Raw genomic sequence first — 452,712 nt, 5'->3', positions numbered from 1 at the left:
CTGTCGGCCGAACCAGCCCTGCAGCGCCTCGTTCGACAAGCCCGCCATCTCGCCCGCATGGATGCCGGCGACGCACATCAGCGAAGCCAGGCCATACTGCGCGGCACCAGCGATGTCTGTGCGGATCGCGTCGCCGATCGCGAGGATGCGCGCTTTCTCGATCGTCTCGCCGCGCAGCTCCTGGCCGATGCGGATGGCGAGATCGTAGATCGGCGCATGCGGCTTGCCGGCATAGATCGCCTCGCCGCCGAGCGTCTCATAGGCCACCGCAAGCGAGCCGGCGCAGGGCACGATGCGCCCGCCACGATCGACGACAAGGTCCGGATTGGCGCAGATCAGCGTCAGGCCGCGGCGAGCGAAATCCGCGAGCTGGTCGGCATAGCTCTCGGCCGTCTCGGTCTCGTCGTCGAACAGGCCGGTGCAGACGACGTAATGCGCCTGCGCCGCGCCGACACGGGGGGCGTCCAGTCCCGCCATGAGTGGCAGGTCTCGGGACGGCCCGAGATGATAGAGCGGCTCGCCGGCGCGGTGGGCGATCAGGTCGCGCGCGACGTCGCCAGAGGTGACGATCGCGTCGAAGGCGTCGCCGGGCACGCCGAGCTTGCCGAGCTGGACGGCGATCTCCGAGCGCGGGCGCGGTGCGTTCGAGACCAGCACGACGGTGACGCCGCCCGCGCGCATCCGGGCCAACGCATCGCAGGCGGCGGCGAAGGGCGCGACGCCGTTATGGACCACGCCCCAGATGTCGCAGAGGCAGAGCTCGTACTGGCCGATGACGGGCGCAACCCCGGACAGAAGGCGGGTCGATGACGGCACTGGAGAAAGCTCCCACGAATAGGCGCCGCCTGTTTACGCGGCTTCGGAGGCGCGGGCCAGCACTTCGGCCTCCGAGGAAGAGATCAGGCGGTCGCGCGGCGCAGGATGTCGCGGAAAGGCACGCGCTTCACGGCCGGCGGCGGCGCCATCGCTGGGTGCTCGACCACCTCGGCCGAGGCAGGCGGCGCCATGGCAGCGGCCGGCTTGGGAGCCGCTGCGGCCTCAGCCGTCTGCGGCTCGGCGAAGACCTCGGGCCTGACCGGGCGCGGCGGCGAGAAGACGACGCCCTGGCCGAAGCCGATGCCGAGATCGAGCATGTCGGCGACCATCGGATCGTCCTCGACCTCCTCGGCGACGAGCTGGATCGAACCGCGGGCGAGCTGAACCGCGATATCGCCCGCCGCGATATCTGCGAGCTTGCCACCGCGTGCTTCCGCGAGCAGCAGCGCCGCCGAGACCTTGACGAAGCGCACGCCGCGATCATGCAGCGAGACCGGGTCGAAACGCAGATCGGCGACATGGTCGAGCGCAAAGCGCACGCCATTGGCCGACATGGCGCCGAGCAGCCCGAGGCTCGCGGGCTCCAGCGCTCGGAAGACGCGCTGCGGCACCTCGATGACGAGGTTGCCGATATGGTCGTGGTATTTTTCCAGGATGCGCGACAGCGCCGCCAAGGCGCGTGACGAGCCCCAGGTCGCCGCGCTGAAATTGCAGGAGACGAAGAGCTCGCCCGGCTTGCTGCCGAGATGGCGGGCGATGGCCAGCGCCCGCGTCAGAACGAGCGCATCGAGCGTCGGGCCGAAGCCGCGCTCCTCGACCGTGGTCAGGAATTCCGAAGGAAGCAGCAGCGTCTTCTCGTCGAGCCTCAGCCGGACGAGTGCTTCATATCCCCGCGTCCGGCGCTGCGGCAGGCTGACGATCGGCTGGAGATGGACTTCGACCTGCCCCTTCGCCAGAGCTTCGCTGATCAGGGCGGCGCGCTCCTCGGCAGCGCGACGCTGTGCCGCCTCGGCCGGATCCTGCCGTGTCGCGACCAGAGGCTCAGGAGCGCGGAACTCGGAACGGTCAGGGACCAGAGCCGCAATCCGCGCCGGTTGCGGCGGCGGATTGGCGAGCCGGCCTTCAATACGGCTGAGCTGGTCGTCATGCTCGCCCAATGTCGTCGCAACCTGCTGCAGGAGGTCGCCGAGCAGGCCGACTTCGGCCGTCAATTCGTGGAGCATCGCCTTGGCCGGCGCGGCGTCAGCCTCGCCCATCGGCACCTGGTCGAGGCGCTTGGCCATCGCGTCGACGCGGATGGCGTTGGTCGCAAGGCGGACCTTGACCTCGCCGATCGCCGCGAGGAGCTGCTCGCGTTCGCGCGCCGCGCTGCGACGTGCCAGAGCAGCCGCTCCGGCCAAGCCGAGCCCGGCGCTCAGCAATCCCACCGCATTGGCGAGATTGCCCGGCAGGAGCAGGATCGCGGCGGCGCCCAGCGAAAAGCCGACGACGCCGCTGGCGGCCGGAGAGAGAGCGCTGAGGCGGATGCGAGCCAAGGGCTGAAATCGCGCAAGGGGTTGAGGGGCAACGCAACGCTACGAATCAGCTGCGACGCCCACAGGATAGCGGCCAGATTCAGCAACTGCGAGGCCCATCGATGGATTGCGCGACCGAACCCTGCCGGTGTCCCCAGCTCCCGGCCTATCGCAATGGCAGCCCGGCTTGGCCGATCGCAGCCAGGATGCGGTCGATGACCGGCGGCGAGAACCCTTTGCGCGTCAGAAAAAGCCGCGCATCGAGGGCAAAGAGCGGCTCGGCCTGGCCCAGCATCCGCAAGGCTTCCTCCAGCGCGTCACGATCCCCCGCCGCGGCGCTCGCCACGGCACGCGCGACCAAGGCAAGCGGCGTCTCCTCCGCCTTGATCAGGGAGGCCTGGTTCTCCGCGAGCTTGTTCGCGCCGGTCAGATAGGCCGCGAAGTAGAGGAAGACATCATACCAGGAAGGCCGGCCATTGCTCAGCGCAACGGCGCGCTCGAGCAAGGGCAGCCCCTCGGCCGCCCGGTCGAGCTGGACGTAGCGCGCGCCGAGATCGGCCATGATGTCGGGATCGTAGGGGTTGCGCGTCATCGCCTCCCGGCCGGATTTGAGCGCCTCTTCCGTCATGCCGCGCAGGAACTGCGCCTCCATCAGGGCCTGATGGGCGCGCGCGCTCGCCGGCGCCAGCCTCACGGCAGTGAGCGCGGCGGCAAGGGCCCGGTCGAGCGGCGAGCCGGAGCGCACGTTCAAACCGGAGGCGTATTCATCCACAGTGAGCAAGGCCAGATGTGACCAGGCCGGATGGAAGTCGGGATCGCGCGCAACCAGTCCGTCAAGGCAGTTGCGCGCGGCAAGATGATCATCCGCCCTCATATGCCGGCGGAAATTGAGCGCCTGGTAGATGCAGGCGATGCCGGGGGGCAGCGTGGCGAGCCTGAAGTCGGCATGCAGGATGCCGAAGGGCTGCGCCAGCCGGATCGCCACACTCTGCGCCAGCTCGCGCAATTCCGTGCCGTCGCTCACGGCCGCCAGGCTGCGCGCGCCGGAGGTTGTCCAGACCACGCGCCCGTCCTTCGCCGCGCTCAGCCGCACGAACCCCTCGACCTTGTCGCCCGCTCGCGACGTGTTGAGGGTCAGGACATAATCGGCGCCTTCCTCCGGTCGCAACGCCGTCGCCGGCGACTTGACCACGAGCAGGTCGTCGAAGCGGGCCATGGTGTCGACGAGATGGCGCATGAACAGCCGCGCCGCATCCTCGACCACGGGATCGACGATGTCTCCGGCGACCACAACGGCAACCACGGGCAGACTCGCAGGTGTCGCGACCGGCTCGGGAGGCTGCGCCGAAGCGGACTGGTCGGGCGCACCGGGGATTGCGGGGCGCGGCGCCTGCATGTCCCCGCTCGACATGGCGATATTCGGCTCCGGCTCGCCCCGCTGCCAGGCCATGAACGCGACCATGCCGGTCAGAGCCAGCGCGGTAGCCGAATAGATCCAGGCGCGCCATCGCCTGCCGGCGGCCGGGATGGCCTGCGCAGACTGGAAGCTCGCGGTTGGAGCCTCGGGCTCCGGGAAGCCCAGCCGCGTAAAGCTCGGCACATAGGCACCGACGGGAATCGCGATCCGCACGGGATCGCGCACGCCCTCAGCCGCGAAATAGAGATTGAGCGCCTTGCGCAGGCGCCCCGCCTCGACGCGCACGATCGGGTCAGATTGCGGATCGAACTCGGGCGGGCGTCCGAACGCTTCGACAGCAATGGTATAGCCCTTGAGCTCGGCGGCGCGGCCGGCCAGGGCCTGCTCGACGACATAGCTCAGAAAGGCGGTCAGCTGCGGCGCGCTGCGAAAGATGTCAGACGCGAGGACGCGGTCGAGCTGCGCGCGGATATCCTCCGGCGCGATCGACTCGCTCCCGTCCCGACCGGCAACGCCTTCAGTCATTGGGGCGTAGTCCAGTGTTACCCCCTTGTTCAGACTACGCCGGAAACGACGTTACGTCACCTGCCCCGAGCGGCGGGCCGCCGCTCGCCGGACGCAGGCATGCCCCGAGCCGACATGGATTTACAGCCCCGACCGCGCTGCTAGGTTGAGGAAGCTTTAAAAAACTAAATGGGACCGGATCATGACCTCTGCGCCGAGCGCCATCAGCTCTCCGAACGATCTCGAAGCCTACTGGATGCCGTTCACGGCGAACCGGTCGTTCAAGCAGAACCCGCGCATGGTCGCCCGGGCCGAGGGCATGTTCTACTACACCCCCGAGGGCAAGCCGGTGATGGACGGCACCGCCGGCCTGTGGTGCTGCAATGCCGGCCACGCCCGCGAGCCGATCATCCAGGCGATCCAGGCGCAGGCGCGCGAGCTCGATTACGCCCCGTCCTTCCAATACGGCCACCCCAAGGTCTTCGCCGCCGCGGCCCGCATCGCAGCGCTGGCGCCGGGCGATCTCGACCATGTCTTCTTCGCCGGCTCGGGCTCGGAAGCGGCGGATTCGGCGCTGAAGATCGCCCTCGCCTACTGGAACGTCTCGGGCAAGGGCTCGAAGACGCGTCTGATCGGCCGCGAGCGCGGCTATCACGGCGTGGGCTTCGGCGGCATTTCCGTCGGCGGCATGGTCAACAACCGCAAGTTCTTCGGCGGGCTTTTGACCGGCACCGACCACATCGCCCACACCTACGACCGCGAGAAGCAGGCCTTCAGCAAGGGCGAGCCGGACTATGGCGCGCATTTCGCCGATGACCTTGAGCGCGTCGTCGCCCTGCACGACGCCTCGACCATCGCCGCCGTGATCGTCGAGCCGATGGCGGGCTCGACCGGGGCGCTGCCGCCGCCGAAGGGTTATCTCAAGCGGCTGCGCGAGCTCTGCGACAAGCACGGCATCCTGCTGATCTTCGACGAGGTCATCACCGGTTTCGGCCGTCTCGGCTTCGCCTTCGCCGCCGAGCGCTACGGCGTCATCCCCGACATGATCACCTTCGCCAAGGGCGTGACCTCCGGCACGGTGCCGATGGGCGGCGTGATCGTGCGCAAGCACATCTACGACACGTTCATGAAGGGCCCGGACAACGTCATCGAGCTGTTCCACGGTTACACCTATTCGGGCCACCCGCTGGCGGCCGCCGCCGCGCTGGCCTCGCTCGACATCTATCGCGAGGAGGGCCTGTTCGAGCGCGCCCGGGCGATGGAGAGCGCCTGGGCCGATGCGGTGATGAGCCTGAAGGGCGAGCCGAACGTGGTCGACATCCGCACGCTGGGCCTGGTCGGCGCCGTCGACCTTGCGCCGAGGGCGGAAGGTGCCGGCAAGCGCGGCTACGAGGTGATCGAGCGTGCCTTCCACGAGGAAGGGCTGATGATCCGCACCGCCGCCGACACGATCGCCTTCTCGCCGCCACTGATCATCACGGAGACCCAGGTCGAAGAGCTGATCGGCAAGCTGCGGCGGGTGATCCGGGCGGTGGCGAACTGAAGCGGCCGGGCGTCATTCTCGGGCGGAGTGAAGTCCAGACCCGAGAATCTCATGACGAGAAGGCGCGGGCAGGAGCTTCCTCCTGCTTGAGATGCTCGGGTCAAGCCTGAGCATGACGTGCTGCACTCGGTACTATCCCCGCTGCAGCTTGTTGTAGCGGGCGATAAGCCTGTCGCGCTTCAGTCGCGACAGGCGGTCGATCCAGAAGACGCCGTCGAGCTGGTCGATCTCATGCTGATGGCAGACGGCGAGCAGGCCATCGGCATCCTCGCTCTGCTCGCGCCCGTCGAGATCGACATAGCGCACACGGATGCGAGCATGGCGTTCGAGCTCGTCGGTGACGCCTGGCATCGAGACGCTGCCCTCGGTGTGGCGGATGGTTTCGCGCGAGACCTGGTCCAGCACCGGATTGGCGTAGATGCGAACCTCTCCCGGCGTCAGCTCCAGCACGACGAGCCGCGACGACACGCCGATATGCGGCGCGGTGATGCCGATGCCGGGCGCTGCCCGCATCGTGTCGAGCAGGTCTTCGGCCAGCGCACGCAGATCCGCATCGAAGCGCGTGACCGGCACTGCAGGGAGGCGCAAACGTGGATCGGGAAAGTTCAAAATCGGCCGCACAGGCATGAATTCAAATTTTCCCCGGTCCAAGGCCAGCTGAGTCTAGTCCCATGCCGCTCAGAGCGACCATAGGGGAAAGACCTGAGCTGGCTGGTTGAGCCACCATGGTGGCAACATTTCAGCCGCTTCAGCGCGCAACACGCCAGGCGACGAGGAGAGCGAGAGCCGCCGGCACGGCGAAGACCACCGCCAGGATCGGCAATTCCTCGCGCACCGAATAGCCGGCTCTGGTGACGCCGACCCACATGTTGACCAGCGCGATCGCGAGCCAGGCCGGCACGAAAAGCTTGGCCGCAGTCGCGAAGGCCGGCTCGGCCCCGCCCCAGAGCTTGCCGAACAGCAGGAACAGCCCAAGCAGGACCACCCCGCCGCCGATCACCATCGCCATGTGCATGCGTCGTTCCTCAACTCGGGGAAACTCGCTCGTGCCGTCTTGATAGCCTTGCGAGGATAGACGGGAGCTGAATGAACGCTTCAGCTCCCATCAAGAAAAGTGGCCGGCCGTCTCGGAGAGAGCAGCCGGCCGGCGCCTCATTTCGTGGTGTAGCCGCCATTGACCAGGATGGTCTGGCCGGTCATCCACCAGCCGTCCGAGACCAGGAAACGGATGAAGGGGACGATGTCCTCGATATCGGTGAGCCCGGTCTTCGAGAACTTCGAGAGAGCCGCCGCAGTCTTGTGATAGGCGACCGCATCCGCCCCCTCGGCGGGATAGAAGAACGGTGTGTCCATCGGACCGGGGCCGATCGCGGTGACCGAGATGCCGCGATCGCCGAACTCCTTCGAGGCAGCGCGGGTGAAGTGCTCGACCGGGGCCTTCATCCCGGCATAGGCGGCATAGAACGGGGTGAAGGCGCCGAGCAGCGAGGTCACCAGCGTGCAGATCTTGCCGTCATTGTTGAGCGCCTTGCCGGCCTCCTTGATGAAGAAGAAGGCCGATTTCGAGTTCACCGCGGCCATCTCATCGTATTCGGCCTCGCTGATCTCGGCCATCGGCTTCTTCAGCACCTTGCCGACGGTGTTGATCGCGATATCCGGCCGGCCGACGGCAGCGACGACATCGGCGAAGAGCTTCTCGACAGCACCGGCGGTGGTGAGATCCGCCTGGAAGGCGGCCGCCTGCGCACCGGCTGCCTTCACGGCGGCAACGGTCGCATCCGCATCGGCCTTGGTCGCGGCGCTGTTGTAGTGGATGGCCACCGCCTTGGCGCCATGGGCGGCGAGGTCGCGGGCGAGCAAGCCGCCGAGATTCTTGGCGCCGCCGGCGATGATGACGGTCTTGCCCTTGATTGCGTGGTCGGCCATGGCCCGGTCTCCTGTTGTGCTGCGAAGGCGTTTCGCCCTGTCAGCAAAGTAACCAGCCGATTGTCCCGATAAAGCCGGATAAGCTGACATGACTTGTCAGCTACGGCGAACAATCGCATCGTTGGGCGATGGACCGGATCGAGCTCTTCGCCACCTTCGCCCGCGTCGTCGAATGCGCCAGCTTCACCCGCGCCGCCGCGACGCTCGGCCAGCCGCGCTCTTCGGTCTCGGCGGCGATCCGGCTGCTGGAGGATCGGCTCGGGACACGGCTGCTGCATCGCACAACCCGCCATGTCGCGCCGACGCAGGACGGGCTCGCCTTCTATGAGCGCTGCCTGAGATTGATCGCCGAAGTCGAGGAAGCGGAGACATTGTTCCGCAGCGCCGGCGACGGGCCCGCCGGCAAGCTCAGGATCGACGTGCCCGGCCGGATCGGGCGGCTGATCATTGCCCCTGCCCTACCCGTTTTCCTTGCGCGCTATCCCGACATCTCCGTCACGCTCGGCGTCACCGATCGGGCGGTCAATCTGGTCGAGGACAGCGTCGACTGCGTGCTGCGCGTCGGGCCGCTCAGCGATTCCAGCCTGATCGCGCGCAATCTCGGCGAACTCAGGCTGATCAATGTCGCGAGCCCGGCCTATCTGGCGCAGCGTGGGACGCCGGAAAGCCCGGAGGATCTCTCAGCACACGAGGCCGTGCACTATGCCTCGCCCTCGACCGGCGCGGTCGAGGATTGGCAATGGCTGGAGGATGGGCAATTGCACAGCCGGGCGACGGCCGGGCGCGTCACCGTCAACAGCGCCGAGGCCTATATTGCCTGCTGCCTTTCCGGGCTCGGGCTGATCCAGATCCCGGCCTATGACGTCGCCGCGCATCTGAAGGCGGGCGAGCTGGTCGAGGTCATGCCGGAGCACAGGGCGGAGCCGATGCCGGTCGCCCTGCTCTATCCGCACCGGCAGCATCTGTCGCGCCGGCTCAAGGTCTTCGCCGACTGGCTGGAGCCGCTCCTGAGGGAGCAGCTCTTCGCCTGATCAGGCCGCGGCCTTCTTCTCGGCCGAGCCGTAGAAGCTCTCCCCGGTCTTGGCCATGCGCTTCAGCAGCCGGTTCGGCTTGAAGCGCTCGCCATGCTTCTTGGCGAGGCTTTCGCAGAGCTTCACGAAGGCGGCCGTGCCCATATTGTCGATGTAGGAGAGCGTGCCACCCGAATAGGGCGCGAAGCCGAAGCCGATGATCGAGCCGACATCGGCTTCGCGCGGATCGGTGACGACGCCTTCCTCATAGGTCTTGGCCGCTTCGAGCGCCTGGGTGACCAGAAGCCGATGCTTCAGCTCCTCCATGTCGATCAGCTCGGGCTCGAGCTTGTTCTTGGTGAGCTCGGCAAGGCCGGGCCAGAGCCGCTTGGGACCGGCTTCCGGATAGTCGTAGAAGCCCTTCCGGTTCTTGCGGCCGAGGCGGCCGTGCTTCTCGACCATCTCGTTGAGGAGCTTCTCCTGCGCCGGGTCGACGGCGCCCTCGCCGAGCTGCGCCTTGGTCGCCTTCAGCACCTTGTAGGCGAGATCGACCGCGACCTCATCATTGAGCGAGAGCGGACCGACCGGCATACCGGCCTGCTTGCCGGCGGCCTCGATCATCGCCGGCGGCACGCCTTCCATCAGCATGAGGTGGCCCTCGCGGATGTAGTTGCCGACGCAGCGATTGGCGTAGAAGCCTCTGACGTCATTGACGACGATCGGCGTCTTCTTGATGGCGCGGACGAAGTCGAGCGCCATGGCGAGCGCCTTCTTGCCGGTCTTCTTGGCCATGATGATCTCGACCAGCAGCATCTTCTCGACCGGCGAGAAGAAATGGATGCCGATGAAATTCTTCGGGCGCTCGCTGTGCTCGGCGAGGCCGGTGATCGGCAGCGTCGAGGTGTTGGAGCCGAAGATGGTCTTGGGGCCGACCACGGCCTCGACCTTGGCGATGACCTCGGCCTTGACCTTGGGGTCCTCGAACACCGCCTCGACGATGAGGTCGCAGCCCTTGAGGTCGGCATAATCAGCCGAGGCCTTGATCCGGCCGAGCAGCGCGTCGCGATCGGCGGTCTTGGCGCGGCCCTTGGTGATCTGGTCGGTGACCAGCTTGTGCGAATAGGCCTTGCCCTTCTCGGCCGCCTCAACATCCCTGTCGATTAGTACCACCTCGATACCCGCATTGGCGGTGACATAGGCGATGCCGGCGCCCATGAAGCCGGCGCCGACGACGCCGACTTTCTTCAGCTTGGAAGCGGGGACGTCGGCAGGGCGGCGGGCGCCCTTGTTGAGTTCCTGCATCGAGACGAAGAGCGAGCGGATCATCGAGGCCGCCTCCTTCGTCCGCAGGATCTTGGCGAAGTAGCGGCTCTCGACCTTCAGCGCGAGGTCCATCGGCAACTGCAGGCCCTCATAGACCGCGCTCAGGATGGCGCGGGCGGCCGGGTAGTTGTCGTTGGTCTCGCGGCGGTAGATCGCGCTGGCCGGCGGCCATATCTGCATGCCGGCCGGCGAGTGGACCTTATTGGAGGGCAGCTTGAACTTGGGGTCTTCCCAGGGCTGCTTGGCCTGCGGATTGGCCTTGAGCCATTCCTTGGCGGCGGCGACGATCTGGTCGCGCGGCAGGGCGGCATGGACGAGGCCCATATTGCGGGCCGGCAGCGCCTTGATCTGGTCGCCCTTGAACATCATCTGCAGCGCGTCGCCGGTCTGCATCAGGCGCGAGACGCGCTGGGTTCCGCCGGCGCCGGGGAACAGGCCGACCTTGATCTCGGGCAGGCCGACGCGGGTCGAGGCATCGTCGGAGACAACACGCAGCTGGCAGGAGAGCGCGAGCTCGAAGGCACCGCCGAGGCAGACGCCATGGATCGCCGCAGCGAACGGCTTCCCGCAGGTCTCGAGCTTGCGGTAGAGCAGTGAGAGCTTGCGGCTCTCGTCGAAGAAGCGCTGCATGGCGATCTGCTCGCCCTGCTCCTTCGCCAGCTTGACATAGAGGTCGCGCAGGCCCTGCAGCATGGTGAGGTCGGCGCCGCCGGAGAACGAGTCCTTGCCGGAGACGATGACGCAGCCCTTGATCGTCTCATCCGAGGCGACCTTGTCGACGACCTGATTCAGCTCTTCCATCACCTGCGGGGTGATGACGTTCATCGAGCGCTCGGGCATGTCCCAGGTCAGGGTGGCGATGCCGTCGGCGTCGGTCTCGAAGCGGAAATTGACGAGGTTCATCGGCTCTCTCCTCAAACCCGTTCGATGATGGTGGCGACGCCCATGCCGACGGCGACGCAAAGCGTGACCAGCGCGGTCTGCTTGTTGGTGCGCTCAAGCTCGTCGAGGACGGTACCCAGGATCATCGCGCCGGTGGCGCCGAGCGGGTGGCCCATGGCGATGGCACCGCCATTGACGTTGAGCACGGCGTCGTCGATGTCGAAGGCCTGCTGGTAGCGCAGCACGACCGAGGAGAAGGCCTCGTTCAGCTCGAACAGGTCGATGTCCTTTGCGGTCATGCCGGCCTTCTTCAGGACGAGCTCGGTGACGTCGACCGGACCGGTCAGCATCAGCGCGAGATCGGAGCCGGTGGTGGCGAAGGCCTTGATGCGGGCGCGGGGCTTGAGGCCCGCCGCCTTGCCGGCCTTCTTCGAGCCGACCAGCACGGCCGCGGCGCCATCGACGATGCCGGAGGAATTGCCGGCATGGTGGACGTGGTTGACGAACTCGACATCCGGATGCGCCGCGGTCGCGACCGCATCGAAGCCGCCCATCTCGCCCATCTGGACGAAGGAGGCTTTCAGCGCGGCCAGCGCCTGCATGTCGGTCGCCGGGCGAATGGTCTCGTCGCGGTCGAGGATGATCAGGCCGTTGACGTCGGTGACCGGGATCACCGAATTCTTGAAGCGACCCTCCTCCCAGGCTTTGGCGGCGCGCTTGTGCGAGCGCACGGCATAGGCGTCGACATCGTCGCGCGAGAAGCCGTACTTCGTCGCGATCAGGTCGGCCGAGACGCCCTGGGGCATGAAATAGGTGTCGATGGCGACGGATGGGTCGACTGCGATGCCGAAGCCCGAGGCGCCCATGCCGATGCGGGACATGCTCTCGACGCCGCCGCCGATCGTCATCTCCTTCTGGCCGGACATGACCTGCGCCGCGGCGAGGTTCACCGCATCGAGGCCAGAGGCGCAGAAGCGGTTGATCTGCACGCCCGGCACTTCCTTGCCGTAGCCGGCCTTGAGCGCGACGGTGCGGGCGATGTCGGCGCCGGCCTCGCCGACCGGATCGACGCAGCCGAAGACGACGTCCTCGACCAGCTTGGTGTCGAGGGTGTTGCGCTCCTTGAGGGCGCGCAGGGTCTGCGTGCCCAGTTCGATCGCCGTGACTTCGTGGAGCGAACCGTCGGCCTTGCCCTTGCCGCGCGGCGTCCGGACGTGATCGTAGATGAAGGCGTCAGCCATCAAGGCCTCCCGGGCTGGCCGCGATTGCGGCTCGTTTCGGTCCCCGCCGTCATGGTCGGGCTTGGCCTGACCATCTCATGACGAGGCAATTCTGCAAGATGCCCGGGCATGGGCCCGGGCATGGTATTCACGCTCAGAACTGCTCGGCGCTCAGCGCCATGGTGGCGTCGGAGCCGGAGGTGATCCGCGCCAGATGCGCGGCGGTCTCAGGGAGCGAGCGCTCCATGAAGAAGCGGGCGGTGACGAGCTTGGCGTTCATGCGCTCGTCGGCCCCAGCCTTGAGCTTGTCCTGCGCGACCTTGGCCATCTTCACCCACATATAGCCAAGCGAGACCAGGCCAAGCAGGTGCATGTAGTCATGCGCGCCGGCGCCGGCATTGTCCGGCTTAGCGAGGGCGTTCTGCATGAACCACATCGTCGCCTGCTGGAGATGGCCGAGCGAGGCGGCGAGCGAAACCAGCAGCGGCTTCAGCGCCTCGTCGCCCTCGTTCTCCTTCACGAAGGCGCCGACCTCGTTGAAGAAGGCCATGATGGCGCGGCCGCCGTCGCGGCCGAGCTTGCGGCCGACCAGGTCCATCGCCTGCACGCCATTGGCGCCCTCGTAGATCATGGCGATGCGGGCATCGCGGACGAACTGCTCCATGCCATGCTCGGCGATGTAGCCATGGCCGCCATACATCTGCTGAGCCTTCACCGCATTGTCGAAGCCGACATCGGTGAGCACACCCTTGAGCACCGGCGTCATCAGACCGAGCTGGTCATCGGCAGCCTGGCGCTCGGCGTCATCGCCGGAGCGGTGGGCGACGTCCGACTTGATCGCATTCCAGATGACGAAGGCGCGAGCCGCCTCGTTGAAGGCCTTGATCGACATCAGCGTGCGGCGCACGTCGGGATGGACGAAGAGCGGGTCGGCCGGCTTGTCGGGGCTCTTGGCGCCGGTCAGCGCCCGGCCCTGCAGGCGGTCCTTGGCGTAGGCGACGGCGTTCTGATAGGCGACCTCGGACTGGGCCAGCCCCTGGATCGCGACGCCGAGGCGAGCCTCGTTCATCATCACGAACATGGCGTTGAGGCCCTTGTTCTCGGTCCCGATCAGCCAGCCCTTGGCCCCGTCATAGTTCATGACGCAGGTCGAATTGCCGTGGATGCCCATCTTGTGCTCGATCGAGCCGCAGGAGACGTGGTTGTTGGCACCGACCGAACCGTCCGCGCCGACCTCGTTGCGCGGCACGACGAAGAGCGAGATGCCCTTGACGCCCTGCGGGGCGCCCTCGATCCGGGCGAGCACGAGGTGGATGATGTTCTCGGTGATGTCCTGCTCGCCGGCCGAGATGAAGATCTTAGTGCCGGTGATCGAGTAGGAGCCGTCGCCGTTCGGCACGGCCTTGGTCTTGATCAGGCCGAGATCGGTGCCGCAATGCGGCTCGGTCAGGTTCATCGTGCCCGACCAGGTGCCTTCGGCCATCTTCGGCAGATAAGTGCGCTTCTGCTCGTCGGAGCCGTGGACATAGAGCGCCGCCATCGCGCCCATGGTCAGGCCCGGATACATGGCGAAGGCCATGTTCGCCGACGACGAGAACTCGTTCATGATCGCACCGAGCGTGTAGGGCAGGCCCTGGCCGCCATATTCGGGATCCATGGCGAGACCGACCCAGCCGCCGGCGGCGTAGGCCTCATAGGCCTGCTTGAAGCCCTTCGGCGTCGTCACCGAGCCGTCGGCGTTGCGCTTGCAGCCTTCCTGGTCGCCGGAATGGTTGATCGGCTGCAGCACCTCCTCGCAGAGCCTAGCGCCTTCGCCGAGCACGGCCTCGACCAGGTCCGGCGTCGCCTCGGCAAAGCCCGGCAGGTTGTTGTAGCGCTCGAACTGGAAGACGTCGTTGAGCAGGAACAGCGTGTCCTCGACAGGCGCCTTGTAGACCGGCATCGCATCCCTCCCTGGCGTTTCGTACAGCCTTCGTGACGAAGCTTGCCGGCTTCATATGACAGCGGCGCTTCGAGATAGTTCATATATAAACTATCTGGTCGCAACTTGCCAAGGGCCCATGCCAACTTTTTCGTCCGGACAGCGTAGTCGGGTGAGATTGGCGCGCCGCACGCAGAGCTTGCAAACGAAAAATGCCCTGAACCGGCGCGGGTTCAGGGCATCGTGATCGTAGCGAGTGCCGGCCGCAGGGCCGGGCTGATTCAGGCGTCGAGGCGCGCGAGCGTGGCTTCGAGCTCGGCGATAGCGGTCTCGATCTCTGTGCGCTGGCTGCGCAGCAGTTCGAGTTGCTCGGCGATCTGGCTGCGGCTGAGCTGCAGGCCGCCGACAGAGGCGGACGGTTCCTTGCCCTTGAGCTCCTTGCCTTCCTCGTTGGCGAGCATGGCGCGGATCTCGACCAAGGTGAAGCCGAGCTGCTTGCCCTTGAGGATGAGGGCGAGCCGGGCGCGGTCGCGACCGGAATAGATCCGGGTCAGGCCGGAACGGGCCGGCGCGAGCAGGCCGCGCGATTCGTAAAAGCGCAGCGTGCGCAGGGTGACGCCGAATTCGCGGGCGAGGTCGCTGATGGTGAAGCCATCGGCTTCGGCGGGATTCGTGGTCTGCGGGGAGGCGGAGCGGCCGTCGTGACTTGGAGTGGCCGCCAGAGCTGAGCTTTGGCGCGGCATGTCTGATCCTTAAGGTTGCGGAGCGGGGGCGACTACCCACTGGAGGGTGCCCCCTGCGTTGCCGGCAATGTACGCGCGACGGCTCCCTTACGTCACGTCGTTAGCCGCCGGCCGGGGGTAAGTTACCGTTATGCCCGGCCCGGGCAACCTGCCTCGGCAGTCGTTTCCGGAAAATTAACGTCCGGCCCCTCGATCTTAACGCTCTATTTACCGTGACGGCGAAAAGTCGGTGCCGCGGTCTCCAGTATCGTTCGCATCAACCCGATGTTCATGATTGCCGAGATCGCAAGGGCGCCGCCACCTGAGGGGGCTGCGAGCGTCCTTGGTCGAGATTGCCCCTCGAGGCGAGCGTGACATGGCGACCAGCCTGCCCTGGAGCGTCAAGGGCGTCGATCCGCGCACACGTGACGCGGCGAAAGCGGCTGCGCGCCGCGCCGGGATGACGCTCGGCGAGTGGCTCGACAACAAGATTCGCGAAGAGGCCGGGGAGCCGGAGACCGTCGCACAGGGCGCCGAGGAGCAGGATATCGCCGCGCTCTCCGAGCGCCTTGCCCGCCTCTCCCAGGGCGGCATGCAGACGGCTGCGGCCCCGCAGGCCGCCCCAGCCAGGCCCGAGTTCACGCGCGACCGCATGGACGCGTTCATAACCCAGGCCGCCATGGCCGAGCGCCTGACGCGCGACAGCAATGCGCGCACCGCAAGCGCGCTCGACTCGATCGCGCAATGGATGGAGCGCACCGAGGGCCGCCTGTCGCAGGGCGAGCGCGCCACGGTCGAGCGCCAGGAGCGCGCCACCGCCGTGATCGCCGATGCGATCAAGACGATGGGCACCCGCCTCAGCGACATCGAACGCCGGGCCGAAGACGCGAGCCGCAGGCCGGCTGCCCCCCCGCCGCCCGCGCCGCAAGCCACGCGCCCGGTCGTGCTCAGCCGCGACGGCCTCGCCGCCGCCGTGTCCGATATCCGCTCGCGTCAGCGCGCCCTCGACGGCGATGCGCGCGCCGCAGCCTTCGAGCGGCCTCTCGCTCCCGCCTTCGAGCGCCCTGTCGCCGCCGCGCCGACGCTCGCGAGCCTGCGCGAGGATCTGCGCCAGCTGAACGATCGCATCGCCCCGGCCCAGCCGGCGATGCGGGTCGAGGACCAGCGCGCCGCCTACAAGCCGCTCGAACGGGCGATCGGCGAGCTCGGAGCCAGGCTCGACCGCCTCGACGGACGTGAGCGGCTCGACCCCGTCCTGAAGCCGCTGGCGCGGATCGAGGCCGAGATCGGCCGCCTGTCCGACGGGCGCTCGCAGGAGAGCTACAACCGCTTCGAGCTCGAAGTCGCCCATCTCGCCGCCAAGGTCGATGCGCTCGCAGCACGCGGCGGAGACCGCCAGACGATCGCTCCGATCCTGAACGAGCTGGCCGAACTGCGCGAGATCGTCTCCGCTCCGGACGGCCGGCGCTTCGACGACCTGTCGCTGCAGCTCAACGCGCTGACCTCGGATATCGGGCGCCTGCGCGACGACACCCGCGACCTGCGCAGCCTGTCGCTGGCGATCGAGGATGTGCGCGAGAGCCTGCATGCCGATCGCCTGCGCGAGCGCACCGGTGACAGCGCCCCGTTGCTTGCCCTGTCGCGCCAGGTCGAATCGCTCGCCCAGAAGCTCGACTCGCTGCCCACGATGAAGACCTCGGTGATCGACGGGCAGGTCGACCAGCTCGTCGCCCGCCTCGGCGAACTCGACGCCATCGGCCGCCCGGCCTCGAACGAGCTCGCCGGGCGCATCGAAGCGCTGGTGATCAAGCTCGAAGACCTGGCCGAACGGCCGCCAAGCCGGCTCGAAGACCGGATCGAGACGCTGACCGACCGCGTCGAGCAGCTCGCCGCGTCGAGCAGGCTCGCCCAGATGGTGGACGATGGCGGCACGCCCCTCGCCCGGGTCGATATGCGCCCGGTCGAGGACATGCTGCGCGGCCTCGCCGCCAAGATCGACGAGGCCGGCCGGCCCGGCGCCGGCTCCGATTCCTTCGATGCTCTCGAACGCCAGATCGCCGGCCTGACCCAGCGGCTGGACCAGCAGGCTGCGACGCGCTCGGCCGAAAACGGCATCGAGCGGACGCTGCAGGACCTCGTCGTCCATCTCCAGGGCATGCGCGAGGACACCACGGCGGCCGCCGAGCGCGCGGCGCGCGCCGCCATGGCCGATCTGCCGCCGTCTCGCGGCGCCAGCCTGTCGGAACTCAGCGACCTGATGAGCGGCCTGCGCGAGACCCATGTCTCGACCGGACGCGAGACCCAGGATGCGATCGGCGCCGTGCACCGGACGCTGGAGACCATCATCGGTCGCCTCGGCGATCTCGAAGCCGAGCTGGGCAGCGACCGGCACGGCGTCGTGCCGGCGCCGCGCGTGCGCACGCCTGCCGCAGCCGACGAGGTCAAGGCGGTGGCTCCCGCCGTCCCGATGGCCGAGCGCTTCGCCGCCGAGACGCGCCTGCCGCGCACCGGCGGGCTCGACCTGCCGCTGGAGCCGGGCTCCGGCCGGCCCCGCCCCGAGGCACCCGCCCCACAGGGCAATGATCCGCAGGCCGTCCGCCAGAGCCTGATCGCCGCGGCGCGGCGCTCGGCCAAGGCTGCCAGCGATGCTGCTGCCACCAACCCGGCTGCGACCGAGACGACCAAGCCCGGCAAGGCGGCCAAGGCCGCCTCCAGCGGCGGGCGTCTCAAGGAGCTCTGGGAAAAGCGCCGGCGGCCTCTGCTGCTCGGCCTCGCCGCGCTGGTTCTCGCGATCGGCGCCGCCCAGGTCTTCTCCAGCAGCCAGCAGGGCAGCGCCAAGAAGCAGCTGGTGAACGAGAGCAGCAGCCGGGCCGAAACGACCCGGCCCGCCCCCGCCGACGTTCCTGCGGCCAAGCCAGCCCCGCAAGGAACCCCGGCCGAGCCGGCGGCACCGCCGGTGAAGGACCAGAGTTCGGCCCTGCCGCCGTTGCAGATCGGCACGACGCCGGCGCAAGCCGCCGTTCCCGCGCCGGCGCAGACGGCGAGTGCCGAGGCGCCGCCGCCGGCGGCTTCCGTGCCTTCCATGGTCGCTTCGCTGCCGCTGCAGAGTCCGTCCGAAGCGGTCGAGACCGTCACCGGCATCGGTGATCTGCCGCCGACCGCCGGCAGCGCCGGCCTGCGCAAGGCGGCGCTCGCCGGCGACGCCCGCGCCGTCTACCAGATCGCGGCCCAGGCGGCCGACGGCCCCGGCAACCGCGACCCGAAGCTGGCGCTGCGCCTGTTCGAGCGCGCCGCCGTCGCCGGTCTCGGGCCCGCGCAGTTCCGCCTCGGCAACATGTTCGAGAAGGGCATCGGCACCAACCGCGACCCGGCACTGGCCAAGGTCTGGTATGGGCGCGCCGCCGAGCGTGGCAACGCCAAGGCGATGCACAATCTCGCAGTGCTCTATGCCGAGGGTGCCGGCGGCAAGCCGGACTATGCCACGGCTACCGAATGGTTCCGCCGCGGCGCCGAGCATGGCGTGCGCGACAGCCAGTACAACCTCGCCATCCTGCTCGGCCGCGGCCTCGGCGCACCCGCCGATCTCGGCCAGTCCTATCGCTGGTTCGCGATCGCGGCCGCCCAGGGCGACGAGGATGCCGGCCGCAAGCGCGACGAGGTGGCGAGCCGGCTGCCGGCAGGTGAGCTCGCTGCCGCCAAGTCGGCGGCGGAGAGCTGGAAGCCGAAGCCGCTGGAGGCGAGCGCCAACGAGGTTGCGCAGCCGGCCAAGGGCTGGGACGAGCCGCCGGTCGCCGCCAAAAAGCCGGCCAAGCCGGGCCGCGGCTGAGCTTCCGGTGCGGGCCGGACCTGCACCGAAAGCCACTCAAAACTGCACAAATTGAAAAGGTTTCCGCTGTAGCGTCACCGCTACGGCGTGATTTCCGTTTGGCCGGTCTCGGCCAAGTAGCAGAAATTCGTGCCGACTCGGCACGTCGGGCATGTTCTCGTCGCAAAAGTCGTATCCACTTTTGCGGCCATGCTCGACATGGGGTGGCATCGACGGCCGGCAAGGTTTGGAAGCGTGCAGATCTATCTCCCGATCGCGGAACTGCCGATCAGCATTTTCCTGGTACTCGGACTGAGCGGCGCGGTCGGCTTCATCTCCGGCCTGTTCGGTGTCGGCGGCGGCTTCCTGCTGACGCCCTTGCTGATCTTTCTCGACATTCCCCCGGCTGTCGCAGTCGCAACCGTCGCCGCGCAGGTCGCCGGCTCGTCGATGACGGGCGTGCTGACCTATTGGCGACGCAACGCGCTCGACTTCAAGCTCGGCGGCATCCTGGTCTCGGGCGGCATATTCGGCACGGTCCTGGGCGTGCTGTTCTTCAACTCGATGCGGCGGCTCGGCCAGCTCGAGCTGGTGATCACCGTGGCCTATGTCACACTCTTCACCTGCATCGGCGGGTTGATGCTGTTCGACGCGGTGCGTGCCGCGCTGCGCGACCGCAGCGGCAAGCCGGCCCGCCGCCTGCGCGAGGCCGGCTCGCACCCGCCCTGGATGGGCCTGCCGCTGCGCATGCGCTTCCCGCGCTCCCAGCTCTATGCCAGCGTGATCCCGATCGCGGCGCTCGCCGTGATCATCGGCTTCATCGGCGCCGTGCTCGGCGTCGGCGGCGGCTTCATGCTCGTGCCGGCGCTGATCTACTTCTTCCGCATCCCGCCGGCCGTGGTGGTCGGTACGTCGCTGTTCCAGATCCTGGTCACCATGACCGGCGCGACGGTGCTGCACGCCGTCACCAACCAGTCGGTCGACATCATCCTGGCCATGCTGCTGCTGGTCGGCGGCGTCATCGGCGCGCAGTTCGGCGGCCGGGCGGCGCGCAATCTCAACGTCTCCTCGTTCCGGCTGCTGCTGGCGTTGCTGATCCTCTCGGTCGGCCTGCGCTTCGCGGTCGAGCTCTTCCTGCCGCCGAGCGAGCCCTATTCGGTGGTGGTGACGGAAGGAGCGCAGCGATGAGACGCGCGGCGCTCGCCCTCATAGCGACCTGCCTCGCGGCCCTCGCCTCCCTCCCCGCGAAGGCAGAGGCGCTGATCGCGGCCCTGTCGACCCATCGGATCGCGATCGCTTCCAACTTCACCGGCGACCAGCTCGCGGTGTTCGGCCTGGTCGAGCGCGACGGCCGCTCCGTCGCGCGGGCCGACCCCTACGACATCGTCGTCACCGTCCGCGGCCCGCGGCGCATGCTGATCGTGCGCGAGAAGGAGCGCGTCGGCCCGCTCTGGATCAACCGCACTCAGCGCCGCTTCCCGGATCGCTCGATCTATCTCTCGGTCGCGACCAGCCGGCCAATCAAGGAGATCCTGTCGGACGAGGCGGCGCGGCGCGACAAGATCGGCCTGGCCAATGCGCAGCGCCCGCCGACAGGCTTCGACTTCGAGTTCGATATCGCCCGTTTCCGCGAGGCGCTGATCCGGACGCTCGAAGGCAAGCAGCTCTATACGCTTGACGAACGGGGCGTGACCTTCCTGTCTCCGGCCCTGTTCAGCTCGCAGATCAAGATTCCGGCGATCGCGCCGACCGGCCCCTATGAGGTCGAGGTCCTGCTCTATGCCGGCGGCTCGATCCTGGCACGCCAGACCACCAATTTCGAGGTGGTGAAGACCGGCGCGGAACAGCGCATGACCTCGGCAGCGCATGATCGGCCGCTTCTCTACGGCCTCGCGACGATCACGGTGGCGCTGCTGCTGGGCTGGCTGGCGACGGTGATTTTCCGGCGTGACTGAGGTCAGCCCGTCAGCATCTCATAGGCGAGGAAGGGCGCGATCGTGCCTTCCGCTACGCTCGTCAGCTCGTCGGCGAGCTCAACTAGCCCATCGGTCTCGGTGAGCGAGGTCAGGACACCCGCCCCGTCGCGAGGATGCTTGCGCGCCACGGCGATGCCATCCGGACCGGGGGCGAGCGAGACACGGACATATTCGCGCCGCCCCGCCTTCTTCTTGTAGGGAAAGCCGAGCCTGACCGGCAGCCCATGCAGCCTGCTCGGCGTCGTGCCCGAGAGGAGCGCGATCACGGTGCGGGCGACGAAGGCGAAGGTGACGAAGACCGCGACGGGATTGCCGGGCAGGCCGATGAAGGGCGTGCCGGCGACGAGACCCATCGCCACCGGCCGCCCGGGCTTGATCGCGACACGCCAGAAGGCGAGTTCGCCAGCACGCTCGACCGCTGCCTTGACGTGGTCCTCCTCGCCGGTCGAGACGCCGCCCGAGGTCAGGATCAGGTCGCAGCTTTCCGCAGCCTGGAGCAGTCGTGCGGCGAGGCTCTCCGGCTCATCCTTGAGGATGCCGAGATCGACGACCTCCGCGCCGGCGCGGGCGACGAGCGCACGCAGCAGGCTGCGATTGGCGTCGTAGATGCCGGCCGGCGGCAGGGCCATGCCGGGCTCGTTGAGCTCGTCGCCGGTCGAGAAGATCGCAACGCGAACGCGGCGGCGCACGCTCACCTGCGTCAGGCCGAGCGCGGCGAGCAGCGCCAGATCCTGCGGGCGCAGGCGCCGGCCGGCAGCGAGCGCCTTGTCACCACGCGGCAGGTCCTCGCCTGCCGGCCGTGCATTGGCGCCGCGCTTCAGCCCTGGCGGCAGGATGACCGCGCCGGCACTCAGCCTGACGTCCTCCTGCATGAAGACGGTGTCGGCACCCGCCGGCATCGGTGCGCCGGTAAAGACACGCACGGCCATCCCCGCCGTCGCGACGTCGGCGGCGTCGGCGCCGGCAGGAACCCGGCCCGAGAGCGAAAGCTGCGTTTCACCGGCCACCAGATCGACGAAGCGGACCGCATAGCCATCGACCGCCGAATTGGCGAAGGGCGGCAGGTCGAGCGGCGCGGCGACATCCGCGGCCAGCACGCGCCCATCTGCCGCGGCAAGCGGAATCGTCTCGCTGCCGGTCACCGCCGTGATGTGCTCGGCCGCGCGCTCGGCCGCCTGCTCGATCGTCAGCATCGCCCCGAAGGCATCAGCATCCGCGCTGAGCTGCGCCATCGTTAGAGTCCCTCCTGCTGCGCGCGGGCCAGTACCGCGTCGAGCGGCTGCGCATTGGCGAAGAGACAATCGGCGATGGCCGCGACGTCGTCGAGCCCGATCACCGGGCGACCGGCTTCCGGGAAGGGCGTGTCGCTGGCCACGGCGACAATGCTGGGATCGTCCGGATGCAAGGGCGGCTTGCCGTTGGCGGCGCGATAGACCTCAAGCTTGGTGTGCGGATCGCGCTTGAAGCCCTCGACGATGACGAGATCGACCGGCGACAGCCGCGCCAGCAACTCCGGCAGCGCCGCTTCCGGTTCATCGCGCAATTCGTGCAGCAGCGCCCAGCGCCTGGCCGAGGAGATCAGCACCTCGGAGGCGCCGGCCTGCCGATGCGCCCAGGAATCCTTGCCGGGCGTGTCCAAATCGAAAGCGTGATGGGCGTGCTTGATCGTCGAGACCCTGACGCCGCGACGATTGAACTCTGGGATCAGCTTGGTCAGGAGGGTCGTCTTGCCGGCCCCGCTCCAGCCCGCCAGTCCGATAACACGCATCGACAACGACATCCTCAAAAAGACAAAGCCGGGCGCGAGACGCGCCCGGCTGTCATCGTGCAAATGCCGTCAGCGGGTCAAGCGCGGCAAGAATTCACTCCGCCGGCTGCAGCTTGCCGCCGTGGACATGGCCCTTCTTCATCTCCTCGGCGACCCAGAGCGAATGGTGCTCCCTGGCCCAGTTGAGATCGACCTCGCCGGAGCCCATCGCGTCGAAGGCGCCCTCCATGCCGACCGTGCCGATATAGATGTGGGCAAGGATGGCGGCGACCATCAGCACGCCGACGATGCCGTGGACCACGTTCCAGAATTGCAGATTGAGCACGCCCCCGGCCGTCGCGGGAAAGAGCAGGTAGACGCCCGAAACCCCGAGTGCAGCGCCGCCGACGACCACGGTCCAGAACACGATCTTCTGGCCGCCGTTGAAGCGCTTGGCCGGCGGGTGCCCCTTGCCGACGATGCCGCCGCCGGCCGCGAACCAGCGGATGTCGACCATGCCGGGGATGTTGTCCTTGATCCAGACCAGGAACATCAGGGCGATGCCGAGCATGAACGGCCAGGCGAGGTAGTTGTGCGCCCATTTCGCCACGACCGAGATGTTGGTGAACGCCTCCGGTCCGACCAGCGGCAGCAGCAGCGCCTTGCCGAAGGTGACGTTGAGCCCGGACAGCGCCAGCACGATGAAGCAGGCGGCGGTGAGCCAGTGCATGAAGCGCTCGAAGCCGTTGAAGCGCGTCAGTGTCTGCCCGGACGGGCCGCTCTCGATCCGGATTCGGCCGCGGATGAGATAAAAGGCGATCAGCACGATCAGCATGCCGAGCACGGCGACCGCGCCGATCTTGGTCATCGTGTTCTGGTGGAAGGCGCGCCATTCGCGCCCGGCCGGACGTTCCAGCGTCGCCGCCTTGGTGTCGGGGATGGTGATGCGCCCCTGCAGCTCTGCCGAGGGGTTGCCCTTCAGCGCGTCGAGGAACTGCTTCTCCTTGACCGAGTCGGCGGTCGGATTGATCTGCTGGGCAGAGCCCGGCAGGGCGAAGCCGACCGCGACGGCCAGCAGCAGCGCCGTAATGAGGAAGCGGAGAGGGGCGCGGAGCGACATGGCGGCATCCTTTCGCGAAAGCGTAGCGATCCGGGGAGGAACGCACCCGACCCTTTTCGAGCCGTGATGCGCCCCCCTCCCCCAGCTCAGATCGTGATGGTTTCCCGGTAGGCGGTCTGCCAGCCCCAGGCTCCCGAGCCGTAGCCGCGCTTGACCACGCGTTCCTTGTAGATCTGCGCGATCACCTCGCCGTCGCCGGCGAGCAGCGACTTGGTCGAGCACATCTCGGCACAAAGCGGCAGCTTGCCCTCGGCGAGACGGTTCGAGCCGTATTTCTGATATTCGGCCGGCGAGAGATCGACCTCAGGACCGCCGGAGCAATAGGTGCACTTGTCCATCTTGCCGCGCGAGCCGAAGTTGCTGACCTTCGGATATTGCGGGGCGCCGAACGGGCAGGCGTAGAAGCAGTAGCCGCAGCCGATGCACAGGTCCTTGTTGTGCAGCACGACGCCATCGGCGGTGTTGTAGAAGCAGTCGACCGGGCAGACGGCCATGCAGGGCGCGTCCGTGCAGTGCATGCAGGCCATCGAGACCGAGCGCTCGCCCGGCTTGCCGTCATTGATGGTGACGACGCGCCGGCGGTTGATGCCCCAGGGCACGTCGTTCTCGTTCTTGCAGGCGGTGACGCAGGCGTTGCACTCGATGCAGCGGTCGGCGTCGCAGAGGAATTTCATCCGGGCCATGGTTCAGTTCCTCCTCACGCCGCCGCGATCTGGCAGAGCGTGACCTTGCCTTCGTGCATCGCGGTCACGGGGTCATAGCCATAGGTAGTGACGGTGTTGACGGACTCGCCGAGCACGATCGGGTCGAGCCCCTTGGGGTAGTTGCCGCGCTGGTCGACGCCCTGGAAGAAGCCGCCGAAATGGAAGGGCATGAAGGCCGCGCCCTTGCCGACCCGCTCGGTGACCAGCGCCTTGACCCTGGCCTTGGAGTTGTTCTCCGGGCCGGTGACCCAGACCATCGCGCCGTCCCGGATGCCGCGCTCGGCCGCATCCGCCGTGTTGATCTCGACGAACATGTCCTGCTGGAGCTCGGCGAGCCACTTGTTCGAGCGCGTCTCCTCGCCGCCGCCCTCGTATTCGACGAGGCGGCCGGAGGTCAGCACGATCGGGAACGACTTGGCGATGCCCTTCTCGACCGCCGCCTTCTGAACGGAGGTGTGCAGGTTCGGGATGCGCAGCGTGCGTTCGTCCGGCCGGGCCGGCCATTTCGCCACGAGATCGACGCGCGGCGAGTAGATCGGCTCGCGATGGACCGGCACCGGATCGGGCAGGTTCCAGGCATTGGCCCTGGCCTTGCCGTTACCATAGGGCACGCAGCCATGATCCATCGCGACGCGCTGGATACCGCCCGACAGATCGATCGACCAGGAGACGGCGTCGATATTGTTGCCGCCGATCCAGGAGATCGTGGCGAGCTCCGCCGGCGTCAGGTCCTTGTCCCAGCCGAGCTTCTTCAGCACGCCCATGGTGAACTCGGGATAGCCGTCCTTGATCTCCGAGTTCAGCGAGTAGGAGCCGCCCTCGGCGAGCAGGGTATCCTCGACCTTGCTGCCATCGGGCAGGGTGCGCTCGCGAGTGAGGCCGAAGCGCGGCCGGAAGGTGCCGCCGCCATCCTTCGCGGCGAGCGAGGTGTTGTAGAGGATGTGCGTGCCCGGGTGCTTGTATTCGGGCGTGCCCCAGCACGGCCAGGGCAGGCCGTAGAAGTCGTTCTCGACCGGCGAGCCCTTGGCGCCGCGCAGCGTCACGATGTCGAACTTGTCCTGGTTCGCCATGTGCAGCTTCAGCCGCTCAGGCGACTGGCCGGTGTAGCCGGTCGACCAGCCGCCGCGGTTGATCTCCCTGAGGATCGATTCCGCCGTCGGCTCCAGCCCGATCTTGCCCTGGACCATATCATAGGGCTTGAACATCTCGGTGGCGAAGCCGAGCTTCTGCGAGAACTTGTAGATCGCCGCATAGTCGCTGGCGGATTCGAAGATCGGCTCGACGACCTTCTCGCCCCATTGCACCGAGCGGTTCGAGCAGGTGCGCGAGCCCGAGGTCTCGAACTGGGTGCAGATCGGCAGGATGTAGGTGCCGTTCTTGCGGCCGCCGAGCGACACGAAATTGGTCGGGTGCGGATCGCAGACGACGAGCAGCTCAAGCTTCTCGAGGCCCTTCACCGCATCGGGCATGCGCGGGATGGTGTTGCCGCCATGGCCCATGACGAACATGGCCTTGAGATTGTCCTTCTGGTCGACCTGCTCGGCTGGCAGGTTGGCCGCGTCGAACCAGCGGGTCGAGGTGTGCCCCGAGGTCTCCATGTTCTGCTTGCGGGTGCGGGCGGCGCGGCCACCCTTGGCCGGCACCTCGTCAAAGCGCGAGACGAAATAGTCGTAGTCGACGCCCCAGACGCGGGCCCAATGGCGCCAGGCGCCTTCGACCAGGCCGTAGTAGCAAGGCAGGTTCGAGATATCCAAGCCGAAGTCGGTCGCGCCCTGCACGTTGCAGTGGCCGCGGAAGATGTTGGCACCGGTGCCGCGCGCGCCGACATTGCCGGTCGCCAGCAGGAGCGTGCAGATGGCGCGGACATTGGCCGTGCCGACCGAGTGCTGGGTCACGCCCATGCACCAGACGAAGGTCGCCGGCTTCACCGTGGCGAAGGTCTGGGCGACCCGCTTCATCTGCTCGCCGGGGACGCCGGTGATGTCCTCGACCGTCTTGGGATCGTATTTCTCGACCTCCTTGCGGACGTCGTCCATGCCGTGGACGCGCGCGGCGATGAAGTCCTTGTCCTCCCAGCCGTTCTTGAAGATGTGCCACATCAGGCCCCAGATCACCGCGATATCGGTGCCTGAGCGGAAGCGGACATAGTCGGTGGCGTGCGCCGCCGTGCGGGTCAGGCGCGGATCGAAGACGATGACGTTGGCGCGCTGCTGCTCCTTGCCGGTCAGGATGTGCTGCATCGAGACCGGGTGCGCCTCGGCCGCGTTCGAACCCATGAACAGCACGGTCTTCGAATTGCGGATGTCGTTGTACGAGTTCGTCATGGCGCCGTAGCCCCAGACGTTCGCGACGCCCGCGACCGTGGTCGAGTGGCAGATGCGCGCCTGGTGGTCGACGTTGTTGGTGCCCCAGAAGGCCGCGAACTTGCGGAACAGATAGGAGCCTTCGTTGGAGAACTTGGCCGAGCCGAGCAGATAGACGGAGTCGGCGCCGGACTTAGCCCGGATCTCCAGCATCTTGTCGCCGATCTCGTTGACCGCCTGGTCCCAGGACAGGCGCTGCCATTGCCCGTCGACCAGCTTCATCGGGTACTTGATGCGCCGGTCGCCATGGACCAGCTCGCGGACCGAGGCGCCCTTGGCGCAATGGCTGCCGCGGTTGATCGGGCTCTCCCAGGCCGGCTCCTGGCCAACCCAGACGCCGTTGTTGACCTCGGCGCGGACGGTGCAGCCCACCGAGCAATGGGTGCAGATGTTCTTGACGACCTTGGTCCCGGTCGCCGGGCCGGCTTCAGCGGCCTCAGCCTTGCGGACGGCGCCGATCTGCAGGGCACCCGCAGCCGCGACGCCACCGGCAATGAGCCCGGAGCGGCGCAGGAAGGAGCGGCGATCCATCACGCCGGAGGCGAGGCCCCCGAGGGCGCTCTGCAGGCGGCCGCGCTGGACGTCGGCGGATTTGCGCTTGATCAGCATGACGCCGGCCTCCTCAGTAACGGTTGACGCGGTAGAAGTCCTTGACGTGCTCGCTCTCGCGATAGCGCGCCTTCGTCTCGTCCTTGCCGGGATCGACGGCAGCGGCAGGCGTCACCGCGACAGGAGCGACGGCCACGGTCGCGCCGGCGCCGAGCGTCTTGAAGAAGTTGCGGCGGTCGAGAGCCGTCTCCTTGCTCTTCTGCGACATCGTCGTCTCCTCCGTGCCGTAAGTCATGCGGGCAGGCTCGCGGCCTGCGTCTCGATCGAAAGGTAGAGGCTGCCGACTCGGCCGACGGCGCGGTAGAATCGCGCCGTCTCGGCGGTCTCGAGATCGGCGAAGAAGCGATCAGCCCAGGGCCGGATATGACGGGCGAAGAAAGAAGCTTCGTCGACGCCCTCGCCCGAGACCTCGCCGCGGATCAGCTTGGCCTCGATATCCATCAACACAGCGATATGGTCCTCGGGCTCGCCGACGCGCTCGGCCCGGGCGAGGCCGAGCTTGCCCATGTCCTCGCGCACCAGGGCGAGCGGACGCTCATGCAGAAAGCCGGTCAGGTAATAGGAGGCGTATGGGAGCAGTTCGCCGCGTCCGACGCCGATGAAGAGCTGGAAGAACTCGTCGCGGACCTGTTCGGGGCTTGCCTCGGCAGCGGCCTCGGCCAGCGCGAGATGGGCCATGCCGAGCGGCGAGGCATCGCCACGCAAGCCCTGCAGGGCGGCCAGCGTCTCGGCCGTGGGAGCGCGCCAGAGCAAGGCGCCGATCAGCTCGAACTCGTCAGCGCGGGCAGCGTCGAGCTCGTCGATCGCAGGCCCGGCCGCTTCGACGATGATCGGCTCCTGCGGATAAAGGTCAGGCCTAAGCTCGCTGCGCGAGACACCGGTCAGAGCTTCCACCGAAAGCACACGATCAGCCGGGACGCGCTTCCAGGTCGAGATCGCCGGCTGCGAGACGCCGACCGCCCGCGCCAGCGCACGCACGCCGCCGGCCGCTTCGATCGCCCGTTCCAGAGCCTGGTCCCGCATGAACGAAGGCGTCTCCAATCCCGCACCGGCACGTTGCGACGTGCTGGAGCCCACGGTGATAATGGAGCCTTATCGCCCTAGATTGCAATTGTTCTCAACTGAAACTCAGAGCGGTGTCGCACCGCCGCCGCGCCGCCTCAGGCGCGAGATTTCGGTGCGATTTTGCGGCGCAGCGGAAACCGCATCGGCCGAAGATGCAGTTTCAGCAGCATTTTCGCTGGATTTTACCGAGGCTTCCACCTTGCTCAGACGGACAGGCGACGGCTCGACGCCCGCCTCGCGCTGCGGCGCAGCAGGATCGGCATCCGCCGCTTCATTAGACGAAGGTCGAACAACTGCGACGTCGTTACGCACCGCTTCGCTTTGCTCCGGAGCCGGCTCGGGGGGCTTACCGAAGATATTGGCCAGCATCTCCTCGACATTGTCCGACTCGCTGAGCGGCCCGTAGCCTGGCGCGCCGCCCGGCGTATTCCAGTCGAGCGCGTAGTCACGGGCCGGGTCGAGATAGCCCGAGATCGCCGGATCGCTCTCCCAGGCGCGGCGCAGCGCCTTGAGCTTCCACTCCTCCGGCACGTTCTGCTTCAGCCAATGAGCGAGGTCGAAATCCTTGTCGACGAGATCGAGAGAGGGCGGCTCGACCATCTCCGGTTCGGCTGGGGCTCGGGAACCCTCCCCCCTTGTGGGGGAGGGTTGGGAGGGGGGTGTCGCACCCGCAGTCCCTTCCGCGCCCGGCACAACCTCTGTCGAGGACGGCATACCCCCCTCTCCAACTCTCCCCCACAAAGGGGGAGAGGGCAGGTCGCGGCTCTGAGCCTCCTGCTTGCGGCGCGCCCAGCGGCCGAGGAAGCCCTCTTCACGATCCTCGTCGTCGGGGCGCGGCATCAGCCCTCTCCGCGTTCGAGGCCAGGCCGCGGCCGCATTCCGCCCTTGCGCGGATCATGCTCGGTGCGCTTGCGCTTGACGAATTCGCGCTCGACATGGTGCGCCTCGAAGAAGGCGAGCACCGCCTGCGCGATCGCGGCCGGCATCGGCACGGCCTCGACGATATCGTCGACATTCTCGAGGAAGACTTCGCCCTCGGATGGGTCGGCGGTGACGCCGACCAACTCCAGCGCCGGCTCGATCCCGGTCGGCCGGACGGAGACCCAGAGCTTGGCGTTGCCGCTCGCGAAATTCTCGCGAAAATGAGCGGTATCGACCGAGTGCAGCGTCAGCACGGCCGCGCCGAGATAGAACTGCTCGCGCCTGTCGTCGCCGGCGAGTCTGCTCCAGGGCGCGAGCGGCGGCGGCTCGGGCAGCACCGCGATCGGCGCCCAGGCGTGGTCGGCCCAGGGCGAGTCGAGCTTGCGCCGCTCGACCACGACACCGACCTCGTGATGCTGCTGGGCCATGTTGCGGTCCCTTCAGTTCGCCATCTCGTGCGTGGCGAGCGGCAGGCCGGTCACCAGGTTCTGCGGCTTCATCCTGACCAGCCGGTCGTCGTCCATCGCCAGCATCAGATAGATAGGCGCTCCCCTGGCCGCCGGCAGCACCGGCACCTCGGACGGCAAGCTCAAACGGTAGAGCGCGATCAGCCGCGAGGCCTTGTCCTCACCCAGCGTCTCGCCCTTCCAGAGTGCATTGCCGATCGCCGTCGCCTGCGCATCCAGGCCAACGAACCAGCGCCAATCGGCATCCCGGACATTCTCGACCGCCTCGATCTCGGCGTCGAAACCATGGATTTGCCTGATCCAGTGGGCGATCGCCCTGCCGAGCGCGGCACGGCCCGAGGGCTGGCCGCCGAGATCGAGCACCATGTCGAAGGCATCCGAGCGCTGCCAGTAGCGTGCGGCATCTGCCTGCTTGAGGATATCGAGCGAGGTCACCGCCGGGCCGCCCAGCATGGCGAGCAATGGCGAGGCATGCCGATCGGCCTCGTGCCCCTCGATCATCTCGGCATCGGCGAGCAGGATCGTATTCTCGTGCAGGGTGACGCGCTGCGGCCGGAACAGGCACTCGGCGGCGCGTACGACGAAGGGATCGCTCTCCTCGTCGAGCCCGGCACGCAGGATGACGTGGACGAGCTGGTCGAGAAACACCGGCGGGATGCCGGAGGTGCCGCCGCGGATGATCCCGGCATAGGCGCCCTGCAGGGTCGGCGCCGCCAGCAGCCGCTCGCGCCAGCCGAGCAGGAAACGCCAGTTCTCGCGCGCATCGGCATCGGCGATCGCCGCGATCTCGCGCTCGGCGACCTCGGCCTGCGGCTCCGCCATCAGCTTGCCGTGCAGGGCCCGCTCGGCGTCGCAGGCCTCCTCCGGCGGGAGAACTTCCGGCCGCGCCAGATAGGCTTTGAGGAAATCGTCGGTGACGACGAGGCCGCCACCCGGCTCGCGGTCGAGCAGGAGATGGCCGGAGCTCGCCCAGAAATGGGTCATCGCGGCGCGTCCTTCACCAGCTGCATCAGATCGACCTCTTCCTGCGGCTCGTCCTCGCCATCGGTCTCGACGAACTCGAAGGCGCGGAAGGCATCCTTCGGCGTATCGCCGCGCGGCATCAAGGTCCGGAAGCGTTCGCGGATCTCGCCATCCTCGATCGTGCGATGCAAGGCGAGCAGGGTCTGCTGGGGATGATCGCAGAGCGAGGCGGCGAAGGCGATCTCCTCCTCCGCCGCAACCCGCGCAGTGGCAAGATCAGGCGCGCCGAGTTTTTCGACGAGTTGCGCGGCGAACTGCGCCACCGCCTGCTCGCGCTCCTCCGCCGTCGACTCGGTGACGATGGCGAGCGTGCTCCAGCCGAAGCTGTCGATGCCGAGAAAGCCGGAGCGGAAGGCGACGCGGCCCTTGGTGTCGAGCCCGGCGACGCTCTCGGGCGTGAACAGGAAGGAGCCGGTGACCAGCCATTCGCCCGGTTCCGCGGCCTTGCGGAAGACGAAGCTGTCCGAGGGGTCGAGCCGGATCGCGCGCGGGAGCTTGAGGGCGCTCACAGCTTCGGCGCTCCGCTATCGCGGTCGAGCCAGTCGGCCTTCGCCAGCGCCTCGACGAGGCCTCGACGTTCGGTGCCGAACTGGGAGGTCGCGATCAGGTCGCCATTGGGCTCGATGCCATGGCGGACTCCGACGACCTTCTCCAGCCGATCGAGCCAGCGCCGGGCAGCGGCCTTGGCGCCCTCCTCCTGCCAGTGGCTGACGCCGAGCATGAGATGGCGGCAGAAGGACTCGATCAGATCGACCGCATCGACCTCCTCGAAGCCCTCCTCGGCCATGCCCACGCCGGTCTGGCCGAGTTGGAATGGTGACATCGTCGTCGCCCGAACCATGGCGCCGAAGACCAGCCAGTCCGGCACCTGATTCTCCGGGCAATCCGCCGGCCAGCCGAGACGGCCGCCGCCGATCAGGCCGAGATCATAGGTCAGCGCATCCGGCCAGCGGAACAGCACCGGACGCTCCGGCGGCGAATGCACCGCCAACGCATCGGCGAGCGCGTTCATGGCGAGGTAGTGGGCGAGCCGGGCTTCAGCGAGGATGGCATCGGGCTCGAGCACGACCGCGAACTCGACGATGTCGAAACGTCGCACCCAGACCAGAGTCGCGGCGCCGGCCTCGGCCGCGATCGCCTGCGCATGGGCGAAGGCGTCGCCCGATTCGCGCAGGGTGACGAGCGAAAAGCCCGGCGGCAGCATCGGCTCGCGCCTCAGATCATCCTGTCTGACCGGCCCTGCTGCCATCGTCCCTGCCCTGCGGCCTCTTATCCCAAGGGAGAGGCTTGCTTCTTTGGAGCCATTCCAATTCCATATAAGATGAGATTATCGCAAGCGCGACCAAAGACGCGCCGCGATCATGAGGATGCCTGCCCGATGACCGATGTCGCCCGCACGCTGATGGTCTGCTCGTGCGAGGACACGATGCCGCTCGACGGCAAAGCGATCCAGCGCGGCTGCCAGGGCGCCGAGATCAGCGAGCATCGCCATCTCTGCCGCAGCCAGATCGAGCGCTTCCGCGCTATGCTCGGCCAGAGCGATGCGATCACCGTCGCCTGCACGCAGGAAGCGCCGCTCTTCGAAGAGGTCGCCGCAGATCTCGATTACGCCGGCGATCTCCTCTTCACCAACATCCGCGAGCATGCCGGCTGGTCGGACGAGGCCAAGGCCGCCGGCCCGAAGATGGCCGCCCTGCTCGCCGCCGCAAGCGAGATCATGCCGCCCGCCTCCTTCACCACGCTGACCAGCAAGGGCGTCGCGCTGATCTATGGCCGCGACGAGGTCGCGATCACCCTGGCACACCGGCTCGCCGAGCATCTCGACGTCACTGTACTGCTGTCGCGCCCAGGCGAGATCGCGCCGCCGCGCAGCGACGAATTCCCGGTGCTGAAGGGCACGGTCGCGCAGGCGAGCGGCTGGCTCGGCGCCTTCGAGCTCACCGTCAACGACTACGCTGCCCCGAGCCCGTCTTCGCGCGGCAAGCTTACCTTCGAGGCGCCGCGCAATGGCGCGGTCTCGCACTGCGACATCGTGATCGATGTCTCCGGCGGCACGCCGCTCTTCCCGGCCGGCGACCTGCGCGCCGGCTATCTGCGGGCCGATCCACGCGATGCGACCGCAGTCGAGCGCCTCGCCTTCCAGGCGAGCGGGCTCGTCGGCGAGTTCGACAAGCCGGCCTATGTCGCCCTGAACGAGGGTCTCTGCGCCCATTCCCGCTCGCAGAAGACCGGCTGCACGCGCTGCCTCGAGCTCTGCCCGACCGGCGCGATCACGCCGGCGGGCGACCATGTCACGATCTCGGCCGAGATCTGCGCCGGCTGCGGCGCCTGCGCCGCCGTATGCCCGACCGGCGCGGTAACCTATGCGCTGCCGCCGGCCGATGCGCTGCTGCGCAAGCTGCGGACCCTGCTCGTCACCTATGCCGAAGCGGGCGGGCGCGAGCCGGTCGTGCTGCTGCATGATGGCGACCATGGCGAGCCGCTGATCGAGGCGCTCGCTCGCCATGGCGCTGGCCTACCGGCGCGCGTCCTGCCCCTGCGCGTCAACGAGATCACCCAGCTCGGGCTGGAAACCTTCGCGGCGGCGCTCGCCTTCGGCGCTTCCGCCATCCGTGTGCTCGGCCGGGCCAAGCCAAAGCACGACCTCTCCGGCCTCACCCGCAATCTCGACTATGCCAATGCCCTGGCCGGCGCGCTCGGCTATGGCGAAGCCCGCGCCGGGCTGATCGAGACCGACGATCCCGATCTTCTGGCTACCGCGCTCGCGAGGGTCCCGTCCGGCACGGGCGCCGCGCAGCCCGCGCGCTTCCGGCCAATGGGAAGCGGACGCCCGCTGCTGCGCCAGACGATCGGCGAACTGCATGCGGTCGCGCCGGCGCCGGTCGCCAACATCGCGATGCCGCCGCTCGCGCCTTTCGGCACGATCCATGTCGACACGGAAGGCTGCACGCTTTGCCTCGCCTGCGTCTCTGCCTGCCCGGTCAGCGCGCTCGGCGACGATCCGGAGCGGCCGACGCTGACCTTCCAGGAAGACCTCTGCGTCCAGTGCGGGCTCTGCGCCGCGACCTGCCCCGAGAAGGTGATCACGCTGGAGCCCCGCGTCGATTTCGACGCGTGGAAGGGCGGCCGCCGGATCGTCAAGCAGGAGGAGCCCTTCCACTGTATCGCCTGCGCCAAGCCCTTCGGCGTCCGCAGCACGATCGAGAAGATCGCGGCCAAGCTCGAGAACAAGCACTGGATGTTCACCGGGGAAGGCGCCAAGCGCGCCGCGATCCTGCGCATGTGCGAGGATTGCCGGGTCGAGGCCGTGGTCAACGAAAGCTTCGACCCGCATCACTCGCCGCAGCGCCCACCGGTGCGCACCACCGACGACTATCTGCGCGAGCGGGCGGAGCGCGGCGAGGATCCGCTGGGGTAGCTCAGCGCGTCACCTTCTCCAGCCAGTCGACCAGTGCCTGCCGGTCTTCCGCCGAACCGATCGTCTGCTCGGGCATCTTGGTGCCGGGCGTATAGGCGTTCGGGCCGAGCTCGAACAGCTTCGCCACAGTCTCCTTGCTCCAGACGATGTTCATGCCCTTGAGCGCGTCGGAATAGGCATAGCCCGGCGCAGTGGCGATGCGGCGGCCGAAAATGCCGTGCAGAGTCGGGCCGGCCCTGTTGCCATCCGCCGGCGTCAGCGTGTGGCAAGCCGCGCAGGCGCGGAACACCTGCGCGCCTCGCTCACCCTGGAAAGTGGCGAGCGCATCCTCTCCGGCCCGCGGCACCACCGCCCCGACATGCTCGCCGGTGACGGCGTTCCAGCGCCGGACCAGCCGGTCGGCGCCGCCTGACAGCAATTGCTTGCCATCCGGCAGGAAGGCGAGTGACCAGACCGGCAGGCCCGGGCCGACCAGCGTGGCCCGGATGCTGCGCGCCTTGCGATCGACCAGTGCGACCTGGCCGCGCAGGCCGCCGGCCGCGATCGTCGCGCCATCGGGCGAAATGGCGAGCGCAATCAGCGGGGTGTCGCCGACCGCGACCTCAGCGCGCTGGGCGCCATCCGGTCCAAACAGGCGCAGGCGCCCATCGGCCGCGGCGACCGCGACCTCGCCATCGGGCGCCACGACGACGCCGTTGAGCGGCGCGGGCGTGGTGACGATCAGCGGCGCGCCGCCATTCGCGGGCCAGAAGCGCAAGGTCGCGTCATAGCCGGAGGAGACGACCATGCCGCCCGGCGCGAAGGCGACGCCGTTGACCGGCCCTTGATGGCCTTCGAGCACCCGCGCCGCAGCATCCGCCAGCGCGGTGATCCGCACCGTCCCGTCCCAGGAGGCGGAGGCAAGGTATTGCCCGTCAGGTGAGACCGCCAACGCCGCGACCGGCCCCTTGTGTCCCTCGATGACCTTTACTGGCTCGGCCGCATCGCCGCGCCAGAGCGCGATCCGGCCGTCCTCGCCGCCAGTGGCGAAGCCGATGCCGTTCACCGGGGCGGCGGCATTGACTGCGCCCTGATGGAAGCGCAGCACCCTGATCGCGCTGCCGCGAGACAAGTCCCAGAGGATCGCCGACTGATCGAAGGACCCGGTGAGCGCGATCGTACCATCGCCTGAGACGGCAGCGGCTCGTACCGGCCCACCATGGCCGCGCAGTTCCTGGGCTGAGGCAGGCATTGCTGCAAGGACAAGCACGAGAAGTGCCGCACGAACCCTTCTCCCCTCGGGGGAGAAGGTGGCAGCGCGAAGCGCTGACGGATGAGGGCCGCGCCGCAGCGCCCATTTTCCATCATTGCCCGGAGCCATCCTGCCCTCATCCGTCTGCTTCGCAGACACCTTCTCCCCCGAGGGGAGAAGGGTAAAGACCTCTGTTGCTCCCACGCGAAAAGCCATCATATGAAGTCCAACATCATTCGACCGGCTTTGCCTATGACGTCCATCCCGCTCAATCTGCGCGGCCTGAAGTGCCCCCTCCCCGCTTTGCGCGTGCGCAAGGCGCTGAAAGGCGCGGCCCCTGGCGATCTCTTCCTGGTCGAATGCACCGATCCGATGGCGGCGATCGACATCCCGAACCTGATGCGCGAGACCGGCGACGCGATCGAACTCAGCAGCAGCGAGGGCGAGCTGCTGGTCTTCCACATCCGCAAGGCCGCGGCCTAGCGTCGCGCAAATACGGGAATCCCAGATCGTGGCCCTTTCGCAAAACGACATCCTGCGCGCGCTCGAGCTGGTGAAGCTGCCGGCGAGCGGGCAATCGCTGGCGGCATCGGGCCGCGTCAGCGACATCCTGATCGACGGCGGCAAGGTGATCTTCGCGATCGGCATCGACGCGACCGAAGCCGGCGCGATGGAGCCGGTGCGCAAGGCGGCCGAGAGTGCAGTCGGCGGCATTCCCGGCGTGACGCAGGTGCTGGTCGGCCTCACCGCCGACAAGGCGCCGGCGCGCGCGCCCTCGCAGGCGGCTGAAGCGCGCCGGCAGGCACATGGCCAGCCCGGCCCCGGCGGGCCGGTGCCGAAGGCGGCCGGCATTCCCGGCGTCAAGCAGATCATCGCGGTCGCCAGCGGCAAGGGCGGTGTCGGCAAGTCGACCACCACCGCCAATCTCGCAGTGGGCCTGGCAACGCTCGGCCTCAAGGTCGGCGTGCTCGACGCCGACATCTACGGCCCGTCCGTGCCGAAGATCTTCGGCATCACCGGCAAGCCGCGGCTGGTCTCGGGCCGCACGCTCGCGCCGATGGAGGCCTATGGCCTCAAGATCATGTCGATCGGCTTCCTGATCGACGAGGAAACGCCGATGATCTGGCGCGGGCCGATGGTGATCTCAGCGATCACCCAGATGCTGCGCGAGGTCGCCTGGGGCGAGCTCGACGTGCTCGTCGTCGACATGCCGCCCGGCACAGGCGACGCCCAGCTCACCATGGCGCAGCAGACTCCGCTTGCCGGCGCGGTCATCGTCTCGACGCCGCAGGACCTCGCTTTGCTCGATGCGAGGCGCGGCGTCGCCATGTTCAAGAAGGTCGAGGTGCCGATCCTCGGCATCGTCGAGAACATGAGCTATTTCATTTGCCCGGAATGCGGCCACCGCTCCGACATCTTCGCCCATGGCGGGGCGAGGCACGAGGCGGAGCGGCTCCATGTGCCGTTCCTCGGCGAGATCCCGCTCGCCATGCCGATCCGCGAGACTTCCGATGGCGGCCGGCCGATCGTGGCGAGCGACCCCGACAGCGCCCATGCCAAGGCCTATGTCGCCCTGGCGCGGCAGGTGAAGGCCGGCCTTGCGGGGCCGGCCCGGGCGGCGCCGCGGATCGTGATCGAGTAGAGCCAGCTGGCTTCGGAGCTAGGCCCGAAGCGCCGGAGCACCGGGCGTCTCGGCCTGCGCCACGAACTGGTCGGGAGGCGCTCTTTCCGTCTCCCCCTGTCGCTCGGTCAGCATCCAGATGTGTCCGAACGGATCGAACAGCGAGGCGACCCGCCGCCCTTCGGTATCGGTCTGGACGCGGTCGCGCAGCGCGGCGCCGGCGACGATCGCCTGCGCGAAGCAAACCTCGATATCGGGAACCGTCAGCAGGATCGTCATGCTGACGGCGCCCGCCGCCTTGGGGAAGAACGGGCCGCCATAGGACGGCTCCTCCTCGCGGCGCGGATTGGAACCGGCGACCGAGACGCGGGTTCCACCGATGAGCATCTCGACCCCGGCGAGCTCGCCGTCGATCCTGTAGCTCTTGAGCTGCCGCGCCTCGAAAGCCTCGCTGTAGAAATCCGCGGCCTCCTGCTCACGCCCGTGCTGCACGAAAATCGCCAGGCCCAAGCCGATGGTCTGCTTCATGTCGAATCTCCTGATCCGTCGCCGCTGGAATAGAGGGCGGGCGAAGCCGGCGGATTCTTGATCGATCCGCGGCGAGCTCGCGCACGGCCCATCACCGATCCGCGATGACAGATGATTTTGTTCATGTTATGTTCTTATCAACAGAACCTATGGAGACGCGATCATGCCAGTCCTGCCGACGCGCCATATCAGCATCGCGATCAACCGGCCGATCGAGGAGGTCTACGGCTTCCTTGCCGCCCCCATGAACTTCCCGAAATGGGCCGAGGGGCTCGGCGGCGAGTTCAGCCATGTCGAGGGCATGACCTATCGGGCGAAGACGCCGATGGGGCCGATGCGGGTGCTGTTCAGCGAGCCCAACCGCTATGGTGTGCTCGATCACGCCGTCATCCCCGACAGCGGCGCGCCGATGCACAACCCGATGCGCGCGCTGGCGAACGGCAGCGGCAGCGAGGTGGTATTCACCCTGTTCCGGCGGCCGGAGATGACGGATGACGATTTCGCTCGCGACGCCGAATGGGTCGCGGCCGATCTCGCCCGGTTGAAAAAACTGCTGGAAGGCTGAGGCCGGGCCTCAGAGCCGCACGCTGCTGGTCGCGTAGGCGACGTCGACCGGGCGCTGATAGGTCGCCAATACCAGGCTCGCCCCATAGGCGGCGATGGCGGCGAAGGCGACGGCGATGACGAAGGACTTCATGCAGCTTCCCCCGGAGGCAGGCGAATAAGCTTCGCTTATCAGGTGAATCTAGGGGCGACTGCGCGACCGATCAAGCATCGCCGAGCGCGGCATGGAGCCGCTCGGCCTCCGCGAGATCATCCGGCCGATTGGCGTTGAAGAAGGGATCGATCGGCCTGGTCGACCATTCGACCGAAACGACGCCATGGCGCGCCGTCCAGCGGTCGATCTTGCGCTCGTCCTCGACGGTGAGCGCATGTCGCAACTCTTCGCGCAACGACACCGGCCAGAGCCCGATCACCGGATGAGTCCAGCCGCCCGAGGCGGCGCAGGCGAGCGGCACATTTGCCGCCTCTCGCGCCGCATGCAGCCGCGCCACCAGATCGCGCGGGATGAAGGGCGTGTCGGCGGCGACGCTGACGAGCCATAGCGCGCCCGGCCGGTTCGCGGCGAGCCAGTCGAGCCCGGCGAGGATGCCGGCGAGCGGTCCGGCGAAATCCGGCACGCTGTCGGCGACCACAGGCAGGCCATAGTCGGCGAAGCGCGCGGGATCGCCATTGGCGTTGAGCAGGAGCTCGTCGCATTGGGGCCTGAGCCGCTCGATCACATGGGCAAGGATGGTGCGGCCGGCGATGGTGCGCAGCGGCTTGTCGCCGCCGCCCATGCGGCGGGCGAGCCCGCCGGCGAGCAGGAGGCCGAGGGTTCCCGGATTGGCATCAGTCATCGCCGGATCCCTTGCGGCGATGCTTGCCGCCCTCCTCCTCGACGCTGTCCGGGTCCTGGTCGAAGACGATGCGGTCCTCGCCGGCCAGCGCCAGGAAGCGCTTGCCGCGGGCGCGGCCAATCAGGGTCAGGCCGGCCTTGCGGGCGAGCTCGACGCCCCATTCGGTGAAGCCCGAGCGCGAGACCAGAATCGGGATGCCCATCCGCACCGTCTTGATCACCATCTCGGAGGTCAGCCGGCCGGTGGTGTAGAAGATCATCCTGCCGGGATCGACATCATGGCGGAAGAGCCAGCCGGCGACCTTGTCGACGGCGTTGTGGCGGCCGACATCCTCCATATAGACCAGCGGCCGGTCGCGCTCGCAAAGCACGCAGCCATGGATCGCGCCAGCTTCCAGATAGAGCGAGGGCGTGGTGTTGATCTTGCGGGTCAGCGCATAGAGCCAGCTGGTGCGCAGCTCCGCCTTGGGCAGGACGATCTCGTCGATCGCCTCCATCAAGTCGCCGAAGGCCGTGCCCTGGGCGCAGCCGGAGGTCAGCGTCTTCTTCTTCAGCTTCTGCTCGAAATCGGTGCGCTCCGGCGTGCGCACCACCACGACCTCGAGCTCCTCGTCATAATCGACCGCCTCGACGACATCGCCGCGCCTGAGCATGTTCTGGTTCAGGAGATAGCCGAGCGCCAGATATTCGGGATGGTCGCCGATCGTCATCATCGTGACGATCTCCTGACTGTTCAGATAGAGCGTCAGCGCCCGCTCGGTGACAACGCGGGTCTCGATGCGGGCGCCGCTATGGTCGATGCCGGCAACGGTTGCGCCGAGCCGGGCGGCAGCCGGGTCCGGCCGGATCAGATAGTCATCGAGAAAATCACCGCCGACAGGCACGAGGGCGCTCCTTGCGAGCCTTCAGGCCGGCTGACGCAGCGCCGCCATCGCCCAATCGGTGACGGCAGCTGTTTCAGGCGGCAGGCGCTGCCAGTCTTCGCCGGCGAATTGCGACCAGGCGGCGAGCATATCGTCGCGGACGGCGGTCAGCAGCGGCAGGCCGGCGACGACGCCCGCTGCGATCTCGGCGCGCAGCCCCTGGCCGAGCACCTCCTGCTTGCCGAACTTGTTGACGATGACGAGGTCGACCAGCCCGGACAGCGCCCCCGAGACGGCGGCGCCAGCGGCGGCGAGCCCGGCCGCGTCGAGCCGGCAGCCGGCCGAGCCGGCACCGCGATCCTCGCTGATCGGAAAGAGCTGGCCGGAGGCAAGGTCCTCGAGCGCCATGCTGGCGCAGCCGCTCATGCAGTCGCCATTGTTGTGCTGGACGACGCCGCCGAGCCGGACGGCCTCGCGCTTCAGCGTGTCGGCGACCTCCGCCATCAGTTCGTCGATGGGGAAGCCCGAGGAATAGACGATCGCGGCGAGCGGAGCAGTCATCGTCTGCCTTCATCCCACGGAACGGCGTTCACGGCCAGTGAACTTTCAGAGGCAGCTAGTGACCTTGGACATGGCTTGGGCGTAGGCGATTTTGTCCGAGTGCCAGGAGCTTGGTTCGGCCAAGCCTTCCGGCTTGGCCGTGACGAGCGACGCCGCAATCGGGCAAAAGCGCCACGCCGCTGCGCGGTGAGGTGAAACCGGCCGACTGCAGCGTCGCATCGCTTGCCGATACCAGCGGTATCGGCTGCGCGACGCTCCTGGCATTCGGACGGTTTGACCTCACCCAAGTCATGTCCAAGGTCACTAGCAGCCTCTCAGTGTTCCAATCTGCATGAGATGCTTCGCCAGTGTTGCAGCGCACCTACAGTCGAAGCCGGCAACGGACGCTAGGGTGGGGTGGGCTGTTCCCGGCATCCTGGCCGGGCGCGGCTCGCCGAGTGCCCGCTTGCCCATGATCCGCCCCAACGCCCAGACGCCCCTCGACCCTGCAACCGACGCCGCGCTGCTGCTGCGCCGCATCGGCTTTGCGACGCTGGCGCTCGCCCTGCCACTGGCCTCGCTGGTCTCGCGCCGCGCCGCCGTCGTACTGGTGCCGATCGGGGTGATCCTCCTGTCGATCGCTGCGTTGATCGAGGCGCCGCGCTGGTTCGCCGGCAATATCCGGGCTTCGATCTTCAGCCGTGCCGGCTTGACGCTGTGGGCGCTGGTCGGCTGGGCGGTGCTCTCGCTGATCTGGAGCCCCTATACCGGCTCGGCCACCGAAAAAGCGGCCAATCTGTTCCTTGCCGTGGCATTGGGCTTCGCCGGCGCGGCGGCGCTGCCCGAGCGCATGCGCGCCTCGAATCTCAACCTCGCCGCGCTCGGCGCCGGCGCCGCTGCGATCTTCGCGCTCGGATTGCTCCTGACCGAGGCGCTCGGCCCGGTCGACTCGCGCGCCGCCGACGCCGCCGGCAGCGTCGAGCGCGGCATCAGCGTCGTGCTGATCATGTCCTGGCCGGCGCTCGCCTGGCTCCTGTCGCGCGAGCGCGGGCTGACGGCGCTGGGACTGGCGCTGGTCGTCGGGCTGCTTGCGCTCTCGCGCATCGAAGACGGCGAGGCGATGGCGATGCTGTGCGGCGCGATCGCCTTCGGCGCCGTCAGCGCCAACCGCATCGTCGGCGCGCGGCTGATGGGCGGGATCATGGCCGGGCTGATGCTGCTCGCCCCGCTGCTGCCCTTCCTGCTACTGCCGTTCTTCCGGCTCTCGCCGGCAGTGTTCAGTACGGTCGGCACCGGCCTCGACATCTGGGCCGACATCATCTCCAGCCGACCTCTGCAGCTGATCACCGGCCATGGGCTCGACACCGTGCTGCGCGGGCGTACCACCGGGGCGCTTCCGCTGGAGGTGCCAACCACGATCCTGTTCGAGACCTGGTATGAGCTCGGCCTGGTCGGCGCGGCGACGGCGGCGCTCTGCCTCTACTTCGCGGTCGGCGCCGCCGGCCGGATGCCGGGCGCGCTCGCCGCTGGCGGCGTCGCGGCCTACGTCACCGCCTTCGCGCTGGCGGCGCTCGGCTTCGCCTCGTTCCAGACCTGGTGGCTGATGACACTGACCGCCGTAGCGCTGCTGTTCACCGCAATCGCGCGCGGCCAGTACCGCACCGAGCGGCCGGTGGCGCCACTCGGCCGGCGGCCGAAGGCGCCGAACGCTCCGGCTGCGGAATAAGCAAAATCGCGTGTCATGCTCGGGCTTGACCCGAGCATCTCAGGCAGATGAGACGTCATTCAGCGCGCTCGTCACGAGATTCTCGGGTCGGCGCTTCGCTCCGCCCGAGAATGACGGATAGCTACGCCGCCTCGCGGCTCGCATTCACCGCATGGCAAGCGACGCCGTCGATCGCCGGCGGGTTCTCGACGCGGCAACGATCGAAGACCAGCGGGCAGCGCGGATGGAAGGTGCAGCCAGAAGGCGGGTTAATCGGGTTCGGGATCTCGCCTTTCACGCCCTCGCGCGGCTTCCCGATCATGGCGAGGTCCGGCACCGCCTCGAGCAGCATCCTGGTATAGGGATGGCGCGGGGCGGCAAAGAGCTGCTTGCCGTCGGAGACCTCGACGAGGCGGCCGAGATACATCACGCCGATCCGCGTCGCCATGTGCCGGACGACCGCGAGATTGTGGCTGATGAAGAGATAGGTCAGCCCGAACTTCTGCTGCAGGTCGCGCATCAGGTTGAGGATCTGCGCCTGCACGGAGACGTCGAGCGCTGAAGTCGGCTCGTCGCAGACGATGAACTCGGCATTGGAGGCGAGTGCGCGGGCGATCGCGATGCGCTGACGCTGGCCGCCAGAGAATTCGTGCGGGAACTTCTTGCCGTCGTCCGGGTGCAGGCCGACCAGCGAGAGCAGTTCGCCGACGCGCGCCTCGATCGCCGCATCACCCTGGATGAGGTCGAAAGCCCGGATCGGCTCGGCGATGATCCGCCCGACACGCCAGCGCGGATTGAGCGAGGCGTAAGGATCCTGGAAGATCATCTGCATGCGGCGGCGCAGACGCTGGCGCTCCTGGGCCGCCCTGGCGTCGAACATCGAGACACCGTCGATCGAAACGGTGCCGCCCGACGGGTTCAACAGGCCGACGACCATGCGTGCCACGGTCGACTTGCCCGAGCCGGACTCGCCGACGAGTGCGAAGGTCTCGCCCTTGCGGATGTCGAAGGAAACGCCGTCGACGGCCTTGAGGAACTGCTTGTCCTGGCGCTCTAGCACCCGGTTGAGCCAGGGCTTGGAGACGTCGAAGACGCGCTTGAGGTCACGGACCTGGACGAAGGCTTTGTCGCTCACGCCGCGATCTCCGTCTTGCCGGCCGGCGCCTTGGCCTTGTCGTAGAGGTGGCAGGCGACCTGGTGGCCGCCGACATCGATGAGCTCCGGCCGGTCGATCCGGCAGCGGTCGAACACCTTGGAGCAGCGCGGGTTGAAGGCGCAGCCCCTGGGGATATTGGAGAGCCGCGGCATGGCGCCCGGGATCTGCACGAGTCTTTCGGCATCGCCCTCGATCGAGGGAATCGCGCCCATCAACCCTTGCGTATAGGGGTGGAGCGGCTGCTTGATCACCTCGCGCACCGGGCCGATCTCGGCGACGCGGCCGGCATACATCACCGCGACCCGGTCGGCCGTCTCGGCGATCACGCCCATGTCGTGGGTGACCAGCATCACCGACGTCCCGCGTTCCTTGCAGAGCCGCTTGATCAGGCCGATGATCTGCGCCTGCACAGAGACATCCAGGGCGGTCGTCGGCTCGTCGGCGATGATGAATTCGGGCTCGGCGCAGAGCGCGAGCGCGATGACGACGCGCTGGCGCATGCCGCCGGAGAATTCGTGCGGGTAGCCATCGATGCGCCGCTCCGGCGCGGGGATGCCGACCTCGTCGAGCAGGGCGATGGCGCGCTTGCGGGCATCGGCTGCGTTGAGATCGGTATGGGTCTGGATCGTCTCGATCAACTGCTCGCCGACCCGGTAGAGCGGGTTCAGGCTGGTCAGCGGGTCCTGGAAGATCATGCCGATGCGCTTGCCGCGGACGCGGCGCATCTGCTCGGCCGGGAGATGATCGACGCGCTCGCCGGAGAGCACGACCTTGCCGTCGGCGATGCGGCCGGGCGGGTCGATCAGGCCGATGATGGCCGAGCCGGTGACGGACTTGCCGGCACCGGATTCGCCGACCACGCCGAGCACCTCGCCGCGAGCGATGTCGAAGGAGATCTTGTCGAGCGCCCGCAGCGTGCCGCGGCGGGTGACGAACTCGACGGTGAGGTCCTGGACGGAGAGGACGGTCTCGCTCATCGGCTCACCTCAACCGCGGGTTCAGGGCGTCGCGCAGCCAGTCGCCGAGCAGGTTCACCGCCAGCACCAGCACGGCGAGCGTCACGCCCGGGAAGGTGACGATCCACCAGTCGCCGGAGAACAGATAGCGGTTGCCGATCGAGATCAGCGTGCCCAGCGAAGGCTGCGTCGGCGGCAGGCCGACGCCGAGGAAGGAGAGCGTCGCCTCGGTGATGACGGCAAGCGCGAGGTTGATGGTCAGGATGACCAGCACCGGGCCGATCACGTTCGGCAGCACATGGCGCAGCATGATGAGGGGCGCCGGCAGGCCGACGAGGCGGGCGGCCTGGACATAGTCCTTGTTGCGCTCGACCAGGGTCGAGCCGCGGATGGTGCGGGCGTACTGCACCCAGAAGCTCAATCCGATGGAGATCACCAGCACGTAGAGCGCCGTGTCCTCGCGGTTGGCGTGCTTGAAGATGCCGCGCACGACGCCGTCGATCAGCAGGGCGATCAGGATCGCCGGGAAGGTCAACTGCACGTCGGCGATGCGCATGATCAGCGAGTCGACGCGGCCGCCGAGATAGCCGGCGAGCAGGCCGAGCGTGATGCCGATCGTCGCCGCCAATGCGACGCCGAGCAGGCCGACGATCAGCGAGACGCGAAGGCCGTAGAGGATCGCCGAATAGAGATCGCGGCCCTGGTCGTCGGTGCCGAGAATGAACTTGGGATCGCCGCCCTGCTGCCAGGTCGGCGGGATGTTGGCGTCGGAAAGGAAGACGGTCGCCGGGTCGAAAGGATTGGTCGGCGCGATCCAGGGCGAGAAGAAAGCGCCGATGAACAGCACCAGCACGATCACGGCGGCGACCATCGTCACCTTGGAGCGCAGAAAGCTCGCCAGGATGTCGCTGTCGAGGATGCGGGCCCAGAGCGAGGGCGGCTGTTTCGGAGTGGAAGCGGGTTGCGCGCTCATGACCGGCCTCAATGCGCCCCGATCGTCGCGCGCAGGCGCGGATCGACCAATGCGTAGAGCAGGTCGACGATCAGGTTGATGCTGACGAACAGGAAGGAGATCAACATGAGGTAGGCGGCCATGATCGGGATATCGACCTGCTGCACCGCCTTGAGGAAGAGTAGGCCCATGCCCGGCCACTGGAACACCGTCTCGGTGATGATGGCGAAGGCGATGATCGAGCCGAGCTGCAGGCCGGCGATGGTGATCACAGGCACCAGCGTGTTCTTCAGCGCATGGCCGAAATGAATGGCGCGGGTCTTGAGGCCGCGAGCCCGGGCGAACTTGATGTAGTCGGTGCGCAGCACCTCGAGCATCTCGGCCCGGACGAGGCGCATGATCAGCGTCATCTGGAACAGGCCGAGCGTGATCGAAGGTAGTATCAGCGCCTTCCAGCCCGAAGCGGTCAACAGGCCGGTGGTCCACCAGTTGCCGAGCTTGACGACCTCGCCGCGCCCGAAGGAAGGCAGCCAGCCGAGCGTGACCGAGAACAGGTAAATGAGGAGGATGCCGATCAGGAAGGTCGGCAGGCTGATCCCGACCAGCGAGACCGTCTGGAAGATCTTCGCCAGCCAGCTGTCGCGGCGCAGCGCCGTGTAGACGCCCATGGGTATGCCGACCAGCAGCGAGAACAGCGCCGACATGAAGGCAAGCTCCAGCGTCGCCGGGGCCCGCTCGCCGAGCAGCGAGATCACCGGGAGGCGGAACTGGTAGGAAACGCCGAATTCGAGCCGCGCGGCATTGTAGATGTAGCGTGCGAACTGGACGACCACCGGCTCGTCGAGGCCGAGCGTCTGGCGCAACTGTGCGACCTGCTCCTGCGGCGTGTCGACGCCGACCATCTGGTTAACGGGGTCGCCGACGAAGCGGAACATGGTGAAGGCGATGAGCGCGACCGCGAGCATCACGATCAGCGATTGGAACAGCCGACGCAGAACAAATGCGAGCATGGTCGCCTTTCAAGTAGGGCTTCGCCAGCTCCGTCATTCCAGCCGGAACGAAGCGGAATGCCGGAATCCCTCGTAGAGCGCGGAGCCTTACGATGGACTCCGGAGCCGCGCCGCTGACACGGCTTGTCCGGAACGACGGCGCTGTCCTGCGAAGCTGGAGAGGCTACGCGCCGAGCGATGCTCGGCGCGCGCGGGCCCTCACTGCTCCTTGGTGGCGTAGTAGAGCAGCACCGAATTGTCGGCGCGCTGGGCGAGCTTCACCTTCTTCGACACACCCCAGGCCAAAGCCTGCTGATGCAGCGGAATGTAGGAGAACTCGTCGACGGTGATCTTGTAGGCCTCGCCGATCATGGCGTTGCGCTTGGCGGTATCGGACTCGACCAGGATCTTGTCGGTCAGTTCGTCGACCTTCTTGTTACAGTAGTTGCCGAGGTTCGACTCGCCGCGCGAGGAGCCGGCGACGTCACGGCAGCCGAGAATGTCATAGAGGACATTGTGGCTGTCGAAGGTGCCGGGGGTCCAGCCGAGCAGATAGAACGAGGTCTTGTAGCCGCCCGGCTTCAGCACCTTGGCGAAATACTGCGCCTTGGGCTGGGCGTTGAGGTTCACCTTGACGCCGATGCGGGCGAGCATGCCGACCACGGCCTGGCAGATCTGGCCGTCATTGACGTAGCGATCGTTCGGGCAGTCCATGCCGAGCTCGAAGCCGTTCGGATAGCCGGCCTCGGCGAGCAGCTTCTTGGCGGCCTCGGTGTCGAACTTGGCGCGGGTGAAGCCGGCGGTCGAGAACAGCTCAGGCGCGATCATCAGCGGCGAGGGCGTCGAGAGCCCACGCATGACGCGGCTCTTGATCGTCTCGATGTCGATCGCCTGGTAGAAGGCCTGGCGGACCCTTACGTCCTTGAAGGGGTTCTTGCCCTTGACGCTGGATTCCAGCAGCTCGTCGCGGGTCTGGTCGAAGCCGAGGAAGATGGTGCGCAGCTCGGGCCCGGTCAGGACCTGGGCATTGCCGGAAGCGTTGACACGCTGGATGTCCTGGATCGGAACCGGCTCGATCACGTCGACCTCGCCGGAGAGCAGCGCGGCGACGCGGGTCGCGTCCGAGGAGATCGGGGTGAAGATGATCTCCTTGATGTTGCCGTCGATCTTCTTCCAGTAGTTCTCGTTGAGCTTGAAGACGGTCTTCACGCCCGGCTGATGGCTCTCGATCTTGTAGGGGCCGGTACCATTGGCGTTGAGCGAGGCATGGCTCGGCGTGGTCGCGGCCGCAGGCGTCGGGGCGACGGCGTTGTTCGCCTCCGCCCACTTCTTCGACATGATGTACCAGGTGTCCCACTGCGCGTTCAGGATCGGGTTCGGCGTGGTGAGGATCACGTCGACCGTAAAGTCGTCGACCTTGACGAACTTGGCGCTGGTCGGGATGCGGGTGGTGAAGTTCGAGCCCTGGGCGCGGACGCGATCGGCCGAGAAGATCACGTCATCGGCGGTGAAATCCGAGCCGTCATGGAACTTGACGCCCTTGCGCAGGAAGAAGCGCCATTTCAGGCCGTCGGCGGAAATCTCCCACTTCTCGGCGAGGGCCGGCTCGATCTTGAGATCCTTGCCGCGTGCCGTCAGGCCCTCATAGGGGTGGCCGAGATGGGCGTTGGTTGTGGTCTCGTTGACGGTATAGGGGTCGAGCGACTTCAGCTCGCCCTGGTTGGCGTAGCGCAAGGTCTGGGCTTGCACAGCCCCGCACATCAAGGCCAGGGCGGCAACGGCTGCCAGGCAATGGGTCTTGAACGACATGTGAGACTGCTCCCGTTGGTTAGAAACCACTCCTCCCCAGGAGCGGTGCCGGCCGCGCGCCTATTTTGGCGGCAGACCGACGAAGGCGGCAGATTAATGACGGTTCGAAGCCCGCGTCCAGTGCGGTCGATCGACTTCGTTCCAGATCGAACTTTGTTGCGAATCCAACTAATGCAACGCACGAAGCTGCGAAGGGCGAGATGAAAGCCCGCAATGAAGCATCCTCGCCCTGCACGCTCAGCGGGCCAGCTCCGTGATCAGCGCACGGACGAAGGCAGTGCCGGCGTCGAGCTGGGCCACCGTGAGGAACTCGTCCGGCTGGTGCGCCTGGGCGATATCGCCGGGTCCGCAGACCACCGTCGACCAGCCGGCCGCCTGGAACAGGCCACCCTCGGTACCGTAGGCGACGACATGGCTGGCGTTATCGCCGGTGATTCGGCGCGCCAGCGTCTCGGCCATGCCTTCCTTCTCCGGCGCGAGCGGCGGGGTCTGGGAGGTGATCTCCATGGTGATGCCGGTTTCAGGCGCGATCGTCTTCATCGGCACCTCCAGCTCGGCGATCTTCGCCCGGTAGCGCGCGACATAGTCGGTATTGTCGCCCGGCATGACGCGGACCTCATGGCTGAAGCTGGCATGTTCGGCGGTGATGTTGACCGCAGTGCCGCCAGCGACGACGCCGACATGCAGCGTCGAATAGGGCGGCTCGAAGGGAATGCCGGGCTGCACCCTCGCCTTGTTTTCCTGCATGACGTCGTCGTGCCAGGCGATCAGCTTGCCGGCGACCATCACGGCGGGGACGCCGATATCGACGCGGCTCGAATGCACGGCGTGGCCGCGCACCGTCGTCTTCATGCGCGTGCCGCCCTTGTGGCCGGTGACGACCTGCATCATCGAGGGCTCGCCGACGATCACCGCCGAGGGCTTCAAGCCGGCCTCGGCCATGGCGTCGATCATGATCGCGGCGCCGATGCAGCCGACCTCCTCGTCATAGGAGAGCGCGATGTGGAAGGGCCGCTTCAGGCCCGCCTCCAGCATCTCCGGCACCAGCGCCAGCGCGATCGCGTCGAAGCCCTTCATGTCGCAGGAGCCACGGCCATAGAGCTTGCCGTCGCGCTCGGTCAGCGTCCACGGGTCGGAGCTCCAGTCCTGGCCCTCGACCGGCACGACGTCGGTATGGCCGGAGAGGACGACGCCGCCTGCGACCTGCGGGCCGACGGTGGCATAGAGATTGGCCTTCTCCCCGTCCGGGCTCGGCACGATCGTGCTCGCGACACCATGGGCGGCGAGATAGTCGCGGCAGAAATGGATCAGATCGAGATTGCTGCGCCAGGACTCGGTGTTGAACGACACCAGCTTGGCCAGCATTTCCTTGGGGGAATAACGCACGGGTAGAAATCTCCAATGAACTGGCCGACAGGCACGAACCGTGCCGCAGGCTACGCTGGCATTGCCTGTCGTCAATCGCTTCTCGGCGCTTGACCGGGCTGCACCCGACGCGCTGTTGTGCCGGCCAACCGATTGTCCCCGTGAGTCCGCCATGTCCTTCGACGTCACCCTCGCCGACATCCAGGCCGCCGCCACCCGCATCGCCGGCAAGGTCCGGCGCACGCCGACCTTCATGAGCGCCGGCCTCTCGGCCCGGCTCGGCGTCGAGACCGTGGTCAAGGTCGAAAGCCTGCAACTCGCCGGCTCGTTCAAGGTGCGCGGCTGCTACAACAAGCTGCTCGGCCTGTCGGAGGCCGAGAGGGCGCGCGGCGTCGTCACCGTCTCCGGCGGCAACCACGCCATCGCCGTCTCGCTGGTCGCCAGCATGCTCGGCATCAGGGCGCTGGTGCTGATGCCGAAGAACGTCGCCCCGCTCAACATCCGCCTGACGCAGGAAGCCGGCGGCGAGGTCGAGCTCTGCGAGGATGCCCTCGCCGCCTTCTCCAAGGCAGAGGAATACGAGGGCAAGGGCATGACCCATGTCCATTCCTATGACGACCCGGCGATCATCGCCGGCCATGGCACGGTCGGCCTCGAACTCGCGGCCGATGCCGGCGGGCGGATCGACCATGTCTTCATCTCGATCGGTGGCGGCGGCTTCTCGGCTGGCGTCGGCGCAGCGCTGAAGGGGCTCGATCCGGCCGTGCGCATCCACGGCGTCGAGACCGAAGGCGCGACGACGATGACGCAGGCGCTCGAAGCCGGAAAGCCGATCCCGATCCGCCCGACCTCGATCGCGCGCACGCTCGGCGCGCCCTTCGCGACCGAACGGACGATGGCGGCGGCGCGCCAGTTCCTCGAGGAGATCGTGGTGGTGCCCGACGCCGAGGCGGTGCGAGAGCTGGTCTGGGTGCTGCAGAACGGACGCGTCCTGCTCGAGCCGGCGGCGTCCTGCACGATCGCGGCCGCGCTGACGCGCAAGGACCAGTTCAAGCCGGGCGAGCGTGTCGCGCTGGTGCTGTGCGGCTCGAACGTCGCGCTCGAAGACATCGAGCGCTGGCGCCAGGAGTTCGGGGTCTGAGGCAAGCGAACAGCGCGCCAGCCATCGGCGCGCGCCCGTTTCGCGTGCAGGTCCTAGGGCACGACACTGCCGCGAGCCCGTCCGCCCGCGACCCGGCACGAGCAGCTCGCACCAAGATCAGCCGGGTTGATCAACTGGCAGGTGCGGACCGGCGTACGGCAATAGTCGCCAATGCCTGACGACACCGGAGCGGCGTAATAGGGCCGGCGGTAATAATAGTAGGCCGGCTCGTCGTAATAGGGCGCGCCATAGTAATAGGGATAGGCTGCAGCGCTGCCGAGAATGGCGCCCGCCGCTAGGCCCCCGGCGCCCCATCCCCAGCCGCCGCCATAATAGCCCCGCCGCCCGTAATAGCCGCCGCCATACCAGCGGTTAGGGCGATAGCCCCAGCCTCCGCCGCCGCGGGAGTAACCTCCGCGATAGCCATAACCTGCGCCTCCCAGACTGGGACGATGGCCGCCGCCGAAGCCGCCGCCGGACAAGGCCCGGCCTCCGCCGCTGAGGGCGCCCCCCACGCGGGGGCCGCCGCCTGGAAAGGCACCGCCGCTCAAGGCCTGCGCCGAGACGTCGTTGACTGAGAAGGCGAGCAGGGGAACGAGCGAAGCGGCAAGAACGATCAGGCGGCGCATGGCGGCCTCCTCGGCAGCAAGGGCGGTCAACCATTAACGCGCGCGCACTGCGGCTGTTCCGTGGCGCCGGCTCAGGGCAGTCGAGCCGGAACCCGCCTCAGAAATAGCGCGCCAGATTCCGCCTGATCCGCTCCAGCGGCGACACATCGGCCGCCGGCCGTTCGAACGCCCTGCCGGTGATCGTCTCGAAGGCCCTGATATAGACCTGCGAGGTCTGCTCGATCAGCTCGTCCGGGATCGCGGGGATCGGCTCGTTATAGGGGTCGCAGCGGGCCGCGACCCAGTTGCGCACGAAGTCCTTGTCGAAGCTCTCGGGCTTCTCCCCCTTTGCGAAGCGCTCGGGATAGCTGCCGGCGAACCAGTAGCGGCTGGAATCAGGGGTATGGATCTCGTCGGCAAGGATGATCCTGCCCTCGGGATCGGTGCCGAACTCGTATTTGGTGTCGGCGAGGATGAGGCCGCGCTCGGCCGCAATCTTCTGGCCGCGGGCGAACAGCTTCAGCGCATAGCCCGACAGCGTCTCCCACTGCGCCTTGGTCAGCAGGCCCTGCTCCAGGATCTGCGCCGGCGAGAGCGGCTCGTCATGACCGCCGTCGAAGGCCTTGCTGGTCGGCGTGATGATCGCCTGCGGCAGCGCCTCGTTGTCGCGCAGGCCGTCCGGAAAGCGGGCGCCGTACATGTCCCGCTGGCCCTGCTTGTACATGGTCAGGATCGAGGTGCCGGTGGTGCCGGCGAGATAGCCGCGCACCACGATCTCCACGGGGAGGATGTCGAGCCGCTGCCCGACCACGACGTTGGGATCGGGATAGTCGAGGACATGGTTGGGGCAGATGTCCGCGGTCTGCTCGAAGCAGAAGCGCGCCGTCTGCGTCAGCACCTGCCCCTTGTACGGGATGCAGGCGATGGCGCGGTCGAAGGCACTGAGCCTGTCGGTGGCGATGATGATCCGGCGCCCGTCCGGCAGGTCGTAATTCTCGCGGACCTTGCCACGGTAATGGTTCGGCAGCTCCGGGATCGTCACGTCGCGGATCGTGTTCGCCTCGGACATCGCAGCACTCGCAAGCTCGGAATCATCCGAAGCGGCAGGCTTCGGCTCCGCCGCTCTTAACCCTTTCACCGCGATGTGGACAGCCGGCCACGACGCATTCGCCAACCTCCCACCCCTCATGCCGCAATCGGCTTGGACAGGATGCATCGCTCCGGGCTAGCTTGCGCCTCTGGCAACCCGTTTTCTGCCAACTCCTTCGTGCAGAGCCGCCACCCGTCGAGGACACCATGCCCAAATCCGATCTCATCGCCGCGATCGAACCCGAGATCAGCGCGATCCGCCGCGACTTCCACCGCCATCCCGAGCTGCTCTTCGACGTGCAGCGCACCGCCGGCATCGTCGCCGACAAGCTGAAGGAATGGGGCGTCGACGAGGTCGTCACCGGGATCGGGCGCACCGGCGTCGTCGGCGTGATCAAGGGCAAGGGCCAGGATTCCGGCAAGGTCATCGGCCTGCGTGCCGACATGGACGCGCTGCCGATCCATGAGGAGACCAATCTCGAGCATCGCTCGACCGTGGCCGGCAAGATGCACGCCTGCGGCCATGACGGGCACACCGCCATGCTGCTCGGCGCCGCCAAGTACCTGGCGCAGACCCGCGATTTCGACGGCACCGCGATCGTGATCTTCCAGCCGGCAGAGGAAGGCGGCGGCGGCGGCCGCGAGATGTGCAAGGACGGGCTGATGGAGCGTTTCGGCGTGCAGGAGGTATACGGCCTGCACAACATGCCCGGCCTGCCGATCGGCCAGTTCGCCATCCGCAAGGGGCCGATGATGGCCGCTGCCGACCGTTTCCTGGTCAAGCTCGAGGGCCGCGGCGGCCACGCCGCCAAGCCGAACGAGACGATCGACCCGCTGGTCTCGGCCTGCCAGATCGTCACCTCCCTGCAGACCATCGCCTCGCGCAATGCCGATCCGCTCGATTCCGTCGTCGTCTCGGTGACGGCGCTGCAGGCCGGCGAGGCCTTCAACGTCATCCCGCAGCATGCGGTGATCAAGGGCACGGTGCGCTCGCTCTCGCCGGAGATGCGCGACCTTGCCGAGAAGCGCTTCCGCGAGATCGTCACCGGCACCTGCCAGGCCTTCGGCCTGACCTTCGAGATCGAGTACGAGCGCGGTTATCCCGTCACCTTCAACCATGCCGGCCAGACCGACTTCGTCACCAGCGCGACGAAGAGCGTCTTCGGCAAGGAGGCGATCGACACGACGGTGCCGCCGACCATGGGCTCGGAGGACTTCTCCTTCATGCTGGAGGAGCGGCCCGGCGCCTATATCTTCATGGGCAATGGCGAGTCCGCCGGGCTGCACCACCCCGCCTATGAGTTCAACGACAAGGCGATTCCCGTCGGCATGACCTACTGGACGAGCCTGGTCGAGATGGCGATGCCGCAGCGCGCAGCATGAGCGACATCGATTGCCTGGTGATCGGGGCCGGCGTCGTCGGCCTTGCGACGGCGCGCACGCTTGCGCTCGCCGGCCGCGAGGTCGTGATCGCGGAGGCCGCTGACGGGATCGGCACGCAGACCTCGGCGCGCAACAGCGAGGTCATCCATGCCGGCATCTATTATCCGCCGGGCTCGCTGAAGGCCCGGGTCTGCGTCGAGGGGCGCAAGCTCCTCTACGCCTATCTCGGCGAACGCGGCCTGCCGCATAAGGCCTGCGGCAAGCTGATCGTCGGAACTCATGCCGGCCAGCGCCCGGCGCTGGAGACGATCGCAGCGCGCGCCGAGGCCTCCGGCGTCACCTCGCTGCGCTGGCTCGACGGCGCGCAGGCGAAGGCCCTGGAGCCGGAGGTAACCTGCGAGGTCGCCCTGCTCTCGCCCGAGACCGGCGTTGTCGACAGCCATGCGCTGATGCTGTCGCTACTCGGTGAATGCGAGGCTGCCGGCGGCTCGCTTGCCCTGAACACGCCGATCCTGGCCTGGCGGCGCGAGGCCGATGGCTTCAGCGTCGATTTCGGCGGCGAGGACCCGGCGACCTATACCGCAAATACCGTGGTGAACTCGGCCGGCCATGGTGCGCCGCGCCTGCTCGGCAAGCTCGACGGCTTCCCGGCCACGCATGTGCCGAAGCAGTCCTTCGCCAAGGGCAACTACTTCTCGCTGCTGGGCAAGCAGCCGTTCTCGCATCTGGTCTACCCCGTGCCGGAAGCGGCGGGCCTCGGCATCCACGCCACCATCGACATGGCCGGCCGCGTCAAGTTCGGCCCCGATGTCGAATGGGTCGGAGACGACCAGGACCTGATCGTCAACCCTGCCCGCGCCGAGAAATTCTACGCGGCGATCCGGACCTATTGGCCTGCCTTGCCGGACAACGCGCTCGTCGCCGACTATGCCGGCATCCGGCCGAAGCTGCATGGGCCGAGCGAACCGATGCCGGATTTCCGCATCGACGGGCCGGCGGTTCATGGCGTGCCCGGGCTGGTCAACCTGCTCGGCATCGAGAGCCCCGGGCTGACGAGTTCGCTCGCGATCGCGGATCTGGTGGTGGAGCGTCTGGCGGCCTGACGCCCTCCCCGTCATGGTCGGGCTTGTCCCGACCATGCACGTCTTCTTTTGGGCAGGGCAGCGTTCAAGACGTGAATGCTCGCCACAAGGCGAGCATGACAGCGTGGTTCTCACACCGCCTCCGCCCCCAATTCCGCGCACCAATGCGCCAGCCGCGCCTTTATGACGCGCTCGCGGCCGGCTTCCAGCGCCTTCTCGTCGAGCCGCTCGACCTCCTCGAAGGCGAAGGCGGCCTCGCCATGCGCGTTCCAGGCGGCCTGCAAGCTCCGCCCGCGATGGCTGCCATGGCGTAGTGTGAACCAGATGCGGTTCTGTATTGTCGAGAGATCCGGTGCTTGCCCCGCCCAGCGCTCACCGGTCGCAAGGCAGCGCACCAGATAGATGCCGGCCACGATCTTGCGCTCCTTATAGGCCGCGACGGCGACCTTCCTGTCCTCGTGACGCATCGCGCCCTCCTTTCGGTCAGGCTGCCGCAAATATCACCCGGGCAATATTGACTCAAGTATTTTTATCCGGGTATTTAAACGCGTCATGTGGGAACCGACCATGTCCGATGCCGACCGCCTTTCCACCGCCTTCGACGGCAACACCATCCTCGCCCGCGGCCGCCTGGCCGAGGTTGCGCTGGCCGTGCAGCGACGCCTGACCGAGCGCCCCGACGCGGTGCTGCTGACCTTCGACGATGCGAGCGGGCGGGTGATCGATCTCGACCTGCGCGGCACGCCAGCGGAGATCGTAGCGAGGCTGGGGGACGAGCCGCGCGGGCGCGGGCGGCCGAAGCTCGGCGTGGTCGCGCGCGAGGTGACCTTGCTGCCACGGCATTGGGACTGGCTGTCGGCACAGCCGGGCGGCGCCTCGCAAGCCTTGCGGCGCCTGATCGACGAAGCCAGGCGCGGCGATCGCGGCGAGACGCAAGGGCGTATCGCCCGCGAGACGGCCTATCGCTTCATGAACGCGCTCGCCGGCAATCTGCCTGGCTTCGAGGAGGCGACGCGCGCGCTCTTCGCCAATGACGAGATCGGCTTCTTCCGGCAGGCGGCGGGCTGGCCCGCCGACATCCGCACCTATGCGCAGGAGCTGGCCTGGAGCGCAGTGCGGAGCGAAGACTAGCCGCGCAGCTCGGCGACCTTCTCGCGCGCTTCCCGCGAGAGCTTCGTCACCTGCGCCCAGTCGCGATTCTTCACCGCATCGGCCGGCACGAGCCAGGAGCCGCCGACGCAGATCACCTGCGGCAACGCCAGGTAATTGCCGAGATTGGCGAGCGAGACACCGCCGGTCGGGCAGAACTGCATCTGCGGGAACGGGCCCGAGAGCGCCTTGAGGCCGGCAACGCCGCCGGCCTGCTCGGCCGGGAAGAACTTGCAGGTCAGGCGTCCCGCCGTGACCGCGCGCATGCACTCGGATGCCGTCGCGACGCCGGGCAGCCAGGGCAGCCCGGTCTTGCGCATGGCCTCGTCGACCGCCTCGGTGAAGCCGGGGCTGACCACGGCCTGCGCGCCGGCATTATGGACCTCGGCCGCCTGTGCCGGCGTCACCACCGTGCCGGCAACCGGCAGGATGCCCGGCACCTTCTTCGCCACGATTTCGAGCGCCGCCATCGCAGCCGGGCGGCGCAAGGTGATCTCGATCACGTCGATGCCGCCGGCGAGCAGGGCTTCCGCGAGCGGCACGGCGATCTCGGCCTCGTCGATGACGACGACGGGGACGACGGCGCAGGCCTTGAGGCGGGCGATTTCGGGAGCGATCGACATCGGCAGAATTCCTTTCGCGCCTCGCTTACGCCTTGGCCCAGTAGACGTCGAGCCCCTGCGGGCGCGAGAGCAGCAGGCCGACCGGGAAGGCCGCCGGCAATTCGACCGCCGAGGCCAGCACCTCGTCTTTTTCCTGCCCCGAGATCAGCAGAGCGACATGGCCGGCGCCCTGCAGCCGAGCCGGCGATAATGAGAGCCGCGGCGGCAGGTCGGCCGGCGTCGCGGCGAGCGCATGCACGGAGGCCGGCGCAGTCAGCGCCGCTGTCTGGCCGGGAAAGAGCGAGGCGATATGTCCGTCCGCGCCCATGCCGCTGACGACGATATCGAGTTGCGGCAGGCCCTTCAGGACACGGTCGAGGCTCGCCGCAGCCGCGGAAAGATCGTCGCCGGCATTGTGGAAGGAGACAAAGGGGGTGCGCCCGTCGCGCAGCGGCGCGAAGGCCGCCCGGATCATGCGCTCGTTCGACGCCGGATCGCCCGGCGCGACGAAACGCTCGTCGGTCGGCATCAGCGTGATGCTCTCCCAAGGCAGGTCACGCGCGCCAAGTGCCGCGAGGAAGCGCGCCGGCGTAGTACCGCCGGGTACGGCGAGAAGCGCCCTGCCCTGTGCCGCGACAAGCGTGCGCAACCGAACCGCGACCGCTTCGGCCAACGCCTCGGAGGCGTCGGCCAGCGTCTCGAAGCGGTGGCGGATCAGCGGACCGGCAGCGCTCACTCGCTGAACTCCGGATCGGCCCAGGAGCGGCCATCGCGCTCGATCAGGCCGATCGATTGCGACGGGCCCCAGGAGCCGGCGGCGTAGCGATGCGGCTGGGGATAGTATTCCTGCCAGCCGGCCAGGATCGGATCGACCCAGGTCCAGGCCTGCTCGACCTCGTCGCGCCGCATGAACAGGGTCTGGTCGCCGCGGATCACATCGGTGAGCAGGCGCTCATAGGCGTCGGGCGTGCGCACGTCGAAGGCCGTCTCGTAGCGCAGGTCGAGCTGGCGCGGCACGACCTTGAGCTTGCCGGAACCGGGCACTTTCATCATCAACTGGAGCTGGACGCCGTCATTGGGCTGGAGCCGGATGACCAGGCGGTTGGCGTAGAGCTCCTCGCAGCCCGGCGCACGGCCGAAGATCGAATGCGGCACCGGCTTGAAGGTGACGGCGATCTCGGAATAGCGCTGCGCCATGCGCTTGCCGGTGCGCAGATAGATCGGCACGCCGGCCCAGCGCCAGGTGTCGAGTTCGCAGCGGATCGCGACGAAGGTCTCGGTACCGCTGACATGGCCGAGTTCCTCGGCATAGCCCTTGACTCGCTGGCCATCGATGACGCCCGGCCCGTACTGGCCGCGCACGGTGTGGCGCTGTACGTCGGGGCCGACGATCGGCCGCAGGGCCTTCAGCACCCTGACCTTCTCGTCGCGGACCGCATCGGCCTCGAGCTGGTTCGGCGGCTCGATCGCGAACAGGCAGAGCAGCTGCAATACATGGTTCTGCACCATATCGCGCAGATGACCGGCCTTGTCGTAATAGCCGGCGCGGGATTCCAGGCCGACCGTCTCCGCGACGGTGATCTGGACATTGTCGATGTCGCGGCTCGACCAGGAGCGCTCGAACAGCGTGTTGGCGAAGCGCAGGACGAGCAGGTTCTGCACCGTCTCCTTGCCGAGATAATGGTCGATCCGGTAGGTGCGGCTCTCCGGCAGGATGCGCGCGACAGCGTCGTTGATCTCGCGCGCCGAGGCGAGATCGCGGCCGAGCGGCTTCTCCAGGATGACGCGCGAGGTCGGCGTCAGGATGCCGGAGCTGGCGAGGTTCTCGCAGATCGGGATGAACAGGTCCGGTGGCGTGGAGAGATAGAAGGAGCGCACGCGCTGGGAATCGCCAAGCGCGTCCTTCAGCGCGCCATAGGTCTCGGGCTTCACCGCATCGAGCAGCACCATGGTCAGGCGGCGGCGGAAGGCGGCGATGCGGTCCTGCAACAAGCCGGCGGCGGCGAGCTTGTCGGCGATCTGGTTGGGGATGCCCTCGACATCCTCCTGCTTGCGGACGATGCCGATGATCCGGCTCTCCTCCGGCAGCACACCCTCCTCATTGCGCTGGGCCAGCGCCGGGAAGAGCTTGCGCAAAGCAAGGTCGCCACCGGCGCCGAAGATCACCAGATCGAAGGGCGGGACCGGCGTGCGCTCCGGCGCAGCCTCCGGCTTCAGCAGGCGTTCAGCGATGGCGTCCATGGCGGCATACTCCTGATCGGCCCAGTCGAGCCGACTCCTGCGACGACAATGCGACCAAGGGCGCAGCTTGCCAAACGGTTTGCGTGGCAGGGCCGCTATGCCGTCATTCTTGGGCCGAGTGTAACGAAAGCCCCCTCTCCCTCTCTCCCCCGTTCCGAGAGAGAGAGAGGCGCATGCCGCGGCATCGGCGCCGCGAAATGAGGCGCGGGAGCCCTCTCCCGGCACGGGGGAGGGTTGGGAGGGGGCAGCGCAAGTGTCCGTCGCAATGACGGGCCCTATCCCGCCCGCCGAAAACCCTCACTCGCCGTCAGCAATTGCTGGGCGTAGGCCGTCTGCGGCGCGCGGGCGGCGAGCGTTTGCGCCGTCATCTCCTCGACACCGCGGCCGAACTGCATGACCAGCAGCCGCTCGCACATATGGCCGACGACGGCGAGGTCGTGGCTGACCAGGATATAGGTCAGCTTGCGCTCATGGCGCAGCGCCTGCAGCAGGTTCAGCACCTCGGCCTGAATGGATACGTCGAGCGCCGAGGTCGGCTCGTCCAACAGCAGGATCGTCGGCTCCAGCACGAGGGCGCGGGCGATGGCGACGCGCTGGCGCTGGCCGCCGGAGAGCTGGTGCGGATAGCGGAAGCGGAAGGAGGTCGGCAGGCCGACATCCTGCATGGCTCGGCTGATCTTGGCCTCGGCATCGCGGATGCCGTGTATGGCGAGCGGCTCGGCCAGTGTGTCGTCGACGGTCTTCTTCGGGTGCAGCGAGCCGTAAGGGTCCTGGAAGACCATCTGGACGGCCCGGTAGAAGGCCTTGTCGCGGACCTTGGGCTGGCGCTTGCCGAGGATGTCGACCTCGCCGCTCCAATCGCGGTTGAGGCCGGCGAGGACGCGCAGCACGGTCGACTTGCCCGAGCCGGATTCACCGACGATGCCGTAGCTCTCGCCCGGCTCGACCGCAAAGGAGAGGTCCTTCACGACATGCGAGTCGCCGAAGGAGACGTTGAGCTTGTCGACGTTTATCGCTGAGTTCGTGCTCATGCCAGCCATGCCGGGTCGCGGTTGAGGGTGGCGAGCGTCTCGCGTGGATGGTCGAGATCGGGCAGGCAGCCGAGCAGGCCGCGGGTATAGGGATGCTGGGCCCGGTCGAGCTCGCCGGCCGGCAGCGTCTCCATCGCCTTGCCGCCATACATGACGATCACGCGGTCGCAGAACGACTTCACCAGATGCAGGTCGTGGCTGATGAAGATCAGCCCCATGCCGCGGCTGGTCACGAGATCGTCGAGGATCTTCAGCACCTGCAATTGCACGGTGACGTCGAGCGCCGAGGTCGGCTCGTCCGCGATCAGGATTTCCGGCTCGGCGATCAGCATCATCGCGATCATCACGCGCTGGCCCATGCCGCCCGAAACCTCATGCGGATAGAGATCGTACACGCGGCCGGGCTCGCGGATCTGAACAGCCTCCAGCATCGAGAGGCTGCGCTCCTTGGCCTCGCGCGCACTCGCCTTGTGGTGGACGCGATAGGCCTCGGCGATCTGGTCGCCGACGGTCTGGACCGGGTTCAGCGAGAACTTCGGATCCTGCATCACCATGGAGATGTGGCGGCCGCGCAGTTTGCGGCGGCTCGCCTTGTCCATGGTCGTGAGGTCCTTGCCGCGGAACTCCATGCGCTTGGCCGTGACCACGCCGGGATGCGGGATCAGGTCGAGGATGGCCCGGCCAGTCATCGACTTGCCAGAGCCGGATTCGCCGACGATGCCGAGCCTCTCGCGACCAAGGGTGAACGACAGGCCGCGCACGGCGTTGACGATGCCCGTCGGGGTGTGGAAGTCGACGCGCAGGTCGTCGAGCGTCAGCAGGGCTTGTTCAGAGGTTGCGTTCATCTTGCCGCTCACCTCGCATCCAGCACATCGCGCAGCCCGTCGCCGAGCAGGTTGAAGCCGAGCGCGACGACGCAGATGGCGATGCCGGGGAAGGTCGCGACCCACCACTGGTCGAAGATCTGCTCGCGGCCGGTCGAGATCATCGCGCCCCATTCCGGGATCGGCGGCTGGGCGCCGAGGCCGAGGAAGCCGAGGCCGGCGGCGATGATGATGATGCCGGCCATGTCGTAGGTGGTGCGCACGATCAGCGAGGGCACGCACATCGGCACGACATGCTTCAGCACGATCCGCATCTGGCTGGCGCCCTGCAGGCGCATCGCCGAGATGTAGTCGGCATTGCGGATGATCATCGTCTCGGCGCGGGCGACGCGGGCGTAAGGAGGCCAGGCGGTGAAGGCGATGGCGATGACCGCGTTCTCCAGCCCCGGCCCCAGCGCCGCGACGAAGGCGAGCGCCAGCACCAGGCGTGGGAAGGCAAGGAAGACGTCGGTGATGCGCATCAGCACGGTGTCGACCCAGCCGCCGAAATAGCCGGCGGCGCAGCCGATCAAGAGGCCGAGCGGCCCGACTGTAATCACGACGAGCATGACGATCACCAGCGTGACGCGGGTGCCGTAGACGATGCGGCTGAAGATGTCGCGGCCGAGCGCGTCGGTGCCGAACAGATGCTTGGCGGAGGGCGCCAGCAGGCGCTGGTCGAGGGCCTGCGCCAACGGGTCGTGCGGCGCGATCAGCGGCGCGAAGGCGGCCAGCAGCAGCAGCGCCAGCACGATGACGAGGCCGGCCACGGCGGCCGGGTTCTTCCTGAAGGCGAGCCATTGCCGGTAGAGCTGGCCGAGCTTGGCCTGCCGGCGCGATTCCGGCGAGGTCGTGGTCAGCCAGGCGTGCCAGGTGACGGGTGAGGTGGCGGTCTGATCGCTCATGGCCATCCCTCTCAGCGCGCCCGCGGATCGGCCAGCCTGCCGAGGATGTCGGAAAACAGGTTGACCGCGATGAAGACGGCGCCGACCACCAGCGTGCCGCCGAGCACGGCGTTCATGTCGGCATTGAGCAGCGCATGGGTGATGTAGCGGCCGAGGCCCGGCCAGGCGAAGATCGTCTCGGTCAGCACCGAGCCTTCGAGCAGGTGCATGTAGGAGAGCGCGATCACGGTGACGAGCGGCACGAAGGCGTTGCCCAGAGCGTGGCCGCAGACGACGCGCCATTCGGACAGCCCCTTCACCCGCGCCGCCACGACATATTGCTGCTGCAGCTCGGTGATCATGAAGCTGCGGGTCATGCGGCTGATATAGGCGACCGAGAGCAGGCCGAGCACGGAGGCCGGCAGGATCAGGTGCCAGAAGGCGTCCACCACCGCCTCCCATTCGCCCTGCATGGCGGCGTCGAGCATGACGAGGCCAGTCACCGGCGTGACGAAGTCCTGATAGGCGACCGAGAGGCGGCCGGGCCCGGCGACCCAGCCGAGCTTGGCGTAGAACAGCAGCAGTCCCATCAGGCCGAGCCAGAAGACCGGAATGGAATAGCCGATCAGGCCGATGACGCGGGCGATCTGGTCGATCCAGCGGCCCTGATTGACGGCGGCGAGGATGCCGAGCGGGACGCCGAGCGCGACGCCGATCAGCGTGCCGAGCGTCGCCAGCTCCAGTGTCGCCGGGAAGACCGTCTTGATGTCGTCGGTGACCTTCTGCGCGGTCAGCACGGAGGTGCCGAGATCGCCGGTGAAGACCTTGCCGATATAGGTGGCGAATTGCTGCCAGTACGGCTTGTCGAGGCCAAGCGCGAGGCGCGCCTTGTCGTAGACATCGGCCGGAGCACGATCGCCGACCACCGCGAGCACGGGGTCGATCGGCATGACCCGCGCGATCAGGAAGGTGACCAGCAGCAGGCCGAAGATCGTGATCGCGACCGTGGTCAGCTCGCGGCCGAGGATCTTGGCCCAGCGGGCGGCGCGGCCCTTGGCGCGCGGCGGGGCGGGTGGGGTCGGTGCGCTGATGGCAACCATCGCCGGCTCCGTCCTTTCTTGTTCTTGGAGGTCTCGCCCGCCCGCATGGGACGGTAAAGCAAGAACCCGCCGCAGCCTTACGAGGGCTACGGCGGGTTCCGCTGGCGGATGCCTCAGTTCTTGGTGATCGGGGCGTAGAAATTGGTGTCGGAGCTCGGTCCGATCACCCAGTTGGAGACGTTCTTGCGTTGGGTCGAGACTTCAATTTTCTGGAACATGATGACGAAGGGCGAGACCTTCTGGTGCTCGCGCTGCAAATCGCCATAGACGGCGGCGCGCTTGGCAGTGTCGTTCTCCAGCACATTGGCCTGGGTGACCTTGGTCATCTCCGGGATGTCCCAGGTGTTGCGCCAGGCCAGCGTCTTCGACTTGGCGTCCTCACCATTGTTCTCGTTGATGGCGAAGGTCTCGGCATTGGTGTGCGGGTCGAGATAGTCAGGCCCCCATTCGCCGATATAGATGTCGTGGGTGCGAGCGCGATATTTGGTCAGGGTCTGCTTGCCGTCGCCGGGGATGATCTCGAGCTTGATGCCGGCTTGCGCCCAACTCGCCTGCAAGGCCTGCGCGATATCCGTCCACGGATTGATCGAGCGCACATCCATCGTCACCGAGAAGCCGTTCGGCAGCCCAGCCTTGGCGAGCAGTTCCTTAGCCTTGGCGAGATCGAATTTGTAGGGCTTGTCGCTGATCGCGCCGAGGAAGCCCGAGGGCAGGAACGCCTCGTGCTGCTTGTAGCGCCGCTCGACGATATTGCGTTCGATCCCTTCATAGTCGACCAGCCATTTCAGGGCCTCGCGCACTTCAGGCTTGGCGAGATACTGGTTCTTCTGATTGAGGCCGAGATAGAAAATATAGCCCTTCTCGCCCTGCACGAACTCCAGATTGGGATTGTTGCTGACGGCGACGAGCTGGTCACGCGAGAGCTCGCGAGCGATGTCGACATCGCCCTTTTCGACGAGCAACCGCTGCGAGGCCGCCTCCGCGACATGGCGGACGATGATGCGCTTGGTCTTCGGGGCACCCTTGTACCAGCCCTCATTGGCGTCGAGCGCATATTGCTCGTTCGGGCGATAGGCGCGAACCTTGTAGGCGCCGGAACCGGCCGAGGCGAGCTTCAACCAGCCATTGCCCCAGTCGCCATCCTTCTCGTTCGCCTTGACCAGTTTGGAATCGACGATCGAGGCGACGCCCGAGGTCAGGCAGTTCAGGAAGAAGCTCGGCGCGAATGGCTTGGAGACGGTGACCGTGACGGTGTTGTCGTCGACCGCCTTGACCTTGTCGAGGACGGTATCCTTGTTCAGGCCAAACTGGGTGAGGATGAAGCCCGGCGACTTGTTCAGCGTCACCGCGCGCTGGAAGGAATAGACCACGTCGGCGGCTGTGAGCGGATTGCCGGAGTGGAACTTGACGCCCGGCCGGAGCTTGAAGGTGTAGGTCAACTGGTCCGGGCTGACGGTCCAGCTCTGGGCGAGATCGCCGATCAGGGCGTTGTTGTTCTTGAGATCGACGTTGATCAGCTTGTCGTAGAGATTGGTGACGACCTCGACGCCGGAGAACTCGAAGGCCTCGGCCGGATCGAGCGAGATGATGTCGTCGATCTGCTTGGCCATGACGATGGTGTCTTTGGGCGTCTGGGCCTGGGCGGCGCTCGCCAGCAAAGCGGCGAAGGCGGAAGCCGCCATCAGTTTTGCAACATGACGCATGGAAATCCCCATTGTGCTGTCTGCGGGCACTCCCAGGGCGCCCGTTGGGGCGCACTCTGTGGCCAGATCGTGGCGGATGTCCAGCCGGCGCCGAACGGCTTCCGTACAAACCGCCATCGCTTGCACGCTTGTTGCGCAACAGCCTGAATTGGCGTCGCATTTCTGCGCAAGAACCGGCTTGCCCCTCTCTCTTCTGCCGCTATCGTGATGACAGCGGCCAGTCCGGCCGGTCCATGGCACAGCAGGGTCCGCGCTCTTGGCCATCATCGCCGCACTGCACCACCTGACCCATTATCGCTATGACCGCCCGGTCACGCTCGGCCCGCAGATCATCCGCCTGAGGCCGGCGCCGCATTGCCGCTCGGCGGTGAAGAGCTATTCGCTCAAGGTCACGCCGGCAGAGCATTTCGTGAACTGGCAGCAGGATCCGAACGGCAACTGGCTGGCGCGCTATGTCTTCCCCGAGCCGGTCACCGAGTTCCGCATCGAGGTCGACCTCGTCACCGAGCTCTCGATCATCAACCCGTTCGACTTCTTCGTCGCGGCCGAGGCCGAGGAATTCCCCTTCGCCTATCCCGAAGAATTGAGCGACGAGCTCGCGCCCTATCTGGTCAAGGAGGAGGCCGGGCCGCTGCTCGCGGCATTCCTCGCCACGATCCCGCGCGAAAAGACCAACACCGTCAACTTCGTCGTCGATCTCAACGCCCGCCTCCAGCGCCTGATCGCCTATGGCATCCGGATGGAGCCCGGCGTGCAGGAACCGGAGCAGACGCTCCAGCTCGGCTCCGGCTCCTGCCGCGACACCTCCTGGCTGCTGGTCCAGATCCTGCGCCATCTCGGCCTCGCCGCCCGCTTCGTCTCAGGCTACCTGATCCAGATGAAGGCGGACATCGATCCGCTGGAGGGACCGCGCGGCACCGACAAGGACTTCACCGACCTGCACGCCTGGGCCGAGGTCTACATTCCCGGCGCCGGCTGGATCGGGCTCGACCCGACCTCGGGCCTGCTCACCGGCGAGGGCCACCTGCCGCTGGCAGCGACGCCGCATTATCGCTCGGCCGCCCCGGTCAGTGGCCTGGCGAGCTATGCCGAAACCCAGTTCGCCTTCGACATGAGCGTGACGCGTGTGCATGAAGTGCCGCGCATCACCCTGCCCTTCTCGGACGCCTCCTGGACCGAGCTCGACGCGCTCGGGGAGCGGGTCGAGGCCGACCTGCAGGCGCAGGACGTCCGCCTGACCATGGGCGGCGAGCCGACCTTCGTCTCCATCGACGACCAGACCGGCGAGGAGTGGAACACCGCGGCGGTCGGGCCGACCAAGCGCGAGCGCGCCGACGTGCTGATCCGGCGCCTGCGCGAACGCTTCGCGCCGGGCGGCATGCTGCATTACGGCCAGGGCAAATGGTATCCGGGCGAGAGCCTGCCGCGCTGGGCCTTCGCCCTCTACTGGCGTGAGGATGGCGAGCCGATCTGGCGCAACGCCGCGCTGATCGCTCGTGAGCCCGGCGCGAAGACCGGCAGCGATCGCGAGCATGAGGTCGTGCCAACCTCGGCAGCGGTCGAGACACTCGCTGCAGGGCTGTCCGAGCGGCTCGGCCTTGGCCCCGATTACGTGCTGCCAGCCTATGAGGACACCGGCCACTGGCTGGTGAAGGAAGGCCAGTTGCCGGAGAATGTCGATCCGCTCGACCCCAAGCTGTCCGATCCGGAGGAGCGCGCCCGCATGGTCCGCGTCTTCGACCGCGGGCTCGGCAAGCCGAGCGGCTACGTCATCCCGGTGCAGCGCTGGCAGGCGGCGGCGGACGACCGGCGCTGGCGCTCGGAGAAATGGAAGCTCCGGCGCGGCAAGCTCTTCCTGGTACCAGGCGATTCACCCGTTGGCTTCCGGCTGCCGCTGGGATCGCTGCCACATGTCCCGGCAAAGGCCTATCCGCATATCCACCCGCAAGACCCGCTGGAGCCGCGCGGGCCGCTGCCGCCCGCGGCGGCCGGCTCGCCCGGCGCGCCGCGGGCCGCCGATCCGCCGCCTGCCTTCGCCGGTCTGGTCCAGCCGACACGTCCCGCCGGAAGCGGCGAGCCGCAGAGCGCGCGCCAGGACGTCGTCGAGCAGGAGCTTGGCGCCGAGTCGGTCCGCACCGCGCTGAGCATCGAGGTGCGCGACGGCGTGCTCTGCGTCTTCCTGCCGCCGGTCGAGCGGCTGGAGGATTACCTCGACCTGATCGCCAGCATCGAGGCAGCGGCCGAAGCCACCGGCCAACCTGTCCACATCGAGGGTTATGCGCCGCCGCATGATCCGCGCCTCAACGTCATCAAGGTCACGCCCGATCCCGGCGTGATCGAGGTCAACATCCACCCGGCGAAGAACTGGGCGCAGGCCGTCTCGATCACCCGCGGCGTCTATGAGGAAGCCAGGCAATCACGACTCTGCGCCGAGAAGTTCATGGTCGACGGCCGCCATACCGGCACCGGCGGCGGCAACCATGTCGTGCTCGGCGGCGTGACGCCGGCCGACAGCCCGTTCCTGCGCCGGCCGGACCTGCTCAAGAGCATCGTGCTCTACTGGCAGCGCCATCCGTCGCTGTCCTACCTGTTCTCCGGCCTGTTCATTGGCCCGACCAGCCAGGCGCCGCGCATCGACGAGGCCCGGCACGACCAGCTCTACGAGCTCGAGATCGCGCTGGCGCAGACGCCCGGCCCGCAGGATCCGGCGATCCCGCTCTGGCTGGTCGACCGGCTCTACCGCAACCTCCTGATCGACGTCTCCGGCAACACCCACCGCACCGAGATCTGCATCGACAAGCTCTATTCGCCGGATGGGCCGACCGGACGGCTCGGGCTGATCGAGTTCCGCTCCTTCGAGATGCCTCCGGACGCGCGGATGTCGCTGGCGCAGCAACTGCTGATCCGGGCGCTGATCGCCTGGTTCTGGCGCGAGCCGCAGGCCGGCAAGCTCGTGCGCTGGGGCACCAGCCTGCATGACCGCTTCATGCTGCCGGAGATCGTCTGGCAGGATTTCCGCGACGTGCTCGCCGATCTGGAGCGCGCCGGTTACCGCTTCGATCCAGCCTGGTTCTCGGCGCAGCACGAGTTCCGCTTCCCCTTCTTCGGCAGGATCAACCAGGGCGGCGTCGAGCTGGAACTGCGCCAGGCGCTGGAGCCCTGGCACGTCATGGGTGAAGAAGGCGCGATCGGTGGCACCGTCCGCTATGTCGATTCCTCGGTCGAGCGCTTGCAGGTCAAGGCGAGCGGGCTGACGCCCGGCCGGCATGTGATCACCTGCAATGGCCGGGCGTTGCCACTGACCGAGATCGGCGCCGGAACCAGCATCGCGGGCCTGCGCTTCAAGGCCTGGCAGCCGGCCTCCGGCCTGCATCCGACGATTCCCGTGCACGCGCCGCTGACCTTCGACATCGTCGACACATGGGCGGGTCGCTCGCTCGGCGGCTGCGTCTACCATGTCGCCCATCCCGGCGGGCGCAATTACGAGACACCGCCTGTGAATTCCTACGAGGCGGAGGCCAGGAGGCTGGCCCGCTTCGAAGCGATCGGCCATAGTCCCGGCTCGCTGGCGATTCCCGCAGAAGAGCGCAATCCGGAGTTCCCGATGACCCTCGACCTGCGCCGCCCGCCGGGGGTTTGAGGTCAAGGATGGCTTTGCAGCGCCGATCGAGTTCGACGCGGACGCGCAACGAGCGCCGCAATGCCCTGCTTGGGGGCTACAGGCCGCTGCCTGGCGCTTATGACGAATTGATGGCGCCTGACGGCTCGATCCGACCGCATTGGGAGCCGTTCCTGGCGGAATGGTCGGCGCTTTCGAACGACGAATTGCAGCGCCGCTTCGGCCTCGCAGATCGCCATGTGCGCGACACCGGCGTCTCCTATCGCGTCCATGGCGACCTCGACGAGAGCGATCCCCTCGCCGGCGAGCGCTCCTGGCCGCTCAATCATGCCCCGCTCGTCCTCACCGGGCAGGAGTGGAAGACGATTGCTGCCGGCGTCGCCCAGCGTGCACAGCTGCTCGACGCCGTGCTCGGCGACATCTACGGACCCGGCAAGCTGGTTGCAGAGGGCGCATTGCCGGCCGCAGCCATCACCGGCAGCCCCGATTATCTCAGGCCCGTGCAAGGCACGGCCGGCGCCGGGCAGCTCCAGATCTACGCCGCCGATCTCGGCCGCGGCCCGGACGGGCGCTGGTGGGTGCTGAACGACCGCACCCAGGCGCCCTCGGGCGCGGGCTATGCGCTGGAGAACCGGCTCGCTCTCGGCCGCGCCTTCCCGGACCTGTTCCGGACCATGAATGTCGAGCGGCTCGCCGGCTTCTTCCAGGGCTTTCGCGCCGGGCTCGTCTCGCGCGCCCGGCGGGTCGAGCCGCGCATCTGCCTGCTGACGCCGGGCCAGATGCACGAAAGCTATTTCGAGCAGGCCTATCTAGCCCGCTATCTCGGCTTCCTGCTGGTCGAGGGCGGCGATCTCGTCATGCGCGACGGGCTGGTGCATGTGCGCACCATCGCCGGCTTCAAGCGCGCCGACATCATCTGGCGGCGCATCGACGGCGACTTCGCCGACCCTCTCGAACTCAATGCCGCCTCGGCGCTCGGCGTGCCCGGACTGGTCGAGTCGGTGCGGGCCGAGAACGTCGTCGTCGCCAACGGGCTCGGCTCCGGCGTGGTCGAGGCGCGGGCGCTGATGGGCTTCATGCCGCGCCTCGCGCGGGATGTCCTCGGCGAGGATCTGATCCTGCCGAACATCGCGACCTGGTGGTGCGGCCAGCCGCGCGAACGTGGCATCGTGCTCGACCGGCTCGGCGAGATGAGCGTCTCCGCCGCTTTCCGCGCACCCGGCGACGGGCTCGACGGCGGCACCGTGCTGGTCGCCGATCTCGACAAGGCCGAGCGCGAGGCGCTGCGCGCCCGCATCGTCGAGCGCGGGCTCGACTATGTCGGGCAGGAGGTGGTCAATCTCTCGACGATGCCGGTGATGCAAGGCGGGCGGCTGGAGCCGCGGCCGATGACGCTACGCGTCTTCGCCGCCGCAACGCCCGATGGCTGGCAGGTGATGCCCGGCGGCTTCTGCCGGATCTCCGAGGAATGCGATGCACGCGCCGTGACGATGCGCTCAGGCGTGCGCTCCAGCGATGTCTGGGTGACCTCCGACCAGCCGGTCGAGCAGGTGACGCTGCTACCGAGCCCGGACCGGATCGGCATCCGCCGCATCGTCGGCATCCTGCCGAGCCGCGCCGCCGACAACCTGTTCTGGCTCGGACGCTATCTGGAGCGCAGCGAGGCGACGCTGCGGCTTGTCCGCGCCCTGCTCGGACGCCTGATCAACGCCGACGACCAGGCGCCCGGCCATGCCGAGACGATCAAGCGGCTCGCCAACCTGCTCGTCGCCTGGGGCGCGGCGCCGACGGCGACCAAGGCCCGCTCCGTCGCGGCGCAGGCCCGCTCCGCTTTGCACGATCTCGACCAGTACGGCTCGGCGGCTGCCTCCGTCCGCGAAGCCAGACGCACCGCCTCCGTGATCCGCGAGCGGCTTTCGGTCGATGCCTGGCGGCTGTTCGGCGACCTGCAACGCCAGCTCGCCGATCCCGGCAAGCCGACCAGCGCGGGCGAGGCCTTCGAGATCGCCGACACCGGGCTGAAATCGCTCGCCGCCTTCTCGGGCCTGTCGCAGGAGAACATGGTGCGCGGCGCCGGCTGGCGCTTCCTCGACATCGGCCGGCGGATCGAGCGCGGTGTCACCACCTGCCGCTTCGCCCGCCATTTCGTCGAGAACGACGCGCCCGGCAACAGCCTCGATGCGCTGCTCGATCTGACGGACTCGCAGATCACCTATCGCTCGCGCTACATGCTCGGCGCGGCGCTGCAACCGGTTCTCGATCTCGTCATGCTCGACCCCTATAACCCGCGCTCCGTGGCTTTCCAGATCGAGCAGCTCGATGCCGAGATCGCAGCACTGCCCAGCCTCAACGATGACGGCATGCTGGAGGAGCCGCGCCGGCTCGCGCTCAAGCTCGCCGCCGAAAGCCGGACCGCCGAGGCCAGCCGGCTCGACCGCACCGGCATCCTCTATTTCGAGCAATTGCTGATGGGTCTCTCCAATGCGGTGGCCGAGCGCTATTTCCTGCAGAACTCCAGGCCGGAACGGTCGGGGATGACGCGATTGGCGTGATGGACGCAGCGTGATCTACGACATTCGCCATCTCACGGCTTACGCCTATAGCCGGCCGGTCCCGTTCGCGCGCTGCATCCTGCGGGTGTTGCCGCGTGACGGCGTTGGCCAGCGTGTGCTGACGAGCGGCCTCTCGGTGACGCCGCGCAGCGCCGAGCGGCGGGACGGTGTCTGCTTCTTCGGCAATCACACGACGACACTGACCATCGCCAAGCCGCATCGTGAGCTCAAGATCGAGATGACCTCGCGGGTCGAGGTGACACGGGCGATCGCACCCTTCCCCGCCCTGACGCGGGGCTGGGAGGATGTCGCCGAACTCGCATTGCGGGCGCAGAGCCTTTCTCCGGATTCCCCGGCCCAATATCTCTACCCCAGCCGGCTGGCGCCGACCGTATCGGAGATCACCGGCTACGCCCGCAGGAGCTTTGCGGCGAAGCGGCCGGTCTTCGAGGCGGCGAGCGAGTTGATGGCCCGCATCCGCAAGGATTTCACCTACGATCCCGAAGCGACCGAGGTCTCGACCCCGATCCGCGAAGCCTTCGCCAATCGCCACGGCGTCTGCCAGGATTTCGCGCATATCATGATCGCGGGCTTGAGGGGCCTCGGCCTGCCCGCCGCCTATGTCAGCGGCTATCTGCGCACCATCCCGCCGACGGGCCAGCCGAGGCTGGAGGGCGCCGACGCCACCCATGCCTGGATCATGCTCTGGTGCGGGCCGGAGACCGGCTGGATCGGGCTCGACCCGACCAACGACCTCGTCGTCGCCGACGACCACATCGTCACCGCGACCGGACGCGACTATGCCGACGTCTCGCCGCTCGACGGCGTGCTGGTCGGGCCCGGCAACCAGAAGCTCGACGTCAAGGTCGATGTCATCCCCGTCATATGATTGCCGGTGACGCGATGACACGTCCCTCCATCCGCGGCGTGCTGTTCGACAAGGACGGCACGCTGATCGACTACCAGGCGAGCTGGGCGCCGACCAATCTCGGCGCCGGCAGGCTCGCCGCTCGCGGCGATGCCGAGCTGGCGGCGCGGCTGCTGACGGTCGCCGGCGTCGATCCCGCGACCGGTTACGCCACCTCCGACGGGCTGCTCGCCTCCGGCAATACCGAAGACGTCGCACAGGCCTGGGTCGAGGCTGGCGCTCCGTTCGGCATGGCGGAGTTGACCGATCGGCTCGATACGCTCTTTCGGTCCGCGGTCGTCGCGGCGGTGCCGGTCTGCGATCTCGCCGCGCTGTTCACCGGTCTCACCGGCCGCGGGCTCATCCTCGGCATCGCCTCCAGCGACAGCGAGGCGGCCGTGGCGGCGACGGCGGAACGCTTCGGTCTCGAGCCCCACCTGGCTTTCCTGTGCGGCTATGATTCCGGCCATGGCGCCAAGCCGGGGCGCGGCATGGTCGACGGCTTCTGCCGCGCGGCGGGTCTCCCGGCCGAAACCGTCGCCGTCGTCGGTGATTCCAGCCATGACATGCACATGGCCGCAGCAGCCGGCGCGGGCTATCGCATCGCCGTGCTGACCGGTGCCGGCAGCGCCGAGACCCTGCGCCCGCTCAGCCATCTGCTGCTGCCGAGCATCGCCACGCTGGAACAGGCGCTGTTCGGCTGAATTGAGAGCCAAATGAAAAGGGCCGCGCTTGCGGCGCGGCCCCGATTGTTTGGATGACGTCCCGCCTCAGGCGAGCGTGTAGGAGGTCTTCACCGTGGTGTAGAACTCGCGGGCATAGGCGCCCTGCTCGCGCGGGCCGTAGCTGGAGCCCTTCCGGCCGCCGAACGGCACATGGTAATCGACGCCGGCGGTGGCGAGATTGACCATCACCATGCCGGCCTCGGCATTGCGCTTGAAGTGCGTCGCATGCTTCAGCGAGGTCGTGCAGATGCCCGAGGAAAGACCGAACTCGGTGTCGTTGGCGATGGCGAGCGCCTCCTCGTAATCCTTGACGCGGACGACGTTGGCGACCGGGCCGAACACCTCCTCGCGCGAGATGCGCATGGCGTTGGTCGTCTCGGTGAACAGCGCCGGCGCGAGGTAGAAGCCGGGGGTGTCGCGCTTCAAGAGCTCACCGCCGAAGGCGAGCTTGCCGCCCTCGTCGCGGGCGATCTGGATGTATTTCAGGTTCTGGTCGAGCTGGCTCTGGTCAACCACCGGGCCGATCGTGGTGCCGGCCTTCAGCGCGTCGTCGACAGTGACGCCCTTCAGACGCTCGATGCAGGCTTCGACGAAACGGTCATGGATGCCGGCCTGGACGATCAGGCGCGAAGAGGCCGTGCAGCGCTGGCCGGTCGAGAAGAAGGCGCCCTGGACCGCGCATTCGACGGCGACCTTGAGATCGGCGTCATCGAGCACGACGAGCGGGTTCTTGCCGCCCATCTCGAGCTGGACCTTCTTCATCGGGTTGCCGGCGATGCAAGCGGCGGCGACCTTGCGGCCGGTCGAGACCGAGCCGGTGAAGCTGATCGCGTGCACATCCTTGTGCTCGAGCAGCGCCTGGCCGACGACCGAGCCGCGGCCCATCACCAGGTTGAGCGCGCCCTTGGGCAGGCCGGCACGCTGGATGATGTCGACCAGCGCCCAGGCCGAGCCGGGCACGAGATCGGCCGGCTTGATCACGACGCAATTGCCGTAGGCGAGCGCCGGGGCGATCTTCCAGGCCGGGATCGCGATCGGGAAGTTCCAGGGCGTGATCATGCCAATGATGCCGACCGGCTCGCGGGTGACCTCGACGCCGACGCCGGGGCGCACGGAGGGGATGCTCTCGCCGTTCAGACGCAGGCACTCGCCGGCGAAGAAGGCAAAGATCTGGCCGGCTCTGGTCGCCTCGCCGATGCCTTCCGGCAGGGTCTTGCCTTCCTCGCGCGAGAGCAGCTTTCCGAGTTCTTCCTTGCGGGCGAGGATCTCGTCTGAGGCCTTCTTCAGGATCTCGTAGCGCTCCTGCGGGGTGGTGCGGCTCCAGGCCGGGAAGGCGGCCTTGGCGGCGGCGACCGCATTGTTCAGGTCCTCGACGGACCCCTGCGAATACTCGCCGACGACATCGTTGGTGTTGGAGGGGTTGATGTTGCGCGAAGCGTTCTGCGAGCCGGCCCATTCGCCGGCGATCAGGTTCTTGAAGGGAGCATTCATCGCAAAACCTCGTGCTTGACCACTTACCTACCGAAGGAGGCCCCGGTCTTAACCGGTTTAGATCGGCAAGGCCATGCGAATAGACCCGATGAATGGCGATGCGCGCTCCGCCATGAGCGCATGCGACGGCTGGACAGAGGCATTTCGAACGGATTTTGAACCGAGTGCTTTTGCCGAATTGTAAGCTTTGCGGTGTGAGATGCCGGCGTGCAGACATCGCCACCCTATCGATCTCCGGGCTTCGATACGATACGCGAACAGGCGCGTCTCGATGCGCTCGCGCGTTATGACGTGCTCGACACACCGCCCGAGGAAACCTTCGATCGCCTGACCCGCCTGACCAAGCGCATCTTCGGCGTGTCGATGTCGACCATCAGCTTCATCGACGGCCATCGCCAATGGTTCAAATCACAGCAAGGCATGGCGACCTGCGAAACCGACCGAGGGCCGGCATTCTGCAATATCGCAATCCAGCAGCCGGCCTCGCTGATCGTGACCGACGCCGTTGCCGATGAGCGGTTTCGAGACAACCCGTTCGTGACTGGCGAGCCGCATGTCCGCTTCTACGCCGGCATCCCGCTCCGATGCCCCAACGGACACGCGATCGGGACCTTGTGCGCCATCGATCCGCAGCCTCGAAACTTCGGCCCGCGCGACCAGGAGATCCTGGCCGATCTCGGCGCTCTAGCGATGGAAGTCCTGGAATTGAGGCGTCTGTCGCTGGCCGCCAAGATGGGATCCGCAGCGGGCGAAGCCGGCCAACCGGCATTGGCCAAGGAGTTCGCCCAAGGCCGGAGCATCCTCAAGGCCGGGCGTATCGTCTTCAACAACAGCCGTACGGTCGTCAAATGCACGGTGCGGCAGCTCTCGCCGGGCACAGCGGTGGTCCATGTTATCAGCACAGCGAAGATCCCGGACAGGATCGCGCTGATGATCGATGCGGACGCGACCTCCAGGCTCTGCTCCGTGAGCTCCCGGGCAGAGCAGCATCTCGCACTCGCGTTCGAGAGCTGACGCCTCGCCTGCGACCAGACCCCGGCAGCAAGCCAGCGGCTGGCCTTGGAGAGACGGTTCGGCGCAGTTTTGCGTGCGCCATTTCAGCTTGCCTTCACCTTTGTCTGCTTTGCTCCGACGGCAATGAAGCTTGCTCGCAACTTCCTTTCTTCGCCCACCCGCAACCAGGAGCAGGCAACGCCATCCCGTTTGCTCCCCTGGCGTGCAGCAATATTGGTGGCAGGGATCGTCTTCGCGGCCGCGCTGTTCGGCCATCTCACCCGCCCGCTCGGCTTTCTCTCGACCTTCTGGCCGGCCAACGCCCTGCTGATGGGCGTGATGGTGCGCAATCCCGGCTGGGCCGGACCGCTCGGCTGGGCGGGCGCGGCAGCCGGATATCTCGCCGCCGACTTCGCGATGGGCGGCGGCATCGGCATCACGCTCTGGCTGACGGCGGGCAATCTCACCAACGCCTTCGTCGGGCATCTGCTGTTCCAGCGCGTCGCCGGCATGGATCGCCAGCTCGAACGACCGCAATCGCTGCTGTTCCTGCTGCTGATTGCCTTCGCCGCCGCAGCGTCAGCCGCCATCGTCGGCAGCGGCTGCCTCGTCGTCTATTTCGGCCAGCCGCCGATGCAGGCCTTCGAGTTCTTCCTGACCAGCGAGTTCTCCAGCAATCTCGTGGTCCTGCCGATGGTCCTGACCGCGCCGCCGCTTGCCGAGATGGCCAAACAGCTGGCCACGCACGCCGCGCCGAGCACATGGCGGCCGAAGGCGGTCCTTCCGGGAGCCACCCTGCTCGCCTCGATCCTCGTCGCCACGGCGTTCGGCGGCATGAGCGCGATCGCGATTCCGGTTCCTGCGATCCTCTGGTGCGCGTTGAGCTACGGCGTCTTCCCGACTGCGCTCCTGACCTTCGGGCTCGGCCTCTGGCAGAGCACGGTGCTGCTGGCGGCGCTGACGCCGGGCACCGCCGAATATGCCGCCGCGCTCACCTCGCATCGCTTCGGCGTCGCCCTGTTCTCGCTCGGGCCGATCATGGTGGCGGCGATCAATGCCGCCCGCTCGCGCCTGCTGCGCGAGCTCGATCTCGCCGCCAACCAGGACGTCCTGACCCGGACGCTGTCGCGCCGCGCCTTCCTCGCGCGCAGCGAAGCTGCGCTGGCGCAGAACCTCGCCGAGAGCCGTCCGCTGGCGCTGCTCATGCTCGATGTCGACCGCTTCAAGCTGATCAACGACGAGCATGGCCATGCGATCGGGGACGAGGTGCTGGTGACCCTGAGCGGGCGCATCTCGGAGCTGCTGCGGCGGACTGATCTGTTCGGGCGGATCGGCGGCGAGGAATTCGCGATCCTGGTTCCCGGTCTGACGCAACCGGCGGTGCTCGCTCTGGCGGAGCGGCTGCGCGAAGGCTGCGCCCGGCTGCGCGTCCCCGTCGAGGGGCAGGAGCCGCTGGCATTGACGGTCAGCATCGGCCTCGTATGGGGCACCCCCAAGCCCGGCTGTTCCCTGCAGCAATGGCTGAAGCAGGCCGACGATGCGCTCTATCGGGCCAAGCGGGCCGGCCGCGACCGCGTCGTCGAGGAAGCGCTCCAGGCAGCGTGAGGGGGCTCTCAGCTCGACTTCGCACCACCGGCGACGCCCGAAAGGCTCGCTTCCGTGCGCGCTGCCAGACCGCCGATGAGGAAGGTGGCGAGGCTGGACCAGGCCACTCCGAGGCACCAGCCGCCGAGCACGTCGCTCGGCCAATGCACACCGAGATAAATCCGGCTCACGCCGATCGCGATGATCAGCGTCCAGGCCACCCACAGGCAGAGCCGGGCAATGTCGGCGCGGCGCGCGGCGATGCCGGCGAAACTGGCGATGCTGAGCAGCACCACCGCCGCAAGGAAGGCATGACCACTCGGGAAGCTCGCCGTGAAGGTCAAGGCGGCATGCTCGACGATATCCGGCCGCTCGCGGCCAATGCCGATCTTGAGCAGGGTGCTCGCCACCACCGCGGCCAGGATGTTGAGCACCAGGCCGAATGCAAGCGTGCGATGGCCGCAGAGACGCAAAGTCAGCATCGCGATCACGGTCGCGATGCCGAGGCCGATGAAGCTGCCGAGCGCCGTCAGGTCGCGCATCATCTCGCGGAACCAGGCCGGGCCGATCGGCAGCGATGGGTTGGCCGGATCGCGGAACAGCATGACCAGGGCGCTGTCGAGCGAAGCGCTGCCGTCGGAGACCGCATAGAAGGCCAGCCCGACGAAACCGAATGCCGCCGCGACAGGCAGGATGAAGCGCGGCTGGAGGAGAAACATCGAACGCCTCATGACGGGAACATGTGCTCGGCCGGATGCGGCCCGGACTCGACCGGCTGTGCCGCGATCACCCGCAGCGCACCCGGCAGCAGACGATAGACGAACGGGCTGGCACCACGCTCGACCTCGCCATCGAAGGTGACATGGCCGCGGCGCTTGTCACGACGGTTGATCGTCACGGACGTGCCGGTCAACGAAACCAGATGCGGTGACTTGCGCCAGCCGCCCGTCAGCATCGAGAAGGCAGCCTTGCTGCGCGACAGCAAACCACCGGTATCGAGGATATGGACCTCGAACTCGCCGCCGTCGAGACGGCTGCGGCGCCACTCGGCGCCGTCGAACTGGTTGACGGTGACGAGCACAGCGTCAGCCTCGACCTGGCGGCGCTCGCCGGCGATCTCCATCTCGATGCGGATCGAGCGGGTGAACAGGATCGACCGTGTCGCCGCGAACAGGAAAGCGACGAGACGGCTGAACGGAAAGCGCCGGCGGGCATATTCGCGCTCGCGCGCCATCAGGCTGAAGAAGCCCATGCCGGAAATCGAGTGAAACAGCCGGCCGTTGACGCTGCCCAGATCCATCGCGACCGGTTCGCCTGTGCAGACCGCCGCGATCTGCTCTTCGAGCGTGCCGGTGAGGCCGAGATCGCGGCCGAGCACGTTGACCGTTCCGAGCGGCAGCACTCCCACGGGCCGCTTGCAGCCGACCAACACCGGCAGCGCGCCGTTGATGCTGCCGTCACCGCCAGCAACCACGGTCGTCACGGCCTCGTCAGCAATAGCCGCCCGTAGGCGCTCCTGCAGCTGACGTGGGGGCACGAGCTCAACCTCAGCTCGGCAACCCGCCGCATCGAAGGCCGCCTCGATACGGCGCGCGAAGCTTTCCGCGCCCGCCTCCAGCACCGCCCCGGCGCGCGCATTGGCGATGACGCGGAAACAGCGCGGCTGCGCTTGCGTTTCGAGCTCCAGCAACGGGTCTGACGGTTTCGCCATGTCAGGCGGCGATATGGGCGTCCCTTCTGGCGGGAACAAGGCGAACGGCGGCGTGCGAGGGTTCGTTGGCGACTTCCTCGGTGATCACCTCGAAGCGCCGCAGCGAATGCGGGCCGAAGGAGGTCAGCATCGGCACATCGGTGGCGTCGCGACCGCGAGCGATGACGATCCGGCCGATGCGCCGCTGGTTGTGCCGGGCGTCGAACGTATGCCAGCGCCCGCCGAGCCAGACCTCGAACCAGGCATTGAAATCCATCGGCGCCGGATCGGGCTCGACGCCGATATCGCCGAGATAGCCGTTGCAGTATCGCGCCGGGATATTGAGGCACCGGCACAGCGCGATCGCTAGATGGGCGAAGTCCCGGCAGACCCCGATGCGCTCGTTGAAGGTCTCGGCTGCGGTCCGCGTGTCGCGCGCAAAGGCGTAGCCAAAACTGACATGGTTGTGGACGAACCGGGTCACGGCCTCGACGCGGGCCCAGCCGGGCTCGATCTGGCCAAACAGGCTCCAGGCGGTGTCGGCGAGTCGATCGGTCTCGCAATAGCGGCTGCCCAGCAGATAGGGCAGGACGTCGTCCGGCAAATCGGCCGGAGCGACCTGGACCGCGGCGAGGTCGACGCCATCAGGCTCGCCCCTGTCATGGACGAGGCCTTCGCAGACGATCCGCACCCCGCCCGCCGGCGCGACGAGGCGGCGGCAGATGTTGCCGAACGGATCGAGATGCTGGCTCAACGGAATCGGCCTGCCCGGGCCGCGGAGCGGGGTGACGTGCATCTCGTCGGGGCGGATCAGATCGTGCCGGCGCGAGGGATGCACGTCGAGCAGGGTGAGCAAGGCGGTCGGCTGCTCGCAGACGATCTCGATCCGGTAGCCGTAGCGGATGTGCATGATGACCTCGGCGCTGCAACAAGAGAGTTTCCCCGCCGCGGCGGGAGCGCTCCCAGCCGGCGCTCAATGACGCGCGGAGCCGGCCGAAGTTCCCCGCTCCTCATCAGCCTGAGCGCATAAAAAAGGTGCGGGTCTTTCGACCCGCACCACGCAATCACGACGATCCGGCTGGGGGGATAGCGACCGCCGCGAATTGCGCCTTTGTGTGGAACGCAGGCCCTGCGGCGCGCTCTCACATCATCCAGTAGGGCATGGTGCCGTAATAGTCGTGCACGCGCTTGCCGTACTCCTTGTCATGCCAGTCCGGCTCGCCGTCCGCCCCGTACATCGGGGCCGCCTCCAGCTTCTCCCGGGTGAGCGGCACGACATAGCCGCCCTTCTCGACATCGTAGTCGAGCATGCTCCACGGAATCGGATGGTATTTCTCGCCGAGGCCGAGGAAGCCGCCGAAGGACATGATCGCATAGGCGACCTTGCCCGTCGCCTTGTCGAGCATGACGTCATAGATCGAGCCGAGATGCTCGCTGGCGGAATTGTAGACATCGGTGCCGGCGACACGCGCACCGGCGATCAGCGGGTTGGCGGCGTGAGAGGCTGCGGTCATCGTAGCGCTCATCGGTCCCTCCATGCATATCTGACGGGCCGGCGTGGGCCGGCTCGTTCCATCAACCCCGCGGAAGCGGCCGGGTTCCCGGCGGGAGCGACAAAAAATCACGTCACCGTGGCAAGGGCCATAAGGCCTATTCCCGAGCTGCCGAAACACGCAGCGAAAGGCGCAATCGGCCGGCACACGGAACAAACGCCGGCGAGCGCGGTTTGAGGGTGGATCGAGCGCGCAGCTTCAGGCGGCGCGCTTCAGGCGGCAGACCAGCGCCAGTGCGGCGTTGCCGCATTCCGTGCCTGCAGCACGACCACTACGAGGACATGCCGACAGCCTTCGCAAGCTCGCTCTTGCACGCCGCGTCATGGAGCGGTCGGTCCTCGCCACCAAGGAAAGGAAACGCCCGATGACGATGAAGAAACTCCTCCTTGTCGCCGCCGCCGTGACCGCGCTCGGTGCCTGTACGCCCCGCGAGGAAAGAACCGCGACCGGCGCGCTGATCGGCGCCGGTGCCGGCGCCCTGATCGGCGGCGCTGCGACCGGCCGCGCCGGCGGCGCGCTGGCGGGCGCCGCGATCGGCGGCGCTGGCGGCGCGATCATCGGCAATGCAACGTCTCCGAACCAGGTCTGCTATGATCGCGACGAATGGGGCCGGCGTATCCGCTACGCCTGCTGAGCTTCCAGCGCCGTTGCGAGAAGCATGAACGACAGAACAATACAGGCGGCCACGGAACTCCGTGTCCGCCTGTATTGCTTTTTTGCGCTCGCAATGACGGCAGCGGTTCTCAGACCGCCCCGTAAGGCCCGAAGCGGCCGACGAAGCGGTGGCGGCCGCCGGGATAGAGCAGCCGCACGGCGGTGATCGGCTCGGACTGGTTCCAGGTTCGGCGTTCGACCAGCAGGCAGGGCGAGCCTGCCTCGATCTTCAGCAACTCCGCTTCGTCCGGCTCGGCCGCTATGGCGCTGATCGCGTGCTCGGCCTGCGTCCACAGGCTGTTCTGCAGCAGCCAGTCGCCCGGCGGCGTCTGCGCGAAGCTCTCGTCGACGATCTGCGGAATGGTCGCGATATGGATCACCCGATCCTCCAGCACATGTGGCGCACCATCGGCGAAGTGCAGGAGAGTAAGATGGGTGACGTTGGCCGAGCGGCCGAGCTCGAAGCGGGCGGCGACTTCGCGAGGGGCCTTGCCATCGCGCCGCTGCAGGATGCGATAGCTGTAGGCCTGCCCGAGTTCTTCGACCTCCTCGGGGATCGAGAGGATGTCGAGCATGGCGTGGCTCGCCGGAGGACTCGCCACCACCGTGCCCGAGCGGCGCCGACGCAGGATCAACCCCTCGCGAGCGAGCTGCGCCAGCGCCCGGTGCACGGTCATGCGCGAGGCGCCGAGCTTCTCCATCAGCGCATGCTCGGGCGGTACCGACGTCCCCGGCGGCCAGGTGCCAGCGAGGATCAGATCGCGGATGGCGCGGCGGATCTGGTCATAGAGCGGCCCGGCTCCATCCAGCGTCACGGCGTCGATCTGAGTAGCTGACATGGCTCCCTGACTTAGGCGAGGAGATTACGGATCACCTGGCCATAGCGGGCAGCGATGCGGGCGCGGTCAATGTGCCGGCCGCCACTGACCACAGGCTTTCCACCGACGATCACCTCCGCGACCGGCAAGGCCGGGGCGGCGAAGATCGCGCTGTCGAGGGCGAAGTCGCCGCCCTTGCCGACGATCGCGGGATGCTCGCCATCGAGCGTGACGAGATCGGCGCGATGGCCGACGGCAATCGCACCGATGCTGCGGCCGCAGGCCTGGGCGCCGCCGGCGCAGGCATCCTGCCAGAGCCTCAAGCCCGCCGAGACGCCGGGTTCCGCCCAGAGCGCGCGCCGCCGGTCGCGCAGGCGCTGCGAATATTCGAGCACGCGCAACTCGCCGCCGGCACCGATCTCGACATTGGAATCGCTGCCGACGCCGATGCGCCCGCCCTTCGCCCGGTAGCGCACGCCGTCGAAGATGCCGTCGCCGAGATTGGCCTCGGTGATCGGGCAGAGACCCGCGACCGCGCCCGAGAGCGCCATGGCGTCGCGCTCGGCATCGCTGAGATGGGTGGCGTGGATCAGGCACCAGCGCTCGTTCACCGCCGTGTTCTGCATCAGAAGCTCGACGGGCCGGCGGCCGGTGATGGCGAGGCTGTCCTCGACCTCGCGGGTCTGCTCGGCGACATGGATGTGCAAAGGCACGCCTGAACGCAGCTCGGCAACCCAGTTCAGGTCTTCGAGCGCCACCGCGCGCAACGAATGCGGCGCCATGCCGACGCGGGCATCGGGCAAGCCGGCGACCGACTTCTCGCTGCCCTCGATCAGGCGCGCATAGGCGTCGCGATCATTGAGGAAGCGGCGCTGGCCGGCAGCGGCCGGCGCCTTGCCGAAATTGCCGTAGCGATAGAGCACCGGCAGCAGAGTCAGGCCGATGCCGGTCTCCTGGGCAGCCGCCGCGATCGCCCCGCCCATGGTGGCGATGTCGGCATAGGCGGCGCCGTCCTTGTCGTGGTGGAGGTAGTGGAACTCAGCGAGCGCGGTGAAGCCGCCTTCCAGCATCTCGACCATGGCCTGCGCCGCAATCGCCTGGACGTCGTCGGGGCTCAAGCGATCGAGGAAGCGGTACATCACCTCACGCCAGGTCCAGAACGAATCCTCGGAAGCGCCGCGGCGCTCGGCGAGGCCCGCCATGCCGCGCTGGAAAGTGTGGCTGTGCAGGTTGGGCAGCCCGGGAAGCGCGAGCCCGGCGAGCCGCGTCGCCCCCGCAGGAGCCGCCTGCCCTGCCGCAACCGACATGATCACTCCATGATCGAGCGTCAGCGTGACATTCTCGGCGAAGCCCTCGGGCAGCAGCGCCTGGGCGAGATGCAGTGTCGTGTGTCCGGTCACGCGGGCTGTCCCTTTTTTATTTGCATATGCAAATGAAGCTTGCTATTTGCATATGCAATTGTCTAGCATAATCTGAAAGCAGACGAAGTCGAGAGGAGGCGACGTGGCGGCGACCCCTTCCCCCAGCCACCGAGTGTGGACCAATGCCCGGCTCGCGACCATGGCGGCCGATGCGAACACGCCCTATGGCGCGATCGAGGACGGCATCGTCATCGCCCGCAATGGCCGCATCGTCTTCGCAGGCCCGAGCAGCGAGGTCTCTAGCCTCGGCCAGGCCGAAGTGATCGACTGCGAGGGCCGCTGGATCACGCCCGGGCTGATCGATTGCCACACCCATCTCGTCTATGGCGGCGACCGTGCCAACGAGTTCGAATTGCGCCTGAAGGGCGCGAGCTATGAGGAGATCGCCCGCGCCGGCGGCGGCATCGTCTCATCAGTCAAGGCGACGCGCGCCGCGAGCGAGGACGAACTCTTCGCCAGCGCCGACAAGCGCCTCGCCGCCCTGATCGCCGAGGGCGTCACCATGGTCGAGATCAAATCGGGCTACGGGCTCGACATCGACAGCGAGACCAAGGTGCTCGCCGTCGCCCGCCGTCTCGGGCGTGAGCGCCCGGTCGGCGTGCAGACCACCTTCCTCGGCGCCCATGCGGTTCCGGCCGAGTTCAAGGGCCGTTCGGGCGATTATATCGACCTCGTCTGCGGCCCGATGCTCGATGCCATCACCGAACAGAACCTCGCCGACGCCGTCGACGTGTTCTGCGAGGGCATCGCCTTCTCTCCCGAGGAGACCGCGCGCGTCTTCACCGCCGCCAAGGCCAAGGGTCTGGCCGTCAAGATCCATGCCGAGCAGCTCTCCAATCTCGGCGGCGCCGCGCTGGCGGCCGGCTTCGGCGCGCTCTCGGCCGACCATCTCGAACATCTCGACGAGGCCGGCGTGATCGCCATGGCCAAGGCCGGCACCGTCGCCGTCGTGCTGCCCGGCGCATTCTACTTTCTGCGCGAGACGGTGAAGCCGCCGATCGACTTGCTGCGCCAGCATGGCGTGCCGATCGCGCTCGCCACCGACGCCAATCCCGGCACTTCGCCGCTGACCTCGCCGCTGCTGACGATGAACATGGGCTGCACCCTGTTTCGGCTGACGCCGGAGGAGGCGCTGGCCGGCATGACCCGCAACGCCGCGCTCGCTCTCGGCCTTCAGGACGAGATCGGCACGCTGGAGGCCGGCAAGGCCTGCGATCTCGCGATCTGGGAGATCGAGCGTCCGGCCGAGCTCGCCTACCGCATCGGCTTCAACCCGCTTCACACCCGCATCCGGAACGGACAATGACCACGCTCTCGCTCACCCCCGGCAAGGCCCGCCTCGCCGACTGGCGCCATGTCATCGACGGCGCCACCGTCGCCCTGACCGAGACCGGCGCGATCGCCGGCGCCCAGGCGATCGTCGACGACATCGTCGCCAAGGGCATCGTGACCTATGGCGTCAACACCGGCTTCGGCAAGCTCGCCAGCGTGCGCATCGCCGACAACGACCTCGCCACGCTGCAGCGCAATCTCATCCTCTCGCATGCGGTCGGCACCGGTCCTGCCTTGCCGGACTCCGCCGTGGCGCTGATCCTGGCGATGAAGGCGGCGAGCCTGGCGCGCGGCGCCTCGGGCGTGCGCCCCGTCGTGGTCGAGGCATTGGTCGGCGCGCTCAAGGCCGGCGCGCTGCCGGTCGTGCCGGCCAAGGGCTCGGTCGGCGCCTCCGGCGACCTTGCCCCGCTCGCCCACCTCACCGCGGCGCTGATGGGCGTCGGCGAAATCCGCCTCAAGGGCGAGGTGCTGCCGGCCGCCGAAGCACTGAAGAGGATCGGCCAGGCGCCGCTCGCGCTCGGCGCCAAGGAGGGACTCGCGCTGATCAACGGCACGCAGGTCTCGGCCTCGCTGGCGCTGGCCGGCCTCGCCAGCGTCGCCCGCGTCTTCGATGCGGCGCTGATCGCCGGGGCGCTCTCGGTCGATGCGCTCAAGGGCTCGGACACGCCGTTCGACCCGCGCATCCAGCAGCTGCGCGGCCAGCCCGGCCAGATCAAGGTCGCGGCCTTGCTGCTCGACCTCATCGCCAAGAGCGAGATCCGCGAGAGCCACCGCTTCGGCGACAGCAAGGTGCAGGACCCCTATTCGCTGCGCTGCCAGCCGCAGGTGATGGGCGCGGTGCGCGACCTTCTCGGCAATGCCGCGGCGACGCTCGCGATCGAGGCCAACGCCGTCACCGACAACCCGCTGGTGCTCGGCCCCGGCGAGATCGTCTCGGGCGGCAACTTCCACGCCGAGCCGGTCGCCTTCGCCGCCGACATGCTGGCGATGGCCACCTGCGAGATCGGCAACCTCGCCGAGCGCCGCATCGCGCTGCTGGTCGACCCCGTGATGAGCGGCCTGCCGCCTTTCCTCGCCCGCGACGCCGGCCTCAACTCCGGCTTCATGATCGCGCAGGTGACCGCCGCAGCGCTGGCCTCCGAGAACAAGCAGCGGGCCTATCCCGCCTCGGTCGACACCATCCCGACCTCGGCCAACCAGGAAGACCATGTCTCGATGGCGACGCATGGCGCCTTCCGCCTGATCGAGATGGCGAAGAATGCAGCGAGCATCATCGCAGTCGAATTGATGGCCGCCGCCGAGGCGATCGAGCACCATCGCCCGCTGAAGACCTCGCCGCGTCTCGAGCCGGTGCTGGCGCTGATCCGGGCCAAGATCGCACCACTGACCGAGGACCGCTATCTCGCGCCCGACCTCGCCGCCGCGACGGAGCTCGTGCTCTCGGGCGCGCTCGGCGAGGCGGCCGGCGTCGACAGCTTCGCGGAACTCTCGGCATGAGCGCCGACATCGTCTCCGTCACGCGCGGGTCCTCGCCGCTGGTGCTGTCGATGCCGCACCCCGGCACCGGCCTGCCGGCCGAGGTCGCGGCACAGCTCAATGCGCGCGGAAAGCTGGTCGAGGACACCGACTGGCATATGCGCCAGCTCTACGGCTTCGCCGAACGCTTCCAGCCGACCATCGTCGAAGCGCAGTTGTCGCGCTATGTCATCGACCTCAACCGCGACCCGGCCGGGGTCTCGCTCTATCCGGGCCAGGCGACGACCGAGCTGGTGCCGACCACCACCTTCGACGGCGCGCCGATCTGGAATACGGCACCCGACGAAGCCGAGATCGCCCGCCGTCGCGACGCCTATTTCCAGCCCTATCACGCGGCCCTCGCCGCCGAGATCGCGCATGCCAAGGCCCAGCACGGCTTCTGCCTGCTCTGGGACTGCCATTCGATCAAGTCGGTGATCCCGCGCCTGTTCCCTGACACGCTGCCGACGCTGAACCTCGGCACGAATTCCGGCGCCAGCGCTGCTCCCGCCGTCGAGACTGCCGCGACCGCTGCGATGGCCGGCGGCGCCTTCACCCAGGTGGTCAACGGCCGCTTCAAGGGCGGCTGGATCACCCGGCATTACGGCCAGCCGGCCGAACACGTCCACGCGCTCCAGATGGAGATCGCGCTCTCCGCCTATCTCGACGACGAAGCCGCGCCCTGGGCTTTCGCCCCGGCCAAGGCCGCCAGCCTGCAAGCCACCCTCTCCGCCATGATCGAGGCCGCGCTCGCCGCCGCCACCCAGCTCGAACGGACGAAGTCATGACCCGCCTGGACAATACCCGCGTCATCCGCCCCGCCACCGGCACCGAGCTCAGCGCCAAGAGCTGGCTGACCGAAGCGCCGCTGCGGATGCTGATGAACAACCTGCATCCTGATGTCGCCGAGAACCCGCAGGAGCTCGTGGTCTATGGCGGCATTGGCCGCGCCGCCCGCTCCTGGGAGGATTTCGACCGCATCGTCGCGGCCCTGCGCCAGCTCGAGGCCGACGAGACTCTGCTGGTCCAGTCCGGCAAGCCGGTCGGCGTGTTCCGCACGCACAAGGATGCGCCGCGCGTCCTGATCGCCAATTCCAACCTCGTGCCGCATTGGGCGAACTGGGACCATTTCAACGAGCTCGATAAGAAGGGGCTCGCCATGTACGGCCAGATGACGGCCGGCTCCTGGATCTATATCGGCACGCAAGGCATCGTGCAGGGCACCTACGAAACCTTCGTCGAGGCCGGGCGCCAGCATTATGGCGGCAATCTCAAGGGCAAATGGGTGCTGACTGGCGGCCTCGGCGGCATGGGCGGCGCCCAGCCTCTCGCCGCGGTAATGGCCGGCGCCTCCTGCCTCGCTGTCGAGTGCAATCCGGACTCGATCGATTTCCGCCTGCGCACCCGCTATCTCGACGAGAAGGCCTCGAGCCTCGATGAAGCGCTCGAGATGATCGAGCGCTGGACGAAGAATGGCGAGGCGAAGTCGGTCGGCCTGCTCGGCAACTGCGCCGAGATCCTGCCCGAGATGGTCCGCCGCGGCATCCGTCCCGACATGGTCACCGACCAGACCTCGGCGCATGACCCGGTCAATGGCTACCTGCCGAAGGGCTGGACCATGGGCCAGTGGCGGCAGGCGCGCGAGGGCAATCCGAAGTCCGTCGAGAAGGCGGCACGCGCCTCGATGCGCGAGCATGTCGAGGCGATGATCGCCTTCCAGGACATGGGCATCCCGACCTTCGACTACGGCAACAACATCCGCCAGGTCGCCAAGGAAGAGGGGCTGGAGAACGCCTTCGCCTTCCCGGGCTTCGTGCCGGCCTATATCCGCCCGCTGTTCTGCCGCGGCATCGGCCCGTTCCGCTGGGCCGCCCTCTCGGGCGATCCGGAGGACATCTACAAGACCGACGCCAAGGTGAAGGAGCTGCTGCCCGACAACAAGCACCTGCACAACTGGCTCGACATGGCGCGCGAGCGCATCTCGTTCCAGGGCGTGCCGGCGCGGATCTGCTGGGTCGGCCTCGGCGATCGCCACCGGCTCGGCCTCGCTTTCAACGAAATGGTCAGGAACGGCGAGCTCAAGGCGCCGGTCGTGATCGGCCGCGACCATCTCGATTCCGGCTCGGTCGCCTCGCCGAACCGCGAGACGGAAGCGATGAAGGACGGCTCGGACGCGGTCTCCGACTGGCCGCTGCTCAACGCCCTGCTCAACACGGCGTCCGGCGCGACCTGGGTCTCGCTGCATCATGGCGGCGGCGTCGGCATGGGCTTCTCGCAGCATTCGGGCGTCGTGATCTGCGCCGACGGCACGGATGACGCAGCCGCCCGCCTGTCGCGCGTGCTCTGGAACGACCCCGCCACCGGCGTGATGCGCCATGCCGATGCCGGCTACGACATCGCGCTCGACTGCGCCCGGGAGAAGGGGCTGAATCTGCCCGGCATCCTGGGCTGAACCCACCTGTCATTCCGGGGCTCCGCGCAGCGGAGAACCCGGAACCCACGACTGGGTGAATCTTATCGATCACCACGTTGCACCCCGTCGTGGGTTCTGGGTTCGCCCTTCGGGCGTCCCGGAATGACAAGGGTGGCCGCTTGAATTCGAAGGACCGTTCCATGCGCATCATCCGCGCCGCCGACTGCCAGGTCATGCCGTGGAAGAACGGCGGCGGGACGACGACCGAGATCGCGGTGGCGCCGGAAGGCGCCTCGCTGAATGATTTCGACTGGCGCATCAGCATGGCCCATGTCGGGCAGGACGGGCCGTTCTCGTCCTTCCCCGGCATCGACCGGACGCTGTCGGTGCTGACCGGGGCCGGCATCACCCTCGCCTTCGGCAATGGCGAGCGCGTCAAGCTCGACCGCACGAGTGCGCCCTACCCTTTCGCCGCCGACCGGGCAGTCGAGGGGCTCCTGGTCGACGGGCCGATCGACGATCTCAATGTGCTGAGCCGGCGCGGCCGCTGGCGGCACCGGGTCGAGCGCTTGTCGGGCTCCGGCTCGCTCAGCGCAAGCGAGGGCCTGCTGGTGCTGGTCGCCCGCAAGGGCGACTGGCAGGTGAACGGCGCAGCGCTCACCGCCGGCGACAGCGCGATCCTCGACGCACCGGGGCGCGTCGAGCTCACCGTTAGCGGCGGCGAGGCGGAGCTTTATGCGGTTTGGTTGACGACTGAGGCGCGGGGAACCCTCTCCTGAAAGAAGAGGGCAGGGTGAGGTGCCCGGGAGGGATGTCGCGAGCCTCAACCCAACCGCGCGGGCAGCATTCGCAGCACTGGTCCAGGGGCCTACACCTCACCCCTGCCCCTCTCCTTACAGGAGAGGGGTTCCCCGCGCTTGCTACTACTACGCCGCCTGCCTCGGCTGCGGGCCGACATAGACCGATTGCGGGCGGATCAGGCGTCCGGTCTCGATCTGCTCGCGGGCATGGGCGAGCCAGCCAGTGGTGCGGCCGAGCGCGAAGACGCAGGTGAACGCCTCCGGCGGGAAGCCGAGCGCCTCCAGCAGCAGGGCCGTGTAGAACTCGACATTGGTTTCGAGCGAGCGGCCGGGCTTGCGCTCGCGCAGGATGGCGAGCGCCGCCTGCTCGACCGCTTCGGCATGGCGCAAGCGTCCGGCATCGGCGCCGAGCTTGGCGATCGCCTGCTTCAGCGCATCGGCACGCGGATCGCGGACGCGATAGATGCGATGGCCGAAGCCCATCAGGCGCTCGCCGCGGTCCAGCGCATCCTCCAGCCAGGCGCGGGCATTGGCCGGCTCGCCGATCGCATCGAGCATCTCGATCACCGGCCCGGGCGCGCCGCCATGAAGCGGTCCCTTGAGCGCGCTGATCCCGGCGAGCACGGCCGAGACCAGCCCGGCCCGGGTCGAGGCGACGACACGCGCGGCGAAGGTCGAGGCGTTGAGGCCGTGATCGGCGACGGTGACGAGATAGGTGTCGAGCGCAGCGGCCTGGGCCGGCGTCGGCACCTCGCCGCGCAGCATGCGCAGCGTATCGGCCGCCTGCGACAGCGCCGGATCGGGCGCGATCGGGGCAAGCCCGCGCTGCTTGCGCACGGCGGCGGCGGTGAAGACCGCCGGTGCGGCGAGCAACTTCAGCGCGGTGTCGGAACCCTCGCCATCGGCAATCTGCGCGGTCCAGGCACGGATCGCCTCGACCGGGCCAAGGTCCGCCGAGAGAGTGGTGCGCTCGACGATGCCGAAGAGATCGGCGCGTGCCTTGCCGAGCGCCACCGGCAGCTCGCGCCCCTGCGGCAGGCCCGGCAGCAAGCCGTCGAACATCAGCGCCGCCATCTCCTCGAAGCTGGTGCGGCCGGCGAGCTCGGCGAGGCTGTGGCCGCGGATCACCAGGCGACCGGCAGCGCCGTCGACCTCGGAGAGCACGGTATGGGCGGCGACGACGTCATCGAGACCATCGGACATGACAGGAACTCCTCAAAAGCGTTCGTCTCGAAAATCGGCTCCCGCATTGCAACAATCAATCTTGAACAATATAATCAATATATCTGACGGAGGGGCGATGCAGGACTGGCTGACGGCACAGGAGGCGATGGCCCGGCTCGGCCTGAAGCCGCAGACGCTCTACGCCTATGTCAGCCGCGGGCTGATTGAGGCGCGCAGCGATGAGGGCGATTCGCGCCGCAGCCTCTACCGGGCCGAGGATGTCGCCCGGCTGGAGCATCGCAAGGCGCGCGGCCGGCGGCCGGCTGCAATCGCGGAGGATGCGATCGCCTATGGCGAGCCGGTGCTCGCCTCCGCCATCACCACGATCGAGCGCGGCGGCCTCTGGTATCGCGGACAGGATGCGGCGCGCCTCGCCGAGAGTGTCAAACTTGAGGATGTCGCCCGCCTCCTCTGGGATTGCGGCACGCAGCGCTTCCCGCCGCTGGCGACGATCGTGCCGCCGGGCGAGCCGTTGGCGCGCATCTTCGCGGTGATCGCAGCGCGGACCGCGAGCGACCGGCCAATGGCCGGGCGGGCCAAGAAGGCACTCTATCTCGAAGCCGCCGCCGTGCTCGACACGCTTGTCGACGCCATCGCCGGCGGGCCTGGTGAAGGGCCGATCCATGCGCGGCTGGCGCGGGCCTGGGGTTGCGAGGCAGAAGGGGCCGAGCCGATCCGGCGGGCGCTCGTCCTGCTCGCCGACCATGAACTCAACGCCTCGACCTTCGCGGCGCGCGTCACCGCCTCGACAGGCGCCTCGCTCGCCGCCTGCGCGCTGGCGGGGCTCGCCGCGCTCTCCGGTCCGTTGCATGGCGGCGTCGCGCCGCGCGTGCTCGCGCTGATGCGGGAGATCGGGCGCGACGGGCTGGAGACGGCGCTCGCGGCACGGCTGGAGGCTGGCGCCAAGCTGCCGGGGTTCGGCCATCCGCTCTATCCCGATGGTGATCCGCGGGCACGCGCGCTGTTCGCCGCGTTCGAGCCGCCAGCCGCCTATGCGCAGGCTCAGACCGCCATCAGTGCGCTGACCGGAGAAGAGCCGAACATCGATTTCGCCCTGTCGGCGCTGGCGGCGAAGCTTGCTCTGCCGGAAACCGCGCCGTTCCAGATCTTCGCGGCAGCGCGCTGCACCGGCTGGCTCGCCCATGCGCTGGAGCAGAACCAGACCGGCCGACTGATCCGCCCGCGCGCCCGCTATGTCGGACCGACACCGACCGAAGCCGACAAGCCGGCATAGCCGCAGCTACGCCGGCCATCGTTCCATCATTCGGCCGCCTGCAGCGCCGCGGAGGCGAGGGGCGCCCTGCCCTTGTCGCTCATATAGTCGCGGGTCATCGGCAGCGTGCCGAGCCGCTTGGCGAGCTGGAGCTGGAAGACGACGAGGCCGTCATGACGGAAGCTCGCCTCGGATGCGGCGAGATAGAACTCCCACATCCGCGCGAAGCGTTCGTCATACATCGCCACCGCCTCCTGGCGATGGGCGAGGAAGCGCTCGCGCCAGGCCTTCAGCGTCTCCGCATAGTGCAGGCGCAGCACTTCGACATCGGTGACGATCAGCCCCTCCTTCTCCACCGCCGCCGTGACCTCCGACAGTGCGGGAATGTAGCCGCCGGGGAAGATGTACTTGGCGATGAAGGGGTTGGTCGCGCCGGGCGGGGTGCTGCGGCCGATCGTATGAATCAGCGCGACACCGTCATCCTCCAGCAGCTCGCGGACCTTGGCGAAGTAGTCGCGGTAATAGCCGACGCCGACATGCTCGAACATGCCGACCGAGACGATCCGGTCAAAACGCTCGGGCACGGCCCGGTAGTCCTGCAGGCGGAACTCGACCGGCAGCCCCGATTCCTCGGCTCGCTTGTTCGACGCAGCGAGCTGCTCCTCGGAAAGGGTGATCCCGGTGACCTTCGCCCCGGTTTCCCTGGCGATCGAGAGGCCGAGCCCGCCCCAGCCGGAGCCGATGTCGAGCACGCGCTGGCCTGGCTTCAGCGCCAGCTTCGCCGCGATGCGGCGCTTCTTGGCGGCCTGCGCTTCCTCGAGCGTCGCATCAGGCCGCTCGAAGAAAGCGCAGGAATATTGCTGGTCGGCATCGAGGAAGAGCCGGAAGAACTCGCTCTTCAGATCATAGTGATGACTGACGTTACGCTTGGCCCAGCCCGGCGTGTTGTGCTGCTTCAATCGCCGCACTGCCGTGCGCAACCGGCTCAATCCGCTCGCCCAGGCCGAAGGCGGCTGTCGCGACAGGCCTCGCACCAGGGTTTCGAGCAATTGGTAGATCGTACCGCGCTCGACGATGACACGGCCATCCATCACCGCCTCGCCCAGAGCCAGCTCCGGATCGAGCGCCAGTTTGAATTCGGTCTCACGGTCGGCAATACGCAACTTGATCGCGGGCGCCGACCCCCGCCCGGCCGAATGGAGTGTTCCATCGGCGAACACGACATCAACCCGCGGCTCGCAAATGAGCCGGGACAACATATTCATAAGCAGACTGCGCATGGCGCCACCTCACGGCAGTGCCCCTTCACCATCAAAGATGGCGATCACCTGCGGCAGCGTAACAGTGGGTTCGGCGCAAAGCTGATCCACGCCCGCCGCATGCAGCTGTCAGCCTCCTGACAGAAAAAATGGGGACGGCGGGCCTTTTTCGCCAGCCTGCCGCCCCGCGCCCTATCGGATCATCCCCATGGTGCGCGGCAGCCAGAGCGTCAGCTCGGGAATGAAGGTGATCGCGAACAGCGCCGCGAAGAGCGGGATCAGCCAGGGCAGGATCGCCATGGTGGTGCGCTCGACCGAAAGCTTGGCGACGCGCGAGAGCACGAACAGCACCATGCCAAGCGGCGGGTGCAGCAATCCGATCATCAGGTTCAGCGTCAGGATCAGGCCGAAATGGATCGGATCGACACCGAGCTTGAGCGCGATAGGCAGGAGGATCGGCACGACGATGGTGATCGCCGCGATGGTGTCGAGGAAGCAGCCGATGAACAGCAGCAGCAGATTGACCAGGATCAGGAACACCCATTTGTTCTGGGTGAAGCCGAGGATCAGATCGGAGAGCAGCTGGGCCGTCTGCGAGACCGTGAGCAGCCAGGCGAAGATCGAGGCGGCGGTGACAATGAAGAGCACGGAAGCCGTGGTCTCGATCGTGTCGAAGGTCGCCTTGGTCAGGCTGCGCATGGTCATCGAACGGTAGCGCACGAGGCCGAGGAAGAGCGACCAGATCACGGCTGCGGCAGCCGCTTCCGTGGGCGTGAACCAGCCCATGGTCATGCCGCCGATCAGGATGACCGGCGTCATAAGCGCCATCACGGCCGAGAAATTGAAGTAGTAGTCAAGGGCCAGCAGCAGAGCGAGCGCGATGCCGATGGCAAGGTTCGGGTCGAGCCCGGCGAAGACCAGTGCATAGGCCAGGACCGGGAAGCCCATCACGACCAGCACCTCGATGCCGGCCGAGCCGAGCTCGCGCAGCGAGAACTTGGTATCCGCACCCCATTTGTAGATGCGGGCGAAGATCGCGACCGTCAGCATCATGAACAGCGTCATCACGACGCCAGGGATGACGCCGCCAAGGAAGAGCGCGCCGATCGAGGTGTTCGCCATCATGCCGTAGATGACGAAGGGAAGGGATGGCGGGATAATCGGCCCGAGCGTCGCCGAGGCAGCGGTGACGCCGACTGCGACCTCGGTCGAATAGCCATGGTCCTTCATCGCCTTGATCTCGATCGTGCCGATGCCGGCAGCGTCGGCGATCGCGGTGCCGGACATGCCGGAGAAGATCACCGAGCCGATGATGTTGACCTGGGCGAGGCCGCCCCGCATCCAGCCCACCAGCGCGACGGCGAATGAGTAGATGCGGCCGGTGACGCCGGCGATGTTCATCAGATTGCCGGCGAGGATGAAGAAGGGCACCGCCAGCAGCGGGAAGCTCTCGACGCCAGCGATCATGCGCTGGGCCAGGATCACATCGGGCACGGTGCCGGAGACGAGGATGAAGGCGAGCGAGGCGACGGCCATCGAGATGGCGACGGGCACGCCGAGCACCATCAGGCCGAGGAAGGTTCCGAGCAGGATCAGCATGGATCAGGCCTCCGAGCCGTCGAAGGCCGAGGGACGCTCGAGCACGGAATAGCCGCGGCGCCAGTTCTGCCAGGCAACCTGGATCGAGCGCAGCGTCATCAGCGCGAAGGCGATGACGACAGCGTAGAACACCGGCGATTTCGGGAACTGGATCGTCGTCATCATCTCGTCGGGAATGAGTTCGGCATAGCGGTGCACCAGCACCGTGCCATAGGCGAAGAAGCCGATGCGGATGACATCGACCAGCGTCGAGAGCGCCCGGCCGGCGCTGGGTGACAGATAGCGGTAGAGGAAGTCGACCTGGATGTGCCTGGAAGCACGCACGCAGAGCGATGAGCCGAGGAAGACCACGACGATCAGCGCGTAGATCGCGATCTCCTCGGTCCAGGCGAAGCTGTCATTGAGGACATAGCGAGTGAAGAACTGCGCCACGACGCAGGCAACCATCAGCCAGAAGGCGGCGAGCGTCACCCAATCCTCGAGGCCATAGCCTGAGAGATCGGCCGGCGGCGGCGCCTCGTCGAAGACGTGGGCGATCTCCTCGCTGGTGACTTGGGTATGGACTTCCGGCGTCGTGGTCATGGCATGTTCCGCTCTGGCGAAGGCAGACGGGCCGGCGCGAGGCCGGCCCGCCGTGGCGTCACTTGATCGCCTGGATGCGCTCCCAGTCGGCCTTGCGGTAGCCGTACTGCTCGAAGCTGACGTTCTTCTGGACGGCGGCGAGGAAATCGGCCTTGTCGATCTCGCTGACGGTCAGGCCCTTGTCCTTGAAGACCTGGACCAGCTTCACCTCGTCGGCCTGGATCTTCTTGGTGGCGCGCTCGGCCGCCTCCTGGGCGACGTCGGTGAAGATCTTCTTGTCCTCCGGCGAGAGCTTCGCCCAGAGCTGCTTCGAGACGACCGTGTTGAGATGGTCGACGATGTGGCCGGTGAGCACGATGTGCTTCTGGACCTCGTAGAACTTCTTGGCGTCGATGGTGTTGAGCGGGTTCTCCTGCGCCTCGACCGTGCCGTTCTGCAAGGCGAGGTAGACCTCGGCGAAGGCGATCGGCGTGGTGTTGGCGCCGCAGGCGCGCGGCATGGCGAGATAGGCCGGCACGTCGGGCACGCGGATCTTCAGACCCTTCATGTCGGCGCAGGTCTTGATCGGCTTGTTCGAGGTGGTGTGGCGGGTGCCGTAATAGGTCACGGCCAGGATCTGGTGGCCGCTCTTCTCCTCATAGCCCTTGGCCATCTCCTTGAAGACGTCGCTCTTCACATAGGCGAGCAGATGGTCGGGCCCACGGAAGATGAAGGGGTAATAGGTCACGCCGATCGGCGGATAGGCGCGGGCGGCGAAGCTCGAGCCGGAGATGATCATGTCGACCGTGCCGAGCGTCAGGCCCTGGTTGATGTCAGTCTCCTTGCCGAGCTGCGAGGCCGGGTAGACCGTGATCTCGTATTTGCCGTTGGTGCGCTTCTTGATCTCGTCGGCTGCCCAGACCGACTCGGTGTGGAACGGCTCGGAGGTCTCGTAGACATGGGCCCATTTCAGCTTGGTCTGGCCCTGTGCCGGGGCGATCGCGAAAAGAGCGCCGGCGGCGAGCGCGGCAAGTGCGTAGTGCAACTTCATGGTCTGTCCTCCCTGGAACTCTTGGATGCGGTCGAATCCTGCGTCATTTGATCGGGCGCGGCCGGCGCTGACGCTCGCCTGCCCGCTTGAGGTCGGTGTCGCCGAAGCTCTGCGAAAAGCGCTCCTGCGAGGCCTGGAGATGAGCGCACATCGTCGCGCGAGCGGCATCACGGTCGCCCTGTGCGAGCGCCGCATGAATGGCGCGATGCTCGCGCGCCGCCGAACGCCATGACTCTTCGTTCTCGAAATACTGCGCGAGCTGGCGGAAATACGGGCTCATGCGCTGGTCGAAGAGCTCGCCGACGCAGCGCACCAGCACGGTGTTGCCCAGCATCGCCGCGATCTCGACGTGGAAGGCCCGGTCGAGCGCGATCAGCTGCTCCGCCGGCAAACCCGGCTGCTCCATCTGGTCGAGGATGCCGGCGAGCCCGGCCAGCTGCGCGGGCGTCGCCTGCCCCGCCGCATCGGCCGCGACCGCGCCCTCGACCAGCCGGCGCGCCGCCAGCACCTCGAACGGCCCCTCGACGGGAAAGCCAGCCCCGGCGGCATGCGCTGCGGCTTGGGCGGGATCGACGATGTAGACGCCCGAGCCCATGCGGATACGCACGCGGCCTTCGACCTCGAGCGCGATCAGCGCCTCGCGCACCGAGGGACGGGAGACGCCGAGTTTCTCCGCGAGTTCGCGCTCGGGCGGCAAGCGGCTGCCGACCGGGAATTCATGCTGGTCGATGAGATGGCGCAACTGATCGGCGATCTGCCGATACAGTCGTGGTGACTCGACGACTGCGAGCGGCATCGGCTCCCCGGACCCTTCCCTGCGCCACCCGTCTTGGGTGGCATCGATTTGGCCATGTGGTCAGGCCAATTTCGACAGGAAAAGAACCACCATACCGGCCGGGAGTCAACCGGTATGGTGGCTTCGCGTCAGTGTCCCTCGGCCGCCAGCACCGCCTCGACCCGGATCTCCTCGACCAGCCGCTCCTTCAGTGCGACGAATTCCGGCGTGGTCTTGATCGTGTAGGGCCTGGGGTGCGGCAGCTCGACCGGGATGTCGGCCTTGATCCGCCCCGGGCGGGCGCTCATCACCACGACGCGCGAGCCGACGAAGATCGCCTCCTCGATGTCGTGGGTGACGAAGAGGACGGTCTTCTGCTCGCGCTCCCAGATGCCGAGCAGCATCTCCTGCATCAAGGCGCGCGTCTGGTTATCGAGCGCGCCGAAGGGCTCGTCGAGCAGCAGGATCTTGGGATCGTTTGCAAGCGCGCGGGCGATCGCGGTGCGCTGCTGCATGCCGCCGGAGAGCTGCTTGGGGAAATGGTCGACGAAGCCGGAGAGCCCAACACGCTCGGCCCATTTGCGGGCGATGTCGAGCCGCTCGCGTTCCGGCACGCCCTTCTCGCGCAGGCCGAAGGCGATGTTCTGCACCACGCTCAGCCAGGGGAAGAGCGTGTAGCTCTGGAAGACGAAGCCGCGATCGGCACCCGGCCCGGTGACGGGAGCGCCATCGAGCAGGATCTTGCCCTCGCTCGCCGTCTCCAGCCCGCCGACGATGCGCAGCAGCGTCGACTTCCCGCAGCCGGAGGGGCCGAGGATGGTAATGAAGTCGTTGTCGGCGACATTGAGCGAGGTCGGCATCAGCGCCCGCGTCGGCTGGCCCTTGCCGCGGGCCGGGAAGACCTTGCCGACCTGGTCGATCAGAAGCTTGCTCATGCCTGCGCCCACGGGAAGAGGCGCTGGTTGATCGCCTTGAAGAGGAAATCCGAAATCAGGCCGATCAGGCCGATGACGATGATGCCGAAGATGATCTGCCCGGTGTTCAGCAGCGCCTGGCTGTCGGTGATCATATGGCCGATGCCGGAAGACGAGCCGATCAACTCGGCGACGATGACATAGGTCCAGGCCCAGCCGAGGACGAGGCGGAAGATCTCGGCGATCTCCGGCGCGGCATTGGGCAGGAGCACGCGCCGCACCACCGAGGAATCGCTGGCGCCCAGCGTATAGGCAGCGTCGACCAGGTCCCGCCTGATGCCACCGACCGCGACCGCGATCATCAGCACGAGCTGGAAGAACGAACCGATGAAGATGACCAGCAGCTTCTGCGTCTCGCCGATGCCGGCCCAGAGGATCAGCAGCGGGATGAAGGCCGAGGCCGGCAGATAGCGCGCGAAGGAGACGAAGGGCTCGAGGAAGGCCTCGACCGACTTATAGGCGCCCATCAGGATTCCGAGCGGCAAGGCCACGATCACCGCCAGAACGAAACCACCCAGCACCCGCCAGATCGTCATGCCGATATCGACGATGAAGCCGTGGTTGACGAGCAGGTTCCAACCTTCGCCCACCATGGTCAGCGGGTCGGCGAGGAAGAGCTTCTGGACATAGCCACCGAAGGTCGCGGCCGACCAGACCGCGACGAAGAGCGCGAAGAAGGCGATGCCGTAGCCAACACGAGCGGCGGCAGAGACCGGCTGGAGTGGTTTCATCGTCTGAGACTTGTTTCCTTCACGAGGGCGGCGAGTTCACGCCAGGGCTCGATAGACCAGTAGCCGGAGGCCGCCCCGGAGGTGGACGGCAGGATGAAGACGCGGCTTCCTACAAGGGAGGATGGCTGCAGGCCATAGGCGAGCTTCAGCCCCCTCTCCTCCTCCAATACAGCCTGCGCGGCACGCTTGCCGTTGAAAGCGATGACCGCCGGGGCGTACTCGCGAATCTTGGCCAGGAAGCCGGTGATATCGACATGGTGCCGCATCAACGCCGTGTCGGGGCCGGATGTCCGCTTCGCGACGTCGGTGAAGCCGATGCCGTAGCGCGGCAACATCAGAGAATCTGTCGGGCCGAGCGGCTCCGGAACCAGCCCCGTCTCGAACAGGGTCTTCCAGAACTTGTTGCCGGGGCCGGCATAGTAAGCGCCCCGCCGGGCGGAGACCGCTCCGGCCTGCGTGCCGCAGAACACGACACGCAAGCCGGCGGTCAGAACGTCCGGCAGGACGTCACCGCTCACTTGCCGGCGACGTACTTGGTCTCGACCAGCGTGGCGATATCGGGCTTGGCCTTGATCAGGCCGATCTCGAGCAGCAGCTCGGCCGCCTTGGTGGTGAAGGCCTGCCACTCGCCGTCGAAGAACTTCTTGTTGCCCTCGGCGTCGGACCAGCGCAGGTAGTTCGCCGACTTGCCGAACTGCTCGCCGGTCTGCTTCACATCGGCGCCCATGATGCCATAGGCCTTGGCCTGATCGGCCTTGATCAGCTCGAGCGCGTCGAAATAGCTCTTGGTCAGCGCCTTGGCGGCGGTGTCGTTCTCGGCCAGGAATTTCGGCGTGCAGCCGAAGGTGTCCATCACCATCGGGTAGTCGAGCGTGGTGGCGATGATCTTGCCGGCCTCAGGCTTCTCGCGCACGGCCGAGAGATAGGGCTCGTAGGTCATGGCAGCGTCGTTCTGGCCGGCGATGAAGGCCTGCGCCGCCGGGCCGGGCTCCATGTTGACGACGCTGACATCCTTCACCGACATGCCGTTCTCCTTGAGGATCCAGGCGAGGGCGAAATAGGGCGAGGTGCCGGGCGCGGAAGCCGCGACCGTCTTGCCCTTGAGGTCCTTGATCGAGCTGGTCGAACCGCGCACGGCCATGCCGTCGGCGCCATAGCTCTTGTCGAGCTGGAAGATCTGCTTGGTCTTGATGCCGGCGGCGTCCCAGACGATCCAGGTCTCGACCGTGGTCGCGGCGCACTGGATGGCGCCGGAGGCCATGGCGAGGTGGCGGTCCTTCTGCGGGATCTTCTGGATCGTGACGTCGAGGCCATTCTTGGCGAAGATGCCGGCCTCCTTGGCGAGCACCAGCGGCGCGAAGCCGGTCCAGCCGGAAATGCCGATATTGACCTTGGTCTGCGCCTGCGCGCCACCGGCGGCCATGAGAGCCGCAAGGCCGATCCCGGCCAGCATCCCGATACGCTTCACACCCGTCATGACGAACCCTTTCCCCTCTTGTTTTCCGCTGCGGCGGACACCCCGGCCAACGCAGCCCGATCGCATCCGATAAAGCAAGCTTCGTTCCAATTCACGTTAAATGCATATGCAAATCCGTCAAGGCGGCATCACCCGGACTTGGGCAAGCAATGACATTCTCTTGTTTGACACTCCGGTAGTGATCCCTTCCCCTCCACGTGACGGGCGCGAAGCGCCCTTGGCTATCGAGAGGTTCTTCCGGATGAATGGCGCCGACCGCCTGTGCGACACGCTGCTGGTCAACGATGTCGATGTCTGCTTCGCCAATCCCGGCACCTCCGAAATGCATTTCGTCGCGGCGCTCGACCGCAAGCCGCAGATGCGCTGCGTGCTCGGCCTGTTCGAGGGCGTGGTCACCGGCGCGGCCGACGGCTATGCCCGCATGGCCGACAAGCCAGCGGCGACGCTGCTGCATTGCGGGCCGGGCATGGCGAACGCGCTCGCCAACATGCACAACGCCCGGCGCGCCTGGACGCCGATGATCAACGTGGTCGGCGATCACGCGACCTACCATCTCCAGCATGACGCGCCGCTGACCAGCGACATCGAGAGCCTCGCCCGTCCGATGTCGCATTTCGTGCGCCGGATCGCCTCCGCCGAGGATGTCGGCCCGGCGATCGGCGAGGCCTATGCGGCATCGCTGTCGCTGCCCGGCGTCACCACCGTGATCCTGCCGGCCGATTGCGCCTGGGGCAGCGTCGAGCCGGCGGAGCTGAAGCGGACGCCGGTGCCGGCGCCCAGGCAGGTCGATCAGGCGCAAATCCGCGAGGTTGCCACCCTGCTGCGCAAGCACGGCTCGCGCGCTGCGATCATGCTGACCGGTTCGGCGCTGCGCGAGGGGCCGATGGCGATGGCCGCACGCATCTGCGCCGCGACCGGCGCGCAGATCTTCTCGCAGATGTCGAACGGACGGATCGAGCGCGGCGCCGGCCGTGTTGCGATCCCGAAGGTGTTCTATCCGATCGATATGGCGCTGCAGCAGCTCGCCAATATCGACCTGCTCGTCCTGATCGGCGCCCAAGTGCCGGTCGGCTTCTTCGCCTATCCGGGCAAGCCGGGCCGGTTAGTGCATGAGAATTGCCAGGTCGAGCAACTGGCCGTGCCGGGCGACGACCTGCCGGGGACGATCGAAGCACTAGCCGACGAGCTCTCGGCGCGGGCGACGCCGCCCGCCTTCATCGCCGCGCCGCAGGCAGCGGATCAGGCGCTCCCGACCGGTACGCTCGACGCCGACAAGGTCTGCGCCATCGTCACGCGGCTCCTGCCGGAGAATTCGATCATCTGCGACGAATCCGTCTCGTCGGGCCGCAGCTTCTACTATGACTGCCATGGCGCGCCGCAGCACGACTACATCCAGCTCACCGGCGGCTCGATCGGCGAAGGCATTCCGCTCTGCGTCGGCGCGGCGGTCGCCTGCCCCGACCGCAAGGTCATCGGCATGCAGGCCGACGGCTCGGGCATGTATACGGTGCAGGGTCTGTGGACGCAGGCGCGCGAGAACCTCGACGTCGTCACCGTGGTCTTCGCCAACCGGACCTATGCGATCCTGCATGGCGAGATGCGCAATGTCGGCGTCAACGATTTCGGCCGCAACGCCAAGCTGATGCTCAATCTCGACGAGCCGGCGCTCGACTGGGTCTCGATGGCGAAGGGCATGGGCGTCGAGGCCGGCCGCGCCACCACGGCCGAGGAGTTCGCCAGGCTGTTCAAGGGCGCGCTGGGGCGGAAGGGGCCGTTCCTGATCGAGGCGGTGATCTAGTCGCCGCCCCATGAAGGCGTTGTCAATCGTAACCAAACGCACCGACATGGCGAACTCAGGCTTCGATGCTTATCTTGCCGGGATCAAGGAGGTTTGACATGACGGAACGTGCTGTACTCGCAGGCGGTTGCTTCTGGGGCATGCAGGACCTGATCCGCAAGCTCCCCGGTGTCGAGACGACAAGGGTCGGCTACACCGGCGGCGACGTGAAGAACGCGACCTATCGCAACCACGGGAGCCATGCCGAGGGCATCGAGATCGTCTTCGACCCCGCCAGGATCGGCTACCGGCAACTGGTCGAGTTCTTCTTCCAGATCCACGACCCGACCACGCTGAACCGCCAGGGCAACGACCTCGGCACCAGCTATCGCTCCGGGATCTACTATGTCGACGAGACCCAGAAGAAGATCGCCGAGGAGGTCATAGCCGAGGTGAACGCGTCAGGCCGCTGGCCCGGCCGCGTGACCACGGAAGTGAAGCCCGAAGGCGACTTCTGGGAGGCCGAGCCCGAGCACCAGGATTACCTGGAGCGCTATCCAGCCGGCTACACCTGCCACTGGATCCGCCCGGACTGGGTGCTGCCGCGCCGCGAGGCGGCGGAGTAGCGATCCGCGACAGCCCCTTCTCCCCTCGGGGAGAAGGTGGCCCGGCGCAGCCGGGTCGGATGAGGGAAGGGCCGCGCAAGCGGCCCTTTTTTCGTCTCACCCGGTCAAAGCGCCCTCATCCCCCTGCCGGGACCTTCTCCCCCGAGGGGAGAAGGAAGCTGCTACTTGAACCCGCTCAGGAACGCATCGAGGCACTCGCCGATCGCCTCGATCGCGTAGCCACCTTCCTGAACCACCAGGGTCGGCAGGCCGAGCGCCTTCACCTTCGCGCCGATCGTGCCGAAATCGGCAGACTCCAGCTTGAGCACGCCGATCGGATCGTCCTTGTGGGCGTCGTAGCCGAGCGCGATCACCAGAGCCTCCGCGCCGAATTCGCGGATTGCACGGCCGGCGCGGTCGACCGCCGCTTCCATCTCGGCGCCGCCGGCACCATGGGCGAGCGGCAGGTTGAGATTGTACCCCTCGCCCGGCCCGTTGCCGCGTTCGTCCGCATAGCCGGTGAAGAAGGGGTAATAGTCCACCGGGTCGGCATGGACCGAGATCGTCAGCACGTCGTCGCGGCGATAGAAAATCTGCTGGGTGCCGTCGCCGTGATGGGCGTCGACATCGAGGATCGCGACCTTGCCGAACTTCGAGCGCAGGCGCTGCGCCGCGATCGCGCTGTTGTTGAGATAGCAGAAGCCGGTGGCGCGGTCGGCGCGGGCATGATGGCCGGACGGACGGCAGAGCGAATAGACCGCTCGCTCACCAGCGATGACCGCATCGGCACCGGACACCGCCGTCTCGGCCGAGCGCAGGGTCGAGAGCCAGCAATGCTCGCCGACCGGCACGGAGAGATCGCCGAGATACCAGCCGAGCTGGCCCATGATCCCGGTCGGCCGACAGGGCGGGCGGACATCCTCGTCGGTGCGGCCACTCCAATAGGGGAAGGTGTTGGGCCAGGCCTCCGGTCCGCGCTCGGGCAGAGCCAGCCAGCGCTGCCAAAGCCCCTCGAGAAAACGGACGAAGCCCTCGTCATGGACGACCAGGATCGGGTCGATGCCGTGCTCGGCCGAGCGCTCCGGCGTGACGCCGTGCTTGGCAAGCGCGCCGAGCAGCCGTTCAGTCCGTTCCGGCAGGTCCTTGGGTGCCACGATCTTGCCGAAGCGCATATATTGCTGCGGATCGTGCTTGGACTGGTCGGGGTGATAGAAGGCGCGCATGCAAGGCTCCGGTCTTTGATGCCGGCATAGCGCCACGAAAATTGCGTCGCGACCAGTGCGCCTGATCAGGCGGCGGCACTATCCCCGTGCATGGCATCGCCCTTGGGCAGCAGGTCCGGCAGTTGCAGCAGCCAGGGCACGCGGCCGGCGGGAGCAGGCCTGGCGTAGCGATAGCCCTGCGCGAAACGGCAGCCCTGCTCCTTCAGGAAGGCCTCCTGCTCGGCGGTCTCGACGCCCTCGGCGATGACATCGAGACGCAGATCCGTGGCGAGCCGGAGCAGCGCCTTCACGATCGCCGCATCGCCGCCATTCTCGGTGACGTGGCTGACGAAGCCGCGGTCGATCTTGAGCGCATCGACCTGGAAGCGCTTGAGATGGGTGAGCGAGGCATAGCCGGTGCCGAAATCGTCGAGCGCGACGCGCAGGCCGGCGGCGCGCAAGGTCTTCAGCGTGCGCTCGGCCTCGTCGGCATTGCGGGTGAGCAGCACCGTCTCGGTGACCTCGACGCCGAAATGGCTGGCCGGCACGCCGGCGGCGGCGAGCTGGCCGAGCAGGCGCTCCGGCAGCGCCGGGTCGCGGAAGACGCTGGCCGCGAGGTTGACGCAGACATGGCCGACATCGAGCCCGGCATTCAGCCAGCGGCGCAGATCGCTCACGACGGCGACGATAATCGCGTCGCTGATCCCGTTGGCGATCTCGGGATCCTGGAAGCCTTCCTGGAAGGCGGCAGCCGGAATGATGCCACGCTCGGAATGGCGCCAGCGCGCGAGAGCCTCGAAGCCGACGATCCGGCCGGTCTCGACCGCGACCTGCGGCTGGTAATAGGGCAGGATGCGCTCGTCCTTGAGCGCGCCGGCCAATCCCTGGCAGACCGCGACGCGGCGCGCCATCGCTGCCCGCATCGCCGGCTCGTAGACGATCGCCATGTTGCGGCCGTTCGCCTTGGCCCGGTAGAGCGCGAGATCGGCGTCCTTCATCAGTTCGACGCCGTCGCGATCGTGCTCGGGCGCGAGCGCGATGCCGAGGCTCGCCCGCGTCGCGATCATCTGGCCGGCATGCTCGCAGGGCTCGCGTAAAACCTCGATCAGCGCTTCCCCCCGCGTCAGGGCCTGGAACCCTGTCAGCCGCCGCGTCGAGAGCACGACGAATTCGTCGCCGCCAAGCCGAGCCACGAGTTCGTCGGGGCCAATCGCGGCTGCGAGCCGCTTCGCCGCCTCGATCAGCAGCGCATCGCCGGCGTCATGGCCGAGCGTGTCGTTGATCGACTTGAAGTCGTCGAGATCGATCAGGAAGAGCGCGACCGCCCCGCCCTTGCTCGCCATCCGCGCCAGGGCCTGCTGCATCCGCTCGTGGAACAGCAGACGATTGGGCAGGCCGGTCAGCGCGTCATGCGTCGCCTGCCTGCGAGTGCGGGCTTCGGCGGCCTTGCGGTCGGTGATATCGACGATGCCGGCGACGACGGCCGGATTCTCGCCGATCGGCAATGTCGTGGCGGTGATCAGCACGTCGCGGACAGCGCCGCTGCCATCGCAGACCTGCGCCTCATGGCCTTCGATCTGGTCATGGTCCTTCAGCAAGCGAGCGATGACGCGGCGATTGCCGCCGTCGAGCAGGATGTCCTGCACCTGTGCCTGCGTGACCGCGTCGCCGAAATAGCGTTTGGCGGCATCGTTACCGCGCAGGAAACGGCCGTCGCCGCGCGAGGTGACGACGAGCGGGATCGGCACCGCCATGAAGATTCGCTCGATCATCGCCTGGCTGGCGCCAAGCTCGTCCTTGGCCTGGCGCTCGGCCTGGGTCGCCGCCCATTCGAGCCGTCGCAGCCGGTTGCCGTGAACGACGACAAGGCCGAGCGCGAAGTTGAGCATGACGAGAACGAGGATCAGGCCGGGCAAGGTCGAGGGCAGCTCGCCGTAGCCGAGATAGCCGGCCAGCATCAGCGCGCTGCAACCCAGCCCGAGGACAAGCGTCCAGCGGAAGGCGGTCGGCGCCACCAGATAGAAGATCGAGGGCAGCATCAGCACGACGAAGAGGGCGAGATCGCTGCGCGACGACACCAGCAGCGCGACCATGAGTCCGGTCGTGACCTCCCAGCCGATGAGGACGGCCTGCGCCTGCGAGAAGCGCGTCGCCTTGCGCACCAGCGCAAAGCAGAGAAGCGAGGCAAAGACGACCATCAGGCGCGCCGGCACGGCGACGAAGAAGTGCGGCGTGCCATGGAAGCGCCAGTCGCTGGCGAGGAAGAGCGTGTTGAGGACCGCCGAGATCAGGAAGATCAGTCGGCACTGCCGCAGCGTCTCGCCGAAGCGCGCATCGCGAAACGCCACCTCGCGGGCGGAATCCCGGAATTCGCCACCAAATCGGAACAGGCCGTCGCGCGTCATGCCTCAGCCTCGCCCGGCACGAGTCAAGGGCAGGTTAAAGCGAGGCGGCCGCCGCATCCTTCGGCGCGACAAGCGCCGCGAGCTCGCCGGCAAGTTGCGCGATGTCGAAACGGCCTTCGCGATACCAGTCGACAGAGCCGTTCATCGCGCCGAGCAGGAAGAGCCGCAGCCGTTCGGGTACGACGCCGGGCACGAGCACGCCGGCGGCGGCCAGCTCCTCGACCAAGGCCCGCCAGAGATCGTCATAGACGCGCCGCGTGCGACGTACGCTCTCGGGCGTCGGGTTTTCACCGAAGCTGAAGACCTTGATGCTGGCGCAGGTGTAGTCGGAATGGCCGTGCAAGGCGGACAGGTGCGCCGCGATCGCCGCTTCGAGCCGGCTGCGCATGTCGGCCTTGTCGGCCGCGCCCAAGGCGGCGAGCACCGCTTCGTGGACGAAACCGACACCGTCATTGACCACCGCCTCGACGATCTCCTCCTTCGAACGGAAATGGTGATAGAGGCTGGCCTTGCGGATGCCGACCGCCTCGGCAATCTCGCGCAGGCTGGTCTGGTGATAGCCATTGCTGCGCAGCAGGCGCGCCGCATGATCGAGGATCAGGCGGCGCGCGCCACCCTCCAGCTCTGCCCGCTCGGCGCGCCCCGACACCACCGTCACAGCCGCTTCGCCACCTCTTCGAGCATGACCTCGGTGGCGCCGCCGCCGATCGCCTGGACGCGGGCATCGCGGGCCATGCGCTCGATCGCGCTCTCGCGCATGAAGCCCATGCCGCCATGGAACTGGACGCAGGCATACATGACTTCGTTGACCAGCTCGCCGCAATAGGCCTTGACCATCGAGACCTCGCGCGTCGCGTCGAAGCCCTTGGCGTCGAGCCAGGCGGCGTGATGGACCAGCTGACGCCCGGCCTCGACCTTGGCGGAGAGCATGGCGAGCTTCTGGCGGATCGCCTGCTTCTGCCAGAGCGGAGCGCCGAAGGCTGTGCGGGTGCGGACATAGTCGACCGTCAGTTCGATCGCGGCCTGCGCCTCGCCCATCGCCATGGCGCCGATCACGGTGCGCTCATTCTGGAAGTTGCGCATGATCGCGTAGAAGCCGCGCCCCTCGCCGCCGAGCAGGTTCTCTGCCGGAATACGGCAGTCCTCGAAAACCAGCTCGGCCGTATCGGAAGAGCGCCAGCCATGCTTGTCGAGGGCGCGGCTGACGCGGAAGCCGGGCGTGTCCTTCTCGACCAGGAACATCGAGACCGACTGCGACGGCTTGGCCGAAGCATCGGTCTTGGCGGCGACACAATAGAGATCGGCATGGACGCCGTTGGTGATGAACATCTTGGCGCCGTTCAGCACATAGGAATCGCCGTCGCGCCGGGCTGTTGTGCGGATGCCCTTCACGTCGGAGCCGGCGTCAGGCTCGGTGACGGCAATGGCGCAGATCACCTTGCCGGCGACGATATCGGGCATCCAGCGATCGCGCTGCGCCTTGCTGCCGGCATTGAAGACATGGACCGAGGCCATGTCGGTATGAACCAGCGCGGTGATCGCAAAGCCCGAGAAGGTCGAGCGGCCGAGCTCCTCGGCCAGCACCACGGTCGCGAGCGTATCGAGTTCCGAGCCGCCATATTCGGCGGGGTAGCGGATGCCGAGGAAGCCGAGCTCGCCCATGCGCGCCAGCACCTGCCGCGGCACCATGCCGGCCTCTTCCCAGGCCAGCCCGTGCGGCTTGACCTCGCTTGCGACGAAGCGGCGCAGCTGGTCGCGCAGCGCCTCGTGTTCCTCGTTGAAATAGGGCGAGCGCAGCGTTCCGCCGCCAACCGCATCGAAACCGTCCATCGCCGCCATCATCTCCGCTGCCTTTCAGATCAGCCTAACCTACCGTCCGGCAGGTAGACAATCTCCCATGCCGGACATGAAAAGAGGGGCCGCGAGGCCCCTCTTCCTCCGGGCCGGGCGATCGCCGGCTGGCTACATTTCGGAATCAGTTGCAGCCGCAGCCATGCCCGCCATTGCCGATCCCGATGCCGCCCCGACCGACGCTGACCTTGTTGCCGTTGAGGATACCGTTGCCGCTCAGCACCGAGACGTTGTTGAGCACCTTGACGTTGGAGACGGCGGTGGTGACCGAAGCCACCGTGGTGACCAGACCGCCGAGAAGGCCGCCGCCGCGGCCACCCTTGCTGCCGGCGAAGGCCGGAGTGACGGAAAAGGCAGCGATCGAGGCAAGAACAATAGCGTATTTCATCTTTCTCTCCCTGCACTCGCTCCGGGTATCGAAGCGATATACACGTTTTGGTTGTATTTCATTTTTTCCGCAACCTGAACACATTATTAACCATACTTGCTAGCGTTAACCGCGCCGCGCTCGAATACAGTTGCACATGACTCATAGATAAACGCGTATTACACTATACTTATTCTTGGATTTACGATCGATATCTTGGCTATATTAACCGATCATTAGGCATGATCACCTATCCTCGACTGAGAGGGGTGATACGCATGCGTCGTACCAGGTCAGTCTTCGTGCTCTTTTGCGCCTTGGCCGGCGCTTTTCCAGCCGCCGCGGGAGACGAAGCGACGGAGCCCCTGGCCTCGACAGCGGTGATCGGCCTGCGCGGCGGCTTCGACTCCAGCCCCACCAACAGCAAAGGTGAAAAGGGCAGCCCGACGCTGACCGGCTTTGCGAGCTGGAACTATCTGCGCGGCACGGCGCAGGACGGCTACGGGCTCGACCTCCTCCTGATCGACACCCAGTACGATCCGCGCCAGCTCGCTGCCAGCCGATCGCATGCGCTGACGTTGAAGCACGCCACCGGGATCGGCGAGAACCTCTCCCTGCAATCCTCGCTGGGGATCGAGAACGAGCAGACATGGTCGCGCCGTCGCAATGCGCTGACCTGGCGTGAGCGGCTCAATCTCAGCCTTGGTTCATTTCGACTCTTCGCCAATGCCGAGGCCCGGCTTGCCGCGCTGAACGAGCGCAACGTCTTCGTCGATGGGGATTTCCTGCCGCAGGACGAGAACCTCGCCACGCTCGGCATCACGCCCGGCATCGCCTGGCGTCAGGGCGAGACCGAGATCGGCGTCTCCTTCACGGCGTCGAGGACCCGCTTCACCAACGGCATCGATTATCTCGGCATGCGCCGCGACAATTACCGGCTGCAACCCAATCTGTTCGTCTCGACAACACTCAAGGGAGCGACGTTCGAGGCTTCGCTCTCGCCGCTGCAGGTCATCTTCCCGGACAAGGAGTTCGAGAACGAGAAGACGCTGCTCTACACGGCGAAGCTGCGCGTTCCCTATGAGTGGCTGACGCTCGATCTGTCGTCGGGCCGCACCGTCGAGGACACCACCCTGCCCTTCGCCGTGGTCAATCTCGTGACCCAGCATGAGGGCAAGCTGACTGCACGCTTCAACGATACCAACGCCCTCTCGCTTACTGTCCGGCAGAAGCTGGAAGACTATCTCGGGCTCGACGCCACGACGCGGACCTCGAGCATCGGCCTCGACTATGCGCGCGGCCTCGGCAACGGCATGACGGCGATCGCCTCGGCCGCCTGGCGCAAGACCAAGGACACCGGGCTGGAGGCTGTGCCGGCCTTCGTTGTCCAGCTCGGCCTGCAGAAGCAGCTCGACTTCAGCGAGCCGGGCAAGGCCGCGAAGAAGGGCGGGTGAAACGCGTTGCGGCGCGCCCTGGAGGGCGCGCCGCAACGGCTATCGGAACCGAGACTGCGTTCAGGCCAGCTTGCCGCCGACCGCCTTTTCCAGGATCGCCCAGGCCTCGTCGCCGTACTTGCCCTTCCACTCGCCGTAGAAGCCGGCCTTCTGCAGCGCGGCGCGGAAGTCGTCGGCCTTGGTCTGGTTGATCGTCATGCCCTTCGAGGTCAATTCGGCCTGCAGGCCGGCATTGAGCTTGGCGACGTCGGCGCGCTCGAGCAAAGCGGCGGCGTCGATGTTCTTGGCGACGATCGTGCGCAGGTCCTGCGGCAGGCGCTCCCAGGCGCGGCGATTGGCCAGGAACCAGAAGCCGTCCCACATGTGGTTGGTCAGCGAGAGGTACTTCTGCACCTCGAACAGCTTCGCCGTCGCGATGATCGCGAGCGGATTCTCCTGGCCATCGACGATCTTGGTCTGCAAGGCAGTGTAGACCTCGGCGAAGTTGATGCTGGCCGGGGCGGAGTCGAAGGCCTTGAACATCGAGGTCCAGAGCGGCGAGACCGGCACGCGGATCTTGAAGCCCTTGAGGTCGGCGGGGCTGGCGATCGGGCCCTTTGACGAGGTCATCTGGCGGAAGCCGTTGTCCCAGATCTTGTCGAGGACATGCAGGTTCGCCTTGGCGATCTGGCCACGGACATAAGCACCGAGCTCGCCATCCATCGCCTTCCAGACGGAATCGTAGTCCGGGAAGGCGAAGCCGATGCCGCTGACCGAAGCATTCGGCACCAAGGTCGACAGGATCAGCGGCGACAGCGTGAAGAACTCGACGCCGCCGGAGCGGACCTGGTTCAGCATGTCGGTGTCGGAGCCGAGCTGGTTGTTCGGGAAGATCTGGATAACGACCTTGCCGTTGGTCTCGGCCTTGATCTTCTCCATCGCCTCGGCGGCGCGCACGTTCATCGGATGCGCCAGCGGCAGGTTGTTGGCGTATTTATAGGTGAATTCCGGCGTCTGGGCCCGGGCGATCGAGAAGGTCCCGATGGTGGCGGCGGCGGTGGCGCCCTGCAGGATCGTGCGGCGTGAGATCGACATGGTCTTTCCTCCCTGAAGGTTCTTCATTGGTCAGCGCGCCCTCGTTCGGACCCGCCAAGGCGTTTTGCTCATGCTGGCGCGGGTTTTCGCCGTCCGGCAATCGACGGACGCGACGGGCGGCCATGATAGGGCGGCATGGCGTGCGTCACAGGAACATCGTCGAGAAGGACGGAACATAGGCGATGATGGCGAGGCCGGCGAGCAGCGCGAGCAGATAGGGCCAGATCGCGCCCATCGCCTCGTCCGGTTCGACATTGCCGATCTTGCAGGCGATGTAGAAGCCGATGCCCACCGGCGGCGTCATCAGGCCGATATTCATCGCGGTGACCACCACCATCGAATAGTGGATGTCGTTGATCCCCAGGCTCTTGGCGACCGGGAACATCAAGGGTGCCATCAGGACGATCGCCGGCAGGCCCTCGAGCACGCAGCCGAGGATCATGAAGACCACGATCGTCACCGCCATGAAGCTGATCCAGCCGCCGGGCAGATGCGACATCGCGGTCGCGAGATCACGGGCAAAGCCCGTCTGGGTCAGCGCCCAGGCCATGGCCGAGGCGGTGCCGAGGATCATCAGGATCGCGCCCGAGAGCGCCGCGGTCTCGACCAGCATGCCGTAGAAGGTGCGCCAGCTGATCCCGCCATAGAGAACGATGCCGACGATCAGCGCGTAGAGCACGGCGATGGTCGAGACCTCGGTCGCGGTGGCGACGCCGCCGCCGACGGCGCTGCGGATCAGGAAGGGCAGGACGAGCGCCGGCGCCGCGATCAGCGCCGTCTTCCAGATCACCGTGAAGGGCGCGCGGCGCACGCCCTTCAGCATCTCGCCGCGGGCCTTCCAGCGCGCCAGGATGGCGAGCACGAGCAAGAGCACCGTCGCGACGACGAGGCCGTTGGTGAAGAGCCCGGCGATCGAGACGCCGGCGACCGAGCCGAGCACGATCAGCACGATTGAGGGCGGCACGGTCTCGGCCATGGCGGCGCCGGTCGAGAGCAGCGCGATCAGCTCCTTGGGCTGGTAGCCGCGGCGCTTCATCTCCGGGAACAGCGCCGGCGCCACCGTCGCCATGTCGGAGACCTTGGAGCCGGAGATGCCGGAAACCAGGAAGAGCGAGCCGAGCAGCACATAGGACATGCCGGCGCGGACATGGCCCAGCAGCGAAGCCAGGAAGTCGACGATCGCCTTGCCCATGCCGGTGGCGTCGAGCACGCAGCCGAGCAGCACGAAGATCGGCACCGAGAGCAGGATCAGGCTCGACATGCCCTCGTCCATGCGCCCGATCATCACGAAGATCGGCACGCTGGTGCTGAAGGACAGGAAGCAGAGCGCCCCCAGCCCGAAGCAGAAGGCGATCGGCACGCCGGCGACGAGGCAGAGCCCGACGACGCCGAGCAGGAAGATGGCGATGTTGACGTAGCCCAGCGTCTTGAACACCGGGGTCAGCAGGAAGAAGGCAGCCGCGACGGCACCGATCACCACCGCCGAAATCAAGAGGTCGCGCAACGTGCAGGTGCGCACCGCATAGGTCAGCACCAGCGCCAGCATGGCGATGATGCCGAAGGCGATCGCCGAGACGCGATAGCTCGAGGGAATATTGAGCGCCGCCGAGGTGACGTAGGATTCCTCGATGACATAGTCGATCGCCGGCCAGGTCATCACCGCGAGGAATGTCGCGACCGCCAGCAGGCCGAAGGCGTGGACGAGGCCGCGCAGGCGCTCCGGCAGCATGCCGACGAACAGCGTCAGGCGCAGGTGCTCGTTGCGGTCGATCGCGATGGCGGCGCCGAGCATGGCGAGCCAGAGGAAGCAGATCGAGGCGGCCTCGTCGATCCAGACCACCGGGATAGAGAGCACATAGCGCGAGGTCACGCCGGCAAGCAGAAGTGTGACGATGGCGACGAGCAGGCACGCGGCGATGACTTCGAGCGGACGCACCAGCGCCGAGCCGACACGCTTCGGGGTATGGTCGAGACTCTCCAGGACCGCGGCGACACCGTCGCTGGCATGCGCGCCGGCGGCTGCGCTCGTGCTTGTTTCGGCCATAAGGCCGCTCCTCCCATCCACCCGCCAATCCAGCGGGTCCATATTATGGCGAATTTGATCGCTCGTTCCGGCTGGAACATACACGTATCGACCGCTGTTGCAATCAGAACCACTGCCATTTACACCTCTAAGCAGAAGAGAGGTCCGCATCATGGACCCGTTACGGCAGAGGAAATGCAGCCCGAGGCCCTATCGACGCCCGATCTGTCAGGCTCGCAGAGCGTCGATCGCGCCTTGCGATTGCTGGCGCTCGTCGGCCGCGAAAGCGCGTCGGGCCTGCCGCTCAGCGAGATCGTCGAGGAGAGCGGACTGAACAAGCCGACGGTCCGGCGCCTGCTGCTGGCGCTGATGCGGGCGGGGCTGGTCGAGCAGGAGGCCCGGACGCGGCGCTACCATCTCGGCGAGGAGGCTTTCGTGCTCGGCCTGCTCTCGGGCCAGCGCCACGGCCTGCTCGATCTCGCCATGGAGAGCCTGCACGCGCTGTCCGACACGACGCAGGACACCAGCTTCTTCTCGATCCAGCGCGACCGCTTCGCCATCTGCCTGCATCGCGAGGAAGGCACCTGGCCGGTGCGCACCCACGCCCTCCAGGCCGGCGACCAGCACCCGCTCGGGGTCGGCGCCGGCTCGCTCGCCATGCTGGCGCTGATGCCCGACATCGAATCCACCGCGATGATCGAGGCCAACCGCGCCGTCCTCGCCACCCGCTACCCGGCCTATTCGCCGGCCCAGCTCATCACCGATATCGCGCTCGCCAGAGGACAGGGTTTCGCCCTCAATCCCGGCCGCATCGTCACCAACTCCTGGGGCATCGGCGTCGGCGTGCGTTATCCGGACGGACGTATCGCCGGAGCGCTCAGCATCGCCGCGATCGATTCACGCATGCAGCCGCAGCGGCAGGAAGAACTCGCCGCCCTGCTGCGCCACGAGGCGCGGCAAGTCGAGACGCGGATCGCCAGCATGCTCGACCGGCGGCAAGTCAAGCCGGCGCAAGACGAGATCAGGACAGCGGAGAGGACGCCATGACGAGCGCTGCGGACACCGGCCCGGCCGGTGGGCAAAAGCCTGTGACGACACGGGTGATGAACCTGGCGCATTTCCTGACGCGCAATGCGCGCCGCTTCGCAAATCGCCCCGGGCTGATCTGGGGCGAGCGGCAATGGAGCTGGAGCGAGCTCGATGCGGCCACCCACGCGCTCTGCGCGGCGCTGGCCGCGCGCGGCATCGGCAAGGGCGACCGCATCCTCGTCCACTCGAAGAATTGCGACGAGATGTTCGTCTCGATGTTCGCGGCCTTCCGGCTCGGCGCCGTCTGGGTTCCCACCAATTTCCGGCTGATGCCGGACGAGGTCGCTTGGCTCGCGACCTCCTCCGGCGCCAAGGGCTTCCTCTGCCATGGCGACTTCCCCGACCATGCTGCGGCCGTCGCCAGGGAAAGCAAGACGCTCGCGTTCACCTGGCGGATCGGCGCGGGCAGCTTCGGCGAGACGACGCTGACCGAGGCGATCGCAGCGCATCAGGGCAGCCGCGTGCCGGACGCCATCGTCGACCGCGACGACCCCTGCTGGTTCTTCTTCACTTCCGGCACGACCGGCCGTTCCAAGGCAGCGGTGCTGACCCATGGCCAGATGGGCTTCGTCATCACCAACCATCTCGCCGACCTCGTGCCGGGCTCGACGGAGCAGGACGCCTCGCTCGTGGTCGCCCCGCTCTCGCATGGCGCCGGCGTGCATCAGCTCGTGCTCTCGGCCCGCGGCGCGCCCTCGATCCTGCTGCCGACCGAGCGCTTCGACATCGACGAGGCCTTCCGGCTAATCGAAAAGCACCGCGTCACCAACATCTTCACCGTGCCGACCATCCTGAAGATGCTGGTCGAGCATCCGGCCGTCGACCAGCACGATCATTCCAGCCTGCGCCACGTCATCTATGCCGGCGCGCCGATGTATCGCGAGGACCAGAAGACGGCGCTGAAGAAGCTCGGCAAGGTGCTTGTCCAGTATTTCGGCCTCGGCGAGGTCACCGGCAACATCACGGTATTGCCGACCTATCTGCACGTGGAGGAAGACGGCCCGGCCGCGCGCATCGGCAGCTGCGGCGTCGAGCGCACCGGCATCCAGGTGTCGATCCAGAACGATGAAGGCGCGGAGCTCAAGCCCTTCGAGACCGGCGAGATCTGCGTGATCGGCCCGGCCGTCTTCGCCGGCTATTACGAGAATCCCGAGGCCAATGCGAAATCCTTCCGCAATGGCTGGTTCCGCACCGGCGATCTCGGCCACATGGACGAGGAGGGCTTTACCTACATCACCGGTCGCGCCTCGGACATGTACATCTCCGGCGGCTCGAACATCTATCCGCGCGAGATCGAGGAGAAGATCCTGACCCATCCGGCGATCGCGGAAGCCGCCGTGCTCGGCGTGCCCGATGCGGTCTGGGGCGAGATCGGCGTCGCCGTCTGCGTCGCGCGCAGTCCCGTCGACGAGAACGAACTGGCGAGCTACCTCGCCGAGAAGATCCCGCGCTACAAGATGCCGAAGCGCTTCTTCTTCTTCGAGGAGCTGCCGAAATCCGGCTATGGCAAGGTGCCCAAGCGGCTCGTGCGCGACGAGCTGGAGAAGCGTGGCCTGCTCGACTTCGTCCGCGCGCCGGGAGCCCAGGCGTGAGGACGATCGAGCAGCCGGGACCGGCCGAACCCGAGCGCATCCAATGGGCCCTGGCCCGCGGCCGCAAGCTGACATTGAAGCTGAAGCCCGGCCTGCTGCTCGACGCGATCGCAGAGGCCTTCGCGGCGCAGGGCTTTTCCAGCGGCGTGCTGCGCCTGCCGGCCGGCCTCGCGCTCGCGCCCTTCGCCTATGTGATGCCAGCGCTCTCGGCGACGCCGGAGCATGCCGCCTTCTACAGCGAGACCTTCCGGCCGGATGGCGTGGCCCGAATCGAGACCGGCGCCTTGACCTTCGGCGCGCGTGACGGCGCCCCGTTCTTCCATGGCCATGCGCTCTGGCGCGAGGCTGACGGCCGGCACAATGGCGGCCATATCCTGCCGGACCAGAGTTTCCTGGCCGAGCCCGTCACCCTCGACGCAGTTGGGCTGGACGGCGCCGGCTTCGTCGCCGGCCATGATCCGGAGACCAATTTCAAGCTGTTCATGCCGGCGGCAAGGCCGGGCGGTGGCGCCGAAGCCGGCGGCCGCTTCTTCGTGCTGCGACTGCGGCCTAACCGCGACGTCTTCACCGCGCTGGAAGCGTTCTGCGTCGAGCGCGGTCTCGCCCAGGCGATCATCCATGGCGGCGTCGGCTCGACCATCGGCGCGCGCTTCGCCGACGGGCGCTCGATCGAGCCCTTCGCCACCGAGATCGCGATCACCGCCGGCCATGTCGCGCCCGATATCGGCGGCAAACCGGAAGCGGCGCTCGCGATCGCGCTCGTGGACTACACCGGCGGCATGACCCAAGGCGCGCTCGCGCGCGGCGACAATCCCGTGCTGATGACTCTGGAACTGGTGCTGGAGGCGCAATAGCCCGCCCCGCGCCGCTCGGGGAGACGCGCAGCAGACGCGACCTGCCGGACAGCCCACCGCCGCCAGAACCCGCTCAGAACTGAGAGGCTGCCAAGAACCTTTTCCCTGAGCAGCACAGCGGGCCGACCAACGCGACATTGAGCCGGAAGAGAGGCAAGGCGGCACGCCATTCGCCAGACCGCGCCGCTCGTCGCATGATTGCATGGCCCGATACACAACGTTTCAGCTCAAACCATGTTCAGCATCTTAAAATGAGAATATGCTGAGGCTTATAAATCCATGACCAAAGGGTATCTTTATCCAATTTAGTAATAAAAGATCGAATTGACCTTGATCTAACATCATATCGATGAAAGGAATTATTATTAGCTTAATTTTTAAATCATAAGACCTCGGTAAATTCAATTTTTGTATCGACTTATTTTTCAAAAATAACGAATAGCTCGCTGAAAACCTTCTCGCACCAGATTCATTGCTTGACGCCGCAACGTCAGCGGTGTAGCTATTCGTTGCAAGGTGGAACCATTCTCACCTATCGTGACAGCAAGGGGACCGTCCATGAAGAAGTTGTTGCTCGCCTCCGCCGCAGCGCTCGCATTCAGCGCCGCTCCAGCCGCTGCCGACACTGCCCAGATTTTCGGCAACGCCAGCGCCAAGGTGCTGACGCCTGACGCCAACAAGAAGGTTGTCGGCAAAGGCTATTACGCTGACTACTACGGCTACTACGGCTACTATTATTCGTACTATGCGAATTATTACGCATATTACGGATATATCTACTCGAATGCCGATTATTATTACAATGCTTACTACTATTCCTATTACGCAACTCAGTATCTCTATAACGCCTACTACTATCAGTACTACAACTCCTGATAACCCCACCGACAGGTCGGATCGCTTCGGCTGATCCGGCTTGTTGCAATCGGTTCCGGCCTGCCCGGTGGATAGGGATTAGGATTGTTGCGTAGAACATCAATCAGCATGACGCGCCTTGCGGCGCGTTCAGCCGGTGTTTCGCTGGCGGTTTTGATGACCGCCAGCGTTTCCGCCTTTGCTCAATCGAAGGAAGAGGCGCTTGAGCGCCGGATCCAGCAACTTGAGGCGCGCCTGAAGCTGCTCGAGGGCGAAGTCACCAAACGCGAGAAGGCCAAGCCGGCCTCATCGCGGGGCCGAGCCGGAGAACCGCAGCAAGCCGCCACGCCGGGCGATCAGACGGCCCAGACTCCGCAAGGTGGAGCGCAGCAGGCTTCGGCCCAGCAGAAGAGCACCGTCGCCCAGGAAGCATTCCTGGCGCGTGACAACATCCCGACCCTGCAGAGCAACAAGTTCGAGGTCTCGCAGAGCTTCGATTACGGCCGCGCCACCAGCTTCGTCCAGAACGATCGCAGCTTCCGCGCCACCACGACATTCCGTTACGGCATCAGCAACGACGTCGAACTCGCCTTGTCGATCCCGTATTTCGCCTCGCAGCGCCGAACCAACGCCTTCAACCAGACTATCGTCCGCAATCGCTCCGGGCTCGGCGATGTCTCGGTCCAGGCCTCCGCCAATCTCTGGCGCGAAGGCGAGTGGTATCCCGGCGCCGCGCTCAGCCTCGGCGTGTCGATCCCGACCGGCGATGCGCCCTACGACTTGGTGAACCTGCGGACGGGGAACATTCCAACCGACCCGCTGGCGCTCAACCAATCGAGCGGCCATTGGGTGCCGCGCGGTTCGGTCCAGTTCTTCAAGACGGTCGACCCGCTGATCCTGTTCTTCGGTGTTGGCGCCGACTATGCCATCCCGAAGACCTTCAACGGCACCAAGATCGAGCCCGGCTATCGCATCACCTACAATATGGGCTTCGGCTTTGCGGTTTCGGAGCGCACGACGCTGGGCTTGTCCTTCAACGGCGCCTTGTCCGAGCGGCTGAAGGTCGGCGGCGTACCGGTCGCCAATTCGGTCAACGAGCTGCTGACTGCGCGCTTCACGCTGATCCAGCGGCTCGGGCAGGATTTCTGGCTCGAACCGGCAGTGACGCTCGGCCTGACCGACGACGCCCCGGACGCCGCGTTCTCGCTGTCCTTGCGCAAGCGCTTCTGAGGCCGGCAGCCATGCCGCGCCCCGCCCTGACACGGCGTCGCTTCCTCGGTTGCGGAGGCGCCTTGTGCACCTCGCTCGCGGGAGGCCTTCCGGCGTGGGCCGAGGAGGCTCCGGCTCAAGAAAGCTCGGTACGCCGGCCGAAATCCTTCCTCGACCGCCGTTTCGACGGCGTCGTCGGCCAGACCGCCGACTTCACCTGCGGCGCCGCTTCGATCGCCACCATCCTGACCTATTACTGGAACCGACCGACCACCGAGATCGAGGCGCTCGAGATCATCCGCTCGCGCTACACCGCCGAGCAGTGGAAGAACCGCGAAGGCAACGGCGTCTCCTTCGACGATCTGATCTTCGCGGCGAAGAAGCTCGGCTTCCAGGCCGCCGGCGCGGAAATCGCGCTGGAAGACCTGCCGAAGTTGGCGGCGCCGGTGATCTTGCACCTCGACAAGGGCAAGTTCCAGCACTTCAGCGTGCTGCGCCGGGCAGTCTCCGAGGTCTATTACATGGCCGATTCGATCGTCGGCCAGACCGTGCTGACGCAGGCCGATCTTCGGTCACAATATACCGGCAAAGCATTGGCGATCGCGAAGCGGAAGGCCGACCTGCCGACGGGCACTGCTCTCTCGGCCGTCCGGGACGGCACATCCGTCTCGCGAATCGTCGGAGACGTCATGCTGAGAGGCTTCGAGCGTCTCCCCCCGGCCCTGCGATGAGGACAGTCATGACCGCAAGACACATCCATGCCCTGCCGGCCATGCTGGCGCTGTGCGGCACGTTCGCCTTCGCTCACGTCGCGACCGCCAATGAATGTCTCAAGGTCGCGCCCGGCTCCTACAGTGCCGATCGCAGCATCTCCGGCCCCGACGCGTCATTGCGGGTCAAAGTCTTCGTGTCCGGCGGCAAGCTACGCGAGGAAAGCTCGGGCCAGGCCGGCCCCGAGGTCAAGATCATGAGCGCTCCGGGCCGGGGCGTCGTACTGTTCAATCCGGAGACCAAGGTCGGCTCACGGCTTCCCGCTCCGCCCAATACCCGGCGCCGTGACATCAAGGTGAACTCCCAGGATCGTGGCGACGGCACCGTCCTCGTCACCATCACCGCGGACGTCAACGGCCAGCCGCAGCAGATCTCGCAGCTGACCTGCCGCAAGGACGGCGTGCTGATCGAAGCCCGGCACACCATCCCGGACGAGCAAGGCAATTCGAAGGGCACGCTGGTGATCCGCGACAGCAATGTCGTCGTCGGGCCACAACCGGCCTCGCTCTTCGCCGTGCCAGGCGGGGTCAAGTTCGTCCGGTGAGGAACGACGAGCGCTCGTCGCTGGCATGAGAGGTCGGCACCCGAAGGCCGGGTGCCGAATCCGCGCCCGTCACTGCGCCGCCGTCAGGATGATCTCGACCCTGATACCCGGATCGGCCATCTCGACCACGCCGCAGCAGCGCGCCGGGGCATGGTCCGGATCGATCCAGCGATCCCAGACCGCGTTCATCCCGGCATAATCGGCCATATCCTTGAGCCAGATCGTGGCGCTGAGCACCTTGCGGCGCTCGCTGCCGCCTTCGGCCAGGAGCTTGTCGATGCGGGCGAGCGCTTCCTGCGTCTGCTGGCCGATGTCGCCGCTGAAATCGTCGGCGACCTGGCCGGCGAAATGCAGCGTGCCGTTATGGACGACGACGCGGCTGCGGCGACCGTTGGAATCGATGCGGCGGATCTCGGTGGTCGACACGGCCATCCTCATTCTGGGCTCTTCACGCCTGCCGGCAGGATCGTCGGCGGTGCATGACTAGTGATCTCGGGCAGCGGCCCGCGATAGGCTTCGATCTCGACGAGGCAGGAATGGGCGCTCGGCCCCTGCCCCAGGCGCGAAGTGCCGCGATCGGGCGTCAGCACGTTCGGATTGCCATGCTTGTCGAGCGTGCCGGGGCGGCCGGGCTCGAACGGGTCGAACCAGGCGCCAGTCGAGAGCTGGACCACGCCAGGGCGCAGCGCATCCGACACGCGCAGGCCGGCGAGGCAGGCGCCGCGCTCGTTGAAGATCCTGACGATGTCGCCATCCTTCAGGCTGCGACACTCGGCGTCCTGCGGGTGCATGCGCACCGGCTCGCGCCCGGCGATCTTGCTGTCGTAGGCGTGGCTGCCATGGTCGTACTGGCTGTGCAGCTTGGTCACTGGCTGGTTGGAGATCAGATGCAGCGGGAAGCGCTCCGCTGCGGCCGCGCCCAGCCACTCCTGCGAGGGCAGCCAGACGGCGTGGCCGAGGCAATCCTCGTAGCCGAAGCTGGCGATCCGCTCGGAGAAGAGCTCGATCAGGCCGGACGGCGTCGCGAGGCGATGTGCCTGCGGGTCGGCGCGGAAATCGGCGAGCAGCGGCTTCACCACCTCCGGTTCGGGCAGGAGCGTCACACCCTGGCGCCAGAAGCTGTCGAAATCGGGGATGTCGAGATTGGCCGCGGCGACGCGCTGGCGGGCCAGCCCGTAGAGCTGGCGCAGCCAGCTCTCCTCGTCGCGCCCCTCGGTGAAGGCCTCCTCGACACCGAGCCGTGCGGCAAGGCCGGAGAAGATCGCATAGTCGTCGCGCGCCTCGCCGGCCGGCTCTACCGCCTTGTGCGAGGCCGCCAGCATCAGGTCGCGATTGGCGCAGACGATGTCGTTGCGCTCGAGCTGGGTGGTGACAGGCAGGACGATGTCGGCATGACGAGCGGTCGCTGTCCACCAGGGCTCGTGCACGATGATCGCCTGCGGCCGCTGCCAGGCCTGGACCAGACGGTTCAGGTCCTGATGGTGATGGAACGGATTGCCGCCGGCCCAGTAGACCAGCTTGATGTCGGGATAGCTCCGGCGCTCGCCGTTGAAGTCATAGGCGCCGCCGGGATCGAGCAGCATGTCGGCGATGCGCGCGACCGGGATGAAATCCGTGACGGGATTGTCGCCCTGCGACAGCGACGGCCAGGTGATCTCCTGCGCGGCGTTGCCGACGCCGTTGACCGAGCCGTAGCCGAAGCCGAAGCCGCCGCCGGGCAAACCGATCTGGCCGAGCATGGCAGCAAGGGTGATCGCCATCCAATAAGGCTGCTCGCCATGGTCGGCCCGCTGCAGCGACCAGGACATCATGATGAAGGTCCGCTTCGCCGCCATCCTGCGGGCAAGTGCGCGGATCTCGTCAGCCGGAATCTCCGAGAGCGCCGCTGCCCAGTCCGCGGTCTTGGGCGTGCCGTCGGCGGCGCCGGTCAGATAAGCCTCGACCCTCTCGAAGCCGGTGGTGCAGCGCGCCAGGAAATCGCGGTCGTGCAGGCCTTCGCTCAAGAGCGTGTGGCAGAGGCCGAGCATCAACGCGACGTCGGATTGCGGCCGCGGCGCCCACCATTGCGCCCCGGCTTCCAACGCGGTGTCGTCGCGGATCGGGCTGATCGAGACCAGCTCCGCGCCCTTGTCGCGGCAGGCCAGAATGCCCTCGCGCAACGCGTGGCGGCTGAGCCCGCCGGAGGAGACCTGTGCATTCTTCGGCGAGGCGCCGCCGAACATCAGGATCAGCTCGGCATGGCCGGCCAGCAGCCGCCAGGGCGTATGGCCGCTGGCGAGCCCCCTGCGATCGCCGATCACATGCGGCAGGATCGTGTCGGCGGCGGCGAAGGAGTAGTTCTGGACCGAGCGCGTATAGCCGCCGATCGTATTGAGGAAGCGGTGGATTTGGCTCTGTGCATGGTGGAAGCGCCCGGCGCTGGCCCAGCCATAGGAGCCGCCATAGATCGCGCCATTGCCATGGTCGCTGCGCACCCGGTCGAGCTCGCCTGAGACCAGCGCCAGCGCCTCGTCCCAGCTCACCTCGACGAAGGGCTCGCTGCCGCGCCCTTCTCCGCCGGCGGCATGGCCGCGTTCCAGGAAGGAGCGCCGCACTGCCGGCCGCAGGATGCGGGCCGGGGCGGTGCGCCCTTCCAGCATCGCGGAGGCGATCGGCGAGGGATCGGGGTCGGCCTCGAACGGGTCGAGCGCGACGGGGCGGCCTGCCTCCATCCTGACCCGGTAGGTGCCCCAATGTGTCGCCAGCGTCTGTCGTTCGGGCTGCGGCAGCATCTCGTCCTCCCGCGCCCTAGAGCTGCGCCTGGGCAGACGTGGCACCCGCCGTCGCCTGCTGGGCTTCGAGCAGGTCCAGCGCCCGCCAGGCGCTGGAGAAATGTTCGACCAGCAAACGCCCGAGCAGCACGCCGTCGCGCTTGTCGAGCGCTTCGATGATCGCCTCGTGCTGGTTGCTGACGAAGGTCCAGTCCTTCTGCTGCATGATCGCGAGATAGCGTACGCGGTGCAGGCGCAGATTGAGCTGGCCGTGAACCTCGATCAGCGAGGCGTTGCGCGAGGCTGCGATGATGCGCAGGTGGAAAGCCTGGTTGGCCCGGAAATAGGCAAGCTTGTCACGCCGCTCGAAGGCCCCGACCATCTCCTGCTGCCAGCGATGGACAGCATCGATGTCGTCCTGCTCCGCACGCTCGCAAGCCATCTGGCCGGCCAGGCCCTCCAGCGTCGAATAGACCCGCAGCAGGTCGCGCAGTTCCACCACGCCCGGATTGGCGACGGTCGCTCCACGGTTCGGGTGCAGGTCGACGAGCCGCTCGACCGCAAGGATCTTGAGGGCGTCGCGCAGGGGCGTGCGGGACACGGCGAGTTCGAGCGACAGAGGCTGCTCGCGGACCCGCTCGCCCGGCTTCAGCTCGTCATGGATGATCAGCTCGCGCAGATGGGCGGCGATCTGCTGGGGTAGCGGCTGGGCCGCGACCCGTCGCACTGAGGCTTCCAGCATCGGCATGCTGAACGGCACCGTCACGTTCCCGCCTCCATTCCCGCGCCGCTCCCGGCATCCACGATTCCCTGCAAGATCATACCCGCTCTCCAGGCAACCGGGAGTTGTCCGCAAGAACGGATGATCCGTTCGATGCGGAGAATTTTTTTCCGGAAATTGCGCGTCAAAGAGAATTGACGACATGAAACTTAGCTGTCTTGATTATTGCATGCAATCGACAAAAGCGGGAACGCGTCAAGTCCGACGTTCTTCCTCAGGCTTCGGTCGGTGCATGTCCGGCATGGCGGCTGCGCTCGGGGGCAACGAACGATGCGGCGGATAGACGGAATTCCCGGTACCCTCCTCGGCCTGTGGTCGGTGGCCGCGGTGCTGGTCCATATCTGGTTCGCCGGCACCGGCTATCCCGAGCCGCTGGAGCTCGCCGCAATCCATCTGGCGCTGTTCGTGCCGCCGGTCTTCCTGCTGTTTCCCGCGACCGAGCATTCGCCGAAGAACCGGCCGAGCGTGCTCGACCTCGTCCTGGCGGTCTGCGCCTTCGTGCCGAACGTCTACATCTACCTGAACCAGGAACAGATCTACGAGCGCACCAGCTTCATCGACCCGTTGACACCGGTGCAGTACGTGCTCGGCACGGTGATGGTCGCGACAGTGGTCGAGGCGACGCGCCGCTCGATTTCCTACACCCTCGCCGGCCTCGTCGTCGCGGTGATCGGCTACATGGCGATCTGCCATCTCTTGCCGGGCGCCTGGTATTATCGCGAGTTGCCCTTCGCCCACATCACCGAGATCAACTTCCTCTCGGTCGGCAGTGGCCTCTACGGCTCGCTGACGGTGATGAGCGCGACCATCGTCGCCTCCTTCCTGATCTTCGGCTCGCTGATGCAGGCGAGCGGCATGAGCCGGCTCTTCGGCAATTTCGGCGCCCTCACCGGCGGCCGCTTCACCGGCGGGCCGGCCAAGGTCGCGGTGATCTCATCGGCCTTGTTCGGCACGATGAGCGGCTCCTCCGTCGCCAATGTCGTGGTCACCGGCTCGATGTCGATTCCGCTGATGAAGCGGCTCGGCTTCCGCCCGGTCTTTGCCGCCGGCATCGAGGCCGCCGCGAGCGTCGGCGGGCCGCTGGTGCCACCGGTGATGGGCGCGGCCGCCTTCATCATGTCGGAGATGATCGCCGTGCCCTATTCGGCGATCATCGTCGCGGCGGCGATGGGGGCGGCGCTCTACTACGTCAACATCCTCGCCGCGGTTCACTACGAGTCGAAGAAGCTCGGCATCGGCGCGATCCCGCGCCACATGCTGCCCAGCCTGTCCGACCTCGTCCGCGACGCCCATCTCGTCCTGCCGCTCGCGCTGCTGGTGACGATGATGATGATGCGGTTCTCGCCCTATCTCGCCGCCTTCTGGGGGACGATCGCGACAGTCGTGGTCGCGGCGCTGCGCAGCCATACCCGCATGGGGCCGCGCGCGATCTTCATCGCGCTGCGCGACGGTGGCTTCCTGATCTCGATGATTGCCGTCGCCGTCACCTCGGCCGGCATCATCACGGCGGCGCTGACCGCAACCGGCCTGCTGCTCGCCTTCACCGGCATGATCAAGGCGGCGGCCGGCGGCTCGCTGCTGCTGCTGGCGCTGCTGATCGCCGGCACCTGCCTCTTTCTCGGCGTCGGCATCCCGACAACGCCGGCCTACATCATCACCGCCGCAATCGGCGCGCCGCTGATCGCCGAACACGGCGTGCCGCTGATCGCGATCCACCTCTTCATCTTCTACTTCGCCGTCCTCGCCGATGCCTCGCCACCTGTCGCGCCGGTGGCGGACGCCGCCGCGACCATCGCCGGCGCCCCACCGATGACCACCGGCTGGTATGCCTGCCGCTTCGCGCTCGGCGGCTTCGTCACCGGCATGGCCTATATCTACGAGCCCGGCCTGATCCTCGAGGGCTCGCTGTTCGGCATCGTCTCGACGGCGATCGCGTTGTCGACAGGCCTCGTCCTGATCTCGGCCGGCCTCGTCGGCTACACCTGGGGGCCGCTGCCCGCCTGGCTGCGCCTCGCCTATGTCACCGCCGGCTGCCTGTGCTCGCTCGCCTATGTCGTGCCGGTCTGGCAGCGCGGGCTCATCGGCCTCGCTTTGGTCGGCGCCACCATCCTGATGAGCCGCATCGCAACCGCGCGCGGCACTGCGCCCGAACTCAAGCCGGCGCTGGTCAACCATGCCGAAGGAGAACTGCGTTGAACGAGCGGAAGAAGACCTATTATGGCGTGAGCGTCGGCGTCCTGATGGTGCGCTCCTATTTCGAGCGCTTCCTCGGCGATATCGGCCATGCCGGCACCTGGAACTTCCCGGTGCAGTACCGCATCGTCCATGACGCGATCCCGGCGCGGATGACCGACCTGCACAATGTCGACCTGCTCGACAAGTTCAAGGTGGCGGCGCAGGAGCTGATCGATGCCGGCGTCGACGGCATCACCACCACCTGCGGCTTCCTCTCGATCTACCAGCGCGAGCTCGCCGAGTTCTGCTCCGTCCCGGTCGCGACCAGCGCCCTGCTGCAGGTGCCGATGGTCGAGCGCCTGATCCCGGCCTCGAAGCGCGTCGGCGTCCTCACCTATAATGCGGCCTCGCTGAGCGGGCGCTATTTCGAGGGCGTCGGCGTCGCCGCCGATACGCCGGTCGTCGGCATGCCACAGGATAGCGAATTCGTCCGCTCGATCCGCGACGGCGACAATAGCGTGCCTTTCGACACATTGCGCGCCGAGGTGCTGGAGGCGGCCGGCCGCCTGCTGCGCGAGAACCCGAATATCGGCGCCATCGTCTCCGAATGCACCAACCTGACCCCCTACAGCGCCGACATCGTCGAGAAGTTCGGCGTGCCGGTCTATGACGCGGTGTCGCTGGTGAACTGGTTCCATGCCGGGTTGCGGCCGCGCCGCTTCCGGCAGGACGAGCGCTGAGACGCGCTGTGGCGGCGGGGTCCGAGATCGCGATCATCGGAGGCGGGCTGGTTGGCGCCGCGATCGGGCTCGGCCTCGTGCGCGGCGGCGCGAGCGTCGCCCTCTATGACGAGGGCGACATCGCTCACCGCGCCGCCCGCGGCAATCTCGGCAATGTCTGGGTGCAGGGCAAAGGGCTGGCGAGCCCGCCCTATGCCGATCTCACCCGCCGGGCCGCTTTGGCCTGGCGCGACTTCGCCGCCGCGCTGACCGACGAGACCGGCATCGACCTGCGCTTCCGGCAGGACGGCGCCTTCTTCTGCTGCTTCACGCCGGAAGAGCTCGACAAGCGCGCTGGCCAGCTCGAGGCTGCGGAGGCGCGCTCGCAGATCCCGAGCGGCTATGCACGCGCGAGCCTGTCCGACATGCGGGCCGACTTCCCGATGCTCGGCGATGGCGTCGCCGGCGCGACCTTCTGCAAACTCGACGGTATGGTCGACCCGTTGCGACTGCTGCGCGCCCTGCTGGCTGCTTTCCAGAAGCGCGGCGGGCGCTACCTGCCGCGCGCCCGCGTCGAAAGCATCGCGCCGGAAGCCGCAGGCTTTTGCATCGCCTCCGCCAGCGGCGTGGGCCATGCCGACCGCATCGTGCTCGCCGCCGGGCTCGGCAATGCCCGCCTGGCGCCGCAGCTCGGGTTGGAGGCGCCGGTGCGGCCGGTGCGCGGCCAGATCCTGATCACCGAGAAACTGCGCCCATTCATGCCGCGCGGCATCAGCTTCATCCGCCAGACCGCCGATGGCGGGCTGATCTGTGGCGAATCCTCCGAGGAAGCCGGCTTCGAGGAGGCGACGACGCGCAATGTCCTGCAGGACACGGCCCGGCGCGCCACCACCGTCTTCCCATTCCTGCGCGATGTCCGGGCAGTGCGCGCCTGGGGGGCGCTCAGGGTAATGAGTCCGGACGGCCAGCCGATCTACCAGCGCTCGGCCAGCCACCCGCAGGCCTTCCTGACCTCGGTCCATAGCGGGGTCACGCTCGCGCCCTTCCATGCCGGCCCGCTCGCCGACGCTATCCGCGCCGGCGCACTGCCCGACGATATCGCCCTGCCCTTCTCCCCGGCCCGCTTCCATGTTCAAGCAACTCGTGCAGCCTGACCGGCCTCTGGTCGGCATCGTCCTGTCCGGCCGCACGGTCAGCGCGCCCGAGGGCGAGACGCTGGCTGCCGTGCTGCTGCGCGAGGGCTTCGGACCGTTCCGTACCACCCCGGCAGGCGGGCGCGAGCGCGCGGCCTATTGCATGATGGGCGTCTGCTTCGACTGCCTCGTCACCATCGACGGCCGGCCGAACCGCCAGGCCTGCCAGGAGCGCGTCCGCGCCGGCATCTGCGTCGAGCCGCAGCAGGGCGCCGCCCTCCTGCCTGCTCCCGGGGGCAAGGCATGAGCGGAAACGTCGATCTCGCCATCATCGGCGCAGGGCCGGCAGGCATGGCCGCGGCGATCGCCGCGCGCCGGCATGGGCTGAGCGTCGCGGTGATCGACGAGCAGCCAGCTCCGGGTGGGCAGATCTTCCGAGCCGTCACCGAGCCGGCGCCGCTGCCCGCTTCGGTGCTCGGCCCCGATTATCATGCCGGGCGCATGCTGGCGGAGCGCTTCCTCGCCTGCGGCGCCGATTACTGGCCGGGCTCGCTGATCTGGCAGGAGGAGAAGGGCACGCTCGACCTCACCGGCCCGAATGGACCGCAGAGCCTCCAGGCGAAACGGATCATCGTCGCAAGCGGTGCGATGGAACGCCCCTTCCCGATTCCCGGCTGGACTCTGCCCGGCGTGATGACGGCTGGCGCCGCCCAGATCCTGCTCAAGACCGCGGCCAGTGCCGCGCCCGGCGCCGTCTTCGCCGGCAGCGGCCCGCTGATCTACCTCATCGTCGCGCAATATGCCCGCGCCGGCGTCCCGGTCGCCGCCTTGCTCGACACGACGCCGCGTGGCGCACGATTGAAGGCGCTGCGGCATCTGCCGGGCGCGCTCATGGCGCCGTCCTATCTGCGCAAGGGTCTCGGCCTGCTGGCCGAGATCAGGCGCGCCGGCATCACCGTCGTCAATCATGTCGAGGGGCTGCGGATCGAGGGCGAGAGCGCCGTCCGCAGCATCAGCTGGCAGGCCGGGGGCGAGCGCGGCGAGATCGCGACCGAGATGGTCTTCCTGCACCAGGGCGTCATTCCCAACGTCAATCTCGCCATGGCGCTCGGCTGCCGCCATGCCTTCGACGAGAGCCAGCGCTGCTGGCGGCCGGAGCGCGATCGCTGGGGCCGCTCGAGCCGCAACGACATCCTGATCGCCGGCGATGCCGGCGGCATCCTCGGTGCGGCCTGTGCCGAACTCACCGGCGAGATCGCGGCGCTCGCAGCTTGCGCCGATCTCGGCCGCCTCCCGGCAGACGAAGCCGAGCGCGCCGCCGCTCCCGCCTTCGCCAGATTGCGGCGCGAAAGCGCGATCCGCCCCTTCCTCGAAGCGCTCTACCGGCCGGCACCGCAATTCCTCGCGCCAGGCGACGACGCCACGCTCGTCTGCCGCTGCGAGGAGGTGACGCGCGGGGCGATTGCCACCGCCGTCGCCGAGCAATGCCAGGGGCCGAACCAGCTGAAAGCCTTCACGCGGGCCGGCATGGGACCGTGCCAGGGACGCATGTGTGGCCACAGCGTCACCGAGACGATGGCTGCCCTGACCGGACGGTCGCCGGCCGAGATCGGCTACCTGCGCATCCGCATGCCGGTGAAACCGGTGACGTTCGGCGACATCGCCGGATCGATTGAAGATGGGAGAAACGCAGCATGAGCAGCAGGCCGAAGCCGGTTTCCTACGAGGATGCCTCGCCCGAAGCGCGCGCCGTGATCGACGACATCAAGCGCAGCCGCAACGTGCCAGACGTCAACGACTTCTGGAAATACCTTGCAAGCGATCCCAAGACGCTGAAGCGGACCTGGGAGAGCATCAAGGAGGTGATGGCGCCGGGCGCGCTCGACCCGCTGACCAAGGAGCTGGTCTATCTGGCCGTCAGCGTAACCAACAACTGCACCTATTGCATCGCCAGCCATACCGCCGCCGCCCGCAAGGCCGGGATGAGCGAGGAGATGTTCGCCGAGCTCGTCGCGGTGATCGGCATGGCCAACGAGACCAATCGGCTGGTCACCGCTTACCGCGTCCCGGTCGATCCGGCTTTCGACTGAGCGATGCCATGAGCAAGGACATCCAGGCCCGCCTCGCCGCGATCGGCACGCCGACCCTGTCGAGCCAGTTGATCAAGCATGGCCTGCGCCAGAGCTATCTCACCGGCCCGCGCCGGCTGGTCGGCGACAGCTCGATCTGTGGCCCCGCCTTTACCTTGCGCTTCGTCCCGGCCCGCGACGACAAGGCGGTGCCGGCGAGCTATGGCTGGCCCGGCGCATTGCCGGCTGCGATCGATGCGGCCCCGCCCGGCAGCATCGTCGTCATCGACGCACGCGGTCATCCCGCCGCCGGCACGGTCGGCGACATCTTCGCCGACCGCCTCAGGCTCAACGACGTCCGGGCGATCGTCAGCGACGGCGTCGTGCGCGACCTGCCGGGCCTGCGCCAGGTCGGCCTGCCGGTCTGGGCCAGCGGCACCGCTTCGCCACCCTCCATCGGCGGGCTCAGCTTCGCCGGCTGGGGCGAGCCGATCGGCTGCGGCGACGCCGCTATCTGGCCGGGAGACCTGATCGTCGCCGACGAGGACGGCGTCCTCGTCGTCCCGCCCGAGCTCGCCGAGGTGATCGCCACCGGCGGTGAGAAGCAGAACCGGTTCGAACTCTGGGTGCAGAAGCGCGTCGCCGCCGGCGCGCAGCTCGTCGGGCTCTACCCCGCCGACGAGAAGACGCTCGCCGAGTTCGAAGCAGAAGACGCCGCCCGCACTGCCTGAACCACCTCTCTCATCATGATCGGAGCCTCCAGGATGTCACGCTTCCTCCCGCGTCTCTCGCTGCTGGCGCTCTTCGGCGCCCTCGTCGCCGCGCCCCTGCCGGCCGCGGCCCAGAGCAAGAACCTCGAATGGACCTCCGGCTCGCCCGGCGGCGCCTGGTTCACCCAGACCACCGGCGTCTCGACCCTGGTCATGGAGGCGACGCCGGGGGTCAACATCCGCATCGTCCCCGGCGGCGGCAAGGACAACCCCAGCCGCATCCAGGCGGGCTTGAGCCAGATCGGCATGGGCATCGACTTCCTCAGCGCCGCCGCGCTGAAGGGCGAGGAGCCCTACAAGCAGAAGCACGACAAGCTGCGCACGCTCGGCTCGACCGGTGTAGACGTCTATTTCATGGTCTATGTGCCGGTTGAGGAGAAGCGCTCGCTCGCCGAGATCCTCGCCGATCCCAAGCTCACCATCGGCGTGACCCCGGCCGCCACCTCCGAGCATCTGACGCTGCAGCGGGCGCTCGAGCACTACGGCAATTCCTTCGCGAAGATCCGCTCCGGCGGCGGCAAGGTCGTGGTCTCCGCCTATGGCGAACTGATCCAGGGCTTCAACGACAACCAGTTCAACGTGCTCTGGACGGCGGGCGAGATCCCTTCCGGCCTGGCAAGCCAGATCGTCGACGGCCGCCGCAAGGTGAAGTTCGCCGCCTTCCCGGCCGAGCTGCAGAACGCGCTCACCGAGAAATACGGCTACTCGAAGGGCACCATCGCGGCCGGCACCTTCCCGGAACTGCAGAGCGGCGACATCTCGGTCTCCTCGATGGGCAATATCTATCTGGTCTCCTCGGAGCTCCCCGACGACTTCGTCTATGCCATGACCAAGGCGATCATCGCCAACAAGCCGCGCCTTGCGAACATCTACCAGGCCATGGGCCGCTACGACCCCGCCACCGCCTGGAAGACGCAGCCGGTGCCGCTGCATCCCGGCGCCGAGAAGGCCTTCCGCGAGGCCGGTTTCCTGAAATAGCGGGGATCGCCGCCTCCATCTTCACGCCGCCAAAATCGGGCTCGCGCTCCCCTGCGCGGGCCCGATCAAATTATCGCCCCATGCACCTGCTCGACTTGGCCGTTCGGAAGGAGGGACAACCATGCGCATAGTACTCGCCGCAATCGCCATTACTCTCGCCGGCTGCAGCGGAAGCGACAGCCCGCGTGGCGTCGCCCGGAACCTGACCATCGGCACCGAGCAGTGCTCGAAATTCAAATGGGGCACTCCGGAAATGGCCGCCTGCCTCGACCGCGCGGCAGAGCAACAATCGGCGATCGTCGCCAGCCCGAAGGACGCCGACAGCAGCTGATCTCGCGGTGCTTTCGATTTTGTTCCATGCGCTGGCGGTTATCCCGCACCCGCTAAGAAAGCTTGTGCGATGCAGCAATAGTTCATATCTAACCCGTGCCTGAAGCAACCTCCCACGTTTTGAAAGGAGCGATCCATGCTGGAACGGCACGATTGTGAGTGTGTGCTCGAGACCGAGCACGACCACGAGGAGAACCACGAAGCGCGGCAGGAGCAGCTGGACGTCAGCGAAACGTTCTCTCCGCGCGATCACCAGGCAGGCTTCTGGAGCTAGCCAGACAAGGCAAGGCGGAGGGCGTGGTGCCCTCCGCCGGCCAGGTTCTCCCTACCGAGCCTTCAGTTGCACGGCACCGCGGCCTGAACCGAAGCGAAGGTCGGCGGCGTTTTATCCGCCGCGCCCCTGTCCCCGTCCATCGCCTGCCGGCCAGGCCTGCGAATCGGCAAGGGCATTTTGCGATCACACTGAACAATGATTCCGGACGAGCTGCGGAACAGCGCAGCTCCGGAATCCATCGTGGAACGCCGGAGCCTTACGATGGTTTCCGGCGCTCCGCTTTGCTGCGGCCGGAATGACGGCGAGATCGACCGGAAGGGTTCCGGGGGAATGAAGGGCAGCCCTGAGTCCATCCCGCATCGGTCGGAATCCGGTAGCCGGCAACAAATCTGCTCCCCATCGCTGCGAACGCCCGCAGAACAGTTGCAAGACCTGGCCGAACTGGGCTTTTCTTGGTCGTTCGACGATTGCCCTTCCGCTGCTCCAGCCTCCAGGGATGCCGATGCCTGCTGCGTTTTCCTTCGAGGCCCTGACGACTGCGGTTGCAGCCGGGGAGATCGACACCGTGATCGTCGCGATGGTCGACATGGCCGGGCAGTTGATCGGCAAGCGCTTCCACGCCGAGCACTTCATCGCGACCGCCCATGACGAGACCCATGCCTGCAATTATCTGCTGGCCAGCGACATCGACATGGAGCCGGTGCCCGGCTACGCCGCCGCCAACTGGGCGAAGGGCTATGGCGATTTCGTCCTGAAGCCGGATTTGGCGACGCTGAGGCGCATCGCCTGGCTGCCCGGCACGGCGCTGGTCATCGCCGATGTGCTCGACCATCACAGCCATGAGGACGTGCCGCATTCGCCGCGCGGCATGCTGAAGAAGCAGCTCGCTCGCCTGGATGCCATGGGCGTCAAGGCCTATTTCGCCACCGAGCTCGAGTTCTATCTGTTCGACGAGAGCTATGAGGCGATCCACGCCAAGGGCTATCGCGAGCCGAAGACCGCCGGCTACTATATCGAGGACTACCACGTCTTCCAGACCACCAAGGAAGAGCCGGTGATGCGGGCGATCCGCAACGGGCTGCACGCGAGCGGCATCCCGGTCGAGAACTCCAAGGGCGAATGGGGGCCGGGCCAGGCTGAGATCAATGTCCGCTATGCCGACGCGCTCGACATGGCCGACCGCCATGTCGTGATCAAGAACGGCATCAAGGAGATCGCCCATGCCCAGGGCAAGGCCGTCACCTTCATGTCGAAATGGCGCTACGACCTCGCCGGCTCCTCCAGCCATGTCCACGCCTCGCTCTGGGACGCGAAGGGAGAGAGATCGCTCTTCGCCGACCCGAATGGCGAGCGCGGCATGTCGGAGCTGATGCGCCAGTACGTGGCCGGACAGCTCGCCCATGCCCGCGAGATCACTTACTTTCTCGCGCCCTACATCAACTCGTACAAGCGCTTCCAGCAGGTCGGCACCTTCGCGCCGACGCGTGCGGTCTGGAGCGACGACAACCGCACCGCGGGCTTCCGGCTCTGCGGCGCCGGGACCAAGGGCATCCGCATCGAGTGCCGGATCGGTGGTTCCGATCTCAACCCCTATCTCGCCTTCGCGGCGCTGATCGCCGCCGGCCTCTCCGGCATCGAGCAGAAGCTGGAACTGGAGCCGGCCTTCGTCGGCGACGCCTATGGCGGGGCGGAATTGCGCCAGATCCCCAACACGCTGCGCGAGGCGACTGAAACCCTCGACGGCTCGGCGATGCTGCGGGCCGCTCTCGGCGATGAAGTGGTCGACCACTATGTCCACACCGCCCGCTGGGAGCAGCTCGAATACGACCGCCGCATCACCGACTGGGAACTGAAGCGCGGTTTCGAACGCTACTGAGACGGATAGCCCGACAATGACTGACGTATTGCGCTGCGTGTCGCCCGTGGATGGGCGTGTCTATGCCGAGAGGGAGGTCGCGAGCGAAGCCGCGATCACAGCGGCGCTGGCAGCGGCCCGCGACGCCCAGCGCGCTTGGCGCCGGCTCGACATCGCCCGCCGCGCCGCGTTCTGCTCCGACTTCGTCGATGCGATGCTGGCGATGAAGGACGAGATCGTCCCCGAACTCGCCTGGCAAATGGGCCGGCCGATCCGCTACGGTGCCGGCGAGTTGCGCGGCTTCGAAGAGCGCGCCCGCCATATGATCGGGATCGCCGAGAGCGCGCTCGCGCCATTGCGGCCCGAGCCCAAGGACAAGTTCGAGCGCTGGATCGCGCGCGAGCCGCTCGGCGTGGTCATGGTCGTGGCGCCCTGGAACTACCCTTACCTCACCGCGGTCAACACGGTCGTGCCGGCGCTGATGGCGGGCAATGCCGTCATCCTCAAGCACGCCGCCCAGACGCTTCTGGTCGGCGTGCGCTTCCAGAAGGCCGCCGACGCCGCCGGGCTCCCTGCCGGGCTGTTCCAGAGCCTCGCGCTCAGCCATGCCCAGACGGCGCGGATCATCGCCGGCCGCGGCATCGACCAGGTCAACTTCACCGGCTCGGTCGCCGGCGGCAAGGCGATGGAGGCGGCGGCGAGCGGCACCTTCATCGGCCTCGGGCTCGAACTCGGCGGCAAGGACCCCGCCTATGTCCGGGCCGATGCCGATCTTGCGCAGGCGGTCGAGAACCTGGTCGACGGCGCCTTCTTCAACTCCGGCCAGTCCTGCTGCGGCATCGAGCGTATCTATGTCCACCGCGACCTCTATCCGCAGTTCGTTGAGGGCTTCGTCGAGTTGACGAAGACCTATCTGCTCGGCGATCCGCTCGACGAGGCGACGACGCTGGGGCCGATGGTGAAAGCCGAGGCCGCCGCCTTTGCCCGCGGCCAGGTCGCGGACGCCGTGCGTGCCGGGGCCAAGGCGCTGGTCGATCCCGGCCTGTTCCCGCGCGATCGCGATGGCACGCCCTATATGGCGCCGCAGGTCGTGGTCGACGTGAACCACCAGATGTCCCTGATGCGCGAGGAAAGCTTCGCGCCGACCGTCGGCATCATGCCCGTCGCTGACGATGCGGAAGCGCTCGCGCTGATGAACGACAGCCCGTACGGGCTCACCGCCTCGCTCTGGACTGAAGATGCGCAGGCCGCCGCGCGCCTCGGCGCCGAGATCGAGACCGGCACGGTCTTCATGAACCGCTGCGACTATCTCGACCCGGCTCTGGCCTGGACCGGCGTCAAGGACACCGGCCGCGGGGCGAGCCTGTCGCCCATCGGCTACGAGACACTGACCCGGCCGAAATCCTTCCATCTCCGCACCGCATTCTGAACGAGGCGACCCGTGACGCTGAAGGCCAACTGGAACTACCCGACCGCGGTCCGCTTCGGCCCCGGGCGTATCGCCGAGCTGGCGCAGGCCTGCCGCGCCGCCGGCATCGAGCGTCCGCTGCTCGTCACCGATTCCGGCCTGTCCGGCCTGCCGATGATCCGGGACGCCATCGCGCGGCTTGGCGCTGACGGGCTCAAGGTCACGCTGTTCGACCGCGTCCAGGCCAATCCGGTCGCGGCGAATGTCGAGGATGGCCTGAAGGTCCTGCGGGACAGCGGCAGCGACGGCGTCATCGCCTTCGGCGGCGGCTCGGCGCTCGATTGCGGCAAGGTCGTCGCCTTCATGGCAGGCCAGAGCCGGCCGATGTGGGATTTCGAGGATATCGGCGACTGGTGGACGCGCGCCGACCCGGCCGGCATCGCCCCGATCATCGCCGTCCCGACCACGGCCGGCACCGGCTCCGAGGTCGGCCGCGCCGGCGTCATCACAGATGAGACGACGCAGACCAAGAAGGTGATCTTCCACCCGAAGATGATGCCGCAGATCGTGATCTGCGATCCCGAGCTGACCGTCGGCCTGCCGGCGAAGGTCACGGTCGGTGCCGGCATGGATGCGCTGGCCCATTGCCTCGAAGCCTATTGCGCCCCGGGCTTTCATCCGCTGGCCGACGGAATCGCGGTCGAGGGCATCCGGCTCTGCAAGGTCTTCCTGCCGCGTGCCGTTGCAGATGGCACGGACATCGAGGCGCGGGCCCAGATGATGGCCGCCGCCGCCATGGGCGCGACCGCCTTCCAGAAGGGGCTCGGCGCCATCCACGCGCTGTCGCATCCGATCGGTTCGGTGCACCACACCCATCACGGCATGACCAATGCCGTGTTCATGCCCTATGTCCTTAATTTCAACCGCCCGGCGATCGAGGAGAAGATCGCGCGGCTCGCCGCCTATCTCGGCCTGGAGCCGAGCTTCGAGGCCTTCTACGACTGGATCGTCGCCTTGCGCCGCGATCTCGGCGTGCCCGAGACGCTCAAGGCCTTCGGCGTCACCGCGATCGATTATGGCAGGCTCGCCAAGATGGCGATCGTCGACCCGACCGCCGGCGGCAATCCCGTTCCGCTCACCGAAGCGGCGGCCGACGCGCTGTTCAGAGAGGCGACCGGCTGATCCCGGGCGGACGGGTGCGCATGGCCTCGACCATATGCGCCCGGCACAGCCTCAGCGGATGTCCTTCGCCGTCAGCCTCGGCCAGTTGCCCTCGGCCCGGGCGATATAGGTCTTCGTCCGGCGTGCCCAGGTCTCGCGCACGCCGAGATCGTAGTTGAGATAGAGCTTGCCATCGACGATCGACCAGGCCTCCGGCTCGATCTTGACGAGATAGCCGCGCGAAGTGCCGTAGGCGCAGAAGCCGCCATAGGCCGGCAGATAGCGCTCCGGATCGGCTTCGAACAGTGCCTTGTGCTCGGCCTTGGCGAAGCGCCAGACGGCGCCGCCGTGGCGGACCGAGAATTCCGGCTTGCCGAGCCGTGGCCCGCCATCGCGGAAATAGGCGACCGGATCGTAGCCGCGGATCGCGACACCGTCCGAGGAACCGAGCGTGTTGACCGGGCGCGGCGTGTCCGCTTGCGCCGCAGCCCTGGCGATGCCCGCAGTGGCGAGCGCCGCGGCTGCGAGATGGATGAAAGCGCGTCTGTCGAACATGGCACCCGTCTCCTGCTCAGCTCCGGCGCGCTTCGAGCGCCTCGAAGACATAGGCCGCGAGCCAGCCGTAGATCGCGTGCCCGACGAGGCTCATCGCGGACAGGCGCGGCACGTCGTTCAGCAGGAAATGCTGCCCGGCCAGAGGCGCGAAGAAGGCGAGCGCGATGAAGTAGGTGATCACGCCCCAGATCCAGCCATCGGCTGGCATGCCGAAGCTCTTCACCCAGCGGGTCAGCAGCCAATAGCCGAGCGGGTAGAACAGGAAACCGGTGACGAAATGCAGCAGCTTGGCGGTCGGCGTCGACAGCGTCAGGCCGAGCTGGTGGGCGAAGAGCGACTTCACCAGCTCCGGCGGCTCCAGCGGATATTCGGCGAACCAGGCGGTCGGCACGGCGGAGAACAATTCCCAGAAGCCGAGGCCGGCGAAGCCGCCAATAGCGAGGTTGATCACGGTGCGCGTCGAGGGCAGCGCGAAGCCCTGGGTCATGGTCGCGGTGGTCATGGCGTATCCTTTCCGTGGGATCAGTGGGCGATGGCGAGCGGGGTGGAGGCGACGGCGAGCGCAGCCACGAGGCCGCTCGCGGTCTTTCCGAGCCGCCCGAGCTTTTCGAGCCGGCGGCTGGCGAAGCGATTGTGTCCCTTGCGCCGTGCCAGGCGCTCGAGCAGGACGACTGCGGCGCGATCGTGCTCGCCGGACCGGATCAGGCTCTCGGCATAGGCCTGCTCGAACAGGTCGCGCTGGGCATGACTTCCACCGACGGCGAGCAGGCCGTCACGGGCGGCGCCGAGCAGACGGGCCGCCTCGCCATAGTCGCGCTCGTGGAAGGCGATCAGCCCGAAGGCGGCCAGCGCGCCGTTGCGGGCAGCATCGCGCCGTTCGCCGCTGGGATGGGCCTTCGCATCCGCGATCAGGTCGCGGGCGATAGCATCGGCCTCTGCGGCATGGCCGGCGCCGAGCAGCGACAGGGCATAGTGCAGATCGGCGAAGACGAGACAGCCATCATGGACGCGGCCCTCTGCCCTGGCGGCGAGCTCCTCCCAGCGCTGGCCGACATCGACACCAGCGAATTCGAGCCGCGCTAGCAACGAGGCGCCATTGGCGATATCGCGATAATCGTCGGTCGACTCGGCCCGGATCTCCTCGTCATAGAGCCGCAGCACCTCGCCGGTCTCGCCACGCTCCAACCGGAACAGAGCGAGATGCCAGAAGATGTGGAAGCGCAGATTGTTGGCGTGGGCGATGTCGCGGCCGTCGCCGAGCCAGGCGACGCCTTCATCGGCCCGGCCGGTCATCTCCAGCACATGGGCGACGGCATGGCGCCCCCAGGCGTCGCGCGGGCTCATGGCGACAGCGCGGCGCCCGGCGCGCTCTGCCTCGCCATAGAAACCGCGCTCCTCGAGCGCGAAGGCATGGCAGCCATGAACATAGCCGGCGAGCGGATGGCTCTCACCGAAACCAGGTGCGACGCGGCGCAGGGTCGCGAGCATCTCGACCTGATCGCCGAGAATGAAGCGGATGCCGTGCGAGAGCTTGAGGGCCAGCACGTCGAAGGGGTGGGCGAGCAGGATCGCCTCAAGCCGCTCGGCGGCCCGGCGCGGGGCGCCGTCGAGCCAGAACGCCAACGCCTCGACGACCATCGCCTCGCGCCGCGTGACCGGCCGCAGGCGCGCCGCAGCGCGGGCTTTGGCGAGGCAATCCCGCGCCGGGCCGAGCAATTCGCCGCGCGCCAGCGAGAGCAGCATCAGCCCCTTGGCGGCATGCGCCAGGGCGAAATCCGGATCGGCGGCAAGCGTGCGGGCAAGATGATCCGGCGTGGCGGCGGCATGGGCGAGCAGCGCTTCGAGCGTATCGTTCCAGGCGAGCCGGGCTGCATCGTTCGCAGCTGTGATGCGGTCCCCGGAGAGGTCATGATGCAAGGCGAAGGACATAGGCTGCTCCATTGCCGCGCCGCGAGGGGGCGCTCTTCAGGGAGTTCGCAGCAGGTCGATCAAGCGGCGTTCAACTCGCTTCACGGACCCGTGTTGTCAGCGGGACGGCCGCGGCCGGTTCAGGTTGCCGCTCCGTGGCGGGCTTGAGGCTCGGGCCACTCCAGGGCGCGCTCTTGAACCAGCCGACCACGAACGCGGTGGCGAGGATCAGCGCGAAACCGGCGAGGTTGAGCAATGCCACCGCCAGCTCGCTGCGCCCGGCCATATCGGCGAGCGTACCCAGCAGCCGCGCCAGCACCACGCTGGCGAGGAAAGCCGCGAGCGATTGCCGGCCGATCAGGATGAGGAGATGGCCGGCGCCGTGGTCGAGCCGGTCGCGCCAGGGCTCGATCAGGCTCAGAACGAGATAGGCGAGCGCCAGGAAGTGCAGCACCCGCAGGATGTGCAGGTCGGTCTTCTCGCTGGCGGGGATGATGAGATCGCGGGCGGCCTGCGCCAGCGGCCAGTGCTCGAGGATGCCCCAGAAGGACAGCGGCACCGACAGCAGGACGAAGAGCGCCGCGGCCACCATTAGCCGCCGGTCGCCGAGCCGGGGCACCGGCAGCCAGTTCATGCCGATGAAGAAGCCGATGAAGAAGATCAGCTGCCAGGCGAACGGGTTGAGGAACCAGCCGGCATCGTTCCAGGGGTTGCCGGGCAGGGTAAGCCCCCTCCCCCAGACCGCGGCGTAGAGCCCGGCCGCGATCAGGAAGGGCAGTGCCGCGTGCAGGCTCCGCCCCAGCATCATCACCGGCACCAGTGCGAGGATGACGAGATACATCGGCAGGATGTCGAGATAGTCCGGCTGCCAGGTGAGCGTGGCGAGGCCGAGCAGCGCGCGTTCCGGATCGGCGAGCAGCGGCGAAAATTGCTGCGCGAGGACGGAGAGGCCGAAGCTCCGGTCCAGCAGCGCGGCGAGCGCGATCAGCGCCAGGACGAGACCGATCTGCGCCCAGTAGACCTGCCAGATCCGGTAGGCGATCCGGGCCGTCCCCAGCCAGAGGCCACGCCGGGTGAAGACGGTGCCGAAGGCAAGCGCACTGGCGATGCCCGAGCAGAAAACGAAGAGTTCTGCCCCGGAGGAGAAGCCGAAGCGCGCCGGGATCCAGGCGTTCCAGCTGTTCGCCGGCAGATGCGCGACGAAGATGATCAGCATGGTCAGGCCACGGAAGACATCGAGCCTCTCGTCTCGGGCGCGCTTGCCCGGCATGGCAGGAGCTGCGGCCATCAGAACGCTCCCTCATAGCTGCCGGCCTCGACACGGCAGGCCAGCAGCGTGAAGCCGTCGCGCCGGAAGGCGGCCTCAGCCTCACGCGCCAGCGTCTCGCGATCGTCGATGGTCGCGCCGTGGCCGCCCATTGCTCGCGCGACGGCGGCGAAATCGGTCTCGCCGATATCGACGCCGGCGCGGGCAAGGCCGAGCTGGCGCTGCTTCAGCGCGATCAGCCCGAGCGCCCGGTCGACGAGCGCGACGATGATCACCGGCAACCGGAGATCGCGCAGCGTCGCCAGCTCGCCGAGCACCATTTCGAGCCCGGCATCGCCGACGAAGCAGAGCGTCGGCCGGCCGGAGCCGAGCGCGGCGCCCGTCGCCAGCGGCAGGGCACAGCCCATGGTGCAGAGCCCGCTCGACTGCAGCAGACGACGCGGCCCGTCGCAGCTCCAGATCTGGCTGAACAGGATGCGATGCGCGCCGGAATCGGCGGTCGCGACCGTGCCTGCCGGAGCAGCCTCGCGCAGCGTCGCGAAGACGGCGTGTGGCCCCCAATCGGCCGGAACGGCGAAGGCGGTGCGAAAGGCCTCGCGGATCGCGGCCGGTTCGCCGCCCGTCCAGGTCGGCTTCCCCGAAAGAGCGTCCGCCAGTCGCGTCAGGATCGCGCCGACATCGCCTTCCAACAGCAGGCTGGAATGATGCATGCCGTGCTGAACCGGCTCGGCAACGATGTCGATGACCGGCTTGCCGGCCGGCCATGGATTGCGCCAGCCCTGGCGCATCTCGATCGGATCGTAGCCGGCGAGCACGATCAGATCGGCCGCCTCGATCAGCGGCCGCACGATCGCGTCGGCCTTGGGCGAGAGGCCGACGGCGCCGATCACGCGCGGATCGTCTTCCGGCACCAGCCCCTTGGCCTTGTAGGTGGTGAGCAATGGCGCGCCCGTAGCAGCCAGAAAGCGATCGAGCGCGGCCCCGCCATCCTGCGCGACGAGATCGAGCCCGGCGATCACCAAGGGCCTTTGCGCTGCGGCGATCAGTGCCTGCGCCGGCCGCAGATCGGCAGGGATGGCAGGAGCGGCAGACGTCATCGCAGGCGCTGCACGGGAGATCGTGCAAGCTTCAGCGACGGAGATCGGCAGGTCGATATGGACCGGCCCCGGCCGGCCGCGCCGGGCGATAGCGACGGCCTTGGCCACCACGAGGTCCTCGGTGCCGGGCGCTGCGCGAAAGCTCGCCTTGACCAGCGGGCGCAGCACCGCCTGATGGTCGAAGACCTGATGCGTGTAGCTCTCGGCCAGCGCCTGATCGACGCAGCCGGTGACGAAGATCAGCGGCACCCTGTCCTGCTGCGCATTGGCGACGACATTGACCGCGTTGGCGACGCCAGGGCCGAGCGTCGCGACCAATACGGGCAGCGCACCGGTCGCGTGCCAGAGCCCTTCGGCCATGAAGCCGGCAGCGTTCTCGTGCCGGGCGAGCTCGAAACGGATGCCGGCGCGCCCGAGCGCATCGACCAGCGCCAGCACCTCGCCGCCAGGGATACCGAAGGCATGGGTAGCCCCCGCAGCGGCGAGCTGAACAGCCAGGAGATCCGCGCCGGTCACGGGCTGCCCGAGGCCGGTGCCAGCCGGCTCCGCCGCTGCTATCCGTTCATGGCGCATCGTCTCTCTCCGCTTCGCCGCCGCGGCGGCCATGCGAAGGAGATCGCGGGAGAGGCCGGTTTGGTTACAGGATCACGGAGACGTGAGCGGGCGCCGCGCTGCGGAGAGCGGCTCGCTTGCCGGCATCGCCAGCCGCCAAGCGCGCTCGACCCAGGCCGGATCAGCCCAATGGCCGCCGGCATGCAGGCAAAGCTCCAGCCTGGCCTCGCCGCTGCAACCGCTCGCGACGCGGCAAGTAAGCCTTTCGCTCTCGGACGCGGTGCGGGCGGTTTCGGCCCAGGCTGCCGTGCAGCCGCCCGGCGCAATGATCGCGAGGCTTCTGAAGACATCGCCCTGCCGCGCTCCGGAGCGAAGCGCCCGGCCGGCGAGCGGCACCGTCATGTCGCTCGTGCCGTGGACATGGATCAGCGGCGGGCGCGGACCGTCGCAGCGTTCCGGCAAAGGCTCCCAGAAGGCGCCGGCAATCGGCGCGAAGGCGGCAAAGCGCATCGGCATCCGGCAGGCGAGATACCAGGTCATCGAGCCGCCCTGCGAAAAACCACTCGCCAGGATGCGGCGAGGATCGACCGGAAAGCGCGCCGCAACATCGTCCAGAACCTGCCCGACAAAGGCGAATTCGTCGCGATTGCGGGCGGGCGAGCCGGGATATGACCAGGTGCGGCCGGCCCCATCGGGCGCAATCAGCGCGACACCCAGGCGCCGGGCCACGGCGAGCAGGCCGGGATCGGTAACAGTCTCCTCGGCCGAGCCCTGATAGCCGTGGAAGTACATGATCGCCCCGACCGGCCGCTCCCTGCTGGCCTGCGGCGGCAGGACGATGCGATAGCTGCCGCTCGCAACAGCGCAGCCCGTATCCTTCGCGCAGGCATCGCCGGGCTGCGGCAGAACAGGCTCCTGAGCGCCGGCTGAGGCGACCGTGATGAAGCCGGCCAGCGCGCCTGCGAGCCATCGTCTCATGGCCATCCGCGTTCTCCCGGGAGCTGGAGCTCATGCGCCCTCGCGCGAGGGTAGCGGACGAACGCACAGGCTTCACCGGGCCATCGCAGGCTTGTGAGCCCGCCCCCGCCATGCGACGGACACATAGTTTGTCCCTCGTGCGGGAAGCGCAAGACGTGTCGCTGCAAGAGCTCGAAATCCGGCTCCGACCGATCTTCCTCGCGGCCCTGGCCGGCGATGCCGCAGCCTACCGCCTGTTCCTCGACACGATCAGCGTGCGATTGCGCGGCTATCTCAGGCAGATGCTGGCACGCGCCGGCCGAACCGAAGCGAGCGAGGCGGAGGACGTGCTGCAGGAAACCCTGCTGGCGCTGCATCTGTCCCGCCACACCTATGATGCCGCGAGCCCGGTAACGGCCTGGGCGCATGCGATCGCGCGCTACAAGCTCGTCGACCATCTGCGCCGCTCCGGCCGCCATGTCGCCAACCTGCCGCTCGAAGACGAGGCCTATCAACTCGCCGGCCCCACAGATTCGGGAGCCTCGGAGGCAAAGCTCGATCTGGAGCGCGCCATGGCGGCCCTGCCGGAGCGCACGCGCGCCCTGATCGACAAGGTCAAGCTCCAGGGCACGAGCGTGGCCGAGGCCGCAGGCGCGGCGGGCATGACTGAGACGGCCGCCAAGGTCGCGATCCATCGCGGCCTGCAGGCCATGGCCAGGTTCCTCTCCCGGCGCGGGGAGCGGCCGGGATGAGCGGCATCGCGGCGCGTAACCTTTCGACGATCCCGAGCGAATTCCCTGCCGAATGGACCAGAGAACCATGCAGACCGATGAGCTGATCGCGGTGATGACGGCGGGCCACCACCCGGTGGATACCGGCTGGCTGCGCCGGGCCACCTGGCTCGGCGCGCTGGCGGCGCTGGCGCTCACCGCCCTGCTCGTCCTCGCGGTCCTGGGGCCGCGCCCGGATCTCGCCGGCGCCTGGTCGACGCCTCCGGTGATCGCCAAGGCTCTGCTCGGTGCCAGCGTCGCCTGCATCGCGCTCGTGCTGTTCCAGCGCAGCTTGCGGCCGGGGCTGAAGCCGGGCCGAAAGCTGCCTCTGGTCACTCTCCCGCTCGCACTCGTCGCGGCCTGGGCGCTGGTCACGCTCGCCCAGGCGCCCACCGAGCAGTGGAGCGCGCTGATCTTCGGCCGCTACTGGCGCGCCTGCCTCATCGCGGTGCCGCTCTACGCGCTCGTGCCGCTCGTCGTCCTGTTCGGGCTGGCGCGCGGCGGCGCACCGGTCGACGGCAGGCTGACAGGGGCCTGCGCCGGCCTCGCCTCGGCCGGCCTGGCGACGCTCGCCTACAGCTTGCATTGCCCGGACGACACGGCGCCGTTCTTGGCGACCTGGTACACGATCGCCATCGCGGCGGTCACCGGGGTCGGGGCATTGGTCTTCCCGCGGCTGCTGCGCTGGTAGACGAGGCGCCCCAGCCGCAAGCAGAAGTCGACTTCGGGCTGATGGGCAGCCGGACCGCTCCGGAAAGCGAGCTATTTCGCGGCGGTAGCGTAGGACTGCCAGCGCTTGAGGAACTCGTCGCGCTTGGCGGCGGCTTCGTCCTCGTCGATGGCGAAGACCTTGACGCTCTCGATCGCCGGCAGCTCGACATGCTTGGAGACGTCGATGTCACTGCGGCTCGGCCGGCGGAAGGCGTTCTCCAGCAACGCGACCTGGGCCTCCTTCGACAGCATCAGGTCATAGGCGGCCCTGGCGGCGGCACCGGCCGGCGCGCCCTTGACCAGGACCTGGAACTCCGGCGTCGAGAAGGTGCCCTCGGCGGGATAGAGCAGCGAGATCTCGCGCTGGCCGCCGGCGACATAGGCATAGGCGTTCGACTCGAAGGTCAGGCCCATGGCGTATTCGCCCTGGCCGACGGCGCGCAGCACCGTCGAGGCGGCGCTGGAGACGGTGAGGTTGGCCGCAAGCGCCTTGAGGCCGTCCGGTCCCATCAGCTTGTCGACGCCCCAGAGAATGGTGAAGGCAGTCGAGCTGTTAGCGGGGTCGGCGATGATGATCTTGCCCTTGAAGGCCGGGTCGACGAGGTCCTTCCAGGTCTTGGGCGCGGGTTTGCCGCCGAGCTGGTTCTTGTTGATCATCGCGACGACGAGATGGACGTTCGAGGCGGTCCAGAGATTCTCGGGATGGCGCAGCGCTGCCGGAATGGCGGCAGCGGCCGGCGAGGCATAGGGTTCGAACAGCTGCTTGAAGGCGCCGAGCGTGTTGGCGCTGGAACTCCAGAAGATGTCCGCCTGGGGCTTGCCGGCCTCGGCCTCGATGCGCCGCAGGAGCTGGCCCGAACCACCGGTGATCGTACTGATCTTCAGGCCCGGCTTCTTCTCCTTGGCGACACCGAGCACGGCATCGACCGACTGGGCGTTGTTGGAGGTGTAGAGCACGACGGTGCCCGAGGCGCTTTGGGCCAGCGCAGGCGCGGCGGCCAGGCCCGCGAGGCCGGCGAGCACGGTGCGGCGGTCGATCATGTGGGTCATGTTCGGTTTCCTTTCTTTCCGCCTTTCCCCTCCGAGCGCGGGCGGCAGGCGGAGCCGGCCCGGCTTTGTGTGGTTGGTTCAGCTCTTCGACGAGAACAGGTCGATCTTGAAGACGCGGGTCGCGACGATGATCGGGATCAGGATCACCGCGACCAGCACCAGGCCATAGGCCGAGGCCGGGGCCATCAGGTTGGAGTCGATCAGCTTGTAGATCTGGATCGGCATGGTCTCGCGGCCGCCGGAATAGACGATGATCGAGGCCGAGAGCTCGGCGACCGTGGTCGTCCAGGTCAGCACGGCAGCGGCGGCGACCGCCGGCAGCATCAGCGGCAGCACGACCTTGAAGAAGGTCACCACCGGCGGCACGCCGAGGCTGATCGAGGCCTCCTCGATCGAGTTCGGGATGTTGTAGAGCGTCGAGGACGAGTTGCGGATGCCGAAGGGCAGCCGGCGCACGACATAGGCGAGCACGATGATGCTGGCCGTGCCGGTCAGCGGCAGGAAGCCGGTGTTGAACGACATGATCAGGCCAATGCCGATGATCGTGCCCGACAGGGCCAGTGGCAGCGCCGTCAGATAGTCGAGCGCAGGCGTCAGGATGTTGCGCTTCTTGACGATCAGATAGCTGACGATGGCGCTGAAGGTGATGCCGATCGCAGTCGCCGCGGCAGAATAGAGAAGCGTGTTGATCACCGGGTCGGGCGCGATCCTGACGAGCCGCTCGACATGGGCCGTGGTCCACTCGCCCCAACGCATCACCGGGCCGCGCGAGACGGTGAAGGCGCCGACGACGATAGAGCCGAGCGGCAGCAGCGAGACGATGACCAGCACTGCGGCGCTGACGCCGATCGCGAGGCCGGGCAGGCCGCGCAGCCTCTCGGCACGGGCACCGCGCCCTTGCGTGACCTCGTGGCGGCCGCGCGCCACGATCCAGCGCTGGACGAAGAGCACGATCATGACGAGCGCGATCGAGACCGTGGCGAGCGTCGACTGCATCACCGGATCGGAACCACCCTCGGCGACGGCCGCCTGATAGGTCAGCACCGAGAGCAAGGGCACGCGGCTGCCGAGGATGGTGGCGGTGGCGAAATTGCCGACGACGAGGGTGAAGACCAGCAGCGCGCTCGCCAGCACCGAGGGCAGCATCACCGGCAGCATCACCTTCAGGCGCGACTGCGCCGGCGACGTGCCCAGGCTCTGCGCGGCCTCCTCGAGCTGGACGTCGAAGCCACGGATAGCCGCCAGCGTGCCGATATAGGTGTAGGTGTAATAGGTGAAGGTCATCACCGTGATCAGGCCGGGCCAGCCGTAGAAGCTCGGCATGTCGATGCCGTGGCCGCCGAGCCAGCGGGTGATGAAGCCGTTGTTGCCGAGCATCATCAGCCAGGTCTGCGCGGCGATGACCTCGGGGATGACGAGCGTGATCAGCGGCAGCACCGCGACGATGCCCTTGCCCGGAAAATCGAAGCGCGCCGTGAAATAGGCGAGCGGCACGCCGATCAGCGTCGTGGTCAGCGTCACCGCGATGCCAAGCACGACGGTATTGACGATGGCGGCGAAGTACTTGGGATCGCCGGCCAGCGTCACCCAGCCATTGCGGCCGCCGCTGCCGATGGAGCCGGTCAGCACGTTCAGCAAGGGATAGAGCAGGAAGACGGCCAGGATCGCCAGCGCCAGCGCGGAGGCCCAGAACCAGATCGAGCGGAACTGCACGCTCATGACGCAAGCACCAGCGTGCGGGCGGGATCGAAGCCGAGGCCGACAGCGGCGCCGGGCTCGTAACGGTCATGGGCGCCGCTCTGCAGATCGACGGCCAGCACGCGGCCGCTGTCGAGCGCGATCTTGTAGCTGGTCTTGCCACCGAGATATTGCCGATGCGCGACCCGGCCCGGCAGCGTGCCGGCCGTGCCGGACTCGGCGAGGAGAATATCTTCGGGGCGGGCGACCAGCATGGCGCGACCGGCTGCGACGGCCGCCGGAGCACGCGCCGTGATGGTGACGCCGTCGAGGGCGAGCGGGCCGGTCTCGCCAGCCTGGCGCGCCGCCGTCTCGATCTCGACGAGGTTGGCGCCGCCGACGAAGTCCGCGACATAGCCGGTGCGCGGCTCGCGATAGATCTGGGCGGGCGTGCCGACCTGCTCGAGCCGGCCCTGATTCATCACGCCGATCCGGTCGGACATGGCCAGCGCCTCTTCCCGATCATGGGTGACGAAGACGGTGGTGATCTTCGCCTCGCGCTGGAGCTCGACGATGGTCTCGCGCACCTGCAGCCTGAGCTTGGCATCGAGATTGGAGAGCGGCTCGTCCATCAGCAGCACCTGCGGCTGGATGACGAGCGCACGCGCCAGCGCCACGCGCTGGCGCTGGCCGCCGGAGAGTGCGGCCGGATGGCGGGCACCGAGATGGCCGAGGCCGACCCGCTCCAGCGCCGCCTGGACCTTGGGCTTGATCATGCTTTCCGGCTGCTTGCGCGCGCGCAGGCCGTAGGCGACATTGTCGAACACGGTCTTGTCGGGGAAGAGCGCATAGTCCTGGAAGACCATGCCGATATCGCGCTTGTGCGGCGGCAGATGCGTCACCTGCGTACCGCCGAAGCGCATCTGGCCGCGCTCGGCCGGGACGAAGCCGGCGATGGTGCGCAGCAGCGTGGTCTTGCCGCAGCCTGAAGGCCCCAGCAGCGTGAAGAAGCTCCCGGGTTCGATCGTCAGCGCGAGCCCGTCGATTACCCGTTGGCCGCCATAGGCGACGGCCAGATCGTCGATCACGATTCCCATCTCGTCATCCCCTCTCAACTGGAGGCTCCGGCGGATCGGCGCCGTCTCGGAGCGGATATGGCCGGCTCAGCGCTTCATCGCCCCCTCGACGAGGCGCAGCATCTCGCGATGGCGGGCCGGATCGCCGGCCGCCATGATCCGCTTACCCGTCCTGTGATCGATCGGTTGCCCTTCCCAATCGGTGATGACACCACCGGCGCCCTCGATGATCGGCCGGAAGGGCGCAAAGTCCCAGAGCTTCAGCCGCGTGTCGAAGGCCGCGTCAGTGCGTCCGCTCGCCAGCAGTCCGAAGCTCATGCAGGCCCCGCCCCAGATTCGCCAGGCCGTGGCCGCGCGCATGGCGTCGAGCGCCGGCTCCTCCTCCTCGTCGAAGAAATCCGGATTGCTGGCGGACATGATGGCATTGCCGAGTGTCCCGCAGCTGCGGGTGCGGCAAGGGCGGCCGTTATGCGTGGTCGGGCTACCCTTGACGCCGATCCAGCGGTCACCAGTGATCGGATGGTCGATGACGCCGAGGATCGGCTCGCCTTCCCGCATCAGCGCGATCAGTGTGCCGTAGACCGGAAGGCCGGCGATGAAGGCGGCGGTGCCGTCGATCGGATCGAGCACCCAGACCAGATCGGCATCGAGATCGGTCGGAGCCTCCTCCTCGCCGATGATGCCGTGACCGGGAAAACGGTCGGCGAGCATCTCGCGCATGCGCCGCTCGATGCGGGCATCGAGCGCCGTGACGAAGCTCCTGTCGGACTTGACCTCGACATCCGGGCGAACCGAAGCCGTCTCACGCAGGATCGCCCCGCTTTCCGTTGCGAGCCGCAGCGCAAACGCCAGCCACTCCGCCTGATTGTCTTCGGCGCGCATTCGCCATCCCCCGACCTTTCTGGAGTCGGCTTAGCATTTGTGGATATATGTGGCAATGTGGATTTTTGACCGATTTACGATTCCCGGCGCCGCGCCGCTCTTGCCAGCGGTCTCGCCAGAGGTGCAATGAACCGGTTCGCAGGAGACAGAACCGCATGTGGCAAGGCGAGAGAAAGCAGCGAATTCGCGCGCTTCTCGACACGTTCGGCAGCGTCTCGGTCGAGAGGCTCGCCCACGAATTCAGCGTTTCCAACGAGTCGATCCGTCGCGATCTGGTGGCCATGGAGCAGGACGGCAGCCTGCGGCGTGTCCATGGCGGGGCGGTCAGCATGCCTGCGGAGCAGGATGCGTCCTATGGCGCCCGCTCCACCGTCCGACTGAAGGAAAAGCGCGCGATCGCCCTGGCCGCGATGACCCTGATCAAGAGCGGCCAGACGCTGTTCCTAGATGGCGGGACGACAACGGCGGCGCTGGCCGAGGAGCTAAAGGGCGTTCCCGATCTGAACATCCTGACGAATTCGCTGCAGGTCGCGACGACCATGGCATCGACGCAGCAGAGGACCGGCAGCCGCGTTTTCCTTCTCGGCGGAACGATCGTCCATGAACCGCCGGAGACCGGCGGCGCATCCACCATCAACGACATCTATCGCTACAAGGCGGACCTGGCGCTGCTGTCGCCCTTCGGGGTCGACATGAAAGGTGCGGCGACCAATTTCTTCGAGCACACCGCCGAGATCGCCCGCGCCATGGTCATCAACGCGGCCGGCGTCGTCCTGATCGCAGATCACTCGAAGATCGGCGTGACCAGTCGCTTCCGCTTCTGCGAACTCGATCGGATTTCCGCCATCGTCACAGACAAGAAGGCGAAGACCCTGCCGGCGTTGGCTGCACTTTCGAGCGTGGTCGGACGCGTCATCGTTGCCGATACCTAGAGCATTGTCTTCGCGCGAACCGGTATCGACTTCGCTCGAAAATGCTCTAGTGTTCGGGATGCGCGGCGTTGCCATACGTCAACGGCGAACTCTTCGCGCTCCATGTCGAGCAAGTGCTCGCCCCACCCCTCGTCAAGGGCGACGTCGTCATCCTCGCCAATCTCGGTAGCCACAAGGGCAAAGCCGCTCGCCGTGCGATCCGCAGCGTCAGCGCTCACATGCTCTTCCTGCCGCCCTATGGCTCGCCCGATCGAGCAGCTCTTCGCCAAGCTCAGGCGCTGGATACGCGGTGCACAGGCCAGAACCGTCGCAGCAACTGGCAAAAGCTCGGCGACCTGCTCCTCATCGTTTTGCAAGAGGAATGCGCGAAATACCTCTCAAACGCAGGATACACTGCCGGGCAACTGAAGCATGCTCCAGCCAACGAAAGGCCAACGATGCAATCGGCTGTCAACGCACGCTGCCGAACGCCAACCGCCGGAAACATCGCAAAGACCAACAAAAAAAGCCGCCCTTTCGGGGCGGCTGCGAACGTCACTGAAAATCGGGATGGTGCCGCAAGAGGGATTCGAACCCCCGACCCCCTCATTACGAATGAGGTGCTCTACCAGCTGAGCTATTGCGGCGACGGGTGGGGCTGTATCAGCACCACCCCATTTTGACAAGGCAGACTAGCCCGCCGAAAGCACGGAATTGATGCCCGGCTGTGGGAATCCCGCGGAGGCGCGAGCGCGCCCGCCCCTCAGCCCTTCTTCAGCTTCTCCGTCTCGGCCTTCTCCTGGCCGAGGGCGACGATGCCGCGGCGGATGGCGCGCGTGCGGGTGAAATGCTTGTGCAGGGTCTCGCCGTCGCCATAGCGGATGGCGCGGGTGAGCAGGGCCAGGTCCTCGTTGAAGCGGCCGAGCATCTCCAGCACCGCCTCCTTGTTGGCGAGGAAGACGTCGCGCCACATGGTCGGGTCGCTCGCCGCGATGCGGGTGAAGTCGCGGAAGCCGCCGGCGGAGAACTTGATCACTTCCGACTGCGTCACCGCCGCCAGATCCTCGGCCGTGCCGACGATGTTGTAGGCGATCAGATGCGGCAGATGGCTGGTGATGGCCAGCACGAGGTCATGATGCTGCGAGCCCATCACCTCGACGATCGCCGCCATACCCTCCCAGAACTGGCGGGTGCGGGCGATCGCGGTCTCGTCGGCGTCGGGCGGCGGCGTCAGGATGCACCAGCGATTGAGGAACAGGCTGGGGAAGCCGGCATCCGGGCCGGAATTCTCGGTGCCGGCGACCGGATGCGCCGGGACGAAATGCACGCCCTCGGGCAGATGCGGGCTGACGGCCTCGACCACGGCATGCTTGACCGAGCCGACATCCGACAGGATCGCGCCCGGCTTGAGCACGCCCGCGATCTCCTCAGCGACCGCACCGCAGGCGCCGACCGGCACGCAGAGCACGATATGATCGGCGTCGCGGGCGGCCTCGACGGCGCTTTCAGCGATTTCGTGGCCAAGATCGAGCTCGCGGGCGCGACGGCAGACATCGGCATCGCGATCGCTCAGCACGATGTGCCGGGCGAGGTTGAGCTCCTTCGCGGCATGCGCGATCGAGGAGCCGATCAGGCCGATGCCGATGATGGCGAGCCGCCCGAAGAGCGGCTCGTCGCGGCGCGGCGCGAAGCTCTCGGGCGCGCTCACGCGGCCTTGCCCAGGAACTCGGCCAGGGCGGCGACGACGAGGCGGTTGGCCTCCTCGCTGCCGATGGTCATGCGCAGCGCGTCGGGCAGGCCGTAGGAGGCGACCGAGCGCAGGATCAGGCCGCGCTGGGTCAGGAAGGCATCGGCCTCCCTCGCGCTCTTGCCGGCGGCGGCCGGGAAGTGGATCAGGAGGAAGTTGCCAACCGAAGGCGTGACGGTGAGGCCGAGCTTCTCAAGCTCGGCCGTGGTCCAGGCCAGCCACTTGTCGTTGTGCTCGATCGCCGAGGCAATGTGCGCCTCGTCGGCGATCGCGGCGACGCCGGCCTCGATCGCGGCTCCGTTGACGTTGAACGGGCCGCGGGTGCGGTTCAGCGCATCGATGATGTGGGCAGGACCATAGGCCCAGCCGAGACGCAGATTCGCCAGGCCGTAGATCTTCGAGAAGGTGCGCGTCATCACGACGTTTTCGCTGGTTGCGACCAGTTCGAGGCCCGAGGCGTAGTCGTTCCGGCGAACGTACTCTGCATAGGCCGCATCGAGCACGAGCAGGACATGCGGCGGCAGGCCGGCCTGCAGGCGCTTGACCTCGTCGAAGGGCAGATAGGTGCCGGTTGGGTTGTTGGGGTTGGCAAGGAAGACGATCTTGGTGCGCGGCGTCACCGCGGCGAGGATCGCGTCGATATCGGCAGTCAGGTTTGTCTCGGGCACGATCACCGGCTTGCCGCCGGCGGCGAGGATCGCGATCTTGTAGACGAGGAAGCCGTGCTCGGTGAACACGCCCTCGTCGCCATCGCCGAGATAGACCTTGGTGATCAGCTGCAGCAATTCGTCAGAGCCGGTGCCGCAGACGATGCGATTGGCGTCGAGCCCGTAGCGGCCGGCGATCGCCTCGCGCAGCTTCGTCGCCGAGCCGTCGGGATAGAGCTCGAGCTTGCCTGAGAGATTGCCGTAGGCGGCGATCGCCTTCGGGCTCGGACCGAGCGGGGTCTCGTTGGAGGAGAGCTTGTGCAGCTTGACGCCGGCCGGGGCCGAGGACTTGCCGGGGACATAGGCCTCGATGTCGAGGACGCCGGGACGCGGAACGGGGCGGGGAGCGGGCAGAGCCATGGGGCTGGACCTTGAAGGAGTGATCAGCGGACGGATTTGAAGGCGAAGCGGGCGGCGTGGCTGCCGATCTCGGTCAGCTCCTTGAGGCCCGCGGGTTCGAGTGCGCTGCGGATGGCCTCGACCGGTGTTTCGCCGGAGGCTGCCACCAGCAGCGCCAGATGCGAGCCGTCGGCGGCGCTGGCCGAGACCTCGGCGAGATGCTGGGCGAGGCCGTGGCGCAGCGGCTCCGACCAGCGCTCGACCCGGGCGGCATAGAGCACGATCTCGCGCACGGCGGCGTCGGTCAGCGGCTTGGCGATGCAGTAGACCGGCGTGCCGGCCGGATGGTCGGGCCGCTCGATGAAGGGCAGGCGCGCGATGATCTTGGGCTGGGCGGGGCCAATCAGGTCGCGCCACCAGACGCCGGCGCTGGCGCCGAGATCCATGCGGAAGATGCCGAGATCGCCGGCCGAGTCCGCCACCGCCGCGATCACGGCGCGGGCGTCCTCATGGGTGACGAAGGGCACGGTGAAGCCGAAATGGAAGCGGGCGCTGTCGCGCATCGCCGCATCGCCGCCGGAGATGTCGGCATGGACCGAATAGTTCGCCTGCACGAAGGTGAAGGTCGCGATGATGATGCGCCAGATGCTCTCGACCGTATCGAGTGGCAGCAAGCCCTGATGGCGCAGCGCCAGGCGCTTCATCATGTCGGCCTCACGGCCGGGGCGGAAGGCCGAGCCGGACACTTGCGTCTTCTTGATCGCGATCAGAGTCTCGATGATCTGCGAGCGTTCCATCAGCAGGCCGTGCATCGCCGCATCGATGCGGTCGATCTCGCTGCGCAGGTCGGCGAGCGTGGTCGGAGCGGCTTCTGTCATGATCGCCAGACTTCTTTAATCGTGCCGGTCTCTTAGCGGTCGCCGAAGGGCTTGGCAAAGCGTTCGCAACGCATCGCCGCGTTGACAGACGGGAAGAGCCGCGCCATCGGTAATGTCCGCTATTACGAACGGACCGGACGACAAGACAAATCCGAATGCCGAACCGGACGCAAGCTCCCGACCTTCTCGCCGACCCGCTGGCCGAAGCCAACCAGCCATCGAGCCTGCTCGCCCGCTTCGGGCCGGACAAGGCCCTGCAGCTCGATTCCGGCGCGACGCTGGAGCACTGGCAGATCGCCTACCAGACTTACGGCGAACTCAATGCGGCGCGCTCCAACGCTGTCCTGGTCTGCCACGCCCTGACCGGCGACCAATACGTCGCGAGCCGCAACCCGGTCACCGGCAAGGGCGGCTGGTGGACGGCGATGGTCGGGCCGGGCAAGCCGATCGACACCGACCGCTTCTTCATCATCTGCGCCAATGTGCTTGGCGGCTGCATGGGCACGACCGGCCCGGCCTCGACCAATCCCGAAACGGGCAAGCCCTGGGGCCTGTCCTTCCCGATGGTGACGATCCGCGACATGGTGCGGGCGCAGGCGCATCTCGTCGACGCACTCGGGATCGACAGCCTGTTCTGCGTCGCCGGCGGCTCGATGGGCGGGATGCAGGTGCTGCAATGGGCGGCAAGCTATCCGACGCGGGTGTTCTGCGCCCTGCCGCTCGCCACCGCAGCCAAGCATTCGGCCCAGAACATCGCCTTCCACGAGGTCGGCCGGCAGGCGGTGATGGCCGATCCGGACTGGCGCCAGGGCCGCTATCTCGACGAGGGCACGAGGCCCTCCAAAGGGCTCTCGGTCGCACGCATGGGCGCGCACATCACCTATCTCTCGGAACCGGCGCTGCACCGCAAGTTCGGCCGCAAGCTGCAGGAGCGCAGCGCGCCGACCTTCACCTTCGACGCGGATTTCCAGGTCGAGAGCTATCTCCGCTACCAGGGCATCAGCTTCGTCGAGCGCTTCGACGCCAATTCCTATCTCTATGTCACGCGGGCGATGGACTATTTCGACCTCGGCGCCGACCATGACGGCGTTCTGGCCAAGGCCTTCGCCGGGACGCGGACGCGGTTCTGCGTCGCCTCGTTCACCTCGGACTGGCTGTTTCCGACCACCGATTCGCGCGCCATCGTGCATGCGCTGAACGCAGCGGGTGCCTCTGTCTCCTTCGTCGAGCTGGAGAGCGACAAGGGCCACGACGCCTTCCTGCTGGAGGAGCCCAACCTGTTCGCGACGACGCGCGGCTTCATCGGCGCCGCGGCGCGAGCCAGGGGGATCTGAGCATGGCGCTGGCGGACACCCAGACCAATCGCATCGACCTGCGTCTCGTCGCCGAGATGGTGACGCCGGGCTCGCGCGTGCTCGATGTCGGCTGCGGCGACGGCGAATTGCTGTCGCTGCTCGCCGAGACCCGGGGCGTCGACGGGCGCGGCATCGAGCTCTCGCCCGAGGGCGTCGCCGGCTGCGTCGCGCGCGGGCTCTCGGTGATCCAGGGCGACGCCGACACCGACCTCGCCGACTATCCTGACGACTCGTTCGACTACGTCATCCTCTCGCAGACCATCCAGGCGACGCGCAATCCGCGACTGGTTCTGGAGCAGATGCTGCGCATCGGCCGGCGCGCCATCGTCTCCTTCCCGAATTTCGGGCATTGGCGCATGCGCACCCAGGTCTTCTTCATGGGCCGGATGCCGGTGACCGACTCCCTGCCCTACACCTGGTGGGAGACGCCCAACATCCATTTCTGCACGATCCGCGACTTTGTCGCGCTCTGCGATGCGGTCGGCGCGGAAAAGGAGCGCGCCGTCGCGCTCGACGTCTCCGGCGGCAGGGTCGGCGTCAGCGCGCCCTGGTGGTTCTGGAATCTCTTCGGCGCCCAGGCGGTGTTCCTGCTGAAGCGGGGCTAACCCCGCGTGTCATGCTCGGGCTCGACCCGAGCATCTCAGGCCGGAAGAGGCTCCGGTCAGCGCTCTCTCATCATGAGATTCTCGGGTCTGCGCTTCGCTCCGCCCGAGAATGACGACCTTGGTCAAAACGCCTCTTCCCAGTTCCGGCTCAGCCGCATCGCCGAATTGATCAGGCCGACCATCGAATAGGTCTGCGGGAAATTACCCCAGAGCTCGCCGGTTTCCAGATCGGCGTCCTCCGAAAGCAGGCCGAAGCTGTTGCGCCGCGTCAGGATGCGATCGAACAGCTCCTTGGCCTCGTCCTTGCGGCCGATGGCGTGCAGCGCATCGACATACCAGAAGGCGCAGATCAGGAAGCCGGTGTGCATGAAGCCGAAATCGTCCTGCGTGCCGTAGCGCAGGATCAGGTCGCCGCGCCCCAGCTCGCGGCCGATCGCCTCGACCGTCGCGATGTAGCGGGGATCGTCGGGGGTGACGAAGCCGAGCTCGGCGATCAGCAACAGGGTCGCGTCGAGATCGGCGCCGTCGAAGGTCGAGACGAAATGGCCCTTCTCCTGATTCCAGATCCGGTCGGAGATGATGCCCTTCAGGCGCTTGCCCTCGCTGCGCCAGTACTCCTTGCGGTCGGCGCGGCCGAGCGTGCCGGCGATGCGGGCGAGCCGGTCGCAGGCCGCCCAGCACATCACGCTTGAGAAGGAGTGGACCACCTCCTTCTCGCGCAGCTCCCAGGGGCCGGCATCGGGCTTGTCGAAGACGGCGATGGCGCGTTCGCCCATGCGCTCGAGCTGGGCGAAGAGGGCCTCCTTGCCGGGCTGGATCAGGCGGCGGTCGAAGAAGGAATGGGTCGCGGCCAGGACGACGGCGCCATAGCCGTCGTTCTGAATTTGGGTCGCCGCGCCGTTGCCGACGCGCACCGGTTGATGACCGCGATAACCGGCGAGGTTAGGCACCTCGAACTCGCGCAATTCGCCGCCGCGCGTGATCGGATAGAGCGGCGGCAGATGCTCGGCGCCGCTCTCGGAATAGGTGTCGACGATGTTGGTGATGAAGCCGAGATAGTCCTCCATCGTCCGCGTCGTGCCGAGACGATTGAGGGCGTGGACGACGAAATAGGCATCGCGCAGCCAGCAGAAACGATAGTCCCAGTTGCGCTGCGTGCCCGGCGCCTCCGGGATCGAGGTGGTCAGCGCCGCGACGATGGCGCCGCTTTCCTCGAAGGAGCAGAGCTTCAGCGTGATCGCGGCGCGGATGACCTCGCGCTGCCATTCGAAGGGGATCGAGAGCGAGCGGACCCAGTCGCGCCAGTAGTCGGTGGTCTTGTCGAGGAATTCGCGCGAGGTCGTCTCGATCTCGGCACGCAGCGCCTCGTCCGAGCCGATAAAGAAGGAGAACGGCTTCTCGACCGCGAAGGGGATGCTCTCCAGCACATAGGAGACGGGCGCGTCGGTGGTCAGCCGGATCGTCTGGTCGGCGCCGACGAAGCGGACATGGTTGGAGCCGCGAGTGATCTCGTCCGGCTCCTCGCCGAGGCCGAGACAGGGCTTGACCACGACGCGAATGCGCGGGCGCCCGGAGATGCGCCTGACGCGGCGCACCAGTTGCGGCGGCCGGAAGAAGCGCTCGAAGCGGACGAAGCGCGGCGCGAAGTCGAGGATCTCCAGCGCGTTGCCCTGGTCGTCGGAGAGTACCGAGGAGAGGATCGCGGTGTTGTCGAGATAGCTCTGCTCGCAGCGGGTCATGCCGACCATCTCGATGGCGAAGACGCCCTTCTTCGGCATGGCGTCGCCGTCGTCGATCTGGTTGTCGATCAGCGAGCAGAAGACCGGGTCGCGGTCGAAACGCGGAAAGCAACTCCAGACGATGCGCGCCTGCCGGTCGATCAGCGCGGCGATCGTGCAGTTGCCGATGACGCCGAGATCGAGCGAGGCCACTCTCGGCGAGGCGGTGGTCGTCACAGTCATGCCAGTTCCTGAAGTCAGCTCTGAAGGAAGGATTCGAGCGTGAGGTCGCCGCCCTCGGCGGCCGCGAGAAGCACATGGCGCAACGCAGTCGGTGAGGCCAGGCGATGACGAGCGCAGGTCTCGCCGCCGCCGATCCGGATCGACAGGCCGTCGGCAGCGTTGACCGCGGTGAAGCCGTCCTCGTCGGTGATGTCATCGCCGATGAACACCGGCGTGCGGCCGGCATAGGTTTCCTGCTGCAGCAGCCAATTGATCGCGCCGCCCTTGCTCGCGGTCGCAGGAACCAGCTCGGCGACCGCCTTGCCGCGCTGGAGGCGCATTGTCGGACCGATCTCGGCGGCGACGTCCTCCATCAGCGCCAGCGCTTCTTCGGCGAGAGATGGCGCCAGTCGCCAGTGCAGCGCGACGGACTGGCGCTTATCCTCAACGATCACACCGACATGGGCGTTGGCGAAGCGGACCATCTTGCGAGTCGCGGCGTGCAGCGCTTCCGAAGGAGGGGCGAGCGGAGCCTCGGCGCCGCCGAGACGGATCTGGGCGCCATGCAGGCCGGCCGCGTCGAACCGGTAGGGCGCCATCATCTCGTCGAGCAAGGCGACGGGCCGCCCGGAGACCAGAGCGAGCGCGCCGCCTAGTCGCTGGCGCAGCGCCTCCAATGCACCCGGCAGGCGCCGGTCGATCTTCACGTCCTCCGGCGAGGGCGCGATCTCGACCAGGGTTCCGTCGAAATCCAGGAACAGCGCGATCTGCCCGGTCAGGGCAGCGGCTTTTTCGGGAGGCTCGGCAATTTCGGGGGCGGGGCTCAGCATCTCTGACATGGCGCTCTGGTTAGAAGGCGAAGCGGGCGAAAGGACGACAATCGGCAGATGGTCCCCTCATCGCCACATTCGAGGTTCAGTTTGGCACGAGGTCGCCATGATCCGGTCACGGCGGCGACGCGATCCGGCCGGGGAGCCGGCCTGCACACGAAACATTACGCCTGCCCGCGCGTTCTGTTCCCGCGCCCTTGCGGCAAGCGTCAGCGAAAAAGTGAGGCATCATGCGTCTTGTCGTCGTGTCCAACCGCGTCACCATGCCCGAACGTGGCGAAAAGGTGGCGGCAGGTGGCTTGGCGGTCGCGCTCCGCTCGGCACTCGAACAACATGGCGGCCTGTGGTTCGGCTGGAGCGGGGGGACCAAGGCCGAACCAGCGAGCAGCGTCGAGCCGCTGCGGCACGGCAAGGTCAGCTACGCCGTCACCGACCTGACCGAAGCAGAGCGACAAAGCTATTATCTCGGCTTCGCCAACCGCGCGCTCTGGCCATTGATGCACTACCGGCTCGGGCTGACCGAGTTCAGCCGCTCCGACTATGCCGGCTATCTCGGCGTCAACCGCCGCTTCGCCCGGCTGCTGATGCCGCTGCTCCAGCCCGATGACGTCATCTGGATCCACGACTACCATCTGATCCCGCTCGCGGCCGAGTTGCGCCGGCGCGGCGTCACCAACCGGATCGGCTATTTCCATCATATTCCCTGGCCGTCGGCAGATGTGTTCGGCGCCCTGCCCTTCTCGTCGACGCTGATCAGCACGATGACAGCCTACGACCTCATCGGCATGCAGACCCAGAACGACGTGGCGAACCTGATCGGCGGGCTGGTCGCGCTCTGCGGGGCGCGGCGCGAGGGCAACCGGGTCAAGGCCGGCCAGCGCGAGGCGGTGGTGCAGGCCTTCCCGATCGGCATCGACGTCGAGGGTTTCCGCAAGCTCGCCCAGGCATCGGTCCGGGCGGTGACGCAGCCGGTGCGGGCGACGACAGCGCCACTCGGCAGCCGCAAGCTGGTGATCGGCGTCGACCGCCTCGACTATTCCAAGGGAATCGTGCAGCGGCTCGAGGCCTTCGGGACCTTCCTGCGCAACCATCCGGAACATCGCGGCGAGGTAGGCCTGCTGCAGATCGCGCCGCCCTCGCGCAGCGACGTACCCGAATATGCCGAGCTCGACCGGATGTCGGACGAAGTCGCCGGTCGGCTCAATGCCGCGCTCGGCGAATTCGACTGGACGCCGATCCGCGTGGTGAAGAAGGCCTATTCCCGCAGCGCCCTCGCCGGTCTTTACCGGCGCGCCCAGGTCGGGCTGGTGACGCCGATGCGCGACGGCATGAACCTCGTCGCCAAGGAATATGTCGCGGCGCAGAATCCCGACAACCCCGGCGTGCTGGTGCTGTCGCGCTTCGCCGGCGCGGCGCAGCAGCTCGGCGAGGCGCTGATCGTCAACCCGTTCGACACCCATGAGGTGGCCGAGGCGATCAGGACGGCCCTTGCCATGCCGCTATCGGAACGGCAGCGTCGCTTCGAGCGGCTCTACGCGACGATCTCCTCGACGGACATCGACTGGTGGACGTCGCGCTATCTCGCCGCGCTCTCCGGCCTCGATGCCCCCAGCGGCGACATTGTGCCGCCGGGGCGGCCCAAAACGCTGCGCAGCACACGCAAATCGGGCACGAATACCAGATCCGCACGCGCCGATATGCCGCCTCAGGCCGCCCGGCCGACACACGGCAAAGGCGACTCGGCACGCGGCAAGGCCTTGCCGAACGCTCCCTCCGCTGGCTAGAAGCAGCCCGATAGGGGCAATCAGCCCAGCTTGCGCTTGCGACTCAGCGGTTGCGGTGTCAGGTCTGCGGGGGGTATCCGGCTGAAACAGCCGTGGAGGCGGGCGGAGGGCTTTGTTGATGCGAGGCGCACTCGGGGGATCGGGCGTGCTGCTGCGCCGTCTCCGCGAGGTGATGGCGGCGCCGGTCAGTCCGCAGGAGCGGCTCGACAGGCTCGTCGTCGTGATCGCCGGCAACCTCGTGGCCGAGGTCTGCTCGGTCTATGTCCTGCGTGAAGATTCCTCGCTCGAACTCTACGCCACCGAAGGCCTCAATCGCGAGGCGGTCCACCTCACCACCATGCGGGCCGGCGAAGGCCTGGTCGGCCTGATCGCCAGCGAGGCGGAACCGCTCGCGCTCTCCGACGCACAGTCGCATCCGGCCTTCTCCTACCGGCCAGAAACCGGCGAAGAGATCTATCGCTCCTTCCTCGGCGTCCCGATTCTGCGCGGCGGCGCGGTGATGGGCGTGCTCGTCGTGCAGAACCGCGCCTCGCGCGTCTACAGCGAGGACGAGGTCGAGTCGCTGCAGACCACGGCCATGATCATGGCCGAGATGATCGCGGCCGGCGGCCTGAAGGCCCTGTCGAAGCCCGGCGCGACCATCGGGCTCGACCGGCCGATCCACAGCATCGGCACCACGCTCGCCGACGGCGTCGGCCTCGGCCATGCCGTGCTGCACGAGCCGCGCGTCGCGATCACCAACCTGATCGCCGAGGACCCTGGCCGCGAGGTGCAGCGGCTGGAAGCAGCGATCGCGACGATGCGGCTCGCCATCGACGAACTGATCGAGCGCGGCGACGTCGCCCATACCGGCGAGCACCGCGACGTGCTCGAAACCTTCCGCATGTTCGCGCACGACCAGGGCTGGCTCAGGCGCATGCGCGAGGTGGTGATGACCGGCCTCACCGCCGAGGCCGCGGTCGAACGCGTGCAGTCGGACACCCGCGCCAAGATGCTGCGCCAGACCGACCCTTACCTGCGCGAGCGCCTGCACGATCTCGACGACCTCGCCAACCGTTTGCTGCGCACGCTGGTCGGCAAGTCCAACGGCGTCACGCGCGAGGATTTGCCGGAGAACGCCATCCTGATCGCGCGCTCGATGGGGCCGGCGGCGCTGCTCGACTATGACCGCCGGCATCTGCGCGGCGTCGTGCTCGAGGAAGGCGGCCCGACCAGCCATATCGCCATCGTGGCGCGTGCGCTCAACATCCCGGTGGTCGGCGAGATCGCCAACGCCACCGCGCTGATCCAGGCGGGCGACGCCGTCATCGTCGACGGCCAGGCCGGCGAGGTGCAGATCCGGCCGCAGCCCGATGTCGAGAACGCCTACAAGGACAAGGCGCGCCTGCGCGCCCGCAAGCAGGAGCAGTACCGCAAGCTCAAGACGCAGCCCGCGATCACGAAGGACGGCGTCGAAATCCAGCTGCAGATCAATGCCGGCCTGCTCGTCGACATGGCCAATCTCGAGGAGACCAACGCCTCCGGAGTCGGCCTCTTCCGCACCGAGCTGCAGTTCATGGTGGCGCCGCACATGCCGACCACGGCCGAACAGCAGGCGCTCTACGATGCCGTGCTCAAGGTCGCGAACGGCCGGCCGGTGACATTCCGGACGCTCGACATCGGCGGCGACAAGGTGCTGCCCTATATGGAGCGGCTGGAAGAGGAGAACCCGGCACTAGGCTGGCGCGCCATCCGTATCGGCCTCGACCGCCCCCGGCTGCTGCGCGCGCAGGTGCGGGCCCTGCTGCGGGCCGGCGCCGGCAGCGACATGAAGATCATGCTGCCCATGGTGGCCACGGTGAACGAGTTCCTGCGCGCACGCACGCTGGTGCGGCGCGAGCTCGCCATGCTGGAGCGCGACGGCCGCCCGGCGCCGGCCAGCCTCAAGCTCGGTGTCATGGTCGAAGTGCCCTCGCTGCTGTTCGAGTTGCCGGAGATCGCCCGCGAGGCGGACTTCCTCTCGATCGGCACCAATGACCTGATGCAGTTCCTGTTCGCGGCCGATCGCGAGAACAAGCGTGTATCCGATCGCTTCGACCCGCTCGGCGCCGCTGGCCTGCGCGCGCTGCGCAACATCATCGACGAAGCCGGCAAGGCGGATTGCCCGGTCACCGTCTGCGGCGAGATGGGCGGCAAACCGATCGAGACGCTGGCGCTGATCGCGCTCGGTTATCGATCCTTCTCGATGTCTGCCGCATCCGTCGGACCGGTCAAGGCGATGCTGCGTGCGCTCGACGCCGGCAAGGCGCGCCAGCGCCTCGATGCCTGGATGTCCTCTTCCGATGGCGCCGCCAGCCTGCGCCCGCTCATCGCCGCACTCGCCGCCGAGATGAAGGTGCCGGTCTAGCGACACTTCACTCGCCGACCGCGCACGCCTCCCTTTTTCCGTTCAGATCGTTTCCGCACCATGTCGCTCCAGCTCCCGCAAGATCGCCTCGACTCGATCGTCGCCCGCCATGCCGCGGCGAGCGACGCCATCAACCATGCGACCGAGGCGGCCCGCGTCGTCGAACTGTCGAAGGAACTCGCCGAGCTCGACCCCGTCGTCGCGGCGATCACGGCCTGGCGCAAGGCGCAAGTTGGGCTGGAGGAGGCGCTGGCGCTGATCGACGATCCCGCCATCGACGCCGAGATGCGCGACCTCGCCTATGAGGAGCGCGACGCGGCCAGGGCCGAGATCGATGCGCGCGCCCGCGAGATCCTGATTGCGCTGCTACCCAAGGACGCCGCCGACGAACGCGGCGTCATCCTCGAAGTCCGCGCCGGCACCGGCGGCGACGAGGCCTCGCTCTTCGCCGGCGACCTGCTGCGCATGTACCAGCGTTATGCCGCCGGCAAGGGCTGGAGCGTCGACATCCTGACTGAGAGCGAGGGCACGGTCGGCGGCTTCAAGGAGGTCATCGCCGAGATCGCCGGGAAGGGCGTCTATGCCAGGCTGAAATACGAATCCGGGGTGCACCGCGTGCAGCGCGTGCCGGACACCGAGACGAGCGGGCGCATCCACACCTCCGCCGCGACCGTCGCCATGCTGCCGCTCGCCGGCGAGGTCGACGTCACCCTCGACGAGAAGGATTTGCGCATCGACACGATGCGCGCCCAGGGCGCCGGCGGCCAGCACGTCAACAAGACCGAGTCGGCCGTCCGCCTCACCCATATCCCGACCGGGATCGTCGTGCTGGTCCAGGACGAGCGCTCGCAGCACAAGAACAAGGCACGCGCCTACGAGCTGATGCGGGCCAAGCTCTATGACATGGAACGCAGCCGCGCCGATGCAGAGCGCTCGGCCGACCGGCGCTCGCAGGTCGGCTCGGGCGACCGGTCCGAACGCATCCGCACCTACAACTTCCCGCAAGGGCGCGTCACCGACCACCGCATCAATCTGACGCTCTACAAGCTCGACGAGATGATGCAGGGGCTGGTGCTCGACGAGATCATCGATGCGCTGACGGCGCAGCGCCAGGCTGAGCTGCTCGCCGAGCAAGGCAGCGTGTGAAACCTTCGCCTCTCTCGCGCGTTCTGGACGCATCGACCAATTTCATGGGGAGGATAGAGATATGAAAGTCCTGTTCAGCGCCATCGCCCTCGCCGCCGCCGTCGCCTTCGTGCCGGCATCCGTGGGTGCGCAGGAGCGGACCGCCAAGAAGATCCTCGGCGGCCAGCCAGCGACACTGCACAACGCCAAGACCGAGTCGCAGGCGCGGCGCGATTGCCAGCGCCAGTATCGCGGCGCTAGGGAGAGCAAGTCCGCGCTGCGGATCAAGATGAAGGACTGCATCCGCGAGGGGATGCAGGGCAACTGACCGGCTCCGCGCCGGCCCAAGGATACGCTTGACCGGCATAACCAGACCGACTGACGCGATCGCGCCCGTTGCCTTGCCGGCAGCGGGCGAAACCGCGTCTGCGGCCAGGAAGGCGATCGCGCTGGTGCTGAAGCGCGCCGGCATCGCCGATTTCACCTTCGAAGCCCGTATCCTGATCGAGGACCTCGCTGCCGACGACGATCCGATCGACCAAGCGGCCGCTGTACGGCTCAGCGATGCCGTTGCCCGCCGTCTCGCCGGCGAGCCGCTCTGGCGTGTCCTCGGTGCTCGCGAGTTCTGGGGCCTGAGCTTTTCACTCTCGCCGGGAACGCTGGAGCCAAGACCGGACAGCGAAACCTTGATCGAGGCGGCGCTCAGCCATCTCGCACTGCGCCGGCACGAGAGGCTGCGCACGCTTGATCTCGGCACCGGAACGGGCTGCCTCCTGATTGCGACCTTACGTGAATTTCCACAAGCGACCGGGCTCGGGATCGACCTTTCGCCTGATGCAGTCGCGACCGCGACGGGCAACGCCGCCCGCAACGGCGTCGCCGAGCGCGCCGCCTTTCGTCAAGGCAACTGGACAACCGGTATCGACGAGCGCTTCGACCTTATCCTGTCGAATCCGCCCTATATCGACAGCGCCGAGATCGCTGGCCTGGACCCGAATGTCCGCGAATACGATCCGCTGCTCGCCCTCGATGGCGGCCCGGACGGGCTCGACGCCTATCGCGCCCTCGCGGCCGCCCTGCCCGGCCATCTGCAGCCTGGCGGCCTCGCCATCCTGGAGATCGGGGCTGGACAGGAAGAGGCCGTCCTCGCGCTGATGAGGCAGGCGGGCCTGCGCCATCTCGACTCGCGCCGTGACCTCGGCGGCCATATTCGCGCCCTCGTCTTCGGGCACGCCCCCTGATCAATGCACAGCAAGCTACGCGAATTTGCTTGGAAGAAGCGGCAAAACCAGCTATGCACGCATGGTCTTGAAGACAGTGTCGACAGCACATAACCTTTGGCCAGGTTCCGCAGAGCGGACCGAACCCTCGGATCACTGCCAGAATCGACGTTACTGACATAGCGAGACCGAGGCTCCGAATGGGCGAGACGCCGTTCGGAGGGGGAGCCGGCAGGCTCCATTGGAAAGAGCGCGTGAAGACCCATACCGGCGCAGAGCCCTTCCAGGTCGAGTTTCCCACGCGCGGCGCCGCAACCCGCCGCGCGACACGATGTGCATGACGGCCTCAAGGTTGCTTCGAATGAACATAACGCGAGACAGACGCGAATGAGACCAGGTCAGAACCGGCGTATGCGCGGCCGCAACAACAACAATAACAACAACAATGGCAACCGGAAATCTCCCAACCCGCTGCAGCGGAGCTACGAGTCGAACGGCCCGGACGTCAAAGTCCGCGGCACGGCACAGCATGTCGCGGAGAAATACCTGCAGCTCGCCCGCGATGCTCAGTCCTCGGGCGACCCTGTCGCAGCCGAGAACTATTTCCAGCACGCTGAGCACTATTATCGCATCCTGCTCGCTGCACAGGAGCAGATGACCCAGCAGTTCGGGCACACCTTCCAGCTCAATCGCGCCTTCGTCGAAGATGCCGACGAGCTCGAGGAGGAGGGCGAAGAGGAGGCTGCCTTCCAGGGCGGCCAGCCGCAGGGTGAGCGTCAGCACAACGGCGTGAACGGTCATGGCGGCCAGCGCCAGGACGGTGAGGAAGGCGAAGGCGGCAGCCAGAACAACGGCCAGCGCTTCGACCGGCCACCCCGCCAGGAGCGGCAGGACCGCAATTTCGACCGCAACGGCCAGCGCCGCTTCGATCGTAATGATCGCCAGGATCGCCAGGATCGCAATGACCGTGGCGATCGGCCGGAGCGGGGCGAGCGTCGCTTCGACCGGAATGAAGGCCAGAACGGTTCCTATGCTCCGCGTCCCGAGGCTCAGCCCGGTGCCGAGCAGCCGGACATCGCGCCGGTCCAGGGCCAAGGCCAGGGCGAGCGCCGTTTCGAGCGGCCTGAACGCCAGGAGCGCCAAGAGCGCCCCGACAGGCCGCCGCGTGGCGAGCGTCCCTCGCGCCGCGACCGCGACGAGGCCCGGGCCAGCAACAGCAGTGAAGAGCAGGATGCTCCCGCCGGCCTGCCGGCTTTCCTGACCACGCCGACACGCGTACCGATCGCGATCGCCGAGGAGGCCGAGGCTCCGGTCGCCGCCCCAGTGGCAGCAGCTCCGACGGACGCCGTGGAGGCCGCGCCCGAGGCCGGCGAGAAGCCAAAGCGCCGGGCTCCCCGGCGGCGTTCGCCGCGCGAGGTGATGGACGCCCTCGGCGGTGATGGCGGCGAGACCCCGGCCGAATAATCCGGCCGGCAGAACGAGATCATGGAAAGGGCCCGCAAGGGCCCTTTCGCTTTTTCAGGCGACGCCGAGCGCCGCCGGTTCACTGGCCTCGACCAGCCGCAGCCGCTCGCCCTCGCCGAGCGTTCCACCGCTGATGATCCGGCAGTAGATGCCGCAGTCGACGTGGCCATAGCCCTTCATGAGCGCCTTGGGGATCTGCAGGTCACGCGCGCCCGTCACCGGGTCGACATTGGTGGCGGCGCAGCGCTCGATCCGCTTGATCACCTGGAGTCGCAAGCCCGACGGCGCGACGAGCTCGCGATCGACCAGATCGAGCTCGGCCCAGGCCGGCAGGTCCTCGACCATGACATTGCCGCGGAAGCGCAGCGGATCGACGGGCACGCCGAGCCGCGCCTCCAGGTCGGCGACGCTGGCGAGGTTGATGATCGAGACGAAGCCTGAGCGGGAGTCGGTGAAGCGGTAGCCCTCCAGCGCTGCCAGCAGGCGCGGCTCGCCGCGCAGTTCCTCCGGCATGAAAGCCTTGAAGAAGGCGCTGAGCTGTTCACGGCCGGTGGCGGTCCCGGTGGCGGCCCTGGTCTCCCTGCCGTCATGGCCGATGACGAGATCGCCGCTGCCATCGTCGTAACGCGTCCGCAGGCGCGCCAGCGACTCGTTGCGCATCAGCATCAGGTATTTGATCTTGGGCTGATGCACGGGCTCAGCCGGATCGAAGCCGGAGGGGCCGTTCTCGATGGCGAAGAGCCGATCACCGGGAAAATAACCGCCTGTCGGCAGTTCGGCCCGGCTCAGACGCTCGGGCGACAGGCCCTTGACCGGGTAGCGATACAGCGAAGCGACGCGCATGGGCCCTGCCCTTCCGATTACGAGGCGGCGGACCCTGCCATGACGGGCGTTTCGACGCCACCGAGGCCGTTGCCATATCCGATGAAAGGATTGCATCGGTCAGATCAATGCGCCTGCTCGCCCTCCTCCTCGTCCAGGATCGAGCGCTGGCAGCCCCAGCCGGAGAGCACATCGTCGATCGCATCGGCGACGAAGAAGCGGGCGGCGTCGCGTTCGTAGCCCTCGGCGAGCAGATGATCGTAGTCGGTATGGGCGTGCCGGACATGGGAACCCAGCGCGAGCCAGAGCGCGGACGAGGGCGGCAGCGCCTTCATCTGCACGCGACCAGCCAGCGCCAGCACCGTCTCGGCATCGGCCAGCGGGATGCCCGGCACGAGCGCCCGCAACGCCTTTCGAATCGCCTGTTGCCGCCTGGTGCCGACCATGCCGGCAGGCTGGCCGCAGGCTTTGACAAAGGTCAACGCCAAAGCTGCACCCACCCCCTTCCGTTGCGGGAAAGCAACACTATCTTTGGAGGCGAAGGGCTGCCCGTCAGGGGGCCCTATCCTGATGAAAGCAGCCGGCTCCGCCGCTTCGGGGCGCGACCGGCGGGCGGAGGTAACCGAATGAACATCGAGAAGTATACCGACCGGGCGAAGGGATTCCTGCAGGCCGCGCAGACCATTGCGATGCGCGAGAGCCATCAGCAGTTCACGCCCGAGCATGTGCTGAAGGCGCTGCTCGACGACAGCGAGGGCATGGCGGCCGGCCTGATCGACAGGTCGGGCGGGCAGTCGCGGGAGGCCAGGCAACTGGTCGACGCGGCCCTCGCCAAGCTTCCCAAGGTCAGCGGCGCCGGCGCATCGAGCCTGCATCTGACACCGGCGCTGGCGCGCGCCTTCGATACGGCCGAGAAGGCTGCCGACAAGGCTGGCGACTCGTTCGTCACGGTCGAGCGGCTGCTGCTTGCGCTCGCGATCGAGAAGGACAGCGAGGCCGGAAAGATCCTGGCCAAGTCTGGTGTCACGCCGCAGAGCCTCAACACCGCGATCGAGGCGATCCGCAAGGGCCGCACCGCCGATTCCGCATCGGCCGAGCAGGGCTATGACGCGCTGAAGAAATACGCGCGCGACCTCACCGCCGCGGCCCGCGACGGCAAGCTCGATCCCGTCATCGGCCGCGACGAGGAGATCCGTCGCACCATCCAGGTGCTGAGCCGCCGTACCAAGAACAATCCCGTGCTGATCGGCGAGCCCGGCGTCGGCAAGACCGCCATCGCCGAGGGCTTGGCGCTGCGCATCGTCAACGAAGACGTGCCCGAGAGCCTGAAGGACAAGGAATTGCTCGCCCTCGACATGGGCGCGCTGATCGCCGGCGCGAAATATCGCGGCGAGTTCGAGGAGCGGCTGAAGGCCGTGCTCTCCGAGGTCTCGGCCGCGGCGGGCGGGGTCATCCTGTTCATCGACGAGATGCACACGCTGGTCGGCGCCGGCAAGACCGACGGCGCGATGGATGCCTCCAACCTGCTGAAGCCCGCTTTGTCCCGCGGCGAGCTGCACTGCGTCGGCGCGACCACGCTCGACGAGTATCGCAAATATGTCGAGAAGGATGCGGCGCTGGCGCGGCGCTTCCAGCCCGTCTTCGTCGACGAGCCGACGGTCGAGGACACGATCTCGATCCTGCGCGGCCTGAAGGAGAAGTACGAGCAGCATCACCGCGTGCGCATCACCGACTCAGCGCTGGTCTCGGCCGCGACGCTGTCGAACCGCTACATCACCGACCGGTTCCTGCCGGACAAGGCGATCGACCTCGTCGACGAGGCCTCGGCGCGCCTGCGCATGCAGGTCGATTCCAAGCCCGAGGAGCTCGACTCGATCGACCGCGAGATCGTCCGGCTGAAGATCGAGCAGGAGGCGCTGAAGAAGGAGAGCGACGCCGGCTCGAAGGAGCGCTTGAAGCGGCTGGAGTCCGAGCTCACCGAGCTCGAGGCGCGCTCGGCCGCGATCACCGCGACCTGGAAGGCCGAGAAGGACAAGCTCGGCCAGGCGGCGGAGATTAAGACCAGGCTCGACAACGCCCGCAACGAGCTCGCCCAGGCGCAGCGCAAGGGCGAGTACCAGCGCGCTGGCGAGCTCGCCTATGGCGAGATCCCGCAGCTCGAGAAGACGCTGGCCGAGATCGAGGCGAAGGGCGATGCGCCCGGCATGGTCGAAGAGGCCGTGACGCCAGACCATGTCGCGCAGGTCGTGTCGCGCTGGACCGGCGTGCCGGTCGACAAGATGCTGGAGGGCGAGAAGGAGAAGCTCCTGCACATGGAGCAGAGCCTCGGCGCCCGCGTCGTCGGCCAGGAGGAGGCTGTCGAGGCCGTCTCCAAGGCGGTCAGGCGCGCTCGCGCCGGCCTGCAGGATCCGAACCGGCCGATCGGCTCGTTCATGTTCCTCGGCCCGACCGGCGTCGGCAAGACCGAGCTGACGAAAGCCCTGGCGTCGTTCCTGTTCGACGACGAGACCGCGATGGTCCGGCTCGACATGTCCGAATACATGGAGAAGCACTCGGTCAGCCGGCTGATCGGTGCGCCTCCCGGCTATGTCGGCTATGAGGAAGGTGGCGCGCTGACGGAAGCGGTCCGGCGCCGGCCCTATCAGGTCGTGCTGTTCGACGAGGTCGAGAAGGCGCATCCGGACGTGTTCAACGTCCTGCTGCAGGTGCTCGACGACGGACGCCTGACCGACGGCCAGGGCCGCACGGTCGACTTCCGCAACGTGCTGATCATCATGACCTCGAATCTCGGTTCGGAGTATCTAGTGAACCAGCCCGAGGGCCAGGACAGCGACGCCGTGCGCGACGAGGTGATGGGCGTGGTCCGCCACGCCTTCCGGCCGGAGTTCCTGAACCGGATCGACGACATCATCCTGTTCCACCGCCTGCGGCGGTCGGACATGGGCGCGATCGTCGACATCCAGATGGCGCGTCTCGGCAAGTTGCTGATCGACCGGAAGATCGCGCTCGACCTTTCCGAAGAGGCACGCGACTGGCTGGCGGAGAAGGGCTACGATCCCGCCTATGGCGCGCGCCCGCTGAAGCGCGTGATCCAGAAGTCGGTACAGGACCCGCTGGCGGAATTGCTGCTCGCCGGTGCAGTTCGCGACGGCGAAAGCGTGCCGCTGACGGTCGGCCCGGCCGGGCTGATGCTCGGGGAATTTCCCGCCGCCAGCGAGAGCCGGCCGGCCGGAGTGGCACTCAACTGAAGTACGGCATCGCTGAAATGACGAAGGGCGCCGCTCACGCGGTGCCCTTTTTCTTTCTAGGCCGTCATTCTCGGCCGAAGCGCAGCGCAGAGCCGAGAATATCAGGACGAGAGGGCGCGGAGTTGGAACCCTCTCCGGCCTGAGATGCTCGGGTCAAGCCCCAGCATGACGGCTGTGCCGTCACTCCATCCGCGCCGCAGTCCGCATCACCGCCAGCGCCAGCGTCTGCGCCGCCGGGACGATGCTCTCGACCTCGAGGAATTCATCCGGCGTATGCGCCATGCCGCCGACCGGGCCGACGCTGCACAGCGTCGGGCAGCCCTGCGCCGCCGTGAAGCCGGAATCGGCGCAGCCGCCGGTATATTCCGCCGTCACCGCGATGCCCAAGCTTGCGGCTGCCTCGCGATAGGTGTCGTAGAGCACCAGTGAATCCGGCGTCTGCTCCAGCGGCACGAACTCGCCCTTGATGATCAGCTTCGCCGAGGAGCCCTCGACCACCGGCGTCTCGACGATGTCGCGGATCGCCTCGACCAGCGCCGCACGCTGCGCCGCTGTCTTGTAGCGCAGGTCGATCTCGCACCAGGCCGAAGGCGCGACGGTGTTGACGGTCTGGCCGCCGCCGATCAGGCCGACATTGACGGTGACGCCGGCGGCAAGATCGGTCAGCCCCTGCAGACGCGGGATCTTATGGCCGAGATCGACGATGGCCGAGACGCCCTTCTCGTAGTTGGCGCCGGAATGGGCCGCCTTGCCCAGGAACTCGGCCCGCATGAAGACGCCGCCCTTGCGGCCCGAGGTGATCGATTGCTTGTGGTCGCGGCCATAGTCGGTACCGGCCGGCAGCCGGCTCGGCTCGGCGTTGAAGACGCAGCGCGACTCGCGCGCCGCCGCCTCGATCACCGGGCGCGAGGACGGCGAGGCGATCTCCTCGTCGCTGGTGGTCAGCATCATCAATGGCGCCTTGAGGCCGCCATTGGCGGCGAAGGCGGCGGCGACGAAGGCCTCGATCACGAGACCGGCCTTCATATCGGCGACGCCCGGCCCATAGGCACGGCCATCGCGGATGGTGAAGGGCCGGCGGGTCGGCTCACCCTCGGGGAAGACGGTGTCGCGATGGCCGAGCAGCAGGATCGGCCGCTGGTCGTTCGCTGTCGGGTTAGGCAGGCGCGCCTTGACCGCATCGCCATAGCGGGTGTCGGGCTCGATCTCGACGGAAAGGCCGTTCGCCTCGTGGAAGCGGGCCAGAACCTGGCCGGCCCGGTCGACGCCTGCCTTGTCATAGGAGCCGGAGTCGGTATCGACCATCTCGCGGAGCAGATCGATCATCGCCTGCTTGCGCTCGCCGAGCCAGGCGAGGATGCGGGCTTCTTCCTGTGTCGTGTCGGTCATGATGGGCTTCCGTCCCGTGAGGTGACGGCGAGCTTAGCCAAGCCGTTCCGGCGACGATAGGAGAAGCGTGCAAGCCAGCCAGACCTCAGGCGCGGCTGGAATATGCGGAGATCCCACCAACAACGAGCCAGTGATTAAGCGAAAATTCAGCGTAATGAGACAGGCTGAGCAAGGGAGATTGGCCAATCGACCGCTATTGGCCATCTCCGCACAGCGCTCACAGGCCAACGCCCGCATGCAGACCGACTCCGCCGCAACCTATCTGACGCAATTGCGGCTGCGCGTCGGCGGCGCCCTGACCCTGGTGCTCTGGCTGTTCGTGCCGGCAACCATGCTGGCCTGGTTGGCCACTGGCGGATCCGGGCCGCTGGCACCCTTGCTGATCACGATCGGATCGGCGGCAGTCGCGACCCTGGCCTGGCGGAGCAACTCGACCGGCACGGCGACGCAGATCATCCTCTCGCTGGGCAGCACCGGCAGCGCTCTCGCCTTCACCTACGCACTCAAGGGCGCGAACTGGCACGAGGTGAGCGACTCCGTCCTCCTGATCATGCTGACATTGTCGGCCGGCTGGTGTGCCTGGCAGCCGCTCGTCGCCACGGCGATCATGGCGCTCGGCCATGGCAGTCTCATCGGCATGCTGATCTCCCGGTCGGGCGCCTCCGTGCAGGGAGATGCGCTCTTCCTCGTCGGCGTCATCATCCAGCTCGGCCTGTTGCTCTGGATCATCCGCCAACAGAGCCGGACGCTTGCGGCCGCAGGCGACATGGCTGCGCAGGCGCGGAAGGATGCCACGGTGCAGGCCGAGGAGCTGCACCAGGCGCAACTGCGGGACATGGAACGCGAAGCTGCCCGGCGCCAGACGACCCGGGACATCGTCGTCGGCTTCAACACGCAGTTCCTTGCGACGCTCGACACGGTTCTGCAGGATATCCGCGACCTGAAGGGGCGTGCCGCTTCCCTGAACGAGATCGCCGATATCGCCAATGGCGAGGTCACCGCCGTGGCCTCGACCTCGGAGGAATCCTCGCGCAACGTCTCGGACGTCGCCACTGCGACGGAACAGCTTTCGACCGCGATCACGGCGATCGACCGCCAGCTCGCCACCACCCAGGCGCTGGTTGCCGACATGAACGGCAGCGCCCGGACGACCGCCGGCTCGGTCGACGCGCTCGACCATGCCGTGCGGCGCATCGACGGCATCGTCGCCCTGATCCGCGGGATCGCCGAGCAGACCAATCTTTTGGCGCTGAACGCGACGATCGAGGCGGCGCGCGCCGGGGACGCCGGCAAGGGTTTCGCCGTCGTCGCCGGCGAGGTCAAGAGCCTGTCCCACCAGACCGCGATCGCGACGCAGGACATCGCCGGGCAGATCGCCGAGATCAAGCAGGCGACCTCCGGCGTGGTCGAGACCATCGCCAAATTGACCGCCGGCATGGCCGACATGGACGAGCGGACGATCTCGATCGCAGCAGCTCTGGAGGAGCAGGGCCAGATGACCCATGTCATCAGCCGCAGCATCGCCGAGGTCGCGACCGGCACGGAGTACCTGGCGCAGACCACCAACAACATCCGCGGCTCGGCCAACCAGACCCATGAGGTCGCGAGCGCGGTGCTCGCCTCGACCACGGCGCTCGAAGGCAAGGCCGAAGAGCTCGAAAGCGCCGTTCACCAGTTCCTGCAGCGCGTCTCGGCGGCCTGAGACCGCATTCAGGCGATCGGCTCGGCGGGGCCGGCTAGGCCGCCACCTCGCGCGCATTGGCACCGAGATAGGCGATGGCAGCCGCGACGCCGCCATCGCCATACGGGATGCCTTTCGCCTGCAGCGCCATCTCGACAGCACTCAGACTGCCCAGCACCATCGGCGCGTTGACATGGCCCATATGGGCGATGCGAAACGCCTTGCCGGTGAGATCGCCGATGGCGAGGCCGAGCGTCACGCCGCAGACCTCTCTCGCATAATCAGTGATGTCTGCCGGATCGCCGTCGACGAGGATGGTGGTGACCGAAGGTGCGCGCTGCGACGGCTCGACGACGTTGAAGCTCAGCACCTGGCCTTCAGCCCATTTCGACATCGCTGCCTGCGTCGCAGCAGCCAGCAGGGCGTGGCGCCGCCAGGCCGCTTCGAGGCCTTCCGCCAGGATCATGTCGAGTGCGGCGCGCAGGCCGAACATCAGATGCTCGGGCGGCGTACCGCAATGCTTCATGTAGAGCAGCGGGTCCATGCGCGCGGTCCAGTCCCAATAGGGCGTGCGCATTGTCGCCTGCCGGTGCGCATGCAGCGCTTTGCCGTTCGCCGCGACGAAAGCGAGACCAGGCGGCGTCATCAGCCCCTTCTGCGACGCGGACATCGCGACGTCGACGCCGAACTCGTCCATGTCGAACGGCATGCAGCCAAGGGCGGCGACGCCGTCGACCATGTAGAGCGCCGGATGGCCGGCGGCATCGATGGCGCGACGGATCGCCCGGATGTCGTTGACCACGCCCGAGGCGGTGTCGATCTGGACCGTCAGCACCGCCTTGATCGCGTGCTCCTTGTCCTGCCGCAGCCGCTCTTCCACCGCAGCCGGGTCGACGGCCGTACGCCAGGAGCCGGCGAGCACCTCGACATCGGCACCCATGAACCGGGCCATCTCGCCCCAGCCGATGGCAAAACGGCCACTGGCGAGCACCAGCACCTTGTCGCCGCGCGACAGGACATTGGTCAGCGCCGCCTCCCAGCCGCCATGGCCGTTGGCGGCGTAGAGGAAGGTCTCGCCCGTCGTGCGGAAGACAGCCTTGAGGTCGTCCAGCAGGGTTTCGGTCAGATCGACGATCGTCTTCGAGGCAAGCTCCTCGGCCGGGCGCATCATCGCCTGGAGGACGCGATCGGGAATATTGGTCGGGCCCGGCATTGCGAGCAGGACCCGGCCATTGGCAACACTCATGGAAAACTCCTGCCTGATGCGCCGCGCCGAGCGCGATGAGCCGGCAGCGATCCGACGGCGCGATGCATAAGCCTTGCTAACGGTGCAGAAATCGTTGCGCGCGGCCTGTCAGCGGCGCGCTTCGGCCGCCATGCGCACGGCAAAGCCGGCAAGCATCGTCGCCATCACCCAGCGCTGCACCAGCGCCCAGAACGGGCGCGTGCGCAGGAAGATGGCGATGCCGCCCGCAGCGAAGGTGATCAGCGTGTTGACGCTGACCGAGACGGTGATCTGGATGAAGCCGAGGATGATCGACTGGGTCAGCACGCTGCCCGCAGCCGGATCGATGAACTGCGGCAGCAGCGCCAGGTAGAACATCGCGATCTTTGGGTTCAGCAGGCTGGTGAGGAAGCCCATCATGAAGAGCTTGCGCGGCCCGTCATGTTTGAGCTCGCGGACATGGAAGGGCGAGCTGCCACCGGGCCGGACCGCCTGCCATGCCAGCCAGAGCAGGTAGGCCGCGCCGGCCAGCCGCAGCGCATCATAGGCGAAAGGCACCGCGAAGAGCAGCGCCGTGATGCCGAAGGCGGCGCACAAGACATAGAAGACGAAGCCGAGCGCGATGCCGCCGAGCGAGATCAGGCCGGAGGCCGGCCCCTGCGCGATCGAGCGCGAGATCAGGTAGATCATGTTCGGCCCCGGCGTCAGGACCATGCCGAAGGCGAGCAGGATGAAGGCGATCAAGTTGCTCGTGTCGATCATGGCGCGCTCCGGCCGCAAGGTGCGCGACCATGGCATTGCCGGCGAAACGACCGCAAGGCATGGACCATGCCGCTGCTGCATCGCCGCTATCCCGCACTGACGCCCCTGGCAGCAGGTGGCGGGAACGAGTCGCCGATTGCCGGGTTCATGGGCATCACCTCGGGGGGAATCCGTGCCATGATCATGTTCAGCCGCCTGCTCTATTCCGGCATTGCCGGCTCCTTGCTGCTGGCGTCCATATTGCTGATGGCGGTCGCAATCTCGCGCACCTTCACCGGCTTCCGGACCGGTGAAGGCGCGCTCGACACCATGCTCGACGGGATCGGCCTGGTGATCATCGCGGTCGCCGTCGCCGATGTCGGCAAGTTCCTGTTCGAGGAGGAGGTCATCGCCGATCGCGAATTGCGGCGGCCGGCGGAAGCGCGGGGTTCTCTCACCAAGTTCATGACGATCATCATCGTCGCGCTCAGCCTGGAATCGCTGGTGCTGATCACCAAGTCCGCGCGCGACAAGCCCGCCGATATCCTGTTCCCGTCCCTGCTGATGCTCGTCGCGGTCGCGGCGCTGGTCGGGCTCGGCCTGTTCCAGAAGCTGAGCCAACATGCGACGGCGGCGATCCCTGACGATGTCGAGGATAGCGAAGAAGAGCCGGACAAGATCACGAAGACGAAACCGCAGAGGCGGCCACGCCGTGTAGCGGGCGAGGAAGCCTAGTCGTCGGCCAGCGCCTCACGCACGGGCGTCTACCAACATCAGGTCGGTATCGTCAGGCTTTGCCCCCGCCGCGGTCAACATGGCGTGGACCTGACCGCGGTGGTGGGTCTGGTGATTGAAGAAGTGCATGACGAGCTGGGCTTTGGGTTTGGTCAGCTCGCGGCGCGAGATGCCCGACATCCAGGTCAGATCGCCGGCGAGCCATTCCAGCGTAAGCCCGGCAGCCCAGTCGCCGATCAGCGCATCGGTAACCCGCCGCTCGGCGACGAGCTCATCCCACGCCTCGATCATCCGGGAGGATTCGCTCCCGGGGACGGCAGGCTTCGGCGTACCGGCGAAACGCGAAAGCCACATCCTGTCGGCCCAAAGAAGATGGCAGAAAGTGCCGTGGATCGAGCGGAAGAAGGCGCCACGGTCGAGCCGGCGCGCTTCGTCGGCCAAGCCGTTGGCAGCAGCGTAGAGGCTTTCGTTCTGCCAACGGTTATAGCGCGCCATGGTCGTGACGAAGGCCTGGTCGATCATGGCGCGGTCTCCCTTCGGATCAGATGATATTGGCCTCGCGCAGGGGCGTACCGGCGACGATCCGCTCATGGCCGAGATCGGCAAGGTCGAGCGTGAGATAACGGCCGTTGACGATGTGCTCGGCGAGGCCGCGGCCGACGGCCGGGGATTGCTGCAGGCCATGGCCGGAGAAGCCGTTGGCGAGATAGAGGTTGGGCACGCCGACCGCCGGGCCGAGGATGGCATTGCCGTCGAGGCCGTTCATGTCATAGGGGCCGGCCCAGGCGCGGCCGGGCTTGATCGCCTCGAAGGCGGGCACGCGATGGGCGAGCGGCGCCCAGACATATTCCTCGAAAAAGGACCAGTCGACGTCCTCGACATCGGCGTCGGTCTCGATCCATTCGCGGTCGAGCTCCTCCGGCGGCGAGGAGCCGCAGATGAACATCTGCCCCTCACTGCCGCGCTTGCCTTCGGGGCGGACATAGGCGCCGGAGGTGTCGATCAGCAGCGGGCAGTCGTCGACCTCGCCCTTGCAGGTGAAGCTGTAGACATAGCGCTTCATCGACTTCACGGGGATGGCAACGCCGGCGGTGGCGGCGAGTCTCGCTCCATGCGTGCCGGAGGCGTTGACCGCAGCGGCGCAGGCGATGCGGCTGCCATCGGCCAGCTCGACGCCGGTGACGCGGCCGCCTTCGACGACATAGCCGGTGACTTCGCCCTGGCGATATTCGACGCCGAGTGCACGCGCCTTCTTGCGGAAAGCCTGCAGCAGGGCCCAGCCGTCGAACCAGCCCTCGCCGCTGACACCATAGGTGCCGCAGAGCAGGTCCGAAGTATTTAGCCAGCTGAATTTGCTGCGCAGCATTTCTGCAGCATAAAGCGCGACATCGGCACCCTCCTGCTGCTGAAGCGCTTGATTTTGCTCGAGAACCTTACGGCCCTCGTCGCCGGCGACATAGAGATAACCACCCTCGTGCAGATCGATCGAGGGCGCCTCGCCATCGACCGAGAGATGCTGGCCGATATTGCGCAAGAACGCGATGCCGAAGAGCGAGACGCGGATGTTCACCGCGCTTGAGAACTGCTGGCGGATCGAGGCGGCCGAGAGCGCCGAGGCCGAAAGCCGATAGGTCGGGTCCTTCTCGACGACGATGACCTTGCCCTTGAAGCCGGGATCGCTGGCGAGATTGTAGGCGACGGAGGAGCCGATCGCGGCGCCTCCGACGATGACGATGTCGGCCGAGGCTGGAGCGGAAGACATGAGTGACCTGCGCAAGCGGTGGTTCGTGATCTCAGCGCATGAATGACGACTCAACCGGCGCTTGTCGAGAGGCTAGTTCATCCCCTCGCATTCCCCGACGAGCCAGTCGCGGAAGGCGACCACCGCCGGCAGGCTCGCCTTGGCCTCGGGATAGACGAGGTAATAGCCCTCCGGTCCGCGCACCGGCCGGTCGACCGGGATGACCAGTGCGCCCGAGCGCAGTTCCTCCTCGACCAGGATGCGCGGCACGATGGCGACGCCGAGCCCCGCCACTGCGGCCTGCGCCACCATGGCGAACTGCTCGAAGCGCGGCCCCATCAGCGCCCGCTCCGGCGGCAGGCCCTGCTGCTCCAGCCAATTGGCCCAGGCCCGCGGCCGGGTCGATTGTTGCAACAAGGGCTGGCGCAGCAGGTCGGCGGCCTCCTTGAGGCCGCCACGCGCCACCAGTGCCGGCGCCGCGACCGGCACGACTTCCTCGCCCATCAGACGGTGCAGCCGCGCGCCCGGCCAGACCGGGAGGCCGAAATGGATGGCGGCATCGGCCGGGTCATGGGCGAAGTCGAAGGGCACCAGCTTGGTCGAGAAATTGATGGTGACGCCGGGATGAGCCTCGGTGAAGCGCGGCAAGCGCGGGATCAGCCAGCGCGTGCCGAAGGTCGGCAGGATGGCAAGATGGAGCAGCCCGGCGCCGCCGCGAAAGGCCATAGCCGAGAGCGTCGCAGCCGCCAGACGCGAAAGCCCGTCACGCACTTCGGCGGCATAGGCGCCGCCGGCCGGCGTCAGGCTGACGCGCTTCTTCACCCGCTCGAACAGCTTCAGGCCGAGATTCTGCTCGAGCAGCGCGATCTGGCGGCTGACCGCACCCTGCGTCAGGTTGAGCTCCTCGGCGGCGCGGGTGAAGCTGCCATGGCGCGCCGCCGCCTCGAAGGCGGCGAGCGCCGAGAGCGAGGGCACCGAGAGGCGGCCGGGAATGATCTCCGAATTCATGATCTCAACTCATCAAGTCGTGAGAACATATCGATTGCGGAGAGCGGCTGGAAGAGGGCATTGTGCAGTCGAATGCCGGGCTGCATATCGCAGCCCAATACGAGCCCTCATCCTGAGGAGCCGCGTAGCGGCGTCTCGAAGAATGCTCCAGATTGCGCCACCCTGGCGGGCTGGAACATCCTTCGAGACGCGCTTCCTTTGGAAGCGCTCCTCAGGATGAGGGCTGTGGTTCGCCGGCGATCAGGATCAGAGCACCCATGACGACCTCCCTTCCGAACGATGCCCTCGCCCTGCTGAAGCGCCTCGGCGTGCCCGAGAGCGCCTATGCCGGCGCCGGCCTCTCCGCCCGCTCGCCGATCACCGGCGAGAGCGTCGCGACGCTGCGCGAGACCTCGCCGGCGGAAGCGGAAGCCGCAATCGGCCGGGCCCAGTCCGCCTATCTCGCCTGGCGCAAGGTGCCGGCGCCGCGGCGCGGCGAGTTCGTCCGCCTGCTCGGCGAAGAGCTGCGCACGCACAAGGCCGATCTCGGCCTGCTGGTGACGCTGGAAGCCGGCAAGGTCACCTCCGAGGGCCTCGGCGAGGTCCAGGAGATGATCGACATCTGCGACTTCGCCGTCGGCCTGTCGCGCCAGCTCTATGGTCTCACCATCGCGACCGAGCGCCCGAACCACCGCATGATGGAAACCTGGCATCCGATCGGCGTCGTCGGCGTGATCTCGGCCTTCAACTTCCCGGTCGCGGTCTGGTCGTGGAATGCGGCGCTCGCCTTCGTCTGCGGCGACAGCGTCGTCTGGAAGCCCTCGGAGAAGACCCCGCTGACCGCACTCGCCGTGCAGGCGATCACACTGAAGGCGATGAAGCGCTTCGGCCCCGAAGCCCCCATCGGCCTGTCGGAAATCCTGATCGGCGGCCGCGAGCTTGGCGACATCCTGGTGCAGGACCATCGCGTCCCTGTCGTCTCTGCCACCGGCTCGACCCGGATGGGCAAGGAGGTCGGCCAGAAGCTCGCTGCCCGCTTCGCCCGCGCCATCCTCGAGCTCGGCGGCAACAACGCCGCGATCGTCGCGCCTTCGGCCGATCTCGACATCGCCCTGCGCGGCATCGCCTTCGCGGCGATGGGCACGGCCGGCCAGCGCTGCACCACGCTGCGCCGCCTGATCGTGCATGAGAGCGTCTATGACGCGCTCGTGCCGAAGCTCGCCAAGGTCTACGGCTCCGTGAAGATCGGCGATCCGCGCGAGGCCGGCATCCTGGTCGGCCCGCTGGTCGACGAGGCCGCCTATCAGGGCATGCAGAAGGCGCTGTCCGAGGCGAAGGCCGAGGGCGGCAAGGTCCATGGCGGCGAGAAGGTCGATGTCGGCTCCGGCGGCTTCTATGTCCGCCCGGCCCTGGTCGAGATGCCCAGCCAGTGCGGCCCGGTCGAGCGCGAGACCTTCGCCCCGATCCTCTATGTGATGAAGTACAAGTCGATCGACGAAGCGATCGCCATTCAGAACGCGGTCGGCGCCGGCCTGTCCTCCTCGATCTTCACGCTCAACATGCGCGAGGCCGAGCTGTTCGTCTCCGACGAGGGTTCGGATTGCGGCATCGCCAATGTCAATATCGGCCCGTCCGGCGCCGAGATCGGCGGCGCCTTCGGTGGCGAGAAGGAGACCGGCGGCGGCCGCGAGGCCGGCTCGGACGCCTGGAAGGCCTATATGCGCCGTTCCACCAACACGCTGAACTACGGCACCACGCTGCCGCTGGCGCAGGGCGTCAGCTTCGACGTCGACGCCTGACAAGAAGACAAGGGAGAGCATCATGGCCGAGGCCGCGCGCAAGACCGCCCATAGCCACAAGCTGGCGGAGTTCAACTGGGAAGACCCCTTCCTGATCGACGAGCAGCTCAGCGAAGATGAGCGGCTGATCCGCGACACGGCCCGCCAATACGCGCAGGAGAAGCTGCAGCCGCGCGTCGCCGAGGCCTATCTCGAGGAGAAGACCGAGCGCGGCATCTTCAACGAGATGGGCGAGCTCGGCCTGCTCGGCGTCACGGTCCCGGAAGAATATGGCTGCGCCGGCGCCAACTACGTCTCCTACGGGCTCGTCGCCCGCGAGGTCGAGCGCGTCGACTCCGGCTATCGCTCGATGATGTCGGTGCAGTCCTCGCTGGTGATGTACCCGATCTACGCCTATGGCGACGAGAACCAGCGCAAGAAGTACCTGCCCAAGCTCGGCTCGGGCGAATGGGTCGGCTGCTTCGGCCTGACCGAGCCCGACGCCGGCTCCGACCCGGCCGGGATGAAGACCCGCGCCGAGAAGGTCGCCGACGGCTACAAGCTGACCGGCTCCAAGATGTGGATCTCGAACTCGCCGATCGCCGACGTCTTCGTCATCTGGGCGAAATCGGCCGCGCATGACAACCAGATCCGCGGCTTCATCCTCGAAAAGGGCATGAAGGGCCTCTCCGCACCGAAGGTCGGCGGCAAGCTCTCGCTGCGCGCCTCGATCACCGGCGAAGTCGTCATGGACGGCGTGATCGTGCCGGAAGAGAACCTGCTGCCGAACGTCTCGGGCCTGAAGGGTCCGTTCGGCTGCCTCAACCGCGCCCGCTACGGCATTTCCTGGGGCGCGATGGGCGCCGCCGAGGACTGCTTCCACCGCGCCCGCCAATACGGGCTCGACCGCAAGCAGTTCAACAAGCCGCTCGCCCAGACGCAGCTCTTCCAGAAGAAGCTCGCCGACATGGTGACCGAGATCACGCTCGGCCTGCAGGGCTCGCTCCGGGTCGGCCGCTTGCTCGACGAAGGCAAGATGGCGCCGGAGATGATCAGCCTCGTGAAGCGCAACAATTGCGGCAAGGCGCTCGACATCGCTCGTGCGGCCCGCGACATGCACGGCGGCAACGGCATCTCGATCGAGTACCATGTCATGCGCCATGCGGCGAACCTCGAGACGGTCAACACCTATGAGGGCACGCACGACGTCCACGCGCTGATCCTCGGCCGAGCCGTCACCGGCCTGCAGGCGTTCTTCTGATCCTCCCTCTCGGGTCGTCCCGGGCGAGCGCAGCTCGACCCGGGACCCATGCCTGAACCGTTCCGGCATGGGTCCCGGCTCTCCGCTTCGCTGCGGCCGGGACGACGGCGTGGATTCCAATATGACTTCAGCCCCTCCCCTCGCCGGCTTGCGTGTCCTCGAACTGGCGCGCATCCTTGCCGGCCCCTGGATCGGCCAGCTTCTCGCCGATCTCGGCGCCGATGTCGTCAAGGTCGAGGCGCCCGAGGGCGACGACACCCGTAAATGGGGCCCGCCCTTCGTCGAGGGGACGGGCGAGGAACATCTCTCGGCCGCCTATTTCCATTCGGCCAATCGCGGCAAACGCTCGATCACGGCCGATTTCCGCACCGAGGAAGGCCAGGCGCTGGTGCATCGCCTCGCCGCCCATGCCGATGTGGTGATCGAGAACTTCAAGGTCGGCGGGCTCGTCAAATACGGGCTCGACGCGGCCTCGATGCGCAAGGCCTATCCGCGCCTGATCTACTGCTCGGTCACCGGCTTCGGCCAGGACGGCCCCTATGCGCCGCGCGCCGGCTACGACTTCCTGGTCCAGGGCATGGGCGGGCCGATGTCGGTCACCGGCGAGCCCCAGGGCGCGCCGATGAAGGCGGGCTATGCCGTCGCCGACATCTATACCGGCCTATACGCCACCACCGGCATCCTCGCGGCGCTGCGCCGGCGCGACGCGACCGGCGAAGGCGCCGTCCTCGACATGGCGCTGCTCGATGCGCAGGTCGCCGTGCTCGGCAATCAGGCGATGAACTACCTCACCTCCGGCAAGGCGCCGCAGCGTCTCGGCAATGCCCATCCCAACATCGTGCCCTATGACGTCTTCCCGGTGGCGGACGGGCACATCATCATCGCGACCGGCAATGACGGGCAGTGGCGCAAGCTCTGCGAGGCGGTCCGGGATGCCGGCTTCGCCAGCGAACCCGACTACATCGACAACCGCTCGCGCGTCGCCAACCGCGTCGCCCTGACGGCGCGCCTTAACGCGCTGACCAGCCGCTTTGCCAAGCTCGATCTGCTGACGAAACTGGAAGCTGTCGGCGTGCCGGCCGGCCCGATCAACACGATCGAAGAGGTCTTCGCCGACCCGCAGGTCAAGGCCCGCGGCATGCGTGTCGACCTCGACAACCCGGCAGCCAAGGCCGGCTCGACCCCGACCGTGGCCTCGCCGATCGTGCTCGACGGCGTCAGGCAGGTCGCCAGCCGACCGAGCCCGCGCCTTGGCGAACACGCCGACGAGATCCTGAACGACCCGGCCTGGGGAGGGCCGCAACATGGCTGAGCGCACTGGCGGGCAGATCCTCGTCGACCAACTCCTGATCCACGGCGCGACCGACGCCTTCTGCGTGCCGGGCGAAAGCTATCTCGCCGTGCTCGACGCGCTGCATGATGCTGAGATGAAGGTCACCATCTGCCGGGCCGAGGGCGGCGCGGCGATGATGGCGGAGGCCGCCGGCAAGCTCACCGGCAAGCCCGGCATCTGCTTCGTGACGCGCGGCCCCGGCGCGACCAATGCCTCGCCGGGCATCCATATCGCCGACCAAGATTCGACCCCGATGATCCTGTTCGTCGGCCAGATCGAGCGCGGCATGCGCGAGCGCGAGGCCTTCCAGGAGCTCGACTACCGCGCCGTCTTCGGCACGATGACGAAATGGGCGACCGAGATCGACGATGCCGCCCGCATCCCCGAGATCATCAGCCGCGCCTTCCATGTCGCGACCGCCGGCCGGCCCGGCCCGGTGGTGATCGCGCTGCCCGAGGACGTGCTGACCGACCTCGCCGACGTGCCGGACGCAGCGCCCTATCAGGTCACCGAGACGCACCCCTCGCTCTCGCAAACGATCGACCTGCAGAAGCGGCTCTGGGCGGCGAAGGCGCCGATCGCCATCCTCGGCGGCTCGCGCTGGGACCCGCAGGCGATCGCGCGCTTCCAGCGCTTCGCCGAACGCTTCGACCTGCCGGTCGCGGTCTCGTTCCGCCGGCAGATGGTCTTCCCGGCCGATCATCCGAACTTTGCCGGCGATCTCGGCATCGGCCCCAATCCGAAGCTCCTGAAGCGCATCCAGGACAGCGACCTCGTGCTGCTGGTCGGTGGGCGCCTCTCGGAGATGCCGAGCCAGTCCTACACGCTGTTCGGCATTCCCAATCCGGGCCGGCCGCTGGTGCATGTCCATCCCGATGCGGAAGAGCTCGGCCGCGTCTACCGGCCGGAGCTGGCGATCAACGCCTCGCCGACCGCCTTCTGCGCGGCGCTCGAGACCGTGCATCCGCCGCAGGTGATCCCGTGGGCCGGCGCGGCCGCCGAGGCGCATGACGCCTATCTCGCCTGGAGCGAGCAGCCGGCGCCGGTGCCGGGCAAGTTCCATCCCGGCGAGATGGTGACCTGGCTGCGCCGCAACATCCCGGCCGACGCCATCATGTGCAACGGCGCGGGCAATTACGCGACCTGGGTGCACCGCTTCCACCGCTTCACCAAATTCGCGACCCAGCTCGCGCCGACCTCGGGCTCGATGGGCTATGGCGTGCCGGCCGCGATCGGCGCCAAGCGGTTGTTCCCCGACCGGACGGTGATCGCCTTTGCCGGCGACGGCTGCTTCCTGATGAACGGCCAGGATTTCGCGACGGCGGTGCAATACGACTTGCCTGTCATCGTCATCGTCGTCGACAACGGCATGTACGGCACGATCCGCATGCACCAGGAGAAGCACTATCCCGGCCGTGTCTCGGCGACGACGCTGAAGAACCCTGACTTCGCCGCCTATGCCAAGGCCTTCGGCGGCCATGGCGAGCGGGTCGAGACCACCGAGGAATTCGCACCGGCCTTCGAGCGCGCCGTCGCCAGCGGCAAGCCGGCGATCATCCATTGCCTGCTCGATCCCGAGGCGATCACTCCCGCGAAGTCGCTCTCGACCATCCGCGCCGAGGCGCTGGAGGCTCAGGGCAAGGGCTGATCGCGGCCGAACCAGACCCGGCGCATCAGCCCGTCCTTCAGCACGAGCTGATGGAACAAGGCGGCGCCGGCGTGGATCGCAGTGAGTGCGGCCAGCGTGGTGAAAAGCGCCTCATGCAGGGCAAGCATCGCCTCGTAGATCGCCTTGTCCGGGCCGATCGGGTGCGGCACGGCGATCCAGCCGAAGAGCAGCGTCGGAATCTGGATCGGCGCGGCCGAGACCATCAGCAGGCCGCTCACCGGTAGCGCCAGCAGGCAGAGATAGAGCCCTGCCCGGACGCTTGCCGCGGCGAATGCTTGCCAGACCGGGAGGGCGAGCGACTGAGGCTCCGGCAAGGCTAGCCGCAACGCAAGGCGCAGGAAGACGAGCGCCGCGACGGTGAGCCCGATGGATTTGTGCCATTGGTAGAGCTGGAAGCGGCTGATCAGGTCGCGCGTCTCGTCGCGCATCACTTGGGCGAGCCCGAACTGCACGAGGATCAGCGCCAGCGTCAGCCAGTGCAGCACGATGATCAGGGGATGCCAGCGTCTCGGGCGCATCGCCAAAGTCCCGCGTCCTCACCTGCCGCGACAAGCGCCGTTCAGCGCAGAATCTCGCCGCGGATCGCCAGGTCGACCTGATCGTCGACGACGTTGACATCGCGCCCGATGGCGAAGGCGTTGCGCGAGAAGGCCGTGGTCGCGCGGAAAGGAATTCGCTCGCCGGGGCGCAACCCCATCGGGTCGCGCTCGGCGACCGCGCTGACATCCACAGGTTGCGTGGCACCGCGGATCGTCAGCCGGCCATGGATCACGAGGCTGCGACCGTCTATCCGGCTGACCTGCTCGGAGACGAAGCTCGCCGTCGGATAGTGGCCGACATCGAGCATGCTCTCGCCCTTGATGAATCCGTCGACCAGAGCGGTGCCGGTGTGGAGTGAGACCGTCTCGATCGTCACTTTGATGCGACTGCGCTCGGGATGCTCGAAATCGAGGGCGACCGCGCCCTCGACATGGTCGAAGATGCCCGAGGCCGTCGGTACGCCGAAGCGCCTGGCGGTGAAGGAGACCTCACCTGAGCCCTGCCGCAGCGCGCCCGACGGTTCGGCGGACACCGCAGGCGCGAGGGCGGTGGAGAGCAAGAGAAGCGGCACGAGAAACGAACGGATCGTCATGACACCGGGCCCGGCCTGCTTGGATGAGAACGGATGTCTAGACCCGCACCGCCCCCCTCGCCAGAGCACGCGCGCAATCGTGTACGCGGCGGCCGCAATTGCCGGCCTGCGACCCGGCGCAATGGTGATGCAACGGAGAGATCGAACTTTCCCGCCCGTGCCTCGTTTGAGAGGAGCAGGCGGCTGCTCCGGTCGATTGCGGCGCTGACACGAACAAGCGCGACGCAAACGGGCGATGCACGAACAGGAGGTTCGGCCATGACACGACGGATGATCCTGACACTCGGCATTGCCGGCAGCATCGGCTTCGCCATGACGCCGCAGGCACAAGCTGCCGGCTTCCTCGACGACCTCACCCGGGCGATCTTCGGCAATCCGACCCCGCCGGCCACAGTCAGCATTCCGGACGGACCAGCGATCAGGCCGAAGCCCAGCAAACCGCGCCCGGTGAATACAAAACCGACGGAACCCGCGGCCAAGCTCGATCCGGCCAGCGATGCCTACTGGTATCTGCGCGATCCCACGCTACGGAAGGGCGACATTGTGGTCACCCGCAGCGGTATCGTCGTCTTCGACGGGCAGAAATCCTCGGAACATGCGAGCAGCGCGTTCACCGCCCTTGAGGACACCAAGCGCCTGCCGAAGGTCCAGCAGCAGACGCTGGAAGCCGCAGCAGCGCGCGGCCGGGCCTTGTTCACGCCATCCACCACCGCACCAGTGGTCCCTGTGATGCAGACGAAGCCAGAGGTCAGCGCACAGATTCAATAGGTCGCGCGGCCGCCCGAGAGATCGAAGACCGCGCCGGTCGAGAAGCTGCATTTCTCGCTGGCAAGCCAGGCGATCAGCTCCGCCAGCTCATCGACCGTGCCAAGCCGCCTGAGCGGGCTCTTGCCGATCATGGTCGCGACCGTCTCGGCGCTCATCTGCTGCAGCAATTCGGTCTCGATCGCGGCCGGTGCCACCGCGTTGACCAGTACGCCGGTGGCGGCGAGCTCCTTGCCATGCGCCTTGGTCAGCGCGATCACGCCGGCCTTGGCGGCGCTGTAGGCCGAGAGCGTCGGCGTGCCCTCCTTGCCGGCGAGCGAGGCGATGTTGACGATGCGGCCATAGCCGCGCGGCACCATCGCGGCGGCCACGGTGCGCGAGCAGAGGAAGGTGCCGGTCAGGTTGACCGCCTGGACCTTCTGCCATTGTGCCAATGGTGTCTGCGCGATCGTGGTCGAGGGGCCGGTCAGCCCTGCATTGTTGACGAGGACCGCGATCGGCCCGTGCTCGCGCTCCGTCCGACTGAACGCGGCAGCGACCTGTGCCTCGTCGGTGACATCGCAGGCGACGAAGGCGTGACCACCCTCACCTGCCGCAAGGTCCCAGACCACCGGGAATAAGCCATCGGCGGCCAATCGCTCGCAGACGGCGCGGCCGATGCCCTTGGCGCCGCCGGTGACGACGGCGACCTTCGCCGAAGCCGCAGTCCTCACGCCGCCTTGGCCTCGTCGAGCTTGGCGGCGACGAGCTTGCGCAGGCTGCGCAGGTCCTTGACGAAGCCGCGAATGCCCTCGGCGAGCTTCTCCGTCGCCATCGCGTCCTCGTTCATGGCGAAGCGGAAGGCTTTCTCGTCGAGCGTGATCTTCTTTGCGCCGCCCGTAGACGCGACTTGCGGCGAAGCGGCCGGCGACAATTTGCGGGGCAGATCACCCGTCGCTGCCGCCAGTTCATCGAGCAGGCCGGGGCCGATGGTCAAACGATCGCAGCCGGCCAGCGCTTCGATCTCGCCAGTGTTGCGGAAGGAGGCGCCCATGACCACGGTCTTGATCCCGAACGCCTTGTAGTAGGCGTAGATGCTCTTCACCGAGACGACGCCGGGATCGGTCTCGGCGGTGTAGGGGCCACCGCCGGCCTTGACGTGCCAGTCGAGGATGCGGCCGACGAAAGGCGAGATCAGGAAGGCCTTCGCATCGGCCGCAGCGACGGCCTGCGGCAAAGCGAAGAGCAGGGTCAGGTTGCAGTCGATGCCCTCGGCCTGCAGGACGCGGGCAGCCTGGATGCCTTCCCAGGTCGAGGCGATCTTGATCAGGATGCGCTCGCGCCCGACGCCCCGTTCCTTGTAGGCGGCTATGATGGCGCGCGCCTTGGCGAGGGTCGCCTCGGTGTCGAAAGAGAGATCGGCATCAACCTCGGTCGAGACCCGGCCGGGCACGATCTTGGTCAATTCCGTGCCGAAGGTGACGGCGAGCCGGTCGCAGACTGCCTCGACCGCGCCGGCGCCACCCTGACGCTTGCCCCAGGCGATCGCCTCCTCGACGAGGGCGGCATAGGCCGGCGTCTCCACCGCTTTCAGCAGCAGGGTCGGATTGGTGGTGCAGTCGACAGGCTTGAGACGGCGCACGGCCTCGATGTCGCCGGTGTCGGCGACGACGGTGGTCATGGCGCGGAGCTGGTCGAGCTTTGAGGCGGTCATCACGTCATCCGTAAGGGTTCGATCGGTCCTGCCACCAATATGAGACCTGCCGACCGTCATTGCGAGCGAAAGCAAAGCAACCCGGCTCTGCATCAGCTCCGGCCGGGTCGCTCCATCGATGCCGTCGTCAGCTCTTCACCGCCCCCGCGGTCAAGCCGGTGACCATGTTCTTGCGGAAGCCGTAATAGATCACCGCCGGTGGGATGGCGTAGATCAGGCCGGCCGTCATCAGGAGGTTCCAGGGCGCATCATCGGCCGAGAGGAAGAGCCCGAGGCCGACGGCGAGCGGCACCGCCCTTTCGCTTGAGAGCAGCAGGAAGGCGTAGAGATACTCGTTCCAGGCGAGCAGCAGCGCATAGATGCCGATCACCACCATGGAAGGCTTCATCAGCGGCAGATAAACCAGCCTGAAGAGCTGCAGCGAGTTGGCACCGTCCATGATCGCGGCTTCGTCGAGCTCCTTCGGCAGCTTGTCCGAGGCCTGCTTCAGCACCCAGATCGCGTAGGGTGAAGCCAGCGCGACCATGGCGAGGATCAGCGCGACGCGGGTGTTGAGCAGCCCGAACGTGCCCATCGCCTTGTACATGGGAATAGCGAGGAAGGCGGCCGGGATCAGATAGGTCGCCAGGGCGAAGTTCATGATCGAGTGCCCGCCCGGCGCCTTCAGCCGCGAGATGGCGAAGGCGGCGCAGGTCGCGATGAACAGGGTGAGCAACCCGGTCGTAATCGCGATCAGGAAGCTGTTGAACAGCTGCAGCCAGAAATTCGTCAGGTAGTAGTGCTGCTGGTTGAAGACGATCTGGAAATTCTGCAGCGTCGGCTTCTCCGGCCAGAGCTTGCCGGCGAGCATCGATTCCTGCGTCGAGATCGACAGCACGAAGAGATGGTAGATCGGCAGCAGCGTCCAGATCAGCACGGGAATGGCGATCAGGATCAGTTTGCCCTCGTCGAGAACCTTTTTCATCATTCGGCTCCCTTCGAGAGACGCTTCACCATGAACCAGACCATGGGCAGGATCAGCGGCATCGCGCAGATGATCGAGGCGATGCCGAGATCGAGATTGTTATTGCGCATGTAGCGGATGCCGAGCGTCGCCAGCACGTGGTTGAGATCGCCCGGACCGCCGCCGGTGAGCAGGTAGACGCTATTGAAGTCGCCCAGCGTCCAGATCATCGAAAGCAGCGTCGAGGTGACGTAGAGCGTCGCCAGCGAGGGCCAGGTGATGAAGCGGAACTGTTGCCATTTATTGGCGCCGTCGACGCTGGCCGCCTCGTAAAGGTCCTGCGCGATGGCGAGCCGGCCAGTAACGAGGATCAGCGTCCAGAACGGCAGCGACTTCCAGATATGGACCATGATCGAGGAGGCGAAGGCGAGCGTCGGGTCGGTCAGCCAGCCCGGCCCCTCGACGATGCCGAACCAGTGGAAGAGCTGCTGGTTGATCATGCCGTTCTCGGGGTTGAGCATCACCCGGAAGGACAGGATGGTCGGGATCGAGGGCACCGCCCAGGGCAGGATGAACAGCACCAGCATGAAACGCACCCAGGCGCGCTGCTGGACGAAGAAGCCTGAGAGGAACATCGCGATGATGAACTTCAGGTTCACCGCGATGAACAGGAAGACGACGGTATTGACCAGCGTGCGGATGAAGATCGGATCGGCGAAGAGCGCCTTGTAGGACTGCCAGTTAAGGCCGAGCCAGAGGCCATAGGCGACCGGGTAGACCACCATCACAGCGAAGACGAGAAGATAGGGGGCGAGCATGAGCACGCCCCAGAACACGCGGTCGCGCGCCTGTCCGGAGGTTGCGTCGCCTGAAATGGCCGTGTGGGGTGCCATCGTTGCCGTGCTCATTTGGGTTTTCCCTCGATACGCGCCCCGCCGCCGCAGACGGGGCAGCATCCCGCGGCGAACTCTCGCTGCGGGATGCCGTATTTGTCGGTTGGTCTTATCCGGGCGTCAGCCGGCGATCTGCTTGATACGGGCGATCATCTCGTCGGTCGCCTGCTCGGGCGAGACCTTGTCGACCAGGACGCGGTTCACGGCCTTGGCCCAGACGTTCTCGGCATTCACCGTGGTGAACTTGTAGTTGTAGACGAACTGGAACGGCACCGTCCCGTCCTTGTACTGCTTGTAGACCACCGCCCGATGCGGGTCCTTGCCGTCGGACCAGAACGGCGCCTCGATGCCGGCGAGCGTCGTCGAAACCCAGCGCCCGGCCGAGCCCTCGACGAAGGGACGCAGGTTCTCGTCCTTCATCAGGAAGGCCATGAATTCCTTGCCGCGCTTCTTGTTCTTGCCGTCGGCGAAGACGACCGCGGTCTTGACCGCCGCGAGGTTGGTCATGGCGCTGCCATCGGGCTTCTTCGGGAACTCGGCGGTGCGGATGTTGTCGTAATAGTTCTTCTTGGCGGTGTCGCGCTGTTCCTGCGTCAGCGCCGGGTTGTTCATGTCGTCCATATGCTTGCCCGCGATCGAGATCGTCGCGTTGTGCGTCGCGACGGTCGTGCGGTTGTGGAAGGCGACATTGTTGTCCGGGTCGAGCCAATTGACCGACGAGGGCGGCGTGCAGCCGCGCTGCATGATGTTGGCGTAGGACTTCACCGCCTCGATCATGGCGGCGCGGTTCTTCGGCTCGTCGAGCACGATCTTGCCGGTCTCGTCGACGACCTTCGCGTCATAGGCATTGGCGAAGGTCAGGAAGGAGTAGAAGGTGTCGGAAGCGGCGACGCCGAGCGGATGACCGATGGCGTAGACGCGCTTGCCCTTGGCGCGCAGCGAGCCCTGGACCTTGTCGCACCAGAAGTCCCAGTAACCGTTCCAGGTCTTCGGGATGTCGCTTTCCTTGAAGCCGGCCTCCTCCAGCATGTCCTTCCAGTAGGTGATGTGCATCATCTGCTGTTCGACCGGGAAAGCGTAATAGGCCTTCTTGCCGGTCTTGCCGTTCATCAGGAGCGTGGTCGACAAAGCCTGCGGCTGGATCTCGGCCTTCAGCGGCTCCAGCACGTCGGTGACGTCCTCGAGCTTGCCCTCGAAGGCCCACTGTCCGGTGGTGCGGAAGTCATAGGTGGTGCAGAAGCCGACATCCGGCGGCGTGCCGGCCTGGACGGCGCCCACCGACTTGGTGACGCAATCCTCGGTCGCATAAAGGGAGAGCTCGACCTTGACGCCGGTCGCCTTCTGGAACTTGTCTACGACGGCGAGTAGCGCATCGTCCTCGCCCTTGTAGAAGCCCTTGGTGAACCAGACCGTCACCGTCTCCTGGGCGAGCGCTGCTCCAGACCAGCCGGCAGCGATGGCGGCCAAGGCTGCGCCGGCAGCCAGAGAGCGCACGGATTTCATGGTAACCTCCCATTTAAAACGTTTAAATTGAGCTTTTTTGCCCGCTCCTCATAAACACTAGTCGATGAGCCATGCAACTCACAAGCGGCTGGGTTGCACGATTTTCATGCGACGTTCGACCGGGTGTTCCGCCCATCCCTTCCGCCGAACCCATGTGAATCGGCTTTGACGGCGCCGCCCGCTCGCGTCAAAGAGGACAGTGTCACGGATGTGTCATGAGTGCAGCTTACCCCGCGCCACACGATCCATGTCCCGACGTTCGCGCGCTCTCGCCGCGCGGCAGACCTGCGGAGTTTCATATGCGCGCCCTTGCTGCCACCGCCGTCCTCGCGCTCGGCCTGGCCCTGCCGGCCATCAATGCTGCCGGCGCGGTCGAAGGCAAGCTGGTGCTCTATACCAGCCAGCCCAACACCGACGCCCAGCAGACGATCGACGCCTTCAAGGCGAAGTATCCCAAGGTCGAGATCAGCTTCGTGCGCGACGGCACGCCGCGCGTGATGGCCAAGCTCCGGGCCGAGATCGAGGCCGGCGCGCCGCAGGCCGACGTGCTGCTGATCGCCGATGCCGTGACCATGGAGGGCCTGAAGAAGGAAGGCCGCCTGCTTGCCCATGACAAGGCCGACGTCTCGGCCTTCCCCGCCGGCGTGCACGATCCCGCGAAGATGTGGTTCGCGACCAAGCTGATCACCACCGGCATCGTCTACAACACCAAGGCGGCGCTGAAGCCGGAGAGCTGGCTCGACCTCGCCAAGCCCGAGGCGAAGGGCCAGCTCGCCATGCCGAGCCCGCTGAATTCGGGCGCCGCGATGATCCACACGATCACGCTGACCGGCAACCTGCCCGGCGGCTGGAGCTTCTACGAGAAGCTGAAGGAGAACGGCACGCTCGCCGCCGGAGCCAATGGCGACATCCTGCGCCAGGTCGCCACCGGCGAGAAGCTCTACGGCATGATCGTCGACTTCATGCCGATCCGCGAGAAGGCCAAGGGCGCGCCGGTCGAATTCGTCTTCCCGAAGGAAGGCGTCTCGGCGGTGAGCGAGCCGGTCGCGATCCTGAAAAGCAGCAAGAATCCCGAGGCCGCCAAGGCCCTGGTCGATTTCCTGATCTCGAAGGACGGCCAGGAACTCGCGCTGAAGCAGGGCTATGTCTCGGCCCACCCGGATGTCGCCCTGCCGGCCGGTTATCCGGCGCGCGGCGCGATCAAGCTGATGCCGTTCGACGCCGCCAAGGCGCTGGCTGACGAGCCGGCCGCGCGCAAGCGCTTCAGCGCGATCTTCGAAGGCTGAGCCCGGACGAAAATCCAGCCCCAGGCGCCGACACGATGACGCTCGCAGCCCCCGCTGAGCTAAGGCAGACCGGCATCCGCCCGGTTCTGCCCGGCTTCACCTTGCCGGCCGGCCTCGGCCTGCCGGCGCTGGTGCTGCTCTGCGCGACCCTGTTCGGCGCCCTGCCCTTCCTGCGCCTGGTCGCCGCCGCCTTCGCACCGGGCTGGCAGTTCGCACCCGAAGCGGCACTGGCGGAGGTCACCAGCCGCGCCGCGGTCAACGCGACCTTGCACACCTTCGAGACAGCCGGGCTTTCAGCGCTCGGCGCGCTGCTGATCGGCGGCACGGCGGCAATCCTGCTCGCCGTCACCGATGTCCGCGGCAAGCGCCCGCTCGCCTTCGCGCTGGTCTTCTCGATGATGGTCGCGCCGCAGGTGGCGGCGCTCGCCTTCCTCAGCCTGTTCGCGCCGAACTCGGCGCTCCTCGACATACTCGGGCTGGCGCCGGCGCCCGGCACGCCCAATCCGCTGCTCGGACGCGGCGGCATCATCCTGGTGATGGCGCTGCATCATGCGCCGCTGGTCGCGATCACGCTCTGGACCGGCCTGCGCAGCGTGCCGCATTCGCTGGTCGAGGCCGCGCAGATGGAAGGGGCGGCGCCCGCCACGATCGTCGGGCGCATCCTCCTGCCGGTGCTGCGGCCGCAGATCATCGCCGCGGCGCTGCTCGCCTTCGTCGCCGGTATCGGCAATTTCGGCATCCCGGCCTTGCTCGGCCTGCCGGTGAACTATCTCACCCTTCCGACGCTGATCTATCGTCGACTGTCTAGCTTCGGCCCGGCCGGGCTGCCGGACGCAGCCGCTCTCTCGCTGCTGGTCGTGCTCGTCGCCGGCCTCGGCATCGCCGCCGGCCTGCTCGCAACCCGGCGCGCCGGCGGCAAGGTCGAGATCGAACGGCCGCTGCAGCCCTTCTGGCAGCTTGGAGCCATGCGTCCCGTCGTCGCCGCCGGGCTCTGGCTGCTGATCGCGGTCAAGCTCGGCCTGCCGCTGCTGGCGTTGCTCGGCGAGGCGCTGACGCCGGCGCTCGGCGTCGCGCTCACCTGGCAGAACCTCACCTTCGACAAGTTCGCCGAGGTACTGCTGCGGCAGGATGTGACGGTGCGCGCCTTCCGCAATTCCTTCCTGTTCGCCGGGACTGCGGCGGTGCTGCTGTCCCTGCTCTCCATCGCCTTCGCCTATGGGCTGGAGCGGCGCATGGGCAAGCTCAGGCGCGTCGTGGACATGGTGATCGAATTGCCCTACGCCCTGCCCGGCGTCGTGCTCGCCATCGCCTGCATCCTGATGTTCCTGAAGCCGCTGCCACTGATCGGCGTCAGCATCTACGCCACGCCCTTCATCATCCTCTTCGCCTATATGGCCCGCTTCCTGCCGCTGGCGCTGAAGGCCCCTGTTGCGGCGATGGCGCAGATCGAGGCGCATCATGAGGAAGCGGCCAAGCTGGACGGCGTCACGCTCTGGCAGATGCTGCGCTTCATCGTCGCCCCGATCCTGGCGCCGGCCGCAGCCGTCAGCGGGCTGATGGTCTTCCTCGTCGCCTTCAACGAGCTCACCGTCTCGGCCCTGCTCTGGTCCTCCGGCACCGAGACGCTCGGCGTCGTGCTGTTCAGCCTGAAGGAGGCCGGGCTCGCAGGCGAAGCCGCGGCGGTCGCGATCAGCGCCTGCGCGGTGATCCTTGCGGTGATGCTCGGGCTCGACGCGCTCGGCCGCAAGCTGCCAGCCAACATCCTGCCCTGGCGGATCTGAGCGGCTGCCCCCTCGCCGATAAGAACACCTTATCCTGGCGATCCGAGCCGACATAGTTAAGCCCAATTTAACGTTACGGCAGGAAGGTCTGCCGCATGGAGTTCGCCTTTCCACCAAGCAGAGCTCGAAACCTGCCGTGCCCCTTCACGGCGCCGACCGAGGACCTGTGAGCTCAATGGCCTACCGCACCGCCGGCCGCCGCCAAAGCGAACCCATCACGGAGGAGCTCAAGATCCTCGTCGTCGAGGATTCCAGGACTTATGCGCTGGCGTTGTCGCGCCGCCTCGAGACCGAGCTGCGTCTGCCGATCGTCGTCTGTCAGTCGCTCAACGAATTGCACGAGGTCGTCACCGAGGATCGCGCCGCCTACACGATGGCGGTGGTCGACCTGAACCTGCCGGACGCGCCGCGCGGCGAAGCGATCGACTTCACCGTGCAGCGCGGCATCCCGACCATCGTCCACACCGCCAGCTTCGACCTCGAGACGCGCAACCGGATCATGGAGCGCGACGTCATCGACTATGTCCCCAAGGACAGTGCCTTCACGCTCGAGACCCTGGTCACCACTGCCAAGCGCGCGCTCGCCAACCGGCAGACCCGCATCCTCGTCGTCGATGACACCGCCGCGACGCGCAAGCTGCTCGCCCATATGCTGAAGGTCCAGCAATACGAGGTGATCGAGGTCGCCTCCGGGGACGAGGCGCTGGCCCTTCTCAAGGACAATCCCGACATAAAGCTGGTCGTCAGCGACTACTACATGCCCGACATGGATGGCTACGAGCTGACGCGGCGCATCCGCCGCGAGTTCGCCTCCGACCGCTTACGCCTGATCGGCGTCTCTTCGTCGAGCGACCGCATGGTCTCGGTCGGCTTCCTCAAGGCCGGCGCCAACGACTTCATCTCGATGCCCTTCATCCCGGAGGAGCTGCAATGCCGGATCGCGAGCAATGTCGAGACGCTCGAACAGCTCGAGCAGCTCCATAGCCTCGCCTCGCGCGATGCGTTGACCGGGCTGTTCAATCGCCGCCATTTCTTCGCCAATGCCGGCAGGTTGATCGAGGAGGCGCAGGCGAAGAAGCGCAAGAGCACTGTCGCCATCCTCGACATCGACGACTTCAAGCAGCTGAACGATTCTCACGGCCATGATTTCGGCGACCAGGCGCTCGCCAGCGTGGCGCGCTGCCTCGCCCAGTCGGTGGAGGGCAGCGGCCATCTGCTCGCCCGCATCGGCGGCGAGGAATTCGCCATCCTGTTCCCTGGCCTCGACGCCAAGGCGGCGATGCGGCTCAGCGATCACATCAGGCTCGACGTCTCGCATGAGACGCTGACGGTCGGCGACCAGCAGGTCACCCTGACAGCCTCGATCGGCGTCGCCGAGATCGATGACGCCAGCCATTTCGACCAGCAGCTGATCGCCGCGGATCGCGCGCTCTATGCGGCCAAGCGCGAGGGACGCAACTGCGTGCGCCTCGCGGAGTAAGCCTGCTGCTTCAGCTTGCGGCGGCGAGGCGCGCGCCGCCGGCTGCCGCCAATTCGCCCATCAACAAGGCGCGGCTGGCCTTCGACTCGCGCACGATGAAGTCGACGACCGCCCGCACCCGGGCGACATCCTTGAGATCGGCATGGACGAGCAGCCAGAAGGAGCGGGTGATCGAGACGCTCTCGGGCAGCACCGGCACCAGCCTGGGCTCGTCGACCGCCATGAAATGATGGATCACGCCGATGCCGGCGCCCGCCGCGACGGCATTCATCTGCGCCAGCACGCTGGAGCTCTGGATATGGGCGCGCAGGCCCTTGGCGACCTCGTCGAGATAATCGAGCTCCGGCGTGAAGATGAGGTCGTCGATATAGCCGACGATGCGATGGCCGAAGAGGTCCTCGGCCGCCGTGATCTTCGGCATGGCGTCGAGATAGTCCTGCGAGGCGTAAAGGCCGAGCCGGTAGTCGCAGAGCTTGCGGGCGACGACCTTGCCTTCCTTGGGCGGGGCCAGCGTGATCGCGACGTCCGCCTCGCGCTTCGACAATGAGAGCAGGCGCGGCATCGCGATGAGCTGCAGTTCCAGCCCGGGATAGGCCTTGGTGAGACCGGCGAAACGGGAAGCGAGGAAGGTCGAGCCGAAACCATCGGGCGCGCCGATCCGGACCGTGCCGGAGAGCGCCATGTCGGCGCCGCCGATCTCGCTCTGGATCGCCAGCGCCTCGGTCTCCATGCTTTCGGCCTTGGCCAGGAGCTGCTCGCCATGGCCGGTCAGCGCGTAGCCCTGCGGGCGCCGCTCGAACAGCTTGGCCTTGAGCGATTCCTCCAGCGAGGTGATGCGGCGCGAGACGGTGGCATGGTCGGCGCCAAGCCGGCGCGCCGCCGCAGTGAGCCGGCCCGAACGGGCAACGGCAAGGAAGAAGCGCAGGTCGTCCCAGTCGAACCGTTCCATGTCGCTCCTCCCGTATCTGTGTTTTTGCACGACGCCGGCTGATATCCGCCTATAGCCGTGCGCAAACGATAATGATAGGGGTAGCGCCAATCAGCGCTCACAGACTTTGGGAGGAGGACGCCATGCGTCAGATCGGGCACTTCATCGGCGGCAAGCACGTCGCGGGCACCTCGGGCCGCACGGCCGATGTCTACCAGCCGATGGACGGCTCGGTGATCGGCAAGGTTGCTCTCGCTTCCGCCGCCGAGATGCGCGCCGCGGTCGAGAACGCTGCCGAGGCCCAGCCGAAATGGGCGGCGGTCAACCCGCAGCGCCGCGCCCGCGTGCTGATGAAGTTCCTCGACCTGATCGCGCAGAACAATGACGAGCTCGCCGAGCTGCTCGCCCGCGAGCACGGCAAGACCATCCCCGACGCCAAGGGCGACATCCAGCGCGGCGTCGAGGTCGTCGAGTTCTCGCTCGGCGTGCCCAATCTGATGAAGGGCGAGTTCACCGACGGCGCCGGCCCCGGCATCGACATCTATTCGCTGCGCCAGCCGCTCGGCGTCGTCGCCGGCATCACCCCGTTCAACTTCCCGGCGATGATCCCGCTCTGGAAGCTCGGCCCCGCCATCGCCTGCGGCAACGCCTTCATCCTGAAGCCGTCCGAGCGCGATCCCGGCGTGCCGATGCGCCTGGCCGAGCTCTTCGTGGAAGCCGGTGGCCCTCCCGGCATCCTCAACGTCGTCAACGGCGACAAGGAAGCGGTCGACGCCATCCTCGACGACCACGACATCAAGGCCGTCGGCTTCGTCGGCTCGACCCCGATCGCCGAGTACATCTACGCCCGCGGTTGCGCCAATGGTAAGCGCGTGCAGTGCTTCGGCGGCGCCAAGAACCACATGATCATCATGCCCGACGCCGACATGGACCAGGCGGTCGACGCGCTGATCGGCGCCGGCTACGGCTCGGCCGGCGAGCGCTGCATGGCGATCTCGGTCGCGGTCCCCGTCGGCAAGGCCACCGCCGACGAGCTGGTGAAGCGGCTCATTCCTCGCGTCGAGAGCCTGAAGATCGGCCCCTCGACCGACACCTCGGCCGATTACGGCCCGGTCGTGACCAAGGCGGCGATGGAGAAGATCAAGTCCTATGTCGATATCGGCATCGGCGAAGGCGCCAAGCTCGTCGTCGACGGCCGCGACTTCAAGATGCAGGGCTACGAGAACGGCTTCTATGTCGGCGGCTGCCTGTTCGACAACGTCACCAAGGACATGCGTATCTACAAGGAGGAGATCTTCGGACCCGTCCTCTCCGTGCTGCGCACCGAGAGCTATGACGAGGCGCTGAAGCTGACCAACGACCACGAATACGGCAACGGCACCGCGATCTACACCCGCGATGGCGACGCCGCCCGCGACTTCGCCTCGAAGGTCCAGGTCGGCATGGTCGGCATCAACGTGCCGATCCCGGTGCCGCTGGCCTACTACACCTTCGGCGGCTGGAAGCGCTCGGCCTTCGGCGATCTCAACCAGCACGGCCCGGACTCGATCCGCTTCTACACCAAGACCAAGACGGTCACGGCGCGCTGGCCCTCGGGCATCAAGGACGGCGCCAGCTTCGTCATCCCGACGATGAACTGAGCCAACGGCGAAGGGGATCGGATCGTGTTCTCCCTCACCGAAGACCAGATCGCGATCCGCGACATGGCCCAGGGTTTCGCAGCCGAGACCCTGGCGCCCCACGCCGTGCGCTGGGACGAGGAGAAGCATTTCCCGATCGAGGAAATGCGCCAGGCGGCGGCGCTCGGCATGGGCGGCATCTATATCCGCGACGATGTCGGCGGTTCCGGCCTGTCGCGCCTCGACGCGGCGGTGATCTTCGAAGCGCTCTCGACGGGCTGCCCGACGGTCGCCGCCTATATCTCGATCCACAACATGTGCGCCTGGATGATCGACCGCTACGGGTCGGACGAGCAGCGCCATAAGTTTCTGCCGAAGCTCTGCAGCATGGAGCATCTGGCGAGCTATTGCCTGACCGAGCCCGGCGCCGGCTCCGACGCCGCCGCCCTTAAGACCAAGGCCGTGCTCGACGGCGACCATTACGTCCTCGATGGCCAGAAGCAGTTCATCTCCGGCGCCGGCGTTTCCGACGTCTATGTCGTGATGGTCCGCACCGGCGAGGCCGGCCCGTCCGGCATCTCGACCATCGTCGTCGAGAAGGGTACGCCCGGCCTCTCCTTCGGCGCAAACGAGAAGAAGATGGGCTGGAATGCCCAGCCGACACGCGCCGTGATCTTCGAGAACTGCCGCGTGCCGGTGGCCAACCGGATCGGCCCGGAAGGCATCGGCTTCAAGATCGCCATGGCCGGCCTCGATGGTGGCCGGCTCAATATCGGCGCCTGCTCGATCGGCGGCGCGCAGGGGGCGCTCGACAAGGCCCTCAGCTATGCGCAGGAGCGCAAGGCCTTCGGCAGCCGCATCGCCGACTTCCAGGCGCTGCAGTTCAAGCTCGCCGACATGGCGATCGAGCTCGAGGCCGCCCGCACCTTCCTCTGGCGTGCTGCGGCAGCGCTCGACGAGAAGACGCCGGATGCGAGCAAGCTCTGCGCCATGGCCAAGCGGGTCGCGACCGACACCGGCTTCGAGGTCGCCAACCAGGCGCTGCAGATTCATGGCGGCTATGGCTATCTCGCCGATTACGGCATCGAGAAGATCGTCCGTGACCTCAGGGTCCACCAGATCCTGGAGGGCACCAACGAGGTGATGCGGATGATCGTGGCGCGCTCGCTCGTCGGGCGGGCCAAGGGGAACTAGCAAACACGGGTCATCCCGGGCGGCCGCAGGCCGACCCGGGATCCATGCCGGAACGGTTCAGGCATGGATCCCGGCTCTCCGCTTCGCTGCGGCCGGGATGACGACGAGAAGCAGAAAGCGGGAAGGACACGACCATGAGCACCATCGCCTTCATCGGGCTCGGCAATATGGGCGGGCCGATGGCCGGCAACCTGGCCAAGGCCGGGCACAAGGTCTCCGCCTTCGACCTGTCGCAGGCCTCCAAGGACGCCGCCGCCGCGCTCGGCGTCGGCATCGCCGGTTCGGCCAAGGAGGCGGTCGCGGATGCCGAGATCGTCGTCACCATGCTGCCGGCGGGCAAGCATGTGCTGGGGGTCTGGACCGACATCCTCTCCGCCGTGAAGCCGGGCACCCTCCTGATCGATTCCTCGACCATCGACGTCGAGAGCGCCCGCAAGGCGCATGCGCTCGCGGCCGAGCGCGGTTGCCTTTCGCTCGATGCGCCGGTCTCCGGCGGCGTCGGCGGCGCCCAGGGCGCGACCCTGACCTTCATGGTCGGCGGCAGCGCCGATGCCTTCAAGCGCGGCGAGCCCGTGCTGTCGGCGATGGGCAAGAAGGTCGTGCATTGCGGCGACGCCGGCAACGGCCAGGCGGCGAAGATCTGCAACAACATGATCCTCGGCATCTCGATGATCGGCGTCTCCGAGGCCTTCGTGCTGGCCGAGAAGCTCGGCCTGTCGCACCAGGCCCTCTTCGACGTCGCCTCGACCTCGTCCGGCCAGTGCTGGTCGCTGACGACCTATTGCCCGGTGCCGGGCCCGGTACCGACCTCGCCGGCCAACAACGACTACAAGCCCGGCTTCGCCTCGGCGCTGATGCTGAAGGACCTGAAGCTGGCGCAGGAGGCAGCGCAGGCGGCCGGCGCCTCGACCCCGCTCGGCTCGGCTGCGGCGCAGGTCTACGGGCTGCACAATGCCTGGGGCGAAGGCGGCACCGACTTCTCCGGCATCATCCACCTGCTGCGCGGACGCGGAAACAGCTGAGCCAGCATCCCGCCGCCGGCGAACGTTCGCATACGTATAATTCTGCGTTCGACCCCGTTCCGGTCGGAGCGAAAGCGGAGTAGGACGGGAGGCATGAACGACGCCTCCCGCCGCACCGAACGCTCAGCCCAGACCGGCTTCGCCACCAGCTCGCTCGACCGACGCGCCGATCTGCGCGACCGGCCGGACGAGGTCGCTGAATTGCGGGCCCGCAGTGATGCGCGCTTCACCGTCGTCGCCGGCGAGACGCCGATCCTGTTGCGGACCGGCGCCGAGACCCAGACCGTCTGGTTCGACGAGAGTGGCGCCGATGGCCTCGGATCGGCACAGGAAGAGGTCTTTCTCGGGCTTGGTCCCGATGGCGCGCCGCGCTTCGGCCGGCTGATCGACCGCGAACTGCTCGACGGCCTGCGCGAGCAGGCGGTGCTTGTCGTCACTGACCTGCGCAGCGTCGCGCTGAAGCGGTTGGTGCCGAAGGATGAACTCGGCCCGCTCGGCGAAGCCAAGGCCCTGCTAGACTGGCATGCCCGCCATCGCTGCTGCGCCCAGTGCGGCGCGCCGACCAAGCTCGGCTCGGCTGGCTGGAAGCGGCAATGCGAGGCCTGCGGCGCCCAGCATTTCCCGCGCACCGATCCGGTCGTGATCATGCTGGCGGTGCGCGGCGACAAGTGCCTCATGGCGCGCCAGGCGCGCTTTGCGCCCGGCATGTATTCCTGCATCGCCGGCTTCGTCGAGCCAGGCGAGACCTTCGAGGACGCCGTCCGCCGCGAGACCTGGGAGGAGGCCGGCCTGCGCACCGGCACGGTGCGTTACATCGCCTCGCAGCCCTGGCCCTTCCCAGGATCGCTGATGATCGGCTGCATCGCCGAGGCGCTGAACGACGACATCGTGCTGGATGGCACCGAGCTCGAAGCCGGCCGTTGGTTCAGCCGCGAGGAAGCGCTGCAGATGCTGGAGGGCAAGCACCCCGACAATCTGTTCTGCCCGCCGCACATGGCGATCGCCAACACCATCCTGAAAGCCTGGGCGGTGGACGGCGAGGAGCCCTGAGACGCCTCGGTCCACCCTGATGACCATGCCTTTGCGGAGCCCCGGATGACGGACCCGGTCAGCGCCTTCGTTCCCGGGCCGCGCGCCCATATCGCCGGCCGCCCGGGCGGACCGCTCTCGGGACTGAGCTTCGCCGTCAAGGACCTGTTCGATGTCGCCGGCCTGCCGACCGGCGGCGGCAACCATGACTGGGCCAAGGCCAATCCCATCCCGACGCGCCATGCCTGGGCGGTGCAGACCTTGCTGGATGCCGGCGCGGACTTCGTGGGCAAGACCATCACCGACGAGGTTTCGCTCGGCATCCTCGGCGAGAACGCCTTCGACGGCACGCCGCTCAACAGCGCCGCACCTGGGCGCGTACCCGGCGGTTCCTCCTCGGGTTCGGCGGCGGCTGTCGCCGCCGGGCTCTGCGACATCGCGCTCGGCACCGACACCGGCGGCTCCGTTCGTGTCCCGTCGAGCTTCTGCGGGCTCTATGGCCTCCGGCCGACACATGGCCGGCTCGATCTCACCGGGCTGATGCCGCAGGCGCCGAGCTCGGACACCGCGGGCTGGTTCGCGCGCGATGCCGGGACCTTCGCCAAGGCCGGCACCGTGCTGCTCGGCGAAGCGCCGGGCCCGCTGCCGACCCGGCTCCTGATCGCAGTCGATGCCTTCGGCTTCGCCGATCCCGAGGTCGCCGCTGCCCTGCAGCCGATAGTCCGGAAGCTGGAGCGGATCGTCGGCCCGGCCCGCGAGGAGATCATGGCGCCGCAGGGGCTCTCGGTCTGGGCACGGGCGCAGCGCAGCCTGCAGCCGTTCGAGGCCTGGCAGACCTTCAGGCCCTGGATCGAGCGGCACAATCCGCGCATGGCCTTCAGCGTCGCCGCCGGCCTGATCGCCGGCTCGCAGATTCCCTCGGGCGAGCGCAACTGGGCCGCGCTGATGCGCGAGGAGGCACGGGCGCGGCTGCGCCATCTCCTGCCGGCAGGCACGATCCTCTGCCTGCCGACGACGCCCTTCACGGCGCCGCTGCGCGGCCTGCCGACGCCGGAGCTGCAGCCCTTGCGCGACCGCATCACCTGCCTCTGCGCCCAGGGCGGCCTGACCGGCTCGCCCCAGCTCAACCTGCCCGGCGCCATGGTGGACGGTGCGCCGGTCGGTCTTTCCATCATCGGCGGGCGCGACACCGACGCCAGCCTGATCGCCGTCGCCCAAGCTATGGAGGCCCTCCCGTGACCGACCTGACCCCAAACCTGCCCGATGTCGTCGCCGAGATCAGCGCCCTGTTCGAGCGCTACGAGCAGGCGCTGATCGACAAGGAGGTCGACGTGCTCGACGCCTCCTTCTGGAACAGCCCCTACACGATCCGCTACGCGCTGGGCGAGAACGGCTACGGCTTCGACGAGATCCACGCCCACCGCCTCGCCCGCCCGCCGGGCCCCGGCATCAAGGAGAAGCGGATCCGCCTGGAGATCCTGACGCTCGGGCGCGACCTCGCCACGGTGAACCTGGAGTTCAAAGTACGCGCTCGCGAGATCATCGGCCGCCAGAGCCAGACCTGGGTGCGCTTCCCGGATCTGGGCTGGAAAGTGGTCTCGGCCCATGTCTCGACGATGGAGGGGCCGCGCCCCTGGTGAGACACCGGACCACCCTTTTCCCCTCGGGGGAGAAGGTGGCTCGGCGAAGCCGAGACGGATGAGGGAAGGATAGGCGCTACCCTTCTCTCGTCTCACCCGGTCGTACCGCCCTCATCCCCCTGCCGGGACCTTCTCCCCCGAGGGGAGAAGGAAATGCTTCACTCCCCCGGCTCGGGGAAGCTGTCGCGGAATTCGTGGGCGGGGTAGACACCCAAAATCTTCATCTCCTTGGAGAAGAAGGCGAGTTCGTCGAGCGCCCGCTTCAGCGCCGGGTCGTCCGGATGGCCCTCGACATCGCTGTAGAACATCGTCGCCGAGAAATGGCCGTCGACCATGTAGCTCTCGAGCTTGGTCATGTTGACGCCGTTGGTGGCGAAGCCGCCGAGCGCCTTGTAGAGCGCCGCCGGCAGGTTGCGGACCTGGAAGATCAGCGTCGTCACCGTCTTGCCGGCGCCCTGGCGGGCGAATTCCGGATATTTCGAGAGTACGACGAAGCGCGTGGTGTTGTGCTTCTCGTCCTCGATGTCCTCCATCAGGATGTTGAGGCCGTAGACCTCGGCGGCGATGTGCGGCGCGATCGCGGCACGCGTCGGATCGCCCGCCTCGGCCACCTGGCGGGCGGAGCCGGCGGTGTCGGCCGCGACCTCGGCCTTGAGGCCGAGCTTGCGGATGATCTTGCGGCACTGGCCGAGCGCGTGGATGTGGCTCTGCACCGTCTTCAGCGTGCCGAGCGTCGCGCCCTCGACCGCCATCAGATGAAAGCGGATCGGCAGGAAATGCTCGCCGATGATGTGCAGCCCCGAGCGCGGCAGCAGATGATGGATGTCGGCGACACGGCCGGCGATCGAGTTGTCGATCGGGATCATGCCGTAGCGGGCGGCGCCGTCCGAGACCGCGGCGAGCGCGTCCTCGAAGGTCCGGCACGGCAGGAGCTCGCAATCCGGAAAGACCTGGAGGGCGGCCTGCGAGGAGAAGGCTCCGGGCTCACCCTGATAGGAAACGACGACTGACATTTGAGGTCTTTCAGGCTCAGGCGCGGGATTGAAGGAACGCGCGGGCGCGGTCCAGATCGGGGGGCGTATCGACGCCGCGCGGGACGTGATCGATGATCATCGCATCGATGCGCATTCCGTCCTCGAGCGCCCGCAACTGCTCGAGCTTCTCGCGCAGTTCGAGCGGCGACTGCGGCAGCGAGACGAAACGGTCGAGCGCACGGCGGCGATAGGCGTAAAGGCCGACATGATGGTAGAGCGGGCCATCGCCATAAGGGGCGGTCGCTCTGGTAAAATAGAGCGCCCGCATCCGACCGGGAGAGATCTCGCTGCCGATCAGCTTGACCACGCTCGGGGCGGTCTTCTCCTCGTCTTCGGTGATCTCGCCAGCCAGCGTCGCGATGTCGACTGCCGGATCGGCGAGCGGCTCGACCGCAGCCGCGATCGCGGTCGGCGCCAAGGTGGGGAAATCGCCCTGGACGTTGACGATGATGTCGTGCTCGCCCTTGGGATCGACGATGTCGGCGGCTTCCTTGATCCGGTCGGAGCCGGTCTGGTGCGCGGGGCTGGTCATCACCGCACGTCCGCCGGCCTGTTCGATCGCCGCGAGGATGCGCTCGTCGTCGGTTGCGACCACGACATCGCCGACACCAGCCTCGATGGCGCGGCGCCAGACGCGGACGATCATCGGCTCGCCCAGGATGTCGGCGAGCGGCTTGCCCGGCAGGCGCGTCGCCTGCATGCGGGCCGGGATCAGGATCAGCGGATTGGGCATTGGCTGGGGAAAGCTCGCAGGGCGGCAAAAGGTCTCAAAGCGGTGCGTGCTTATACGAGTTGCAATGCAGCGCGCAAAGCGGTTAAGCAGCGCAGACGTGCCGGCTCCCGCAAGGGTCCGGCCGCAGCGCTGTCTTGCTCCGCCGACGGGCGGGCCGGGGGTTGTGAGAGACGATGAATATCGAACTGAACAAGATCGCTGGCGCGGGTCTGTCGACCCTGCTCGTCGTGATGGCCCTGAACATGGGCGCCGGCATCGTCTTCGCCCCGAAGAAGCCGGCTGTCCCGGGCTATGACCTGCCGAGCCTCGAGCCGGCGGCAGCGGGTGGCGCGGGCGCCCCGGCGGCTGCGGTCGAGGAGCCGATCGCGGTCCGCCTCGCCAAGGCCGACGTCGCCAAGGGCGAGAAGGCTGTCGGCGCCTGCAAGGCCTGCCACACCTTCGAGAAGGGCGGCGCCAACAAGGTCGGGCCGCATCTCTACGACGTCTATGGCCGCAGCGAGGGCTCGGTCGCCGGCTTCGGCTATTCGGCCGCGATGAAGGGCCGCAACGACAAGAACTGGGACGCCGACGCGCTCGACCATTTCCTGAAGAACCCGAAGGCCTACGTCCCCGGCACCGCCATGGCTTTCGCCGGCATCGCCCGGCCTGAGAGCCGCGCCGACGTGGTCGCCTATCTCAACAGCCTCGCCGATTCGCCGAAGCCGCTGCCGAAGCCCTGATTTGGCAGCGCTTCTCGCGCCGATGTGACGTCATGAGCCGGGCCGAAAGCCCGGCTTTTGCTTGTCGGCGCCATGCAATTGCCGTCACCATCGCGACGAATGTGAGCAACGCTGGCATTGTCCCAGCGCCACGACATAATCGGACGACGAATCGCAAGGGGTATCGCATGGCGATCCGGATCACTCGCCGCAGGCTGCTCGAAGCCGGCGGCGCGCTCGCAGGCGCGGCCGCACTGCCGGCCTCGCTCACGACGGCGCTGGCACAGGAAAACGAGGTCCATGGCCTCTCGACCTTCGGCGAGCTGGCGCTGCCCGCTGACTTCCCGCACTTCGCCTATGTGAACCCGAAAGCGCCGAAAGGCGGCTCGATCACCATCCAGATCAAGCGTGCCGGCGGCAATCAGAGCTTCGACACCTTCAACACGCTGAACACCTATGTGCTGCAGGGCGACGGCGCGGCCGGCATGGATGCCTGCTTCGACAGCCTGATGGCCGGCTCAGGCGACGAACCAGGCTCGCTCTACGGCTTGATCGCGAGGAGCGTCGTGGTCTCCCAGGACAAGCTGACCTATCGCTTCCGTCTGCGGCCGGAGGCGAAATTCCATGACGGCTCGCGCGTCACCGCCGGCGACGCCGCCTTCTCCTTCAACCTGCTCAAGAGCAAGGGCCATCCGACCTATCGGCTGATCCTCGGCGAGATGGAGTCAGCGGTCGCCGAAAGCGACGACATCCTCGTGGTGAAGCTCTCGCCGAAGCGCAGCCGCGACCTGCACCTCGTCGTCGCCGGCCTGCCGGTGTTCTCGGAGAAATTCTGGTCGACCCGCAATTTCGAGGCCTCGACACTGGAGCCGCCGCTCGGCTCGGGTGCCTACAAGGTCGGCAAGTTCGAGCAGGGCCGCTTCATCGAGTTCGACCGGGTGCCGGACTACTGGGCCAAGGATCTGCCGGTGAATGTCGGCCAGAACAATTTCGACCGCGTTCGCTGGGAGTATTTCCGCGACCGCCAGGTCGCGTTCGAGGCCTTCAAGAGCGGCGTGATCACCTTCCAGGAGGAGTTCACCTCGCGCATCTGGGCAACGGGCTACGACTTCCCCGCCATCCACGAGGGCAAGGTCAAGAAGGAGGCCTTGCCGAAGACCGAGCCGATCGGCTCGCAGGGCTGGATCTACAATCTGCGCCGCGAGAAATTCGCCGATCCGCGCATCCGCGAGGCGCTCGGCCTCGCCTTCGACTTCGAGTGGACCAACAAGAACATCATGTTCTCGTCCTTCTCGCGGGCGACCTCCTATTTCGAGAACTCGGATTCGAAGGCGGTCGGCAAGCCTTCGCCGGAGGAGCTGAAGCTGCTTGAGCCGTTCCGCGGCAAGGTGCCGGACGAGGTCTTCGGCGACCCCTTCCTGCCGCCGGTGTCGGATGGTTCGGGCAGCGACCGCGCCTTGCTCCGCCGCGCCGACGAGATGTTGCGTGCAGCCGGCTGCAAGCGCGACGGCAATGTGCTGAAACTGCCGAACGGCCAGCCCTTCGAGATCGAGTTCCTCGATTCGACACCCTCGCTGCAGCCGCATACCCAGCCCTTCCAGGCCAATCTCAAGCGGCTCGGCATCAACGCGACCTCGCGCATCGTCGACGGCGCTCAGTACCAGCGCCGGCTCGACGAGTTCGACTTCGACGTGATCAGCCGGGCGATGAGCGGCAGCTCGATCCCGAGCGACACGATGCGCGTCGTCTACGGCTCGGAGGCGGCGAAGACGCGCGGCTCGCGCAATGTCGGGGGGATCGCCGACCCGGCGATCGACGCGATGATCGAGACGATCGGCAAGGCCGACAGCTATGCCGAAGTGGTGGTGGCAGCCAAATGCCTCGACCGGCTGCTGCGGGCCGGGCGCTACTGGATCCCGATGTGGTGGAACGCCAGCGAGTGGCTGGCCTATTGGGACATGTATGAGCGCCCGCAGACCAAGCCGAAATTCAGCTCCGGCGCGCCGGGCACCTGGTGGTACGATCCCGAGAAAGCCAAGCGGATCGGGAAGGCATAAGCTGGAATGCTGAACTACATCGCCCGGCGTCTGGCGCTGATGGTGCCGACCCTGTTCGGCATCCTGCTGATCTCCTTCGTCATCGTGCAGTTCGCGCCGGGCGGCCCGGTCGAGCGGATCATCTCACAGCTCAATAATCCCAACAGCGGCGCGGCCGAGCGCGTCGGCGGTGGCTCCGGCGGAGATGCCGGGGCGCAGGCGATGGATTCAGGCGCGGCCTATCGCGGCGCGCAGGGACTCGACCCCGCCTTCATCAAGGAGCTGGAGAAGCAGTTCGGCTTCGACAAGCCGGCGCATGAGCGCTTCTTCAAGATGCTGAAGGACTATGCCACCTTCGATTTCGGCCGCAGCTATTTCCGCGACGCCCCTGTGCTGCAGCTGATCAAGGAGAAGCTGCCGGTCTCGATCACGCTCGGCCTGTGGATGACCCTGCTCTCCTATGCGATCTCGATCCCGCTCGGCATCCGCAAGGCGGTCAAGGACGGCTCGCGCTTCGACACCTGGACAAGCGCGGTCGTGATCATCGGCTATGCGATTCCGAGCTTCCTGTTCGCGATCCTCTTGATCGTGCTCTTCGCCGGCGGCTCGTTCTGGCAGATATTCCCCTTGCGCGGCCTGACCTCGGAGAACTGGGCCCAGCTCAGCCTGTTAGGAAAGATCGGCGACTATTTCTGGCATATCGCCTTGCCGGTGCTGGCGATGGCGCTGGGCGCCTTCGCGACCTCGACGCTGCTCACCAAGAACTCCTTCCTCGACGAGATCCGGAAGCAATATGTGCTGACGGCGCGGATGAAGGGCCTGTCGGAGCGCGGCGTGCTCTATGGCCATGTCTTCCGCAACGCCATGCTGATCGTGATCGCCGGCTTCCCCGGCGCCTTCGTACATGCGCTCTTCGCCGGCTCGCTCTTGATCGAGACGATCTTCTCGCTCGACGGCCTCGGCCTCCTCTCCTTCGAGGCGATCGTCAATCGCGACTACCCCGTCGTCTTCGCCAATCTCTACATCTTCTCGCTGATCGGCCTTCTCGTGCACCTGATCACCGACCTGACCTATGCCTGGGTCGACCCGCGCATCGACTTCGAATCGCGGGAGGCGTGAGCATGAGCGACACACTTCTCGACGCTCCGCCTCCGACCCTGCGCTCGGCCGAGCCCGCTGCGGCTCCCCCGCAGATGAAGCAGGGCTGGCTCAAGCTCTCGCCGATCAACCGGCGCCGGCTCGACAGCTTCAAGGCCAACAAGCGTGGCTGGTGGTCGTTCTGGATCTTCCTGGCGCTGTTTATGCTCTCGCTCTTTGCCGAGTTCATCGCCAACGACCGCCCGCTGATCGTCCGCTACAAGGGCGAGACGCTGTTCCCGGTCGCGGTCAACTATCCCGAGGAGAAGTTTGGCGGCTTCCTCGCCACCACCGACTACCGCGACCCGACCATCGCCAAGGAGATCGCAGCGAATGGCTGGGCGATCTGGCCGCCGATCCGCTACTCCTACCGCACGCATAATCTCGACCTGCCGGTGCCCGCCCCTGCCCCACCGACCTGGATGCTCAAGGACGAGCAATGCCGGCCGATCGCGGAGCGAACCGGCGGCATGACCTGCCGCGAGCTCGAATGGAACTGGCTCGGCACCGACGACCAGGGCCGCGACGTCGTGGCGCGGCTGATCTACGGCTTTCGCATCTCCGTGCTGTTCGGATTGATCCTGGCCTCGATCTCCTCGGTGATCGGCATCGCCGCCGGGGCGATCCAGGGCTATTTCGGCGGCTGGACCGACCTGATCTTCCAGCGCGTCATCGAGATCTGGACCTCCATTCCCGCGCTCTACCTTCTGATCATCGTCGCGGCGATCATCACGCCGAGCTTCTTCGTGCTGCTCGGCATCCTCCTCTTGTTCTCCTGGGTGGCGCTGGTCGGCGTGGTGCGCGCCGAGTTCCTGCGAGCACGCAACTTCGAATATGTCCGCGCCGCGCGCGCGCTCGGCCTCTCCAACCGGGCGATCATGGTCAAGCACCTGCTCCCCAATGCCATGGTGGCGACGCTGACCTTCCTGCCCTTCATCCTCAACGGCTCGATCACCACGCTGACCTCGCTCGACTTCCTCGGCTTTGGCCTGCCACCTGGCTCGCCCTCGCTCGGAGAGTTGCTGGCGCAGGGCAAGGCGAACCTGCAGGCGCCCTGGCTCGGCCTCTCCGGCTTTTTCGTGATCGCGCTGATGCTGTCGCTGCTGATCTTCATCGGCGAGGCGGTGCGCGACGCCTTCGACCCGAGGAAGACCTTCGCGTGACCGCCCCCCTCCTCTCCGTCCAGAACCTTTCCGTCGCCTTCCGCCAGGGCGGGCAGGAAACGCTCGCGGTCGACAAGGTCTCGTTCGCGATCGCCAAGGGCGAGACGCTGGCGCTCGTCGGCGAATCCGGCTCGGGAAAGTCGGTCTCGGCGCTGTCGATCCTGAAGCTGCTGAACTATCCGGCTGCGCACCATCCCTCCGGCAAGGTGCTGTTCAACGGCCAGGACCTGATCGCGGCCGACGAGGACGCCATGCGCAAGGTCCGCGGCAACGACATCACCATGGTGTTCCAGGAGCCGATGACCTCGCTCAACCCGCTGCAAACCATCGCGCGGCAGATCGGCGAGATTCTCGAACTGCACAAGGGCCTGCGCGGCGAGAAGGCGCGCGCCCGAACGCTCGAACTGCTCACCCTTGTCGGCATCCGCGATGCGTCGAGCCGGCTCGACGCCTATCCGCACCAGCTCTCCGGTGGCCAGCGCCAGCGCGTGATGATCGCGAGGGCGCTCGCCAACGAGCCCGACCTCCTGATCGCCGACGAGCCGACGACGGCGCTTGACGTCACCGTGCAGGCGCAGATCCTGACGCTGCTGAAGGAGCTGCAAGCGCGTCTCGGCATGGCGATCCTGTTCATCACCCACGATCTCGGCATCGTCCGGCGCATCGCGGACCGGGTCTGCGTCATGCTGAAGGGCAAGATCGTCGAGCACGGGCCGGTATCGGAGATCTTCGGCAATCCCCAGCATGCCTATACCCAGCGCCTGCTCGCCGCCGAGCCGAAGGGCCGGCCGGAGCCCGTCCCCGACGGCGCGCCTATCCTGCTGGAAGCCGGCCCGGTCAAAGTCTGGTTCCCGATCAAGACCGGGCTGCTGCGGCGCACGACCAGCCATGTGAAGGCGGTCGATGGCATCTCGGTCAAGGTGCGTGAGGGCGAGACGCTCGGCATCGTCGGCGAATCCGGGTCCGGCAAGACCACACTCGGCCTCGCCATCCTCAGGCTGATCTCGTCTGAGGGGCCGATTGTCTTCCTCGGTGACCGCATCGACGGGCTGAAGAGCAAGGCTGTCAGGCCCAAGCGCAAGGATCTGCAGGTCGTCTTCCAGGATCCCTATGGCTCGCTCTCGCCGCGCATGTCGGTCGCCGACATCGTCGCGGAAGGTCTGACCGTCCAGCAGAAGGAGCTGAGCTATCAGCGCCAGCGCGAGATCGTGGCGCAGGCGCTCGCCGATGTGGGTCTGGATCCTGCAACCATGGACCGCTATCCGCACGAATTCTCCGGAGGCCAGCGCCAGCGCATCGCCATCGCCCGCGCCATGGCGCTCGACCCGAAATTCGTCGTGCTGGACGAACCGACCTCGGCGCTCGACATGTCCGTGCAGGCGCAGATCGTCGAGCTGCTGCGCGGGCTGCAGGCCAGGCGCAAGCTCGGCTATCTCTTCATCAGCCACGACCTCAAGGTGGTCAGGGCGCTGTCGCACCGGGTGGTGGTGATGCAGAACGGCAAGATCGTCGAGGAAGGGCCGGCGGAGGAGATCTTCCAGCGCCCGCGCGAGGCCTATACCCAGGCGCTGCTCGCCGCCGCCCTCAACATCGAGTCGGCGAACAGCGCTGCGGTGCGCGACTGATGGCACGCGCCATCCTGATCGTGCTCGATTCCGTCGGCTGCGGCGGCGCGCAGGATGCGGCCGCCTATGGCGATGCGGGCTCCGATACGCTCGGCCACATCGCCGAAGCCTGCGCCGAGGGGCGCGGCGATCGCGAAGGCCTGCGCCGCGGGCCGCTTGATATCCCCAATCTCGCCCGCCTCGGCCTCAGCCATGCCTGCGAGGCTTCGACCGGCAGGCCGCTCGCCGGCGTGATACGACCCAACGCTCCGCAAGGGCGGTATGGCTATGGCGTCGAGGTCAGTCAGGGCAAGGACACTCCCTCCGGCCACTGGGAGATTGCCGGCTGCCCGGTGCCGTTCAAATGGGGCTATTTCACCGCGCTGGAGAACACCTTCCCGCCCGATCTCATCGCGGCGATCATCCGCGAAGGGGCCCTGCCCGGCATCCTCGGCAACAAGCATGCCTCAGGTACGGCAGTGATCGACGAACTGGCCGAGGAACATATCCGGACCGGCAAGCCGATCTGCTACACCTCGGTCGACTCGGTGCTGCAGATCGCGGCGCATGAAGAGCATTTCGGCCTGGAGCGGCTTTACGCTCTCTGCAAAAAGGTCCGTGTCCTGGTCGACCCGCTGAGGATCGGCCGCGTCATCGCCCGCCCCTTTGTCGGCACGATCGAGACCGGCTTCACCCGAACCGGCAATCGCAAGGACTTCGCCATCCCGCCGCCGGACGAGACCATTCTCGACCGGCTCGTGGCCAAAGGTCGATCCGTGGTCACCATCGGCAAGATCGGCGACATCTTCGCCCACCGGAACACCGGCGAGGAGATCAAGCCTTTCGGCAACGCCGCCATGTTCGCGGCCGCACTGGAAGCGTTCGAGCAGCTGCCGGATGGCGGCTTCTGCTTCGTCAACCTCGTCGACTTCGACACCGAATATGGCCATCGCCGCGACATTCCCGGCTATGCGGCAGCGCTGGAAGCCTTCGATCGCGATCTGCCCAAGATCGAGGCCTTGCTCCGGCCGGGCGACCTCGCCGTCATCACCGCCGACCATGGCAACGACCCGAGCTGGCCAGGATCCGACCATACACGCGAGCACGTGCCGATCCTGGCCTTTGGGCCTGATGTGCCGCCCGGGTTGCTAGGCCGCCGCGAGAGCTTCGCCGACATCGCGGCGACGCTCGGAGATTGGCTGAAGCTCGGTGCGACCGGCCCCGGCCGAGCCTGGTAATCAGGCGGCGGCGACACGCTCGCAGAACTCGGCGACCTCGCGTCGGATGCGCTGCGCCTGCGAAGCCAGATCGTTGGAGGAGCTCTGCAGGCTGCCGGCGGCGGCGTAGGTGCGCTCGGTCACCATCTCGAAGCTCTGCAGGGTCTGGGCGCTGCGGCTGGCGCCGTCGGAGGAGATCTGGACTTCCTTCGCGATCTCCGCCGTGGCGCGATCCTGCTCGCCGACCGCATAGGCGATCGCGACCGAGACAGTCTCGACCTCGCCGATCGCCGCGACGATCTCGCGGATCGACTTGAGCGAGCGTTGCGAGGCAGTCTGGATCGCCTCGATCGAGCGCGCGACTTCCGCGGTCGCTGTCGCCGTCTGCGACGAGAGCGTCTTCACCTCGCTGGCGACGACGGCAAAGCCCTTGCCCATGGCGCCGGCGCGGGCCGCCTCGATCGTCGCGTTCAACGCCAGCATGCTGGTCTGCGCCGCGATGCCGCGGATGATCTCGACCACGGCGCCGACGCTTTCGCCAGTATGCGCCAGCGCCTCGATCTCGGTGCTGGCGGCGCGTGCCAGCTTCGCTGCCGATTGCGAGCTGTCGGCGGTCTGCGACACATTGCGACCGATCTCGGCGATCGAAGAGGCGAGCTCCTGGCTGGCCGCCGCGGTCTGCTCGATGCTGGTCGTCATCTCGGTCGAGCTGCGCGAGACCAGCGCGATCTGCTGGCGGGCCCGGTCGGACGCGCCGGTGAGCCCGCGGGCATCGACCTGCATCGCCTCCGACGCCTTGTCGAGGACCGCCATGGCGCCGTCCATCTCGTCGCGGAAGCTCTCGACCATCGCGCGCAGGCGCTGGGCGCGCGCCTCCGCATCGTCGGCGAGGGCCCGTTCGCGTTCGCTTGCCAGACGCTCGCGCTCCGCAACCTCTTCGGCGCGGCGCAGATTGGCCTCGGTCTGCGCGAAGATGCGGGCGGTCATCACCGCGATCACCGCGAGGAACGCCGTCTCGACCACCACGATGACGGCGTGCAGCATAACCCGCAGCAGATTGCCGCCCTGATAGAAGACGGCGGCGGGCAGGACGAATTGCAGCACCAGATGGTGCGCCGCCGTGAGCGCGGCGCCCAGGATGATCGGCCGCCAGTCGCAGAAGCCGGCGAGCAGCGCCAGCACCGCGAAGTAATACATGTGCATGTCGGGCTGCCAGGGGTGCCCGGAGAAGACGGCGACCAGGATCGAGACCTGGCCGATCAGGGCGATCGCGATCACGCTCTGCGCCAGCAGCGTCGCGCCGACACTGCGATAGACGATCAGGGCCGCGAGCGCGAGCATCAGCGCACCGAGTGCAGGGATCAGCCCGTCGCCGGACTGCGCCAGAGACGCCAATGCGAGCAGCGGGACATGTATGAAAGCAAGGCCGATGAGGCAGCGCGCAACTAGGTCCCGCAGGCCGGGCAAAGTCAAAGTCATAGGCTACTCGCTTGGGCCTCGGATGAGATGATGCAGCCGGCAAGGCCGTCGAGGCGCAGCATCAGCAGGGCGCCGGCGGGCCTTGCTGATGTCTCCGGCGCGAGAACGACGACGAATGGGACGGTCCCCTGCCGCAGGATCCCGGCGCCGGAGGCCAGGCTGCGCGCCATCGCCTCCTCGCCGGAGATCCAGGGCGGGAAGATCGCAGCCAGTGGGGCGGGCGCCCCCGCGACAGGCCCGGGCAGGCTCGCAAGGGCCAGAAGGCCGGAGCAGAACGCCAAACCTGCGATCAGGCCGATGTCACGCCATTGCCGGAGCCGAAAACGGGATGCGGTCGATAACGCGACAAGGCTCATCCTCGGCTCGGCTCTCGGCATGGCTAACGCAACGTTGCCTTCAACAATGTTCCTGATCCGCGTCTCTTAAATTTCTGTTAAGCCCCCGCGCGCCCTTCACAATCTGGAACGGGTCAAAAGTACAACTTTTACGTTTCGTCAATTGCTCGTCTCTACAACTTATAGTTGTTAAAACAACGGGCGGCACGCCATGCGGCACGATCCTCTTGCGTTCGAAACCGACCAATCAGCCAGCACGGCGGTCGAGTTCGCCTTCATCGCTCCCATCCTGCTGATGCTGCTGTTCGGGATCATCGGCTACGGCCACGCCTTCGGAGTCTACCACGGCGTGCAGCAGCTTGCCGCGGAGGCAGCGCGGGCTTCCGTAGCCGGTCTCGACGATGCCGAGCGCGAGCGGCTGGCCCGCTCCTTCATCACCCGCAACATCGGCTCCTACGCTTTCCTCGAACCGAGCAAGCTGACAGTCCGGACGACCGCGCTGGGCGCCCCGGCGCCAAGCTTCGAGGTCACGGTCGTCTATGACTACTCGGACAGCGTCTTCAACCGGCTCAGCTCGATGGTCGCGCTGCCGATGCCGGTCGTCGAGCGCCGCGCCGTCGTTCAGCGCGGTGGCTACTGATGCAATCACCGAGCCGACCGGACAGGAGGCCCTCATGATCCGCTCGTTCCGGACGTTCCTGGCCGACCGTCGCGGCCTCTCGACCATCGTCTTCGCCGGCACCTCCCTGGTCCTGTTCGGGTTCGGCACGATGGCGGTCGATGTCGGGAGCCTCTTCTACCAGAAGCGCCGGCAGCAGACCGCGACCGATCTCGCGGCGCTCGCCGCCGCAACCGATCTCGAGCGTGCCACGAACGCGGCCCGGGCCAGTGCGAGCCGCAACGGCTTTCCTGCCGGCGCCGTCGGCACAGTCCAGACCGGCACCTATACGCCCGATGCGCGACTGACACCCGAGGCGCGCTTCCGGCAGGGCTCGGGGCCGGCTGCCAACGCAGCCCGGGTCGAGATGCGAGCGACCACGCCGTTGATCCTCGGCCGCGTCCTGGCCTCCAGCCTGGGCGGCGAGAGCGGCGAGGTCGCCATCGTGACGCAGGCCATCGCCGCGCAGGATGCGCAAGCGGCCTTCGCCATTGGCTCGCGGCTGCTCCGCGTTGAGAACGGCGCCCTCAACGGCCTGCTCGGCAGCCTGCTCGGCACCACCGTGTCGCTGTCGGTGATGGACTATGAGGGACTGGCGCGAGCGCGGATCGACCTGTTCGGCTTCACCCGCCGGCTGGCGACGCGTGCCTCGATCTCCGCCTTGACCTTCGAGGAAGCCCTGCGCGCCAATGTCCGCATCGGCGACATCGTTCTGGCCGCCCAGGATGCGGCTCGCGACCAGGGAGCCAGCAGCGATGCGATCGCGGCGCTGGGGCGTCTCTCCAGCGCCCTCGGCAGCTCGAGCCAGCGCATCAACCTGCAGAGCCTCGTCTCGTTCGGCATCTACGGTGGCCGGCAGCTGGGCGAAGAGGTGCCGCTCAAGGCTTCGCTGGCGGCGCTCGACCTGATCTCGGCTGCGGCCCAGATTGCCAATGGCTCGCGCCAGCTCGATCTCGGCCTCGCGGTCAACGTACCCGGCCTCGCCGCAGTCTCGCTCAAGCTCGCCATCGGCGAACGGCCGGTCGGAACCAGCCTCGTCCGGGTCGGCCGCGCCGGAGCGAGCGTCCACACGGCCCAGACACGCCTGCTGCTCACGCTCACCCTCGTCGGCAGCGGCCAGGCCTCGCTGGTCAAGCTGCCGCTTTATCTGGAGCTGGCGTCTGCGACGGCCCGGCTGACCGCGATCTCCTGCGGCGCCGGCGACGTCACCAGTTCGCGGGTGACGCTCGGCGTGACGCCGGCCGTCATGGATGCCTGGATCGGGCAGGTCTCCAATGCCGAGTTCAGCAATTTCAGCACTCGGCCGAATCCACCGGCCGCAACGGTGCTCGACCTGCTCGGGCTCGCCAAGGTGACGGCTCGGGCGCATGTCACGATCAGCAACACCAGCGAAACCCCGGTCAGCTTCAGCTATGCCGAAATCCAGCGAGCCGACAAGAAGACGACCTCGACCCAGAACTTCGTCGCGAGCCTGCTGTCGCGGCTCGTGGGGGATCTCGACCTGCGCGTCGAGCTGCTGGGGCTGGGCCTTCCCATACCCGGCCTGGACGGCGCCGTCTCCGGCGTCATCGCCGGCGCGGCGGCGCCGCTCGACCAGGTGCTGACCAGCCTGCTCAACACGCTCGGGATAGGGCTGGGCCAGGCCGACAGCTGGGTCAGCGGCGTGCGCTGCGGCGGCGCGGTCCTGATCCAGTAGGGTTCAGGATCGCAGCCGCACCTTGATCCGCTGCATCAGCCCGTCACGCACAGCACGATAGGCGTCGAGCACCTGGTCGCGGGAGCCCTGGATGATGGTCGGGTCGGGGGTCGGCCAGTACTCGACCTCGGCGGCGAGTGTGCGGGTGAGTTCCAGCGCCTTGTGGTGCGCCTCCGGCGAAAGCGAGACGATCAGGTCGAAATTGAGCCCCTCCCATTCCTCCAGCTCCTCGACCGTCTTCGGCTTGTGCTTATGCGCGTCGATGCCGATCTCGTCGAGGACCGACAGCGCAAAAGGGTCGAGCTCGCCCTTGCGCTTGCCGGCGGCGGACTGGACATAGATCGACTTGCCGAAGAAGTGCTTGGCCAGCGCCTCCGCCATGGGCGAGCGCACCGCGTTGTAGGCGCACATGAACAGTACGCTCTGGAGCTTGCGCGGTACGGGCAACTCCAAGCGCTCAGCCCTTCCAGTGCAGCGCGTAGATCAGGGTGAACAGGCGACGGGCCGTCTCATTGTCGATCTCGACCTTGTTCGACAACCGTTCGACCAGCAGAACCGCCGCCTCATCATGCAATCCGCGGCGTCCCATGTCGATCGCCTCGATCTGCGAGGGCGTGGCTGTGCGGATGGCGGCGTAATAACTGTCGCAGACCAGCTGATAGTCCTTAATGATGCGTTTGAGCGGAGTCAGCGAGAGGTGGTGGGTGACGAGCAGGGCACCATCCGCACTCTTCACTTCGAAGGCGAGCCGGCGCTCCACCAAAGCGAGGTGGACGGCATAGGGGCCGCCGTCAAAATCCGGCAAAGCGAAGTGGTTGCGCTCGATCAGGTCGTAGATCGCGACGGCCCGCTCATGCTCCTGGTCGGCACTGCTGCGCCCGAGCGAGGCTTCGTCGAGCGTGACGGCGACCAGATGGTTGCGTTCCGACATGTCCCCTCCGCCCAGCTGAATACCGGCGCAGAATCGCGGCCCGGCTTCAGTCGTTGAGTCGGATCGTCACGGAACGCGCATGCGCCTGCAAGCCCTCGGCTTCAGCAAGCTCCGTCGCGGCGCCGGCGAGCGCCCGCAACGACTCGGGATCGCATTTCAGCAGCGAGGTGCGCTTCATGAAATCGAGGACGCCGAGCCCGGAGGAGAAGCGGGCCGAGCGCGCTGTCGGCAGGACATGGTTCGAGCCGCCGACATAGTCGCCAATCGCCTCGGGCGTGTGCCCACCGAGGAAGATCGCACCGGCATTGCGGATGCGCCCCGCCAGCCCTTCAGCATCGGCGGCGATGATCTCGAGATGCTCCGGCGCCAGCCGGTCGACCAGAGGGATCGCACTGGCGAGCGTCTCGACCAGGATGACCGCGCCGAAGTCGCCCCAGCTTGCGCCCGCGATCCCGGCGCGCGGCAGGGTGCGGAGCTGGCCTTCGACCGCGCGCTCGACCGCGTCCGCCAACGCGGCGTCGTCTGTGATCAGGATCGACTGGGCGGCAGTGTCGTGCTCGGCCTGGGCGAGCAGGTCGGCCGCGATCCAATCGGGATTGGCGTCGGCATCGGCCAGGACCAGCACCTCGGAGGGGCCGGCAATCATGTCGATGCCGACCGTGCCGAAGACACGGCGCTTGGCGGCGGCGACATAGGCGTTGCCGGGCCCGACGATCTTGGCGACCGGCGCGATCGTCGCAGTGCCATAGGCGAGCGCAGCCACGGCCTGCGCTCCGCCGATCCTGTAGATCTCATCGATGCCGGCGAGCTTCGCCGCGGCGAGCACCAGCGGATTGCCCTCGCCGCGCGGAGTCGGCGCGACCATGACGAGGCGTTCGACCCCAGCGACCTTGGCCGGCACCGCGTTCATCAGCACGGAGGAGGGATAGCTCGCCGTGCCGCCCGGCACATAGAGGCCGACCGCCTCGACCGCGCTCCAGCGCCAGCCGCTCTCGACGCCAAGCGCATCGCGGGACCAGGAATCGGCGGGCTTCTGACGCAGGTGATAAGCCTCGATCCGGGCGCGGGCCGTCTCCAGCGCGGCAAGCTGCTCGCGCGTGCAGGCCGACTGCGCCGCCTCGATCTCGCCCTGCGTGACGCGCAGGGTCTGCGGCGTCAGGGAGAGCTTGTCGAAGCGCTCGGTATAGTCGATCAGCGCCGTATCGCCACGGGCGCGGACATCGGCGATGATCCCGGCCGCGACCTGGTCGACATCCTCGGAAACCTCGCGCTTCATCGCGAGCAGGGCAGAGAACTCCCGCTCGAAACCGGCATCGCGTGCGTCAAGCCTGATCGGCATGGGGCAATCCTGACCGCAGGTGTGGTTCAGCCGGCGTCCGGGTGGGCCGGCGTCGCGACGGCTTCCCAGATCGGACCGAGATCCTTCATCTGTGCCTCGATGCACTCGACATCGAGGCGGATGGCGGCGCCGTCGGAGAAATGCAGGGTCACCTGCCCGGCAGGGCCGTCGATCTCAGCGAAGGTGACGGCAAGCAGACTGAGCACCGCATCGCCAGCCGCAACCTTGCTGCTGCGCGCCGCCGTCACGCGTTCGAAATGGAGGGCAGTGAGCCGCCGGCGCTTATGCCCTTGCGCCGCGCCTTCCCAGTCGAAACGACGCAGCGCCAGGGCAAAACGCTTCTCTGCGGGCCGATAGGCGATGTCCCCGCGCTTCAGCACCGCGTCCTGCAGATGCGCCGAGATCACCGACAGATCGTCGGCGTCCAAGGCGATCAGTTTCAGCGGCTCGGCGGCGGGGTCGGACATAGAAGCTCTTGTCTCATCGCATTTTCTTCACGCGAACCGGTGTCCACTTCGCTCGAAAATGCTCTCGGCCCTATCTGGCGGCGGCATCGCCTATCGTCAACCGCTGATGCGCTCGACCTGGGCGCCGCAACGGCTGAGCTTGGCCTCGAGCGCCTCGAAACCGCGGTCGAGATGGTAGACGCGGTTGATCATCGTCTCGCCCTCGGCGACGAGGCCACCGATCACGAGCGAGACCGAGGCGCGCAGATCGGTCGCCATCACCGGGGCGCCGGTGAGCTTCTCGACACCATCGACATAGGCAGCATCACCGTCGAGCCGGATTTTGGCACCGAGACGGGCAAGCTCCTGCACATGCATGAAGCGGTTCTCGAAGATGGTCTCGCGGATGCGCGAGGTGCCCTTGGCCCTGGTCATCAGCGCCATGAGCTGGGCCTGGAGGTCGGTGGGGAAGCCCGGGAACGGGTCGGTGGTGACGTCGACCGGCTCCAGCGCGGCGCCGTTGCGGCGGACGCGGACGCCCTCATTGGTCTCGGAGACGTCGACGCCAGCCTGGCTCATCACGTCCAGCGCCGCCTGCAGCAGGTCGGCGCGCGCGCCTTCGAGCAGGACGTCACCGCCGGTCATCGCCACCGCCATGGCGTAGGTGCCGGTCTCGATCCGGTCCGGCAGCACGGCATGATGCGCGCCGCCGAGGCGCGAGACGCCGCGGATGGTGATGGTGGAGGTGCCGGCGCCTTCGATCTTGGCGCCCATCTTGTTCAGGCAAACGGCGAGATCGACCACCTCGGGCTCGCGCGCCGCGTTCTCGATCACCGTGGTACCGTCGGCGAGGACGGCGGCCATCAGCGCGGTATGGGTGCCGCCGACCGTGACCTTCGGGAAGACGATCTCGGCACCCTTCAGCCCCTTCGGAGCGCGTGCCAGCGCGTAGCCGCCCTCGATGGTGATGGTGGCACCGAGGCGTTCCAGCGCCATCAGCAGAAGATCGACCGGGCGCGTGCCGATGGCGCAGCCGCCGGGCAGCGAGACCTTGGCCTCGCCCATGCGGGCCAGGATCGGCGCGATCACCCAGAAGCTCGCCCGCATGGTCGAGACCAGTTCATAGGGCGCGCAGGTGTCGACGATCTGGCGCGCGGTCAACGCAACGGTCTGGCCGGTTTCGGCGCTCTGGCCGATGCGCTTGCCGGCGACCGAGCGGTCGACGCCCTGATTGGAGAGGATGCGCGAGAGCGCGCTGACGTCGGACAGCCGCGGGACATTGGTCAGCGTCAGCGTCTCGTCGGTGAGGAGGCTCGCGATCATCAGCGGCAGGGCTGCGTTCTTCGCGCCGGAAATCGGGATCACGCCATTGAGGCGCTGGCCGCCGGTGATGCGGATACGGTCCATCGGGCTCGTCCTGCAGGACAGCCGGCGGGAGGCGCCGGCCGGAAAGGGTGGGGATCAGGACCGGGGAGGTTCGGCCTGGGCGGGCGGTAGCGTGTCCTCGGCCGCCGTGTCCGAGGCACGCCGGGCCCTTGCCTGCGCCTTGCGGCGCTTCAGGTTCTCGCGGAGGGCGGCGGCGAGGCGCGCCCTTCTCTCATCCTCGGCTTCGGTCTGGCGGCTCAAGGCGTCAGCTCGTCGGAATGCCTGCAACCCTGCGGCGGCGGGCGTTGATTCATGGTTAGCCGCTCAGCCCGTCCCGGACAAGACCAGGACGGCGGCACAACATTCCTTGCACGGTCGATTGCGGCACAACTGCGGCGTCGCCGGTCTCCGGATGAAACAGCCCTGCCCCAAGGCGGCCTGCAGCCGCATCGGCCCGCCGGATCGACAAGCTGCGCCGCCCCGCCGGCAGAAGCCGCAAGGCCCTGCTGCAATTGGTAAAATTTTTATTATCTCGGCAACCCTGACCGACGAGTGTTATGCTGGCACGCCCATTGCGTGCATCGACGGCAACGATAGCGGCAACGGCGAGGCAACCGATGGATGCGTTTTCAGACCCTAAGCCGACTTCGGCATTAACGAATAAAGCCTAACGAAATTAACCATTTCCGGCAGTTTGCGTTTACAGATTATTAACTTTCTCTACCCTCGGCGGCGTCGAGGGGTGCGGAACGAGGCGGAGACGACGCGATGTTTCAGAGCTATGCACCGACGGTCGGCGGCCAGGCCGCTGCCGAGCTCGCCGACGGAGAGGTGATCGAGACGATCCGCCGTCACGCCGGCTTCCTGCCGGAAATCCAGCTCGCCTATGAGCAGGAGCTGCGCCTGCTCTGGGTCACCATCAAGCCGGAGCTGAAGCCGGTCTTCACGCTGCAGCTGCTCGAGAGCCTCGGCAAGGTGCAGCAGGCGATCATCGATCTCTGGGGCGCGCCGGAGCAGTACCACAACGCGCCGGTGCGCTTCCTCGCCTTCCGCGGTACCGGGCCGTTCTTCACCCTCGGCGGCGACCTCGACTTCTATCTCGACTGCCTCGCCAAGAACGACCGCCCGGCCCTGGCGGAATATGCCCGGCTCTCGGTCGAAGGCGCGCTGCGCAATGCCAGCGGCCTCAACGGCATGGCCGTGACCCTGTCGACGATCCATGCCAAGGCGATCGGCGGCGGCATCGATGCGCCGCGCTCATGCAACGTCATGATCGCCGAGGAGCAGGCCTCGTTCGTCTACCCCGAGATCAAGTTCAACCATTTCCCGATCACCGCCGTCGGCGTCCTGTCGCGCCGGATGGGCCCGCGGGCCGCCGAGCACATGCTGCAATCGGGCGAGGAGATGAGCGCGGCCGAATTCCTGGCTGCTGGCGGGCTTGAAGCGGTGGTGCCGACCGGCACGGGCGAGGACTGGATCCGCAAATACGCCTCCGACTCGCTGCCGATCCACGCAGCCCGCACCGCGCTGTTCTCGGCCTTCAACCGCCGCGCCGGCAATCTGCGCGAGGAGCTCGAATATCTCGGCCAGCTCTGGACCGACTGCATGCTGCGCCTGCACCCGAGCGCGATCTCCAAGCTGCAGCGCATCGCCCAGACGCAGGACCGCATGCTGGCCCGCGTTTATCAGCGCGGCCCCGAGGAGGCGTTCGCCCGCGCCGGCGCCGCCTGAGCGGACAGCCGAAAGTCCCGGCGCGGCCGGCGTTCGCGCCGATCGCGCGACTCCGCCGCGTAACCCTCATGAAACTTTTACCTTTCCCTCTTAAAGCCGTTAGATGATGCGGCAAAGGAAGGGGTCGTGCACCCGCCTCTCCGGTGACCGTCACAAGGCAGGAGTGGATGGCGGGAGTGGCGAACCGGTTGCATAGCGCCAGCACCGATAGAGCGATCGCAGAGCAGCCGGCCGGACATGACGGCCGGAGCGCGGTCGATCTCGCCGATTATCGCCTGCTGGTCTCCTCGCTCTTCTCATCGCCGGGCTCGATCATCCCCGGCGGCATCGCCGGCATTCTCACGCCCTTCCTGTGCTGGGTCTCGACGAGCGCCGAGCTGTTCATGGCGCTGACGATCTGCGTCGCGCTGGTCGTCGTCATGCGGATCATCACCGTGGTCCGCTATCGCCGCCTCGACCATTCCGAGGACACGCTCGCCCAGACCACGCGCTGGGACCGGGAGTATTTCTTCGGCGCGACCGTATTCAGCGCCGTGCTCGGCTTCAGCTGCTATGCCGCGCTGGCCTGGACGGACGACCCTGCCGCCCACATCACCTCGGTATCGTCGACGATCGCGCTTGCCTCCGGCTATGTCGCGCGCAATGCCGGACGGCCGAAATTCGTCGCCGTCCAGTTGCTCACCTTCTGCGTGCCGATGGCGGTCGGCCTGATCCAGGCGCACAATCCCTACTACCAGTACATCGGCTATTTCGCCTTCCTCTATGTCGTCGCCAATATCGCGATCACCAACTCGCTGCACCGCAACCTGCTGGCGCTGAGCGACGCGACCAAGCAGTCCAAGGCGCTGGCCACGGCACTGCGCTCGCAGAACCTGACGCTCGACGCCGCGCTCAACACGATGATCCACGGCTTGGCGATGTTCGACCGCAAGCTCGATCTTGCAGTCTCGAACGCGCCGCATGCGGCCCTCTACGGCATTCCCGAGACGCTTGCCCTGCCGGGCACGCCGATCAGCGCGATCGCGCGCTTCCTCGTCGAGCGCCAGGTGATGACGCCGGAGCAGGTCCGCGACATCAAAGCGGCCCTCGACGGCGTCCAGGCGACGCAGCAGGCGGCTGTCTACGAATTGCAGTCGCGTAACGGCCGCATGCTCGTCGTCACCATCGCGCCCGCGGCCGAAGGCGGCGTGCTGATGCTGACCGAGGATGCGACCGAGCGGAAGGCGACCGAGGCGCGGATCGAGCAGATGGCGCGCTTCGACGAGCTCACCGGGCTCGCCAATCGCTTCGAGTTCAATACACAGCTCGTCGAAGCTTTCAGCCGGCAGGAGCGGACCGGAGAGACCTTCGCGCTGCTCTATATCGATCTCGACGGATTCAAGCAGGTCAACGACAATCTCGGCCACGACATCGGCGACCGGGTGCTGGTCCAGACGGCGGCGCGGCTGAAGAGCGCGATCCGCCACAACGACCTTCTTGCCCGCTTCGGCGGCGACGAGTTCGTCCTGATCCTGCCGGCGACCGATGTCGCGACGGTCAGGATGATCGCGCAGCGCATGATCGAGGCGATGGACCGCGCCTTCGAGCTGGATACCAAGACCGTCTACGTCACGGCCAGCATCGGCATCGCGCTCGCCCCGGTGGATGGTGCGACCCCGGCCGACCTGCTGCGCCATGCCGACACCGCGCTCTACAAGGCCAAGGCGGCCGGCCGCAACACCGCGACCTTCTTCGACCCGACCATGGCCGAGGAGATGCTCGAACGCCACGAAATCGAGGTCGATCTGCGCCAGGCCAGCGCCGAGGGCGCGCTGGAGCTTTACTACCAGCCGATCATCGACCTGCGCACGCAGGAGATCGTGACGCGCGAGGCACTGATGCGTTGGCGGCACCCGACACGCGGGATGGTGCCGCCCGGCGTCTTCATCCCGATCGCCGAGCAGTCGGGACTGATCGCCGGCATGGGCGACTGGGCGATCCGCCAGGCCTGCCGCGACGCGGCGAAATGGCCGGGAGGGATCGGCGTCTCCGTCAACATCTCCCCGCTGCAGTTCCGCGAGCCGCGCCGGATCGTCGAGACCGTCAAGAACGCGCTGCTCCTCGCTCATCTCGCGCCGGGCCGCCTGACGCTCGAAGTGACAGAATCGCTGCTGATCGAGGACAACAAGACGACGCTCGAAGTCATCAACGAACTGCGCGCGATCGGGGTCAAGTTCGCACTCGACGATTTCGGGACGGGCTATTCCTCGCTCGCCTATCTCTCGACCTACCCGTTCTCGCAGGTGAAGATCGACCAGAGCTTCAGCCGCGACGTCAACAGCGACGAAGCCTCCAAGGCAGTGATCGAGGCGGTCTGCCAGCTCGCCCGGCGCCTGTCGATGAACGTCGTCGTCGAGGGCATCGAGACCGAGGCGCAGCGCATGGCGGTGCAACTGCTCGGCGCCCAGCGGGCGCAGGGCTATCTGTTCGGCCGGCCGCAGCCGGTGTCGGAATTCGGCAAGGGCGACGAGCCGCGCAAGATCGCCTGAAGGCGGGCTCCGCCGTCGTATTGCCGGAATTCACCGCTTCGACGCTACGATCGCAGCGCCGAACTTGATTCTGCCGCAGCGGCACCGCATCTGCACCAGCGGAACAGTGACCGGGAGACGCGGCGTGAGCGAAACCGCCAGCCCAGCAGCCAGCAAGGAGCCGCTGACGCCGGATATCTGCGTCATCGGCGATGGCCCGGGCGGGCTGGCGGTCGCGACTGCGGCCGCACTATTCGGCGCCCGGACGGTGCTGGTCCGGCAGGGTGGGAATGCGTTTTCCCTCAACGAAGGCGCCCGCGGCCAGGCCCTGCGGGCCGCGGCCGGGCGTGCGCGAGCCATCGCGGACGCTGGCGAGATCGATTACGGGCGCGTGCGGGCCCATCTCGACCAGATATCGGCCAGGCTGGCCGCGAACGACTCGGATGAGCGCCTCGCCGCGCTCGGCCTCGTCGTGCTCAAGGGCGAGGCCCGTTTCCAGAACCGGCGCCAGATTGTCATCGACGGGACCGTGGTCAAGGCGCGGCGCTTCGTCATCGCCACCGGCTCTCAGCCGGCGGCGCCCGATATTGCTGGCGTGGCCGAACTGCCCTGCCTGACCGAGGACAGCGTCTTCGACCTGGCAAAGCGACCGGAGCGGCTGATCGTGCTCGGCGGCACGGCCGCCGCCGTCGAACTGGCTCAGGCAATGCGCGCGCTCGGCAGCGAGGTCGCGCTGATCGCGCGGGAAGGCCTGTTGCCGGAGGAGGATCCGGAAGCGGTCGGGGTCGTGAGGCGCGCTTTGCTCGGCGACCGCATCGCATTGCATGAGGGCCGGCCGATCCTGCGTGCCGAGAGTCATCGCCAGCGGCCGCGGCTCGTGCTCGACGGCGAGATCAGGATCGACGGCACGCATCTGCTGGCCACGAACGGGCGCCGGCCGAACATCGCAGGCCTCGAGCTCGACCTCGCCGGCGTTCGCAGCGACGAGACCGGAATCGTCGTCGACACCTCGCTGCGGACCGCCAATCGCAGCATCTACGCCATCGGCGATTGCGCCGGAGGGGCAGCCGCAGGGGCAATGTCCAGCCATGCCGCCCAGCATCAGGCCAGCCTCGTGCTCCGCAACGCCCTGTTCCGCCAGCCTGTCCGCTTCCGGCGCGAATGGGTGCCGCGCACCGTCCATGGCCGGCCTGAACTGGCGAGCGTCGGCCTGAGCGAGGTGCAGGCGCGCGCGCAGGGCGCGATCCGGGTGCTGCGCTTTCCCTATGCCGAGAGCGCACGCGCCCAGGCGGAGCGGCAGACGGACGGGCTGATCAAGCTGGTGACCGACCGCAAGGGCGGCATCCTCGGTGTCGTCATCGCCGGAGCGCAGGCGGCCGAATTGATCGTGCCCTGGGGGCTCGCCATCCAGAAGCGGATGAACGTCACGGAGATGGCCGGGCTGATCGCGCCATCCCAAAGCCTGTCGGAGCTGTCGCAGAAGGCGGCGCTCTCCTTCCAGGCGCCGCTCGCGGCAAAACCCGGCATCCGCCGCCTCATCGGCTTCCTCAGCCGTTTCGGATAGACTGGCTGTTGATGTCAGTAAGACGGTTCGATCCCAACACCCTGTCGATCAGCGTTGCGCGCGGGCCGACGCAGCTTGGCCTGTCGGCAAAGCTGCTGTTGCTGACCATCCTGTTCGTGATGCTGGCCGAGGTGCTGATCTACCTGCCCTCGGTCGCGAACTTCCGGCGTAACTGGCTGAACGACCGGCTCGCGGCGGCGCAGATCGCCGTGCTGGTGCTCGAAAACGCCCCGGCCGAGGGCCTGCCCGAGGGTAGCGAGGAGCGGCTGCTGGCCGGCGTCGGCGCCTCCGCCATCGCCGCACGCGTCGGCGGTGCGCGCCGCCTGCTCAGCCTCGATTCGATGCCGCACGAGGTCGCCAGGACCGTCGACCTGCGCGACCAGAGCTGGATGCAGTCGATCGTCGAATCAGTGGCGACGCTGGTCAGCCCCTCGCATGAGATGCCGATCCGTGTCGTCGGACAGGCGGTCGGCGCCGCCGACTTCGTCGAGATCGTCATCGACGAGCGGCCGCTGCACCGCGCCATGCTGAAATTCTCGATCAACCTGACGCTGGTCACGCTGATCATCTCGATCCTGACCGCGGGGCTGGTCTATCTCACGCTCAACTGGCTGATCGTGCAGCCGATCCGGCATCTCGCCGCCAACGTGATGGAATTCGAGCACGACCCGGAGAATCCGCGCCGGATCATCGAGCCGACCGCACGCGCCGACGAGATCGGCGAGGCGCAGCGGGCGCTCGCACGCATGCAGGCGACCCTCGCCGACGACCTCAGGGCCAAGAAGCATCTCGCCGAGCTCGGCCTCGCCGTCAGCAAGATCAATCACGACCTGCGCAACATGCTGGCCGCGGCCCAGCTGATGTCGGACCGGCTGACCGAGACGCGCGATCCGAAAATCAGGCGCTTCGCGCCGCGCCTGATCGCAACGCTTGGGCGCGCCATCGATTTCTGCCAGGCGACGCTCGCCTATGGCCGCGCCACCGAGGCGACGCCGGCGCTGCGCGATGTGGCGCTGCGCCAGCTCGTCGCCGAGCAGGCCGAGTTGCTCGGCCTCGGCGAGAACGGCACGATCGCCTTCGCCAACGAGGTACCGGCCGAGGTGATCGCCCCCTGCGATCCCGACCAGATGGCGCGGGTACTCTCCAACCTGATGCGCAATGCGATCCAGGCGCTCGACGGCGTCATGGAAGCCGGCGAACGCAGTCCGACGCTCCGGATCAGCGCAGGCCGGCGCCATGAGGAGATCGTCCTGCGCATTGCCGACAACGGGCCGGGCGTACCGCCACGGGCGCGCGACAACCTGTTCCAGGCCTTCCGCGGCTCGGTCAACCCCGGCGGCACCGGCCTTGGCCTCGCCATCGCCGCCGAGCTGGTGCGGCTGCATGGCGGGATGATCGCACTGGAACCGTCCGAGATCGGCGCGGTGTTTACCGTATCGCTGCCGGCGCACCGCGTGACGGCGTAGCGCCTCGCAGCCCGCTGGACACGAGGCAGCTACTGGCTCGCCCAGATCACCCGCGCCATGAAGGCGATCTCGGCGAGCGCGAGCACGCGATCGGCATGCTCGGGGTTGAGCGAGGCAAGCTCGACCGTCTTCGCGGTCTGGCGCCTGAGCTGCTTGGCCAGCACCTCGCCCTCGACGGTCTTGACGACCACCCGGTCGCCACGGCGGATCGCGGCGCCGGGCGAGACGATGATGGTGTCGCCGTCGCGATAGAGCGGCAGCATCGAATCGCCGGCGATCTCGAGCGCATAGGCCTTCTCGTCCTGCAGGCCGGGAAAGGCGACCTCGTCCCAGCCGGAGCCGGCCGGAAAGCCGCCATCGTCGAAGAAGCCGCCGGAGCCCGCCTGAGCGAAGCCGATCACCGGGATCGTATGCGCCGGCGGCGCACCGCGGCGGACGACGTTCATGAACTCGTCGAAGGAGGCGCCGGTCGCGGCGAGAATCTTGGCGATCGATTCGGTCGAGGGCCAGCGCTCGCGCCCGTCGGCGCCGATGCGCTTCGAGCGGTTGAAGGTGGTGGCGTCGAGCCCGGCCCTGCGGGCGAGGCCCGATGGCGTCAGGCCATAACGCTGGGCGAGCGTGTCGATCGCGCTCCAGATCTGGTCATGGGACAGCATCGCGGAGAGGCCTCGTTCCTGATGGTGCCGGCGCGGCGCAAAGCGGGGATACAAATAGGAAATATCCCCTATCATATAAGAATTCAATCTGATTCGTAACGCCACCTGGCTCCGCATGCCGCTTTTTTTCACTTTCAGACAGAGCACCGGCGGAAGCGAACCGGCACCCGGCAAAGAAAACTGCGAAGCGGCGCGGTGCGGCACGGTTTCCGCTTTTGCCGACGGCCGTCAGGCGATATGTCCGGCACCATGCCGCTCATCTACAAGATCTGTCCCGAGGCGCTCTGGCGCGAAGCCGAGGCCGCAGGCCTCTTCCAGGGAGCGCCGGTCGACATCGCCGACGGCTTCATCCATTTCTCGACCGGCGCGCAGGCCCGCGAGACCGCCGCCAGGCATTTCGCCGGCCAGGACGGGCTGCTGCTGATCGCCTTCGACGACGCCGCGCTCGGTGAAGCCCTGCGCTACGAGCCATCGCGAGGCGGAGCGCTGTTCCCGCATCTTTATGCCACGCTCGACCCGAAGCGGGCGCGCTGGATCGCGCCGCTGCCGTCAGGCGAGAGCGGCCATGTCTTTCCAGAGGACGTCTTCCCGGAGGATGTCGCGTGATCGGTGCGCTGTTCGGCCTGGCGCGGCCGCTGATCCACAAGCTCGACGCCGAGCAGGCTCACCGGCTGACGATCGCGGCGCTATCCGCCGCGCCGCCGCTGCGGCCGGCTGCCGATCCGCCGTCGCTGGCGGTCGAGGCCTTCGGCCTGCGCTTTGCCAATCCGGTCGGGCTCGCCGCCGGCTTCGACAAGAATGCCGAAGCGGTAGACGGCGCGCTGGGTCTCGGCTTCGGTTTCGTCGAGATCGGCGGGGTGACGCCGCTGCCGCAGCCGGGCAATCCGCGCCCGCGCGTCTTCCGCCTGCCGGAGGACGAGGCAGTGATCAATCGCTATGGCCTCAACAGCGAGGGCATGGAGGCGGTCGCGGCGCGATTGGCCGCTCGCCGGAAGAAGGGCGGCATCGTCGGCGTCAACCTCGGCGCCAACAAGGACTCGGCCGATCGCAGCGCCGATTACGCGGTGCTGGCAGGCAGGCTCGCTCCGCTCGCCGATTTCCTCACCGTCAACGTCTCCTCGCCGAACACGCCGGGCCTGCGCGACCTGCAGGCCGAGGACGCACTCGACGACCTGATCGCACGCACCCTCGCCGCCCGCGACGAGGCGGCCGCTGGGGCTAAGCCGACGCCGGTGCTGATCAAGATCGCGCCGGACCTCTCCATGCCCGAGCTCGACGGCATGGTCGCGGTCGCGCGCCGCCGCAAGGTCGACGGCATGATCGTCTCGAACACCACGATCGCGCGGCCGGAGAGCTTGCGCAGCGACAACAAGGCCGAGACCGGCGGCCTCTCCGGCAAGCCGCTCTTCGCGGCCTCGACCCGCATCCTCGCCGAGACCTTCCTGCGGGTGGAGCGCCAGTTCCCGCTGATCGGCGTCGGCGGCATCGATTCCGCCGAAACCGCCTTCGCCAAGGTCCGCGCCGGCGCAAGCCTGGTGCAATTCTATTCGGCGATGGTGTTCAAAGGTCCGGGGCTGGTCGGCGAGGTCAAGCGCGGGCTCGACATGCAGGTGCGCAAGGCCGGGCTGCCACGGCTCGACGCGCTGGTCGGGCGCGATGCGGAAGCGATCGCGCGCGGGGAGACGATCTGACGGCAGCTCGCAGAGGAAGCCGGAATGATCATCTACACCACGGTTGGAGTCGACGATCTCGCCCGCGCTCTGCGCTTCTATGATCCGCTCTTTGCCGAAATGGGCCTCGAGCAATGCTGGCTCGACGCGACCTCAGCGTCATGGGGCCGGAAGGATGACCCAAGCGTCAGCCGCTTCTCGATCGGCTATCCGTTCGAGGGAGAGGCCAGCGCGGGCAACGGCACCATGACGGCGCTCCGGGCCGACAACCCGGCACAGGTCGACCGCCTGCATCGGCTGTCGCTGTGCAATGGTGGCAAGGATGAAGGCGGCCCCGGACACAGGCCGCGCTATGGCGGCGACTTCTATGGCGCCTATGTCCGCGATCCCGACGGCAACAAGCTCGCCTTCATCTGCTACGACAGCGTCGTTTAGCGCTTCGACGCAAACAACCGGCTGATCAGCCAAAGCGGCACCACGACCAGCGCGCCGGCGAGCGCCCAGCCGCCGACCTCGCGGACCGCGTCGAAGCCCATATCGGTGAGCGAGCGGACGAAGCGCAGCGCCGAGTCGAAGAGGCTGCGCGGCGACAAGCCGAGGAAGGCCATGGCCGCGCCGACCAGCAGCGAGATGAAGAACAGGCGCACGAGGACGCTGAGGACGGAACCGCCCAGGAAACGCTCGGTGCCACCGCCATTGGCCATGGAAATCCCCCTCGGATCGACCGCGTAAGACAAATCAGACCCTGCTTGAACCGGGCCTGAACGCCGCCGTCAACCGCCCGGCGCCTCAGCTCGTCGCCGAAGCGCCCTGCGCCGCCCAGCCGGCGCCGGCTATCTTGGCGGCGGCGATCACGGCCTGGGTGCGGCTGTCGACGTTGAGCTTGGTCAGGATCGCCGAGACATGCGCCTTGACCGTCGCCTCGGAGACGCCGAGCTCATAGGCGATCTGCTTGTTGAGCAGCCCTTCCGACAGCATCATCAGCACGCGCACCTGCTGCGGTGTCAGCGTCGCGAGGCGGCGGACCATGTCGGCGGTCTCGTGATCGACCGGTGCGGAGAGATCGACGCCGGGCGGAGTCCAGACGCCGCCGTCGAGCACGGCCTGGATCGCCTCGCCCATCTGCGCGACCTCGGCGGTCTTGGGCAGGAAGCCGAGCGCGCCGAACTCGATGCAGCGGCGGATCACGGCGGGATCGTCATTGGCCGAAACCACGATCACCGGGATCTCGGGGTAGGACGCCCGCAGGAAGAGCAGACCGGAAAAGCCCTGCACGCCGGGCATGGAGAGATCGAGCAGGATGAGATCGATGTCCGAGGTTTCGGCGAGCGCCTGGCCGAGCGCCTCCAGCGAGCCGACCTCGCTGACCTCCGAACCTGCCAGCCCATGCGAGACCGCCTGGCGCAAAGCGCCACGAAAGAGCGGATGATCGTCCGCGATCACGATCCGTGTCATCATGCCCTCCGCGCGCCAAAGCCCGGCAAGATGCCGCGCGATTCCCCCTCGAAAGTTCAAGCGCCGGGCATCTTACCCTGTCAATGCTCCAATCGTCAGAGGCCACAGCGTATCGCTAGTTGGCAGGCAGCAACGCCTCCAATGCCTCGATCCGATCGGCCTCGCCCGGCGGCTTGTCCCAGCGGATGCGGTTGATGCGGGGAAAGCGCATGGCGATGCCGGATTTGTGCCGCGTCGAGCGTTGCAGCCCCTCGAACGCCACTTCGAAGACCAGGCCGCTCGTCAGCGTATGCGTCACCTCGCGCACCGGGCCGAAACGGTTCAGCGTGTTCTTGCGGACATAGCGGTCGATCTCGATGAGTTCCTCGTCGGTGAAGCCGAAATAGGCCTTGCCGACCGGCACCAGCTCGTCCGCCCCCGCCTCCCCGACCCGCCAGACGCCGAAAGTGTAGTCGGAATAAAAGGAGGAGCGCTTGCCGTGGCCGCGCTGGGCATACATCAGCACGCAGTCGACCAGCCGGGCATCGCGCTTCCATTTGTACCAGTAGCCTTTGGGCCGGCCGGGCAGATAGGGCGAATCGAGCCGCTTCAGCATGCAGCCCTCGACCGCCTCGGCATCGGCGCCTGCCCCGGCGGAAGCCGGGTCGGCGCGGGCTTCCGTCAACTCCTCCCAGTTCGCGAAGGTAATGCGCGGCGAGAGATCGAAGCGGGCGCTGTCGAGCCGGCCGAGGAACGCTTCCAGCCTGGTGCGCCGCTCGGTGTAGGGATGGGCGCGCAGATCGTCGTCGGCTTCGGCCAGGAGGTCGTAGGCGCGGATATGGGCGGGGAATTCGGCCAGCATCTTGGCCGTGACCTGCTTGCGGTTGAGCCGCTGCTGCAGCGTGTTGAAGCTCTGGACGGCGCCATCGCGCATCACCAGCAATTCCCCGTCGATCGCGCCATCCTGCGTCAGTGCCTCGGTCAGATCGGGGAAGGCACCGCCGATCTCCTCGCCAGTGCGGGAATAGAGCCGGACGATGCGGCTGCCGTCGGCGCGCGTGCCGGCGACGGCCTGGACGCGGATGCCGTCCCATTTCCATTCGGCGGCGAATTCACCGGCATCGAGCTTGTCGAAATCGCCGTCCTCGATCGCATGCGAGAGCATCACCGGGCGGAACGGCGCCGGATCGGTCGCCTCCGGCCGCGGCGCCCTGCCCTCCAGCCAGGCGAAGAGCGCGGTGTAGGGCGGCTCCAGCCCATGCCAGACCTGCTCGACCTCGTCGGCCGGAATGCCACCGAGGCTCGCGGCAGCGGTCTTGGCGAGGCGCGCGGAGACGCCGATGCGCAGGGCGCCGGTGATCAATTTGAGCAGGGCCCAGCGGCCGGTCTCGTCGAGCGCATCGAGCCAGGAGGCGATCAGGCGCGGCATCTCGGTCTTGCCGGACTTTTGCAGGCCGGCGACGACATCGGGCAGATGCGGCACATCGTTCGCGCCATGCCGCGCCGGCCACATCAGCGCGACCGTCTCGGAGAGATCGCCGACATAATCGTAGGAGAGTGCGAACAGCACCGGATCGGTGCGCTCGGCGATCAAGGCGCGGATCAGGCCGGGCTTAGCGTTCTGGAAGACCAACCCGCCGGTCATCGCCGCCAGCGCATAGCCGCGATCGGGATCGGGCGTGGTGCGCAGATAGTCGGCGATCAGCGCGAGCTTGCCGTTGCGGCGCGGCTCATAGGCGAGGCGGTCGAGCAGCCAGGCGAAGCGGTTCATGCCGAAGCCTCCGCCGGTTTGGCCTCGGGCTCCGCTTCGCCCTCGTCGCCATAGCCGACGAGATGCAGCGGCATGCCTTTCAGGCCAACCGTGCCGCACCAATGCGCCAGCGCCTCGGCCTCGCCATGGGTGATCCAGATCTCGTTCGCCTGAACCTCGCGGATCGTCGCCTGAAGATCGTCCCAATCGGCATGGTCGGAGATGATCAGCGGCAGTTCGACGCCCTTTTGGCGAGCCCGCGCCCGAACCCGCATCCAGCCCGAGGCGAAGGCGGTGACCGGATCCGGGAAGCGGCGCGACCACAGATCCTGGATCGCGCTTGGCGGACAGATGACGATCTCGCCGGCAAATGCCTTGCGTCCCTCGGCCTTGCGCTCGCCGGGTTCGATCTTACGGATATCGCCGAGCGGGATGCCTTCGGCCTGATAGAGCTCGGTGATCTTCTCGACCGCACCGTGGATGAAGATCGGCCGCTCGTAGCCGGCCTCGCGGATCAGCGCCATCAGCCGCTGCGCCTTCCCCAGCGAATAAGCGCCGACGATATGGGTGCGATCCGGAAAGAGCCGGACGGAATCGAGCAGCTTTGCCGTCTCGGCATGAGCCGGCGTATGGCGGAACACCGGCAGGCCGAAGGTCGCCTCGGTGATGAAGACGTCGCAGGTGACTGGCTCGAAGGGCGCGCAGGTCGGGTCGCGCTCGCGCTTGTAGTCGCCGGAGACGACGATGCGCAGGCCCTTGTGCCCGACGACGATCTGGGCAGAGCCGAGGACATGGCCGGCCGGAACGAACCGGAAATCGACCGCGCCGATGCGGACGGTCTCACCGGGCGAGGCCAGCTGCTGCGAGCCCGTGAACGCCTCGCCATAGCGCAGCGCCATGATCGCCAGCGTCTCACGCGTCGCCAGCACAGCGCCATGGCCGGCGCGGGCATGGTCGGAATGGCCGTGGGTGATCAGCGCCCGCGCCACCGGGCGAACCGGATCGATGTAGATGTCCGCCGGCGGGCAATAGAGCCCGGCCGGGGTCGGCGTCAGCAGATCGGAAGGCTTCATCGTCTGGCCAGTGTCATCTGCCTTCGTTAAACCCGCAGCATGATCGAAAAGGGCAGCAGCGTGTACTCCGCCAGTTCCGGGGATGAACGCCTCGACCGTCGTTACGCCTGGGCCGAGGCGGCCTTGAAGGATAGCGATCCGCAGGCGGCGATCGACATCCTCGATCAAACGCTCGCCGAGAACTACGGTTTCACCGCCGCCTGGCATCTCTACGGGCTGGCCCAGGAAGCACTCGGGCACAATGAAGAGGCCGCCACCGCCTGGCGGCAATGCCTGGACCTCGACCCGAACGACCATGTCGGCGCCAAGCTCGACCTCGCTCGCATCGGCGCGCTCGCGGCCGAGCAGGCCACCTCGGAGAATTTTTCGGGGGCCTTGTTCGACGGCTATGCCGAGCGCTTCGACAGCCATCTCGTCGGCACCTTGCAATACCAGGCGCCGGCGCTGCTGAAGGACGCGCTAGCCCGCCATTGCGAACAGGCCAGCCGCCTCTTCCATTTCGGGACGACCCTCGATCTCGGCTGCGGCACTGGATTGATGGGCGAGGCGATCCGCGCCGAGATCGAGTTCCTCGCCGGCTGCGATCTCTCACCGCGGATGATCGCCAAGGCGCAGGCCAAGACGCGTGAGGGTGGCGGCCCCCTCTACGACAAGCTCGCTACCGCCGGCCTCACCGCCTTCCTGGCGAGCCGGCCAGACGCCTCGGCCGATCTCGTCATCGCCGCCGACGTCTTCGTCTATCTGGGCGATCTTGCCCCCTGCTTCCATCAGAGCGCCCGGGTGCTCAAGGCGGGCGGGCTCCTCGCCTTCACCGTGCAGAGCCATGACGGCGAAGGCATCGCCGTCGGCCAGGACCGGCGCTTCGCCCATGCCGGGGCCTGGCTCAGGGATGCGCTTGGCGAGGCGCAGCTGAAACCCGTCCTGGTCGAACCGCGGAGCACGCGGATCGACCGCGGCGAGCCGGTGCCGGGACTGATCGTCATCGCGGAGCGCTGACCGGGGTCATGCTTGGGTTTGACCCGAGCATCTCCGGCCCAATGAGGCGTTGATCCGTGCCTTCTGGTCCCGAGATTCTCGGCCCTGCGCTTCGCTCCGCCCGAGAATGGCACGAACCCACCGTTCCCTTTTCGTTCGACAGAGCCTATCTCTGTCGCTCGATGGATGCGCCCTCGCCTCTCCCACCGGCCTTCTCCGCCTGGTTCGCCAGCCGCGGCTGGAGCGTGCGGGCGCATCAGCTCGCTCTGCTGGAGGAGGCCCGCGCCGGGCGCTCGACCCTGCTGGTCGCGCCGACCGGCGCCGGCAAGACCCTCGCCGGCTTCCTGCCCTCGCTGGTCGAACTGACCCAGCGCGGCGGCGAGCGCGAGGGTCTGCACACGCTCTATGTCTCGCCGCTGAAGGCGCTCGCCGTCGACATCGCCCGCAATCTGGAGACGCCGATCCGGGAAATGGGGCTCGACGTCAAAGTCGAGACCCGTACCGGCGACACCTCGCCTGCCAAGCGCGCCCGCCAGATCGAGCGACCGCCGGATATCCTGCTGACCACGCCGGAGCAGCTGGCGCTGCTGGTCTCGCATCGCGATGCCAAGCCCTTCTTCGCTGGGCTTCGCCGTGTAGTGCTCGACGAATTGCACGCGCTCGTCACCTCCAAGCGCGGCGACCTGCTCTCGCTCGATCTTGCCCGCCTGCGCGCGCTGGCACCGCAGATGAGCGCGGTAGGCCTCTCGGCGACGGTGCGCGAGCCGGCCGATCTGCAGGCCTATCTCGGCGGCGCCGGCACGCCGTCCGGCATCGTCACCGTCAAGGGCGGTGCGAAAGCCGAGATCGGGATCATGCATACGAGCCGCCGGCTGCCGCTGGCAGGGCATATCACCGCCCATGCCGTCGACGACATCTATGCCGCGATCCAACAGCACAAGCTGACGCTGGTCTTCGTCAATACCCGCATGCAGGCCGAGTTCATGTTCCAGGCCTTGTGGAGCGTGAACGATGAGACGCTGCCGATCGCGCTGCATCACGGATCGCTCGATGTCGGCCAACGCCGCAAGGTCGAGGCGGCGATGGCGGCCGGCAAGCTGAAAGCCGTCGTCTGCACCGCGACGCTCGATCTCGGCATCGACTGGGGCGATGTCGATCTTGTCATTAATGTCGGCGCGCCCAAGGGCGCGAGCCGGCTGATGCAGCGCATCGGCCGCTCCAATCACCGGATGGACGAGCCTTCACAGGCGCTGCTGGTCCCTTCAAACCGCTTCGAATTGCTCGAATGCCGCGCCGCACTCGATGCGGTGGCGGAGGCTGCGCAGGATACGCCGCCGCCTCGGATCGGGGCGCTCGACGTACTCGCCCAGCATGTGCTGGGGGTCGCCTGCCCCGACGGCTTCGATCCCGATGCGCTCTATGAGGAGGTCCTGACAGCCTCGCCCTATGCCGATCTCACCCGTGCCGATTTCGACGCCGTCGTCGATTTCGTCGCGACCGGCGGCTATGCGCTGAAGAGCTATGAGCGCTTCGCCAAGCTCAGGCGCAGCAAGGACGGGCTCTACCGTGCCAGCAATGCCCGCGTGATCCAGCAATACCGGATGAATGTCGGCACCATCGTCGAATCGACCATGCTGAAGGTCCGGCTCGGGCGAGCCCGGCCGGCCCGTCCCGGTGGCCAGCAGATGCTGAGCCGCGGCGGGCGCGTGCTCGGCGAGCTGGAGGAGTATTTCGCCGAGACGATGACGGCGGGCGACACTTTCATCTTCGCCGGCGAGGTGCTGCGCTTCGAGGGCATCGTCGAGAACGAGGTGGTCTGCTCGCGCACCGCCGCCGGCACCGACCCGAAGATCCCTTCCTATGCCGGCGGCAAGTTCCCGCTCTCGACCTTCCTCGCAGCCCGCGTCCGCGCCATTCTCGCCACACCGAAGGAATGGGAGAAGCTGCCGGACGAGGTCTCGTCCTGGCTGCATGCGCAGCGCCTGAAATCGCGCCTGCCCAAGCCGGGCGAACTCCTGGTCGAGACCTTTCCACGCGCAGGCCGCTTCTTTCTGGTCGCCTACCCATTCGAGGGCCGCCTCGCCCACCAGACGCTCGGCATGCTGCTGACGCGCCGGCTGGAGCGGGCGCGCTTGAAGCCGCTCGGCTTCGTCTGCAATGATTACGGTCTTGGCGTCTGGACGCTCGGCGACATGGGCGCGGCAATCGCGCGCGGGGCGCTCTCGCTCGACGATCTCTTCGCGCAGGACATGCTCGGCGACGATCTCGAGGACTGGTTGGCCGAATCGGCGCTGATGAAGCGCACCTTCCGTTCCTGCGCCGTGATCGGCGGCCTGATCGAGCGCCGCTTTCCCGGGCAGGAGAAGAGCGGGCGGCAGGTGACGATCTCGACCGACCTCGTCTACGATGTGCTGCGCCGGCACCAGCCCGACCATGTGCTGCTGCGCGCCGCGCGCGCCGATGCGGCGACCGGCTTGCTCGATATCGGTCGTCTCGGTCAGATGCTGACACGGATCAGCGGGCGAATCGTGCATCAGCCGCTCGATCACGTCTCGCCGCTCTCGGTCTCGGTCATGCTGGAGATCGGACGCGAGGCGGTCAGTGGCGAAGCGGCCGACGAGATCCTGGCCGAGGCGGAAGCGCAGATGCTCGAAGAGGCGATGGCGTGAACCTGGCGGCGAAGGAAACGGGAGACCTGGCGACCGAGGCGTTCATGCTCGGCCGGCTGGCGCTCGTGCCTGACCTCTCCGGCGCGCTCTATCTGCCGGATGAGCGCACGCTCGTCGTCGCCGACCTGCATCTGGAGAAGGGCTCGGCCTATGCGGCCCGCGGTGTGCTGCTGCCACCCTATGATTCTGCGGCGACGCTCAGGCTGCTCGGTGCCGCGATCCTGCGCTACCAGCCGGCGCGCGTGATCGCGCTCGGCGATTCCTTCCATGATCGCGGCGCCGAGGCGCGGATCGACGAGGGCTGCCTTGCCACCTTGCGTACTTATCAGGCCGGCCGCGACTGGCTCTGGGTCAGCGGCAACCACGACCCGGCGATCTCGGCCGCGATGGGCGGCACGGTAGCCGATGAGCTCGAGCTGCGCGGCGTCAGGCTGCAGCACGAGCCGAGCCCCGCCGGCGCGCTGCCCGAGATCGCCGGCCACCTGCATCCGGCAGCCAAGGTGCGGATGCGCGGCCGGGCGCTGCGCCGACGCTGCTTTGCGCTCTCCCCTAGCCGCTGCGTCATGCCGGCGATGGGCGCCTATGCCGGCGGTCTCAACGTCCGCGACGCCGCCTTCCGGCCGCTGTTCGGCCTCGGCTTTTCCGCCCATCTCCTCGGCGACGGCAGGCTCTTCCGCATCGACCAGCGCCTGCTTCTGCCGGACTGACGGTGCCCGGAGATCGCACCTGTGACCCCTCCCGTGTGAAGGGAGCGCTCAACAGCCCTTCATTTTCATGTGCAGGGATATGTACGTAACAGGTTGCGTCGGGGCGGGGCTTGTGGCATCAGGACGCCGCTTCGGAACGGCGCGGCGCCTTCCGGGTCCTCGATCGACCCCGAAACGCCAGCATATCCCGGTCCTGCTGCGGTAGCTCAGTGGTAGAGCACTCCATTGGTAATGGAGAGGTCGAGAGTTCAATCCTCTCTCGCAGCACCAGCCCCCCAATACCTTGTGAAATAACGAGAAAATACCCGTAAAGGGCTTGCAACTGCTCACTAATGCACAGGAGCGGTACACATAGCCTTGACGATGGCAACTCCCTCGAGGCCCCCTCAAACGGGCGCCTTCTATCTGCGCGCGCGCGTCCCGCGCGGCGTACTGGGCCGCGTTGGACGCGATATCGAGAAGGCCTCGCTGCGAACCAAGGACCCGGCCCGGGCGCGCCACGCATTCACGCAGAAGCTGGCCCAGTTGCAGGCCCGCTGGGACGAGATCCGCAAGGGCGCCCAGACCCTGACCCACCGCCAGATCGAGGCGCTCGCCGGCGAGGTCTACCGCGCCTTTCGCGCCGGGCTTCCGTAGGACGACCGCGGCTGGCCCGCCCTGCAGGCCTTCAGCTTCTGGCGCTGGTCACTCGAAATGATTTCGATGATCCAGAGATCCTCCCTTCCCGCCCCCCTAAATTGTCTCAAGAGCGCTGACGCCGGACAGCACAAGGCTTCGTCACGGCACGCGATTGCCCGTTCCAGGGCGGCGAGAATGCCTGGCTCCTGCGCAAACGCTGAGACACCCCCATAATCAAGATCAACGGGACCCAGCGCCAGTCTGGCCCGATGGCCGGACGGATCTTACTCCGTTCAAGGGGCCGCCGTCGCTCCGGGCGTCACGCCGCAAACTGTCTTCGACAATCTCGCCGGGGATGGCTGCACGGGTGCCAGCTCACCAAGGAGTAACCCTGGCAGACCGAACCTCCCGAGTATGACATCAGCACGCTGCGAGCGCGCATAGCTCGCACAAGACGATCAAGGAAAGTGGCATCGTGAAAATTCGGCGATCCGACCTATGCCGCCGCCATCCTCGATGGCTCGTCCACAATGCCATCGTCTCGAGCTCGACGGCAACAGTATGCGCCGCGCCAAAGCCTAACCTCAGGCTTAACCCAAGGTCGAAACGACACAACAACAGTCAACGTCCAGCACGGCTCGCTTCCGGGGGCGCCATCATCTTGGAACCGGGGAGCGCCATCGCCTCAGAAACGAGGGCGGCTTCCTTGGAATTAGCAGACTGGCTCTCTTTGGCGGCCGTGATCAACCTGTTCCCTGCCTCGTCATGGACTGGTTGATGAAGGCCGAGATGTCCGCCATGAAATGCGATCAAGTCGCTTGTTCGTGTTACCCTACGGGGGGTAGATTGGGGCGATCATCCGGTCTAAAAACCGTTTGGAATCAAAAAAATGACTGGGAATGAAGGATTTGGATCTTCTCGGGCAACGCCAGCTTGCCAAGCCCTCTGACATCGTCGGGAAAAACCCGTACAGGTTCGCGAGTGTTTATCGACATGGGTGACCCTGGTGATGGCTCCTTCCTGGAAGCGCTCGAAAACGGGCACAGCTGCTCTCCTGCAGAGTCCGCCGCATCTTGCGGACTAGGCTCTTACCCAAAGACTGCAATCGTGCGCGCAGGCTTTTCCGCAGTCCGGCGCCCAGGTCGCTCCGTATCGTGCGCGATGCCGGTTTCCTGCACTAGCCTTCCGCCGGCTTCACCGCGTCGCCATAGGTTGCCGAGTCCTCGACCAGGGGGAGAACCGGCCGCGCCGAAGTATCCGTTCTCAACGCCCTCTGCACCGGCTAGCGCACTGCCAGCTTGATGACGAAACCTATGGATGAGCTACCAGGTATCCTTTTTACGTTCTGGGGAAGACGGGGCGCACTCTCGCAGTTCGCGCTCGAGGCGGCGCGAGCGGCGCGGAAGCACAAGGGCATCCGAGCCGCTTTCTCAGTTTCGCGACAGAACGAGAGCTTCGCAGAGTTTAAAGAAGCAGACGTCCCGTTACTGCCAATCGATACGTTTTCCTCGCATGGCGGCGCAATAACGGGCCTCTGGCGAGTCCCCGGCCTTCGCCGACGCCTGACGCGATATACACGGCAACATCGCATCCAGGCGGTGCTGGAGCTCATGCCACATGTCTGGTCACCATTGGTGATCTCCGCTCTTGACGGAACCGGCGTGCGCTACGCGACAATCGTACATGATGCCTCCGCCCATCCGGGTGATCGGACGGCGATCGTGAAGCCGCTCCTCGACATGCCGCTGCGCATGGCCAGACCGGTCCTGACGCTGAGCAAGCAGGTGGCGAGCGAGCTCATCGCCAGCAACCGCGTTCCCGCGTCGCGCATCAGAACCCTGTTTCATCCGGATCTGACCTATTCCGACCTGAAGGAAAGACGATATCCTGAGAAGGGAGAACCCTTCAGGCTGCTCTTTCTTGGCCGAATAATGCCCTATAAAGGCCTGCCTTTATTCGTCGACGCCGTGGAGACACTAAGAGGTCAGGGCTTCAACGTTCTGCCCTGCGTCTATGGGGAAGGCACACTCGCCGGCGAAGAGCGACGACTAGGTAGCCTCAATGCCGAAGTCGTTAACCGCTGGCTTACGGGCGAGGAGATCGCAGGTGCTTTGGCCAGCGCCCATGCCGTTGTGCTGTCGCATGTGGAGGCCAGTCAGTCGGGCGTGGCGGCAGCGGCCTTCGGAGCGCGACTTCCCGTCGTGGCCACACCCATCGGCGGTCTCCGCGAACAGGTAGAGGATGGCAAGACCGGAATTCTGGCGAGCGCCGCGAGCGGCCCCGCGCTGGCAGAGGCAATAAGCCGCCTTATTCTTCAGCCGACCCTATATCGCAGCATCGTTGAGAGACTGAACTTGGAACGGAATAAATATTCCATGAGCAATTTTCTTGACGCCGCGATAGAAGCTACATTTTCAATTTAGAAAACATTTCCTTTATCTCGATGATGAGTACCAACAATTTTAATTTTTTGTTGTAATTATTAAAAATACAGCACTTAGATTTATATTATATACATCGAAATACAGAATTTATCTGAAATATCGATGCCTTCATAGCCATCAATAACACAATATACCGTTGATTTAGATAGAATATCTTGAGATAAACACTACCCGGCGGCAGAGGCTTGCTGCTTGCGATACCCTTAGGGACCTGATAGGAGTGCCGCGCTTCAATGCATTTGCTGAGAATCCACGTGATAGAATCGAAATTCATGCGGCTCGCTAGAAAGTTTGCGTACTGATGAAGGCGGTCATTCTTGCCGGCGGCTTGGGCACGCGCATCAGCGAAGAGACAAGCATAAGGCCGAAGCCGATGATCGAAATCGGCGGCCGGCCTATTCTCTGGCATATAATGAAGATTTATTCCAGCTATGGCATAAATGACTTTATTATATGCCTTGGATATAAAGGCTATTTTATCAAGGAATATTTCGCAAATTACTTTTTACACATGTCAGATGTGACATTCGACATGGAGTCCAACTCTATGCATGTCCATAGAGCAAAGGCTGAGCCTTGGCGTGTCACCCTGGTCAACACTGGTGATACATCGATGACGGGCGGACGCTTGCGCCGCGTGCGTGAATTCATCGGCGACGAAACGTTCTGTTTCACTTACGGCGATGGCGTAGCCGATGTCGACATCAACGCCCTCATCGCCTTTCATGAAAGGGAAGGCCGCCTCGCCACGCTTACGGCGACCCAGCCGGCCGGCCGGTTCGGTGCACTGGATCTTGACGGAACTCAGGTCAAGAGCTTCATCGAGAAGCCGCGCGGTGACGGAAACTGGATCAATGGTGGCTTCTTTGTGCTGTCGCCCAAGGTGATCGACTACATCGCCGACGACGAGACCGTCTGGGAGCGCGAGCCGCTGGAACGGCTGGCTTCAGAAGGGCAGCTCTCGGCCTTCATGCACCGCGGCTTCTGGCAGCCGCTGGATACGCTGCGCGACAAGCTGCAATTAGAAGAGGCCTGGGCCGGAGGCGCCGCTCCCTGGCGCGTTTGGTGATGGACGCCTCCTTCTGGAAAGGCAAGCGCGTCCTCTTGACCGGCCATACCGGCTTCAAGGGGGGCTGGTCCGCGCTAATGCTGCGCAGCATGGGCGCGGAGGTGACAGGGCTGGCCCTGGCTCCCGATCAAACACCGTCCTTTTTCGAGCGTGCGAAGGTCGGCGAGGTCGCACGCTCGATCATCGGCGATATCCGCGATCTCGACACCGTGAAGCGCGCAGTGGCGGAAAGCCGGGCGGAAATCGTGCTGCATCTGGCGGCGCAGGCGCTCGTGCGGCGCGGGTATAACGAGCCTGTCGAGACCTTTGCGACGAATGTGATGGGCACGGCCCACGTCCTCGAGGCAGCGCGCCTGAGCGGTCATGTCCGGAGCGTCCTCGTCGTGACCTCCGACAAATGCTACGAAAACCGCGAATGGGTCTGGCCGTATCGCGAAAACGAAGCGATGGGGGGCTATGATCCCTATTCCAGCAGCAAGGGCTGCGCGGAACTGCTGACCTCGGCCTACAGGCGGTCGTTCTTTTCCGAACAGGGGATCGGCCTGGCGACCGCACGGGCTGGCAACGTCATCGGTGGCGGGGATTGGTCCGATGCGCGCCTAGTACCCGATCTCGTCCGCGGCTTGGAGCAGGGCCGCTCGGTCTTCATCCGTCAGCCCGAATCGATCCGACCCTGGCAGCATGTGATGGACGCCTTGGCGGGTTATTTCCTGCTCGTAGAGAAGCTGTGGCATGAGCCTGCTCAATTTGGCGACGGCTGGAATTTCGGCCCTTCCGATGAGAGCGTCATCCCCGTCCGGCTGATTGCGAACGAACTCGTGCGGCTCTGGGGCGGCCCGGCATCTTGGCAGCACGATCCCGAAAGCGGGGCGCACGAGGCCCGGATATTGAAGCTGGATTCCGCCAAGGCACGCAGCTTCCTTGGATGGAAGCCGAGACTGACCGTCCCGGAGGCTCTGGCAAAGATCGTCGAATGGCATAAATCCGACGGTGCCGGAGCCGACATGCAGGCCGTGACGCTGTCGCAGATACACGCCTATAGCTCCGCAGGGAAGGCGAAGTGATTATCAACAGCTGTCGCCATTGCTCGACTCCCCTCGAGCGGACCTTCTGTGATTTGGGCACGAGCCCGATCTCGAATGCCTTTATCAAACCGGAGAACGCCGAAAAGGCCGAACTCATCTATACGCTGCACGTCTATGTGTGCAGCAACTGTTTTCTCGTCCAGCTGCCTGCGCATACCTCCGCGACGGATAACTTTCACGACGACTACGTCTACTTCTCCTCGACATCGTCGAGCTGGATGGAGCACGCCAAGACCTATTGCGAGGCGATGGTTCCGCGCCTGCAGCTCGGCCCGGAATCTCTTGTTATTGAGGTCGCGTCGAACGACGGTTACCTGCTGCGCAACTTCGTCGCGATGGGCATCCCGGTCCTCGGCGTGGAGCCTACGGCCAATACCGCGGAAGTGGCCGAGAGAGAGCACGGCGTCCCCTCGCTCGTGCGCTTCTTCGGTCGCGAGTTGGCGACCGAGCTGCGGAACGAGGGGCGTGCCGCCGACCTACTGCTGGGCAACAACGTTCTCGCTCATGTGCCGGATATCGACGATTTCGTCGCGGGACTGGCGATCGCCCTTAAGCAGTCCGGCACGATCACCATGGAATTCCCTCACCTTCTCAGGTTGATCGAGGGCGTTCAGTTCGATACGATTTATCATGAGCACTACTCGTATCTTTCCCTGAGCATCGTCGATCGTATTTTTACTCATCACGGGCTCCGGATCGTCGATGTCGAGGAAATCGCGACACACGGCGGCTCGCTCCGGATCTTTGCTCAGCATGCCGGTCATGCCGGGGAGACGGCACGCTCGGCCGTCGAAGCTGTATTGGCGGAAGAGGCGGCCAAGGGCCTTTTGCGGCTGGAAACTTACGACGCCTTTGCTGAGCGTACACGCGAAGCCAAGAGGCAGCTGCTGGAGTTCCTCATCGAGGCAAAGCGTCAAAATCGACGGATTGTCGGATATGGAGCGGCGGCAAAAGGGAATACGCTGCTGAATTATTGCGGAATCCGCACCGACTTCATCGATTTCGTTGTCGACAAGGCACTCTCGAAGCAGGGACGCCTGCTGCCCGGCACACGCATACCGGTAAGGGCGCCTGATGCGCTGTTCGAGGCCCGGCCGGACTACGTTCTCATTCTGCCGTGGAACATCAAGAACGAGATCATGGAGCAGCTGGCGGGAATCCGGGAATGGGGCGGGCGCTTCGTCGTGCCCATCCCGACGGTGGACGTGCTGCCGTGATCTTTACCGAAACGACCGTGGCAGGCGCAATGCTGGTCACGGCCGAACGGTTGAGCGACGAGCGCGGATCATTCGAGCGGGTCTTCTGCGAGCGTGAGTTCGCAGCCGCAGGTCTCGAAACGAACTGGCCGCAACGCAGCCTCTCGTCTAATGTCAGGGCGGGTACCCTAAGGGGAATGCACTATGCGGTTACCCCAGCTCCTGAGACGAAACTGATCAATGTGAGTCGGGGCGCCATTTTTGATGTCATACTCGACCTCCGGCCGGACTCACCGACATTTCTGAAATGGTACGGCATCAAACTGACGGCCGGCGACGGCTATTCTCTCTACGTTCCGATCGGCGTGGCGCATGGCTTTCAGACGCTGGTCGACGACACGACTGTCCACTATGCTATTTCCGAGTTTTATGATCCGACAGCTGCACGCGGCGTACGCTGGAACGACCCGGCATTCGGCATCGACTGGCCCGTAGCCGAGAAGCGGATTGTGTCGACGCGCGACGCGTCCTATCCGGATTTCACACCTTGACCCGCGCGCTGGTGACCGGTGGCCGCGGTTTCGTTGGCCGCCAGATCGTAGCCGCCCTTGCGGCGCACGGTTTCGAGGTGGCTGCGACCACGTCGTCCAAACCTGATCCTCTGATTACTGGCGCGCGCTGGTTCACGGTGGATTTGATGGACCCCGCGGCGACCCGTCAGGTCCTGCGGGACTGGCAGCCCGAGATCCTGGTTCATGCGGCATGGGACACCACTCATGGCAGCTTCTGGACCTCGGAAGCCAATTATGACTGGGTTTCCGCAAGCCTGAACCTGATCCGCTCCTTCACGGCAGAGGGCGGGCGTCGTTTCGTCGGCGTCGGTTCCTGCGCGGAATACGATTGGAACGCCGGCACTTGCTTCGAAGCGTCGACGCCGCTGCAGCCCTGGCACTGCTATGGAGACTGCAAGGCTACGGTGTTCCGGTTGTCCTCGCGCTTCGCGGCCGATCGAGGCATATCCTTCGCTTGGGCACGCATCTTTCTCGTCTACGGACCGCATGAGGGCGAGGCGCGGTTGGTACCCAGCGTCGTGCGCGGCCTGCTTCGCGGCGAGACGGTCAAGGTAAGCCTGGGCACCCAGATCCGCGACGTTATGCATGTCGCCGATGCTGGAGAGGCGATCGCCACCCTCGCTGCTGGTGATGTTGTTGGCCCGGTCAACATCGGGACCGGCGAGCAGGTGAGTCTCGCGGACGTCGTCGGCCTGATCGGCACTCTGACTGGCCACAGTGATTTGATCGCCTATGGAGCCCTGCCGCTTCGTCCGGACGACCCGCCCGTGCTGGTCCCCCACGTAACCCGACTGCGTCACGAGGTAGGATACAGGCCCAGGCATAGTTTGCAGACCGGTCTGGCTGATGCGATCGCGTGGTGGCAGCAAAAGCAGCATGACAACGCCCAAATCGGCGATTGAATGGACTTGTTCCATCTCCAGTAGCTATAAGCCGAGCACTCCACCGGACGATTCGAGAGAGTGATGCAGTCAGAAGTTGAAGCCTATTTCACGACTGTCGCCGACAATTTCACTCGGCTGGCACCCTTGGCGCCCGCAGTTGTTTCCTGCGCGGGAATTCTGGTGGCTGCCTTGAAGGCCGGCCGCAAGATCATCCTCTGCGGCAATGGCGGCTCCGCTGCCGATGCCCAGCACCTCGCCGCCGAGCTGATGGGCCGCTTCCTCAAGGACAGGCGACCACTTCCCGCATTAGCTCTGACCGTGGATACCTCGGCTCTGACCGCGATCGGCAACGATTACGGTTTCGATCAGGTCTTTGCGCGGCAGCTTCGCGGAATCGGCGTGGCCGGCGACGTATTGATCGGCATTTCCACCTCGGGCAACAGCGTGAATGTCGTGAAGGCGCTGGAAACAGCCCGGGCGCTCGGCATATCAACCGTCGGTATGACGGGCAGCGGCGGCGGCGCCATGACCTCGCTTTGCGACATGTGCCTCAAGGTTCCATCCGACCAGACTAATCATATTCAGGAGATGCATATCGCTATCGGTCACTTGTTGTGTGGCATCGTCGAGAACGAGTTGTGCTGAGGCAGGCCGTCATCCTCGTTGGCGGAAAGGGCTCCCGGCTCGGAGCCCTGACGGCGGACACTCCGAAACCCATGCTTGCCGTCGGAGGCCGGCCGTTTCTCGATACACTGATCGAGACATTGTCGCGGCATGGCATCGAGGAGATTGTGCTGTCCTGTGGCTACCGGGCAGAGGTGATCCAGCAGCGTTATGAGAAAGGCGACTGGGGAGCCGCCGTCCGATGCGTGGTCGAGCCGGAACCCGCGGGCACCGGTGGAGCGCTCCGCCATGCCGCTCATATGCTGGATTCGACTTTTATGCTGCTCAACGGCGATACGCTGTTCGACTTCAACCTGATCGACCTCGTGACGGTAGAGATGCGGCCCGGCTGGCTCGGAACATTGGCCTTGAGGGCCCTTCCTCCAGGCGGGCGCTACGGACGTATCGGCCTTGCCGGCGAAAAGGTGACCGGCTTTTTCAGTGCCAAGCCTACCGCCTTGGGTCCGGTCAATGGCGGCGTCTATCTGCTCAGCCGGGAGATTCTGGCAGAACTGGACGGCGATTTCTGCTCACTCGAAATGGATGTTCTGCCGAAACTTGCGGCGTCCGGCCGCTTGAGCGGTCGGGTCTATGATGGCTACTTCATCGATATCGGCGTTCCCGACGATTTTGAGCGCGCCCAGACCGAAGTCCCCACGCGGCGCACGCGCCCGGCCGTTTTCTTCGACCGCGACGGTGTGCTGAACATGGATGTCGGTTACGCGCATCGCCCAGACCAGATTACCTGGGTCGAAGGCGCCCGCGAGGCGGTCAAAGCCGTTAACGACCGCGGCTGGTATGCCTTCGTTGTCACCAATCAAGCTGGGGTGGCACGCGGCCTGTATGACGAGCAGGCAGTCATGGACCTCCATAGCTGGATGCAGCGCGAATTGATGGCCATTGGAGCGCATATCGACCGGTTCGAGTACTGCCCCCATCATCCGGATGCCGTGATTGCATCCTACAGAAATGTCAGCGATCGTCGCAAACCCGGCGACGGCATGCTGCGCGATATTTCGGAGCAGTTCCCCATCGACCGCGAGCGCAGCTTTCTCGTCGGCGATCAGGCTCACGACGTTGCCGCCGCGGACGCCTTCGGCATTGCAGGACATCTTTTTCCGGGGGGGGATCTTCGGAAATTCCTGTCGGAAGGCGGGCTGCTCAGCGGAGCTGTGTCGGAGATGGACAAGAATGCTCGTTGAGCGGCCGTTGATCCCCAGCTTGTGGACCAAGCGCGAGCTGATCTGGCGTCTTGCTCGCAGCCAAGTCCGCGACCGCTACGCCTCGACGGCGCTCGGCACGACATGGGCCCTGGCGCAGCCCGCTGTCATGCTGTTCGTCTACTGGTTTATCTTTGAATACGGGCTGCGCATGCCGTCGAGCGGCTCGGCGCCTTTTGTATTGCTCCTCATCACCGGACTTGTGCCCTGGCTGTGCTTTTCAGAAATGGTAGCAAACGGCTCGTCGGCGGTGATTTCCCAAGGGCATCTCGTGAAGAAGATCGCCTTTCCGCTCGAGATACTTCCCGCAATCCCTATCACGGCGGCTGCGATCATTCATGCCGGCCTCCTGGGCATCACTTTCGCGATCGTGAGCATCAACGGCTTTTGGCCGACGCCGCGCCTGCTCATCCTTGTCTACGCATTCATCTGTCTCGTGGCACTCGCCGGCGCCCTCGCCTATCTCACCTCCGCGCTGAACGCCTTTCAGTCGGACGTCGGCCAGATCACCGGCCTGCTGCTGCAGCTTTGGTTTTGGATGACCCCGATCGTCTGGTCGCAGGAGGTCCTGTCCGCGGGAGCGCAGGCGATCATCGGCTGGAATCCGATGACGTATGTGCTTTCGCTCTACAGGGCTGCATTCCTGCCGACCCTCGCCATGCCTTCCTTAGTTGACAGCCTTCGCTTCTGGGTAGTCGTCCTTCCAGTGCTCATGATAGGACTGCAAACCTATCGACGCCTGAAACATCATTTTGCGGACGTTCTGTAATGATGGCTCCCGCGGCTCAGTCGGCAGTTCCGGAGGCCGAACTTGCGATTCGCTTGCAGGGCGTGTCGAAGATCTACCGTCTGTTTGCGTCGCCCGGCGACCGACTCCGGGAAGCGCTGAGTCCTTTCCGGAAGTCCTATCACCGCGAATTCTGGGCCTTGCGCGACGTCGATCTCGATGTGCCGCGAGGCAAGACGATCGGCATCGTCGGCGTCAACGGATCGGGCAAATCGACGCTTCTGCAGATCATCTGCTCGGTGCTGCAGCCGACGCAGGGAACGGTTGATGTTCGTGGGCGTGTCGCAGCCCTGCTGGAACTGGGAGCTGGCTTTAACCCTGACCTCACCGGCCGCGAGAACGTCATAACGAATGCGATGATCATGGGCCTCGACGAACGGAGCATCGAGGCACGCATCGAAGAGGTACAGGCGTTCGCGGATGTCGGGGATTTCTTCGACCAGCCGGTCAAGATCTATTCATCGGGAATGTTCATGAGGGTCGCTTTTGCCGCGGCGGTGCATGTCGATCCGGATATCCTGATCGTCGACGAAGCTCTGGCCGTGGGCGACGCCAAATTCCAGGAGAAATGCTTCAGGAAATTCAGATCGTTCCAGGAGGCCGGAAAGACCATCCTTTACGTCACCCATGACCGCGCATCGGTGACTGCATTCTGCGACGAGGCCATCCTGCTTCATCAGGGGCGCGTGGTTGATGCGGGAGAGCCAAGACGGATCGTTGCCCGCTTCACGGAAATCATGACGACCGGCAGCTTGCAAATCAATCCGGCCTCGGATTCGACGAGCGCCCTCCCCTCTGGCGACGGCCTCTCTCAGCCCCTGGAGGCTCTCCCTCATAAGGAGGCTTCCGAAAGCGACCCGAAGAACGGACGCGGCGCCGCGGAGGTTTCGCGCTTCCTAGCCGAGAAGACCGCAGACGGCGAAGACCGATGCATCTTGAATCCATTGTATAACAAGAGTGAAGTTCGTTACGGCAACAAGGACGCCTGTATCGTTGATTTCCTTATATTTTCGGACGAAAGAGCGAATTCGCCCTTGATCGACAACGGCGCGATCGTTGAGGTGTATTTAAAAGTCCAATTCAACCGCATGGTCGAAAAGCCGATCGTGGGATTGACCGTTTCAACCGGCAAAGGGGTGACGGTCTATGCAGATCACACCGGCTGGATGGATCTTGCCCTCCCGCCCGGGCTTCCGGGCACGCAGCGGGCATACCGGTTCCGCTTCCCGATGGCGGTGGCGGCCGGCGCCTGCTTCATTGATCTCGGAATAGCATCTTCCGAAGAGGTCATGGCCGATGTGCGATCCCGCATCGTGCACTTCGACGTGCGCCGAATCCGGATCATGGACGGATTGATCAATCTGGATGCGGCTTTCGAGGCCTTCGACGTTGAGTAGCGGTGGCATCTCAGCGTTTAGTAGATACATCTCGGTGTTGAGGGCCGCATTTCGAACGACGGCATGGCAGGCGGCTCAGGCAGTTCCGAGGAAACAAAGCCACCGAGCAATTGACGACGCCGCTCCGGACTTGATAAGGCACTCCCCGAGTGATCTTGGGAGGCATCGCGTTGCTCTTGCCGCGCGGTCGGTCGGTTTGGGAAGCATCTCCGAGATTGGCCTCATTTCCGGCGCACTGGCCAGTAGCTTCCTTAGAATGTGATCCCTGAAAGAAGGCTGATATCATGACGAAATCCACGTATCTGCCGGAAATCGGTGGCATACCGGATCAGATGCGGGGAGGGCGCAGCGTCTACGAGGGATACCAGCGTGGATGGGGGCTCGAATTTGGGGACCTGCGCAGCAAGGTCGCCGCCGACCCGGACTACATCGACGCTTTCGAGTTCGCGCGTGGCCGTTCGGTCGTGTCGATTGACCGACTGATGAACATATTCCTTCTGGTCAAATTCTTCCTTCCTCGCCTGCCGCACGGCCACATCGTCGAATACGGCTCCTATCGCGCCGGATCGGCTTTCTTCATGGGCGCGCTGGCGAGGAAGTTCCTGCCGCAGGCACGCGTCTACGCGCTGGATAGCTATGAGGGCATGCCGGTCACCGACAAGTCGGTCGACGCACACAATGCCGGCGATTTCCAGAACACCAGCTACGAGGAAGTGCTGAGCGCCAAGACGCGCTTGGGGCTGGACAACGTGACCGTCGTCAAGGGGTTCTTCGAAGATACGGCGTCGGCTGTCCTGAAGGAGGCCGGCACCGTGGCCCTCGCGCATGTCGATTGCGATATCTACGAGGCCGTGAAGTACTCCTATCTGGTTTCCAAGCCGCATATGGTCAGCCGCGGATATTATGTCTTCGACGACTCCGTCGTCTCGAGTTGCATCGGCGCGACCGAGGCCGTCGAAGAAGCCGTCGTTCGCGGCGATGGGCTCTTGTCGGAGCAGATCTACCCTCACCACGTTTTTCGCCATCCTGAAAAGGGCTGAGGCACGCCTGACCGCGTGCCCGGTGGCAGCTGAACACGACGAGAGAGCTTTCCCGTGAAAATAACGATCGATACCGACGTGCGAACAGTGTCTGTCTCTGCCAATGGCAGCGAACGGAAGATGCCGCTTTATTCGAAGGAGGCGTTTGAGACCGTCTCCGAGCTCTGGACGAAGCTGAGCTGGGATCAGAAATATCCCTACACCTTCACCTGGATGGGACGGCCGATCGTGCAGCACCCCGAGGACATGGTGCGCCTCGCGGAAGTCATCTATCAGGTCAAGCCCGACGTCATCGTGGAGACAGGCATCGCCCATGGCGGGTCACTGATTTATTACGCCTCGCTTTTGAAGGCGATGGGGCATGGCCGGGTCATCGGCGTCGATATCGAGATTCGCGCGCATAACCGCCGGGCTCTCGAAGAGCACGAGCTGGCCTCCATGATTACCATGATCGAAGGGTCTTCGATCGATCCGGAGATCGTTGCCCGTATCAAATCGTTGATCAAGCCTGGCGAACGGGTCCTCGTGATCTTCGATTCCAACCACAGCAAGGCCCATGTTGCCGCAGAGCTCGATGCTTATAGCGACCTCGTGAGCATCGGCTCGTATATCGTTTCGACCGACGGGATCATGCGTGACGTCTACGACACTCCACGCGGTAAACCCGAATGGGCGCACGATAACCCTTGTGCGGCTAACGAGGAATTCCTGGCGCGCCACCCCGAGTTCGTGCTGGAGCAGCCGAAGTGGCTTTTTAACGAAAGCGATCTGGACCAGGTGATCACCGGCTGGCCCGATTGCTATCTCAAACGCATTGCGTGAGTGCCGGGCAGCAGGCTATCTGCGTCCGCCCTCTCTACGGATCTGGAGAAATCCTTGGATACCGACCGCATCTACCGACTCATTGATCGGAAGCCATCGCTTCCGATCGCCGATGAGCAGCTCGAACACGCGTTCTGGCTGATGTATCCGCGCTTCCGTTTCCTGAAGACCCTGGCTGCGGATGCGCGTCTGTTGGATATCGGCGCGAGTACCGGGGGGCTTTCCTTCTGGCGTGAGTGGATGCCTCCGGTGCGAAAAGATATTCGCATGTACGGTGTCGATCTCGCAGTCGGCCAGCATTCCAAGAATTACGAAGCCTGGGATGTCGTTAATCTGGACGATGGCCGCCCGAATTTTCCCGGAGTCCGCTTCAACGGGTATCTGGCTTCGCACCTCATCGAGCATCTGTCCAATCTAGACAACCTATTCAGCTACATCGCAGAAACGGCAGCTGACGGCGCGCGCATCTATTTCGAGTGGCCCAATCCCAAGACGATGGCCTTTCCCAAGGCGGCCGATCTGAAGGAAAAGGGGTTCACTCTCCAGACATGCAATTTCTTCGACGATGGCACCCATCAGCATACCTACGAGGTCGATCTCGTCAGAGAAAAGCTGTCGAGATACGGCTTCACCATGGTTGAGGGCGGCGAAATCGACCTCGGCATCATCGCCGAGGAGCTGATGGCGCGCGGGCACAAGCTCGACAACATGATCTGGCGGCAGATGGGTTTCTGGTCGGCGCTTGGATGGAGCAACTACATCATCGCGCGCAAGGCCCCTTCCCCGTCTTCGTCAGCGTCCGCCTGAGCGCGCGGCCGATCCGGGCCCCTGTGCGCGGCTGTTCCGGCTTCGGACCTGCGGCAGCGCTTGCCTGGTTACGACATCGTTGAATCCCCATAGGCGAGCACCCGGGTTTGTAACAATGTATGGCAGGCTCAAGGGTCTTTCGGAACAACTCGAGGGTTCGAGTGTCCGTGCACGTGCACCGTTGCGCCTGGGACTTGCCGGCGGAGGCACCGACGTTTCTCCGTATAGCGAGCAGTTCGGCGGAACTGTTCTGAATGCCACGATCGCGATGTACGCTCACGCAGCGATTTCCCTGCCGAAGACGCGCAAAGTGACCTTTGTCGCAGCTGACCGGGAAACGACCTTCGAAGGCGATCTCGACTTTTCCTTCGATCGTGCATCCGGCCTCTCCCTTCACCAAGCCGTCTACAAGCGGATCGTCCGAGACTTCCTTGGAAACGAGCCCTTTCCCGTCTGCGTCACCACATATTGCGACGCACCGGCAGGATCCGGCCTCGGCTCTTCTTCCACCCTCGTCGTGGCGATGATCCAAGCCTACCAGGAACTTCTAGACCTGCCGCTTGGAGAATACGACGTCGCGCAGCTCGCTTACGAGATCGAACGGATCGACGCGGGACAATCCGGCGGAAAGCAGGACCAGTACTCGGCCACTTTCGGCGGAATCAACTTCATGGAGTTCATGAGCGATCGGGTGATCGTCAACCCCCTGCGCGTCCGTGAATCGACACTGCACGAGCTCGAGAGCCAGATCGTCCTCTATTTCACCGGAACGTCACGCGACTCGGCCTCCATCATCAAGCGCCAAACCGCCAATGTGAGCGAATCCAAGGCCGACGCGCTGGAAGCGATGCACCGGATCAAGAGCGATGCCTTGCGAATGAAGATCGCGCTGCTGAAGAGCGATCTGGATGAAGTTGCCGCCATCCTCAACGAGAGTTGGGCATCGAAGAAGATGATGGCGGAAGGCATCAGCAACCCCGAGATCGACCATATTCTCGAAGTGGCAAAGGCGGCAGGTGCCCGTGCCGGAAAGGTCTCCGGCGCCGGCGGCGGGGGGTTCATATTTTTTTTAGTCGAGCCAATGCGTCGCCCCGAGGTACTCAGGACCCTGAAGAAGGAGAGGGGCGACGTGATGACCTGCACTTTCACGGAAAAGGGCGCCGCCGCTTGGCGGGTCTGATCATTCTCAAACTCCCAATGGATTGCTAGTCCACGGGTTGACGGCAAACGAGGACACGCAAACGTGGCGATCATCACGATCGGGATGCCTGTTTATAACGGCGCGGCGACATTGCGGGCTGCGCTGGACAGCCTGCAAGCTCAGACCGTTCAGGATTTCAAGCTGATCATCTCGGACAACGGTTCGACGGATGAGACAGGCGAAATTTGCGCCGAATACGCGCGCCTCGATGAGCGTATCAGTTACATTCGCCAGGCGACGAATCTCGGAGCGGCGATGAACTTCCGTTTCGTGTTGATGGAAGCGCACACGCCCTATTTCATGTGGGCTGCGGCGGATGATCTTTGGGCGCCGGTCTTCATCGAGCGTCATTTGACAGCGCTCGAGGACCGGCCGGATTGCATTCTTAGCCAATCGCGGGTGCTGTTCACGGTTGACGGCCGCCCCAGCCACAAGTCGACGGGGACGTTTCCTCTGCTGGGCACGGCGCGGGAGAACGCGGCCCAGTATTTCACGAACCCGGCCGACAATAGCCGCTACTATGGCGTGTTCCGCACGGAGGTCCTGCAGAAAGTCTTCCCGATCCGCAGCTTCTTCGGCATCGATTGGGCTGTCGCCGGAAGCACAACGAGCTATGGAAAACATCTGGAATTGCCCGATGTCCTGATGGTTCGTGATTCCAGCGATCCGCAGGTCTATGCGAATCTCGTCGCACGAGAACATCGCTTCTGGCTTTGGAGAATGTTTCCCTTCCTGCCACTGACCATTCATATTGTCAGGGCCGGCCATGTCAGATTTTCTCCGAGACTGGTGGCGATTTTGTTCCACCTTAATCTCTATATGCACTTCCGCTTTGGCCTGTATCGCTTTCAGCGCCTGGCTGATGAATATCTGAAAACTAACAGCGTTCGTGGCGTCGCGTTGAATTTCGTTGCCAAGTCTGTGAATTATCTGACTTTGCCCGGAATTCGTCACCGCATCAAAGCCAGCGTGCGCGGTGGCCTTCGCCGGATCGTCAGGGTGCTGGAACAGGTGGGGCGCAAGATCTGGCTGGTTCTACCTCTCTCTCTGGAGCGTCGCTTCCGGCTGAAGCAAGGGCTGTTTCGCCTCTCGCCGGGAACATTCGAGCGTCTTCAGAGCTTTTCGAACTGGAAATCCCACCCGGATGCAACACGCCCCGCCGCCGAGGCGAAGACGGTGTTGTCGGAGGGCCCTTGGTCGCGACTCGACGCGGTGCCGGCCGACAAGACTCCGGACTTTTCGATTATCGTCATTGCCGGCCCCACGCTGACGACACTCGGCGTGATCCATTCGATCGTAAGCGATCTCTCTCCTTTCACGGCCGAGGTCACCGTTATCGACATCGGGGCTAAAGATGTCTCCCCGATCGCTTTTTCAGGCAGGGACGATGTCACCTATTGCCCATTCCCCCCCGGCACGTCGCCGGTCCTGGCAGCCCAGCAGGCACTTCACAAGATGCGCGGCAACAATGTCGTCATCCTGGAGCGCGGCCTTTCCGTAAGGCCTGGCTTCTTTGAGGCGATTGCCAAGGGGCTCGCCGTTAACGGGGCCCTAGCGGCGAAGGTCGTCTCCAAGAACGGTGATGTTCAATCGATGGGAGGGCGGTTTGCGCGCCATTTGCCGGAGAGTGCGATCACTCTCAAGACACCCGGCTCCGATGCTTCGAACCTTTCGTCGAAGCGCGTAGACTTCTCGCTGCGCGTCCTGATTGCGCGCGCGTCCCTGCTGGCGACCGCAGGCGGGCTGAATGTGGAGTATAAGTCGCTGCATGGTGCCTTCGCCGATTTCGGCGCGCAGATGCAGAAATGGAACGAGCGCTATTTTTACATGCCTCAGGCTGCGGTCGTTGAAAACACGCCGCCGTTAGAGCAGGATCGAGAAGCCGAGCGCCGCGACGACTGGATGCGGTTCGTGACCACGCATCCCGCTGAAATCGACAAATCCGAACTGAGTTTCGACAAGAATCGGCACAAGTCGCCGATCCTCCTTTATGTCGATGCGGACACGCCCACGCCGGATCAAAATGCCGGATCGATCGAAGCCCTCAATCTCATGAGGATATTCTTCGACCTCGGCTATGAGCTCATGTTCGTCCCAGAAAGCAACTTCATTCATCGTGGCAAGTACACGGACCACCTCCTGCTTCTTGGAATCGATGCCGTCTGGTATCCGCGCTATTCCTCGATCGAGGAAATTCTTCGCGAGCTCGGAGAGCGCATCGAAACTGTTGTTCTTTGCCGGGCGTATATCGCCGAGAAATACATCGACCTCGTCCGCACATTTGCACCGTCGGCCAAGATCGTCTTCAATATGGTCGATGTTCACTTCATGAGACTTGAGCGCGAGGCCGCGCTCACTTCGAACAAGGCACTCGCCATCGAAGCTGCGGACATGAAGAAGAGCGAATACGCGTCCATCGCCAAGAGTGACGCCACCATCGTTGTCAGCAGCTTCGAGCAGCAATTGCTGTCCAAGGAAATCCCGGGCGCCAAGGTCCATCTGATCCCGCTCGTCCGGGAGGTGCCGAAAGAACTCGACGTGCCCGGCTTCGATGCTCGGGCCGATATGATGTTCGTCGGCACGTATCAGCACCCGCCGAATGTCGATGCCGTTGTCTTCTTCGCGAAGGAGGTCTGGCCTCTTGTCCGCGCGCGGGTGCCGGATGCGCGTTTCCTGATTGTGGGAAGCCAGGTGACGCCGGTTGTCGAGAAGCTGGCCGGCGCCGGAATAGAGGTGCTCGGGTTCGTCGAAGACCTCGACCCCCTTATGGCACGGTGCAGGCTTTCCGTCGCACCGCTCAGGTTCGGTGCCGGGATCAAGGGCAAGGTCGGCACGGCCTTGCAGGCCGGCCTTCCCACCGTGGCGACGACGATAGCCGTCGAGGGGACGCCGATCATTCCAGGCGAGCATGTGCTCGTGGCCGACACGCCGGAGGATTTCGCCGAGGCGGTTGTGCGCGCTTATACCGATCCCGCGCTGTGGAATGCCCTGTCTAAGGCCGGCTTCCAGTTCGTCAAGGACGACTATTCGTTTGAAACCAATATTCGACGGATCACAACATTGCTCGAGGACGTAGGCGCGAGTCCTGATGTGAAGATCCCGGACGCAGAAGGCGGTCATTTTACGCCGTCGGCCTTCTGGCGTGACATGCAAGCGAGGAATGCCCTCGCGATAGAAGGGGGCAAACTCAAGAACTTCAAAAGAACGATCAACAATAACTACTTCCAGTGGCTCCCGGGCGACTTTACCGATCCTCAAGTCGCTAATCTGATGGATTTCTGGAAGGAAAGGCCGAGCTTCTGGCCGATTTCCGCAGTCGCGGAGACGTCGAATGAGCTTGATCCCTCCGACGTCGTTTCCTTCGAAGGCGGGAATCCGTTCAACAGGCCGGGGTATCTGTCTTTCTATGCCTTCTTCACGGCACTGCGTTGGTATCATGCGGCCTGTCATGACCCGCACCGGTATCATGAGAATCTGGAAGAGCCGGTCGTCGGAAATCCCATTCGCGTCCGTCTACAGGGAAAGCTCATTTCGCAAGATCTGGCGAACTCCCTGGACGAATGGTGTGCGGTCGAGCGCCTCACCATGAACTTCGATGCCGAGCGACCCGCGCGCGTTCTCGAAATCGGCGCCGGCTATGGGCGGCTTGCCTATGTCGCCCTTTCGACCAGGAACGTGCGGTATATGATCGTCGACATCCAGCCGGCGCTGAGTACCGCCGCTTGGTATCTGCAACAGACGTTGCCGGAGAAGACCATTTTCGGACCCGAGAATTTCACCGATTTCGAGTCGGTCCGGGAAAGGCTGGAGAGCGCCGACATCGTGTTTCTCGATCCCTCTCAGATCGAGCTCATCCCTGATGATTTCATCAATATATCCGTGTCCATCTCCAGCCTTCACGAGATGAGGCCGGATCAGGTCGATTTCTACGTGAAGCAGATCGACAGGCTGACGAGGGAAACGGTATATCTCAAACAATGGCGGCACTGGCATAACAAGAAGGATGACGTCGTGATCGAGCGCGAAAGCTATGCTCTTCCTCCTCGCTGGAAGCTCGTTCTCGACAGAACTCACACCGTCATGTCCGAATTCATCGAGCTGGGGTTCGTCAGGGAGCCCCTCCCTCCTCATGCGGAAGCCCATGGCGTTTTGTCGCGGCGGAGGTCGCGTTCTGAATAACCCCGAGTTTCGTAGGCGCCATCGGGCGACATCTCGTTGACCTTTGACCTGAGTGACCTCCCGCCGGCACAATCGCCGCTCAGACCCTCTCGTCGCGGGCCAGCCGCCAGAGCAGATAGATCCCGCCCAGGAGTCCGGTCGTCAGGCCGATCGGCAGGTTGAGGCCGGTCGGGACGCGCTGGCTGACCAGATCCGCCGCCAGCAGCAGAACCGCGCCCATCGCAGCTCCAGGCAGGAGCGGCACATCCGGCGAGCCGCACAGGCGCCGGGCAAGCTGCGGGCCAGCCAAGGCGATGAAGGCAATCGGCCCGGCCGCTGCCGTCGCCATCGCGGTCAGGCCGACGGCCGTCAGCACCATGGCGAGCCGCGTGCGCTCGACGGGGACGCCGAGCTGGCTGGCAGCATCGTCGCCCATTTCGAGCAGAGCAAGGCGCCGGGCATGGAGGAGCGCGACCGGCACGATCAGCACCAGGCCGAGAGCGGCGGGGGCGGCATGGGACCAGCTGCGCGCTGTCAGCGAACCGGCCAGCCAGATCTGGGCGGAGATCGAACGGTCGAGATCGCTCGCCACCAGCAGGATCGTATTGACGCCGGAGAGGGTCGCGCCGACGCCGATGCCGACCAGCACGAGCCGGTAACCGCCAGTGACGCGCCCCTTCAGCGCCAGCAGGAAGACGAGCGCAGCCGTCGCCATGCCCGAGAGCACCGCCGCCAGCGCGACCGCGAAGGGATCGGCGCCGAACAGGATGATCTGCACGATCGCGCCGGTCGCCGCTCCGGTGGTAAAACCGATGATGTCGGGCGAGCCAAGAGCGTTGCGCGAGATCGACTGGAAGATCGCCCCGGCCATGCCGAGCGCCGCCCCGACGCAAGCCGCGGTAACGACGCGCGGCAGGCGCAGGCCCCATACGACTCGCTCGGCCATCGGGTTTTCGCCCCTGCAGAACAAGGCGGCGACGACCTCGGCCGGCGCAAAGGCGAGCGTGCCCGTGCCGAGCAAGACGACGGCGAGGGCAAGGGCTGCTCCGGCAAGCACAGCGCAGACCAGCGCGGTGCGCGGCCGCCAGCGCAGAGAAAACGGCCCCAGCCTCAGCGTTGCAAGCCCGCTCATGGCCGGCTCACCCGGAAACGGCGCACGGCCATGATGAAGAAGGGGCCGCCAAGCAGCGCCGCGACGATGCCGGCGGCGATCTCGGAGGGAGCCGCGACCACGCGCCCGATCACATCGGCGCCGAGCAGGAGCAGCGCGGCGAAAAGCGCCGAGGCTGGCAGGATCCAGCGATGATCCGGGCCGACGAGCGCGTGCGCCAGATGCGGCGCGATCAGGCCGACGAAGCCGATCGGGCCAGCCGCGGCGGTGGCGGCGCCAGCCAGCAGCATCACCGCCAGACAGGCCGACAGCCAGATCGTGCGCGGCGCTGCGCCGAGCGCCTGGCCTAGCTCCTGCCCGAGCGCCAGGACGTTGAGACCGCCGACGATCGACAAGGCGACGCCGAAGCCCGCCGCGACGCCGACTGCCAGCACGGCGACCACCTCGAAGCTCGCTCCCTCCACCGAGCCGGCGGCCCAATGGCGAAAATTGTCGAAGGCGATCGGCGAGGCGTTGATCACCATGATGCCGGTGATCGCACCGAGGACGATCGAGAGGCCAGCGCCGGCGAGGACGAGCCGGACGGGATTGGTCCCGGTCTCATGCGCTCGCCCGAGCAGGAACACGACAGCGCCGGCAAGGCCGGCTCCGAGCGCGGCGAGCCAGACATAATGGATCGGCCGCGTCAGACCGAGCAGGGTCACCCCGAGCACGACAGCGACCGCCGCGCCGGCATTGATGCCGAGCAGGCCGGGCTCGGCCAGGGCATTGCGGGTGACCGCCTGCATGATCGCCCCTGCGAGACCAAGCGCCGCGCCGGCGAGAACGGCCGTGATCAGCCTCGGCACCCGCAACTGCCAGACGACCAGATGCAGATCGTTGCCGGGATCATAAGCCCGCAGCGCGGCGAGAACGGTGGCGGGCTGAATCGGCCGCGAGCCAACCGCAAGGCTCGCCAGCGCCAGCAGAGCGAGCGCGATGATGCCGATGGCGAGCCACCACCGGCGCCTATGCCATCTCATCGCTTGGCGAAGCTCTCGCGCAAGCGCTCGATGACCTGGCGTCCGGAATAGGGATCGATGCGGAAGGAGGTCAGCCCGAGCGGATAGACCCGCTTGCCGGCGACCGCCGGGTGATTGGCGAGCACCGGCTCGGCCAGGAAGGCCTCGACGTCCTTCTGCGTCGCGCGCAGGAGGAGGACGGTGTCGGCAGCGATCGCGGCCGAAAGATTCTCGCGCGAGAAGAACTCGAAATCCGAGGGCCGCGCCGAATTCGGCTTCAGCTCCGCCGGCAGGCTGACCACCTCGAACCCCAGAGCCGAGACGAGCTTGGAAACCGGGCTGGCGGTCCGCGCCACCGAATAGCTGCCGGCGATGTTGTAGCCGACGATGCTGGCCTTGGTGCCCTTCGCTGCGATGACGGTCGCTGCGACGGCGAGATCGGCGTCGAAGCGGGCGATCGCGGCGGCAGCCTCCTTTTCCAGGCCGGTCGCCTTGCCGAGATCGGTCGCAAGCTCCTGCCAGCTCCGGCTCGAATAATCGACCACCAGGGTCGGCACGCCCAGCGCCTCCAGCTCGGCCCTGTGCTGAAGGATGCTGTCGGCGCCGGTGGTCGAGGCGATCACCAGATCCGGCTTCCAGCCGAGCACCGCCTCGATGTCGAATTTCAAGTTGGGATAGAGCACCTTGACGCCGCGCTTGTCGGCATCCCCAGCCCATTGCGAGAAGAAGCCCTTGTCGTCGGTGAGCGGGCTCGGCGTCGTCGCCGTGCTCGCCAGCAACGGCGCCTCGATCGCCAGCAGGATGCCGGTGACGCTCGGCGTGGTCGAGACGATGCGCAGCGGCTTCCTCACCAGCGTCAGTTCGCCGGCAGCGTGCCTGATCGTGCGGGGCCAGCCCGTATCCTGACTCTGGACCGGCTGGCCAATCCCGCTGAGGCCAGCCGCGATGGTGATGATGGCGATGAAGAGCTTGATCAGGGGCATCGTCGGTATCTGGGCTGTATCGGCCTACGGGTCAGGAGCAAGCTCCGACCACTGTTCCGCATGTCAGCGCACATGCACACTATCCCTCATGACGGATCGCATTCCGCCATGCAATATGGACTGAGATCGGAGAGTCAGTTATCGAGCGTAAAACCGCTCGCGGTGACTGCTTTACCACAACTAGAGCCGAAAGGGATGCCGTCGAAGGCAACGAATTCGATGGCATCGACTGTAGATTGGAAGAATTGAAAAGTACTTCGCAGCCCGACTCCCGTCTCCACGCGGATGCCCTCACGCTCCGCTACGAGGCGCGTACGATCTCGACCAACCTCTCGGTCGCGATCGCCGACGGCTCCTTCACCGTGATCGTCGGCCCCAACGCCTGCGGCAAGTCGACCCTGCTGCGCGCCCTGTCGCGCTTGCTCACACCGGCCGCCGGCCAGGTGATCCTTGACGGCAGGCAGATCGGCGAGCGCCCGGCCAAGGAGGTCGCGCGGCGCCTCGGCCTGCTGCCGCAGAGCGCGATCGCTCCTGACGGCATCACCGTCGCCGATCTCGTCGCTCGCGGCCGCTATCCGCATCAGTCCTTCCTGCGGCAATGGTCGAAGACGGATGAAGTGGCGGTCGCTGCCGCGATGCGGGCGACGCGCGTCGACACGCTTTCGACGCGCCCGGTCGATGAGCTCTCCGGCGGCCAGCGCCAGCGGGTCTGGATCGCGATGGTGCTGGCGCAGGAGACGCCGATCCTGCTGCTCGACGAGCCGACGACCTTCCTCGACATCGCCCACCAGATCGAGCTGCTCGACCTGCTCGCTGAGCTCAACGCGCAGGGACGGACGGTCGTCGCGGTCCTGCACGACCTCAACCAGGCCTGCCGCTACGCCTCGCATCTCGTCGCGATGAAGGAGGGTGCGATCGTTGCCGAGGGCAGCCCGGCGGGCATCGTCACGGCCGCACTGATCGAAGAAGTCTTCGGCCTGCCCTGCATCGTCATCCCCGACCCGATCGCGGGAACCCCGCTCATCGTGCCCAAAGGGCAAGCGCGGGCAGCGCACTCCAGCGACCGGTCGAACTGACCATGGCAAAGCAGCTTCACATCGGACTGAGCCTGACGCCGACCTGGCTGAAGGGCAGAGCAGCGGATGATCCGGACGCCGGGCCGGCCCGCGATCCCGTCGCGTTCAATCTCGCACTGACGCGGATGGCCGAGCAGGCCAAGCTCGATTTCGTCTTCAAGCCCGACTACCTCCTGCTGCATCCGGGCGCCGCCGGCAGCGGCTTCGTCGGCCTCGACCCGACGCTGCTGCTGACCGCGCTGGCTTGCCAGACCGACAGGATCGGCCTCGTCACCACCGTTTCGACCAGCTTCAACCCGCCCTTCGTGGTGGCACGCCAGATCCAGTCGCTGCACTGGATCAGCAAAGGGCGCGTCGGCCTCAACATCGTCACCTCGATCGAGGGCGCGGAGAATTTCGGCGATGCGCCGATGCCGCCGCCGGAGGTCCGCTACCGCAAGGCTGCCGAGTTCACCGATGTCATGCGCAAGCTCTGGCGGAGCTATCCGCATGAAGCGCTGACAGGCACGGCGCCGAGCGCCGCGATCGACCATCGCGGCGAGTTCTTCAACGTGACAGGGCCGCTCAACGTGCCCGGCCACGCAGCGGGCCCGCCGCCGCTGTTCCAGGCCGGCGCCTCCGATATCGGGCGCGACTTCGCCTCCTCGATCGCCGACGCGACCTTCGCCGCCATGCCCGATCGCGAAGCCGGCATCGAACTGCGCAGCGACCTGCGCCGGCGCGCGCAGGGGCATGGCCGCAGCGCGGATTCGGTGCGGGTGCTGCCGGGCCTGCATTTCTTCCTCGCCGAGACGCGCGAGGAAGCCTGGGCGCTGCATGCGCGGGCGCATGCTCATCTCAAGCCGGAGCAACGGCGCAAGATGGTGAAGTCCGTCCTCGGGCTGGACCTTGGCGAGCTGCCGCCCGAGGCGCGGGTGACAGCTGAGATGCTGCCGCCGCTCGACACGCCGGTGCGCAGCCGCACCCATGCCGAGCTGCTGCGCCGCTTCATCGAGACGAACGAGCCGACGGTGGCAGAGGTGCTGGCGCGGCCGGAAGTCATCGGCTCGGCCCATTGGGTCTGCGTCGGGACCGTCGACGACGTCCTCGCCGAGATCACCGCCTGGTTCGAGGCCGGAGCGATCGACGGCGTCATCGCGATCCCCGGCGGCTCCATGGAATCGCTGCGCCTGTTCCTGGAGGAGCTGGTTCCGGCGCTGGCACGGCGGGGCCTGTTCCGCAGCAACTATGAAGGCACGACGCTGCGCCAGCATCTGCGGATCGACGAAGAGCTGTGATGCAGCTCAGGCGCCACCCGAGTCCCGCGTCGCCGCCTGCGCCGCCGCGAACAAGGCGGCGCGATGGCCCTCGGCCTCAGCCGTCTTCACGAAGGAGACGGTGGTGACGACGCAGGCGATCTCGCCGAGCGCATTGAACACCGGCGCCGCCTTGCCGGTCAGGAGCGAGAACAGATGCTCGTTCAGCTCCGCTCCCCCGTCGCGCCTGACGGCGTCGAGCATCTCGGCCGGCGGGCGGCTGCCGCGGAAGGATGCCGGCTGCAGCTTGCGTGCGGCGGCGATCACCTCCTTCGGCAGATGCGCCTGAAAGACGAAACCGCAGGCGGTGTTGTCGACAGGCAGGACGTCGCCCAGCGTCACCGTACTGAGCGCAAAATCGGTGTTGCGATACCAGCGCACGATGGTCGGGCCGCGCTCTGTCCAGATCGCCACGCCGCAGCTGGCGGCGATATCGGAGGCCAGCGCCTTCATCGCCCGGGCCGCGACCTCGACGGCATCGATGCGCCTGAGCGCGCGGACCCCGATGCTGAGCGCGACCGGGCCGAGATCGTAATGGCCGGTGACGTCGTCCTGCGCCGCCAGCCCCTCCCGCACCAGGCTCTGCATATAGCGATGGGCGGTGGACGAGCCGGTCCGTGCGCGCCGGGCGATCTCGCCCAGCACCAGAGGCCCGTCCGCCTTGGCCAGGATGTCGAGGAAGCGGGCGGCGATCGAGACCGACTGGATCGTCGGCGAGCGTTTGGTGCTGAGGCTGGTCGTCATGCGAATCGCGGCAGGAAAGCGCGGCAGATGCCGGCCCGCGCTTTGTGGCACCGGGAGCCTGCCGGGGACAAGCACCGCCCTCATTCGAGCGCTTCCAAACACCACGCCATGCCAGGCCGAAAACTGCGACCGGAAAAGCACAGCGAGGCGGCAATGCGGCGATCCTGTGCCCGCTTCGTGTTGACATGCGGAATGCGTCCCGCACTGTAGGATCATTCAATGTGACCTCGCGAGCCACGGCCTAGTCCCCAGCCAGCGAGATTTGATCGGGTGGTGGGGAACATCATGTCGTCCAAGCTTGTCCTGATGCGCAGCGTGAGCTTCGCATCGCTCATCGCGGTCGCAGCGGCGACGCCGGCCTTCGCGCAGAGCAATCCGGCCCCGGCAGCCGGAACGATCGAGCTCGATGCGATCACGGTCACCGGCGAGAAGGTCGAGCGCGATCTGAAGAACACGGCCTCGTCGGTCTCGGTCATCACCGACAAGGACATCGCCCGGGCGAACACCGGAAACGCAACCGTATCCGAGATCCTCGTCGGCACGCCGAACGTGACCTATAGCGACACGGTCAGTGCTCCGATCATCCGCGGCCAGGACACCCAGGGGCCGCTCACCGGCCAGAACTCGTTCTGGGGCGGCACCGTGCCGCGCGCGACGATCAATGTCGACGGCCACTATCTCAGCTACAACGAGTTCTATTTCGGCGCGACCTCGCCCTGGGACGTCAAGAGCATCGAGGTCTTCCGCGGGCCGCAGACGACATCGCAGGGTGCCAACGCCATCGCGGGCGCGATCATCGTCAACACCAAGGACCCGACCTTCACGCGCGAAGCGGCCTTCCTGACCGAGTTCGGCAGCTATGCGACGCGGCGCGCGGCACTGATGCTGTCGGGACCGATCATCAAGGACCAGCTCGCCGGGCGCATCACGCTCGACTATTCCGGCCGTGACACCTTCATCGACTACATCAGCCCGAACTTCCAGACACGCTATGCCGACCAGGACTTCCGGAACCTGAACCTGCGGGCCAAGCTGCTCTGGCGCCCGAGCGAGTTGCCCGGCTTCGAGGCGAAGCTCACCTATTCGCGCAATGAGAGCAACCGGCCGAGCCAGGAGGCGGCGTCGGCCCCGTTCGACCGGCTGAAGCACGTCACCACGACGATGCCGAGCTTCAAGCAGAACAGCAACACCGGCATCCTCGATCTCAGCTATGATTTCGGCAACCGCTTCAAGCTGTTCAACCAGACGCAATACACCGACCTCTCGGTGAGCCGGAAGACGGGCCTGCTCGGCAATGGCGACGCCTATATCAACCAGACCAACATCTCGAACGAGCTCAGGCTGACTTATGGCGACCAGAGCGATGTCATCAGTGGTGTCGCCGGCGTCTACTATGCCCACACCAAGACCGACGAGATCCTCTACCTCACCGGCCAGTCGACCTTCGACGACACCAAGCGCAACCTCGGCATCTTCGGCGAGGTCAGCTATCGCCTGACCGATCGCTGGACCTTCACCGGCTCGCTGCGCTTCCAGCAGGACCAGATCGAGCGCGAGGGGCGGACCGTCTTCGCGCGGCAGGGCGTCGATTTCGACAAGACCTTCCAGGCCGTGCTGCCGAAGGCCTCGATCGCCTATGCGGTGACGCCGGACTGGACCGTCGGCGCGCTGGTCAATCGCGGCTACAATCCCGGCGGCGTCTCGCTCAACCTCACCGCCGGCCGGTGGCAGCCGTTCCAGGAAGAGACATCGTGGAACTATGAGCTGTTCACCCGCGCCAGCCTGCTGAACAACCGGCTGAACGTCAGCAGCAACCTGTTCTACACCGACTTCCAGAACGCCCAGTACTTCATCCCGGTCGTGCTCTCGACGGGCGTGGTGCAGTCCTATGCGATCAATGCCGAAAAGGCCCATGCCTACGGGCTCGAGGTCAACGCCGACTATCGCCTGCTCGACAATCTGACGCTGAAGGCCGGCGCCGGCCTGCTGCGCACCGAGATCGACAAGATCTCCGCCAATGCCGGCTACAAGGGCAACGAATTCGCCAAGGCGCCGGGCTACATGCTGAGCTTCGGCGTGAGCTGGGACGTCACCAGCAAGCTCAACCTCACCGCCCAGCTCCGCCACACCGACGGCTATTATTCCGACGTCGCCAATACGCGTCTCTACCTGATCAAGCCCTATACGATCGCCGACATGCGCGCGAGCTATCAGATCACCGACAACCTTCAGGTCTATGGCTACGTCAAGAACATCTTCGACGAGCGCAAGCCGACCTATATGCAGCAGAACCGCGGCATCGGCGGCACCGAGGCGAGCATGACCGAGCCGCGCATGTTCGGCGCCGGCATCAAGGGCACGTTCTGAACCAGCGAACTTGTGCGCCTGACAAGGTGGCGCGGCGGCGAGCGACTGCGCCCGCCGCGCCCCAGCCCGCCCCACTGTCCTGCAAGGAGGTTCGCATGAACGACCTGTCGCGCCCGGCTGCGCCGCCGCCCGGCCCGCCTCTGCGCCTGCTCCAGCAGATCGCCGCCTATCGCACCTCCCATTGCATCCGCACCGCGGTCGAGCTCGGCATCCCCGCCTTGCTGCAGGAGGGGCCGCAGACCGCCGGCGAGCTCGCCGGGCGTATCGGCGGCAAGGCCGAGCTGCTGGCAAGGCTGCTCGGCCATCTCGTCAACGAAGAGATCATCGGCCGCGATGAGGCAGGCCGCTATGTCGCCCTGCCGACGACGCGTGCCCTCGTTCCCGGCCATCCGCATTCGCTGGTGCCCTGGGTTCGCTTCGAGCTCGATCCGCTGCATGGGCGCGCCTGGGAGCGGCTCGGCGAACAGATCAAAAGCGGCACGCCTGCCTTCGAGCTCGCCCATGGCAGCCCGTTCTTCAGCTGGCTCAGCCAGGACGAGGCGGCGCAGGAGCGCTTCGACATCCAGATGCGCGCGATCGCGACGGCGCTGATCGGCGTCGCAGTGCGCCATATCCAGTTCGCGGCCGGCGAGACGATAATCGATGTCGGCGGCGGCGACGGTTCGCTGCTGGCTGAACTGCTCGGCCGCAATCCCGGCACGACGGGCGTGCTCTTCGAGCTGCCGCGGGCGACCGAGGCGCTCAATCCGCGCTTCGCCGAACTGGTGCAGGCGGGGCGCGCCCGGGTGCAGCACGGTTCGTTCTTCGACGAGGTCCCGACCGGCGGCGACGCCTATGTCTTCAGCCGGATCCTGCACGATTTTGACGACGCTGCAGCCGGCCGCATCCTCGCCAATGCGAAAGCCGCGACCAAGGGGCCTGAGCGCTTCGTCGTGGTCGACATCATGGTCGACCCCGCCCGCGCCAGGCCGAACGAGACCTCGCAGGACCTCCTGATGATGGTGCTGATGGGCGGGCAGGAGCGCAGCGCCGGCGAGTTCTCGCAGCTGCTGGCCGCGAGCGGCTTCGAAACCGCCTCGGTCACGCCAACCGCGTCCCCCTTCCATATCCTCGAGTTCTGCCACCCGCGCTAAGGCGGGTGGCACGCCGCCATCAAGCCAGGACCAGCACGCGCGTCAGCAGCAGGTCGCCAAGGCGTGCGAAGCGGGCTTCGACCTCGCGGCCGGCCGGGAACTCCGGCGACAGCTCCTCGACGAGGCGCAGACGCGCCGTGCCCTGGTCATCCCGGGCGATCAGCTCGGAGAGCTGAAAGGACATCGGGCGGCGCAGCAGCGGATACAGCGCCTTGAACAGGCTCTCCTTGGCCGAGAAGGCCAGCGTCACCGAGAAGGCATCGCCTTCGAAGCGGTGGCGCTCCCAAGGCGTCAAAGCCTCGGACGCGATCTCGCTTGCCGCCTGCCCGCTCATGACCCGCTCGATGTCAATGCCCATGGCAAGGCAGGTACCGGCACGCGCGGCGATCGCGACGGCCATGTCGCCGCTATGCGAGATCGAGCCGAGGGTGCCGTCGGGCCAGAGCGGCGAGCGGTCCGGCGCCATGCCGGGACAGGCGCCCTGCCCGGTCAGCAATCGCAGGGCCTCGCTGGCGCAGCGCCGGCCCGCCAGCCATTCCGCGCGGCGCCGGGGTGCAGCGCGCGCGATCCGATCCGGCAGGGCGATGCCAAGGCCTGGCGACCCCGGCTCCCGCGAGAACCGCAGCGCGACGCAGCGATAGTCGATGGGCTCGCCCTGCCAGGGATGGAGCAGCTCCGGTCCGCTCTCCATCGGCGCTCCGGCTCAAGCCGCCAGGCGACGCTGCTCGATCAGCGACCACCAGCCGTTCAGCGTCGGCACACGGGCGAGATCATCGAAGCCGACAATGACGCCGCGCTCTTTCAATTCGCTGGCGAGCACCATAACCTGCACGGAATCGAGCCCGTAGAAGATCAGGTTCTCCTCGGGATCGAGCTCCGTCTCGTCCTCGACCAGTTCGAGCACGCGCGCCTGCAGCCATTCACGCGTCGCCTGCGGGCGCTCCGTCACGCCCGCCAGGCTATCGGTCGAGACCAGCGCACCGCAGCGCGTCGCGACATAGCGCAGCGCCATTAGATGCTCGGCCTCGGAGAAATCGGCGACGGCATCGCCGACCAGGAAGGGCTGGATATCGCTCATGAAGGCGTCGACCGCCGTCACCATGCAGCCGATATGAGCATAGACGCCGCCGATCACGAGCTGGTCGCGGCCAAGCGTGCGCATGCGCTCCAGCAGGTCCGAGCGCTTGAAGGCGCTATAGCGCCATTTGGTCAGGACGATGTCCTCCCGCCCCGGCGCCAGCTGGGCGACGACCTCCTGGAGATCGGGCGCGGCGACGGTGAGACCTGGCCCCCACATGTCATTGAGCAAGGCACGGTCGCCCGGCGGCTGCTCATGCGGCTGCGCGGTATAGACGACCGGCACGCCATTGGCCCGGGCCCAGTCGCGCAGGCGCACGAGATTGCCGATCAGCTGCGGCAGCAGCGCGCCCTTCGCATCGTAGAAGCGCAGGAAATAGCGCTGCATGTCATGGATCAGCAGGACGGCGCGCTTGGGGTCTGGCCGCCATTGCGTGCGGTTGGCCGGGAACGAGCTCGCCGCCGGCATCGGGTAGTCGGTGATCTGCGGAATGGCCATGGAATCTCTCGGTACGGGAGGAATGGATCAGACGAGCTCGGCGCGCAGGCGCTTCTTGTCGATCTTGCCGACAGGGGTGAGCGGCATCGTCTCGATGAAGCGGACGCGATCCGGCAGCTTGTATTCGGCGACGCCGAGCTCTAGCAGGTGGCGCCGCAGCGCCGGCCCGCGCAGGGCCGCATCGCGGGCGACGATGAAGGCGCAGCTCTTCTCGCCTAGCAGCACATCCTGCATGGCGACGAGCGCCGCATGCGTCACCTCGGGATGGCGCAGCAAGAGGTTCTCGATCTCCTCGGCCGCGACCTTCTCGCCACCGCGATTGATCTGGTCCTTGACCCGGCCGACCACGCGCAGATAGCCGCCGCGGACGCGCTGGACGACATCGCCGGAGTAGTAGAATCCCTCCGCGTCGAAGACCTTCGCGCTGTGCTCGGGCGCGCGATAATAGCCGCGGAAGGTGTAGGGGCCGCGCGTCGCCAGCTCGCCGCTGGCGCCCTCCGGGACGGGGTCGCCGTCCTCGTCGACGATCCTGACCTCGTCATCGGGGCTGATCGGCCGCCCCTGCGTGGTGAAGACAAGTTCGTCGTCATCGTCGAAGCGGGTGTAGTTCACCAGCCCCTCGGCCATGCCGAAGACCTGTTGCAGCGCGCAGCCGAACACCCCGGGCACCTGCCGCGCCAGCGCCTCGGCGAAGCTGGCACCGCCGACCTGCATCAGCCTAAGCGAGTCGAGCCGAGGCTTCTCTCTCCCTGCAGCCTCCAGCCAGAGCGCCACCGCCGTCGGCACCAGCGCGACCATGTCGACCTGGTGCTTCTCGATCAGAGCAAAGCAGGCGAGCGGCTCGGGACTCGCCGCCAGCACGACGCAGCCGCCGGCATGGAAGACGCCGAGCGCGCCGGGCGAGGACAGCAGGAAATTGTGCCCGGCCGGCAGCGCGCAAAGGAAGCGCGTCTGCGGCGAGAGCCCGCAGATCTCGGCACTCGCCCGGACGCTGTAGTCGTAGTCGTTATGGGTGCGCGGGATCAGCTTCGGCGTGCCGGTGCTGCCGCCCGAGAGCTGGAAGAAGGCGACCTCGTCGGCAGGCGATGGCGAGCCGGCCGGGGCAGCGCTGGTCTCGGACGCCAGCCAGCGCTCGAGATCGTTATAGGCGCGATTGCCGCCGAGCAGCAGCACCAGCGACAGGCGCGGCGAGAGCTCCCTGAGCTCGGCGGTGAAGTTGTCGTCGGCAAAGAGCTCATGTGAGCGCGCGCCGATCACCAGCTTTGGCTCGATCTGCTGGGCATAGGAGGTCATCTCCAGCTTGCGGTGGCTGAAGAGCGCATTGATCGGGGCGACGCCGATCTTCAGCAGCGCGAAGAAGACGATGTAGAACTCAGCGCAGTTCGGCAGTTGCACCAGCGCGGTATCGCCTTGCCCGAGCCCGGCTTCGCTCAATCGGAAGGCCAGGCTCGAGGCCCGCCGGTCGAGTTCGGCATAGCTGATCTGCCTGTCGCCGCAGATGATCGCGATCGCGTCGGGACGCTCCTGCCGCTGTGTGTCGAGACCGCGGGTCAGGGGCTGGTCGAGCCAGTAGCCGCGCGAACGATAGCGCGCGGCGAATTCCGCGGGCCAGCGCTGGAAGTCGATGGTCATGCCATGGTCCTCGGATGTCAGGCGGCGAGGCCGCAGGCGCTGAGCATGGTGCCGAGCTTGGCCTGCACCTCCTCCCATTCGGAGGCTGGATTGGAGGCCTCGACGATCCCCGCGCCGGCGAAGAGCTGCAGCGTGTCGCGCCGGGCGATGCCGCAGCGGATGGTGATCGCCCATTCGCCATTGCCCTGCCCATCGCACCAGCCGACCAGGCCGGTGAACAGCCCGCGCTCGAAGGGCTCGACATAGCGGATCAGCTTATGGGCGCTCTCGGTCGGGAAGCCGCAGACCGCCGGCGTCGGATGGATGATGCAGGCGAGCTGGAGCGCGGTCATCGCCGGGTCGTTCAGGACGCCCTCGATCCGCGTCGAGAGATGCCACATCGCTGCCGTGCTCATCAGCGAAGGAGCATCGGGAACGTCGAGTTCCGCGCAGAGCGGCGCCAGGATCGAGCGGATGTTCTCGATCACCAGCCGGTGCTCGTACTGGTCCTTCTGCGAGCGCTCCAGTTGCTCGGCCGCAACGCGATCAGCCAGCGGATCGCGCTGCCGCTTGGCCGAGCCCGCCAGCGGGTTCGAGACGATCCGACCGCCTTCCTTGCGGATCAACAATTCGGGGCTGACTCCGACCAGTTCGCCCTCGTCAGGCAAGGGAACCCTGAACAGATAGCCCTGGCTGTTCTGGGCGCGCAGGCTAGCCAGCAGCCGGCCGACATCCATGCTCCCGGCGAAGCGCAACTCGCGAACCACCGACAGCACCGCTTTGCGGACATCGCTGTGCCGGAAATTGACGATGGCGTGCTCGACCGCCTTCTTGAAGCCGTCCTCGTCGGGAAGGCTGCGCTGGTCGAGCAGATCGGGAACGCCCGAAGGCTCGCTTGCGGCCTCGGCCGGGGCCGCCTGCTCGCGCCATTCATAGGCGGCCGGGACATAGAGACAAGAAGGCTCGCGCACATCGAAGGGGATGGCGCCGATCAGGATCGGATTGGCCTGCCCTGCCCGCCTGGCCCGCTCGAAAGCAGCCTCAACCGCCGCGTGCAAACCCTGTCCGCGATCCTGCCGGCCACGGGCCGGCACGGAGATCCATTCATGGATTCCAGACGACAACAACTCTCGGCCATTTGATGCGAATAAAGCACCAAATTTGAAATTAAAGTTCTGTTTCAAGGCTAAATTTTCCAGCATTGAAGTTATCCTACTTCTAAAGAGGCTTCATTCACGATGCTGATCGCAAGCATTGACAGCTTCTTGCTTTCGTAAGAAGCAATGTCAATCGAAATCAACTTAAGAAAACTGATTATAAATCTTCAAAACAAATGCCATGAACATAGAACAATTAACCCCTATGCAGGCCGCTTATTGGGTCGGCCGCCAGTCTTCTGACGCTCTCGGCAGGGTAGCGGCACATCTTTATGGCGAGTTCGACGGCTCCGGCGTCGAGCCCGAGCGGCTGCGCGACGCCGTTTGCAGGCTTTGCCGGCTGCATCCGATGCTGCGGCTGCGGATCGATGCTGAAGGCTGCCAGCATCTCGATCCGGCAGCCAATCCATTGCCGCTCGATGTCGAGGACATGCGGGAGCTTTCGGCAGATGCGCGGGAAGCCCTCCTCCTCGCCAAGCGTCGGAGCTGGAGCCATCGCCGGCTCGATCTTGGCCACGGCGAGGCGGCTGCGTTCGGCCTCACCCTCCTGCCCGATGGCGCCTGCCGGCTGCATGTCGACACCGACATGATCGCGATCGACCCGAACAGCTTCCGGGTCGTCATCGAAGACCTCGCCCGGCTCTACGAGCATCCGGATCAGTCGCAGGCGCCCGCCTCTCATGGCTTCTTCGACTGGCTGGCTCTGGCAGCCGCCGGAGCCGAAGGCGCGAAACGGCGCGAGCGCGACAGGATTTGGTGGCGCGCCCGTCTCGCTGACGTCCCCCCGGCGCCCGCTCTGCCCGCAGCACCTCTTGCTCCAGCAGAGCCGGCAAGCGAGCGCCTGGCGGCCCGGCTTTCGCCCGATGAGCGCCGCGCACTGGAAAGACGTGCCCGCGATCTGCGGGTGACACCGTCCGTATTCGCACTCGGCCTCTTCGCAACCGTACTCGGCCGCGCGACGGGACAGGCCCGCTTTCGCCTGAACGTGCCGAGCTTCTGGCGTGCGCCGCTCGTTCCCGATGTCGAGCGGATCGTTGGCGAGTTCTCGAACGTCCTGATCCTCGACGCCGACCTCGCTGCGGCGACGACGCTGGCCGAGCTGTGCCGCGACATTGGCCGCCAGATGGTCGAGCTGATCGCCCATGACGGCTATCCCGGCGTCAGCGTGATGCGCGACCTGTCGCGACTGCACGGCACGGTACAGACCGCACCGGTGGTCTTCACCGCCGGCCTCGGGCTCTCCGGCGGCGAGCTCTTCAGCGAGGCCGTCACTCGCGTCTTCGGCCCGATGAACTGGGTGATTTCGCAAGGGCCGCAGGTGGCAATCGATGCCCAGGTCGCGGCCTGCGACGGCGGCATCCTGATCAACTGGGATGTCCGCCTCGACGCGTTGCCGGAGGTCTGGGCCCGCGAAACCTTCGAGGCCTATGTCGCGCTGCTGCGCAAGGTTGCGGCACAGCCGGAGGCGCTCGACGGCGCACCGACCGCGGCGAATGCTCGTCCGGGCCGCGAGCCCGCCAGCCCGACCGAAGACATGCTGGTCAGCCTGCTCGGACGCCTGTCGCCGGGCGAAGCAGTGAACGGCAGCAGCGTGATCGCCGAGGCCGCCCAGGCCGAGATCACCCGCTTCCTCGACCGCTACTGCCCCACCGGCATGCCGTCGCATGCGGATTTCGGCGAGGCCGCGACGCCTCGCAGCCTCGCCAATCTCGTCCGCGCCGCTCCGGCGGCGCCTCCGACGAGATCGCGCGCATCTTCCTGGAGACGATCGATGCGGGATGAATTTTCCGACACCGCGCAGGGCGGAGCCATCGGCCGGGACGAAGCGCCGCTGACCGACCTGCAGCAGGCCTATCTGCTCGGCCGCGAGCGGCATTTGCCGCTGGGCGGCGTCGCCATGCAGGAATTCCGCGAATATCGCGGCGCGATCGAGATCGAGGCGCTGCCGCAGCGCCTCCTTGCCATGGTCGCGCGGCATCCAGCCCTGCGGACGCATATCGATGCACTGCGCCGGGTTTCATGGGTCTCGCCCGAGCCGGCCGTCAACTATGACGAGATCGATCTGCGCGGTCTGTCTCAGGCAGAAGCGTTTGCCTGGATCGACGGGCAGCGCGAGGACTATGCCCATCGCCTGTTCGACCTCACGCGCTCGCCCTGGAACGTGACGGTGTTCCGGTTGCCGGAGCCGGAAGCGGATGACTCCGATCAAGCGACTTACATCCTCTTTGCCCGCTTCGATGCCCTGATCCTCGATGGCCGCGCCATTGCTTCGCTGCTGGTCGAGCTGCTGGGCGGGGAAACACCGAGCCTAGAGGCTGCTGCCCTGTCGCCGCCGGCCGACGAGGCGAAGCGGCGCGAGGACGCCGCCTACTGGGCCCGGAAGCTTCAGCCCGTCGAAGGTCCGCCGCAACTGCCATGGACGAAGCCACTGGAGGCGATTCCCGCCTCGCGCTACGAGCGCGAGAGCCTGACGATCACCCGCGAGCGTTTCACCGCGCTCTGCCGCCTCGCCGCCAGGGAGCGCCTGTTCAAGAACACGGCGGTGACAGCGGTCATTCTCGAGACCCTGTCGCATTGGCTGAACGAAGGTGCGCTCTGCGTCGGGATCCCCGTCGCCCCCGCCGCCTCGGCCGAGTTCGCGAACCGGTCGAGCTTCATCGCCGTCAACTGGGATGCGCGGCAGGGCAGCTTCCACGAGCGCGCGCAGGCCCTGCAAGGCGATGTGCTGGAGGGGCTGGAACACCTCTCGCAATCCGGCGTCCAGATCAGCCGGCTCCTGATGAATGCCCATCCGGGCGGCCCGGCCCTGCCTGTCGTCGTCACCAATGGCCTCGGCTGGCCGAAGCTGGCGATGGATGCCGACATCCGTCGCCATGCCGGCCTGACCCAGACGCCGCAGGTCGCTGTCGATATCCGCTTCCGCGACGATGAGGAGGGCAATCTCATCGTCGAGATCGACTATGCCCGCGAGGCGATCGCCCCCCGGATCGTGCGCGACATCCTCGCCGCGCTCGACCGGCAGGTCGCCTCGATCTGCGATCGCGGCGCCTTCGAGATCGTGCGGGGCGAGATGCTCGACCTCGGCCACTATCTGTTCAACAGCTCGGAGGAAGACTTCGCCTGCAGCCGCTTCCTGCAGCGCATCGCCGACAATCTCTTCGCGGGGGACAAGGACAAGGTGGCCCTGATCTCGGGCGACCGCCGGATCTCCTATGGCGAACTCGGCGCCAATGTCGGCAAAGCGCTCGCGGCGCTTCGCGAGCGCAGCGTCGGCAAGGGCGATGTCGTTGCAATCTGCCTGCCGCGCGGGCCCGAGCACAGCGCGATCACGCTCGCCTGCGCGCTTTCCGGCGCGATCTGGGTGCCGATCGACGCGGCCTCGCCGCCGGAACGGCTGGACTATCTCCTCGCCAATTGCCGGCCCGCTCTGGTGGTATCGACGGCCCCAATCACAGGGCATGAGGCGGTGACGCCCGATGCCCTGCTTGCAGGCGAGGCACCGGCCGATCCGCTGGCTCTCCTGCCGGCACTCGACGCGCGCTCGGCCAGCGATGAGCCCGCCTATTACCTCTACACTTCCGGCACCACCGGCCGGCCGAAATGCGTCGTGCTCTCGAACCGGGCGACCTCGAACGTCATCGGCCGCACGCTGGAGAACTGGCGAGCGACGGAAAGCGACGTCTTCATCTCGGTGACGCCGCTGCATCACGACATGTCGATCTTCGACGTGTTCGGCTGCCTGACGGCCGGCGCGACCCTGGTCCAGCCAGCGCCGGGCGAGGAGAAGGACGCGATCGCCTGGAACCGGCTCGTCGCCGAGCACAAGGTCAACCTGTGGTGCTCGGTGCCGGCGATCCTGGAGATGCTGCTGTCCTGTCGACAAGGCGACGAATTGCGCTCGCTCAGGCTGATCGCCCAGGGAGGCGATTACATCAAGCCGGCGGTGATCGCCGAACTGCGCCGCCTCGATCCGACGCTGCGGCTGGTCTCGCTCGGCGGACCGACCGAAACCACGATCTGGAGCATCTGGCACGAGATCGCGCCTGAGGACACCGGGCAGGTTCCCTATGGCAGGCCGCTGCCGGGCAACCGCTATTTCATCCTGAACGAACGCGGTGAGCATTGCCCGCCGGAGGTCGTCGGGCGCATCCACACCGCCGGCGTCAATGTCGCGCTCGGCTATCTCCAGGACGGCGTGCTCGGCCAGAGCGATTTCGTCACCGTCGCCGATGAAGCCGGCAAGCCGGTGCGCGCCTTCCGCACCGGCGATCGTGGCCGCTATCGCCATGACGGCACCATCCTCTTCGCCAGCCGGGTCGACGGCTATGTCAAGGTTCGCGGCGTGCGCGTCTCATTGCCGGATATCGAGGCGGAGCTCGGCGCCCATCCCGAGATCCGCCAGTTGCTGGTGGTCGATTCCGGCAGCGAGCAGCGCGGCGAGGCCGAGATCGGCGTCGTCTACGTGCCGGTGCAAGCGGGCAAGCCGAGTGCTGCCGAATTGCGCGCCCATGCAAGGCGCGTATTGCCGGATTCGCATGTTCCGACCCGCTTCGTCGAGGCCGAGGCATTGCCGCTTTCAGCGAACGGCAAGCCTGATCGCCGCAGGGCTCGTGAGCTGCTGGCTGCTGCCGCCGAGCGCCGCGAACCGGCGGCGGCAAAGGCGGCACCGCCGGTCAACGCGCGCAGCCGAGGAATCCTCGACCTCTACCTCGCCGTGCTCGGCCAGCCGGCCTCGCCGGAGATCGACGATACCACCGACTTCGTCCGCCTCGGCCTGCTGCCGTCGCACCTCAAATCCGTGGCGAGCCGAATCCGCGACGAGCTCAAGGCCGATCTGACGCCGCATCAGCTGCTGCGCTGCCGCAATGCCGGGCAGGTCGCGCTGCTGCTCCGCGACCAGGAGCGGTGAGGCAGCTCGCCTCCCGCATAGCCGAACAGGAGATTCCCATGTCGCAGGCCGATTCGAGCCGCGCTTTGATGCCGCTCACTTTGCCGCAGCTCGATTTCTGGGAGGAATTCACCTTCCATCCCGACGAGCCGATCGCGACCGTGGCGCATTGCCTCGACATCGACGGCGTGACCGACGAGCAAGCGTTAGTCGCGGCCATCATCCAGACCATTACCGAATCCGACGCGCTCTGCGTGCGCTTCCATGTCGAAGAGAGCCGCGAGACGCCGCTTCAAAGCTGTGATCCGCAACTGCGGCCTGTCCTCCAGCAGATCGACCTCAGAAGCGCCGCCGACCCCGCGCAGGATGCGCAGCTCCGCATGGAAGCGGATGTCGCGGCGCCGCTCGATCTGCGCGGCGACGGCCTTGCGGCGAGCTGGCTCCTGCGCGTCGGCGAGCGGCGCTATCTCTGGTACATCCGCGCCCACCACATCGTCCTCGACGGCTATGGCTTCACGCTGATCGAGCAGCGCTGCGGCCAGCTATATTCGCAGCGCCTTACTGGGTGTGAGACCGGCCCAGCCTTCCACCCCTTCGCCAGCTTCATCGCGGAGGAGGAGGCCTATCGCGCCAGCCGCCGGCATGAGAGCGACCGCGCCTATTGGCGGGACGCGTTCGCCGCGCACGCTCCGCTGCCGGTGCTGCATCGCGGCGACAAGCAGGCCGGCGAAGCGCCGCACGAGGTCTATGGCACCCTGCCGGCGAATGTGAGCGCCGGCCTGCTCCGGCTCTCGCAGGAAACCGGCATCGGCTGGCCCGACCTGCTGGTGCTGCTCTCCGGGCTCTATCTGTCGCGCAGCCTGCCACGGCAACGGATCGACGGGCGCGAGATCCTGCCCTTCTGGCTGCCCTTCATGAGCCGCTGGGGCAGCCTTGCCGCCCACACGCCCGCCATGGTCGTCAACATCCTGCCCTTCCATCTTTCCTTCGGACCGGAGGAGAGCCTCGAAGACGTCCTGCGCGAGAACGCCGCCACGCTGAGGGGCCAGCGTCGCCATGGCCGCTACCGGATCGAACAGATCGCCATGGATAACGGCATGCCCGCAGGCAGCCGCTATTTCTTCTCGCCATTGATCAATGTGCTGCCGTTCAGCGCGCCAAGCTTCCATGGCTGCAAGGTGACGCGCGAGATCATGGGCAGCGGCCAGGGCGAGGGCATCGACCTCACCTTCCGCGGCGAGGACGATGGCAGCGAGCTGTCATTTGCGATGTCGGCCGACCCGGCCATGTTCGCCCGGGAGCCGTTCGAGCGGCATGGCGAGGCGTTGCCGGCCTTTCTCGCGCGCTCGCTCGCACCCGAGGCACTGGCTCTTCCGGTCGCAGAGCTTCTGGTGGAGCAGCAAGAGGATGCGCTCAGCCTGGTGTGAGCCGGCAGCGCAGCGCCTTCAGGGGATAGGGCAGGCCCTCATCCCTGCCCTTCTCCCACACGGGAGAAGGGTTCCCAGCGCCCTTCATCAGCCGCTTGAATCAACCTGATAAAGCCGAGGTGGCTCACCCCTCCGGCAGATGCGCGCCCAGCTCGGCCAGCGTCACCTGCGCCCCGCCAGCCCGGCCCATCAGCGTGAAGACAGCGCTGGTCGTCGCCGTGATCTTCTCGACCTCCTGCGGCCCGTAATGCTCGGAGCGATAGCTCATCAGCACGCGGATCGAGCGCTCGCCAGCAAGGTCCGCCTCTTCCATCACCTCGAAATGCAGGCCGAGCATGGATTCGTGCCGCTCGGGATCGACCTGCCGGAAGGCGATGCTGCGGCCGTCCGGCTGCACCAGCTCGCCGTTCAGCTTGTTCTTGGCGTGGATCTGGATGAAGACCTCGAAGAGATGGTCGCGGCCGGGTGTCATGCCGAGCGCCTCCTCGACCAGGTCGATCGGGATCTCGCTCGCCGGCATCGACTCGTTGACCACATTCCTGACCAGACCGACCAGCCCGCCAAGGCTCATCGTCTCGTCGAAGCGGATGCGATGGGCGACGACGGTGGTGAAGTAGCCGACCGTGTCGAAGAAGGCGGCCTCGCTACGGCCTGAGGCCGAGGTGCCGACCACCAGCTCCGGCAGAGAGCCGAGCTGGCGCAACGACGCGGCGATGCCGGCATAGACCACGTTGAACAGCGAGGCGCTGCTCTGTCGGGCGAGGGCATAGAGGCCTTCCGTTGCATCCCGGTCGAGCTTGAATTCGACCCAGCCGCCAGCGGCCGACGCCTCCTCGCTGACCGGTTCCGCGCGGTCCTGGCGCCGAAGGATCGGCTGCGGCTGCGGCGCCCCGCGCAGCATGTTCGTCCAGTAGCCGAGATGCGCCTGGTCGACGCCGGCGGCGGCCTGGAGTCGGGCGAATTCGTGGAAAGGTGCCGGCGCATCAGACCAGACCGGCATGCCGCCGGCCGCGCGCACGCGGTAGCAATAGGCGATCTCGTCCATCATCAGGTTGACCGACCATTCGTCGAGCACGACGTGATGGAACAGGAAGGACAGTACCTGCCGGCCCGTTGCGGGGTCGATCAGGAAACGCAGGCGGAAGGGCAATTCCTTCGCCAGGTCGAAATGATGCAGCGCCTCGTCATGACGAGCGACGCCCACGCTTTCGGCGCTCGTCCAGAACCATTTGTATTGCGACAGCTCGGCCGCCGGCACGACCTGCTGGATCACTTCGTCACCCTCGCGCCGGAACAGGCTGCGCAGGCCGGGGTGACGTTCGAGGATATCGGTGAAGGCGCGCCCGTAGAGCGCTTCGTCGACCGGCTCGAGGAAGTCCAGCGCGAAGGGCAGGTTGAAGATCTCATTGAAGCCGAAGGCGGCATAGGCCTTCCACAGCGAGGCCTGCGCCAGCGACAGCGGCGCACTCGGCGCCTCCTCGATCTGCGCGGCTCGCGACGGCTCCGGGCTCGTCTCGCCAGTGCGTCGTGCCTTGAGCGCGAGCGCCGCGGCGGTCGGATAGCTGAACAGGTCGTTGAAGTGCAGCTCGATACCGTGCTGGCTGAGCAGGCGGCCGATGATGCGCGTCGCGATCAGCGAGTGGCCGCCATGATCGAAGAAATCATCGTCCGGCCCCAGCTCCGGCGCGTTGAGGGCGGCGCGGAACTCGGCGAGGATGAGGGCGGTCACCGCATCGGCGGCTGGCTCCTCGGCTGCGATCGCGCTGCCCCCTTGCAGCTTGTCGGCTGCCATGGCCGGAGAGACGCCCGGCAAGGCGACCTCCCCTTCCTTCAACCAGGCCAGGAAGCGCTCCAGCAGGACGGGACCGATCTCCCGCGAAAGCCCCTGCCCCGCGACAAGTTCGATCGCGACGCCGCCCTGCTTGCTGCGTCCGACCGAGAACGCCAGATCGGGGCGGGTCTCCAGGGTCGGCAGCGGCAGCCGCTCGATTGATACGCCCGGCATCTGCAAGCTGCCCGCGGGGTCGCCGAGCCGGCTGACGAACAGGATCGGCCGCTCGCCCCTGCCGATGCGTCGCGTCGCCGACACCGGAACACCCGCCGCCCGGCCGAGCCCGCCCCGGATAGCGGAGGCGATCGCTTCCGCCGCAGCCTGTCCGTCCACCGTCAAGAGGAGAGCGTCTCCACCTGTAACGGATGACGGGGGATCGCCGATCTGGGCGGCCTGCCCGCTCGGAATCACGAGGTCGATCTCGCGCTTGCCGGACAAAGCGGAGAGATAGTGGGCGAACAGCGCGGCGAGATAAGCGAGAATCGCCTGATCCGATGCGTCCGGCGCGAGACCGTTCAGGGCCTGCAGCCCGATCGTGGTGCCATATCGACCGGCCAATGCCTGCTCGGATCGTGCGGCACGGAGATTGCCGAAATCGACGATCTCCGAAGCTACGATTCCGCGACGCATCCAGCCCGGCAGCATCGCCGAGGCGTCGCCCGCCGCAAGCAGCGGCGTGCCGGGAGCACATGCTGCGAAGGGCGCGGGCGGTATCGGCTCATCGGCATAAGCGTTGCCCAGCGCCCGCAGAAGCTCGGCAGCCGGGTATGCGGCGTCGAGGACGCGGTGCAGGACCAGCGCGAGAAGCGTCTCCTGCGGGCAGCTGATCACGAGCGCCTCGAAAGGCGGCTCGCCATCGCTGTCCCAACTCGCTGCCTGCCGATCGAGGATCGCAGCGACAGCCTGCTCCGGCGTCTCGACCCGGATCAGGCTGACGATACGGCCTTGTTCTCCGGCGAAGCGCTTGTGCAGCTCGCCGTCCTCGCTGAAGCGGAAGCGGGCGTTCAGGCCGGGCCAGGCGCGCCCGACATCACGGATCGCTCCGACGAGGCGCGCCAGATCGGGCGCGCCGGTCAGCCGGCAGGCCACGACATGCTTGAGCACCGCTTCGGGAGCCTGCTGCTGGGCGAGCCAGACATGCTCCTCGTATTCGGTCGGGGCCGGCGTCGCCGGCTCGTTTCGGGTCGCCCTCCCCGAGAGCGTCTGCAAGGCGGCGTCGAGACGCCGCTGCTCGGCGTGTGTCAGCACATGGTCGAAGTCGGCAGCCATTGCTGGTCTCCTCTCGCTTCGGCAGATGTCGTTGTATGGCGGGTCGGCCGCCTCACTCGTCGAAATTGTCGTGGACGGCGACGGCGCCGCGGCGCCAGTAGCCATGGGCGCGGACCCATTTGCGATTGGCGCCGCGCTCATCGACGAGGACGCTGCGCAGCTGCTTGGCGGCACTGGATTCGCAGGCGAGCCAGGCGAAGTAGTCGCCAACCGGGAATGCCTGAGTGCGCAAGGCGGCAAGCAGTGCTGTACCCGCTTCCGCGCCCGCAGCCCGATGAACCCAGATCACCTCGATGCCGGCCGGGCGATGCAATGGCAGCTCTTCGCTCGCTCCACCAGCCTCGATCAGGGCAAGAGCCCGGCTGCCCTGCGGCAGCTCCTCCAGACGCCGCGCCAGAGCGGGCAGCCCGGTCTCGTCGGCGACGAGCAGGTGCCAGTCGAAATCGAAGGGAACGATGAAGGAGCCGCGCGGACCGGCGATCCAGGCGGAATCGCCCGGTTTGACCTGCGCCGCCCAGTTGCTGGCCGGACCTTCATGCAGCAGAGCGAAGTCGATATCGAGCTCACCCGCCTGCGGATCATGCCGCCGCGGGGTGAAGTCTCGCGCCAGCGGCCGCGGGCCGCTTTCGGGGAAGGCCAATCCGTCCGGGCCGACGATCGGCAGAACCGGGTTCATCTCGCCAGGCGCTGCGAAGAACATCTTCACATGGTCGTCGAAGCCGAGGCTGGTAAAGCCCTCGAGCTCAGGGCCGCCCAGTGTCACCCGTCGCATCGACGGGCTGAGATCGGTCACGCGCAGGACGTCGAGGCGCCGCAGCGCCACCTTGTGGCGCTGGCGCTTCGGCAGGCGCCCGTCCGGCACGCCTGTTTCAGTGGCGCTGGTCATGGTTTCGATCCCTTGCGGTTGCCGGCCCGTCCGCGGCATGGCCGGATCGAGCCGTCGCGGCCGCACGAGGCGGCCATCTGATCTGCGGCGATGCGCCCCGAGGGCGGCCGTCACTTGGTCAGGATCAGCTTCCCCTGCCGCGTGATCCTGAGGCGATAGAGCTCGCCATGATGCTCGATGCCGATCTCCGTCTCGCCCTTGAAGACCGTGGCACTGCCGACGGTCCGTGTCGGCCGCATCGCCACAGGGCGAGGCAGACCGCGGGCGCGATCGCGGCATCCAGAGCCGATCGAGACCGGCAGGAGAGACTGGCTGTTCATGGGAAAAGGCTCGGAACGATAAGCTGCGGCGAATACGCGAGCAGCTTAATCGAGATCAAAAATCCAAGCAATTACAATAGTTTATATGTATAATCGTTCAAAACTCCGGATAAGGCCGGGCAAGTAGCGCCTCATCCGCGGTCGCCATGCCCGCCTCGACCAGGCGGGCCGGCTCGACAGCGCTAGGCCGTTGCGCGACGCCCGGCGGCAAGCGCCAGGATCGCGACGAGCAGGGGCGCGAAGGACAGCATCAGCACCATGTTCCAGCCGAAGGCGGAGAGCAGGCCTCCGGAGAGGAAGGAGCCCACCGCCATCGTGCCGAACACCGCGAAATCGTTGAAGGATTGCACGCGCGCCTTCTCCTCCGGGCGATGGCATTCCAGCACCATGGCCGAGGCGCCGACGAAGCCGAAATTCCAGCCCAGGCCGAGCAGGATCAGCGACGCCCAGAAATGCGTGACGTCGATACCGAACAAGCCGACTGTCGAGGCCGCGCCGGTCAGGGCGAGACCGGCGGCGACGACCTTCGCCGAGCCGAAGCGCGTGATCAGGCGCCCGGTCCAGAAGCTTGGCCCATACATGGCGATGACATGCCATTGCAGCCCGAGATTGGCCGATTCCTGGGAGAGCCCGCAGAGCTTCATCGCCAGCGGTGCCGCCGTCATCAGGAAGTTCATCAAGAGGTAGGAGACGACCCCGCAGATCACCGCGAGGATGAAGCGGGGCTGACGCACGATCACGCCGAGGGGCCGGCCGCCGCCGCCCTGTTCCGCTGCGGTCGGCATCGGCAGCTTGACGCCGAGCAGGATGAGGGCAGAGAGCGCCGCGACAGCCGCCTGGCCGATATAGGTGGCAGCGAAGAGATAAGGCGGCCACAGATTCATCGTAAGCGTCACCAATTGCGCGCCGATGACCCCAGCGAAGACGCCGCCCGCCATCACCGCCGACAAGGCGCGCGGGCGTCGCTCCGGCGCGGCACAATCGGTCGCGGCGAAGCGGAAGGACAGGACGACCGCGGCATAGACGCCGGCGCAGAAGGTGGCGAGGCAGAACAGCCAGAACGATTGAACGAGCATGGCGAGGCTTGCCAGCACACCGGCGAGGACACCGCTGCCGGTGCCTAGCATGAACACCCTGCCGCGGCCGTAGCGCTGCGCGATGGCGCCGGCCGGCAGCGTGCAGAGCGCCATTCCGACGACGAAGATCGAGACCGGCAATGTCGCGAGCGCCTTGCTGGGCGCCAGCATGTCGCCGACGATCGCGCCCGTGGCGAAAACGACGGTGGCATTGGCGCCGGCGAGGGCCTGGCAGATCGCCAGCCGCAGGACATTGCTGCGTTCCTGCCGAAGCGAAATCGCCGCCTCGGCGTCCGGAAGAGTGGATATCGTGGTCATGCGGCGAGTTGGGCTTTCCAGGCGATGTCACGCGGCGAAGGTCGGCGATGCAAGCGCTTATCGAGCAGGTCCCGCGCTTTGACCACCTCACCGTTGCGCATCAGGGCGAGCAAAAGCGTGTCCTCGAAGATTTCCCTTTGAGCGCCGCTGCCACCGATCCGGGCCACCTCGCCGGCCAGGGGTTCGAGGATGCGGACGCAACCGGCATAGTCACTCTGCGCGAATGCGAGTGCCGCCCGGCAGATCGCCGGAACGACGGGGCCGGCCACGAGCGTGCCGACTTCGACAAGGCTGGTCAGCGCGTCGATACGCTCTACAGCCGCGCGCTTGTTGCCGGTTGCCGCATCCGCCAGGCCGAGATGGGCATCGACGAAGGCCAAGCCTGGCTTGGCGAACCTGGTTTGGGCGTAGGACCTGGCGCGCTCCCACATCCCGGCCGGCACCTCATGGCCGTAGGCCTGCAGGCGCCAGAGCAGCGAGACCGCATCCGTCATGATGTTGATCGGTGCGCCCAGTGAAACCGATGGCTGGACGTGCTGCTCGTAGATCGCAATCGCCCGGGCGGAATCGCCGCGCTCAAGCGCCGACAACGCCTCGTGCCAGGCGATGTGGCCGTGGAGGATGCCGGAGCGGTCATAGCTCGGCAGCCAGCCGCCGACGAAAGCCTCCGCCTCGTCGGCCGCCCCGTCCTCGAACATCGCATGGGACAGGGCGTGCGCCCCGTTGGCATTGGCCGGGCGTAGCTCGACGGCCCGCTGCGCAAGGTCGCGTCCGAGCCTGACCGCGCCATTCTCGGCATGGGACCAGCCGCGATAGGTCAGGAACCACCAGTCATCCGCAGAAAAGCTCCGGGCGTAGCGCTCGCAGAGATCGACCCGGGCCTGATCGTGTCCCCTCATCCCGGAGAAAGCGAAAAGGCCGAAGGCCCCCAGTGGCAGCGAGAGGATGATGACGTCGCGTGGCCAGCTCTCCGCATGCTTGAGCGCCGCATCGAGTGCCTTGGCGCCTTGCCCCGCGATCGCGAGAGCAAGCGTTGCAACATGGCTGCGCTCGCGCGCGGTTCCGTTGAGCTCGACGATCCTCGATGCCAGGGCGATGCGAGCGGCAGCCTCCACGGGCTGAGCGCGCACGGCCAGCGCACGTGCCAGTGCGGCATGAGCCAGCGCGAAGTCCGGATCCGCCTCGATCGCCTGCTGCAGGGCTTCGATCGCACCCGGCCATGCGGAGAGCAGCAGATCGACACCTTCGCGATAAAGGCGTGCAGCCTCCGGAGAACCGGTCGAGACCGGCAAGCCACGACGATCGGTATCAGGCATCGGCAAGGTCCCCTCGCAGACGAACCGGTTGCGGCAAGCGCATCGCGCCTCGCCTGCCATTCCCATCGCCTATCAGAAAGCCCGCTGACCTTCTTTCGATGCTTTGCCAAAAAATATAGAATATCAGACAAAACGGGGATGCCATGAGCTGGTCGATCATCACTACCCCGCCGGATGCCTTGCCGCCGCGACCGATGACCATGCGGGCGCAATCGATTCCGCCCCGGCATCATTTCCTGGAGCACGCCCATGACTGGCATCAGCTGGTCTACGCGATCGACGGGGTGCTGACCGTCTCCACGGTCGGACAGACCTTCACCACCTCGCCCGATCAGGCGGCCTGGCTGCCGAGAGGTGTGTCACATCGCGTGGGATCGCTGCTCGGCGCGGAATTCCGGAGCCTCTGGATCGCGACCGAAGCCGGAAGCGGCCTGCCGCTCGCGCCGACGGTGCTGGCGGTGTCGCCGCTGCTCAAGGCCCTGATCGTCGAAGCCGCGGCGATCGAGGGGCAGGACGACAGCGACGGCTATGGCAGCCGGGTGGTGACCCTCATCCTCGACCAGTTGCGGCGGGCCCCGACCTTGCCAACAGCCCTGCCTTGGCCACGCGACGGCCGCCTCGCCGCACTCTGCGAGGCGCTCTATCTGGACCCGGCCGACGAGCGCAGTGCCGATGACTGGGCCCGGGAACTCGGCCTGTCGAGCCGGACCCTGACGCGGCGGTTCGAGGCCGAGATCGGTGCGCCGCTGCGTTCATGGAAGCGCCGCTTGCGTCTGTTCCGGGCGATTGAATTGCTCAGTGGCGGGATGTCGGTGACGCAGACCGCGATGGAGCTGGGATACGGCTCGGCCTCGGCCTTCATCTTCGCGTTCAAGGCGGAGATGGGCGCAAGCCCGCATGCCTATGCTCGCCAGGCGGGAAAATAGCCTGGTGCGCGAGGTCGCCCATGGCGAGCATCAGCCCTTCTTCGCCGTCAGCACGAACATCGGCACGTCGCCGGGATAGGGCGAGGCCGGGAACAGGTGTTGCCAGCTCTGCGCCGGACCGAAACCAGTTTCGGTCAGCATCACCCTCGCATCCTCCTCCGTCAGCCCGTCATGGCGCGGCAGGCTGGCGGCGAGCATCTCGGGATAGGTCGAGCGATATTGCGCGGCGGTCGACCATAGACCGTCGGAGACGAGCACGAGCCCACCGGAGCGCAAGATAAGGTGTGCCTTGCGCAGAGCCGCCATCGGATCAGGCAGCGTCCAGAGCACATTGCGCAGTGTCACGATGTCGGCGGTATCTGGCGCGAACGATGCGTCCTCGATCAGGTCTTGCTCGAAGGCGACGTCGAGCCCGGAGGCCTCGGCCGCCTGCCGGGCCACGGCGAGCATGCCCTCCGAGCCGTCGCAGGCTCGCACGCGATGTCCGAGCGATGCTGCGATCAGCGCACAGGCGCCAGTGCCGGTGCCAAGGTCGACGACGTCCTTCGCGCCGTCCGCTTCGAAGGCGGCCGCGAGGACATCCCGCCAGAGCGAAGCCTGCGCGATATGGGAGGCGACGCCGTCAAATGCTGGCGCGCGCCGGGTCCAGTAGTCGGAAACCTCTGCCTGCGCCTCAGCGGGCTTCATGACTGCCTCCGTTCCGGTTCGATCAGATATTCGATATGACGGCGTCCCGACGCTCCCTCGCGGATCGAGACCGCGACGCCGAAAATGCGCTGGATCGCCTCGGTCGTGAGGACCTCGCCCGGCGCCCCCGCAGCCTGCAATCGCCCCTCGTGCAGCAATGCGATCTCGTCGCAGAACATCGCCGCGAGGTTGAGATCGTGCAGCGCCATGATGCAGGTGATGCCGAGACGGCGGACCAGGCCGAGGATCGAGAGCTGGTGCTGGATGTCGAGATGATTGGTCGGCTCGTCCAGGATGAGCTCGCTCGGCTTCTGCGCCAGCGCGCGGGCGATATGGACCCGCTGGCGCTCTCCCCCCGAAAGCGTGTGCCAGAGCTGGTCATGCCGCTCGGTGAGCCCGACCCGCGCCAGCGCCTCGTTCACGGCCGCCTCGTCGGCATCGTTCCAGGATGCCAGCGCGGCGCGATGCGGCGTGCGGCCGAGCCGGACGACGTCGCAGACCGAAAGCTGGATCTCGGTCGTCGCCTGCTGCTCGACGAAGGCGAGACGCCGGGCGAGCTCGCGCCGTGGCACGGCGGCAATGTCACGGTCATCCAACGTGACCACCCCGCTCGCGACATTGCGCAGGCGACAGAGCAGGCGCAGCAGGCTCGACTTGCCGGAGCCGTTCGGGCCGATCAGGCCGAGCACCCGGCCGGGCGCCGCCTGCAGCGTCACCCCGTCGACGATCATCCGGCCGGCGGCGCCCCAGCGCACTTCACGCGTCGCGAGCGTCATACGGCACGCCTCGCGCGATAAAGGATCAGCGCGAAGACCGGCGCGCCGAACAGCGCCGTCACCACGCCAATCGGCAGGATCTGCTGCGGGATCAGCACGCGCGACAGGATGTCGGCGAGGATCATGAAGATCGCCCCAATGACGAGGCAGGCCGGCAGCAGGCGGGCATGGCCGGAACCGACGAGGAAGCGGGCGGCATGGGGAATGATCAAACCGACGAAGCCGACCGTGCCGACGATCGAGACCATCACCGCGGTCATCACGGCCGTAGTGGCGAAGAGTACGACCTTCACTCGCGTCACCGCGACGCCGAGCGAGGCGGCGGCATCGACACCGAAGGCGAAGGCGTCAAGTGCCTTGGCGTGCAGCATGCAGATGCCGAAGCCAATGAAGGCGACCGGTGCGGCGATCCAGAGATCGGGCCAGCGCACGCCGCCAAAATTGCCGAGCAGCCAGAACATCACACCGCGCGCCTGCTCGGCGCTGGCCATCGTCGTCACGATGGTCGCGGTCGCCGCATTGAAGAGCTGCGAGGTCGCGACGCCGGCGAGGATGACGCGATCGCTCGCCCCGCCCGCCCCCGTCGCCAGCAGCGCGACGACGGCGAGCGCAGCGCAGGAGCCGATGAAGGCTCCGGCCGAGACGCTCAGCGCCGTGCCGGCGATGCCGACGCCGAGGATCAGCACGGCGACGGCGCCGGTCGAGGCGCCGGCAGAGATGCCGAGGACGTACGGCTCCGCCAGCGGGTTGCGCAGCAGCGCCTGCAGAATCGCGCCCGAGAGCGCGAGCGCTCCGCCGCACAAGCCCGCCATCAGCGCCCGGCTCAGGCGGTAATCGAAGATCACGCCCTGCTGGATCGCGCTGACCGGAAAATCGAGATCGAACAGCCCGTTGCCGAGCGCCCGCAGCGCCGTATCGAACGGGATGCGCATCTCGCCGATCGTCACCGCCAGCGCCACCGAGACGGTGAGCGCGACGAACGACGCCAGCGCGATGCCGATCCGCGCCGGCCAGTTCGGGCCGTGGGCAGCGTGGCTCAAGGGGCGAGGCCGAAGCCGGAGATCGCCTTAGCGAGCGCCTCGATTCCGTCGACCGTGTCGAGCCCGGCGCGGGTGGCGCCGACATCCATGATGACGATGCGCTGGTTCTTCACCGCATCGAGCTTGCTGGCGACCGGGTCGGTCTTGAGGAAATCGAGCTTCTTCTCGATGTCGTCGGCCGGGAAGCGGCGGCGATCCATCTTCACGGTGACGATCACCGCGGGGTTGGCGGCGGCGATGCTCTCCCAGCCAACCAGCGGCCATTCCTCATTGGTGGTGATGATGTTGCGGGCGCCGAGCTTCGACAGGATATAGGCCGGCACGCCGTTCTTGCCGGCCATGAAGCCGTCGCCCTTGATATCCCGGCTGGAGAACCAGACCACGACCGGCACATCCCTGGCCTTGAGGCTGGCGACGGCCTGGACAGCCTTGTCCTCGCGCGCCTTCAACTCGGCGACGAGGGCTTCGGCTCGGTCGGAAACGTCGAAGATCTGCCCGAACTCGCGGATGTTGCGATAGACCAGCTCCATCGTGAACATCTGGGTGCGCACGCCGTCGCCGGCGCCGGAATTGTCCTTGCCGACGCAATCTGTCGGCGAGACGTAAGTGGGCACCTTGACCTTGGCGAACTGGTCGCGCTTGCCGACGATGCCGTTCGGCCCGACATGCCATTCGAACATCGCGGTGACGAGGTCGGGCTCCTCGGCGAGCACCGCCTCGAAGCTCGGATCATTGTCGGCGAGGCGCTTCACCTTGGCGTTGACGGCCTCATAGGGCTTGGCGACCGGCGAGAACCAGACCGCCGTACCGACGACGCGATCGCCAAGGCCGAGCGCGTAGAGGATCTCGGTCTGGGTCTGACCGATCGCGACGACGCGCTTGGGCGGGGCCGCAAAGGTCACGCTCTCCCTGCAATTCTCAAGGGTCAGCGGATATTGTGTCGGAGCCGCCAGAGCGGCACCCGCGATCACGGTGCCGAAGAGTGCCGCGACGGACGCTTTCAGCAGGCGGGCGAGAAGACGGGTAGCCGGCAAGGGACAAGCCTCAAATGTAACAATGTTGCATTTCTGATAGGATGGGCTGCACGCAGCCGTCAAGCTCTGCGCGACGGCGCGGACGGTCTTCGTGAACATGGGTCTCATCGCTCCCCGAGATGGCAGGCGGGGAATTGCGCAGGGGCGTGGATGGATGGAGGGCATCGCCGCCATCGACACACAGCTCCGGAACACCCCGTCCGAAAGACGTCTTCGACGACCGGGGCAGGTCTCCTGGCTCGCGGGTCAGTGCCGCTTCCGCCCGGCCTTCCCGGCGCTGTCGGCGCCAGTGGACGATGGACGGAGAGCTCGCCGCTTACAGTTGCGGGGGCAGCCTCGGCTTTGGCGCAAGTGCGCCTCACCGAATTCCCTCTTAGCTCCGGATGCAATCCGGAGAACCTCGATCGCGGCCACCCTATAAGGCCGTGCCGCACCGTCAAGCCCGCCGACAGCGAAGGCTCAGGCCAGCCAGGTGGGGAGCCGCGTCGGAGCTGCACCCGTCAACGCCGCGTCAACGCAGTCGTCGAGCGTCCCCAGCCTGATGGCGCAACCGGAGAGTCCCGGCCCGTAGTGGGCGTATTTTCCGGAGTTGGTCAGGACCACCTTCGCCTCCTCCGGAAAGACCGGACGGGTGATCGAGCACCAGCAGAGATCGGGGATGATCTCGACGCCGCTTTGCCGGAGCTTCGCCAGCGTGCCGTCGGCCTGCGCCGCAGCGATCACCTCCCGCCCCGCCGTAATGATGACGGAAAGCGTCGCGGCGACAGGACAACCGCCCAGCCGCGTAGCGAACGCCCGGCATTCGTCGAGCGAAGCGTGCGGGCTGCCGATGGCAACGAGATCAACGTCCGAGGGCCCCTCGCTCAGCTTGCGCCAGCCGACGGCAAGGTGCTCGCGCGTGATGACGACTTCGTCCTCGGGGACGCCGCCGAGACCGTCCGCTTCCGGCGTGATGCCCTCGATATGGAGCATCGCCGCCGCCGAGGTCGTGCCAAAGGCGGCACAGAGCGCCTTGAGATCGTCTCGCGTCGGCTGCGTCTTTGCCAGGCCCCTGATCAATGGAATCCGGTCGGGCGAGGCCAGGCCCGTAAGATAACCGACCAGCGGCCAGGCGGCCGAGTCGGCACCTTCCGGCAATTCCACCTTGACCCCTCGCCTCGCCCGCCTCCCCTCGTCGAGGAAGGCGCCGGCGCGCGGCGCGCGGCCGGTGACGGCGATGCAGAAATCGAGAAAGTCCGGATGCTTGGCGGTGCGGGCGCCGAGCACGGAATTGGCGAAGATCACCGCATTCGATTCCGACCAGCCGATCGCCTCGCCAAAACCCGGTGGCTCAGGCAGGGCATAGGGCGCGCAAGTGAAGCTCGCCTGGCAGCCCATGCGGACATAAGCGTCGGCAAGGCGCGCCGCCGGCTCGCCGAACTCGGGCGCGACGCCCTGGCGGCGCCAGTTCGCATGGTCGACGGAGATCGCGTTCATCGTCGTCGGGATGCGGACGCGTGCGCCAAGCTCCTCCATCTTCTCGGCGAAGACCAGATTGGCCGGGCCGGCATAGATGCAGCCATCGACATGCGCCCGCGTCACATCGAGGAGCTCGGTTGCCCCTTGCTGGCTCGCCATGGCGACGAGGATGCGCATTGCCTGCTGGGCGGCGATCCCGTCCTTGCCATCGAGCATGCTTCGGTCGGCAGGGGACAATCGCAGCCCGGCATCCGCTGCGGCGGCGAGAGGGATGCGTACCCGCCCGTCATCAGCCGACACGCCATCCGGCGTAATCGTCGCGTGCCGTGCAGAGGAGAGGATGGCGAAAGCCGCTTCGGACAGGCGGATGACCGGGATGCGGCGCCCGAACATCTCGGAGGCGACGATCGCGCCGAGCGTCAGCGTGTCCTCGGGGCCTGCGAAGACCAGTGCGGCGGGATTCCTGCCGGAGAGGGCCAGCTCCAGCAGCACGCCGGAGCCTGAGCAGGAGCCCCGGCTGGTCGGCATCAGCACCACTGCGCCGGCGAGCAAGGCGCCATGGGCGGGATGGTGCACGTCGATCACCATCCCCGTCGCCGGATCGACGCCGCCCCAGAAGCTCAGAGGCTCACCGAGGGCGACGATCGGGCCGGTGGCGGATCCGGAAGCGACCGTGATGCCTTGGTCATGTCCCGAGGTAGAGTTCATAGCGCCGATCGACGAAGCCAGATGCGGGATGGGGTGGAGCCCAAAGCCTCTCCCCACGCAGGTGATATCATCGAATCGAAGGCGCGAAAGTGTGCAAACTCCGCGGGGCCTTAGAGCTTGAACACCTCCCGTGCCGTCTCATGGGCGCGGATATAGTCCCAGTCATAGGTCACGCCGAGGCCGGGCCCGGTCGGGACCGGGAAGCAGCCATCCTTGCCGACGCCGTCGAGCTGGTCGCTGTAGCCGCAGGCATAGACCGGCGGCACCGCGTTCGGGCAATCCGGTCCGACCAGCGCCAGCTCGTAAAAATTGGTGTTGCGGGTCGCCGCCATGCAGTGGCGATGGGCCGGGCCGCAGGCATGGATCTCGACATCGACGCCGAAGGCCTCGGCGAGATGGGCGATCTTCATCGCGCCGGTGATGCCGAGATCGTATTCGGGATCGGAGCGCAGCGCGTCGGTGCCGCCATTGATCAGGAAATCGGCCTTGGGCTCGAAGCCACGCAGATATTCGGTCTGCAGGATCGGCGTCTTCAGCATCTCGCGCAGCTTCTTGTGGGCGAAGGCCGAGACGCCGCAATCGCGCATCGGGTCCTCGTACCAGAAGTAGTTGCCCTCGTCGCAGGCGCGCCCGACATAGAGCGCGTCGGCGAAGGTCCTGAGCTCATTGGCGGGGTCGAGCATCAGGGTCATGCGGTCGCCGACCGCTTTCGCGACATGCAGGACGTTGGCGGCCTCCTCGCGCGCATCGCCATCATGCCAGCCATGGACCTTGAAGGCGCGGTAGCCGAGATCGTAGCAGGCCTCGGCGAAGTCGACGAAGGCCTCCTTGCTGTCGAGCCCGCCATTGCGGTCGCCGTGATAGGTCGAGGCATAGGTCTTGAGCTTGCTGCGGAAACCGCCGAGCAGTTGCGAGACCGAGGCGCCGAAGCGTTTCCCCGCGAGATCCCAGAGCGCGATGTCGATCGGGCCGATGCCCATGCCGTCATGCTGGCGCAGCTCCCGCTTCATGTCGTTCCAGATCTCCTCGCGGTGATCCGGGTTGCGGCCGAGGATGTTGGGCGCGAGCGAGAGCGTCTGCGCCATGGTGGCGCGGGTGCCGCCCCAGTGCATGACATATTGTCCCTCGGCGCCGTCCTCGCTACGGATGACGACGGCGAACTTGGTCAGCTCCAGCTCGGAATTGGGCTTGTAGCCGATATTGTAGATGGCGCGGGCGTTCTCGGCCGAGCGGCCGATATTCCTCGCCTTGAACGAGAACTCGACGATCTCGACTTCGCTGATCCTGGTCATGGATGTCCCTCAGAAGCCGGCCACATGCGGCAGCCAGAGGCTGAGCGCGGGCACATAGGTGATGATGGCAAGCGCGACGAGCAGCGCGATCAGGAAGGGCCAGAGCTCGCGGAAGAGCGGCCCGAGCCGGACTTTCGTAATTGCCATGGCGACGAAGCAGAGCACGCCGACCGGCGGGTGGACCTGGCCGATGACGAGATTGACCAGCAGCACGATGCCGAAATGCACGAGATCGATCTGCAGCGACATCAGCAGCGGCAGCAGGATCGGCACCAGGATGATCATGATCGCGATCGTCTCCATGAACATGCCGGCGATCAGCAGGGCGATGTTCAGGATCAGCAGCACGACCAGCGGATCGGTCGAGATCGAGCTCATATAGCTGGTGACGAGCTGCGGCGTCTGGCCGACCGCGAGGATCCAGCTGAAGGGCGAGGCCGCCGCGACGATGGCGAGGATAACCGCCGTCTCGCGCGCCGTGCCGACCAGGATCGCGGGCAGGTCGGCGAGCCTGATCGAGCGGTAGACGAACATGCCGACGACCAGCGAATAGGCGGCGGCGACGCCGGCGATCTCGGTCGCGGTGAACAGTCCGGCGCGGAAGCCGACGATGATCAGAACCGGCATCAGCAGCGCGAGCGAAGCGTATTTGAACTCCTTCCAGAGATTGCCGAGCGAGAAGGCGCCGGCCGGCTTGAAGTCGCGCTTCAGCGCCAGGATCGCGATCGTCGCCATGATGCAGCCGGCCATGACGAGGCCGGGTACGATGCCGGCGACGAAGAGCTTGCCGAGCGAGATATTGGCCTGCCAGGCATAGACCACCATCAGGATCGACGGCGGGATGATCGGGCCGAGCGTGCCGGCGATGGCCGAGAGCGCCGCACCGAAGGCGCGCGGATAGCCCATCTTCTCGAGCTGCGGCACGAAGACCCGCGCCGCGGCGGCGGTGTCCGCCACCGACGAGCCGGAGATGCCGGAGAGGAAGACCTCACCGACGACGAGCGTATGGGCCGGGCCGCCGCGGATATGGCCGACCAGCGCCTTGGTGAAACTGAACAGGCGCTCGGAGATGCCCGACGCGTTCATCAGCGATCCCGCGAGCGTGAACAGTGGGATCGCCAGCAGCGGGAAGGACTGCACGCCGGCGACGATGCGCTGCGCCGCCACGGTGAGCGGGATGCCTTCCATCGAGATCGCGAGCAGGGCCGAGCCCGCCATGGCGATCCAGATCGGCGTGCCGACGACGAGCAGGACGGCGAAGGTGAGGAGAAGCGTGGTCACCATGGCCGTCACTCGCGCGTGGTGATGTCCGACCAGAGCACGCCGGTGACGCCCTCGTCGATCAGGTTGCGCAGGAGATGCAGCAGCGAGAGCACGCTGCCGATGAAGAGCGGCGCGATCGCCCAGCCGGCGGAGATACCGAGCATCGGCGTCAGGTTGGGCAGCTCGCGCTGGAGATAGCGCCAGGAGAAGAAGGTCAGCGTTCCCAGCACGACCGCCGTGGCCGTGAAGGCGAGCAGGCCGAAGGCGAAGCAGAGCCAGCGCGGCGCGAACAGCACGATCACGTCGATGATGATGTGGGTGCGGGCATGGAAGGCGTTGGCGATGCCCAGGAAGATCATCCAGCCGAACAGGATGAGGATGAGTTCCTCCGACCAGGTCAGCGGATCGCTCAGCACATAGCGGAAGACCACAGCGGCGCAGACCAGCAGGGCGATGGTGCCGTGCAGCACGGCGAGGGCGAAGTTCTCCACGCGGCTCGACCAGTCGTCGAGCCGCCGGATCAGGGTGAGGCCGGTCATTGCTGGGACTAGCGCTTGCGCTGCGTCTCGATCGCGGCGAGCACGCGGTCGAGATGGGCCTTGCCCCAGCGCCCTTCCATCGCGGTCGCGACGACCTTGGACTTGGCGGCGAAGGCGTCCCGGTCAACGTCCTCGATGATCTTGGAACGGCCGGACTTGCGGATGTCCTCCAGCATCGAAGCCTCGCGCTTCTGCTGGAGATAGGTGTTCATCGCCGAGGCACGGGCAGCTTCCGCGAACAGCACCTCGCGATGCTCGGGCTTCAGCCTGGCAAGGCTGTCCTTGTTGATGACGATCATGTTGTTCTGGAGCATGTGCTTGGTCATCGCGACGAAGCCCTGCACCTCGTAGAACTTGCGCGAGAAGATCGTCGGGATCGGGTTCTCCTGGCCGTCGACCGTCTTCTGCTGGAGCGCGGTATAGACCTCGCCGAAGGGCACCGGCGTCGGGGCGGCGCTGTAGGCCTTGATCATCTCGACCCAGACCGGGCTCTCCGGCACGCGGATCTTCAGCCCGTGCATGTCCTCGGGCTTCTTCACGGCGCGGTCGAGCGTCGTCATGTTGCGCCAGCCCCAGTACCAGATGCGGGTCACCGGCACGATGTTGTGCTTATCGCGCAGCTCGTCGAACACGGGATCGAAGGCGTCGGAGCGAATGATCGCCTCGGCCTCGCCCCAGTCCTTCCAGAGGAAGGGGGCGCTCGGGATCTCCAGCGCCGGCACCAGCGAGGAGGCCGCCGCCATCGAGGGGGCTGAGAGGTCGAGCGCGCCTTCCTTGACCTGCTTGAAGAGATCGACCTCCTTGCCGAGCTGCTCGGCCGGGAAGACGTTGATGGTGACGGCGCCCCCCGTGCCCTTCTTCACCCGGTCGGCGAATTCCTGGAAGAGCTCGCCGGCGATCTCGGCGGTGGTGTTGGCGTGGCCGAAGCGCAGGGTCTGCGCCTGCGCCGCGCCCGCGATGAAGCTGCCGGCGATCAAGGCCGCGGCGGCGATGCGTCTTAGGATCATGCTTGTCCTCCCTGATGGTGAACCGGGTCGTTTTCGACCTCGGGGCAGTCCGGCTATTTGATCAGCCGCTCGTAGGATCCTTCGAGATGCAGGCGCATGGCCTGGCTTGCGGCATCGGGATCACCGGCTTCGAGCGCGTCGACGATGCGGAAATGTTCCTGATGGGTCAGGCCGACATCCTGCTCGCGCGTCAGATAGAGCCGCGAGATGTGCAGGTGGAAGCGCAGGTCGTCATAGCTCTTGAGCGCGACCTGGTTGCCGGCGGCCTGCAGGATGATGCGGTGGAAACGGTCGTCCCCCTCGGTGAAGCCGCGATGGCTGCGGTACTCCCGCGAAGGCTCGCCCGCCATCATGGCCGCGACCTCGCCGCGCAATGTCTGGATCACGTCCGGACCAGGCCGGCGCCGCGCTGCTTCGGCCGCAGCCCAAGGCTCGATCACGCCGCGAAAATTGTAGACGTCCTCGTAATAGCGCCGGTCGGGCAGCGGCGCCGTGGCGAAGCCGATGAAGGGCTCGGCCTTGACCAGCCCCTCCGCCACGAGCCGGGCCAGCGCCTCGCGAATCGGCGTCGAGGAGACCTGCAGCTCGCGCGCCAGCCCGTCGACATTGAGCTTTTCGCCCGGCGCATGGGCCTGGTCGAGGATGCGCTCCTTGATCGCCTCGTAGACCTGGTCGCCGAGCACGACCCGCTCGATCTTGCGCGCACCGCTCAATGCTTTTCATCCTGCATCTTGGATCGTGCATGATTTTGAAATGAACTCTCATGTGAGTCAATCCGTTCGGTGGCGGGCAGCACAGCCGCGGATCGGTCGCTCGCCCGAGCAGTTGAGCTGACCAGGTCGCACGATTCGGTCAGCTCAGACCTCGCCGGGACCCATCGTCCGGGATGCGCGGACACAGGGCAAAACGCAGCATTCACAACAGCCATCGGCCCTTTCGGGGAATGGAGCGCCGCAGCAGCGCTCATGCGGCAACAAATGCTTCCACAACAGCTCGCCTCGCCGCCCACAGCTTCGCGCTCCGGCGCAGGAGATTTTGTATTTATTTGATAATAAACGCTTTTTTGGATCTTGCTCAGCATCTGGCGAGGCATTCCCTCCGGAAAGCGCCCCAGGAATTTACCGCTCGTTAACCATTCGATTCCTACATCTGGGGAACCGAAAATTTACCAAGATGACCGCCGTGTTAACCCAACCCCGGCCGATCCGCCTCAAGGGGCGCTCCTATCTCGCGTTGACGCTGACACCCGAGCTGCCCTTCGAGGACTGGCTGGTGCGGCTCGACGATCTCGCCGGCCGCTCCGCCGGCTTCTTCCTGCGGCGGCCGGTCGTGCTGGACGTCGAAGGGCTGGAAATCGACCGCGCGCAGCTGCGCGACCTCGTCGGCAAGCTCGGCACCCGCAATGTCCGGATCATGGGGATCGAGGGCGCTCGCCCCTCCATGCTCGGCGCCGACCTCCCGCCAGCCATGTCGGGCGGCAAGGCGACCGGCGACATCGAGGAACCTGCGGCCGCGCCGGTCAACGAGACCCCTGCCCCTGCTGCCGTCGAGAGCGTGGCCGACATGCCCGCAGCGCCGCTGCCAACCACCGGCGTGCCGGCCTCGCTGGTCGTGACCCAGCCAGTCCGGTCCGGGCAATCCATCTTCACCGAGGGCGACATCACCATCCTCGGCTCGGTCGCCTCCGGTGCCGAGGTCATCGCCGGCGGCTCTATCCATATCTACGGCACGCTGCGCGGCCGGGCGATGGCCGGCACGCTCGGCAACGCCACAGCGCGCATCTTCTGCCGCAAGCTGGAGGCCGAGATGGTCGCCATCGACGGCTTCTACAAGACGGCCGAGGAGCTCGAACCCGGCCTGCGCGGCAAGCCCGCCCAATTCTGGCTGGAAGGTGAGACCTTCACCGCCGGATCAATGGCTTAAATCGACAGACGGCGCGTTCCCAGGAACTAGGAGAGGTCAATGGGCAAGGTCATCGTGGTCACATCGGGCAAGGGTGGCGTCGGCAAGACGACATCGTCCGCCGCCCTGGGCGCGGCTTTGGCACAAGGCGGCGACAAGGTCGTGGTCGTCGACTTCGATGTCGGCCTGCGCAATCTCGACCTCGTCATGGGCGCCGAGCGCCGCGTGGTCTACGACCTCGTCAACGTCATCCAGGGCGAAGCCAAGCTGACGCAGGCGCTGATCCGCGACAAACGCGTCGAGACGCTCTACCTGCTGCCGGCCTCGCAGACGCGCGACAAGGACAACCTCACCACCGAGGGCGTCGAAAAGGTCATCGGCGCGCTGAAGACCCATTTCGACTGGGTGATCTGCGACAGCCCGGCCGGCATCGAGCGTGGCGCCACCCTCGCCATGCGCCATGCCGACGTCGCGATCGTCGTGACCAACCCGGAAGTCTCCTCGGTGCGCGATTCCGACCGCATCATCGGCCTGCTCGACTCGAAGACGCTGAAGGCCGAGAACGGCGAGCGCATGGAGAAGCACCTGCTGCTCACCCGCTACGACCCGGCCCGGGCCGAGCGCGGCGACATGCTGAAGGTCGACGACGTCCTGGAAATCCTGTCGATCCCGCTGCTCGGCATCATCCCCGAGAGCATGGACGTGCTGCGCGCCTCCAATATCGGTTCGCCCGTCACGCTGGCCGATGAGCGCAGCGCCCCTGCGCTGGCTTATTTCGACGCGGTGCGCCGGCTCAAGGGCGAGAGCCTCCCCGTCACCATCCCCGGCGAGAAGCGCGGCTTCTTCGGCAAGTTCTTCGGAAGGAAAGCGGCATGAACCTGCGTCGTCTCTTCTTCCGCACCCAATCGGCCCCCGCCGCACGCGAGCGCCTTCAGGTCCTGCTCGCCCATGAGCGCCTGTCTTCCGATGGCTCCGACCTCGTGACCAAGCTGCGCGACGAGATCCTGCAGGTGATCGCCAGGCATGTGCAGGTCGACAACGACAAGGTCACCGTCCGCATGGAACGCGGCGCCCAGGTCTCGACGCTTGCCGTCGATATCGAGATCCCGTTCGACGCGGGCAAGAAGGCGGCCTGAGGGCCGCCTTTTCCTTTCATATTCAAGGCCTTTGCCGGCCTCACATCACCGCCGGGCCGCGGCCGTCATATTCGGTGTCGGTGACCTTCTCCAGCCAGTCGACGACCTTGCCGTCCTTGGTCTCCTGAACGGCGATATGCGTCATCGCCGTCTCCGGCCCGGCGCCGTGCCAGTGCTTCTCGCCCGGCGGAAACCAGACGACATCGCCCGGCCTGATCTCCTCGACCGGCCCGCCCCAGCGCTGCACCCGGCCGAAGCCGGCCGTGACGATCAAGGTCTGGCCCAGCGGATGAGTGTGCCAGGCTGTGCGCGCGCCCGGCTCGAAGGTGACGCTGGCGCCCTGCACACGCTCGGGTGCATGCGGGTTGAACAGCGGATCGATACGGACGGTGCCGCTGAACCAGTCGCCAGGCCCTTTCGCCGATGGCCGTGTTCCGGCGCGGATGATCTCCATGGGCTGTCTCCTTGGGCCTGCGGTCGTCCTGAAAGCGGAACCGACAATCTAGTCACGTCTGTGCCCGCATTGAATGGGCAGTTGGCCTCAATGGAAATCGCGGGATTTCGGCAGGATCCGGACATTGCGGGGATGGCGCGCCCGCGGGATCTGCGGATGCTGGAACTCGTCGGCGCGAGTCAGCACGATCTCGGCGCGATGGGTATCGGAGAGGCTGAGCAATTCGGCCGAGCGATCGACGACGCGCTTCGCCATCAGGTGGACGACGCCCTCCGGGCTCTTCTGCACCCTGCCCTCGACCAGCAGCAGCCGCGCCGCCATGACCTCGCGACGGAAGCGCTCGAAATCGCGGGCCCAGAGCACGACATTGGTGATATCGGTCTCGTCCTCCAGCGTGATGAAGATGGCATTGCCCTTGCCGGGACGCTGGCGCACCAGCACGACGCCGGCGACGCTCGCCCAGGTACCGTCGCGCATCGCTGACATCTGCTCGCAGCTGGCGACGCGCTCGCGGGCGAATCGGGGCCGCAGCAGGCCCATCGGATGACCCTTCAACGAGAGCCGCGCCGTCTGGTAGTCGGCGACGACATGTTCGGCGAGCGGCATAGCAGGCAGTGCAGCGGCCTGCTCAGCACCGAGCTCACGCGCCTGCGCCGCCTCGAACAATGGCAGCGCCTCGTCATCCGGCAGGCGGCGCACCGCCCAGAGCGCCTCGCGCCGGTCGAGCCCGAGCGAGCGGAAAGCGTCGGCATCGGCGAGCAGGCGCATGGCACGGGCCGGCAAGCGAGCACGGCGGACGAGTTCCTCGACATCGTGGTAACCCTCGGCGCGCGCGGCAACGAGGCGCTCCGCCCAGTCTTCCTTGAAGCTGTCGAGCTGGCGCAGGCCGAGGCGCAGCGCCCAGGGGCTTTTCCAACCCGGACCTCCCGGCTCCAGCAGATTGTCCCAGGCGCTGGAATTGACGTCGATCGGCCGCGGCTCGACGCCGCCATTCTCCTGCGCCTCCCGGACGATCTGGGCCGGAGCGTAGAAGCCCATCGGCTGCGAATTCAGCAGTGCCACAGCGAAGATCGCCGGGTAATGGCATTTCAGCCAGGAGGAGACATAGACCAGCTTGGCGAAGGAGGCGGCATGGCTCTCGGGAAAGCCATAGCTGCCGAAGCCCTTGATCTGCTCGAAGCAGCGCTGGGCGAAATCGCGCTCATAGCCGCGCGTCACCATGCGCTCGACCATCATCGCCTCATACTGGCCGATGGTGCCGACATTGCGGAAGGTCGCCATCGCCTTGCGCAGCCCGTTGGCTTCGATGTCGCTGAACTTCGCCGCGACCATGGCCAGCCGCATCGCCTGCTCCTGAAAGAGCGGGACGCCCTCCGTCTTGTTGAGCACCTCATAGAGTTCATCGGGCGGGCCGTGCTCCGGCGAGGGCGACGGATAGGTGACGTCCTCGATCTTGGCGCGCCGCTTCAGATAGGGATGGACCATGTTGCCCTGGATCGGGCCGGGGCGGACGATCGCGACCTGGATGACGAGATCGTAGAGCTTTCGCGGCTTCAGGCGCGGCAGCATGTTGATCTGCGCCCGGCTCTCGACCTGGAAGACGCCGAGGGACTTGCCCTCGCAGAGCATGTCGTAGGTCTCGTCATTATCCTGCGGGACATCGGCCAGTCCGAAATCCTCGCCCTCATGCTGGCGCAGCAAATCGAAGGCTTTGCGGATGCAGGTCAACATGCCCAGAGCAAGCACATCGACCTTCATCAGGCGCAACGCATCGATATCGTCGCGGTCCCATTCGATGAAGGTGCGCTTCTCCATCGCGGCATTGCCGATCGGCACCGTCTCGTCGAGGCGCCCGCGCATCAGCACGAAACCACCGACATGCTGCGAGAGATGGCGTGGGAAACCGAGCAGGCGCACGGCAAACCGCACGGCCCGAGCGATCACCGGATTGTCGGGATCGAGCCCCGCCTGGCGGATCTGGTTGCGGGTGATGCCCGAGCCCCAGCTACCCCATTGTGTCGAGGCGAGGCGAGTGGTGACGTCCTCGGTCAGCCCCAGCGCCTTGCCGGCCTCGCGCATGGCGCTGCGCGGCCGGTAATGGATCACGGTCGCAGCGATGCCGGCGCGCTCGCGGCCATAGGTCTTGTAGATCCACTGGATCACCTCCTCGCGCCGCTCATGCTCGAAATCGACATCGATATCGGGTGGTTCGCGCCGCTCGGTCGAGATGAAGCGCTCGAACAGCACGTCGCTCTCGGCCGGGTCTACCGCCGTGATCCCGAGCACATAACAGACAGCAGAATTTGCTGCTGAACCGCGCCCTTGGCAGAGAATGCCGCGACTTTCGGCGAATTCGACGATCTGACGGATGGTGAGGAAGTAACGAGCGTAATCGAGTTTTGCGATCAGCGCGAGCTCCTGAACCAGCAGCTTCTGGACCTTCTCCGACACACCGTTGGGATACCGAATTTCGCAGCAGCGACGGACGAGTTCCTCCAACCACCCCTGCGGCGTCCAGCCCGGTGGAATGGGTTCGTCCGGGTATTCGTATTCCAGCTCGCCAAGGTCGAATTCAATACGGCCGAAGAGATGCTGGATCTCCTCGATCGCCTCCGGCGCCTCCCTGAAGAGCCTCGTCATCTCCTGCGGCGGCTTGAGGTGGCGCTCAGCATTGGCCTCGAGCAGGCGGCCGGCCTTGTCGATCGTGGTGCCCTCGCGGATGCAGGTCAGCAGGTCCTGCAGGTCGCGCTGCTCGGGCGCGTCGTAGAGCACGTCATTGGTCGCGATCAGCGGGGTGCGGGTCGGCGCCGCGATCGCCTTCAGCCGGGCAAGGCGACGGCGATCATCGCCGCGACGCGACATGGTGGCCGCGAGCCAGACCGCGCCCGGCGCGGCGGCATCGAGCCGGGTGAGGATTTCCGGCAAGCCGTCGAGCCGGCGCTCTGGCATGACGATCAGCAGGAGGTCGCGGGCATCGTTCAGGAGGTCGTCGAGGCAAAGGATGCACTCGCCCTTGGCTCCGCGCAGATTGCCTGATGTCAGCAGGCGGCAGAGCCGGCCCCAGCCAGCGCGATTGGCGGGATAGGCGACGATGTCGGGCGTGCCGTCGGCGAAGACGAGGCGGCTGCCGGTGACGAGCTTGAACGCCTGCGCCTTCGCCTGGAGCCATTCCGCGGTAAAAGGGAGGTCTGCGAAAGCCGGGTTCTCGACCCAGATATATTCGCCGGGACTGCCGCCCTGACGCAGCTTCTCCCGCGGTGGCAGTCCGTCCTCGCGCAGATCACGGAGCGCGCTCCAGGCCCGCACCACGCCGGCGACCGTGTTGCGGTCGGCGATACCGAGGCCCGCCTGGCCGAGCAGCAACGCGGTCATCACCAGGTTCGGCCCCGGCGAGGCACCGCGCAGGAAGGAGAAGTTCGTCGCGGCGACGGGTTCGGCATAAGTCGTCATGCGAACAGCCCGTGCAGATACCAGCGCGGCGCGGTCGTCTCGCGGCCATAAAGGCCGGCGCGGAAGAGCCAGAAGCGGCGGCCCTGCGCATCCTCGACGCGGTAATAGTCGCGGGTGTGCTCGCCGGGCCCGTCGCGCCACCAGTCCGGCGCGATCCGCTCCGGCCCCTCGGCCCGGGCGATCTCGTGCAGCACGCGCCGCCAGCGAAAGCGCAAGGGCGGTCCATCAGGCACCTCGGCCAGGGTCTCGACCGGCTGCGGCGGCTCGAACAGCTGGAGCGGGCGGGCCGGCGGCTCGTCCGGCTGGGCGGCGGGCCATAGCGTCTCGTCCGCCTTGCGGGCCGCAACCGGCACCAGCACAGCCTCGCGCTCGGGCTGATGGCTGTCCTGCGCGACGAAGCGCAGCACGCGTTCGCGGCCGAAGCGGGCGACCAGCCGGTCGACCAGGTCGGCGACCGCCTCTTCCTCGACGGCGCGCCCGTCGAGGCTCGCTTGCGGCGTGCCGAGCGGCTCGCAGACCGGCACGGCCAGCCTGATCGCGTCATAGCCGAAGCCGGGATCGAGTGGGTCGGCCAGGCTGTCGATGCGCTCGCGATAGAGACGCAGGATCGCGGCGACGTCACGCGAGGGCCGGCCGGTCTCCAGCGCGAGGCGACGCACCGCGCCATCGCTGCGGAAGAAGCTGATCTCGAAGGCGCGCCCGCCCTCGCCGCGCGCCTCGAGCAGGCGCCCAGCCTCGCCGAGCAGCCGGGCGACGATCTCCTCGAGCCCGTCGGTATCCTGCAAGGGATCGGGGAAATGCCGCTCGACCACGCAATCGGGCGGCGGCCGCAAGGGCGTGATCCGGGCATCCTCATGGCCGAGGATGCGGCGCAGTTTCGTAACCAGCGCCTCGCCGAAGCGGGCGGCAAGCGTGTGCGAGGGACGGCCAGCGAGATCGCCCAATGTCTTCAGCCCGGCGCGCGACAAGGCGATCACCGTCTCCGGCGAAGCCTCCAGCGCGGAGACCAATAACGGCAGCGTCCGCTGCTCATCCTCGCCGGGAAGCGAGATGGCGCAGCGGCCGAAGCGGGAGAGCGCGCGGGCAGCTTCCGGTGTGCCGGCGATGCTGGCGAAGACGGTGAGGCCGAGCCAATCCATGCTGCGGCCGACACGCTGGCGCAGGGCCGCCTCGCCGCCGAAAAGATGAGCGCAGCCGGTGATGTCGAGCACCAGCCCATGCGGCGGATCGAGCGCGACGAGCGGGGTGAAACGGTCGCAGAGCGCGGCGAGCCATTCGACCAGGCGCTGGTCGGCAGCGGGATCGGCCTCGACCACCGTCAACTCCGGGATGCGGGCGCGGGCGTCGGCCAGCGTCAACCCTCGGGTCAGGCCGAGCCCGACGGCGCGCTTGTCGCAATCAGCGAGACGCAGCGCGCCACGATCCTTCTCGACCAGGACGAGCGGGCGCTCATCCGGCCCGGCGGAGTTCCGCCGGCGCAGGCGCTCGCTCGCCAGATAGGGAAACCAGAGGGCGAGATAGCGGCGCTGCATCTCCCGCTCCATTTTTGCTGCCTCCCTCGCTCCCGATCCTGTCCCGGAAACATCGTTCGTCACGGCTCCACTCCACACGCCACTCACGCTCACCAAGGCCGCCGCGATGGCGCAGCAGCCGCAATCCGAAAGCGGGATCGCCCGGCGCCTCCGCCTCCCGCGCCCGCGACGGCAAGGCGCGCACCTGCCAGCGCGTGCTGGCGGCGCTGGGCTCCGGCTGCGCCGCTACCCGCAACAGCAGGGTCAGGACGCCAGAGGTCTCCGCCGCCAAAGCGAGGCGCCGGCTGGCGGTCAGGTCGAACTGGCGCGGCGCGCCCCAGGGCTCGATCAGGGTCGCTCCGAGTGCGGCGCAGCGCGCCGCCTCTGCGCCTGCCCGCAACGCCCCCTCGCCATCCCGGACTCTGACCAGGAGGATCTGCGCGGGATCGAGCCCGAGCTCGGCCAGGCCCGGCGGGTGCAACCGCCCGGCCTCGGCGTCGAGGAAATCCTGCCGGACCCAGAGCACTGGTCGCGAGCCGGCAGCGCGTAAAGCCAGCGCCGCGGCGAGCCCCGTCGCGGCAGGCAGGTCGGCACCGGCCGAGGCGTAGACCTCATGCAAAGCGGCGCGCGCGAGGCCGCCGCCCAAAGGCTCGTCCAGCGAGGGCGATCCGAACGCGACCCGCTCCACCGGCGCAAGCTCGCGCGCCAGCCCCGCCAGAGCGAGGCTCTGCCGCAGGACAGCCAGGGAGTGGGTGGATGCATTGGCCATAGGAGCATATGTTCACTTTTTGTTCCAGACATAAAGCGACTCCAAACCGCTCCGGAGTCAAGCCCGCATCCGCTCCCGCTTGCCTACGGGCGCCTCGCTGCTGTCATATCAGGGCAAATCGGATCGCTTATCAGCCCCGCAGCCGCCCGCCTCGCGGCCTCGCCTGGAGACCGCCATGAGTTCGGGACTGTTCGCCCTTCTCGACGACGTCGCCGCCTTGGCCAAGGTCGCCGCGGCCGCGCTCGACGATGCCGCCGCGCAAGCGACCAAGGCCGGCGCCAAGGCAGCCGGTATCGTCATCGACGATGCCGCGGTGACGCCGCGCTACGCGGTCGGCTTCGCGGCGGAGCGCGAATTGCCGATCATCTGGAAGATCGCGCTCGGCTCGCTCAAGAACAAGCTGCTCTTCCTCTTGCCGGCGGCGCTGGTGCTCAGCCTGGTCGCCCCCTGGGCGATCACCCCGCTGCTGATGGCGGGCGGCGCCTATCTCTGCTTCGAGGGCTTCGAGAAGGTCTATGAGCTCGTCGTGCCGCATGCGCATCACGACGAGGCCGTCGGCGAGGGTGGCACCGACATTCTCGACTCCCGGGAACTCGAAGACCAGAAGATCGCCGGCGCGATCAAGACCGACTTCATTCTCTCGGCCGAGATCATGGCGATCACGCTCTCCGGCGTCACCGCCTCCTCCTTCTGGATGCAGGCGCTGGTGCTGGCTGTGGTCGGCCTCGGCATGACCGTGCTGGTCTATGGCGTCGTCGCCCTGATCGTGAAGGCGGACGATGCCGGCGTCGCACTCGCACGCAGCGGCATCCTCCCGGTCCGGCTCCTCGGCCGCGGCCTCGTCAGCGGCATGCCGCCCTTCCTCAAGCTGCTGAGCGCGATCGGCACGGCGGCGATGCTCTGGGTCGGCGGCGGCATCATCATCCACGGCCTCGCCGGCTATGGGCTCGCCGGGATCGAGCATGTCATTCACGATGTCGCCATCACGGTCGGGCGCGCCTGGCCGGCGCTCACAGGCGTGCTCGAATGGCTGACCACCGCCGCAGCCTCCGCCGTCTTCGGACTCATCGTCGGCGGGATCTGCCTTGTCGGCATGCATTTCGTGGTCGAACCGATGCTGAGGGCACGCCGCGGCAGCGGCACGAAGACTGCCCCTGCGGAAGCGGAGCGGCATTAGACGCCATCCAAGCGCAGGCCCTATGCGCCCATGGCAGCCGCGCGCCTTGCTGAAATCTGCTAGCGCGATCGCACAGGCCCGCCAGGCGGGCGACCGGTCCGTTCATGCTGCAGTTCCTCGCCACCAGCACGCCCTTCTTCGCGGTGATCGCGCTCGGCGCCTTCACCGCCTGGCGCGGCATGTTCGCGGCCGACACGGTCAGGGTGTTCAACACCTTCGCTTTCATGGTGGCGACGCCGGCGATGGTGCTGCGGGTGATGTCGCGCCAGCCTATCGCGGAATTGTGGAACGCCGTCTTCTTCGCGGCGCTCGCGCTGATCGGGGTCGCGGTGCTCGCCCTCGCCATCGCGGTGCAGCGGCGCCTGCTCGGCCTGCCCTTCACCAATGCCGTGTCGCGGGGCCAAGCACTGGTCGGCGGCAATTTCGCCTTCCTCGGCATCCCGCTGATGCTCGCCTTCCTCGGCGACGGCGCCGCGGCGCCGATCGCGATCGGCCTGATCTGCGACACCGCCCTGATCGTGCCGCTCTCGATCGGATTGATCGAGGCCGGACGCGGCCGGGGTTCGCCGCTGGCGATCGCGCTCCGGCTCCTCCGGGGTACGATCGTCAACCCATTCATGCTCTCGATCATGGCCGGCATCGCCCTGTCGCTGAGCGGGGTCGCGCTGCCGGAACCGGTCGAGCGGTTCCTGCTCTTCCTCGGCGCCTCGGCGGCGCCGGTCGGCGTCTTCGCGCTCGGCATCGCCGCCTTCCAGTGGAGCCGGCAGGGCAGGCTGCCTTTGCGCGGCGTCCTGCCACTGGTCGTCGGCAAGCTCGTCCTGCATCCCCTGCTGACCTGGGTGGTTCTGGCGCTGGTGCTGAAGCTCGATCCGTTCTGGGTCCAGGCCGGCGTGCTCTATGCAGCGCTGCCGATCGCGGCCAATGTCTTCGTCATTTCCGAACGCTTCGACACCGGCAGCCGCCCGATCGCGGCGGCGATCGTGATTTCGACTGCCGCAGCCGCCCTCACCTTCCCCCTCGCGATCTGGCTGATCTCGCCCTGATCGTCTGCCCGGAGACGTCCATGCCCAGCCAGCTCTTCCAGCCTTTCGACCTCGGCGGCCTGCACCTTTCGAACCGCATCGTGATCGCGCCGATGTGCCAGTATTCGGCCGAGGAGGGCTCGGCGACGGACTGGCACCTGATCCATCTCGGCAATCTCTCCCTGTCGGGTGCCGGACTGCTGATCATCGAGGCGACGGCGGTCGAGCCGGAGGGGCGGATCAGCCCGGACGATCTCGGCCTGTGGAGCGATGCGAACGAGGCGGCACTGGCGCGCGTGCTCGACGCCATCCGCCGCCACTCCGACATGCCGATCGGCATCCAGCTCGGCCATGCCGGCCGCAAGGCCTCGGTCCATTCGCCCTGGACCGGCGGCGGGCTGCGCCCGCTCGAGGATCGCGGCTGGCAGACGCTCGCGCCCTCGGCCTTGCCGATGCAGGCCAAGGACCGGCCGCCGCTGCCGATCGATTCAGCCGGGTTGAAGCGGATCCGTGAGGCCTTCGTCGCAACGGCGCGCCGGGCGGTGCGGCTCGGCCTGCAGGCGATCGAGCTGCATTGCGCCCATGGCTATCTGCTACACCAGTTCCTGTCGCCACTGGCGAACCAGCGCGACGACGCCTATGGCGGCTCGCTGGAGAACCGCATGCGCTTTCCGCTCGAGGTCTTCGACGCGGTGCGCGAGGCGGTCCCGGCCACGATCCCGGTCGGCGTACGTGTCTCCGGGACCGACTGGGTCGAGGGCGGCTGGGACATCGGCCAGACCATCGCCTTCTCGCAGGCGCTGAAGGCGCGCGGCGTCAGCTTCATCCACGTTTCCAGCGGCGGCGTCTCGGCCGCGCAGAAGATCGCGCTGTCGCCGGGCTATCAGGTGCCGCTGGCAAGGGCGGTGAAGGCGGCGACGGACGTGCCGACCATCGCCGTCGGCCTGATCACGGATTACGAGCATGCCGAGGCGGTGGTCGCCGGCGGCGATGCCGACATGGTCGCGCTGGCGCGCGGCATCCTCTACGAGCCGCGCTGGCCATGGCATGCTGCCGCCCATCTCGGCGCCAGCGTCAAGGCGCCGAAACAGTATCTGCGCTCGCAGCCGAGCCGGTTCCGGACGCTGTTCGAGAGCTGAGCAGTCGACCCACAAGGTTAGTCATCCCGGACGAGCGGCGAAGCCGCGCTGATCCGGGATCCATTCCGGAGCCTTTCCGAAAGAGGCTCAGGCATGGATCCCGGGTCTCCCTTCGGTCGCCCGGGATGACTTGAAAAGAGTTTGAATGCGGGAGCCGGGCTCAATCGCCCGGCTGCGTGCCCTCATAGCCCTCGATGATGACCAGATCGACCGGGCCGACCTTGGCGAGGTGCTGCACCGCCGCCTGATACTCAGGCGAGTCATAGCAGGCCCGCGCCGTCTCGACATCCTTGAACTCGATGACGACGTTGTGCTTGCGGCCCTCGCCGCGGGCGAGCTTGTACTCGCCGCCGCGGACGACGAACCTGGCGCCGTATTTGGCGAAGGCGATGGCGTTGAGCGAGCGGTAGGTGGCGTATTCCGACTCGTTCTGCACGTCGACGCGGGCGATCCAGTAGCCTTTCGCCATGCTCACGCCCCCTCGACCGCGATCAGGTCGATCTCGCCGGCGCCCTCGCGCAGCTTGCGCGCCTCGCCATACTCGACCGAGAACAGATAGGCCTTGGCCGCCGCGTAATCGGGGAATTCGAGGACGACGTTGCGGGCCCGGCCCTCGCCTTCACCGACCGACATCTGGCCGCCGCGCACCAAAGGCGTGCCGCCATATTGCTTGATCACCTCGGAGGCCTTGGCAGCGTAGACCGCCCATTGCGTCGCATTGGTCACCTTGGCGCGACCGATCACATATCCCTTGGGCATTGCCGTGTCCGTATCCGATGGAAAGGAGCGGCAGACTAAGCGGCGCTCGCGATCTCGTCCATGACCGCGGCGGCCGCTGCACGCGGGTCTGCCGCGCGGATGATGGGACGCCCGACGACGAGATGGTCGGCGCCGGCGCGGATCGCCTCGGCCGGGGTGAGCGTGCGCTTCTGGTCGCCGGCGGCGCTGCCGGCCGGGCGGATGCCGGGGGTGACGATCGCCATGTCGGGGCCGATGACATCGCGGACGATCTCGGTCTCGGCGGCAGAGCAGACGATGCCGTCGACGCCGGCGGTGCGGGCCTGCTGGGCGCGCATGCGCACGAGATCGCGCACCGCGAGCCCGTAGCCGGCATCCTTGAGGTCGCCATCGTCATAGGAGGTTAAAGCGGTGACGGCGAGCAGCTTCAGCGCCGCCTCGCCGCGGCCCTCGACCGCGCCGCGCATGGTCTGCGGATAAGCGTGCACGGTGAGGAAGGTGACGCCGAGCTTGGTCAGCGACTCCACGCCCTCGGTGACGGTATTGCCGATGTCGTGCAGCTTGAGATCGAGAAAAACCTTCTTGCCCTCGGTGACGAGCTGGCGAGCGAGATCGAGTCCGCCGGCGAAGGCAAGCCGATAACCGATCTTGTAGAAGCTCGCACCGTCGCCGAGCGTCGAGACGATGCGATAGGCGTCCCAGACCGTCGGCACGTCGAGCGCGACGATCATGCGGTCCCGGAGATCGTTGATCTTCTGCGTCATCGCCCTGCCCTCCACCTGCTCTTGGGTGAAAGGCACAATTCGAGCTGCGGCGCAAGGATTATCTCAGTTTTGAGACAGATCTTTTTTTCGATCCCACAGCGGATGCGCTGCAGAACGCCTCACTCATCCTCGTCGCCCTGCTGCCGGCCCGCCAGCACCTGCGCAAACACCTGCGTCCAGACCTCCGGCGGCTGGGCGCCGGAGACGGCGAGCTTGCCGTCGACGATGAAGAAGGGCACGCCGGTGACGCCGACCTTTTGGGCATGCGCCTCAAGTCCGATAATGGTCTCGCGCAACTCGTCATTGGCGAGTTCGTCGCGCGCCGCCTGCTCGTCGAAGCCCTGCTCGACGGCGATCGCGACCAGCGTCTCGAAGTCGCCGATGTCGCGCCCATCCTGCCAATAGGCCTTGAACAGCGCCGCGGTCATCTCGCCGCCGCGCTGCACGGTCGCAGCAGCGGCGACCAGCATATGCGCCATGCGGGTGTTGACGCTTTTCGTGACCTTCGCCCAGTTGAAGGTGACGCCGCTCTCCAGCGCCGCCTCGGACAGGCGCAGTTCGATCTCGCGGCGCTTGCCCGGGCCGAACTTGCCATCGAGATAGGCTGTGCGGTCCATGCCCTCGGCCGGCATCTCCGGATTGAGCTCATAGGGCAGCCAGGTGATGGCCACGCGCTCGGTGAGATTGTGGTTGGCGAGCGCGGTCTCGAGCCGGGTCTTGCCGATGAAGCACCAGGGGCAGGCGATGTCGGAGACGATCGCGAGCGGCAGCTTGTCGGGCGCGGAGGGGGTCAGCATGGCCTTTGATCCTTCGCGGAACGCCGCGGCGAGGCTTACGTCAGGCCGGCGGATAGGCGTGGAGGTCGCCATGGCGATCCTCCGCGAAGCCTTGCGCGCCGGGCGTCTCGCAGCCCGAAAGGAAGGCGGGTCCGACCGGAATCTTGCCGGCCCCGCCGGGGATGTCGAGGATATAGGTCGGCTGGCACAGGCCGGAAAGGTTGCCGCGCAGGCTTTTGACCAGCGCCTGCCCTTCCGCCAGCGAGAGCCGGAAATGCGAGGTGCCCGGCGCGAGATCGGGATGGTGCAGGTAATAGGGCTTGACCCGGTTCTCGACGAAGGCGCGCATCAGCGCCGACAGCGTCGCGACATCGGCGTTGACGCCCTTGAGCAGCACGCTCTGGCTGATCAGGACATGGCCGGCATCGGCGAGGCGCGCCAGCGCTGCCTTCGAATCCGCGGTGAACTCGCGTGGATGGTTGGCGTGGACGGCGATGTAGCTCGCCTTGCCGGGGATGCGCAGCGCGCGGGCATAGTCCTCGGTGATACGCTCGGGCTGGACCATCGGCACGCGCGTATGCCAGCGCGCCACCTTGATATGCCGGATCGCGGCGAGGCGCTTCGCCACCTCGCGCACGCGCCGGGCGGAGAGGATCAACGGGTCGCCGCCAGTCATGATCACCTCCCAGATTTCCGGGTGGGAGGTCAGATAGGCGAGCGCAGCGTCGAGCTTGTCGCCGGTCAGGGCATCGCCGCCGGGGCCGACCATTTCGCGGCGGAAGCAGAAGCGGCAATAGACCGGGCAGGCATGGACGAGCTTGAGCAAGGCCCGGTCAGGATAGCGATGGACCACGCCCTCGACCGGCGAGTGCGCCTCATCGCCGATCGGGTCGGCGAGCTCTTCCGGCAGGGTCGTCAGCTCGGCCGCATCAGGAATGAACTGGCGGGCGATCGGGTCGGCCTCGTCGGCCGGATCGATCAGCGCCGCGATCGCCGGCGTCACCGAAACGGCATAGCGCTTCGCCACCTCTGCCAGCGCCTCACGCTTTCCGGGCGCGATGAGGCCACGCTCGACGAGGGCGTCGAGCGTCCTGAGCGGCTGGCCGGGCGGCTGGTGGATCGTCATCGCCCTCCCCTGCCCGGTTCCGCGACCGGCGTCCAGAGCACATCCTCGATCCGGCGCGCGCCGGTGGCGAGCATGACCAGCCGGTCGAAGCCGAGCGCGATGCCGGACGCCTGCGGCATCAGGCTGAGCGCCGCGAGGAAATCCTCGTCGATCGGATAGCGCTCGCCATAGATGCGTTGCTTCTCGTCCATGTCGGCCTCGAAACGCCGGCGCTGCTCGGCCGGATCGGTCAGCTCGCCGAAGGCGTTGGCGAGCTCGACGCCGCAGGCATAGAACTCGAAACGCTCGGCGACGCGCGGATCACCAGGCTTGGGCCGGGCCAGCGCCGCCTCAGAGATCGGGTATTCGCACAGGATGGTGGCGCGGCCGCGGCCGAGTTCAGGCTCGACCTTCTCGGAGAGGACGCGGCTGAAGACGTCGGACCAGCTGTCATCCTCGGCAAGGCGGATGCCGGCGGCCTGGGCTTGCGCAGCCAGCGCCGCACGATCGACCGCGCCATTGCCCGCGATCGTCGCCAGCAGGTCGATGCCGGCATGGCAAGCGAAGGCCTCGTGCAAGGTCACGCGCTCGGGCTCGGCGAAGGGGTCGACCTCGCTGCCGCGCCAGCGCAGCATCGTCGTGCCGGCAGCGCGGGCGGTCTCGGCCAGCAGCGCGGCGCAGTCGCGCATCAGCGCCTCATAGTCTTCCCCCGCGCGATACCACTCCAGCATGGTGAACTCTGGATGGTGCAGCGCGGTGCGCTCGCGATTGCGGAAGACCCGGGCGAAATCGAATAGGCGCGGCTCGCCGGCCGCCAGCAGCTTCTTGGCGGCGAATTCCGGCGAGGTGTGCAGATAATAGGGATAGCCGGCGCCGGCATCGTCGATCAACACCGTCGAAAAGCCGTGCAGATGCGTCTCGTTCCCCGGCGAGACCTGCAGGATCGCGGCCTCGACCTCGATGAAGTCGCGGGCTTCGAACCAGCGCCGCAGCGCCGTCTTGATCCGCCCGCGCGCGAGCAGAGCCGGGCGCCGGTCGGCATGGATGTCCGGCCGCCAGAAGGGCGGGTGGGTCTGGCTCATCACATCTCTCTGCGCCGAAAGCCATGCAAACCGGCCTGCGCGCTTCCGTTTACGTCCCGAATGCGGTAGTGGCGCGGCACAGGATTTCGCATAGCGCGCGGACAGCGCCCGCGCCAGCCAAGGAAATAGTCACGTGGTCAAGGTCATCGCCTCTTCCGTCCGCAAGGGCAACGTCCTCGAAGTCGACGGGCATCTCTGCTCGGTGCTCTCGGCCGAGAGCTTCTTCCCGGGCAAGGGCACGCCGACGACGCAGATCGACATGCGCCGTATCGCCGACGGCGTGAAGGTCACGCAGCGCTACAAGACGACCGAGCAGGTCGAGCGCGCCTATGTCGAGGATCGCGACTTCACCTATCTCTACCAGGACGGCGCGCAGTACGTCTTCATGAACCCCGAGACCTACGACCAGCTCCCGGTCGATGGCGACGTGGTCGGCGACATGGCGCCCTATCTCCAGGAAGGCATGAAGGTCACGCTCTCGGTCTTCGACGACCGAGCCGTCGCGATCGAGCTGCCGCAGCGCGTCACCCTCGAGGTCGCAGAGACCGAGCCGGTGACCAAGGGCCAGACGGCCTCCTCCTCCTACAAGCCGGCGATCCTCTCCAACGGCGTGCGTAGCGCCGTGCCGCCGCATGTCGGCGTCGGCACCCGCATCGTGGTGATGACCGCCGACGGCTCCTATGTCGAGCGCGCCAAGGACTGACACAGGCGCCCGCTGACATCGGCGGCAAAAGGCTTATATCGACGAACGCAGCGGGCCCTTTCCGGGCCCGTTTTCGTTGGTGAGGTCTTCCGATGCCGCTTTCCGCCTATGACGCCGTCTTCCCTGGTTTCATCCAGACCCTGAAGGCGCTCGACGCCATCCTCGACAAGGCAACGGCGGAGGCCTCCCAACGCAAGATCCAGGCGGAGGTGCTGCTGGCGAGCCGGCTCGCGCCGGACATGCTGTCCTTCACCCGGCAGGTTCAGCTCATGTCCGATTTCGCCAAGAACGCGGCAGCGCGGGTCAGCGGGGCGGAGAATCCCCGCTTCCCCGACGAGGAGAAGAGCTTCGAGGAGCTGAAGGCGCGGATCGCGAAAACCCTCGACTTCATCGCGTCGATCGACAAGGCGGCGCTCGATGCCGGCCTCGACAAGGACGTGACCTTCCCGCGCGGCCCCTCGGCGACCGTGACGATGAAGGGCGCCGACTACCTCACCCGCTTCGCCGTGCCGAACTTCTACTTCCACGCCACGACCGCCTACGACATCCTGCGCGAGAACGGCTTCCAGATCGGCAAGCAGGACTTTTTGAAGGGCGTGTTCGACGCTTGAGCCTTTACGCGTCATGCTCGCCCTTGTGGCGAGCATCCACGCCTTGAACACTTCATTGGAAGGAAGGCGTGGATGGTCGGGACAAGCCCGACCATGACGGCAAAGGCCGCTTCGAAACGCCGCCCGCTTCACAAATATGGCGAGCAGAGCCAGAGCATCCGGTCGAGCAGGCGCAAGGGGAAAGATCTCGCTCGCAATTCCTTCAGCGTGACCGGACGCGCCCTTCCGATCGCCGCATCGATGCGTTCCTCGATACCGCGGGCGAAGCTTTCGTCGAGCACTTCGAGATCGATCTCGAAATTCAGCCTGAGCGAGCGCGCATCGAGGTTGGACGAGCCGACATAGGCCCAGGTCCCGTCGATCGCCAGCAGCTTGGAATGGTCGAAGGAGCCGGTGGCGCGCCAGATCCGGCAGCCATCCTTCAGCACCTGGTCGAACTGCGCCCGCATGGCGCGGTCGACCAGGACGAGATTGTTGACATCGGGCACGACGATGTCGATGGCGACGCCGCGCCGCGCCGCCGTGACCAGCGCACTGATCAATTCGCGATCCGGCAGGAAATAGGGCGACATGATCCGGATTGAGGTCCGCGCCACCGAGAAGGCGCCGATCAGCAGCTTGTGGTTGGTCTCCAGGCTGGCGTCGGGGCCGGAGGCGACGGCACGCATCAGCACGGTCGGCCCCTGTGCTGCGGCCTGAGGCGTGACCGCCCAGAGATCGCCAGTGAGCTCCTCGCCGGAGGCGAAGCGCCAATCCTCGGCCGCGACGCCGAACAGATCCTCGACGACCGGCCCCTCGACCCGGAAATGCGTATCGTGCGCGGCGACGTCACCGGCGAATTCGGTGGTGAAGCCCTGGCGGATGTTCATGCCGCCGGCGAAGGCGATGCGCCCGTCGACGACCAGCAGCTTGCGGTGCGTGCGCAGGTTCGCATAGGGCAATCTCAGGCCGATGATGATGTTGCCGTTGAAGACGTCGACCGGCACGCCGCCCTTCTGCAGGTAGCCGACGATGCTCGGCACCGAATAGCGGGCACCGACAGCGTCGATCAGCACGCGCACCGCGATGCCGCGCCCATGGGCCGCGATCAGCGCGTCGGCGACACGCAGGCCGAGTGGATCGCGGTCGAAGATATAGGTTTCCAGGATGATCGAACGCTCGGCCGACGTGATCGCCGCAATCATCGCGGCATAGGCCTCGTCGCCGCTCCTCAGCACCGTGATGGCATTGCCGGTCTTGAGATGGCGGCGGGTCGCCTTGTCGCCGAGCGTCTTCAGGGCAGCGAAGCGGCGTCCGACATCGCCGGCGACCTCGGCATCCGAGACCTCGAAGGTCTGCGCCTTCGAAAGGACGCCGAATCCGTGCCGGCGCTGCGAGACGATCGAGGCGCGGCGGATACGGTTGATGCCGCCGACCGCATAGATCAGCGGCCCGATGATCGGCGAGAGCACGATGACGCCAACCCAGCCGATGGCGGCACGGACCTCGTCCTTGGTCATCGCAGCATGGCTGGCGGCGACCACGGTCAACGCCAGCGAGACGAAGCCGAGAATATGCGGCCAATAGGCGGACAGAATCTCCCACATGGCCGCGACTATCGCATGGGCAGCGAAACCGGCAACGCAGTCTGGCGCCTAAACACGTGGCCCACTTTCCTGGACCTGCCCCTTGCAATGACGGGATCACAATCCCATATCGGGGTCACGGCAATGTCGAGGGCGTTCCACCGCCCTCCGTTCCGTTGAAGACGGCCATGAACCCGAAGGCAGCGACGCCGGATGTACGCGCGCCCTTCCGGACATGGCCGTTAGCGTTTCTGGGCACCTTTCAACCGCGTCATGCTCGGGCTCGCCCCGAGCATCTCAGCCCGGATGAGGCTCCGACCGCCGCCTTCTCGTCCAGAGATTCTCGGGTCTGCGCTTCGCTCCGCCCGAGAATGACGGCACTGCTAGTGCGAATTCCCCTGCAGGAACGGATTGGTCTTGCGCTCCTCGCCGAGCGTGCTCGCCGGGCCATGGCCGGGCAGGAACTGGACGTCGTCGCCAAGCGGCAGCAGCTTGCCCTTGATCCCGCCGATCAGGTCCTTGTGGTTGCCATAGGGGAAATCGGTGCGGCCGACCGAGCCGGCGAAGACCGTGTCGCCGGCGAGCAGGAAGCGCAGGTCCTTCTGGAAGAGCGTGACATGGCCGGGCGTATGCCCCGGCACATGCTGGACGGAGAATTCGACATCCCCGACCGAGACGGTGTCGCCCTCGGCGAGCCAGCGCGTCGGGGTCACCGCCTGCACGCCGCGCATCTCGAACATCAGGCCCTGCTGCGGCAATGCGTCGAGCAGGAACTTGTCGGCCTCGTGCGGACCGATGATCGGCAGATTGAGCACGCCGGCGAGTTCGGTCGCGCCGCCGGCATGGTCGATATGGCCATGCGTCAGCCAGATCGCGACCGGCGTGACGCCGAGCTCCTTGAGCGCGCCGCGGATGCGCTCGACATCGCCGCCGGGATCGACGACCGCAGCCTCCTTGGTGCGCGTGCACCAGACGATCGAGCAGTTCTGCTGGAAAGCCGTCACCGGCACGACGGCGATGCCGAGCGGGGAGGTCACGTCGTCAGTCATTCCATCATCCCGTCATCGTTCAAATCGAACCAGCCGTGCAAACGGTAGAAGCGCCTGCACGAGTGCCATACTCCAAACGCCGCCTTGCCCAAACCCATTCGCCCGCCGCGTTCGGAAGCAAGGCGAGCCCAGCACTCATATCCATGAGGCGATCCGGGGGCAGGATGAGGCGATGCACGGATCGACACCCGGACATTTTAGCAAAAGCAGCTAAGTTTCCGGCGCAGCGATAGGGCAAGCTACCAGCCATGGCCAACGATCGAACAGAACGGGATTATCGCACCCGCGTGGCACGCGCGGTCGCGGCCATCATCGCCGACCCGATGGCCAACTTCCGTCTCGACGATCTCGCGCGCCTCGCCAACTTCTCGCCCTTTCATTTTCACCGCGTCTATGCGGGCGTCGTCGGCGAGACGGTGGCCGCCACCGTCCGCCGCGTCCGGCTGGCGCTCGCGACCCGTCTGCTGACCGGCTCTAATGAGAGCATCACGCAAGTGGCTCTGGCGGTCGGCTACGACAGCCCGCAAGCCTTCACCCGTGCCTTCCACGAGTTCACCGGGCAGCCGCCACGCGCCTTCCGGCAACAGATGAAGCAGGCGTTCGACGCTGCCGAAATGGCGCCGCTGCTCCCGGGCGACTCTACCTTGCCGGCGGTTGCGATCGTCGAGCGGCCGACACGGCAACTTCGTGCGCTGCGACACGTCGGATCGTTCGCGACCATCCCCCATACGCATCGACAGCTGCGCCTGCGCGCTGGTCCACGCACCATCTCGGAGAAATGGGGCGCCTCATTCGGCAATCCCCAACATGCCGGCCGCTTCAGATACTACGCCGCCATCGCCTCGCCCGATCCCTGGCCAGAAAACTCGGAAATCGAGACGCTGGAAATCCCCGGCGGCCGATATGCCGTGCACCGGCTGGTCGGCCCATACACCCGGATCAACGCGGCTGCACAGGCCATTTATACGAGATGGATGCCGGCCAGCGGCTATGAGCCGGACGACCGGCCGACGCTGGAGCACTATCTCGATACCTCGTCGCGCGAGATCGCCCCTGCCGCCCTGCGCACCGATCTGTTCATTCCCATCCGCAGCGCGAGCCCGCCATGACTCTCCGCCATCTCGTCTCCAGCCTTGCATTTTGCCTTGCGGCCTCGCTGGCACAGGCAACCGGCTTCAAGCCTGTCGACATTCCTGCTGAAGGAGCGCTCCAGCCGCTCAAGGGCGCGGTCTGGTACCCGTGCAATCAGCCGGTGAGCGAGGCGCGGATCGGTCCTTTTGTCATGTCTGTCAGCATGAACTGCCCTCTCGCCGGCGAGAAGCGTCCACTCATCGTGGTCTCGCACGGCAGAACCGGCAGCTTCCTCGGGCATCGCGACACGGCGCAGGTTCTCGCTGATGCCGGTTTCATCGTCGTCGCGATCAATCATCCCGGCGACACCAGCCTGGACCAGACCCGGACGCGCGAGTTCCCGATCTTCGTCGAGCGCCCGGCCGACATCAAGCGCACGATCGACTATATGCTAGACTCGTGGCCGGACGCAGCCAGGATCGATGCCGAGCGCATCGGTTTCTTCGGCTTTTCCCGCGGTGGCTATACCGGGCTCGTCGCCGTCGGCGCCAATCCACAGTTCGGCAAGCGCCTCAGACTCTGCGAGGGCAAGAGCGAACCGCTTTGCGAGCAGGTCCGCATGGGAACGCTTCCGGAACTCAGCCATGATCTGCGCATCAAGGCGGCGGTCATTGTCGATCCGCTGAGCGTCTTCTTCACGCAGGACAGCTTCAGCAATGTACGGGTGCCGGTTCAGCTCTGGGGCTCGGAACGCGGCGGCGACGGCGTCACTCCGGAAAGTATCGTGGACATAGCAGGCTGGCTGCCGACGAAGCCCGACTTCCGCCTCGCGCCCGGCTCCCAGCATTTCTCCTTCCTGCCGCCCTGCCCGGCCGAGCTGGCGCAATCGGCTGCAGAACTCTGCAGCGACCAGCCCGGTTTCGACCGGGCCGCCTTCCACACCGATTTCAACGCGCGCGTGCTCGCCTTCTTCAAGGCTGAGCTCGGCGAGCCGCCAGAGATCAGGTAGTCAGCGGCGCCCGCAGCGATTGGCGAGCAGCACGCGGTAGTCGGCGAGCGACTGGTCCATCTGGGCGACATTCTCCTCGCGCTGCCGGCCGGTCTGGCAGGTCGCGAAGACCGAGCGTGCCTTCTGCATGAAGACGACATGGTCGCGCCAGGCCGCGCATTGCGTCGCCTGGTCGGCCGTGGCGACCTGCTGCATCTTGTATTGCCGCTGGCGCATCGCCGCCTCGTTCTGGAACAGGTCACGCGTGCACGTCGCCGGAACGGGGCGCGGCTGCGCCAATGCGAGAGCAGGAGCCAGGGTCAGCAGGGCGGCGACGGCAGCACGAACGATCATCCGAGATTCAGCTCCTTGAAGAAGTCGTTGCCCTTGTCGTCGATGACGATGAAGGCCGGGAAATCCTCGACTTCGATGCGCCAGACCGCCTCCATGCCGAGCTCGGGATATTCGAGCAGCTCGACCTTGCGGATGCAGTCCTGGGCGAGGCGCGCCGCCGGGCCGCCGATCGAGCCGAGATAGAAGCCGCCATGGGCCTTGCAGGCCTCGCGGACCTGCGCGGACCGGTTGCCCTTGGCCAGCATCACCATCGAGCCGCCGAAGGACTGGAACTGGTCGACGAAGGAATCCATCCGGCCAGCCGTGGTCGGGCCGAAGGAACCGGAGGCGAAGCCCTCGGGCGTCTTGGCCGGGCCTGCATAATAGACCGGGTGATTCTTCAGATAGTCCGGCATGCCCTGGCCGTTCTCCAGCCGCTCGCGGATCTTGGCATGGGCCGAGTCGCGCGCGACGATGATCGTTCCGGTCAGCGAGAGCCGGGTCTTCACCGGGTATTGCGTCAATGTGGCGAGAATTTCGCTCATCGGCCGGTTGAGGTCGATCTTGACGACGTCACCGCCGAGCTTGGCCTCGTCGATCTCCGGCAGGTATTTCGACGGATCGGTCTCCAGCGCCTCGAGGAAGATGCCGTCTTTGGTGATCTTGCCCTTGGCCTGGCGGTCGGCCGAGCAGGAGACGCCGAGGCCGATCGGCAGCGAGGCGCCGTGGCGCGGCAGGCGGATGACGCGCACGTCATGGCAGAAATACTTGCCGCCGAACTGGGCGCCGACGCCGAGCGCCTGCGTCAGCTTGTGGACCTCCTCCTCCATTTCGAGGTCGCGGAAGGCGTGGCCGGAGGGCGAACCCTGCGTCGGCAGCGCGTCGAGATACTTGGTCGAGGCGAGCTTGACCGTCTTGAGGTTCTGCTCGGCCGAAGTGCCGCCGATGACGATGGCGAGGTGATAGGGGGGGCAGGCGGCGGTGCCGAGCGTCAGGATCTTCTCCTTCAGGAACGCCATCATCCGGTCCCTGGTCAGGAGCGAAGGCGTCGCCTGGAAGAGGAAGGTCTTGTTGGCCGAGCCGCCGCCCTTGGCGACGAAGAGGAATTTGTAGGCGTCCTCACCCTCGGCATAGATGTCGATCTGCGCCGGCAGGTTGGTCGCGGTGTTCTTCTCCTCGAACATCGAAAGCGGCGCGACCTGCGAATAGCGCAGGTTGCGCTTGAGATAGGCATCATGGACGCCCTCGCCGAGCGCCGCCTCGTCATCGCCCTCGGTCCAGACCTTGCGGCCCTTCTTGCCCATGATGATCGCCGTGCCGGTGTCCTGGCACATCGGCAGCACACCGCCGGCGGCGATGTTGGCGTTCTTCAGCAGGTCATAAGCGACGAAGCGGTCGTTTCCGGTCGCCTCGGGATCGTCGAGGATCTTGGCGAGCTGCGCGAGGTGGCCTGGACGCAGCAGATGGTTGATGTCGATGAAGGCCTGCTCGGAGAGCCGCTTGATCGCCTCGCGCGAGACGCTCAGGACCTCGCGCCCACCAAGCGTCTCGACGCTGATGCCCTCGTTGCCGAGCGAGCGGTAGGGCGTCTTGTCCTCGCCGAGGGGGAAGAGATCGACATGGGTATAGGCCATCGGCGGCACTCCGCGGTTCGAGGGCGCCGCGCACGGCGCCTCACAGCTTCGGCCGCGTCATAGCCGCTCGGGGCAAGGCCTCCAAGCCTAGACTGTCATCATTCAAAGGAAGGGGGCCGCCTCGTGCGGGCGCCTTCAGGCTGCCTTGGCGGCGGTCTCCGCCAGGATGGCGTAGATGGCGGCCGGATCATGCGCGTGGCGAACCTGCTCCAGCACCGCCTGATTGCGCAGCACACGAGCGACGCGGGCCAGCGCCTTGAGATGATCGGCCCCCGCCCCTTCCGGAGCGATCAGCACGAAGATGATGTCGACCGGCTGGCCGTCCAGCGCCTCGAAATCGATCGCCTTCTCGGCGCGGGCGAACAGGCCGACGAGGCGGTCGATGCCGGCCATGCGACCATGCGGGATCGCGATGCCGTCGCCGATGCCGGTCGAGCCCAGGCGCTCGCGCTGGAGCAGGGCCTCGAACAGCTCGCGCTCGGGCAGGCCGGTCAGCACGGCGGCGTGCTGCGCCAGTTCCTGCAGGGCCTGCTTCTTGGAATTGGCGCGTAGCGGCGAGATCACCGCATCGGGCCGGAGAAGATCGGTCAGCGTCATAGGCCAATCCATGCATGTCCCGTGCCGGGATGCGGGCGCCACCGGCATCCCGGCCGGCACCCGATCCCCATCAGCGGCGGGACTTCAAGAAAGAGAAGCCGGCGGATCGATCCAGCCGATATTGCCGTCGCGGCGGCGGTATACGACGTTCATGCGGCCATTGCCAGCATGGCGGAAGATAACCACAGGCGCGCCGGTCAGATCGAGCTCGGCGACCGCATCGCCAACCGTCATCTGGTGCAGGGACTTGGTCGATTCGGCCACGATCACCGGGTTCTCGCCAGCGTGGTCGGCCTCGTGCTCCTCGATATCCTCATCGGGAGCGGCGATCACATAGCTGGGGATTTCCAAGGCCGGCTCACGGCCATTGGCGGCAGCGGCGCGGTCCTTCAGCCGTCGCTTGTAGCGGCGCAGGCGCTTCTCGATGCGCTCGGCCATCTTGTCGAGGCTGGCATAGGGATCATGCGCGGTGGCGGAGGCTTCGAGCGTGATGCCGGAAGACAGATGCAGGACACCATCGGTCTTGAAGGCGGTGCCGTCCTTGCCGACGGTGACATGGCCCTGATAGCCGCCCTCGTAATACTTGCCCAACGCTGCGGCGACCCTGGCCTCGGCCTGACCACGGAGGGCCTCGCCGACATCGAGATTCTTGCCGGAGATTCGCAAGCTCATGGAGTGCTTCCCCTTCTTGTCGCCATGGTCCGTAGCCGACCATCTCAAGGAGGTAAGAACGGCCTCATGGGGTTGTCAATGCGCGGTCTCGCGCAGTTGCACAGGCGACAGGGCAAGCCTGCGAGCACCTCATGGAACAAAAGAAGATCTGTGCTGCACCGCACGCCGGGCCTGGAACAGCTCGCCCCTCAGCGCCCCGCCAGCGCCAGCGCCGCCTTCTCGCGGCGGCGCTCCATCGACGAGGGAATGCGCAGCGATTCCCGATATTTCGCTACGGTGCGGCGAGCGATATCGATGCCGCTCTCTTTCAGCCTGGTGACGATGGCGTCATCCGAAAGCACGTCCCGCGGCGGCTCGTCGTCGATCATCTGCTTGATGCGATGCCGCACGGCCTCGGCCGAATGCGCCTCGCCATAGCCGGTCGCTGCGATCGCGGCGGAAAAGAAGTATTTCATCTCGAAGACCCCACGCGGGCAGGCGAGGTACTTGTTCGAGGTGACGCGCGAGACCGTCGATTCGTGCATGCCGATCGCATCGGCGACGGTCTTGAGGTTGAGCGGGCGCAAATGCTCGACGCCATGGACAAAGAAGCCGTCCTGCTGGCGCACGATCTCGCTGGCGACCTTGAGGATGGTGCGAGCGCGCTGCTCGAGCGAACGGGTCAGCCAGTTCGCCGTCTGCAGGCATTCGGCGATGAAGGCCTTGTCCGCATCGTTGCGCGCCGCCTTCGTGACGCGGGCATGATAGGTCTGGTTGACCAGCACGCGCGGCAAGGTGTCGGGGTTCAGGTCGACCAGCCAGGAACCGTCCGGCGCAGCGCGGATGAAGACGTCAGGCACCACCGTCTCCGCTGCCGAGCCGCCGAAGGCGCGCCCCGGCTTGGGGTCGAGCCGCCGAATCTCCGCGACCATGTCGGCGATGTCCTCGTCGTCGACGCCGCAGATGCGCTTCAGGGCGGCATAGTCGCGCTTGGCGAGGAGCGGCAGGTTGGCGATGAGAGCCTGCATGGCCGGATCGTAGCGGTCGCGGTCGCGCAGCTGGATCGCCAGGCACTCGCCGACATCGCGGGCGGCGACGCCGCTGGGATCGAAGCTCTGCACGATGGCGAGCACCTGCTCGACCCTGGCAAGATCGATACCAAGGCGTTCGGCGATGTCGGCCAGCGGCTCGGTCAGATAGCCGGAATCATCGACGCCATCGATGATGTGGCTGCCGATCAGGCGCTCGGCCGGTGCGGTCACGGCGAGGTCGAGCTGGGCGCCGAGATGCTCGTGCAGCGAGAGCTCGCTGGTCAGCCCGCTTTCGAAGCCCTCGGGCCCCTCGTCGAACGATCCGCCGGAGCCGCCATAGGCGCCGCCGATGATCGGCAGGCTGTCGGTTCCTTGCGTCTCCAGCCGCGCCGCCTTGGGCTGCTCGTTCTGGAAGACATTGTCGAGTCCGGTGCCGAGCCGGCCCTCGATGCCCTCCTGGGTGTTGAGGCTCTCGGCGCGGGCATAAGTCTCGGCATCGGCGGCGAGCGGGCTTTCGCCGGCGCCGTTGAGCGAGCCGGCATCGGGCGCCTCGTCGCCGCGCTCGAGCAACGGATTGCGCTCCAGCTCGCCCTCGACGAAGCTCTGCAATTCGAGATGGGAGAGCTGGAGCAGCTTGATCGCCTGCAATAGCTGCGGCGTCATCACCAGGGACTGGCCCTGGCGCAGCTCCATGCGTGGCATCATCGCCATCGCGATCCCGACTCCTCAGCCTGCGGCAATTCGGCACGGTTCTTGCCTGTGGAACAGACTAACCGCCGACCGCGACCGCGTCAAAGCCCTGACCGGGCTTTTGCGCCGGGAAGTTAATGCACTGCAATATCGTCGGCGGGACGACAGCGCGCCGGATGCCTCAGAGCCGGAAATCCTCGCCGAGATAGACGCGGCGGACATCGGCGTTGGCGATGATCTCGGCCGGCGAGCCTTCGGTCAGCACCCGGCCGGAATGGATGATGTAGGCGCGATCGACCAGGCCGAGCGTCTCACGGACATTGTGGTCGGTGATCAGCACGCCGATGCCGCGATCGGTCAATTGCCTGACCAGTTCCTGGATGTCGCCGACCGCGATCGGGTCGATGCCGGCGAAGGGCTCGTCGAGCAGGATGAAGGAGGGCCGCCCGGCAAGCGCGCGGGCGATCTCGCAGCGACGGCGCTCGCCACCCGAGAGCGCGATCGAGGGCGCCTTGCGCAGACGGCTGATGTTGAACTCGTCGAGCAGCTTGTCGAGCTCGCGCTCGCGCTTCTTGCGGTTCGGCTCGACCACCTCGAGCACGGCCCGGATATTGTCCTCGACCGAGAGGCCGCGGAAAATCGAAGCCTCCTGCGGCAGATAGCCGATGCCGAGCCGGGCGCGCTGGTACATCGGCAGGTTGGTGATGTCGTTCCCTTCCAGCGAGATCACGCCCATATCGGCGCTGACCAGGCCGGTGATCATGTAGAAGATCGTGGTCTTGCCGGCGCCGTTCGGGCCGAGCAGACCGACCGCCTCGCCATTGCGGACATAGAGCGAGGCCTCGCTCACGACATTGCGAGCGCCATAGGTCTTGCGCAGGCCGCTGACGGCCAGGATGCCGGCGCCGCCGACCGCGCTCGCGATCGGGCCAGGCAGGGCCTCGTCCTCGCCCGCCTGCTTGTCCTTGCCCCTGCCGAAAAGCCGGCCGAACAGCCCCGGCGCCGCCGGCGCCTTCGCCGGCCGCGCTGGACTGGGCTGCGCCTGCTGGCCAGCCTCCGGAGGCGGAGAGGTGGATATCGTCACTGGAGGAAATTCGCGCTGCTGGCGTTCGACATGGGTCCGCTCTGGTATGCGAGGCGCGCCGAACTGGCAACGCCTTCCTGCAGCCGCCCCTGCCGAAGAGCAGGATGCGAAAAAGTGAGAACCGGTTTTTCGCTGAAATCCTGCTCTAAACTCTCAGAATCATCGTGATCTAGGGAAGATCAGTTGGTCGGCGAGGCTGCCGGCTTGGCGCCCGCCTTGTTGTCCTTGCCGTCCTTGTTGTCCCCCGAGTTCGGCACGAAGAAGCCCTGGACGCGCCCGCTCGACGTGACGTTGGCGATGCCGGTCTGCGTGTTGTAGACGAGCTTGTCGCCGCGGGTGATGTTCGGGCCGTCGTTCAGCGCGACGTTGCCGGTCATGATCACCTGATTGTTGGCGCGATCGAAGACGGCATTGTCCGAGGTCGCAGCCTGGGTCTTCGAGACGACAGTGACCGGCCCGCTGCATTCGATGCGCTTGATCGCGCCATCATTGGCGCCCTGCCCCTGCGCGGCAGGCTGGGCGGGCTTGGCCGCGCCACCCTGCCCCCGGCCCTCATAGAACACCGTCATCACCGAGCAGCGCACGGTCGTCTCGCCCTGCACGGCGACGACATTGCCGGAGAAGACCGCCTTGTTGTCCTTGTCGAGCACGTCGAGCTTGTTCGCGTCGATCTTGATCGGCTCCTTGCTGTCGCCGCCCATGCCGCCGAAAGGCGAGCCAGGCGCGCCGCCGCGGGCCTTGGCCGGCTTGGCGGCCGGCTGCTGAGCAAATGCAGCTGTCGAGAGCGCCGGAGCGACCAGAACAGCGAGAGCGAGAGCGAGAGCTTTCATCGGTGACCTGTAGCTGACCTGCGTGGCTGGATGCGATGATCTCACGGCTTGCCGGCCGGGCGAAGAGCTTCGAGATTGGGCGTGCTACCTTCGCGCTCCGGACCGGCCAGGCTGCGGGCCGGCGCATTCTCGATCAGGACATGAACGCGCCCCTCGAAGGTGATGAGCGCGCCATTGTCCTTCACGTCAAGCGTATCGGCGTCAACCGTCGTCGTGCCGAGATTGACCTTCACCGGCTCGCGCGAGTTGACGGTTCCGGCCTTGAAATCGACGTCGGCGGTGCGCATGCGGACATCATAGCCAGAATCGGTACGGATCTTCACGTCGTCGACCAGCTTCAGCTTCTCCTTCTGCTGGTCGAACAGGCCGCTGCGGGCATTGATGTTGATCCAGCCTTCGGACTTCATCAGCACCCGCGCCACCATCTGCAGGAGCTCGATCTGCGTGGGATTGCGGACGTCCTGCAGAGCCGATTCAGCCGTGACCTCGTAGGGGCTGTTGTCCTTGCGATAACCGGCGAGCTTCGGCGTTTCCATCACCACCTTGCCGCCCGACAGGCTAATCCCGCCCAGCGAGAAATTGCCGGCATGGCGCAGCGGGTTGAGGAAGGGAACGATGATCAACCCCACCACCGCGGCGATCGCCCCGACCGGAATCAGCCGCCGGAGCAGACGCACGAGCACGGAATGCCGGCGCGCCGCCTGGAAGGCGCTCTGCCGCATCTGCGCCCGCATCGCCGCCGGACTGTGTGTCTCAGGAGTCGTGATCGCCAAGCTCATGCCCGCCCATTGCCAGCCACCAGCGGCTTTTTCATGTCGAACCGAGGCGCATACCGACAGGCAGAAGCGACCGATCGGGCGACTGCCAGACGGATGACCTTAGCTGGAATACCTCAAATTTACGTATGCGCGAAGATGTCGACCTCTGGCCAACCGGCGAGATCGAGCTCGGCGCGCGTCGGCAGGAAGTCGAAGCAGGCCTTGGCGAGATGGCCGCGGCCCTCGCGCTCCAGCATCACGTCGAGCTTCGCCTTCAGCGCATGCAGATGCAGCACGTCCGAGGCGGCATAGCCGAGCTGCGCCTCGGTCAGCGTGTCGGCGCCCCAGTCCGAGGATTGCTGCTGCTTCGACAGTTCGACCCCGAGGAGCTCGCGGACGAGATCCTTCAGCCCGTGCCGGTCGGTATAGGTGCGCACCAGCTTGGAGGCGATCTTGGTGCAATAGACCGGTGCGGTGACGACGCCGAAGGCCTTTTCGAGCGCGGCGATGTCGAAGCGGGCGAAGTGGAACAGCTTCAGCACGCCGGGATCGGCAAGCACGCGGCAGAGATTGGCCGGCGCCGGGGCGCCCTTCGGGATCTGGACGACGTCGGCAGTGCCGTCGCCGCGCGAGAGCTGCACCACGCAGAGCCGGTCGCGCTGCGGGTTGAGTCCGAGCGTCTCGGTGTCGATCGCCAGGATCGGGCCCGGTTCGAACCCATCGGGAAGATCGCCGCGGTGCAGACGGATGGTCATGCCCAAAACCTCGCTCGGCGGCGCCGCGCGCCGCTCAGTCAACTTGCCATCCGCCTGTCAGGCGAATGGCCTCCTCAAAAATCCGGAGAACGTCTCGGAGCTAGCGGCGCGCTTGGCCGTGTTCAAGCATTTTCTCAGGCGCCACAATCGGTTCGAGCACATTAACCTTTTATTCACCATATGCTTCATTCCGCCCCCTCTCCGTGCAAGGATACGGGACCGGAGCCTGCCCATGTCCGCAATCCGCCTGTTCACCGACCTCGACGGCCGCATCGGCCTGCGCCAGTTCTGGCTGGGCAGCATCGCGCTCACCCTCTGCCTGCTGGCGGTCCAATGGGCTGCGCCGCAGGTCGCGGACAAATATGCCGCGGCGAAGATCGTCGCCTTCGCCAATGCCTTTGCCCTGTTTCCTTGGGCGGCGCTGGCAGCCAAGCGCGCCACCGACCGGGGCGGCTCGTCGCTGTTCGGCATCCTCTTGGTCTGTGCCATCGTGCTGCCGCGGGAAGTGCAGCCGCTACTCGACTATGCTTGGGCGCCCTCGCTGATCGCGATCTCGACGATGGCCTGGCTGGTCGCGCTGGTCGATCTCGGATTGATGCCCGGCGTCGACCGCGATGCGCCGCTTGCAGAGCACAAAGGCGCTGCTAAACCGGCTCGATGAGCCAGAACACACCTGCCCCCCTCGCCTTCGACCCGACCGATCCGGTCGCCCTCACCCAAGCCCTAGTGCGCTGCGCCTCGGTGACGCCGGTAGAGGGCGGCGCGCTGGCGCTGCTCGATGCCGTGCTGAGCGCCGAGGGCTTCAGCGTCGAGCGACCGACCTTCTCCGAACCCGGCATGCCGGATATCGAGAACCTCTATGCCCGCATCGGCAGCGAGGGGCCGGTCTTCGTCATCGCCGGCCATACCGATGTCGTCCCGCCCGGCGATCTCGCCGCCTGGACGCATGACCCGTTCGCGGCAGAAATCGTCAACGGCGTGCTCTATGGCCGCGGTGCCTGCGACATGAAGGGCGGGCTCGCGGCGATGGTGTCGGCAGCGATCCGCTATCGCCGCGCCAATCCGGATGCGCCGGGCTCGATCGCCTTCCTGGTCACCGGCGACGAGGAGGGGCCGGCCGTCAACGGCACGGTCAAGCTCCTCGCCTGGGCCGACCAGCGCGGCGAGCGCTTCGACCATTGCCTCCTCGGCGAGCCGACCAATCCGGTCGCGATGAGCGACATGATCAAGATCGGCCGGCGTGGCTCGCTGACCGGCAAGCTCACCGTGCAGGGCGTGCAGGGCCATGTCGGCTATCCGCACCTCGCCCAGAACCCGATCCGCGGCATGGTTCGGCTGCTGGCTGGGCTCGAGGCGAGCCCGCTCGACGCCGGCACCGAGCATTTCGACCCGAGCAATCTCGAGGTGACGACGCTCGATGTCGGCAATCCCGCGACCAATGTGATCCCGGCACAGGCAAAGGCCGTGTTCAACATCCGCTTCAACGACCTCTGGACGCCGGCGACACTGGCGGCCGAGATCGAGCGCCGACTGCGCGAGGCGGCCGGCAACACTGTGCGCTACGAGGTCAGCTTCGAGCCGACCAATGCGGTCGCCTTCCTGACCCAGCCAGGGCCGTTCGTGGCGATGGCCGCCGATGCCGTCGAAGCCGAGACCGGCAAGCGCCCTGCCCTGTCCACGACCGGCGGCACCTCCGACGCCCGCTTCATCAAGAACTACTGCCCGGTGGTCGAATATGGCGTCGTCGGCCAGACCATGCACCAGATCGACGAGCGGGTCGCCACTGCCGACCTCGTCACGCTGGAGCGGATCACGCATCGTTTACTGGCGACCTATTTCGCTGCAGTGCAGCAGGCTTGACGGAACCGACCCTGACGCCCACAATTAGACGAAAGTCTAATGTCGTGACGCCCGGAGGGTTGGGCCATGAGGCTTGCTGCCGACGATGTGACGCGATCGCTCGCCGCCTCCTGGCGCCTGCTGCGGGCCGACGCGAAAGCCCTGCCAGATCTAGACCTCAGCCGCGAGGGATTCTGGCGCTCTTATCTCGCGCTCGTGCTGGTCGTGCCCTCTATGATCCCGGCGCTGGCGGCCGAGCGGACGCTGGCGGGCCTGTCGAATAGCGGCGGGCTGTTCGACGCGCCCGGCCTGATCGCCGCGATCGTCACCGCCGAGATCCTGGCGATCCTCGCCGTGCCGGCGCTGCTGGTCGGGCTCGCGCCCGGCCTCACCCGCAATCCCCGCTTCACCAGCTTCGTCATCGCCTGGAACTGGGCCGGCATCCTCTCGGCGGCGCTGATGGCGGTGCCGGCGACGGTGTTCGCGCTGGGCTGGTCGAACCCTGGCATAGCCGGCTTCCAGAGCTTCGCCTTCGCCGCGATCGTGCTCAGGCTGCGCTATTGCGTCGCCAGGGCCACCTTCGGTGCGAAAAGCGGCGTCGCGGGCGCGATCGCCTGCGCCAGCGTGCTCGCCGACTATACCGTGCTGAAGATTTTCGGGCTGGCCGGGTTCTGACTTCGTCTCAGTGATCTGGCCTCAGTAATCCACACCGGCCAGATAGAGCCCGGTGGGCGGCGCCAGCGCGGCGCATTGCGAGCGGTCGCGCGCCGCCAGCACCTTGCCGACCTTGTTCTCCGGCCAGCGCCCCATGCCGACCATCTTCAGGCAGCCGACCATGGAGCGGACCTGATGGTGCAGGAACGAGCGGGCATGGACATAGGCGACGATCTCGGCGCCCTCGCGCCTGCAGTCGAAGCGGTCGAGCGTTCGCAACGGGCTGTTGGCCTGACATTCGGCGGCACGGAACGTCGTGAAATCGTGATGGCCGATCAGCGCCTTGGCGGCGCGATCCATCGCCTCGTGGTCGAGCTTGACCGGGACGTGCCAGACGCGGTTGGCATCGAGCGCCGGCTGCGCCCGCCGGTCGAGGATGCGGTAGATGTAATAGCGCCGCGTCGCCGAGATGCGGGCATCGAAGGTATCCGGTACGGCCTCGGCGCTCAGCACCGCCACCGGCAGGCGCTTCAGCCGAGCGTTGCTCGCGTCACGCACGACATCGGTGCGCCATTCCTTGTCGAGATCGACATGGGCGACCTGATGGGTGGCGTGGACGCCGGCATCGGTGCGCCCGGCGCAATGCAGGCGCACGGCATGACCGCAGAAGGCCTCGACCGCCTCCTCGACGCTCTGCTGCACGGACGGCCCGTTGAGCTGGCGCTGCCAGCCTGAGAAGGGCGTGCCGTCATATTCGATGACGAGCTTGTAGCGGGGCATCGAACTACAGCTTCGATCCGGCAGACAGCCGCGCCCCACGCAGGAACTCCTGGGCGCTCATCGGCCCCTTGCCGGCGCGCTGGACCTGGAGGAGCTTCACCGCCCCGACCGCGCAGGCGATGGTGCCCTCATCATCGAGCAGCGTGCCCGGCTCGGCCGCGCCACCGGCGCGAGCGGTGCGCAGCAGCTTCAGCCGCTCCGGCCCCTTGCCGAGATCGACCTCGACGAAAGCGCCCGGGAAGGGCGAAAGGCCGCGCACGACGTCATGGACCTGCTGTGCCGGCCGGTTCCAGCTCAGCCTGGCCTCGTCATTGCCGATCTTGCTGGCATAGGTGACGCCGTCCTCCGGCTGCGGCGTGAAGCGGAGCCCGCCGCGGCTGAGGGCGGCGAGCGCCCGGACCATCAGGTCAGCGCCGAGGCCGGCAAGCCGGTCATGCATGTCGCCGGCCGTGGCGTTGCCGTCGATCGCCAGCGTCTCGACCATGGCGACGGGGCCGGTATCGAGCCCCTCCTCCATCTTCATGACGCAGACGCCGGTCTCGGCATCCCCCGCCATGATGGCGCGCTGGATCGGCGCGGCACCGCGCCAGCGCGGCAGGAGCGAAGCGTGCAGGTTGAGGCAGCCGAGCTCCGGCACCTCCAGGATCGCTCTGGGCAGGATCAGGCCATAGGCGACGACGACGGCGACATCGGCCTGATGCGAGGCCATGATCTCGGCGGCCTCGGCGTTCTTCAGCGTCTTCGGCGAAAACACCGGAATGCCGAAGCGCTCGGCCGTGACCTGGACCGGCGAGGGTCGCAGTTCCATGCCGCGCCCGGCCGGCGCCGGGGCGCGGGTGTAGACGGAGACGACCTCGTGGCCCTGACCGATGATCTCGGTCAGGGTCGGCACGGCGAAATCCGGCGTGCCCATGAAGATGACGCGCAAGCTCATACTGTAACGCTCCAGCCGTTCAGGCCGCGCTGTCCCGTTTCGCCTGCTTGGCGAAGCGCTTGTTCACCCGGTCGCGCTTCAGCCGCGACAGGTAATCGATGAAGAGCACGCCGTTGAGATGGTCGATCTCGTGCTGCAGGCAGGTGGCGAGCAGGCCGTCGGCCTCGATCTCCTGCGCCTTGCCGTCGAGATCGCGATAGGCGACCTTGACCCGCGCCGGCCGCTCGACCTCCTCGTAATATTCGGGGATCGATAGGCAGCCCTCCTCATAGGAGCTCAGCTCCTCCGAGCGCCAGGTCACCTCGGGGTTGATGAAGACCATCGGCTCACGCTGCTGCTCCTCGCCTTCCTCGGCCTTCTTGGAGACGTCGAGCGTGACCAGGCGGACCGGCTCGCCGATCTGGATCGCCGCAAGGCCGATTCCCGGCGCGTCGTACATCGTCTCCAGCATGTCCTCCGCCAGCTTGCGGATCTCCGGCGTGATGTCGCCGATCGGCGCGGAAACCTTGCGCAGCATCGAATCGGGCAGGATGACGAGAGGGCGGATGGCCATAGGGCGCTCTGGGACGTTTTCAGGAGTTGCCGGGACATAAGCGGTTGTGACGAAACGGTCAAACTGTTCCGCTTATGTTCTGGATTTACGACCGGGATCGTGTAGGCTTGCGGCATGAACCAGATCGCCTTCGTCCTGCTGGAGCGTCCCGTGAGCTGGGCCGAGACTGCCTTAGGCTTCGCCGGGCTTACGCTCGCTTTGCTGGTGCTGGCGCTGCTCTCGTCATGGCGCGGCTCGCGCCGGCGCGAGATCGAGGCGGCGATGGCGGCCGAGCGTGCCCGCGAGATGGACGACAAGGTCGCCGAGATGAACCGGCAGCAGGCCGAGCTCAGCGGCCGCATGCAGACCATGGCCGAGATCCTCTCGACCCGGCAGGGCGATCTCGCCCGCATCATGGCCGAGCGGATGGACGGCCTGCGCCAGCAGGTCGGCGCCGGGCTGGAGCAGAATGTCCGCCAGACCAATGAGAGCCTCGGCAAGCTGCAGGAACGGCTCGCCGTCATCGACAACGCCCAGAAGAACCTGACCGAGCTCACCGGCGAGGTGGTGACGCTGAAGGACGTGCTCGCCAACAAGCAGGCGCGCGGCGCCTATGGCCAGGGCCGGATGGAGGCGATCATCCGCGACGGTCTTCCAGCGGCTTTCTTCTCGTTTCAACCAACGCTCTCGACCGGCAAGCGGCCGGACTGCCTGGTCACCCTGCCGGGTGACGGGCGCGGCCTCGTCATCGACGCCAAGTTCCCGCTGGAGAGCTTCACCCTGCTGCGCGAGGCCCGCGGCGACGAGGCCAGGAAGCACGCCTCCGCCCGGGTGCGCGCCGATGTCGGCCAACACGTCAAGGATATCGCGGAGCGCTATTTCCTGCCGGGCGAGACACAGGACATGGCACTGCTCTTCGTGCCGTCGGAGGCCATCTACGCCGACCTGCACGAGCATTTCGACGATGTCATCCAGAAGGCGCACCGGGCGCGGGTGATGATCGTCTCGCCCTCGCTGCTGGCGCTGGCGATCCAGCTGATGCAGTCGCTGGTGCGCGATGCCCGCATGCGCGAGGAGGCGCAGGTGATCCAGTCCGAGGTCGGCAAGCTGCTCGACGATGTCCGCCGGCTCGGCGAGCGCGTCGACAAGCTCGACAGCCATTTCCGCCAGGCGCAGGACGACGTCGCCCAGATCAAGACCTCGACCGGCAAGGTCACCGGCCGGGCCGAGAGGATCGGCGCGCTCGAATTCGACGATGCCAGGCCGAACGAGCCACAATTGCCTTTCGCCAAGGCCGCGAAGCTGAAGGCGGCGGAGTGACGCGGCGCCGGGCGGTTCGCCCGGTTGCCATGGCGAGATCACATTCCGGCGTTGAGTTGCAGGCCTTCCCAGACTGCGCCGGAGGCCGTGACCCTTGCTCGTCCAGATCGGAACGCTCATCGCCGCGACGAGCCTCGTGCAGCTCGCCAACGGCTTCTTCAACACGTTCCTGTCGCTGCGACTGACGAGCGAGGGCTTCGGGCCGACGCTGACCGGCCTGGTGCTCAGCGCCTATTTTATCGGCTTCACCATCGGCGCGGTCGGCTGCGGTCGCGTCATCCAGCGCATCGGCCATATCCGGGCCTATGCCGCCTTCGCCGGTCTGGTCGTGGTCGGGACGGCGGCGATGCCGCTCTTCGTTTCGCCGCTCGGCTGGATCCTGTGCCGGATGGCGATAGGCCTCGGCTGCGTTGGCCTGTTCATCACCACCGAGAGCTGGCTCAACGCCAAGGCCCCGCCGGAGCAGCGCGGCCGCATCTTCTCGATCTACATGGTCGGCACATTCCTCGCGCTGGCGGCAGGGCAATTGCTGATCGGCAAGCTCCCGGTCGAGACCGCCGTTCCGTTCAACATCATCGTCGCGCTGTTCGCGCTGGCGCTGGTGATGGTCAGCACGACGCGCGCGGAAGCGCCGACGCTGCCGGCGGAGGCTTCGCTGCCCTATGGCGAGCTGACGCGGCAGGCGCCGATCTCGGTGATCGGCTGCGTCATCGCCGGCATGATCAGCAGCGCCTTCTATGCCCTGTTCCCGGCCTGGATGGCGCGCAATGCCATCCCGCAGGAGACCATCGCGCTGTTCATGCTGGTCGCGGTGCTCGGCGGCTTCGCCTTCCAGGTCCCGGTCGGCCGCTTCTCCGATCGCGGCGACCGCCGGATCGTGCTGGCCGGGCTGGCGCTCGGCTTCTCCGTCGCAGCCGTCGCGCTCGATCTCGTGCCCCGCCATCTTGGCGCAGTGCTGCCGGTGGCCGCCCTGCTCGGCGGCTTCATGTCGACGCTCTATCCGGTCTGCGTCGCGCATGCGCTCGACCGCATGCCGCAGGACCGCGTCGTCGCGGTGAGCGGCCGGCTGATCCTGGTCAGCGGCATTGGTTCGGCACTCGGCCCGCTGCTCGGCGCGCAGGTGATGGCGCGCCTCGACATCAACGGGCTGCTCTATTTCATGGCCGCGATCAGCGCCTTGCTCGCCGCCCTCGCCGGGCTGCGCATCCGCCAGCGCGCCGCGCCCGAGCAGATGTCCGAGCGCCCCTTCGCGATCATCGACCCGATGACGGCGCCGATCTCGCAGGAACCGGAGGCAACGGAAGCGGATGGATCGCCGCGCCCGCTGCCGGCCTGATCAGGCCCGCGCCAGATTGGCCGAGAGCCCCGGCTTCACGTTGAGCGTCTGGAAGACGACGCAGTAGCGCTCGGTCAGCTTGAGCAGGGTGTCGAGCTTCTCCTGCGGTGCGTCGGTCTCGACGTCGAAGGAGAGGCGGATCGCCTTGAAGCCGACCGCCGCATCCTTTGCGACGCCGAGCGTGCCGCGGAAATCGAGATCGCCCTCGGCCCGGACCGTGCCCTTCTTCAAGTCGATCTCGAGCGCGGTCGCGACCGCCTTGAGCGTGACGCCGGCGCAGGCGACGAGGGCTTCCAGCAGCATGTCGCCGGAGCAGAGCTCGGCGCCGGAGCCACCGGTCGCCGGGTGCAGGCCAGCGAGCGCGATCGCCCGGCCGGTCTCGACCTTGCAGGCGATGTGCTGGTCGTCGAGCTCGCCCTTGGCTTTCAGCGTGATAACCGCCGCATCCGGCGCCTCACGATACTTGTCCTTGAGCGGGGCCTGGAGGGCGCGCAGCGCGGTGATGTCCATGGTCTTGGGTCCTCGGGCAGAAACGGGTCGCCGCCTGTCTAGCCGGTTCAGGCGGCAGCCTCCACCGCGGCAGGGACATGCCGGCTTTCCTTTTCCAGTGCCCGGCGCAGTTCACGACGGAGAGCGACGAAACCGACGGAGCGCTCGTCGCGCGGGCGCGACAGCAGATTGTCGAGGCTGAAGGCGATGGGCCCCGCCTCTTGCGGCAAAACGAGGATGCGGTCGGCCAGACGCACGGCCTCGTCGACGGAGCCGGTGGCGATGACGACGGCAGGGCGCCCCTGCGTACAAAGCTCCGCCAGGAAGGCGGCAAGCCGGTCGCGCGCCTGCACATCTAGCGCGGCGAAGGGCTCATCGATCAGCAGCAGACGCGGCCTGACCAGCAGCAGGCGGGCAATGGCGAGCCGGAGCAGCCCTTCCGGCGAGAGCGTCCCCGGCCGCTGCGTTGCCTGTGCGGCGAGGCCGACGCGGACCAGCACATTGGCGATCAGGCCCTCGCGTTCGAATGGTGTCGCCTTCGGCAAGGCGAAGGCGAGATTCTCGATGAGGCTGAGCCACGGGAAAAAGCGCGGGCGGGCACAGAGCAGGCCGAGCTCGGCAGTCGGCACCGTTCCTTCGTCGGCACGCAGGCCGGCGAAGCCGCGCAGGGCTACCGCCCGCACCTCCGGAGCGCCGAGCAGGGCAACGACCTCGCCAGCAGCCGGACGCGGCAGAGCGTTTTCGGGAGAGCGGGAGAGCGTAAGAAAATCAGCCGACATAACTGGCTCCATCCATAAATAAGGCGGAAGGAGCGCCGACGGCCTCAAGGCCGCCCGTCGTCCCGCGCTTTAGCTGCATTTGTTTCGCGCCCGCAAGCTGAGGCTCAAATCGGCGCGTGTCCTTTCATAAGGTCTGAGCGTCCGTTTTGTCAAACGACCGATCGTACTCGGCGAGGTCGGCGCGCAAGAGTTGGTAGCGGCATTGCAGGATGGTCTCGCCGCGCGAACGCGAGGGACGCTTGACCCGGTCGAGCAAGCGGAAACCCAACCTCTCCAGCACCCGGCCAGAGGCGACATTGTCGGCCGCATGGCCCGAACGGAGCGACCGGATTCCGGCTTCCGCAAAAGCGAACCAGACCACCGCCCGGGCCGCCTCGGAGGCGAAGCCCTGCCCCCAGGCCGCCTGCTCGAACCAATAGCCAAGCTCGCCCTCGCCATCGGCGATCTCGTCGAGATCGATCAGGCCGATCATCCGCCCATCCAGCATCGCGGCGAAGCGATAGGCCGCCCCTGCCGCCCATTCGCGTGGATGGCCGGCGAACCAGGCTTCGATCTCAGTGCGATCGGGCGGGAACGACGCCATCCGCAGCATCTGCGTCACCGCCCAGTCGGATTGGATCTCGAAAGCGCGCTCAGCATCGACCGGCGTCGACGGCCGTAAGGCGAGCCGGGCAGTCGCAATCGTCTCGCGAGGGATGGGCATGATCTCCATCGCCCGATGCTGACACGGTTGCGTGGCGCCTACCACCACATCCCGGCACTCTCGGCGGCCTTGTGCTGGCGCGGCTCGCTGTCGGTGAGCGAGCGGTCGAGCGTGCGTAGCGCCTCGCGCTTGATCGCCTCGAAAGCGGGCGAGAGCCGGTCGCGCGGGCGGGTCAGCGGGTTGTCGAGCTCGTCGAAGATGCGGCCCGGCCGCGGCTGCATCACCACGATGCGGTCGGCCAGCGTCACCGCTTCCTCGACATCGTGGGTGACCATCACCACGGTCGGCCGGCTCTCCTCCCAGAGCGCGAGGAGATGGCCGTGCAGGCTGGCGCGCGTGGTGGCATCGAGTGCCGAGAAGGGCTCGTCCATCAAGAGCAGCTTCGGCCGGGTGACGAGGGCGCGGGCGATGGCGACGCGCTGCTGTTGGCCGCCGGAGAGCTCGCGCGGCCAGCGCGCCTCGTAGCCGGCGAGACCGACGCGGGCGAGCGCGCCAGTAACGAGGCGATTGTGCTCCGCGGCAGGCAGATGGCTGAGGCCGAAGCCGGCATTGTCGGCGACCGAGAGCCAGGGCAGAAGGCGCGGCTCCTGGAAGATCACGCCGACATCGGCGCGCGGCTCGGTGATGGCGGCGTCGTCGAGCAGGATGCGTCCCTCGCTCGGCCGGTCGAGCCCGGCGACGAGGCGCAGCAGCGTGGTCTTGCCGCAACCGGAGCCGCCGACCAGCGCCAGGATCTCGCCGGCGGCAACGGAGATGTCGATGCCTGACAGGGCACGGGTGCCGTCGGCATAGGTCTTGGAGAGATGGTCGAAGACCAGCATCGCGTCCTCAGAGCCTGTCCCTGGCGGTGTCCTGCCAGGCAAGGAAGGGGCGCGTCAGCGCGAGCAGGAGGCCATCGGCGAGCTTGCCCAGCACGGCGAAGGCGATGATCGCGGCGATGATGGTGTCGGGCCGGCCGAGTTGCTGGCCATCGACCAGGAGATAGCCGAGCCCCTCGCTCGCGCCCATGATCTCGGCAGCGACGACGAACATGAAGCCGAGCCCTAGCCCGCCGCGCAGCGCGGTGAACCAGTCGGGCAGGATTGCTGGCAAAAGCACGCGCCGGACCATGGCGAGCCGGCCGAGGCGGAAGACGCGGCCGACCTCGACGATCTTGCGGTCGATCGAGAGGATCGCAGCGGCGACGCCGAGGTAGACCGGGAAGAAGACGCCGACGGCGATCAGCGCCACTTTCGAGGCCTCGAAGATGCCGAACCAGAGGATGAAGAGCGGTACCCAGGCGATCGAGGGGATGGCGCGCAAAGCCTGCAAGGTCGGGTCGAGCAGGCCGCGCGCCAGCGGCAGTGCGCCGGTCAGGGCTCCTAATGCGGTGCCGATGGCGGCGCCGATACCGAAGCCGGCGCCGACGCGCCAGAGCGTCGCCCACGCATGGGTCCAGAGTTCGCCGCTGACGGCGAGCTGCCAGAGCGTCTTACCGACCACGCTGGGCGGTGGCATCAGCCGGCCATTGGCGAGGCCGGCCCGAACGAGGATTTCCCAGAGGATCGCGAGGACGATCGGCAGCAGGAAGCCGGCGAGCCGCAGGCCGGCGCGCGACGCCGGCCGCGCTTGCGGCGTGGCCTTCGTCTCATCGACGGCGTCTGCAATCTCGATCGTGCTCATCGGCCCGCGATCATGTCCGCTCAGTTGGTCGCGGCAAAGCGCTTGTCGATCAGCGCATCGACCATCGCCTTGACGTCGGCATTGGCGGGCAGGACGCCGGCTTGCTGCAAAGCGAGGCCCGCGGCGAGAATGGTATCGGCCTGCGCCGCACCGATCGTGCTGTGAGTGAGTTCGGTGCGGGTGAGCTGGCGCTCGATCACCGCATCGGAGAGCTTGGTCGCCTCGACCAGCGCCTTCCGGACCTCGGCCGGATTGGCGAGGGCGATGGCGCGGGCCTCCTCATAGGCCTTCAGCACCTTGCGGACGAGCTCTGGATTCTTCTCGGAAAACTCCTCGCGGACATTGAGAACGCCCCAGGTGTTGTCGGCAGCCTTGCGGTGGAAAAGCTTGGCGCCAGCCTCGACTTCGGCGGCGGCCATCATCGGGTCGAGCCCAGCCCAGGCCTCGACATCGCCGCGCTCCAAAGCGAGCCGGCCGTCGGCATGCTGGAGCAGCACGAGCTTGACGTCCTTCTCGGTCAGGCCGGCATCGGCCAGCGAGCGCACCAGGAAGATGTGCGGATCGGTGCCGCGGGTGACGGCGACGCGCTTGCCCTTGAGATCGGCGACCTTGGTGACCTCGCTCTTGGCGCCGGTGACCAGAGCCGTCCATTCCGGCCGCGAATAGACATAGATCGACTTGATCGGGTTGCCGTTGATCTTGGCGATCAGCGCGGCCGCGCCGGCGGTCGAGCCGAAATCGAGCGAGCCGGCATTGAGGAATTCCAGCGCCTTGTTCGAACCGGCCGAGAACACCCAGCGCACCTTGATGCCGTCGGCCTCCAGTGCCTTCTCCAGGATGCCGCGCTCCTTCAGCAGCAGGCTGACCGGGTTGTAGGTGGCATAATCGACGCGGATCTCCTTCGGTGCCTGCGCCTGCGCGCTGCCGAGGGCGAGCGAGGCTGCGGCGAGACCGGCGAGCACGGCGCGGCGGGTCAGAGCTGAGATGAGCATGGCGTTCCCCTTCGATCGACTTATGCGAAGGGGTGGAAGCAATCAGCCTCCGGCGCCCCCGCTTTAGCTGCACTTGTTTCGCGCCCGCAAGCTGCTGGCTCAAATCGGCGCGTGTCCGATTGATAGGTTCGATCGTTCTCTTTGTCAAACAAGACATAGAATTACGTGATAATCGTAATTTCACATTATTATCTTGTTGAATTATGTTTCCGCGTCTGGCCTCGTTCATGCTAGGGAACGGCAACCGTCGCGTCTGCCGAAAGCCTCGAAGAGCCTCGTTCAGTGCCGCCCTCCCCCGACAAGCCAGCCCCCCGCCTCGCCGAGTTCATCGACAATCCCATGGCTGCGGTCGGCAAGCTGGCGCGGCAGTTCGACGAGGACGATCGCGCCGGCCTGCGCAGCGCATTGGTCGATGCGCTGCGCGACAATCTCGAGGAAGGTCGCCAATCGGCGCGCGAGATCCTGGCCAAATCCCGCAACGGCCTCTCCTGCGCCAAGCGGCTTTCCGGCGTGATGGACAGCATTGTCGCCAGCCTGCATGTCGCGGCGACGCGGCATTTCTATCCCGTCGAGAATCCATCCGCCGGTGAACGCATCGCCGTCGTCGCGGTCGGCGGCTATGGCCGCGGCACGCTGGCGCCGGGCTCGGATGTCGATCTGCTCTTCCTGTTCCCCGACAAGCAGACCGCCTGGGGCGAGAGCGTGGTCGAGGCGATGCTCTACCCGCTCTGGGACCTGAAGCTGAAAGTCGGCCATTCCGTGCGCTCGGTCGACGACTGCATCCGCGAAGGCCGGGCCGACATGACGATCCGCACCGCGCTGCTGGAAGCGCGATTGATCTGCGGCGATGCGGCCCTGTTCTCCGATCTGCAGCGGCGCTATGGCGCCGAGATCGCCGAGGGCACGGCCGCTATCTTCACCGAGGCCAAGCTCGCCGAGCGCGAGAACCGCGTCGCCCGCGCCGGCTCGTCGCGCTATCTGGTCGAGCCCAACGTCAAGGACGGCAAGGGCGGCCTGCGCGACCTCAACACGCTGTTCTGGATCGCCAAATATTCCTATCGCGTCGACGATCCCGCCGAACTGGTCGAGGCCGGGCTGTTCGATGCGCGCGAATTCGCGATGTTCCAACGCTCGGAGGAATTCCTCTGGCGGGTGCGCTGCTGGATGCACTTCATCACCGGGCGGGCCGAGGAGCGGCTTTCCTTCGACCTGCAGCGCCAGGTCGCAGCAGCGATCGGCTATGCCGGCCGTAGCGGCCAGGCCCCGGTCGAGCGCTTCATGAAGGCGTATTTCCTCGTCGCCAAGGATGTCGGCGACCTCACCGCGATCGTCTGCGCCGCGCTGGAAGCACGCCAGCAGAAGCCGCGCGCCAGCCTGACCAACCTGATCGGCTCCTTCACCAAGCGGCGGCGCGTGCGCGCGCTCGGCCATCCCGATTTCACCCTGCAGGGCCAGCGCCTCGCCGTCATCGACGACGACGCCTTCAAGCGCGATCCGGTCAATCTTCTGCGGCTCTACGAGATCGCCAGCCGCGACGATCTCGCCATCCATCCCGACACCAGCCGGCTGGTGACGCAGTCGCTGCGGCTCGTCACGCCCCAGTTGCGGCAGGACCGCGAGGCCAACCGGATTTTCCTGGAGATCCTGACGGCGCGGCGCTCGCCGGAAGCGGTGCTCAGGCGGATGAACGAATCCGGGCTGCTTGGCCGCTTCGTCCCGGATTTCGGTCGCATCGTCGCGATGATGCAGTTCAACATGTATCATCACTACACGGTCGACGAGCACCTGATCCGCTCGATCGGCATTTTGGCCGAGATCGATGCCGGCAAGCTCGAAGCCGAGCATCCCTTGGCGAACTCGATCTTCGCGACGATCACCAACCGGCGCGCCCTCTATGTCGCGCTGTTCCTGCATGACATCGCCAAGGGCCGGCCGGAGGACCATTCGGTCGCCGGCGCGCGCATCGCCCGCAAGCTCTGCCCGCGGCTCGGCCTGACCGAGGCGCAGACCGAGACCGTGGTTTGGCTGATCGAGAACCATCTGGTGATGTCGACCGTCGCCCAGAGCCGCGACCTCGGCGACCCCAAGACGATCGAGAGCTTCGCGGGAATCGTGCAGACGCTGGAGCGGCTGAAGCTCCTGCTTGTGCTGACCGTCGCCGACATCAAGGCGGTCGGGCCCGGCGTCTGGAACGGCTGGAAGGGCCAGCTCCTGCGCACGCTCTATTACGAGACCGAGGTCGTGCTCGCCGGCGGCCATTCCGGCATCGAACGCAAGGCCAGGGTCGAGCGCAAGCAGCAGGCGCTCGAGGCCCGCCTCGCCGACTGGACGGAAGAGGAGCGCGCCGCCTATCTCGCCCGGCACTATCCGGCCTATTGGCTCAAGGTCGAGCCCGAGCGGCAGGAGCAGCATGCCCGCTTCCTGCGCGAGGCGGAGGTCGCCGGCCGCACCACGGCGACCCGTGTCGAGACCGACCAGTTCCGCGGCGTGACCGAGCTCACCGTGCTGGCGCCCGACCATCCGCGCCTGCTCGCCATCGTCACCGGGGCCTGCGCGGCGGCCGGCGGCAACATCGTCGATGCGCAGATCTTCACCACCACCGACGGGCTGGTGCTCGACACCATCTTCGTCTCGCGCGCCTTCGAGCGCGACGACGACGAATTGCGCCGGGCCGAGCGTATCGCGGCGGCGATCGAGCGCGCGCTCAAGGGCGAGATCAGGATTGCCGACCTCGTCGCCCAGCGCCGGGCCCCGCCACCGCGCGGCGGCACCTTCCAGGTCGCGCCCGAAGTCATCATCGACAACGTCCTGTCGTCCCGGCACACGGTGCTGGAGGTGTCGGGCCTCGACCGGCCCGGCCTGCTCTACGATCTCACCACCGCGATCGGAAAGCTCAACCTCAACATCGCCTCGGCCCATATCGCGACCTTCGGCGAGAAGGCGGTCGACGTCTTCTACGTCACCGACCTCACCGGGGCGAAGATCACCTCGACCGGACGCCAGCTGGTGATTCGCCAGGCCCTGCTCGCCGTGTTCACTCTGGAGCTCGACAAGCAGGCCTCCGGCAAGGCCAAGACCGTGGCCCGTGCTTGATTTCGCCCGGCCGAAGCCCGATATCGGCAGCGAAGCCGGTGCGCCGACAGGCAGCGCCGCAATGATGCATGACGATCAACGATTGGGATGATGGAATGACGCAGAACCCTGCGAAGGACGATCCGAAGCCGGAGACCGAGAATCAGGACGTGGCGGAGACGCAGGCCAGCGAAACGCAGGCGCCCAACCCGCTCGCCCTGCTCGAAGCCGAGCGCGACGACCTCAAGGACAAGCTGCTGCGCACCCTGGCCGAGATGGAGAATCTGCGCCGGCGCACCGAGCGCGAGATCTCCGACGCGAAGGCCTATGCCGTGACGAGCTTCGCCCGCGACCTGCTCGGTTCGGCCGACAATCTGCGCCGTGCGCTGGAGAGCGTGCCGGAGACGGCCCGCACCGCCGCCGACAGCGCGCTTTCGGCCGTGGTCGAGGGTGTCGAGCTGACCGAGCGCGAGCTCCTGAAGACGCTCGAGCGCCACGGCGTGCGCAAGATCGACCCGCAGGGTGAGAAGTTCGACCCGAATCTGCATCAGGCGATGTTCGAAGCGCCCGACGCCGGCATCGCCAAGGGCCTCGTCTCGAAGGTGGTGCAGACCGGCTACAAGATCGGCGAGCGCGTGCTGCGCCCGGCGCTGGTCGGCGTCTCCGCAGGCGCGCCGAAGGCTGCCGCCAACGGCTCGGAGAACCCGGCCGCCGATGCCGGCGACAAGCCGGCGAACTGACAGGTGCTCGAAGCTGCGGGCGTCGTCGTCTTCGCCCTGACCGGGGCGTTGGTCGCCGCCCGCAAGCGGATGGACCCGTTCGGCTTCATCCTGCTCGCCACCGTCACCGGCGTCGGTGGCGGCACCTTGCGTGATCTCCTGCTCGACCGGCGCGTGTTCTGGATCGAGGCGCCGTCCGACGTGATGCTGTGTACGGCCGTCGCCCTGGCGGCCTGGACAATCGCCTACTTCAAGCCCGGCATGCTCGACGGCTGGGGCGCCAAGCGCCTGCTGATCTGGGCGGATGCGGCGGGGCTCGCACTCTTTGCCGTGGTCGGCGCGCAGAAGGGTCTGGCGGCCGGTGTGCCGATCCCCTCCGCTATCGCCTTCGGCGCGATGACCGCGACCTTCGGCGGCATCATCCGCGACCTCCTCGCCGGCGACAGGCCGATGGTGCTGTGGAGCCGCGACTTCTACGTCACCGCCGCAGCCGCCGGGGCGGCCACGACGGTTGGCCTCGCGCAGATGGGCCTTGCCCCGATCCTTGTCATGCTGGGTGGGATCGCTGCCGGCTTCGGCCTGCGGGCCGGCTCGCTCCTGTTCGGTTGGTCATTCCCGAAGCTGCCGGGCGACGATGCGCCCAGGCCTTCAAACTGAGGGCTTCGTCACTCGGCGCAGGGTCAGGTTGATCCGCCCCGCCTGCGGCAGCAGGTTCGACGAGCCCGCGAGGATGCGGTCGATGCCGTGATAGGCCAGCCGCGCCTCGCCGCCGAAGGCGAGTGCGTCACCCGAGGCCAGCTTCAGCGAGACAGTCTTGCCGCCACGACTGGTGCCGCCGATGCGGAAGACGGCGGTGTCACCGAGCGAGAGCGAGAGCACCGGCGCGTCGAACTCCTGCTCGTCGCGATCCTGGTGCAGGCCCATCTTCGCTGATGGCTCGTAGAAATTGACGAGGCAGGCCTCGGGCGGGTGCGGGTAGCCGGCAAGCTCCTCCCAGGCGCGCAGCAGCCGCGCGGGGATCGGCGGCCAGGGCGTGCCGGTCTCAGGGTGAAGTGGCTGGTAGCGGTAGCCGCGCTCGTCCGAGACCCAGCCGAGAGCACCGCAGTTTGTCATTCTGACGGAGAAAGGCTTTCCGGTCTTCGGCATGCGCGGCACATAGAACGGCGCCTGCCGCGCCGCCTCGCGCAGCTCGGTGACCAGCGCCGCCTGCTCCGCGGGATCGAGGTAGCCCGGCCAATGCGTCACGCCCGGCGCGACGGCGAGCGCGGTCATCAGAATTTGTCGAGGCCGAGCACGTCGGCCATCGAGTACAAGCCCGGCTTGCGGCCACGGCCCCAGAGCGCGGCCTTGACCGCGCCCTGCGCGAACAGGCTGCGATCCTCGGCGACATGGGCGAGCTCCAACCGCTCGCCGGCGCCGGCGAAGATCACCTTGTGGTCGCCGATGACAGTGCCGCCGCGCAGCGCGGCAAAGCCGATCGTGCCGGGCTGGCGGGCGCCGACCTGGCCGTCACGCACCGCGACGCGGGATTCCGCGAGATCGACGGCACGGCCCTGCGCCGCTGCCTCGCCAAGCAGGACGGCGGTGCCGGAGGGCGCATCGACCTTCATGCGATGATGCATCTCGACGATCTCGATGTCCCAGTCGGTACCGAGCGTCGCCGCGACCTTGCGCACCAGCGCCGCCAGCAGGTTGACGCCGAGGCTCATATTGCCGGAGCGGATGATTGCGGCATGGCGCGAGGCCGCTTCGAGCTTGGCGAGATGCTGCGGCTCCATCCCTGTCGTGCCGGCGACATGGACGATGCGGGCCTGGGCGGCGAGGCCGGCAAAGGCGACGGTGGCCTCGGGCATGGTGAAGTCGAGCACGCCCTCGGCCTCGACGAAGGCGGCGAGCGCATCGTCGCTGACCAGGACGCCGCCGGCGGGCAGGCCTGCGAGCACGGCAGCATCCTGGCCGAGCACAGGCGAACCTGGGCGCTCGATCGCGGCAGAGAGGACGCAGCCAGGCGTGTCATGGATCGCTTTGACCAGCGAGCGGCCCATCCGGCCGGCGGCGCCGACGACGACGAGACGCATGTCGCTCATGGTGAAACGCTCCAGATAGCCAAGGCAGGCGCCGGACATCGACGCCACATCTGCCTATAGGGCGCTTCGATGGTCCCTGAAACGAAAAACGGCCGGGCAAAGCCCGGCCGTCCAGATTTCGGGTGTCGTCGCGGTCCTACTCGACCGGCTGGATCGCCGCGACCTTCCACTCGCCGCCGCGCGAGCGCACGAAGGTCCAGTGCTCGATGACCTCGCGCGGGATGGTGGCATGGCCCTCGACGACCTTGCCGCCATTGCGCTCGACCATGGCGGTGAGCAGGCTGAAGCGCATCGCGACGGTGGCGTAGTCGTAGCCGTCCTCGCGCCAGGATTCCGCAAGGTCGCCCTGCAGCAGCTTGACCTCGGCCGCCTTCTCGATCAGTCCCTTGCGGGCGTTCTCGGCGAACTCGTCCTCGAGCGCACCGGAAATCTCCGGCGTAGTGATCTGGCGCAGGCGCGCAATGTTCTCGTCGGAGATCGCGGACTGCACCTCGGAGAGCAAGCGCTCGAAGGTGCCGTAGTCGGCGCCCTGCAGCTCGAACTCGACCGGCTTGGCGGCAGAAGCCGCGGCAGCGCCGCCACCCATCGCGGGAGCGGCCGGCTGCGGCTGATAAGCCTCGCGGCCGAGCGGCCCACCGGCGCTGGCGAGCTGCGGCTCGCTGCGGCGACGGAACAGGCGCAGCGCCAGCCAGATCAGGCCGCCGATCAGCGCGACCTGGAAGAGCAGGCCGAGGAAGCCGGCGATGCCGCCGAAACCAGCGCCCGAGAGCAGGCCGAACAGGCCAGCGCCGAGCAAGCCGCCAGCGACGCCCATCATCAGGCTGCGCGCCATGGACGGGCGGGCCGCCTGGGCGGCTGCACCCGCTGCGCCGGCAGCCGGGGCAGCGGCCGATGGGCCGGGCGCCTGCGTCGGGCTGCGCTGGAACGAGGAGCCGGGCGCGGTCGGTGTCGGCGCGACCTGCGATTGGCTGCGCGAGCCGCGGCTGCCGAAGCTGCGGCCGCCCGGAGCGGCCTCGGCGATGATCGGCACCAGCAGAAGAGCGCCAGCGATGAGGGCGATTGCACGTCCACGACGGGCGAGCGAAATCAGTGACATGGTTCCTCCCGGAGCCGGGATCGGCTCACTGGACCCGAAATATGGTTGGGTCGTACGACTTTCGCAAGGTGCGGGCGACCTGAACCTTCGGGTGACAGGCAACGATCATATTGGGTGGCCGGCTTCACTATGCTATGGTTTCCGCACCGTCACGCCGATCAGGCGAAGGACAGGAGCGAGCCATGGTCCGATCCCCTCGGAGGCTACCGCGCTCTCACGCCGCAACGCTGCTGTTATCGGCTTTTTCTGCGACGATCCTGTTACTGTCGACCTCCCCTATCCTGGCGCAGGAGAAAGCCGTCGCCCTCGACAGGCCGCGCCTGGCGCAGGCGCCCGAGCCTTATTGCTATTGCTGGAACGACGGCAAAAAGATCGCGGAAGGCAGCATGTCCTGTATCCGCACCACCATGGGCCGCCGCCTGGCCACCTGCGGCCGCGTCACCAATCTGATGTCCTGGCAAGTGACGGAAAATCCCTGCCCCGAAAGCTGAATGGAGTCATCCGGTCATTCCGGGGCGGGCTGAAGGCCCGAGCCCGGAAGCCGTCTCCACGCCCGCTCCAACGGAAATGCCGTCATTCCGGCCGTAGCGAAGCGGAGTGCCGGAATGACGGCGCCTTTTCGTGCGATCGTCATGGTCATGGATTCCGGGCCCACCGCTTTGCGGTGCCCCCCGGAATGACGGCGTGCTTTCCTGATGTCGCAAGCGCCCGAAAAGAAAAGCGCCGCGGGGCCTCTCCCGCGACGCTCTTCAATTGGCTTGTTGGTCTTTTCGACTCGAGACTGACTTCCCCGTCAGAACGCTCCGATCACGATCGCCAGAACCAGCGCGAAAGCTGCTCCCATGGCCAACCGGTCGAGACTTAGCGTGAGGTTCATGTGAACCCTCCTTGTCATTGACCTGACATGGAAGCTAGCAGAAACGGCGGCCGCCGCAAGTGGCTGCGTCGCCGCAGCGGAGGCCGCAGCAGAGAAGCGTTCTTAATCAGCGGTTAAATCATTGAACTGCTTTGTGGATAGTCCCGAACAAGACCTTCCGGACAGAAGCTTTTAGTATTGCCGAATGCAGCATAAATCCTTTCCGCCACAATCAAGCCGAAGTTGTTGCGACGCAATATTGTCCCATGCGGGACGAGAGCCCAGATCTCGCCGAGAGATCGTCATGCCGGCATCAGGATCAGGCGCTCGAGCGCCCGCGCCACGGCGATGACGCGGGCATCGTCGCCGAAGCGGCCGATGAGCTGGAACGAGACCGGCAGGCCACGCGGGCCTCGCATCAGCGGCACGGTCAGGCAGGGCGTGCCGAGCAGCGTCCAAAGCCGGTTGAACTTGGAATCGCCGGTCGAGGCGAGCGTCTCCGGCGCCTCGCCCGGCGCGGCATAGGTCAGGACGAGATCGACCTCGCCGAACCAGCGCTCGGCCGCATGCCTGCCACGCCGGGCAGTGCCGCGGGCTGCGTCATAGTCGTCAGGCGTGGTGGCGCGGGCCTCGTCCAGATAGGCGCGCAGCTTCGGCGGCAGGTCTTCGCGATGATTGGCGTATTCCCAGGCGAGCGCCTGGGTCGCCTCCCAATTCTGCAACGGACCATGGGCATGGAAGGTCTCGGCGAGCTCGGTAGGCGTCGCAATGTCGAGGACAGTCGCGCCGCCCTTGCGGGCGAAATCGGCGATCCGCTGCAGCGCGCCCTCGCAAGCCGGCTCCGGCCTATCGGTGAATTCCTGCCGGCAGAGACCGAGTTTCAACCCGTCCAGCGCCAGTTCGGGCGCATCGAGATCGGCACGGCCGGTCAGCGCCGCCAGAGCGAAACCGAGATCGTCGGCGCTGGCGGCCATCAGGCCGAGCGTATCGAGCGACCAGGAGAAGGGCTTCACACCGACTGTCGGCAGCAGGCCGTAGGACGGCTTGATCGCCGCGACGCCGCAATAGGCGGCGGGACGGATCACCGAGCCGCCGGTCTGGGTGCCGATGGCGAGCGGGACGAGGCTGGCGGCGACGGCCGCGGCCGAGCCTGCCGAGGAACCGCCGGGGCTTGCCGAGGGATCGTGCGGATTGCGGGTCGGAGCGGGATCGAGGAAGGCGAAGGCCGTGGTCTGGGTCTTGCCGGCTACGGTCGCGCCAGCCGCCTTCAGCGCCATCACGATCGGGGCGTCGGCTTTGGGCTGATAGCCGTCATAGATCGAAGAGCCCATGCCGGTCGGCAACTCGGCGGTGTCGATGATGTCCTTGACCCCGACGGCAACGCCGGAGAGCGGCCCCTCGCCTGCCTTAAGAGTCTCGGGGCGGGCTGCAAAGGCGCGCAGGTCGCCATCGCGCTCGTCGATTCGCCGCTCGCTGTCGGCAAGGGCGGCCTGGGCGGAAACCTCACCATTGGCGACGCGGCGAGCGATATCGCGAACCGAAAGCATGGACCTGTCCCTGGAATCTGCGCGGCGAGGCCGCCGATGCGGTCATGCTGGCACAGGCCAAGCGCCGAAAGGAAGCCGGGAACGCCCCCCCGCAGACGGGGTATGCAGCCGGTGCGCCGCTGGAGCGCGCGGCTCAGTAGGTCGCGCGGCCGCCGGAGAGGTCGAAGATTCCGCCGGTCGAGAAGGAGCAGTCGTCGCTGGAGAGCCAGAGCACCAGCCGCGCCACCTCCGCCACCTCGACGAAGCGCCCCATCGGGATGCGCGACATGATGTCGGCACGCCGCTCGGCCGAGATCTCCTTGGCCATCGCGGTTTCGGCAGCGGCCGGCGTCACCGCCGTAACGATGATGCCCTGCTGCGCCGTTTCCTTGGCGACGCTCTTGGTCAGGGCGATCAGGCCCGCCTTCGAGGCGGAATAGGCGGCCGCCATCGCCATGCCCTCCTTGCCCTGGATCGAGGCGATGCTGACGACATGGCCACGCAGGGGATGGCCGTCCGGCGAAAGCCGCGGCGCCTGGCGCAGCATCCGGCCGACGACGGCGCGCGTCACCAGATAGGCGCCGAACAGGTTGACCTGCAGCACGCGCTGGAAGTTGTCGGGCGTCGTCTCCCAGATCGGCCTGACTTCGCCGAGCACGCCGGCATTGTTGATGAGGATATCGATGCGGCCATGGTTGGACATTGCGGCATCGGCCGCCGCCTCGACCGCATTGACGTCACGGATGTCAAGCTGACGCTGGCTCGCCCGGCGGCCAAGCTCGCTCACGGCCTGCGCCAGGCTGCTTGCATCCTGATCCCAGAGAGTGACGCTGGCGCCGGCCTCGATCAGCGCGTGGGCGATGCCACGGCCGAGCCCGCCGGCCCCGCCGGTGACGACAGCATGGCGGCCGGAGAGATCGTAGCGCGTGCTCATCAGCCGGCGCTCCAGGCGGTCTTGGTCCGGGTGATCTGGTGGCGGTAGAGGCCGAGCGAGAACGGCCCCTGACCGCCGAGCGCCTGCAACTCCTCGGCCGACAGGGATTCGCGCGCCAGTGCGACGAATTCGGCCTCGTCGCCCCAGCCTTCGAGCAGCAGCACCCAGCTCGGCACGGCATTGGCGACGCCGCGCGCCTTCTGCTCGGCGGTGGCGGCACCGCTCGCTTGCGCGTCCGCTGTCAGCAGATGGACACCGGCAACGCCGCGCGTCCCAAGCAGGTCCGGCACCAGCCCGCGCAAGAGCGCCGCCTTGTGGGCCGAGGCGATATTGTCCGGCACGTCATAGCGCAAGGTCGCGATCAGCCCGCCCTGGGCCGGACCGCTGGTGTGGGACACACGGCAGATCGCGCGCGCCACCGAGCGGAAATGCTTCACCGCCGAGAACGTCCAGGGCGTCGGCGCATTGACCCTTGTCGTATAGTCCTGCCCCTTCAGCACTTCGACGGTCTGCGCCTCGTACAGATTGAAGAATTCGAGATCGGCATCGATCGCGACATAGCGGCGCCCGCGCAGGAAGCCGGGGATGCCGACCCGCTCGGGCATGTGCTCCTCGCCATGCCAGGCATAGAACTCCGCCCTGCCCTCCGGCGCGATGTCGTGCCAGATCGCGACCGCTCCCTCACCTGCCAGGCTCATCGTTCTCTCCACCGGCCTGCGGGGCGCGTTGACTCGGCCTCGCCCTCTCTCTATACGAAAATGAAATCCAAATTGGAAATGATTTCCAATTCTAATCAAGACAGGGGGCGGGGACGGGTGACGATCGCGGCGGTCGAGCGTGCATTCAAGCTGCTGGAGGCGCTGGCCGACGAGGCCGAGGGCGCCGACCTGACCGTGCTGGCCGAGCGGCTCGACCTGCCGGTCAGCGCCACCCATCGTCTGCTCGCAAGCCTCGGCGAGCGCGGCTTCGTCGCGCAGGACCCGCAATCGGGCGCCTATGGGCTGACGCTGAAGCTGTCGCAGCTTGCCTTCCGCAATCTCGATTTGCGCGGCTTGCCCGATGCCGGCCAGATCGTGCTCGACGGGCTCGCCCGCGCCACCCGCGAATATTGCCGCCTCGCCGTGGTCGAGGGCGAGAGCCTGACCTGGATCGCCCGCGCCCAGGGCGCGACCGCCGGCCTGCGCTACGAGCCGCCGATGGGGATGGGGCCTGTCCTGCACGCCACGGCGACCGGCAAGGCCTGGCTCGCCTCGCTGCCGGAGCAGGAGGCGCTCCGCATCGTCTGCGCGCGCGGCTTCGACGGCGAGGGACGCACCGGCCCCAATGCGCTCGGCAATGTCGATGCGCTGAGGCGGCATCTCGGCGAGACCCGCAATCGTGGCTACGCGCTGGCGGTCGAGGAGGGCGAGATCGGCACCGTCGCGATGGCGACGACCTTCCGCGCCGGGCCGGATGCAGGCGCGCCGGTTGCCGGCACGCTCAGCGTCGCCGGGCCGCTGCCACGCATGCACGAGGCGCGCCGAAGCGAGATCGCGACGGCGCTCGCCAGCGCCGCGCAGGACATGGCGGCGATCTGGCCGCTCAGGCGGCGACAGATCGGCGCCCTCCCCGCCGTTTCGAGCGAGGCAGCCATACGGTTGGCGCCGACAGAGACATCAGCATGAGCAGCGACACCGCCACCACAGCGACCACGCAACAGGCCAGCGGCAAGGCCGCCGCCTGGGTCTCGGCCATCGCCTGGCCGCTGGCAAGCTTCGCCGTGCTGCTGGTCGCCTGGCAGCTCCTGGTGCCGATGGCCGGCATCCCCGAATACATCCTGCCGGTGCCGAGCGCCTTCTTCGAGCGGCTCTGGATCGATCGCGCCGACATCTTCCGGCATACGCTGGTGACGGCCAACGAGATCGTGCTCGGCTTCCTGATGGCGGCGGTGATCTCGATCCCGCTCGGCTACATCATCGTTTCGGTGAAGCTGCTGGAGAAGGCGATCTATCCGGTGATCGTCTTCTTCCAGCTCGTGCCGAAGATCGCGATCGCGCCGCTCTTCGTGGTCTGGTTCGGTTTCGGCCTGTTCCCGAAGGTGCTGCTGACCTTCCTGCTCTGCTTCTTCCCGACGCTGGTCGCGAGCATGACGGGCTTCCGCGCGCTGGACGAGCGCGTGCTCTATCTGACCCGCTCGATGGGCGCATCCGCCTGGCAGACCTTCCGCTATGTCCGGGTGCCGGCGGCTCTCACCTATATCTTTGCCGGCCTCAAGGTCTCGGCCGTGTTCGCGGCGACGGGCGCGATCGTCGGCGAGTTCGTCGGCGCCAATGCCGGCCTCGGTTATCTCCTGCTGCGCGGCACCAGCTTCCTCGACATGCCGCTGATCTTCGCCTGCCTGGTGGCGCTGTCTGCCGTCGGCATCCTGTTCAGCTACCTCGTCGACTGGCTCGAAGTGCTCCTGATGCCCTGGCAGCGCAAGGGCTGATCCGACGACATCGACCATCAATCCGGGCAAACCGGAACCACAGGGAGAACGACCATGCTGAGAAGGACATTGCTCACCGCCGCCGCCATGCTGGCGCTCGGCACGAGCGGCGCGCTCGCCCAGGCCGGCGGCAAGCCGATGAAGATCACGCTGAACTTCCTAGCTGCGGCGCCGAATGCCGGCTTCATGATGGCCAAGCAGATGGGCCTCTACGAGAAGGCCGGCATCAACCTGACGATCGAGGAAGGCAAGGGCTCGGGCACGACCGCGCAGATGGTCGCGACGGGCCAGACCGATGTCGGCTTTGCCGACGCCCCGGCCGCCATGCAGTTGCGGACGAAGGGCGCGCCGGTGAAGATCGTCGCCCCCGTGCTGCAGACCAACGGCTTTGCCATCATCGCGCTGGAGGACAGCGGCATCGCCTCGCCCAAGGATCTCGTCGGCAAGAAGCTCGCGGTCCAGCCCGGCACGGCGCAGACGACGCTGCTCGACGCCATCCTCGCCGGCAACGGCATCGACAAGGGCAAGGTCGATGTCATCAACATCGATCCCGGCGCCTTCGTCGGCGCGCTGCTGGAGAAGAAGGTCGATGCCATCCTCGGCGGTGCCGATTTCCACTCGGTCCAGATCCGCGAACGCGGCTTCAAGGTGCGCGACATCTTCTATCGCGATGTCGGCGTGCCGACCGTCGGACTCTCGATCATCGCCCGCGACGACAAGATCAAGGCCGATGCCGAGCTCTACAAGAAGTTCATCGAGGCGAGCCTGCAGGGCTGGGACGCCGCCCGCAAGAACCCGGACGCCGCCGCCGACGCGGTCGTCGCGCAATTCCCCTCGGTGAAGAAGGCGCAGGTGCTGGCGCAGTTCGATGTCGTCAACAAGCTGCTCTGCGCGCCGGGCGCCACCTCGCTCGGTAAGGTGCCGGAGAAGAACTGGACCGTCAGCTTCGACCTGCTGACGCAATATCTCGGCCTGCCCAAGGACAAGCCGATCAGCGACTACTACACGACCGAGCTGCTCCCGGCCTCGGCCCCGGCCTGCTCGTGAGCGCGACAGCCGCCAGCGCCGCCGCCTCGATCGAGGGACGCGGCATCGTCAAGACCTTCGGCGGCTTCACCGCCGTCGATGGTCTGACGCTGGACATCCGGAGCGGTGAGTTCGTCAGCCTGATCGGCCCCTCCGGCTGCGGCAAGAGCACGTTCATGCTGATGGCGGCAGGGCTGATCCCGACCAGCGGCGGCGAATTGCTGGTCAACGGCAAGAAGCTGACCGAGCCGCTCACCGATATCGGCATCGTCTTCCAGGACCATCTGCTGCTGGAATTCCGGACGGCGCTGGAGAACGTGATGCTGCAGGCCGAGATCCGCGGCCTGCCGCTGGCACCGGCGAAGGAGCGGGCGCTGGAGCTCTTCGCCAAGCTCGGCATCAGCCATGCCGCCGACCGCTATCCGAAGCAGCTCTCCGGCGGCATGCGCCAGCGCGTCTCGATCGCGCGTGCGCTGATCCACAACCCGTCAGTGCTGATGATGGACGAGCCTTTCGGCGCGCTCGACGCGATCACGCGCACGCAGATCCGGCACGATCTCGAAATGCTCTGGCTGGAGACGGCCAAGACCGTAGTCTTCATCACCCACTCGATCGAAGAGGCGATCGGCCTCTCCGACCGGGTGCTGGTGATGTCGCCGACGCCAGGCCGGGTCGTCGACGAGATCAAGATCGAATTGCCGCGGCCGCGGCCGGCCCATCTCGGCGACTATCCGAGCTTCAACGCCTATGCCGACCGCATCCATGATGCGTTCCGGCGGTTCGGGGTGATCAAGTATTGAAGGGCAGCGCCGACGCGCGCGGCCGCCACTGCACCGTCATGCTCGCCCTTGTGGCGAGCATCCACGTCTTGAACACCGCCCTCGCGAAAGGAAGACGTGGATGGTCGGGACAAGCCCGACCATGACGGACGGACACCTCAACCCGGCCGCTTCGGGATTTCCAGCCCGCGCTGCACCGCCGGGCGCGCCAGCCCGCGCTCCAGCCATTTCGGGACGAGCTTGAGCTTGTCGTATTCGACCAGTTCGCCGGCGCCGTAGAAGCCGACGAGGTTGCGGACCCAGCCGAGCGTCGCGATGTCGGCGATGGTATACTCGTCGCCCATCAGCCAGTCGCGGCCGGCGAGCCTCGTCTCGAGCACGCCGAGCAGGCGCTTGCTCTCATTGGCGTAACGGTCACGCGGGCGCTTGTCCTCGTATTCGCGGCCGGCGAACTTGTGGAAGAAGCCGAGCTGGCCGAACATCGGGCCGATCGCCGCCATCTGGAAGAAGACCCATTGCAGGGTCTCGTAGCGGCGAGCCGGATCGGTGGGAAGGAACCTGCCGGCCTTGTCGGCGAGATAGACCAGGATCGCGCCGGACTCGAACAGGGCGAACGGCTTGCCGCCGGGGCCGTTGGGATCAAGGATCGACGGGATCTTGCCGTTCGGGTTGAGCGAGAGGAATTCCGGCGTCCAGGTCTCGTTCTTGCCGATGTCGATGGTATGCGGCTCGTAGGGGATGCCGGTCTCCTCCAGCATGATCGAGACCTTCACGCCATTGGGCGTCGGCAACGAATAGAGCTGGAGCCGGTCGGGATGCTGGGCCGGCCAGCGCTGCGTGATCGGAAAAGCGGAGAGATCGGACATCGAGAAACTTCCTCGGATGGCGGGCGAGGCGCCGGCCTTGCCTGGCGTGCCCTGTCGGCGGGACGCCGATGGCGCGAGGCCATGACGTTGCGGCGTAAGTTGGAGTGCCGCCCCGGGTAGCGCAACCTCGCTGAGCTTGCAGGACCGCCGAACCGCAAAGGCAAATCCGAAATCCTGAGGTTAATGTCCGCGCTGCGGAAAAGAACCGCTTTAACTGCTGCTTAACGCCATCGGCAAAGTTAATCCGCCCGTGGCTTCCAGGACGCAGCCGGTCAACAAACCGTTCATCGAACGACTCGCATTTGATCGGTCATGCGTCGCGTTCACCTCACCCTCCTCGCGCTCGGCGTCATCGGCGCCGGCCTTGCCGGCTGCGGCAAGTTCCAGAAGCCGCAGCGCGCCCCCTGGCGTGACCAGGCCGAAGCCCAGTGCCTGTCCTCGGGCCAGGTGCAGCTCTCGGCCTATGTCAGCCTGCGCGGCAAGGCGATCGATGGCCCCGGCACCTGCGGCATGGAGAAGCCGCTCAAGGTCGCGGCCTTCGCCAATGGCAGCGTCGCGCTGACCAGCAATGCGACCCTGGCCTGCCCGGTGGTCGCGACGACGGACAAATGGTTCACCGAAGTGGTGCAGCCGGCAGCGATGAACGTGCTCGGCGCGCAGGTGATCGAGATCCGCGCCGGCTCCTATTCCTGCCGCGCCATGAACAACGGCACCGGCACGAGCCGCACATCCGAGCATGCCTTCGGCAACGCCGTCGACGTCTTTTCCTTCCGGCTGAACGACAACCGCGTCGTCACCGTCAAGGATGGCTGGCGCGGCGCGCCGGAGGAGCAGGCCTTCCTGCGCGAGATCTTCGTCGGTGCCTGCGAGCATTTCTCGACCGTGCTCGGCCCCGGCGCCGATCCGATGCACTACGACCATTTCCACATCGACCTGGCCCGTCATTCCAAGGGCCGGCACATCTGCAAGCCGGTGATCAAATACGAGCCCAACTACAACCTGCCGCCGCCGGACCCGGCACGGCCCGACCGGATGGCCCTGCAACAGCAGCAGCCGGCGACGCGCCAGAGCCTGCCGCCGCCGATGGTGGCAAGCAATTCCGGCGGCCTGCTGCGCCAGCCGAGCGGTGGCCTGCGTCCGCCGGGCGCGGTCAGCGGCGGCTATCCGGTCGCTCATCAGCAGCAGGGCGGGCTCGACGGCCAGCGGCGCTATATCGAAGAAGAGGGGCAGCCGCAGATGAGCCGGCGCTACCAGCCGCAGCCGACGCCGAGCGAAATGCGCGGGCCGCTGCAGCTTCCGGGCTCGACGCCGCCGACCGAGGAGCTGATCGTCGGCGACGAGGAAGGCAACGGCATCATCGACAGTGCCCAGCCGGGCGAGGAGCCGCCGATCAACCCGCGCAACGACCCGTTCGCCTACCGGTCGCAGGGCCAGCAGACCGGGTCGCTACGGCGATAGGACTGCCGCGGCGGCCCGCTATACGGGTCGCCGCGACCACCTCGACTCTTCAGACCTTGGCGACTTCGCGAGCGGCTTCGTCGATCAGGGCAGCGACCTCTCCTGCCCGCGAGGCCAGCGAGGCGTGGCTTGCATCGAGCGTCAGGATACGGCGCGGCTTCATCCGCTCGGCCATGCGGTACTGATTGTCGGGATGGATCATCCGGTCATCGGTGGAGAGCTGATACCAGCTCGGCTTCGCCTTCCAGGCCGGCGCGGTGATGGCATCGCCGAAGGTCGACGCCAGCGGCGCCTTCTGCCCGACGGCCATGGCTAGCGCCTCGTCGGCGCTCAGATCCTGGCAGAAGCTCTCATGGAACCTGTCGTAGTTGATCCAGAGATAGCCGTCGCTGTCGGGAGCGAGATTGGCGATCGCCGCCGGGGGTGTCGCCTGGCTGATGCCGCCGGGGCTCTCGCCGGCATCGGGCGCGAAGGCGGCGATGTAGACGAGGCCTGCGACATTCGGCAGATCGCCCGCCTCGGTGATGACGGCGCCGCCATAGGAGTGGCCGACCAGCAGCACCGGCCCCGCTTGCTGCTTCACCATCTTGCGGGTGCGCTCGGCATCATCGGCGAGCGAGGTCAGCGGCATCTCGACCGCACGGAGCCCGGAATGGCCCTTGCGGGCCAGTTCGACGATGACCTTGCTCCAATGAGCGGCTCCGCCCCAGAAGCCATGAACGAGAACGATGGTCGGCCTGGCACTCATCACGTCCTCCACTGTCAGCAGCGAAGCCGCGCGCGAAGCGGAATACGTCCCGCTCGACCAAGCTGGAACGCGACTATGACAGAGGAAATGCGCGGCGGGCTATCGAGCTGACGCCTTAGCGCGAGACCAGCACCTGCCGGCACTCGGCCGGCAAGGCATCGAGTGACATCGGCGGCTTGGGCTTCGGCTTCGGGCCCGGCTTCGGCTTGGGCGGGTTGAAGATCGCCTGATATTGCTTCTCGACCCAGCCATCGAGCTCCGCGCCGCAGCCATCGCCGAAATTGGGCGGCTCCTGACCCTGGCAGCCCTCCATGCCGGCCGGGCAGCTCAGGCGGATGTGGAAATGGTAGTTGTGGCCCCAGATCGGCCGGACCTTGTTCAACCAGGTCTTGTCCGCGCCGGCCTCGCGGCAGAGCGCGACCTTGAGCGCGGGATTGACGAAGATGCGCTCGACTCTGGGCTCGCTCGCCGCCGCCTTGATCAGACGGGTATGCGCCGGCGTCCAGTTCTTCGGGTTGACGTCGCGCCAGTCGGAGCGAGCCATGTTGACCGCCGACATGTTCTCGCGATCGTCGCTGTCGAGCCGCTTCCTCGGCATCGGCGTCAACCAGACATCGGCATCGAGCCCGATCTGGTGCGAGGCATGGCCGGTCAGCATCGGCCCTCCCCGCGGCTGCGAGATGTCGCCGACCAGGAGGCCGGGCCAGCCGGTGAGCTTCGGCACCTCGCTGGCGAACCGCTCGAGGAAGGAGATCAGCTCGGGATGGCCCCAGTTGCGGTTGCGGGCAAGCCGCATGACCTGCCAGTTCTCGCCATCGACCGGCAGCGCCGTCGCGCCGGCCAGGCAGCCGCGGGCATAGGAGCCGATCGAGCGCGCCCTCAAGGCGGCCGGCGTGGTCTTCTGGCCGAACAGCGCGCGCGCCGCATCGGGATAGGCGGCGATATTGGCAGCGCGGGTCTTTGCCTCCGCCTCGCCGGTGGACTGGGCGCGCGCAGCTCCCGCTGTCATCAGCAACGGCAGGAGAATCAGGGGGGCGAAGCGACGAAGCGTTTGCATGGCCGCAGAATCGCAGGCCGCTCGCACCGAGGTCAAGCCACCGCCGGTTCAATGGGCTGGACAGGACGCATGGGAGCCGGCAGCGTCTTCGCTGCCGAAGAACGGGCAGCAAGCCCATCGGTGAGCATATCTGGAGGAGACATCCGACGATGAGCCGTTTCACACTCGACCGCCGGGCCTTGCTCGGCGGCCTCGGCGCCGCGCTCACCTTGCCCGCGGCTGGCCGCGCACAGGGCACCTGGCCGCAAGGGCGCACGCCCAAACTGGTCGTACCGTTCACGGCCGGCGGCGCGACCGACATCCTCGGCCGGCTGGTCGCCGACAAGGTCGGCCAGGCGCTCGGCGCGAGCTTCGTGGTCGAGAACCGGGCCGGGGCCGGCGGCAATATCGGCGTCGAGGCGGTGGCGCGCTCCGAGCCCAACGGCGACACGCTGCTGATCGTCTCGGTCGGCCTCGTCGCCAATCCGGCGCTCTACGCCAAGGTCAATTACGATCCGCTCACCGATTTCGCCCCGATCACCATGGTCGCGCTGGTGCCGAACCTGCTCGTCGTCAGCCCGACACTGAAGGTCAAGGACACCGCCGAGCTGATCGCCTATGGCAAGGCCAACCCCGGCAAGCTCACCTATGCCTCCTCCGGCGTCGGCACCTCGATCCACCTCGCCGGCGAGCTCTTCCAGAAGCTGACCGGCATCAAGATGGTTCATGTGCCCTATCGCGGCTCGGCCCAGGCGATGCAGGACCTGATCGGCGGGCGCGTCGACCTGATGTTCGACAACATCACCGCGGCGCTGCCGCAGGTCCGTGCCGGCACCGTGCGCGGCTTCGGCGTCACCACGGCGCAGCGCGCGCCGACCGCCGCCGAATTCCCGCCGATCAACGATCTCGTGCCGGGCTTCGACGTCTCCTCCTGGTTCGCCCTGTTCGCGCCGGCGAAGACGCCGCAGGCGATCGTCGACCGGATGCAGGCCGAGACCAAGGCGGCGATCGCCGACCCCGTGGTGCGCGGCAAGATGGACCAGCTCGCCGCCCAGCCGGTCGGCAACACGCCGGCGGAGCTCGCCGCTTTCGTGCGCGCCGAGCAGACGAAATGGGTCGGCCTGATCCGCGAGGTCGGCATCAAGGCGGATTGACCGCACGGAACTTACGGTTCGCGCCCGACGTTCTTCCAATGCTCGCTCGCGACAACTGACGAGGCGGGCGGACGAAAGAAGGGGCGCGTACCATGTCCACCCTGCTCATCATCATCCTGCTCGTCATCCTGCTCGGCGGCGGCGGGTATTACGGCCATCGCAGCTATGGCGGCGCCGGCCTCGGCGGCGTGGTCGGCCTGGTACTGACCATCGTGATCGTGCTGTGGCTGCTTGGAGCCCTGGGCGGCCCAGCAGTCAGGGTCTGAGCCCGCCCACACCGGGTTACATCCTCTGTATGCTTGTGAGGGGAAGCTCCGTCGCTACAGTGTTCACGGCGGAGTTCTGCTTCGGGACAGGGTCATGCGCAGGACATTATTTGCGCTGTCGTTGCTGGCGGCAGCAGCCTGTGTGGACTCCGCCCAGGCACAGCTCGCCGACAAGCTGCGGGGATATTCCCTCGATATCGAAGTCAATGCGCGACATGTTTTCGACGGCAATGCCGGCGGAATGGGCGAGACCATCAACACGCGAACGATCAAGGTCTATGTCAGTGAGAAGGGCCGCCTCTTCGATTTTTCAGGCGCATCCGGCACAAGCGCGCGTACGGGCCGCACGCTTGTCGGAGCGGGCGGAGCCGAGGTTGTCGATTGGGGACAGGTCTGGTCGCACGGCCCGATCGGGCAGAGGTGGACAACCACGGGAACGACCTTGATCAGAGAGCGGATCTATCCCTGGGGACGCCAATACATCAATATCAAGATCAGCGGAGATTTCCGCTCCTGCACGGCTTCGACCCAGCTGAAATCCACTCGCGAAGACAAAAAATTTTTCTTTTACGGAATTCCGAACGGCAAGCTGATCCCAGTCGTCGACTATCGACTGACGTCTCAACGTTGCACGATCATGCACGGAAACATTTTCGCATCGACCAGTATCTAGACTGGGCCATACGCAGGAATGACCGTGGCGTTGAGCTGGCTAGTTCGCCAGCTTCCAGACCAGCATGGCGGCGGCGAGATCCTCGAGCGCTGTGCCGACCGACTTGAACAGGGTCACGTCATCGCGCTCGGCAGCGGCGTCGTATTCGCCACGGCAGAGGCCGGCCAGCGTTCCCGAAACCTGTTCAGCCGTATAGGCGCCGGCTTTGATCGCCACGGCGACGTCGCCGCCCTCGTGCAGTGCGGCTTGCGTATCGACGAAGACATGGGCGCGCTGCAGCGCCTCGTCATCGGCCTCGCGCATCGACAGGTTGAAGGCGCCGACGAGATCGAGATGGGCAGTGCGCTTCAGCCAGCGGCCGTGGATCAGCGGCTCACGCGACAGCGTCGCACAGGAGATGAGGTCTGCCTGGCGTGCCTCGGCCTCAAGATTGTCAGCGATGCGCGCTTCGATGCCGTCGCGCGCGAGCTCGGCCACGACCTCGGCGGCAGCCTCGGGCCGCCGTGCCCAGATCGCGATATCCTCGAAATTGCGCACGCTGCGATGCGCCTTGACCAGGAAGGTCGAAAGCGCGCCAGCCCCGACCATCAGCATCCGCTTGGTATCCGGCCGCTCCAGCATGCGCGAGGCGAGCGCGGAGGCCGCCGCGGTGCGCCACAGCGTCAGGCGCGCGCCATCCAGCGCTGCGAGCGGCGCACCGCTCGCTCCGTCCATCAAGAGATAGCTGCCCATCACGCTCGGCAGGCTCACCGCGGCATTGCCGGGGAATACCGTGACGACCTTGGTGCCGAGGAAGGCCGGCTTTTCCTCCGGCGCCGTCCAGGCCGGCATCAGCAGGAGGGTCGCAGCCGCATCCGGGCGCTCGACCTCATGGTGGTGACGCACCGGCGTGACGATGTCGCCGCGGAAGGCCTCGGCGAGCGCATCGACCAAAGCGGGGAAATTCAGCAGGCCGTCGATCTCGGCGGCGGAGAAGAAGCGCATGATGCTGGCGTCAGACGCGGTTGGTCAGCGCCGGCAACGCCGAATCCGGCACGGCGGCGCGCAGCGACTGCGCCTCGCCCCGCAGCTTCTCGGCCTCGCGGCGGTTGACCCGGGCGGCCTTGCGATGCTTGCCCTGCGCCAGCCAGGAGGCGAAACCGCCGATCAGGATGCCGACGGCGATGGCGGCGAGAATCACGGCGAAAAGCGGCAGGTCGAGGGCAAGCGCCGGTGCGTCGCGGCTGATCGGATCGAGCGAGACCCGGACCGGCGCGCGGTTCGCCACCGAGAACAGCACCACGATCAGCGCGACCGGGACGAGCACCAGCGCCTTGAAGAAAGCCTTCATTCCGCTCCTCCAGCCGGCTCAGCCGCCCTTGCCGTTCAGCCGCATGCGCAGCTCCTTGCCGGTCTTGAAGACCGGCACGAATTTCTGGTCGACCTTGACGGAATCGCCAGTGCGCGGATTGCGGCCGACGCGAGCGGCGCGCTCCTTGGTCGAGAAGGCGCCGAAGCCGCGCAGCTCGACCCGGTCGCCGCGCGCGAGCGCCTTGACGACCTCGTCGAGAATCGAGCCGACGATGTTCTCAATATCGCGCTGGTAGAGGTGGGTGTTGCGCTCGGCGATGCGCTGGACGAGTTCTGATTTTATCATGGGTCCAATATAACCGCTTGTAACATCGTCACTTTTCGACGGCAGGCTGCCAGAGCGCCAGGGGCGCGTCAAGCCGCAGTCCAACCGGAGCTTCGGCAGCGCGCGCGAGCAGCGCCGCGAGCGCCTCCAGGCCGGCGGCCCGCGCCATCGCCTCGCTTGCGCTCCACAGCCCGTAAGAGGAGGATTCGCTGCGGCGACGCCAGTCGCGCACGGGCAGATCCTTGCCGACGCCCTTCTCGCGCTCAAGCCAGGCGATCGCCTCCTGCTCGCTGCCGACCTCGTCGATGAGCTTGAGCTTGACCGCCTGGCGGCCGGAATGGACGCGGCCGTCGGACACTGCGGCGATCTCGGGGTCGGCGAGCTTGCGGCGCTCGCCGACCAGCCGCTTGAACCAGTCGTAATTGTCGGCGATCACCCGCGCGGTCTCGGCGGCCGCCTCCGGCGAAGTCGGCTCGAGGCCGCTCGGCGCCGCCTTGAGCGGGCTCGACCGTGTGATCTCGAACTTGACGCCGATGGTGTCGAGCAACCGGGCGACATTGGGAATCTGGGCGATCACGCCGATCGAGCCGACCATCGAGGTCTGGCGGGCGACGATGCGCTCGCTGCCGAGCGCGACGATGTAGCCGCCGGATGCAGCGATACCGTCAACCACCGCGATCACGGGCTTCTTGGCGGCAAGGCGGCGGACTGCATCGTAAACGGCTTCGGAACCGGTCACCGTGCCGCCGGGGCTGTCGATGCTGAGCAGCACGGCGCTGGCGCGGCTGTTCTCGAGCGACTTGATCAGGTCGAGCGTGCGGCGGTCGCCGGAGATGAAGCCGGAAATGGTGACGCGGGCGATATGCGCCTGGGCGGTGCTGCCGGGCAGGCGCCCGCTCCAGACGAGCGCGCCGACGACGGCCATGACGACGACGCCGGCAAGCGCGAGCAACCGCCAGAGCGAGAGCTTGCGCCGCAGGCTGCGACGATCGGCGAGCAGATCGGCATCGGACGACATGTCGGCGGCTCCGGCTCTCACTTTGCGACAGAGGCCTCGCTCCGATCGCTTGCAGGGCAAGCGGGGCGGCGCGGGCTCCAGGGGCCCTGTGATGTAGCCCCCCGGTGCAGGAGGGGCAAGGCAACAATCAGCGCGACAGGATGCCCGGCTCAGGCCGCGGCGAGCGCCCGCTGCCGGTCGAGCGCGAGCAAAGCGAGGCCGCTGGCGACAGAGCGGAAGGCGTCGCCGATATGGATGCGCTGCGGGCTGAAGCGCCGGTCGAACAGGGCGCGCACAGCCGGCACATAGGAGGTGCCGCCGGTCATGAACACCGCCTCGATCTTGTCGCCGGCGACCCCGGCAGCGGCCAGCGCCTCGTCGAGAGCACCTTCGATCGCAGCGACATCCTCGGCGATCCAGCGGTCGAACAGGGCCCGGGTCACGGTCCGGTCGATGCGTACGCCCATCTGGTCGAAGCTCAGCTGCGCCTCCTCCTGCGAGGACAAGGCGATCTTGGTCGCCGAGACGGCGCGGTAGAGCTCGTAGCCGAGATCGTACTCGATCACCGTCATCAGATCCTCCAGCCGTCCGGGCTCGACCGCGTCACGGATCAGCGCCTTGAGCTCGGTCATGGTCTCCCTGCTCTTCATCAGCGAGAGCCGGTGCCATTGCGCGAAAGCGGCATGGTAGTGCGCCGGGATCGGCAGGCGCTTGCCGAAGGAAAGGTAGTCCGAGCCCTTGCCGAGCAGCGGCGAGACCGCGTGCTCGATGATGCGGTAGTCGAAAGTGTCGCCGGCGACGCCGACACCGGCATGGGAGAGCGGAACGGCCTGCAGGGTGCCGTTGCTGCCGGGCTCGAAACGCATCACCGAGAAATCGCTGGTGCCGCCGCCGAAATCGGCGACCAGCATGGTCTGCGGCGTCTTGAGCTCACGGGCATACCAGTAGGCCGCGCCGAGCGGCTCATAGGCGAAATCGACCTTGCTCATCCCGGCCTTGCCATAGGCGGCCGAGAGGCGCGTCAGGGCTAGCTCTTCATCCGGCCGGTCGCCGGCGAAGACGACCGGGCGGCCGGAGAGGACGCTGCGTTCGCCGAGACCGTCCAGCCCGGCGGAGAGGTCGCTCAGGAAGACCGCGATCAGGTCCTCCAGCCGGAAGAGCTTGCCGAACAGGCGCGTCTCCTGGAAGGCGCGGCTCGACAGATGCGTCTTCAGCGATTGCAGGAAGCGGTGCTCGGTGGTCATGCCGAGCGCCATGTCGAGCGCGTCTGGGCCGCTGACATGGGTGACATGGGCGTGGGGCGGGCGGCCCTCGCGCCAGAACATCAGCGCCGAGCGATAGGCGTCGACGGCGCCCTGCCTGGTGGCGAAGCTGCGGGTCGTCACCGAACCATCAGGACGTGCGAGCGCGACCACGCTGTTCGTGGTGCCGAAATCGATCCCGATCGCTGCGTCCTGCATCTTCACCTCCGGCTCATCTCGTCATGGTCGGGCTTGACCCGACCATCTCGGAAACCAGTGCTCTCTGGTCCCGAGATTCTCGGATCTACGCTTCGCTCCGCCCGAGAATGACGCCCTCGGCCGAAACAAAAGCCCGCGCGGATTTCTCCGCGCGGGCCGATGGATTGGTCAGGCCGCTAGTCGCGGCCTGATGATCACTTCTTGTCGGTCGTCGCCTTCTTGAGGGCGGCGCCCAGGATGTCGCCGAGCGAAGCACCCGAGTCGGCCGAGCCGTACGTGGCCATCGCCTCGCGCTCCTCGGCCACTTCCAGGGCCTTGATCGAGACCTGGATCTTGCGGGCCTTCTTGTCGAAGAGGATGACGCGGGCGTCGACCTTCTCGCCGGCCGCGAAGCGCTCGGGGCGCTGCTCGGCACGGTCACGCGCGATTTCGGCGCGCTTGATGAAGGTCGTCATGTCCGTGCCGGCGATCTTGACGTCGAGACCACCGTCCTTGACGTCGATGATCTCGCAGGTCACGACCTGGCCCTTCTTGAACTCGCCGGCATCCACGAAGGGATCGCCGCCAAGCTGCTTCAGGCCGAGCGAGATGCGCTCCTTCTCGACGTCGACATCGAGAACGACCGCCTGGAGCATGTCGCCCTTCTTGTACTCCTCGATCACCTGCTCGCCCGGACGGTTCCAGTCCAGGTCCGACAGATGGATCATGCCGTCGATGTCGCCCTCGAGGCCGAGGAACAGACCGAACTCGGTCTTGTTCTTGACCTCGCCCTCGACCACCGCACCAGCCGGATGCTGCTCGGCGAAGACTTCCCACGGGTTGCGCAGGGTCTGCTTGAGGCCGAGCGAGATACGGCGCTTGACCTGGTCGACTTCGAGGATCGCGACATCGACTTCCTGCGAGGTCGAGACGATCTTGCCGGGGTGGACGTTCTTCTTGGTCCAGGACATCTCGGAGACGTGGATCAGGCCTTCGATGCCCGGCTCCACTTCGACGAACGCGCCGTAGTCCGTGATGTTGGTGACGCGGCCCTTCAGGCGCGTACCGACCGGGTAGCGGGCGGCGATGCCATCCCACGGATCGGCCAGCAGCTGCTTGATGCCCAGCGAGATGCGGTGCGTCTCCTGGTTGATCTTGATGATCTTGACCTTGACCGTCTGGCCGATGGTCACGACCTCGGACGGATGGTTGACGCGGCGCCAGGCCATGTCGGTCACGTGCAGCAGGCCGTCAATGCCGCCGAGATCGACGAACGCGCCGTACTCGGTGATGTTCTTGACGACGCCGTCGATGACCTGGCCCTCTTCAAGCGAGGCGACGAGCTCGGAGCGAGCCTCGGCGCGGGTCTCTTCGAGCACGGTGCGGCGCGAGACGACGATGTTGCCGCGGCGACGATCCATCTTGAGGATCTCGAAGGGCTGCGGCTGACCCATCAGCGGGCCGACGTCGCGGATCGGGCGGATGTCCACCTGCGAACGCGGCAGGAAGGCGACGGCGCCGTCGAGATCGACGGTGTAGCCACCCTTGACCGTGTTGAAGATGTTGCCCATGACCTTCTCGCGGGCCTCGAACGCCTTCTCGAGCTTGACCCAGCTCTCTTCGCGGCGGGCCTTGTCGCGCGAGATGACGGCTTCGCCGAGCGCGTTCTCGATCCGGTCGAGATAGACCTCGACCTCGTCGCCGACCTTGAGCTCCTCGTCCCGGCCCGGGCCGGTGAATTCCTTGAGGGCGACGCGACCTTCGGTCTTCAGACCAACGTCGATGATCGCCATGTCCTTCTCAATGGCAACGACCTTGCCCTTGATGACGGTACCTTCGAGGGCCTCGTTCCGGGTGAACGATTCCTCGAGCAGGGCGGCGAAATCCTCGCGGCCCGCGCTATAGCTTTCGACAGCTGACATATGTGCTCCTGAACGCCGGCCGCGTATCCCGCGGATGTCCGGCATGGCGCCGATTGGGTTGGTGCTGCGTTCCGGATCGATCCGCGCGGTGCTCCGGTTTCCGGAGCGTGCCATCCCATGGACGGCGGCGCCTGGCCGCAGGGGCCGATCCGCATCCGACGATCCGTTTTCCAAACACGAAACGGGAGCCGGCCGCTTTGGCCGCCCCCGGCTGTGATCGATCACGGCCCTTCGGACGGGGCTGATGTAGTCGATCCGACCGAGCGGGGCAAGGCTTTCGGGTTACTTGCCGTTACGTCAGCCTCATGACAACAATCGGCGGGCGCGAACCAAGCCCGCCAACTGCAGGGATGCGGGGCCTTTCCAGCAGCGAATAGCGTTCTGACACCGCCATCAACCGGGGCCGGCTGCGCATCTGCGTGCAGTCGTGAAAGGAGCTTCACGCATGCACAGATTCCTGGCCGGCACAGCGACCCTCGCGGCGGCCCTGCTCACGGCGACCATCACACAGGCGCAGACCGCCGCGCCGAAGGAGCGCATCCAGCGCGGCGAGTATCTGGCCAACATCATGGATTGCGCCGGCTGCCACACGCCCGGCATCTTCCTCGGAAAGCCGGACATGGCACGCAAATTCGCCGGCTCCGAGGTCGGCTTCCAGATTCCCGGACTCGGCACCTTCTACCCGCCGAACCTGACGCCGGACGCTGACACCGGCCTCGGCCGCTGGAGCGAGCAGGACATCGTCAAGGCGGTCCGCACCGGCGCCCGGCCGGATGGGCGCATGCTCGCTCCTGCAATGCCGTACCGGAGCTATGCAAAGCTGACCGATGCCGACGCGCTCGCTCTGGCGAGCTATCTGAAAAGCCTGCCGGCGATCCGCAACCAGGTGCCCGCACTGGCCGGCCCGTCGGAGAAGGCGCCGGGTCCCTATCTCACCGTCGCCAGCCCCTGACCCCTCATCGCGAGCCGGGCGCATATGCGCCCGGACGGGTTGCGGGCGCGGCTGCGGCTCCCGATCTTTCCGCGCGAAGCCCGGCGCCAAGCCGGAGCGATGCAAGGGAAAAGCCCGATGTTCCCGCTTTCCATCCTCGACCTCGCCTTCATTGCCGAGGGTTCGACCGCAGCAGACGCCCTCCACAACAGCCGCGACCTCGCCCAGCATGCCGAGAGGCTCGGCTACACCCGCTTCTGGCTGGCCGAGCATCACAACATGACCGGCATCGCCAGCGCCGCGACCTCGGTCGCGATCGGCTATGTCGCCGAAGGCACAAAGACGATCCGCGTCGGCGCCGGCGGCATCATGCTGCCGAACCATTCGCCGATCGTGATCGCCGAGCAGTTCGGCACGCTGGAGACACTCTATCCCGGCCGCATCGACCTCGGGCTCGGCCGCGCGCCCGGCACCGACCAGCGCACATGGCGGGCGCTGCGGCGCGAGGCCGATGCCTCCGAGCGCTTCCCGCAGGACGTGCTCGAATTGCAGGCTCTGCTCGGCCCGCTGCAACCGGACCAGGTGATCCAGGCGGTGCCGGGCACCAACACCAATGTGCCGCTCTGGATCCTCGGCTCCAGCCTGTTCGGCTCGCAGCTCGCCGCCGTGCTCGGGCTACCCTATGCCTTCGCCTCGCATTTCTCGCCGGATGCGCTGATGGACGCGCTTTCCGTCTATCGCGAGCGCTTCCAGTCCTCGGCGCAGCTCGACAAGCCCTATGCCATGGTCGGCTGCAACGTCATCGTCGCCGAGACCGACGCGGAAGCGCAGCGCCTCTTCACCTCTGTGCAGCAGCGCTTCACCGATATGCTGCGCAATCGGCGCGGCCTGCTACCGAGGCCGATCGACGACATCGATACCTACTGGTCGGGGCCTGAAAAGGCACAGGCGCAGCGCATGCTGGCCTGCTCCTTCGTCGGTTCGCGCGAGAGCGTGCGGGCGCAGTTGCAGGCCTTTATCGAGAAGACCAGAGCGGACGAATTGATCGTCGCCTCGGCGATCTTCGATCACGCCGCCCGCAAGCGCTCCTACGAGTTGCTTGCCGAGATCCAGCCGGCTCTGGGACTGGCGGCGGTCGCCGCCTGACCGAGCCGCTGCTCAGGAGCGGCGCTCATGTTCGGCTGCGGTGAGGTTTCCCCGCAGCCGCACCATCGCCTCGCGCAAATGGCGTTGCCCCTCGGGAGCCAGGCCCGTCGCCCGCTGCATGCTGACCCGGACCGCCCTGCCCCGCTCGCGCAGAGCCCGGCCCTGTGCGGTCAGGTTGACGCGGACCTGCCGCTCATCCTGCGGATCGCGCCGGCGCGTCACCGCGCCCATCGCCTCCAGCCGCTTCAGCAGCGGCGTCAGCGTGCTGGAATCGAGGAAGAGCTTGTCGCCGAGCTGGCCGACGGTCTGGTCGGTTTCCTCATAGAGGGCGACCAGCGCGATATATTGCGGATAGGTCAGCCCGAGCTCGTCGAGCAGCGGCTTGTAGACGCGGTTGAAGGCGAGATTGGTCGAATAGACCGCAAAGCAAAGGAATTCGTCGAGCCCCGGCAGCCTGTCGGCCCCACCTGGCTGATCCGCCTGTCCTGTCTCGTCAATCAATGCGCATCTCCCGGCGAAGGATCGCTCACAGATATTTGATGCACGATTTATTTTCAAGCGATTGAGTGACTCGTCTCGTTGATTTACTTATCGCACGATCAAATCGTTCGATAAGTAAATTACTGGAGGACGGCATGACCCGCATCGTTCCCTTGACCGCCACGGAGCCCGCCCAGAGCCCAGCAGAATCGATTTCGGCTCTGCGCCGCCTGCTGGCCGCCGCGATGCTGGCCGCGACCGCGAGCTTCGCGATGACCTGCAGCGCCTTCACCGGGCCGCGCAGCTACGGCCCAAGCCCGATCACGACGTCTGACGCCCCGCCACGGCGCGGCACGGTTCGGTCCTGACAGTCGCCTGAGGAGACGATCTCATGAACTTCGTTCTGGCCTATCTCGCCGGCGTCCTGACCATCGCCAGCCCCTGCATCCTTCCGGTCCTGCCCTTCGTGCTGACGCGGGCCGGCCAGCCCTTCCGGACCAGCACCTTGCCGATGCTGCTGGGCATGGCTCTGACTTTCGCGGGGGTCGCGAGCCTCGCTGCTGTCGCTGGCAACTGGGCGATCGCGCTCAATCACCATGGGCGCACCGTCGCACTCGGACTCGTCGCGCTGTTCGGGCTCGCCTTGCTGTTCCCGGCCCTGGCCACGCGCCTGGCCGGCCCGCTGACCGCGGTCGGCGAGAGGCTGATACGCCTGGCGGGCGCGGACGGCCGCAGCGACCTGCGGCCGGCCTCCTCGGCTTTGCTCGGCGTCGCCACCGGCCTGCTCTGGACGCCCTGCGCCGGCCCGGTGCTGGGGCTGATCCTGGCGAGTGCGGCCCTGGGCGGGCCGAGCCTCAACACCGCGCTCCTGCTCTTCGCCTATGCCGCCGGCGCTGCCACCACGCTCGTTGCCGTGCTGCTGCTCGGCAACCGGCTGCTGGCCTGGGCGCGGCGGCCTGCCGCCTCGGTCGAGCCGCTGCGCCGCGGCCTTGGTGTCGCCGTGGTCGCGAGCAGCGTTGCGATCGCCTTCGGCTTCGACAGCAGCGTCCTCACTCGCCTCTCGGCACCGACCACTGCCGCGATCGAGCAGCGGCTGATCGACCTGACCTCTCCCGGCATGCCCGAGTTGGTTACGAGCGCGCAGGCGCAGCCCGTGTCCAAGCCGCTCTTCGGCGCGAGGCAATGGCTCGACCGCGAGCCGATCACCGCCGAAGCTGTGCGCGGCAAGGTCGTGCTGGTGAACTTCTGGACCTATTCCTGCATCAACTGCCTGCGCACCTTGCCCTATGTCCGGGCCTGGGCCGAGAAGTACAAGGATCAAGGCCTCGTCGTGGTCGGGGTGCACACGCCGGAATTCGCCTTCGAGAAGGACCCCGCCAATGTGCGCAAGGCCGTCGCCGCGCTCGGCGTGAGCTATCCGGTCGCGATCGACAACGACTATGCGGTCTGGCGCGCCTTCGGAAACCAGGCCTGGCCGGCGCGCTATTTCATCGACGCGCAGGGGCGCACCCGCCATCACGAGTTCGGCGAGGGCGACTATGCCGCCTCCGAGCGGGTGATCCAGTCGCTGCTCGCCGAAGCTGGCGGCAAGGTCGAGCCCGGCGTCGCCAAGGTCTCGGCCGAGGGCGCGCAGGGAGCACCCGACTTCGCCAATCTGCGCTCGCCCGAGACCTATCTCGGCCATGCCCGGACCAATGGCTTCGCCTCGCCCGGTGGGATCAGGGCCGACGCGCCGGCCAGCTACGAGGCCGCTACCGCCCCGCGCCTCAACCAATGGAGCCTGTCGGGCAATTGGACCATCGCCGGCGAGTTCGTCGCGTCGCAGCAGGCGGGCGGGCGGATCAACCATCGCTTCCATGCCCGCGACCTGCATCTGGTCATGGGCCGCGCGCCCGGCAGCCCGCCTGTCCGCTTCCGCGTCACCATCGATGGCGCCGCGCCGGGTAGCGCCCATGGCGCCGACATCGACGCCGAGGGCTACGGCACGATCGGTGACGAGCGGCTCTACCAGCTGGTTCGCCAGGACGATGCGGTGAAGGCGCGCGACTTCAGCATCGAATTCCTCGACCCCGGCGCCCGCGCCTACGCCTTCACCTTCGGCTGAGCAGGCCGCCAATCCGGACAAGAACGGGAGGACAGCATGAAGCTCTATGTCAACGAAGTCTCGTCGGCGACCGCGCGGGTGCGCATCGCGCTCGCCTTGAAGGGGCTCAAGGTCGAGGAGGAACGCATCACCATCTTCGGCGACGATGCGACCAGCCGAAGCCCGGAGTTCCGCGCTCTCAACCCGCAAGGGCTGGTTCCCGCGCTCCTCACCGACAAGGGCGCACTGCTCACTCAGTCGCTGGCGATCGTCGGTTATCTCGACGAGATCCAGCCTGAGCCGGCGCTGCTACCTGCAGAGCCGGAGGATAGAGCCTTCGCCCGATCGATCGCGCTCGCCATCGTCGTCGAGATCCATGCGTTGCTCCCGCCGCGCATCGGGAATCGCTTGCGAAGCCTTCCCGGCGTCGGCTCCGAGGAGGTCGCGAGCTGGAACCGGCATTGGGTGAGCGAAGGGCTCGGCGCCGTCGAGGCGCTGATCGCAAGGCGGCGTACCGGCCGCTTCGTCGTCGGTGACCGGCCGTCCATCGCCGATATCGTGCTGTTCCCGCAGATGGTCGGAGCCACCCGCATCGGGCTTGATATCGCGCAATGGCCCAATATCGCCGAGATCGCCGGCCATTGCCGCGCCATTCCGGCCTTTGCCGAAAACGCGCCGGTTTCGCCGAAATAGCGGGCGTCAGCCCGCCCTGACCTGCGAAGGCGAGCGGCCGAAGCGCTTGCGGAAGCTGCGGTTGAAATAGGAGAGGTCGCCGAAGCCGACCTCGAAGGCGACGCCGCTGATCGTGACGGCGGCGTCCTCGGCCGACATCAGCTTGAGCCAGGCGCGTTCGAGTCGCCGCTCCAGCACATAGTCGGAGAAGGTGCGCCCTTCCGCGCCGAAGGCTTTCTGGATGGCGCGCGGAGTCACGCCATAGAGCCCGGCGATCATGTCGATCGAGAGCTCGCGCCGCTCCAGCCTGGTCTCGATATCGGCCTTGATCGCAGCGAGCCGGCCGCCACGCCGCGGCGTCGCCGTAGCGGGCGGCGCGCTGCGGTCGGCCAGCATCACGCCGATCAAATCGTGGACATGGCCGATGGCGAGATCGCGCAGCGGCGCCGAGTTGAGCGGAAACAGGCCGCGCAAGAGCAGCGCGCCGTAATGCGCCAGTACCTGCAGGCCGCGATTGCCACGCGGAATCGTTTGCATCAGCTCGTCGGAAGCGAGCTCTTTCAGCGCCGGCAAACGCACCGGATCGAGCGCGATCAGGTCGATCCGGCCGAGCTCGACCAGAGTGAAGCGCGTCTCCTGTGCTAGATCGACAACGGCGGCATCCCGCGCGCGCAGCGAGATGCGGCGTCCCGCCTGCTCGATCACGCAGCGGCCATCCGAGGGGCGGACGAGGATGTAGCGCGGCTCCTGCCCGCCTTGTCGCGCCGGCCAGGTCCAGGGCGTCGCCGGGGAAAAGCAGGACATCAGCCCGATATCGGGCCGCGTCGTCAGCATGCTGCGGGCAGCGAAAGGCAAGGCGGCCTCGGCGCGGATGTCATCGCGCTCGGGCACATGTCCGAAAACCCTGTGCGCCATCGCCTGGACTTCCTCGGACGCGGCTTCGCCCGAGACCAGCCAGAACGGCGCGAAGGTCTCGCCCTCGGCAGCCTTCGCGCCACCAGACCGTTGCAGCGCTGCCACAGCCATCTCGTCCCGCACCAGAGTTCGCTTTTGTCCCATAGCGCGTTCGCGCAAGTCCAAGATGATGCTTTCGCTATAACTTTAGAGAATGCAAGAACTCAACACATCGAGAGATTTTGTCGCAGAGATCAATGAATAAAGCTAGTTTATTCTAGTTCTAAACTAAGATCGAAACGGCACCACAACTTCAGATCGAAAGACCCGGAGCGACACCTACCCGCCCTGGATACCGATCCGGACCAACGACGACAGGTGTCTTCATGAGCAAGCGCGCTTCCCTCGCCATCAGCCTGCCGGCTCTGCTTTGCGCCTCGGCTGCGGTGGCGCAGTCGCCGTCCCAATCCAATGTCATCGACCTCGACACGATCACCGTCACGGCGGCGCGCACCGAGCGCAGCACGGCCGAGACGCCGCAATCGATCCAGGTGCTGGACCGGGCGCAGATCGAGGAGCAGCTCAAGTTCAACCCGAACGCCGCGGCGGCGCTCGGCAAGCTGGTGCCGGGCTATTCGATGTCGACGCAGACGGTATCGAGCGCCTCGGAGAATTATCGCGGCCGCGACCTGCTGGTGCTGATCGACGGCGTGCCGATGAACACGCCACTGCGCGACGTCTCGCGCATCCTCTCGCTGATCGACCTCAACACGGTCGAGCGCATCGAGATGGTCGCCGGTGCTTCCAGCCTCTACGGCGCCGGCGCGACCGGCGGCACCGTCAACTTCATCACGAAGAAGGCGGCGGACGGCAAGCCGCGTGTCACGGTCAACACCGCCGTGCGCGGCTTCACCCAGGCTCTCGGCCGCTCGCTGGCGCCGGAAGCCTCGGTCACCGTCTCCGGCAAGATCCCCAACGGTTTCGACTACCTGATCTCCGGCAGCGCCCGCGGCGCCGGCCGCACCTATGACGGCAAGGGGCGCGAACTGCCCTCCGACGGCCTGCTCGGCCAGGGTGGCGGCGACCGTTACAAGGCAGGCAACCTGCTCGCCAAGCTCGGCTATGATTTCGACGCCAGCAAGCGCATCGAGCTGCAAGGCTCGCTGATCGCCTTCGATCAGGACCCGAAATACCTGACCAATTACGCCGCGCCCTTCGCCCGGCCGGACCGGACCCGGCTCTACACCGGCCAGAACGTCATCGAGGACACCAAGTCGGTCTCGCTGCGCTACAGCGACAGCGACTTCGCCCTCGGCAAGCTCAGCCTGCTCGGCTACTACAACGACATCAAGAAGCGCTTCAATTACTCGGCCTTCTCCTACCCCTACAACAGCCAGGTCTACTACTCCTTCAACCCGGCCTCGCCGACGAGCCCCGACAACCAGACCACGCTCTATTCGCAGCGCGGCGGCGTGAACCTGACGATCGACACCCCGCTCGATCGCATCCTGCCCGGCGCCAAGTTCACCTGGGGCGGCGACCTCAACCAGGAGAAGACCTGGCAGACCCTGACCAATGGCCAGGACGTGTTCACGCCACTGAAGCAGACGACGAGCGCCGCCTTCGGCCAGTTGCAGATCCCGATCGGCGAGCGGATCACCCTGCGCGGCGGCCTGCGCTACGAATACTTCTCGCTGGATGTCAGCGACTATGTCCGCCCGGCCGCCTATGCGGCGGTCGCCGCCAACAATGCGCAGGGCTATCAGAGCTTCGTGCTGCCGGCGCTCAACGTCACCGGCGGCAAGTTCGACTACAAGGCCTGGACCGGCAATCTCGGCGCCACTGTGAAGCTCTCCGAGACCAGCGAGATCTTCGGCGGCTTCTCGCAGGGTTTCGCCCTGCCGGATGTCGGCGCCTTCACAAGGCGGGCCGGCATCTCCACTGCCTATGCCTGCCCGGTCACCAATGTGAACTGCCTGCCGGCCAACCGGCGCAGCATCAGCTATGCCGCGATCGCGCCGGAAGCCCAGATCGTCAACAATTACGAACTCGGCATCCGCGGCAGCCATGGTATCTTCAAGGGCTCGCTGACCGGCTTCATCAGCACGTCCAGCAAAGGCGTGACCTTCGACCAGGCGAGCAACACGATCTCGCAGCAGCGGGAACGAATCTGGGGCGTCGAGGCGACCGGCGACGTTGCCGTCACCGAGCAGTTCACCCTCGGCACGGTCCTCTCCTATCGCGAGGGCCGCTACGACACCAATGGCGACCGCAAGCTCGACAGCGCCCTGCCGAACAACAGGATCGGCTCGCCCTATCGCGGCATGCTCTATGGCAGCTATCGCTTCACCAATGGCATGCAGCTCAGGCTCGAAGGCGAGGCCTTCTCGGATCGCGACGTCGCGACCGACCTGCGCGGCACCCGCAACAAGCTGAAGGGCGCCGCCACCATGAACGTCGCCTTCACCGCCCCGGTGCTCGAGGGCGAGGCCTATGTCGCGGTCAACAACCTGTTCGACCGCAACTACCAGAACCCGACCGCGACCTCGGTGCGCAACCTCGCCAACTACGCCTGGGGCCGCACCGTGACGCTCGGCTTCCGCAAGACCTTCTGACCATGGTCAGCCTCGACAGCGACGCCGACGGCATCGTGACGCTACGCTTCGCACCGCCCTATGCCGATAATGACGAGCGCGCCTATCTCGACGCGCTCGCCGAGCTCGGCCGGCGGCAGGAGCCCTTCCTGCTGCTCACCGTCTTCGGCGGCGGCCGCAAGCTATCGCAAGCCGGCGAGCGCGAGCAGGCGATCTGGTTCAAGCGGACACGGGCCCAGTTCGGCGCGCTCTGCGGCGCCTGCGCGATCGTCCGCCCGGGCGCGACTGAGGCGATGGCCGACGTCTTTCGCCGGCTCTGGTCCTTCCCGATCAGCCTGGAGACGGACGAAGCCGCGGCCCGTGCCTTCCTGCTGAAGCACCGGAGAGCGGCATGAGCGCGGGCGAAGCGGCCATCGGCGCAGCGCCGACCAGCAATGCGGCACGCTACCGGCTCTTCGCCGTGCTCGGCGGCCTGTATCTCGCGCAGGCGATCCCATCCTATCTCTTCGTCGCGGCGCTGCCGCCGATCATGCGCGAGGCCGGCGTCTCGCGCACCGCCATCGGTTCTATGAGCATCCTGCTCCTGCCGCTGGTGATCAAATTCGTCTGGGCGCCGTGGATCGACCGGATCAGGCCGTTCGCCCGGGCGCACCGGGCCGGCTGGGTGTTCATCACCCAGACCGGCACGATCCTGTGCATCCTTGCGCTGATCGCGGTCGGACCGCTCGATGTCACCAAGATCATCGCGATCGGCTTCGTCGCGTCACTGCTGATCTCGACGCAGGACATCGCCACCGACGGCTATGCCGCGAAATATCTGCCGGAGGCCGACCGGGCGATCGGCAATGCCATCCAGGGCGGTTCGATCGCCTTCGGCGTCGTCATCGGCGGCACGCTCGGCCTCGTCCTGCACCATGCCATCGGCTGGACCGGCATGCTCGTCACCATCGCCGCGATCTCGCTCTTGCCGCTCGTCGCGGCGGCGATGATGCGCGAGGGCGATCCGACGCCGGCAGAGACGGCCAAGCGCCCGTCGATCCGGGCCTTCCTGCGCCGGCCGGAAGCGCGCCAGATTCTCTGGATCGCGCTGATCTACCGCGCGAGCGAGGGGCTGGTGAAGGCGATGGAGGGCTCCTACCTCGTCGATGCCGGCGTGCCGCTCAACCAGATCGGCTATCTCTCCGGGATATCGGCGACGACGGCGGGCCTCGCCGGCTCGGCGATCGCCGCCTGGCTGGTGAAACGCCGGGGCATCGCCTTCGTGCTGGCTCTGCTTGGAGGCTTGCGCACGCTCTGCTTCCTGCTCTTCGCCTGCCATGCGCTCGGGGCCGTGGTCGGCGCCTGGCCGCTGTTCGGCGCCGCCGGCTTCCAGACACTGATCCGCTATATGGAGATCGTCGCGCTCTATTCGCTGTTCATGGCGGTGACGACCTCCGAGCAGCCCGGCACCGACTTCACCATCCTCGCTTGCGCGCAATTGCTGGTCTACCTTGCCGGCTCGATGCTGGCCGGCAAGCTCGCCGATACGCTGGGCTATGGCGCGCTGTTTTCGCTGGCGACGGCGATCTCGGCGGTCGCGGTGATCGCGACAGTCAGGATGATGGCGCGCAGCAGCGTCGGAAAGCCGGCCTGACCGGCGCAAAGCGCTCGCTGCGAGCGACGGCGCCTTCCCTAGCGTCGTCCTTCATGCAAGGTTGCCGGCGAGATTGCCTGTGCCGCAAGATCGCCTGAGCCGAAGGAGAACACCATGGGTTGGGTCGTCCTTGGATTGATCGTCGTCGTCGTGGTCTGGCTGATCATGACCTATAACGGCCTCGTCGCGATGCGCCAGCGCGTCAACCAGGCCTTCGCCGACATCGACGTGCAATTGAAGCAGCGCCACGACCTGATCCCGAACCTGGTCGAGACCGTGAAGGGCTACGCCACTCACGAGAAGGAGACCTTCGACGCGGTGATCAAGGCGCGCAACCAGGCTCAGGCTGCAACCGGCCCGCACGACCAGGCCGTGGCCGAACAGCAGCTCACCGGCGCGGTCGGCCGCCTGCTGGCGCTGGGCGAGGCCTATCCGGACCTGAAGGCGAGCGCAAACTTCCAGCAGCTCCAGCAGGACCTCGGCAATGTCGAGGACAAGCTCGCCGCGGCCCGGCGCTTCTTCAACAACGCGGTCAGCGAGTTCAATGCGGCGATCCAGGCCTTCCCGGCGGTGTTCTTCGCGCCGCAGATGGGCTTCTCCCCGCGCGAATTCTTCGATGTCGGCGAAGAGACGCGCAAGCAGATCGAAGTCGCGCCGACCGTGAAGTTCTGAGCGCCGCGACAGGCGTCACAACGGAGCTGCGGCGATGCCGGGGGAAGCCTTCGGGCTCTACACCCATCAGCGCAACAACCGGATCAGGTCGACCGCCCTGATCATCGGGCTCTTCCTGATGGTCTACCTGACCGTCTGGGGCGTGATGCTGGTCGGCTATGGCTATGTCGGGGTGCCGCGCGGACGCACGGTGCTGAGCTTCGTCGGCCAGCGCTTCTGGTCCTGGCTGCCCTTCATCACGCTCGCCACCGGCGCCTGGGTCCTGATCGGCTTCAAGATCAATGTCGGACTGATCGAGGCTGTCTCGGGCGCCGAAGGCGTGACGCGGGAGGCCCAGCCCAAGCTCTACCGGATGCTGGAGAACCTCTGCATCTCGCGCGGCATGGTGACGCCGAAGCTCGCCATCATCCAGAGCGACGCGCTCAATGCCTTCGCCAGCGGCGTCAACGACAAGCAATTCACGGTGACGCTGACCACCGGCCTGATCGAGCAGCTCAACGACGCCGAGATCGAGGCGGTGATCGCCCATGAGCTGACGCATATCCGCAATGGCGACGTCCGGCTGATGGTGATCGCCGTGGTGATCGCCGGCATCATCTCCTTCGTCGGCGAGGTGCTGTTCCGCAATCTCGGGCGGGTTCGCATCTCCTCCGACGGCGACAAGAAGGGCAGCGGCTTTGCGATCATCCTCGGCTTTGCGGTGATCGCAGTGGCCTGGCTGCTCGCCGTGCTGATCCGGCTGTCGCTGTCGCGGGCCCGCGAATATCTCGCCGATGCCGGGGCCGTCGAGCTGACCAAGAACCCGGACGCGATGATCTCGGCGCTGCTCAAGATCTCGGGACGAGCCGACATCGACAATGTTCCGTCAGGCGTGATGGACATGTGCTTCGAAAACGATCCCGACGATTTCGCCGACCTGTTCTCGACCCATCCTTCCGTCACCAAGCGGGTGCAGGCGCTGGTGCAGACCGCCGGCGGGCGCCTGCCGCCGGAAGCACCGCCCGGCCCGCCGAAGATCAGCGAAAGGCAGCCTTTGCCGGAGATCGCCCAGACCTCGGCGATGCATGGGCCATGGTCGCGGCCGGCACCGCCGGCGGGCGGCTAGCGCCCGTCTGTCGCCCAGCCGAGCGCTTCCTCCAGCCGGTCGTCGCCCCAGAACAGTTCGCCGTCACCGGTCACGAAGGTCGGCGCGCCGAAGATGCCCAGCGATTTGGCGAGCTCGGTCTCGGCCTTGAGCCGGCCCTTGACCTCCTCGCTGCGCGAGGCCGGGAAAGCGCTGGCGGGATCGGCCCCGGCTTCGCGCAATGCCGCGTTCAGCACCGCCTCCTCGGCGATATTGCGGCCTTCGCAGAATTGCGCTCGGAAGAGGGCCTTGGAAAAGGTCGGCAGCCAGCCGGCTTCGCGTCCGGCCAGCGCGAGCCGCGCCGCGACAAGCGAATTCTGCGGGAAGACTTCGGGACGGACGATGGCGAATCCGTTGCGGCCGGCACGGCGCGCCACATCGCGCCACATATAGCGGCCCTTGTTCGGATAGAGATTGAAGGGGGAGCTGGTCCAGCCCTGCGCGGCGAAGATCGGCCCGAGCAGGAACGGCCGCCAGCGCACGCTCACCCCGGCTGCCTCCGCCAATTCCTCGATCCTGAGAGCGCTGAGGCAGGAATAGGTCGACGCGAACTCGTACCAGAAATCCAGAACAGGACGATTCGGCATCTCACCCCCAACCAGCAACGCTTCGCTCCGCCCGCATCGCAGGCAGCAATCCATCAGCAGATGACGCCAGATCGATCAGAAGGTTCCGATTGCGTCGCCCCGAACCCTGCGATAGTGCCCGGTTACGTCCGAAATGCGGCCGGCCAGGTCGCATTCTCTACTCCAGGCACGAGCCCTCGTGCCGCCATTGCAGGAAGACCAGTCCATGGCCGACAAGCGCGTGAACAAGGTCGTGCTCGCCTATTCCGGCGGACTCGACACCTCGATCATCCTGAAGTGGCTGCAGACCACCTATAATTGCGAGGTCGTGACCTTCACCGCCGACCTCGGCCAGGGCGAGGAGCTGGAGCCGGCCCGCCAGAAGGCGCTGCTGCTCGGCATCAAGCCGGAGAACATTCATATCGAAGACCTGCGCGAGGAATTCGTCCGCGACTACGTCTTCCCGATGTTCCGGGCCAATGCCGCCTATGAGGGCGTCTATCTGCTGGGCACCTCGATCGCCCGCCCGCTGATCGGCAAGAAGCTCATCGAGATCGCCGACCGCGTCGGCGCCGATGCGATTTCCCACGGCGCGACCGGCAAGGGCAACGACCAGGTCCGCTTCGAACTGACCGCCTATGCACTGAAGCCCGATGTCCAGGTGATCGCGCCCTGGCGCGAATGGGATCTGCGCTCGCGTGAGCAGTTGATCGCCTTCGCCGAGCAGCACCAGATCCCGATCGCCAAGGACAAGCGCGGAGAGGCGCCGTTCTCCGTCGACGCCAACCTGCTGCACGCCTCCTCCGAGGGGAAGGTGCTGGAAGACCCGGCACAGGAAGTGCCGGACTATGTCTATTCGCGCACAATCTCGCCCGAGGAGGCGCCGGACAAGCCGACAGTGATCTCGATCGACTTCGCCAAGGGCGATGCGGTCGCGATCGATGGCGTCCAGCTCTCGCCGGCCAAGCTGCTGGCCAGGCTCAACGAGCTCGGCCGCGACAACGGCATCGGCCGGCTCGACCTGGTCGAGAACCGCTTCGTCGGCATGAAGAGCCGCGGCATGTACGAGACCCCCGGCGGCACGATCCTCGCCGTGGCGCACCGCGCCATCGAGTCGATAACGCTCGACCGTGGCGCCGCCCATCTCAAGGACCAGCTGATGCCGCAATATGCGGAGCTGATCTATAACGGCTTCTGGTTCTCGCCGGAGCGCGAGATGTTGCAGGCGTTGATCGACAAGAGCCAGGAGTTCGTCGCCGGCCAGGTGCGGCTCAAGCTCTACAAGGGCGGCGTCCATGTCATCGGCCGCTCCAGCCCGTATTCGCTCTACGACCAGGATCTCGTCACCTTCGAAGAGGGCGCCGTCGCCTACGACCACCGCGACGCCGCCGGCTTCATCAAGCTCAACGCGCTGCGCTTGCGCACGCTCGGCCAGCGCAAGCGCAAGCTGGGTCTCTGACACCATCCGATAGAATAACGCTGGTCATCCCGGTCGCCCGGGATGACCAGTTTTTTTTACCGGTGACGCCGCGGTACGGCGATCAGATCTCGATCTCCACGCCGACCTCGACGACCTGCTTGGCCGGGATGTGGAAATGCGCAGCGGACCGCTCGGCATTGCGCTGCATGAACGCGAAGAGCGCTTCGCGCCACATCGCCATGCCCGCGATCTCAGCGCGCGGAATGACAGTCTCGCGGCCGATATAATAGGACATCCCGGCGAGATCGACGCCCGGCAGCAGCCCGCGTTCGATGCCGCAGCGCAAGCCGTTCGGGATATGCGGCGTTTCCATGAAGCCGAAATGCAGGATCACGCGCGTGACGCTGGGCGCGAGCTCGATCAGCTCGATCCGGTTCTCGTCGGAGACGCGCGGAATCTCCTCGAGCTTGCCAGTCACCAGCAGGATGCGCTCGTGCAGGGCGTGGTTGTGGCGGACGAAATGCGTCAGCGACAGCGGCAGCCCGCGCGCAGCCGAGGCGAGGAAGGCGGCCGTGCCCGGCAAGCGCAGCGGCGGGTTCGTCGCCAGCATGTCGAGGAAGGCTTTCTCCGGCTCGCGCTGGCGGCTGCGGGCCGCCTCGACCAAGGCGAGGCCTCGGCGCCAGGTCAACATGACCACCGTCAGCACCAGCGCCAGCAGCAGCGGATACCAGCCGCCCTCGTGCAGCTTCGACAGGTTGGCCGAGAAGAAGGCGAGGTCGATCAGCAGGAAGAAGCCGTTGACCGCCACGACGAGGATCGGGTTGTAGCCCCATTTCAGCGCGATCAGCGCCGCCAGCCCGGTGGTGATCGCCATCAGCAGGGACACTGCAATGCCGTAAGCGCCGGCCAGCGCATCGGATGAGCGGAACATGAAGACCGAGGTCAGGGTCGCCAGGCAGATCAGCCAGTTGACGATCGGGATGTAGATCTGCCCCTTCTGATCATGCGCCGTGTGCTGAATGTGGATGGCCGGGAAGAGGCCGAGCTGCACGGCCTGCCGGGTCAGTGAGAAGGCACCGGTGATCACCGCCTGCGAGGCGATGACTGCGGCAGCCGTCGCGAAGAAGACCATCGGGTAATGCGCCCAGTCCGGGGCGAGCTGGTAGAACGGGTTGTCGATCGCCCCGGGCTGGGTCAGCAGCAGGCCGCCCTGGCCGAAATAGTTGAGCATCAGCGCCGGCAGCACCACCGTCAGCCAGGCGATGCGGATCGGCAGCGGGCCGAAATGGCCCATATCCGCATACATCGCCTCACCACCGGTCACCGCCAGGAAGGTCGCGCCGAGAACCGCGAATCCGACCACCGGGGCGGTGTGGGTGATGAAGTAGAGAGCGTTGAAGGGATTGATCGCAGCCAGAATGCCCGGCGCCATCAGGATGCCCCGGATGCCGAGCAATGCGAGCGCAATGAACCAGAGCAGCATGATCGGCCCGAAGAGCTTGCCGATGAAGCCTGTGCCCTTGCTCTGCACGAGGAAGACGCCGATCAGGATCGCTGCGGTCAACGGAACGATCGCCGGGGCCAGAAACGGCGCATCGACCTTGAGGCCCTCGATCGCGCTGAGCACCGAGATCGCTGGCGTGATGGCGCCGTCGCCATAGAGCAGTGCGGCGCCGACGAGGCCGACCACCAGCACATAGGCCCGGGCCGAGCCCGGCTTGGCATGGCGTGCCTTGAGCAGCGCCAGCATCGCCATGATGCCACCCTCACCGCGATTGTCGGCGCGCATGATCAGCAGCGAATATTTGAGCGAGATGATCAAGATCAACGACCACAGGATCATCGAGACGCAACCGATGACCGCTCCCGGCTGCAGGGCCCCGCCGGCACTCGCGGCGCGGGCCGCTTCCTTCAGCGCATAGAGCGGGCTGGTGCCGATGTCGCCATAGACGACGCCGAGGGCGCCGAGCGTCAAGGCCGGAAGAGGGCCGTGGTGCTCGCCATGAGAGGGCGAGCTGCTCTGTGACAGAACCCCTTGGGTCATGCGTCGCCCTCCCCTTGTCATGGGAGTAGGACACGCACCGACAGCGACAGCAAGGTGTGTGTCGGGTGGCGCTTCATCTATCGCCCAGCCGCGTCATTCCGGCCGCAGCGAAGCGGAGCGCCGGAATCCATCGAAGAGCGTCATCCTCTACGATGGATTCCGGAGCTGCGCGGCTTCGCCGCTCGTCCGGAATGACGGCGAGACATGATGCAGCCGGTGGCCTGTATCGACCGGTATTCTCAATACCGGCTTACTTCGCGAGCTTGCCGAAGGCGAAGAACTGGGTCTCGCCGGAGGAATCGTCGACGCCGTCATTGTCGGTGACGACGAAGAGATCGCCCGCCTTGTCGACCGCCATGCCCTCGACCTTGTCGAGCCCGTAGCCGCTGAGCTTCATCAGCTCGGGCGTCAGGTCGCGCAGCAGCGTCTTCTCGACCGTCGGGATCTCCGAGGAGCCGAACGGCGCCGGCTTCAGCCCCTTGACCGAGAAGGTCGCGAGCGTCTTCACCGCCTTGGCGCCAAACTGGTTGTCGCGCTCGATCACCGCAAAGGTCTCGTCTCCGAGATAGGTCAGCTCGGACAGGCCCATCCAGGCGCCGGCGGAAGGAGCGGTTAGTGGGTAGTGGAGGATGCCCCAGCTCTTGGTGAAGGGCTTGTAGGAAAGGATCTTGACCTTGCCCTTCGGGTCGTCCTTCCACTCGCGCTGGACGGCGATCCAGACGGTCTCGTCCTGGCCGGTGCCGGTGACGGCGACGCCCTCATAGCCCTGGTTGATTGCCTTGGCGGCGAACTCCTCCGGCAGGGCGATCTCCTCCTCGATCTCGCCCTTGGCCGAGGCGCGCAGCAGCAGGTTCTGCGTCGGCTTCTCCTTGCGCTCGGGCGCGCCTTCCGAAGCGAGCCAGAAGCCGCCGCCGGGGCGCGCCGCGATCGCCTCGAGATCATAGGAGGCTGGCTTGCCGTCCTTGGTCACGGTGATCGCGCCGGTGATCGTCGCTGGCTTCTTCGTCGCGTCGATCTCGAGGATGCGCGAGGGCGTATAGGCGCTGTCGGTGACGCTGAAGAGCCGGCCCGGCAGCTCCGGATGGGCGGCGAGCGCCGAGAGCGCGCCCCAGCCGAGCGGAACGCCATCGACATCGGCCGAGACGATGGTCGGATAGGCCGCCGGCGCTTCGCTGCGCTCATAGATGGTCACGGCCGAACGTGGCCCGTCCTTCTCGCCGAGATCGGCCTCGGAGGCGCTGACGAAAAGGTTGCGCTGCGGGATGGCGAGCAGGCCTTCCGGAGCAATGCCGCCCGGCAGGGCCTGCAGATAGCGCGGCGCCTTGCCCGGGCCCTCGTCCTTGAAGACGAGCACGAGCGAGGCGCGCTCCAGCCCGACGAAGAACAGGCGCTCACCATTATAGGTGCCGACCTCGATGCCTTCCGGCTCGCTGCCCTTGGCGGCCGAGCGCTTCTCCGGATAATGGCCGAGGCGGATGGCGATATGGTCGACCATGTTGCCGGAGTCGAACTCGACCGTGCCGTCCTTGCGAAGAATCGTGAAGCCGCGCGAGCCGCCCTTCCAGTCGCCTTCATTGGCGGTGACGAAGCGATCATTGTCGAGCCAGCGCACGGCATCGGGCTCGCGGCGCACGCCTTTCAGCTCCTCGACCGGCTTGATCTGGCCATCGCGGGTCTTGTCGATGTTGGTGAGATCGACCGTGCCGGCCGGGAAATGCGCGACGAGCTTGCCGGTCTTGGTGTCGACGATGGCGAGGTGATTGTTTTCCTGCAGCGTCACCACGGCGAGGCCGTCGAGGTTGACGTCGACGAATTCCGGCTCCGGATCGGTCGGCTCGACCGCGGCGATGCCGGTGAGATCGACGATCTGCTTCGACGCGCAGTCGGCCTCGCCGCCCTTGAGGCCGACCAGCGTGAGATTGCCGGCCGGGAGCTGCGGCAAGTCGCCCTTGTTCAGCTTCTCGTCGCGCTCGTTCTCGATGACGATGGCGAGCTTGCCCTTGCCCTTGTCCTTGCTGAGGGCGATCGAGTCGGGCTGTCCGCCGAGCTCACAGGTCGCCGTGACCTGCTTCGTCTTCAGATCGATGGTGGCGAGATGGCCGGCCGGTTCCTTGAAATTGTCGCCGGAGCTGACGACGACCGCAAAGGCACGCTCGCCGAGGATGACGACCGAGGTCGGCTCGCCGCCGACCGGGATGAAGCCAGCGGGCTTGGGCGCATTGGCCGTGGTGATATCGATCAGGCCGATCGCCTTCTGCTCGGCATCGGTATAGGCGAGCAGGGTTCCGGCCTCGTTGGCCGAGATGATCTCCGCAACCGTCTTCTTCTTGAGGTCGCGATCGGCCGGCAGGTTCAGCGGGACCTGGAAGGTGGCGATGCGGTTGAAGGTCGGCTCGGCGAGCGCGGTGCCGCCGGCGAGGAGCGTCGCGAGAGCCGCAAGGACGAGAGGTTTGCGCATGGGACGGTCCTGTTCCGCAGGGTGAGGAGGCAGGCCTTCCGGCTAGTGAGCGCTTGCGACAGTTGCGTGACAAATGGTCATAAAGCGCGGGATCCCCTCTCCCGGATGGGAGAGGGGTAGGGGTGAGGGCCAGGCAGCTCCGAAGAGGGCGAGCGGATCAAGGCTCGAAGCAAGAGAGGAGATGTACCCTTGCGTTCGAGGGCGGTCCCTCACCCCTGCCCCCTCTCCCACACGGGAGAGGGGTTCCTCGCGCCTGCATTGTCTCCGATTGCGATTAGAGAGCGGCCTTCATCTCACCTTCCAACACCGACCTCTTCAGGCCGATCACTTCAAACTCGGTGACGACGGCGACCGCCGCGGCCTGGGCCAGAACGAAAGCGATGCCGAGCGTGGTCGGCGCGAACCAGCCGGCGACCAGGATCAGCACGCTGTCGGCGACCCAGAGGATATTGACGCCGATGACGGCATAGATCGCGTGGCGCGGCAGACGCGCCCGGCTGGCGAAGAAGGCAAGCAGCGCGGCGCAAGGCAAGAGCACCAGACCTGCACCACGCAGGAACTCGGCCGGGAAGCCGAGCAGGCCGGAGAGGGTGCCGGCGCCGAGGCTGAGCAGCAGGCCGGTCGCGGCGCAGGCGGCGGCGTCGAGGGCGAGAGCGTTGCGCAGGAAACGCGAGGGCTGGATGAAGGCCATGGTCGTTCTCCGGTCGGCCCCATCTTGTCCGGGGCGGTTGCTGATGGAGGCCATGCTGACGAAAGCCCGGCGGCCGGTCGATTAAGCCAGAGGTAATTGGATGGCGGCGCGCTCACGGCTAGCTTGCCCATCATGAACAAGCATCAGCAGCCCGCGATCGGGCACCTCATCCGCGACTGGCGTCAGCTGCGCCGGCTCAGCCAGCTCGACCTCGCGCTCGAAGCCGAGATCTCACAGAAGCATCTCAGCTTCGTCGAAAGCGGCCGCTCGGTCCCGAGCCGCGACATGGTCCTGCTGCTCGCCGAGCATCTCGGCGTGCCGCTGCGCGAGCGCAATGCGCTCCTGCTCTCGGCCGGTTATGCGCCGGTCTATCTCGAACGCTCGCTGGAGGATCCCGGCCTGCAGGCAGCCCGCAGCGCGATCGACCTGCTGCTCAAGGGGCACGAGCCCTACCCCGCCGTCGCCGTCGACCGGCACTGGACCCTGCTTGCCGCGAACAAGATGATCGCGCCGATGCTCGCGGTCGTCGAAGACGCCGACCTGCTGCGCCCGCCTGTGAATGTGCTGCGGCTCAGCCTGCATCCGCGCGGGCTCGCCCCAGCGATCCTCAACCTCGCGGAATGGCGCGGCCATCTCATCGCCCGGCTGCGCCAGCAGATCCGCGCCACCGCCGACCCGCTGCTCGCCGAACTCCTCACCGAATTGCTGAGCTATCCCGTCCCGGCCACGCCGATCGTCAAGGGCAAAGCGCAGGAGGAGGCGGAGCCGCCGATCGTGTTGCCGCTGCATATGCGGCTGGGCGAGACCCAGCTCTCGCTGATCTCGACCACGACGGTGTTCGGCACGCCAGTCGACGTGACCTTGTCGGAACTGGCGCTGGAAACTTTCTTCCCCGCCGATGAGGCTACGGGCCGAGCGCTGCGGGCGATCGCCGAGACGATCACACCGGCTTGAGGAAAGGAACCAAAGCTCGGCCGTGACGTTCTCCCATCCGAACCGGCGCCGAGGCGCCGATCGCGGATCATTCGAGAAGGAAAGCGTCCATGGGCAGCACGACCGACAAGATCAAGGGCCTGGCCAACGAGGCCGCCGGCAACGTCAAGCAGGCCGCCGGCAAGGCGCTGAACAAGCCCGGGCTCCAGGCTGAGGGCATCGCGCAGGAGCGCAAGGGCGAGGCCCAGCAGGCGGTCGGCAAGGCCAAGGACGCGGTCAAGAAAGTGATCGACAAGGCCTGAGCATCAGGCCGGCTCCGATCGAAGCAAGACGGGCGCCGCGAGGCGCCCGTTTTTTCGTCTCAGGCAGAGCCGCCGAGGCCGCCGAGGAAATCCTTGACGCGGCCGAAGAAGCCGGCGGTCTCGGGATGGGTAGCGCCCGAGCTCTCGCGCTCGAATTCCATCAGCAATTCGCGCTGGCGGGCGGTCAGCTTCTGCGGCGTCTCGACCAGGACCTGGATGTAGAGATCGCCCATCTCGCGCGAGCGCAGCACGCTCATGCCCTTGGCCTTCAGGCGGAACTGTTTGCCGGTCTGCGTGCCCTCGGGGATTTTCACCCGGGCCTTGTCACCGTTCAGCGTCGGCACCTCGATCTCGCCGCCGAGCGCGGCCGAGGTCAGCCCGATCGGCACGCGGCAGAACAGGTCGGCGCCGTCGCGCTGGAAGATGGCGTGCGGCTTGATCGACAGGAAGATGTAGAGATCGCCTGCCGGCCCACCGCGCAGCCCAGCCTCCCCCTCGCCGGCAAGGCGGATGCGGGTGCCGTCCTCGACGCCGGCTGGAATGTTGACCGAGAGCGTGCGCTCGCGGGTGACGCGGCCGGCGCCCTGGCAGCCGGTGCAGGGATCGTCGATGATCTCGCCGCGGCCATTGCAGGTCGGGCATGTCCGCTCGACCGAGAAGAAGCCCTGGCTGGCGCGCACGCGGCCATGGCCGCCACAGGTAGGGCACTGGCGCGACTTCGAGCCGGTCTTGGCGCCGGTGCCGGAGCAGACCTCGCAGGAAACCGAGGTCGGGACGCGGATGGTCTCGTTCTTGCCGGAATAGGCCTCTTCGAGGCCGATCTCGAGATTGTAGCGCAGATCGGCACCGCGCTCGCGGGAATTGGCGCCGCGCGGGCCACCGCGCCCGCGGCCCTCGCCGAAGAAGGATTCGAAGATGTCGGACATGAAGTCCGACATGTCGGCCGGGCCGCCGCCCCCGCCGCCATTGTCGAAGGCCTGGTGGCCATAGCGGTCATAGGCCGCGCGCTTCTGGCCATCAGAAAGGATCTGATAGGCCTCGTTGATCTCCTTGAACTTGATCTCGGCCTGCTTGTCGCCCGGGTTCTTGTCCGGGTGATGCTGCATGGCGAGCTTGCGGAAGGAGCCCTTGAGCTCGACCTCCGTCACGGTCCGGGAGACCCCGAGGATCTCGTAATAGTCGCGCTTCGACATTCAACCAGCTGTCCCTGCGCCGCCCTGCCCCTATCGCGCAGACCGGCGAGTCATGTCCTGCGACGCCATCACCTTAAAGGAATGGCCGGGTCAAGCCCGGCCATCCTCGTCACGGTTGATGACGAGCGCGCCTTACGCGCTCTTCTTCTTGTCGCCCTTGTCGTCGCTGACGTCCTTGAAGTCGGCGTCGATGACGTCGTCCTTCTTGGGCTCCTCGGCAGCGGCGCCCTCGGCGGCAGCGCCTTCAGCCTGGCTGGCGGCATACATCGCCTCGCCGAGCTTCATCGACGCCTGCATCAGCTCGTTGGTGCGAGCCTGGATCGCCTCGACATCCTCACCGGTGAGCGCGGTCCTGAGCGCCTCGAGCGCGGTCTCGATCGCGCCCTTGTCGGCCGCCGAAACCTTGTCGCCATAGTCCTTCAGCGACTTCTCGGTCGAGTGCACGAGGCTCTCGCCCTGGTTCTTGGCCTCGACCACTTCGCGACGCTTCTTGTCGTCGGCGGCGTTGGCCTCGGCATCCTTGACCATCTTCTGGATCTCGGCCTCGGAAAGACCGCCCGAAGCCTGGATCTTGATCTGCTGCTCCTTGTTGGTGGCCTTGTCCTTCGCCGTCACCGAGACGATGCCGTTGGCGTCGATGTCGAAGGTCACCTCGATCTGCGGCATGCCGCGCGGGGCCGGCGGGATGCCCATCAGGTCGAACTGGCCGAGCATCTTGTTGTCGGCCGCCATCTCGCGCTCGCCCTGGAAGACCCGGATCGTCACAGCGCCCTGGTTGTCCTCGGCGGTGGAGAAGACCTGGCTCTTCTTGGTCGGGATCGTGGTGTTGCGGTCGATCAGGCGCGTGAACACGCCGCCCAGCGTCTCGATGCCGAGCGAGAGCGGGGTCACGTCGAGCAGCAGCACGTCCTTAACGTCGCCCTGCAGCACGCCGGCCTGGATCGCGGCGCCGATGGCGACGACCTCGTCAGGGTTGACGCCCTTGTGCGGCTCCTTGCCGAAGAACTGCTTCACGACTTCCTGGACCTTCGGCATGCGGGTCATGCCGCCGACCAGGACGACCTCGTCGATCTGGCCCGCGGACAGGCCGGCATCCTTGAGCGCCTTGCGGCAAGGCTCGATGGTGCGCTGGATCAGGTCGTCGACCAGGCTCTCGAACTTGGCGCGCGAGAGCTTGATGGCAAGATGCTTCGGACCCGAGGCATCCGCCGTGATGTAGGGCAGGTTGATCTCGGTCTGCGCGGTGGTCGACAGTTCGATCTTGGCCTTCTCGGCCGCTTCCTTCAGGCGCTGGAGGGCGAGCTTGTCCTTCTTCAGGTCGATGCCCTGCTCGCGCTTGAACTCATCCGCCAGATACTCGACCAGGCGCATGTCGAAGTCCTCGCCGCCGAGGAAGGTGTCGCCATTGGTCGACTTCACCTCGAAGACGCCGTCGCCGATCTCGAGGACCGAGACGTCGAAAGTGCCGCCGCCGAGGTCATAGACCGCGATGGTGCCGGCCGACTTCTTGTCGAGGCCATAGGCGAGCGCGGCCGCGGTCGGCTCGTTGATGATGCGCAGCACCTCGAGGCCGGCGATGCGGCCGGCATCCTTGGTGGCCTGGCGCTGGGCGTCGTTGAAATAGGCGGGAACGGTGATGACGGCCTGCGTCACCGGCTGGCCGAGATAGGCCTCCGCGGTCTCCTTCATCTTGGTCAGCGTGAAAGCGGAGATCTGCGAGGGCGAGTAATCCTTGCCGTCGGCCTCGACCCAGGCGTCGCCCGACGGGGCCTTCTTGATCTTGTAGGGAACGAGATCGATGTCCTTCTTGGTCATCGGATCGTCGAAAGTGCGCCCGATCAGGCGCTTGATGGCGAAGAAGGTGCGCTCCGGATTGGTGACCGCCTGGCGCTTGGCAGGCTGGCCGACCAGACGCTCGCCGTCATCCGTGATGGCGACGATCGAGGGCGTGGTGCGGGCGCCCTCGGAATTCTCGATAACCTTGGGCGTCGACCCTTCCATCACTGCAACGCAGGAATTGGTGGTTCCGAGGTCGATACCAATGACTTTACCCATGGATGGGATCCCTTTCGATTTAGCAGATCGCCGGAAGAGCGCGCGTAGGACGCCGCTCCCCGGCCCATGGCCCCGGATCGCCCCCACCTTCCGCGGCGAACGAACCCGGGATACCCACGTCTGGCGGCCGAAGCGACGGAACGGAGCCTCAAGGCCCCGACCCGGCTTCGCCCGCCGGTTACAACAAAATTCGACCGGCCCTGCGTTTCAGCGTTCGCATGTGACTGCTGGCGCCTGGCGCAATCCGGCCCCGATGGCCCGTAAAAACCATCGCTTCGCGGCGTATATAGGGAGGGTGACGGCCTGCTTGCAAGGCGCGGAGCCGGATTAAGAATCGGCTTTATGCAGTATCCCTCACAGAATTCGCAGAGCTGACCATTCCGGGTAAGTGTTGCGCGCATGCTCTTGCGCAACCGGCGTAGCCACTCCATTCAGAATGGACCTTGCGCCACCAGGAAACAGCCGTGACGACGCTCCGCCGCCCGACTGCCCATCGCCTCGCTGCCGGTGCAGCCCTGGCCTGGCTCGGCCTTGCAGGCGCAGCCATGGCACAGCCGCTGCAGCTTCCCGGCGCGCAGCCCTTCAACCAGCCCGGCGCCCAGCAATCGGCGCCGGCCTCGGTCGGCGGCCAGTCGTCGGCGCCGCGCCCGCGCACGATGCCGGCCATCAAGATCCCCGGCGAAGACTCGCTTCTCGGCAAGACCTTGCGACGCAATGGCGGCTTCGGCGAAGCAACGCTGGAGAAGACCGGCAGCGGCTATGGCCTGAAGCTGCGGGCCGAAGGCTTCCAGTCCAGCAACCTCGTCGAACCCTGCGCCATCTCCTTCGGCGATACGCCGGTGCCGGTGACCTCGCTCGGCAAGCCGGCAGGGCTACCGCGCTACAAGCTGGAAGCCGCGGCCTGCCCGATCGTCTTCGACGTGCTCGACGGCGCCTTCCTGGTGACCGAGCCGGAGCAGCCTTGCGTGATCGAGGCCGCCGCCTGCCGCATCGATCCCCGCGGCGTCTGGGGGCCGGACGTCCGCACCCTTCCGGCCCGCGCCAAGGAGACCGAGGCCGAGCGCAGCAAGGCGGAGACTGCTGTCCGGGAGGGCTATCGGGCGCTATCGGCCAAGGCCAACCTGACCGAGCAACGCACGATCGCCCGCGAACAGGCCGGCTTCTCCTCGGAGCGCGCGCAGATCTGCCGCGACTTCCAGCGCGAGGGCTCGCACGGCTTTTGCGGCGCCCGCATCACCGAGGCGCGCGCCGCCTCGATCCGCGCCCGCCTCGGCCTGCCCGAGCCGAAGCCCGAGACGGCGAAGCCGCGCCCGGCCACGGCAAGGCGGGCGCCCCCGCCTGCGGCAGCGCCCGCTCCAACCATCCAGTAGGCTTTCGACTCAAGCGGCCTCGCCGCCGGCGACCTGCCCGGCCTCCCAGCCGAGGATGGCGCGCTTGCGCGTCAGTCCCCAGTGATAGCCGGTGAGCGCGCCGGACTTGCCGATGACGCGGTGGCAGGGGACGACGAAGGAGATCGGGTTCTTGCCGACCGCAGCACCGACCGCGCGAGCCGCCGAGGGCTTGCCGATATGGCCGGCGACGTCGCCATAGGTGGTGGCGCAGCCGACCGGGATGCGCAGCAGCGTCTCCCAGACACGGACCTCGAAATCGGTGCCGATCAGCACGACGCGCAACGGCGTCTGCGGCGACCAGCTGCCCGGCTCGAAGATGCGCGTCGCGTAAGGCGCCGTGCTCTGCGGATCGAAGCGATAGTCCGCATGCGGCCAGCGCCGCATCATGTCGGCCAGCGCCTCGGCCCGGCCGCCGATCACCTTGCCGCCGTCGAGATTGTTCGAGACCCAGCCGAGACCGGCGAGGCCACGCTCGGTCACCACGACCAGCGCTTCGCCGAAAGGCGACTGGTGGAAGCCATAGGACATGCGCAGGCCCTCGCCGCCGGTCTTCCACTCGCCCGGCGACATCGCCTCATGGGTGACGAAGAGGTCGTGCAGGCGGCCGGGACCGGAGAGTCCGACCTCGAAGCTGGTATCGAGGATGCTGGCGGAGGCAGCCAGCAGGCCCTTCGCGTTGTCGAGCGTGATCGCCTGCAGGAAGGCCTTGGGCGTCAGCCCGCACCAGCGCCGGAACAAATGATGCACGTCGGTCGGGGTCGCGCCGGCGGCATCGGCGATCGCCTCGATCGTCGGCTGCTGGCGCCAGTTGTTGGTGATGTAGGCCAGGATGCGGCGCACGGTGTCGTAATCCGAGCCGGGCACCACCGCCGGGAAATCGGCTTCCGAGGGGATGGCCTCCGTGGCGCGGGCGAGCACGGCATTGGAGACTACGATCGGTTTCATCGCCGTCCTGAGACTGGAATGGGCGTTCATCTTTCTGTCCTCGCGATCTGATCTCTCATGTTCACGAAGCTAATCGTGTCAGCATGCGTCTCCCACCCGAAAGCTGACAAGCTCGTCTTCGCCGTGGGAGACGTGTAGACATCCACAGATGCCTGCCTCTGCCGATGCCATCGTCTCGCTCTACACCCGCCACGCCGCCGCCTACGATAGTCAGCGCGGCCGAAAGCTGATGGAAGCGCGGTGGCTCGGTCGTTTCCTGTCGCCGCTGCCGGCCCGGCCCTCGGTTTTCGATATCGGCTGCGGCATGGGCGAGCCGATCGCCAGGCATCTGATCGAGCGGGGCTGTGCGGTCACCGGCATCGATTCGTCGGCGCCGCTGATCGCGCTCGCCCGCGAGCGCTTCCCGCAGCAGGACTGGCAGGTCGGCGACATGCGCGAACTCGCGCTCGGCCGGCGCTTCGACGGGCTGATAGCCTGGGACAGCTTCTTCCATCTGACGCCCGACGACCAGCGGCGGATGTTCCCGCTGTTCCGGGCGCATGCGGCAGATGGGGCGGCGCTGCTCTTCACCAGCGGCCCGGCTCATGGCGAGGCGATCGGCAGATTCGAGGGCGAGCCGCTCTATCATGGCAGCCTCGACCCGGCCGAGTATCGCGCGCTGCTGGACGCGAACGGATTTTCCGTCGTCGAGCATGTCGTCGAGGACCCGGATTGCGGCGGTCATACGATCTGGCTGGCGCAACGGACGACCTGAGGCCTGCCTCAAACGAAGCGCAGCAGCTTCTTGCGCGTGAGGCGCTGGTTGTTGCGGTGCCATTCGTCGTCGGTGAAGAAGACCGGAGATCCCTCGTCCCAGCCGCTGCAGCTGTAATCCGATTGCTCGGCGAAGAAGGCGACGAAATCCTCGCGCGAGCGCCATTCGGCAATGGCCGCGCCTGGATGGTGACCATCGAGGATGTCGCAGAGCTTCACGCCGCCTTGCGTGCGGATCAGGCCGTGACCGCAGTAATCGCGGTGGAACTCGTGAATCAGTCCCTCGCCGACCGGGCGGGTGATCACGCGATCCCAGACCTGCCCCGCCAGCACCGGGCCGAACAGAGCGCGATCGAGCTTGTCGCGCAGAACAAGCCCATAGGCCCTGACCGCTTCCTCGCCGCCGTTCTGGGCGGGCAGTGGGCCGCGCGGGCCACGGTTGGCACGCACCGCCGCGACGATAACGATGATGATCACCGCCCATGCGATCAGGGGGATGACCGTGGCGGCCATGCTCAGGCGGGTTCGAAATTCGGGCCGCGCTTGGCCTTGGCGAGCGCCGTGCCGAGCGCTTGCGCAAAACCCTCGCGCTCCCCCGGCGACAGCGCGGAGGCGACCACGGTGCGCTGGCCGCGCGAAACCAGCGAAAGCTCGAGCAGGCCGTAATCCTCGTCATCCTCGCGCTCGAGCTTGGTCCAGGCGGGGTTGGAGCGCCAGATCTTCTCACGGCCGTGATGCGAGACCTTGCGCGACAGCACCTCGAGCGGCGTCACGACGATGCGCTCGAAGGCGCGGGCCGCATTGAAATTGACCTTGAAAGCGATGAACAAGGCGAGGATGTCGAGGCCGAAGAAGCCGGCGACCGGCCAGGCGCCAAGCACCATGAAGGGGATCGACGCGGCGACGCTGGTCAGGCAAACCAGCGTCATCACGGTCCGGAAGCCGTTCTGGCCGAGCGAGCGATGCGGCGTGATCGTCGCATCGAAGACCGGCTGTTCGGCCGCTTCAGTAACGTCATCTGAATTGGACTTGCCCAAGGTCATCCGCGAATTATAACGCGGCAATGCCCGCGCCGAACAGCCAAAAACGCCGCAGCCCACCGTCGAAGCGGATCACGAATCCGAAGCCGCGCAGCGCCGCCGAGATCCACGAGATCTTCAGCCGCTTCCGGCAGCAGAGACCAGAGCCCAAAGGCGAGCTCGACTATGTCAACGCCTTCACCCTGCTGGTCGCCGTCGTGCTCTCGGCGCAGGCGACCGATGCCGGCGTCAACAAGGCGACGAAGCGACTGTTCGAGCTCGCCGATACGCCGGAGAAGATGCTCGCCCTGGGCGAAGACCAGGTGCGCGAGCTGATCAAGACGATAGGGCTCTATCGCAACAAGGCGAAGAACGTGATCGCGCTCTGCGAGAAGCTGATCGCCGAGTTCGGCAGCGAGGTGCCGACCGCGCGTGAGGCGCTGGAGAGCCTGCCCGGCGTCGGCCGCAAGACCGCGAACGTCGTGCTCAACATCGCCTTCGGCGAGATCACCCATGCGGTCGACACCCATGTCTTCCGCGTCGCCAACCGCCTGCGCATCGCTCCCGGCAAGAACGTGCTGCAGGTCGAGCTCGGGCTGGAAAAGGCGGTGCCGACCGAGTTCGGCCGGCACGCGCATCACTGGCTGATCCTGCACGGGCGCTACACCTGCAAGGCGCTGCGCCCTGTCTGCGAGACCTGCGTCGTCGCCGATCTCTGCGATTCCGCGGACAAGCGGATCGCTTGAGCGCTATCAGTTGATGGCGAGACGCGCCTGCTTGATGATCCCGACCCAGCGGCGCGACTCCGCATCCATCATCGCCGCGAACTCCTCGGGCCTGTTACCGATCGGCTCGGCACCCTCGTTCTGCAGGCGTTCGCGGATGAGCGGGCTGTTGATCGTCTCGACCGTCGCCTGGCGCAGCCTGGCCGCAATATCCTTGGGCGTACCCTTGGGCACGACGAAACCGTACCAGGCCGTCGCCTCATAGTCCGGCCAGCCGCTTTCGGAGACCGAAGGCACCTCCGGGAAGAGCTTGGCGCGTGCCTTGCCCGTCACCGCCAGCGCCCTGACCTTGCCGCCCTCGATCAGGCCGAGCACGGAGGGCACGGTGGTGATCATGAAGTCGCTGTTGCCGGCGAGCAGATCGGTCAGCGCCGGGCCGGCGCCGCGATAGGGCACATGCACGGCCTCGAACTGCGCGGTCTGCGCTAGCAAGATCGTCGCCAGATGGCTGGCGGAGCCGTTGCCGGCCGAGCCATAGGTCAGCTTGCCCGGGTTCTTCTGGGCATGGCCGACCAGTTCGGCCAGCGTCTTGTGCGGCGAGGTCGGTGCGACCACCACGACGAGCGGCGCCGCCGAGATCAGCGTCAGCGGGTCGAAGGCGGTGAGCGGGTCGACCCGGACATTCTTGAACAGATGCGGATTGACCACCATCGGGCCCTGATTGGCCATCAGCACGGTGTAGCCATCGGGGGCAGCCGACGCCGCCTGGGCTGTGGCGAGATTGCCGCCGGCCGAGCCGTTGTTCTCGACCACCAGCGACTGGCCAAGCCGCTCGCCGACGCCCTGCGCGACGAGGCGCGCGATCGCGTCCGTGCCGCCGCCGGCAGCATAGGGCACCAGAAGCTTCATCGGCTTGTCGGGAAAGGCGGCCTGAGCCTGAGCGAACTCAGGCAGGCAGGTGCTGGCCGCGGCGGCCGCGATCAGGCTGCAGAGATGGCGGCGCGTGATCGTCATGGGTCAGTTCTCCTCCCGTTTCCGCCCTCTCTGCAAGTGCGAGGATCGCGCTGGCGGGGACGATGACGTTTCCTTCGAAGATGCGGCGCGCGGTGCGCACCAGGCTTGCGCGGACCACCTGCCCGGCGGCGTCGAGCGCAAGGTCGACCTGGATGGCGCCGCTCGGATGCTCGACCGTGACCAGCGAGCCGATCTCCGGGCCCAGCATCTCGGCGGCGACGCTGCCGGCGATCCGGCTCGCCGCGGCGACGCAAAGCGCCCCGGTGACGGCATGGCTGCGATGGCAGCGGTCCGGCGTGAAATAGCGCGAAGTCAGGCTGCCGCCCCGGCGCGCGGGCGAGAGCACGCCGATCTTGGGAATGACGCGCCCGGCGACATCGCCGAGGCCCATGCGGCGCCCGGCCTCGCGGCGCAGCTCTTCCAGGCGCGCCAGCAGGGCGGCATTGGCATCGAGCTCGGCCGGCGTCTCGTCGCCGGCAAGGCCGAGATCGGTGGCCCGCAGCAGCAGCATCGGCGTGGCGTAGTCGATCAGCGTCACGGGGACGCCGTCGATCTCCTCGCGAGCGCGGCCTGTCGGCAGCAATGCCCCGGTCTTCGAGCCGACCGCTTCGAGGAAGCCGAGCTTGATCGGGGCGGCGGTGCCAGCAACCCCGTCTATCGCGATCGCTCCGTCATAGGCGACGACGCCGCCCGGTGTCTGCACGGCCGCCTCGATCAGCGCGCCGGTGTTGCGGTTGTGGATGCGCACCAGCGTCTCGCCCTCGAGCGCCGGCACCAGGCCGGCCTCGATCGCGAAGGGACCGACGGCGGAGAGCATGTTGCCGCAGTTCGGACTGAGATCGACATGGGCGCGCTCGACCGCGACCTGGGCGAAGAGATAATCGACATCGGCATCGGGCCGGCTGGAGCGGCTGACGATCGCGACCTTGCTGGTCAGCGAGTTGCCCCCGCCAAGCCCGTCTAGCTGCAACATGTGCGGCGAGCCCATCGCGGCAAGCAGGACGCGATCGCGCGCCGCTGGATCGGCCGGCAGGTCGCGCTCCAGGAAGAACGGGCCGCGCGAGGTGCCGCCGCGCATCAGCACGCAGGGGATGCGCAGAGCCTGAGCATGCGGAAGCTGGAAGGGAGCGGACAAGGGCGTCACCCGGCGTTTGGCGATGCCTTGTCTTCCCAGATCGAATAATCGCTGTGAAATGCAGAGATCGGCGCTATTGATACGCTATGAGCATCAATTTCGAAGCCCTCGACCTGCGCGCCTTCATCTCGGTGGTCGAGCTCGGCGGCTTCCATCGCGCTGCCGAGGCGCTCAACATGTCGCAGCCGGCGCTGAGCCGGCGCATCCAGCGGCTGGAGAACGCAGTCGGGGCAGCACTATTGGAGCGGACGACCCGCCGGGTCGCGCTCACCATGGTCGGGCGCGAGATGCTGCCGCTGGTCCGGCGCATGCTCGACGAGTTCGACTCATCGATCTTCGCCATGCGCGATCTCGGCAGCCGCCGGGCCGGACTGATCGCGCTCGCCTGCGTACCCACGGCCGCCTTCTACTTCCTGCCCTCGGTGATCGCGCGCTTCCAGGCGCAGTACCCGAACATCCGCTTCCGCATCCTCGACCTCTCGGCCAATGACGGGCTGGAGGCGGTGGCGCGCGGTGAGGTCGAGTTCGGTGTCAACCTGATCGGCGGCTCCGATGCCGAGCTAAGCTTTGAGCCGCTTATCGACGACCCTTTCGTGCTCGCCTGCCGGCACGATCATGCGCTGGCGGGGACATCGTCACTGGGCTGGAGCGACCTCGAAGGTCATCCGCTGGTCACCGTCAGCCGCAGCAGCGGCAACCGCGCCATTCTCGATGCGGCGCTGGTCAAGATCGGGGTCAGGCTCGACTGGTCGTTCGAGGTGACGCACCTCTCGACCTCGCTCGGCCTGGTCGAGGCCGGCCTCGGCATATCCGTGCTGCCGAAGCTGGCGACGCCGGGCGCGGACCACCCGATCATCGTGACGCGGCCGATCCGCGACCCCGAGGTCTCGCGCACGATCGGCGTGGTCAGGCGCCGCGGCGTCAAGCTGGCGCCGGCGGCAGAGCGCTTCCTGGAGATGCTGCTGGGAACCTGGCGCGGGCCCCTGCCCGCTCCGCAGTGAAGCTCAGCCGAAGACCCAGAGCCCGGCGAGGCCGGCGGAGCCGACGATGATCCGCCACCAGGCGAACGGCGTGAAACCGCGCTTCGAGACGAAATCGAGGAAGCTGCGCACTACGATCAGCGCGGCAATGAAGGCGGTGACGAAGCCGATGCCGATCAGGGTGAGATCGTTGCTCGTCAGCTCTTTGTAGTTCTTCAGAAGGTCATAGGCGAAGGCGCCGGCCATGGTCGGCATCGCCAGGAAGAAGGAGAACTCGGCCGCGGCCCGCTTGTCGGCGCCGAGCAGCATCGCGCCGACGATGGTCGAGCCCGAACGCGAGACGCCCGGCACCATGGCCAGGCACTGGATGAAGCCGATCTTGAGATACATCGGCAGCGGGAATTTGGTGGCGTCGTGATGCTTCACCTCGAGCTCCAGCTCGTCGACGACGAGGAGGACGAGGCCGCCGGCGATCAGCGTGCAGCAGACCAGGAACGGGTTGAACAGCACGCCCTTGATGAAGCCATGCGCCAGCGCGCCGATCACCGCCGCCGGCAGGAAGGCGACGAGCACGCCGAGGACGAAGCGCCGGGCAGTGGGGTCGCTCGGCAGCCGCAGAGCAATATCGAGCAGGCGGCGGAAATAGACCAGCAGGATCGCCAGGATCGCCCCGAGCTGGACCAGGATCTCGAAGGCCTTGCCCTTGGATTCGAAGCCGAGGAAATGTCCGAGCAGGAGCAGGTGGCCGGTCGAGGACACCGGCAGGAATTCGGTCAGCCCCTCGACCACGCCGAGCACGGCGGCGACAAGAAGGTCATGCATGGGAGGGTCCTTCCGAGCCTTGCGGGTGCGGCGCAACAAAAGCCTGCCGAACGCGTTAAAGCTATGGCGCAGGGTCTTTGCAAATTGGTTACCAGACCGGCAAGGATTTCTGCGCAATCCGCCGCTTCACCCGGTCCCGGGTTGTTAGGCTTAGCCGGCAGGCCTATACGGGGGCGCTCTATTGCGCTGCATCAGCGCCGGCCTACCTCATCCGAACCGTCCTCAGTTCCAGTAATCGATGGCCACGCTTTACCATTATACGCTCTGTCCGCATTCGCGCTTCATCCGGCTCGCGCTCGGCGAGTTCGGCCTCGACGCCACGCTGGTCGAAGAGCGCGTCTGGGAACGGCGGCGCGAGTTCCTCGAGCTCAATCCGGCCGGGACGACCCCGGTGCTGCGCGAGGATAGCGGCCTCGTCGTGCCCGGCCCGGGACCGATCGCCGAGTATCTCGACGAGACCCGCGGGCTGGCGCTGGCCGAACGGCGCCTGCTGCCGGAGGGGCCCGGCGGACGCATCGAGGTGCGCCGGCTGCTCGACTGGTTCAACATCAAGTTCAACGAGGAGATCACCGGTCCGCTCGTGCTGGAGAAGGTGATGAAGCGCTTCATGAGCCGGGATGAGGGCGGCGGCCCGCCGGAGATGAGCGCGATCCGCGCGGCGCGCGGCAATGTGCGCTATCATCTGCGCTACATCGCCTGGCTGACGGCGAAACGGAACTGGCTCGCCGGCGACAATCTGAGCTATGCCGATCTCGCCGCGGCGGCGCATCTCTCCTGCGTCGACTATCTCGGCGACGTGCCCTGGGACGAGGATGAGGCCGCCCGCGCATGGTATGCGAGGATCAAGTCCAGACCGAGCTTCCGGCCGCTGCTGAGCGACCGGATTCCCGGCATGGCGCCCTCGGCCCATTACGACGACCTGGACTTCTGAGCCCCGACAAGCTCAAGGCCGCGATCGCCGCGCGCGCCAAGGCCGAGGGTTTCTCGGTGATGCGCGTCGCCAGCGTCGATGCGATTCCGGAAGCACCCGCGCGCCTCACCGGCTGGCTGGAGGCCGGCCATCACGGCGACATGACCTGGCTGACGGAGCGCACGGCGGAGCGTGCCGATCCGGCAACCCTGTGGCCGGCTGCCCGCTCGATCGTCATGCTCGGCATGAGCTATGCCGGCGAAGGCGATCCGCTCGCCGTCCTCGAACAGCGCGACCGCGGCGCGATCTCGCTCTATGCCCGCCGCCGCGACTATCACGACGTGATCAAGGGCAAGCTGAAGAGCATCGCTGGCGTGCTGGCGGCACGCGGCGACGCCGAGGTCAAGGTCTTCGTCGACACCGCCCCGGTGATGGAAAAGCCGCTGGCGCAGGCCGCCGGGCTCGGCTGGCAGGGCAAGCAGACCGTATTGGTCTCGCGCCAGCATGGTGCCTGGCTCTTCCTCGGGGCGATCTACACCTCGGCCGAACTGCCATCGGACGAGCCGGAGCGCGACCATTGCGGCTCCTGCACGCGCTGCCTCGACATCTGCCCGACCAAGGCCTTCCCGGCGCCCTACCAGCTCGATTCGCGCCGCTGCATCGCCTATCTCACCATCGAGCATCAGGGCCATATCGAGCCCGAATTCCGCGCTGGGATCGGCAACCGCGTCTTCGGCTGCGACGATTGCCTGGCCGTCTGCCCCTGGAACAAGTTCGCGGAAGCCTCGCATGTGACGCGCCTGGCGCTGAAGGGCGAGCTCGACGCCCTGCCGCTGACCGATCTCGCCGCGCTCGACGATGCCACCTTCCGCGCACTCTTCGCCGGCACGCCGGTGAAGCGCACCGGCCGCGACCGCTTCATCCGCAATGTCCTGATCGCGATCGGCAACAGCGGCGATCCAACATTGGCCAAGAGCGCCGAGGCGCTGCTCGACGATCCCTCGCCCTTGGTGAGGGCGATGGCGGCCTGGGCACTTTGGCAGCTCGTGCCCAGCCGCGCCGCGGAACTCGCGCCGGCACGCCTCGTGCGAGAAACCGACCCCGAGGTCAGGGCCGAATGGGCTCAGCCTTCCCCGAACCAACTGGTATCAGCATGAAGCTCGTCATCTTCGGCCTCGGCTATTCCGCCGGGTTCTTCGCGCGCGCCGCCCTGGCCAAGGGCTGGGAGGTCACCGGCACGGTCCGTTCGGCCGAGAAGGCCGGCGAGCTCAGCAAGCAAGGGCTGCATACGCTGGTCTTCGGCGGCTTTGCGGTGTCGACGCCGCTCGCCAAGATCCTTGCCGAGGCGGACGCAGTGCTGGTCTCGGCCCAGCCCGACGAAAACGGCGATCCGGTGCTCGGTGCTCTGGCTGAGAAACTCGCGGTGGCGGAGAAGCTGCGCTGGATCGGCTATCTCTCGACCATTGGCGTCTATGGCGACCATGGCGGCGCCTGGATCGACGAAACCGCCGACTGCCGGCCGACCAGCCGACGCTCGCGGCAGCGGCTGGAGATCGAGCAGGACTGGCTCGCCTTTGGCGAGCGCAGCGGCAAGCCGGTCCAGATCTTCCGCCTCTCCGGCATCTACGGCCCCGGCCGCAACCCGATCACCAAGTTGAGGGCCGGCACCGCCACCCGGCTGGTCAAGCCCGGCCAGGTCTTCAACCGCATCCATGTCGACGACATCGCCGGCGTGCTGATGGCCTCGATCGAAAAGCCGCGTGCGGGAGCGATCTACAACGTCACCGATGACGAGCCGGCGCCGCCGCAGGATGTGGTCAGCTTCGCTGCCGAGGTGTCCGGGCTCGCCCCGCCGCCGGAAACCCCGTTCGATCCCGCAAAGCTCTCGCCGATGGCTGCAAGCTTCTATGGCGAGAACAAACGGGTCTCGAACGCGCTGGTGAAACGCGAACTCGGCTATGCCTTCCGCTATCCGGAGTATCGGCAGGCGCTGCGCGACCTCGCTGCCGCCGGCGGGTAAGTCCGAATCAGGCAGCGTAGCGCCCGGCCTCGCCGTCGAGATATTCGAGATAGCGCCGGTCGATCGCCGCGACCGGCAGGATGACGAGGATGTCGGTGGTGCCGAACTGCCTGTCAATCACGGCGCCGGAGCCGAAGCGGGCCCCTAAGCGCAGATAGCCCTTCACCAGCGGCGGCAGGCATTTCAGCGCGAGCTTTGCGTCGACCATGCCGGCCGGTAGCCGGTCCATCGCCACATGCCGATCGGGCTGCGCCACGACGCGCCAGTCGCCCTGGGCGGTGGCGTGGTGATGGATGAAACTGAGCGGCAGCGCCAGCAGATCGGGGTCCGTGCCGTCCAGGCTGGCGCAGCCGAACATCGCGTCGATGCGGTGATGCCGGCAATAGGCCCAGATGCCGTGCCAGAGCAGCTCGACCGTTTTCTTGGTGCGATAGGGCTTCAGCACGCAGGAACGGCCGAGCTCGAGGAAGCGCAGATCGGGATGGCGCGCCAGCAACGGCGCGATGTCGAATTCGGACTGGGTATAGAAACCACCGAGCTTGGCCACGGCCTGCTCGCGCATCAGCCGGTAGGTGCCGACGACCTTGGGCTTGATCCCACCGAAGCGGCCACGCGCGGCATGGTCGATGACAAGGAGATGATCGCAGACGGCATCGAATCGGTCGGCGTCGCGGCGGAACATGCGCGAGATGACATCGGGCTTGGCCGACATCTCCTGGTAGAATACGCGGTAGCGCAGGCGCTGCGCCCGCCAGATCTCGCGCGGGCCACGCGCCAACCGGACCTCGAGCGTGCCGGAGCGGCCTAGCGTGCCGAAAAGAGCGTCGGCGCCGGGGAAAGCGAAGCCGCCAAGCTGCTTGCCGGCCGCCAGCAGGTTCGAGGGGGAGAAACGCTGCAACAGGGCCTGACCGGCGAGCTTCTGCTTTGCCGGCTGACGGGAACCCTGAAAAACGTCGTGCGTCATGGACGGTCTGGCCCCTGCGATCTCAGATCGGCGCATGACAGCTCTGCGCCGACCGTCTTACGGGATCGCGACAAAACTACGTCACTGTGATGACGAAGCCAACCGCCTGTGGAGCAAACCCGGCTCAGGCCGACAGCATTTGCTCCGTTCGCAGCTGCGAAAGCCGCTCGATCCAGCCGCGCAGCTGCTCGCGCGAAAGCGGCTTAGCCAGGCAATCATCCATGCCGGCGGCAAGCGCCTCGCGCCTGTCCTCCTCCGCCGTGTTTGCGCTGACGGCGACGATCGGCAGCCGGGCGTGACCTTGCGCCTTCTCGGCCGCACGGATCCGCCTGGCGACGCCGAGCCCATCCAGCACCGGCATGCGGACATCGAGCAAGGCAAGGTCGAAACCGGCCGACCGGCCGGAACGGGCCTCTTCGGCCAGGCGGACGGCCTCGCCGCCATCATGCGCCCAGACCGCGATGCAGCCGAGCCGCTCCAATGTGCGGGTCAGCAGCAGCGCGTTGATCTCGTTGTCCTCGGCGACGAGGACCCGCAGGCCCGCGGCGGGTTTCTCCGTCGAGGCATCGGCGGCAGGCACCGCGCCGTCCCCGCCCTGCGAACGCCCGACCGGATCGAGCCGCACCTGCAGCGAGCGCGCCCTGACCGGCTTGACGAGGAAACCTGTGAAGCCGGCGGCATAAGGCGAGCCGAAGCTGCGGCGCTCGGCCGGCGCCAGCAGGATCACGATGTCGGCGACGCCGGCGTGTCGCGCCGCGGCTGCAACAGCCTCGACCTCACCGCCCGGGAGATTCCGATCGACAAGCACGGCGGACAAAGCCGAATCACCGGCGAGCATGGCGAGAGCCTGCGCATGATCTGCGGCCCGCAGGACCTCAGCGCCCGTCCGTTCGAGGCAGACAGCGATATGGCCGGCACTGAACGGCGCAGAGGATGCGATCAGGATACGCCGGCCCTGCCAGGCCGGCGAGGCAGGGCGCGCGGCTTCGGCAGTGTCCACTCGCAGTGGCAAGGCCAGCCGGAACAGTGCGCCGCCGTCCGCGCGATTGCTGGCTTCGATGTCCCCGCCCATGGCGCGGGCGATCCGGCGTGCGATGGCGAGGCCGAGACCGGTACCGGCCTGGTCGCGATGGCCGGTCATGCCACCCTGCTCGAACTCCTCGAAGATCGTCGCCAGGCGCTCGGCAGGAATGCCCGGCCCGGTATCGGCGATGGCGACGACGAACTGACCAGCGACAGCATCGGCCTCGATGCCGACACCGCCCGCTTGCGTGAACTTCACGGCATTGCCAACGAGATTGAGCAGGATCTGACGCAGGCGCTCGGCATCGCCGAGGAGCCTTCCAGGCAGCTCAGGCCCGAGCAAAGTGGAGATCTCGATGCCCTTCGCCTGGGCGCGCGGCGCCATCAATTCGGTGACGTCCTCGATCAGCGCGACGGGATCGAACGGCGCGTCGGTGAGTTCGAGCTTGCCGGCCTCGACCTTGGCGAAGTCGAGGATGTCGTCGACGAGGCCGAGCAGCGCCTCGCCCGAGCTTCTGAGCGCCTTGACATAGGTCGCCTGCTCCGGGTCGAGCCTGGTGTCGCCGAGCAGGTCGGCCATCCCGAGGATGCCGTTGAGAGGGGTGCGGAATTCGTGGCTGACGGTCGCCAGGAAGCGCGACTTGGCGGCGCTCGCCTCCTCGGCCCGGCTGCGCGCTTCCTCCAGTGCCGTTTCAGCTGCGATGCGCCCGCTGATCTCGCGGCCGACCCGCTGCAGCACGGTCTGCCCGGCGGCGACAGGGACGACCGTCTCGACCCAGGAGAGCCAGCGCTCGCCCTCTTGCGTCTCAATGCATTCGTCGACGACGCGGGCGCCCCCCGGCAGGGCCTGCACCGGCCTGGCGCTGCGCACGCGCGGCTGCTCGACGCTGCCGACGGCCTCCGCTTCGCTCTTGCCGATCAGCGCCGCATAGGCGGCGTTGGCATAGACGATCCGGCCCTCGCTGCGGCGCACGATCAGATCGCCCTGCGCCTCGATCAGGCTGCGATAGCGTTCCTCGCTGTCGGCAAGCACCCAGAGCCGGTCGCTCAGTTTCTCGACATCGGCCGTCAGCACCCTCGCCTGCTGCGTGACCTCACGCCGCTCCCGCAGCAGCCGGATCGCGACCACGGCACAGGCGACCGCCACGGCGATGGCGGCGCCGGTCAACAGGATAGGAAAGGACGGCAGCTCGATCATGCCATCCCATCTATCACGCCCCCTCTTGAGAAAGAGTTCGCCCTACCGGCGAGGATGCCGGATGGTTTGAATGGTTTCGTTAACCTTTCGTCAGGCGGCAATCCTTCGTCAGGCAGCCTGTGCGGCCTGATCGATGCGCGAGCGATAGGACAGCGCCTCGGCGAGGTGGATGCGCCCGAGCTGATCCTCGCCATCGAGATCGGCGAGCGTGCGGGCGACCTTGAGCACGCGGTGATAGCCGCGCGCCGTCAGCCGCATCGCCTCCGCAGCACTGCGCAGCAGCGCAAGCCCGGCCGCATCCGGCCGTGCGATATCGTCGAGCAACGCAGCAGGACAGCGGGCATTGGTCGTCCCGCCGGGAAGGCCGAGCGCGGCATAGCGCACCGACTGGCGAGCGCGTGCCGCAGCGACGCGGGCGGCGACCTCGGCCGAGCCTTCGGGCGCTGCGGGCAGGATGAGATCGGCCGCCGTCAGGGCCGGAACGTCGATGGTGATGTCGATCCGGTCGAGCATCGGGCCGGAGATCCTGGCCTGATAGCCCGCCATGCAGCGCTCGTTCGGCTGGCGGCGGCAGGCATAGCCCGGCTCGGTCGCCTTGCCGCAGCGACAGGGATTCATCGCCGCGACCAGCTGGAACTTCGCGGGATAGGCGGCACGGTGATTGGCACGCGAGATCAGCACCTCGCCGGTCTCCATCGGCTGGCGCAGGGCATCGAGCGCCTGCGCCTGGAACTCCGGCAATTCGTCGAGGAAGAGCACGCCATGATGGGCGAGCGAGATTTCGCCGGGCCGGGCCTGCAGGCCTCCTCCGACGAGCGCCGCCATCGAGGCCGAATGATGCGGGGCGCGGAAGGGGCGCCGGTCGGTCAACTTGCCATCGGCGAGATGGCCGGCGACCGAGAGCACCATCGAGACTTCGAGCAATTCGCGTGGATCCAGCGGCGGCAGGATCGAGGGCAGACGGCTCGCCAGCATCGACTTGCCGGCGCCGGGCGGCCCGTTCATCAGCAAGTTGTGGCCGCCGGCGGCAGCGATCTCGAGCACGCGCTTGGCGCTCTCCTGGCCCTTGATGTCGCGCAGGTCGGGCAGCGGCCCGCTCTGGCGGGCGACGGCCGGCTCGGGCCGCGCCATCACCTGCGTGCCCTTGAAATGGTTGGCGAGCTGGATCAGCGAACGCGGTGCGAGGATGTCGAGATCGCCGGCCGCCCAGGCCGCTTCCGGCCCGCTCGCGGCGGGGCAGATCAGCCCCTGCCCTCGGCCATAAGCCGCGATCGCGGCCGGCAGGACACCGGCAACCGGCGCAATCGAACCATCGAGGGCAAGTTCACCGAGCACGGTGTAGCCGGCGAGCGCATCTGCGGGAATCGCGCCGATCGCCGCCATGACGCCGAGTGCAATCGGCAGATCGTAATGGCTGCCTTCCTTCGGCAGGTCGGCCGGAGCGAGGTTGACGGTGATGCGCTTGGCCGGCAAAGCGAGCCCCGAAGCGATCAGCGCAGCGCGGACCCGTTCCTTGCTCTCGCCGACGGCCTTGTCCGGCAGGCCGACGAGGATGAAGGCGACGCCGCCCGGCGTGACCTGGACCTGGACATCGACGGCCCGCGCCTCGATGCCTTCGAACGCCACCGTCGCGACCCGCGTCACCATCCAAGCCCACCCCAGCCCCGCGCAATGACGCTAGCGGAAGCGCGCCAGGGTTGCAAGAACATATAGAGAACTCACATGCTGATCACGACAACAGCATTGGTGGCGATCATCTACAGCAACAGGACCGGCGGGCGGTGACCAGGCCCATCAAGATGCTCACCGCCGCGTGACGATGCCGATCACCGGCTTGGGTGCCGCACCGAGCCAGAGGAGCAGCAAGCCGAGCAGCAACCCGGCCGCTGCGGTCGGCACCTGCAGCACATGGACCAGCACTGGGTCCCAGAGCATGGGATGGATGTTGCGCTCGACGGCCGGCTGCAGCTGACGGAAGCGCTCGCCGAGAAACGTCAGCGCGGTCTCGCCGAGCGGCGTGAAGCGCAGGGCCGAATTGGCGATCGAGCGCGCGCCATCGGTGAGCAGCGCGACGAAACCGCCGGCGACGAGGAGGTAACCCAGCACCCTGACGAGAAACCGCAAGCCTTCCCCCATCCCATCACAGCCGGCGCCGCAAATGCCCGACGACCTGCCGCGGGCGCATCTGCATGTGTCCCCTCGCCCGCGAGCATGCAACGACAAAGGACAATTGCACGCAACCCTGTGCAGCCGATGGCTTTAGGCCTTGAAAGTCGCGCGCATGGACGCCATAAGCAGCGCGCCGGACAGGTGGCCGAGTGGTTGAAGGCGCACGCCTGGAAAGTGTGTATACGGGAAACCGTATCGCGGGTTCGAATCCCGCCCTGTCCGCCAGCAATCCCCTAAGGGGTTGATTTTCCTGATGATTTAAAAAATTCAAAGGCTTGCAGTGGCTTTGTCGATCTGCCAGCCCTGCGCATCCCGGCGGTGGCGCCAATAATCGGCGAAGCGGCCGCCATTCGCGATCAGCGTCTCGCGCATACCTGTTTCCACGACGTGCCCGTTCTCGACGAAGACGATCCGGTCGGCATGCGCGATCGTTTCCAGCCGATGCGCCACGATCAGGACGGTCCGCTGGCCGAAACCGTTTAGCGCAGCCGCGACCGCCGCTTCGTTCAAGGTGTCGAGCCCGCTCGTCGCCTCGTCCAGCAGCAGGATCGGAGCGTCCTTGAGCAGCGCGCGGGCAATGCTGACGCGCTGGCGCTCGCCGCCCGACAATGCGCCTCCGCCTTCGCCGACCGGCGCGCCCCATCCGCCCAGCCGGGCGACGATCTCGTCCACGCCCGCTGCAGCCGCGGCCGCGCGCAATTCCTCTTCGCCGGCCCGCGGCCTGGCGATCCGGATGTTCTCGGCGATGCCGCCTTCGAAAAGCTGGACGGTCTGGAAGACGATGGCGAGCTGGTCCATCAGCGTGCCCGGCAGATAGCCGCGGACGTCCTGGCCACCGACACGGACTTCGCCGACATCGACATCGTGCAGCCGCGCGACGAGCGAGAGGATCGTGCTTTTACCCGAACCGGACGGGCCGACGATCGCGGTCGTGGTGCCAGCCGGAACCGCGAAGGAGATGCCGTCCAGAATCCGCTGTCCATTCGCGCTGAAGCCGGCATTGCGAAATTCGACAGCGGGGGCCTCTGGGCGAGCATCCCGTTCCGGCTTCGATTGAGCGGGCACATCGAGAATGGCAAGCGTGCGCCTGGCCGCGCCATGCGTCGATTCCAGCGCGGGAAACAGCTCGGCGAGCGTGTTGAGCGGCTCGAGGACGCGCAGCACCACGACGATCAGCGCGACCGTGCGGGCAGGGTCGATCGCCCCTTCTGCGAACATCAGCGCCAGGACGGTGACCATCGCCAGGAGCGTCGCCTGCATGGCGAGCGAGAAGGCCAGCGTCCCCGGCAAGGTGAACCAGAGGATGCGCAGGCCGTTGCGCCTTTGCGCGTCGATCGCCTCGCCGAGCGGGGTGCCGGCCGCTCCAGTCCGCCCCGCCGCGCGCAGGACGAGCTGCGAGCGGGCGAATTCCTCGGTGCGCGCCGCCGCCTCCTCCGACGCCGCCGCGTAATCGGCCTCGGCCCGGCGCATCAGCCGGCCACCGAGCAAGAGCGCGCCGAACAGAAGCGGGACGGCGAGCAGCGTCGCAAGCCCCAGCGGCCAAGCGACGAAAAGAAGCCCCAAAGCGACCGCCGGTGGCAATGCGAGGCAGATAGAGGCCTGCGTCATGAGATTGACCGAGCTGGCGAACAGCTCGGGCACGGCGCCGGCCAGCGCCTTCTTGGCCTGCGCCTGCCGCTCCGCGCCGAACCAGCCGATCGGCACGGCGAGCAGATGGTCGACGAGGCGCCGGTTCATCGAGGTCATCATCGCGAAGCCGAGATCGAAGGCCCGGATTACGAGATGGCGCTCAAGCGTCCAGCCCGCGACGACGCTCGCGGCGAGCGCCACGAGCCAGGGCAAGGCTGCACGCGGCTGCGGTGAGAAAAGCTCACCGAGCAGCGGCACGAGCAGCAGCGCCGAAGTGGCGCGCAGACAGGCCGCCACGATCACCAGCAGCGCGTAGGGCACCAGCCGGGGCCGAGCCTCCGGCGGCAGCAAAGCCTGGACGATCATGCCTGTTTCCTTTCGCCCGCCTGCCAGAGGTCCCGATAGAGGCCGGGCCGATTCAGCAAGTCCTCATGTCGGCCGCGCTGGACGATGCGGCCTGCCTCCATCACGGCGATGCAATCGGCATGCATGACCGTGTGGAGCCGGTGCGCGACGACGAGCACGGTGCGCCGGCCGATCAGCGCGCCGAGCGCCTGCTGGACGAGATGCTCGGATTCGGGGTCGGCGAACGCCGTCGCCTCGTCAAGCACGAGGATAGGCGGGTCGGCGAGCAGCGCCCGGGCGATCGACAGGCGCTGCGCTTCGCCGCCGGACAGGCGCGCATCCTCGCCGACAACGCTGTCATAGCCACGCGGCGCAGCAAGGATGCGCTCGTGGATCTGCGCGGCACGCGCCGCAGCCTCGATCTCCGGCAAGGTCGCGCCGGGCCTGGCCAGGGCGATGTTCTCCCGTAGCGACGCTTTGATCAGCTTGACGTCCTGGAAGACGAAGCCGACGGCGCGTTGCAGCGTCTGCGGCTTGAGTTCGCGGATGTCGATCTCGGCGTCGACGGCCATCAGGCGGACAGCGCCGCCGGTGACGTCATGGAAGCGGCCAGGCAGTCCCGCCAGCGTCGATTTCCCGGCCCCGCTCGGGCCGACAAGGGCTGTCAGCGTTCCGGGCTGGAGAACGAGGTCGATGTCCTGCAGCACCGGCTTGCGCGGCTTGTAGCTGAAGCTCACGCTGTCGAAGCGCAGGCCGAGCGGGCCTGGCGGCAGCTCTCGCGAGGAGCGGCGACGGTCGAGTTCAGCCTCCTCGAGCAGCACACCGATGCGCTGCGCCGCCTGCCTGGCTTCCCGTACCGGCACGAAGCCGTACATCACCGACATGATCTGCGCGCCGAAGGCCGTGCCGAGGAAGAGGAATGGCAGCAGATCGGCCGGCGCCATGCCGCCCGACAGAATGCGCCAGCAGCCGGCGGCGGTGATCAGCAGAAGGAAAGCCGGCGGCTGGATCGCCAGCTGCGAGGCGACCTTGCGCCCGGCCATCGGGCGCTGCCAGCCATTGAGGAAGCCGGCCTGCCCTTCCAATGCCGTCCGCAGGCCCCGGCCATCGCCGCCGAAGACGCGCACCACCGGCAGGGCTTCGACGAAAGCGCTGGCGGCCGCGTTGGCGCGCTTGGTCCAATTCGCGAACTCGACCAGCTTGTCGGCAACGCCGCGCATCATGTGGCTGAACAGCGCGACGAAGGCGATCAGCGGCAGGAACAGCATGCCCGCAAGGCCGGCATCGACCGTGAACAGATAGGTGATGACGGAAATCGGCGTGACGATGCCGGCGACCACATCCGGCACGGCATGGGTGACCATGTAGTGCAGCCGGCCGGCATCCTCCTGCACGGCTTGATGAACTGCCGCCGCATTGCGGTCGGTGAACCATCCGAGCGGCAGTCGCGCCAGCTTGGCGACCATCGACAGGCGCAGCGCGTGTCCAAAACGCGCATCGACCGCATGCAGCCAGAGCATCAGACCCGCCGACAGCATTGCTGCAGCGCCATAGAGCCCGACAGCCCACAGGATCAGCGGCGACAGGGCCTCCCAGCTCTTCTCCCCGGCGAGCAGCCGCCGTCCGAGCTCGGCGAGCAGGACCAGCGGGGCGAGCTGCATCAGCGAGATCAAGCCCTGCAGCAGCCCGGCGGCGCGCAGCGTCCAGCGCAGGCCAGCCAGGAGTTCCTGCCCACCTTGCGAGCGCCAGCGCGGGCGCGGCCCGGCCTCGGCTCGTGCTGCGATCGGAACCGGCGCCGCGGCGGGCGTTTCCTCCGCCGCGCCCGGCTGGTTCGATTGCTTGCGCAGCCGCATCGCCTTGCCGTGCATCCAGTAGGCGGTGTGCTTGATGTCGGCGAGCGGGAAACCGTGCGCGCGGTTCAGCGTCGCCCGCAACTCCTTGACCGCATCCTTCTCAGCCGCAGCCCAAGCATACCAGTTTGACCAGTCGCGAACGGGAACGGCGGCTGCCAGCGCTCCGGTGCCGGGCCCGGTCCACAGCACCTCGGCGCCGGGATGCCCAGCGATGGGGATGGCAGCGTCTCCCGGGAGGTGCGCCTGCAGGATCACGACGACCGGCGCTTCCGGCGGCAGGACTCCAAGAATCGCGTTGATCGCCGGGATCGCCGCGGGGTCGCCCATCAGCAGATAGCCTTCCGGATTCTCCGGCGGCTCGAATTTGTGGAACATGTAATAGGAGGCGGTGATGGTGTCGCCGGGCTTGGCCGCGGCGGCCCAGCCCGAGGCCGGCCCCATTGGCCGATGCAGGACGAAATCAAAGCTCACCTCGCCGGTCGAGGCATCGGGCTCGACAAGGGTGTAGCCGCGCTGGTGAACCTTGCCGGGCTCGACTGGATCTGGCGCCCAGAGCCGGATGTAGCTCGCCGTCGGGGTCTCCCGCCCATCGATCATGGTCGGTGCTGAGAAGCGGATACGGCGGAAGGCCGGCGTGATGTCAGTGACCGAGAGCACGGTCATGACATGGTCGGTCGCCCCCAGGGCCTTCATCATCGTCTTCTGGAATCCGGCCGCCACGTTCGAACCTCCGCTTGTCGGGCGCTGCGGTGCATAGGCTGGATCGGGCTGTCAAATCGTGGGCGCCAGCCACTCGATTATGTAATTGAAAATATCTACGGGATGCGAAATTCCAAATTTAAGCCGATTGAGTCATGTACTATTTTCTATTACATTGTCATTCGAACTAGGCGGTCGACTAATACATGATATCGCCAATTATTATCATTCCAGAAAGCTCGAATTCCTATGGCATTGCAGAACTTAGTCCCCGCCGGCGGCATGACCACCTCCGATCTGGTCAGGCTTGGCGCCGAGTTCTCACTGGGCGTGCACCCGGTCGATGCAACGCCGCCGACGCTCGAAACCCCGATCTACACCGGGCGGGTGCTGGCACATGAGGCGCAGCCGGGGTTGATGCTGACGGCCAGCGACGTCACCTATATCTGCGATCAGAACCTCACCATTGATCTTGAGCCCGCACTCCTCTGTGGAATCATGCTCCACGGCGAGGGGGTCGAAACCGAGGTCGTCGGCCATGGCCGCATCGTTCGTCCGCCTGGTCGCGCCAACCTGATGGGGTTCGGCCGGACAGTGCGTTATCGCAGCCCGATGACCTCAGGGCGGCGGTTCCGCACGGCCGGCTTCATCCTGAAACCGTCCTTCTTCGAGCGTTTCGGCCCGGATATGGCCGATGACGGTCTCGCCACGTTGCACGAGTTCATTTCCGGTGAGTTCCGCGTGGAGACGCTGGGGCGCTCAGCGCGCCTGCTCGAGATCGCCCGCTTGTGCCTCGATCATCCCTACAACGGCCGGCTCGGCCAGCTCTTCCTGGAGAGCAATGCGCTGGCCTATGTCGTCGAGGTCGCCGAACTCCTGAAGCAGGAGCGGCGGCTGATGGCGCTGCTCGGCCGCCGCCATTACGAGCGTGTGCTGGAGGCCCGCGAAATCCTGGATTCAGATCTGGTCAACACACCGAGCAGCCTGCAGCTTGCTCGCAGGGTCGGCGTCAACGTCACGACCTTGCAGGCCAATTTCAAGACGGTCTTCGGCACGACGATCTTCGGCCATGTCCGCGACCAGCGGCTGCTGATGGCGCGTGTCCTGCTTCAGGAACACGGCTTGAGCGTGGCACAGGCAGCCCATCGCGTCGGCTTCGCCAGGCCGTCGGCATTCAGCACGGCCTATAGAAGATATTTCGGCCGCTCGCCGCGCGACGAGACCAGGTAAAATAAAACAGCAAAAATCAGTTTAGAGATGATCTAACAAATATTTGGCTTTGCGAAGGTTTTTCGAGTTCATTCGATAGTTCCGACGTGGCGACCTCAGGCGCCGCACCTGTATGGATCGCTCCAGGCTTTTGCGAATCTGGGGCGACGATCATGGACAGGGCTGCTCGGTCGAGCGTGTTGGGCGGAACGTCGATCACTCTCCTCGCGGTTCTCGGGCTCGCCGGGCCAGCGGTGGCGCAAGCGGGCGGTGAGACCATCCAGCTCGACATGATCACCATCACCGGAACCAAACGCCCGCAGGCCGACGCCAACCTGCCGATGGCAACGACGGTGCTGACGCCGGAAGCCGTGCCGCCATCGTCCCTGGATCCGATCGCCGATGTGGCGCGCCAGTCGCCGGGCACGAACTTCATGGATTTCGGTCGCTTCGGCGAGAGCTACATGACGATGCGGGGCGTCGGCACGCTCGGCACCGCGTTGAACTCGCTCGACAGCGTGATCGGCCTGTCGGTCGACGGTGTGCCGACGACCCTGTCGGCGATCAGCTCGCCCTTCCTCGATGTCGAACGGATCGAGGTCCTGCGCGGGCCGCAGGGCACGACCTTCGGCCGCAACGCCTTCGCCGGCGCGATCAATGTCGTCAGCACGCCGGCCGACGGCAAGCGGGAATTCCGGGTCGATGCAGAGGCCGGCACTCATGGCCACGGCTTCGTCCAGGGCACGGCCGGGGGCTGGCTGATCCAGGACAGGCTCGCCGGGCGCGCCTCCGTCCGCGTCCAGAACTTCAACGGCGATATCCCGAACGTAGTGATCGGCGGCAAGGAGGGCGGCGCCCGTCTCGGTGCCGCCCGCGGCACGCTGCGCTTCACACCGGACGATACGCTCACCGTGGACATCACCGGCGGCTACACACGCGACACCAGGCACAACTCCGCCTTCATCCTGCGCGAACAGCCGAACTATCCGGCCAGCGGCATCGACATCCGCCCGCGGAACCGCCAGGAGATCGCCAACGGCTCGCTCAAGGTCAGCAAGCGGTTCGAGCCCTTCATCCTGACCTCGACCACGAGCTATCAGGACATCAAGCTCAGCAATCTCGGCGATTTCACCGACTCGCTGCTGTTCAGCAAGGCGACTGGCTTCCCGGCCTTCGTCTTCAACAACCCCTTCGCCGACAAGATCTACTACGAGGACCGCGAGCGGATCTTCAACCAGGAGATCCGGCTGAACTCGCATGAGGGCTCAGCCGTGCAGTGGGTCGTCGGGGCGAGCTATTTCCGCTCCGACTACCAGACTCACCGGGTCTACGGCACCGCGTACTCGCCGACCCTGAACGGCACCTTCGACAACAAGATCGCTAGTGAGACGCTCGCCGGCTTCGCCGACGCGACGGTGCCGCTCGGCCGCGGATTCGATCTGTCGGGCGGTCTGCGGATCGCCCATGACCGGCAGAAGTTCAGCGGCAGCTATCTCTCGAACGGCTTCCCCGGCACCGTGCCGTCCCTCGTCCAGCGCAACGACTTCGACGACACCTATCTCACCGGCCGGCTGGCCTTGTCCTATCACTGGACCGACAAGGTCATGAGCTATGTCTCGGCGGCGCGTGGCTATGCCTCGGGCGGCTTCGAGAAGACGGCGACCTTTGCCGGCTTTGGCCTGGTATCGACACCGTTCCGGCCGGCCAAGTCGTGGGCCTACGAGCTCGGCACCAAGGCGGAGATCGCCGACGGCGTGCGCGTCAATGCCGCGCTGTTCTACAACGACGTCAAGGACGGCCAGCTGACCGGCTTCGATCCGGCGACCTTCCTGCCCTTCCTGACCAATCAGGCCTTCCGCAGCTATGGCCTCGAGGGCAGCGTCACTGCGCGGCTGGCCGAAGGATTGGAGCTGACGGCCGGCGGCGCCTGGACCAAGTCGCGCATCGTCGACGTCACGCTGGCTTCGCTCACCTCGGGCGTCCGCGCCGGCAACGAGGTGCCGCAGGTACCGACGTTCACCGCCAATGTCGCCTTGTCCTATCGCGTCGCCGCCGCGCCTCTGGGATTGCCCGGCTACTTCAACGCCCGTGCCGAATATCAGTTCGTCGGCAGCCGCTACAGCGATGTGCAGAACAGCCCGGGCGCCAAGCTGGAGGCCTACCACATCGTCAACGGCCAGGTCGGCTGGGAGAAGGACAATTTCAAGGTCTACGCCTTCGGCAGGAACCTGCTTGACGAGCGGCCGCTCTCCTATGGCTTCACCTACGCGCCGGGAGCAACTGTGGCCTATGTCGGACGCGGCCGCGTGATCGGAGTTGGGACGACCGTGACCTGGTGAGCCCTGGGAAAGCCTTGTCTGCCGCCGAAAGCGAGCAATGCCGCTTGGCGCGAGGGGCAGACTTTGGGACATCGCCGCAAGAGCGGACGTCTGCGCCGGGCGGCACTCCCTTGTCGCAGACCTGCGCAGCGAAGGCGGTCAGGATCATCGGCCGGGCACGGCGCCGATGATGCCAAGTGGGGCGGCGAGGAAGACCAGGACGAGACGCGAGACACTCTGCAACTGCACCATCCGCACGGTGAGCATCAGGACCAGCATCAGCGTGAACAGCTTGAAGATGGACAGGTTGGCTTTAAAGGCTCGGCGGAATCTGCAAGTCCGCGGTCACGCGTCGAGCAGCGCGATCTCCTTCTTGATCGCCTTGAGAAAATAGCGTCCGAGCCAGCGCCGCGGCATATGGCGCAGAGCGATGTTGCGAACATGGAAGGCCTCAACGGGAAGAAACTGAAGGCCCGCTTTCGCGAGCAGTTCGGCTCACCGATCTATGCCTTCCTGCAGCGCGCCCGCCTCGATCGCGCCCGCACGCTGATCGAGGGCGGCAATCTCGGCGTGACGGAGGCGCGTTCCAGGTCGGCTACTCCAACCCCAGCCATTTCGCCCGGCTGTTTCGGCGCGAGTTCGGGATCGCGCCGAGCTCGGCGCACGGCAGGGCCAGCTCGGGAATTTGAGGCCTGCGGTCCAGCCGCGCCGGCACCCGCCCGGTCTCAGTCCTTCTTGAAGGCCGGAACGATCATCGGTGTGCTGGCCAGAGGGTCCGGAATGACGACGCAGGACACTCCGAAGACCGCTTCGATCAGTCCGCCGGTGACAATCTCGGCCGGGCTGCCTCGCGCATGGATCGTCCCATCCTTCATCACGACGAGATGACTGGCATAACGGCCGGCCTGGTTGAGGTCGTGCAGGACCGCGACGATCGTCTTTCCCGCCCGGTTCAGCGTCCGGCAGAGTTCCAGCACCTCGATCTGGTGGGCGAGATCGAGGAAGGTCGTCGGTTCGTCCAGCAGCAGGAGATCGGTTGCCTGGGCGAGCGCCATGGCGATCCAGGCTTTCTGACGCTGCCCGCCGGACAATTCGTCGAGGCGGCGCGCCGCGAGATCGGCAACGCCGGCTGCCGCCATGGCGTCAAGCACGGCAACCTCGTCATCGGCCGACCAGCGGCTGAACAAGCCACCATGGGGGTGGCGTCCCCGCGAAACGAGTTCCCTGACGGAAATTCCGTCGGGCGTCTCGGCTCCCTGCGGCAGGACAGCCAGCCTGCGGGCGCGTTCGCGGTGGCTGAAATCGGCGATGGCGCGTCCGTCGAGCAGGACGCTGCCGCCGGAGAGTTCGTGCAGACGGGCGAGCGTGCGCAGCAGGGTCGACTTACCGCAGGCATTGGGGCCGACGATGACTGTGAAGCCTCCGCGGGGAAAGGCCAGATCGAGCCCGCGCAAAATCTCCCTGCTGCCGTGGCCGGCACGCAGGCCGCGCGCTTCGAGGGGGGCGGTTGTGGTCATGACTCGGCACCGCGCCGCAGCCTGCTCCGCAGCAGCAGGACGAAATAGAGGCCGCCGAGGCAGGCGGTGACCGCGCCGACCGGCAGCGAGCGTGGCGCGAACAGGAGGCGCGCGACACAGTCGCTGCCGAGCAGGAAGAGCGCGCCGAACAAGGCTGAGGTCGAAAGTGGCAGCCCGGCACTGCCGACGAGCCGGCGTGCCGCATGCGGGGCAATCAGCGCGACGAAGCCGACTGGCCCGGCGATCAGAGTGGCTGCGGCAGTCAGGCACAGGCCGGTGAGGCCAAGGCGCAGTCGCGCGGGGCCCGCCGGCTCGCCCAGTGACATCGCCTTGTCGTCGCCGAGCGCAAGCGCAGCCATCGTGCGGCGGCAGGCCAGCCCCAATGGCAGCAGCACGAGCAGGATCGCCGCTCCGATCGCGAGGCGGCTCCGATCGACACCGGCGAGCGCACCCTGCTTCCAGCTCGCCGCGATCAGGGCGGAATCGAGCGGGGCGGTGAAGATCAGCCAGTCGTTCAGGGCGGTGAATCCGGCGCCCACCGCGATGCCGATCAGGATGAGGCGGTTGCGCTCGACATGGCCGCCGCCGGCCGCGGCATAGACGATGAGCCCGGCGAGAAGCCCGCCAGCGAAGGAGGCCAGCGCGACGATCGAGGCCGCAGCCCCGGCCAGCATCGCCAGGATTGCGCCGGAGAAGGCTCCTGCATCGAAGCCGATCACATCCGGGCTGCCGAGAGGATTACGGAGCAATGTCTGGAACAGGGCTCCCGCCATGCCGAGCGCGGAGCCGGCGCAGAGTGCGGCGAGGATGCGCGGCAGCCGCCAGTCGAGCACGACGAGCTGCACCGGAGCTGCCGCGTCTCCCGCCAGCGCGCGAGCGGCATCGGCCAGCGAGACCGGCATGGTCCCGAGCGTCAGCGCGAGCAAGCCCAGGCCGACGCACGCCACTGCAAGACCGAGGTCGATCGCCAGGGCGCGGCGGGTGGTGCACGCATCGCGGCATGACCCGGCCTGCGCCGGAACCTCAGAGGCCAGCGGCATCGTCATGTCTCGCTGCGCCGGGGCCGCGCCAGCAGGACGAGGATCGGCGCTCCGATCAGCGCGCTGACGATACCGACAGGTAGTTCCGCCGGCGGCGCCACCACGCGCCCGAGCGTGTCGGCGGCAGTGACGAGCGCCGCGCCTATAAGGGCGGCTGCGGGCAGCACGAGTCGCTGATCGACGCCGCCGAAGCGGCGCGCCAGATGTGGCGCGGCAAGGCCGATGAAGGCGATCGGCCCGGCAGCCGCAACAGCCGCACCTGCCAGCAGCACGACGGCAAGCAGGCAGCCTGCTTGTGTCCAGCCGACGCTGAGCCCGAGGGCGGCGGCGCGATCCTCGCCCAGCGCGAGCAGGTTGAGCCGTGGCGCGAGCAGTGCGACGAGCACCGCCCCTATCAGCAGCGGCGGTGCGATCGCGGGTAGCAGCGCGAGGCCATCGCCGGAGAGCGCACCGACCCGCCAGTTGCGGGCGAGATCGAAGCGCGCCGGGTCTGCGAGCGCAATCGCCTGGCCGATGCCGAAGCAGAAGGCGGTGACGGCGACACCGGCGAGCGTCAGCTTGATCGGTGCTGAGGAGCCACGCGGCGCGCCCGCAACCGCATGCACGGCGAGCGCCGCCAGTGCAGCTCCGCTGGAGGCGAGCCAGATACTGGCCTCCGGGCCGAGCGCGAACAATCCCGAGCCGATGATCACCGCGAGACTCGCCCCGGCATTGATGCCGAGCAGGCCGGGATCGCCGAGCGGGTTGCGCGTCGCGGCCTGGATGAGCGCGCCGGCCGTGCCGAGAGCCGCGCCGACAACGAGGCCGAGCAGCAGCCGCGGCAGGCGCAGCTGCAGGAGGATCAGCGCCGCTTCGCTGTCGCGCCCTTGCAGCAGGTCGAGGAGGCTCTCTGGCGGCAGCAGCTTTGCCCCGGCGAGCAGGCTGGCCAGCATAGCGGCGGCAAGCAGGGAGCCGGACATGAGGGCACTGCGCCAACCGCCGGTCATGCCGAAAGCCGCGTGAAGAGTGTATCCCAGGCGTGGGCGAGGTAGCGCGCCGTGTAGAGCGAGCCGAAGGTGCAGTTGCCGGCGACGGTCTCCACCCGGCCGGCCTTCACCGCCGGCAGGCGCTGCCACAGCGGCTCGCGCGCCAGCACTCGCGGCCCGCCGTCGCCGAAATCGATCAGCAGGATGCCATCAACCGTGCCGAGCACGTCGCCGAAGGAATCGAGCGCAACCTCGCCATTGGGGCCGAGCCGATCAGCCCGGACCTCGCGGCCGCCGAGTTCGGCGAGCACCTGTGCCGGCATGACCAGGCCGTATCGAGTGCCGGCGCTGCGGACCAGCAGCCGGCGCTTGACCGCGTCATAGTGCACGGCGGCGACGAGCGTGCGCTCGATCACTCGCCGATGCCGCATCCGAATTGCCATGATCGTCTCGGCATGGGCGGCGATGATCCATGCCGCCGCCTCCAGACGGCCGAGCCAGCCGCCGAGGCGGGTGAGATTCTCCTGCCAGGTGATGCGGTGATTGCTCGGCAGCACCGGAGCGATCGCCGGCAGGCGCGCCAGCGGCCACCAGTCGGAGTTCGGCGCGCTGTCCGGACACAGGATCAGGTCCGGCGCCAGCATCAGGATCTGCTCGAGATCGGGCGGAGCGGCCAGGAATGGCACGCTCGCCGGCACCGGCACCCAGGGCCGCGCCCGGCTGTGGCTGTAGCCGACCAGTGGCAGGTCGAAGGCGAGCGCCTGCTCCAGCCCGATGCGCGAGTCGATCGCGACGACTCGCTGCGGCATAGCCGGGATATCGAGCCGGCCGAGCGAGGTCTCGACCTGCCGCCTGGCTGGCGCAGCCGTTACGGCACCGCCGCAGAGCAGCGCTGCCGCTCCGGTCGCGAAGGCGCGCCGCGAGAGCTTTGTTCTGCCCCGCACCCTGCTCAGAACTCGAAGGTCGAGGACACCGAGACCATGCGCGCCTCGCTCGGATAGAGCAGGTTGAAGCCCGGATAGGTCGTCCAGTAGGCCTTGTTGAACAGGTTCGTGACATTGGCCTGCAGCGTGATCGGCTTGCCGTCTGCGCGCTCGATCTTGTAGCGCGCGCCGATGTCGAAGGTGGTCCAGGCCTTGAGCTTCTGCAGGTTGGCGGCGTCGGCATAGTTCGAGCCGGTGTAGATCATCCGCCCGAACAAGGTGAGGTTGCGGACGAAACCAGGGTCCCATTCGATGCCGAGATTGGCCTGCACGCGCGGGGCACCCTGCGCGGTGTTGCCGTCATAGAGCCCGTCCTGCGTGCGGGTCAGCTTGGCGTCGAGCAGCGTCACGCCGCCGAGCACGCGCACGCCCTGGGTGATCTCACCGGCGACATTGAGCTCGATTCCGCGATAGCGGGTCTCGCCATTGTCGTTGAAGGTGTTGGTCACCGTGTTGGCGATGCCCGAAGCTTGCGTCGTATGGAAGGCACTGAGCGTGGTCAGCATCGTGCCCCAATCGACCTTCACGCCCGCCTCGTACTGCTTGGTGACGAAGGGCGGCAGGATCTGGCCTGCATTGGCGAAGGTATTGCCGACGACGGTGCCGACCGTCAGCCCCTCGATATAGCTGGCATAGAGCGAGACGTTCTCGAGCGGCTTGACGACGAGCCCCAGCATCGGGGTCAGCGCATTGCTCTTGTTGCGCGAAGTTACCGCCTCGGTCACAGCTGCGAAGGTCTTGGCCTCCACATATTGCTGGCGCAGGCCGAGCGTGAGCTGGACACGCTTGTCGAGAATCGAGAGCGTGTCGGAGACCGAGACGCTGCTGAAGGTGCTTTCGTTCTGCTTGTAGCGGATCGGCGAGCCGATCGACGGCATCACCGAAAACCGCGGATTGTAGATGTTCGACTGCGTCACCACCGGCGTCGGCTGCGGCGCGCCCGCCCGGCCCGTATAGAGGGTGTTGGCGGAGACCGCGACCTCGTGCTCGACGGGGCCCGTGGCAAAGCGCCCGCGCAGGCCGGTCTCGCCGGAATGGCGGTTGATGTCGATCTGGTAGACAGCGCTCGTCGCGGTGTAGTTGCCGTTCGACATCAGCCGCGAGCCGGCCTCGACCGCCTGGTCCCAGTCCATCCGGCTGGCGCCGCCCTTGGCATAGACGGTGACATCGGGCGTGATGTCGTATTCGGCCGAGAGCATGCCGTAGGTGTCGGCGAATTTGCTGTAGTTCCACGGCGAGACATAGGTCTTGTCGGGCTTGATCGGCCGCGGCACGCGCTGGCCGGCGAGCGGCGTCACCGTGTTGTTCATCCGGTCAGTGTTCAGGATCTGGTGGCCGACATCGAGCGAAAGCCTCAGGGCCTCGCCGCGATAGTCGAGCCCCAGCGTGCCGTTGAGCAGGGTCTGCGATTGCTGGCTGATCGGCGTGCCGCCGTCGCGGTAGAGCAGGTTCGCACGAACGCCGAACTCCTTGTTGGCGCCGAAGCGGCGGCCGACATCGAGATGGCCGCCGAACTGGCTGTTGCCGATCCAGGTCGCGGTGAAGCGGGTCAGCGGCTCATCTCCGGCGCGCTTGGGGATCAGGTTGATGACGCCGCCGACGCCGCTCGGCGAGAGGCCGCCGAGGAAGGCGCCGGGCCCCTTGATGACCTCGACCCGTTCGATGCCGGCAAGCGTGGTCTGCGCATTCGGCGCGATGCCGAACAGCCCGCCGAAGCCGACCGCGGCGTTGCCGATCTGGATGCCGCGAATGACAAAGTAATTGGCGTTGCCGACATTGGTCGACTCGACATTGCGGATGGCGGAATCGTTCTTGACGACATCGGCAACCGACTGCGCCCGCTGATCCTCGATCAGCTTGGCGGTGTAGTTCGAGACGGTGAGCGGCGCATCCATGACGCTTTTGGCACCGAGCACCCCGAGCTGGCCGCCAGTGGCGATCTGGCCGCCTGGATAGGCAGGCGCCAGGCCCGGCACGCCGGCGCCGGTGACGTTGATCGTATCGAGCGGGATCGCGCCAGCCGGCACGCCGCCAACGCCCGGTTGCGGCCTTGCCGGATCGAAGATCTCGACCGTCGTCGCATTGCTGAAGCGATAGGACAGGCCGGTGCCTGACAGCAGTGCGGCGACCGCCTGGCCGGTGGTCAGCGAGCCACTCACCGGGTTGCCGCGACGCGAGGCGGCGGCGGTCTCGGCGAAGACGACGTCGATCCCGGTCACGCGCACGATGTCGTTCATCGCCGCGCGCACCGGCTTGGCAGGAATGTTGAAGCTGTAGGCCGATTGCGCCTGCGCCGGCCTCACCGCGCCTGCAGTGCCGGCGCCGACCAACATCGTCGTCGCCAGCAGGAGCCCCATCCTGCCCAACCTTGCCTTGCCCATGCCCCAACCTTCCCGAAACCCGGCGATGCCGACAGCTCCGCGCACCTGTCGCGCGCCGCCTTCATCTCCTTGTCGCCTGGGAGTGGGCACCACCCTCACCGTTCGGAGAAAAAAGTTTGCGGGGGCCGAAGCAGCCCGCAGGTCAGGGGCTGACGAGTGTCAGACGGCCGAGCGTGGTCACCTGGAAGCCAACCGAGGACTGCACGGCTGCCAAGGCCGCATTCCCGTCGCGCAGCGCGATATTGCCGCTGACGCGCCGATCGCCGAGCCCCCCGCTCGTCACCAGGATACGGCCACCGCGATAGCGCCCGATCCGCTCCAGCACATCGGCCAGCCGGGCATTGGTGAAGATGTAACGGCCCTGGCGCCAGGCCGTGGCCTCGGCGAGATCGACGGCATGGGCGTTGCCGAGGCCGGCGTCTGCATAGGTCACGCTTTCGCCCGGCTTCAGGACGAGACGACTGCTGCCGTCGCGCAGGGCGACCTCGACGCTGCCGCTGTCGAGCGTGACACTGACTTCGCGAGCCTCGGCGGAAACCTCGAAACGGGTGCCGAGCACGCGCGCTTCGCCGTTGCGCGCGGCGACGGTGAAGGGCGCCTGCCCCGGAACGACGCTGAAGAAGGCGGTGCCGCGGACGAGCTCGACCCGGCGTTCGGTCGCGCTGAGATCGACCGCGATCGCGCTGTCGGCGTCGAGCAGGACGGTCGAGCCGTCGGCCAGCGTCACATTGCGCTGCTCGGCGCGCGCCGTGGCATAGTCCGCCTGCCAATCATCGAGGAGATGCGGGCGCTCCAGCCAGAGCCAGGCCGCCGTGAGGCAAAGCAGCAAGCCGAGCACGGCACCGGCCGCGACCTTGCCACGACTGCGCTGACGTCGCAGTTCCTCGATCTTCTGCAAGGGGCCGGCGAGCGCGGCGGCTTCGCGCCGTTCGACAGTGTCGGAGAACGGGCCAAGATCGGCCCAGAGCCGCTCGACATTCGCGTAATGCTGCTCATGCGCAGTCGAAGCAGCGAGCCAGCGCGCGAAGTCGTCACGGTCGGCCGTCGACGGCCGGCCGTTCATCCGGGTGAACCAGGCGATGGCCTGCTTCTCGATCTGCCGCTCGTCGGACATGGTCCGGAATTAGCGCAGCGCGTCGCGGCAGGCCAGCAGGGCCCGTGCGATCTCGCGCTCGACCGTGCTGTAGGAGAGCCCCAGCGCGGCTGCGATCTCCTCATAGGAGCAGGCGTGCAGGCGGTTGAGCAGGAAGATCTGGCGGGTCCGATCCGGCAGGGCCGCGATCGCATCGTCGAGGCGCGCGAGCTCCTGCCGCGCCGCGACGGCCTGGTCAGGCTGCACGACGGGCGCGACGTACTGCTCCTCGGTGATGCGCAGCGACAGGCTCGCGCGCCGGCGCTCCGCGCGCAGATGGCTGATCGCCGTGTAGTGGGTCGCGCGCGTCAGATAGGCCGAGGAGCAGCCGATCTGCTCGCGCGCCCGGGTCCACAGCGTGATGAAGACGTCCTGCACGACATCGGCGGCATTGGATGGTCCGACGCGCCGCGCCGCCAGCCGTTCGAGCCGGCGTTGCTCCAGCGCATAGAGGCTCTCGATGTCATCGAGGCTCGTGGACATGGCCCAGATTGGCTCCGCAAATGCCGTTCCCTGACGCGTCCATAACAGCGCCGGCCATCCGCGACAACGACGATGATTTAGAGATAATCTAAAGAAATCAAGCAGCTAAGTCGCTTGCCTACGGGGTCGAGCCGTGAAAGAAGCGCCGCCATGAGCAGCGTCGACCAAGCCAGCGAGCCCATGATCAAGCCCTTTCACGAAGCGACACTGGCGCGGCGCGAAATGCTGACACCCGGCATGGTCAGGCTGACCTTCTCCGGCGACGGCCTCGCAAATTTCCGCTCGACGGGGATTCCCGACGAATACATCCGCTTGTTCTTTCCCGACCCGAAGAGCGGCGAACTCGTCCTGCCGACAATCGAAGCCGACGGGCGCTGGACCTTTCCGGAGGAGCGGCACCGCGTCCGCTATTCGACCTACACCGTTCGCCGCTTCGACGCAGTGAGCCGCGAGCTCGACATCGATCTCGTCGTGCATGAGGGCGGGCAGGCCAGCGACTGGGCGATGACGGCCTCCGTCGGCGAGCGCATCGTCATCAACAACCCGCGGGGACTTTACGTGCCGCCGGTCGACCTGCGCTGGCAGCTGCTGATCGCCGATGCCACCGGCCTCCCGGCCGTCGCCCGCATCCTCGAACAGACGCCGTCCGGAATCTTCAGCGACATCTTCGTCGAGCTCGCCGACGAAGCGCATGTCCAGGACCTGCCGGACCATCCCGGCGCTCGCGTAACCTGGCTTACCGGCAGTGGCAACGGCATCGCTGAAAGCGTGATAGGCAATCTGCTCGCGAACGCCCCGCGTGCACAGGATGGCGGCTATCTCTGGGTCGCTGGCGAGAAGTCGTCGGTCCGGGAATTGCGCGAGCAGGCCCGGACGCTGCCCTGCTTCATCGATGGCCGACAGAAGCTTGTCGCTTATTGGAGCCGGTCACCGGAGATGGCTGGCTAGAGCATCGGACCGAAAAACGGAATCCGCTTCCCGGAAAATCCGTTGCGATAACAAAGTGATAGATCATCGTGACCGCGCCCGATCGGACGCGCGATGATCTAGGTCGATACGCGACCCACAGTGCCCCGACGCCAGGCGGCCGGTGTCTCCCCGACCATGCGGCGGAAGACGCGGGTGAAATGCGCCTGGTCGGAGAAGCCGGCATCGGCCGCGATCTCGGTCAGGGACCGGTCACCCGCTGCGAGCAGGCGCTGGCCACGCTCGATGCGGGCCTTGAGCTGCCATTGATGCGGCGGCAGGCCGGTCGAGGCCTTGAAGGCGTGGCTGAAATGCGATTGCGACATGCCGACGAGCTCGGCGAGATCCTGCAGGCGGATCGTGCCTGCGGCATGCTCGCCGATGTAGTCGGTCACCGCCTTGAGCTGCCAGTTGCTCAATGGCGCGCGCCGGCGCGGCGCGTTGGCACGCACGCCGAACAGGTCGATCAGCACCGCGAGCACGAGTCCGTCGCCATAGAGATCGTGCCGGGCGTCGGGCTCGGTGCATTCATCGGCGATCAGCCGTGCCAGCGTCAGGATGCGCGGATTCGAGAAGGCGATGCGCGGCTGTGCCAGCCGTTCCGGCGACAACGCCTCCCCCAGCCGCTCGCTGACGGTTGCGGCGTCAAAATGCAGGTCGAGATGGCGGATGCGCATGCGCTGCTGCGTGCGGCCCCAGACCGGCACGCCAGCCGGCATGAAGCTGATGGCGTTGGCACGAGCGCTGCTGGAAATGCCGGGCTCGTTGCGATTGAGCCGGGTCTCGAAATTGCCGCCCACCTTGTCGAGCACGACGAACAGGCGCGGATGCTCCGAGACATACTCGCCGCTCGCGCCGGCCTGACATTCGGCCTGCCAGAGATCGGCGACGACGCCGTTCCAGACGCGGTATTTCAGCGAGCCGATGACGCTGATGCCTTCCCGGACCGAACGCATGCGCGGCTGGAAACCCATCTTTAGCCTCCCAAGCGGCGAGGAATCGCCCTTGCAGCGCGTGCTCAAAATGCAACGTGATCAGCACAATTGTAGACGCACACCCAAGAACGTTCAATGCATGACAGGAACGATCAATCCCCCGTCCGGCGATGCTGATATTGCCCAACGGAAAGCTGAACCCCGCCTTTGAACGATTCTAAATTTGATCAGTTCTGAAATGGCGGCAATTGCTGGGGCCGAGATCGGAAATGTGTTACACGCAGAAGATGAAGACTAGATTTCTTCTTGGGTCGACTGTCTCACTCGCTGTGCTCTGCGTCGGCGCTGCTCTCGCGCAGGGACAGCCCGTCCCGACGGTGCAGCTCGACACCATCACGGTCGAGGGCGAAAGCGGCACGACGACCGGCCCGGTGACCGGCTATGTCGCGACGCGCTCGGCCACCGGCTCGAAGGCGAACACCTCGATCCAGGCGATCCCGCAGGCGGTGTCGGTGCTCGGCCGCGACGAGATCGACGACCGCAAGGCGCTCAAGGTCGACGAGGCGCTGCGCTACACGGCCGGCGTCGCTGCCCAGGCCTTCGGGCCCGACCCCGATACCGACTGGATCTTCATCCGCGGCTTCCAGGCGACGCAGACCGGCGTCTTCATGGACGGTCTGCAACTCTACGGCTACGGCTTCGGTGGTTTCCAGATCAACCCGTTCCTGCTCGAACGCGTCGAGGTGCTGAAAGGCCCGGCCTCGGTGCTCTATGGCGGCTCGACGCCAGGCGGCATCGTCAATCTCGTCAGCAAGCGCCCCAACGGCAAGAATTTCGGCTATGTCGAAGCCGGCATCAACAATTGGGGCAATGCTTATGTCGGCATCGACGTCGGCCTCAGCGACAAGCAGGGGGTCTGGAGCACACGCCTGACCGGCAAGCTCTCCGGTGGCGACCAGTACACCGACGTCGCCAAGGATTTCCGCGGCACGATCATGCCGCAGATCACCTATCAGCCGACCGGCGCCACCCGCATCACCGCCTATGGCGTCTATTCCGCGCTCGACCAGATCCATGTCGGCGGCGGCTTCCTGCCCTATGTCGGCACGGTGGTGAACGCGCCCTTCGGCAAGATCCGGCGCAAGGCCTTCCTCGGCGAGCCCTCGATCGACGATCAGCAGCGCACCGAGACGCTGCTCGGCTACGAGTTCCAACACCAGTTCGCCAACAACTGGAACTTCACGCAGAACCTGCGCTACGGCGTGATGAAGGGCTCGCAACTCGGCCCCTACGGCTTCGGCTATTCCGGCGCCGACGCGCCCTTCGGCGACCGGCTGCAGCCGGTCGGGCCCGACTACCAGCTCTACCGCATCGGCTTCCAGGAGCGGACGCGGGTCAGGACCTTCACGGTGGACAACCGGATCGACGGCAAGGTCGTCACCGGCCCGCTCGAGCACTCGCTGCTCTTCGGCGTCGACTACAAGTACTTCAACATCGACCACACCCAGGCTTCGGGCGGCGCGACCACAATCAGCGTCACCAATCCGGTCTATGGTGCGACGCAGGGGCCGACCGGCGTTTATCTCAATCAGGACCTGAAGCATCACCAGATCGGCTTCTACGCCCAGGACCAGATCCGCTTCGGCGGCGGCTGGCTGCTGACGCTGAACGGTCGCTACGACTATGTCGACAAGAAGTCGGTCAGCCCGGCCGGCCTCTTGTTCTCGCCGACCTATGACAAGAAGGAAGCGTCCTGGAGCGGCCGCGCCGGCCTCGGCTACGAGTTCGCCAACGGGCTGACCCCCTATGTCAGCGCCGCGACCTTCTTCACCCCGGTCTTCGACGCCGTGCCGAACCTGCTCGGCGGGCCCGGCCAGCCCTTCCGGCCGGAGGAAGGCCAGCAGTTCGAGGCCGGCGTGAAGTACAAGCCGACCTTCATGGACGCGCTGTTCACGGCTTCGGTCTTCCACATCACCAAGCGCAACGTGCTGAACCCGGCGCCGACCGCGATCAACCCGTTCGCGCAGCAACAGCTCGGCGAGGTCACCTCGCGCGGCTTCGAGTTCGAGGCCAAGGCCAACATCACCAAGGACCTGAAGGTGCTGGCCTCCTTCACCGCCTTCGACCTGAAGACGACACGGGACACCCGTCCGTTGCTGGTCGGCAAGACGCCGGTGGTCGTGCCCGAGGTCACCGCCTCGGCCTGGCTCGACTACACCGTGCCGGAGGGCGCCTTCAAAGGCCTCGGCCTCGGCGCCGGCGTGCGCTATGTCGGCAGCTCCTACGCCAATGCCGAGAACACGCTGAAGGTGCCGGCGGCGACGGTCGTCGATGCCGCGATCCGCTACCAGATCGGCAATTGGGGCATGGCGCTCAATGTCACCAACCTGTTCGACAAGGCCTATGTGAAGAGCTGCAACGGCCAGTCCGGCTGTGGCTATGGCGATGCCCGCACCATCACGGTCTCGGCCAATTATAAGTGGTAGGAGCTCAGTTGCCCGAATGCCCTGGAGGCCGCGGTCTGCCGCGGCCTCTGCCCGTGATAGACCCGCTGATATGACCGATCGAAGCGCCTTTCCGAGACGTCGCGAGGCACTCGCCATGCTGGCGGCGGCTGCGCTGCCGTCGGCCGCTCATGCCGCCGAACGGCGCGTCGCGACGGTCGACTGGTCGGTGCTGGAGACCCTGCTCGCGCTCGGCGCAGCACCGGTCGCCGCTCCCGAGCTGCTGCAGTTCCGCGAGGTCGCGGTCGAGCCGGCCGTGCCGAACACCATCACCGATCTCGGCTTGCGCGGCACGGTCAATTTCGAGCTGTTGCTGCTTTCGCGTCCCGAGCTGATCTACTCGTCGAGCTTCTATGTCAGCTCGGAGCCGAGGCTCGCCCGCATCGCGCCGGTCGAGCGCTTCTCGATCTACGCGCCCGGCCGCCCGCCCTACGAGCCTGCAGCGGCGATGATGCGCAGTATCGGCGCGCGTCTCGGCAGGAGTGAGGAGGCCGAGCGCTACATCGCCGACACCGAGGCGGAATTCGCGGGTCTGCGCGAGCGATTGAAGCCGCACGCGGTGCGGCCGGTCATCCCGATCAATCTCGGCGATACCAGGCATTTCCGCGTCTTCGGCGCCGACAGCATGTTCGGCGAGGTTTTGAAGCGGCTCGGCCTCGCCAATGCCTGGACGGAGGCGACGAGCTATTCCGCCATGGCCCCGGTCGGCATCGAGGCGTTGGCCCGCATGCCCGACGCCTGGATCGCGCTGATCCCGCCGGTCCCGCCCGGCGCGCTCGACGTGCTCGCGGGCAGCACCTTCTGGAACGCCCTGCCGAGCGTGCGTGCGGAGCGTGTGCTGCAGCTCGCTTCGATCAACCCGTTCGGCGGCCTGCCGGCGGCGCGACGCTTCGCGCGGCTTCTCGGCGAGGCGCTGCCGGCGGAGCGGGGCCATGGCTGAGGCCATCATGCCCATGCGCTCGCAGCCGCTACGTCCATCGGTGATCTGGCTCGCCGCTGCGCTCGTGACCGTGGCGCTCTTCGCCGCCATCGTGATGACGCGCCCGTCGCTAACCGCCCCGGCCGAGCTTGCGCGTCCGCTGGAAGCCATTCTGCTCTGGCACAGTCTCGTGCCGCGCTCGGTGACCGCGCTGATCTGCGGCGCCGCACTCGGGCTTGCCGGCCTGCTGCTGCAGCGCGTCCTGCGCAACCCGATTGCCGACGCCTCGACGCTCGGCGTCGTCTCGGGCGCGCAATTGGCGCTGACGGTCGCGACCGCCTTCGCGCCCGCCGCGATCGTCGTCTCGCGCGAAGGCGTCGCGCTGGCAGGGGCGGTCGCCGCCGTTGCTCTGGTGCTCGGCCTGAGCTGGCGGCGTGGGCTGGAGCCGCTGACCGTGGTGCTCTCCGGCATGGTCGTCGCATTGCTCGCGGCCGCCCTGAGCGCGACCGTCATCCTGGCCAAGGGCGAGTACATGCTCTCGCTCTTCATCTGGGGGGCGGGCTCGCTCAACCAGCAGAGCTGGGATGGCGCCCTGTCGCTCGGCCCGTGCTTGTTGCTCAGCTGGCTCGCCGCGGCGCTGCTGCTGCGCCCGCTCGCCTTGCTCAGCCTCGACGACGGCACGGCCCGAAGCCTCGGGCTTGCCTTGCACGCCACCCGCATCGCCGTGCTCGGGGTCGCGATCTGGCTGGCGGCCAGCGTCACCGCCGAGGTCGGCGTCATCGGCTTCGTCGGCCTCGCCGCTCCGGCATTGGCGCGCGAGATCGGCGCGCGCACCCCGCGTCAGCTTCTGCTTGCGGCGCCGGCCGTCGGGGCTCTCCTGCTCTCGATCACCGACAGCGCTGTCCAATTGCTCGGCTCGGGCTTCGCCGATTTCGCTCCGACCGGGGCCGCCACCGCTCTGTTCGGCGGGCCGTTGCTGCTCTGGCTGATGCATCGCGTGCCGCCTGCCCCGCTGGCGCAGAGCGTCGATGCCATGGCCCCGACGCGCCGGATAGCGCGGCCGTGGCCCCGGCTCGCGGCACTCGCTGCGGCAATCGCCGCGATCGCCGTGCTCGGCCTCGTCCTCGGGCGCGGACCGCAGGGCTGGGGGCTGGCGACAGGCGACCTCCTTGCCGAACTGCTGCCGTTCCGCGGACCGCGCCTGATTGCGGCGGGGGCCGCGGGAGCCCTGCTCGGCGCCGCCGGCTGCCTGATGCAGCGCCTCACCGCCAATCCGTTGGCCGGGCCGGAAGTGCTGGGCGTCAGTGCCGGCGGCGGTGTCGGCCTGACACTGGCGCTCGCACTGTTGCCGTTCAGCCCGTTCTCGATGCTGATCGGCATCGCCGGCGGTTCACTCGGCGTGCTCCTGATCATGCTGGTGCTGGCGGGCCGGCCCGGCATCGGCTCGCAGCGCCTGCTGCTTGCCGGCATCGCCATGGGCGCGCTCTGCATGGCGCTGGTCTCGACCGCGCTCGCCAAGGGCGATCTGCGCGCCTATGTGCTGCTGACCTGGCTATCGGGCTCGACCAACCGCGCCGGCGAGATCGAGGTCTGGGTCGGACTGGTCGGTTGCCTGGTTCTGATCGCACCGCTCTTTCTGGCGACGCGCTGGCTCGACCTCATGCCGCTTGGCGAAGCGACCAGCCGCAGCCTCGGCCTCGGGGTCGAACGCAGCCGCCTCGTCCTTGCTGCCGTCGCGGCGCTGGCAACCGCGGTCGCCTCGCTGCTGATCGGCCCACTCAGCCTGATCGGGTTGATCGCGCCGCATCTGGCGCGCCTCGCCGGCTTTGCGCGTGCCCGCGACCAGCTTGTCGCATCGATCCTGACCGGCTGCGGCGTGATGATCCTCGCCGACTGGCTCGCGCGCCTCGTCGCCTTCCCCTATCAGGTGCCGACCGGGCTGTTTGCGGCTTTGATCGGCGGGCCCTATCTGATCTGGCTGTTGAACCGCACGGGACGCCGGCATGGCTAACGAAACCACCTTGCACGCGAAGGCGCGGGTCGCCCTGGCGGACCCGGCCGGCATGCTCGACCGGCTCTGCGACCACTTCGTCAGCCATGGCACGGTGACGCGCCAGCCGGGCGGCGCGCGCCTGGAGGGCCCGTTCGGAGCGGTCGAGTTGGAGGCTGGGGCAGGTGCATTGCGCATCGCCATCGCTTCGCCGAACGAGAGTTATCTCTTCGTGGTCAAGTCTTCGGTCGCCGAGCATCTCGTCGAGTTCGCGGAAGGCGAGACCATTACGCTGGGCTGGCAGGGAGACGCCGCGGGCGAGAGCCGTATCCCCTATTTCCGCGAGGTCGTGGTGCGCCGCGCCCGCGACATCACCCCGGCGATGCGCCGCGTCACCCTCGCCTGCGACGATCCCGGCTATTTCGCGACCGGAGGCCTGCATGTGCGCGTGCTGATCCCGCCGCGCGGACGTCCACCGGTCTGGCCCAGCGTCGGTCCCGATAGCCGGGTGATCTGGCCTGACGGTGACGACGTGCTGGCGAAGCGTACTTATACGATCCGCGCGATCGACCATGCCCGCGGCGAGCTCGACATCGACGTCGTGCTGCACGACGATTCGCCGGGCTCGATCTGGGCGCGCGAGGCGAAGCCGGGCGATCGCGTCGGCCTGCTCGGCCCCGGCGGCGGCGATGTGGTCCCGGCAGACTGGTACCTGCTCTGCGGCGACGAGACGGCGCTGCCGGCGATCGCGCGCATCGCCGAGAACCTGCCCAGCTCCGCCCGCGCCAGCATCGTCATCGAAGTGGCGGATGCGGCCGAGCGGCAGGAGATCGCCTCCGACGCGGCGATCGAGGTGACCTGGCTGCATCGCGACAGCGCGCCGGCCGGCTCGACCGAGCTGCTGCTGCAAGCGGTGCGCGACATCGCCCTGCCGGAGCAGGGCGCACCCTTCGTCTTCGCCGGTTGCGAGCAGGCGGCGGCGCGCGCGATCCGCAAGCATCTGCGGGCGGAGAAGCAATTGCCGAAGGACCGCCATCTCGTCGCCGCCTATTGGCGCCGGGGTCACGCCGACGTGCACGATCATGGTGAGTGATGCAGACTGAAGCGATTGCGAGCGCAGCCGAGCGCTCCCACGCAATGCCCCCGGCGATCGAGGCGGCGCCACAGGCGAGCGCCCCCTTGTTCGCCCTGGAGGGCGTCGGCTTCTCGATCGCCGATCGTGTCCTGCTCGAGCCGCTGTCGCTCGATCTCGACGCGGGCAAGGTGATCGGCATCCTCGGCCATAACGGCTCGGGCAAGTCGACGCTGGTGAAGCTGCTGGCACGGCAGCAACGCCTCTCGCGTGGCACCCTGCGCTTTGCCGGGCGCCCGATCGAGAGCTGGGACAGCCGCGCCTTCGCCCGCAAGATCGCCTATCTGCCGCAGCAGACGCCCCCTGCCGCCGGTATGCTCGTGCGCGAGCTGGTCGCGCTCGGGCGCTATCCCTGGCATGGCGCCCTCGGCCGCTTTGGCCAGCGCGATCGCGACAAGGTTCGCGAGGCGATGGCGCTGACCGATATCGAGCCCTTCGCAGATCGGCTGGTCGATACCTTGTCCGGCGGTGAGCGCCAGCGCGCCTGGCTCGCCATGCTGGTGGCGCAGGATGCCGAATGCCTCCTGCTCGACGAGCCGATCGCGGCGCTCGACCTTGCCCATCAGCTCGAGGTGCTGACACTGGTGCGCAGGCTCTCGCACGAGCGCGGCCTCGGCATCGTCGTCGTGCTGCACGACGTCAACATGGCGGCCCGCTTCTGCGACGAGATCGTCGCGCTCCATTCCGGGCGCCTGGTCGCTCGCGGGACACCCGAGCAGATCGTGCAGCCGGACGTCCTGCGCGCGATCTACGGCGTCGAGGTCGGCGTGATGCCCCATCCGGACAATGGCAGGCCGCTCGCCTTCGTCTGAGGCAGCCATGGCGTGATGGCCGCGTCATCGACTTGCCCGAAGGCGGACATTCTGAGTGTCGGCTACAGGCCAGATCCGGGCCTCGTCGACTCGCCATCGCGGTCGCTCCTGGAGCGTTTTCGAGCGAAATTGACACCGGTTCGTGTAAGAAATATGCGATAAAAAAGATATCGAGGAATTCCACGATTCGAAAAATTGTGGAGATCCTCTAGAACACTCGTCATTCATCCGGGAGCTTATCTACTCCTCAACTACATAAGAAACGCGGTCGATGCCGTGACGGGCAAGTTTGTCGTAAAAGGTCTTTCGCGGGATACCCAGTGTCTCGAGAGTTGCGCGGACATCGCCGCGATTGGCTTCCAGCGCCTCCCGAATCAGATTGGCCTCTATCGCGCTCAGACGCTCGGGCAGATTGGCCACCACGATATCGCCCTGGACCGGCGCCACAGGCATGTCGGCGACACCGAGCGCCACCCTTTCAGCGAAATGGACGAGCTCGCGGACATTGCCGGTCCAGGCGTTCTCGACGAGATGGCGCTCGATGCTGCGGTCCAGCGCCGGCACGTCACGCCCATATTTGCGCGCCGCACGGGCAAGGAACTGGGCGAAGAGCAGCGGTACGTCGCGGCGGCGCTCGCGCAGCGGCGGAATCCGCAAGGTGACGACGTTGAGGCGGTAGAACAGGTCCTCGCGGAAATCGCCGCGCTGGGCGGGATCGCCGAGGTCGAGCTTCGTCGCGGCGACGACGCGCAGGTCGACCCGGCGCCGCTCGTTCGAGCCGAGCGGCGAAATCTCGCGGCCCTCCAGCACCCGCAGCAGCTTGACCTGCGCCGCAGGCGGCATGCTTTCCAGTTCGTCGAGGAAGAGCGTGCCGCCGCTGGAATGCTCGATGCGGCCGACGCGCTTCTTCTGGGCGCCGGTGAAGGCGCCGGCCTCGTAGCCGAAGAGCTCGCTCTCGATCACGCTCTCCGGCAAGGCTCCGCAGTTCAGGGCGACGAAGGGCTTGCTGCGGCGGCGGCCCTGCTGGTGCAGCAGGTTGGCGACGACCTCCTTGCCGGTGCCGGTCTCGCCCAGGACCAGCACATCGACATCGACATCGGCGAGATCGCGGATGGTCTGGCGCAGGCGGATGATCGCCGGCGCCTCGCCGAGCAGCGCGATCTCCTCACCAGGTGCCTCGGCCAGCGAGCGCAGCCGCCTATTTTCAAGGACGAGCGCGCGTTTCTCGACCGCGCGCCTCAGGGTCTCGGCCAGGCGATTGCTGGAATAAGGCTTGGCTATGAAGTCGTAGGCGCCTTCGCTCATCGCCTCGACCGCCATGGCGACATCGGCGTGGCCGGAGATCACGACCACCGGGATGTCGGCGTCCAGCGCCCGCAGGCGCCTGAACAGCTCGATGCCGTCCATGCCTGGCATGCGAACATCGGTGACGACGACGCCGGCATAACCCGGCCCGATCCGGTCGAGGGCGGCCTGCGCCGAGGCGAGCGGGATCGCGGCAAAGCCGGCGAGGCGCAGTGCCTGGGCGTTGGCGTCGCGCAGGTCCGGATCGTCATCGACGAAGGCGACCTCGATGGCGCTCTGGTCGCTGGCGGGAGCGGTCATGCGGCCCTCTTCAGGCTGATCGTGAAGATGGTGCCCTCGCGGGGGCGGCTCGTCGCCGAGAGCGTGCCGCCGAAGGAGGTGACGATGTCCTGCGAGATCACCAGCCCGAGGCCGAGCCCGCGCGGCTTGGTCGTGCGGAACGGCGCGAAGAGCGCAGCGAGCGCGGCGTCGTCGAGGCCCGGTCCATTGTCGATGATGGCGACATCGACCTGCTCGCCCCGGATCGCGACATCGATCGAGAGCTGCGGCGCGCGTCTGTCGCGCTCCTCGGCCATGGCCTCGAGCGCATTGCGCATCAGGTTGACGAAGACCTGCTCCAGCTCGACCAGCCGGGCCAGCACGAAGACCGGCTCGGCCGTGGCCGGAAGCTTCGGCGTTACGCCTGCCTGTCGCAGCGCGGCGTCGAGGATCATCAGCGCGCCGTCGATCGCCTCGCCGAGATCGACCGGCCCATGCGGCCCGCCGCCACGCCGGGCAAAGCCCCGGAGCGTATCGGTGATGGTGCCGATGCGATCGGTCAGCCCGACGATCCTGGCCAACGCGCCATCGGCGCCGGCCGCATCGGCGCGAACGAGGAAGGCACGGGCGTTCTCGGCATAGGTACGCATCGCGGCGAGCGGCTGGTTGATCTCATGGGCAACGCCAGCCGTGACCTGACCGAGCGTCGCCAGACGGTTGGCCTTCGCCAGCTCCTCGCGCGCATCTGACAGGCGCTCCTGCGCCCGCGTACGCTCCGCCATCTCCTCGACGAGTCGGTCGTTCGCACCCGCCAGTTCGAGCGTGCGCTCGGCGACGCGTCGTTCGAGTTCGGCCTTGACCCTGGCCTCGGCATTGCGCCGCGCGAGATTGACCTGGCGCCGCCGCAGCGCGAACGCACCGAGCGCAGCGCCGGGCATGAGCAGGAGCGCCACCAGCGTCTGCAGGCGGACCTGCTCGTCGCGGATCGCCGCGCCGACCGGCATCAGCACCTCGAGCTGCCAGTCCGTGGTCGGGATCGGAATGCGCGAGGCGACATGCGTGCCGGCTGCGGAGCCGGTGCCCCGCACGACCTCTCCATCGTTCCGCAGAGGCAGCAGCGTCAAAGGTGCCGCACCGAACTGCAGCGACTGCCGGATCTCCGCCGCCGTTTGCGGGGAAAGCGCGACCTCCGTCCGGAAACGCCAGTCCGTGACTGTGGAGATCAGCACGACTCCGCGCTGGTCGACGGCGAAGGTCTGGCCGCCCAGCGCCCGCCAATCGGCCTCGACCTGGTCGAACTCGATCTTGACCACGACGACGCCAAGCGGCTCCCCGCCATCGTCGACGCGGCTGGTGATGTAGAGGCCAGGACGCTTGCTGACCGTGCCGAGGGCGAACTGCTCCGCCGTGCCGCCAGTGAACGCGCCGCTGAAATAGTCCCGGAACGCGTAGTCGTTGCCGACGAAGCTCGTCGGCTCCCGCCAGTTGCTGGCCGCGATCGCAACACCGTCCTTGCCCAGCACATAGATCACCGCCGCGCGGGTCTCGCGAGCGATCGCCTCCAGCTTGAGGTCGAGCGCATGCTTGTCTGCGCCCCTCAGGGCCGAGCGCACATCAGGGTCGCGCGCCAGGATCACCGGCAGGGCGCGCTGCTTCTCCAGCTCACCGCGCAGGATGGCGAGCGCCAGCGTCCCGGCATCGGCGGCTCGGGTCCGCATCGCCGCGATGGCGCGGCCGCGGCCGGCATCGCCCGCGATCAAGAAGGCGACGGTGGCGATGGCCACGGTCACGAGCGCGAAGACGAGCCAGAGGCGGCGCCTGACGATCCAGCGACCACGTTCGTCCGACGGGGTTTTGTTCATGCTCCATCATGTGCGGAATTTCGCGCAAATCAACCTGACTACGTGCGGATCATCGCCAATCCTCACCCTTCGGCGAACATATCGATCACGTAAGATACTGGAATAACGTAGTTATTCCTGCATCCCAATGTTGGCACAACGATTGCCAACAAGGCCTCAGCGGCGTCGAGAACAGCAAGAACCCGCGAGCTAGGCCCCTACGGAGGAAACCATGGCGATCACGCTTGACCAGGCGTCGGCCCACCAGCCGGCTCGTCCCCGGAAGTTCTATCAGCACCTTTATGTCCAGGTGCTCGCGGCCATCGCGGCCGGCATCCTGCTCGGGCATTTCTGGCCGGAGCAGGGCGCGGCCCTCAAGCCGCTCGGCGATGCCTTCATCAAGCTGGTGAAGATGATCATCGCGCCGGTGATCTTCCTGACCGTCTCGACCGGCATCGCCGGGATGAGCGACATGCAGAAGGTCGGGCGCGTCGCCGGCAAGGCGATGATCTACTTCCTGACCTTCTCGACGCTGGCGCTGGTCGTCGGCCTCGTGGTCGGCAATGTGATCCAGCCGGGCAGCGGCCTGCACATCAACCCGGCCAGCCTCGACGCCAAGTCGGTGCAGGGCTATGCCACCCAGGCACACGACTCCAGCATCGTCGGCTTCCTGCAGAACATCATCCCGAACACGATCGTCGGCGCTTTCGCCTCCGGCGACATCCTGCAGGTGCTGTTCTTCTCGGTGCTGTTCGGCCTGTCGCTCTCGCTGGTCGGCGAGCGCGCCAAGCCGGTGACCGACTTCCTGCAGACACTGTCGATCCCGATCTTCAAGCTGGTCGCGATCCTGATGAAGGCCGCCCCCCTCGGCGCCTTCGGCGCGATGGCCTTCACCATCGGCCGCTACGGCATCGGCTCCGTCGCCAATCTCGCCATGCTGATCGGCACCTTCTACCTGACCTCGGCGATCTTCGTGCTCGTCGTGCTCGGCGCGGTCGCCCGCTACAACGGCTTCTCGATCCTGGCGCTGATCCGCTACATCAAGGAGGAGATCCTCCTGGTCATCGGCACATCCTCCTCGGAAGCGGCGCTGCCGACCCTGATGGAGAAGATGGAGGCTGCCGGCTGCAAGCGCTCGGTCGTCGGCCTCGTGGTCCCCACCGGCTATTCCTTCAACCTCGACGGCACCAACATCTACATGACGCTGGCGGCGCTGTTCATCGCCCAGGCCATGGACATCCACCTGCCGCTCGGCGACCAGGTCCTGCTGCTGCTCGTCGCCATGCTGAGTTCGAAGGGCGCGGCCGGCATCACCGGCGCCGGCTTCATCACGCTCGCCGCCACGCTCTCCGTCGTTCCGGCCGTGCCGGTCGCGGGCATGGCGCTGATCCTCGGCATCGACCGCTTCATGTCGGAATGCCGCGCCGTCACCAACTTCATCGGCAACGCGGTCGCGACGATCGTGGTGGCGCGCTGGGAGGGCGAGCTCGACCAGGACCAGCTCCAGGCCGCCCTGAGCGGCAAGCTGCCGGACCTGCTCGACGAGCCCCTCCTCACCCCGGCCGAGTGACCGCGCCGGCCCGCAAGGCCGCCTCATCATCGCCGGCTGCGCATGGTGCGGCCGGCCGCAGATCGGCAGACGGCACGGGGCGATCGTCAACAAGCCCTGTGCCGGGCCGGTCCAGGCTAGCGGCCGCAGCCTCCTCAGCATCGCGCAGACGAAGCGCCCGAGCCGCTGCGACCATGTTGATCGACGCTGGCCTGACCTCCTCCGATTTGCGCGTCTTGAGGCCGCAATCCGGGTTGATCCAGAGCTGGTCGTCGCCGAGGCACTGACGCGCGAGATGGAGCAGCTCTTTCATCTCGGAGACTTCGGGCACGCGCGGCGAGTGGATGTCGTCGACATCAACTTCTACACCATCCCCGAAGCGCGCCGCTCAAACATGCGCCATCACCCGGTCGGTCTCGGCTTCACCCCCGTCTTCGCCGAGACCGAGAATCCGTTCCCCTGCATGAGCGAGGCGATGGACCTGAAGAAGGAGAAGGACTTCTTCGAGACCCGCGTCATCGAGTGCCAGAACGGCGGCGCGCTGAGCTGGGAGTGAAGCAGGTGAGCCAAGCTGACGAGCCGCCATCCACAGCTCGCGCGACGATGCCAGCATTGCGGGTTGACGCCACAATCCCGCCATATAGGTTGACGCGCGTCGAGGTCTTCGGAGCGATCCGAAGCTAAGAGGGAATCCGGTGCGGCATCGATCGCCCAATCCGGAGCTGCCCCCGCAACTGTAAGCGGTGAGTTTTCGGCCCCGATGTCACTGGCGCCAACGCGCTGGGAAGACGGTCGAAAGCACTGATCCGCGAGCCAGGAGACCTGCCCCGACGGCGTATTGATGTCGCGCGGGCGGGGTGTCCGGCGGATCGCAGCATATCCGGCCGCGATAGCCGCCGTATCTGCCGCGCTTCCGAGCAGCCCTGTTCCGCACAGCGAGGGGCTGACGACGATGACCACGCAGTTGGGACAGTGCTGCCGCCACCGGCGCCAGACAGAGCCAGCCATGCCTATGACCGGCATGGTATCTTGTAATGATATAACATATCATTCATAGGCGCAGCATGCCTGCTGCTCTTCCTGCTTCCACTCGAGCGAATGCCGGTTCGCTCGACCCTCTCGCGCTCTATGCCAGCGCGATCGATACCTCCGACTACGCGTCGCGCGTGGCGCCGCTCATCCGCCGCCTGACCTCGGATATCGGCGATCTCGTCGATGTCGGCGCGGGCGGCGGCCAGCTCGGCGCAGCCCTGCTCGATCGTTCGAGCCGCTGGACGGTGATCGAGCCGTCGCCGGTGATGCAGGCGCGTCTCGCACTGAGAACGGAACGGCCGCAGATCATCCCGCTCGGCTGGAATGACGAGCGCATCGTCTGCGAGCCCGCCGACACGGTCCTGGCGGCGACGATGCCGGGCTATTTCCACGATCCGCTCGCCTTCCTCGCGCGCTGCCGGCAATGGGCGCGCCGTCAGATCGTCTGGGTCGTGCCGGCACAGGCGGCTCCGAAAGGGCTCATCCTCGCCGCCTGCCTGCCGCGCGACTGGCATCGCGAGGACGAGACGCCAGGCATCGATCTGGTGCTACCGAAGCTCGGCTCCGATCTGCCTGATCGCTCCGACGTGACGGACTGGACCTTCTCGCTCGAGCTGCCGGACCTCGCCGCCTTCGCGACTTTCCAGGCCGACCGGCTCAGCTGGCCGCCCGACGATCCGCGTCGGCCCGAGCTGTTCGATCATCTCCACAAGCAGGCCGTGCCGACACCGGCCGGCTTCCGCCTTTCCTGCCATCGCCGCTCGGCCATCCTCGTCTGGGACCTGCCATGATCCGCCCGATTTCCCGCAAAGCCTGCCTGCTTTCCGCGACCTGCCTGACGCTGGCGAGCGCCCCCGCCGCCGCGCAAACCGAGATCAAGCTCGACGAGCTCGTCGTGACGGCCACCGGACGTCCCGAGCCGCGCAGCAGCATCCCCGGCACTGTCCAGGTCATCGATGCCACGCAGATCGAGCGCACCCATGCGCAGTCGCTCACAGATCTGCTGGCTGAGAACGCCGTCGGCTTCTTCAGCCAATGGACGCCCGGGCAGACCTCGATCAACATCCGCGGCGGCGCCACCGACGGACAGGGCAAGGACTTCCGCAGCCAGGTGCTGGTGCTGATGAACGGCCGGCGCGCCGGCACGGCCAACCTGTCCAAGCTGTCGACGGCCGATGTCGAGCGCATCGAGATCATCCGCGGCCCGTCCTCTGTCGTCTATGGCAGCCAGAATATCGGCGGCGTCATCAACATCATCCTGAAGACCGGCCGCACAGCGCCGGGCACGATGATTGAGGGGGCCGGCGGTTCCTGGGGTCTGCTGCAGGGCAAGGCCCAGACCGGCGGGCTCTATGACAGCATCGACTACTATGCCGGTATCTCCGGCGGCACACGCGACGATTACCGCTCCGGCCGCGGCGGCTCGAAAATGGAGAACACCGGCTGGAAGCGCCTCGGCGTCGCCGGCGCGCTCGGCCTGCAGATCAATCCCGACCACCGCATCGAGACGACGTTGCGGACCGACGGCATCTACGATGTCGGCTTCCGCGGCTCCGGGGCCAACACGATCAGCCAGGAGGATCGTTACAACAACTCCTTCGACGTCACCTATCGGGGGCAATTGCCCGGCGGACAGTATCGCTGGATGCTGCAGGGCTACGCCGTGCAGGACGTCGACAATTTCCGTTGGGCCTCGCCGGTCATCCGCGGCGGCACCGGCCTGCCGGCGCCGGGCACGGCGGCCGATTACAACCGGCGCGAACTCAACGTCGTCGGCACGCGCTTCCAGCCGAGCATGACGCTCTGGGCCGGCAACGACCTGCTCGCCGGCTGGGATTGGGAGCGCAGCACCCTGCGCTCGACCCGTGACCGCATCGGCGTTCCCGGCAATCCGCTGGCGCCAGTCTCGCCGCAGGACAACAACCAGTCCGAGACGGTCAACGCGCTCTATGTCGAGGACTCGCAGAAGCTCTTCGACGATCGCGTCACGCTGCGCGCCGGCGTGCGCCGGACCTTCGGCACGACCAGCTTCGAGTACACGCCGAACCTCGCCGGCCAGCGCCCGCGTGAGGTCGACTACCAGGCGACGACCTATTCGACGGGCGCGACCTTCAAGGCGACCGACCGGCTGACCTTCCGCGTCGGCTATGCTACCGGATTCCGCGCCCCGACGGCGACCGAACTCGCCGCCGACTTCAACACGCTGGGCGGCGGGCGCATCTTCGGCAATCCTTCGCTCAAGCCGGAGACCAGCGAGCAGGTCGAGGCCGGCGCCGCCTATGCCGGCGACGGCTGGCGCCTGGACCTGGCGATCTTCCAGAACGTGATTTCCGACCGCATCATCACCCGAGCCCGGCCGGGCGTAGCCAACACCTCCGACTACGCCAACAATTCCGGCGACGTCGTCGTGCGCGGCGTCGAATTGCAGGCCGATGCCGACATCCTGAAGCTCGCGGGATACAGCGATACCGCTTGGCGCTGGTCCGTGTTCGGCAACGGCGCCTGGAATTTCGACATGGAGGACAAGGGCGCCGCCGTTACCGCCAACAGCCGCAAGCCGGAGCGCATGTACCAGTACCAGGCGGCGATCGGCACGCGCTTCGGCCAGAGCGGCGTGCAGTATCCGTGGTCGGTTCAGGTCTCCGGCACGCTCTATGGGCCGATGTGGTACAACACCGAGGAGAACCTCGTCGCCACCGCGGAGCCGAACCGCGACTGGATTCACCGCAAGAACCCGTTCTGGGTCTGGAACGTGCGCGGCGAGGTCGAGATCGCCAAGGGCGTGAAGCTGTTCGCGCTGGTCAACAACCTCTTCAACAAGAATGAGCACCCGATCTTCATCGGCCTCGACAAGAAGCCCTACAAGCTCGATTCCCGCTTCGCCAATGGCGGCTACGGAACCTCGATGCCGGGGCTTGAGGTCCAGGCCGGCCTGCAGGCGCGGTTCTGACGCTCGGATGACCCGCTTGCGCTCGCTCGGCCTGATCCTGGCACTGATCCCCGCAATCTGCTCTGCGGCGGCAGCCGAGCCCGTTCAGCTGACCGATGCGCTCGGACGGGTGGTGGAGATCGCCCGCGCGCCGCAGCGGATCGTGCCGATCTTCGCCTCGAACACCGAGCTGGTCGCGGCGCTTGGCCTGTCAGACCGGGTCGTCGGCATCGAGGCCTATACGCGCTATCCGCCGGAGGTCCTCGACCGGCCTCAGGTCGGCGGACGGCTCGGCTTTTCGGTCGACGCCATCGTCGCGCAGCGGCCCGAATTGCTGATCGTCACGCCCTCGCGCCAGGCGATGCACCTGCTCATCGAGCCGATGCGCCGGCTCGGCATTCCCGTCATCGTTCTACTCAGCCGCAGCGTCGCCGAGGTGATGGCCAATTTGCGCCTGGTGGGGCAGGCGACGGGAGAGGCGGAGCGCGGTGATGCTGTCGCCAAGGTACTAGAGCGGCGCCTTGCCGCGGTCGAAGCCGCCGCTCCGGCGAGGCGACCCAGCATGGTGATGATCACCGGCCGCCTCGGCAACGGGCTGGTGCTGGTGGCGCGCGCCGACAGCTATACCGGCGATGCCATGGTCAAGGCCGGTGGGCGCCACGCGCTGGAGCGCACCATCGTCGCCCAGGTCTCGCCCGAGGCGGTGATCGCCGCCGATCCCGACATCCTGCTCTTCGCGGGACGCAAGGACGAGCTCGATGCGCTCGTCGCCCAGCCCGGCTGGCGCCTGCTGCGCGCCGTCCGCAGCGGCAACGCCCATCTGGTCGCGCGCGCCGAATTCCTGATCCCCGGGCCGCGCACCGTTGACGGCATCGAGAAGCTGGCGGCACTGCTGCGGCGGACGGCCCAGCCATGAAACGTATCTCCCTCCTTGTGTTCGCCGTCCTGCTGACGCTCGCCTTCGGCGCCATGGCGGGCCATGACTGGGTTAGCCCGACAAGGCTGGTCGCAGCCTTGTCGGGCGATACCTCGCTGCAAAGCCAGCTCCTGATGGTCTGGCGGCTGCCGCGTGTGCTGGCTGCGGCTTTGGTTGGCGCGCTGCTGGGGCTGGGCGGCGCGATCTTCCAGGGCGTGTTCCGCAACCCGCTGGCCGAGCCCTATCTGCTCGGTTCCGCGGGCGGCGCTGCCATCGGCGCGACCATCGCGCTCCTCGTGCCGCTCGGCCTGCCCGCCGGGCCCGCTCTTGCCGGGCTGTCCTTCCTCGGTGCCTGGGGCGCGACCTGGCTGGTCCTCGCCATTGCCGGCCTGCATGGACGGCCCGATACGGCAGGCCTGTTGCTCGCCGGTGTCGCGATTGCCGCGATGCTGGGGGCGCTGCGATCGTTCCTGATGCTCGCCCTCTCCGACGACACGGTGAACCTTCAGGTCGTGCTGAGCTGGACGCTGGGCGGGATCCAGACGCCGGATATCGCTGGGCTCTTGCTGCTATCGGCGCTGGTCATCGCTGCGCTCGCCTTGTCAATGAAGCTGGCGCGCGGGCTCGACTTGCTCGGGCTGGGCGAGGAGCAGGCCTTCGCCTTCGGGCTCGATCCCGCCCGCTTCGTCCGGATCGCGGTCCTGCTCGGAGCCGGCATCGTCGCCGCTGCCGTCGCTTATGGCGGGCTCGTCGCCTTCGTCGGCCTGATCGCGCCGCATCTGGCGCGCTGGTGGGCCGGGCCGCGCCATGCCGCCATGCTGCCGGCGAGCGCCTTGATCGGCGCTGCACTCGTCTGCGCCTGCGACGGCATCGCGCGCGCCGTGCTGCCGCCGGCCGAAGTCCCGCTCGGGCTGATCACGGCGCTGTTCGGCGGACCGTTCTTCCTGCTGCTGCTGGCGCGGAGGCTCAGGGCATGACCGGAATCGAATGCCGCTCGATCCGCGTTGAAGCCGGCGGCAAGCGGCTACTCGACGATGTCTCGCTGAGCTTCAGCCTGGGGACACTGACAGGCCTCGTCGGGCCCAACGGCGCCGGCAAGTCGACGCTGCTGCGCGTCCTGGCGGGCTATCGCCAGCCGGATGCCGGGCAGGTCCTCTGGCAGGGCCGTGATCTGACGAAATGGTCGGCGGCCGAACGCGGTGCGGCGGCCGGCTATCTCCCGCAACAGCTCGAGCCCGCCTGGAACTATTCGGTCGAGGAGATCGTCGCGCTGGGCGCGAGCCGCGCTGCCGCGTCTCGTCCGATTGCCGATCTCATCGGCGAGCACGGGTTGAAGGATCTCGCCGGCCGCCGCTGGAATGCGCTATCGGGCGGGGAGAGGGCGCGCACCATGCTCGCCGCGACCGTCGCCCCGCGCCCGGGCATAATTCTCGCGGACGAACCCGGCGCCAGCCTGGACATTCGCCACCGGCTCGATCTGGCACATCGGCTGCGGTCGCTGGCCGAGACGGCCGTCGTCGTGGTGATCATGCACGACCTCGATCTCGCAGCCCGCTTCTGCGACCGCATCGTGCTGCTCGAAGCCGGGCGAGTAGTGGCCGATGCAGATGCGGAGTCGGTGGTCCACGATCCCGAACTGGAACGCGTCTTCAACATACGGCTTCAGCGGCAGAAGCTCGACCGCGATAACGATTGGCTTATCGGGTTGGATGCGTAGCGGTAGTGGCTCAATCAATTGGCCGCGCTTGGCCCGCTCATTGTCGAGCCATTGAAGTGCGACGACTGCTCCGGCCTCTCGACGCAGGTCCCGGATTCGGATGCATCGCCCTGCAGAAGAATCGCCACAGGACCAGCTCAGCTCGTGGCGACGCGCTCCTCCTGGGAGGCCTTCGCCTGCCAGGAGGCCCAGCTCGGCCGCTCCAGATGAAACAGGTCTGAGCTCCGCAGATAGGCGCCCCCTCCATGCATGCGGGCGACAAGCTCGAGCGCCACCGTGTCGATATGGCAGCGTTCCGCATCCAGCACGAAACGGTCCTCGACATGGGCGCACAGGACGCGGCCGATGACGATCGTCTGCAGCGGCCCCGTGACGAGCGAGGTCAGGGCCTGGCACTCGAATGCGACCCGCGCCGTTCGGATGCGCGGCGGAGAGATGAAGCGTGAGGCCGCGGCCTCCAGCCCGGCGAGGACCACCTCGTCGACCTCAGGCGGCGCATCGATGCAGGTCACGTTCATCGCCGCAGCGTCGGTTTCCGCCACCAGGTTGACGACGAACTCCCCGGTTTCCAGGATATTGGCGGCGGTATCCTTGAGCGCTCCGGCCTTCGGCATGATGCCAATGGCGACAGTCGGCGGGTCGTTGCCCATCATGTTGAAGAAACTGAACGGAGCGGCATTGAGCACGCCGTCGCGCGACAGCGTGGTGATCCAGGCGATGGGCCGCGGCACGATCGTCGCCGTCATGATCTTGTAGCGGTCCTGTGGGGGCAGTGCGCCCATGTCGAAGATCATGCTCGACCTCGGTCTTGTCGTCAGGAGCGACCGGGCATGGCGCCCATCGCTGCAGCGAGAGCCGGCGCCAGCACGCCATCGGAGCTGGCGAGGTCCAGCGCTATGTCGAAATGGTTGTGTCGCGGCATTGCGATCACCTCGCTGCGATGCCCCGCCGCGATCCAGGCTGCAGCATAGTCAGCGGTCTGGCGTCGGAACTCGCTGGTTTCCAGCCCGCCGACCGAGGCCAGCAATGTCGTAGTCGAATTTCGGGGAATGTGCCGGATCGGGCTGTTGCGGGCGATCGCGGCATCGTCCAGACAGAGCCAGGCATCGACATGGGTGGAGCGCAGCGGTTCGATGTCGTGCAGTCCCGACAGAGCCAGACCAACCCTAATGGCATCGTCCGGCAGTCCGAAATCGGCCTGCCAACCGCCGGCCAGCAGCATCCCGACGAGGTGACCGCCGGCCGAGGAGCCACCGACGGCGAGGCTGCCAAGACCGTATTGCGCGCGCCGGGCATGGAGGAAAGCAACGGCAGCGCGCGTCTGCCTGACGATCTCGTCGAGCGAGGCCTGCGGCGCCAGCGTGTAGTTCATCACCGCGACGGCAAAGCCATGAGCCTTCGGGCCCGGCACGACGAAGGCGTTGTCGTCCTTCGAGCTGGCCCGCCAGTAGCCGCCATGGACCCAGAGGAAGAGCGGGGCGCCAGGTTCGGCCGGATAGAAGTCGAGCGTCTCGCCGCTGCCCTCGTCATAGACGATGCCGGCGATGCGCTCGTGCTCCCGTTGCACCTGCGCGCTGACCGAGGCGTATTTGGCATATTCGGCGTCAAAGGAGGCGACGCTCTCACGGGCATTGTACTCGCGGTCGAGCGTGGCGCGGTCGAAGCCGCGATAGACCGGTTCGCTGGCTGTCAGCGCCATGGCAATGTCCTCACAGACCGAGATAGCGGCTGGCGAGATCGGGATCGTCGTGCAGCGCGGCCGGCGTGCCGGCCCAGACGATCCGTCCCTTCTCGACGACGTGGTGGCGGTCGACCAGGGAGGCCATCTCCGACAGGTTCTTGTCGACGACGACGATGGTCTGCCCTGCCGCCTTGAGCGTCTGTAGGCAGCGCCAGATCTCGGCGCGGATCAGCGGCGCGAGTCCCTCCGTCGCCTCGTCGAGAATGAGGAGGCGCGGGTTGGTCATGAGTGCGCGCCCGACCGCCAGCATCTGCTGCTCGCCGCCCGACAAGGTCCTCGCCGACTGCCGCCGCCTTTCGCCCAGGCGCGGGAACAATTCGATGACGCGCGGCAAGGTCCAATGCCCGGCGCTGCCGCCGCGGGCGGTGGCAACCAGGTTTTCCTCCACCGTCAGCGAGGGGAACACCCGCCGCCCTTCCGGCACCAGCCCGATGCCGAGCCGGGCGATGGCGTTCGGCGCCAGCCCGGCAAGCGGCCGGCCATCGAACGCGATCTCGCCGCCGGTGGACCGAGTCAGTCCCATGATGGCGCGGATCGTGGTCGTCTTGCCCATGCCGTTGCGGCCAATCAGCGATACGACCTCGCCGGTGCGGGCCTCGAAGGACAGCCCGAACAGGACCCGCGCATGGCCGTAGCCGGCCGCGAGTTCGCGCACGCTCAGCATGCCGGCTCTCCCCCGAGATAGGCGGCCCGGACTGCGGGATCGCTCCGTACCTCCGCCACCGTGCCGGTGAAGATGACGCGCCCATAGACCAGCACGCTGACGCGGTCGGCCAAAGCGAACACGGCGTCCATGTCGTGCTCGACGAGGAGGATGGCGTAGCGCCGTTTCAACCCGCCGAGCAGCCGGGTCATCGCCGCCGTTTCCTCCGGCCCGAGCCCGGCCATCGGCTCGTCGAGCAGTAGCAGCTTCGGCTCGCGTGCAAGCGCGACAGCGATCTCGAGCTGCCGGCGCTGGCCATGGGCGAGTGTCGCCGCCGGCCTGTCGGCGAGATCACCGAGGCCGACCTCGGCGAGCCGCTCGCGTGCACTGGCGATGGCGCCGGCATTGCCGCGCGGGTTCGAGACCATGTCGAACGAGCCGCCGCCCCGGGTCTCGATCGACAGCAGCACGTTCTCGATTGCGCTGAAGTCGGGACAGAGCTGGGTGATCTGGAAGGTTCGCCCGAGCCCGAGCCGCGAGCGCAGATGGGGGCGCAGCCGGGTGACGTCGCGCCCGTCGAACAGGATACGGCCGGTATCCGGCTTCAATTCCCCACAGATCTGGGTGATCAGCGTCGATTTTCCGGCGCCGTTCGGGCCGATGAGCGCATGGAGCTCGCCGGCGCGAATATCGAGCGTGACATCGTCGGTCGCGACCAGCGCTCCAAAGGCCTTGCGCAGCCCGTCGATCGCCAGGATCGGTGCCTGCTGCTGAGAGGACACTTCAGCCATTTCGCTCTCCGAACAGGCGTCCGGCGAGACCGCGGCGGCCGAACAGCGCGACCAGCGTCAGGATCGGCCCCATCACGATCATCCAATGCTCGGTCCAGATCGAAAGGAGCTGCTCGAGCGCGATGAAGACGGCGGCCCCGGCAATCGGGCCAAGCAGCGTTCCCAGCCCGCCGAGCACGACGATCGCGATGAATTCGCCCGACTTGCTCCACACGGCCATGTCGGGCGACACGAAGCGGGCGTAATTGGCCCAGAGCACGCCGGCGAGGCCGGTCCCGACGGCGGAGATGACGAAGGCTGCGAGCCGGAACGGGAACGGATCGACCCCGAGGTTGATCGAGCGCCGCTCGCTCTGCCGCAGCGCCTGGAGGACGAGGCCGAAGCGGGAGTTCACGATCCTGGAACAGAAGGCCGTCCAGCCGATCAGCATCGCGACGCAGACATAGTAGAAGGTCGTCGGCCGCGAGAGGTCGATGAAGGGCAGCGTATTACGCCGGTCGAGCAGCAGGCCGTCATCGCCGCCATAGCTCTGCAGCGAGACGAGCACGAAGAAGACCATCTGCGCGAAGGCGAGCGTGATCATGATGAACTGCACGCCGCTGGTCTTCAGCGAGAGCGCCCCGACGATCGCGGCCAGAAGCGCGCAGGCCACCAGCGCCAGCGGCCAGACGATCAGCGCTGCATTCGAGCCCGACCAGCCGAACAGCGGTTCGCCCGCGGCGGTGTGAAAGGCGACGATGCCGACGGCGTAGCCGCCGAGCCCGAAGAACATGGCATGGCCGAAGCTGACCAGCGCGCCATAGCCCAGGATCAGGTCGAGACTGACAGCGGCGATGGCGTAGATGGCGATGCGGTTGGCAAGGCCGAGCAACCCGGCCGAGCCGGTCAGCTGGGCGAGAATGGGAGCGGCCAGCAGGAGGATGAGCCCGCCGGCGATAACAACCAGGCGGAGGCGGGAGGTCATCATCACCCTCACCCCCTCGCCGGCAGCAAGCCATTGGGCCGGACGAGCAGGACGATGGCCATCAGCAGATAGATGCTGGCCGACACCAGCCCGGCGCCGAGCGTGTCGGCCGTCGTGGCCGGCAGCGACAAGAGCAGGAGCTGCGGGATGTAGGCCCGCCCGAGGCTGTCGACCATGCCGACGAGCAGCGCTCCGACCAGCGCGCCGCGAACCGAGCCGACACCGCCCACGACGATGACGACGAAGGTGGTGATCAGCACCCGCTCGCCCATGCCGATCTCGATGGCGAGCAGCGGCGCGGCCATGACGCCGGCGAGTCCGCAGAGCGCGCCACCCAATCCGAAGACCAGCGTGTAGAGCCGGCGGATATCGACGCCGAGCGCATCGACCATCTCGCGGTCGTCGGCACCGGCCCGGATCAGCATGCCGACGCGGGTGTGGTTGACGAGCAGCCACAGGCCGATCGCGACCAGCGCGCCGGTGACGATGAAGGCGACGCGCATCAACGGGTAGTCGAGGCCCGGTAGCAGCGGCACCGAGCCCTGCAGGAAGGACGGGATGTCCATCAGCGGCGGGCGACGGCCGAAGATCATGCTCACGGCTTCGTTGGTGAACAGGATCAGGCCGAGCGTCGCCAGCACCTGGTAGAGATGGTCGCGGCGGTACAGCCATTGCACCACCGCGACTTCGACGAGCACCGCATAGAGCCCGGCCCCGATCAGGGCCGCCGCAATGCCGACCAGGAAGGAACCGGTGGAGAGCACCGCGAATGCCGCGCAATAGGCGCCGACCATGTAGAAGGCGCCATGGGTGAGATTGATCACCCCCATGATCCCGAAGATCAGCGTCAATCCCGATGCCAGCAGAAACAGCATCGATCCGTATTGCAGGCCATTGAGCGCCTGCTCGACAAAGAGGATCATCTCCACACGCCCTTGTTGCGCGGTGAATCAGGCGTCAAACGTGCCGGCCGATTTTTCAGTGCTCAGTTGAGCTTGCACTGGGCGGCGTAGGCGTCGCCGTAGTCCTCGGCGATCTTGCGGACGATCGTCTGCACGATCTCGCCGGAAGGGCGCTTCTCGAACTTCGTCAGATAGTAGTCCTGCACCGGATGTTGGTTCGGCCCGAAGGAGAACTTGCCGCGTACCGCCGTGAACTGCGCCGCCAGCAGCGCCTTGCGGAACTCGTCCTGCTTGCCGATGTCGCCATTCACCGCCTTGAGGGCACTGCCGATCAGGTTGGCTGTGTCATAGGCCTGCTGGGCATACATGGTCGGGGTCCGGGAATAGGCCTTGCGGAAAGCGTCGACGAAAGCCTTGGAGGCTGGGTTGGTGGCCTCGGGCGTCCAGAGCGCGGAGGCGTAGATGCCGTCCGCGGCATCGCCGGTCGCGCCGACCATATGCGCATCCATCGAGAAGGCCGGGATCAGCATGGGAATGCTCTTGCCCAGTCCGGCATTGGCATATTGCTTGGCGAAGTTGATGCCGGCGCCGCCGGGGTGGAACTGGTAGATCGCCTCAGGCGCGAGCGAGCGGACACGCGCGAGCTCGACCGAGAAGTCGGTCTGGTCGAGCTTGGTGTAGATCTCGCCGACAATCTCGCCCTTGAAGGTGCGCTTGAAGCCCTCCAGCGCATCGCGGCCGGCCTGGTAGTTCGGCGCCAGCAGCGCGACGCGCTTGTAGCCGAGCCGGTTGGCGGAAAGACCTGCCGCCTCGTGGAAGGCGTCGTTCTGGTAGGAGGCGACGAAATAGTTCCGGTGGCAGCGCTCGCCTGCAAAGGACGAAGGGCCGGGATTGAGGCTGACATAATAGCCGCCAGATTCCAGGACGCCCGGGACCACGGCCGCGAGCACGTTCGAGAAGTTCACGCCGGTGAAGAGCTTGACGCCGGACTGGATCAGCCGGTCTGCCGCCTGCTTGGCGTTCGCCGGCTTCAGCGCATCGTCCTCGACCGCGAGGATGACAGGCACGCCGCCAAGCTTGCCGTCAGTCAAGGCGAGCTGGAAGCCGGCGCGGATGTCCTCGCCGATATAGCCGGCCGGCGTCGAGAGCGTGGTGATGAAGCCGATTGTGACCGGAGCGTTCGCGCCGGCCTGGGCGAAGGCTGATTGCATCATCGGGATCGTGGCTGCCGATGCGAGGCTGGCGACGATCATCCTGCGTGTGAATGCTGACCTGTTCATCGAATTCCCCTCCGTGTCGGCACGGCTGTGACCGCGGCCTTTTGTCGTTGATGCTTGGATGTCAGGCCGCCACGACGGGGTGGCGGATCTGCCCGATGCCGTCGACACCGGCTTCGACCACATCTCCCGGCCAGAGCCATTCCTGCGGCGTCCGGCCTGCCCCGACGCCGTCCGGCGTGCCGGTGGCGATGATGTCGCCGGGTTCCAGGGTGATCGCAGCGCTGATGTCGGCGATCAGCACCGGGATCTTGAACAGCATATGGCGCGTGTTGGAGCGCTGCTTGGTCTCACCATTGACGGTCAGCCAGAGGTCGAGCGCATGCGGCTCAGTGACCTCGTCGGCCGTGACGATGCAGGGGCCGAAGGGCGCGTAGGTGTCCTGGCCCTTCGAGTAGATCCACTGGCCGGCGCGACGATTGTCGCGGGCGCTGACATCGATCATCACGCTGTAGCCGAAGACGAAACCCATCGCCTCGGCTTCGGTGACGCGGCGCGCGGTGCGGCCCATGACCACCGCGAGCTCGACCTCCCAGTCCAGCTGCTGCGTGATCCTGCCGTTGTGCTCGATCGCCTCGCCGGGACCGATGACGCTGGTCGGCGGCTTCGAGAAGATCACGGGCTGCTTCGGCAGCTCCTTCGGCGTGTCGAGCGTCGCGGCCGATTCCGCGACATGCTCGACGTAATTGAGGCCGATGCCGAAAATGTTCTTTCGAGGGCGCGGTATCGGGGCCAGCAGCCTGACATTGACGAGCGGGAAGGCCGAATGGGCGGGCCAGCGCCCACGATACTGGTCCAGCAGCGCGCTCAGCGACGCCAGCCCGGCCGGCCCGAGGTCGATGAGATCGAGCATCGCCGAGGGCAGATCGAGATCGGCACAGGCGCCGAGGGCGGCGACGTCGATGACGAGATCGTCCTCGATGACGCCGAGACGCGCCGAGGCTTCGATCGCGCTGCGATAGGTAACAAGACGCATGATCGGCAGCCCTCAGAGTGCGAGCGGCTGGTGGCCGCCATTGTCGCCGAACGCTTCCTCGCGATAGAGGCCGAGCGAGTTCATCACCGGCATGTCGTTGAAAGCGAAGAGGCAGGCATCGTCGCTTGCCGATGCGTTGGCGTGCTCGTGCCAGGCCCAGGACGGCACGCAGAAGATGTCGCGCTCCTGCCAATCGAAGCGCTTGCCGTCGATGACCGAATGGCCGCTGCCCTTGGCGACCTGGTAGATGAAGCTGCCGGTATGGCGATGTGCCTTGGTCTTCTCGCCCGGCCGCAGCATCTGCATCGAGGCGCCGATGGTCTGCATCACCGGCCCGCCGGTGACCGGATTGACGTAGTTCATCAGCACGCCGTCGAAGGCCGAGCCATCCGTCACCTTGGCAAAGCGCGTCAGCGCCTCGTAGGTCGGAGCCCATTCGTATTTCAGCAGCGGCGAGTAGGGCTTGCCCCAGTCATGGCCTGCCGGCCGCAGGCCG

General features: G+C 66.9%; 404 protein-coding genes, 3 tRNA genes, 5 pseudogenes and 2 riboswitches (2 of these 414 only partly in view). Of the genes and pseudogenes, 185 read left to right on the top strand and 227 right to left on the bottom strand.

The features are described 5' to 3' along the window. The 3 genes from VGV58_RS06560 to VGV58_RS06550 form a co-directional block, all read right to left on the bottom strand. Positions 1-816, bottom strand: partial view of a TIGR01459 family HAD-type hydrolase gene (locus VGV58_RS06560; protein ID WP_326873164.1) — the 5' portion only. It extends 42 nt beyond the left edge of the window; the window shows 816 of its 858 coding nt (coding positions 1-816); its start codon is at positions 814-816; the stop codon falls past the left edge of the window. A gap of 83 nt (positions 817-899) precedes the next feature. Beyond that, the gene (locus tag VGV58_RS06555) at positions 900-2,351 is read right to left on the bottom strand and encodes an EAL domain-containing protein (RefSeq protein WP_326873163.1); all 1,452 of its coding nucleotides are present in this window, start codon (positions 2,349-2,351) and stop codon (positions 900-902) included. A gap of 145 nt (positions 2,352-2,496) precedes the next feature. After that, on the bottom strand, positions 2,497-4,272 hold the full coding sequence (locus VGV58_RS06550; protein ID WP_326873162.1) for a hypothetical protein: 1,776 nt from the start codon (positions 4,270-4,272) through the stop codon (positions 2,497-2,499). A gap of 181 nt (positions 4,273-4,453) precedes the next feature. Here VGV58_RS06550 and aptA point away from each other — a divergent pair, with 181 nt between their 5' ends. Continuing rightward, entirely contained in the window at positions 4,454-5,794 is a 1,341-nt protein-coding gene (gene aptA, locus VGV58_RS06545; protein WP_326873161.1) for an omega-aminotransferase AptA, read from the top strand. A gap of 132 nt (positions 5,795-5,926) precedes the next feature. Here aptA and VGV58_RS06540 read toward each other — a convergent pair whose 3' ends face one another. The 3 genes from VGV58_RS06540 to VGV58_RS06530 form a co-directional block, all read right to left on the bottom strand. Continuing rightward, complete coding sequence (locus VGV58_RS06540) at positions 5,927-6,421, bottom strand: peptide deformylase (protein WP_326873160.1); 495 nt, start codon at positions 6,419-6,421, stop codon at positions 5,927-5,929. 121 nt (positions 6,422-6,542) lie between these two features. Beyond that, entirely contained in the window at positions 6,543-6,809 is a 267-nt protein-coding gene (locus tag VGV58_RS06535) for a hypothetical protein (protein ID WP_326873159.1), read from the bottom strand. Positions 6,810-6,946: 137 nt separating this feature from the next. Then, entirely contained in the window at positions 6,947-7,720 is a 774-nt protein-coding gene (locus tag VGV58_RS06530) for an SDR family oxidoreductase (protein ID WP_326873158.1), read from the bottom strand. A gap of 128 nt (positions 7,721-7,848) precedes the next feature. Here VGV58_RS06530 and VGV58_RS06525 point away from each other — a divergent pair, with 128 nt between their 5' ends. Next, positions 7,849-8,751 (top strand): LysR family transcriptional regulator, encoded by a 903-nt coding sequence (locus VGV58_RS06525; RefSeq protein WP_326873157.1) that lies wholly within the window; start codon positions 7,849-7,851, stop codon positions 8,749-8,751. Here the strand turns inward: VGV58_RS06525 and VGV58_RS06520 are convergent, their stop codons facing one another. From VGV58_RS06520 to VGV58_RS06505, 4 genes are all read right to left on the bottom strand, one after another. Next, positions 8,752-10,956 (bottom strand): 3-hydroxyacyl-CoA dehydrogenase NAD-binding domain-containing protein, encoded by a 2,205-nt coding sequence (locus VGV58_RS06520; protein ID WP_326873156.1) that lies wholly within the window; start codon positions 10,954-10,956, stop codon positions 8,752-8,754. It abuts the gene before it with no gap. Between the two features lie 11 nt (positions 10,957-10,967). Next, positions 10,968-12,176 carry an acetyl-CoA C-acetyltransferase gene (locus tag VGV58_RS06515; RefSeq protein WP_326873155.1) on the bottom strand — a complete coding sequence of 403 codons (1,209 nt, stop codon included), beginning with the start codon at positions 12,174-12,176 and terminating at the stop codon, positions 10,968-10,970. Positions 12,177-12,309: 133 nt separating this feature from the next. Beyond that, positions 12,310-14,097 (bottom strand): acyl-CoA dehydrogenase C-terminal domain-containing protein, encoded by a 1,788-nt coding sequence (locus VGV58_RS06510; RefSeq protein ID WP_326873154.1) that lies wholly within the window; start codon positions 14,095-14,097, stop codon positions 12,310-12,312. Between the two features lie 260 nt (positions 14,098-14,357). Next, positions 14,358-14,819, bottom strand: a complete 462-nt coding sequence (locus VGV58_RS06505; RefSeq protein WP_152016818.1) for a MerR family transcriptional regulator — start codon at positions 14,817-14,819, stop codon at positions 14,358-14,360. A gap of 355 nt (positions 14,820-15,174) precedes the next feature. Here VGV58_RS06505 and VGV58_RS06500 point away from each other — a divergent pair, with 355 nt between their 5' ends. The 3 genes from VGV58_RS06500 to VGV58_RS06490 all read left to right on the top strand — a co-directional run bounded on the left by VGV58_RS06500 (position 15,175) and on the right by VGV58_RS06490 (position 20,558). Next, positions 15,175-18,624 (top strand): hypothetical protein, encoded by a 3,450-nt coding sequence (locus VGV58_RS06500; protein WP_326873153.1) that lies wholly within the window; start codon positions 15,175-15,177, stop codon positions 18,622-18,624. 234 nt (positions 18,625-18,858) lie between these two features. Beyond that, the gene (locus VGV58_RS06495; RefSeq protein WP_326873152.1) at positions 18,859-19,791 is read left to right on the top strand and encodes a sulfite exporter TauE/SafE family protein; all 933 of its coding nucleotides are present in this window, start codon (positions 18,859-18,861) and stop codon (positions 19,789-19,791) included. Beyond that, positions 19,788-20,558 carry a TIGR02186 family protein gene (locus VGV58_RS06490; RefSeq protein ID WP_326873151.1) on the top strand — a complete coding sequence of 257 codons (771 nt, stop codon included), beginning with the start codon at positions 19,788-19,790 and terminating at the stop codon, positions 20,556-20,558. Before VGV58_RS06495 ends, VGV58_RS06490 begins: the two co-directional genes overlap by 4 nt. Before the next feature lie 2 nt (positions 20,559-20,560). Here the strand turns inward: VGV58_RS06490 and VGV58_RS06485 are convergent, their stop codons facing one another. The 12 genes from VGV58_RS06485 to VGV58_RS06430 form a co-directional block, all read right to left on the bottom strand. After that, positions 20,561-21,811, bottom strand: a complete 1,251-nt coding sequence (locus VGV58_RS06485) for a molybdopterin molybdotransferase MoeA (RefSeq protein ID WP_326873150.1) — start codon at positions 21,809-21,811, stop codon at positions 20,561-20,563. A gap of 2 nt (positions 21,812-21,813) precedes the next feature. Further along, complete coding sequence (gene mobB / locus VGV58_RS06480; protein WP_326873149.1) at positions 21,814-22,347, bottom strand: molybdopterin-guanine dinucleotide biosynthesis protein B; 534 nt, start codon at positions 22,345-22,347, stop codon at positions 21,814-21,816. A 94-nt stretch (positions 22,348-22,441) separates the two neighbouring features. After that, positions 22,442-23,446 carry a formate dehydrogenase subunit gamma gene (locus VGV58_RS06475; protein WP_326873148.1) on the bottom strand — a complete coding sequence of 335 codons (1,005 nt, stop codon included), beginning with the start codon at positions 23,444-23,446 and terminating at the stop codon, positions 22,442-22,444. Between the two features lie 86 nt (positions 23,447-23,532). After that, positions 23,533-24,129 carry a formate dehydrogenase FDH3 subunit beta gene (gene fdh3B / locus VGV58_RS06470; protein ID WP_326873147.1) on the bottom strand — a complete coding sequence of 199 codons (597 nt, stop codon included), beginning with the start codon at positions 24,127-24,129 and terminating at the stop codon, positions 23,533-23,535. A 14-nt stretch (positions 24,130-24,143) separates the two neighbouring features. Continuing rightward, entirely contained in the window at positions 24,144-27,122 is a 2,979-nt protein-coding gene (locus tag VGV58_RS06465) for a formate dehydrogenase subunit alpha (protein WP_326873146.1), read from the bottom strand. A 13-nt stretch (positions 27,123-27,135) separates the two neighbouring features. Beyond that, positions 27,136-27,357: a formate dehydrogenase gene (locus tag VGV58_RS06460; RefSeq protein ID WP_414643881.1), complete on the bottom strand. Its 222-nt coding sequence runs from the start codon at positions 27,355-27,357 to the stop codon at positions 27,136-27,138. After that, positions 27,354-28,145 carry a Cro/CI family transcriptional regulator gene (locus VGV58_RS06455; RefSeq protein ID WP_326873145.1) on the bottom strand — a complete coding sequence of 264 codons (792 nt, stop codon included), beginning with the start codon at positions 28,143-28,145 and terminating at the stop codon, positions 27,354-27,356. Before VGV58_RS06455 ends, VGV58_RS06460 begins: the two co-directional genes overlap by 4 nt. Before the next feature lie 105 nt (positions 28,146-28,250). Next, on the bottom strand, positions 28,251-29,027 hold the full coding sequence (locus tag VGV58_RS06450) for a DUF3306 domain-containing protein (RefSeq protein WP_326873144.1): 777 nt from the start codon (positions 29,025-29,027) through the stop codon (positions 28,251-28,253). After that, complete coding sequence (locus VGV58_RS06445) at positions 29,027-29,536, bottom strand: DUF3305 domain-containing protein (RefSeq protein WP_326873143.1); 510 nt, start codon at positions 29,534-29,536, stop codon at positions 29,027-29,029. Before VGV58_RS06445 ends, VGV58_RS06450 begins: the two co-directional genes overlap by 1 nt. Positions 29,537-29,548: 12 nt before the next feature. After that, the gene (locus VGV58_RS06440) at positions 29,549-30,559 is read right to left on the bottom strand and encodes a DUF6352 family protein (RefSeq protein WP_326873142.1); all 1,011 of its coding nucleotides are present in this window, start codon (positions 30,557-30,559) and stop codon (positions 29,549-29,551) included. Further along, positions 30,556-31,107 carry a DUF6505 family protein gene (locus VGV58_RS06435; protein WP_326873141.1) on the bottom strand — a complete coding sequence of 184 codons (552 nt, stop codon included), beginning with the start codon at positions 31,105-31,107 and terminating at the stop codon, positions 30,556-30,558. Before VGV58_RS06435 ends, VGV58_RS06440 begins: the two co-directional genes overlap by 4 nt. Then, positions 31,104-31,847: a biotin/lipoate--protein ligase family protein gene (locus VGV58_RS06430; RefSeq protein WP_326873140.1), complete on the bottom strand. Its 744-nt coding sequence runs from the start codon at positions 31,845-31,847 to the stop codon at positions 31,104-31,106. Before VGV58_RS06430 ends, VGV58_RS06435 begins: the two co-directional genes overlap by 4 nt. A gap of 129 nt (positions 31,848-31,976) precedes the next feature. Between VGV58_RS06430 and VGV58_RS06425 the strand changes: the two genes are divergently transcribed. Then, a complete protein-coding gene (locus VGV58_RS06425) occupies positions 31,977-34,016 on the top strand; it encodes a 4Fe-4S binding protein (protein ID WP_326873139.1) in 2,040 nt (679 codons plus the stop codon). A gap of 1 nt (position 34,017) precedes the next feature. Here VGV58_RS06425 and VGV58_RS06420 read toward each other — a convergent pair whose 3' ends face one another. Further along, positions 34,018-35,247, bottom strand: coding sequence for a c-type cytochrome (locus tag VGV58_RS06420; RefSeq protein ID WP_326873138.1), 1,230 nt, complete (start codon positions 35,245-35,247; stop codon positions 34,018-34,020). Positions 35,248-35,499: 252 nt separating this feature from the next. Here VGV58_RS06420 and VGV58_RS06415 point away from each other — a divergent pair, with 252 nt between their 5' ends. Beyond that, on the top strand, positions 35,500-35,730 hold the full coding sequence (locus tag VGV58_RS06415) for a sulfurtransferase TusA family protein (RefSeq protein WP_110488222.1): 231 nt from the start codon (positions 35,500-35,502) through the stop codon (positions 35,728-35,730). A 28-nt stretch (positions 35,731-35,758) separates the two neighbouring features. Next, on the top strand, positions 35,759-36,889 hold the full coding sequence (locus tag VGV58_RS06410; RefSeq protein WP_326873137.1) for an Mrp/NBP35 family ATP-binding protein: 1,131 nt from the start codon (positions 35,759-35,761) through the stop codon (positions 36,887-36,889). Positions 36,890-36,907: 18 nt separating this feature from the next. Here the strand turns inward: VGV58_RS06410 and VGV58_RS06405 are convergent, their stop codons facing one another. Then, a complete protein-coding gene (locus VGV58_RS06405) occupies positions 36,908-37,396 on the bottom strand; it encodes a VOC family protein (protein WP_326873136.1) in 489 nt (162 codons plus the stop codon). Between the two features lie 163 nt (positions 37,397-37,559). On the opposite strand from VGV58_RS06405, the gene VGV58_RS06400 reads away from it, so the two are divergent. Beyond that, positions 37,560-37,961 (top strand): SRPBCC family protein, encoded by a 402-nt coding sequence (locus VGV58_RS06400; RefSeq protein ID WP_326873135.1) that lies wholly within the window; start codon positions 37,560-37,562, stop codon positions 37,959-37,961. 9 nt (positions 37,962-37,970) lie between these two features. Here the strand turns inward: VGV58_RS06400 and VGV58_RS06395 are convergent, their stop codons facing one another. The 4 genes from VGV58_RS06395 to VGV58_RS06380 form a co-directional block, all read right to left on the bottom strand. Next, positions 37,971-38,093 carry a hypothetical protein gene (locus VGV58_RS06395; protein ID WP_284168445.1) on the bottom strand — a complete coding sequence of 41 codons (123 nt, stop codon included), beginning with the start codon at positions 38,091-38,093 and terminating at the stop codon, positions 37,971-37,973. 70 nt (positions 38,094-38,163) lie between these two features. Further along, entirely contained in the window at positions 38,164-38,796 is a 633-nt protein-coding gene (gene mobA, locus VGV58_RS06390; RefSeq protein ID WP_326873134.1) for a molybdenum cofactor guanylyltransferase MobA, read from the bottom strand. Then, positions 38,789-39,679: a formate dehydrogenase accessory sulfurtransferase FdhD gene (locus VGV58_RS06385; RefSeq protein WP_414643880.1), complete on the bottom strand. Its 891-nt coding sequence runs from the start codon at positions 39,677-39,679 to the stop codon at positions 38,789-38,791. Before VGV58_RS06385 ends, mobA begins: the two co-directional genes overlap by 8 nt. A 21-nt stretch (positions 39,680-39,700) precedes the next feature. Continuing rightward, positions 39,701-40,219, bottom strand: coding sequence for a DUF2478 domain-containing protein (locus VGV58_RS06380; RefSeq protein WP_326873133.1), 519 nt, complete (start codon positions 40,217-40,219; stop codon positions 39,701-39,703). A gap of 445 nt (positions 40,220-40,664) precedes the next feature. Here VGV58_RS06380 and VGV58_RS06375 point away from each other — a divergent pair, with 445 nt between their 5' ends. Next, positions 40,665-41,924, top strand: coding sequence for a peptide ABC transporter permease (locus VGV58_RS06375; RefSeq protein WP_326873132.1), 1,260 nt, complete (start codon positions 40,665-40,667; stop codon positions 41,922-41,924). A gap of 121 nt (positions 41,925-42,045) precedes the next feature. Here the strand turns inward: VGV58_RS06375 and VGV58_RS06370 are convergent, their stop codons facing one another. The 6 genes from VGV58_RS06370 to argE form a co-directional block, all read right to left on the bottom strand. Continuing rightward, positions 42,046-43,038 (bottom strand): ABC transporter ATP-binding protein, encoded by a 993-nt coding sequence (locus VGV58_RS06370; RefSeq protein ID WP_326873131.1) that lies wholly within the window; start codon positions 43,036-43,038, stop codon positions 42,046-42,048. Continuing rightward, positions 43,035-44,036, bottom strand: coding sequence for an ABC transporter ATP-binding protein (locus tag VGV58_RS06365; RefSeq protein ID WP_326873130.1), 1,002 nt, complete (start codon positions 44,034-44,036; stop codon positions 43,035-43,037). The genes VGV58_RS06370 and VGV58_RS06365 overlap by 4 nt, the downstream gene beginning before the upstream one ends. A gap of 4 nt (positions 44,037-44,040) precedes the next feature. Next, complete coding sequence (locus tag VGV58_RS06360; RefSeq protein WP_326873129.1) at positions 44,041-44,988, bottom strand: ABC transporter permease; 948 nt, start codon at positions 44,986-44,988, stop codon at positions 44,041-44,043. A gap of 8 nt (positions 44,989-44,996) precedes the next feature. Next, positions 44,997-45,977 (bottom strand): ABC transporter permease, encoded by a 981-nt coding sequence (locus VGV58_RS06355; protein WP_152016789.1) that lies wholly within the window; start codon positions 45,975-45,977, stop codon positions 44,997-44,999. A gap of 198 nt (positions 45,978-46,175) precedes the next feature. Continuing rightward, positions 46,176-47,765 (bottom strand): ABC transporter substrate-binding protein, encoded by a 1,590-nt coding sequence (locus tag VGV58_RS06350; protein ID WP_414643877.1) that lies wholly within the window; start codon positions 47,763-47,765, stop codon positions 46,176-46,178. Between the two features lie 237 nt (positions 47,766-48,002). After that, a complete protein-coding gene (gene argE / locus VGV58_RS06345; protein WP_326873128.1) occupies positions 48,003-49,151 on the bottom strand; it encodes an acetylornithine deacetylase in 1,149 nt (382 codons plus the stop codon). A 151-nt stretch (positions 49,152-49,302) separates the two neighbouring features. Between argE and VGV58_RS06340 the strand changes: the two genes are divergently transcribed. Beyond that, positions 49,303-50,271 carry a threonine ammonia-lyase gene (locus VGV58_RS06340; protein ID WP_326873127.1) on the top strand — a complete coding sequence of 323 codons (969 nt, stop codon included), beginning with the start codon at positions 49,303-49,305 and terminating at the stop codon, positions 50,269-50,271. A gap of 53 nt (positions 50,272-50,324) precedes the next feature. On the opposite strand, the gene VGV58_RS06335 is transcribed toward VGV58_RS06340, so the two are convergent. Continuing rightward, complete coding sequence (locus VGV58_RS06335; protein ID WP_326873126.1) at positions 50,325-50,900, bottom strand: hypothetical protein; 576 nt, start codon at positions 50,898-50,900, stop codon at positions 50,325-50,327. Between the two features lie 97 nt (positions 50,901-50,997). Then, positions 50,998-51,948 carry a phosphoribosylaminoimidazolesuccinocarboxamide synthase gene (locus VGV58_RS06330; RefSeq protein ID WP_326873125.1) on the bottom strand — a complete coding sequence of 317 codons (951 nt, stop codon included), beginning with the start codon at positions 51,946-51,948 and terminating at the stop codon, positions 50,998-51,000. Positions 51,949-52,175: 227 nt separating this feature from the next. Here VGV58_RS06330 and VGV58_RS06325 point away from each other — a divergent pair, with 227 nt between their 5' ends. Both VGV58_RS06325 and VGV58_RS06320 read left to right on the top strand, forming a co-directional pair. Further along, complete coding sequence (locus tag VGV58_RS06325) at positions 52,176-53,351, top strand: M20 aminoacylase family protein (protein ID WP_326873124.1); 1,176 nt, start codon at positions 52,176-52,178, stop codon at positions 53,349-53,351. Then, entirely contained in the window at positions 53,348-54,454 is a 1,107-nt protein-coding gene (locus VGV58_RS06320; protein WP_326873123.1) for an NAD(P)/FAD-dependent oxidoreductase, read from the top strand. Before VGV58_RS06325 ends, VGV58_RS06320 begins: the two co-directional genes overlap by 4 nt. 110 nt (positions 54,455-54,564) lie before the next feature. Here VGV58_RS06320 and VGV58_RS06315 read toward each other — a convergent pair whose 3' ends face one another. Continuing rightward, on the bottom strand, positions 54,565-54,900 hold the full coding sequence (locus VGV58_RS06315; protein WP_326873122.1) for a GIY-YIG nuclease family protein: 336 nt from the start codon (positions 54,898-54,900) through the stop codon (positions 54,565-54,567). Positions 54,901-55,000: 100 nt separating this feature from the next. Here VGV58_RS06315 and VGV58_RS06310 point away from each other — a divergent pair, with 100 nt between their 5' ends. Continuing rightward, positions 55,001-55,564: a DUF2239 family protein gene (locus tag VGV58_RS06310; RefSeq protein ID WP_326873121.1), complete on the top strand. Its 564-nt coding sequence runs from the start codon at positions 55,001-55,003 to the stop codon at positions 55,562-55,564. On the opposite strand, the gene eda is transcribed toward VGV58_RS06310, so the two are convergent. From eda to VGV58_RS06270, 8 genes are all read right to left on the bottom strand, one after another. Further along, complete coding sequence (eda, locus tag VGV58_RS06305; RefSeq protein ID WP_326873120.1) at positions 55,561-56,205, bottom strand: bifunctional 4-hydroxy-2-oxoglutarate aldolase/2-dehydro-3-deoxy-phosphogluconate aldolase; 645 nt, start codon at positions 56,203-56,205, stop codon at positions 55,561-55,563. The two genes, VGV58_RS06310 and eda, sit on opposite strands and share 4 nt — an antisense overlap. A gap of 25 nt (positions 56,206-56,230) precedes the next feature. Beyond that, entirely contained in the window at positions 56,231-56,920 is a 690-nt protein-coding gene (gene pgl, locus VGV58_RS06300) for a 6-phosphogluconolactonase (RefSeq protein WP_326873119.1), read from the bottom strand. Then, the gene (gene zwf / locus VGV58_RS06295; RefSeq protein ID WP_326873118.1) at positions 56,917-58,425 is read right to left on the bottom strand and encodes a glucose-6-phosphate dehydrogenase; all 1,509 of its coding nucleotides are present in this window, start codon (positions 58,423-58,425) and stop codon (positions 56,917-56,919) included. The genes pgl and zwf overlap by 4 nt, the downstream gene beginning before the upstream one ends. 275 nt (positions 58,426-58,700) lie before the next feature. Then, positions 58,701-59,456 (bottom strand): ABC transporter ATP-binding protein, encoded by a 756-nt coding sequence (locus VGV58_RS06290; RefSeq protein ID WP_326873117.1) that lies wholly within the window; start codon positions 59,454-59,456, stop codon positions 58,701-58,703. Beyond that, positions 59,453-60,301 carry an ABC transporter ATP-binding protein gene (locus VGV58_RS06285; protein ID WP_326873116.1) on the bottom strand — a complete coding sequence of 283 codons (849 nt, stop codon included), beginning with the start codon at positions 60,299-60,301 and terminating at the stop codon, positions 59,453-59,455. Before VGV58_RS06285 ends, VGV58_RS06290 begins: the two co-directional genes overlap by 4 nt. Before the next feature lie 8 nt (positions 60,302-60,309). Beyond that, a complete protein-coding gene (nikC, locus tag VGV58_RS06280; RefSeq protein ID WP_326873115.1) occupies positions 60,310-61,224 on the bottom strand; it encodes a nickel transporter permease in 915 nt (304 codons plus the stop codon). Between the two features lie 11 nt (positions 61,225-61,235). Next, entirely contained in the window at positions 61,236-62,303 is a 1,068-nt protein-coding gene (locus tag VGV58_RS06275; protein WP_326873114.1) for an ABC transporter permease, read from the bottom strand. A 113-nt stretch (positions 62,304-62,416) separates the two neighbouring features. Beyond that, complete coding sequence (locus tag VGV58_RS06270) at positions 62,417-64,006, bottom strand: ABC transporter substrate-binding protein (RefSeq protein WP_326873113.1); 1,590 nt, start codon at positions 64,004-64,006, stop codon at positions 62,417-62,419. 256 nt (positions 64,007-64,262) lie between these two features. Here VGV58_RS06270 and VGV58_RS06265 point away from each other — a divergent pair, with 256 nt between their 5' ends. The 4 genes from VGV58_RS06265 to VGV58_RS06250 are packed head-to-tail and all read left to right on the top strand — an operon-like array spanning position 64,263 to position 71,788. Beyond that, entirely contained in the window at positions 64,263-67,646 is a 3,384-nt protein-coding gene (locus VGV58_RS06265) for a transglutaminase family protein (RefSeq protein WP_326873112.1), read from the top strand. Positions 67,647-67,654: 8 nt separating this feature from the next. Beyond that, positions 67,655-70,177 (top strand): circularly permuted type 2 ATP-grasp protein, encoded by a 2,523-nt coding sequence (locus tag VGV58_RS06260; RefSeq protein ID WP_326873111.1) that lies wholly within the window; start codon positions 67,655-67,657, stop codon positions 70,175-70,177. Between the two features lie 10 nt (positions 70,178-70,187). After that, positions 70,188-71,066, top strand: a complete 879-nt coding sequence (locus VGV58_RS06255; protein ID WP_326873109.1) for a transglutaminase family protein — start codon at positions 70,188-70,190, stop codon at positions 71,064-71,066. Positions 71,067-71,080: 14 nt separating this feature from the next. Beyond that, positions 71,081-71,788, top strand: a complete 708-nt coding sequence (locus VGV58_RS06250) for an HAD family hydrolase (protein ID WP_326873107.1) — start codon at positions 71,081-71,083, stop codon at positions 71,786-71,788. 66 nt (positions 71,789-71,854) lie between these two features. Here the strand turns inward: VGV58_RS06250 and VGV58_RS06245 are convergent, their stop codons facing one another. Continuing rightward, positions 71,855-73,300, bottom strand: coding sequence for an aldehyde dehydrogenase family protein (locus tag VGV58_RS06245; protein ID WP_326873106.1), 1,446 nt, complete (start codon positions 73,298-73,300; stop codon positions 71,855-71,857). A 291-nt stretch (positions 73,301-73,591) separates the two neighbouring features. Between VGV58_RS06245 and VGV58_RS06240 the strand changes: the two genes are divergently transcribed. Then, a complete protein-coding gene (locus tag VGV58_RS06240) occupies positions 73,592-74,314 on the top strand; it encodes a GAF domain-containing protein (RefSeq protein ID WP_326873105.1) in 723 nt (240 codons plus the stop codon). A 216-nt stretch (positions 74,315-74,530) separates the two neighbouring features. Next, complete coding sequence (locus VGV58_RS06235) at positions 74,531-75,898, top strand: GGDEF domain-containing protein (protein ID WP_326873104.1); 1,368 nt, start codon at positions 74,531-74,533, stop codon at positions 75,896-75,898. Between the two features lie 8 nt (positions 75,899-75,906). Here VGV58_RS06235 and VGV58_RS06230 read toward each other — a convergent pair whose 3' ends face one another. The 4 genes from VGV58_RS06230 to VGV58_RS06215 all read right to left on the bottom strand — a co-directional run bounded on the left by VGV58_RS06230 (position 75,907) and on the right by VGV58_RS06215 (position 79,081). Beyond that, positions 75,907-76,596, bottom strand: a complete 690-nt coding sequence (locus VGV58_RS06230) for a phosphatase PAP2 family protein (RefSeq protein WP_326873103.1) — start codon at positions 76,594-76,596, stop codon at positions 75,907-75,909. A gap of 8 nt (positions 76,597-76,604) precedes the next feature. Next, positions 76,605-77,588 carry a diacylglycerol/lipid kinase family protein gene (locus VGV58_RS06225; RefSeq protein WP_326873102.1) on the bottom strand — a complete coding sequence of 328 codons (984 nt, stop codon included), beginning with the start codon at positions 77,586-77,588 and terminating at the stop codon, positions 76,605-76,607. Position 77,589: 1 nt separating this feature from the next. After that, positions 77,590-78,477, bottom strand: a complete 888-nt coding sequence (locus VGV58_RS06220) for a transglutaminase-like domain-containing protein (protein ID WP_326873101.1) — start codon at positions 78,475-78,477, stop codon at positions 77,590-77,592. A gap of 232 nt (positions 78,478-78,709) precedes the next feature. Continuing rightward, positions 78,710-79,081 (bottom strand): PRC-barrel domain-containing protein, encoded by a 372-nt coding sequence (locus VGV58_RS06215; protein WP_326873100.1) that lies wholly within the window; start codon positions 79,079-79,081, stop codon positions 78,710-78,712. A gap of 403 nt (positions 79,082-79,484) precedes the next feature. Between VGV58_RS06215 and VGV58_RS06210 the strand changes: the two genes are divergently transcribed. Continuing rightward, positions 79,485-79,754 (top strand): glycine zipper domain-containing protein, encoded by a 270-nt coding sequence (locus VGV58_RS06210; protein ID WP_326873099.1) that lies wholly within the window; start codon positions 79,485-79,487, stop codon positions 79,752-79,754. Positions 79,755-79,863: 109 nt separating this feature from the next. Here the strand turns inward: VGV58_RS06210 and hutC are convergent, their stop codons facing one another. Further along, a complete protein-coding gene (hutC, locus tag VGV58_RS06205; protein ID WP_326873098.1) occupies positions 79,864-80,613 on the bottom strand; it encodes a histidine utilization repressor in 750 nt (249 codons plus the stop codon). An 11-nt stretch (positions 80,614-80,624) separates the two neighbouring features. Then, entirely contained in the window at positions 80,625-81,992 is a 1,368-nt protein-coding gene (locus VGV58_RS06200) for a formimidoylglutamate deiminase (RefSeq protein ID WP_326873097.1), read from the bottom strand. A gap of 160 nt (positions 81,993-82,152) precedes the next feature. On the opposite strand from VGV58_RS06200, the gene hutI reads away from it, so the two are divergent. The 5 genes from hutI (at position 82,153) to VGV58_RS06175 (ending at position 88,052) form a co-directional block, all read left to right on the top strand. After that, positions 82,153-83,319 carry an imidazolonepropionase gene (hutI, locus tag VGV58_RS06195; RefSeq protein WP_326873575.1) on the top strand — a complete coding sequence of 389 codons (1,167 nt, stop codon included), beginning with the start codon at positions 82,153-82,155 and terminating at the stop codon, positions 83,317-83,319. Further along, entirely contained in the window at positions 83,316-84,842 is a 1,527-nt protein-coding gene (gene hutH / locus VGV58_RS06190) for a histidine ammonia-lyase (RefSeq protein WP_326873096.1), read from the top strand. The genes hutI and hutH overlap by 4 nt, the downstream gene beginning before the upstream one ends. Then, positions 84,839-85,648, top strand: coding sequence for an N-formylglutamate deformylase (gene hutG / locus VGV58_RS06185; RefSeq protein ID WP_326873095.1), 810 nt, complete (start codon positions 84,839-84,841; stop codon positions 85,646-85,648). Before hutH ends, hutG begins: the two co-directional genes overlap by 4 nt. Further along, on the top strand, positions 85,645-87,312 hold the full coding sequence (gene hutU, locus VGV58_RS06180; RefSeq protein ID WP_326873094.1) for a urocanate hydratase: 1,668 nt from the start codon (positions 85,645-85,647) through the stop codon (positions 87,310-87,312). Before hutG ends, hutU begins: the two co-directional genes overlap by 4 nt. Before the next feature lie 161 nt (positions 87,313-87,473). Next, on the top strand, positions 87,474-88,052 hold the full coding sequence (locus VGV58_RS06175; RefSeq protein ID WP_326873093.1) for a HutD/Ves family protein: 579 nt from the start codon (positions 87,474-87,476) through the stop codon (positions 88,050-88,052). A 147-nt stretch (positions 88,053-88,199) separates the two neighbouring features. On the opposite strand, the gene VGV58_RS06170 is transcribed toward VGV58_RS06175, so the two are convergent. After that, complete coding sequence (locus VGV58_RS06170) at positions 88,200-89,276, bottom strand: citrate synthase/methylcitrate synthase (RefSeq protein ID WP_326873092.1); 1,077 nt, start codon at positions 89,274-89,276, stop codon at positions 88,200-88,202. A gap of 97 nt (positions 89,277-89,373) precedes the next feature. Between VGV58_RS06170 and VGV58_RS06165 the strand changes: the two genes are divergently transcribed. After that, positions 89,374-90,531: a citrate/2-methylcitrate synthase gene (locus VGV58_RS06165; RefSeq protein ID WP_326873091.1), complete on the top strand. Its 1,158-nt coding sequence runs from the start codon at positions 89,374-89,376 to the stop codon at positions 90,529-90,531. 26 nt (positions 90,532-90,557) lie between these two features. Here the strand turns inward: VGV58_RS06165 and VGV58_RS06160 are convergent, their stop codons facing one another. The 9 genes from VGV58_RS06160 to VGV58_RS06120 all read right to left on the bottom strand — a co-directional run bounded on the left by VGV58_RS06160 (position 90,558) and on the right by VGV58_RS06120 (position 98,928). Then, positions 90,558-91,790: a class I SAM-dependent methyltransferase gene (locus VGV58_RS06160; RefSeq protein WP_465247881.1), complete on the bottom strand. Its 1,233-nt coding sequence runs from the start codon at positions 91,788-91,790 to the stop codon at positions 90,558-90,560. Positions 91,791-91,961: 171 nt separating this feature from the next. Then, the gene (locus VGV58_RS06155; RefSeq protein ID WP_326873089.1) at positions 91,962-93,368 is read right to left on the bottom strand and encodes a TRAP transporter large permease; all 1,407 of its coding nucleotides are present in this window, start codon (positions 93,366-93,368) and stop codon (positions 91,962-91,964) included. A 3-nt stretch (positions 93,369-93,371) separates the two neighbouring features. Beyond that, a complete protein-coding gene (locus VGV58_RS06150) occupies positions 93,372-93,950 on the bottom strand; it encodes a TRAP transporter small permease (RefSeq protein ID WP_326873088.1) in 579 nt (192 codons plus the stop codon). 58 nt (positions 93,951-94,008) lie between these two features. Further along, positions 94,009-94,980, bottom strand: a complete 972-nt coding sequence (locus VGV58_RS06145; RefSeq protein WP_326873087.1) for a sialic acid TRAP transporter substrate-binding protein SiaP — start codon at positions 94,978-94,980, stop codon at positions 94,009-94,011. Positions 94,981-95,023: 43 nt separating this feature from the next. Then, entirely contained in the window at positions 95,024-95,776 is a 753-nt protein-coding gene (locus VGV58_RS06140; protein ID WP_326873086.1) for a FadR/GntR family transcriptional regulator, read from the bottom strand. 128 nt (positions 95,777-95,904) lie between these two features. Continuing rightward, complete coding sequence (locus tag VGV58_RS06135) at positions 95,905-96,690, bottom strand: ABC transporter ATP-binding protein (RefSeq protein WP_326873085.1); 786 nt, start codon at positions 96,688-96,690, stop codon at positions 95,905-95,907. Continuing rightward, positions 96,687-97,460: an ABC transporter permease gene (locus VGV58_RS06130; protein WP_326873084.1), complete on the bottom strand. Its 774-nt coding sequence runs from the start codon at positions 97,458-97,460 to the stop codon at positions 96,687-96,689. The genes VGV58_RS06135 and VGV58_RS06130 overlap by 4 nt, the downstream gene beginning before the upstream one ends. Next, on the bottom strand, positions 97,457-97,978 hold the full coding sequence (locus VGV58_RS06125) for a mismatch-specific DNA-glycosylase (RefSeq protein ID WP_326873083.1): 522 nt from the start codon (positions 97,976-97,978) through the stop codon (positions 97,457-97,459). The genes VGV58_RS06130 and VGV58_RS06125 overlap by 4 nt, the downstream gene beginning before the upstream one ends. Next, complete coding sequence (locus tag VGV58_RS06120) at positions 97,975-98,928, bottom strand: ABC transporter substrate-binding protein (RefSeq protein ID WP_326873574.1); 954 nt, start codon at positions 98,926-98,928, stop codon at positions 97,975-97,977. Before VGV58_RS06120 ends, VGV58_RS06125 begins: the two co-directional genes overlap by 4 nt. A 250-nt stretch (positions 98,929-99,178) precedes the next feature. Between VGV58_RS06120 and VGV58_RS06115 the strand changes: the two genes are divergently transcribed. Both VGV58_RS06115 and msrA read left to right on the top strand, forming a co-directional pair. Next, positions 99,179-100,735, top strand: a complete 1,557-nt coding sequence (locus tag VGV58_RS06115; protein WP_326873573.1) for an acetolactate synthase large subunit — start codon at positions 99,179-99,181, stop codon at positions 100,733-100,735. A 98-nt stretch (positions 100,736-100,833) separates the two neighbouring features. Then, the gene (gene msrA, locus VGV58_RS06110) at positions 100,834-101,340 is read left to right on the top strand and encodes a peptide-methionine (S)-S-oxide reductase MsrA (RefSeq protein ID WP_326873082.1); all 507 of its coding nucleotides are present in this window, start codon (positions 100,834-100,836) and stop codon (positions 101,338-101,340) included. 161 nt (positions 101,341-101,501) lie between these two features. On the opposite strand, the gene VGV58_RS06105 is transcribed toward msrA, so the two are convergent. The 5 genes from VGV58_RS06105 to VGV58_RS06085 all read right to left on the bottom strand — a co-directional run bounded on the left by VGV58_RS06105 (position 101,502) and on the right by VGV58_RS06085 (position 107,165). Further along, a complete protein-coding gene (locus VGV58_RS06105) occupies positions 101,502-102,542 on the bottom strand; it encodes a histone deacetylase family protein (RefSeq protein WP_326873081.1) in 1,041 nt (346 codons plus the stop codon). Positions 102,543-102,607: 65 nt separating this feature from the next. Continuing rightward, positions 102,608-104,926: a putative bifunctional diguanylate cyclase/phosphodiesterase gene (locus tag VGV58_RS06100; protein ID WP_326873080.1), complete on the bottom strand. Its 2,319-nt coding sequence runs from the start codon at positions 104,924-104,926 to the stop codon at positions 102,608-102,610. A gap of 34 nt (positions 104,927-104,960) precedes the next feature. Beyond that, on the bottom strand, positions 104,961-105,584 hold the full coding sequence (locus VGV58_RS06095; protein WP_326873079.1) for a TetR/AcrR family transcriptional regulator: 624 nt from the start codon (positions 105,582-105,584) through the stop codon (positions 104,961-104,963). Beyond that, complete coding sequence (locus VGV58_RS06090; protein WP_326873078.1) at positions 105,581-106,756, bottom strand: acyl-CoA dehydrogenase family protein; 1,176 nt, start codon at positions 106,754-106,756, stop codon at positions 105,581-105,583. The genes VGV58_RS06095 and VGV58_RS06090 overlap by 4 nt, the downstream gene beginning before the upstream one ends. 145 nt (positions 106,757-106,901) lie before the next feature. Beyond that, a complete protein-coding gene (locus tag VGV58_RS06085; protein WP_326873077.1) occupies positions 106,902-107,165 on the bottom strand; it encodes a hypothetical protein in 264 nt (87 codons plus the stop codon). 257 nt (positions 107,166-107,422) lie between these two features. Here VGV58_RS06085 and VGV58_RS06080 point away from each other — a divergent pair, with 257 nt between their 5' ends. After that, positions 107,423-108,598: a hypothetical protein gene (locus VGV58_RS06080; protein WP_326873076.1), complete on the top strand. Its 1,176-nt coding sequence runs from the start codon at positions 107,423-107,425 to the stop codon at positions 108,596-108,598. Between the two features lie 60 nt (positions 108,599-108,658). Here VGV58_RS06080 and VGV58_RS06075 read toward each other — a convergent pair whose 3' ends face one another. Both VGV58_RS06075 and VGV58_RS06070 read right to left on the bottom strand, forming a co-directional pair. Then, positions 108,659-109,672, bottom strand: a complete 1,014-nt coding sequence (locus VGV58_RS06075; protein WP_326873075.1) for a TRAP transporter substrate-binding protein — start codon at positions 109,670-109,672, stop codon at positions 108,659-108,661. Between the two features lie 145 nt (positions 109,673-109,817). Then, the gene (locus tag VGV58_RS06070) at positions 109,818-111,716 is read right to left on the bottom strand and encodes a TRAP transporter large permease subunit (protein WP_326873074.1); all 1,899 of its coding nucleotides are present in this window, start codon (positions 111,714-111,716) and stop codon (positions 109,818-109,820) included. Between the two features lie 174 nt (positions 111,717-111,890). On the opposite strand from VGV58_RS06070, the gene VGV58_RS06065 reads away from it, so the two are divergent. The 7 genes from VGV58_RS06065 (at position 111,891) to VGV58_RS06035 (ending at position 118,609) form a co-directional block, all read left to right on the top strand. Beyond that, positions 111,891-112,742 carry an IclR family transcriptional regulator gene (locus tag VGV58_RS06065; protein WP_326873073.1) on the top strand — a complete coding sequence of 284 codons (852 nt, stop codon included), beginning with the start codon at positions 111,891-111,893 and terminating at the stop codon, positions 112,740-112,742. Continuing rightward, positions 112,739-114,376 (top strand): acyl-CoA synthetase, encoded by a 1,638-nt coding sequence (locus VGV58_RS06060; protein WP_326873072.1) that lies wholly within the window; start codon positions 112,739-112,741, stop codon positions 114,374-114,376. The genes VGV58_RS06065 and VGV58_RS06060 overlap by 4 nt, the downstream gene beginning before the upstream one ends. Continuing rightward, positions 114,373-115,230: a PCC domain-containing protein gene (locus tag VGV58_RS06055; protein WP_326873071.1), complete on the top strand. Its 858-nt coding sequence runs from the start codon at positions 114,373-114,375 to the stop codon at positions 115,228-115,230. The genes VGV58_RS06060 and VGV58_RS06055 overlap by 4 nt, the downstream gene beginning before the upstream one ends. Before the next feature lie 558 nt (positions 115,231-115,788). Next, a complete protein-coding gene (locus VGV58_RS06050) occupies positions 115,789-116,106 on the top strand; it encodes a hypothetical protein (protein WP_326873070.1) in 318 nt (105 codons plus the stop codon). A gap of 156 nt (positions 116,107-116,262) precedes the next feature. Continuing rightward, a complete protein-coding gene (locus VGV58_RS06045) occupies positions 116,263-117,315 on the top strand; it encodes a hypothetical protein (protein ID WP_326873069.1) in 1,053 nt (350 codons plus the stop codon). Between the two features lie 62 nt (positions 117,316-117,377). Then, a complete protein-coding gene (locus tag VGV58_RS06040; RefSeq protein WP_326873068.1) occupies positions 117,378-118,025 on the top strand; it encodes a C39 family peptidase in 648 nt (215 codons plus the stop codon). Between the two features lie 8 nt (positions 118,026-118,033). Further along, on the top strand, positions 118,034-118,609 hold the full coding sequence (locus tag VGV58_RS06035; protein WP_326873067.1) for a hypothetical protein: 576 nt from the start codon (positions 118,034-118,036) through the stop codon (positions 118,607-118,609). A gap of 69 nt (positions 118,610-118,678) precedes the next feature. Here VGV58_RS06035 and VGV58_RS06030 read toward each other — a convergent pair whose 3' ends face one another. The 3 genes from VGV58_RS06030 to VGV58_RS06020 are packed head-to-tail and all read right to left on the bottom strand — an operon-like array spanning position 118,679 to position 122,125. Then, the gene (locus VGV58_RS06030; protein ID WP_414643913.1) at positions 118,679-119,041 is read right to left on the bottom strand and encodes a RidA family protein; all 363 of its coding nucleotides are present in this window, start codon (positions 119,039-119,041) and stop codon (positions 118,679-118,681) included. A gap of 2 nt (positions 119,042-119,043) precedes the next feature. After that, the gene (locus VGV58_RS06025; RefSeq protein ID WP_326873065.1) at positions 119,044-121,380 is read right to left on the bottom strand and encodes a molybdopterin-dependent oxidoreductase; all 2,337 of its coding nucleotides are present in this window, start codon (positions 121,378-121,380) and stop codon (positions 119,044-119,046) included. Between the two features lie 16 nt (positions 121,381-121,396). Then, on the bottom strand, positions 121,397-122,125 hold the full coding sequence (locus VGV58_RS06020; RefSeq protein ID WP_326873064.1) for a GntR family transcriptional regulator: 729 nt from the start codon (positions 122,123-122,125) through the stop codon (positions 121,397-121,399). 285 nt (positions 122,126-122,410) lie between these two features. Here VGV58_RS06020 and VGV58_RS06015 point away from each other — a divergent pair, with 285 nt between their 5' ends. From VGV58_RS06015 to VGV58_RS05955, 13 genes are all read left to right on the top strand, one after another. Beyond that, entirely contained in the window at positions 122,411-124,336 is a 1,926-nt protein-coding gene (locus tag VGV58_RS06015) for a TRAP transporter permease (protein ID WP_326873063.1), read from the top strand. Then, the gene (locus VGV58_RS06010) at positions 124,333-125,055 is read left to right on the top strand and encodes an aspartate/glutamate racemase family protein (RefSeq protein WP_326873062.1); all 723 of its coding nucleotides are present in this window, start codon (positions 124,333-124,335) and stop codon (positions 125,053-125,055) included. The genes VGV58_RS06015 and VGV58_RS06010 overlap by 4 nt, the downstream gene beginning before the upstream one ends. A gap of 8 nt (positions 125,056-125,063) precedes the next feature. Continuing rightward, complete coding sequence (locus tag VGV58_RS06005; protein ID WP_326873061.1) at positions 125,064-126,188, top strand: NAD(P)/FAD-dependent oxidoreductase; 1,125 nt, start codon at positions 125,064-125,066, stop codon at positions 126,186-126,188. Then, positions 126,163-126,474, top strand: coding sequence for a (2Fe-2S)-binding protein (locus tag VGV58_RS06000; protein WP_326873060.1), 312 nt, complete (start codon positions 126,163-126,165; stop codon positions 126,472-126,474). The genes VGV58_RS06005 and VGV58_RS06000 overlap by 26 nt, the downstream gene beginning before the upstream one ends. Further along, positions 126,471-127,865 carry an FAD/NAD(P)-dependent oxidoreductase gene (locus VGV58_RS05995; protein ID WP_326873059.1) on the top strand — a complete coding sequence of 465 codons (1,395 nt, stop codon included), beginning with the start codon at positions 126,471-126,473 and terminating at the stop codon, positions 127,863-127,865. Before VGV58_RS06000 ends, VGV58_RS05995 begins: the two co-directional genes overlap by 4 nt. Further along, complete coding sequence (locus VGV58_RS05990; protein ID WP_326873058.1) at positions 127,862-128,257, top strand: carboxymuconolactone decarboxylase family protein; 396 nt, start codon at positions 127,862-127,864, stop codon at positions 128,255-128,257. Before VGV58_RS05995 ends, VGV58_RS05990 begins: the two co-directional genes overlap by 4 nt. Before the next feature lie 8 nt (positions 128,258-128,265). Beyond that, entirely contained in the window at positions 128,266-128,967 is a 702-nt protein-coding gene (locus VGV58_RS05985; RefSeq protein WP_326873057.1) for an RraA family protein, read from the top strand. A 33-nt stretch (positions 128,968-129,000) separates the two neighbouring features. Continuing rightward, on the top strand, positions 129,001-129,984 hold the full coding sequence (locus VGV58_RS05980) for a TAXI family TRAP transporter solute-binding subunit (protein ID WP_326873056.1): 984 nt from the start codon (positions 129,001-129,003) through the stop codon (positions 129,982-129,984). Positions 129,985-130,105: 121 nt separating this feature from the next. After that, on the top strand, positions 130,106-130,315 hold the full coding sequence (locus VGV58_RS05975; RefSeq protein ID WP_326873055.1) for a hypothetical protein: 210 nt from the start codon (positions 130,106-130,108) through the stop codon (positions 130,313-130,315). Positions 130,316-130,450: 135 nt separating this feature from the next. Further along, a complete protein-coding gene (locus VGV58_RS05970; RefSeq protein ID WP_326873054.1) occupies positions 130,451-130,588 on the top strand; it encodes a hypothetical protein in 138 nt (45 codons plus the stop codon). Between the two features lie 502 nt (positions 130,589-131,090). Next, positions 131,091-132,464: a glutamine synthetase family protein gene (locus tag VGV58_RS05965; RefSeq protein WP_326873053.1), complete on the top strand. Its 1,374-nt coding sequence runs from the start codon at positions 131,091-131,093 to the stop codon at positions 132,462-132,464. 16 nt (positions 132,465-132,480) lie between these two features. After that, positions 132,481-133,872, top strand: coding sequence for an aldehyde dehydrogenase family protein (locus VGV58_RS05960; protein ID WP_326873051.1), 1,392 nt, complete (start codon positions 132,481-132,483; stop codon positions 133,870-133,872). A 12-nt stretch (positions 133,873-133,884) separates the two neighbouring features. After that, the gene (locus VGV58_RS05955) at positions 133,885-135,033 is read left to right on the top strand and encodes an iron-containing alcohol dehydrogenase (RefSeq protein ID WP_326873050.1); all 1,149 of its coding nucleotides are present in this window, start codon (positions 133,885-133,887) and stop codon (positions 135,031-135,033) included. A gap of 51 nt (positions 135,034-135,084) precedes the next feature. Here VGV58_RS05955 and VGV58_RS05950 read toward each other — a convergent pair whose 3' ends face one another. The 6 genes from VGV58_RS05950 to VGV58_RS05925 all read right to left on the bottom strand — a co-directional run bounded on the left by VGV58_RS05950 (position 135,085) and on the right by VGV58_RS05925 (position 141,375). Then, positions 135,085-135,567 (bottom strand): YHS domain-containing (seleno)protein, encoded by a 483-nt coding sequence (locus VGV58_RS05950; RefSeq protein ID WP_326873049.1) that lies wholly within the window; start codon positions 135,565-135,567, stop codon positions 135,085-135,087. A gap of 16 nt (positions 135,568-135,583) precedes the next feature. Then, positions 135,584-136,069 carry a hypothetical protein gene (locus tag VGV58_RS05945; RefSeq protein ID WP_326873048.1) on the bottom strand — a complete coding sequence of 162 codons (486 nt, stop codon included), beginning with the start codon at positions 136,067-136,069 and terminating at the stop codon, positions 135,584-135,586. A gap of 20 nt (positions 136,070-136,089) precedes the next feature. Next, positions 136,090-137,496 (bottom strand): tetratricopeptide repeat protein, encoded by a 1,407-nt coding sequence (locus tag VGV58_RS05940; RefSeq protein ID WP_326873047.1) that lies wholly within the window; start codon positions 137,494-137,496, stop codon positions 136,090-136,092. Between the two features lie 70 nt (positions 137,497-137,566). Further along, the gene (locus tag VGV58_RS05935) at positions 137,567-138,763 is read right to left on the bottom strand and encodes an OpgC family protein (protein WP_326873046.1); all 1,197 of its coding nucleotides are present in this window, start codon (positions 138,761-138,763) and stop codon (positions 137,567-137,569) included. Beyond that, complete coding sequence (locus VGV58_RS05930; protein ID WP_326873045.1) at positions 138,763-140,412, bottom strand: thiamine pyrophosphate-binding protein; 1,650 nt, start codon at positions 140,410-140,412, stop codon at positions 138,763-138,765. Before VGV58_RS05930 ends, VGV58_RS05935 begins: the two co-directional genes overlap by 1 nt. A gap of 72 nt (positions 140,413-140,484) precedes the next feature. Then, positions 140,485-141,375 (bottom strand): CE1 family esterase, encoded by an 891-nt coding sequence (locus VGV58_RS05925; protein WP_326873044.1) that lies wholly within the window; start codon positions 141,373-141,375, stop codon positions 140,485-140,487. A gap of 149 nt (positions 141,376-141,524) precedes the next feature. On the opposite strand from VGV58_RS05925, the gene VGV58_RS05920 reads away from it, so the two are divergent. Further along, positions 141,525-142,100 (top strand): sigma-70 family RNA polymerase sigma factor, encoded by a 576-nt coding sequence (locus VGV58_RS05920; protein WP_326873043.1) that lies wholly within the window; start codon positions 141,525-141,527, stop codon positions 142,098-142,100. A 67-nt stretch (positions 142,101-142,167) separates the two neighbouring features. After that, positions 142,168-142,809 carry a DUF1109 domain-containing protein gene (locus tag VGV58_RS05915; protein ID WP_326873042.1) on the top strand — a complete coding sequence of 214 codons (642 nt, stop codon included), beginning with the start codon at positions 142,168-142,170 and terminating at the stop codon, positions 142,807-142,809. 71 nt (positions 142,810-142,880) lie between these two features. Here VGV58_RS05915 and VGV58_RS05910 read toward each other — a convergent pair whose 3' ends face one another. The 4 genes from VGV58_RS05910 to VGV58_RS05895 all read right to left on the bottom strand — a co-directional run bounded on the left by VGV58_RS05910 (position 142,881) and on the right by VGV58_RS05895 (position 147,514). Next, the gene (locus VGV58_RS05910) at positions 142,881-143,879 is read right to left on the bottom strand and encodes an extracellular solute-binding protein (protein ID WP_326873041.1); all 999 of its coding nucleotides are present in this window, start codon (positions 143,877-143,879) and stop codon (positions 142,881-142,883) included. Positions 143,880-143,957: 78 nt separating this feature from the next. Further along, complete coding sequence (locus VGV58_RS05905; protein WP_326873040.1) at positions 143,958-145,598, bottom strand: ABC transporter permease; 1,641 nt, start codon at positions 145,596-145,598, stop codon at positions 143,958-143,960. Next, positions 145,595-146,653: an ABC transporter ATP-binding protein gene (locus VGV58_RS05900; RefSeq protein WP_326873039.1), complete on the bottom strand. Its 1,059-nt coding sequence runs from the start codon at positions 146,651-146,653 to the stop codon at positions 145,595-145,597. The genes VGV58_RS05905 and VGV58_RS05900 overlap by 4 nt, the downstream gene beginning before the upstream one ends. A 66-nt stretch (positions 146,654-146,719) precedes the next feature. Further along, positions 146,720-147,514 carry an inositol monophosphatase family protein gene (locus tag VGV58_RS05895; RefSeq protein WP_326873038.1) on the bottom strand — a complete coding sequence of 265 codons (795 nt, stop codon included), beginning with the start codon at positions 147,512-147,514 and terminating at the stop codon, positions 146,720-146,722. A gap of 65 nt (positions 147,515-147,579) precedes the next feature. Here VGV58_RS05895 and VGV58_RS05890 point away from each other — a divergent pair, with 65 nt between their 5' ends. Beyond that, a complete protein-coding gene (locus VGV58_RS05890; protein WP_326873037.1) occupies positions 147,580-148,446 on the top strand; it encodes a DeoR/GlpR family DNA-binding transcription regulator in 867 nt (288 codons plus the stop codon). A 113-nt stretch (positions 148,447-148,559) separates the two neighbouring features. Continuing rightward, a pseudogene (locus VGV58_RS28845) lies at positions 148,560-148,628 on the top strand (hypothetical protein); the annotation flags it as partial. A gap of 368 nt (positions 148,629-148,996) precedes the next feature. Here VGV58_RS28845 and VGV58_RS05880 read toward each other — a convergent pair. The 4 genes from VGV58_RS05880 to VGV58_RS05865 all read right to left on the bottom strand — a co-directional run bounded on the left by VGV58_RS05880 (position 148,997) and on the right by VGV58_RS05865 (position 152,096). Beyond that, positions 148,997-149,072: transfer RNA gene (locus tag VGV58_RS05880), tRNA-Thr, on the bottom strand. A gap of 116 nt (positions 149,073-149,188) precedes the next feature. Next, positions 149,189-150,133, bottom strand: a complete 945-nt coding sequence (locus tag VGV58_RS05875; protein ID WP_326873035.1) for a prephenate/arogenate dehydrogenase family protein — start codon at positions 150,131-150,133, stop codon at positions 149,189-149,191. After that, positions 150,130-151,239 carry a histidinol-phosphate transaminase gene (gene hisC / locus VGV58_RS05870; RefSeq protein WP_326873034.1) on the bottom strand — a complete coding sequence of 370 codons (1,110 nt, stop codon included), beginning with the start codon at positions 151,237-151,239 and terminating at the stop codon, positions 150,130-150,132. Before hisC ends, VGV58_RS05875 begins: the two co-directional genes overlap by 4 nt. A gap of 23 nt (positions 151,240-151,262) precedes the next feature. Continuing rightward, positions 151,263-152,096, bottom strand: coding sequence for a chorismate mutase (locus VGV58_RS05865; RefSeq protein WP_326873033.1), 834 nt, complete (start codon positions 152,094-152,096; stop codon positions 151,263-151,265). A 155-nt stretch (positions 152,097-152,251) separates the two neighbouring features. On the opposite strand from VGV58_RS05865, the gene metX reads away from it, so the two are divergent. Both metX and metW read left to right on the top strand, forming a co-directional pair. Beyond that, complete coding sequence (gene metX / locus VGV58_RS05860) at positions 152,252-153,430, top strand: homoserine O-acetyltransferase MetX (RefSeq protein WP_326873032.1); 1,179 nt, start codon at positions 152,252-152,254, stop codon at positions 153,428-153,430. Positions 153,431-153,432: 2 nt separating this feature from the next. Next, on the top strand, positions 153,433-154,056 hold the full coding sequence (gene metW, locus VGV58_RS05855) for a methionine biosynthesis protein MetW (protein ID WP_326873031.1): 624 nt from the start codon (positions 153,433-153,435) through the stop codon (positions 154,054-154,056). A gap of 122 nt (positions 154,057-154,178) precedes the next feature. Here the strand turns inward: metW and VGV58_RS05850 are convergent, their stop codons facing one another. Both VGV58_RS05850 and otsB read right to left on the bottom strand, forming a co-directional pair. Continuing rightward, the gene (locus VGV58_RS05850; RefSeq protein WP_326873030.1) at positions 154,179-156,017 is read right to left on the bottom strand and encodes a glycoside hydrolase family 15 protein; all 1,839 of its coding nucleotides are present in this window, start codon (positions 156,015-156,017) and stop codon (positions 154,179-154,181) included. Between the two features lie 14 nt (positions 156,018-156,031). Further along, entirely contained in the window at positions 156,032-156,835 is an 804-nt protein-coding gene (gene otsB / locus VGV58_RS05845) for a trehalose-phosphatase (RefSeq protein WP_326873029.1), read from the bottom strand. A 218-nt stretch (positions 156,836-157,053) separates the two neighbouring features. Between otsB and VGV58_RS05840 the strand changes: the two genes are divergently transcribed. The 6 genes from VGV58_RS05840 to VGV58_RS05815 all read left to right on the top strand — a co-directional run bounded on the left by VGV58_RS05840 (position 157,054) and on the right by VGV58_RS05815 (position 164,805). Next, on the top strand, positions 157,054-158,610 hold the full coding sequence (locus VGV58_RS05840; RefSeq protein WP_414643912.1) for an alpha,alpha-trehalose-phosphate synthase (UDP-forming): 1,557 nt from the start codon (positions 157,054-157,056) through the stop codon (positions 158,608-158,610). Between the two features lie 118 nt (positions 158,611-158,728). Further along, on the top strand, positions 158,729-160,996 hold the full coding sequence (ptsP, locus tag VGV58_RS05835) for a phosphoenolpyruvate--protein phosphotransferase (protein ID WP_326873027.1): 2,268 nt from the start codon (positions 158,729-158,731) through the stop codon (positions 160,994-160,996). A 60-nt stretch (positions 160,997-161,056) separates the two neighbouring features. After that, positions 161,057-162,142, top strand: a complete 1,086-nt coding sequence (prfA, locus tag VGV58_RS05830; RefSeq protein ID WP_326873026.1) for a peptide chain release factor 1 — start codon at positions 161,057-161,059, stop codon at positions 162,140-162,142. Between the two features lie 61 nt (positions 162,143-162,203). Next, a complete protein-coding gene (locus VGV58_RS05825; RefSeq protein ID WP_326873025.1) occupies positions 162,204-162,449 on the top strand; it encodes a hypothetical protein in 246 nt (81 codons plus the stop codon). A 28-nt stretch (positions 162,450-162,477) separates the two neighbouring features. Then, positions 162,478-163,362, top strand: coding sequence for a peptide chain release factor N(5)-glutamine methyltransferase (gene prmC / locus VGV58_RS05820; RefSeq protein WP_326873024.1), 885 nt, complete (start codon positions 162,478-162,480; stop codon positions 163,360-163,362). 366 nt (positions 163,363-163,728) lie between these two features. After that, positions 163,729-164,805 (top strand): DUF4167 domain-containing protein, encoded by a 1,077-nt coding sequence (locus tag VGV58_RS05815; protein WP_326873023.1) that lies wholly within the window; start codon positions 163,729-163,731, stop codon positions 164,803-164,805. A gap of 54 nt (positions 164,806-164,859) precedes the next feature. On the opposite strand, the gene VGV58_RS05810 is transcribed toward VGV58_RS05815, so the two are convergent. Together VGV58_RS05810 and VGV58_RS05805 are read right to left on the bottom strand one after the other, a co-directional pair. Next, positions 164,860-165,648: an MOSC domain-containing protein gene (locus VGV58_RS05810; RefSeq protein WP_326873022.1), complete on the bottom strand. Its 789-nt coding sequence runs from the start codon at positions 165,646-165,648 to the stop codon at positions 164,860-164,862. A gap of 104 nt (positions 165,649-165,752) precedes the next feature. After that, positions 165,753-166,109, bottom strand: a complete 357-nt coding sequence (locus tag VGV58_RS05805) for a DUF2293 domain-containing protein (protein WP_326873021.1) — start codon at positions 166,107-166,109, stop codon at positions 165,753-165,755. 144 nt (positions 166,110-166,253) lie between these two features. Between VGV58_RS05805 and clpB the strand changes: the two genes are divergently transcribed. Continuing rightward, positions 166,254-168,875, top strand: coding sequence for an ATP-dependent chaperone ClpB (gene clpB, locus VGV58_RS05800; protein ID WP_326873020.1), 2,622 nt, complete (start codon positions 166,254-166,256; stop codon positions 168,873-168,875). 180 nt (positions 168,876-169,055) lie between these two features. Here the strand turns inward: clpB and VGV58_RS05795 are convergent, their stop codons facing one another. Further along, a complete protein-coding gene (locus VGV58_RS05795) occupies positions 169,056-170,264 on the bottom strand; it encodes a M20 family metallopeptidase (protein ID WP_326873019.1) in 1,209 nt (402 codons plus the stop codon). Between the two features lie 235 nt (positions 170,265-170,499). Between VGV58_RS05795 and VGV58_RS05790 the strand changes: the two genes are divergently transcribed. Next, complete coding sequence (locus VGV58_RS05790; RefSeq protein WP_326873018.1) at positions 170,500-171,966, top strand: methyl-accepting chemotaxis protein; 1,467 nt, start codon at positions 170,500-170,502, stop codon at positions 171,964-171,966. 34 nt (positions 171,967-172,000) lie between these two features. On the opposite strand, the gene VGV58_RS05785 is transcribed toward VGV58_RS05790, so the two are convergent. Then, the gene (locus tag VGV58_RS05785; protein ID WP_326873017.1) at positions 172,001-173,191 is read right to left on the bottom strand and encodes a pyridoxal-phosphate-dependent aminotransferase family protein; all 1,191 of its coding nucleotides are present in this window, start codon (positions 173,189-173,191) and stop codon (positions 172,001-172,003) included. 108 nt (positions 173,192-173,299) lie between these two features. Continuing rightward, entirely contained in the window at positions 173,300-173,932 is a 633-nt protein-coding gene (locus tag VGV58_RS05780) for a LysE family translocator (RefSeq protein WP_326873016.1), read from the bottom strand. A 66-nt stretch (positions 173,933-173,998) separates the two neighbouring features. Here VGV58_RS05780 and VGV58_RS05775 point away from each other — a divergent pair, with 66 nt between their 5' ends. Next, complete coding sequence (locus tag VGV58_RS05775) at positions 173,999-174,646, top strand: GNAT family acetyltransferase (protein ID WP_326873015.1); 648 nt, start codon at positions 173,999-174,001, stop codon at positions 174,644-174,646. A 15-nt stretch (positions 174,647-174,661) separates the two neighbouring features. Here VGV58_RS05775 and VGV58_RS05770 read toward each other — a convergent pair whose 3' ends face one another. From VGV58_RS05770 to VGV58_RS05760, 3 genes are all read right to left on the bottom strand, one after another. Then, positions 174,662-175,168 (bottom strand): DinB family protein, encoded by a 507-nt coding sequence (locus VGV58_RS05770; RefSeq protein ID WP_326873014.1) that lies wholly within the window; start codon positions 175,166-175,168, stop codon positions 174,662-174,664. Between the two features lie 19 nt (positions 175,169-175,187). After that, the gene (locus VGV58_RS05765) at positions 175,188-176,408 is read right to left on the bottom strand and encodes an NAD(P)/FAD-dependent oxidoreductase (RefSeq protein WP_326873013.1); all 1,221 of its coding nucleotides are present in this window, start codon (positions 176,406-176,408) and stop codon (positions 175,188-175,190) included. 72 nt (positions 176,409-176,480) lie between these two features. Then, positions 176,481-177,395 carry a LysR family transcriptional regulator gene (locus VGV58_RS05760; protein WP_326873012.1) on the bottom strand — a complete coding sequence of 305 codons (915 nt, stop codon included), beginning with the start codon at positions 177,393-177,395 and terminating at the stop codon, positions 176,481-176,483. A 257-nt stretch (positions 177,396-177,652) separates the two neighbouring features. Between VGV58_RS05760 and amaB the strand changes: the two genes are divergently transcribed. The 4 genes from amaB to VGV58_RS05740 all read left to right on the top strand — a co-directional run bounded on the left by amaB (position 177,653) and on the right by VGV58_RS05740 (position 183,394). Beyond that, positions 177,653-179,173 carry an L-piperidine-6-carboxylate dehydrogenase gene (amaB, locus tag VGV58_RS05755; RefSeq protein WP_326873011.1) on the top strand — a complete coding sequence of 507 codons (1,521 nt, stop codon included), beginning with the start codon at positions 177,653-177,655 and terminating at the stop codon, positions 179,171-179,173. Between the two features lie 22 nt (positions 179,174-179,195). Next, complete coding sequence (locus VGV58_RS05750; protein ID WP_326873010.1) at positions 179,196-180,413, top strand: acyl-CoA dehydrogenase; 1,218 nt, start codon at positions 179,196-179,198, stop codon at positions 180,411-180,413. A gap of 121 nt (positions 180,414-180,534) precedes the next feature. Further along, the gene (locus tag VGV58_RS05745) at positions 180,535-181,725 is read left to right on the top strand and encodes a CaiB/BaiF CoA transferase family protein (RefSeq protein ID WP_326873009.1); all 1,191 of its coding nucleotides are present in this window, start codon (positions 180,535-180,537) and stop codon (positions 181,723-181,725) included. Beyond that, on the top strand, positions 181,718-183,394 hold the full coding sequence (locus VGV58_RS05740; RefSeq protein WP_326873008.1) for a thiamine pyrophosphate-binding protein: 1,677 nt from the start codon (positions 181,718-181,720) through the stop codon (positions 183,392-183,394). Before VGV58_RS05745 ends, VGV58_RS05740 begins: the two co-directional genes overlap by 8 nt. Here VGV58_RS05740 and VGV58_RS05735 read toward each other — a convergent pair. Both VGV58_RS05735 and VGV58_RS05730 read right to left on the bottom strand, forming a co-directional pair. After that, positions 183,379-183,933 carry a cytochrome b gene (locus VGV58_RS05735; protein WP_326873007.1) on the bottom strand — a complete coding sequence of 185 codons (555 nt, stop codon included), beginning with the start codon at positions 183,931-183,933 and terminating at the stop codon, positions 183,379-183,381. The genes VGV58_RS05740 and VGV58_RS05735 overlap by 16 nt on opposite strands. A gap of 41 nt (positions 183,934-183,974) precedes the next feature. Then, positions 183,975-184,547 (bottom strand): YceI family protein, encoded by a 573-nt coding sequence (locus VGV58_RS05730; RefSeq protein ID WP_326873006.1) that lies wholly within the window; start codon positions 184,545-184,547, stop codon positions 183,975-183,977. 270 nt (positions 184,548-184,817) lie between these two features. On the opposite strand from VGV58_RS05730, the gene VGV58_RS05725 reads away from it, so the two are divergent. Further along, positions 184,818-185,315: a hypothetical protein gene (locus VGV58_RS05725; RefSeq protein ID WP_326873005.1), complete on the top strand. Its 498-nt coding sequence runs from the start codon at positions 184,818-184,820 to the stop codon at positions 185,313-185,315. Here the strand turns inward: VGV58_RS05725 and VGV58_RS05720 are convergent. From VGV58_RS05720 to VGV58_RS05700, 5 genes are all read right to left on the bottom strand, one after another. Continuing rightward, positions 185,309-186,025 carry an SDR family NAD(P)-dependent oxidoreductase gene (locus VGV58_RS05720; protein WP_326873004.1) on the bottom strand — a complete coding sequence of 239 codons (717 nt, stop codon included), beginning with the start codon at positions 186,023-186,025 and terminating at the stop codon, positions 185,309-185,311. The genes VGV58_RS05725 and VGV58_RS05720 overlap by 7 nt on opposite strands. Then, a complete protein-coding gene (gene tal / locus VGV58_RS05715) occupies positions 186,022-187,005 on the bottom strand; it encodes a transaldolase (RefSeq protein ID WP_326873003.1) in 984 nt (327 codons plus the stop codon). The genes VGV58_RS05720 and tal overlap by 4 nt, the downstream gene beginning before the upstream one ends. A 127-nt stretch (positions 187,006-187,132) precedes the next feature. Next, on the bottom strand, positions 187,133-187,969 hold the full coding sequence (locus tag VGV58_RS05710; protein WP_326873002.1) for a carbohydrate ABC transporter permease: 837 nt from the start codon (positions 187,967-187,969) through the stop codon (positions 187,133-187,135). Beyond that, positions 187,969-188,841, bottom strand: coding sequence for a carbohydrate ABC transporter permease (locus tag VGV58_RS05705; RefSeq protein ID WP_414643873.1), 873 nt, complete (start codon positions 188,839-188,841; stop codon positions 187,969-187,971). The genes VGV58_RS05710 and VGV58_RS05705 overlap by 1 nt, the downstream gene beginning before the upstream one ends. Positions 188,842-188,961: 120 nt before the next feature. Further along, positions 188,962-190,335 (bottom strand): ABC transporter substrate-binding protein, encoded by a 1,374-nt coding sequence (locus tag VGV58_RS05700; protein ID WP_414643911.1) that lies wholly within the window; start codon positions 190,333-190,335, stop codon positions 188,962-188,964. 308 nt (positions 190,336-190,643) lie between these two features. Here VGV58_RS05700 and VGV58_RS05695 point away from each other — a divergent pair, with 308 nt between their 5' ends. The 3 genes from VGV58_RS05695 to VGV58_RS05685 all read left to right on the top strand — a co-directional run bounded on the left by VGV58_RS05695 (position 190,644) and on the right by VGV58_RS05685 (position 194,891). After that, positions 190,644-191,630, top strand: a complete 987-nt coding sequence (locus VGV58_RS05695; protein ID WP_326873000.1) for an ABC transporter substrate-binding protein — start codon at positions 190,644-190,646, stop codon at positions 191,628-191,630. A gap of 35 nt (positions 191,631-191,665) precedes the next feature. Further along, positions 191,666-193,411, top strand: a complete 1,746-nt coding sequence (locus tag VGV58_RS05690; RefSeq protein ID WP_326872999.1) for an ABC transporter permease — start codon at positions 191,666-191,668, stop codon at positions 193,409-193,411. Between the two features lie 175 nt (positions 193,412-193,586). After that, positions 193,587-194,891 (top strand): diguanylate cyclase, encoded by a 1,305-nt coding sequence (locus tag VGV58_RS05685; protein ID WP_326872998.1) that lies wholly within the window; start codon positions 193,587-193,589, stop codon positions 194,889-194,891. A 10-nt stretch (positions 194,892-194,901) separates the two neighbouring features. On the opposite strand, the gene VGV58_RS05680 is transcribed toward VGV58_RS05685, so the two are convergent. Then, complete coding sequence (locus tag VGV58_RS05680) at positions 194,902-195,840, bottom strand: LysR family transcriptional regulator (protein WP_326872997.1); 939 nt, start codon at positions 195,838-195,840, stop codon at positions 194,902-194,904. Between the two features lie 122 nt (positions 195,841-195,962). Between VGV58_RS05680 and VGV58_RS05675 the strand changes: the two genes are divergently transcribed. The 6 genes and pseudogenes from VGV58_RS05675 to hpxZ all read left to right on the top strand — a co-directional run bounded on the left by VGV58_RS05675 (position 195,963) and on the right by hpxZ (position 202,323). Then, entirely contained in the window at positions 195,963-197,459 is a 1,497-nt protein-coding gene (locus VGV58_RS05675) for a CoA-acylating methylmalonate-semialdehyde dehydrogenase (RefSeq protein WP_326872996.1), read from the top strand. A gap of 21 nt (positions 197,460-197,480) precedes the next feature. Continuing rightward, positions 197,481-198,632 (top strand): isobutyryl-CoA dehydrogenase, encoded by a 1,152-nt coding sequence (locus VGV58_RS05670; protein ID WP_326873571.1) that lies wholly within the window; start codon positions 197,481-197,483, stop codon positions 198,630-198,632. A gap of 119 nt (positions 198,633-198,751) precedes the next feature. After that, a pseudogene (gene mmsB, locus VGV58_RS05665) lies at positions 198,752-199,654 on the top strand (3-hydroxyisobutyrate dehydrogenase); the annotation flags it as partial. A gap of 93 nt (positions 199,655-199,747) precedes the next feature. Continuing rightward, entirely contained in the window at positions 199,748-200,704 is a 957-nt protein-coding gene (gene nudC, locus VGV58_RS05660; protein WP_326872995.1) for an NAD(+) diphosphatase, read from the top strand. A gap of 45 nt (positions 200,705-200,749) precedes the next feature. Continuing rightward, a complete protein-coding gene (locus VGV58_RS05655) occupies positions 200,750-201,922 on the top strand; it encodes an amidase (RefSeq protein ID WP_326872994.1) in 1,173 nt (390 codons plus the stop codon). Next, entirely contained in the window at positions 201,919-202,323 is a 405-nt protein-coding gene (hpxZ, locus tag VGV58_RS05650; protein WP_326872993.1) for an oxalurate catabolism protein HpxZ, read from the top strand. Before VGV58_RS05655 ends, hpxZ begins: the two co-directional genes overlap by 4 nt. Positions 202,324-202,481: 158 nt before the next feature. Here hpxZ and VGV58_RS05645 read toward each other — a convergent pair whose 3' ends face one another. Then, a complete protein-coding gene (locus VGV58_RS05645; protein WP_326872992.1) occupies positions 202,482-203,336 on the bottom strand; it encodes a prephenate dehydratase in 855 nt (284 codons plus the stop codon). Between the two features lie 16 nt (positions 203,337-203,352). Beyond that, positions 203,353-204,090 carry a 3-deoxy-manno-octulosonate cytidylyltransferase gene (locus VGV58_RS05640; protein ID WP_326872991.1) on the bottom strand — a complete coding sequence of 246 codons (738 nt, stop codon included), beginning with the start codon at positions 204,088-204,090 and terminating at the stop codon, positions 203,353-203,355. Between the two features lie 173 nt (positions 204,091-204,263). Here VGV58_RS05640 and VGV58_RS05635 point away from each other — a divergent pair, with 173 nt between their 5' ends. The 6 genes from VGV58_RS05635 to VGV58_RS05610 all read left to right on the top strand — a co-directional run bounded on the left by VGV58_RS05635 (position 204,264) and on the right by VGV58_RS05610 (position 211,966). Continuing rightward, complete coding sequence (locus tag VGV58_RS05635; RefSeq protein WP_326872990.1) at positions 204,264-204,809, top strand: c-type cytochrome; 546 nt, start codon at positions 204,264-204,266, stop codon at positions 204,807-204,809. Positions 204,810-204,976: 167 nt separating this feature from the next. Beyond that, positions 204,977-206,845 carry an extracellular solute-binding protein gene (locus tag VGV58_RS05630; RefSeq protein WP_326872989.1) on the top strand — a complete coding sequence of 623 codons (1,869 nt, stop codon included), beginning with the start codon at positions 204,977-204,979 and terminating at the stop codon, positions 206,843-206,845. Between the two features lie 6 nt (positions 206,846-206,851). Then, the gene (locus VGV58_RS05625; RefSeq protein WP_326872988.1) at positions 206,852-207,943 is read left to right on the top strand and encodes a microcin C ABC transporter permease YejB; all 1,092 of its coding nucleotides are present in this window, start codon (positions 206,852-206,854) and stop codon (positions 207,941-207,943) included. A gap of 2 nt (positions 207,944-207,945) precedes the next feature. Beyond that, positions 207,946-209,124, top strand: coding sequence for an ABC transporter permease (locus VGV58_RS05620; RefSeq protein ID WP_326872987.1), 1,179 nt, complete (start codon positions 207,946-207,948; stop codon positions 209,122-209,124). Then, positions 209,121-210,749, top strand: coding sequence for an ABC transporter ATP-binding protein (locus tag VGV58_RS05615; RefSeq protein WP_326872986.1), 1,629 nt, complete (start codon positions 209,121-209,123; stop codon positions 210,747-210,749). Before VGV58_RS05620 ends, VGV58_RS05615 begins: the two co-directional genes overlap by 4 nt. Then, positions 210,749-211,966, top strand: a complete 1,218-nt coding sequence (locus VGV58_RS05610; RefSeq protein WP_326872985.1) for a phosphopentomutase — start codon at positions 210,749-210,751, stop codon at positions 211,964-211,966. The genes VGV58_RS05615 and VGV58_RS05610 overlap by 1 nt, the downstream gene beginning before the upstream one ends. Here the strand turns inward: VGV58_RS05610 and VGV58_RS05605 are convergent, their stop codons facing one another. Then, complete coding sequence (locus tag VGV58_RS05605) at positions 211,967-213,424, bottom strand: methyl-accepting chemotaxis protein (protein ID WP_326872984.1); 1,458 nt, start codon at positions 213,422-213,424, stop codon at positions 211,967-211,969. It abuts the gene before it with no gap. After that, positions 213,421-213,780: a hypothetical protein gene (locus tag VGV58_RS05600; protein WP_326872983.1), complete on the bottom strand. Its 360-nt coding sequence runs from the start codon at positions 213,778-213,780 to the stop codon at positions 213,421-213,423. Before VGV58_RS05600 ends, VGV58_RS05605 begins: the two co-directional genes overlap by 4 nt. A 190-nt stretch (positions 213,781-213,970) precedes the next feature. Here VGV58_RS05600 and VGV58_RS05595 point away from each other — a divergent pair, with 190 nt between their 5' ends. Then, a complete protein-coding gene (locus tag VGV58_RS05595) occupies positions 213,971-214,399 on the top strand; it encodes a TadE/TadG family type IV pilus assembly protein (RefSeq protein WP_326872982.1) in 429 nt (142 codons plus the stop codon). Between the two features lie 34 nt (positions 214,400-214,433). After that, a complete protein-coding gene (locus tag VGV58_RS05590) occupies positions 214,434-216,113 on the top strand; it encodes a pilus assembly protein TadG-related protein (RefSeq protein WP_326872981.1) in 1,680 nt (559 codons plus the stop codon). A 3-nt stretch (positions 216,114-216,116) separates the two neighbouring features. On the opposite strand, the gene VGV58_RS05585 is transcribed toward VGV58_RS05590, so the two are convergent. From VGV58_RS05585 to murA, 5 genes are all read right to left on the bottom strand, one after another. After that, entirely contained in the window at positions 216,117-216,524 is a 408-nt protein-coding gene (locus VGV58_RS05585) for an arsenate reductase/protein-tyrosine-phosphatase family protein (RefSeq protein WP_326873570.1), read from the bottom strand. A 46-nt stretch (positions 216,525-216,570) separates the two neighbouring features. Beyond that, positions 216,571-217,044 (bottom strand): UPF0262 family protein, encoded by a 474-nt coding sequence (locus VGV58_RS05580; protein ID WP_326872980.1) that lies wholly within the window; start codon positions 217,042-217,044, stop codon positions 216,571-216,573. Positions 217,045-217,090: 46 nt separating this feature from the next. Next, positions 217,091-218,383 (bottom strand): histidinol dehydrogenase, encoded by a 1,293-nt coding sequence (hisD, locus tag VGV58_RS05575; protein ID WP_326872979.1) that lies wholly within the window; start codon positions 218,381-218,383, stop codon positions 217,091-217,093. A gap of 26 nt (positions 218,384-218,409) precedes the next feature. After that, positions 218,410-218,850, bottom strand: coding sequence for a DUF2948 family protein (locus tag VGV58_RS05570; RefSeq protein WP_326872978.1), 441 nt, complete (start codon positions 218,848-218,850; stop codon positions 218,410-218,412). Between the two features lie 96 nt (positions 218,851-218,946). After that, positions 218,947-220,236, bottom strand: coding sequence for a UDP-N-acetylglucosamine 1-carboxyvinyltransferase (gene murA / locus VGV58_RS05565; protein ID WP_326872977.1), 1,290 nt, complete (start codon positions 220,234-220,236; stop codon positions 218,947-218,949). 726 nt (positions 220,237-220,962) lie between these two features. Between murA and VGV58_RS05560 the strand changes: the two genes are divergently transcribed. From VGV58_RS05560 to VGV58_RS05545, 4 genes are all read left to right on the top strand, one after another. Further along, positions 220,963-221,925 carry an enoyl-CoA hydratase-related protein gene (locus tag VGV58_RS05560; protein WP_326872976.1) on the top strand — a complete coding sequence of 321 codons (963 nt, stop codon included), beginning with the start codon at positions 220,963-220,965 and terminating at the stop codon, positions 221,923-221,925. Between the two features lie 176 nt (positions 221,926-222,101). After that, on the top strand, positions 222,102-224,453 hold the full coding sequence (locus tag VGV58_RS05555; protein WP_326872975.1) for a putative bifunctional diguanylate cyclase/phosphodiesterase: 2,352 nt from the start codon (positions 222,102-222,104) through the stop codon (positions 224,451-224,453). 124 nt (positions 224,454-224,577) lie between these two features. Further along, positions 224,578-225,996 carry a dihydrolipoyl dehydrogenase family protein gene (locus VGV58_RS05550; RefSeq protein ID WP_326872974.1) on the top strand — a complete coding sequence of 473 codons (1,419 nt, stop codon included), beginning with the start codon at positions 224,578-224,580 and terminating at the stop codon, positions 225,994-225,996. Positions 225,997-226,007: 11 nt separating this feature from the next. Continuing rightward, positions 226,008-227,462 carry a sensor histidine kinase gene (locus tag VGV58_RS05545; protein ID WP_326872973.1) on the top strand — a complete coding sequence of 485 codons (1,455 nt, stop codon included), beginning with the start codon at positions 226,008-226,010 and terminating at the stop codon, positions 227,460-227,462. Positions 227,463-227,491: 29 nt separating this feature from the next. Here the strand turns inward: VGV58_RS05545 and VGV58_RS05540 are convergent, their stop codons facing one another. Continuing rightward, the gene (locus VGV58_RS05540; RefSeq protein ID WP_326872972.1) at positions 227,492-228,118 is read right to left on the bottom strand and encodes a S24 family peptidase; all 627 of its coding nucleotides are present in this window, start codon (positions 228,116-228,118) and stop codon (positions 227,492-227,494) included. 249 nt (positions 228,119-228,367) lie between these two features. Here VGV58_RS05540 and VGV58_RS05535 point away from each other — a divergent pair, with 249 nt between their 5' ends. From VGV58_RS05535 to VGV58_RS05525, 3 genes are read left to right on the top strand one after another with little or no spacing between them, the layout of a single operon-like run. Then, a complete protein-coding gene (locus VGV58_RS05535) occupies positions 228,368-228,724 on the top strand; it encodes a DUF952 domain-containing protein (RefSeq protein ID WP_326872971.1) in 357 nt (118 codons plus the stop codon). After that, positions 228,721-229,809 carry a quinone-dependent dihydroorotate dehydrogenase gene (locus tag VGV58_RS05530; RefSeq protein ID WP_326872970.1) on the top strand — a complete coding sequence of 363 codons (1,089 nt, stop codon included), beginning with the start codon at positions 228,721-228,723 and terminating at the stop codon, positions 229,807-229,809. Before VGV58_RS05535 ends, VGV58_RS05530 begins: the two co-directional genes overlap by 4 nt. A 24-nt stretch (positions 229,810-229,833) precedes the next feature. Then, positions 229,834-230,223 carry a VOC family protein gene (locus tag VGV58_RS05525; protein ID WP_326872969.1) on the top strand — a complete coding sequence of 130 codons (390 nt, stop codon included), beginning with the start codon at positions 229,834-229,836 and terminating at the stop codon, positions 230,221-230,223. Here the strand turns inward: VGV58_RS05525 and VGV58_RS05520 are convergent. The 4 genes from VGV58_RS05520 to VGV58_RS05505 form a co-directional block, all read right to left on the bottom strand. Next, a complete protein-coding gene (locus VGV58_RS05520) occupies positions 230,220-230,492 on the bottom strand; it encodes a DUF6460 domain-containing protein (RefSeq protein WP_326872968.1) in 273 nt (90 codons plus the stop codon). The two genes, VGV58_RS05525 and VGV58_RS05520, sit on opposite strands and share 4 nt — an antisense overlap. Before the next feature lie 85 nt (positions 230,493-230,577). Beyond that, positions 230,578-231,243, bottom strand: coding sequence for a response regulator (locus VGV58_RS05515; protein ID WP_414643872.1), 666 nt, complete (start codon positions 231,241-231,243; stop codon positions 230,578-230,580). A 115-nt stretch (positions 231,244-231,358) separates the two neighbouring features. Further along, positions 231,359-232,993, bottom strand: coding sequence for a cisplatin damage response ATP-dependent DNA ligase (locus VGV58_RS05510; protein ID WP_326872966.1), 1,635 nt, complete (start codon positions 232,991-232,993; stop codon positions 231,359-231,361). Beyond that, positions 232,990-234,045 carry a ligase-associated DNA damage response exonuclease gene (locus VGV58_RS05505; protein WP_326872965.1) on the bottom strand — a complete coding sequence of 352 codons (1,056 nt, stop codon included), beginning with the start codon at positions 234,043-234,045 and terminating at the stop codon, positions 232,990-232,992. Before VGV58_RS05505 ends, VGV58_RS05510 begins: the two co-directional genes overlap by 4 nt. Before the next feature lie 60 nt (positions 234,046-234,105). Here VGV58_RS05505 and VGV58_RS05500 point away from each other — a divergent pair, with 60 nt between their 5' ends. The 20 genes from VGV58_RS05500 to VGV58_RS05405 all read left to right on the top strand — a co-directional run bounded on the left by VGV58_RS05500 (position 234,106) and on the right by VGV58_RS05405 (position 258,380). Further along, positions 234,106-235,041: a methyltransferase gene (locus tag VGV58_RS05500; RefSeq protein ID WP_326872964.1), complete on the top strand. Its 936-nt coding sequence runs from the start codon at positions 234,106-234,108 to the stop codon at positions 235,039-235,041. Positions 235,042-235,202: 161 nt separating this feature from the next. Beyond that, entirely contained in the window at positions 235,203-237,689 is a 2,487-nt protein-coding gene (locus VGV58_RS05495; RefSeq protein ID WP_326872963.1) for a ligase-associated DNA damage response DEXH box helicase, read from the top strand. Between the two features lie 44 nt (positions 237,690-237,733). After that, positions 237,734-238,396, top strand: a complete 663-nt coding sequence (gene pdeM / locus VGV58_RS05490; RefSeq protein WP_414643910.1) for a ligase-associated DNA damage response endonuclease PdeM — start codon at positions 237,734-237,736, stop codon at positions 238,394-238,396. A gap of 195 nt (positions 238,397-238,591) precedes the next feature. Beyond that, positions 238,592-238,666 (top strand) — tRNA-Thr (locus VGV58_RS05485). A 93-nt stretch (positions 238,667-238,759) separates the two neighbouring features. After that, a complete protein-coding gene (locus tag VGV58_RS05480) occupies positions 238,760-239,032 on the top strand; it encodes a DUF6538 domain-containing protein (protein WP_326872961.1) in 273 nt (90 codons plus the stop codon). Between the two features lie 1,295 nt (positions 239,033-240,327). After that, positions 240,328-241,437 (top strand): glycosyltransferase family 4 protein, encoded by a 1,110-nt coding sequence (locus VGV58_RS05475; protein ID WP_326872960.1) that lies wholly within the window; start codon positions 240,328-240,330, stop codon positions 241,435-241,437. A 322-nt stretch (positions 241,438-241,759) separates the two neighbouring features. After that, the gene (rfbF, locus tag VGV58_RS05470) at positions 241,760-242,527 is read left to right on the top strand and encodes a glucose-1-phosphate cytidylyltransferase (protein WP_326872959.1); all 768 of its coding nucleotides are present in this window, start codon (positions 241,760-241,762) and stop codon (positions 242,525-242,527) included. Then, positions 242,527-243,591, top strand: coding sequence for a CDP-glucose 4,6-dehydratase (gene rfbG, locus VGV58_RS05465; protein ID WP_326872958.1), 1,065 nt, complete (start codon positions 242,527-242,529; stop codon positions 243,589-243,591). Before rfbF ends, rfbG begins: the two co-directional genes overlap by 1 nt. Further along, the gene (locus tag VGV58_RS05460; protein ID WP_326872957.1) at positions 243,588-244,829 is read left to right on the top strand and encodes a class I SAM-dependent methyltransferase; all 1,242 of its coding nucleotides are present in this window, start codon (positions 243,588-243,590) and stop codon (positions 244,827-244,829) included. The genes rfbG and VGV58_RS05460 overlap by 4 nt, the downstream gene beginning before the upstream one ends. Continuing rightward, positions 244,826-245,359: a dTDP-4-dehydrorhamnose 3,5-epimerase family protein gene (locus VGV58_RS05455; RefSeq protein ID WP_326872956.1), complete on the top strand. Its 534-nt coding sequence runs from the start codon at positions 244,826-244,828 to the stop codon at positions 245,357-245,359. Before VGV58_RS05460 ends, VGV58_RS05455 begins: the two co-directional genes overlap by 4 nt. Next, positions 245,356-246,282, top strand: coding sequence for an NAD-dependent epimerase/dehydratase family protein (locus VGV58_RS05450; protein ID WP_326872955.1), 927 nt, complete (start codon positions 245,356-245,358; stop codon positions 246,280-246,282). Before VGV58_RS05455 ends, VGV58_RS05450 begins: the two co-directional genes overlap by 4 nt. Positions 246,283-246,345: 63 nt before the next feature. Further along, complete coding sequence (locus VGV58_RS05445; RefSeq protein ID WP_326872954.1) at positions 246,346-246,909, top strand: D-sedoheptulose-7-phosphate isomerase; 564 nt, start codon at positions 246,346-246,348, stop codon at positions 246,907-246,909. Further along, positions 246,879-248,129 (top strand): HAD-IIIA family hydrolase, encoded by a 1,251-nt coding sequence (locus tag VGV58_RS05440; RefSeq protein WP_326872953.1) that lies wholly within the window; start codon positions 246,879-246,881, stop codon positions 248,127-248,129. Before VGV58_RS05445 ends, VGV58_RS05440 begins: the two co-directional genes overlap by 31 nt. After that, the gene (locus VGV58_RS05435; protein ID WP_326872952.1) at positions 248,119-248,916 is read left to right on the top strand and encodes an ABC transporter permease; all 798 of its coding nucleotides are present in this window, start codon (positions 248,119-248,121) and stop codon (positions 248,914-248,916) included. The genes VGV58_RS05440 and VGV58_RS05435 overlap by 11 nt, the downstream gene beginning before the upstream one ends. Further along, positions 248,916-250,331: an ABC transporter ATP-binding protein gene (locus VGV58_RS05430; protein ID WP_326872951.1), complete on the top strand. Its 1,416-nt coding sequence runs from the start codon at positions 248,916-248,918 to the stop codon at positions 250,329-250,331. Before VGV58_RS05435 ends, VGV58_RS05430 begins: the two co-directional genes overlap by 1 nt. A gap of 284 nt (positions 250,332-250,615) precedes the next feature. After that, entirely contained in the window at positions 250,616-251,371 is a 756-nt protein-coding gene (locus tag VGV58_RS05425) for a TylF/MycF/NovP-related O-methyltransferase (protein WP_326872950.1), read from the top strand. Positions 251,372-251,425: 54 nt separating this feature from the next. Then, positions 251,426-252,193 carry a cephalosporin hydroxylase family protein gene (locus VGV58_RS05420; RefSeq protein ID WP_326872949.1) on the top strand — a complete coding sequence of 256 codons (768 nt, stop codon included), beginning with the start codon at positions 251,426-251,428 and terminating at the stop codon, positions 252,191-252,193. 54 nt (positions 252,194-252,247) lie between these two features. Beyond that, complete coding sequence (locus VGV58_RS05415) at positions 252,248-253,000, top strand: class I SAM-dependent methyltransferase (protein WP_326872948.1); 753 nt, start codon at positions 252,248-252,250, stop codon at positions 252,998-253,000. Positions 253,001-253,115: 115 nt separating this feature from the next. Next, positions 253,116-254,180 (top strand): GHMP family kinase ATP-binding protein, encoded by a 1,065-nt coding sequence (locus tag VGV58_RS05410; protein WP_326872947.1) that lies wholly within the window; start codon positions 253,116-253,118, stop codon positions 254,178-254,180. A gap of 63 nt (positions 254,181-254,243) precedes the next feature. Continuing rightward, on the top strand, positions 254,244-258,380 hold the full coding sequence (locus tag VGV58_RS05405; RefSeq protein ID WP_326872946.1) for a putative sugar O-methyltransferase: 4,137 nt from the start codon (positions 254,244-254,246) through the stop codon (positions 258,378-258,380). 79 nt (positions 258,381-258,459) lie between these two features. Here the strand turns inward: VGV58_RS05405 and VGV58_RS05400 are convergent, their stop codons facing one another. Genes VGV58_RS05400 through fepB form a run of 3 tightly spaced genes read right to left on the bottom strand, consistent with a single transcriptional unit; the run spans position 258,460 to position 261,454 of the window. Further along, complete coding sequence (locus tag VGV58_RS05400) at positions 258,460-259,491, bottom strand: FecCD family ABC transporter permease (RefSeq protein WP_326872945.1); 1,032 nt, start codon at positions 259,489-259,491, stop codon at positions 258,460-258,462. Continuing rightward, entirely contained in the window at positions 259,488-260,492 is a 1,005-nt protein-coding gene (locus VGV58_RS05395; RefSeq protein WP_326872944.1) for a FecCD family ABC transporter permease, read from the bottom strand. Before VGV58_RS05395 ends, VGV58_RS05400 begins: the two co-directional genes overlap by 4 nt. Beyond that, the gene (gene fepB, locus VGV58_RS05390; protein ID WP_326872943.1) at positions 260,489-261,454 is read right to left on the bottom strand and encodes a Fe2+-enterobactin ABC transporter substrate-binding protein; all 966 of its coding nucleotides are present in this window, start codon (positions 261,452-261,454) and stop codon (positions 260,489-260,491) included. The genes VGV58_RS05395 and fepB overlap by 4 nt, the downstream gene beginning before the upstream one ends. A 236-nt stretch (positions 261,455-261,690) precedes the next feature. On the opposite strand from fepB, the gene VGV58_RS05385 reads away from it, so the two are divergent. Both VGV58_RS05385 and VGV58_RS05380 read left to right on the top strand, forming a co-directional pair. Continuing rightward, positions 261,691-262,530, top strand: a complete 840-nt coding sequence (locus tag VGV58_RS05385; protein ID WP_414643870.1) for an ABC transporter ATP-binding protein — start codon at positions 261,691-261,693, stop codon at positions 262,528-262,530. Continuing rightward, positions 262,527-263,807 carry an NtaA/DmoA family FMN-dependent monooxygenase gene (locus VGV58_RS05380; RefSeq protein ID WP_326873569.1) on the top strand — a complete coding sequence of 427 codons (1,281 nt, stop codon included), beginning with the start codon at positions 262,527-262,529 and terminating at the stop codon, positions 263,805-263,807. The genes VGV58_RS05385 and VGV58_RS05380 overlap by 4 nt, the downstream gene beginning before the upstream one ends. Before the next feature lie 6 nt (positions 263,808-263,813). Here VGV58_RS05380 and VGV58_RS05375 read toward each other — a convergent pair whose 3' ends face one another. After that, a complete protein-coding gene (locus VGV58_RS05375) occupies positions 263,814-264,569 on the bottom strand; it encodes an IclR family transcriptional regulator (RefSeq protein ID WP_326872941.1) in 756 nt (251 codons plus the stop codon). Between the two features lie 285 nt (positions 264,570-264,854). Here VGV58_RS05375 and VGV58_RS05370 point away from each other — a divergent pair, with 285 nt between their 5' ends. Together VGV58_RS05370 and VGV58_RS05365 are read left to right on the top strand one after the other, a co-directional pair. Further along, positions 264,855-266,936, top strand: coding sequence for a TonB-dependent receptor (locus tag VGV58_RS05370; RefSeq protein ID WP_326872940.1), 2,082 nt, complete (start codon positions 264,855-264,857; stop codon positions 266,934-266,936). 95 nt (positions 266,937-267,031) lie between these two features. Next, positions 267,032-268,069 (top strand): methyltransferase, encoded by a 1,038-nt coding sequence (locus VGV58_RS05365; RefSeq protein ID WP_326872939.1) that lies wholly within the window; start codon positions 267,032-267,034, stop codon positions 268,067-268,069. A 19-nt stretch (positions 268,070-268,088) separates the two neighbouring features. Here VGV58_RS05365 and VGV58_RS05360 read toward each other — a convergent pair whose 3' ends face one another. From VGV58_RS05360 to VGV58_RS05345, 4 genes are read right to left on the bottom strand one after another with little or no spacing between them, the layout of a single operon-like run. Further along, complete coding sequence (locus VGV58_RS05360) at positions 268,089-268,760, bottom strand: 4'-phosphopantetheinyl transferase family protein (RefSeq protein WP_326872938.1); 672 nt, start codon at positions 268,758-268,760, stop codon at positions 268,089-268,091. Positions 268,761-268,772: 12 nt separating this feature from the next. Then, positions 268,773-269,645, bottom strand: a complete 873-nt coding sequence (locus tag VGV58_RS05355; RefSeq protein WP_326872937.1) for an isochorismatase — start codon at positions 269,643-269,645, stop codon at positions 268,773-268,775. Between the two features lie 27 nt (positions 269,646-269,672). Beyond that, positions 269,673-271,277, bottom strand: coding sequence for a (2,3-dihydroxybenzoyl)adenylate synthase (locus tag VGV58_RS05350; protein ID WP_326872936.1), 1,605 nt, complete (start codon positions 271,275-271,277; stop codon positions 269,673-269,675). A gap of 17 nt (positions 271,278-271,294) precedes the next feature. Beyond that, a complete protein-coding gene (locus tag VGV58_RS05345; RefSeq protein ID WP_326872935.1) occupies positions 271,295-272,458 on the bottom strand; it encodes an isochorismate synthase in 1,164 nt (387 codons plus the stop codon). A 160-nt stretch (positions 272,459-272,618) separates the two neighbouring features. Here VGV58_RS05345 and VGV58_RS05340 point away from each other — a divergent pair, with 160 nt between their 5' ends. Together VGV58_RS05340 and VGV58_RS05335 are read left to right on the top strand one after the other, a co-directional pair. Then, positions 272,619-277,322 (top strand): amino acid adenylation domain-containing protein, encoded by a 4,704-nt coding sequence (locus VGV58_RS05340; RefSeq protein ID WP_326872934.1) that lies wholly within the window; start codon positions 272,619-272,621, stop codon positions 277,320-277,322. A gap of 38 nt (positions 277,323-277,360) precedes the next feature. Next, complete coding sequence (locus VGV58_RS05335; protein ID WP_326872933.1) at positions 277,361-278,728, top strand: condensation domain-containing protein; 1,368 nt, start codon at positions 277,361-277,363, stop codon at positions 278,726-278,728. A 124-nt stretch (positions 278,729-278,852) separates the two neighbouring features. Here VGV58_RS05335 and VGV58_RS05330 read toward each other — a convergent pair whose 3' ends face one another. The 5 genes from VGV58_RS05330 to VGV58_RS05310 form a co-directional block, all read right to left on the bottom strand. Continuing rightward, the gene (locus tag VGV58_RS05330) at positions 278,853-281,828 is read right to left on the bottom strand and encodes a condensation domain-containing protein (protein WP_326872932.1); all 2,976 of its coding nucleotides are present in this window, start codon (positions 281,826-281,828) and stop codon (positions 278,853-278,855) included. Between the two features lie 52 nt (positions 281,829-281,880). Then, positions 281,881-282,714, bottom strand: a complete 834-nt coding sequence (locus tag VGV58_RS05325; RefSeq protein WP_326872931.1) for a siderophore-interacting protein — start codon at positions 282,712-282,714, stop codon at positions 281,881-281,883. A gap of 110 nt (positions 282,715-282,824) precedes the next feature. Beyond that, entirely contained in the window at positions 282,825-283,034 is a 210-nt protein-coding gene (hemP, locus tag VGV58_RS05320) for a hemin uptake protein HemP (protein WP_326872930.1), read from the bottom strand. Positions 283,035-283,216: 182 nt separating this feature from the next. Then, a complete protein-coding gene (locus tag VGV58_RS05315) occupies positions 283,217-284,428 on the bottom strand; it encodes an MFS transporter (protein WP_326872929.1) in 1,212 nt (403 codons plus the stop codon). After that, positions 284,425-285,744, bottom strand: a complete 1,320-nt coding sequence (locus VGV58_RS05310; RefSeq protein WP_326872928.1) for a tetratricopeptide repeat protein — start codon at positions 285,742-285,744, stop codon at positions 284,425-284,427. Before VGV58_RS05310 ends, VGV58_RS05315 begins: the two co-directional genes overlap by 4 nt. Positions 285,745-285,887: 143 nt before the next feature. On the opposite strand from VGV58_RS05310, the gene VGV58_RS05305 reads away from it, so the two are divergent. Continuing rightward, positions 285,888-286,670, top strand: coding sequence for an AraC family transcriptional regulator (locus tag VGV58_RS05305; protein ID WP_326872927.1), 783 nt, complete (start codon positions 285,888-285,890; stop codon positions 286,668-286,670). A gap of 30 nt (positions 286,671-286,700) precedes the next feature. Here the strand turns inward: VGV58_RS05305 and VGV58_RS05300 are convergent, their stop codons facing one another. The 11 genes from VGV58_RS05300 to VGV58_RS05250 all read right to left on the bottom strand — a co-directional run bounded on the left by VGV58_RS05300 (position 286,701) and on the right by VGV58_RS05250 (position 297,555). Further along, positions 286,701-287,357: a class I SAM-dependent methyltransferase gene (locus VGV58_RS05300; protein ID WP_326872926.1), complete on the bottom strand. Its 657-nt coding sequence runs from the start codon at positions 287,355-287,357 to the stop codon at positions 286,701-286,703. Further along, a complete protein-coding gene (locus VGV58_RS05295; RefSeq protein WP_326872925.1) occupies positions 287,354-288,133 on the bottom strand; it encodes an ABC transporter ATP-binding protein in 780 nt (259 codons plus the stop codon). The genes VGV58_RS05300 and VGV58_RS05295 overlap by 4 nt, the downstream gene beginning before the upstream one ends. Then, positions 288,130-289,134: a FecCD family ABC transporter permease gene (locus VGV58_RS05290; RefSeq protein ID WP_414643909.1), complete on the bottom strand. Its 1,005-nt coding sequence runs from the start codon at positions 289,132-289,134 to the stop codon at positions 288,130-288,132. Before VGV58_RS05290 ends, VGV58_RS05295 begins: the two co-directional genes overlap by 4 nt. A 35-nt stretch (positions 289,135-289,169) precedes the next feature. Next, positions 289,170-290,207 (bottom strand): ABC transporter substrate-binding protein, encoded by a 1,038-nt coding sequence (locus tag VGV58_RS05285; RefSeq protein WP_414643869.1) that lies wholly within the window; start codon positions 290,205-290,207, stop codon positions 289,170-289,172. A 207-nt stretch (positions 290,208-290,414) separates the two neighbouring features. Continuing rightward, positions 290,415-290,625, bottom strand: a riboswitch (cobalamin riboswitch). Between the two features lie 41 nt (positions 290,626-290,666). Further along, positions 290,667-292,373 carry a cis-3-hydroxy-L-proline dehydratase gene (lhpI, locus tag VGV58_RS05280; protein WP_326872923.1) on the bottom strand — a complete coding sequence of 569 codons (1,707 nt, stop codon included), beginning with the start codon at positions 292,371-292,373 and terminating at the stop codon, positions 290,667-290,669. Positions 292,374-292,483: 110 nt separating this feature from the next. After that, positions 292,484-293,665: an enolase C-terminal domain-like protein gene (locus VGV58_RS05275; RefSeq protein WP_326872922.1), complete on the bottom strand. Its 1,182-nt coding sequence runs from the start codon at positions 293,663-293,665 to the stop codon at positions 292,484-292,486. A gap of 9 nt (positions 293,666-293,674) precedes the next feature. Further along, positions 293,675-294,949 carry a TRAP transporter large permease gene (locus tag VGV58_RS05270; RefSeq protein ID WP_326872921.1) on the bottom strand — a complete coding sequence of 425 codons (1,275 nt, stop codon included), beginning with the start codon at positions 294,947-294,949 and terminating at the stop codon, positions 293,675-293,677. A gap of 5 nt (positions 294,950-294,954) precedes the next feature. Further along, complete coding sequence (locus VGV58_RS05265; protein WP_326872920.1) at positions 294,955-295,467, bottom strand: TRAP transporter small permease; 513 nt, start codon at positions 295,465-295,467, stop codon at positions 294,955-294,957. Positions 295,468-295,475: 8 nt separating this feature from the next. Further along, a complete protein-coding gene (locus VGV58_RS05260; protein ID WP_326872919.1) occupies positions 295,476-296,474 on the bottom strand; it encodes a TRAP transporter substrate-binding protein in 999 nt (332 codons plus the stop codon). Positions 296,475-296,527: 53 nt separating this feature from the next. Continuing rightward, on the bottom strand, positions 296,528-297,187 hold the full coding sequence (locus tag VGV58_RS05255) for a GntR family transcriptional regulator (protein WP_326872918.1): 660 nt from the start codon (positions 297,185-297,187) through the stop codon (positions 296,528-296,530). Continuing rightward, on the bottom strand, positions 297,184-297,555 hold the full coding sequence (locus VGV58_RS05250) for a hypothetical protein (protein ID WP_326872917.1): 372 nt from the start codon (positions 297,553-297,555) through the stop codon (positions 297,184-297,186). Before VGV58_RS05250 ends, VGV58_RS05255 begins: the two co-directional genes overlap by 4 nt. Before the next feature lie 92 nt (positions 297,556-297,647). Here VGV58_RS05250 and minC point away from each other — a divergent pair, with 92 nt between their 5' ends. From minC to minE, 3 genes are read left to right on the top strand one after another with little or no spacing between them, the layout of a single operon-like run. Continuing rightward, on the top strand, positions 297,648-298,397 hold the full coding sequence (minC, locus tag VGV58_RS05245) for a septum site-determining protein MinC (RefSeq protein WP_326872916.1): 750 nt from the start codon (positions 297,648-297,650) through the stop codon (positions 298,395-298,397). Between the two features lie 39 nt (positions 298,398-298,436). Then, complete coding sequence (gene minD / locus VGV58_RS05240) at positions 298,437-299,252, top strand: septum site-determining protein MinD (RefSeq protein ID WP_326872915.1); 816 nt, start codon at positions 298,437-298,439, stop codon at positions 299,250-299,252. Continuing rightward, positions 299,249-299,512 carry a cell division topological specificity factor MinE gene (gene minE / locus VGV58_RS05235; protein ID WP_326872914.1) on the top strand — a complete coding sequence of 88 codons (264 nt, stop codon included), beginning with the start codon at positions 299,249-299,251 and terminating at the stop codon, positions 299,510-299,512. Before minD ends, minE begins: the two co-directional genes overlap by 4 nt. Positions 299,513-299,552: 40 nt before the next feature. Here the strand turns inward: minE and VGV58_RS05230 are convergent, their stop codons facing one another. From VGV58_RS05230 to VGV58_RS05215, 4 genes are all read right to left on the bottom strand, one after another. After that, positions 299,553-299,966 (bottom strand): (R)-mandelonitrile lyase, encoded by a 414-nt coding sequence (locus VGV58_RS05230; protein ID WP_326872913.1) that lies wholly within the window; start codon positions 299,964-299,966, stop codon positions 299,553-299,555. Between the two features lie 87 nt (positions 299,967-300,053). After that, on the bottom strand, positions 300,054-303,416 hold the full coding sequence (locus tag VGV58_RS05225; RefSeq protein WP_326872912.1) for an error-prone DNA polymerase: 3,363 nt from the start codon (positions 303,414-303,416) through the stop codon (positions 300,054-300,056). Next, positions 303,413-304,948 (bottom strand): Y-family DNA polymerase, encoded by a 1,536-nt coding sequence (locus VGV58_RS05220; RefSeq protein WP_326872911.1) that lies wholly within the window; start codon positions 304,946-304,948, stop codon positions 303,413-303,415. Before VGV58_RS05220 ends, VGV58_RS05225 begins: the two co-directional genes overlap by 4 nt. Then, positions 304,866-305,696: an ImuA family protein gene (locus VGV58_RS05215; RefSeq protein WP_326872910.1), complete on the bottom strand. Its 831-nt coding sequence runs from the start codon at positions 305,694-305,696 to the stop codon at positions 304,866-304,868. Before VGV58_RS05215 ends, VGV58_RS05220 begins: the two co-directional genes overlap by 83 nt. 175 nt (positions 305,697-305,871) lie before the next feature. Between VGV58_RS05215 and VGV58_RS05210 the strand changes: the two genes are divergently transcribed. From VGV58_RS05210 to VGV58_RS05200, 3 genes are all read left to right on the top strand, one after another. Continuing rightward, positions 305,872-306,873, top strand: coding sequence for a DUF808 domain-containing protein (locus VGV58_RS05210; protein ID WP_326872909.1), 1,002 nt, complete (start codon positions 305,872-305,874; stop codon positions 306,871-306,873). Positions 306,874-306,977: 104 nt separating this feature from the next. After that, positions 306,978-307,916, top strand: a complete 939-nt coding sequence (locus VGV58_RS05205; protein WP_326872908.1) for an AEC family transporter — start codon at positions 306,978-306,980, stop codon at positions 307,914-307,916. A gap of 20 nt (positions 307,917-307,936) precedes the next feature. Further along, entirely contained in the window at positions 307,937-309,034 is a 1,098-nt protein-coding gene (locus VGV58_RS05200; protein ID WP_326872907.1) for an NADH:flavin oxidoreductase/NADH oxidase, read from the top strand. Between the two features lie 160 nt (positions 309,035-309,194). Here the strand turns inward: VGV58_RS05200 and VGV58_RS05195 are convergent, their stop codons facing one another. The 6 genes from VGV58_RS05195 to epmA form a co-directional block, all read right to left on the bottom strand. Next, positions 309,195-309,503, bottom strand: a complete 309-nt coding sequence (locus tag VGV58_RS05195) for a DUF1330 domain-containing protein (RefSeq protein ID WP_326872906.1) — start codon at positions 309,501-309,503, stop codon at positions 309,195-309,197. Between the two features lie 2 nt (positions 309,504-309,505). Further along, on the bottom strand, positions 309,506-309,793 hold the full coding sequence (locus tag VGV58_RS05190) for a DUF1330 domain-containing protein (protein ID WP_100962854.1): 288 nt from the start codon (positions 309,791-309,793) through the stop codon (positions 309,506-309,508). Positions 309,794-309,828: 35 nt separating this feature from the next. Next, on the bottom strand, positions 309,829-310,536 hold the full coding sequence (gene pyrF / locus VGV58_RS05185) for an orotidine-5'-phosphate decarboxylase (protein WP_326872905.1): 708 nt from the start codon (positions 310,534-310,536) through the stop codon (positions 309,829-309,831). Positions 310,537-310,655: 119 nt separating this feature from the next. Further along, positions 310,656-311,333, bottom strand: coding sequence for a DsbA family oxidoreductase (locus VGV58_RS05180; RefSeq protein WP_326872904.1), 678 nt, complete (start codon positions 311,331-311,333; stop codon positions 310,656-310,658). A gap of 40 nt (positions 311,334-311,373) precedes the next feature. Continuing rightward, the gene (locus VGV58_RS05175; protein WP_326872903.1) at positions 311,374-312,438 is read right to left on the bottom strand and encodes a lysine-2,3-aminomutase-like protein; all 1,065 of its coding nucleotides are present in this window, start codon (positions 312,436-312,438) and stop codon (positions 311,374-311,376) included. Then, on the bottom strand, positions 312,435-313,499 hold the full coding sequence (epmA, locus tag VGV58_RS05170) for an EF-P lysine aminoacylase EpmA (RefSeq protein WP_326872902.1): 1,065 nt from the start codon (positions 313,497-313,499) through the stop codon (positions 312,435-312,437). Before epmA ends, VGV58_RS05175 begins: the two co-directional genes overlap by 4 nt. A 133-nt stretch (positions 313,500-313,632) precedes the next feature. Between epmA and efp the strand changes: the two genes are divergently transcribed. Together efp and VGV58_RS05160 are read left to right on the top strand one after the other, a co-directional pair. Next, complete coding sequence (gene efp / locus VGV58_RS05165) at positions 313,633-314,202, top strand: elongation factor P (protein ID WP_326872901.1); 570 nt, start codon at positions 313,633-313,635, stop codon at positions 314,200-314,202. Between the two features lie 92 nt (positions 314,203-314,294). After that, positions 314,295-314,813 carry a DUF1993 domain-containing protein gene (locus VGV58_RS05160; protein WP_326872900.1) on the top strand — a complete coding sequence of 173 codons (519 nt, stop codon included), beginning with the start codon at positions 314,295-314,297 and terminating at the stop codon, positions 314,811-314,813. 128 nt (positions 314,814-314,941) lie between these two features. Here the strand turns inward: VGV58_RS05160 and VGV58_RS05155 are convergent, their stop codons facing one another. Beyond that, positions 314,942-316,399: a phospholipase D-like domain-containing protein gene (locus tag VGV58_RS05155; protein ID WP_326872899.1), complete on the bottom strand. Its 1,458-nt coding sequence runs from the start codon at positions 316,397-316,399 to the stop codon at positions 314,942-314,944. Between the two features lie 362 nt (positions 316,400-316,761). Continuing rightward, a complete protein-coding gene (locus VGV58_RS05150; protein ID WP_326872898.1) occupies positions 316,762-317,427 on the bottom strand; it encodes an MBL fold metallo-hydrolase in 666 nt (221 codons plus the stop codon). Between the two features lie 248 nt (positions 317,428-317,675). On the opposite strand from VGV58_RS05150, the gene VGV58_RS05145 reads away from it, so the two are divergent. Continuing rightward, positions 317,676-318,536, top strand: coding sequence for an AraC family transcriptional regulator (locus tag VGV58_RS05145; RefSeq protein WP_326872897.1), 861 nt, complete (start codon positions 317,676-317,678; stop codon positions 318,534-318,536). Continuing rightward, positions 318,533-319,507, top strand: coding sequence for an alpha/beta hydrolase family protein (locus VGV58_RS05140; RefSeq protein ID WP_326872896.1), 975 nt, complete (start codon positions 318,533-318,535; stop codon positions 319,505-319,507). The genes VGV58_RS05145 and VGV58_RS05140 overlap by 4 nt, the downstream gene beginning before the upstream one ends. Here the strand turns inward: VGV58_RS05140 and VGV58_RS05135 are convergent, their stop codons facing one another. The 9 genes from VGV58_RS05135 to VGV58_RS05095 form a co-directional block, all read right to left on the bottom strand. After that, on the bottom strand, positions 319,508-319,840 hold the full coding sequence (locus VGV58_RS05135; RefSeq protein ID WP_326872895.1) for a hypothetical protein: 333 nt from the start codon (positions 319,838-319,840) through the stop codon (positions 319,508-319,510). Continuing rightward, positions 319,837-321,453 carry a fumarate hydratase gene (locus VGV58_RS05130; RefSeq protein ID WP_326872894.1) on the bottom strand — a complete coding sequence of 539 codons (1,617 nt, stop codon included), beginning with the start codon at positions 321,451-321,453 and terminating at the stop codon, positions 319,837-319,839. Before VGV58_RS05130 ends, VGV58_RS05135 begins: the two co-directional genes overlap by 4 nt. A gap of 135 nt (positions 321,454-321,588) precedes the next feature. Continuing rightward, positions 321,589-322,050: a PTS IIA-like nitrogen regulatory protein PtsN gene (ptsN, locus tag VGV58_RS05125; protein ID WP_152016572.1), complete on the bottom strand. Its 462-nt coding sequence runs from the start codon at positions 322,048-322,050 to the stop codon at positions 321,589-321,591. An 84-nt stretch (positions 322,051-322,134) separates the two neighbouring features. Then, positions 322,135-322,722 carry a ribosome hibernation-promoting factor, HPF/YfiA family gene (gene hpf / locus VGV58_RS05120; protein WP_152016571.1) on the bottom strand — a complete coding sequence of 196 codons (588 nt, stop codon included), beginning with the start codon at positions 322,720-322,722 and terminating at the stop codon, positions 322,135-322,137. 188 nt (positions 322,723-322,910) lie between these two features. Further along, positions 322,911-324,443: an RNA polymerase factor sigma-54 gene (gene rpoN, locus VGV58_RS05115; RefSeq protein ID WP_326872893.1), complete on the bottom strand. Its 1,533-nt coding sequence runs from the start codon at positions 324,441-324,443 to the stop codon at positions 322,911-322,913. Positions 324,444-324,603: 160 nt separating this feature from the next. Next, on the bottom strand, positions 324,604-325,500 hold the full coding sequence (lptB, locus tag VGV58_RS05110) for an LPS export ABC transporter ATP-binding protein (protein WP_414643907.1): 897 nt from the start codon (positions 325,498-325,500) through the stop codon (positions 324,604-324,606). A 185-nt stretch (positions 325,501-325,685) separates the two neighbouring features. Then, positions 325,686-326,336: an LptA/OstA family protein gene (locus tag VGV58_RS05105; protein ID WP_326872892.1), complete on the bottom strand. Its 651-nt coding sequence runs from the start codon at positions 326,334-326,336 to the stop codon at positions 325,686-325,688. 41 nt (positions 326,337-326,377) lie between these two features. Next, a complete protein-coding gene (locus VGV58_RS05100) occupies positions 326,378-327,115 on the bottom strand; it encodes a lipopolysaccharide-assembly, LptC-related protein (RefSeq protein WP_326872891.1) in 738 nt (245 codons plus the stop codon). A gap of 119 nt (positions 327,116-327,234) precedes the next feature. Continuing rightward, complete coding sequence (locus VGV58_RS05095; protein WP_326872890.1) at positions 327,235-327,849, bottom strand: ribonuclease D; 615 nt, start codon at positions 327,847-327,849, stop codon at positions 327,235-327,237. Between VGV58_RS05095 and VGV58_RS05090 the strand changes: the two genes are divergently transcribed. The 3 genes from VGV58_RS05090 to VGV58_RS05080 all read left to right on the top strand — a co-directional run bounded on the left by VGV58_RS05090 (position 327,848) and on the right by VGV58_RS05080 (position 330,363). Next, positions 327,848-328,510 carry a DUF805 domain-containing protein gene (locus VGV58_RS05090; RefSeq protein ID WP_326872889.1) on the top strand — a complete coding sequence of 221 codons (663 nt, stop codon included), beginning with the start codon at positions 327,848-327,850 and terminating at the stop codon, positions 328,508-328,510. The genes VGV58_RS05095 and VGV58_RS05090 overlap by 2 nt on opposite strands. Then, positions 328,507-329,709, top strand: coding sequence for a succinyl-diaminopimelate desuccinylase (gene dapE / locus VGV58_RS05085; protein ID WP_326872888.1), 1,203 nt, complete (start codon positions 328,507-328,509; stop codon positions 329,707-329,709). Before VGV58_RS05090 ends, dapE begins: the two co-directional genes overlap by 4 nt. Positions 329,710-329,775: 66 nt before the next feature. Beyond that, positions 329,776-330,363 carry a hypothetical protein gene (locus tag VGV58_RS05080; protein ID WP_326872887.1) on the top strand — a complete coding sequence of 196 codons (588 nt, stop codon included), beginning with the start codon at positions 329,776-329,778 and terminating at the stop codon, positions 330,361-330,363. Positions 330,364-330,384: 21 nt separating this feature from the next. On the opposite strand, the gene truA is transcribed toward VGV58_RS05080, so the two are convergent. The 3 genes from truA to def are packed head-to-tail and all read right to left on the bottom strand — an operon-like array spanning position 330,385 to position 332,609. Continuing rightward, positions 330,385-331,122, bottom strand: a complete 738-nt coding sequence (truA, locus tag VGV58_RS05075; RefSeq protein WP_326872886.1) for a tRNA pseudouridine(38-40) synthase TruA — start codon at positions 331,120-331,122, stop codon at positions 330,385-330,387. Between the two features lie 4 nt (positions 331,123-331,126). Then, positions 331,127-332,056: a methionyl-tRNA formyltransferase gene (fmt, locus tag VGV58_RS05070; RefSeq protein ID WP_326872885.1), complete on the bottom strand. Its 930-nt coding sequence runs from the start codon at positions 332,054-332,056 to the stop codon at positions 331,127-331,129. Positions 332,057-332,075: 19 nt separating this feature from the next. After that, complete coding sequence (gene def / locus VGV58_RS05065; RefSeq protein WP_326872884.1) at positions 332,076-332,609, bottom strand: peptide deformylase; 534 nt, start codon at positions 332,607-332,609, stop codon at positions 332,076-332,078. Positions 332,610-332,723: 114 nt separating this feature from the next. On the opposite strand from def, the gene VGV58_RS05060 reads away from it, so the two are divergent. Both VGV58_RS05060 and VGV58_RS05055 read left to right on the top strand, forming a co-directional pair. Then, on the top strand, positions 332,724-333,908 hold the full coding sequence (locus VGV58_RS05060; RefSeq protein ID WP_326872883.1) for a DNA recombination protein RmuC: 1,185 nt from the start codon (positions 332,724-332,726) through the stop codon (positions 333,906-333,908). Between the two features lie 94 nt (positions 333,909-334,002). Continuing rightward, positions 334,003-335,244, top strand: coding sequence for an MFS transporter (locus VGV58_RS05055; protein WP_326872882.1), 1,242 nt, complete (start codon positions 334,003-334,005; stop codon positions 335,242-335,244). Here the strand turns inward: VGV58_RS05055 and VGV58_RS05050 are convergent, their stop codons facing one another. From VGV58_RS05050 to VGV58_RS05025, 6 genes are all read right to left on the bottom strand, one after another. Further along, positions 335,245-335,754: an OsmC family protein gene (locus VGV58_RS05050; protein ID WP_326872881.1), complete on the bottom strand. Its 510-nt coding sequence runs from the start codon at positions 335,752-335,754 to the stop codon at positions 335,245-335,247. Between the two features lie 47 nt (positions 335,755-335,801). Beyond that, the gene (locus VGV58_RS05045; protein WP_326872880.1) at positions 335,802-336,512 is read right to left on the bottom strand and encodes an ATP-binding cassette domain-containing protein; all 711 of its coding nucleotides are present in this window, start codon (positions 336,510-336,512) and stop codon (positions 335,802-335,804) included. Between the two features lie 124 nt (positions 336,513-336,636). Next, entirely contained in the window at positions 336,637-337,215 is a 579-nt protein-coding gene (locus VGV58_RS05040; protein ID WP_326872879.1) for a GNAT family N-acetyltransferase, read from the bottom strand. Between the two features lie 38 nt (positions 337,216-337,253). Further along, the gene (locus VGV58_RS05035) at positions 337,254-338,036 is read right to left on the bottom strand and encodes an ABC transporter ATP-binding protein (protein ID WP_326872878.1); all 783 of its coding nucleotides are present in this window, start codon (positions 338,034-338,036) and stop codon (positions 337,254-337,256) included. 7 nt (positions 338,037-338,043) lie between these two features. Continuing rightward, on the bottom strand, positions 338,044-338,877 hold the full coding sequence (locus VGV58_RS05030; RefSeq protein ID WP_326872877.1) for an ABC transporter permease: 834 nt from the start codon (positions 338,875-338,877) through the stop codon (positions 338,044-338,046). Positions 338,878-338,897: 20 nt separating this feature from the next. After that, entirely contained in the window at positions 338,898-339,863 is a 966-nt protein-coding gene (locus VGV58_RS05025; protein WP_326873566.1) for an aliphatic sulfonate ABC transporter substrate-binding protein, read from the bottom strand. 345 nt (positions 339,864-340,208) lie between these two features. On the opposite strand from VGV58_RS05025, the gene VGV58_RS05020 reads away from it, so the two are divergent. The 3 genes from VGV58_RS05020 to VGV58_RS05010 all read left to right on the top strand — a co-directional run bounded on the left by VGV58_RS05020 (position 340,209) and on the right by VGV58_RS05010 (position 344,317). Continuing rightward, positions 340,209-342,962: a [protein-PII] uridylyltransferase gene (locus VGV58_RS05020; protein WP_326873565.1), complete on the top strand. Its 2,754-nt coding sequence runs from the start codon at positions 340,209-340,211 to the stop codon at positions 342,960-342,962. Between the two features lie 95 nt (positions 342,963-343,057). After that, positions 343,058-343,681, top strand: coding sequence for a nucleotide exchange factor GrpE (gene grpE / locus VGV58_RS05015; RefSeq protein ID WP_326872876.1), 624 nt, complete (start codon positions 343,058-343,060; stop codon positions 343,679-343,681). 3 nt (positions 343,682-343,684) lie between these two features. Continuing rightward, positions 343,685-344,317, top strand: coding sequence for a trimeric intracellular cation channel family protein (locus VGV58_RS05010; protein WP_326872875.1), 633 nt, complete (start codon positions 343,685-343,687; stop codon positions 344,315-344,317). Here VGV58_RS05010 and VGV58_RS05005 read toward each other — a convergent pair. The 3 genes from VGV58_RS05005 to VGV58_RS04995 form a co-directional block, all read right to left on the bottom strand. Further along, positions 344,309-344,932, bottom strand: coding sequence for an alpha-ketoglutarate-dependent dioxygenase AlkB family protein (locus tag VGV58_RS05005; protein WP_326872874.1), 624 nt, complete (start codon positions 344,930-344,932; stop codon positions 344,309-344,311). The two genes, VGV58_RS05010 and VGV58_RS05005, sit on opposite strands and share 9 nt — an antisense overlap. After that, positions 344,932-345,738 (bottom strand): 4-hydroxy-tetrahydrodipicolinate reductase, encoded by an 807-nt coding sequence (dapB, locus tag VGV58_RS05000; RefSeq protein ID WP_326873564.1) that lies wholly within the window; start codon positions 345,736-345,738, stop codon positions 344,932-344,934. The genes VGV58_RS05005 and dapB overlap by 1 nt, the downstream gene beginning before the upstream one ends. A 145-nt stretch (positions 345,739-345,883) precedes the next feature. Continuing rightward, entirely contained in the window at positions 345,884-346,843 is a 960-nt protein-coding gene (locus VGV58_RS04995; protein WP_326872873.1) for a TIM44-like domain-containing protein, read from the bottom strand. A gap of 182 nt (positions 346,844-347,025) precedes the next feature. On the opposite strand from VGV58_RS04995, the gene VGV58_RS04990 reads away from it, so the two are divergent. Further along, positions 347,026-347,334, top strand: a complete 309-nt coding sequence (locus VGV58_RS04990) for a hypothetical protein (RefSeq protein ID WP_326872872.1) — start codon at positions 347,026-347,028, stop codon at positions 347,332-347,334. A gap of 667 nt (positions 347,335-348,001) precedes the next feature. Here VGV58_RS04990 and VGV58_RS04985 read toward each other — a convergent pair. From VGV58_RS04985 to VGV58_RS04975, 3 genes are all read right to left on the bottom strand, one after another. Beyond that, a complete protein-coding gene (locus tag VGV58_RS04985; protein ID WP_326872871.1) occupies positions 348,002-349,246 on the bottom strand; it encodes an amidase in 1,245 nt (414 codons plus the stop codon). A 133-nt stretch (positions 349,247-349,379) separates the two neighbouring features. Further along, complete coding sequence (locus VGV58_RS04980) at positions 349,380-350,159, bottom strand: SDR family NAD(P)-dependent oxidoreductase (protein ID WP_326872870.1); 780 nt, start codon at positions 350,157-350,159, stop codon at positions 349,380-349,382. Beyond that, entirely contained in the window at positions 350,159-350,857 is a 699-nt protein-coding gene (locus tag VGV58_RS04975; RefSeq protein WP_326872869.1) for a hypothetical protein, read from the bottom strand. The genes VGV58_RS04980 and VGV58_RS04975 overlap by 1 nt, the downstream gene beginning before the upstream one ends. Before the next feature lie 117 nt (positions 350,858-350,974). Here VGV58_RS04975 and VGV58_RS04970 point away from each other — a divergent pair, with 117 nt between their 5' ends. From VGV58_RS04970 to VGV58_RS04955, 4 genes are read left to right on the top strand one after another with little or no spacing between them, the layout of a single operon-like run. Beyond that, on the top strand, positions 350,975-351,823 hold the full coding sequence (locus VGV58_RS04970; protein ID WP_326872868.1) for an IclR family transcriptional regulator: 849 nt from the start codon (positions 350,975-350,977) through the stop codon (positions 351,821-351,823). After that, a complete protein-coding gene (locus tag VGV58_RS04965) occupies positions 351,820-352,626 on the top strand; it encodes an ABC transporter permease (RefSeq protein WP_326872867.1) in 807 nt (268 codons plus the stop codon). The genes VGV58_RS04970 and VGV58_RS04965 overlap by 4 nt, the downstream gene beginning before the upstream one ends. A gap of 54 nt (positions 352,627-352,680) precedes the next feature. Beyond that, positions 352,681-353,673: an ABC transporter substrate-binding protein gene (locus VGV58_RS04960; RefSeq protein WP_326872866.1), complete on the top strand. Its 993-nt coding sequence runs from the start codon at positions 352,681-352,683 to the stop codon at positions 353,671-353,673. Beyond that, positions 353,670-354,452 carry an ABC transporter ATP-binding protein gene (locus tag VGV58_RS04955; protein WP_326872865.1) on the top strand — a complete coding sequence of 261 codons (783 nt, stop codon included), beginning with the start codon at positions 353,670-353,672 and terminating at the stop codon, positions 354,450-354,452. The genes VGV58_RS04960 and VGV58_RS04955 overlap by 4 nt, the downstream gene beginning before the upstream one ends. 137 nt (positions 354,453-354,589) lie before the next feature. Here VGV58_RS04955 and VGV58_RS04950 read toward each other — a convergent pair whose 3' ends face one another. Then, positions 354,590-355,297, bottom strand: a complete 708-nt coding sequence (locus tag VGV58_RS04950) for a glutathione S-transferase N-terminal domain-containing protein (protein WP_326872864.1) — start codon at positions 355,295-355,297, stop codon at positions 354,590-354,592. Positions 355,298-355,609: 312 nt separating this feature from the next. Between VGV58_RS04950 and VGV58_RS04945 the strand changes: the two genes are divergently transcribed. Continuing rightward, the gene (locus VGV58_RS04945) at positions 355,610-356,755 is read left to right on the top strand and encodes an extensin-like domain-containing protein (protein ID WP_326872863.1); all 1,146 of its coding nucleotides are present in this window, start codon (positions 355,610-355,612) and stop codon (positions 356,753-356,755) included. A gap of 49 nt (positions 356,756-356,804) precedes the next feature. On the opposite strand, the gene VGV58_RS04940 is transcribed toward VGV58_RS04945, so the two are convergent. Together VGV58_RS04940 and mepA are read right to left on the bottom strand one after the other, a co-directional pair. Next, positions 356,805-357,503 (bottom strand): alpha/beta hydrolase, encoded by a 699-nt coding sequence (locus VGV58_RS04940; RefSeq protein ID WP_326872862.1) that lies wholly within the window; start codon positions 357,501-357,503, stop codon positions 356,805-356,807. A 115-nt stretch (positions 357,504-357,618) separates the two neighbouring features. Continuing rightward, complete coding sequence (gene mepA / locus VGV58_RS04935; RefSeq protein WP_326872861.1) at positions 357,619-358,560, bottom strand: penicillin-insensitive murein endopeptidase; 942 nt, start codon at positions 358,558-358,560, stop codon at positions 357,619-357,621. Positions 358,561-358,709: 149 nt separating this feature from the next. On the opposite strand from mepA, the gene VGV58_RS04930 reads away from it, so the two are divergent. The 3 genes from VGV58_RS04930 (at position 358,710) to VGV58_RS04920 (ending at position 360,632) form a co-directional block, all read left to right on the top strand. After that, on the top strand, positions 358,710-359,693 hold the full coding sequence (locus VGV58_RS04930) for a Bug family tripartite tricarboxylate transporter substrate binding protein (RefSeq protein WP_326872860.1): 984 nt from the start codon (positions 358,710-358,712) through the stop codon (positions 359,691-359,693). A gap of 92 nt (positions 359,694-359,785) precedes the next feature. Further along, positions 359,786-359,959, top strand: coding sequence for a DUF3309 family protein (locus tag VGV58_RS04925; protein WP_152016538.1), 174 nt, complete (start codon positions 359,786-359,788; stop codon positions 359,957-359,959). Between the two features lie 94 nt (positions 359,960-360,053). Continuing rightward, positions 360,054-360,632, top strand: coding sequence for a hypothetical protein (locus VGV58_RS04920; protein WP_326872859.1), 579 nt, complete (start codon positions 360,054-360,056; stop codon positions 360,630-360,632). Positions 360,633-360,671: 39 nt separating this feature from the next. Here the strand turns inward: VGV58_RS04920 and lhpI (VGV58_RS04915) are convergent, their stop codons facing one another. The 6 genes from lhpI (VGV58_RS04915) to rpsA all read right to left on the bottom strand — a co-directional run bounded on the left by lhpI (VGV58_RS04915) (position 360,672) and on the right by rpsA (position 366,605). After that, the gene (gene lhpI / locus VGV58_RS04915) at positions 360,672-361,616 is read right to left on the bottom strand and encodes a bifunctional Delta(1)-pyrroline-2-carboxylate/Delta(1)-piperideine-2-carboxylate reductase (protein ID WP_326872858.1); all 945 of its coding nucleotides are present in this window, start codon (positions 361,614-361,616) and stop codon (positions 360,672-360,674) included. A gap of 10 nt (positions 361,617-361,626) precedes the next feature. After that, positions 361,627-361,962 (bottom strand): LapA family protein, encoded by a 336-nt coding sequence (locus tag VGV58_RS04910; RefSeq protein ID WP_326872857.1) that lies wholly within the window; start codon positions 361,960-361,962, stop codon positions 361,627-361,629. An 18-nt stretch (positions 361,963-361,980) separates the two neighbouring features. Further along, on the bottom strand, positions 361,981-362,268 hold the full coding sequence (ihfB, locus tag VGV58_RS04905; RefSeq protein ID WP_326872856.1) for an integration host factor subunit beta: 288 nt from the start codon (positions 362,266-362,268) through the stop codon (positions 361,981-361,983). Positions 362,269-362,296: 28 nt separating this feature from the next. After that, positions 362,297-363,265, bottom strand: coding sequence for a signal peptide peptidase SppA (gene sppA, locus VGV58_RS04900; protein ID WP_326872855.1), 969 nt, complete (start codon positions 363,263-363,265; stop codon positions 362,297-362,299). 149 nt (positions 363,266-363,414) lie between these two features. Then, entirely contained in the window at positions 363,415-364,704 is a 1,290-nt protein-coding gene (locus VGV58_RS04895; protein WP_326872854.1) for an Hsp70 family protein, read from the bottom strand. A gap of 194 nt (positions 364,705-364,898) precedes the next feature. Further along, positions 364,899-366,605: a 30S ribosomal protein S1 gene (gene rpsA / locus VGV58_RS04890; protein WP_326872853.1), complete on the bottom strand. Its 1,707-nt coding sequence runs from the start codon at positions 366,603-366,605 to the stop codon at positions 364,899-364,901. Positions 366,606-367,050: 445 nt separating this feature from the next. Here rpsA and VGV58_RS04885 point away from each other — a divergent pair, with 445 nt between their 5' ends. Both VGV58_RS04885 and VGV58_RS04880 read left to right on the top strand, forming a co-directional pair. Then, positions 367,051-367,557, top strand: coding sequence for a c-type cytochrome (locus VGV58_RS04885; protein ID WP_326872852.1), 507 nt, complete (start codon positions 367,051-367,053; stop codon positions 367,555-367,557). A gap of 117 nt (positions 367,558-367,674) precedes the next feature. Continuing rightward, entirely contained in the window at positions 367,675-368,682 is a 1,008-nt protein-coding gene (locus tag VGV58_RS04880) for an LLM class flavin-dependent oxidoreductase (protein ID WP_326872851.1), read from the top strand. Between the two features lie 12 nt (positions 368,683-368,694). Here the strand turns inward: VGV58_RS04880 and VGV58_RS04875 are convergent, their stop codons facing one another. Beyond that, positions 368,695-369,183, bottom strand: coding sequence for a MarR family winged helix-turn-helix transcriptional regulator (locus tag VGV58_RS04875; RefSeq protein WP_414643865.1), 489 nt, complete (start codon positions 369,181-369,183; stop codon positions 368,695-368,697). 134 nt (positions 369,184-369,317) lie between these two features. Between VGV58_RS04875 and VGV58_RS04870 the strand changes: the two genes are divergently transcribed. From VGV58_RS04870 to maiA, 3 genes are read left to right on the top strand one after another with little or no spacing between them, the layout of a single operon-like run. After that, positions 369,318-369,530 carry a hypothetical protein gene (locus VGV58_RS04870; RefSeq protein ID WP_326872850.1) on the top strand — a complete coding sequence of 71 codons (213 nt, stop codon included), beginning with the start codon at positions 369,318-369,320 and terminating at the stop codon, positions 369,528-369,530. Positions 369,531-369,553: 23 nt separating this feature from the next. After that, entirely contained in the window at positions 369,554-371,266 is a 1,713-nt protein-coding gene (locus tag VGV58_RS04865; RefSeq protein ID WP_326872849.1) for a cytochrome c biogenesis protein DipZ, read from the top strand. 36 nt (positions 371,267-371,302) lie between these two features. Then, positions 371,303-371,938, top strand: a complete 636-nt coding sequence (gene maiA / locus VGV58_RS04860; RefSeq protein WP_326872848.1) for a maleylacetoacetate isomerase — start codon at positions 371,303-371,305, stop codon at positions 371,936-371,938. A 6-nt stretch (positions 371,939-371,944) separates the two neighbouring features. On the opposite strand, the gene VGV58_RS04855 is transcribed toward maiA, so the two are convergent. After that, a complete protein-coding gene (locus VGV58_RS04855) occupies positions 371,945-372,943 on the bottom strand; it encodes a helix-turn-helix transcriptional regulator (protein ID WP_326872847.1) in 999 nt (332 codons plus the stop codon). A gap of 254 nt (positions 372,944-373,197) precedes the next feature. Here VGV58_RS04855 and VGV58_RS04850 point away from each other — a divergent pair, with 254 nt between their 5' ends. From VGV58_RS04850 to VGV58_RS04830, 5 genes are all read left to right on the top strand, one after another. Further along, the gene (locus tag VGV58_RS04850) at positions 373,198-375,426 is read left to right on the top strand and encodes a TonB-dependent receptor (RefSeq protein ID WP_326872846.1); all 2,229 of its coding nucleotides are present in this window, start codon (positions 373,198-373,200) and stop codon (positions 375,424-375,426) included. Positions 375,427-375,428: 2 nt separating this feature from the next. After that, positions 375,429-375,800 carry a hypothetical protein gene (locus VGV58_RS04845; RefSeq protein WP_326872845.1) on the top strand — a complete coding sequence of 124 codons (372 nt, stop codon included), beginning with the start codon at positions 375,429-375,431 and terminating at the stop codon, positions 375,798-375,800. Continuing rightward, the gene (locus tag VGV58_RS04840) at positions 375,797-377,038 is read left to right on the top strand and encodes an MFS transporter (RefSeq protein WP_326872844.1); all 1,242 of its coding nucleotides are present in this window, start codon (positions 375,797-375,799) and stop codon (positions 377,036-377,038) included. The genes VGV58_RS04845 and VGV58_RS04840 overlap by 4 nt, the downstream gene beginning before the upstream one ends. Positions 377,039-377,152: 114 nt before the next feature. Further along, positions 377,153-377,710: a LemA family protein gene (locus VGV58_RS04835; protein ID WP_091833473.1), complete on the top strand. Its 558-nt coding sequence runs from the start codon at positions 377,153-377,155 to the stop codon at positions 377,708-377,710. 34 nt (positions 377,711-377,744) lie between these two features. Further along, positions 377,745-378,815, top strand: coding sequence for a M48 family metallopeptidase (locus VGV58_RS04830; protein WP_326872843.1), 1,071 nt, complete (start codon positions 377,745-377,747; stop codon positions 378,813-378,815). Here the strand turns inward: VGV58_RS04830 and VGV58_RS04825 are convergent. After that, complete coding sequence (locus VGV58_RS04825; protein WP_326872842.1) at positions 378,812-379,420, bottom strand: 2-hydroxychromene-2-carboxylate isomerase; 609 nt, start codon at positions 379,418-379,420, stop codon at positions 378,812-378,814. The genes VGV58_RS04830 and VGV58_RS04825 overlap by 4 nt on opposite strands. Positions 379,421-379,625: 205 nt before the next feature. Here VGV58_RS04825 and VGV58_RS04820 point away from each other — a divergent pair, with 205 nt between their 5' ends. Next, the gene (locus tag VGV58_RS04820; protein ID WP_326872841.1) at positions 379,626-380,858 is read left to right on the top strand and encodes an argininosuccinate synthase; all 1,233 of its coding nucleotides are present in this window, start codon (positions 379,626-379,628) and stop codon (positions 380,856-380,858) included. 82 nt (positions 380,859-380,940) lie between these two features. Here the strand turns inward: VGV58_RS04820 and VGV58_RS04815 are convergent, their stop codons facing one another. The 3 genes from VGV58_RS04815 to VGV58_RS04805 all read right to left on the bottom strand — a co-directional run bounded on the left by VGV58_RS04815 (position 380,941) and on the right by VGV58_RS04805 (position 386,012). Further along, on the bottom strand, positions 380,941-382,794 hold the full coding sequence (locus VGV58_RS04815; RefSeq protein WP_326873562.1) for a potassium transporter Kup: 1,854 nt from the start codon (positions 382,792-382,794) through the stop codon (positions 380,941-380,943). Between the two features lie 319 nt (positions 382,795-383,113). Next, entirely contained in the window at positions 383,114-385,321 is a 2,208-nt protein-coding gene (locus tag VGV58_RS04810; protein ID WP_326872840.1) for an esterase-like activity of phytase family protein, read from the bottom strand. Between the two features lie 274 nt (positions 385,322-385,595). Next, entirely contained in the window at positions 385,596-386,012 is a 417-nt protein-coding gene (locus tag VGV58_RS04805) for a hypothetical protein (protein ID WP_326872839.1), read from the bottom strand. A 132-nt stretch (positions 386,013-386,144) separates the two neighbouring features. Here VGV58_RS04805 and VGV58_RS04800 point away from each other — a divergent pair, with 132 nt between their 5' ends. Then, positions 386,145-386,966 carry a helix-turn-helix domain-containing protein gene (locus VGV58_RS04800; protein WP_326872838.1) on the top strand — a complete coding sequence of 274 codons (822 nt, stop codon included), beginning with the start codon at positions 386,145-386,147 and terminating at the stop codon, positions 386,964-386,966. Positions 386,967-387,055: 89 nt separating this feature from the next. After that, entirely contained in the window at positions 387,056-387,247 is a 192-nt protein-coding gene (locus tag VGV58_RS04795) for a CsbD family protein (RefSeq protein WP_137881965.1), read from the top strand. 59 nt (positions 387,248-387,306) lie between these two features. Here the strand turns inward: VGV58_RS04795 and dnaJ are convergent, their stop codons facing one another. Beyond that, on the bottom strand, positions 387,307-388,440 hold the full coding sequence (gene dnaJ, locus VGV58_RS04790; protein ID WP_326872837.1) for a molecular chaperone DnaJ: 1,134 nt from the start codon (positions 388,438-388,440) through the stop codon (positions 387,307-387,309). 132 nt (positions 388,441-388,572) lie between these two features. Further along, on the bottom strand, positions 388,573-390,495 hold the full coding sequence (gene dnaK / locus VGV58_RS04785) for a molecular chaperone DnaK (RefSeq protein WP_326872836.1): 1,923 nt from the start codon (positions 390,493-390,495) through the stop codon (positions 388,573-388,575). 464 nt (positions 390,496-390,959) lie between these two features. On the opposite strand from dnaK, the gene VGV58_RS04780 reads away from it, so the two are divergent. After that, positions 390,960-391,865 (top strand): hypothetical protein, encoded by a 906-nt coding sequence (locus VGV58_RS04780; RefSeq protein WP_326872835.1) that lies wholly within the window; start codon positions 390,960-390,962, stop codon positions 391,863-391,865. A gap of 9 nt (positions 391,866-391,874) precedes the next feature. Here VGV58_RS04780 and VGV58_RS04775 read toward each other — a convergent pair whose 3' ends face one another. After that, a complete protein-coding gene (locus tag VGV58_RS04775) occupies positions 391,875-392,861 on the bottom strand; it encodes a methylated-DNA--[protein]-cysteine S-methyltransferase (protein WP_326872834.1) in 987 nt (328 codons plus the stop codon). A 118-nt stretch (positions 392,862-392,979) separates the two neighbouring features. Between VGV58_RS04775 and VGV58_RS04770 the strand changes: the two genes are divergently transcribed. Continuing rightward, positions 392,980-393,585, top strand: coding sequence for a class I SAM-dependent DNA methyltransferase (locus VGV58_RS04770; protein WP_326872833.1), 606 nt, complete (start codon positions 392,980-392,982; stop codon positions 393,583-393,585). Between the two features lie 8 nt (positions 393,586-393,593). Here the strand turns inward: VGV58_RS04770 and VGV58_RS04765 are convergent, their stop codons facing one another. Together VGV58_RS04765 and VGV58_RS04760 are read right to left on the bottom strand one after the other, a co-directional pair. Next, positions 393,594-394,097, bottom strand: coding sequence for a hypothetical protein (locus VGV58_RS04765; protein ID WP_326872832.1), 504 nt, complete (start codon positions 394,095-394,097; stop codon positions 393,594-393,596). A 2-nt stretch (positions 394,098-394,099) separates the two neighbouring features. Then, positions 394,100-394,627 carry a DUF2244 domain-containing protein gene (locus VGV58_RS04760; RefSeq protein WP_326872831.1) on the bottom strand — a complete coding sequence of 176 codons (528 nt, stop codon included), beginning with the start codon at positions 394,625-394,627 and terminating at the stop codon, positions 394,100-394,102. Here VGV58_RS04760 and nth point away from each other — a divergent pair. Beyond that, a complete protein-coding gene (gene nth / locus VGV58_RS04755; protein ID WP_414643906.1) occupies positions 394,603-395,349 on the top strand; it encodes an endonuclease III in 747 nt (248 codons plus the stop codon). The two genes, VGV58_RS04760 and nth, sit on opposite strands and share 25 nt — an antisense overlap. A 6-nt stretch (positions 395,350-395,355) precedes the next feature. On the opposite strand, the gene VGV58_RS04750 is transcribed toward nth, so the two are convergent. Together VGV58_RS04750 and VGV58_RS04745 are read right to left on the bottom strand one after the other, a co-directional pair. Further along, a complete protein-coding gene (locus VGV58_RS04750) occupies positions 395,356-396,342 on the bottom strand; it encodes a Bug family tripartite tricarboxylate transporter substrate binding protein (RefSeq protein ID WP_326872829.1) in 987 nt (328 codons plus the stop codon). Next, on the bottom strand, positions 396,275-397,477 hold the full coding sequence (locus VGV58_RS04745) for a 4-oxalomesaconate tautomerase (protein ID WP_326872828.1): 1,203 nt from the start codon (positions 397,475-397,477) through the stop codon (positions 396,275-396,277). The genes VGV58_RS04750 and VGV58_RS04745 overlap by 68 nt, the downstream gene beginning before the upstream one ends. An 86-nt stretch (positions 397,478-397,563) precedes the next feature. Between VGV58_RS04745 and VGV58_RS04740 the strand changes: the two genes are divergently transcribed. Beyond that, complete coding sequence (locus tag VGV58_RS04740; RefSeq protein WP_326872827.1) at positions 397,564-398,478, top strand: LysR family transcriptional regulator; 915 nt, start codon at positions 397,564-397,566, stop codon at positions 398,476-398,478. Between the two features lie 3 nt (positions 398,479-398,481). On the opposite strand, the gene VGV58_RS04735 is transcribed toward VGV58_RS04740, so the two are convergent. Beyond that, entirely contained in the window at positions 398,482-399,279 is a 798-nt protein-coding gene (locus tag VGV58_RS04735; protein ID WP_326872826.1) for an undecaprenyl-diphosphate phosphatase, read from the bottom strand. Between the two features lie 238 nt (positions 399,280-399,517). On the opposite strand from VGV58_RS04735, the gene VGV58_RS04730 reads away from it, so the two are divergent. From VGV58_RS04730 to VGV58_RS04720, 3 genes are read left to right on the top strand one after another with little or no spacing between them, the layout of a single operon-like run. Then, entirely contained in the window at positions 399,518-400,210 is a 693-nt protein-coding gene (locus VGV58_RS04730) for a glutathione S-transferase family protein (RefSeq protein ID WP_326872825.1), read from the top strand. Beyond that, entirely contained in the window at positions 400,108-401,346 is a 1,239-nt protein-coding gene (gene queG / locus VGV58_RS04725) for a tRNA epoxyqueuosine(34) reductase QueG (RefSeq protein WP_414643863.1), read from the top strand. The genes VGV58_RS04730 and queG overlap by 103 nt, the downstream gene beginning before the upstream one ends. Then, positions 401,343-402,209, top strand: a complete 867-nt coding sequence (locus VGV58_RS04720; protein WP_326872824.1) for an SDR family oxidoreductase — start codon at positions 401,343-401,345, stop codon at positions 402,207-402,209. The genes queG and VGV58_RS04720 overlap by 4 nt, the downstream gene beginning before the upstream one ends. A gap of 7 nt (positions 402,210-402,216) precedes the next feature. On the opposite strand, the gene olsB is transcribed toward VGV58_RS04720, so the two are convergent. The 4 genes from olsB to VGV58_RS04700 all read right to left on the bottom strand — a co-directional run bounded on the left by olsB (position 402,217) and on the right by VGV58_RS04700 (position 407,518). Next, on the bottom strand, positions 402,217-403,173 hold the full coding sequence (gene olsB / locus VGV58_RS04715; RefSeq protein WP_326872823.1) for a l-ornithine N(alpha)-acyltransferase: 957 nt from the start codon (positions 403,171-403,173) through the stop codon (positions 402,217-402,219). A 124-nt stretch (positions 403,174-403,297) separates the two neighbouring features. Then, entirely contained in the window at positions 403,298-405,394 is a 2,097-nt protein-coding gene (locus VGV58_RS04710; RefSeq protein WP_326872822.1) for a response regulator, read from the bottom strand. A 108-nt stretch (positions 405,395-405,502) separates the two neighbouring features. Beyond that, the gene (locus VGV58_RS04705) at positions 405,503-407,041 is read right to left on the bottom strand and encodes a YifB family Mg chelatase-like AAA ATPase (protein WP_326872821.1); all 1,539 of its coding nucleotides are present in this window, start codon (positions 407,039-407,041) and stop codon (positions 405,503-405,505) included. Positions 407,042-407,197: 156 nt separating this feature from the next. Further along, positions 407,198-407,518, bottom strand: coding sequence for a hypothetical protein (locus VGV58_RS04700; RefSeq protein WP_326872820.1), 321 nt, complete (start codon positions 407,516-407,518; stop codon positions 407,198-407,200). A 180-nt stretch (positions 407,519-407,698) separates the two neighbouring features. Between VGV58_RS04700 and VGV58_RS04695 the strand changes: the two genes are divergently transcribed. Next, positions 407,699-407,788, top strand: a tRNA-Ser gene (locus tag VGV58_RS04695). Between the two features lie 42 nt (positions 407,789-407,830). On the opposite strand, the gene VGV58_RS04690 is transcribed toward VGV58_RS04695, so the two are convergent. Together VGV58_RS04690 and VGV58_RS04685 are read right to left on the bottom strand one after the other, a co-directional pair. After that, positions 407,831-409,558, bottom strand: coding sequence for an ABC transporter ATP-binding protein (locus VGV58_RS04690; protein ID WP_326872819.1), 1,728 nt, complete (start codon positions 409,556-409,558; stop codon positions 407,831-407,833). Then, the gene (locus VGV58_RS04685; protein WP_326872818.1) at positions 409,555-412,110 is read right to left on the bottom strand and encodes an ABC transporter ATP-binding protein/permease; all 2,556 of its coding nucleotides are present in this window, start codon (positions 412,108-412,110) and stop codon (positions 409,555-409,557) included. Before VGV58_RS04685 ends, VGV58_RS04690 begins: the two co-directional genes overlap by 4 nt. Before the next feature lie 261 nt (positions 412,111-412,371). Between VGV58_RS04685 and VGV58_RS04680 the strand changes: the two genes are divergently transcribed. From VGV58_RS04680 to VGV58_RS28840, 3 genes and pseudogenes are all read left to right on the top strand, one after another. Beyond that, entirely contained in the window at positions 412,372-413,319 is a 948-nt protein-coding gene (locus tag VGV58_RS04680; protein WP_326872816.1) for a helix-turn-helix transcriptional regulator, read from the top strand. A gap of 152 nt (positions 413,320-413,471) precedes the next feature. Continuing rightward, positions 413,472-415,637, top strand: a complete 2,166-nt coding sequence (locus VGV58_RS04675) for a TonB-dependent receptor (protein WP_326872815.1) — start codon at positions 413,472-413,474, stop codon at positions 415,635-415,637. A gap of 569 nt (positions 415,638-416,206) precedes the next feature. Further along, positions 416,207-416,305, top strand: a pseudogene (locus tag VGV58_RS28840) (AraC family transcriptional regulator); the annotation flags it as partial. Between the two features lie 36 nt (positions 416,306-416,341). Here the strand turns inward: VGV58_RS28840 and VGV58_RS04670 are convergent. From VGV58_RS04670 to VGV58_RS04640, 7 genes are all read right to left on the bottom strand, one after another. After that, positions 416,342-417,133 (bottom strand): ABC transporter ATP-binding protein, encoded by a 792-nt coding sequence (locus tag VGV58_RS04670; RefSeq protein ID WP_326872814.1) that lies wholly within the window; start codon positions 417,131-417,133, stop codon positions 416,342-416,344. Next, positions 417,130-418,173 (bottom strand): FecCD family ABC transporter permease, encoded by a 1,044-nt coding sequence (locus tag VGV58_RS04665; protein ID WP_326872813.1) that lies wholly within the window; start codon positions 418,171-418,173, stop codon positions 417,130-417,132. The genes VGV58_RS04670 and VGV58_RS04665 overlap by 4 nt, the downstream gene beginning before the upstream one ends. 2 nt (positions 418,174-418,175) lie before the next feature. Continuing rightward, positions 418,176-419,132, bottom strand: coding sequence for a FecCD family ABC transporter permease (locus VGV58_RS04660; protein WP_326872812.1), 957 nt, complete (start codon positions 419,130-419,132; stop codon positions 418,176-418,178). Between the two features lie 23 nt (positions 419,133-419,155). Then, complete coding sequence (locus tag VGV58_RS04655; protein ID WP_326872811.1) at positions 419,156-420,082, bottom strand: ABC transporter substrate-binding protein; 927 nt, start codon at positions 420,080-420,082, stop codon at positions 419,156-419,158. Positions 420,083-420,087: 5 nt separating this feature from the next. Then, complete coding sequence (locus tag VGV58_RS04650) at positions 420,088-422,478, bottom strand: TonB-dependent receptor (protein ID WP_326872810.1); 2,391 nt, start codon at positions 422,476-422,478, stop codon at positions 420,088-420,090. Between the two features lie 166 nt (positions 422,479-422,644). Continuing rightward, a complete protein-coding gene (locus tag VGV58_RS04645) occupies positions 422,645-423,616 on the bottom strand; it encodes a FecR family protein (protein WP_326872809.1) in 972 nt (323 codons plus the stop codon). Positions 423,617-423,625: 9 nt separating this feature from the next. Beyond that, entirely contained in the window at positions 423,626-424,117 is a 492-nt protein-coding gene (locus tag VGV58_RS04640; RefSeq protein ID WP_326872808.1) for an RNA polymerase sigma factor, read from the bottom strand. Between the two features lie 150 nt (positions 424,118-424,267). On the opposite strand from VGV58_RS04640, the gene VGV58_RS04635 reads away from it, so the two are divergent. Then, entirely contained in the window at positions 424,268-425,065 is a 798-nt protein-coding gene (locus VGV58_RS04635; protein ID WP_326872806.1) for a siderophore-interacting protein, read from the top strand. 98 nt (positions 425,066-425,163) lie between these two features. Here the strand turns inward: VGV58_RS04635 and VGV58_RS04630 are convergent, their stop codons facing one another. Further along, positions 425,164-426,057 (bottom strand): helix-turn-helix domain-containing protein, encoded by an 894-nt coding sequence (locus VGV58_RS04630; RefSeq protein WP_326872805.1) that lies wholly within the window; start codon positions 426,055-426,057, stop codon positions 425,164-425,166. A gap of 230 nt (positions 426,058-426,287) precedes the next feature. On the opposite strand from VGV58_RS04630, the gene VGV58_RS04625 reads away from it, so the two are divergent. The 5 genes from VGV58_RS04625 to VGV58_RS04605 all read left to right on the top strand — a co-directional run bounded on the left by VGV58_RS04625 (position 426,288) and on the right by VGV58_RS04605 (position 433,375). After that, entirely contained in the window at positions 426,288-428,504 is a 2,217-nt protein-coding gene (locus VGV58_RS04625) for a TonB-dependent siderophore receptor (protein ID WP_326872804.1), read from the top strand. A 70-nt stretch (positions 428,505-428,574) separates the two neighbouring features. Then, the gene (locus tag VGV58_RS04620; RefSeq protein WP_326872803.1) at positions 428,575-429,462 is read left to right on the top strand and encodes an iron-siderophore ABC transporter substrate-binding protein; all 888 of its coding nucleotides are present in this window, start codon (positions 428,575-428,577) and stop codon (positions 429,460-429,462) included. After that, on the top strand, positions 429,455-431,452 hold the full coding sequence (gene fhuB / locus VGV58_RS04615) for a Fe(3+)-hydroxamate ABC transporter permease FhuB (RefSeq protein WP_326872802.1): 1,998 nt from the start codon (positions 429,455-429,457) through the stop codon (positions 431,450-431,452). The genes VGV58_RS04620 and fhuB overlap by 8 nt, the downstream gene beginning before the upstream one ends. Then, a complete protein-coding gene (locus VGV58_RS04610) occupies positions 431,445-432,524 on the top strand; it encodes a siderophore-interacting protein (protein WP_326872801.1) in 1,080 nt (359 codons plus the stop codon). Before fhuB ends, VGV58_RS04610 begins: the two co-directional genes overlap by 8 nt. Positions 432,525-432,568: 44 nt before the next feature. Beyond that, entirely contained in the window at positions 432,569-433,375 is an 807-nt protein-coding gene (locus VGV58_RS04605; protein WP_326873560.1) for an ATP-binding cassette domain-containing protein, read from the top strand. Positions 433,376-433,615: 240 nt separating this feature from the next. Here the strand turns inward: VGV58_RS04605 and VGV58_RS04600 are convergent, their stop codons facing one another. Then, a complete protein-coding gene (locus VGV58_RS04600) occupies positions 433,616-434,980 on the bottom strand; it encodes a sigma-54-dependent transcriptional regulator (protein ID WP_326872800.1) in 1,365 nt (454 codons plus the stop codon). Then, the gene (locus VGV58_RS04595) at positions 434,977-436,800 is read right to left on the bottom strand and encodes a sensor histidine kinase (RefSeq protein ID WP_326872799.1); all 1,824 of its coding nucleotides are present in this window, start codon (positions 436,798-436,800) and stop codon (positions 434,977-434,979) included. Before VGV58_RS04595 ends, VGV58_RS04600 begins: the two co-directional genes overlap by 4 nt. A 211-nt stretch (positions 436,801-437,011) precedes the next feature. Between VGV58_RS04595 and VGV58_RS04590 the strand changes: the two genes are divergently transcribed. Further along, on the top strand, positions 437,012-438,349 hold the full coding sequence (locus tag VGV58_RS04590) for a dicarboxylate/amino acid:cation symporter (RefSeq protein ID WP_326872798.1): 1,338 nt from the start codon (positions 437,012-437,014) through the stop codon (positions 438,347-438,349). Between the two features lie 148 nt (positions 438,350-438,497). Here VGV58_RS04590 and VGV58_RS04585 read toward each other — a convergent pair. Then, a pseudogene (locus tag VGV58_RS04585) lies at positions 438,498-438,683 on the bottom strand (hypothetical protein); the annotation flags it as partial. Between the two features lie 60 nt (positions 438,684-438,743). Between VGV58_RS04585 and VGV58_RS04580 the strand changes: the two are divergent. The 6 genes and pseudogenes from VGV58_RS04580 to VGV58_RS04555 form a co-directional block, all read left to right on the top strand. Next, positions 438,744-438,884, top strand: a pseudogene (locus VGV58_RS04580) (ribonucleotide-diphosphate reductase subunit beta); the annotation flags it as partial. A gap of 84 nt (positions 438,885-438,968) precedes the next feature. Beyond that, a riboswitch (cobalamin riboswitch) is annotated at positions 438,969-439,172 on the top strand. Positions 439,173-439,392: 220 nt separating this feature from the next. Continuing rightward, positions 439,393-440,151, top strand: coding sequence for a hypothetical protein (locus VGV58_RS04575; RefSeq protein WP_326872797.1), 759 nt, complete (start codon positions 439,393-439,395; stop codon positions 440,149-440,151). Continuing rightward, positions 440,148-442,310: a TonB-dependent receptor gene (locus tag VGV58_RS04570; RefSeq protein ID WP_326872796.1), complete on the top strand. Its 2,163-nt coding sequence runs from the start codon at positions 440,148-440,150 to the stop codon at positions 442,308-442,310. The genes VGV58_RS04575 and VGV58_RS04570 overlap by 4 nt, the downstream gene beginning before the upstream one ends. Positions 442,311-442,317: 7 nt before the next feature. After that, the gene (locus VGV58_RS04565) at positions 442,318-443,205 is read left to right on the top strand and encodes an ABC transporter substrate-binding protein (RefSeq protein WP_326872795.1); all 888 of its coding nucleotides are present in this window, start codon (positions 442,318-442,320) and stop codon (positions 443,203-443,205) included. After that, the gene (locus tag VGV58_RS04560) at positions 443,202-444,182 is read left to right on the top strand and encodes a FecCD family ABC transporter permease (protein WP_326872794.1); all 981 of its coding nucleotides are present in this window, start codon (positions 443,202-443,204) and stop codon (positions 444,180-444,182) included. The genes VGV58_RS04565 and VGV58_RS04560 overlap by 4 nt, the downstream gene beginning before the upstream one ends. After that, positions 444,179-444,922, top strand: a complete 744-nt coding sequence (locus VGV58_RS04555; protein WP_326872793.1) for an ABC transporter ATP-binding protein — start codon at positions 444,179-444,181, stop codon at positions 444,920-444,922. Before VGV58_RS04560 ends, VGV58_RS04555 begins: the two co-directional genes overlap by 4 nt. A gap of 137 nt (positions 444,923-445,059) precedes the next feature. Here VGV58_RS04555 and VGV58_RS04550 read toward each other — a convergent pair whose 3' ends face one another. The 9 genes from VGV58_RS04550 to VGV58_RS04510 form a co-directional block, all read right to left on the bottom strand. Beyond that, a complete protein-coding gene (locus VGV58_RS04550) occupies positions 445,060-445,716 on the bottom strand; it encodes a flavin reductase family protein (protein WP_326872792.1) in 657 nt (218 codons plus the stop codon). A gap of 20 nt (positions 445,717-445,736) precedes the next feature. Then, a complete protein-coding gene (locus tag VGV58_RS04545) occupies positions 445,737-446,621 on the bottom strand; it encodes an alpha/beta hydrolase (RefSeq protein ID WP_326872791.1) in 885 nt (294 codons plus the stop codon). 10 nt (positions 446,622-446,631) lie between these two features. Beyond that, positions 446,632-447,327: an ABC transporter ATP-binding protein gene (locus VGV58_RS04540; protein WP_326872790.1), complete on the bottom strand. Its 696-nt coding sequence runs from the start codon at positions 447,325-447,327 to the stop codon at positions 446,632-446,634. Continuing rightward, a complete protein-coding gene (locus tag VGV58_RS04535; RefSeq protein ID WP_326872789.1) occupies positions 447,321-448,097 on the bottom strand; it encodes an ABC transporter ATP-binding protein in 777 nt (258 codons plus the stop codon). Before VGV58_RS04535 ends, VGV58_RS04540 begins: the two co-directional genes overlap by 7 nt. After that, positions 448,090-449,061, bottom strand: a complete 972-nt coding sequence (locus VGV58_RS04530) for a branched-chain amino acid ABC transporter permease (RefSeq protein WP_326872788.1) — start codon at positions 449,059-449,061, stop codon at positions 448,090-448,092. Before VGV58_RS04530 ends, VGV58_RS04535 begins: the two co-directional genes overlap by 8 nt. Positions 449,062-449,069: 8 nt before the next feature. After that, positions 449,070-449,984, bottom strand: a complete 915-nt coding sequence (locus tag VGV58_RS04525; RefSeq protein WP_326872787.1) for a branched-chain amino acid ABC transporter permease — start codon at positions 449,982-449,984, stop codon at positions 449,070-449,072. A 62-nt stretch (positions 449,985-450,046) separates the two neighbouring features. Further along, entirely contained in the window at positions 450,047-451,243 is a 1,197-nt protein-coding gene (locus VGV58_RS04520; protein WP_326872786.1) for an ABC transporter substrate-binding protein, read from the bottom strand. Positions 451,244-451,304: 61 nt separating this feature from the next. Then, positions 451,305-452,216, bottom strand: a complete 912-nt coding sequence (locus tag VGV58_RS04515) for a fumarylacetoacetate hydrolase family protein (protein WP_326872785.1) — start codon at positions 452,214-452,216, stop codon at positions 451,305-451,307. 12 nt (positions 452,217-452,228) lie between these two features. After that, a protein-coding gene (locus tag VGV58_RS04510; protein WP_326872784.1) for a cupin domain-containing protein crosses the window boundary here: on the bottom strand, positions 452,229-452,712 show its 3' end. It continues 641 nt past the right edge of the window; the window shows 484 of its 1,125 coding nt (coding positions 642-1,125); its start codon lies off the right edge, out of view; its stop codon occupies positions 452,229-452,231.

The organism is Allobosea sp., assembly GCF_035944895.1.
Lineage (GTDB): Bacteria > Pseudomonadota > Alphaproteobacteria > Rhizobiales > Beijerinckiaceae > Allobosea.
Note: the sequence above shows the minus strand (reverse complement) of the source record. Positions and strands in the feature narration are given on the sequence as shown.

Excerpts from the sequence above, each read along its gene's own strand:
- hutH (WP_326873096.1), top strand. The coding sequence starts at position 83,316 with ATGACCACGCTCTCGCTCACCCCCGGCAAGGCCCGCCTCGCCGACTGG.
- rpsA (WP_326872853.1), bottom strand. The coding sequence starts at position 366,605 with ATGTCAGCTGTCGAAAGCTATAGCGCGGGCCGCGAGGATTTCGCCGCC.
- VGV58_RS04810 (WP_326872840.1), bottom strand. The coding sequence starts at position 385,321 with ATGCGCAAACCTCTCGTCCTTGCGGCTCTCGCGACGCTCCTCGCCGGC.
- VGV58_RS05515 (WP_414643872.1), bottom strand. The coding sequence starts at position 231,243 with ATGACACGGATCGTGATCGCGGACGATCATCCGCTCTTTCGTGGCGCT.
- dnaK (WP_326872836.1), bottom strand. The coding sequence starts at position 390,495 with ATGGGTAAAGTCATTGGTATCGACCTCGGAACCACCAATTCCTGCGTT.
- VGV58_RS05965 (WP_326873053.1), top strand. The coding sequence starts at position 131,091 with ATGCCTGCTGCGTTTTCCTTCGAGGCCCTGACGACTGCGGTTGCAGCC.
- VGV58_RS05865 (WP_326873033.1), bottom strand. The coding sequence starts at position 152,096 with ATGACAGAAGCCGCTCCGACCACGCTCGCCGACCTGCGCAGCGAGATC.
- VGV58_RS04995 (WP_326872873.1), bottom strand. The coding sequence starts at position 346,843 with ATGTCACTGATTTCGCTCGCCCGTCGTGGACGTGCAATCGCCCTCATC.
- VGV58_RS06275 (WP_326873114.1), bottom strand. The coding sequence starts at position 62,303 with ATGGTTGCCATCAGCGCACCGACCCCACCCGCCCCGCCGCGCGCCAAG.
- VGV58_RS06260 (WP_326873111.1), top strand. The coding sequence starts at position 67,655 with ATGGCTTTGCAGCGCCGATCGAGTTCGACGCGGACGCGCAACGAGCGC.
- VGV58_RS05475 (WP_326872960.1), top strand. The coding sequence starts at position 240,328 with ATGGATGAGCTACCAGGTATCCTTTTTACGTTCTGGGGAAGACGGGGC.
- VGV58_RS04525 (WP_326872787.1), bottom strand. The coding sequence starts at position 449,984 with ATGATCCTCTTTGTCGAGCAGGCGCTCAATGGCCTGCAATACGGATCG.
- aptA (WP_326873161.1), top strand. The coding sequence starts at position 4,454 with ATGACCTCTGCGCCGAGCGCCATCAGCTCTCCGAACGATCTCGAAGCC.
- VGV58_RS05425 (WP_326872950.1), top strand. The coding sequence starts at position 250,616 with ATGACGAAATCCACGTATCTGCCGGAAATCGGTGGCATACCGGATCAG.
- VGV58_RS05630 (WP_326872989.1), top strand. The coding sequence starts at position 204,977 with ATGGCGATCCGGATCACTCGCCGCAGGCTGCTCGAAGCCGGCGGCGCG.
- VGV58_RS05145 (WP_326872897.1), top strand. The coding sequence starts at position 317,676 with ATGGCCAACGATCGAACAGAACGGGATTATCGCACCCGCGTGGCACGC.
- VGV58_RS06245 (WP_326873106.1), bottom strand. The coding sequence starts at position 73,300 with ATGAATGCTCCCTTCAAGAACCTGATCGCCGGCGAATGGGCCGGCTCG.
- VGV58_RS05445 (WP_326872954.1), top strand. The coding sequence starts at position 246,346 with ATGCAGTCAGAAGTTGAAGCCTATTTCACGACTGTCGCCGACAATTTC.
- VGV58_RS04720 (WP_326872824.1), top strand. The coding sequence starts at position 401,343 with ATGAAGCTCGTCATCTTCGGCCTCGGCTATTCCGCCGGGTTCTTCGCG.
- VGV58_RS06500 (WP_326873153.1), top strand. The coding sequence starts at position 15,175 with ATGGCGACCAGCCTGCCCTGGAGCGTCAAGGGCGTCGATCCGCGCACA.
- VGV58_RS04740 (WP_326872827.1), top strand. The coding sequence starts at position 397,564 with ATGAGCATCAATTTCGAAGCCCTCGACCTGCGCGCCTTCATCTCGGTG.
- VGV58_RS06430 (WP_326873140.1), bottom strand. The coding sequence starts at position 31,847 with ATGGCAGCAGGGCCGGTCAGACAGGATGATCTGAGGCGCGAGCCGATG.
- VGV58_RS05080 (WP_326872887.1), top strand. The coding sequence starts at position 329,776 with ATGAGGCTTGCTGCCGACGATGTGACGCGATCGCTCGCCGCCTCCTGG.
- VGV58_RS06115 (WP_326873573.1), top strand. The coding sequence starts at position 99,179 with ATGAATGGCGCCGACCGCCTGTGCGACACGCTGCTGGTCAACGATGTC.
- VGV58_RS06475 (WP_326873148.1), bottom strand. The coding sequence starts at position 23,446 with ATGTCGCTCCGCGCCCCTCTCCGCTTCCTCATTACGGCGCTGCTGCTG.
- VGV58_RS05765 (WP_326873013.1), bottom strand. The coding sequence starts at position 176,408 with ATGTCTTCCGCTCCAGCCTCGGCCGACATCGTCATCGTCGGAGGCGCC.
- VGV58_RS04600 (WP_326872800.1), bottom strand. The coding sequence starts at position 434,980 with ATGACCGCTCCCGCCAGCGACCAGAGCGCCATCGAGGTCGCCTTCGTC.
- VGV58_RS05215 (WP_326872910.1), bottom strand. The coding sequence starts at position 305,696 with ATGGCCAATGCATCCACCCACTCCCTGGCTGTCCTGCGGCAGAGCCTC.
- VGV58_RS06535 (WP_326873159.1), bottom strand. The coding sequence starts at position 6,809 with ATGCACATGGCGATGGTGATCGGCGGCGGGGTGGTCCTGCTTGGGCTG.
- VGV58_RS05915 (WP_326873042.1), top strand. The coding sequence starts at position 142,168 with ATGCAGACCGATGAGCTGATCGCGGTGATGACGGCGGGCCACCACCCG.
- VGV58_RS06090 (WP_326873078.1), bottom strand. The coding sequence starts at position 106,756 with ATGGACGGTTTCGATGCGGTTGGCGGCGGAACGCTGCGCTCGCCCTAT.
- VGV58_RS06465 (WP_326873146.1), bottom strand. The coding sequence starts at position 27,122 with ATGCTGATCAAGCGCAAATCCGCCGACGTCCAGCGCGGCCGCCTGCAG.
- VGV58_RS06365 (WP_326873130.1), bottom strand. The coding sequence starts at position 44,036 with ATGAGCGAGACCGTCCTCTCCGTCCAGGACCTCACCGTCGAGTTCGTC.
- VGV58_RS05770 (WP_326873014.1), bottom strand. The coding sequence starts at position 175,168 with ATGATCGACCAGGCCTTCGTCACGACCATGGCGCGCTATAACCGTTGG.
- VGV58_RS05640 (WP_326872991.1), bottom strand. The coding sequence starts at position 204,090 with ATGCCCAATCCGCTGATCCTGATCCCGGCCCGCATGCAGGCGACGCGC.
- VGV58_RS06035 (WP_326873067.1), top strand. The coding sequence starts at position 118,034 with ATGACCGCAAGACACATCCATGCCCTGCCGGCCATGCTGGCGCTGTGC.
- dnaJ (WP_326872837.1), bottom strand. The coding sequence starts at position 388,440 with ATGTCGAAGCGCGACTATTACGAGATCCTCGGGGTCTCCCGGACCGTG.
- VGV58_RS05105 (WP_326872892.1), bottom strand. The coding sequence starts at position 326,336 with ATGAAAGCTCTCGCTCTCGCTCTCGCTGTTCTGGTCGCTCCGGCGCTC.
- VGV58_RS04515 (WP_326872785.1), bottom strand. The coding sequence starts at position 452,216 with ATGCGTCTTGTTACCTATCGCAGCGCGATCGAAGCCTCGGCGCGTCTC.
- VGV58_RS04960 (WP_326872866.1), top strand. The coding sequence starts at position 352,681 with ATGCTGAGAAGGACATTGCTCACCGCCGCCGCCATGCTGGCGCTCGGC.
- VGV58_RS05910 (WP_326873041.1), bottom strand. The coding sequence starts at position 143,879 with ATGACCCACATGATCGACCGCCGCACCGTGCTCGCCGGCCTCGCGGGC.
- VGV58_RS04520 (WP_326872786.1), bottom strand. The coding sequence starts at position 451,243 with ATGAACAGGTCAGCATTCACACGCAGGATGATCGTCGCCAGCCTCGCA.
- VGV58_RS04895 (WP_326872854.1), bottom strand. The coding sequence starts at position 364,704 with ATGCAGGACGCAGCGATCGGGATCGATTTCGGCACCACGAACAGCGTG.
- VGV58_RS05525 (WP_326872969.1), top strand. The coding sequence starts at position 229,834 with ATGATCATCTACACCACGGTTGGAGTCGACGATCTCGCCCGCGCTCTG.
- VGV58_RS05160 (WP_326872900.1), top strand. The coding sequence starts at position 314,295 with ATGCCGCTTTCCGCCTATGACGCCGTCTTCCCTGGTTTCATCCAGACC.
- VGV58_RS05295 (WP_326872925.1), bottom strand. The coding sequence starts at position 288,133 with ATGACGCTCGCGACGCGTGAAGTGCGCTGGGGCGCCGCCGGCCGGATG.
- VGV58_RS05940 (WP_326873047.1), bottom strand. The coding sequence starts at position 137,496 with ATGTCCTTCGCCTTGCATCATGACCTCTCCGGGGACCGCATCACAGCT.
- VGV58_RS06510 (WP_326873154.1), bottom strand. The coding sequence starts at position 14,097 with ATGCCGGTCTACAAGGCGCCTGTCGAGGACACGCTGTTCCTGCTCAAC.
- hutU (WP_326873094.1), top strand. The coding sequence starts at position 85,645 with ATGACCCGCCTGGACAATACCCGCGTCATCCGCCCCGCCACCGGCACC.
- amaB (WP_326873011.1), top strand. The coding sequence starts at position 177,653 with ATGACGACCTCCCTTCCGAACGATGCCCTCGCCCTGCTGAAGCGCCTC.
- VGV58_RS05030 (WP_326872877.1), bottom strand. The coding sequence starts at position 338,877 with ATGAGCACGATCGAGATTGCAGACGCCGTCGATGAGACGAAGGCCACG.
- VGV58_RS06450 (WP_326873144.1), bottom strand. The coding sequence starts at position 29,027 with ATGCCGCGCCCCGACGACGAGGATCGTGAAGAGGGCTTCCTCGGCCGC.
- VGV58_RS04845 (WP_326872845.1), top strand. The coding sequence starts at position 375,429 with ATGGTCAGCCTCGACAGCGACGCCGACGGCATCGTGACGCTACGCTTC.
- VGV58_RS05325 (WP_326872931.1), bottom strand. The coding sequence starts at position 282,714 with ATGACCAGCGCCACTGAAACAGGCGTGCCGGACGGGCGCCTGCCGAAG.
- VGV58_RS05200 (WP_326872907.1), top strand. The coding sequence starts at position 307,937 with ATGCCCAGCCAGCTCTTCCAGCCTTTCGACCTCGGCGGCCTGCACCTT.
- otsB (WP_326873029.1), bottom strand. The coding sequence starts at position 156,835 with ATGTCAGAGATGCTGAGCCCCGCCCCCGAAATTGCCGAGCCTCCCGAA.
- VGV58_RS06215 (WP_326873100.1), bottom strand. The coding sequence starts at position 79,081 with ATGACCGCAGCCTCTCACGCCGCCAACCCGCTGATCGCCGGTGCGCGT.
- VGV58_RS05205 (WP_326872908.1), top strand. The coding sequence starts at position 306,978 with ATGCTGCAGTTCCTCGCCACCAGCACGCCCTTCTTCGCGGTGATCGCG.
- truA (WP_326872886.1), bottom strand. The coding sequence starts at position 331,122 with ATGCCCCGCTACAAGCTCGTCATCGAATATGACGGCACGCCCTTCTCA.
- VGV58_RS05430 (WP_326872951.1), top strand. The coding sequence starts at position 248,916 with ATGATGGCTCCCGCGGCTCAGTCGGCAGTTCCGGAGGCCGAACTTGCG.
- hutI (WP_326873575.1), top strand. The coding sequence starts at position 82,153 with ATGGCGGCCGATGCGAACACGCCCTATGGCGCGATCGAGGACGGCATC.
- VGV58_RS04950 (WP_326872864.1), bottom strand. The coding sequence starts at position 355,297 with ATGTCCGATCTCTCCGCTTTTCCGATCACGCAGCGCTGGCCGGCCCAG.
- VGV58_RS05610 (WP_326872985.1), top strand. The coding sequence starts at position 210,749 with ATGGCACGCGCCATCCTGATCGTGCTCGATTCCGTCGGCTGCGGCGGC.
- VGV58_RS05225 (WP_326872912.1), bottom strand. The coding sequence starts at position 303,416 with ATGACGACTTATGCCGAACCCGTCGCCGCGACGAACTTCTCCTTCCTG.
- hisC (WP_326873034.1), bottom strand. The coding sequence starts at position 151,239 with ATGGCTCTGCCCGCTCCCCGCCCCGTTCCGCGTCCCGGCGTCCTCGAC.
- VGV58_RS05570 (WP_326872978.1), bottom strand. The coding sequence starts at position 218,850 with ATGTCCGACCCCGCCGCCGAGCCGCTGAAACTGATCGCCTTGGACGCC.
- VGV58_RS05260 (WP_326872919.1), bottom strand. The coding sequence starts at position 296,474 with ATGATCCTAAGACGCATCGCCGCCGCGGCCTTGATCGCCGGCAGCTTC.
- VGV58_RS05540 (WP_326872972.1), bottom strand. The coding sequence starts at position 228,118 with ATGCTGTCCCATGACCAGATCTGGAGCGCGATCGACACGCTCGCCCAG.
- VGV58_RS05545 (WP_326872973.1), top strand. The coding sequence starts at position 226,008 with ATGTCAGTAAGACGGTTCGATCCCAACACCCTGTCGATCAGCGTTGCG.
- tal (WP_326873003.1), bottom strand. The coding sequence starts at position 187,005 with ATGACCGCCTCAAAGCTCGACCAGCTCCGCGCCATGACCACCGTCGTC.
- VGV58_RS05735 (WP_326873007.1), bottom strand. The coding sequence starts at position 183,933 with ATGCGCCCGAGACGCTGGCATCCCCTGATCATCGTGCTGCACTGGCTG.
- VGV58_RS05020 (WP_326873565.1), top strand. The coding sequence starts at position 340,209 with ATGGCTGCGGTCGGCAAGCTGGCGCGGCAGTTCGACGAGGACGATCGC.
- VGV58_RS06315 (WP_326873122.1), bottom strand. The coding sequence starts at position 54,900 with ATGCGTCACGAGGACAGGAAGGTCGCCGTCGCGGCCTATAAGGAGCGC.
- VGV58_RS05265 (WP_326872920.1), bottom strand. The coding sequence starts at position 295,467 with ATGACCGGCCTCACCCTGATCCGGCGGCTCGACGACTGGTCGAGCCGC.
- VGV58_RS05135 (WP_326872895.1), bottom strand. The coding sequence starts at position 319,840 with ATGATCGTTCGTGCTGCCGTCGCCGCCCTGCTGACCCTGGCTCCTGCT.
- VGV58_RS05710 (WP_326873002.1), bottom strand. The coding sequence starts at position 187,969 with ATGAAAAAGGTTCTCGACGAGGGCAAACTGATCCTGATCGCCATTCCC.
- VGV58_RS04925 (WP_152016538.1), top strand. The coding sequence starts at position 359,786 with ATGTCCACCCTGCTCATCATCATCCTGCTCGTCATCCTGCTCGGCGGC.
- VGV58_RS05155 (WP_326872899.1), bottom strand. The coding sequence starts at position 316,399 with ATGTGGGAGATTCTGTCCGCCTATTGGCCGCATATTCTCGGCTTCGTC.
- VGV58_RS06085 (WP_326873077.1), bottom strand. The coding sequence starts at position 107,165 with ATGAAATACGCTATTGTTCTTGCCTCGATCGCTGCCTTTTCCGTCACT.
- queG (WP_414643863.1), top strand. The coding sequence starts at position 400,108 with ATGGTATGCGAGGATCAAGTCCAGACCGAGCTTCCGGCCGCTGCTGAG.
- zwf (WP_326873118.1), bottom strand. The coding sequence starts at position 58,425 with ATGGACGCCATCGCTGAACGCCTGCTGAAGCCGGAGGCTGCGCCGGAG.
- VGV58_RS06350 (WP_414643877.1), bottom strand. The coding sequence starts at position 47,765 with ATGTCGTTCAAGACCCATTGCCTGGCAGCCGTTGCCGCCCTGGCCTTG.
- VGV58_RS06490 (WP_326873151.1), top strand. The coding sequence starts at position 19,788 with ATGAGACGCGCGGCGCTCGCCCTCATAGCGACCTGCCTCGCGGCCCTC.
- VGV58_RS05625 (WP_326872988.1), top strand. The coding sequence starts at position 206,852 with ATGCTGAACTACATCGCCCGGCGTCTGGCGCTGATGGTGCCGACCCTG.
- VGV58_RS05580 (WP_326872980.1), bottom strand. The coding sequence starts at position 217,044 with ATGTCGGAACGCAACCATCTGGTCGCCGTCACGCTCGACGAAGCCTCG.
- VGV58_RS05360 (WP_326872938.1), bottom strand. The coding sequence starts at position 268,760 with ATGGAGAGCGGACCGGAGCTGCTCCATCCCTGGCAGGGCGAGCCCATC.
- VGV58_RS04665 (WP_326872813.1), bottom strand. The coding sequence starts at position 418,173 with ATGCCGCTGGCCTCTGAGGTTCCGGCGCAGGCCGGGTCATGCCGCGAT.
- VGV58_RS06075 (WP_326873075.1), bottom strand. The coding sequence starts at position 109,672 with ATGTCGATCTCACGCCGCACGATCCTGCAGGGCGCCACCGCCGCCGCC.
- VGV58_RS04975 (WP_326872869.1), bottom strand. The coding sequence starts at position 350,857 with ATGAGCCTGGCAGGTGAGGGAGCGGTCGCGATCTGGCACGACATCGCG.
- VGV58_RS05685 (WP_326872998.1), top strand. The coding sequence starts at position 193,587 with ATGGCCTACCGCACCGCCGGCCGCCGCCAAAGCGAACCCATCACGGAG.
- VGV58_RS06130 (WP_326873084.1), bottom strand. The coding sequence starts at position 97,460 with ATGAAACCACTCCAGCCGGTCTCTGCCGCCGCTCGTGTTGGCTACGGC.
- VGV58_RS06290 (WP_326873117.1), bottom strand. The coding sequence starts at position 59,456 with ATGAGCACGAACTCAGCGATAAACGTCGACAAGCTCAACGTCTCCTTC.
- VGV58_RS06150 (WP_326873088.1), bottom strand. The coding sequence starts at position 93,950 with ATGACCACGACGCCGGAAGTCCATACCCAAGTCACCAGCGAGGAGATC.
- VGV58_RS05480 (WP_326872961.1), top strand. The coding sequence starts at position 238,760 with ATGGCAACTCCCTCGAGGCCCCCTCAAACGGGCGCCTTCTATCTGCGC.
- VGV58_RS06160 (WP_465247881.1), bottom strand. The coding sequence starts at position 91,790 with ATGCGCAGTCTGCTTATGAATATGTTGTCCCGGCTCATTTGCGAGCCG.
- VGV58_RS05210 (WP_326872909.1), top strand. The coding sequence starts at position 305,872 with ATGAGTTCGGGACTGTTCGCCCTTCTCGACGACGTCGCCGCCTTGGCC.
- epmA (WP_326872902.1), bottom strand. The coding sequence starts at position 313,499 with ATGAGCCAGACCCACCCGCCCTTCTGGCGGCCGGACATCCATGCCGAC.
- nikC (WP_326873115.1), bottom strand. The coding sequence starts at position 61,224 with ATGAGCGATCAGACCGCCACCTCACCCGTCACCTGGCACGCCTGGCTG.
- VGV58_RS05310 (WP_326872928.1), bottom strand. The coding sequence starts at position 285,744 with ATGCCTGATACCGATCGTCGTGGCTTGCCGGTCTCGACCGGTTCTCCG.
- fdh3B (WP_326873147.1), bottom strand. The coding sequence starts at position 24,129 with ATGGCCCGGATGAAATTCCTCTGCGACGCCGACCGCTGCATCGAGTGC.
- VGV58_RS06065 (WP_326873073.1), top strand. The coding sequence starts at position 111,891 with ATGCAGCCCGAGGCCCTATCGACGCCCGATCTGTCAGGCTCGCAGAGC.
- VGV58_RS06530 (WP_326873158.1), bottom strand. The coding sequence starts at position 7,720 with ATGGCCGACCACGCAATCAAGGGCAAGACCGTCATCATCGCCGGCGGC.
- VGV58_RS04990 (WP_326872872.1), top strand. The coding sequence starts at position 347,026 with ATGGTCCGATCCCCTCGGAGGCTACCGCGCTCTCACGCCGCAACGCTG.
- VGV58_RS05505 (WP_326872965.1), bottom strand. The coding sequence starts at position 234,045 with ATGAAGCCTTCCGATCTGCTGACGCCGACCCCGGCCGGGCTCTATTGC.
- minD (WP_326872915.1), top strand. The coding sequence starts at position 298,437 with ATGGGCAAGGTCATCGTGGTCACATCGGGCAAGGGTGGCGTCGGCAAG.
- pdeM (WP_414643910.1), top strand. The coding sequence starts at position 237,734 with ATGCTCGGCCGGCTGGCGCTCGTGCCTGACCTCTCCGGCGCGCTCTAT.
- VGV58_RS04940 (WP_326872862.1), bottom strand. The coding sequence starts at position 357,503 with ATGAGTGCCAGGCCGACCATCGTTCTCGTTCATGGCTTCTGGGGCGGA.
- VGV58_RS06420 (WP_326873138.1), bottom strand. The coding sequence starts at position 35,247 with ATGCCTGCCTCAGCCCAGGAACTGCGCGGCCATGGTGGGCCGGTACGA.
- VGV58_RS04570 (WP_326872796.1), top strand. The coding sequence starts at position 440,148 with ATGATCCGCCCGATTTCCCGCAAAGCCTGCCTGCTTTCCGCGACCTGC.
- VGV58_RS06310 (WP_326873121.1), top strand. The coding sequence starts at position 55,001 with ATGTCCGATGCCGACCGCCTTTCCACCGCCTTCGACGGCAACACCATC.
- VGV58_RS04930 (WP_326872860.1), top strand. The coding sequence starts at position 358,710 with ATGAGCCGTTTCACACTCGACCGCCGGGCCTTGCTCGGCGGCCTCGGC.
- VGV58_RS04945 (WP_326872863.1), top strand. The coding sequence starts at position 355,610 with ATGCGTCGCGTTCACCTCACCCTCCTCGCGCTCGGCGTCATCGGCGCC.
- VGV58_RS04560 (WP_326872794.1), top strand. The coding sequence starts at position 443,202 with ATGAAACGTATCTCCCTCCTTGTGTTCGCCGTCCTGCTGACGCTCGCC.
- VGV58_RS04885 (WP_326872852.1), top strand. The coding sequence starts at position 367,051 with ATGCACAGATTCCTGGCCGGCACAGCGACCCTCGCGGCGGCCCTGCTC.
- VGV58_RS05785 (WP_326873017.1), bottom strand. The coding sequence starts at position 173,191 with ATGAGTGTTGCCAATGGCCGGGTCCTGCTCGCAATGCCGGGCCCGACC.
- VGV58_RS06140 (WP_326873086.1), bottom strand. The coding sequence starts at position 95,776 with ATGCCGCTCGCAGTCGTCGAGTCACCACGACTGTATCGGCAGATCGCC.
- VGV58_RS05695 (WP_326873000.1), top strand. The coding sequence starts at position 190,644 with ATGCGCGCCCTTGCTGCCACCGCCGTCCTCGCGCTCGGCCTGGCCCTG.
- VGV58_RS06060 (WP_326873072.1), top strand. The coding sequence starts at position 112,739 with ATGACGAGCGCTGCGGACACCGGCCCGGCCGGTGGGCAAAAGCCTGTG.
- VGV58_RS04870 (WP_326872850.1), top strand. The coding sequence starts at position 369,318 with ATGACCCGCATCGTTCCCTTGACCGCCACGGAGCCCGCCCAGAGCCCA.
- hpf (WP_152016571.1), bottom strand. The coding sequence starts at position 322,722 with ATGAGCTTGCGAATCTCCGGCAAGAATCTCGATGTCGGCGAGGCCCTC.
- VGV58_RS04680 (WP_326872816.1), top strand. The coding sequence starts at position 412,372 with ATGACCACCTCCGATCTGGTCAGGCTTGGCGCCGAGTTCTCACTGGGC.
- VGV58_RS06270 (WP_326873113.1), bottom strand. The coding sequence starts at position 64,006 with ATGCGTCATGTTGCAAAACTGATGGCGGCTTCCGCCTTCGCCGCTTTG.
- VGV58_RS05795 (WP_326873019.1), bottom strand. The coding sequence starts at position 170,264 with ATGACCGACACGACACAGGAAGAAGCCCGCATCCTCGCCTGGCTCGGC.
- VGV58_RS04530 (WP_326872788.1), bottom strand. The coding sequence starts at position 449,061 with ATGACCTCCCGCCTCCGCCTGGTTGTTATCGCCGGCGGGCTCATCCTC.
- VGV58_RS04595 (WP_326872799.1), bottom strand. The coding sequence starts at position 436,800 with ATGAACAAAACCCCGTCGGACGAACGTGGTCGCTGGATCGTCAGGCGC.
- VGV58_RS06050 (WP_326873070.1), top strand. The coding sequence starts at position 115,789 with ATGAAGAAGTTGTTGCTCGCCTCCGCCGCAGCGCTCGCATTCAGCGCC.
- VGV58_RS04795 (WP_137881965.1), top strand. The coding sequence starts at position 387,056 with ATGGGCAGCACGACCGACAAGATCAAGGGCCTGGCCAACGAGGCCGCC.
- VGV58_RS05045 (WP_326872880.1), bottom strand. The coding sequence starts at position 336,512 with ATGTCGGCTGATTTTCTTACGCTCTCCCGCTCTCCCGAAAACGCTCTG.
- VGV58_RS05330 (WP_326872932.1), bottom strand. The coding sequence starts at position 281,828 with ATGGCTGCCGACTTCGACCATGTGCTGACACACGCCGAGCAGCGGCGT.
- VGV58_RS04535 (WP_326872789.1), bottom strand. The coding sequence starts at position 448,097 with ATGGCTGAAGTGTCCTCTCAGCAGCAGGCACCGATCCTGGCGATCGAC.
- VGV58_RS04710 (WP_326872822.1), bottom strand. The coding sequence starts at position 405,394 with ATGATCGAGCTGCCGTCCTTTCCTATCCTGTTGACCGGCGCCGCCATC.
- VGV58_RS05180 (WP_326872904.1), bottom strand. The coding sequence starts at position 311,333 with ATGCTGACCCCCTCCGCGCCCGACAAGCTGCCGCTCGCGATCGTCTCC.
- VGV58_RS05930 (WP_326873045.1), bottom strand. The coding sequence starts at position 140,412 with ATGCGCCATGAACGGATAGCAGCGGCGGAGCCGGCTGGCACCGGCCTC.
- VGV58_RS05985 (WP_326873057.1), top strand. The coding sequence starts at position 128,266 with ATGAGCAAGGACATCCAGGCCCGCCTCGCCGCGATCGGCACGCCGACC.
- VGV58_RS06425 (WP_326873139.1), top strand. The coding sequence starts at position 31,977 with ATGACCGATGTCGCCCGCACGCTGATGGTCTGCTCGTGCGAGGACACG.
- VGV58_RS05060 (WP_326872883.1), top strand. The coding sequence starts at position 332,724 with ATGAACCAGATCGCCTTCGTCCTGCTGGAGCGTCCCGTGAGCTGGGCC.
- VGV58_RS05850 (WP_326873030.1), bottom strand. The coding sequence starts at position 156,017 with ATGACTGTGACGACCACCGCCTCGCCGAGAGTGGCCTCGCTCGATCTC.
- VGV58_RS04545 (WP_326872791.1), bottom strand. The coding sequence starts at position 446,621 with ATGGCGCTGACAGCCAGCGAACCGGTCTATCGCGGCTTCGACCGCGCC.
- hutG (WP_326873095.1), top strand. The coding sequence starts at position 84,839 with ATGAGCGCCGACATCGTCTCCGTCACGCGCGGGTCCTCGCCGCTGGTG.
- VGV58_RS05220 (WP_326872911.1), bottom strand. The coding sequence starts at position 304,948 with ATGCAGCGCCGCTATCTCGCCCTCTGGTTTCCCTATCTGGCGAGCGAG.
- VGV58_RS05900 (WP_326873039.1), bottom strand. The coding sequence starts at position 146,653 with ATGGGAATCGTGATCGACGATCTGGCCGTCGCCTATGGCGGCCAACGG.
- VGV58_RS05365 (WP_326872939.1), top strand. The coding sequence starts at position 267,032 with ATGAACGACCTGTCGCGCCCGGCTGCGCCGCCGCCCGGCCCGCCTCTG.
- VGV58_RS06340 (WP_326873127.1), top strand. The coding sequence starts at position 49,303 with ATGTCCTTCGACGTCACCCTCGCCGACATCCAGGCCGCCGCCACCCGC.
- lhpI (WP_326872858.1), bottom strand. The coding sequence starts at position 361,616 with ATGCGCTTCTTCTCCGCCGCCGAGATCGACGGCCTGCTGAATTTCCCC.
- VGV58_RS05760 (WP_326873012.1), bottom strand. The coding sequence starts at position 177,395 with ATGAATTCGGAGATCATTCCCGGCCGCCTCTCGGTGCCCTCGCTCTCG.
- VGV58_RS06250 (WP_326873107.1), top strand. The coding sequence starts at position 71,081 with ATGACACGTCCCTCCATCCGCGGCGTGCTGTTCGACAAGGACGGCACG.
- VGV58_RS06145 (WP_326873087.1), bottom strand. The coding sequence starts at position 94,980 with ATGAAGTTGCACTACGCACTTGCCGCGCTCGCCGCCGGCGCTCTTTTC.
- VGV58_RS04920 (WP_326872859.1), top strand. The coding sequence starts at position 360,054 with ATGCGCAGGACATTATTTGCGCTGTCGTTGCTGGCGGCAGCAGCCTGT.
- VGV58_RS06380 (WP_326873133.1), bottom strand. The coding sequence starts at position 40,219 with ATGACTGCTCCGCTCGCCGCGATCGTCTATTCCTCGGGCTTCCCCATC.
- VGV58_RS04660 (WP_326872812.1), bottom strand. The coding sequence starts at position 419,132 with ATGTCCGGCTCCCTGCTTGCCGCCGCTATGCTGGCCAGCCTGCTCGCC.
- VGV58_RS06395 (WP_284168445.1), bottom strand. The coding sequence starts at position 38,093 with ATGAAGTCCTTCGTCATCGCCGTCGCCTTCGCCGCCATCGCCGCCTAT.
- VGV58_RS05620 (WP_326872987.1), top strand. The coding sequence starts at position 207,946 with ATGAGCGACACACTTCTCGACGCTCCGCCTCCGACCCTGCGCTCGGCC.
- VGV58_RS04985 (WP_326872871.1), bottom strand. The coding sequence starts at position 349,246 with ATGCTTTCGGTTCGCGATATCGCTCGCCGCGTCGCCAATGGTGAGGTT.
- VGV58_RS05140 (WP_326872896.1), top strand. The coding sequence starts at position 318,533 with ATGACTCTCCGCCATCTCGTCTCCAGCCTTGCATTTTGCCTTGCGGCC.
- VGV58_RS05370 (WP_326872940.1), top strand. The coding sequence starts at position 264,855 with ATGTCGTCCAAGCTTGTCCTGATGCGCAGCGTGAGCTTCGCATCGCTC.
- pyrF (WP_326872905.1), bottom strand. The coding sequence starts at position 310,536 with ATGACGCAGAAGATCAACGATCTCCGGGACCGCATGATCGTCGCGCTC.
- VGV58_RS05960 (WP_326873051.1), top strand. The coding sequence starts at position 132,481 with ATGACTGACGTATTGCGCTGCGTGTCGCCCGTGGATGGGCGTGTCTAT.
- VGV58_RS04825 (WP_326872842.1), bottom strand. The coding sequence starts at position 379,420 with ATGCCGAATCGTCCTGTTCTGGATTTCTGGTACGAGTTCGCGTCGACC.
- murA (WP_326872977.1), bottom strand. The coding sequence starts at position 220,236 with ATGGACCGTATCCGCATCACCGGCGGCCAGCGCCTCAATGGCGTGATC.
- VGV58_RS05535 (WP_326872971.1), top strand. The coding sequence starts at position 228,368 with ATGCCGCTCATCTACAAGATCTGTCCCGAGGCGCTCTGGCGCGAAGCC.
- fmt (WP_326872885.1), bottom strand. The coding sequence starts at position 332,056 with ATGAGCTTGCGCGTCATCTTCATGGGCACGCCGGATTTCGCCGTGCCG.
- VGV58_RS06230 (WP_326873103.1), bottom strand. The coding sequence starts at position 76,596 with ATGTTTCTCCTCCAGCCGCGCTTCATCCTGCCTGTCGCGGCGGCATTC.
- VGV58_RS05675 (WP_326872996.1), top strand. The coding sequence starts at position 195,963 with ATGCGTCAGATCGGGCACTTCATCGGCGGCAAGCACGTCGCGGGCACC.
- mobA (WP_326873134.1), bottom strand. The coding sequence starts at position 38,796 with ATGACTGATGCCAATCCGGGAACCCTCGGCCTCCTGCTCGCCGGCGGG.
- VGV58_RS05495 (WP_326872963.1), top strand. The coding sequence starts at position 235,203 with ATGGATGCGCCCTCGCCTCTCCCACCGGCCTTCTCCGCCTGGTTCGCC.
- VGV58_RS04730 (WP_326872825.1), top strand. The coding sequence starts at position 399,518 with ATGGCCACGCTTTACCATTATACGCTCTGTCCGCATTCGCGCTTCATC.
- VGV58_RS05345 (WP_326872935.1), bottom strand. The coding sequence starts at position 272,458 with ATGCTGGAAAATTTAGCCTTGAAACAGAACTTTAATTTCAAATTTGGT.
- VGV58_RS05275 (WP_326872922.1), bottom strand. The coding sequence starts at position 293,665 with ATGACCAGGATCAGCGAAGTCGAGATCGTCGAGTTCTCGTTCAAGGCG.
- VGV58_RS06550 (WP_326873162.1), bottom strand. The coding sequence starts at position 4,272 with ATGACTGAAGGCGTTGCCGGTCGGGACGGGAGCGAGTCGATCGCGCCG.
- VGV58_RS04880 (WP_326872851.1), top strand. The coding sequence starts at position 367,675 with ATGTTCCCGCTTTCCATCCTCGACCTCGCCTTCATTGCCGAGGGTTCG.
- metW (WP_326873031.1), top strand. The coding sequence starts at position 153,433 with ATGGCGCTGGCGGACACCCAGACCAATCGCATCGACCTGCGTCTCGTC.
- VGV58_RS05990 (WP_326873058.1), top strand. The coding sequence starts at position 127,862 with ATGAGCAGCAGGCCGAAGCCGGTTTCCTACGAGGATGCCTCGCCCGAA.
- VGV58_RS05895 (WP_326873038.1), bottom strand. The coding sequence starts at position 147,514 with ATGCGCGCCGAAGACAATCAGGCGGAGTGGCTGGCGTTTGCGCTGCGG.
- VGV58_RS05130 (WP_326872894.1), bottom strand. The coding sequence starts at position 321,453 with ATGGCCTATACCCATGTCGATCTCTTCCCCCTCGGCGAGGACAAGACG.
- VGV58_RS05740 (WP_326873008.1), top strand. The coding sequence starts at position 181,718 with ATGGCTGAGCGCACTGGCGGGCAGATCCTCGTCGACCAACTCCTGATC.
- VGV58_RS05315 (WP_326872929.1), bottom strand. The coding sequence starts at position 284,428 with ATGACCACGATATCCACTCTTCCGGACGCCGAGGCGGCGATTTCGCTT.
- VGV58_RS06515 (WP_326873155.1), bottom strand. The coding sequence starts at position 12,176 with ATGGCTGACGCCTTCATCTACGATCACGTCCGGACGCCGCGCGGCAAG.
- VGV58_RS06355 (WP_152016789.1), bottom strand. The coding sequence starts at position 45,977 with ATGCTCGCATTTGTTCTGCGTCGGCTGTTCCAATCGCTGATCGTGATG.
- VGV58_RS05600 (WP_326872983.1), bottom strand. The coding sequence starts at position 213,780 with ATGAGCCTTGTCGCGTTATCGACCGCATCCCGTTTTCGGCTCCGGCAA.
- VGV58_RS06335 (WP_326873126.1), bottom strand. The coding sequence starts at position 50,900 with ATGCGCCGCCTGATCGTTCTTGCCGCTTCGCTCGTTCCCCTGCTCGCC.
- VGV58_RS04635 (WP_326872806.1), top strand. The coding sequence starts at position 424,268 with ATGAGCAGCGTCGACCAAGCCAGCGAGCCCATGATCAAGCCCTTTCAC.
- VGV58_RS04760 (WP_326872831.1), bottom strand. The coding sequence starts at position 394,627 with ATGACCTTGGGCAAGTCCAATTCAGATGACGTTACTGAAGCGGCCGAA.
- VGV58_RS04675 (WP_326872815.1), top strand. The coding sequence starts at position 413,472 with ATGGACAGGGCTGCTCGGTCGAGCGTGTTGGGCGGAACGTCGATCACT.
- VGV58_RS05040 (WP_326872879.1), bottom strand. The coding sequence starts at position 337,215 with ATGCCCATCCCTCGCGAGACGATTGCGACTGCCCGGCTCGCCTTACGG.
- VGV58_RS04670 (WP_326872814.1), bottom strand. The coding sequence starts at position 417,133 with ATGACCACAACCGCCCCCCTCGAAGCGCGCGGCCTGCGTGCCGGCCAC.
- VGV58_RS06135 (WP_326873085.1), bottom strand. The coding sequence starts at position 96,690 with ATGAGCAAGCTTCTGATCGACCAGGTCGGCAAGGTCTTCCCGGCCCGC.
- VGV58_RS04865 (WP_326872849.1), top strand. The coding sequence starts at position 369,554 with ATGAACTTCGTTCTGGCCTATCTCGCCGGCGTCCTGACCATCGCCAGC.
- VGV58_RS06105 (WP_326873081.1), bottom strand. The coding sequence starts at position 102,542 with ATGCGCGCCTTCTATCACCCCGACCAGTCCAAGCACGATCCGCAGCAA.
- VGV58_RS05605 (WP_326872984.1), bottom strand. The coding sequence starts at position 213,424 with ATGACTTTGACTTTGCCCGGCCTGCGGGACCTAGTTGCGCGCTGCCTC.
- fhuB (WP_326872802.1), top strand. The coding sequence starts at position 429,455 with ATGGCTGAGGCCATCATGCCCATGCGCTCGCAGCCGCTACGTCCATCG.
- VGV58_RS05825 (WP_326873025.1), top strand. The coding sequence starts at position 162,204 with ATGAAAGTCCTGTTCAGCGCCATCGCCCTCGCCGCCGCCGTCGCCTTC.
- olsB (WP_326872823.1), bottom strand. The coding sequence starts at position 403,173 with ATGACGCACGACGTTTTTCAGGGTTCCCGTCAGCCGGCAAAGCAGAAG.
- VGV58_RS05090 (WP_326872889.1), top strand. The coding sequence starts at position 327,848 with ATGCCCAAAACCTCGCTCGGCGGCGCCGCGCGCCGCTCAGTCAACTTG.
- VGV58_RS04590 (WP_326872798.1), top strand. The coding sequence starts at position 437,012 with ATGGCGATCACGCTTGACCAGGCGTCGGCCCACCAGCCGGCTCGTCCC.
- VGV58_RS05775 (WP_326873015.1), top strand. The coding sequence starts at position 173,999 with ATGCCGCTGCTGCATCGCCGCTATCCCGCACTGACGCCCCTGGCAGCA.
- ihfB (WP_326872856.1), bottom strand. The coding sequence starts at position 362,268 with ATGATAAAATCAGAACTCGTCCAGCGCATCGCCGAGCGCAACACCCAC.
- VGV58_RS05350 (WP_326872936.1), bottom strand. The coding sequence starts at position 271,277 with ATGACCATCGACTTCCAGCGCTGGCCCGCGGAATTCGCCGCGCGCTAT.
- VGV58_RS05270 (WP_326872921.1), bottom strand. The coding sequence starts at position 294,949 with ATGGTGACCACGCTTCTCCTCACCTTCGCCGTCCTGCTCGTCGTCGGC.
- VGV58_RS04630 (WP_326872805.1), bottom strand. The coding sequence starts at position 426,057 with ATGGGTTTCCAGCCGCGCATGCGTTCGGTCCGGGAAGGCATCAGCGTC.
- VGV58_RS04835 (WP_091833473.1), top strand. The coding sequence starts at position 377,153 with ATGGGTTGGGTCGTCCTTGGATTGATCGTCGTCGTCGTGGTCTGGCTG.
- VGV58_RS06455 (WP_326873145.1), bottom strand. The coding sequence starts at position 28,145 with ATGCGGGACCAGGCTCTGGAACGGGCGATCGAAGCGGCCGGCGGCGTG.
- VGV58_RS04645 (WP_326872809.1), bottom strand. The coding sequence starts at position 423,616 with ATGTCCGACGAGCGGCAGATCGAGAAGCAGGCCATCGCCTGGTTCACC.
- hutC (WP_326873098.1), bottom strand. The coding sequence starts at position 80,613 with ATGTCAGCTACTCAGATCGACGCCGTGACGCTGGATGGAGCCGGGCCG.
- VGV58_RS04910 (WP_326872857.1), bottom strand. The coding sequence starts at position 361,962 with ATGAAGGCTTTCTTCAAGGCGCTGGTGCTCGTCCCGGTCGCGCTGATC.
- clpB (WP_326873020.1), top strand. The coding sequence starts at position 166,254 with ATGAACATCGAGAAGTATACCGACCGGGCGAAGGGATTCCTGCAGGCC.
- grpE (WP_326872876.1), top strand. The coding sequence starts at position 343,058 with ATGACGCAGAACCCTGCGAAGGACGATCCGAAGCCGGAGACCGAGAAT.
- rfbF (WP_326872959.1), top strand. The coding sequence starts at position 241,760 with ATGAAGGCGGTCATTCTTGCCGGCGGCTTGGGCACGCGCATCAGCGAA.
- fepB (WP_326872943.1), bottom strand. The coding sequence starts at position 261,454 with ATGCCCCTGATCAAGCTCTTCATCGCCATCATCACCATCGCGGCTGGC.
- VGV58_RS05150 (WP_326872898.1), bottom strand. The coding sequence starts at position 317,427 with ATGACTGACGACGTGACCTCCCCGCTCGGCATCGCCGTCGTGCCGGTG.
- VGV58_RS05435 (WP_326872952.1), top strand. The coding sequence starts at position 248,119 with ATGCTCGTTGAGCGGCCGTTGATCCCCAGCTTGTGGACCAAGCGCGAG.
- VGV58_RS05395 (WP_326872944.1), bottom strand. The coding sequence starts at position 260,492 with ATGAGATGGCATAGGCGCCGGTGGTGGCTCGCCATCGGCATCATCGCG.
- minE (WP_326872914.1), top strand. The coding sequence starts at position 299,249 with ATGAACCTGCGTCGTCTCTTCTTCCGCACCCAATCGGCCCCCGCCGCA.
- VGV58_RS04605 (WP_326873560.1), top strand. The coding sequence starts at position 432,569 with ATGCCCCCGGCGATCGAGGCGGCGCCACAGGCGAGCGCCCCCTTGTTC.
- VGV58_RS04575 (WP_326872797.1), top strand. The coding sequence starts at position 439,393 with ATGCCTGCTGCTCTTCCTGCTTCCACTCGAGCGAATGCCGGTTCGCTC.
- mobB (WP_326873149.1), bottom strand. The coding sequence starts at position 22,347 with ATGCGTGTTATCGGACTGGCGGGCTGGAGCGGGGCCGGCAAGACGACC.
- VGV58_RS06100 (WP_326873080.1), bottom strand. The coding sequence starts at position 104,926 with ATGACGCGCGACGGCCTGTTCCGATTTGGTGGCGAATTCCGGGATTCC.
- VGV58_RS04775 (WP_326872834.1), bottom strand. The coding sequence starts at position 392,861 with ATGAACGCCCATTCCAGTCTCAGGACGGCGATGAAACCGATCGTAGTC.
- VGV58_RS05355 (WP_326872937.1), bottom strand. The coding sequence starts at position 269,645 with ATGGCCATTCCGCAGATCACCGACTACCCGATGCCGGCGGCGAGCTCG.
- VGV58_RS04625 (WP_326872804.1), top strand. The coding sequence starts at position 426,288 with ATGTGTTACACGCAGAAGATGAAGACTAGATTTCTTCTTGGGTCGACT.
- VGV58_RS06045 (WP_326873069.1), top strand. The coding sequence starts at position 116,263 with ATGACCGCCAGCGTTTCCGCCTTTGCTCAATCGAAGGAAGAGGCGCTT.
- VGV58_RS05560 (WP_326872976.1), top strand. The coding sequence starts at position 220,963 with ATGTTTCAGAGCTATGCACCGACGGTCGGCGGCCAGGCCGCTGCCGAG.
- VGV58_RS04555 (WP_326872793.1), top strand. The coding sequence starts at position 444,179 with ATGACCGGAATCGAATGCCGCTCGATCCGCGTTGAAGCCGGCGGCAAG.
- ptsP (WP_326873027.1), top strand. The coding sequence starts at position 158,729 with ATGCGAGGCGCACTCGGGGGATCGGGCGTGCTGCTGCGCCGTCTCCGC.
- maiA (WP_326872848.1), top strand. The coding sequence starts at position 371,303 with ATGAAGCTCTATGTCAACGAAGTCTCGTCGGCGACCGCGCGGGTGCGC.
- VGV58_RS05050 (WP_326872881.1), bottom strand. The coding sequence starts at position 335,754 with ATGGACATCACCGCGCTGCGCGCCCTCCAGGCCCCGCTCAAGGACAAG.
- VGV58_RS05400 (WP_326872945.1), bottom strand. The coding sequence starts at position 259,491 with ATGAGCGGGCTTGCAACGCTGAGGCTGGGGCCGTTTTCTCTGCGCTGG.
- VGV58_RS04805 (WP_326872839.1), bottom strand. The coding sequence starts at position 386,012 with ATGGCCTTCATCCAGCCCTCGCGTTTCCTGCGCAACGCTCTCGCCCTC.
- rfbG (WP_326872958.1), top strand. The coding sequence starts at position 242,527 with ATGGACGCCTCCTTCTGGAAAGGCAAGCGCGTCCTCTTGACCGGCCAT.
- VGV58_RS04800 (WP_326872838.1), top strand. The coding sequence starts at position 386,145 with ATGAACAAGCATCAGCAGCCCGCGATCGGGCACCTCATCCGCGACTGG.
- VGV58_RS06030 (WP_414643913.1), bottom strand. The coding sequence starts at position 119,041 with ATGGCCGTGTCGACCACCGAGATCCGCCGCATCGATTCCAACGGTCGC.
- VGV58_RS05905 (WP_326873040.1), bottom strand. The coding sequence starts at position 145,598 with ATGAGCGTGCAGTTCCGCTCGATCTGGTTCTGGGCCTCCGCGCTGGCG.
- mepA (WP_326872861.1), bottom strand. The coding sequence starts at position 358,560 with ATGCAAACGCTTCGTCGCTTCGCCCCCCTGATTCTCCTGCCGTTGCTG.
- VGV58_RS04765 (WP_326872832.1), bottom strand. The coding sequence starts at position 394,097 with ATGGCCGCCACGGTCATCCCCCTGATCGCATGGGCGGTGATCATCATC.
- metX (WP_326873032.1), top strand. The coding sequence starts at position 152,252 with ATGCCGAACCGGACGCAAGCTCCCGACCTTCTCGCCGACCCGCTGGCC.
- msrA (WP_326873082.1), top strand. The coding sequence starts at position 100,834 with ATGACGGAACGTGCTGTACTCGCAGGCGGTTGCTTCTGGGGCATGCAG.
- dapB (WP_326873564.1), bottom strand. The coding sequence starts at position 345,738 with ATGCGTCTCGTCGTCGTCGGCGCCGCCGGCCGGATGGGCCGCTCGCTG.
- VGV58_RS06175 (WP_326873093.1), top strand. The coding sequence starts at position 87,474 with ATGCGCATCATCCGCGCCGCCGACTGCCAGGTCATGCCGTGGAAGAAC.
- sppA (WP_326872855.1), bottom strand. The coding sequence starts at position 363,265 with ATGTCGTCCGATGCCGATCTGCTCGCCGATCGTCGCAGCCTGCGGCGC.
- VGV58_RS05975 (WP_326873055.1), top strand. The coding sequence starts at position 130,106 with ATGCGCATAGTACTCGCCGCAATCGCCATTACTCTCGCCGGCTGCAGC.
- VGV58_RS04750 (WP_326872829.1), bottom strand. The coding sequence starts at position 396,342 with ATGACGATCACGCGCCGCCATCTCTGCAGCCTGATCGCGGCCGCCGCG.
- VGV58_RS06170 (WP_326873092.1), bottom strand. The coding sequence starts at position 89,276 with ATGTCCGATGGTCTCGATGACGTCGTCGCCGCCCATACCGTGCTCTCC.
- VGV58_RS05935 (WP_326873046.1), bottom strand. The coding sequence starts at position 138,763 with ATGGCCGCAGCTCCTGCCATGCCGGGCAAGCGCGCCCGAGACGAGAGG.
- VGV58_RS05725 (WP_326873005.1), top strand. The coding sequence starts at position 184,818 with ATGATCCTGACACTCGGCATTGCCGGCAGCATCGGCTTCGCCATGACG.
- VGV58_RS05970 (WP_326873054.1), top strand. The coding sequence starts at position 130,451 with ATGCTGGAACGGCACGATTGTGAGTGTGTGCTCGAGACCGAGCACGAC.
- hemP (WP_326872930.1), bottom strand. The coding sequence starts at position 283,034 with ATGAACAGCCAGTCTCTCCTGCCGGTCTCGATCGGCTCTGGATGCCGC.
- VGV58_RS05815 (WP_326873023.1), top strand. The coding sequence starts at position 163,729 with ATGAGACCAGGTCAGAACCGGCGTATGCGCGGCCGCAACAACAACAAT.
- VGV58_RS05195 (WP_326872906.1), bottom strand. The coding sequence starts at position 309,503 with ATGGCGAAAGGCTACTGGATCGCCCGCGTCGACGTGCAGAACGAGTCG.
- VGV58_RS06210 (WP_326873099.1), top strand. The coding sequence starts at position 79,485 with ATGACGATGAAGAAACTCCTCCTTGTCGCCGCCGCCGTGACCGCGCTC.
- VGV58_RS04705 (WP_326872821.1), bottom strand. The coding sequence starts at position 407,041 with ATGGTGACGCGGGTCGCGACGGTGGCGTTCGAAGGCATCGAGGCGCGG.
- VGV58_RS06520 (WP_326873156.1), bottom strand. The coding sequence starts at position 10,956 with ATGAACCTCGTCAATTTCCGCTTCGAGACCGACGCCGACGGCATCGCC.
- rpoN (WP_326872893.1), bottom strand. The coding sequence starts at position 324,443 with ATGGCGATGATGCCACGCATGGAGCTGCGCCAGGGCCAGTCCCTGGTG.
- VGV58_RS05945 (WP_326873048.1), bottom strand. The coding sequence starts at position 136,069 with ATGACCACCGCGACCATGACCCAGGGCTTCGCGCTGCCCTCGACGCGC.
- VGV58_RS05300 (WP_326872926.1), bottom strand. The coding sequence starts at position 287,357 with ATGAAGCCCGCTGAGGCGCAGGCAGAGGTTTCCGACTACTGGACCCGG.
- VGV58_RS04770 (WP_326872833.1), top strand. The coding sequence starts at position 392,980 with ATGCCTGCCTCTGCCGATGCCATCGTCTCGCTCTACACCCGCCACGCC.
- VGV58_RS06320 (WP_326873123.1), top strand. The coding sequence starts at position 53,348 with ATGAGCGACATCGATTGCCTGGTGATCGGGGCCGGCGTCGTCGGCCTT.
- VGV58_RS05995 (WP_326873059.1), top strand. The coding sequence starts at position 126,471 with ATGAGCGGAAACGTCGATCTCGCCATCATCGGCGCAGGGCCGGCAGGC.
- VGV58_RS04830 (WP_326872843.1), top strand. The coding sequence starts at position 377,745 with ATGCCGGGGGAAGCCTTCGGGCTCTACACCCATCAGCGCAACAACCGG.
- VGV58_RS05335 (WP_326872933.1), top strand. The coding sequence starts at position 277,361 with ATGTCGCAGGCCGATTCGAGCCGCGCTTTGATGCCGCTCACTTTGCCG.
- VGV58_RS06400 (WP_326873135.1), top strand. The coding sequence starts at position 37,560 with ATGCCAGTCCTGCCGACGCGCCATATCAGCATCGCGATCAACCGGCCG.
- VGV58_RS06445 (WP_326873143.1), bottom strand. The coding sequence starts at position 29,536 with ATGGCCCAGCAGCATCACGAGGTCGGTGTCGTGGTCGAGCGGCGCAAG.
- nudC (WP_326872995.1), top strand. The coding sequence starts at position 199,748 with ATGAACGACGCCTCCCGCCGCACCGAACGCTCAGCCCAGACCGGCTTC.
- VGV58_RS06525 (WP_326873157.1), top strand. The coding sequence starts at position 7,849 with ATGGACCGGATCGAGCTCTTCGCCACCTTCGCCCGCGTCGTCGAATGC.
- ptsN (WP_152016572.1), bottom strand. The coding sequence starts at position 322,050 with ATGACGCTGACCGATCTTCTCCGGCCCGATGCGGTGATCTCGCCGCTA.
- VGV58_RS05635 (WP_326872990.1), top strand. The coding sequence starts at position 204,264 with ATGAATATCGAACTGAACAAGATCGCTGGCGCGGGTCTGTCGACCCTG.
- VGV58_RS05340 (WP_326872934.1), top strand. The coding sequence starts at position 272,619 with ATGCAGGCCGCTTATTGGGTCGGCCGCCAGTCTTCTGACGCTCTCGGC.
- VGV58_RS05690 (WP_326872999.1), top strand. The coding sequence starts at position 191,666 with ATGACGCTCGCAGCCCCCGCTGAGCTAAGGCAGACCGGCATCCGCCCG.
- VGV58_RS05410 (WP_326872947.1), top strand. The coding sequence starts at position 253,116 with ATGTATGGCAGGCTCAAGGGTCTTTCGGAACAACTCGAGGGTTCGAGT.
- VGV58_RS05705 (WP_414643873.1), bottom strand. The coding sequence starts at position 188,841 with ATGGCACCCCACACGGCCATTTCAGGCGACGCAACCTCCGGACAGGCG.
- prfA (WP_326873026.1), top strand. The coding sequence starts at position 161,057 with ATGTCGCTCCAGCTCCCGCAAGATCGCCTCGACTCGATCGTCGCCCGC.
- VGV58_RS06285 (WP_326873116.1), bottom strand. The coding sequence starts at position 60,301 with ATGAACGCAACCTCTGAACAAGCCCTGCTGACGCTCGACGACCTGCGC.
- VGV58_RS06220 (WP_326873101.1), bottom strand. The coding sequence starts at position 78,477 with ATGCACATCCGCTACGGCTACCGGATCGAGATCGTCTGCGAGCAGCCG.
- VGV58_RS05585 (WP_326873570.1), bottom strand. The coding sequence starts at position 216,524 with ATGTGCGCCTACAACGCGGTGCGCTCGCCCATGGCGGAGGCGCTGGCC.
- VGV58_RS06225 (WP_326873102.1), bottom strand. The coding sequence starts at position 77,588 with ATGGCGAAACCGTCAGACCCGTTGCTGGAGCTCGAAACGCAAGCGCAG.
- VGV58_RS06330 (WP_326873125.1), bottom strand. The coding sequence starts at position 51,948 with ATGTCCGAGGCGAACACGATCCGCGACGTGACGATCCCGGAGCTGCCG.
- VGV58_RS05035 (WP_326872878.1), bottom strand. The coding sequence starts at position 338,036 with ATGCTGGTCTTCGACCATCTCTCCAAGACCTATGCCGACGGCACCCGT.
- VGV58_RS06485 (WP_326873150.1), bottom strand. The coding sequence starts at position 21,811 with ATGGCGCAGCTCAGCGCGGATGCTGATGCCTTCGGGGCGATGCTGACG.
- eda (WP_326873120.1), bottom strand. The coding sequence starts at position 56,205 with ATGTCGATCGCTCCCGAAATCGCCCGCCTCAAGGCCTGCGCCGTCGTC.
- VGV58_RS06070 (WP_326873074.1), bottom strand. The coding sequence starts at position 111,716 with ATGGCCGAAACAAGCACGAGCGCAGCCGCCGGCGCGCATGCCAGCGAC.
- VGV58_RS04850 (WP_326872846.1), top strand. The coding sequence starts at position 373,198 with ATGAGCAAGCGCGCTTCCCTCGCCATCAGCCTGCCGGCTCTGCTTTGC.
- lhpI (WP_326872923.1), bottom strand. The coding sequence starts at position 292,373 with ATGAACTCTACCTCGGGACATGACCAAGGCATCACGGTCGCTTCCGGA.
- VGV58_RS06405 (WP_326873136.1), bottom strand. The coding sequence starts at position 37,396 with ATGAAGCAGACCATCGGCTTGGGCCTGGCGATTTTCGTGCAGCACGGG.
- def (WP_326872884.1), bottom strand. The coding sequence starts at position 332,609 with ATGGCCATCCGCCCTCTCGTCATCCTGCCCGATTCGATGCTGCGCAAG.
- VGV58_RS05005 (WP_326872874.1), bottom strand. The coding sequence starts at position 344,932 with ATGACCGCGCTCGCCGTCGCGCCGGGCGTGACGCATTGGCCGGGCTAC.
- VGV58_RS06415 (WP_110488222.1), top strand. The coding sequence starts at position 35,500 with ATGACGTCCATCCCGCTCAATCTGCGCGGCCTGAAGTGCCCCCTCCCC.
- VGV58_RS05810 (WP_326873022.1), bottom strand. The coding sequence starts at position 165,648 with ATGCGCGTCGCTTCGCTGTATCGCTACCCGGTCAAGGGCCTGTCGCCC.
- VGV58_RS04820 (WP_326872841.1), top strand. The coding sequence starts at position 379,626 with ATGGCCGACAAGCGCGTGAACAAGGTCGTGCTCGCCTATTCCGGCGGA.
- VGV58_RS05250 (WP_326872917.1), bottom strand. The coding sequence starts at position 297,555 with ATGCTGAGCAAGATCCAAAAAAGCGTTTATTATCAAATAAATACAAAA.
- VGV58_RS06325 (WP_326873124.1), top strand. The coding sequence starts at position 52,176 with ATGCCCAAATCCGATCTCATCGCCGCGATCGAACCCGAGATCAGCGCG.
- VGV58_RS05925 (WP_326873044.1), bottom strand. The coding sequence starts at position 141,375 with ATGGCCATGAGACGATGGCTCGCAGGCGCGCTGGCCGGCTTCATCACG.
- dapE (WP_326872888.1), top strand. The coding sequence starts at position 328,507 with ATGAGCCAGAACACACCTGCCCCCCTCGCCTTCGACCCGACCGATCCG.
- VGV58_RS06165 (WP_326873091.1), top strand. The coding sequence starts at position 89,374 with ATGCAGGACTGGCTGACGGCACAGGAGGCGATGGCCCGGCTCGGCCTG.
- VGV58_RS05230 (WP_326872913.1), bottom strand. The coding sequence starts at position 299,966 with ATGGAGATCATCCGCGCCGGAACACGGCCATCGGCGAAAGGGCCTGGC.
- minC (WP_326872916.1), top strand. The coding sequence starts at position 297,648 with ATGACCGCCGTGTTAACCCAACCCCGGCCGATCCGCCTCAAGGGGCGC.
- VGV58_RS04840 (WP_326872844.1), top strand. The coding sequence starts at position 375,797 with ATGAGCGCGGGCGAAGCGGCCATCGGCGCAGCGCCGACCAGCAATGCG.
- VGV58_RS05095 (WP_326872890.1), bottom strand. The coding sequence starts at position 327,849 with ATGACCATCCGTCTGCACCGCGGCGATCTTCCCGATGGGTTCGAACCG.
- VGV58_RS04735 (WP_326872826.1), bottom strand. The coding sequence starts at position 399,279 with ATGCATGACCTTCTTGTCGCCGCCGTGCTCGGCGTGGTCGAGGGGCTG.
- VGV58_RS06360 (WP_326873129.1), bottom strand. The coding sequence starts at position 44,988 with ATGAGCGCGCAACCCGCTTCCACTCCGAAACAGCCGCCCTCGCTCTGG.
- VGV58_RS05520 (WP_326872968.1), bottom strand. The coding sequence starts at position 230,492 with ATGGCCAATGGCGGTGGCACCGAGCGTTTCCTGGGCGGTTCCGTCCTC.
- VGV58_RS04540 (WP_326872790.1), bottom strand. The coding sequence starts at position 447,327 with ATGCTGAGCGTGCGCGAACTCGCGGCCGGCTACGGCCATGCGCGGGTC.
- VGV58_RS05305 (WP_326872927.1), top strand. The coding sequence starts at position 285,888 with ATGAGCTGGTCGATCATCACTACCCCGCCGGATGCCTTGCCGCCGCGA.
- VGV58_RS05750 (WP_326873010.1), top strand. The coding sequence starts at position 179,196 with ATGGCCGAGGCCGCGCGCAAGACCGCCCATAGCCACAAGCTGGCGGAG.
- VGV58_RS05745 (WP_326873009.1), top strand. The coding sequence starts at position 180,535 with ATGACTTCAGCCCCTCCCCTCGCCGGCTTGCGTGTCCTCGAACTGGCG.
- VGV58_RS06440 (WP_326873142.1), bottom strand. The coding sequence starts at position 30,559 with ATGACCCATTTCTGGGCGAGCTCCGGCCATCTCCTGCTCGACCGCGAG.
- VGV58_RS05175 (WP_326872903.1), bottom strand. The coding sequence starts at position 312,438 with ATGACGATCCACCAGCCGCCCGGCCAGCCGCTCAGGACGCTCGACGCC.
- hisD (WP_326872979.1), bottom strand. The coding sequence starts at position 218,383 with ATGCCGATCAGGCTTGACGCACGCGATGCCGGTTTCGAGCGGGAGTTC.
- VGV58_RS05680 (WP_326872997.1), bottom strand. The coding sequence starts at position 195,840 with ATGGAACGGTTCGACTGGGACGACCTGCGCTTCTTCCTTGCCGTTGCC.
- VGV58_RS04690 (WP_326872819.1), bottom strand. The coding sequence starts at position 409,558 with ATGATCGTCCAGGCTTTGCTGCCGCCGGAGGCTCGGCCCCGGCTGGTG.
- VGV58_RS05595 (WP_326872982.1), top strand. The coding sequence starts at position 213,971 with ATGCGGCACGATCCTCTTGCGTTCGAAACCGACCAATCAGCCAGCACG.
- VGV58_RS05950 (WP_326873049.1), bottom strand. The coding sequence starts at position 135,567 with ATGTTCGACAGACGCGCTTTCATCCATCTCGCAGCCGCGGCGCTCGCC.
- VGV58_RS05190 (WP_100962854.1), bottom strand. The coding sequence starts at position 309,793 with ATGCCCAAGGGATATGTGATCGGTCGCGCCAAGGTGACCAATGCGACG.
- VGV58_RS06155 (WP_326873089.1), bottom strand. The coding sequence starts at position 93,368 with ATGCTGATCCTGCTCGGAACCTTCCTCGGCCTGATGGTGCTCGGCGTG.
- VGV58_RS05730 (WP_326873006.1), bottom strand. The coding sequence starts at position 184,547 with ATGACGATCCGTTCGTTTCTCGTGCCGCTTCTCTTGCTCTCCACCGCC.
- VGV58_RS04550 (WP_326872792.1), bottom strand. The coding sequence starts at position 445,716 with ATGATCTTCGACATGGGCGCACTGCCCCCACAGGACCGCTACAAGATC.
- VGV58_RS05790 (WP_326873018.1), top strand. The coding sequence starts at position 170,500 with ATGCAGACCGACTCCGCCGCAACCTATCTGACGCAATTGCGGCTGCGC.
- VGV58_RS06505 (WP_152016818.1), bottom strand. The coding sequence starts at position 14,819 with ATGCCGCGCCAAAGCTCAGCTCTGGCGGCCACTCCAAGTCACGACGGC.
- VGV58_RS04855 (WP_326872847.1), bottom strand. The coding sequence starts at position 372,943 with ATGGCTGTGGCAGCGCTGCAACGGTCTGGTGGCGCGAAGGCTGCCGAG.
- VGV58_RS05510 (WP_326872966.1), bottom strand. The coding sequence starts at position 232,993 with ATGAACCGCTTCGCCTGGCTGCTCGACCGCCTCGCCTATGAGCCGCGC.
- VGV58_RS04640 (WP_326872808.1), bottom strand. The coding sequence starts at position 424,117 with ATGTCCACGAGCCTCGATGACATCGAGAGCCTCTATGCGCTGGAGCAA.
- VGV58_RS04980 (WP_326872870.1), bottom strand. The coding sequence starts at position 350,159 with ATGAGCACGCGCTACGATCTCTCCGGCCGCCATGCTGTCGTCACCGGC.
- VGV58_RS06080 (WP_326873076.1), top strand. The coding sequence starts at position 107,423 with ATGCGTCGTACCAGGTCAGTCTTCGTGCTCTTTTGCGCCTTGGCCGGC.
- VGV58_RS04965 (WP_326872867.1), top strand. The coding sequence starts at position 351,820 with ATGAGCAGCGACACCGCCACCACAGCGACCACGCAACAGGCCAGCGGC.
- VGV58_RS05100 (WP_326872891.1), bottom strand. The coding sequence starts at position 327,115 with ATGAGCTTGGCGATCACGACTCCTGAGACACACAGTCCGGCGGCGATG.
- VGV58_RS06540 (WP_326873160.1), bottom strand. The coding sequence starts at position 6,421 with ATGCCTGTGCGGCCGATTTTGAACTTTCCCGATCCACGTTTGCGCCTC.
- VGV58_RS05645 (WP_326872992.1), bottom strand. The coding sequence starts at position 203,336 with ATGTCAGTCGTCGTTTCCTATCAGGGTGAGCCCGGAGCCTTCTCCTCG.
- VGV58_RS05590 (WP_326872981.1), top strand. The coding sequence starts at position 214,434 with ATGATCCGCTCGTTCCGGACGTTCCTGGCCGACCGTCGCGGCCTCTCG.
- VGV58_RS05780 (WP_326873016.1), bottom strand. The coding sequence starts at position 173,932 with ATGATCGACACGAGCAACTTGATCGCCTTCATCCTGCTCGCCTTCGGC.
- VGV58_RS04620 (WP_326872803.1), top strand. The coding sequence starts at position 428,575 with ATGACCGATCGAAGCGCCTTTCCGAGACGTCGCGAGGCACTCGCCATG.
- VGV58_RS05375 (WP_326872941.1), bottom strand. The coding sequence starts at position 264,569 with ATGACGACCAGCCTCAGCACCAAACGCTCGCCGACGATCCAGTCGGTC.
- VGV58_RS06460 (WP_414643881.1), bottom strand. The coding sequence starts at position 27,357 with ATGACTTACGGCACGGAGGAGACGACGATGTCGCAGAAGAGCAAGGAG.
- VGV58_RS05655 (WP_326872994.1), top strand. The coding sequence starts at position 200,750 with ATGACGGACCCGGTCAGCGCCTTCGTTCCCGGGCCGCGCGCCCATATC.
- VGV58_RS04610 (WP_326872801.1), top strand. The coding sequence starts at position 431,445 with ATGGCTAACGAAACCACCTTGCACGCGAAGGCGCGGGTCGCCCTGGCG.
- VGV58_RS04565 (WP_326872795.1), top strand. The coding sequence starts at position 442,318 with ATGACCCGCTTGCGCTCGCTCGGCCTGATCCTGGCACTGATCCCCGCA.
- VGV58_RS06000 (WP_326873060.1), top strand. The coding sequence starts at position 126,163 with ATGTTCAAGCAACTCGTGCAGCCTGACCGGCCTCTGGTCGGCATCGTC.
- VGV58_RS04650 (WP_326872810.1), bottom strand. The coding sequence starts at position 422,478 with ATGGGGCTCCTGCTGGCGACGACGATGTTGGTCGGCGCCGGCACTGCA.
- VGV58_RS05980 (WP_326873056.1), top strand. The coding sequence starts at position 129,001 with ATGTCACGCTTCCTCCCGCGTCTCTCGCTGCTGGCGCTCTTCGGCGCC.
- VGV58_RS06015 (WP_326873063.1), top strand. The coding sequence starts at position 122,411 with ATGCGGCGGATAGACGGAATTCCCGGTACCCTCCTCGGCCTGTGGTCG.
- VGV58_RS06025 (WP_326873065.1), bottom strand. The coding sequence starts at position 121,380 with ATGCTGCCGCAGCCCGAACGACAGACGCTGGCGACACATTGGGGCACC.